Here is a 461,373-nt window from a genome sequence, read left to right on the forward strand (position 1 = left end):
AAAGTATTCAAGGACTGCAAGGACTGCCCGGAAATGGTGGTGCTGCCCGCCGGCACCTTCACCATGGGCACGCCGGAAGATGAAGTCGGCCGCGAGCCGGATGAAGGCCCGATGCACGACGTGACCTTCGCGAAGCCCTTTGCCATGAGCCGCTTCCATATCACCGCCGGCGAATGGGACAGCTATATCCGCCAGACCGGCGTGAAGATCGCCGATGGCGACACCCGCCCCGGCCGCGAATGTATCGCCAGCAAGCCACGCTACCCGCAGGGCCCGCGCCAGCCGGCGGTGTGCATGGACATGGACGACATCAAGCACTACGTGGCCTGGCTATCGAAAAAGACCGGCCATCAATACCACATGGTCAGCGAAGCCCAGCGTGAATACGCCGCCCGCGCTGGCTCCACCGGGCCATTCCCCTTCCCGTTCGATGAAGGCAAGGGCTACAGCATTGCCGAGCACGCCAACACCTACGGCCCGGCAGATGGCTACAGCTATTCTTCGCCGGTGGGCAGCTACCCGCCGAATGCATTCGGCATGTACGACATGCACGGCAATGTGTACGAACGGGTTGCCGACTGCGAGCACCCCAACTACATCGGCGCGCCAACCGATGGCAGTGCATGGATGGAGCCGAACTGCGAGGGTTACCAGATTCGCGGCAATGACTGGGGCGAGGCGCCCGTGTTCTCGCGCTCGGGCAACCGCAACAACATTTTCCCGCAGACGCGCGGAGACTGGATCGGTTTTCGGGTAGTGCGCGATCTCTGACAACACAGGAGATCCAGTGTGGGAGCGGGCTTGCCCGCGAAAGCGGTGGGTCAGCCACCCTCTTCAGCGACTGACACACCGCTTTCGCGAGCAAGCCCGCTCCCACAGTTTTGGTCGGTGTTCGGGCTGGAGGCCGAGGTGCTGCACGGCATTTGAGCTGAAGGCACAACTCGGCTCCAACCTTGAAATACACCCCAAATGTGTGAGCGGGCTTGCTCGCGAAGACGGTAGATCAGCCACCCTCTTCAGCGACTGATACACCGCTTTCGCGGGCAAGCCCGCTCCCACAGTTTTGATCGGTGTTAGGGCTGACGGCCGAGGTGCTGCACTGGCATTGGCGGGCGGCAACCCCCATTCCAGCCTTGGAATACATGTCAAATGTGGGAGCGGGCTTGCTCGCGAAGGCGATAGATCAGCTACCCTCTTCAGCGACTGACACACCGCCTTTGCGAGCAAGCCCGCTCCCACAGTTTTGATCGGTGTTAGGGCTGACGACCGAGGTGCTGCACTGGCATTGGCGGGCGGCAAACCCCATTCCAGCCTTGGAATACATGTCAAATGTGGGAACGGGCTTGCCCGCGAAGACGGTAGATCAGCCCCCTCTTCAGTGACTGACGCACCGCTTTCGCGGGCAAGCCCGCTCCCACAGTTTTGATCGGTGTTAGGGCTGACGGCCGAGGTGCTGCACTGGCATTGGCGGGCGGCAAACCCCATTCCAGCCTTGGAATACATGTCAAATGTGGGAGCGGGCTTGCTCGCGAAGACGGTAGATCAGCCACCCTCTTAAGCGACTGGCACACCGCTTTCGCGAGCAAGCCCGCTCCCACAGTTGGCGCCGTGTTCGCTTTAGATACCCTTCTGCGCCAACAACTCCAACCCTTCATGCAACGCCGGGAACAGGCTGTTGTTGAAGTTGTTCCAGCGCAGTTCGAGGATGGTGTCGTCCGGCGCAATCTCGGTCTTGAGCACGTCGTGGAACACTTCGCCGGAGTCGATGCCATTGTCCACGTAGTGGAACGACGCACCCGTCAGGTACAGCGGCTCGGACGGGGTGGTGGCCTTGGTGACCCAGTCCGTGACAGTCAACCCACGTGCGCCGTACAGCGCATTCCAGGTGGCGTAGGCGCCACGGCGCTCGTACGGCGACTCGATGCGGGTAATACCCGGATGAATGTTCATGATCCGACGCGCAAACGGCGCACCCGGGCGCACCAGTTCATCGAGGATCACCAGCAGCCCATCAAGCACCACGATATCGGCCTTGAGCTCCACCAGGGTGTCATGCAGGCGGCGTTCGAAATCCTGCTTGCCGGCGATGTGTTCCGCACTGCCGCGTGGCAGGCGGCGGTAGGTGGACGGCACGCTCAGCAGCAAATCATTGACCAGGCGCCCCTGCACCCGCAGGTCGGCCGGGTACAGCCACTGGCGGCCCGGCTGGTAGGCAAAGCCGTAGTCGCTGACCAGCTGCTGGTCACGCGGATTCTGCTCGTCATCGTCGTACACCACGCCTACCAGGTTGTAGGCCTCGCCCAGCGGCGTGTCGTTGAGCGACCCTACCAGAAACTCCAGCACCGACTTCATGTAGCGCTCATGGTCCTTGTAGGCCACAGGCTGCCCGGCCTTGTCGGCGGCGGCATTGCGCAGGGACCACACGTACACCAGATTCTTTTTCGTCATTGTTTCGCTCTCGCTGGATAGATCAGGCACGCGCCCATACGCGTGCGCCTACCCAACAAGAACGAACCAGGCGCCGGGCAATTTATCCGCCGCCGTCACCGCCGGGCACGCCGAGCTAAATAGTCGCGCCAATCCTTCGTTTGTCATGGGTAAGGGTCTGTGTGCCCAGCCCCCTCTATTCACTTTCCGGGAAGTACTTATGACCGACCCCAAGCGCGGCGCCTTCAAGGGTTTGCTCGCATTGCTCAGGCCGTTTCGCACCATCGTGACGGTCTCCGTCGCCCTGGGCATGGCCGGCGGCCTGGCCATCACGTTGCTGCTGGCGACCATCAATAACGCCTTGCACTCCGCCACCGGCATGACGCACGGGGTGATTCTGACGTTTGCCGCATTGTGCCTGCTGGCGCTGACCAGCTCGATTGTCTCGGATATCGGCACCAACTACGTCGGCCAACGCATCATTGCCGCGCTGCGCAAGGACCTCGGCGAGAAGGTGCTGTCGGCGCCCATCGAGCAGATCGAACAGTACCGCTCCCACCGGCTGATTCCGGTATTGACCCATGACGTCGACACCATCAGCGATTTTTCCTTCGCCTTCACCCCGCTGGCCATCGCGACCACCGTGACCCTGGGCTGCCTGGGCTACCTGGCGTACCTGTCGGTGCCGATGTTCCTGATGATGGTCGTGGCAATCATCATCGGCAGCAGCGTGCAATTCATCGCCGGCGCCAAGGGCATCCGTGGCTTCGACGAAGCCCGCGACCAGGAAGACGAACTGCAACGCTACTATTCGGCGATCGCCTCGGGGGCCAAGGAGCTGCGCATCCACCGGCCACGGCGCTACCGCATGAACACCCACCGCATCCAGGAGACCGCCGACCGCATCAGCGATATCCAGGTGCGCTCGGTGAACATTTATATCGTCGCCAAGACCTTTGGCTCGATGCTGTTCTTCGTGGTCATCGGCCTGGCCCTGGCGATGCAGGCCTACAACCCCAACCCGGACCCTGCGGTGATCACCGGCTTCGTACTGGTGCTGCTGTACATGAAAGGCCCGCTGGAACATGTGGTGGGTTACCTGCCGATCATCGGCAAGGCGCGCATTGCGTTTGCGCGGATCACCGAACTGTCCGAGCGCTTCTCGTCCCCCGAGCCCCACTTGTTGATGGACGGCAGCGAAGCCCCGAGTCCGGTGGTCAACAGCCTGGAATTGCGCGGCGTGACCTACAGCCCGCCGCCGGTGGAAGGCAGCCAGCCGTTTCACCTGGGGCCGATCAACCTGAGCATCAAGCAGGGCGATATCGTATTTATCGTCGGCGAAAACGGCTGCGGCAAGACCACCCTGATCAAGCTGCTGCTCGGCCTCTACCAGCCCCAGGCCGGCGAAATCCGCCTGAACGGCGAAACGCTGACCGCTGCAGCACGCGACGACTACCGCCAGTTGTTCACCACGGTATTCGCCGACTACTACCTGTTCGATGACCTGGTCCAGGGCAGCGCCACTCAATCGCTGGACAGCGCCGCCAAGTACCTGGAACGCCTGGAAATCGCGCACAAGGTCAGCGTCAAGGACGGCGTGTTCAGCACCACCGACCTCTCCACCGGCCAGCGCAAGCGCCTGGCACTGGTGAATGCCTGGCTGGAAGAACGCCCGGTACTGGTGTTCGACGAGTGGGCGGCCGACCAGGATCCGGCGTTCCGCCGCGTGTTCTACACCGAGCTGCTGCCGGACCTCAAGCGCCTGGGCAAGACCATCATCGTGATCAGCCATGACGATCGTTATTTCGATATCGCCGATCAGTTGGTGCGGCTGCGTGCGGGCCAGGTGGTGCACGAAATGGCGCCGGCCTGAAAATTCTTTTCCGGTTTCTGCAGTTAGGAACGTCTCACTAGTGGTAATGAGAATTGACCTCAATAAACACCTATAAACTGCCAACCTCAAAACACAGAAGAGAACGCATCCATGTCAGTACGACTCGGTCTCAGCCCCCTGAGCAAAGCGCTATCAATGCGACGGGCACTGAACTTCAACCTCAAGCCTTGCGCGCTTGCCCTCGCGGTGTCCTTGCCCATGGCCAGTTATGTGCAGGCCCAGGAGATCGAGATCGACATTCCCGCACAGCCGTTGGGGACGGCGCTGCAGGAATTTGGTCGCCAGACCAACCTGCAGGTGTTGTACAGCCCGACAGATGTGCAAGGCAAGAACAGCACCGCGGTCAAGGGCAAGCAGGATCCCAACAAGGCCATCGCCACCCTGCTCAAGGGCGCCGGCGTCAGTTATGGCCAGCAAGGCAACACGATCACCATCAGCGCGGTCGCGTCTTCGGGGCTGGAGCTGGGGACCACGCAGGTCACTGCCAACCAGTTGGGCACCGTGACAGAAGGCACTGGTTCGTATACCCCGGGGACCATCGCCACCGCGACGCGCCTGGTGCTGACGCCACGGGAAACGCCGCAGTCGATTTCGGTGGTGACGCGGCAGGTGATGGATGATTTCGGGCTCAACGCTATCGATGACGTGATGCGCCACACCCCGGGTATCACCGTGTCGACCTATGACACCGAGCGTACCAACTACTATTCCCGTGGTTTCTCTATCGTCAACTTCCAATACGACGGTATTCCGACCCTGCGTGACGCCCAATACTCGGCCGGCCAGACCCTGACCGACATGGCGATCTACGACCGCGTCGAGGTGCTCAAGGGCGCCACCGGCCTGCTCACCGGCGCCGGCGGCCCGGGCGGTACCATCAACCTGATCCGCAAAAAGCCGACCTCCGAGTTCAAGAGCAGCATCGAGCTGGGCGCCGGCTCCTGGGATAACTATCGCTCCCAGGTCGACGTCAGCGGCCCACTGACCGAAACCGGTAACGTGCGTGGCCGTGCCGTTGCGGCCTATCAGGACAAACACTCGTTCCTCGACCACTATTCGCGCAAGACAGGTGTGTTTTACGGCATCCTCGAATTCGACCTGGACGAAAATACCCTGCTGACCGTTGGCGCCGACTACCAGGACAGCGACCCGAAAGGCTCCAGCTGGACCGGAACGCGCACCATCTTTGACGCTACCGGCAACAAGCTGGACCTGCCGCGTTCGTTCAACAACGGCCCAAAATGGGGCTCATGGGAGCAGTACAGCCGCACTGCGTTCGCCACCCTGGAACATACGTTCGACAATGGCTGGGTCACCAAGGGCCAGTACAACCACCAGATCAACGGCTATAACGCGCCCCTGGGCTACATTTCCCAGGATTCCGCCACGGCCAGCTCCATTTATGCGCGCAAATACGTCGGCGACACCACCAGCGACAGCCTCGATGTGTACGCCTCGGGGCCATTCGAGCTGTTCGGCCGCGAGCACGAACTGGTGATCGGCCAGTCCCTTTCCATCTCCAAATGGAAAGCCAAGGACTACACCGCGACCACCTACTTCAACAACTCCTATGACTTCTACAACTGGCACGGCCAGGCCATAGAGCCGCTGTGGACTGCCACCAAGATCAATGACGAAACCACCCGCCAGACCGGTACCTATGTGACTGGCCGTTTCAGCCTGACGGATGAGCTGCACCTGTTACTCGGCTCACGTATCGCCAACTACCAGGTCACCGGTACCAGCGACACCCAGGAAAGCGGCAAGGTAGTGCCCTACGCCGGCTTGACGTATGACCTGAACGACAACTTCACCGCGTATGCCAGCTACACAGAAATCTTCCAGCCTCAAACCCAGTACCGTACACGTACCCGTACCATGCTCGACCCGAACGAAGGCAAGAACTATGAACTGGGCCTCAAGGGTGAATTCTTCGAAGGCCGCCTGAACTCCAGCCTCGCTTACTTCGAAGTGCACGAAGAAAACCGTCCCCTTGCCGATACTGCCTGGAACTCCCAGCCAGGCGTCGACTTCTCGTACATCGGCACCAAGACCAAGACCAAGGGCTACGAAGCGGAAATCTCCGGCGAACTCGCCCGAGGCTGGCAACTGCAAGCGGGCTACACACACAAGATCGCCCGCGATGACGATGGAAAGAAGGTTGCCACCTGGGAACCGGAAGATCAGGTGAGCTTCTATACCACCTACAAACTGCAGGGCAACCTGGACAAGCTCACCATTGGTGGCGGCGCACGCTGGCAGAGCGCCGGCTGGCAGACCGTCAACAACTGGGGCTACCCCGGTGGCGGCCGCTCCGAGAAGTTCACCCAGGACCCGTACTGGCTGGTTGACTTGATGACCCGTTACCAAGTGACCGAAAACCTCTCGGCGACCCTCAACGTCAACAACCTGTTCGACAAGCACTACTACACCAACATCGGTTTCTATGACTCAGCCTACCCTGGCGATCCACGCAACGTAATGGTCACCACACGCTGGGACTTCTAAGACCCCCAAAAAAAGCCCCTGATCACGTGACCAGGGGCTTTTTTGTACCCTTTGTCCATGCCTGGGTGAATGCGGTGCCTGGGTGTTTTTCGCCGGCAAGCCTGCTCCTACGAAAGAGGCGTATACCCGAAGGAGCCGGCTTGCCGGCGAAGGGGACACCAGATAGCAAAACGCCCCTGGTCATCACTGGCCAGGGGCGTCTGTTACCGCAACCGCTTACTCCATTGCCGAGACAAAACTGCTGATGAACTCGGCGTTGTCCACAATCCGATGGTGTGTCGTGTCGATCACCACCGAACGCTGGATGCCTGACTGGCCAATCACTTCGCGCATGCCTGTCTCAATCAGCGCCTGGTGAATACCGCCTTCGCTCAGGGCGGCCCACCAGCAATTGACCGGAGCCTTGATCGCACGGTAGTCGGCGTCTTGCAGGCGCTCGTCCAGCACCTGCTTGAGCGCCCAGGAACGCTCGGTCTCGCCGCCGATTTGCAACTCATCCTTGAGTACGCGGAAGCTGTCGCCCAGGGTCAGTTCGGCCCACTCGGACACACGTTGCCACTGCTCATCCTGCTCGCCGGCAGCCATATGCCAGACGTTGCGGATCTGCTCGGCATACGCCGGGAACATCACTGCCAACAAATCCACGCGGCGTTCGGCGGCGGAAATCACTCGTTCGTCCACCCGCGCGCCCTCTTGCCAGAATGCGGTAAAGCGCGCAGGCGGCGGCGCGTCGATCCAGCCCAGCAATTCCACGGTCCGGCCAGCTTGTTCCAGGCGGTACGCCACCTCCATCGCCAGGTTGCCTCCCAGTGACCAGCCGCCCAGACGGAAGGCGCCGTGGGGCTGGGCCAGCAACAGCTGTTGGGTGTAGTCCTCGACCATCTGCGCCCAGGTCGGCACCTCAACGCCCTCTTCCACCAGGGTCCGACAAATCACACCCAACACCGGACGCTGCTCACGCAATGCCAGGGCGATAGCCTTGTAACAATGCACCGAGCCAAAGCTTGGGTGGAACAGGTACAGCGGCGTGCCCTGGGTCTGGCTGTTGAGCCTGACGATCAACGAGCCACCGACATCCCCCTCGATACAGCGCGCCTGACCTGCGATAGTCGGGTGCAGCATCAGTTGATTGACCGCGAGCGTGACACCGCAGGCCTTGTGGATGCGGTCCTTGAGCAACAACACCAGCAACGAGTGGCCGCCCAGCTCGAAGAAGTTGTCGTGCAACCCCACACGCTCCACCTCCAGCACTTGCGCCCACACGGCGGCAAGCTGCTGTTCCAGTCCGGTCTGTGGTGCAACGTAATCGCGGTCGCTTGCTTGCGGTCTGGGCAGGGCCTTGCGATCTAGCTTGCCGTTGGGGCTCAGGGGCATCTGTTCCAGCACTACCCATTGCGCCGGGACCATATAGTCCGGCACGTGACTGGCCAGATAGGCGCTCAAACGCTCGCGCCAATCGTCGCCGGCTTGTTGCAGCACCAGGTAACCCACCAGATGCTTGCCACCGACCGCCAGCACGGTGGCCTCACGCACAACCGGGTGTTCGAGCAGGCGGGCTTCGATTTCTCCCAGCTCGATACGCAAACCGCGCAGCTTGACCTGATGATCAAGACGGCCCAGGTATTCAATGACGCCATTTGCACGCTGGCGCACGCGATCGCCAGTGCGATACAGGCGCGCACCGTTGTGGAACGGACAAGGAACGAAACGTTCGGCGGTCAGCGCCGGACGGCGGTGATAACTGCGTGCCAGGCCCGCGCCGCCAAGATACAGCTCCCCAGCGACGCCGACCGGCACGGGTGCCAAGTCGGCGTCCAACACATAAGTGCGCAGGTTGGCGATTGGCTCACCAATCGGCACCGTGTCGCGGCCTTCGTCGCGGCAGGTCCAGTGGGTCACGTCGATGGCTGCTTCGGTCGGGCCATACAGGTTATACAGGTCGGCGTGCGGCAATTTGGCGAAGACTTGCTGCTGGGCATCCACGGGCAGCGCCTCGCCGCTGCACACAATGCGCTGCAGGCTGTGACAGCTGGCAACCGCAGAATCCTGGAGGAACGCTTGCAACATCGAGGGCACGAAGTGCAATGTGGTGATCCGCTGCGCATTGATCAGCGCGACCAGCTTTTGCGGATCGCGGTGATCCCCCGGCGCGGCGACGACAAGCCGCGAGCCAGTCATCAGTGGCCAGAAGAACTCCCATACCGACACGTCGAAACTGAACGGCGTTTTTTGCAGCACGCTGTCGCGGGCATTCAAGCCGTAGGCTTCCTGCATCCAGCACAGCCGGTTGGTCAGTGCCGAATGGCGGTTGCCGGCGCCTTTGGGCTGACCGGTGGAACCGGAGGTGTAGATCACGTAGGCGAGGTTTTCGCCGTGCAAAACGATGCCTGGGTTCTCTTCGCTATAGCGTTCGAACGCAGATCCGCCCAGCACCAGGGTTTCCAAACCGGATGGAATCGGTAACTGGTCCAGCAAATGCGCCTGGGTCAGCAACAGTTTCACACCGCTATCTTCCAGCATGTACGCCAGCCGCTCACGCGGGTATTCAGGGTCCAGCGGCACATAGGCACCGCCAGCCTTGAGTATTGCCAACAAGCCGATGACCATTTCGATGGAGCGCTCAACCGCCAGCCCCACCAGCACATCCGGGCCCACACCGGCTTCCATCAAGCGATGGGCGAGTCGGTTGGCGCGGTGGTTCAACTCGGCGTAGTCCAGGCACTGTTGACCAAACACCAGGGCAGGCGCATCCGGTGTGCGGACGACCTGTTCTTCGACCAACTGATGCACGCAACGTTGCAATGGGTATTCTCGCGCGGTGGAATTCCAATCGTGAACGGCTGCTTGCCGCTCCTGAGGTTCCAGCAGCGGCAACTGGCCGATACGCTGCTGGGCATCGCGGGTCATGCCATTGAGCAGGTTCAGCCAATGGGCCGCCATCCGCGCCAATGTGGCAAGCTCGAACAGGTCCGTGGCGTAAGTCAGCGAGGCGGCAAGCCCCTCGGGGGACTCGTGGGTATTGAGGCTCAGGTCAAACTGAGCGGTATGATTGTCCCACTCCAGGCCACTGACGTGCAGGCCGGGTAATTGCTCATCTTCATCGCGGCCACTGGGTTGGGTCTGATGATTGAACAGCACCTGGAACAACGGGTTGAAACTCAGGTTGCGCTCAGGCTGCAAGGCTTCCACCAACTGCTCGAAGGGCAAGTCCTGATGGGCCTGGGCGTCCAGCGCACGCTGTTTGACCTGGGCGAGCAACTGAGCAACCGTCTGTTGGCCATCGATATCGGCCTTGGCCACCTGGGTGTTGACGAAAAAGCCGATCAGCCGTTCGGTTTCCACGCGGTTGCGGTTGGCCACGGGCACGCCCACGCGGATATCCGACTGACCGCTGTAGCGATGCAAGAGGGCCTGGAACGACGCCAGCAGTAACATGAACAGCGTCACGTCCTCGCGCTGGGCCAGCGCGCGCAGCTCCGTCACCAGGGCGGGCGGCACTTGGATGTCCAGGCTCGCGCCGCGATGACTTTGCTGACTCGGGCGGGCGTGATCCAGCGGCAGCTCCAATACCGGTTGTTCACCGCCGAGCAGGCCGCGCCAGTACTCCAACTGGCGGGTCTTCTCGCCCGCCTCCATCCACTGGCGCTGCCAAACTGCATAGTCAGCGTACTGGATCGGCAACGCTGGCAATTGCGGCGCCTGGCCCAGGCTGAAAGCGGCGTACAGCTGCACCAACTCATCGACCATGACCTGCATCGACCAGCCATCGGAAACGATGTGATGCTGCACCAGCACCAGCACATGATCGTCCTCGGCCACACGCAGCAGGCTCGCCCGCATCAACGGCCCCTGAGTCAGGTCGAAAGGCCGCGCGATCTGCGACTCCACTTCGGTACGGATCGCGGATGCGCAGATGTCGACCCGGACGACCTCAACGCTGGCCTGCTCGGCGATCACCTGCACAGCACGCTCACCGTCCTGCTGAAGGTAAGTCCGCAGGTTTTCGTGACGCGCTACCAGGGTGTCAAAACTGCGCTGCAGTGTCGACAGGTCAAGGCGCCCTTTCAGGCGCAGAGCGCTCGGCACATGGTAGGCGGCGCTACGCGGGTCCAGTTGCCAGAGGAACCATTGGCGCTCCTGGGCATAGGACAGCGGCAAGGGCTGATCGCGTCCGACCGCAACCAACGCCGGTGCCAGTGGCATGCCGCTGTCGGTCGAAAGCGCAGCGACAAACCCTTGCAGACGCGGTTGTTCGAACAGGCTTCGCAGCGCCACTTCCCTGCCCAACAGGTTGCGCAGGCGTGAGATGACCTGCATCGCCAACAGCGAGTGGCCGCCCATCTCAAAAAAGTGATCGGTCAACCCGACCCGCTCGGCGCCAAGGATATCGGCCCATACCGCTGCAACCTGTTGCTCCAGCTCAGTCACTGGGGCAACCCAGGCCTGCTGCGATTGGCTGGCGTCGGGTTTTGGCAACGCATGGCGATCCATCTTGCCATTGGGGTTCAGCGGCATGCGGTCGAGGAAAATCAGGTGCGCAGGCACCATGTAATCCGGCAGTTGTTCGCGCATGGCATTTTTGAGTGTTTCACCGTCTTGCTGCTCGGCGACCACATAAGCGACCAGTTGATTACCAGCGGCCAACACCAGCGTTTCACGTACGCCGTCCTGGGCCAGCAGCAATGCTTCGATTTCCCCCAATTCAATGCGGAAACCCCGAATCTTCACTTGATGGTCCACGCGGCCGACGTACTCAATCACACCATCGGCCCGGTACCGCGCCAGGTCGCCGGTGCGGTACAGGCGCTCGCCGGTTTCACCAAACGGGTCCGGCACAAAACGCTCGGCGGTGAGCAATGCGCGGTTCATATAGGCACGCGCCAAGCCGCAGCTGCTGCCGATATACAGCTCGCCCACGGCGCCCAGCGGTGCCAGGTTCAAGTCGCGGTCCAGCACATACAACGCACGACCTGGCAGCGAACGGCCAATCGGGCTGGCGGTGGCGCCAATCAGCTCGGAGCCTGCCGTGCAATCCAACATGCTCGACACAACAGTGGCTTCCGTAGGGCCGTAGGTATTGAGCAAGCGGACATGGCCAAGCCCGGCTTTGAGCCACTGCGCCGGACCGTCCAGCGGCATGGCTTCGCCGCCGATATGGACTTGGCGCAGCGCGCCATAGGTGCGCGGGCCCGCGGCCAGGCAGTCGAGCAGGAACAGGTTCCAATAGGCGGTTGGCAAGTCGGCCAGGGTGATGCCCTGGGCAATGATTTCGTCGTACAGCCGGGCGCTGTCCCACAAATCCGGGCCACGCAGGACAACCTTGGCGCCATGGGTCAGCGCCGGGTACAGCTGCTCGACGAAACCATCGAAATTCAGGGTGGCGAATTGCAGCACGCAATCATCCTGAGTTAGTCGCGAGTAACCTGCCGCAATACTCGAGAATTCGGTGAGTGCTGCGTGGTTGATCGCCACGCCTTTGGGCTTGCCGGTAGAACCGGAGGTGTAGATGACATAGGCGAGGTTTTGCGGGTCGACCGTTACCTGCGGATTGGTCCCAGGGTATAGAGTCATCTGCGCATCACTCAGGTCCAGCGTCGCCATACCTTCGGGCAACGACATTTCGATATGTGATTGGATCAGCACCAGCCGCACGCCGCTGTCTTCGAGCATATGCAACAGGCGCTCGCGTGGGTATTGCGGGTCCAGAGGCACATAGGCGCCGCCTGCCTTGAGCACGGCCAGCAGGCTGACCACCATCTCGAATGAGCGCTCCACCGCGACGCCCACCAGCACTTCCGGGCCGACACCCTGGGCGATAAGCGCATGGGCCAAACGGTTGGCCTGAAGATTCAACTCGCCATAACGCATGGACCGCGCCCCCAGGCACAGCGCTACCGCATCCGGGCGCCGTTGCGCCTGATGCTCGAACAAGTGCTGCACGCCCTGTTGAATCGCACATGCGGGGGCGGCGCTGTTCCATTCCTGCAGTAAGTGCAACTGCTCCTGGTGATCGAGCAGCGCCAGTTCGCCGATGGGCTGCATGGCATCCCGCGCCACACCTTCCAGCAGGTTCTGCCAATGCTGCGCCAGACGCGCAATGGTGGCGGCCTCAAACAGATCGGTGGCATAGGTCAGCGACGCCCAAAGACCGTCACTCGACTCCTGGGTATCCAGGCTCAAGTCGAAATGCGCGGTATGGCTGTCCCACGTCAGCCCTTCCACCCGCAAGCCGGGCAGTTGTTCCCCACGTGGTACACGTGCCTCGGACTGGTGGTTGAACATCACCTGGAACAGCGGATTGTGGCTGAGGCTGCGTTCCGGCTGCAGAGCTTCCACCAGTTGCTCGAACGGCAAATCCTGATTGGCCTGGGCATCGAGGGCGCGACGTTTGACCTGCTGCAAGAGCTGGGCAAAGGTCATCTGCCCGTCGATATCAACTTTGAGTACCTGGGTGTTGACGAAGAAACCGATCAGCCGCTCGATTTCCGCACGATTGCGGTTGGCAATCGGCACGCCGACGCGGATATCCGACTGGCCGCTGTAGCGATGCAGCAAGGTCTGGAACGACGCCAGCAACAGCATGAACAACGTCACGCCCTCGCGCTGCGCCAACGCCTTGAGGCCCGTAACAAGACCGCTATTCAAACCGACTTCCAGCAAAGCACCCCGGTAGCTCTGCGCCGCCGGGCGCGGATGATCCAGCGGCAACTCCAGCACCGGCTGTTCGCCGCCTAACAGTTCACGCCAGTAGTCCAATTGGCGCTGCTGCTCGCCGGCGTCCATCCAACCACGCTGCCACGCCGCATAATCGGCGTATTGCAGCGCGATCGCCGGTAGTTGCGCCGGCCTGCCCTGGCTGAACCCCGCGTAGAGTTGCACCAGCTCATCTACCATGACTTGCATCGACCAGCCATCGGACACGATATGGTGCTGGACCAGTACCAGCACATGTTCCTGCTCACTCAGTTGCAGCAACTTCACCCGCAGCAACGGGCCCTGGCGCAAGTCGAAAGGCCGGGCGATTTCCGCTTCGACCCGTGCCTGCACCTGTTGTGCAGACGCACCTTCCAAACGGGCGAAATCCAGCTGCAATGTGGCGATTGGCAGGATGTGCTGCAGCGTGTGCTCGCCGTCCGTGACAAACACAGTGCGCAAGGCTTCATGGCGCGCGAGCAAGACGTCAAAACTGCGCTGCAGAGCCGAGCGATCCAGTTGCCCGCTCAGGCGCAACGCATTGGGCACATGGTAGGCCGCGCTCTCGGGCTCCAATTGCCAGAGAAACCACTGACGCTCCTGGGCGTAGGACAACGCCAGCGGTCGGGCACGGGAGACTGCCACCATCGACGGTACCAGCAAGGTGTTATCCAGCGCCTGCAACGCCAGTACAAAGCCTTCCAACTGTGGCTGTTCGAACAGGGTGCGCAGGGCTACTTCACGCGCTAGTAACTGACGCAGGCGGGAAATGACCTGCATGGCCAGCAGTGAATGGCCGCCCAGTTCAAAGAAGTGATCGGTGAGGCCGATCCGCTCGACACCGAGGACGTCGGCCCAGATGGCCGCTACCTGGTGCTGCAAAGGGGTAACCGGCTCGACAAATACACCTTGGGACTGGGTAACGTCCGGCTGCGGCAAGCCTTTTCGATCGAGCTTGCCGTTGGGGGTCAGCGGCATCTGCGCCAGGAACATGAAGTGCGTCGGCACCATGTAGTCCGGCAGGTGGGTTTTCAGGGCGCGGCGCAAGGTCTCGCGAAACTCGGTTTCGTTGGTCAGCGGGCCATCGGCCGGAACCACATACGCGACCAGTTGCTTGCCGGTCGGGCCTTCGTGGGCCACCACGACGGTTTCACCGACGTTGTCCTGCTCACGCAAGCGCGCTTCGATTTCGCCCAGTTCGATCCGGAAACCGCGGATTTTCACTTGATGGTCGACGCGACCGAGGTAGTCCACCACGCCATCCGGACGCCCGCGGGTCAGGTCGCCGCTGCGATACACGCGGCTGCCCGGCTTGCCGAATGGGTCCGGCACGAAGCGCTCGGCGGTCAGTGCTGGACGCTCCAGGTAACCGCGCGCCACGCCCTCGCCGCCCAGGTACAACTCACCGGCGACGCCGACCGGTTGCAAGTTGAGCTGCGCGTCGAGGACGTAGCCGCTGCGGTTGCCCAGCAAGGTGCCAATCGGTGCATAGACCGCGCCGCACGGATCGCCTTTACGCGCTTTCCACAGCAACGGCGTGACCACGGTTTCGGTCGGGCCATAGCCGTTGAACAGGTAGGTCGGCTTGAGCGCACGCCAGGCCAGGTCGTAGCTGGCCTGCGCCACCGCGTCACCGCCGAAGCAGTACACACGGACCTTCGGTGGATTACCGTCGCGCTCGGCATGTTCGGCCAGTTGCTGCAGGTACACCGGCGGGAACACGGCCATGGTCACGTTGTGACGGTGCATCTGTTCGTAGGTGTACTCGGGCAGCCACAGGCTGTCATCGCGGATCAGCACGCTCGCGCCGTTGATCAACGGGTGCATCCAGCCTTCGTGGGAGCCGTCGAAGGCGAACGACATGAAGTGCAGTTCGCAATCGGCCGGACTGGTTTCATAGCGCTCGCCGGTGGCGATGATATGCGCTACCAGCGGACCGTGGGACACCGCCACGCCCTTGGGCATGCCGGTGGAGCCGGAGGTGTAGATCACGTAGGCGAGGTTGTCGCCGTCCAGCTTCACATCGGGCGCCGTGTCGCTGAACCCCGCCCACTCCTCAGTGCGATCAATCGCCAGGCTGGTCAATCCTGCCGGGATCGGCAGTTGCTGCAACGCGCGGCTGTCGGTGAGCAGCAATTGCGCGCGGCTGTCCTGCATCATGTACAGCAGGCGGTCGCGGGGGTATTCGATATCCAGCGGCACATACACGCCGCCGGCTTTCATCACCGCAAGGAACGCCACCATGATCTCGGCACTGCGTGGCATGGCGATGGCCACGCGCACTTCCGGGCCGACACCACGGGCGATCAGCGCATGAGCGAGGCGGTTGGCCTGGCGATCCAGCTCGCCGTAGGTCAGGGTCTGAGCGTCGAATTTCACCGCCACCGCCGCCGGGTTTTCCCGAGCGCGGTCGGCGACTCGTTCGTGGACCAGGCGCTTGGCCGGGAAACCCGCGTCGGTCTGGTTCCACAGCTGCAGGATATGTTGTTGCTCAGCCTGGCCCAGCAGACTCAATTGGCTGATGGGTTGCTGTTGGTCGGCAACCATCGCCTGCAACACGTTCTGCCAGTGATCGGCCATGCGCTCGATGGTAGAAGCTTCAAACAGGTCGGTGGCATACCCCAGTGACGCCCAGAGCCCGTCTGCCCCTTCTTGGACATCCAGGTCAAGATCGAAATGCGCAGTACGCCTGTCCCACGCCAATCCTTCGATGCGCAAGTGGGCCAGGGCCTGTGGCTCTTCACCTCGACGCCCTTCGGCCTGGTAATTGAACATCACCTGGAACAGTGGGTTGAGGCTCAGGCTACGCTCGGGCTGCAGGTGTTCTACCAGTTGTTCGAAGGGCAGGTCCTGATGCGCCTGGGCGTCCAACGCACGCTGCTTGACCTGGGCCAGCAACTGCGCAACGGTGGTCTGCCCATCGATATCGGCCTTGAGCACCTGGGTGTTGACGAAGAAGCCGATCAGGCGCTCGGTTTCCACGCGGTTGCGATTGGCGATCGGCACGCCCACGCGAATATCCTGCTGGCCACTGTAGCGGTGCAGCAAGGCCTGGAACGAAGCCAGCAACAGCATGAACAGCGTCACACCTTCGCGCTGGGCCAGGGCTTTTAGATCAGCGGCCAGCGCCGCTGACAACGACACGTCCAGGCGCGCCCCCCGATGACTCTGTTGAGCCGCACGCTGATGGTCGAACGGCAGTTCCAGCACCGGCTGCTCACCGCCAAGCAAGTCACGCCAGTAATCCAGCTGACGGACCTTCTCGCCGGCGTCCATCCAGGCACGCTGCCACACGGCATAGTCGGCATACTGGATCGGCATATCCGGCAGTTGCGGCGCCTGGCCCTGGCTGAACGCGGCATACAACTTCACCAGTTCTTCGACCATGATCTGCATCGACCAACCATCGGACACGATGTGATGCTGCACCAGCACCAGCACATGATCGTCCTCGGCCAGGCGCAACAAGGTCACACGCAGCAACGGCCCTTGCTGCAAATCAAATGGACGAGCAATCTCGGCTTCGACCTGCGCCTGCAAGTCAGCCTCGTCGACCAGCTCCAGCCTGATCGGCAAAGCGGCGTCAGGCAGAATCACCTGTCGTGCCCCGTCCGGTTGCTCCTGCACACAGGTGCGCAGGCTCTCATGACGGGCCATCAGGGCATCGAAACTGCGTTGCAGTGCCGAGGTATCCAAAGTGCCCTTGAGGCGCAGGGCACTGGGGATATGGTATGCGGCACTGTGGGGGTCCAGTTGCCACAGGAACCACTGGCGTTCCTGGGCGTAAGACAGCGGCAGCGGTTGTTCGCGACCGACCGCCAGCAAGGGGGGCGCCTGCTCACCTTCGCACGCCTCCAATACTTGCAGAGCGGTGGCGAAACCTTCGAGACGCGGTTGCTCGAAGACCAGTTTGAGTGGAACTTCACGGCCCAATACCTGGCGCAGGCGCGAAACCACCTGCATGGCCAAAAGCGAGTGCCCGCCCATTTCGAAAAAGTGATCGGTCAGCCCCACCCGCTCGGCCCCGAGAATGTCTGCCCAGACGGCGGCGACCTGTTGCTCCAGTTCGGTGACCGGCGCGACCCACACCTGCTGAGATTGACGGGCATCGGGTTTGGGCAGCGCCTGCCGGTCCAGCTTGCCGTTCGGGTTCAAGGGCATGCGCTCAAGGAAGATCAGGTGCGCAGGCACCATGTAGTCCGGCAGCTGTTCACGCAGGATCGACTTGAGCGCCTCGGCATCGTTCTGTTCGGCCACCAGATAGGCCACAAGCTGGTTATCGGCGGCCAGTACCAAGGTTTCACGCACGTTCGGCTGGGCCAGTAACAGCGCTTCGATTTCCCCCAGCTCAATACGAAAGCCGCGAATTTTTACTTGATGGTCAACCCGGCCCACATACTCGATCACACCATCGGCCCGGTATCGCGCCAGGTCGCCGGTGCGGTACAGGCGCTCGCCGGTTTCACCAAACGGATCCGGCACAAAACGCTCGGCGGTGAGCAATGCGCGGCTCATATAGGCACGCGCCAAGCCGCAGCTGCTGCCGATATACAGCTCGCCCACGGCGCCCAGCGGTGCCAGGTTCAAGTCGCGGTCCAGCACATACAGCGCACGACCTGGCAGCGAACGGCCAATCGGGCTGGCGGTGGCGCCAATCAGCTCGGAGCCTGCCGTGCAATCCAACACGCTCGACACAACGGTGGCTTCCGTAGGGCCGTAGGTATTGAGCAAGCGGACATGGCCAAGCCCGGCCTTGAGCCACTGCGCCGGACCGTCCAGCGGCATGGCTTCACCGCCGATATGGACTTGGCGCAGCGCGCCATAGGTGCGCGGGCCCGCGGCCAGGCAGTCGAGCAGGAACAGGTTCCAATAGGCGGTTGGCAAGTCGGCCAGGGTGATGCCCTGGGCAATGATTTCGTCGTACAGCCGAGCGCTGTCCCACAAATCCGGGCCACGCAGGACAACCGTGGCGCCATGGGTCAGCGCCGGGTACAACTGCTCGACAAACCCATCGAAATTCAGGGTAGCGAATTGAAGCACCCGGTCTTCAGCGGTCAACTGCGAGTAACCGGCGGCAATACTGGAGAATTCGGTCAGCGCCGCATGATTGATCGCCACGCCCTTGGGCTTGCCGGTGGACCCCGAGGTGTAGATCACGTAGGCCAGGTTTTGCGCGGCAACCACCACCTTCGGATCGCTCTCAGGGCACAACGCCAGGTGCGCATCCGCAAGATCGACCGTCGCCATGCCCTCAGGCAATGGCATCGCCACCTGGGCCTGGGTCAACACCAGGCGCACGCCACTGTCTTGGAGCATATGCAACAGACGTTCACGCGGGTATTGCGGGTCGAGCGGCACATAAGCACCGCCGGCCTTGAGCACTGCCAACAGACTGACCACCATGTCGAACGAGCGCTCGACCGCCACCCCCACCAACACTTCCGGGCCAATACCAAGGCCGATCAGGTGATGGGCCAGACGGTTTGCCTGGCGGTTCAGCTCGGCATAGCTGATGGACTGGTCGTCCAGGCGCAGGGCAATCGCATCGGGCCGCTGTCGGACCTGGGCCTGGAACAAGCCGTGGACGCCCACGACGTCTTCAAACGCCGCCGCGCTGCGGTTCCATTCTTGCAACAGATTGCGTTGCTCGTCATCGACCAGCATCCCGAGCTGTGCAATACGATTACCGGCGCGCCCGACTACCGCCCGTAACAACTGTTGCCAGTGCTCGGCCATGCGTTGCACGGTCGCCGCCTCGAACAGGTCGGTCGCATAGGTCAGCGAGGCCCAGATGCCTTCGGGCGACTCCTGGGTATCCAGGCTCAGGTCAAACTGCGCACTCTGGCTGTCCCACTCCAGAGCTTCCACGCTCAGGCCTGGCAACTGCTGCTCGCCACGTGGCCCGCGGCCTTCGGTCTGGTGGTTGAACATCACCTGGAACAGCGGGTTATGGCTCAGGCTGCGCTCGGGCTGCAAAGCCTCGACCAATTGTTCGAACGGCAGGTCCTGATGACTCTGGGCCTCCAAGGCACGTTGCTTAACCTGGGCCAGCAGCTGGCTGAAGGTCATGTGCCCGTCGATATCGGCCTTGAGCACCTGGGTATTGACGAAAAAGCCGATCAAACGCTCGGTTTCCGCGCGATTACGGTTGGCAATCGGCACGCCGACGCGGATATCCGACTGCCCGCTGTAGCGATACAACAAGGTCTGGAAGGACGCCAGCAGCAACATGAACAGCGTCACGCCTTCACGCTGGGCCAACGCCTTGAGCCCGTTGACCAGTGCCGCATCCAGGCGCATGTCGAGCCGTGCACCGCGATAGCTCTGTACGGCCGGACGCGGGTGATCCAGCGGGAGTTCGAGCATCGGTTGCTCACCGCCCAACTGCTCGCACCAATAGCCCAACTGACGCTCTTTTTCGCCGGCTTCCATCCAGCTGCGTTGCCACAGGGCGTAGTCCGGGTATTGGATCGACAAGTCCGGCAGACGCACATCATGGCCCTGGCTGTGCGCGAGGTACGACTGCACCAACTCGTCGACCATCACCTGCATCGACCAACCATCGGAGACGATGTGGTGCAGCACCAACACCAACACGTGCTCATCGGGTGCCAATTGCAGCAACTTGACCCGCAGCAGCGGGCCTTGTAGCAGATCGAAGGGCTTGGCGATTTCTGCTTGCACCCGCCTTTCAAGGTGCGCGGCATCAGCGCTTTCAAAGGCGATTTCAAGCGACAACTCGGGCCTGACCACCTGTAGCACCTGATCGACATCCTGATGCAAGTGAGTACGCAGGCTCTCATGGCGGGCAATCAGGCTATCGAAGCTGCGCTGCAAGGCCGCCCGGTCAAGGCGACCTTTCAAGCGCAAGGCGCGCGGCAGGTGGTAAGCCGGGCTCTGCGGCTCCAGCTGCCACAGAAACCACTGCCGCTCCTGCGCATAAGAGAGTCGAAGCGGCTCGCCTTCCTGGCGCTTGAAAACCGGGGCAATCTCAAACAGGTTGATGCCTTGCTGCTTGAGCATTACCGCCAACGCTTTCTTCTGTTGCGCAGAAAGTGAACCTACCGACTCGATTAATGCTTGCACGCCACGCCCCTCAGGAAATCAATTTATCCAAATCTTCTGCTGATAGACGTTTGAGGGCCTCCAAGGATTTAGCCAATGCGTCCTGCACCGGCGAATTATTTGTCTGCTGCGCCGCCACGTAGGCGCTGAAATCGGCCAGGGTCGGGGTGGTGAAGATCGATTTCACATCGAACTCGGCGTGCAATTGCTCGCGCAGGCGCACCACCACCTGCGTCGCCAGCAGCGAATGCCCGCCCAGTTCGAAGAAGTTGTCGTTCAGGCCCACCCGCTCCACGTCGAGCACCTCGGCCCAGATGGCGGCGATCTGCTGCTCCAACTCGCTGGACGGCGCCACGTAGGCGCGTGCCTGCAGGTTGGCATCGGCCTTGGGCAGCGCCTTGCGGTCGAGCTTGCCGTTGGGGCTCAGCGGCATCTGCTCCAGCAGCATCCACTGCGCAGGCACCATGTAGTCCGGCAGGTGCTGGGCCAGGTGTGCGCTGAGCACATCGCGCCAATCGTCGGCGGCATCGTGCAGCACCAGGTAGCCGACCAGGTATTTGCCGTCGACGGCCAGTACGGCGGTCTCGCGGACCCAGTCGTGTTCCAGCAGGCGCGCTTCGATTTCGCCCAGCTCGATGCGCAGGCCGCGCAGCTTGACTTGATGGTCGATCCGCCCGGCGTACTCGATCACGCCGTCTGCGCGGTAGCGTGCCAGGTCGCCAGTGCGATACAGGCGCTCGCCGTCGACAAACGGATGCGCGATAAAGCGCTCGGCAGTCAGCGCGGGACGGCGATGGTAACCCCGCGCCAGGCCCACGCCGCCCAGATACAGCTCGCCGAGCACACCCACCGGCGCCGGCTCGAAGTTGTCGTCGAGGATGTAGCAACCGAGGTTGGCAATTGGACGCCCAATCGGCACCGCATCGCGGCCTTCATCGATGCAGGTCCAGTGGGTCACGTCGATGGCCGCCTCGGTCGGGCCGTACAGATTGTAGAGCCCGGCCTGCGGCAGTTTGGCGAACACCTGCTGCTGCGCATCCACCGGCAACGCCTCGCCGCTGCACACGATACGGTGCAAGGTGTGGCAGGTCGCAACCGCCGGATCCTGCAGGAATGCCTGCAGCATCGACGGCACAAAGTGCAGCGTGGTGACCTGCTCGGCATTGATCAGGTTGACCAGTTTGGCCGGATCGCGGTGATCCCCCGGCGCCGCGACCACCAGGCGCGCGCCGGTCATCAGCGGCCAGAAGAACTCCCACACCGACACGTCGAAGCTGAACGGGGTCTTTTGCAGGACCGTGTCGCTGACATCCAGGCCATAGGCTTCCTGCATCCAGTGCAGACGGTTGGCCAGGGCCGAGTGACGGTTGCCGGCGCCTTTGGGCTGGCCGGTGGAGCCGGAGGTGTAGATCACATACGCGAGGTTTTCGCCGTCCAGCACGATGCCTGGGTTGCTGTCGTTGTACTCTTCAAAGGCAGACTCGCCCAGCACCAAGGTTTCCAGGCTGGTGGGAATCGGCAGTTGCTCGCGCAAGTGCGCCTGGGTCAGCAGCAGCTTCACGCCACTGTCGTCGAGCATGTAGGCCAGGCGCTCGCGTGGGTACTCCGGGTCGAGCGGCACATAGGCGCCACCGGCCTTGAGCACCGCGAGCAGGCCGACCACCATCTCGACGCAACGCTCCACGGCCAGGCCGACCAGCACATCCGGGCCCACACCCGCCTCGATCAAGCGATGGGCCAGGCGATTGGCGCGACGGTTCAATTCGGCGTAGCTCAAGCGCTGCTCGGCGAATACCAGGGCCGGCGCGTCCGGCGTTCGCGTTACCTGCTGTTCAATCCGTTGATGCACACAGTCCTGCAGGGGATAGTCACGCGCCGTGGCATTCCAGTCCCGCACGACTTGCTGGCGCTCGGCCGGGTCGAGCATGGCCAGCTCGCCAAGGTGTTGTTGCCCGCCCTGGAGCATGGCCTGCAGCAGGTTGACCAGGTGGCGCGCATAGCTGTGCACCGTGGCCGCACTGAAATGCGCGCGGGCAAAGCCGAACTGCACTGACAGCGTGTCGCCGACGTCCACCAGCACGGTCAGCGGGAAGCTGGTCTGCTCGTGGGAATGCGGCGTGCCGAAGCGAATGCCGCTGCCGCCGCTCTGTTCCAGGGCCTTGGATACCGGGTAGTTTTCGAACACCAGAATGTTGTCGAACAAGGCCTCGCCGCCCTGCCCGGCCCAGCGCTGGATGTCGTACAAGCCGGTGTGTTCATGCTCGCGCAGGGCCAGGTTCTGCGCCTGCACCGCTTGCAGCCAGTCGGCCACCGATTGCTGGCCCTCCACCGCGCTGATCACCGGCAAGGTGTTGATGAACAGGCCGACCTGTTGCTCGACCCCGGCCAATTCGGCCGGGCGCCCGGCCACGGTGGCGCCGAAGCACACCACCGCCTGCCCGCTGTGGCGTTGCAACAGGATCAGCCACGCCGCCTGAATCAAGGTATTGAGCGTGACCTTGTGGCTGCGCGCGAAAGATTCCAGGCGCGCGGTCAAGGCACGGTCCAGCTGCAGTTGATGCTCGCCATGCCCCTGCGCGGCCAGCGGCTGACTGCTGCCCAGGCGGGTCGGGGTGTGCAGCACGGCCAGTTGTTCACGCCAGAAGGTTTCGGTTGCCTGTGCGTCACGCTGTTGCAGCCAGTCGATGTAGTCGCGGTAACGCCCGGCGGCCTGCGGCACGGCGACGCCGGCATAACGTTGCAGCACTTCACCGAACAGCCGCGAATTGCTCCAGCCGTCCATCAGGATGTGGTGATTGGTGTAGATCAGCTCATGGCGTTGCTCATCGGTGCGCGCCAGCACCAGGCGCACCAGCGGCGCCTTGGTCAGGTCAAACCCCTGGCGGCGCTGGGCCTCCTGCAGGTTTTGCAGCTCCGCCTCACGCTCGGGCATCGCTCGCCAATCAAGCACGTCAATCGGCAACCGCGCCTCGCGGTACACCACTTGGCATGGCCACTCCAGCTGCCCTTCCCAGAAGAAACCACTGCGCAATACGTCATGAGCCTGCACGGTGGCATCCCAGGCATGCTGGAAGCGCGCCACGTCCAGGTTGTCGACGGTCACGCGGATCTGGTTGATGTAGTCGCCCGCGGCCTGTTCATACAAGGTGTGGAACAACATGCCCTGCTGCATCGGCGACAAGCTGTAGATGTCTTCGATGGCGTCGGCGGCCAGCGGCAAGGACTCCAACTGCGCCTGGTTTAGGCGCGACAACGGGAAGTCGCACGCCGTAAAGCCTCGGTTGCCAGGCGTGCAGCAATGCTCCACCAGGGCATTCAGTTCCTCGGTATAGGCCACGCTGAGCGCCTGGATCGCGGCGGGGTCGAACATCAGCGGGCTGAAGGTCCAACCCAGTTGCAGTTCACCGCCATACACCTGGCCGTTGAGCGTCAACCAGTTGCCCAATGGCGCCTCGGGGCTTTGTTCGGCGCCGGCGCTTTCTGCCGACGGGATGAACAGGCCGTCCGGCTGGTCGAAACTGGCGTCGATCTGGCCCAGGTAGTTGAAGGTGATGCGCGGCACCGGCAAGCCACTGAAGGCCTCGCGCGTGGCGTCATCGCCCAGGTAGCGCAGCGCGCCGAAGCCCAGGCCTTTGTCCGGGACAGCGCGCAGCTGTTGCTTGATCTGCTTGATCGACGTGGCAAGCGACTCGGCCGGGGTCAGGCGCACCGGGAACAGGCTGGTGAACCAGCCCAGGGTGCGGGTCAGGTCGATCTCGTCAAACAGGTCTTCACGGCCGTGCCCTTCCAGCTGGATCAGGCTCGAAGCGTGCCCGGTCCAGCGGCAGATCACGCGCGCCAGCGCGGTCAGCAGCAGGTCGTTGATCTGCGTACGGTAGGCCGTCGGCGCCTGCTGCAGCAGCTGCCGGGTGCGTTCGGCATCCAGTTGACTGATCACGGTCTGGGCCAGGCGGACGGGGCGCGCACCCTGTGGATCACGGCAAGGCAAGTCGGTCGGCAGGCCTTGCAGCTGTTGCAGCCAGAAGTCTTTCTCGGCACGGATCGATTCGCTGCGGGCATGGTCCTGCAGACGCTCGGCCCAGGCCTTGAACGACGAGGTCTTGGCCGGCAGCGATTGGTGGCGGTACAGGCTCTGCAAGTCTTCGAGGAACACCCGCCAGGACACGCCGTCCACCACCAGGTGGTGCATGACCAAGAGCAGGCGCTGGGAACCGTCGGCCAGTTCGGCGAGAACCGCGCGCAACAACGGCCCCTGCTGCAGGTCGAGGCTGCGCTGGGCGCTTTCGCACAGGGCGGCCAGTTCATCGGCATCCTGCACACGGGCTTGCCACAGCACCGGCGTAACGGCTGCGGCATGCTCGGCCTGCCACCCCGCGGCGTGCGGGCTGAAGCGCAGGCGCAAGCCATCATGGTGCGCGATCAGCCCTTGCAAGGCCGTTTCCAGGCGGTCGCCCTCCATCACCTCGCGAGGGGTCAGCAGCAGTGACTGGTTCCAGTGGTGTTGCTCGGGCAATTGCATCCCGAAGAACAGTTGCTGGAACGGCAGCAACGGCGTCGTGCCCTGCACCGGCCCCTGGTCGATGACCTGGGCCACCTGCAACTGCGCCACCCGCGCCAGGCTGCGCACGGTCTGGTGCTGGAACAGCGCTTTGGCGGTGAAATGAATGCCGGCTGCCCGGGCGCGGCTGACCACCTGGATCGAGATGATCGAGTCGCCGCCGCGCTCGAAGAAGTTGTCGTTCAAGCCCACGTGCTCGATGCCCAGCACCTCGGCCCAGATCGCGGCAATCTGCTGCTCCAGGGCAGTGTGCGGCGCTTCGTATTGCTGCGTGGCCTCGGGCTTGGGCAGGGCCTTGCGGTCGAGCTTGCCGTTCGGGCTCAAGGGCATCTGGTCGAGTACCACCCACTGCGCCGGCACCATGTAGTCGGGCAGGTGCTGAGCCAGATGAGCACCGAGTACTTCGCGCCAATCATCGCCGGCGCTGTGCAACACCAGGTAGCCGACCAGGTATTTGCCGTCGACGGCCAGTACGGCGGTCTCGCGAACCCAATCATGGTCGAGCAGGCGCGCTTCGATTTCACCCAGTTCGATACGCAGGCCGCGCAACTTGACCTGATGGTCGATACGCCCGGCGTACTCGATCACGCCGTCTGCGCGGTAGCGCGCGAGGTCGCCGGTGCGGTACAGGCGTTCGCCCTTGATGAACGGGTGGGCGATAAAGCGCTCGGCGGTAAGTGCCGGACGACGGTGATAACCACGGGCCAGGCCGATGCCGCCCAGGTACAGCTCGCCCAGCACGCCAACCGGTACAGGTTCGAAGTTGCTGTCGAGGATGTAGCAGCTGAGGTTGGCAATCGGACGGCCTATCGGCACCGCATCGCGCTCTTCATCGATGCAGGTCCAGTGGGTCACGTCGATAGCCGCTTCGGTCGGGCCATACAGGTTGTAGAGCCCGGCCTGGGGCAGTTTGGCGAAGACTTGCTGCTGCGCATCCACCGGTAACGCTTCGCCGCTGCACACAATGCGCTGCAGGCTTTGGCAACTCGACACCGCCGGGTCCTGCAGGAATGCCTGCAGCATCGACGGCACAAAGTGCAGCGTGGTAATGCGCTCGGCATTAATCAGGCTGACCAGCCGGGCCGGATCGCGATGATCCCCCGGCGCGGCAACCACCAGGCGCGAGCCGGTCATCAGCGGCCAGAAGAACTCCCACACCGACACATCGAAGCTGAACGGGGTCTTTTGCAGCACGCTGTCGCTGACCTCCAGGCCATACGCCTCCTGCATCCATTGCAGGCGGTTGAGCAATGCCGAATGACGGTTGCCGGCACCTTTGGGCTGGCCGGTGGAACCCGAGGTGTAGATCACGTAGGCGAGGTTTTCGCCGTCCAGCGCGATGCCTGGGTTGGTGTCGCTGTAGTGCTCAAAGACGGACTCGCCCAGCACCAGCGTTTCCAGGCCTTGGGGAATCGGCAACTGCTCACGCAGATGCGCCTGGGTCAGCAGCAGTTTCACCCCGCTGTCGTCGAGCATGTAGGCCAGGCGCTCACGTGGGTACTCCGGGTCCAGCGGCACATAGGCACCACCGGCCTTGAGCACCGCGAGCAGGCCAACCACCATTTCAATGGAGCGCTCGACTGCCAGGCCGACCAGCACGTCGGGGCCGACACCGGCTTCGATCAGGCGATGGGCCAGGCGGTTGGCACGACGGTTCAGTTCGGCATAGCTCAGGGACAGGTGGTTGAAGCGCACTGCCGGTGCGTCCGGCTGCGCCAGCACCTGCGCCTCGATCAACTGATGTACCCACTGCCCTTGCGGATAATCGCGCGCGGTGGCGTTCCACTGGTCAAGCATCTGCTCGCGCTCGTTGGCGCTGAGGGTCGCCAGGTCCTGCACCGGCAACGCGCTGTTCGCCACGGCGGCACGCAGCAGGCTCAGCCAGTGCTCGGCCATGCGCGCCACGGTGGCGGCGCCGAACAGGTCGGTGGCGTAAGTCAGGGAGGCCCAGATCGCGTCGCCGCTCTCCTGAGTGTCCAGGCTCAGGTCGAACTGGGCGCTGTGGCTGTCCCATTCCAGGTGGGCCACGCGCAGGCCAGGCAATTGCTGCTCTGCTGTGTGTGAGTGGGCCTGGTGGTTGAACATCACCTGGAACAGCGGGTTGTGGCTCAGGCTACGTTCCGGTTGCAGCGCCTCCACCAATTGCTCGAAGGGCAAATCCTGATGAGCCTGGGCCTCCAGCGCGCGGCGCTTGGTGTGCTGCAGCAGTGCGGTAAAGGGCATGGCGCCGTCGACGTCGGCCTTGAGCACTTGGGTGTTGACGAAAAAGCCGATCAGCGACTCGGTCTCGACACGGTTGCGGTTGGCAATCGGCACGCCGACACGGATGTCCGATTGCCCGCTGTAGCGGTACAGGAAGGCCTGGAACGACGCCAGCAGCAACATGAACATCGTCACGCCTTCACGTTGGGCCAGGGCTTTCAAGCCTGCAACCAGGGCCGGTTCGAGCACGATGTCCTGGCGCGCGCCCCGAAAGCTCTGTTGCGCCGGACGCGGCTGGTCGAAGGGCAATTCCAGTACCGGCTGCGCGCCGCTGAGCAGTTCGCGCCAGTAGTTCAATTGACGGGCCTTCTCCCCGGCCTCCATCCAGCGGCGCTGCCACAGCGCGTAGTCGGCATACTGGATCGGCAGCGGCGCCAGCACACAGTCCTGGCCCTGGCTGTAGGCGGCGTAGAGCTGCATCAACTCCTGCACCATCACGCCCATCGACCAGCCATCGGAGACGATATGGTGCTGCACCAGCACCAGCACGTGCTCGTCTTCGCTCACGGCGAGCAAGCTGACCCGCAACAATGGACCTTGCTGTAAATCGAAAGGCCGGGCGATTTCCGCTTCGACGCGGGATGTGAGCTGGGTCTCGTCGACTGCGCTTTCAGCGATTTCGATCACGGCGTGGGCCAGCACCTCCTGGGCACGCTCCTCGGCGTCCAGGTGCAGGCGCGTGCGCAGGCTTTCATGGCGCGCCACCAGCGTGTCGAAGCTGCGTTGCAGAGCGGCCTTGTCCAACTGGCCACTCAGGCGCAGGGCGCCGGGCACGTGATAGGCAGCGCTGTCCGGATCCAGTTGCCAGAGAAACCACTGGCGCTCCTGGGCGTAGGACAATGGCAGTTTCTGGCCGTCCTCGCGGATCGAGGCAATCGGCAGTTGGGCGAAACTCATGCCACGGCTTTGCAGGCGCTGGTAAAACTGCTGGCGCTGTTCCAGAGGCAGGCGAAGAAAGCGCGAAACCAGATCGATATTAGGGTTGGAAAGCATGGGTCAAATCGCCTCTAGTTCGCTCAAAAAGTCACGAAGGTCATCAAAATCTTCCGCACTGCCGGCGCGGAAGGTGGCGGCGGCCTGTACGTAGGCACGCAGCGTTTCGGTCTGGAACACTTCCACCAGCGGCACTTCCAGGCCCAGTTCGGCCTGCACCCGCGAGGTGATCTGGATCGCCAGCAAGGAATGACCGCCGACTTCAAAGAAGTTGTCGTTCAACCCCACTTGCGGCAGGCGCAGCACCTCGGCCCAGATCGCGGCGATCTGCTGTTCCAGCTCGCTTTCGGGGGCCACATAGGCCTGTTGCAGCAGGCTTGCATCCGGCTCGGGCAACCCCTTGCGGTCGAGCTTGCCGTTGGGGGTCAGCGGCATCTGCGCGAGGAACATGAAGTGCGTCGGCACCATGTAGTCCGGCAGGCGGGTTTTCAGGGCGCGGCGCAGGCTGTCGCGGAACTCGGCCTGATCGGCCAGGTTGGCGTCGGCCGGCACCACATAGGCCACCAGCTGTTTGCCGGTCGGGCCTTCCTGGGCCACCACCACGGTTTCGCCGACGTTGTCCTGCTCACGCAGGCGCGCTTCGATCTCGCCCAGTTCGATGCGGAAGCCACGGATTTTCACCTGATGGTCGACGCGACCGAGGTAGTCCACCACGCCATCCGGGCGCCCACGGGTCAGGTCACCGCTGCGGTACACGCGGCTACCCGGTTTGCCGAAGGGGTCCGGCACGAAGCGCTCGGCGGTAAGTGCCGGACGCTCCAGGTAACCGCGCGCCACGCCCTCGCCGCCCAGGTACAGCTCACCGGCGACGCCGATCGGTTGCAGGTTGAGCTGCGCGTCGAGCACGTAGCCGCTGCGGTTGCCCAGCAAGGTGCCAATCGGTGCATAGACCGCGCCGCACGGGTCGCCCTTGCGTGTTTTCCACAGCAGCGGCGTGACCACGGTTTCGGTTGGACCATAGCCGTTGAACAGGTAGGTCGGCTTGAGTGCGCGCCAGGCCAGGTCGTAGCTGGCCTGCGCCACCGCGTCACCGCCGAAGCAGTACACACGGACTTTCGGAGGATTACCGTCGCGCTCGGCATGTTCGGCCAGCTGTTGCAGGTACACCGGCGGGAACACGGCCATGGTCACGTTGTGACGGTGCATCTGTTCGTAGGTGTACTCGGGCAGCCACAGGCTGTCATCGCGGATCAGCACGCTGGCGCCGTTGATCAACGGGTGCATCCAGCCTTCATGGGAGCCGTCGAAGGCGAACGACATGAAGTGCAGTTCGCAATCGGCCGGCGAGGTTTCATAACGCTCGCCGGTGGCGATGATGTGCGCCACCAACGGGCCGTGGGACACCGCCACGCCCTTGGGCATGCCGGTGGAGCCGGAGGTGTAGATCACGTAGGCGAGGTTGTCGCCGTCCAGCTTCACATCGGGCGCCGCGTCGCTGAACCCCGCCCACTCCTCAGTGCGATCAATCGCCAGGCTGGTCAATCCTGCCGGGATCGGCAGTTGCTGCAACGCGCGGCTGTCGGTGAGCAGCAGTTGCGCGCGGCTGTCCTGCATCATGTACAGCAGGCGGTCGCGGGGGTATTCGATATCCAGCGGCACATACACGCCGCCGGCTTTCATCACCGCAAGGAACGCCACCATGATCTCGGCACTGCGCGGCATGGCGATGGCCACGCGCACTTCCGGGCCGACACCACGGGCGATCAGCGCATGGGCGAGGCGGTTGGCCTGGCGATCCAGCTCGCCGTAGCTCAGGGTTTGCGCGTCGAACTTCACCGCCACCGCCGCCGGGGTTTCCCGGGCGCGATTGGCCACCAACTCGTGAACCAGGCGCTGGGCCGAGAAGCCGACGTCGGTCTGGTTCCACAGCTGGATGATATGTTGCTGCTCTTCGCCGTCCAACAACTGCAACTGCCCAATGTTCTGCTGCTGATCGGCAACCATTGCCTGCAACAGGTTCTGCCAATGCCGTGCCATGCGCTCGATGGTAGAAGCCTCGAACAGGTCGGTGGCATAACTCAGCGAGGCACTTAACTGCTCCCGGGATTCTTCGATGTCCAGGGTCAGGTCGAATTGCGCGACCGCCTCGTCCCAGCTCATAGGACTGATTTCAAGCTGGCCCAGGCGTTGCAAATGCTGGCCGGCTAGGCTGATATGGTGATTGAACGCCACTTGGAACAGCGGGTTCAGGCTGAGACTGCGCTCCGGCTGCAGCGCCTCAACCAGTTGTTCGAAGGGCAAGTCCTGATGGGCCTGGGCTTCGAGCGCACGCCGCTTGACCTGGGCCAGCAACTGGCTGACGGTGGTGTGCCCATCGATTTCGGCCTTGAGCACCTGGGTGTTGACGAAAAAGCCGATCAGGCGCTCGGTCTCGACCCGGTTGCGGTTGGCAATCGGCACGCCGACGCGAATATCCGGCTGGCCGCTGTAGCGATGCAGCAACACTTGATAGGACGCCAGCAACAGCATGAACAGCGTCACACCCTCGCGCTGGGCCAGGGCCTTGAGACTGTCGAGCAACGGTATTGGCAACGGGATGCTCAAGCGCGCACCGCGATGGGTCGGCACTGCCGGGCGCTGATGATCGAATGGCAGTTCCAGCACCGGTTGCTCGCCACCCAACACTTCACGCCAGTAATCGAGTTGGCGAGTTTTCTCGCTTGCTTCCATCCAGCTGCGCTGCCACAGCGCGTAATCGACGTACTGGATCGGCAGCGCCGGCAGTTGCAGCCCTTCGCCCCGGCTGTAGGCGGCATAAAGCTGGACCAGTTCATCGACCATCACCTGCATCGACCAACCATCGGAAATAATGTGGTGCTGCACCAGCACCAGCACATGTTCGTCTTGCGCCAGGCGCAACAGTCTGACACGCATAAGCGGGCCCTGGCGGAGGTCGAATGGCTGGGTGATGCTCGCTTCTACCTGGGCTTTCAGACTCGCTTCATCGGCGTCCGCCAAGGCGATCTCAATCCTTGCTGGCGGGCTGATCACTTGCACGGTGCGGCCGGCATCTTGCTGCAAGTGGGTACGCAAGCTTTCATGGCGCGCGACCAGTGTATCGAAGGCACGCTGCAGGGCGTCGCAGTCGAGTTGCCCTTTCAGGCGCAACGCGCGGGGTACATGGTAGGCCGCGCTGCGGGGGTCCAGTTGCCACAGGAACCATTGGCGCTCCTGCGCATAGGACAGCCCGAGCGGCTGCTCACGTTCGACGCGCTCCATACGGGTGCTTTCAACGTGTGCCTGGGTCAGGCTACGGACAAAAAGGCCCAGCACCGGCTGATCGAACAGGGCTTTCAAGTCCACATCGAGGCCTAGGCCATGACGGATGCGCGAGACGGCCTGGGTAGCTATCAGCGAATGCCCGCCGCGTTCGAAGAAGTGATCATTGAGGCCGACGCGTTCGACACCGAGTACTTCGGCCCAGATCGCAGCGATCTGTTGCTCCCGTTCAGTCAGTGGCGTGATGTACTCACCACCCGCTGCCTCGGGTTTGGGCAGAGCCTTGCGGTCCAGTTTGCCGTTGGGACCCAGGGGCATCTGTTCCAGCAGCATCCACTGCGCAGGCACCATGTAGTCCGGCAGGTGCTGGGCCAGATGGGCAATCAGCACATCGCGCCAGTCGTCGCCGGCGTTGTGCAGCACCAGGTAGCCCACCAGGTATTTGCTATCGACGGCCAGCACGGCGGCCTCACGGACCCAGTCGTGCTCCAGCAGGCGCGCTTCGATTTCACCCAGCTCGATACGCAGGCCACGCAGCTTGACCTGATGGTCGATACGCCCGGCGTACTCGATCACGCCGTTTTCGCGATAACGCGCGAGGTCGCCGGTGCGGTACAGGCGCTCGCCCTTGATAAACGGATGCGCGATAAAACGCTCGGCCGTCAGGGAAGGACGGCGGTGATAACCACGGGCCAGGCCAACGCCGCCCAGGTACAGCTCGCCCAATACACCCACCGGCACCGGTTCGAAGTTGCTGTCGAGGATGTAGCAGCCGAGATTGGCAATCGGACGGCCGATCGGTACCGCGTCGCGGCCTTCGTCCACACAGGTCCAGTGGCTCACGTCGATGGCGGCTTCAGTCGGGCCATACAGGTTGTAGAGTTCGGCTTGCGGCAGTTTGGCGAAGACTTGCTGCTGGGCGTCCACCGGCAAGGCTTCGCCGCTGCACACGATGCGCAGCAGGGTGTTACAGGTAGCAACCGCCGGGTCCTGCAGGAACGCCTGCAACATCGACGGCACGAAGTGCAGCGTTGTGACGTGTTCGGCATTGATCAGGCGAACCAGCTTGGCGGGGTCACGGTGATCTCCGGGCGCGGCAACCACCAGGCGCGAGCCGGTCATCAGCGGCCAGAAGAATTCCCACACCGACACATCGAAGCTGAACGGGGTCTTTTGCAGGACCGTGTCGCTGACGTCCAGGCCATAGACTTCCTGCATCCACTGCAGGCGGTTCAGCAATGCCGAATGACGGTTGCCCGCGCCTTTGGGCTGGCCGGTAGAGCCGGAGGTGTAGATCACGTAGGCAAGATTTTCGCCGTCCAGCGCGATCCCTGGGTTGACGTCGCTGTAGGCCTCAAAGGCCGAGTCACCCAGCACCAGAGTCTCTAGACCTTGGGGAATCGGCAGTTGCTCGCGCAAATGCGCCTGGGTCAACAGCAGTTTCACGCCACTGTCTTCCAGCATGTAGGCCAGGCGCTCACGCGGGTATTCCGGGTCCAGCGGCACATAGGCACCACCGGCCTTGAGCACAGCGAGCAGGCCCACGACCATTTCGATGGAGCGCTCCACGGCCAGGCCCACCAACACGTCCGGCCCTACCCCTGCTTCGATCAGGCGATGAGCAAGACGGTTGGCGCGGCTATTGAGCTCGGTATAGCTCAGGGTTGCCTCGTTGAAGCGCAACGCCGGCGCTTCCGGCAGTGCCAGCGCCCGGGCCTCGAACAGCTGGTGTACCCACCGCCCGTGCGGATAGTCGCGCTTGGTGGCGTTCCACCCCTCCACCACTTGCCGGCGCACCGCGTCCGTCAGCGACGGCAACTCGCCCAAACGCCGCGGCGTGACACTGGTCAAATTGTGAAGCAGGTGCTGGAAAGACTCGGCCAACTGCCGAATCTCGTCGTCGCCGAACGACTGCATGTCAAAGCTGAAGTCGAACTCCAGAGCCGCCCCGGCGCCAAGCAGCACCGTCAACGGATAGTGGGTCTGCTCAAAGTTCTGCACATTACTGAAGGTCAGCCCAGCCGGGGCGCCTTCGGCCAGCGCTGTGGACACCGGGTAGTTTTCAAACACCAGCAGCGTGTCGAACAACGCTGCGCCGCTCGTACCCGCCCAGCGCTGGATATCGAACAACGGCGTATGTTCGTGTTCACGCAGGCTGAGGTTCAGTGCCTGCACCTGCTGCAACCATTCCCCCACCCACAACATCGGACTGGGGGTGGCGATAACCGGCAAGGTGTTGATAAACAGACCGACCTGCTGCTCCACACCCGGCAACCCTGCGGGTCGACCGGAAACCGTGGCGCCAAACACCACGGTGTCCTGGCCGGTCTGGCGTTGCAGCAACAACAGCCAGGCGGCTTGTACAAGGGTGTTCAGGGTGATTTTGTGGGTCTGGGCAAACCCCTTGAGTTGGTCAGTCTGTGCGATGCTCAGGGCCAGCGCATAGCTGCCTTTGGCGGCCGAAGGATTGGAACCGGCGCCGCGTGCCAGGCGCGTTGGCTCCTGCATCGTGCCCAATTGGTCCTTCCAGAAGGCTTCGCTGGCAGCCGATTCCTGAGCTTGCAACCAACCGATATAGTCACGGTAATGCCCTTGCAGCGCCGGTAACGGCCGGCCGGCGTAACATTCCAGGACCTCGCCGAACAACTGCGCACGGCTCCAGCCATCCAGGAGAATGTGATGATTGGTGAAGATCAGATGGAAGCGGTCGACACCGGTGCGTACCAGTTTCAGGCTCAGCAGCGGCGCCTGCTCCAGCACAAAACCTTGTGCCCGCGTCGACTCGCTCAACGCGTCCAGCGCGGCGTGCTGATCCGGCAAGGCCTGCCAGTCGTATTCGGCGAACGGCAGGCCCGCTACGCGATACACCGCTTGCAACGGCAGGGTCTGGTCCTGTTGCCAGACAAACCCGGTGCGCAGCATGTCGTGTCGTGCCAGCACCTGTGCCCAGGCGCGCTGGAATTGCGCCACATCGAGCCCCTGCACGTCGGCGCGCAACTGGCTGACGTAGACATCGTCTTCGCCCTGTTGATAGAGGCTGTGAAACAGCATGCCCTGTTGCATCGGCGACAACGGGTACAGGTCCTGTACCGCACGCGCAGGCAGTGCCAACGCGTCGAGTTGCGCCTGGATCAGCTGCGCCAGGCCCACATCGGCCGGTGTCAGGCCGCCCTGTTTCGGATCGACGCAATGCGCGATCAGCGCCAGCAGTTCCTGCTGGAAATCCTCCGCCAGGCGCTGGACAGTCGCCACTTCGAACATCTCGCGGCTGAAACCCCATTGCAGGGCCAGCTCCCCGCCATACACCTGCCCTTCCACGGTCAGCCAGTTGGCCAACGGTGCTTCCGGGTCCTGGGCCTGGCCGCTGCCCTCGGGCGCCGGCACCAACAGCGCCGACTCATTGAACTGGCGGTCGAACTGGCCGAGGTAGTTGAAGGTGACGCGCGGCACGGCGAGTGCCGACAAGGCGTCGCGCGCAGCAGGCGTGCCCAGGTAGCGCAACAGGCCGTAGCCAATGCCTTTATCCGGCACCGCACGCAGTTGCTCCTTGACCGATTTGATTGCACTCGACAACTCACCACCCGCCTGCAGGCGCACCGGGAACAGGCTGGTGAACCAGCCGACGGTGCGGGTCAGGTCGACGCTGTCGAAGAGGTCTTCACGGCCATGTCCTTCGAGCTGGATCAGCGCAGCGGGCTGCTTGCTCCAACGGCTGATCACCCGCGCCAATGCTGTCAGCAGCAGGTCGTTGACCTGGGTGCGATAGGCCGCCGGGGCGTCCTGCAGGAGTTGGCGCGTCTGTTCGGCACTGAGGCGGATTTCGAGTTTGCTGCCCACGCGGTTTTGCAGGCCGCCCTGCGGGTTGTCGCAGGGCAAGTCGGCGTCCGCGGTCTGTGCCTGCCAGTAAGACAGCTGGTGATCGAGGGTCTGTGCATGGGCCTGCAACTGCTGCGCCCACACTTGGTAGGCGCTGGTCTTGGCCGGCAGCGGCGCGGCGCCATAGGCGTGCTGCAGGTCTTCCAGCAGGATGCGCCAGGACACGCCGTCCACCACCAGGTGATGGATCACCAGCAGCAGGCGTTGGGTGCCGTCGCCCATGCTGACCAGCACGGCGCGCAGCAGCGGGCCGTGTTCAAGGTCGAGGCTGCGTTGGGCCTCGTCGCAGAGGGCGGCCAGTTCGGTTTCATCGCCAGCGCGGGATTGCCACAGCGCCGGGTCGGTGATCGGCGCGGCATGGGCTTGCTGCCAGCCCTCGGCCTGCTGCACAAAGCGCAGGCGCAGCGCATCGTGATGGTTGATCACCTGGGTCAACGCCGCCTCAACGCGCGCCGGCTCCAGGGTTTCGCGCGGGGTCAGCAGCAGCGACTGGTTCCAATGCTGGCGCGCCGGGATCGCCTGCTCGAAAAAGCTGTGCTGCACGGGCGTGAGGATTACCTCGCCACTGACGGGCCCCTGATCGATGACCGTCGCGTGCTCGACGCTCGCCACCAGCGCCAGGCTGCGCACGCTCTGGTACTGGAACAGGTCGCGCGGGCTGAGACGAATCCCGGCCTGGCGCGCTCGGCTGACCACCTGGATGGAGATGATCGAATCGCCACCCAGCTCGAAAAAGTTGTCATCCAGACCGACATGCTCGACCCCGAGCACATCGCTCCAGACGGCAGCCAGGGCTTGCTGCACAGGGTTTTCCGGGGCGGCATAAGCCTGCTGCGCGGCAGCATCCGGCACCGGCAGCGCCTTGCGGTCCAGCTTGCCGTTGGCGGTCACCGGCAACTGGGCCAGGTAGACCATATGCGTCGGCACCATGTACTCCGGCAGACTGCCGAGCAGCCAGGCCTTGAGGTCGCTGGGCGCCTCGCCTTCCAGCACCAGGTAAGCCACCAGTTGCTTGCCGCCCTGCACCAGCACGACGGCCTCACGCACGCCAGGGTGTTGCAGCAGGCGTGTCTCGATTTCACCCAGCTCGATGCGCAGGCCGCGCAGCTTGACCTGATGGTCGAGGCGACCGAGGTATTCAATCACGCCGTCGGCCCGTTGACGCACACGGTCGCCGGTGCGATACAGGCGTGCGCCATCGCCAAACGGACTCGGCACAAAACGCTCGGCGGTCAATGCCGGTCGCCGGTGATAACTGCGCGCCAGCCCGGTGCCGCCCAGGTACAACTCGCCGCACACACCGGCAGGGACCGGGTTGAGCTGGGCGTCGAGTACGTAGGTGCCGAGGTTGGCAATCGGGCGGCCGATGGGCACGCTGTCGGCGCCTTCGTCGACGCAGGTCCAGTGGGTCACGTCGATGGCCGCTTCGGTGGGGCCATACAGGTTGAACAGCCCGGCATGCGGCAGCTTGGCGAACACCTGGACCTGTGCGTCCAGCGGCAAGGCTTCACCGCTGCAGACGATGCGCTTGAGACCGGTGCAGGCCTGCACGCCCGGTTCATGGATGAATGCCTGGAGCATCGACGGCACGAAGTGCAAGGTGGTGATCGCGTGCCGGCCGATGGTCTCGATCAAACGTGCGGGCTCGCGGTGCTCACCCGGGGCCGCCACCACCAGGCGCGCACCGGTCATCAGCGGCCAGAAAAATTCCCAGACCGACACGTCAAAGCTGAACGGGGTTTTCTGCAACACCGCATCATTGGCCCCCAGCCCGTAGGCCTGCTGCATCCAGCACAGGCGGTTGACCAACGCTCGATGGCTGTTGCCGGCACCCTTGGGCTTGCCGGTGGAACCGGAGGTGTAGATCACGTAGGCCAGGTTCAAGGCGTGGATGGCCACGCCGGGCGATTCGCTGCTGTAGCCGTCGAGCCACAGCGCAGGTTGGTCCAGGGCAATCACGCGGATACCGGCGGCGGGCAGCGATGCCAGCAGGCGCTGCTGGCTGAGCAGCAACTCAATGCCGCTGTCTTCGATCATGTAGGCCAGGCGTTCCTGCGGGTATTCGGGGTCGAGCGGCACGTAGGCGCCGCCGGCCTTGAGAATCGCCAGCAGGCCGACCACCATCTCGATCGAACGCTCGACGCAGATCCCCACCAACACATCGGGGCCGACGCCCTGCTCGCGCAAAGCATGCGCGAGCCGGTTGGCGCGGGCGTCGAGTTCGGCGTAGGTCAGCGTGGTCGTACCGAACACCAGCGCCGCCGCATCGGGGGTGGCCTGCACCTGGTCTTCGATCAGCTGATGGATGCCGCGCTCGGTCGGGTAGGTTGCGGCGGTGTTATTCCAGGCGTGCACCAGGACCTGTTGCTCATCGGCTGCCAGCATCGGCAATTCGCCGATGCGCTGCTCGCCATCGGTGACCATCGCCTGCAACAGGCGGGTCCAGTGGCGGGCCATGCGCTCGATGGACGGCGCGTCGAACAGGTCGTTGGCGTAGGTCAAGGCGGCATGCAGGGTGCCGGACTTTTCGTAGGTGTCGAGGGTCAGGTCGAACTGGGTGGTGCGGCCCTGCCACTCCACCAAGGCCAGTTCCAGGCCGGAGGCGGTGCTGACCGAGGCGATGTCGGCCACCACCGGCTGGTGGTTGTACATCACCTGGAACAAGGGAGTATGGCTCAGGCTGCGCTCGATCTTGAGGGCTTCCACCAGGCGTTCGAAAGGCAATTCCTGATGCGCCTGGGCGCCTAGGGCATGCTCCTTGATGCCTTGCAGCAGCTCGGTGACGCGGGTTTGCCCGGTGAGTTCGGTGCGCAGGACCTGGGTGTTGACGAAGAAGCCGATCAGCCCTTCGACTTCGGTGCGGTTACGGTTGGCAATCGGCACGCCGACGCGGATGTCGCCCTGACCGGTGTAGCGATGCAGGAGCACGTTGAACGCGCCGAGCAACAGCATGAACAAGGTGACGTTGTGTTTTTGCGCACAACTGCGCAGTTGCGCGGCGAGCGCCGGGTCAATCGCGAAGTTATGCCGCGTGCCCTGGTAGCTGGGCATGGCCGGGCGGGCGTGGTCGGTCGGCAGTTCCAGCACCGGGTGCTCATCGCCCAGGCGCGCCTGCCAGTACTCCAGCTGGCGGGCCTGCTCCCCGGCTTCCAGCCAGCGGCGTTGCCACAGGGCATAGTCGCTGTACTGGATCGGCAGTGCCGGCAGTTGCGGCACCTCGTTGCGCTCATGGGCGTCGTAGCAGCGGATGAACTCGTCGATCAGCACGTTCATCGACCAGCCGTCGGAGACGATGTGGTGCAGGGTCAGCAGCAGCACGTGTTCCTGCGCATCAAGCTTGAGCAACTGCACACGCAGCAGCGGGCCGTGCTCCAGGTCGAACGGCAGCAGCGACTGGTGGGTCGCCGCTTCATTGACGGCCTGCTCGCGTTCGGCGACGGCCAGCGTGCTCAGGTCCAGCTGTTCGATGGCCAGTGACGGCTGCACCGCCACCTGCAACAGGCGCTCATCGGCCTGGCGCTGGAACACGGTGCGCAGGGTTTCATGGCGCGCGACCAGGCTGGCAAACGCCTGCTGCATCGCGTCCAGGTTCAACGCACCCTTGAGCCGCACCGCGCCCGGCAGGTTGTAGGCGCCGCTGGCCGGGTCCAACTGCCACAGGAACCACATGCGTTGCTGCGCGTAGGACAGCGCATCGCGATCCTCTACCTCGACCCCGGCCGGAATCGGAAACCGCGAAAAATCCACTCCTTCTTTCTGCAGTGCCTGCAGGAATAGCTGGCGCTTTTCCAGGGGCAACCCGATAAACCGGCGAGCAAGTTTCAAGGAGTCTTCAGCATTCATTTCTTGGAGTCCGGAGCAATAGGCAGGAAGCACAAAGGCACGTCGTCCCTATAAAACGAACCGCAGAGGGAAAAATTAGCGAGGGGATGGGAGGCGACCCGATGGGCTGACCGGGCCTCTAGGTATTGAGACGGCGCAGGTGCACCGCCTCACGTGCCAACCGGCGTGCCTGTTGATCCAACGCAAGAATATCGTCCAGGCTACAGCCTCCCGGCAGCTCTATACGCTGCAAGGTCTGCTCGATGACGGACGGAATATGCGTGTAGCGTATCCGTTTTCCTAAAAATGCCTCGACCGCCACTTCATTCGCCGCGTTCAGCGCGGCACTGGCCTGAGTGCCTGCAGCCAAGGCTTGCAAGGCCAGGCCAAGACAGGGAAAGCGTTGCACGTCTGGGTGTTCGAATGTCAGCCCGCCGACCTTGGTCAAGTCCAGAGGCAGGACGCCAGACTCGATCCGCAACGGGTAGGCCAGGGCATGCGCGACCGGCATTCGCATGTCGGGGTTGCCGAGTTGCGCCATCACTGATTGATCGCGAAAGACCACCATGGAATGCACCACGCTTTGTGGATGAATCAAGGCTTCAATGCGATCGGCAGGCAGGTTGAACAACCAATGGGCCTCAATGATCTCCAGGCCCTTGTTCATCATGGTCGCGCAATCCACGGAAATCTTGCGCCCCATGGACCAGTTAGGATGGGCGCAGGCCTGGTCGGGGGTCACTTCGTGCAAGCTATCGACCGGCCGATCCCTGAATGGCCCGCCGGAAGCCGTGAGTATCAAGCGGTCAACGCCGTCAAGTGCTCCCTGGCAACCCTGCAGGCATTGAAAGATCGCATTGTGCTCACTGTCCAACGGAATCACGGTGGCCCCGGCGCTGGCAGCCGTTTCGATAAACAAGGCGCCCGACATGACCAATGCTTCCTTGTTGGCCAGAAGGATTTTCTTGCCCGCCCGCGCGGCGCTCAAGGTCGGCAATAAACCCGCGCCTCCGACAATGGCCGCGACGACCGTCTCACAGGTAGATTCCCGAGCTGCGGCACACAGCGCGTCCTCACCACACAGCACTTCTGTGGGCACATTGGCCGCCAACAAATGAGCCTGCAGTTCGATGGCGTGCTGCGGTTCGCTGACCACCGCTATCGCGGGCCGAAATTGCAGGCACTGTCGGTACAATTTTTCGATGCGCCTATGCGCCGTAAGACCTTGTACCTTGAATGCCTCGGGGTGACGCGCGACTACATCCAGAACACTGTCGCCGACCGACCCGGTAGAACCGAGAACGAGCAGGCGCTGCCTCATGATGACGGTATCCTCTTCGCAAAAACCTGATGGAAACAAGCGTAGCAACTGAACCTGTACTTATTCGTCATGCGTCCATATTGACTGGCGATAAAACGCCAAGCATTTACTTATAAATAGCGCGAATATGATTTTTCTCTAGCTCCGCCATTCCAAATAAAACTATTCATATAGGTTGCACGCCAGCGTAAAACTCCTACATTAATCTCTCGCACTCTTTACTGCTGCCAAGCTGTTTGGTCCGTCGTACTTGTCCAATGGCATAGACCTGATGGAATCTTGCCATGAACGCGCCGAGACGACTGCAGATCCCTATTTTCCACTGGCCGTGGCCAGCCCGCTGCTCACCCCCTGCGCGGTTACTGGACCAGCCTGTGACCGGCTGGGTTGACGACGTAGTATTTGATCAGCCACATCCGCCTGCCCCGCAAACGCTCGCTGCCGTGACTGCGATCTTTAATGTCCAGGAACAGGCGGCGGCGAGCACCACCACGTTTCTTGCCGAGCCTGCCTGGCGCGACCTCTGCCGCCAATTCAAACAGCTCCTTGGAGTCAAGCGCCTGCATTTTTCCCATGGCATCCGCATGATGTATGGCAGTACCGCCTTGTTGTTAGTTGGGTATTTACATGCGTTGCCGCGGAGTGTTTCGCACTATGAAACGCTGCGCCGCTACCGTATCGGCCTTATTCCAAGCTTTGAGTTATCAGGCATTCGTGCCGATCTACAGCTTCGCGATCGCGATCGCTATTCGCCCGCCGTGCAGCAATTGACCGCCCATGCCAACAACATCATTAGTTGGAGTAATGATAGGTACAGCCTGGGTGACGAACTGGAACAACGAGGACGTTATGAAAATATCGTTATCGCCGATGCCAGCCAAGGTTGCACATTGCAAGAGGCGATCTCGCGTGTGTCCGATCGAATGCGCAATGAGTTTGCCCACTTCAGCGCCCTGTGCACGTTACTCTCCCAACGCAATAGCGCACCGTTGAACGCCTATATGAGGGACCTGCAAACCTGGATCGTGGGCCATCAACTCTGGATGCAAGATGATACCGCGCGTTACTTGACGACATTGACCAACAATGCGTGGGACCACTATGCGGTGGATTTTGAATACCCTCCTCCGCCCCTCGTAAACGTCAGCAACTTATAGCGGGGCTCCATTATGTTCGAACTCCTCGGCTCCCTCGACAGCCCGGCCCGCCTGCGCACTTTACATTCCGCTGCCTTGGGGCCATTAGCGGACGAACTGCGGGCGTTCATCCTGCACAGCGTAAGCACGACGGGCGGCCATCTTTCAGCCAACCTTGGCACCGTCGAACTGACCATCGCCCTGCACTATGTGTTCAACACGCCACATGACCGCATCATCTGGGACGTCGGCCACCAGGCCTATGCACACAAGATTCTCACCGGGCGCCGCGAGGAGATGGGCGGAATTCGCCAGTTAGGCGGCATTTCGGGATTTCCGCGCCGCTGTGAGTCGACCTATGACTGTTTCGGCACCGCGCACTCGAGTACTTCGATCTCGGCCGCCCTGGGCATGGCATTGGCCGCTCGCAACCTGGCACAGCGACGCCACTGCATCGCAGTGATCGGCGACGGTGCGCTCAGCGGCGGCATGGCCTTCGAGGCGCTGAACAATGCGGGCCTGTACGGCGACTTGCCGTTCCTGGTGATTCTCAACGACAACGACATGTCGATCTCTCCCTCGGTGGGTATGTTACGTGAGCATCTGGGTGCCTTGACGTCACACCAGGTCAGTCGCGATGCTAGCCTGTTCAAGGCGATGGGCCTGGCCTACAGCGGGCCAATCGACGGGCATGACCTGGGTGAGTTGGTGCGGGCACTGAATATCGTCAAGGACCGACGCGGGCCGCAGCTGCTGCATATCGTCACCGAAAAAGGCCACGGCTACTCACCCGCCGCCGCCAACCCGGTGCTGTACCACGGGCCGGGCAAATTTGATCCTATCGAAGGTATTCGCGCTGCCCCTGCCGGTGCGCTCACTTATACCCAGGTGTTCGGGCAATGGCTGGCGGACGAAGCCGAGCGCGACCCACGGGTGATTGCGATCACGCCAGCCATGCGCGAAGGCTCAGGACTCGTCGCGTTCGAGCAGCGGTTTGCCGAGCGTTATTTCGATGTCGGGATCGCCGAGCAGCACGCCCTGACCTTTGCTGCCGGCCTCGCAGCCGGAGGCATGAAGCCGGTGGTGGCCATCTACTCGACCTTCCTGCAACGCGGTTATGACCAACTGATCCATGACATTGCCCTGCAGCAACTGCCAGTGGTATTCGCCATCGACCGCGCCGGAATTGTCGGGGCCGATGGGGCGACCCACATGGGCGCCTTCGATATCGCCTATTTGCGCTGCATCCCTCATCTCATCGTAATGGCGCCGGCTGACGAGCAGGAATGTCGGCAGATGCTGCACACCGCCATACAGCAGCCAGGTCCGTGCGCGGTGCGGTATCCACGAGGCTCGGGCAGCGGTATCGTTCCTTCATCCGAGCTGACCGAACTCGCGGTGGGTAAAGGCGAGATCCGCCGCGTCTGCAGGCAACCCTGCGGGACACGCGTCGCCATCCTGGCTTTCGGCTCAATGACGCAAAGGGCGATGGAAGCCGCAGAGCTGCTCGACGTCACAGTGGCGAACATGCGCTTTATCAAACCCCTGGATCGCCACCTGATCCAGACGCTTGCACTTGAACATGACTGGTTGGTGACGGTTGAAGAAGGCTGCATCATGGCCGGTGCAGGCTCGGCCTGCCTGGAATACCTGGCCAGCCAAAATCTGCACCCTGCGCTGCTGCAACTGGGCTTGCCCGACCAATTTGTCGAACACGGCACACCCGAGCAGCTACTGAGCCAATGCGGCCTCGACGCTGCTGGTATCGTCCGTTCGATCCACCAATTCGCCGACGAGCGACAACTGGGCTGCCCAGCCCCCAGCGCGGCCACGGCCTACCAGGCGAGTGCGTGAACATGAACATCATCCTGGCTCAATCAAGGGGTTTCTGTGCCGGCGTCGTGCGGGCCATCGACACGGTCGAGCAAGCCTTGGCGCAATTCGGCGTACCGGTCTACGTGCGTCATGAAATCGTGCATAACCGCCATGTGGTACAGACACTGCGCGATCAGGGTGCAATCTTTGTCGACGAACTGGACCAGGTGCCGCTCGGCGCCGTGACCATTTTCAGCGCACACGGGGTGACGCGTGAAGTGGAAGACCAGGCTTCAGACCGTCACCTTCGTGTGCTCGACGCGACTTGCCCGTTGGTGAGCAAAGTCCATCACCATGGGCGCCATTACGCCGCGAAAGGCCATCAACTGATCCTCATCGGCGAGCCCGGGCACCCGGAAGTCATCGGCATCCTGGGCCAGGTTGATACACCGATCACGCTGATCCAGACCGTTGAACAGGTCCAGGCCCTGACGTTTGCGACCGACACTCCCCTGGCCTATCTCACCCAAACCACCTTGAGTGTCGATGACACCCGTCACGTGATCGCAGCCCTGACGCAGCGCTATCCCCACATTATCGGTCCCTCCAGCCGCGACATCTGCTATGCCGTACAGAACCGACAGCAGGCGGTGCGTGAGCTGTGTACCCAGGTAGATAGGTTACTGGTGGTGGGCAGCGCCAACAGCGCAAACGCCGTGACCTTGCGCACACTGGCCAGCGACAGTGGTACGCCCAGCTACCTGGTGGCCGACGGCAGTGAAGTGGATATTCGCTGGTTTACGCCACACATGACCGTCGGAATCAGCGCCGGCGCTTCAACGCCAGAGGCTTCGGTACAGGACGTTATTGCAGCCCTGGCACGGATCGCCCCGCTGCACATTCAGACGCTGGCGGGCCGCGAGGAACGTGTGCAGTTTCAACCGCCCCTCGGGTTGATTGCCCGGCAATAAGCCAAAGGAGCCTGCGCCATGAACACCCCCATTGCGCGGCGCATCACGCGCCAGGTACAAGTCGGGACTGTGCGCCTGGGCGGCGACGCGCCGATTGTGATCCAAGCCATGACCAATACGGATACTACCGACGCCGAGGCGACGGCGACCCAGGTGGAAAGCCTGGCGCGGGCCGGCGCGGAACTGGTACGTATCACCGTCAACAGCCACGAAGCCGCCGCACAGGTGGCGAACATCCGCGAACGACTGGACCGACGCATGATCGACGTGCCCTTGGTGGGCGACTTTCATTTCAATGGCCATCGCCTGCTCGCCACTTACCCCGAATGTGCCCAGGCGCTGGCCAAATACCGGATCAACCCCGGCAATGTCGGCAAGGGCGCACGACGCGATGAACAGTTCTGCCAGATGATCGAGGTCGCCTGTCGCTACAACAAACCGGTGCGCATCGGGGTCAACTGGGGCAGCCTCGACCCTGACCTGCTGGCGCGCATGATGGATGCCAATGCTGTCCTCCCCGCGCCACTGGCGGCCGATGCGGTGATGCGCGAGGCGCTGGTGGTCTCGGCGCTGGACAATGCCCAACGGGCCATCGAGGTCGGGTTACCGACGGACCATATCGTGTTATCGGCCAAGGTCAGCCATGTGCAGGACCTGATAGCGGTTTACCGCAACCTGGCAGCGCGCTGCGATTTCCCCCTGCACCTGGGGCTGACCGAAGCCGGGATGGGTTCCAAAGGCATCGTCGCGTCAACGGCTGCCCTGGCCGTGCTGCTGCAGGAAGGCATCGGCGACACCCTGCGAATTTCCCTCACCCCGGAACCCGGCGGCGAGCGCGCCAAAGAAGTCCAGGTGGCCCAGCAGATCCTGCAAACCATGGGCTTGCGCGCCTTTACTCCGCAGGTGGTGGCGTGCCCGGGCTGCGGGCGTACCACCAGCGTGTTCTTCCAGGCGCTGGCGCAGCGAATCGAAGGCTTCCTGAGGGAGCAAACGCCGCACTGGCGCGCAAGCTACCCCGGCGTCGAGCAAATGCAGGTCGCGGTCATGGGCTGTGTGGTGAACGGTCCCGGGGAAAGCCAGTTGGCGGACATCGGCATCTCATTACCCGGCGCCGGAGAACACCCTTCGGCGCCCGTGTATATGGACGGCAAACGGGTGATGACACTCAAAGGGCAGACCATCGCCGAAGACTTTATCCGCCTGCTGGACGCCTACGTCGCGGCACGCTACGGCCACCAACCAGAGGCGCAGCTCACGCTCAGCGCGCTGATAGACGGCGATCCGGCACAGGTACAGTGCCTGACCCTGCCGTAAACCCTGAACCTGAGGACACCGCAATGCCGGACTCGCCCCTGATCGTCCCGAAGCTGCATTGCCCTGAGCCCACACGCGTCGATGAACAGCTCGCGCGACAGGTCGACGACTTGCTGCTGCCCTGGATAGACCGGATGGGTATTTTTACAGGCCAGACGGCAAAGGTCCACGCAACCGGTTTCGGACGCTTCGCCATGCTTTGCCATCCCGATACGGACGCCCCCGAACGATTACTGCTGGTCGCCCAAGCCTTCGCTGCGCTGATCTCGCTGGACGATCAGTACTGTTACGACGAATTGAGCGGCACCGTCCCGCAGCCGCTGGGGCCGCGCCTGTTATTGGCCCTGGCGGCGGTAGAGCCTGTCCGCTTGACTGCCCCCTACAGTGCGACGCTGGCACACGCCCTGGCGTCGGACGCCGTCACGCGAGCGCTGCAAGATTGCATGGTTCATCTGGTATCACTGGCGAGCCCCTCCCAGGCAGCCCGTGTCCGGTATGAACTGGCAGTCCTGTTCGTGGCGATGAATGCTGAAGCCACGTGGCGCACCGCACAGGTGCCCACGCTTACCTGGGAGTATCTCGTGCAGCGCCAGGGCAACAGCTTTATGCCGTTCACGGCACTGATAGATGTGGTGGCGGGCTATGAATTGAACGCCAATATCTATGCCAGCGCACCGGTGCGCCAAATCATCACCTTGGTGTCCTGCGCGGCGACTCTGGTCAACGACCTGTATTCAACGGCCAGGGAACAAGTGACCGGCGAAGCGTTCAATCTGCCGACCTTGTTGGCGGACGAGCACCACTGCTCTCTTCAGGACGCCATGTGCATGGCCGCGATGATCCATGATGACCTCGTGCGAACCTACGAGGCTCAAGAGTACAAGCTGCTCAAAGACGCCTCGCCCGCGCTGAAGCGTTTTTTGCGCGGGCTCAAGGCGTGGATGGCAGGGAGTCGGGAATGGCATCAACGCAGCGGCCGCTATCAGGTATGAGAGTCGATGGCCATCGCCCTACGCAACCAGGGTCAGATAATAGTTGTCCTTGAGGTCTTGCTTGAATTCAAGGCGCTGCAACAATGCCTTGAACCGGCGGGCCTGCCCCAAGGTTTCGCCCTGCGCGGCTTGATAACGCGCGATTTGATTGTCCACCTCGTCCATATCGCTCAGCATTTTCTGGAACGTGTCGTCCATCTCCTGCAACGCCTGGTCAAATACCCCCTGCTGACCATAGGCACGGATGATTTCGCGCTTTTCTTCGTCAGAACGAATGCGTTTGGCCAGGGTCTTGCCCGCCAGCAGCATCAGATAGGATTTGGGGCCGCTGTCGAGATCCGGCGCAAAGCCTTTTTTCTCGAACCAGGGTATATGGTTCATGTCGCAGTAGTCGTTTTGGAATCGGTAATACAGCGACAGCGTCAACAACAGCGAACGCAGTGGCTGATACACGGCCATCGGCAAGGGCTGCAGAACCTGGAATGCATCCAGGATCAATAAAAACAAACAGCCGGTATTGGCTTCGGAAATAAGCCGGTATTCCTCCCGCGTCGGCAAGCGTTTGCCTGAATTGATTTTCACGTCCAGGCATTGGCCGATATGCATCCGTTCCAGACTTTCAAGGCCAACGCGGACCAGATCGACATTACGGGTTCCCGCCAAAGCCTGCAGGCCTGCCAGGTATCCGTACATGCCCGAGATCAGCGCAACCGGGATGCCATACTTTACCCACGCCGCAGGAGCCCCTCTTCTGACCTCATCCTCATCGATAATATCGTCATGCATCAGGCAGGAGTCATTAAAGTTTTCCGCCACCGTCCATACGATAGCGACAATATCGCCACTGACCCCATATAACTCTGCCAATGCCTCGGTCATTTCAATGCGAACTTTCTTGCCCGGCTGGTTTTCCTGGTAATCAAAGGGACGTTTCCACGCCGTTCGGGTTTCGGAATAAAGTTGACTCGCGAAAGACTCAGTACTCTCAGGAAGCTGTTTCATCACTCATCCTCACTTAAAAACGTTTAACCGCGCTTCCTGTCGGTTACTACTTCCTATCCACTGAGAATAGTCGACAAACAATGGATGGGTAACGTTGAGCACTCACCGTTTTATTGATTGATGCGGGCCGTTATCCACGTCTTATCGAATTGCGTGAACGTCTAGCCGCCGAAACCCCAACACCGCTGAGCCCAGCACCACCGCCCCCGCCGCCAGTGCCACCCAGAACCCACTGGCCGCGCCGGAGTGGTCGATCATCCAGCCGGAGCTGGCGGCGCCGATGGCCACGCCGATGCTCAGGCCGGTGATCAGCCAGGTCATGCCTTCGGTGAGGCGGCTGGGGGGGACGATTTGTTCTACCAACGCCATGGACACAATCAGCGTCGGGGCGAAGAACAGACCGGAGATGAAGATTGCCACGGCAAGGCCGGGGATGTTGGTCACCAGCAGCAACGGCAAGGTGGTCAGCGCCGTGGCTACGCCGCAGTACAGGAACTGGCGGGGCAACGGCGCCTTGAGCTTGAGGGTACCGAACGCCAGCCCGGCCAGGCATGAGCCGATGGCATACACCGACAGCACGATACTCGCCGCCGCCGGCTGGCCCTGCTGTTGGGCGAAGGCCACGCTGACCACATCGACCACGCCGACAATCACGCCCATGGCCAGCAGCAGGATCATCAGGATCAATACCGAAGGCGACGCGATCAGCCAGCGGCCGTGATGATCGTGGTGTTCGTGTACCGGCGGTTCGGTCTCGCGCTGCAGCACGAATGTGGTGACGCCTACGGCCAGCAAGAGCGCCGCGACCAGCGGCCCGGCTTCCGGGAACAGCACCACACTGAGGCCCACCGAAATCGGCGGGCCGATGATAAAGCACACCTCGTCAAGCACCGACTCCAGGGCAAACGCGGTTTGCAACTGGGGCTGGCCGCGGTACAACTCGGTCCAGCGTGCCCGGACCATCGCCGACATATTCGGCATGGAGCCGGCCAGGGCCGCGAACACGAACAGCGTCCAGTTCGGCGCCTGCAAGCGGGTGCACAGCAACAACAGCAGCAATGCCCCGCCACCGATCAACGCGGCGACCGGCAGCACCCGACCCTGGCTGTAGCGGTCGACCAGGCGCGACACCTGCGGCGCGCAAAACGCTGTGGCCAGGGCAAATATCGCCGCCACCGAACCGGCCAGGCCGTAGCCGCCGTGCACCTGCGAGAGCATGGTGATCAGGCCGATGCCCGCCATTGACACCGGCATGCGCGCCAACATGCCCGCGAGTACAAAAGCCCGGGCGCCGGGGACCTGGAACAACTCGGCGTAGGGGTTTGCCATCCTGCTCTACCTCTTCCTGAATGCCCTGCAACTTGCTATCTGCAATGATCAAGGCAAAATACATACGGTGCGTATGTGACAAAGCATGCGTAACATACGCAGCGTATGTCAATCCTTCACTTGCCGATTGCGAGCCCTATCCATGAGCCGAGCCCGTGCTGAAATAATCGAAGACACCCGCGCCCGGCTGATCGCCAGCGCGCGCCTGGCCTTCGCCACCCAAGGCTACGCGAATACCTCGATGGACGACTTTACCGCCCGCGCGGGCCTGACGCGCGGGGCGTTGTATCACCACTTTGGCGATAAAAAAGGCCTGTTGGCGGCGGTCGTTGCCCAGCTCGACAGCGAGATGGACGCCCACTTGCAGCGCCTCAGTGACGAAGCTTCGGACCCTTGGTCGGGCTTTTGCGAACGTTGCCGCGCGTATTTGCGCATGGCCCAGGACGCGGAGATCCAGCGCATCGTACTGCAGGATGCGCCGGCCGTATTGGGTGACACCGGCTCCCAGCAGCACTGTGTGGAATCCCTGCGTCAACGGCTCGATGCCTTGATGCACAACGGTGTGATCCCGCAGGCACCGAGCGCCGCGCTGGCGCAGTTGATCAATGGCAGCCTGGTCAACACCGCGCTGTGGATCGCCCGGGATGCGCACCCGGGCGAACGCCTTGAAGAAGGCCTGCAGAGCCTGGAACTGCTGCTGCACGGCTTGAAGCAATAAACCGCGCTAGACCAGCCGCTTGATCTGCTTGTGCCGCCACACCAACCGGTAATACGCGGTCTGCAAGCCCAACATCGCCAGGTAGGTCACCGGAAACGCCATCCACACGCCTTCCAGCCCGAAGTGCGCGTTGAGCAGGTAGGCCATCGGCAACTCGACGCACAGCACGCAGAAAATCGAGATGACCACCGGCATCAGCACCACGCCGCTGGCGCGCATGATCCCGCCGATCACCGCCTGGAAACCGAATACCAGGATGCTCCACAACATGATGTGCAACAGGTGCTCGGCATTTGCCCGCGCCGCGTCGTCGGTGATGAACAAACCGAGCAACCAGTGCGACAGGACATACCCCAGCACAATCAGGCCACCGGTGAGGCAGGTGTTGATCAGCAGCCCGGTGCGCAAGATCGGCCCGATACGCTCCAGGCGACCGGCGCCAATCGCCTGGGCACCGAGGATCGAGGCAGTGATGGCAATCGACAGCGCCGGGAACTGCACGTAGTTGACGATTTGCGTCACCGCGCCATAGGCCGCCGTGGCCTGCGAGCCATGGCTGTTGACCAAGGCAAGAATGACCAACTCCGACAGCGATAACACCACCATCTGCAGGCCGGTAGGCAGGCCGATGCGCAGGACCTTGGCCAAAATCGCGCGGTCCAGGCGCAAGGCCGCCAGCAGTTCACGGTCCGGCGCCATCACGTGGTTTTTATGCCGCAGGCGCAGGATCAGGAACAGCATCGCCGCGGCGTTGCCCACCAGGCCGGCGTACACCGCACTCTGGATGCCGAGGGGCGGCAGGCCGATCCAGCCGCGAATCAGCGCCGGGGTCAGCAGCAGGCCGACCAGGGTCGAGACCATCAGCGCCAACAACGGCGAGATCGTGTCGCTGACCCCGCGCAACAACTGGGTGTAAAGGATGAACACCAGCAACAGCGGCATGATCAACATCATCATCTGGGCGTAGCCCACCGCGTCGTCGAGCACATCCACCGGGGTGCCCAAGGCTTGCAGCGCCGGGCGGGCGAACAGGCTGCCCAGCACCGCCGCGACCAGCCCCACCAACGCGCCCAGCGTCAGGGTGGCACCGGTGATCGCCTTGACCATGCCGGTTTCCTGGGCGCCCCAGGCCTGGCCGATCAATACGGAGGCGCCCGCCCCCAGGCCAATCACCAGGGCAATGAAGAAGAACACAATGGGGAACATCCCCGACACCGCCGCCAGCGCCTGGGTGCCGAGCATTTGCCCGACATAGATACCATTGAGCGTGCCGGAAAAACTCTGCAGGAAGTTGGACAGCACCATCGGTGCCAGAAAGATCAGGTAGACCTGCCACAGCGGGCGTTGCATGGGGCTTTGCATGAAAAACGGGGCCTCGAAGAGCGAAAGCGTCCGAGGGTTATACCGTAATTGGATCCCAGCTTCCCGTGGTTTATCCGCCGCTGCACGCAACCACCAGGCAACCCTGGTGAAGCGTCGCATGCAGGTGCCGGGCTTCGCCGCGCAATACACACTCGGCAATCGCCGGCTCCAATTCGACACGCAGCCTGCGCGCCAATGCCCGCGCGCCAAAACGCACATCATGCTCGCGACACAACCACGCCCGCGCCTGTGCATCCACGCTCAATGAGCGCTGCTGCGCCGCGAGGCGTTGATTGAGTTTGTTCAACTCCACGTCCAGCAAAGCCTCCAACCACTGGGCGTCGATGGGCTCGAACACCAGGATGCGGTCGATGCGATTGAGAAACTCCGGCTCGAAATGCCCGTGCAGTGCCTCTTCCAGCACCGCCGCCTCACCACGCGCAAACACCCGCAGCACCCGCCGCCAGCCCTGGGCAAAGCGCTGGCGATGCCGGCGCGCCTGTTGCGCGCCGATGTTGCTGGTCATGAAGATCAGGCTGTTGCGAAAGTCCAGGGTGCGCGTGCCGCCGGCCAGGGTCAGCTGGCCGTTTTCGAGAATGCCGAGCAGGCTGCGCACGACTTCCTGGCTGGCTTTTTCCAATTCGTCGAACAGCACGATGCCGGGTCGACTGTAGGTGCCCTGGATCAATTCACTGTTGAACAGGCTGATGCCTTCCTTGCTGCCCACATAGCCCGGCGGTGCGCCAGTCAGTGCGGCGGCGTAATGCTCCTGGGCCAGGGTGTGCATGTCGATGCGGCAAAAACCGTCGGCGCGCCCGTGCAGCGCCTGGGCCAGCAAGCGCACGATTTCGGTCTTGCCGACACCGGTCGGCCCCATGAACAGGTTGACGCTGAGCGGCCGGTCACGCTCGCCGATGTCGGCCTTGACCACCTTGAGCAAGCTTTCCACCTGGGCCAGCGCCGCCTGCTGGCCGACGATCCGGCTGCGCAGCAACGTCATGACCTGGGCCGGTTCGAAGGTAAAACGCATGCCCTACCCCTGCGTCTGTTCTTTACCGCCATGGGGCAATTGCCCCACCGGGCATTCGGCGACGCCCACCGTGCTGCGGGTGATTTTCTCTACGTTCTCCTGGGCCTTTTGCGCATCCAGCACCCAGGTGCGATAGAACTCGAACGGGCAGTCGGCCACGCCCTTGTCGCCATCGCCCGAGGCGTGCATGCCGGTGTAGCCACGGTGCAACAGCTTGAACAGGTGGTTCTGCGACTGGTCATTGGCCCGCGCATCGCGGATCTGCGAAACCGACAGTTGGGCGTACTGGATGCCCATCTCCTCCTCGCCGCACTCGCCCAGGGTGCGCCCGTCGAAACCGATGATCGCCGAGTGGCCGAAGTACGAATACACCCCGTCGAACCCTGCCGCATTCGCTACCGCCACATAGCAGTTGTTGGCCCAGGCCATGCTCTTGGACATCTGTACCTGTTGCTCCTTGGCCGGGTACATATAGCCCTGGCAACGCACGATCAACTCCGCGCCCTTCATTGCACAATCGCGCCAGATCTCCGGGTAGTTGCCGTCGTCGCAGATGATCAGGCTGATCTTCATGCCCTTGGGGCCTTCGCACACATAAGTGCGATCGCCCGGATACCAGCCCTCGATGGGGCACCAGGGAATGCACTTGCGATAGCGCTGCACGATCTCGCCGAGATTATTGATCAGCACCAGGCTGTTGTAGGGCGCCTTGTGCGGATGCTCCTCGTGGCGCTCGCCGGTCAGGGAGAACACGCCCCAGGTGTTGGCCTGGCGGCACGCCGCCGAGAAAATCGCAGTCTCCTCACCGGGGATGCTTGCGGCGGTGGCCATCATCTCGTCGTGGTCGTACATGATGCCCATGGTGCTGTATTCCGGGAACACCACCAGGTCCATGCCTGGGAGGCCCTGTTTCATGCCGATAATGATGTCGGCGATCTTCCTGGCGTTGTCGATGACGTCGGCCTTGCTGTGCAGGCGCGGCATCTTGTAGTTCACCACCGCTACACCGACGGTGTCCGGGCTGCTGGAAATGTCGCCATGGCGCATTGCAACTCTCCTAGTGACTGATCATCCACGGCCGGGGGCCGGTCTTGGTCTTGAGGCCCAGCGGGTTGGCCTTGCTCGGCAGCACCGCCTTACTGGTGCCGCAGCAACTGCAACCCGCCGGGTGCCGGCGACTTTCCTGGTATTCGCCGACAGTCTGCGGCGCGTGGGCGCTGCGTTCGTTGCCGGCGATGGCCTTGCGTTGGTTGGCCGACAGCGTTTGCAGGGCCGGCGCCGACACCAACAACTGCCCGCCGGGCCCGGCACAGTACGGGCACTGGCTGGGCGCGTGGCGCTGGGCAATCGGCCGCAGCTGGGTGAAGGTGCCGCAGGTGTCGCAGGCGTATTCGTAGGTCGGCATGGCTACAGGTCCGGGGCGATGGGCAGGTCGATGCTGCCGTCGAGGAAGCGGGTCGGGCCGTTGGCGTTGGGGTTGATATCGAACTCGAAGATCTCCGTGGGCAACCACAAGGTCGCGCAGGCATTCGGAATGTCGACCACGCCGCTGATGTGTCCCTGCACCGGCGCCGAACCGAGCAGCGCATAGCCCTGGGCCGGCGAGTAGCCGAACTTGGTCAGGTAGTTGATCGCATTCAGGCACGCCTGGCGGTAGGCGACGTTGACGTCCAGATAGTGCTGCTGGCCCTGCTCGTCGACCGAGATGCCTTCGAAGATCAGGTAGTTCTTGTAGTTCGGCGTGATCGGGCTCGGTTTGAAGACCGGGTTCTTGATGCCGTACTTGGCCATGCCGCCCTTGATCAGCTCGACTTTCATGTGCACCCAGCCGGCCATTTCGATGGCCCCGCAAAAGGTGATTTCGCCGTCGCCCTGGCTGAAGTGCAAGTCCCCCACCGACAGCCCGGCGCCGTTGACGTAGACCGGGAAGAAGATCTTCGAGCCGCGTGACAGATCCTTGATATCGCAGTTACCGCCATGCTCGCGCGGCGGCACCGTGCGAGCACCGGTGGCGGCGGCATCGTCACGGGCCTGGCCCTTGAGCTTGCCCATATGGGCGGTGGCGGCCAGCGGTGCGTTGGCCAGCGGTGGCACGCGCGTCGGGTTGGTGTCGATCAGTTCCTGCTCGCGGCGGTTCCAGTCGGCGAGCATCACCGGGTCAGGCAGGCAGCCGATCAGGCCGGGGTGGATCAGGCCGGCGAAATTCACCCCCGGAATGTGCCGCGAGCTGGTGAACATGCCCTTGAAATCCCAGATAGCTTTTTGTGCGCTGGGGAAGTGATCGGTGAGGAAACCGCCGCCGTTCTGGCGCGAGAAAAAGCCGTTGAAGCCCCACTGGGAATCGGCCTTGGCGCCGATATCGAGCAGGTCCACCACCAGCAGGTCACCCGGCTCGGCACCGTGCACGCCCACCGGGCCGGAGAGGTAATGCACGGTGGACAGGTCGACGTCGCGCACGTCGCTGGCATCGTCGTTGTTCTTGATGGCGCCGGCGGTCCAGTCGTAGGTTTCCAGGATGAAGTCGTCGCCCGGCTTCACCCAGCACGCCATCGGGATATCCGGGTGCCAGCGGTTGTGGATCTGCTCGTTCTCGGTGACGGGTTGGTTGAGGTCGACTTTGATCAGCGTTTCGGTCATGGGCTGGCTCCTGGACGGATGACATTGCGTTCAATCCAGTCTCATCGGGCCAGCCCAATCGGGAAATACGTTGGATGACGTATGGGCTCAGAGCTTGTCGCGTTTCATCTGCATGGTCAGGGTGAAACGGTCGGCGGGATAGACCGTTTCCGACACCGCAATCAGCGCCCCGGCTTCATCGCGGTATTGGCGGATGATGTTCAACCCCAGCGCGCCGCCCTGCGCCTTGAGACTGGCAGCCAGCTCGGCGGGCAACTGCACCGGGCGCACCTGTTGGTCAACCACCTCGATAGGCCGCGAGAAGGCCTTGCCGATCAGCGCGGCAATGAGTTCGTCGGGGTGCTTGCGCGCGTCGGGGATCACCTCGGCAAACGCCTGTTCGGCGTACACATCGGTCCAGCACAACGGCGCATTGCCGGCGCTGGCATCGACCTTGATGCTCGACACGCAGAAGTAATGCCCGCCCGGCTCCAGCCCCAGGCGTCGGGCCAGGGCGATGTCGGCGACAAACTCCCGCACGTCCTGGATATCGCGGATATGCGTCTCGGCCACCTGCACCAGGTCGGCCACCGAGGCCATTGCCTGGGAATAGCCGCCCTGCGGCGAGGCGGCTTCGACCCGCGTGCCCACACGCTTGCGGCGCGAGACCATGCCCTGCCCCTGCAACTGGTCGATGGCCGCGCGCACCGTGTGGCGGCTGACCGCGTACAGCGAGCACAGCTCGAATTCAGTCGGCAACAACGACCCTACCGGGTAATGGCCGCTGCCGATCTGCTCGATCAAGTCCTTGGCAACTGCCGCATAACGCCTCTGGCTCACGCTTTCCATTCTTACCCTCGCTGTCGAGTTGACAGTGTATCAGTCCAGGCGCAATCATAATGTACGGACATATTAAATATGTATGGTTTAAAAATAACAAATAGGGTTTTACCATGTCGAGTACCGTTTTTGATTCCGCCCTGTTCCGTGACATGTTCGGCACCGCCGAAATGCGCGGTGTGTTTTCCGATAAAGCGCTGATCGAGCGTTACATCGAAGTGGAAGTGGCCCTGGCCCGCGCCGAGGCGCGTTGCGGGGTGATCCCTGCCGAGGCGGCCGAGCAGATCGCTGCGCTGTCGCAGTACCAGGCGCTGGACCTGGCGCTGATGCAGCACGAGACCGAGATCGTCGGGTACCCGATCCTGCCGCTGGTGGAGCAACTCTCGAAGATTTGCGGCGAAGCCGGCCGCTATGTGCATTGGGGCGCCACCACCCAGGACATCATGGACACCGCCGTGGTCCTGCAGGTGCGCGCTGCGCTGGCCATCGTCGAGCGTGACATCCAGGCGGTACGCGGCCTGCTCGCCGGCCTCGCGCAGCGCTACCGCGACACGCCGATGGCCGGCCGTACCCACTTGCAGCACGCGCTGCCGATCACCTTCGGCTACAAATGCGCGGTCTGGCTGAGCATGTTCGACCGCCACGCCGAGCGCCTGGTGGAACTGCGCCCACGCGTCGAAATCGGCCAGTTCGCCGGGGCCGCCGGCACCCTCGCCTCTCTCGGCGACAAAGGCCTGGATGTGCAAGCAGCGCTGATGGCCGAACTCGGCCTGGGCGTGCCGCAAGCCACCTGGCACGTGGCCCGCGATGGGCTGGCAGAAACCCTGAACTTCCTTGGCCTGGTCACCGGCTCCCTGGGCAAGATCGCCCTCGACATCATGATGATGATGACCAGCGAACTGGGCGAAGTGTACGAGCCCTTCGTCAAAGGCCGTGGCGCCAGCAGCACCATGCCGCAGAAGCGCAACCCGATTTCCTGCGAACTGATGTACGCCGCCGCCAAGGGTGTGCGCCAACACGCCGGGCTGATGCTCGATGCGATGATCCAGGATTTCGAACGCTCCACCGGCCCGTGGCAGGCCGAATGGATCGCTATTCCCGAAGCCTTTGCCCTCAGCGCCGCGTCCCTGGGGCAGGCAACCTTCATGCTCGCCGGCCTGGAAGTGCGCCCCGAGCGCATGCGCAAGAACCTCGACATGACCCAGGGCCTGATCGTCGCCGAAGCCGTGATGATGGGACTCGCCCCGGCGCTCGGCCGCCAGGTGGCCCACGACGTGGTGTACGCCGCCTGCCGCATGGCCAACGACCAGGGCACCAGCCTGCTCGACGCCCTGCTCGCCCAGGGTGAAGCCACCGCGCAACTGGACCTCGCCGAACTGCAACGCCTGACCGACCCGGCCAATTACCTGGGGCTGGCGCCGCAGATGGTCGATATCGCGCTCGCGCGCCAGGGTGCGGTAAAACGCTGACCTTGCAGGGGCCGGCTTGCCGGCTCCCGCAGGGGGTTGCCTGCGCTTTACGTCGCCGAACCATAACAACAATGAGATCACAGACATGTCATCCACCCCCGCAAAAAAACCGCTCTACAAGGACCTGACCTTCCAGGTCGTCGCCGCGATGTTCCTGGGGATCGCCTTCGGCTTTCTCGCCCCGGAACTGGCCGCCAGTTTCAAGATCCTTGGCGATATCTTCCTCAAGCTGATCAAGACCGCCGTCGCGCCGCTGGTGTTTTTCACCGTGGTCCACGGCATTGCCTCGGCCGGCGATATCAAGCGCGTCGGCAAAGTAGGCCTGCGTGCATTGATCTACTTCGAAGTGGTGTCGACCATCGCCCTGGCCATCGGCCTGTTGTGGGGCAACCTGCTGCAGATCGGCTCCGGCATGCATGACGCCCACCCGAGCGCCGCTGCCGCTGCCGCCACCACCGCCGCGGTGGCCAAGGGGCACGCACCGGCCTCGACCATGGACTTTATCTACGGCATTTTCCCCGACAATTTCGTCGGCGCCTTCGCCGGCGGCCAGCTGTTGCAGGTGCTGGTGATCTCGGTGTTGTTCGGCTTCGCCCTGCTGGCCCTCAAGCCCGAGCGCCGCGAAGTCATCGAAGATGGCCTGAACCGTATCTCGGAGTGCTTCTTCGAGTTCATCAACCTGATCATGAAGTTCGCGCCGCTCGGCGCCTTCGGCTCGGTGGCCTATGCGGTCGGCAGCAACGGCACGGCGGTGCTGATGTCCCTGGCCAACCTGGTGTTGATGTTCTACGTCGGCATCGCGTTCTTCATCTTTGTGGTACTCGGCGCGGTATGCCGCCTGAGCGGCTTCAGCCTGTGGCGCTTCCTCACGTATATCAAGGATGAAATCTTCATCGTGCTCGGTACCGCGTCGTCGGAAAGCGCGCTGCCGCGCCTGCTGCAGAAGCTCGAGAAGTTTGGCTGCTCCAAACAGAGCGTCGGCCTGGTGCTGCCCACCGGCTATGCGTTCAACCTCGACGGCACCTCGATCTACATGTCGCTGTGCGTGCTGTTTATCGCCAACGCCTACGGCGTGCCGCTGAGCTGGGAACAACAGCTGGGCATCATCGCGATCATGCTGGTGACCTCCAAGGGCGCGGCGGCAGTGTCGGGTGGCAGCTTCGTGGTGTTCGCCGCCACCGTCACGGCCATCGGCGTGCTGCCGGCCGAAGGCCTGGCGCTGTTGTTCGGGGTGTACCGCTTCATGTCCATGGCCATCGCCACCTGCAACACCATCGGCAACAGCGTGGCCACGGTGGTGGTGTCGAAATGGTCCGGCGAGTTTTCCCAACAGACCGCCCAGGATGAATATCAACGCGTCCTCGGCCGCCCCGCCGGCGCGGCGCTTTAACGGAGCAAAGGGATGTCCAGTACACGAATCGAACACGATGCGTTCGGCCCCGTCGAAATCCCGGCCGACCGCCTGTGGGGCGCACAAACCCAGCGGGCCCTGCAGGTCTTCGGCAGCAAGCAGCCGTTTCCCGCCAGCCTGATCCGCGCCTTCGGCCAGCAAAAGCGCGCCTGTGCCCGCGCCAATGCGCGGCTCGGCACACTGGCCCCGGCCCTGGCGGACGCCATCGAACAGGCGGCCGAGGCCTTGGCCGACGGCGCTTTCGACCAGCACTTCCCGCTGTCGATCTGGCAGACCGGCTCCGGCACCCAGACCAACATGAACGCCAACGAGGTGATCGCCAACCGCGCCAACCTGATGCTGGGAGGTGAACTGGGCAGCAAGTCACCGGTGCACCCCAACGACCACGTGAACCGCTCGCAGTCGTCCAACGACAGCTTTCCGACGGTGATGCACCTGACCACCGTGCTGGAACTGCGCGGGCGCCTGCTGCCCGCGCTGGGCCAGCTGCACAACGAACTGAAAGCCAAGGCCGACGCCTGGCAGGACGTGCTGAAAATTGGCCGCACGCACCTCATGGATGCCGTGCCGATGAGCCAAGGCCAGGCATTTGGGGCGTTTGCCCAGCAGATCCAGCACGGCATTGCACGCCTCGAAGGTTGCATGCCGCGCCTGTGCCTGTTGCCCCAGGGCGGCACGGCGGTGGGCACCGGCTTGAATACGCCAGTGGGATTCGATGTGGCGTTCTGCGAAGAAATCAGTCAGCTCACCGGCGTCGCCTTTGCAACCAACCCGTGCAAATTCGAAGGCATGGGCACTCACGATGCGTTGGTGGAAGCCTCCGGCGCGCTGAACGTGCTGGCCGTGTCACTGACCAAGATCGCCAACGATATTCGCCTGCTCGGCTCGGGTCCGCGTTGCGGCCTGGGGGAATTGATCGTGCCGGACGATGGCCTGACCTCCTCGATCATGCCCGGCAAACGCAACCCGACCATTGCTGAAGTGCTGGTGCAGGCGGCCATGCAGGTCATGGGCAATCACACCACCATCACCCTGGCGGGCGCGTCGAGCACGTTCGAGTTGAATGTGGCCAAGCCGGTGCTGATCCACAATCTGCTGCAATCGATCGAGGTGCTGACGGACGCCGTCAGCCTGTTCAGCCACAGGTTGCTCAGTGGCCTGGAGGTCAATCGCGCGCAACTCGCGCACAACGTCGAGCATTCGCTGTTGTTGGCCACGGCACTCAACCCGGTGCTGGGCTATGACCGTGTGGCGCAGATCACCCGCAAGGCTGCGGACGAGGGGCTGACACCGAAGGAAGCGGCGGTCCGGTTGGGGTTGATCAGTGCCGAGGCATACGCCCAGCACGTACGGCCGGAGGCCATGATCCGCCCGACACCTTAGCGGGCGGCGACGCCTGAAGGACGCGAGGTGCCACCGACGTGATCGGCGGCACCCTGCGCAGGTCAACGGGGGCGCTCGTCGTCCCGCTCTTTCTTGATCATGTGCTTCAGGTTGTCCAAATCGAATCGCTGGTCCTTGTACCCAGGATTACCTTTGTCATCCACGCCGATATCGGTGTCTTCCAGAAGCTCTTTGCGCTGCAGAAACTCAGTCGCTGCCTGGCGCGCTGCTGGGGTGTAGGTTTTATTCGAAGGCACTAACCCAGCGGCTTGTTTCAGTTCCTTGAAGTTGACATAGTTATCACCATCACCGTACTCGACAAAGTGCTTTTTAATCGTTTCAAGCAGCTCTGAGTTACTCATGTTTTCGAATCGATTGGAGGCATTTGCCAGGTCCTGCCGAGTAAAACTGCCATCCAGTTCGCCGGTTTTACCTTCATCATATTCTCTAAACCAACTGCCATTATCCAGCAATGCCTTTGCAATATTCATCTCATCCTCAGTCGCCGGGGTACCGTCCAGGCGGTGACCTGCAGCCACTGCATTCAGCGACCTGTCGGTGATATAGCCCGGTTTGCCCGGGTCTTCCAGGGAACTGAAGCGGGTGAGTACTCGGTTGCTGAAGTCTTCCTTATTAAGGTCGCTATACGAGTTGCTTTTATCATCCGGCATCCCGTAACCCGGCGCGCGCTGGTAGCTAGGCCGCTGCGACGAGAAGCCTGGATCTTCATAACGCGGCGCGGGTCCGGAATATTGCGAGGGAAATTGCTGGTTGACCCTGTGTTGTTGCATGGCGCCGTTATATTGGCCCCCGCGCACCGGCGGCATGGACAGTGCCTCCTGCGCCTCAAGAACATCAATAGCAGCAGATACGTCGCCGTGACTGATATACCCATCTTCCTGGCCGCCGTTATTAACTGAATCGAACAACTGTCCTATTTCCGGAATGCCGAGAATCACTTTAGCCAACTGGGTCATATCATTGTCCCAAGGATTTCTCATCGGGGCACGATTGGCCTTTTCACTGAGTGAATCTATCGTGACAAAACCCGATCTACCTGCGGTGAAATAATTAAAATTATCTGAAAATTTCTGCGCGATACCGGACCACGGAGCATTCGCATAAGGGTTATAAGAACCCCTCATTCCAACATCAGGGGGGACTGACATTAAGCCCATGCCGGAAACCGCCCGACAGTGGGGTTGTTGGGGATAACACAGGTCCATAGTTACACCTCAGGTCATGGAGTCGATAGATGCCAATCCAATAAAGCTGCTCGACGGATTAACGTTCCACTCTGTGGCCACTGACAACACGCCAGTTCCAAAGACCCGAGGCAAACAGACAACTCAGCACCGGAAAAGGACTTGGACAGGCTCAGCATACGGCCCGAGCAGCACGCCGATAAAACCTGGCATGGCTGTAGGAAAACGCCTGGAACAAACACGCTTCCTCGCAACCCAACGATCACTTTTGCAGCCGCAGTTCACACCGACAAATACCGGCTGATGGTCGCCTCATCCACCCTATCCCGCGTCTCCTCAATCACAAACCGGCCCTTCTCGATCACCAGGAAACGGTCGGCGATCTCCAGGGTAAACGACAGCACTTGCTCCGACACCACTATGGTCAGGTCGCGCAGGTTGCGAATCTCCTTCAGCGTGCGCGCGATGTCCTTGATGATCGACGGCTGGATGCCCTCGGTCGGTTCATCCAGCAGCAGCACCTTGGGATTGGTCGCCAGCGCGCGGGCAATCGCCAGCTGCTGTTGCTGGCCACCGGACAGGTTGCCACCCTTGCGCGACTGCATGTCGTAGAGCACCGGGAACAGCGCATACAGATCCTCCGGCACCTTGCCGCGTGCCGACGCCGGCAGGCCGGTCTGGATGTTCTCCAGCACCGTCATGCTCGGGAAAATCATGCGCCCCTGCGGCACATAAGCGATGCCGCGCTCCACCCGCTCATGGGTTTCCAGCGCCGACACATCGTGCCCGTCCACGCTGACCTGGCCTTTCCACTGCGGCAGGATGCCCATCAGGCTCTTGAACAAGGTGGTCTTGCCCATGCCGTTGCGGCCCATCACCGCGACGATCTCACGCTTGGCCACGTTCAGGTCCAGGTCGTGGAGGATCTGGCTCTGCCCGTAGCCGCAGGACAACTGGTCGATCTTGAACATGCCCGCTTCCTCAGTGGCCCAAATACACTTCGATGACTTTAGGGTTGCTTTGCACCGACTCCATGCTGCCCTCGGCCAGCACCTTGCCCTGGTGCAGCACGGTAACCTTGTGGGCGATGCTCTTGACGAACTCCATGTCGTGCTCGATCACCAGCACCGATCGGCCCTGGCTGATGCGATTGAGCAGCTCGGCGGTCTGCGCGCGTTCGTTGACACTCATCCCGGCCACCGGCTCATCGAGCATCAGCAACTCGGGGTCCTGCATCAGCAGCATGCCGATTTCCAGCCACTGCTTCTGTCCGTGGGACAGCAGGTCGGCCTGTTGCTGCAGCAGGTCACCGAGGAAGATTTCCCGCGCGACTTCTTCCACCCGCGCGATCACCTGGGCGTTGCGCTTGAAGAACAACGCGCCCCACACCTTGCGCCCGGCCGGGTAGGACATCTCGAGGTTCTCGAACACCGTGAGGTTCTCGTAGATCGACGGGTTCTGGAACTTGCGCCCGACGCCGGCGCGCACGATGTTGTACTCGCGCATCTTGGTCAGTTCCTGGCCGTCGAACTGGATGCTGCCGCTGGTGGCGCGGGTCTTGCCGCAGATCAGGTCGAGCACCGTGGTCTTGCCCGCGCCGTTGGGGCCGATCACCACGCGCACTTCGTTGCGGTCGATGTACAGGTTGAGGTTGTCGACCGCCTTGAAGCCGTCGAACGACACGGTGAGGCCTTCGATGGCCAGCACCGGTTTTTTCATTTCAAAGCCGACGGCGGTCATGGCTGGGTCTCCAGGATCTTGCTTTTAGCCTTGGATTTAACCGACGGGCTCGCCGGAGTCGCCGCTACGGGTTTGCGCCGCAGCACTTTGGCCAGTGCCTGCCGCCCATGGCTGTCCCACAGGCCGGCCAGGCCGTTGGGGAAGTACATGACCACGGCGATAAACAGCCCGCCCATCAGGTACAGCCACAACTCGGGGAAAGACTCGGAAAAGTAGGTCTTGCCGTAGTTCACCAGCAGCGCGCCATACACCGCGCCGAGCAGTGACATGCGCCCGCCCACCGCGGCGAAAATCACCATCTCGATCGACGGCACGATGCCCACGAACGACGGCGACATGAAGCCCACCTGCAAGGCAAACATCGCCCCGCCGATCGCCGAGAACGCGGCGGCTACGCAGAATACGAAGATCTTGAAGCTGGCCACGTCGTACCCGGAAAACCGCACGCGTTCTTCCTTGTCGCGCATCGCCATCAGCAGCCGGCCGAGCTTGGACGCGAGGATGAAACGGCCAATGAAGATGCAGCCGAACAGCAAGCCGGCGTTGATGAAGTACAGGATCAGCTTCGCGCTGTCGGTGCGCAGGTCCCAGCCGAGCAGGGTCTTGAGGTCGGTGATGCCGTTGACGCCGCCGGTCAGGCCTTGCTGGCCGACGATCAACACGGTGAGGATCAGCGCAATCGCCTGGGTCACGATGGAGAAGTACACATCGCCCACGCGCCGCTTGAACAGCGCCATCCCGATGATGAACGCGAGCAGCACCGGCACCGCGATCACCGCCACCAGGGTAAAGCTGAAACTGTGGAACGGCTGCCACAGCCAGGGCAGTTCGGTGATCTGGTTCCAGTCCATGAAGTCCGGGATGCCTGGGGTTGACTGGATCTTGGTGCTCTCGGGGTCCGAGGCTTCCAGCTTGAGGAACATCGCCATGCAGTAGCCGCCGACGCCGAAGAACACGCCCTGCCCCAGGCTGAGAATGCCGCCATAGCCCCAGCACAGCACCAGGCCCACGGCGACGAACGCGTAGGTCAGGTATTTGCCGACCATGTTCAGCCGGAACGCGTCGAGGGTCAGCGGGAATACCACAAGGATCAACAGCGCCAGCAGCACGATGCCGATCAGGTTTTGCTGGCCGCCCAGCAGCTTGTCTAAAGCCTTCATCTGCTCGCCTCTACTTGCGCACTTTGATGGAGAACAACCCTTGCGGGCGCAGCATCAGGATCAGAATCACCGAGGACAGGGTGAGTACCTTGGCCATCGAGCCACTGAGGAAAAACTCCGACAGCGATTGGGTCTGGGCGATCACGAACGCCGAGGCGATGGTGCCGAACAGGCTTTGCGCGCCACCGAACACCACCACCAGGAAGGTGTCGACGATGTACTGCGATCCCGCCGTGGGCCCGGTGGAGCCGATGGTGGTGAACGCCGCGCCCGCCACACCGGCGACGCCACAACCGAGGGCGAAGGTCATGCGGTCGACCTTGCGCGTGTTGATGCCCACCGCGCGGCTCATCAGGCGGTTCTGCACCGTGGCGCGCACCTGCAGGCCCCAGCGCGAGCGGTAGAGCATGATGAAGATCGCACCGGTCAGCAGCAGGGTCAGACCCATCATGAACAGGCCGTTGCGCGGGATCTCGATGGCATCGGTGAAGTTTACCGAGCCCATCAGCCAGGCCGGTGGTTCGGCGCTGACCTCACGGGCGCCGAACACCGAGCGGAAGGTTTGCTGCATCACCAGCGACAGGCCCCAGGTGGCGAGCAAGGTGTCCAGCGGGCGCTTGTACAAGCGGCTGATCATCGCCCATTCCACCAGCCAGCCGATGGCCCCGGCCACCAGGAATGACAGGCCGATGGCGAAGAAGAAGTAATAGGGTTGGAAGCTTGGCGCAAAGTGCGCGGTGAGGCTGGAGCACACGTAGGTGGTGTAGGCGCCGATGGTCAGGAACTCGCCGTGGGCCATGTTGATCACGCCCATCTGCCCGAAGATGATCGCCAGCCCCAATGCCATCAGCAACAGCACGCAGAACACGGACAAGCCGTTGAACCCCTGCATCGCCGCGATGGCTCCAAATTCCGATAGCCATTCCATGATGATGGTCTCCTGAGCGGGAGGTAATGATGAAAACCAAGGTCTGCTTTTGATCTATGTGGGAGCGGGCTTGCTCGCGAATGCGGTGCATCAGTCAAACCATCTGTGAATGACACTGCGCTTTCGCGAGCAAGCCCGCTCCCACCTTTAGATCAGCGCCAGATCCAGGCTTATTGATAGCCCTTCGGAAACGGGTTCGGCTCGATCAGATCCGACTCGTAGATCACCTTGAACTGGCCGTTGGGCTGCACTTCACCGATGCGCGACTTGCTCCACAAGTGATGGTTCTCGTGGATCTTCACGTAGCCTTCCGGCGCGGTTTTCAGCTCGATGCCCGGCGAGGCGGCGACGACTTTATCCACGTCGAAACTGCCGGCCTTCTCCACCGCTGCTTTCCACAGCCATGGGCCGAGGTAGGCCGCCTGGGTCACGTCGCCGATCACCGCGTCCTTGCCGTACTTGGCCTTGAAGGCTTCGACGAAGGCTTTGTTGTTGGGGTTGTCCAGGCTCTGGAAGTACTTCATCGAGGCATAGAAACCGGCCATGTTTTCGCCGCCGATGCCGAGCAGTTCGTCTTCGGTCACCGACAGGGTCAGCAAGGTTTGCTTGGACGAATTCACACCTGCCGCGTTGAGCTGTTTGTAGAACGCCACGTTGGAGCCACCGACCACTGCCGCGAAGACCACATCCGGTTTCTTCAGCTTGACCTTGTTGATCAGCGAACCGAACTGGGTGTTGCCGAGTGGGTAGTAGTCTTCGCCGACCACAGTGCCGTGCAGCACGTTTTCAATGTGCTTGCGCGCGATCTTCATCGAGGTGCGCGGCCAGATGTAGTCGGAGCCGACCAGGTAGAACGTCTTGGCGCCCTTGGTCTTGGCGATCCAGTCGAGGCTGGCGAGGATCTGCTGGGTGGCTTCCTGCCCGGTGTAGATCACGTTTTTCGACTGTTCCAGGCCCTCATAGAAGGTCGGGTAGTAGAGCAGGCCGTTTTCTTTCTCGAAGATCGGCAGCACAGCCTTGCGCGAGGCCGAAGTCCAGCAGCCGAACACGGCGGCGACCTTGTCGTTGACCAGCAGCTTCTTGGCCTTTTCGGCGAAGGTCGGCCAGTCGGAGGCGCCGTCTTCCTGGATCACCTTGATCTGCCGTCCCAGGATCCCGCCCGAAGCGTTGATCTGCTCGATGGCCAGGCGTTCGGCCTGGATCGAACCGGTTTCGGAAATCGCCATGGTGCCGGTGGCCGAGTGCAACTGGCCGACGGTGACTTCAGTCGGGGTCACGGCCAGGCCTTCGTTATCGGCCAGCACGCCCTGGCTGAACAGTGCGGCCGCCAGCAAGGACAAGGCCAACAGGGGTTTGGAGCGGATCAATCGTGGTGCCATGGGGCGACTCCTCTGCAATGAGGGGTCCAGCATGGCGGCGGCCGGCCAGCACGGGTATACGCAGCCTGACGTAACGGCATACGTCATTTGACGTATGCCACTGCGCACCATTTTCGAGCAGGATCCCGCCCGCCCTGACAGCACCGATCAATGTGGGAGCTGGCTGACCTGCGATGGCGGTGTATCCATCGACTTCCCATGCCTGACCCACCGCCATCGCAGTCAAGCCAGCTCGCACATTTTGAATCGGGGCACGGAACTTGCTCATCCACCTTGCCCACTCCCCGGAGCCATCCCACCGTGCACCCCCTCCCCGGCACCCAGCGCATCGTCAAGATCCGCCGCGACTACAATTCCTGGGTCGCCGACGAGACCATGGAAGACTACGCCCTGCGCTACACGCCCAAGTCCTTTCGCAAATGGTCGGAGCTGCGCATCGCCAACACGGCCCTGGGCGCGGTGTCCTTCCTGGCTCTGGAAGCCATCGGCGGCGTGCTGGCCCTGAGTTACGGCTTCACCAATACGTTCTGGGCGATTCTCGCCATCAGCCTGGTGATCTTCCTCACCGGCCTGCCCATCAGTTACTACGCGGCGCGCTATGGCGTGGACATGGACCTGCTGACCCGTGGCGCCGGCTTCGGCTATATCGGCTCGACCATCACCTCGCTGATCTACGCCAGCTTCACCTTCCTGTTCTTCGCCCTGGAGGCGGCGATCATGGCCCTGGCGCTGGAGCTGTATTTTCATATACCGCTGGCGATCGCCTACGTGATCTGCTCGCTGCTGGTGATCCCGCTGGTGGCCTACGGCGTGACGTTGATCAGCCGCCTGCAGCTGTGGACGCAACCGGTGTGGCTGCTGTTGCTGGTGCTGCCCTATGGCTTTGTGTGGTGGAAAAACCCCGACGCCTTCAGCGACTGGACCAGCTTCGTCGGACGCAGCGGCGATGGCGGCGGCTTCAACCTGCTGGCGTTCTGCGCCGCCTGCACGGTGGCGCTGTCACTGGTGACGCAGATCGGCGAGCAAGTGGACTACCTGCGCTTCCTGCCGGAAAAAACCGCCGCCAACCGTAAGCGCTGGTGGGCCGCCCTGCTCTGCGCCGGCCCTGGCTGGATCATCCCCGGCGCGTTGAAAATGTTCGCCGGCGCGTTCCTCGCGTTTCTCGCCTTGCAACATGAAATCCCCATGGAACGCGCTGCCGAGCCGACGCAGATGTACCTGGTCGCGTTCCGATACGTGTTCAGCTCGCCGGAATGGGCGCTGGGCGCGATGGTGCTCTTCGTGTTCATCTCGCAGATGAAGATCAACCTGACCAATGCCTACGCCGGCTCACTGGCCTGGTCGAACTTCTTTGCCCGCGTGACCCACAGTCACCCGGGCCGCGTGGTGTGGCTGGTGTTCAACGTGGCCATCGCGCTGATGCTGATGGAGCTGGGCGTGTTCGATGTGATCGACCAGGTGCTGGGGCTCTACGCCAATATTGCGATTGCCTGGATCGGCACGCTGGTCGCTGACCTGGTGATCAACAAACCGCTGGGGCTGTCGCCCAGGCACATCGAGTTCAAGCGCGCGCACCTCTACGACATCAACCCGGTGGGTGTCGGCTCGATGCTGGTCGCCTCGTTGCTGTCGATCCTCGCGCACTTCGGGCTGTTCGGCAGCCTGGCCCAGGCCGCGCCGCCGTTCGTGGCGCTGGGCACGGCCTTGATCATGGCGCCGCTGTTGGCCTGGCTGACGAAAGGCAAGTACTACATCGCACGCACTAGCGACCTGCAACTGATCCACCCGGTGGCGCCCGCCACCCACGCGGTGTGCGGGCTGTGCAGCAACCCGTTCGAAACCGCCGACATGGCGTTCTGCCCGGCCTACAGCACGCCCATCTGCTCGCTGTGTTGTTCACTGGACGCACGTTGCGGCGATCGCTGCAAACCCCACGCGCGCCTGGTCACCCAGTTCGAAGGCGTGTTGCGCTGGCTGCTGCCGACTACCCTGATGCCGCGCCTGCACACACGGCTGGCCCATTACCTGGGGTTGCTGCTGGTACTGGAGCTGTTGCTCGCCAGCGCCCTGGCGTTGATTTACGTGCAGGCGGCCCAGGGTTTGCCGCACTCCGAGACCCTGTACCAAGCGTTCTTCAAGGCCTTCCTGACCCTCTCGGTACTGGCTGCCGTGCTCGCCTGGTGGGTGGTGCTGACCCGCGAAAGCCGGCGCGTGGCCCAGGAAGAGTCCGACCGCCAGACCTTGCTGCTGATGCACGAAATCGACGCCCACAGCCTCACCGACCAGGCCCTGCAACACGCCAAGGAAGCCTCCGAAGCTGCCAACGCCGCCAAGAGCCGCTATGTCACCGGGCTGTCCCATGAGCTGCGCACGCCGCTGAACAGCATTCTCGGCTTTACCCAAATCCTGCAGCGTGACGGCGCCATGCCCGAGCAGCACCAGGACGCACTCGCGACCATCCTGCGCAGCGGCTCGCACCTGTTGTCGCTGATCGACGGCCTGCTGGATGTGGCCAAGATCGAGGCCGGCAAGCTGCGCCTGGAACTCACCGAAATCCCCTTCCCCGAACTGATCCATGACCTGGAGCAGATGTTCACGCCGCAAGCCCAGGACAAGGGCCTGCGCTTTCGCCTGGACTGCGTGGGCAAGATCCCGGCGGTGGTGCGCGGTGACGAAAAGCGCGTGCGCCAGATCCTTATCAACCTGCTCGGCAATGCGGTGAATTTCACCGACAGCGGCGAGGTGTGCCTGCGGGTCAGCTACAGGCGCGAGACTGCCAATTTCGAAATCATCGACACCGGCATCGGCATTGATCCGGGGCAGATCGAGCGGATTTTCCAGCCATTCGAACGCGGTGACCTGATGCGACAGGACAAGGGCGTCGGCCTCGGGCTGACCATCACGCGCATGCTCACCTCCTTGATGGGCGGCGAGCTGCGCGTGACCAGCGAACTGGACAAAGGCACCTGCTTCCAGGTGCGGCTGTTTCTGTCCCAGGTGCGCGCGCCGCAGGCGGTGGTGCATGTGGAACACGACATCATCGGCTACCAGGGCGCGCGTCGGCGCATCCTGGTGGTGGACGACCATGTGGACCATCGCAAGGTGCTCAGTGGCATGCTCACGCCGTTGGGCTTTGAGGTGGTGCAGGCCAGCAACGGCCAGGATGCGATTCGCCAGGTGGCGCTGCTGGCCCCGGACCTGATCCTGATGGACCTGTCGATGCCGACCCTGGACGGCTACGAAACCAGCCGCCTGATCCGGCGCAATGCGCTGTGCACCGCGCCGATCATCGTGATCTCCGCCAACGCCTTTACCGACGACCGCGAGCGCAGCATCGCCGCGGCCTGCAACGACTACCTGGCCAAGCCGGTGCGCACCCCGGAACTGCTCGGGCGCCTGCAACAGCACCTCGACCTGCAGTGGCTGCGGCGCACCAAGACCTTCACCGCGCCGCCGCCGCCCAGCGTATTGCCCAGCCCTGAAGACCTTGCCGCCCTGGCGGAACTCAGCGCCATCGGCTACGTGCGCGGCCTGCACGCCAAACTCGACACGATCCTTGCACACCGACCCGATGCCGAACCGTTCATCACCAAGCTGCGCGGGCTGCTCAAGGGCTTTCGCCTGGATGAACTCAACCGAACCCTCAAGGAGGCCGCAGATGAATGCACTCACCCACAGCACTGAACCCGGCGTGGTGCTGATCGTCGACGACACCCCGGACAACCTGGCATTGCTCTGTGACGCGCTCGACGACGCCGGCTACATGGTGCTGGTGGCCCTGGACGGCCTCAGCGCGTTGAACCGCGTGCAACGCCGGCGTCCGGACCTGATCCTGCTGGACGCGATGATGCCCGGCCTGGACGGTTTCGAAACCTGTCGCCGGCTCAAGGCAATGCCGGCCAGCGCGGATGTGCCGGTGGTGTTCATGACCGGGCTGACCGACAGCAAGCACGTGGTGCAAGGCTTCGAGGTGGGTGGCAGTGACTACGTGACCAAACCGATCCAGACCGATGAGGTCCTGGCACGGGTGGCGGCGCACCTGCGCACGTCACGCATCTTGCTGTCGGCGCGGGAGGCGACGCAGCCGAATGTGCTGACGCTCGAGGATGAGCCGGCACAGCGGCTGCTGTCGGCCAGGTTCCAGTTGACCGAGCGTGAGGTGGAGGTCTTGCGCTGGGTCGCGTGCGGCAAGACCAATCGGGATATCGGCGACATCCTGGGGTTGAGCCCCAGGACGGTGAACAAGCATCTGGAGCATGTGTATGTGAAGTTGGGGGTGGAGACCCGGACGGCGGCGACATCCGTGGCCCTGGCCGCGATCTGAACAATGTGCGGGCTTGCTCGCGAACGCGGTGTGTCAGTGGACATATCCATGACTGACCTGTCGCATTCGCGAGCAAGCCCGCTCCCACACTGGTTCTTCATCGTGGCGGAGTGGGTTACCCACCGAAAGTCTGCGACGGCCTGCGCAGGGTCGGATCAAACGGGTTGATGCGTGGACCGATCGCCGCGGCTTCGCGCTTGAGCAACTCAACCACCATTGGCAAGCGGCTCGGCCCCAACCGATCACTGATGGTTGCCACACTCAGCGCCGCTACCGCGTGGCCGTCGCGATTGAGGATAGGCACCGCCAGGCCCGCCATGCCTTCCAGCACCCCGGTATTGCGCGCCGCATAACCCAGGTTGCGCACGTTCTCGACCTCCGAGCGCAGCAGCACCTCGTCGTACAGGTGAAAGTCCTTGAGCCGTGGCAGGTTGTAGCGGATCACCGTCTCGCGCTCTTCTTCCGGCAGGAACGCCAGGATCGCCAGGCTGCCCTGGCCCACGCCCAGCGCCACGCGCCCGCCGATATCGCCGGTGAAGGTACGGATCGGGTACGGCCCTTCGCTGCGGTCGAGGCAGATCGCATCGAAGCCACTGCGCGCCAGCAGGAACAGCGAATCACCCAATGACGCACTCAGGCGCAGCATGCTCGGCCGCACCAGGTCGCGCAGGTTGCCGGTCTTGCCCGCGTTCGCCGCCAGCGCAAAGAACTCCAGGCTCAAGCGATAGCGCTTGCTGCGCGCATCCTGCTCGACCATGCCCTCATCCATCAGGCTGCGTAACAGGCGGTGAGTGGTGGGCTGGGACAGGCCCACCTGTTGCGCAAGTTGGGTCACGCGTTCGCCACCTTCCGGCACCTCGCCCAGGGTGCGCAGCAGCGCAAACAGTCGGGAGACTCCGCCGGCGCCGACTTCCCGGGCATTTTCATTCCGCTCAGTGGAATCCATATCACGTGATCTCTGAGAAAATTCTGGTGAGTGAATAAAAACGAAAAAAGTAGTTCATTGAGTGAAATTCCATCTTCCGCCCATCCTAGTCTTCGTCCTAATCTGCGTCCACAGGGGCGAAATGAACAACTAACGGCAGCCGACTCAAGATCGAGCGCCAACGCACCGGCAACACCTCATTCGCATCTGCCCAAAACAAAAAAGCGCGTTTCGACGCGACTCAAAAAAAGGTGGAACGCAGACATGGCATTTCTCCAACTCAACGCCTTGAGCAAACGCTACGGCGCCGTCGACGCGGTGGTCGCCACTGACCTGGCGGTGGAAAAAGGCGAGTTCGTTTCGCTGCTCGGCCCTTCCGGCTGCGGCAAGACCACCACCCTGCAAATGATCGCCGGTTTCGTCGATGTCAGCGCCGGGCAGATCCTGCTCGACGGGCGCGACATCACCCACGCCAAGCCCGCCAGCCGTGGCCTGGGCGTGGTATTCCAGAGCTATGCGCTGTTCCCGCACATGACCGTGCGCGACAACGTCGCCTTCGGCCTGAAGATGCGCAAAGTGCCGGCCGCCGAGATCGCCAGCAAGGTCAAGACCGTGCTCGAACTGGTGCGCCTGGCACCCCACGCCGAGCGTTACCCACGGGAGCTGTCCGGCGGCCAGCGCCAACGCGTGGCCCTGGCCCGCGCCCTGGTGATCGAACCACCGGTATTGCTGCTCGATGAACCGCTGTCCAACCTCGACGCCAACCTGCGCGAAGAGATGCAGTTCGAGATCCGTCGCATCCAGTGCGCCGTCGGTATCACCACGTTGATGGTGACCCACGACCAGGCCGAAGCCCTGTCGATCAGCGACCGCGTGGTGGTGATGCAGGCCGGCCGCGTGACCCAGATCGACGCGCCGTACAAGCTCTACGAACACCCACGCACGCGCTTTATCTCGGACTTCGTCGGCAAGGCCAACTTGCTCGCCGGTGATTACGATCAACTGGGTATCCCGCAAGTGCGCCACGAAAGCGGCGACGGCGAACTCGTCCTGAGCCTGCGCCCGGAAAAGATCAGCCTGGTGCAAGCCGGTGCCGGACGCCTGCAGGGCAAGGTGCTCGACCGCTACTTCTTCGGCAGCCAATGGCTGTACCGCATCCACACCCCTCTCGGCGAAATCACCGTGGTGCGCAGCAATGACGGCAGCGCGCCGCTGGGCTGCGGCGCGGCGGTCGGCCTGGAGTGGCAGGCCGAACTGCTGCGGGTACTGGCGGCGGATGAGGTGCACGCATGAGTCGCGGCTACTTGCTTTCACTGCCGGCCCTGCTGCTGTTTACCGGGCTGCTGATCCTGCCGCTCGGGCTGACACTGGTGCTGTCGTTCAACGTGTTCGACTACCAGGTCGGCGTCAAGGGCGATGAATGGACCCTGGCCCACTACCTGGCGCTGTTCAGTGACTCGTACTTCTACGAGATCTTCTGGCGCACCTTCTGGATCAGCGCGCTGGTGACCCTGCTGTGCGTGGTGATCGGCGTCCCCGAGGCTTACATCCTCAGTCGCATGGGCACGCCATGGCGCTCGATCTTCCTGATCCTGATCCTCACGCCGCTGCTGATTTCGGTGGTAGTGCGCGCCTTCGGCTGGAGCCTGCTGCTGGGTGCCGACGGGCTGGTCAACCAGGTGATCCAGGCCCTCGGCGGGCGCCCGGTGAAGCTGCTGTACACGCCATTCGCAGTGATCATCGCGCTGGTGCACGTGATGCTGCCGTTCATGATCATTCCGGTGTGGACCTCGCTGCAAAAGCTCGACCCGTCGGCTGAACAGGCCGCGCTGTCGCTGGGTGCAAGCCAGGCCACGGTGATGCGCAGGATCGTGTTGCCCCAGGTGATGCCCGGCGTGCTGTCCGGCACCCTGATCGTGTTCGGCCTGGCCGCCAGTTCGTTTGCGATTCCCGGCCTGCTTGGCGGACGACGCCTGAAAATGGTCGCCACCGTGGTGTACGACCAGTACCTCTCGGAACTCAACTGGCCCATGGGCGCCACCATCGCGGTGGTGCTGCTGTTGGTCAATCTGCTGATCATGCTGAGCTGGAACCGCATGGTCGAAGGCCGCTATAAAAAGTCCCTGGGGGTTTAAGCGCATGTCCAGAAACGGTCCTTTGGCCCTCGGCTTTCACGGCCTGGTGGTGCTGTTCATGATGGCGCCGCTGGTGGTGGTCTGCCTGGTGGCCTTCACCCCGGAAAACACCTTGAGCCTGCCCACCTCGGGCTTCTCCCTGCGCTGGTTTCGCGCAGTGTTCGAGCGTGCCGACTTTATCCAGGCGTTCTACAACAGCCTGATCCTGGCGTTTACCGCCGCGACCCTGGCCACCTTGATTGCCGTGCCGGCGGCCTTGGCGATCAGCCGATACTCGTTCCCGGGGCGCAACTTTTTCAGCGCGTTGTTCCTGTCGCCGATCATCATTCCGCACCTGGTCCTGGGCGTGGCGATGCTGCGCCTGTTCGCGCTGATGGGCGTGAACGGCAGCTTCACCTGGCTGATGCTCGCGCACGTGGTGATCATCACCCCGTATGTGCTGCGCCTGGTGCTGGCAGCGGCGATCGGTATTGACCGCAGTGCCGAACAGGCTGCGGAGTCCCTGGGCGCCGGGCGCTTCACGCTGTTTCGGCAGATCACCCTGCCGATGATTTTGCCCGGCGTCGCCGGGGGTTGGCTGCTGGCCTTCATCAACAGTTTCGATGAGGTGACGTTGTCGATCTTCGTCAGTTCGCCGGCCACGCAGACCCTGCCAGTGCGCATGTACGTGTACGCCACCGAGTCCATCGACCCGATGATGGCGGCGGTGTCGGCGCTGGTGATCGCGCTGACGGCGGCGACCATGATTCTGCTCGACCGGGTCTACGGCCTGGACCGCGTGCTGGTGGGGAAACATTGATGGCCTTGTTCAAACGATTGGCCGAAACCACGCGCCCTGCCCTGGCCTTTACCCTGGATGGACAACCCGCCACCGGCTTGCTCGGCGACACGTTGCTGACCGCCGTACTGACCTGCGCCGAGCACCTGCGCGGCAGTGATTTCAGCGCCGAACGCCGCGCCGGGTTTTGCCTGATGGGCGCCTGCCAGGATTGCTGGGTGCGACTTGAGGATGGGCGCCGCGTGCGGGCCTGCTCGACGCTGCTGGAAGAAGGCCAGGCGATCAGCCGCGAGCCGGGGCGCCAGCTATGAAGCCGGTGGTGATTGTCGGTGCCGGCCCGGCAGGGATCAGCGCTGCGCGCACCCTGCTCGACCATGGCATCAACGCCTGCCTGGTGGATGAAAGCCTGCGCGGCGGCGGGCAGATCTATCGGCGCCAGCCGGCAAACTTCCAGCGTACGGCCAAGCAGATCTACGGGTTCGAGGCGCGCAAGGCCGAGGCCGTGCACCGTACGCTGGATGAACTCGCGCCGCTGATCGACTACCGCCCGCAAACACTGGTGTGGAACGCCGAGGATGGGCGCCTGGACATGCTCAATAACGGGCGTGCCGAGAGCGTCGAGTATGCGCGGATCATCGTCGCCACCGGCGCCACCGACCGCATCCTGCCAGTCCCGGGCTGGACCTTGCCGGGGGTGTACAGCCTGGGCGCGGCGCAAATCGCCTTGAAGTATCAGGGCTGCGCGATTGGTGAACGGGTGGCGTTTTGTGGCAGCGGACCGTTGCTGTATTTGGTCGCGTACCAGTACGCCAAGGCCGGCGCCCAGGTGGTGGCAGTGCTCGACAGCGCGCCGTTCAGCGCGCAATGCCGTGCAGTGCCGGCCCTGCTCCGGCAACCGTTGACCTTGGCCAAGGGCTTGTATTACCGCGCCTGGCTGACCGCTCACGGCGTGCCCGTGCATCAGGGCGCGACGCTTCAACAGATCGACGGCGAGCAACGCGTGCGTGGTATCCGCTGGGACCAGCAGGTGCTGGAATGTGACGCCGTGGGCTTCGCCCATGCCTTGCGCAGCGAGACACAGCTGGCGGACTTGCTCGGCTGTGAGTTTGCCTGGAGCGCGTTGAATCGCGCCTGGTTGCCGCAACGCGACGGCGCCGGACGCAGCAGTGTGCGCGACGTGTACCTGGCCGGCGATGGCGCCGGAATCATGGGGGCAGACGCGGCAGCAATGGCCGGCGAACGCGCAGCCTTGGCGGTGCTGGAAGATTCAGGCATTGCCATTGATCATCGCCGCCCGGCTGAGCTGGAACAGCAACTGGCGGCTATCCAGCGCTTTCGCCATGGCCTGGAAACCGCATTCCCGTTTCCTGAAGACTGGGCCGCGCAGGCGCCGGATGCGTTGATCCTGTGCCGCTGCGAGGAAGTCAGCGTCGGTGATGTGCGCGCCGTGGTCGATGAAGGCCATTGGGAAATCAATCGGGTCAAGGCGCATTGCCGCGTCGGCATGGGTCGCTGCCAGGGCCGCATGTGCGGGCTGGCGGCGGCGGAAATCGTCGCCGAGCGCAGCGGTCGCGCAGTTGAAAACGTCGGCCGCCTGCGTGGCCAGGCTCCGATCAAGCCGTTGCCGTTCGGCGTGGAGGTGCAGCCATGATCGACGTCATCGTACTCGGCGGCGGCATTGTCGGCGCTTCGGCAGCCTTGATGCTGGCGCAGAAGGGCCAGCGCGTGGCCCTGGTGGAACGGGATTTTTGCGGCTCGCATTCCAGTGGAGTGAATTACGGCGGCGTGCGCCGACAGGGCCGGCCGCTGCATCAGTTACCGCTGTCGCAACGCGCGCATGCGCTGTGGTCCGACCTGCCGGGGTTGATCGGCATCGATGGTGAGTACGTGCGTTCCGGACATCTGAAACTCGCGCGCAGCGCGGCGGATTTTGCTGCGCTGCAAGCCTATGCCGAGCACACCCGAGGCTTTGGCCTGGGCTTGCAGTTGCTGGATTACACCGAGCTACGTGCACGCTTTCCCTGGGTCGGCGATATCGCCGTGGGCGCTTCGTTGTGTCCGGAAGACGGGCATGCCAACCCGCGATTGGTGTCTCCGGCTTTCGCCCGTGCCGCGCAACGCCTTGGCGCGGCGGTCCATGAGCAGGCCGAAGTGCTTCAGGTCGAACATGACGGCCAGCGCTTTCAGGTGCGCTGCGCCAACGGCCTGCACTTGCAGGCGCCGTGGTTACTCAATTGCGCCGGCGCCTGGGCCGGCACCGTCGCCGCGCACTTTGGCGAGTCGGTGCCGATTACCTCGGCGCATCCGGCGATGCTGGTCACCGAGCCATTGCCGATGGTGATGAACGTGAGCACCGGCGTCGAAGGCGGCGGGATTTATGCGCGGCAGGTCGCCCGGGGCAATTGCATCCTCGGTGGCGGGCGCGGTTTTGCCCTCGGCCCGCTGACGGCGCGCCCTGGCCAGGCCGCAGTGCTGGAGATTCTGCGCAATGCCGGCGAGTTGTACCCGTTTCTCAAGGGTGCCCAGGCGATTCGCACCTGGAGCGGCACCGAAGGTTACCTACCCGATCACGAACCGGTGATCGGTCCCAGCAGTACCCAACCGGGCTTGCTCCACGGTTTCGGCTTTGCCGGCGCCGGGTTCCAGCTCGGCCCCGCGGTCGGTGAAGCCCTGGCAGAGATTGTCTGCGACGGGGCCAGCCGCCAACCCATCGAAGCGTTTTCCATCCGTCGTTTCCAAGCCTGAGAGGAAAAACCTCCATGAACCTCCGTATTGCGCTGTCCTGCTTGTCCCTCGCCTTGCTCACCACCACCGCAAACGCCGCGCCGACGCTGTACCTGGGCATGAACGGCGGCACCATGGAACGGGTGTACGCCGACAAGGTGCTGCCCGCGTTCGAGAAGGCCAACAACGTCAAGGTGGTGATCGTGCCTGGCACCTCGTCGGACATCCTCGCCAAGGTCCAGGCCAACAAAGACAACCCGCAGATGCACGTGATGTTCCTCGACGACGGCATCATGTACCGCGCCATCTCCATGGGCCTGTGCGACACGTTGGCGCCGAGCCCGACCCTGGAGCAGATCCCGGCCAAGGCGAAAATCAAGCAGCAGGCCGTGGCCGTGACCCTGGGCGTCACCGGCCTGGGCTACAACGCCAAGATGTTCAAGGAAAAAGGCTGGGCCGCGCCCACCTCGTGGATGGACCTGGCCGACCCGCGCTTCAAGGACAAAGTGGTGTTCCAGTCCCTGGCCTCGTCGACCTTCGGCCTGCACGGCTTCTTGATGTTCAACCGCATCCAGGGCGGCGATGAAACCAACGTCGACCCGGGCTTCAAGGCCTGGCCGAAAACCGTTGGCCCCAACGTACTGGAATACATCGCCAGCTCGGCGAAAATCTCCGAGATGGTGCAGACCGACGAAGCGGCGATCTTCCCCCTCACCCCAACCCAGGTCACCACCCAGAAGTTGCTCGGCGTGCCGATGGAATATGCGCAACCGAAGGAAGGCGCGGTGGTGCTGAACGTGGCTGAATGCGTGATTGCACGCAATGACCAGCCGGAACTGGCGCAGAAACTCGCAGCATTTTTGCTGACCGCCGAGGCCCAGGCACCGGCGCTGGAAGAAGGCGACCAGATCCCGTCGAACCCCACCACGCCGACCACCGACAAGACCCGCGCGCGGGTGGAGGCGATGCAGGGTTACTTGCAGACGGCGATTTCGATTGACTGGGACCAGGTGAACCAGGCGCGGCCGGAGTGGAATGCGCGGTGGAGTCGGTCGATCGAGCGGTAACGCCTTATAACCGCTCCTGGCGCCGATTCTTCTGGCGTTGGGTGCGGATTATTCTACCGATACGTTGGCGTTCTTCGCGCAGTTTTACCCACTCGTTACGGGCTTCCCGGTGGCGTTTACTGTTGAGCAATAGCAGGGCGAGCAGTGGGAACAGGATGCCTGACACATAGAAAACTGTGTGAGGGCGATAGACGATAGTCGGGAGAACGCCGACCAAGCACAAGAGCATCAAGATGACCGGAATGCAGATCCATCCTAGATAGCCACGGACAACCATGAAGTTGCAGTGGGCGATAAGAAAAGACGCAACGAGTACTGAAAAATAGGAATACCTGAGGCGTTCACTAACAGGTAGCACTTCAAAGTAACTGTCGATCATCATCGGTATGCCGATGACGAGAGTGAGCCCCTGAGCAAAAAGTGCCCCCATAGAAACAGGAAAATAGCGCTTCAAATAACGCAAGAGTTCCTTATAGGTCATCAGAAATATCATTCTTCAAACGCCTCATATAATCCCACGGCAATCGTTCGGAAATTGCCATTTACAATGCTACCCCCCGAAGTCAATGAGGCACCTATGACATCCTTGATCTGGGTAACAGTGGCATGACGAAGACTCGCAGGGGTAAATCGCTTGGGTAAATCACCTGCCAGCTGTTTCAACTTCATCATTTTCGAAGTCAACTGCGGATGTTGAATACTCAATAACTCCTTCGTCAACTTTGCTCTTTCCTGTCGAGTAAGCCCCCTGAGTACTTGATACCAACCTTTGCCTGTGGCTGCCTTCGTCAAATTGACGAGTTTGACAGTTGTTAAGAAGGAGGTACCAGCACCAACAAGCGCAACCGCGTCTAACGCAGCGGTCGCGTGTTGATACCAAGGATCACTGTCCAGCAAATGATTGTTCGAGGGATCGGTCAACTCGTTGTATACACGGTACCCACCCACAACGCATTGAACGAAACTGGCCGTCGCAGATGTGTAGCCAACAGCCGCAACCACCGAACTGATACCGCCAGTAAATGGAATTGCAGCGGTACCACTGACAGCCACAAGCCAACCTAAAATAGCACTGCCGCATGCGAACCCCATCCCTAATGCCTCAAACACGAGTTGCGATTCCCTAGGTTCTTGCTCCAACCGCCGGACAAAATCCAACCGCGCCATCGACCTCGGCATCTCGCGCAAAATCACGCGTTTGGGCAGCACACTGCAGATCGGTTGAAACTCGCGCAACGTCACCGGCCACAACTGTGAATCGAGGTACACCACCCCTGCTCCGGCAATCGCCGGATCAGCGTCGATCACAGCAAACAATCGACGCAGGTCAATGCTGCTTTCAACCCGCTCACGGGTGGTGAGGTGGGCCTTGGGGAATCCGTCCTTCAATACGCTGGTAGCCATTCCTTTACTCCAGAATTCTCAAGAGCGCAGAGCGTAAAGAATCAATATCCACCAGGAATGTAGGAAGGTTTCCTTTTTCAAGACAGGCACTTCTCGATCTCGCCTCAGAGCCTTGTAGTCAATCCTGGGAATGGGAAAAGTACGCCCCGCGCCACTACCGGCGAACGATCAGACAAGGACCGAAGATGGCGATCGATATGTTTTTGAAGCTGGGAGATATCAAGGGCGAGTCCAGGGATCAGGCGCATCGGGATGAAATCGATATCACCCGCTGGGGCTGGAGCCTGTCTCAGTCTGGCTCCATGCACAGCGGCACGGGCGGCGGCGCCGGTAAGGTCAATATGGCGAATATCGCGATTGAAAAGAGCCTGGATAAATCCACGCCAAACCTGATGATGGCCTGTGCTACCGGCAAGCATTATCCGGAAGCCCGCATTGTGGTGCGCAAGGCTGGAGGCGACAGCAGTGTGGAGTATCTGCTGATCACCTTGAAGGAGGTTATGGTTGCCTCTTACGAGACACGCGCTGCGGCGTCCAACGATGTGCTTACGGAAGAAATCAGCCTTAACTTCGCCAAGGTGGAAGTCAGTTACCAGCCGCAGAAAGCCGATGGCGGCAAGGATGGCGGGCCGATCCGGTTCGGCTGGAACATTCGCGAGAACAGCAAACTGTAGGCGCGGCCAGCGAAAAACCACAACGATAACGCGGGCATGCTGGAAGTACGCGGTGCCGATGGGTTTTTCGCTGGCGAGCCCGCGCCTACGAGGGGGTGATGGGCAGTGCGCGCTTGTGGGCGGTCTTGAGGTAGGCCTGCTCGACAAGGGTCCTCACTCGTTCGCTCACCGGCTCGCCCATCAGGTAGGCGTCGATCTCTGCATAAGTACAGCCGTAGGCGTGTTCGTCCGGTTTGCCCGGCACCAGCTCTTCCAAGTCGGCGGTCGGCAGTTTGTGCACCAGCGTCGCCGGGGCGCCGAGGGCGCTGGCCAGCAGGCGGACCTGGGTCTTGGTCAGCCCCGAGAGCGGCGCCAGGTCGCAGGCGCCGTCGCCGAATTTGGTGAAGAAACCCATCAGCGCTTCGGCGCCATGGTCGGTGCCGACCACCAGGCCGTTGTGCAGGTTGGCCACCGCGTACTGGGCGATCATGCGGGTGCGGGCCTTGACGTTGCCCTTGATGAAATCCACGTGGCTGGCGCTGGCTTCGTTGGCGTCGAGGCTGGCCATCAGGCCGTCGACGCTGGCGGCGATGTTCAGGGTGTCGATGTGGTCCGGAGCGATGAAATCCAGCGAGGCCTGGGCATCGCTTTCATCGGCCTGGGTTCTATAGGGCAGGCGCATGGCGATAAAGCGCGCGGCGTAATCCTCATTTCGCAGTTGCTCTACCGCCAACTGGCACAGGCGGCCGGCGGTCAGCGAGTCGACACCGCCACTGATGCCCAGTACCAAGGCCTTGCAGTCGGACTGACGCAAGGTGTTCTTGATGAAGTCGATCCGCCGCTGGATCTCTTTGGCTTCACCGCCCTCGCCCAGTTGCCGATCGATATTCAGTTCCTGCGCGATACGTTCTTGGGTTTGCATATCACACCTCTGTATTGCCGGGATTGACCTGTGGGAGCGGGCTTGCTCGCGAAGACGACGTGTCAGTCGACCCCGTCAGCGCTGATCCACCGCATTCGGGAGCACGCCCTCTCCTACAGAAAATACCTGGGCCGCGTACTGCAAGAACGACGGGTCTTCGCAGACGTTCTTGATCGGATCATCGGAGAATTTCACCACCGGCTCGCCGTGCACCCGCACCAGCTTCATCACGATGCTCAGCGGCTCGACGCCCTCCACATCGCAGGCCAGGCTGGTGCCCATGCCGAAACCGAACTTGGCCTTGCCACGGATGTGCCGCAGGATCGGCAGGCATTTTTCGAAGTTCAGGCCGTCGGAAAACATCAGGTCCTTGGTCATCGGGTCGATGCCCAACTGTTTGTAGCGGGCCAGCACCTTGTCGGCCCAGGCGATAGGGTCGCCGGAGTCCTGGCGCAGGCCGTCGTAGAGCTTGGCGAAGTACAGGTCGAAATCCTTGAGGAAAAAGTCGGTGCTGATGCAGTCGGTCAAGGCGATGCCGAGGCGGCCCCGGTACTCGCGCACCCAGTTTTCCAGCGCCGCGTTCTGGCTTTCACGCAGGCGGCCCAGTTGCTGGTGCACCATCAGCCATTGGTGGGCCATGGTGCCGATCAGCGGCAGGTCGAACTCATAGGCCAGGTGCGCATTGCTGGTGCCGACGAACTGGCCGGGGAAGTCGCGGCGCATGATGTCCACCACTTCGCGTTGGGCCTTGAACGACAGGCGCCGGCGGGTCGAGAAGTCCGACACACGCAAGTCGGCCAGCTCCTCGCGGCTGAGGTTTTTCTCGAGCCAGTCGAACTTCTGGTAGAGCTTGCGGGTGACGTCTTCCAGGCTCACGTCGGGGTATTTGTCGCGGTTGCGCAACTCGCTGACCAGCGCCAGGACCGGCTGCTCGAACATGATGCAGTGCAGCATCGGGCCGACCACGCGGATGTTCAACTGGCCGTCGATCTCACTGACGTGGATATAACGCAGATTGAAGCGAAACAGGCCGAGGAAGCGCTCGTAGTCCGGGGTCAGGTATTCGCGAAAACGCGGGTTGAACAAAAAGCGCAGCTCGCCTTCTCGCATCTGCAGGCCGGCCATGTTCTCCAGCTCGGCGCGCAACGCGGGGATCAGGTGGCCGAGCTTTTCCCTGGAGCGGACGATGAAGTTGTATTCCACATCGACATTCGGGTGCTGGTGCAACACCGCCTGCATCATGGTGAAGGTGTAGTAGTCGGTGTCGAGCAAGCCCTGGATCACCGGGGATTCGTAGTCGTAGGCACTTTCCATGGTGGATCTCCTTAACGCGTGGCCATCGCGGCCAATTCTTCGCGGGTGCTGCTGATGCAGGCACCGGCCTTGAGCAACTCGTTGACGGCCTGCACACCGCCCTCCTCGCTGATACTGCGGCACGCCGGCACGTGCAGGACCACCTCCAGCCCGGCCTTGAGCAGTTGCAGGGCGGTGGTCTTGACGCAGTAGTCGAGGGCCAGGCCGCCGACGATCACGCGGCTGACACCTTGGGCCTTGAGGTACTCGATCACGCCGGTGGAGAGCTTGTCGTGCAGGTCGTGGTAGCAGGCGCCGTAGGGGTGCAGGTCGGGTTCGACGCCTTTCCAGATGAAGTAGTCGTAGTCATAGGGCGTGGGCAGTTCGTCGAGCAAGGTAAAGCCCTCGGTACCCGGCACGCAGTGGCTGACCCAGGTGACATCGGCGTGGACCAGGCCGGTGGGCTGCAGCATCTCGCTGTGCTGCGTGACCACCCAGGGTGCATGCGGGGTGTGCGCGTCCTTGCTGCCGACGCGGTGGCCGGCGAGGCTGGCCATGAAGTTGAGTTCGGCACCGATCTGATCACCACCGACCACCGGCAATTCGTTGGGGCACAGCGGCGTGAAGCTCTTCTGGGCATCGACGTCGAATGAAGCAATGGCGGTTTTCGCGAGGGTCATGGTGGATCTCCTGTGGCCTGGAATTAAAAGTACACGTCATGTACTTTCATTGCAAGAAACATTTAGATATCTATCCCGGGCCCAGTACATGACATATCTGTTCGATCCGCTAGACTGTGCCTCATCGTTGTTCAGAAGGACGTCACATGCCCCTTAGCCCCTACCTCCATACCGTCGACCTGTGCGTTCTGTGCTATTGCCGCACGGGCGGCGAACTGAAACTGCTGCTGAACAAGCGCGAGGCCGAGCCGTTTGCCGGGCACTGGGCACTGCCCGGCGTGGTGGTGAATGGCGACGTGCAAGATCTGAGCCTCCAGGCTGCCGTGGAGCGTTTGCGCACCAGCGACAAGGTCGGCCTGGCGTTGGCCTGGAGTGAACAAGTGGGCACGGTGGGTGACGCGTTTCGCGATCCGCGTTGCTGGTCGTCGTCGACCTTTTACCTGGCGATCGTCGCGGATGAAGTCAGCCTGGGTGAGCATCAGGGCTGGTTTGCGCTGAAAGCAGTGGCCGATGGCAGCATCAAGCTGCCGTTCGATCACAACAGTATCGTCGCGGCGGTGCAGGAACGGTTGCTCTCCAAGTCGCTGTACAGCAGCTTGCCGCTGATGTTCCTGGGCAATGAATTCAGCGCACCGGAAGCGACCACGATCTTTTCCCTGGTGCTGGAGCGGCCGGTATTGAAGACCAGTATTCGCCAGCGGCTATTGAAGCTGACAGAGGCGGGGTATCTGCGTGAGACGGGGCGCAAGAAGCACGGTGAAGGCGGCCGACCCCAGGCGACGGTGGAGAACCTGAAGCCCGGGATGGTGTATTTTTTTGATCGCAGTTTCGCCGAGTAAAACACCCCTGCAGGCGCCCGGCTTGCCGGGCGCCTACCAGGATCAGTTCATCCAGTTGCCACCGTCGACGTTGTAGGTCTGGGCCACCACATAGTCGGCCTCTTTGGACGCCAGGAAGATTGCCATCCCGGTCAGATCCTCTGCCGTACCCATCCGCCCGAACGGCACCTCACCCCCTACCCGCCTCTTCTTCTCGCCAGGCGGCAAACCTTCATGCCTGGCGAACAGCGCATCCACCCCATCCCAGTGCTCGCCATCCACCACACCGGGGGCGATGGCGTTGACGTTGATGCCTTGCTTGATCAGGTTCAACCCCGCCGATTGCGTAAGGCTGATCACCGCCGCCTTGGTTGCGCAGTAGACCGCCACCAGCGGCTCACCGCGCCGCCCGGCCTGGCTGGCCATGTTGATGATCTTGCCGCCGTGGCCCTGGCTGATCATCTGTCGCGCGGCAGCCTGCAGGGTGAACAGCGTGCCGGCGACATTGATCGAGAACAATCGCGCGTAGCTGTCGCGGGTGATGTCGACGATGGGCGCCAAGTCGAACAACGCAGCGTTGTTGATCAGGATATCGAGCCTGCCGGCCTGGGCGACCACGGCGGCAATCGCGCTGTCGATGGAGGCCTGGTCGGTGACGTCCATCGCCACCGCGTAGGCCTGGGGGCCCAGTTCGGCTGCAGTAGCCTGGGCGCGTTGCAGGTTGATATCGGCGATGGCAACAGTGGCGCCTTCGGCAATGTAGGCCTGGGCAAACGCGCGGCCGATTCCGCGCGCCGATCCGGTGATCAGCGCGCTCTTACCTTCGAGTCGTTTCATTGAGGTGTCCTGTCAAAACTATTTCGGGTAGCCGGCGCGTTTCATCTCGCGCTCGGTGGTGGACTGCGCCTGCTGCAACGCCTGGTCAACCGACATGCCGCCGGTGAGCGCCGCCGAGAACAGCTTGCCGACGGAGGTGCCGATGGCCTGGAACTCGGGGATGGTCACGTACTGGATGCCCACGTACGGCACGGGTTTGGCCGAGGGGTGCGCGGGGTCGGCGTGTTTCATCATCTCCAGGGTCACCTGAGCGAACGGTGCAGCCTTGAGGTACGCCGCGTTGTAGGTGGATTGACGGGTGCCCGGCGGTACGTTGGTGATGCCTTCTTTATCCGCGACCAACTGGATGTACGCCTTCGACGTCGCCCAGGCGATAAACGCCTTGGCGGCGTCCTTGTGCTGGGAGGTGGCCGGGATCGCCAGCGACCAGGCGTAGAGCCACGAGGAGCCTTTGTCGGTGACTTCGGTGGGGGCAGCCGCGAAGCCGACGCTGTCGGCGACCTTGCTCTGGCTCTTGTCGGTGGTGAAGGAGCCGGCGACGCTGGCATCGACCCAGATCGCGCATTTGCCGCTATTGAACAGCGCCAGGGTTTCGTTGAAGCCGTTGCTGGACACGCCAGGCGGGCCGTATTGCTTGAGGGTGTTGACGTAGAAGTTGGCGGCGGCGGTCCACTCAGGGCTGGTCAGCTCGGGCTTCCACTGCTCATCGAACCAGCGCGCGCCAAAGGCATTGGCCATGGTGCTCAGCAGTGCGATGTTCTCACCCCAGCCGGCCTTGCCGCGCAGGCATATGCCGTATTGGCCTTGGTCCTTGGCAGTGAGCTTGGCGGCGAACTCGCCGAGCTGCGTCCAGGTCGGGTGCGCGGGCATGCTCAGGCCAGCCTGCTTGAACAGGTCGGTGCGGTAGTAGGTCACGGTGCTTTCGCCGTAGAACGGCAACGCATACAGGGTGTCGTTGACCGACAGGCCCTGGCGCACCGACGGGAAGATGTCGTCGGCATCGTAATCGGCCGGCAACTGGGTCAGCGGCTCCAGCCAGTGCTTGGCGCCCCACAGCGGCGTCTCATAGGTGCCAATGGTGAGCACGTCAAACTGCCCGCCCTGGGTGGCGATATCGGTGGTGAGGCGCTGGCGCAGCACGTTTTCTTCCAGTACTACCCAGTTCAGCTGGATGTCCGGGTGTTGCTGCTCGAACACCTTGGACAGGCGCTGCATGCGGATCATGTCGCTGTTGTTGACGGTGGCGATGGTGACGGTGTCGGCGGCCTGGCCGGGCATTGCCACTGCCAGGCCGGAAAGCAGGAACAACGCGTGCGGGAGCTTGAACATGGCGGTTTCCACCTGTTGTTTTTGTTGTTGAGCGCCGATTACAGCAGCTTGGCCAGTCCCCCACAAACGCAGGGCGAATGCTCGACTGATACTTTTTTAACCGCCGCTCCAGGATCAAAAAAGTATCAGTGCCGGACGAAACCAGGGGTAGCGCACGGCTTGCCAATCCGCGTATTTTGAGCCGATCCAACAAGTAAAAGAGGCATCACCATGCCCATCAGCCGCGCCCAACTGTTCGAACACCGCCCTGCCGAGCTTGAAGTGATCCTGCCTGAGCCGGACCACTGCTTTCGCTGGTTCGAACATGACTACCCCTATGACCTGGCGCGTTGGAATCACCACCCCGAATTTGAAATCCACCTGATCCGCCAGGGCAGCGGCAAGCTGGTGGCGGGCGACTATATCGGCGCGTTCGGTGCCGGGCATGTCGCGCTGATCGGCCCGGACCTGCCGCACGACTGGATCGGCGAGCTGGCTCCCGGCGAATACCTGAGCGGCCGCGACGTGGTGCTGCAATTTGACGGCGCCGCCCTCCTCGCCTTGCGCAAGACCCTGCCCGAACTCGGCGACTTGCAGCCGCTGTTCGAGCAAGCCCGGCGCGGCCTGGAGTTCACCGGCGCCACGGCGCTGCAGGCTGCCCGCCTGATGGAAGCCATCGGCAGCGCCCACGGCCTGCAGCGGTTGATCCTGTTCCTGCAACTGCTCGACACCCTGAAAAACGCCCCGCCTCCCCAGGTAAAGGCGCTGGCCAGCCCCTGCTACGCGCCGACCCTGGACGCACGCAGCGCCGAACGCATCAACAAGGCCTTCGACTACTTGATGACGGAGCTGACCGGCGACGTGCGCCTGTCGGTCATCGCGCAGCAACTGGAGATGAGCGAACCGGGCTTCTCGCGCTTCTTCAAACGCAACACCGGCCATGGATTTATCGACCTGATGCGTAAATTCCGCGTGCAACGCGCCTGTCGGTTGCTGCTGCAGAGTGAGATGTCGGTGGCAGATATCTGCTTTGAAGTGGGCTACGCCAACCTGTCCAACTTCAATCGGCATTTTCGCATCGAGATGAACCAGACACCGAGTGAGTATCGGCGCGAAACCGCGATGCACCTGTTCAATCGCATCGAGAAAATGACACCCAGCCAATTTTGACCAAAAGGTCGATTAATCGCGCTTTTTTCCATTTAGCTCAATCCCTTGAACAAAGTTGGTACGCCACGTGCAAACGTTTGCGGAACGAACTTGCCAGCCAAGTTCACCACTACCCGCAGAATCGGGTTCCAACCGCGTACGAATAGGGATTTTCAATGCACCCCACCTCAAGGCCTCGTGCTTGCTTTGGTGTTTCCTTGCTACTGGCTGCCGTTACGGGAGTACTCAGTGCACCCATTTTGGCGCAGCAAAAACCCGTGGATGACTCGGCACAGGGCGAAACCCTCAGCCCCGAAGCCAGCCCGGCTAAAAAAGGCGTGTATTGGTCGGATTGGTTCAACCAGGACCTGACCTTGATCGGCAGCAAAGACATCAGCTTTGGCCCCAAGCCGCAGGACGACGTGTACCTGGAATACGAGTACTTCGGCCGCAAGGGACCTTTCGAGCTGTACGGCTACATCGACGTGCCGAAGATCCTCACCATCGGTAACAGTAATGACAAAGGCGTGTGGGACCATGGCTCGCCGGTGTTCATGGAGCATGAGCCGCGTATTTCCATCGACTACCTGGCGGGGCGCAGCCTGGCCATCGGCCCGTTCAAGGAATGGTACGTGGCGTTCGACTGGATCTACGACCACGGCAGCAACAAGGACAACCGTGCCAACACCCTGTACAGCGGCCTCGGCACCGATATCGACACCCACTCGCGGGTCAACCTGTCGGCGAACTTCTACGGGCGTTACCAGTGGGAAAACTACGGCGCCAGCAATGAATATTCCTGGGATGGCTACCGCGCGCAGATGAAGTACATCGTGCCCATCAGCCGTTTCGACAACGGTGCCTCGCTGACCTACATCGGCTTCACCAACTACGATTTCGGCTCGGACCTGCACAAGGACAACCCGGCACGCACCGCCAATTCCCTGGTGGCAACCAACGTGCTGCTGTACTCGTTCACGCACCTGCGCTTCACCCTGGTCGGTCGTTACTTTCATAACGGCGGCAACTGGGAGGATGGCAGCGAGCTGAACTTTGGCGAGGGCAACTTCCGCGCCCGCTCCGACGGCTGGGGTTACTACGCCGGCGTGGGCTATCAATTCTGATCAAGGAGCATTCGATGAAAGCGTTTACCCGTCTGTCACTGGCCATCGGCCTGGCGCTGCTGCCCCACGTGGTGCTGGCTGATACACCCGCCCCGATCAAGCCCAAGGTGATGCTGATCACCATGTTCGCCCCCGAAGCGCAAACCTGGATCGACCGCCTGGCACTCAAGCAGGAAGTGCGCGTGCCAGGCCTGTCGGCCGAATACCCGGTGATCCGCTGCAACACCGAGGACGTCTGCCTGCTGGTCACCGGCATGGGCCAGACCAACGCCGCCGCGTCCACCCTGGCACTGGCCCTGTCGCCCAAGTTCGACCTGCGCCAGAGCTATTTCCTGATCGCCGGGATCGCCGGGATCAGCCCCAAGCACGGCACCCTCGGCACGGCGGCGTGGGCGCATTACCTGGTGGAATTCGGCACCCAGTGGGAGCTGGACTCGCGAGATGCGCCCAAGGACTGGCCAACCGGCTATATCGGCATCAACACCAAGGGGCCCAACGAGAAACCACCGTTGGACTACAAGACCGAAGTGTTTGAGCTGAACCCGAAGCTGCAAGCCAAGGCGTTTGCGCTGTCACAAAAAGTCGAGCTCACGGAAAGCAAGGAATCCAGCGCCTGGCGCAAACACTACCCCGCCGCGCCAGCCAACCAGCCGCCGCAGGTCACCGGCTGCGACACCCTGGCGGGTAACACCTGGTTCTCCGGCACACGCCTGAGCGAGCGCGCCGAAGTCTGGACCCAGCTGCTCACGGACAATAAAGGCGAGTACTGCACCACCCAGCAGGAGGACAACTCCACCTACGAGGCCCTGCTGCGCGCCAGTCGCGAAGGGTTGGTGGATATCCAGCGCCTGGCGGTGGTGCGTGCCGGCTCCGATTTCGACCGCCCTTATCCTGGCTACAGCGAAGTGGACAACCTGCTGAAGTACGCCGATCAAGGCGGTTTTGTACCGGCGCTGGAGAACCTGTACCGCACGGGCAACCCGCTGGTGCAAGCGATCCTGAAGAACTGGTCGGCGTGGGAAAAAGGCGTCCCCGAAGCCTGACGAGCGTTGACTTGTGGGGGGGCTGGCTTGACTGCGATGGCGGTGGGTCAGCCAGCTTCGCCGCTACTCACACTCCGCCTTCGCGAGCAAGCCCGCTCCCACAGTGGAGCTGCGCCAGACACGGGACTCAAGCCTGCACTCGATCAGTGTGGGAGCTGGCTTGCCTGCGATGGCGGTGGGTCAGCCAGCTTAGCCGCTACTGATACTCCGCCTTCGCGGGCAAGCCCGCTCCCACAACGGAGCTGCGCCAGACACGGGACTCAAGCCTGCACTCGATCACTGTGGGAGCTGGCTTGCCTGCGATGGCGGTGGGTCAGCCAACTTAGCCGCTACTGATACTCCGCCTTCGCAGGCAAGCCCGCTCCCACAGTGGAGCTGCACCAGGCACGGGACTCAAGCCTGCACTCGATCAGTGTGGGAGCTGGCTTGCCTGCGATGGGGGTGTGTCAGCCAACTTCATCGCTACTGATCCACCGCTTTCGCGGGCAAGCCCGCTCCCACAGTGGAGCTGCGCCAGGCACGGGACTCAAGCCTGCACTCGATCAGTGTGGGAGCTGGCTTGCCTGCGAAGGCGGTGGGCCAGCCAACTTCACCGCTACTGATCCACCGCTTTCGCGGGCAAGCCCGCTCCCACAGTGGAGCTGCGCCAGGCAGGGGACTCAGGCCTGCACTCGCCCCCCCCTTTTTTGAGCGTGTCAGGGCAGGAGGATGATCTTGTCAGCGCTGCCCTGGTTTACGTCTTGATAGCACTGCACACCGTCGGCCAGTGCCACTTCGCGCAGGCCGGTGGGCAGCGGCAGCAGGCCTTCGTCGAAGAAGCGTCCGAACTGCTCGAGCATCACCGCGCATTGCTCGCAGTTGTAGAGCAACGAATTGATCCCCACCACCGAGCCACCCTTGCGGTACAGGGCCAGGGCCGGCAATTGCACGTGGCCGTCCACCGGCGCGGCGATGATCGCGATGCGACCGAATGGCGCCAGGCCCGCCACGGCCGCCGGCAACCAGAAACCGGTGGTGTCGAAGATCACATCGGCACCGCCCTTGAACACCGCGCTCACCTGCGCGCCCAGCTCGTCCGGCGTGCCCAGGGCAATCGCGTCGACACCCTGCGCCTGCAACACCCCGACCTGCTCGACCTTGCGCACCGCCGCCAGCACCTGGGCCCCGCGAATTTTCGCCAAGGCCAGCGCCGCGCTGCCGACCGCACCATTGGCACCGATCACCAGCAGCCGCGTGCCTTTGCCGACACCGCTGCGTTCCAGGGCATCCCAGGCGGTGGTGTACGGCACGCCAAGGCTTGCGGCCTGGGCAAAACTCAAGTGGCTGGGTTTATGCGCCACGCCCTTGGCGGACACGGTGAGGTACTCGGCGTGGGAACCATCGGCGAAAAAGCCCAGGTCGCGTCCGGTGCCCCACACGGCCTGACCGACCAGCGCCTGCGGCCCCTGCACCACCACACCGGCAAAATCGCGGCCCGGAATGCGCGGCAAGGTGGTGTAGGGGAAGCGGCCGAGCACGTTTTTTACATCGCTGGGGTTCAGGCCCGCGGCCTTGATCTGGACCAGAACTTCACCGGCCGCCGGCACCGGGGTAGCGACGTCGACGAAACCCAGGGCGTTAAGGTCGCCGGTAGCGGAAAACTGCAGTGCTTTCATGACGCAATCCTTAGGAGGGAAAGAAAATCAGGACAACCAACCGCTGACCAGTTGCCGCCCCATGGGCCACAGTTGCTCGCCGAGCAGCATGCCCATCAGGCCCACCAGGGCGATGGCCGGCGGCGCGGGCGAGCGAAAATCCAGCGCGCCGTAAATCACGCCGACAAACAGGCCGATGGCGAGGGAGATCAGGTAGTTCATGGGGGCTGCGCCTCAGGGGGTTGATGGGCTCAGTGTAGAGAGCCCATTTCTGAAGCATCGGCCAAGTGCTTCAGGATTTCGGCCAACCCCTCAGCCGACGTATTGCGAAGGCGCCACACCGAGTTCGCGGCGAAACATGTCGCTGAAACTGCTCGGCGAGTACCCAAGCGACCGTGCGATCGCACTCACAGACTGGCCCTGGATCAACTCCGCCACCGCCGTGGCCAGTTGCACCTGGCGGCGCCACTCGGCAAAGCCCATGCCCAGGTTGTGCTGGAACAGCCGCGCCAAGGTGCGCACGCTGGCACCGGCCGTGTCCGCGTGCTGCTCGAAGGGGATTTCCAGGGACGGCTCGGCCATCACCGATTGGCATGCGTTGATCAGGCGTCGGTCGGCCTCGACCGGCATGGCGATGCGGATCTGCGAGCGACGCGCCCGTTGCAGCTCCAGCAGGGCCAGGCCGACCACCGCGTCGTAATACGCCGCGTCAGCGCTGTCGCCCTGCTCCACCAGCGCGACGATCAGCTCACGCAGCAGCCCGCCGACCTCAATCACCTGCACCTGGCTGTCCAGCGTCGCCGCCAATGATGGGCGCAGGTAGATATTGCGCATCTGCAGGTCCGACACCACCCGGATCCCGTGCTCCACCCCAGGCGGCAACCACACGGCACGCTGGGGCGGCACCACCAGGGCTTCGCGAGGGGTCTCGACCCACATCACGCCGCTCATGGCGTAGAGCAATTGTCCCCAGTCGTGACTGTGCGGCTCCACGTACAGTCCACGCGGGTAAGTACGCGCCAACGGCTGCACGGGGACGGCATGATCACTGAGGTCGGGGGGCGCAGCCAGGGCCATGGGGGGGCACATCAATCAAGGGTGAGTCGCCATGGTAATGACCACCGCTCGACAATCCGAGTGAATTTTTAGCGCCCGCGAGGATCACTTGCTTTACACCACCAGGGTTGATGGGCCAATGAATAACGCAAAACTGTTCGTGATCGACTACATCCTCCATGGCGAGCCGAAGTCATTCATCATCCGCCTGGAAAAGCTCGACACCCTGGAAGCCTGGCATTGGGCAAGCTGTGATGCCGGCGTGGGCCGTATCGGCCGTTTCGCCCGTGAGCAGGTCAAGAAGACCAGCCGGGAGCAGGCCGAGAAGTTCGGCATTACCAACGTGCAATGGCGCCGCTCGGATGCGCGCGCTCAGGCTTGATCAGGGAGAAAACCATGGATTCAATCAATGGCAGGGCGCGCATTGATTACACCCGCGACACTTTGTTCGGGCCGCTGGCCAAACAGGCCGAGTGTCAGGTGAGCCTGCAACACGCGCCAGGCTGGCTGGTGCTGAAGGTCTTCCAGCCACTGCCGGATGATCTGCATGACGCGCAAACCGTGGTATTTGCGCTGGAGGGCCGCCGTACCAGCGGCGTGGTGAAAGACCGTCAACGCCTGCCCGATCATAGCCTGCGGCTCGAACTCGAACGCCAGTGACCGCAGAAACTGCGTAGGAGCCGGCTTGCCGGCGATGGCGACCTCAAGATTCGTGCAGTCCTTGGGGGCGCATCGCCGGCAAGCCGGCTCCTACGGGGGTTAGCCTTTAGCCGACTTGGCGCATTCGCAGCCAGTGGCCGCCGCACACGGCTCGCCATGGGCATGATGCTCGGCACAGCCCTGGCAGCAATAGCCCTTGCCGTCCTTCATTACCGCATCAGCTCCCAGCACACACTTGCAGTGTGGGCAGGCACAGGTTTTATCGGGCATGGTCAGACTCCTTCTTCATGGTCGTCCCGGTGCGGCGAGCGCCGGCACCTTAAGCAGTGACTGCCGCCTGCCGTCGATGGTTCAAACCATCAGTCGGTGCGCGTATTGCTTCGGTACATGAACACCAAAGCCAGGGCCAGACACGCCATTGCAACGATCCGGGCGCCCGACAATTCGATCGCCGGGTTGCCCAGCCAGCCGAAGTTGTCGATCAGCATGCCCATGCCCAGTTGGCCGAGGATCACCGCCACGGTGGCGACCGCCGTACCGACCACCGGCACCGCGCCGACCATCACCATCATGTACACCACACCGAACAGCGCGCCGGTCAGTTGCCATTTAGGCACGTCCAACAGGGTCACGGGATAGACCGGTTCGAAGAACAGAATCATCAGCGCGGTAACAATCGCCCCGACCACGAAGGTCACCAGGCTGCCGCGCAATACACCCACCGCCTGGCCCAGGCGACCATTGATCGCCGCCTGCACACTCAACACCGCCCCTGCGGCAATCACCAGTACCAATAACAGAATCAGATTCATCGCCTTAACCTCGTGCAATCAAAACAAGTGCCACCACGATCAACGCCAGGGCAATCCAGCGCTCGCCATTCACGCGCTTGCGCGCCGTGCCAAACCAGCCGAAATGGTCGATCAGCACGCTCTTGCCGACCTGGCCCGACAGAATCGCGATCATGGTCATGGCAATCCCGATATGCGGCGTGGCCAGGGTCAGCACCACCACGTACATCGGCCCCAGGAAGCCGCCGATCAATTGCCAGCGCGGCAGCTCGGACAGGGCCGGGCCCTTTTGCGGACCGCTGAACAACAGCAGCAAATACAGGATCGCCGAGCCGACGCCGAAGATGCTCAAGGTCGCCCACAAATGCCCGACTTGCACGCCCAGTGGCCCGAGCAGGCCGGCTTCGACCGACAGCCCCATACCGGCCAGGATCACCAACGGCAACAGCAGCAGCCGCAGGAGGTTTTTTTTCGGCTTGGCTTGCGCCACGCCCTCGATAGAACTTGCTTGCATACATCACCTGCACATCAACAAAGGATTGGATGACGCGCATTATCCGGTGGTCGTCCTGTGCGATAAATGGGAGCATACGGACAACACCTTTGCGCATTACGCACAGCCTGGAGGCATGATGCAGGGCTTGAATGAATTGAGTTTCAAGGCGCTACGCCTGTTCGTGGCGGTGCTGGACCATGGCAGCTTTTCGGAAGTGGCACGCCGCGAAAGCCTGGCACCCTCCTCGATTTCCCGGCAGATCCAACTGATGGAACAGGCCCTCGGCCAGCAATTGCTCTATCGCCACACCCGCGCGGTCAGCCCTACCGAGGCCGGGCGTTTGCTGGGACGCCACGCGCGCTTGATGCTGGAACAACTCGAAGCCGCCGGCCAAGCGCTGCAGGAGCAGGAAAGCGAACCCAGCGGCCTGGTGCGCATCAACGCGCCGATGGTCTTTGGCCAGCGTCACCTGGCACCATGGCTGGGCGAGTTGTGCCGGCGCTACCCGAAGCTGCAACTGGATATCCAGCAGACCGACACCTACGTCGACCCGCTGCAAGACGGCACCGACCTGATGTTTCGCATCGGCGTGCTCAACGACTCCAGCATGCAGGCACGCATCTTTGCCCCGCAGCGTTTTCGCCTTGCCGCCAGCCCCGCCTACCTGGCCCAGCATGGCACGCCGACCCACCCTGACGAACTGATCGACCACCAGTGCCTGGCCTACAAGGGCATCACCGGCCAGCAACGCTGGTTCTTCCGCAAGGGCCAGGGCGACTGGAAGCCCTACAGCGTCAAGGGCCCGATTACCGGTAACCACGCCGACACCCTCACCCACGCCGCCGAGCAAGGCCTGGGGCTGGTGGTGTTTCCCTCCTGGTTGATCGGCGAAGGCCTGCGCGCCGGCACGTTGCAGGCGGTGCTGACGGACTATGAGGTGGCGACCACCCTGGAGCCCCAGCAGATCGCCGCGTTGTGGCCGGGGAGCCGACGGTTGTCGCTGAAGGTGCGCACGGTGATCGATTACTTCGTGGAGTGTTTTGGCAGCGTGCCGTATTGGGATCGGTGAGGCGGGTTGAGTGTGCAGGACATCGCTGCTGCGGATTTTTCCCACCCAATGAGGTAGGCCCGTTCTGTTTTTCCGGGCCAGCATTTTCCAGCACGGCAGGCTCGGGCAGACTCCCAGCAGATCTTTTTTTTGGGGAAACGCCATGGAAGTCGTGCATTACAAGAAAGTTTAAATCATCCCAATGGCCCCGCAGGCTTGATCAAAACACCCACTGGCCAATCAACCACGCATTCGCCCCACTGATCACCGCAAACAGGAACCACGCCAGCATTCTGGTCGGCAGCCGATTGACGAACGGTCCCATCAGTTGCTTGTCGCCGGTCATGCGAATCAGCGGGTACAGCGCGAACGGCAGCTGCAGGCTGAGCACCACCTGGCTGAGAATCAGCAGTTTGCCGATGGCGTCGTCGCCCATCAGCCATACGCCCAGGAACGCCGGGATCAGCGCCAGCCCGCGGGTGATCAAGCGACGTTGCCAGCAAGGGATGCGCAGGTTGAGATAGCCCTCCATGATCACTTGCCCGGCGATAGTGCCGGTGAAGGTCGAGCTTTGCCCGGACGCCAGCAAGGCGACGCCGAACAGGATGCTGGCGAAGGCGCCGCCCACCAGGGGGTCCAGCAGGTGATAGGCGTCCTGGATCTCGACCACATCGGTGTGCCCGGTTTTGTGGAAGGCCGCGGCGGCGAGGATCAGGATCGCCGCATTGACCAGCAACGCCAGGGCCAGCGAGCCGATGGTGTCGATCCGGGCCAGCTTCACCGCGTCCTGTTTGCTGGCGAGGTCTTTGCCGATCAGCCGGGTTTGTACGATCGAGCTGTGCAGGTACAGGTTGTGCGGCATCACCGTGGCCCCGAGGATGCCGATGGCCAGGTACAACGGCGCGGCGTCGCTGATGGCCGACAATGAGGGCGTGAAGCCGCTGAACACGTCGGGCCAGTAAGGCTTGATCAGCACCAGCTCGATGAAGAAACACACACCGATGGTCGCCACCAACGCCAGCATGATCGCTTCCAGGCGGCGAAAGCCCCGGTTTTGCAGGGCGAGGATCAGCAAGGTGTCAAAGGCAGTGATGACGATGCCGGTTGTCAGTGAAACCCCCAGCAGCAAGTGAAACGCCAGGGCACAGCCAAGCACTTCGGCGAGGTCGGTGGCGATGATCGAGACTTCCGCCAGCAGCCACTGGGTGCGTGCCGAACGCGGGCTGTAGCGCTCGCGGCACAGTTGCGCCAGGTCCTTGCCGGTGGCGATGCCCAGCCGCGAGCACAGGCACTGCACCGCCATCCCGGCGAGGCTGGCCAGCAGCACCACGAACAACAAGTTGTAGCCGTAGCGCGACCCGGCCTCAATGGCCGTGGCCCAGTTGCCCGGGTCCATGTAGCCGATGGAGATCAGCAGCCCGGGGCCGGCAAACATGAGGATGCGTTTGAAGAACGAAGCGTTGGGATCAACGGCGACGGAGCCGGCCACTTCCGGTGGGCAGAATGGAGCGGTAGCGATTTTCGGCAGGCTGAATTTCACGCGGTATCCCAGGCAAACACACAAGACAAGGGCGCAGCTTATCAGTCGGATGCGACCGTGCGCATCACCGTGTCCCGAGGCAGGTCAAACGTCTCGACCACCTGCACCACCAGGTCGATCTCCTGGTTCAGCGCTTCACGCTCCATACGTTGGCGAATCAGCCCGACCACCAGCACCGCCAGGGTGGTGATCGAATACGCCGGGCCGGAAAACGCACGCACCCCGCTCACCAACAGCATGGCGGCGGCCAAGGCCTGGCCCACCACCGGGATCGCCGTGGCCGCCCCCCGGCGCAGGATAAACCCGGTCAATCCGGCCAGTGCCGTCCCGCTCAACGCCGCCGTGGCCGAGCGGCCGACATCGAAACGGCTGAACACGCCCTGCTCCTTCTGCGCTGCCGCCTTGAGTTCAGCGTCGAACACTTGGCGGTCGGCCGTGCTCAGCTTGGCCTTGTACTGCTCGATCAGTTTTTCCGCGACCCGTGCTTCGACATCAGCCAAAGCCACCGTCTCCAGTGGCTCATCGAACTTGATCCCCAGGCGCTGCGCGACATCTTCGGCGATCTGGCGGTAATTAACGCCATGGCCACGGGCCAGATTCATGAAGCTGTCGCCGCCCATGCGCTGCAACTCGATGGCCAGCTTCAGCGGCTCGCGTACCGTGGCATCGATCGAGGCGCTGCGTTTTTGTGCCATCAACTCGGCGAGGAACTTCACTTCTTCCGGCCGCGCCTGCACCAGGGCCGGGAACAGGTCTGCGTCCTCCTCGGCAAAGCGCACCTCGCTGCTGCGCTGGTCGGCGCGGATCATGCCGCGCCGCTCCTGCAACAGGTCGGTGTACTGCACCACGGTCTGCAACTGCGGCCAGTAGGCGGCGTGATCGAAGCTGGCCAGGTGCACATTGGTGACCTTGGCCTTGAGCGCCGGAGTCACCGGGATCGCGTAACGACCAATGCAGCGCTCGGTGTCGGGCTTCATCGCCAGGGCCCAGTCCTTGCTCGAGTGACAGTTGATCACCCGCCCCTTGAGCGGCGCCGAGACCTCGTCCCACGGGCTCGACGTACAGATCGCGCCGCCCATCAGCAGCAGGTTGTCCAACGGCAGCTCGCGAGCGGTTTCGGGGTTGGCCAACAAGCTCTTGACCAGAATGCGCGCGCCCAGGGAGTGGCCGATCAGGTTGATACGCCGCACTTGCAGCGCTTCCCCGTGCAGGTAACCGGCGAGTTCCGGCAGCAGGCTCCTGGCCACTTCGTCGACCCGGGCCTCGACACTTTTGTAGTGGTCGAGGAAATAGGCAATCGCCTTGCCCACCCCCACCGTCGCCGCGCCGAGGCTGCCACCGCCAAGCATCGCGGTGATCACGTCCTTGAACGGCGCAAACAGGTTTTCCAGGAAATGCCCCGCCGGCCAGAACAGCATCAGGTTGGTCGAGCCTTCGATCGCCGCCAACTGTTGCTTGAAATTGCCCAGTTGTTGCTGATTGAAGAACGCCGAATAGCCGTGGACATAGAGATTGAGCACCTCCCCCTGCGGCTCGCCACACAACACGAACGTGGGCTTGCGAGTGCGGTGCATTTCATCCCACTGGTGCTGCATGGGGCGGTGACTCCTGGTGACAAGGGACGGCGATAGTAACAAAGGGTGAGACTCAACGCCGTACCGCTGGGGGGAAAGGCACCAGGTTGGCGCCCTCCTCCTTTCAGAACATCGACGCCGCCTTGGATTTGGCCAGGTAGCGCGCCGGTGAATCCCCCAGGTTGCGGCGAAACACCGAGGTGAATGCGCTGGAACTGCTGAAACCCAGCTCGAAGGCCACATCGGTGATCGACGAGCCGTGACTGAGCCGCGCCGTGGCCTCCAGCAGGCAGACCTGCTGGCGCCACGATACAAAGGTCATGCCGGTGCACTCCCGGAAGTTACGCGTAAAGGTGCGCCGGCTCATGCTCGACCAATCGGCCATTTCGCCGATGGAGATTTTCTGCGTCGGCGCTTCGAGAAACCGCTGACAAGAACGGGCCAGGCGCGACTCGGAGGGCAATGGCGCGCTGAGCGGCAGCTCGGGCATGGCGCCGATCTCGTCGATCAACAGGGTCAGCACGCAGCGGTCCCTGACACTCGGCGACGCCGACGGCCCGACGGCCAACGCCGCTTCCAGCAAATGCCGCAGCAGCGGCGACACCCCGAACACCTGGCAGTAATCCTGCAAACCGGCACGCGCGGCCGCATCGTCGTCCAGGTAGGTGTTGAGCATCACCACATCGCCGCGCATGTGCATCTCATGCGCCACCCCGCCCGGCACCCAGATCGCCCGTTGCGGCGGGACCACCCAGTTACCCAGGTCGGTGAACATCTTCAGCGCCCCCGTCGAGGCATAGGCGAACTGTCCCCGACGATGGGTGTGGCGTGGAAACACCGTGCCGGACGGGTACTCCCGCAGCGTCACCACCGCTTCGGGGCTGTCGAGTTCGTAAGGAGAAAAAGTGAAGGTCGGCGGCATGGCCCGATTTTGTCAAAGTATGACCTGACATAGCAAGCGGGCCATTACTCTGCCACCTAGAATCGTTGCTCCCCAAGTTGGGTTCATATCGAAGGGATACTCGGAAAATGACGATCAAAAACTACTTGGACGTACGAGTAGATGGCGCGGTGTTGATGGTGGGCCTCAACCGCCCGCAGAAGCGCAACGCCATGTCTCTCGAGGTCATGCATGAACTGCGCGAGACCTTCAGCAACCTGCCTGAAGGCATTGGTGCCGCCGTGCTCTACAGCACCAGCCAGCATTTCTGCACGGGGCTGGACCTGTCGGAAATCCGCGACCAATCGGTGATCGACAACGTCCAGGCCTTCCGTGAGTGGCATAAAACCTTTGAACTGATCCAGTTCGGCAAGGTGCCGGTTGTGGCCGCCATTACCGGTGCCGCTATCGGCGGCGGCCTGGAAATCGCCACGGCCTGCAGTATTCGCGTGGTCGATGACAGCGCATTCTTCTCGCTGCCCGAAGCCATGCGCGGCCTGTATGTGGGCGTCGGCGCCTCGGTGCGCTTCCCGCGCATCGCCGGCATCGCCCTGATGACCGACATGATGCTCACCGGCCGCACGCTCTATGCGAAGGAAAGCTACGAGCGCGGCGTGGCGCAGTACCTGGTCCCGGTCGGCCAAGCGGTGCTCAAGGCGACTGAACTGGCGCACAAGATCGCCGGCAACCTGCCCATGACCAACTACGCGGTCACCCACGTGCTGCCACGCATCGTGGATCAAAGCCAGCAGGACGGCCTGATGACAGAAGCCTTGATTGCTGCAGTGGTGTCCTCCGACACCCGCACACAGGATCGCCTGGCGGATTTCCTGGATCGCAAGAAGGACAAGATCCAGACCGCCCCGGCGGTGTAACTCGCGGTCGTGAATGTTGCCGAGCTTCCTCGGCAAACCATGGATGGCCTTCACAACTCACTATCAACCCGGTGAAACCATGTTTCAGCACAGCACTCAAGACGATCTTTATCGCAGCAATGACGCAGCCGATGAACGATTGATCAAAATCGAACGCAGCTGGCACAAACGCGCACAGATCAAGCTCGATTCCCAACGCCCGGATATCCAGCTCGACCTGCAGGCCCCGGACTTTCTCGAGGCCCTGTTACCTTTCGCCCATGACCCGCACTACCAGCACTACCCCCACGCGCTGAAACTGCTGATCCTGTCGGCGGGCTGGGTGATCTACAACCAGAAAACCATCGCCATCGAAACCGAGATCATCTGCCCGTCCTGCATCGACCTGCTGCAACTGGGCTCGCGCCTGAGCTCAGCCAGCGCCGCGACCATTTCCGAAACCCTGGCGGATGAGGCCTACCACACGCTGTTCTCGATCAACATGTGTGAATTGGCGATTACCCAGCGCGGCATGCGCATCAAATGGCCGGAGCTGGAATTGACCCGCCACTTGAGCCAGGCCCAGGCGACGATGTCCGAGGCGGACTTCAAGATCTACCGCCTGGCCTTCTCGCTGGTGTCGGAGACCTTCATCAGCGACTACCTGGCCGACCTCAGCGACGCACCCGAGATCCAGCCGGTGTTCCGTCACGTCGTGGCCCTGCACAAAAAAGACGAGCTGGTGCACAAGCACATCTTCCCGCTGTTCGTGCAGCAGGTGGTCGGCGACTTCACCGCGCAACAAACCACCTTGTTTACCCGCGGCATCGCCAACTCGATCCGGATTTTCCCGATGCGCGAGATTTCCGCGTGGCGGATCATCCTGCCGCAACTGCTTGAAGTCTTCGGCGATCGCTCGCTGCTGCTGCCCACCCAATTCATCGAGACCGGTGAAGCGGACTACTCGGCCATGCCCGAGATCCTCAACTCGATTGGCATACACCCAGCCTCGGTGCTGCCTGAGTTGCAGTTGATGCCGGAACCGGCAACCACCGTTTGAACACCAGCGTGCCGCTGACCAATACAAATTCAATAGAGTAAATCTTATGTGTGGATACATTGGCGTCTTTGCCAAACACCCTCGTGCGTTCAACCCGAACATGTTCGATGCAGCCCTGCGCGCCATCCATCATCGTGGTCCGGACAGCTCCAGCCAATGGTTCGACCCCAAGGGCCAGGCCGCTTTCGGGTATGTGCGCCTGGGCCTGGTCGGGCTGGGCAATGGCACCCAGCCGATCGTCGCCGATGAAGGCGACCTGGTGATGATGGTCAACGGCGAGTTCTATGACTATCAGCGCATTCGCGCAGAGCTGGAGGGTTACGGTTGCCGCTTCAAGACCTCCTCCGACAGCGAAATCGCCATGCACCTGTACCGCCGCCACGGCGTGCGCGGGCTCAAGCAACTGCGCGGCGAGTTCACCATCCTGATCTTCGATCGCCTGCGCAGAAAGCTGTTTGCCGTGCGTGACCGGGTCGGCGTCAAGCCGCTGTACTACACTGAGCATGAAGGCGCCTGGTACTTCGCCTCCGAAATCAAGGCGCTGCTGGCAGCCGGTGTGCCGGCGCAGTGGGACCACGAAGCCTACGCCAGCCGTGGCTTTATCCTGCGCGACCGTACGCTGTTCAACAATATTCGCAGCGTCAAGCCGGGTTGCTGGATCATCGCCGACGAAAGCGGCCTGCAGACCGAGCAGTACTGGGACTGGGACTTCCCCGACGCGCAGGCCACCGAGCAGCGCAGTGAAGCCGAGATCATCGACACGCTGCGCAGCACCATCGAGGAGTCCGTACGCCTGCGCCTGCATGCCGACGTACCGGTCGGCGTCTGCCTGAGCGGCGGGCTGGACTCCTCGGCAATGCTGGGCATCGCCACCGAGCTGACCGGCCAGCCGCTGCAGGCCTTCCACTTGTCCTTCGAGGGCGAGCAGGCCTACGACGAACGCCAATACGCCGAAGTGGCTGCCCGGCATAACCGCGCCCACCTCAACGTGTTGTCCGTGAACTCCTCTGACATGGCGGACAACTTCGAAAACGCGCTGTGGCACGCCGAGATGCCGTTCGCCAACGCCCACAGCGTGGCCAAGTACCTGCTGTGCAAGTTCGTGCAGGGCCAGGGCATGCGCGCGGTGCTGACCGGCGAAGGCGCCGACGAAGTCTTCGGCGGCTATCCGCACTACCGCCGCGACATGCTGCTGTACAACCACGAACACCAGGACCCGGCGGTGATCGCCGAACTCACCCGACGCCTGCACAGCAGCGAAGATCGCTACCTGCCCGGCGGCAAGAATGACGTGAAGTGGGTGCAGGACGAACTCGGCCACGGCGTGTCGTGGCTGCAAACCCAATCCGCATTGTTCGGCCCGCTGGCACAGCTGTATACCGATGAGTTCCGCGAGCGTTTCTGCGACGTGGATGCCTATCGCCAGTTCTACGACCGCCTGAGCCCCCGCGCGCTCGAAGGCTGGGAGCCGGTCAACCGCTCGCTGTACATGGTCGCCAAATCCAGCCTGCCAAACGTGGTTCTTACCTCGCTGGGCGACCGCATGGAAATGGCCGGCAGCCTCGAAGGCCGCCCGCCGCTGCTGGACCACCAGGTGATCGAAGCCGCCTGCCGCCTGCCGGTAAACATGAAAGTGCGCGGCGCCACCGAGAAATACGCGCTGCGCGAAGCCATGCGCCCGTATGTGCCGCAGGCGGTGCTGGATCGCAAGAAACAGTACTTCCGCGCGCCGCCGGCATCCGAAAGCCCGCAGTCGAAGCTGTTCGAAATGATCCACGACGTACTGAGCGGCCCGGCCTTGAGCAACGTACCGTTCTTCGATCCGCGTAAAGTGCGCGCCTTGCTGGCTACACTGCCCAGCCTGTCGCCGGCCCAACGTGCTTCGGCCGACAACCTGCTGATGGAAATGGCCGGGCTGTGCCTGATGCAACAACGCTTCGCCCTGAACTGATTTGCACGCGGCGCACCGCGATTGCGGTGCGTCGCCTGACCCAAGGAGGGTCCATGCTGAAAAAACATTTGTCACTCGCCGTTCTCGTCACCCTGGTCTGGGGGGTGAACTTCCCTATCACTAAACTGGGCCTGCGCTCGATCGATCCGTTTGTGCTCACGGGTATCCGCTTCGCCCTCGCCGCCTTGCCGCTGGTGTTCTTCATCAAGCGCCCGGCCGTGAAGTTCAGCTATGTCGCCGCCTACGGCTTTATCTTCGGGCTGGGCATGTGGGGCGTGATCAACTACGGGATCCAAGTGGGCGTGAGCCCCGGCATTGCCTCATTGATCATTCAGCTCAGCGTGTTTTTCACCATGGGTTGGGGCTTTGTGTTGTTCAAGGAAAAAATCCGTGGCGCGCAGATGCTCGGTGCACTCCTGGCCCTGATCGGCCTGGCGGGGATCATCTCCACCCAGGAAGGCAACCACGCGGTACTCGGGGTCATGCTGATCGTGCTCAGCGCGGTGGCCTGGAGCGTGGGCAACGTGATCATCAAGAAATCCGGGGTCAAGGAGATCTTCTCGTTCATGGTGTGGGCCAGCCTGATCCCACCGACCCCGCTGTTTCTCACGGCCTGGCTGATGCACGGCAGTGCGCCGTTCGAAAGCCTGCAGGCGAGCCTCGACCTGACGGCGATCCTGTCCATCCTGTTCCAGGTGTACCTGGCCACGCACTTCGCCTATTGGGGCTGGAACTCGCTGCTCAAGCTGTACCCGGTGTCCACCGTGGCGCCGCTGTCGTTGCTGATTCCGGTGTTCGGGATCACCAGTTCAATGCTGATTATCGGCGAGCGTATTTCCACGCCGAACCTGATTTCGATCGGCATCATCATCGCCGGGCTGGCCGTGGGGCTGTATCGCAAGCCAGCGAACCTGGCTCCTGTAGAGCCGCAGCCGATTGTGCATATGGATAGATAGTCATGGCATGAATTCGGGATTTTGTTCGCCCATCCAGTGCTCTAGCCTGGGTCCGGTCTTGTACTGAACCCAAGGAAACACCATGAGCACGCCCGAATTCTTTGTCACCCCAGGCTATGGCGACTACCTGCGCGAGCACCTGCACTACTCGCAAGCGGTAAAGGTCGGCAATCGCGTGGAAACCTCAGGCCAGGGCGGCTGGGACGATGAATTGCAGATCCCCGCCGACCTGGACGAGGAAATCGCCCAGGCGTTTCACAATCTGGAGCGCACCCTGGCCACCGCCGGCGCCAGTTGGAAGCACGTGATCCACGTCAACTCCTACCACGTCGGCGGTTTCCCGCCCGAGGTCAACGAGGCGATGGTCAAGCACTACCGCCAGTACATGCCCAACCATGCGCCGATCTGGACGCAACTGGGCGTCGAAGCGCTGGGCTTGCCGACCATGCGCGTGGAAATCCGCGTGATCGCGATCATTCCCTGACCCCGAACGTACCGATCACCCAATCGGCGAATACCTTGAGCCGCGCGCTCTGGTGCCGGTTGGGCGGGTAAAGAATATGCAGCGGTGTGGCCGGGCGTGACCAGTGCGGCAACACGCTGACCAGTTGGCCGGTGTCCACGTAGTGCTGCACGATTGCCTTGAAATGCTGCCCGACGCCCAGGCCGGCGAGCAGCATTTCCTTGAGGCCGTTGCCCTCGTTGGTGGAAAACGCGCAGTTTTCCACCTCGATGCGCGTGTCGCCCTGCTCGAAAATCAACGGTTCCGGCTTGCCCGAGCCGGCGAAGAAATAGCCGACGCTATGGTGATGTTGCGCCAGGTCCTGCGGGGACACCGGTACACCTCGGCGCTCCAGATAAGCCGGCGCAGCGCAGGTGAGGTACTCAAGGTCCGTGACCTTGCGACCGATCATCGCCATGTCCTCCAGCTTGCCGGCGCGGATCACGCAATCAACCCCCTCCCCCACGATATTCACTGAGCGATCACTGATGCCCAGGGCGACCGTGATATCGGGATACTCGCGGTGAAAATCCACCAGCGCCGGAATCAACAGGCAATTGGCGAACGACGCCGGTGCGTCTACCCGTAAATGGCCGCTGGGCTTGAGGGTTTGCCCGCGCACGGCGCTGTCCACTTCATCCAGCTCTGCCACCAGGCGCCGGGCATGGCGGTAATACTCCAGCCCTTCGGACGTCGGCGCCAGCGCGCGCGTGGTGCGGTGCATCAACTTGATGCCGAGGTGCATTTCCAGGTCGTTGATCAATTTGCTGGCGGTGGAGCGCGGCAATCCCAACTGGTCGGACGCACGGCTGAATGAGCCGGTTTCGACCACACGGACGAAGGCGCGCATGGCGAGAAGCTGATTCACGAGACCGACCCTTTAACGACTACCCGGCGCATGGCCTGGCGATTGCCAAACACCCTGCTGGACTTCAGCACGCGAAGTTTTCGATCTTGACCTGGCCGTCGGGAAACGTCGCGATAATTTCCAACTCGCCGCCCATCGCGCGGATGTAGTCACGCAACGTACTGATGTACATATCGGTGCGCCTTTCCATTTTGGAGACGGCGGCCTGGTTGATATTCAATATTTTCGCCAGGCTTTCCTGGCTCAACTGCTGAGCCTTGCGCAGTTCGTGCAGCGGCATTTCCTTGAGGTGTTGCTCAAGCAACTGCTCGGCTTCGGCACGCGCCTGCGGCGTCATGCGAGCTTGGAGTTCGGCGAATTTCTTAGCCACGGTTACGGCCCTCTTTACGCAATATCTCTAAATGCACGTCGTACAGCTTTTCTGCCACGGCGACGTGCGTTTCATACCATCGATGTTGCCCGGTCTTATCACCGCCCATCAGTAACAACGCACATCGTCGCGGATCAAACGCGTACAACACCCTATAAGGCCGCCCCGCGTGCTGGATGCGCAGTTCTCGCAAGTTGCCGTGCCGAGAGCCCCTGATGTCGCTGCTGTGGGGAAAACTCAAACCCGGCCCGAAGAGGCCCAGCAGATCAACGCTGGCCGACACCGAAATCTGCTCTTTTTCACCCAGATGTTCCCACCAGGCTCCGAATTCATCCGTGTATTCAATTTCCCAGCTCATGCAAATATGCCATCCAAGGAATATAAACTCAAGAGCCTGAAAACTAGTAGATAAACCGGATGAGCTGCCACCCGCCAACCTCGGGAAATTGTTTGTACATCCTTCCTGCGTGGCGGCGGAATAGTGCTTACGCAATAGAAATGGCGCCCCATGCACGGTAGCTCGCTGCAAAAACACAATTATCGAAATGTAAAAAGCGCTCTAATACCCGCCTGTTGACTGGTTTTGAAGATCCTGGAGTTCGCAATGCCCCATGAAGGCAACCTGTTACAAGCAGCCGTGGTGTTCCTGCTCGCCGCCGTGCTGACCGTGCCCCTGGCCAAACGCCTGCAACTGGGTGCGGTCCTGGGCTATCTGTTTGCCGGTGTGATCATCGGCCCCTCCGTGCTGGGTTTGGTCGGCAATCCGCAAAGCGTGGCGCAGTTCTCGGAGCTGGGCGTGGTACTGCTGCTGTTTATCATTGGCCTGGAATTGTCGCCCAAGCGTTTGTGGGTGATGCGCAAGGCGGTGTTCGGGGTTGGCCTGGCCCAGGTGCTGTTGACCGGCCTGGTGATGGGGGCCGTGGCGTTGTGGCTGTTTGGCCAGCCCTGGAACAGCGCGATCGTGCTGGGCCTGGGCCTCGCGCTGTCGTCCACCGCGTTTGGCCTGCAGAGCCTGGCCGAGCGCAAGGAGCTGAACCAGCCCCACGGGCGCCTGGCGTTTGCCATCCTGTTGTTCCAGGACATTGCCGCAATCCCGCTGATCGCCATGGTGCCGCTGCTGGCCGGCAGCGATCATCCGACCACCGAGGCCCAGGGCCTGCAACACGTGCTGCAGATCCTCGGCAGCATCGCCGTGGTGATCATCGGCGGCCGCTACCTGTTGCGGCCGGTGTTTCGCATCGTCGCCAAGACCGGCCTGCGTGAAGTCTCCACCGCCACCGCGTTGCTGGTGGTGATCGGCACCGCCTGGTTGATGGAACTGGTGGGCGTGTCCATGGCCCTCGGCGCCTTCCTCGCCGGCCTGCTGCTGGCGGACTCGGAGTACCGTCACGAACTCGAATCCCAGATCGAGCCGTTCAAGGGCCTGCTGCTCGGGCTGTTTTTCATCAGCGTGGGCATGGGCGCCAATCTCAGCCTGTTGCTCAGCTCGCCGCTGGTGGTGATCGGCTTGACGCTGCTGCTGATCGGCCTGAAGCTGCCGCTGCTCTACGCCGTTGGCCGCATGGTCGGTGATCTCAACCGCGAAAGCGCGCTGCGCCTGGGCGTGGTGCTGGCGGCAGGCGGGGAATTCGCCTTCGTGGTGTTCAAGATCGGTCGCGACCAGGGCCTGTTCGAACCGCACCTGTACGACATCCTGGTGCTGACCATTACCCTGTCCATGGCCGTGACGCCACTTCTGCTGTTGGTGTGCCCGAAGCTGTTCAAGCCCAAGGTCAAGCCGGTGGAAGTGCCCGAGGAATACCGCACCATCGAAAGCGATGCACCGCGCGTGGTGATCGCCGGCATGGGCCGCATGGGGCAGATCGTGGCGCGGATCCTGCGTGCGCAGAACATCTCGTTCATCGCCCTCGACACTTCGGTGGAAACCATCGAGCTGACCCGCAGTTTCGGCGGCATGCCGGTGTTCTATGGCGACCCGCAACGCCCGGAAATCCTGCATGCCGCCAAGGTCGACCAGGCGGAATTCTTCGTGATCGCCATGGACGACCCGGAGATCAACATCAAGACCGCCGAGCTGGTGCGCAGCCTCTACCCGCACATGAAGATCATCGCCCGCGCGCGTAACCGCCAGCACGTGCACCGCCTGGTGGACCTGGATGCCTCGCCGGTGCGCGAGACCTTCTACTCCAGCCTGGAAATGAGCCGCCGTACCCTGGTGGGCCTGGGCTTGAGCCAGGCCCAGGCCGATGCGCGCATCACCCGTTTCAAAAACCACGACTTGCAAGTCCTCGCCGCCCAACACGCGGTGTACGACGATGCGGCCAAGGTCATGCAGACCGCCCAGGAAGCCCGTGCAGAACTGGCACGACTGTTTGAGATGGATCGGCTCGAGGAGGAGTCCGACAAGGTGTAAGGCTTCGGATGAACGATATTGCGAAATTTCTGACAGAATATGCCGCAATTTCGTTCATCCCTGGAGCGCTTCATGGCCACTTTCACCAAGACCGCCGTCCTGCTGGCCCTTGCGCTTACCGCCGGCAGCGCCTTCGCTGCTGCCAAGCCTGCCACGCAAACCCTCTCCACACTGGGCGGTAAGTTCACTTTCAGCCTGCCCAAGGCCTACGTCGCCGACACCCTGCCGGCCGGCAAGGCCGAAGATGGCACCGCCGACACCCAAGGCACGATGTACGCCAACCAGACCACGAAAAGCGTGGTGATCGTCGCCGAAACCGTGCGTAACGACGGGGTTACCATCCAGGACAACGACACGCAGTTCCTCGACGGCGCCGTGGCCGGCTTCGTCAAGGACCAGACCGCTGCACTCCCCGACTTCAAGAAACTCAGCGAGAAGAAACTCTCGTTCAAGGGCCTGGGGTTGCGCCAGGTGGACAGCACCGCCACCCAGGGCGGCGGCAAGACCTTGAACTCCACTTTCCTCGGCGGTTCGGGCAACCATTTGCTGGTGATCCAGGCCATCTCGCGGGCCGATGATGTGAAGGGGCATGCGGAGTTGGTGAAGCAGATCACCGGCGGCAAGTGAGCCGATCTTCCTGACGCCACCAACAAATGTGCGAGCTGGCCAGCCAGCTCCCACACTTAGCCAACGTCAGTTCAGGCTTTTTTCCAGCCAAGCCTTCAGGTCCTGCACCTCCGCCTCGCTGATGGTATGCGGCATGCCCGGATAGCCATGAAACTCCGGCGTCAGCCCCAACCCCGTCAGCACCTCATTCGCGCGCGTCGCCGACGTATACGGCAGCGCCTGGTCCAGGGTGCCGTGGCCGATAAAGATCGCCAGCTGTTTCAGGCGCTCATCCGGCTTCAGCTCGGCCTTGAGCACCGGCAACACGCTGCCACTCAACGCCGCAATCCCACGCACCAACGCAGGCTTACGCAAGCCCACCTCGTAGGACATGATCGCACCCTGGCTGAAACCGACCAGGAACACCCGGTCACTCTGGGTGTGGTATTTGGCGGTGGCCTGGGTCACGAAGTCTTCGAGCAGTGTGGCGCTGCGCTGCAAATCAGCAGTTTCGCCGTTGTACTCGCCGTCGCCCGGGGTCTTGGTAAACCAGCGAAAACCATGCGGGTCGACCGGCATCGGCGCACGGGCCGACAGGTAGGTCCAAGTGGAGGGCAGCGCGTCCTTGATGCCGAACAGGTCCTCCTCGTTGCTGCCGAACCCGTGCAGGAAAATCACCAGTGGCTGGTTGCGCGCATCGCCCTGGGTCTGTTCCAGGTACGACAGCGGCAAATCGGTATGCAGGCTGGTATCGGCCTGGGCGGCACCGGCCACCAGGGCCAGCGCCAGGGCAAACAGTTTGAGCATGGGACGTTACCTCAGGGTTTGCGCAACAAATAAGTGTCCATGATCCAACCATTCTCCAGGCGCGCCGCCTTGCGCACCCGTTCAATTTCTTCAGCCACTTCGCTGACCTTGCCGCTGATCAGGATTTCATCCGGCGTGCCCAGGTAGGCGCCCCAATAAATATCCAGGCCTTGATCCGCCACGCTGCGGTAGGAATCTTCGGCATCGAGCATTACCACCAGGGTATCGGCATCACTCGCCTGCCCTGCGGCCAAACGGCGCCCGGTGGTGATTTCGACGGACTTGCCGATGCGGTTCAGCGCCACCTTGTGCTGGGCCGCCAGGGCTTGCACGCTGGTGATGCCGGGGATGACTTCAAACTCAAAGTGGCAGCGGCCACTGGCGAGGATCGCCTGCAGGATACGAATGGTGCTGTCGTACAGCGCCGGGTCTCCCCAGGCCAGGAAAGCGCCGACTTCACCGTCAGTCATTTCCTCATTGATCATGCGTTCGAACGTCGCCTGCTTGTCGCGGTTGAGGTCCTGCACGGCCGTGGTGTAGTCGATATCCCCGCGCACACGCTCGGGGCAGTCGGCCTCGACGAAGCGGTAGTCGGGCTCGGTGATGTAGGTCTCGCAGATCTCGCGGCGCAGGTCGATCAGCTTGTCCTTGCTCTGGCCCTTGTCCATCAGGAAAAACACGTCGGTGCGGTTCAGCGCTTTCACGGCCTGCATCGTGATGTAGTCAGGGTTGCCGGCGCCAATGCCGATGATCAGGATGCGTTTCATGGGTTGCTCTCAGTGCGGGGCGTGGATTTTGCCATGTTCATGCGGCTAGGCGTGAGTTTCCAGGCGCAGGCGCCAGACAGTGTTGAAGCGCAGTTCGGTGGCGCAGAGTGGCTCGACGTCGATCCGGTAGAACATCGCGACGGGCAACTGCAACACGTACAGCATCGCGGCGCGGATGACAAAGGGATGGGTGATAGCCACTACGTGCCCGGGCTGTGTTTCGAGGGTTTTCATCCACTGTGCCACGCGTGCGCAAATCTGCTCGACCGACTCGCCGCCGTGGGGCGCACTGGCACTGTTGGTCATCCAGTCCTGCAACTGGCCATGATCCAACTGGCTGATGGCCTGGCCCTTCCAATCGCCGAAGTTGCCATCGCGCAGGGCTTCTTCAATCACCGGCGCGCTGCCGAACAAACCCGCCGTCTGCCGGGCGCGAGCCTCGGGGGCGCAGAGCAGGCGCAGGTTTTTCGGGTAGCGCCCGGCCAGCGATGACGCGGCAGCTTGCCAGTCCATCGCCACCGATTCGTCATCGGGAAAGCGCCCCTGCTTTTGCAGCGGCGTGATGGCATGGCAGATAAGGGTCAGACGGGTGGCCTGCATCACAATTTCACTCTGTTTCAGCGCGCAGTCAGCGTAGACTGGCAAAGTTGTTTCAACATGTTACAACGAACATGAAAGAGGAAGCCGGTTCGATTCCGGCGCGGTCGCGCCACTGTATTCGGCCCAGTAGCCGTAAGCCAGACCCTGTTTCAGCCCCTTCGCTATCCATTTCGGGACGCGTCATCCCTGGAGGTTCTCATGGCTAATATTGCTGCAACCCATCCTGATGTTTATGTGCCGACGATCCCGCTGGGCGAAATCCTGCCCTGGGCGATCTTCGGCGGCCTGCTGCTGATGCTGGCGATTTACTTCGTCGGTGCCGAGCAAGGCGCCACTGCGGTGTTCAAGGGCATGTACGTGCACGAGTTTGTGCACGACGGTCGCCACCTGCTGGGTTTCCCCTGCCATTAATTCATAAGGGAGACACACCATGACAGGGCAATTACTCGTACGCGGGATGCTGGTGGGCCTGCTCGCCGGCGTGTTGGCCTTCGGTTTCGCCAAGGCCTTCGGCGAGCCGCAGATCGACAAGGCCATCGCCTTTGAAGACCAGATGGCACAGATGCACGGCGATGCGCCGGAAGAAGAACTGGTGAGCCGCGAGGTGCAAAGTACCTTCGGCCTGTTCACCGGCGTGGTGGTCTACAGCGTGTCCCTGGGTGGCCTCTTCGCCCTGGTGTTCGCCTACACCCTGGGCCGCATCGGCAAGGTCGGCCCGCGCGGCCTGGCGGCGCTGCTGGCATTGGCGGCCTTTGTGACGCTTATCCTGGTGCCCGGGCTCAAATACCCGGCCAACCCGCCTTCGGTGGGGGACCCGCAGACCATTGCCCAGCGCACCAAGCTGTTCTTCCTGATGCTGCTGGTGTCGGTGGTGGCGGCCGTGATCGCGATCAACGCCGCGCGCAAGCTGATTGCCCGCCGTGGCGTGTGGAGCGGCGCGATCCTCGGCGTGGCGCTGTACATCGTGATCGTCGCAGTGGCCGGCAGCCTGTTCCCGGTGATCAACGAAGTGCCGGAGCAATTCTCGGCCGTGCTGCTGTGGAAATTCCGCGTGGCCTCGTTGGGCATCCAGTTGGTGCTGTGGACCACCCTGGGCCTGGTGTTCGGAGCGGTGGCCGAGCGCAAGCTCAGCCAGCCAAAAGCCCGATTCAACTCCTGAGTCAAATCCCGGGATGGGCCAGGTAAAACACCTGGTAGCCCGTCCCGGGATGGTCCGCCTGCAGCGCCTTGGCCGACAAGGTGATCCGCACCAGCCGCCAGGCCTGCACATCCAGCGCGAGGAACACCGCAAAGGTGTCGCCGCTATCCGCCAACTGCTGGTTACGACTTTTCTCCTCGGCCAGGATCGCCGCCCTGTCCGCCCCCGGTTCCAACGCCCATTCCTCGCGGTACAGACTCAGCGCGGTCTGCGCCGGCCCACGTTGCACATCCAGCGGCAACCAGCTCTCGATATACGGCCGGCCGAAGCTGTCGAGCACCTTCTGAAAGCGCTCTCCGAGCAGAAAATCGGCGGCCTGCAGCGGGTCGGACCATAAATACACCGAGGCATACACATTGCCTGCGTGCTCCTGGGCGATAAACGCCTTGAACAGCAACCCCTCGGCGTGATCCCACAACGGCCCCAATTGCGCGGCGCGGCGGCGGATCACGGCCATGTCGTAGTCGGCAGGCAAGCGGTGTGAATACTGTTTGGCAAACATGAAGAAGCTCCCGTGCAAGTTGAGGGTTCAGCTTGCGCAGCGCCGATGATTTCAACAAGATATCAGCCGATATATGTGCGATAAGGATTGGATATGACTGACGCGCCAAAACCGCTGGATATCGACACCGTGCAGGCCTTTGTGCTGGTCGCCGACTTCGCCAGTTTCACCCGCGCCGCCGCAGCCCTCGACACCTCCCAGGCCGCTATCAGCCTCAAGCTCAAGCGCCTGGAAGAACGCCTGGGCTATCGCTTGCTGGAGCGCACGCCGCGCCATGTGCGGCTGTCACCGCAGGGCGAGCACTTTATCGTCGCCGCGCGCGCCCTGCTCAATGCCCACGAACGCGCACTGGGCGATATGGGCAGCCAAGCGCCCCGGCGCCTGGTGATCGGCATCAGCGACCATGTGGCCGGCCCCGACCTGCCGACTTGGCTCAGCCGCCTGGCCGCCTACGACCCTTTGGTGATCCTTGAAGTACGTATCGCGTCCTCCCGCGACCTGGTGGCCGCCTTCGACCGCAATGAGCTGGACGCGGTGATCGTGCGCAATGAGGGCGAGCGCCAGGACGGCGAAGTATTGGCGGTGGAACGCTTTGGCTGGTTCGCCGCGCCCACCTGGCAACACCGCCCCGGCACGCCGCTGCGCATGGCAACCATGGCCGCGCCCTGCGGCGTGCGGCACCTGGCGACGCGCGCGCTGGATGCGGCGTGTATCGACTGGACCGAGGTATTTGTTGGCGGCGGGGTGATGGCCGTGGGCGCGGCAGTCACCGCCGGATTGGGCGTCGCTGCCCTCGCCCACCGCGTGGCCCCGGCCGGAGCGGTGGAGGTGAGCGAGCAATACGGCTTGCCGGCCCTGGCCGTGAGTGAGGTGGTGCTCCATAGCCGCATCAGCGACACGCGTTCGCGGGAAACCTTGCGGGCCCTGAGTGCGACCTTTCGTGGTGTGTTGCAACGCTGATCAGCCTTTCTGTGGGCGCTGGCTTGCCTGCGATGCAGGCACCTCGATCCATCAGGCACACCCACTCTGAGAGCGCGACCGCCAGCAGCCGCTACCCGGACAACGGATAGGCACTCAGCCAAACCACTCCCGCCGCCCTTCAAACGTGCTGACGATCAACTCGACAATCATCTGCACCGCCTGCGCATGCTGCACCTGCGCATTCACCGCCAGCCACACCTGGCGTTGCATGCTGTCGGCCAGCAACCCCGGCAGTGCCACCAGCCCACGGTCGAAACTGCTCATGTAGTGCGGCAGCAAACCGATGCAGGCGCCGCAGCGGATCATCTCCAGCATCAGCGAATAAGCCTGCACCTGCACCACCGCCGCCAGGCGTTGCTCCACCACTTGGTTCCACGGCTGCAGGGCGTCGACCTGTGCATCGGGTTGCCATTGCACCAGCATGTAGTCATTCAGGTCGTCGACGCTGTCCGGGCGCGTGGTCAGGCGCGAATAGCGCTTGGCGATATGCGGCAAATATTCCAGGCGGGCCAGGGCCCGTGGCGGTTCGGTGGCGAAGCTCGGGCCGGGCACCGGGCCGTCGGTGTCGGAGAGCCACACCACCACATCGACGTCCACCGCTTGCAGGGACAATTGGCTGTCGAGGGAGATGATCTCCAGGCGCACGCTGGCGTTGCGGCGCAGCAAGGCAATCAGGTCACGGCCGAGGATGTCGTGCAGGATCGGCTCGGCCACCGCCAGGCGAATCAGCGGCTGTTCCAGCACCGGCAGGCGCCGCTCATGGGCCAGGGCTACCAACTGGGCCTGCAACTGCAAGCCGTCGCGGCTGAGCACCAGGCCGTTGCCCTGATAACTGAACAACGCATGGCGCAGGTGCTCCTCCAGTTGCGCCAGGCGCTTGCGCAGCAGCGTCGCCTTGATATTCAAGCTGCGCGCGGCCTGCATGAAACAGCCGCAGCGCGCACTGACCAGGAAGTAGCGCGCCACCTCCGGATCGATCTCGGCGGCCAGGGCCAGCCAGGCGCCACGTGACTCGGATGGCGCGCGATAGGTTGAAGGCCCTTGTTGGCCGGACGGTTCCAGTAATGCCATGTGAGACTCCCTGTCTGTCGGTCGGTGCATCCAATGCGGGTGGTCGCGGGTTACTCCAGCACTTTGTTCAACTCGGCACCGTCGATACTCAAGGTCGCGGTGTTGAGCATGCCTTCCAGGTAGGCCTTGGCGATCTGTTCCTGACGTTGGGCACGCAGGGCGTGGGTCAGGCGTTCGCGCAGTTCGTCGAGGCTGGCGGTGCGCGCCGGCTGTTGGCTGGTGAGCTTGAGCACATGAAAGCCCGCCGCACTCTGCACCGCGTCCGATACCGCGCCGACCTTGAGCCGCGACACCGCGCCGCGCACCTCGGGCACCAGTTGCTGCAATGGCTGCTGGCCCGAATCACCGCCACGCGCAGCAGTCTCGGGGTCCTGGGAAAACTGGTTGGCCAGGGCGGCGAAATCCCCCGGCGCGGCCTGTGCCCGGCGGCTCAGTTCCTGGGCTTGGCGGCGCACCGTGTCGAGGTTTTGCGGGTCATTCACCGCGAGGAAAATCTGGCTCACCCGATACAGCGGCGGCGTCACCCATTGCGCCTTGCCGCTGTCGTAGGCCTGCTGCAATTCAGCCGCGCTGGGGTAGTCCGCCGGCACCTGGCTGACCGAGAGCATGTAGTCGCGGAACACGATCTGCTCGGTGGCGGCGCGGGTCTGCTGCTCCACCTGCGGGCGCTGGCGCCAGCCCTGGGCGTCGGCCTGTTCGAGCACGGCCTTTTGCGCCAGCCGTGAGCGAATCCAGGTTTCCAACGCGCCACGGTTGCCACGCAGTTGCTCGCGAGACTCGGCTGGCAGGCTCGCCAGCACGCTCTTGAGTTCGACCAGGTCGATCTGCTGATTGCCCAGGCGCGCCACCGCGGGCCCGGCCGGCGCCGGATCGAGCAGCGGTGCCGGTTGCTGGGCGGCCACCGGGTCGCTGCCCGGACGCAGGCACAGCGCCACGGCCACCACCAGCACCGCCAACGCGCCGGCGCCGACCATCAGGGTTGGCTTCTTCACAGGACGGGCGCCTCTTCGCCGACCGCCGCAGCCTGGGCCTGCAACTGCGCGGCCTGCTGGCTGTATTCACGCAGGTAGACGATGAATTCCTGCAGCAAGCGGTCCCACAACTCCAGCTGGCTGCGCAGGTGCGAGGCGCCGACGCCGGCCACCACCACGTCCATTTCCATCAGCAAGAATTCGCCCTGCAGCGACAACCGCGCAAAGCGCCGCGAGGCATTCCACACCTGGGCCAGGCCTTCGGGCAACTCGCCCTGCACGCGCAGTGCGCAGCTGTAGGTGAAGTCCACGTAGCCGCCCTGCTCCGCCGCCGGGTTGCCGAAGCGCACGGCAAAGCCGATGCCCTGGCTGGCGCTGAGCAGTTGCACGATGCCGTTCTGTTCGCTCTGGTTGACCCGGTAGCCGGCTTCCTGCAACAACTCGGTGAAGCTCTGGGTGGTGACGCTGGTGATCAATTCGTTCATGTGCGGTTCTTCCTTGTGATCAATGGTTGACGCCCGCCTGGGGCGCATCGAAACGGCTCTTGTAGAGATCGTCGCCAAAGCCCTGGGCCAGTTCCTCGAACTTGACCCGCGCGCTGCTGGCGAAGGGCTGGCGAATACTCATCACCTCAGCCACGTCAATCTTTTCGTAGGCCGTGAGCAGTTGCTGCGCCACGCCATACATCTGTTGATTCTTGACTGAACATTGCTGCACTTGTGTGTCACGTTCGCTCAACTGTGCCTGCAAGCGGGCGCGCTCGGCTTCCTTGCCTTTGGCCAGGACCAGCAGTTCCTCATAGGCCTTCTTGAACTTGCCGATCTGCTCATGGCTGGCCGCGACCTGGGCTTGCGCCTGGCTGTGCAGATTCTGTTGCTGGCCGGCCAGTTGCTCGGCCGTGCCACGGGCCTTTTCCAGCTCGGCCGTCAGTTGCTTGATTTGCGCCTGGGCCTGCTTGGCCTGGGCCTCAGCGGCGACACGCGCCGCACTGGCCTGGGCCTGCTCGCTTTGCAGCGCCTGCAATTGCTGGGTGGTGCTGCGCAGTTGCGTACGCAGGCGTTCCTCCATGCCTTCGGCGCAGGCGCCGCTGGCCACCAGCAGCAACAACAGCCCGCAGATTCGCGTGTTCATGTGGCATCTCCCTGCGCATCAAAAGCGCGTGTTGAGTTCCAGTTGCATCACATCGACTTCGAACGGCGCGCCATACACTTCGGACGCGCTCAACCAACGCGCACTGGCGTAGATGTTCTTGTCGATGCCGTAGTTGCCGCCGATGAAATAGCCCTTGGCATTGGTGCCGCCCAAGTGGAACGAGGAATCGTTGAAACCGTCAGGCAAGGCGTCGGGCTGGATGTACTTGTAGCCAGCCAGCACGTTCCAGTCGCCGCGCTTGCGCATCTCCAGCGCGCTGCCGAGGGTCATCTGCACCATCAGCGCGTTGCCACCGCTTTCGAACTGGCCCTTGCTGTTGATGTTGTTGACGATCTCGCCTTCGCTGCGCTTGAGCATCTCGCCCTTGTCGTAGGCCAGGTTGTGGATGAAGTTGCCCTGGGTGCGCAGCTTGAAGTCGCTGGGCAACTCGGCATCCCACGCCAGGTTGAGGTCGAGCACGTCGAACTTGGACGCCAGGCCGACAAACTGCGGTTGCGGGGTCAGGCCGGGCGTGGCCGGGTTGGGGGTGATATCGCGCAGCAGGAACACGCTGTTGCCCTTTTGCATGAAGGCCAGGCGCGAGCCGTCGCTGTCACAGGCCGGCTGCCCGGCCCAGGGTTCGCAGGCGCCGGAGCGTTTACCTTCGATGTCGTCGAAGTGGTAGTACGCCACCGCACCCTTGAGGCTGTTGCCGCGGTTGAGCTTCCAGTTGGCGCCGATCTGCCCGCCAAACAGCCATTTGGTTTCGCTGTCTTCCTTGTCGAAGCCGTTGCTGCTGGCCGAGTCGGAGGTGTACTCCACCGGGAACGCGCCGAGGGTGCCGAACAGCCCCCATTCGCTGTTCAGGGCATGGTTGAAATTGGCGGCGATACCGTCGAAGTTGAGGTCGCCCGAATACATCATGTCGGTGGAATAGAACGGGTTGGCGAAGCGCCCGGCCGTGAGGGTCACGTCTTGGCTGGCCTTCCAGCTTAGGTAGCCCTGGTCCAGCCAGATGTCCTTCTTGCCGAAGCCACCGCCGAGGGTCTGCGTGGTGGACACCGGGTTGTTGTCGGAGCCGGTGCCGATGCGGATACCGGCAGTCCATTCCGGCGAAATCACCGCCTTCATGCCCAGGCGGGCGCGCAGGCGGAACAGGTTTTCGCGGTCCTTGGTGGTGTTGAGCAGCGGCGGCAACTTGGTGTTGGTGTCTTTGTTGGTGTCGTACGGGCCGCTGTCATTGAGCTTGGCGTAGTCGACGATTTCATTGCTGTTGTTGCCCGAGAAATACCGCGATTCATCGCGCAGGCGTATGTCGCCGTCAAAGGTGATACGCGAGACCCAGTCCGGGAACGTATTGGGCTGGGCCCAGTTTTCCTGCTTGGCGGTGGCCATGACCTCGGCCTTGACCTGGTCACGAATCTGATCTTTTACCGCCTGCGGCACGTACTGCACCCGCACATCACCCGGTGCTGCCGCGGGGCCGGCGGCCACCACCGGCGCGGCATTTGCCTGACGGGCCTGCTGCGCTTCCTTTTCGGCCTGGGCGATCAGCCCATTGGCGGTGTCCTGGGTCAGCACGCCTTGTTGCACCAGCAGGCGGATCAGGTTGATAGTGACGTTTTCCGAGGGGGCGACCGGGGCTGCCGCCGCCTGGCCGACCAGGGTCGCGATGACCATGCCGACCGCCAGGGTCAGTCGATTCACGGGGGAAATCATGTGTACGCAACTCCTGTAAAAATCCGTAGATAAAAGGTGTCGATCAATCCGGACGCCGGCCCTTGAGGGACAGGCGCAGGGGCAGCGTCAACGACGCCGGCGGTTTCTGGGTGGCACGCGGTGCCTGGATCAAGGCGAGCATCTGCGCGTCGGTCTCGGCATCGCCGCTGGACTTGGCCACCAGCGCCTTGGTGACCTGTCCATCGGCGCCCAGCCACAGGTCTATCTGTATCGAGAAGGCCTTCTTGCGCAGCGCCGGGTCTTCGCGCATCAAGCGCTGGTAGGTGCCGGCCAGGTACTGTTTGTACGTGCCGGTGCCCAGCCCGCCGCCACCGCTGCCGGCCATGCCGCCGCCCTTGCCGGCACCGATGTTGAAACCATCAGTGCCGGACTGCGCGTCGCCATCGATCTGCATCGGGTTGGCCAGGTCTTCGTTGGGTGACGGTGGCGCTTCCTCGGCCGGCTTGACCTCTTCGGGTTCCGGGCTGGGCACCGGCTCCGGGACTTTTTCCTCGACCTTGGGCTCGGGCTCCTTGGGCTTTTCCGGCGGTGGCGGCGGTGGTGGCGGCAGCGGGATAATCGTCGGCACCTTCGGTGCTTCGCGGCGTACGCCACTCATGTCATTGGCCCACTGCCACAGAAACCAGGCAGCCACGGCGCCCAGCAACAACCCGGCGCCCCACTTCAACGGGCGCAGGGGCGGCTTCTTCTTTACCGGCAACGGCGCAATCGGGATCTGTGCAGTCATGGCTCAGCCCTGGCTCGGTTTGCCGGTGACCAGCCCGACCTGGGACAACTCCAGCCGGCGCAACAGGTCGAGCACTTCGATAACCTTCTGGTACTGCACCAGCGCATCGCCGCGCACGATCACCGGGAAGTCCGGATTCAGTGCTTTTTCGATGCGCAGGCGCTCTTCCAGCTCACCGAGGGTCACCGGGTAGGCGTCGAGGAACACCTGGCCGCCGTCATTCACGGAAATCGCCTTGGTCTTGGCCTCCGACAGCGACACCGAGGCGCTGGCCTTGGGCAGGTGGATCTGGATGCCCGAGACCTGGGCGGTGGCGGTGAGGATAAACATCACCAGCACCACCATCAGCACGTCCACCAGGGGCGTGATGTTGATGCTGTCGACGGCGGCATCATCGTCATCGTCGTGGGAGGCATTTACGGAAGCCATGGCGATTCTCCTCAGGCCGGAACCGATGCGTGGTGTTCGCGGCGGTGCGCCGCTTCACTGTGCTGGCTTTCGCCGTGCATCTCGGCCAGGCGCGTGATGAACTCGTCGACAAACACGCGCATGTCGGCGCTGACTTCCTTGTTGCGCGTGATCAGGCGGTTGTAGCCAAACAGCGCAGGGATCGCGACGAACAGCCCCATGGCCGTGGCCAGCAAGGCCGCCGCCATGCCTGGGGCGATAGCGTTGATGTTCACGTCACCGGCCATGGCCGTGCCGAGGAACACCACCATGATCCCCAGCACCGTGCCGAGCAGGCCGATATACGGCCCGCCGGCGATGGCGTTGGAGAGGGTCGAGAGCTTGGCACTCAGTTGCTGGTTTTCGCGGGTGCGCACGCCGTCCATGGAGCAGCGAATCGCCTCGATCGTCGCCGCCGAGACCGACGAGGTGTCGGCCCCCTGCGCGCGGCGAGTGCGGATCTCCTTGACCGCCACCAGGTACAGGCGCCACAGCGAGGAATGGCTGAGGCGCTCACCCAATTGTGCGTCGTCGGCGTACATCTCCAGGCGCGTGCCGATCTGTGCGAAGTGCTCGCGGAAAATTTCGTTGGCACTGCTGACCCGGCTGACCTGGCGGTTCTTGCGCAGCATGATCACCCACGACTGCACCATCATCGCCACCAGCACCAGGATGATCACCCAGGCGTCCACCGGCACGGCGTTGAGCAGGAAACCCAGGCTGCCGAAACCGAAGCCTGACTGTTCTTCATCCACCCCGTAGGCCACCAGTTTCGACTCGGCACCCTGGGCACTCGCATCGGCCAGCAACAGCGCAGCCGGACGCGCCACCTTGGACAGGCGCAGCTCATCGATGGCGCCGGCGAACGGCAGGTGCGTGCTGGCCGCCTCCGGCAAATCGGCACCGATCGCCAGTTGCGAGTTGAAGGCCGGCATCGCCACGGCCAGGGTCGCGGTTTCGCGGCCGTTCACATATAAGCTGAGCTTGTCGCCCTCGGCGGTGAATGCCAGGTGTTGCCATTGGCCAGGGTTCAGCGGCTGGGTCGACACGGCGCGCTGGCCGTCGATGTCCACGAACGGCATGCCCTGGTTCAGCCCCAGCAGCAAGCTGTGCGGGCCGTCACGGCGGGCCAGCACCACTTGCTCGCCACTGGCCTGGTCCAGGCGCAGCCAGGCGCTGAAGGTGAACGCGGCGCCGGCGGCGTGTTGCAGCGACGGGCTGGCCGGCAGCAGCAATGGCTGGCCACTGAACTGCAGGGCGCGGCCGATCACACCGTCGATGCTCGCGCCGGTGGCGTTTACCGACGTGTTGGCATAAGCGGTGGTGTCGCGGGCCGGTGTGCCGTTGGCACCGTCAAAGTGGTAGAGCGCGGTGTAATTGGGGTCGAACGTCAGCTGCCCATTGGCGGTGGCCGGGGCTTTCTGGTTGCCGTAGTACATCCACAGGTCCTGGCGTTGACCCCCTTCGACCTTGGGCACGTCGACCCAGATCAGCGCCATGCCCATCAGCGGGTCGAAGCTTTCGATCTGGTGATTGAACACGGTCTTGTCGTCGGCACTCACAAAGCGCAGGTCGGCGCCGTCGTCCTTGATCCCGTCAAAGGTGAAGTTGCCGGTGTGCAGGCGCACCAGCAGCGCGGTGCGGCCCAGGGCCTGGCTGATGGCGGCGCCCTGGGCGGTGGTGTCCACCGAGATCTGCTTGCGGTAGTGCCAGTCGTCCTGCCACCAGGCATGGGCGGTGGCCGGGAGCGCGAAGCCCAGGCAGATCAACAGGCTCAGAAATAGGCGTTGCATGGGTGAAGTCTCCGGAAGAAAAAGTCAGAAAGTCGCCTGCACACTGAAGTGCAGTCGCGCGTCCTGTTTCTGGGTGTTCGGTCCATCGAGCAGCGGGTAGCCCCAATCCAGGCTGCCGGACAACCACTTGCTCAAACTGGCGCGGGTGCCGAGGCCGACACTGGCCAGGCTGTATTCGTCTTCCTGCTCGGGCAGCGGGTCGTGCAGGCGCATGCGCGCGCCTTCGGCGAACGCGTAGAAGCGCCACTCCTGCACGTAACTGCCAAGGAACTTGGCCAGGGACGGGGTGCGCAATTCCTGGGAGAGCAGATAGCCCTCATCCCCGGTGCGCTCGGCCGCCAGGTAGCCGCGCACCGAGGTGGCGCCGCCGGCGGAATATTGCTCGTTGGACACCAGCGGCCCCGAGGCCAGCTGGAAGCCGCCCTTGGTCGCCGACTGCCAGTCGTTGGCGAAGGTGTAGGTGTAATTCAGGTCGCCCTTGAGCACCGCGAAACTCGCGCTGGCCTTGTAGCGCTTGTACTCGAACTCCTCGGCGTCGCTGCCGTAGCCGAAGAACGCGCGCGTGCCCACCACCAGACTCAGGCCGAGGCCCAATTGGGATTGCTCGGTGTAGCGATAGCCGTTGTAGCCAAAGGTCATCGGTGCGTATTTGAGGGGTACCTGGTCGCTGCTGGCGCCGAATTTCATCTGCTCGTCGAAGTCCTTGAAGTCGACCCCGAACGAGAACGAGTTGGCCCAGTTGCCCATGGCCGGCAGGCTGTAGATCGCCGACACGCCGTAGGAATGCCCCTTGCCCAGCACGTTGCTGCCGCCGATGGTGGCGATGTTGCTGTCGGACTGGTAACCGGAGAACTGCACGGCCCAGCGCTCATCCAGCGGCGCGGTGTAGGAGCCCGACCAGACCTTGGCGTTGTCGGTGTCCTGGGGCGCAGTGAAGTAGGTCAGGGAAATGCTGTGGCCCAGTTGCCACAGGTTGTCGTAGCCGACGGTCGCCACCGAGCGCAGCTTTTCGGTGTCGGCGCTGTAGTCGTTGTTCAGGCCAATACTGGCGTGCCAGGGGTTCTGGTCTTCGACCTGCAAATCCACGTCCATGGTGCCCGGGCGCTGGCCTTCGCGCACCAGCGGCGTGACCTGGCGACCAGCCCCGCGATTGAGCCCGGCCAACTGGGTTTGCACGGTGGCGAAGTCCGGCACCGTGCCCTCTTCCAGGGCCGGCACCTGCTCGCGGATTTCCACCGGCGAGTAATGCTTGGCGCCGACCACACGGACCCGGCCGATCTTGGTTTCGCTGACCTGCAGGTAGACGATGCCGTCATCGACCTTCTGCTCCGGCAACTCGACGAATACCGATTGATAGCCGCGCGCCTGGTAGATTTTCTGCAACGCGTCACGGGCGCCTTCGATATCGTCCAGGGTCTTTTGCGGACCGAGAAACGGGTACACCGCCTCCTCGATCGTCGCCGCGTCGAGCACGGTATTGCCGCGCACGAAGTACTCGTTGACGTCGACCTTGCGCGCCGGGGCTTGCTCCCCCTCCTCGGCCCACGCCGGTTGCGCCAAGGCGCCCAGCGCCATGCAGCACAGCGCCAGCGTTGATTTGAACAGATGCTCCACACCGCCCCCTGACATTCTGATTATGTGCGCCGCCGCCGATGGCGCGACGTATGGCCAGCTCAATTACTGGCGATCGAGGTACTGCCGTGGCGTGCCAGCCAGGTGTGCAACAGCGCGAAGTTCAAGGAGAACTCCGGCGTGTGCAGCAAGGCGCCACAAAACACGTCACCGATGATTTTCTGGATGAGTTGCACCGCCCGCGGGTTGTTCAGCAGCGTGGCGATGTCGCGGGTCAGCGCGTGGATGCTCCAGACCTTCTGGTTCAGGTCCAGGCCGACGAACCAGCGGAACAGCAGGTTGTAGTTGAGCTGTTCATGCAATTGCTGCTCGCTGGGTACCGAATACAACAGTTGCAGCAGGAGGATCTGCAGCACCGTGTGCGGGGCTATCGACATCGGGGCTTCGGCCACCAGCCAGTCGCGATGCTGGTCGAGGATTTCATCGATCTGCGGGCGCAGCAACACCAGGGAATGGCCCGCCGGGATGAAGCTCGCGACTTCCTTCAAGGCGCCCTGCCAATCGTCCTGAGAGACGATCCACACCCACGGCGCGCCGTAGCGATACACCGAAACCGGCTTCTTGCGCGCCGCTTCGACGATCTTCGACAGGCGCTGGTCGAGCTCCTGCATGCCCACTTTCGAGTAACGTTCCATAGTTCCCATCGCCCCACTCCTGGCATCCTGCTTGCGGCTGAAAAGAACGCCTGTCTGGCGTCCTCAAGCGCGTTACACAGGAGAGACGGGAGTGGCCAAGGGCTACCGAACTTTTGTCATGAAAGCTTCATTTTTGCTTGAGTGGGTTACTGGGAGGACTCGATCACGCATGCGCTTTTCTGTAGGAGCCGGCTTACCGGCGATGCCATCGCTGGCAAGCCAGCTGCTGCACACGGTAGATCGGTTGTCTTCAAGGCCGCTAACCCGCAGGGAAGCCCACCCCTTGTAGGGGCAGTTCGTAGGATTTTTTAACCGTGCGTACCACCAACGTCGACGAATAAGTCCGAATCGGAATATCCCGATAAGTCTCCAGAAACCGATAGATATACTCGGTGTATTCCGTCGCATCGCGAAACTTGGCAACCATCACAAAATCAAACTCGCCGGTCAGCAGGTAACAATCCTGAATCTCCGGGTGGCGGGTGAGGATGTGCTGCATCTTGCGGTCGATATCGTGGCTGTCCTTGTCCAGTTTGATCAGGAAAAACGCGGTCACCTGGATGCCCAGCTTGCGCTCGTCGAGCACCGCGACTTTTGCCTTGATAATCCCCACGCTTTCCATGCGGCGAATCCGCCGGTAACAACTGGTGGACGACAGCCCCACGCTGTCGCTCAACAACTCCAGGCTCTGGTCGCAATCCTTTTGCAACTTGCCCAGGATCTTCAAATCCATGGCGTCTGTCATCGGTTGTAAATCGTCCTTGAAAATTGCAATGAATCCGTCGCGAAGACGGGCCAATTTGCACAAATCCTGCGCAGCGGCTCGTTAACATCAATCCAGCTTAGCAGCCCAGCCAACACCTGGCCCGGGGCGGCATGAGAGGGATCTTATGATAGTCGCGAAACCGACATGGACCGCTGATATCCACGGCCTTTTCAGCGCCCCCTACTGGATACCGTCCGCCTCGCGCGCCGCCGTCGCCGCCACCTGGGCGGGCTGCATGAACGCCTACGACGTGTTCCTGGAAGACCCGGACTCGGTCAAGGCCTGGTCGCAGACCATTTACCAGCACCTCGCCTCGCGCAACATGCCGCTGACCACCGACCCCCAGCAATTCTGGCCGATCGATGCGCTGGAAACCTTCCGCCTGTGGGTCAACCAGGGCTGGCGACTGGACGCCAGCTCGGCCTTTGACCCCGCCGAGCGCATCCCCCCACCGGCCCTGCCGCAGCCGGTCAAGCGCGTACGCCAGGACATCCGCGCCCTGAGTCCGGAGCAGTTGAACCTGTACCGCGCCCGCCTGGATGACGTGATGCACATCGGCGACCCGGACAGCGGCTCGCCCTGGCAGCGCTACGCCTACATCCACACCAACTGGTGCCTGCATTACCAGGAAGCGTTTGCCCTGTGGCATCGCGCCTACCTGCTGCACCTGGAAGCGCTGATCGACTGCGCGATTCCCTATTGGGACTGGATGGCCGCCGACGCCAGTGTCGATGGCAGCCCGCAGGCCGGGCTGCCCCAGGCCTTCCTCGACGAGACCTACGTGCACCCGCACACCGGCGAAGTGCGGCGCAACCCTTTGCGCTATGCGGCGGCCAAGGACGGCTGTTCAAAAGTCTGCGCCAGCGCCAGCGTCGAGGGCGTGGACTGCCGCTATGTGCAGCGCAACCCGCTGTTCTACACCCAGGGCGAGGCGTTTCGTGTCGAGCGCACGCGCCTGTATGGCATGAGTCGGATCTTCCAGCAGCAAGTGCTGGATGCGCTCACCTTCACCACCTTCAGCCAGCCCCAGGGCGTGCCGGGCTATCCCTGGGCCAACATCACCACGTTTGACCCGCCGCAGCCGGACAACCTGTACCCCAATCGCGCGCTGAATTTCGACGGGCTCTACGAACAGCCCCACGACAACTATCACGGCTGGATCGGCGGCGACATGGCCGACAACGCCTACACCGCCTTCGACCCGGTGTTCTGCTCCTACCACGCCAATATCGACCGCATGCTCGAAGTGTGGATTCGCGCCAATCCGGCCGCGCAGTACACCACCCAGTGCCTGTTGCAGCCATTCGCCGGGCACCAGGCCGACGAGGTCAGCTTCACCAGCGCGGATGCCTGGCGCTACACCACCCTGGGCGACATGGCCCAGGACAGCCGCCACATCGGCTACGACTATGGCACCCCGGTGGCGCCGCAGTTCGGTGCATCCAAAGCCTGCTGCGAGGCTCAGGCGGCAGGGACCGGCCCGTGGGTGGTGTTCGACCATGTGCGCTGCACCCACGACACCTTCCTGATCGACGTCTTTCTCAATCAGCCAGACGCCACCGCACAGCACGTGAACGCAGACAACCCGCATTACGTCGGGCGTTTCAGCCGGATCGGCATGGGCCTGGTGGACGACAAGGGCCGCTGCATCACCCAGGGCGTGTCCCGTGCGCTGAATGCTGCGCGCAGCGTCAAGGCGCTGCACCTGACGCCGACGGATGCCGCGCAGTTATCGCTGATCGTGACCCATCTCGAGAGTGGCCAGGTACTGACGCCGGATGCGTACGCGCCGCTGCCTGGCTTTATCGCGCGACTGGTGTGGGACGACCCACGCCAAACCACCGCCGGCCCCGCTACGGGCGCCGGTTGCTGCTCCACGTCCCACCACACACCTGCTGGAGAACCGACATGAGCACACCCTTCACCCAATTCACCTCCCCCGCCGAGCAGGCGCCCAAGGACTACAACAAGCTGGGCCTGGAAGACCAGTTGTCGACCTTCGAGACCAACTGGAACAACAACGTCACCGGCTGGACCCAGATGTCGGTCATCGGCAACCCCTGGTCCAACCTCAACGACGCGCCGCGCTCGGGCTACTACAACCCGATCGAAAGCGGCTACGGCACGCAGACGCCGATCACCATTACCTGGCAGCCGTTCCCCAACCGCCTGTGGACGTTTTTCTACAACAACGGCGCCGCCGTGGTGCCGCAGTTGAACGGCAAGGCCATGACCCTGGACCAGGTGATGGAACTCACCGACCACGGCCAGATCAACCTCGACGGCACACTGTTTTCGTTGTATCCGGACCCGACCGCCACCCAGCTGCAGATCCCCAGCGTGCTGTGCAAATCAATCAACTGGAACGGTCCCTACGCCGACTTTTCGCCTTCGGGCCCACGGGGCTGGCTGGATGAATACTGCGAGTGGTCGATCACCCGCGACCCCGACGGCAATATGCGCAGCATCATGTTCACCAGCGAAAACCCGGCCTACTTCCTGACCATGTGGAACATCGATCCGAATGCCGTGCTGGGGCTGTACCAGGCGTATGTCGACCCGCAGGTGAAACTCGAAGACCTGTACCTGCGCTACACCGCCAACGGTCCGACCGGCAACGCCGGCGACCCGGTGATCGATGAAACCACCGGCCGCCCCGCCTACGACACCGTGAACAAATGGAACAGCGGCACCGTGCGCATCCCCGGCGTGTCGGGCGGTGCGATGCACCTGACCTCCGGGCCCAATACCCTGAGTGCCGAGATCTACCTGGCGGCCGCGGCCACCATCCTGCGGCCGATCCGCAGCAGCGCCAACCAGCAGAGCCTGATCTGCTGCGCCCAGTACGGGCAGAACTACCGCAACTCCGACCCGCACATCGGTTTCTCGGCCAACCAGGCGGCGGTGAACAACCTCATCTCGTTGACCAATCCGATCGGCCTGTACCTGCAACAGCCCAAGTCCTTCAGCGGCTGGAAAGGCCCTCAAGGCCAGGATGTGAGCAGTTACTGGCGCGTGACCCGTGGCACCGCCGGCACCGGCCCGAACAACTCCGACCAGATCCTGCAAGCGGTGTTCGAGGTGCCGCAAAGCGCCGGGTTCTCGATCAACGACATCACCATCAATGGCACGCCGATCAATTACGTGTGGGTCATCGCCGATCAACTGGATGTGGCCCTCAGCGTGACGCCGGCGCCCCTCACCGCCACGCCCGAAGCCTGCGAATGTGTCGCGGCGAACAACACCGATACGCAACCCTGGCCCGTGCAGTTGCTGCCGCTGGACCTGTTCTACGGCCAGTCCCCCAGCGACTTGCCGGCCAGTTTTGCCCCCGGCACCTCGGCGCAGTTCGTGCTGGTGGTGCAAGGCGCCGACCCGCAGACCACGGTCGCCGACGCGCGGGTGCAGTTCTCCAACCCGGGGATCACCGCCCAGGTCACGCAGTTCCTGCCGGACGCCTCGGCTATCCCGGGGCAAACCGACAGCGGCGGCACCCAGGGCTACATCATGACCGTCACGGTCAGCAGCAGCGCCGCGCCGGGACTGGTCAGCGTGCGTGCGCTGAACCCGAGCGAAGCCGCCAACCCCAGTGCGACCCAGCACCCGTGGGAAAGCGGCCTGGCCCTGGTGCCCGGCGCCTGAATGCCTGCGGCCGCCGCTGCCTGGCAGGGGCGGCCGCCCCCTGAGACTTGAGCAAGGAATGCGATCATGAACGGATGGCCTCGCCCGCTGCGCCGGGCACGCTTGAGTGTGTTCTGCTGGATAACCTGCGCCCTGCTGCTGGCCCCACCCGCGGCCAGTGCCGCAACAGACGCCCAGAGCTGCGTCAGCCAACTGGTGTTCGATCCCACCAGTGGCGGCTTCCTGCCGGTGAACAATTTCGGCACCGAGCAGGACTTTCTCAATTGTTTCGGCTGGCAGCTGTTTATCGCCATGAACTGGTCGGTCAACCCCGGCTGGCCCGCCAATCCGAGCCTGGCCGGCGAGCCGGACACGCAAAGCAGCGCGGCCCAGTTCGGCGTGCCGCCCACGCCCGGCCAGCCAATGAGCAACGCCCCGGTGTGGGCCAGCTACAAGGATGCCAGCGATATCTTCCTGCCCGGCGCGGCCAAGCCGTCCGGCTGGGGTGTCGAAACCCTGGTGCCGTCCAATTGCAGCGCCTCCGGCAACCTCAAGGCGTTTGCCAGCGGCGCGCGCAAATTCATCACCGCCACCTCGGAAAGCGCCATTAACCGCAAGCATCGCTTTCACCTGTCCAGCGGTACCCAGGTGACCCTGCCGGATTCGATCATGGAGGCCTCCGGCGGCTGGCTGACGGACCAGGCGGGCAACCTGGTGTTTTTCGAGCGCAAGGTCGGCAAGGCCGAGTTCGACTACATCGTCAATAACGGCCTGTACGATGCAGCCAACCAGCTGATCGTGGCGCAGAACAGCGACAATCGGCACCCCGCCGGCCTGTCATTGCCGGCAGGCAAGCTGGTGCGCGAACTGCCGGCCAAGGCCCTGCCCCAGGAAGAACTCGGCGCCCTGGAACTCAAGGCCGCCTGGCGCGTGCTCACCAACAAGCCCGAGCTGTACGGGCGCTACCTCACCACCGTGGCCTGGCTGCAACGCCCCGACACCCTGCAGTGCACCCAGGAAGTGGTGGGGCTGGTGGGTCTGCATATCATCAACAAGACCCAGACCCAGCCGAACTTCATCTGGAGCACTTTCGAGCAGGTCGACAACGTGCCCGATGGCGGCGCCGCACCGCCGGATGGCTACAGCTTCAACAACCCGGCCTGCACCGGCGCGGCCTGCACACCCAATGTGGCGCGCGTGCAATGCGACGCCAGCCATACCCCGCCCAACTGCACGCCACTGGAGCAGCCGGTGCAGGCCACGCGGGTGAACGCCAGGCCCCAGGACCTGCAGGCGCTGAACACGGCGGTGCAGCAGACCTTTGCCGAGAAAACCCAGGGCCAATCGGTGTTCCAGTACTACAAACTGGTGAATGTGCTGTGGTCGAAGACGCCCAATGCCCCCAACGACCCGGGGCCGGGGCCGAACGTGAAGACGCCGCTGTCCTACGGGCCGTATGTCAGCGATCAGAATGGGGTGGTGGCCAACACGACCCTGGAGACCTACGTGCAGAACGACAACTGCAATGCCTGTCACCAGTACGCGGCGATTGCCGGCACCTCGGGGCTGGCCTCGGATTTTTCCTTTCTGTTCGGCAATGCCGACTCGGCGAAGAACGCCCGGCTGATCAAGCGCGTGGAGGCATTCAAGACCCTCAAGGACAATCCATAGGCGACGCAGGTGCCTCTGCAGGCGCCGGCTTGCCGGCGATGCAGGCACCTCGGTACATCAGGCACACCCAGGTGATGCCATCTCAGGCAAGCCAGCGCCTACACAGGTCCGGGCAGCAGCCAAAAAAACGGGGCGATCATTGATCGCCCCAAAGGTACATCGAGAGGTCCTTCTGTAAATCTACAAACTGATCTGCTTGCGCTCCTCGTCGGTCAAGCGGGCCCGCGCCTGTTCACTCAGCGGCCCCGCGCCCAGGACCTGCACCGGGCTGTTGGGGTTGTAGCCCGAGGTCTTCTGCGCGGGCGCCGGTTCTTGCGGCAAGGGCTCGCTGCCCAGGCTCAACACTTCCACGGTCATGATCGACGGCCGGCCCTGCTTGGCCGCTGTCTGCTGGCTGCGCGCCGCGTCTTCCGCCGCCTGGGACGCCGCCGCCCCTGCCGCGCTGGCCGAACTCATGGCCCCGGTGTTGACGGTGGCCGACACCGGCACCCCGGACGACTTGCCCTGGGTCTGGATGTTGGCCGCGTTCACCACGTGCAAGGCAGCGATGTTGACGTTGCCCGACACACGAATGCCCGCCTCGCCCGCATCGATGGTGCCCATCGGCGCAATCAGGTCGATATCCCCCGCCGGCACTTCCGGGATCGGGTTGAGCGTGGCGATCCCCGCACCGGTACTCGGCACCGATGGCGACAGGCCGACGTTGCCCCAGTTGTCATAGACACGCTTGGGCGGCGTGTACACCACGGTGGTCTTGGAGCCCCGACCGGCGTTGATGTCGCCTTCGCTGGTCCAGCCCATGATCGAGCCGCCGAAGGTGGTCATGATGCGGCTCTGGCCCAGCAGGATGCTGCCCAGGGAATACAGCTGGATATCGCCGGCCCCCTGGGTGATCACACCGGCGGTGGACGGCGGTGCGGCGCCTTCGATGCCGAAGGTCTGGCTGCCGCCCGGCGTGAGCATCTGGATCGAACCACCGAAGTTGGTGTGCACGCCCGCGCCGCCGAACAGGGTGATATCGCCCTTGTAGGTGAGCGGGTTGCCGGCCACGTCCTTGTCCGGGAACAGTGCCGCAATCGCCGCGCGGCCACGCAGGTAGCTGCCCTGGCGCACGCTGCCGTCCTGGTTGTACTCGCGGCCGGCGGCCTTGAGTTCGGCGAAGTACACGTCGCGGGCAAACACCCGTTGTTGCTCGGCCGGCAGGCTGGCGTAGTAGGCGCGGGCCTGCTCGCTGTTGCCGACAAACCCGAAGCGCTCGGCCAGCCAGCCGACCAGTTCGTTTTCGTAGGTCTTGGCCACCTTGGCGCCCTGCAACGACTCGCCCGGTTGCGCCAGGTTGGCGGGGTTCAGGTACGTTTCGACGAAGCGGCGGTAATCCGGGCCGTTGGCGCCGACGCCGGCTTGCATCACGATGCTCGCGCCGGGGCGTGTGTCGCCCGCCGCCACAGCGCCCAGGCTGGTGATACCGACCTTGTCGTCCATCAGGATATTGCGCCCGGCGCTCACTTCCAGATTGCCGGGCCCGGCGACGTTGAAGCTGCTGTAGAGGATGTCGCGACCGGCGCTGACGATGGAGATATCGGTTGGGCTGTTGTGCACGAACAGGTTGCCGGCGAAGGTGTAGCTACCGGTACTGTCGTCGCCACCGCTGGCCCCTGCCAGGCCGGTACCGCTGCTGACGATATCGCGCCCGGCCCGCATCCATACCGGACCTGCGCCTTCAAAATAGGTTTGCCCAAGGCGCGGATCGTCGGCGGTGGTCATCGTCAGCGTACGCCCACTGTTGACCCCCAGCAGATCCCCCGTCATTGCATAGAAGCGCGCGGGCTCCAGGGCATCCCCCCATTGGGTGCTGGCGGTATTTGGACCAAAGGCAAACAGTGGGAACGAAATGCCCAGCCTGGCAACGTTGGCGTCGGTGGAAACGTTGCCGCTGCCCACGTCCGCTCGCCCGCCGATAAAGCCCTGGAAGGCCGGGTGCAGGATGCTCGCCAAGGTGTCCGGCGCCGCACTGGAACGGCTGATGGTCAAGTCGCCGCCATAGATCGAATCCCCCGCCAGCAGTTGCAACTGGCCGTTGGTCGACGGCGCCAATACCAGCGCCTTGAGCGGCGGCAATACGTTCGTGTTCAACGTCGAAGCGCGGCCGTAGTACAGGCTGCCGTTGGCCGCGACTGCACGCAGCGTCGCCGGATACACCGCCGCCAGATCCGACTCGGCGGTATCGGTCAGCGGCGTGAGATTGCCCCCGGCGGAGAACAGGTCGATGGCCGTGCGGTCGGTCCACAGGCTGAACCAGCTCTGCCCAACGCCACTGACCCCATTGTTCTCATACGCCAGGACATTCATCTGCGGCGCGCGCCCCGGATCGGCCACGTCCTGCAGCACCAGGTCCCCACGCGTAGACAAATTGAAGGTCGCATCGCCCGGCAGCAGGCTCCAGCCCCCGGTCGCGGCCGCAGACGTCGAGCGGCTCGGATCGTAGGCGCGGATTTCGCTGGGGCTTTGATCCTTGGGTTGGCTGCCGTAGCGCAGCGTCAGGCTGCCCAGGGCGCCGCCCGTCATCTGTACATGCCCGCGCAGGTCGACCACCGCACCATTGAGATGCTCCAGCGCAATCTGGCTGCCAGGGTTGACCGCTCCGCCCACCCGCACGTTCAAGTCACCGCCCCCGGTGAGTTGCAGGCTGCCATCGGCCGCGACCCGCCCGGTGCTGCCTACCGCCAGCACCAGGCCCGTGCTGCGCGGGCTGACGTTGGCGGCCACGTAGCCCGTCAGCGGTTTGAGCATCCCCGCATCGCCACCGACCTCGACATTCAGGTTGCCGCCGCCCAGGGTGCCGAACCCGGTGAAGCCCACCATCCGGTCCGCGAGGCCCGCGACGGGCACCATCGCGCCGAAGTTGATCCACCACGCGGTGGATTGCGCCTGGCTGCCGCTCAAGCCGTTGCCTTGGCGCCACAGCCAATTGCCGACGTTGGCCGAATCCACCTCGCCATCGGTCGTCACCGGACGCCCGCCCGTGGAGCGCGCCTTGCTGGTAATGTTGCCGGTCAGGTTGCCGCCGACCTTCAACAACAGGTTGCCGCCCCCCTCCGGGAACCAGGCGCCCGCCGGGCTGCCGGCTGTGGCGGTCGTGGCACTGCCGGCGGTGTAGACGCCGAACAGCGATTCCATGCTCAAATCCCCGCCGGCCAGCAACTCCAGGTCCGCCGCACCGGTGCGGATCACGCTGAAACGCGTGCTGCCGCCGACGATCTTGCTCGGGCCAAACACGCCGTAATGGCTGTCGGCCAGGCGCAGGTTACCGGCCTGCGGCTGCGGTTGCAGCGCTCGGCTATCGGCTGCCTGGGTGTCGGCACCGGCCACCAGGCGCATCGACCAGGCCTCGGAGCCCGCGGGCAGCATCGGCGCCGCCGCCCACAACTTGCCTTGCCCATCCGCCCCCGGCACACGTAGTTGCACCGAGGTGGCATTGCCCGGCAACTTGACGTTGGTGCCCACCGGCAACAACGCGCCACGGGGCAGCGGCTTGGTGCCATTGAGGATCACCGTCGCGGTGCTGCCCAATACCCCCGGCAACGGCACTCCCGCAGGCCAGGTCATGATGCGCACACTGGTGAGGCTGACCAGCACGGTGCCGGCGTCCAGGATGCTGCCCGCCGGCAAGCTCACGCGCTGGGTCAATATCGTTCCCGCCGGGTACAGCACGGTCCCCGAGGCATTACGCACCGCGCCCGCCAACACGGTACCGGCCGGCAGTGCCAGGGTCGCATTGAGGGTTGCCGCCGCCGGCAAGCGGGTGCCGGCCGGCAGGCTGCGGGCCTTGATCGAGATGTCGAAGTTGAGGGCCACGCCGCCGGGGAACGTAGTGCCGTCCGCCAGCGTCACGCCGTTGCCCGGCACCACCACCGTGCCACCGGTGAAGTCGACACCGGCGCGCAGTACCCAGCCGTTGTCATCCGCAGTCGCGGCCGGCGCTGCAAAGCCATCGTTGATACTGCCGTAGATATTCAGGTCGCCACCGGCGCGCAGGGTCAGGCTGCCGGCCTCGGTAGGCTGGGTCGACTTGAGGCTGGCGTAGCGATAGCCGGACAGGTTCAGGTCGCCCTGCACGACCAGGTCGCCGTCGGCGCTGTTGCTGCGGATTTCCACACCGGGGCGCAAGTGGAAGGTATCGCCGTAGGTCGCGTTGTTCAGGCCGGCCAGCTTGGTCTGCGTCAGGTTGGTATTGCTCAGCGCCGCATTGATGTAGGTGGTGCTTAACGCATGCAGGTCATCCAGGTATTGCTGGGTGACGACTTGATACGGCCGGCCGGTGGCCGTGGTGTCGGTGCCGACCGGCGCATCGGTGTAGGTGGCCATGCCGTTGAGGGCAATCGAACGTGCCCCCTGGATCGTCAGGCGCCCACTGGCGTCGATGGCAATGTCATTGGCGCCCACGCGAGGCGCATTCAGTTCCAGGGTGCCCCGGTTGCGTCCGTCATTGCCGGTGGCGGTTTCGGTGCCATGGCGCAGGTCGATGCGCATCCCGTCGGCCAGGGTCAACTGGCCAGTGCCCGACCCCAGGACCACGCTGGCGCGGTTCGGCGAATCGATGATCTTGCCGTAACTGTCGACGCGCAATTGCGTGCCATGGGCGTCGAGCACCGCCGTGCCGGCCAGCGTCAGGCCGTTCTTGCCGGCCAGGTTGATGTTGCCGACGCGTTCGCCGCTGGCGTCCACTCGGCCGGTGACCAGCAGGCTGCCATTGTCCACCGAGACATTGACGGTATTAGCCTTGACGCCGTCGCCAATCGTCAAGTCGCCCTGCTTGAGCTGGAAGCTGCGCGCACCAAACACCTCGCCCTGGTTGAGGCGCTGGTTGAGGGCCGCGAACCGCTCGCTCAGGCTGCCGCTGCCGCCCAGGTGCTGGGCCTGGATCTCCACCGCGCCGGCCAGGTACGGCACCAGCGTGCCGCCGGCATCGTAGTAGCCGCTGCTGCCGGCGAGGATCTTGCCCGCCAGGTCGACGGTGCCCGCCGCGTCGCTCACCGCCACGGCGCGCAGCTTGCCCGCCTGGTTGAAGGTGGCCGAGAGGTCGATGGTCGAGCCCGTGGCCTGCCGCACACTGCCCGCGCTGCTTTGCAGCACCACGTCGCCGCCCGCGCTGTATTTGGTCAGGTCGTCGAACACGATGGCGCGACCGGACACATCAATCGAGGCGTTGTCGGTCAGCACCACATCACCACGGGCGCCCAGGGTCACCTTGCCGCTGGGCAGTACCACCGCGCTGGCCAGGCGCAGGCTGTCGCCCTGCAGCGACAACTCGCCGCCAAGCCCCTCCACCTTGCCCATCGGCCCCGACGAGGCGCTGACATCAATGGCGCCACCGGCGGTGATCTTGTTCACCGAGCCGGCTTCGCCGGTCATCAGTGGCGTAAGGATATTGAGGTTACCGCCACTGTAGGCAAAGCCCTTGATCGCGTCGTAGGCGCCCTGGCTCTGGTACACCGAGAGGCTGCCCTTGTGGTTGGCGGTGATGCGCTCGCTGGCATTCAGGTTGACGTTGGCAAAGCCCAGCGCCAGGCGGTTCAAGGTGGCGGTGGTACTGGCCTGGGCGAACTCGCCATAGCCGAACGTAATGCGCTCGGCGTTGATGTCCAGGCGCCCGCTGCCGGTACCGGCACCGCCAGCCACCACAGTGCCGGGGGCTGCCTCGGCGCCCTGCCAGATCAGGTTGGCGGTGTGGATGGTCGCCACATCATTCGCGCCTCCCGCGCCGTAGATCGCCGGGGTGGAGAGCATCAGGTTGTTCAACAGGGACTTGCCCGTGACCGCGTCGTAGGTGTCGAGGGTGGTCGATCCGTAGAAGTTGAAGCTGTCGCGTGCCGACAGTTGCAGGGTCTCCAGGGCCGGGGCGCCGAATTGGGTGTCGCCGCGCAGCAAGCGGTCGAGCACTTGCTGGGTGAGGGTCAGGCCCGCCGGCAGGCGATTGGCCGCGGCAGCGTCAGCCAGGGCCTGCGGGCTGCCGACGTTGATGCTGGCGACGCCGAGGTTGAGGTGCCGGGTGCCGTAACGCACCTCGTCGCCCATCAGCAGGGTCTTGTCAGTCAAGGCGACGATGCTGCCCTCGGAGTAGAGAGCGGTTTGCCCGCTGCAAGGGTCGCTGGCACACGTGCCCAGCTTGATCCCGCCGCTGCTGCTGCCCGCGGGCGCACTGACCACATTGAGCAATCCATTGGAGACCGCGAGCATATTGCCCACGCTGTAGACAAAACCATCACGTGCGTCATAGCTGGCCTTGCCGCGCCCGATCGTATTGATCGACGCGCCCTGCTCCACCACGATTTCCCCGTCAGCACTCAAGAGGAATACTTCCGGCGCGGCCAACGTCGCCCCCGTACGCAGGGTGACCGAACCGCTGGGCATATTCGCCAGGTTGATGTAGCCACCGTTCTGGCCATACGAGACCTGGGTCATGCCGCCGATCATCAGGCGTGCGGCACCCAGGGCATTGAGGCTCGCCGCATCCACGGTGACGCCAGCGAAATCCGCTGTGGCCGCATTGCCTGCCGCCACCACTTCGATTTCGCTGTTGTCCATGTTGAGCACCGCCACGGTACCGGCGTAACCGCCGGCAGCCGCATCGAAACGGCCGATCCCCTGGAACGAGAAGGCATCTGCACCGGCCCCCGGCCGCAAGGCCAGCTCCAGGGTCTTGGCGTCCCGCTCGAGCATCGCCCGAGGCACGCCGAGCCTGGCGGCGTCGGCCACCGCGAACTGCGCATAACTGGTTTCGTTGTACTGGGAGTAACGGCGCAAGGTATCGGCCGACGTGAGGATCAATTGGCTGGCAATGCTGTTGCTGATCCCGGTATTGGCGATGGACAGCCGCCCCGCAGTCGACCATGAGCCGTTGCGCATCTGCTGGGTCGGCCCCACGCCTGCGGCTCCGGCCAAGCCGTTGATTTCGACTCGGAACGCGCCGGGCATCAAGGCATACGTCGACGGCATCAGGGTATAGGTGCCCGCCGCGAGCCCCGGCACCCCTGCGCCGATCGTGATTTGCTGGCCGATCAACGGGTCGACCGCGCCGCCCTCCGGCGCCACGGGTGCGTAGCCGGGCTGCACGCCGGGCACAATCGCGTAGACCGGGTTGGTGCCCAGGCCCGGCAGCACAAAACCGCCGTTGGCCCCGATCTGCATCAACGGGTTGTAGCGGGCGTCGGTAGAACCGCCGCGCCCGGAAATAAACCCGGCGCCGAGTAACTCGCCGCCGCCGGACAGGTCCACAGTGGCCTCAGGCAGCACCGCCACCGACTCACCGCCAAGGACCACGCCGACCTGCAGGCCACCGTTCAACGTCGGTATCCCGCCCTGCCCGAGGAACGTCACGGTCTTGCCGTTGTATTGATAGATCTGGCCATCCACCGTACCGCCGTAGGGCAGCACCAGGCCCCTGCCGCTCACCGAGGTCAGGCTGCCCGGCAGCAGTTCAACTTTGCTGGAGCCCAGGCTGCCGATCTCAATCAGCCCCAGCGGCGCACGCACCACCCCGCCCTGCTTGATGGTCGGGCCACCCAGTTGCAGGCGACCGAACGCCGAGTACGGCACGCCAGCGGTGCTGTTGCCGGTACGGGCGATGGTGAGGGTGCGTGTCGGGTCGTAGTTGTATCCCGTGGTGTCATTGTTAGCGTCCAGATAGCCCGCCATCACCCTCGCGCCGACCTCAGTCGCCGGGTACAGCTGCGCCGCGCGCAAGGTCATATCACCGCGCGTCATCAGTTGCGTGCTGATGCCGGTAGCGATCACATCCGCACCCGCCCCCACCAGAAACCGCAGGTCGCCCTGGCTGGTCAGTTGCACATCATCGAAGCCGCGACGGTCGATACTCACCTGACTGCTATCGCTCAGGGTCAGGTCACTCTTGTTGCTGAACAGCACATTGCCACGCACATCGACCAGGTTGCCGGAGGCATTGAACAGCGCCTGGCTGTCACGTTGAGACATGCCGCTGGTCAACACCGGATGCAGGTATTGTTGTTTGTTCGGGTCCAGCGGCGCGAGGATGCCCGCCAGCAGCAGGTAAGGCGCCGACAGGTTGATACGGGAATTGGCCGCCGCCGTTTCAGTCAGCCCCATGGCACCGCTGTACAGGCGCAGGCTCTGGCCCATGTTCAGCGACACATCACCGTCAAAACTCAGCAGGCCATTGCTGAGCAAGGCCAGGTTGTCAAACCCGCCGGCACGCACCTGGTCCACGCCCAGCGCGCCATGGCCGTACGCCAGGCTGGCGGCGGCCGCGTCGGCGCTGCCCGGCAATGCGCTGCCCTGGTGGGCTTGGCTGAGCACCAGTTCACGGACGTTAAGCACACGGTCGGTCACGGCGCTCATGGCGTAGTACGGGCTTTCCAGCGCCAGCGACAAGCTGCCGCCCGCCGCCCCTGCACCACCGGCACGCGCTACAAAGCTGCCATCCAGGTACAGGCCGTTGTTGGACGCAAAGCTGATGCGGCCGCCATTGCTTGCCACCTGCACCCGGCCCTGGCCCGGGATATCCAGGGCCGCCTGCGTACCGGAGGCATCCAGGCGGGCGCCGTCGCGCACCACCACAAACAGGTCGCTGGCCTTGGCAATCCCGGTGGCCAGGTCGATGTCGCCGCCAATACTGATGGTGCCGCCATTGCGGACCTGGCCGTAGACACTGCCGCGATTGCTCACTGCCGTGACGGCCCGCGAGGCGACGTCGATCAGCGCGTTTTCGCCGACCCAGATCGAACGACCGTGGCCGCCAGCGTTGACCAGTTCGGAAGCCGGAACCGTCAAGCCGCCCAGGCTGACACTGCCGCCCCAGGCGTTCAGGGTGCCGTCCAGGGTCAACTGGCCGACGCTGCGCAGGTTGATGCCCTGGCCAGGGTCGACGTTGATCACCGCCCCCTTGCCCACATTCAGCGTGGTCGTCGCCAGTTCGGCCGCCGTGGATTCCTGATGCCCTGCCGTCAAGGTCAGGTTGGCGCCGCGCCGTTGCGTCAGCACGCCCTTGGTGGCGTCTTCCTGATACAGCGCCGGTGTCCAGCGCTCCAGGACCGTGGCCGGGTCGCTGCCCGTGGGGCTGGTGGAGGTCTGCTCGCCCAGGCGATAGACCGGCGTGGTCACATCCACGCGCGTGCCGTCGGTGACCAGCAAACCTTCGTTGCCGGTGATGTCATAGGCCGAGAAGCCCTTGTTGAAGAAATCGCCCGCCAGTTTCAGTGTGTCGGCGGTCGGTGCGGTGGCGCTGTCGCCGATCTGCACCTTGCGTGCCTGCAACGCCAGGGTGCCGCCGCCGTTGACGCCATAGCCACGGATTTCACCGTCCAGGGCCAGGTTGCCGAGGGCGCCCATGGTCACGTCACCGCCCTTGCCGCCGGCGAGCTTGCCGTCGAGGCCAAGGCTGCCACCGGAGGATGCATCCACCACGCTGCCGGCTGCCAGGTGCACATTGCCGGTGCTGCGCAGCGACACCTTGCCGCCGTTCACCGAGGCCACGCCGCCCACGTCGGCAGGGTCCAGCAGCAGGTTATTCCAGCGTCCACTTGTGTCGAGCCTGACGCCGGCGGCAACGTCGAGGCGGCCGTTGCCCGCCAGGATCGTATCGCCGACCGCCCCCGCCTTGAGCGGGTCGACCTGGCTGAGGATATTGCCCGCATTGAGACTGCCACCATGGGCCGTGAGGTTGGCATTGATGGCTACGCCCGGCCCGAACAGGGTGATGTCGCCCCCGTCCGCCACCTTCAGCACACCATTGACGGTGATCTGCTGCGTGGCGCCAACCTTGACCGCGCCCAACTGGTAGCCATTGAGCTGGTCACTGTCGAGTACCAGCGTGCCTTGGCGATCCGCCGGCAAGGCGGTGCTGAGGTCGAGACCATCGGCAATCTTCTGCGTATTGCTGTCGATCAGGACCTGGTCGGTGCTGCCGCTCAGGGCATAGCGCAAGGTGCCGGTGGTCTTGTTGTAGATCGGGATGTATTGGCCAATGATCAGTTGCGCGCGCTGGGCCCGGGCCTTCTGCGATTGCTGGTAGCCATCGAGGTTGATGTTCGGCGCCTGGGTCTGGCGGTCGCCCTGGAACACGTCGCTGATCAACTGGCCTTCGAGCACCGCGCTGGTGGTGCCGACCACCAGCTTGCCGGCGTCGCGTCCCACGGTATAACCGGCCTCGTAGCGGCGCTGTGGCGCGATCAGCGGGTTGTAGTAGTACTCGGTCTGGCCCCAGCGTGCGCTGGTGTCTTCATAGCCTTTGTAGAAACCCGAATAGAGAATGTCGCCCGGCGCCCTGGAGACTTCATACAGGCGGCCATTAGGGCCCTTGAGCCAGGTCTGCTGGATATAACCGGCCTGCACATCCACGGTGCCACCGGACAGGTTGATCTGCGCGCCCTGCTGGGTCACCACCTCCTTGCCGGTGAAGGTCACGGTGCCGCCCTGGGCCATCCATTCACCCACCGAGTGGCCCTGGGTGCCGAGGTAGCCGCCGACTTCCAGCAAGCCGCCGGCGGTGTACCAGCGGTCTGTGGCATAGCCGTTGGTGCCCGCCGGCACAAACACCAGCTCACGCAGGTCGACCCACACATCGTTGTTGATCAACTGGCCGCCATCGCGGTTGACGGGCGCATCGCGCTGCTCGTTACCCTGCACGTTGATCTTGATGTTGTTGGATTCCATCGACACCTTGACGCCGACGGCACCCGACACATCGATCATCGCGCCGTCGCGCACCAGGCTGCGCCCAGCGGCGCTGACCGCGACCTGGCCGCCGGTGGCGAGGGTGATCGAGCCTTTCTGGAAGTCCACGGTACCGCCGCTGACGATCTCGATCCGTGACTGGTCGGTGCGGTCGGCCACCGCGCTGAGATTGTTGAACGCGCCGGTGGCCAGGTTGGCGGGCGTGCCATCAAGGTTGACCAGGCCATTGCCTTTCTGGCTGTTGAGCGCGGTGCTGCCGCTGCTGTCCAGCAGGATCGCGGTGGTACTGCCCTCGCCCAGGGTCACGCTGCCGGTGGTGTCGGTGGCGGCGTTGAGCAAATGGACCGTGCCGCGGGTGTCCACCGAGGTGCTGGCCAGGACCACGCCATTTTGCTGCACCTGGTGCCCGGTCAGCGTGATGTCGCCGGTGGAGGCCATGATCAAGCCGCTGTTGGTGACCTTGCCGGCGCTGCTGCCGGCGTTGAGGCTGGTCGCCACTTCATTGCCACGGGTGGTCGAGCGGTCATTGCCGGTAGTGCCAACGCCCTTGCGGATGTAAAAACTGTCGCCGGCCGCCAGGGTCGCCTGGCCCTTGGCGGTGTTGATAGTGCCGGCGTTTTCCACCTCTGTGCCGAGCAGCAAGGCATAGCCGCCGGCATCGGTGGAGGTGGCCGGGCTGTGGGTCTGGATCAGCGCGCCGCGCTGGACCTCGACCTTGCCCGCCGCATCGGTGAAGGTTGGTTGGGTGCCGGTGGCGTCCACGTAGATGCCACGTTGAGTGAACTGCTCATCGGTGATGTTCGCGGCGGCGGCCACCAGGTTGCGCACGTTGACCTGGCTGGTACCGCTGAAGACCACGCCGTTGCGGTTCATGATCATCACCGTGCCGGCGCCGGTGATCTGGCCCTGGATCTCGCTGGGGCGCGCGTTGGGGTCGTTGACGCGGTTGAGCACGGCCCAACTGGCCTGCTGCTGGAAATCCACCGTGGTGTTGCGCCCGACGTTGAAGGTCTCCCAGTTGAGGATCGCCTTGTCGGCGGTCTGCTCGATGGTCACCGTGGTCTTGCCGCCGGCCTGGGTCTGCACCGGGCCCCTGGCGTTGGTCCAGCCCTGGGTGAGGCTGTTATCGACCTGCAGGCCGCCCTTGCCCAGGCCATCGGGAACGGTCGAGACCTGGCCGAAGGCAGCCTGGCGCCCTGCCGCCTGCGCCGCTTGTTGCGCCGCAATCGCCGCGACGCTGGTGTTGAGCGTGCTGATCGAGCGCGACAACTGCTGCTTGACCCGCGCCTGCTGGTTCAGCGATGGAATCCCCGGCACCTGGCCCGCCCCGGTGCGCGCCGCCGTCGCCGCCTGGGACGCGCCCTTGTCGGCAAACCAGCCGGAACTGAAGGCCGTGGCCGCCTGGGCGTTGCCCGCCACCATCAACAGGGCAATGGCCTGGGCCAGCGGTTTGAGGCGCAGGATCGTCTGGGCGCTCTGGCCTTGGGCAGTGCGGTTTACCGGTGATTTGCAGCGGACCATCGGAGATCTTCCTTGTTTGTAATTCGCCAGGGGCAAGACACGCCCGCGTATGAGGGTTAGGCGGTTGGCGAGGGGCCGGACTGAACTTCTGTCATGGAAAGTTCACATGGGGCTGGTAGCGCAAAAAAATCAGCAACGGCACAGGCCGTTGCTGATCGGGTGTTGCAGGTCGGTGAAAGCGTGGGTTACAGCGGACGACCGATGCCGTTGCAGACGTTGGTTTTGCCGATGCTCAGACCGCTGGTTGCCGTCAGGAAAGTGTCGGTGATGGCAGCTTTCCAGTTAGCCGGCAGCGGCACGAAACGGTTGGCCGAAATCGCGGCGTCGTTGTTGGCAGTGGCGCCGAAGTGCTTGGTGAAGAAACCACGTACCTGGGAGGTCTGATCAGCATTGGCATAGCACTGGCTGAAGATCAGGTTGGTGAAGCCAAGGATCGGGTAGCCCGAATCAGGGTACGGTTGAACGCCGGCAGCGCCCACTGGACCGAACACTGGCACCCAGTTGTCAGGGTTGTTGATGTCCAGCGGAGCGCTTGGGTCGTTAGGTGGCAGTACCTGGGCGATGGCGTCGGAAACGTTGCCCGGCGCTGGCGACACACCTTCGACGCCGTTGGCTTCGTCTTTACCCACGCGAGCAACCTTGGTGGCGTCGTCCAGGCCTTCCAGGGTGGAGGCCGCGTAGTCAGGGCTCATGTAGGTGATGCGGCCTTGGGCGGCGCCCAAGGCAGTCATTACACCCTGGCTGCCGGTGGCAGCAACGGCGCCGGCAGGCAAGCCACCGGAGAAGCTGTTGGCGAACGTGGTGGTAACCGCGAAGGAGCCGGTTTCAGCGTTGCACTTGGCATTGAGGAAACGGGTGAACAGCTCGGTGGTGCCGCTGCTCTCGCTGCGATACACGATAACGATCGGACCGGTACGCCCAGCACCGGAAATCCCGCTCCAGTTCTTGATGCGACCGGAGAACACACCGCACAGCTCTTGCACGCTCAGGTCAACATTCGCGCTGCCGGTTTTGTTGAACGGAATGGCCACCGACGTTGCAACCGACGGCACCTGGATCAGCTTGCCCCAGGCCGGTTGTTTGGTAGATGCGTAGGTCGACAATTCAGTCGCAGTCAGTTTGGAATCGCTACCAGCCCAGTGCACGTTCTTATTGGTAACGCCGGCCACGAACTTGGTGTAGTCGTTGGTCAGGAAGGCAGCCTTGCCGTTGCCGCTGCCGACGCCGATGTACGGGGCGAAGCCAGTGGTGAGTACGCCGGCAGTCTGGTACAGCGGCTGTGGCAAGGTCGCGCCGCCGCCGTTTACGTCAGCGAATGCAGCCTGTGCCGCGCACAGTGCAGCGAGGGTCATGGATACCGCGAGAACGTTGCGCTTAAACATGAAGAAGCTCCTTTCGTCGTGTTTGTACGTTTGGGGTAGATGGCTCTTGCATGACGCCATGGCTTCGGTCCCAAGCCGTGATGCGGGGGTGGCGAGGGGTGAGGCCATGGGTAGGAAATTTCGCAGTTTCCGATGACAGCAAAAGGAAAAAACCTCGGGAGGAACACCTTGATTTTTAAAAGATTCTCGGGTGTTTTGGTCATCGTTCTGAACGCTTTGGGCGCAGGTGACAGCGAGGTTTCAGCCCGCAATGGGTGGAGGCGGTACGGGCTGTGGCAAGGGCGGTTGGATGTGACGGAATGAGGAACCCGAGGTTGGCCCGCGCCGAAATCGACTGAGCAGCCCCTTCCCACCTTTCTTGACCGTATTCAGGTCACGAGTTGGTTGATCTCGATGATCGGCAACAGCACCGCCATCACGATCACCAGCACCACCGCGCCCATCACCACGATCATCAGGGGCTCGAGCAACGCGGTCATGCCCATCGCGCGCCGTTCGATATCCCGCGACAGCGTCTGCGCGGCACGCTCGAGCATCGGCGGCAGCGAGCCGGTTTTTTCGCCGCTGGCAATCAGGTGGATCAGCACCGGCGGGAAGACTTTTTCCACCGCCAGCGCCGGGGCCAGGTTGACGCCCTCGCGAACCTTGGCGGTGGCGTCGTTGACGCATTGGCTCAGGCGGTCGTTGGAGAGGGTCTGGCGCGCCGCCTCCAGCGCGCGTAGCAGCGGCACGCCGGCCCCGCCGAGGATCGCCAGGGTCGAGGCAAACCGCGCGGTGTTCAGGCCCAGCACAAAGCGCCCGATCAGCGGCAGGCGCAGCACGCGACTGTGCCAGTTCAGGCGCGCCACGGGATTGCGCAGGTACAGGCGCCAGCTCCAGAAACCGCCGACAAGCGCACCGAAACACAACCAGCCCCAGGCGCGAATGAAGTCGCTGGCGTTGAGCATTGCCAGGGTCAGGCCCGGCAGGTCCTGGCGCGCCTGGGAAAACGCGCTGACCACCTGCGGCACCACGTAGCTCAACAGGAAAATCACGATGCCGATGGACACCAGCCCAACCACGCCGGGGTAGATAAAGGCCGTGAGGATCTTGCCGCGCAGGTTGTTGCGCTCCTCGATGTAGTCGGCCAGGCGCTCCATCACTTGGGCGAGGTCGCCGGACTCCTCCCCCGCCGCGATCAACGCGCGATAGATCGACGGAAAATCCCGTGGCCGTGCCGCCAATGCATCAGCCAAGCGCATGCCGCCGCGCACATCGGCACGTACGGCGGCGAGGGTCTGGGCGATGTGCTTTTTCTCGGCCTGCTCCACTGTCGCACTCAGTGCTGCCTCCAGCGGCAGGCTGGCGCCGAGCAGGCTCGCCAGTTGTCGCGTGGCCCAGGCCAGGTCGTTGTCCGACAGCTTGGCAGTGAACAGGCTGCTGCCGGCGGCATTCGACTGATTGCCTTCAACCTGTACCAACAGCGCGGTCAGGCCACGGCTGCGCAACGCGGCAAACGCGCCGCTCTGGCTGTCCGCCTCCAGGTGCCCGGCCTCGACTTTGCCGCTGGCGTCGGCGGCTTCATAGCGATAGCGATTCATCAGGCGTCCCGCGTCACGCGCAGGATTTCTTCGGGCGCAGTGGCGCCGCTGCGCACCCAGCGCTCGCCGTCTTCGCGCATGCTCAACATCCCGGCGCGGCGCGCGGCCACGCGCAGGTCCTGCTCGCCGGCGCCCTGGTGGATCAGGCTGCGCACGTCGTCGTCGACGCAGAACAATTCATGGATCCCGGTACGCCCGCTGTAGCCGATCTGGTTGCATTGCGCGCAGCCCACCGGGCGCCAGGTGCCGGGCGCGGCCGGGTCTTGCTGCTTGCAATGCGGGCACAGGCGCCGCACCAGGCGCTGGGCCAATACGCCCAACAGCGACGACGCCAGCAGGAACGGCTCAACCCCCATGTCGATCAGGCGGTTGACCGCCGACACCGCGTCGTTGGTGTGCAGGGTCGCCAGTACCAGGTGGCCGGTGAGCGAGGCTTGCACGGCGATTTGCGCAGTCTCCAGGTCACGGATTTCACCGATCATGATGATGTCCGGGTCCTGGCGCAGAATCGCGCGCAAGGCCAGGCCGAAGGTCATGTCGATCTTGGCGTTGACCTGGATCTGGCTGATGCCCGGCAAGTCATATTCCACCGGGTCTTCCACGGTAAGGATATTGCTGGTACTGGCATCCAGCCGCGCCAGGGCCGCGTACAGGCTGGTGGTCTTGCCGCTGCCGGTGGGCCCGGTGACCAGCACGATGCCGTGGGGCTGGCGGATCAGCGTATCGAGGCGCGCCAGCAGTTGCGGCTCCATGCCCAGGGTTTCCAATTGCAGGCGCCCGGCCTGTTTGTCGAGCAAACGCATCACCACGCGCTCGCCATGCCCGGTCGGCACGGTCGATACGCGAATATCAATCGGCCGGCCGGCCACGCGCAGGGCGATACGGCCGTCCTGGGGCAGGCGCTTTTCGGCGATATCGAGCTGGGCCATGATCTTGATCCGCGACACCAGCGCGCCATGCAGCGCCTTGCGCGGCGACACCACGTCACGCAGGGTGCCGTCGACGCGATAGCGCACCACCGAATGGGTTTCATAGGGTTCGATGTGAATGTCACTGGCCTCATCCCGCGCCGCCTGGGTGAGCAAGGCGTTGATCATGCGAATCACCGGCGCGCCGTCCTGGGTGTCCAGCAGGTCGGTGATTTCGGGCATGTCTTGCATCAGGCGGTCGAGGTCGACTTCGTTTTCGGCGGCGCCGACCACGGCGGCGGCGCTGCCGGTGTCGGCGTAGGCACTGGCGAGCAGGCCGTCGAGTTCGTCGTCGCGCACCTGTTCAAGGCGGCTGTGACCGAACTGACGGTGTACCTCGCTGATGGACCAGCCGGGGGTCGAGGGGCATACGGTGAGTAGCCTGCCTTCCTCGCAGGGACGCAGGAGGATGCGTTGGGATTTGGCCCAGGCGTAGGGGAGCAGGCTCATGGTTTTGGCTCGCTTGCACTGGATTTAGAGGGACCGAGTACATATCCGTTGTTGGGGTAACGGCTACTTGGGGTTCCGCTCTTACAGCGGCTCACTTTTGAAGAGCGCAAAAGTAAGCAAAACGCTCTTGCCCCAACACTCGGCACCTCGCCCAGGCTCGGTGTGCCCGTAATCCGACATTGATTTGGGCGGCCGCCGCCACGCGCCATCCATGGCGCGGGGCGGCTAAACCGGCATCCCTGCCGGTTTACCCCCCAAATCAATATCGAATTCCGGCCAGCGTGTTTGATGGGGCGCCTAGGATCAAGATCAAGATCAAGGTCAAGGTCAAGATCAAGATCAAGATCAAGATCAAGATCAAGATCAAGATCAAGATCAAGATCAAGATCAAGGTCAAAAACAACGCGAAAGCAAATGGGTTTTTCTGTGGGAGCTGGCTTGCCTGCGATGGCCTCCACTCGGTGTGCATGCCGTACCGCGGTATCTGCAGCGCAGGCAAGCCAGCGCCCAACAAGAATGCAACCATAAGTCACGGCCGCGCCCCCCCCGAAACCGGTACCGCCCGAATCACTGCCCGCGGCCCCTGTTGTTGACCACCCGGGATCGCCTTCTCCACCGAAGGCAACTGCGGCGCCTGCACATCCGGCATCGCCCAGCTGTGCTCCGGTTGCAGCCCGCCCTGGGCGCGGCGCATGAACTCGTAGCGGTTCAGGGTGATGCTGCGCCCTGCCCCGCTGTCGCGGATGATGTAGGGGCGCAGGAACACCATCAGGTTGGTCTTGTTCACGCTGCGCTTCTCATTGCGAAACAATGCGCCCAGGCCGGGAATATCCGACAGCCACGGCACCGCATCATTGCTCTGGCTGTAGCCGTCCTGCAGCAGCCCGCCGAGCACCATGATCTGCCCGTCATCCAGCAGGATGCTGGTGTCGATCGCGCGCTTGTTGGTCACCGTGCCGGCCTCCACCGACGCCCGCGCATCCACGGTGCTGACCTCCTGGTAGATATCCAGCTTCACCGTGCCGCCCTCGGAAATCTGCGGGCGCACGTTGAGCTTGAGCCCCACCTCCTCACGCTGCACGGTCTGGAACGGGTTGTTGCTGGTGCCCCCGCCACCGGTCACGTAGCTGCCGGTGACAAACGGGATGGTCTGCCCGACGAAAATACTCGCGGCTTCGTTGTCCAGGGTCAGCAGGTTCGGCGTCGACAGCACGTTGGTGCCGCCCTTGCTCTTCAGGGCGCGGGCCAGCACCTTGAGGTCGAGCACCTTGCCGATCCCGGGGATGTCTACGGTGCCGTTGACCAGGCCGACGTTGAGGCCCTTGGGCAGCACATCAATGCTGGTGGGGCTCGCGGGCTTGCCATTCACACCGCTGCCGCCCAGGTTGACGCCGCCGAAGCCGCCCTTGCCACCGAGGTTGCCGGCCTGCCATTGCACGCCAAACTCGGTGGCGTCGTCCTCGCCGACTTCCACGATCAAACTTTCGATCACCACCTGGGCGCGGCGCTGGTCGAGCATGTCGATCACTTCGCGCAGGTTGCGGTATAACGGGTCCGGGGCGGAAATCAGCAAGGTGTTGGTGGTGGCGTCGGCCTGGATGGTCACGCCGCCGGCGCTGAATGCGGTGTCCTGGTCGCTGGGAGTGCTGCCGGTGCCAGGGGTGGAGCCGCTGGCTTGCCCGTAACCCGACTGCACGCCGCTGCCGGTGGGCGTGCCGCTGCTGTTTTGCGCGGTGCCGGTGGCGGGGCTGTTCTTGCCATTGCCGCCCATGCTGCTGAGCTTGCCACGGGCATCGTCGCTCACCCCGGTATCGCTTTCGCCGGTAAGCAGCCCGCGCAGCGACTGCGCGAGCTTGCCGGCCTGGGCATTGCGCAGGTACACCACGTGCATATTGCTCGGGTTGCTCTGGGCATTGTCGAGCTTGTAGATCAGGTTGCGCGCCAGCTCCGTACGCTCCGGGCTGCCGGAGCGGATGATGATCGAATTGGAGCGCGGGTCGCCGATCACGCTGATCTTCTGGGTCTGGTCGGCGCCCTGGGTTTCCAGCAACTCGCTGACCATCGCGGCGATGTCCACGGCGATGCCGTTCTGCACCATCACCACGTCGGTGTCGATGGCGCTCGGGGTGTCGATACCATTGATGATCTGCGCGACGCGCGCGAGGTTTTCCGCATAGTCGGTGATGACGATGCTGTTGTTGCCGGGGTAGGCATTGATCGGGTTGTTCGGCGACACGATGGGGCGCAGCACCGGGATCAGGTTCACCGCATTTTCATACTGCAGGCGGAAAGTGCGCGTCTGCATGCCGCTGCTGCCGGCGCTGTAGATCGGCCCGCCAAGCAACTTCGCATCGGCCTCCGGCACCACCTGGGCCACGCCGCCCACATCGACCACGCTGAAGCCCTGCATGCGCAGCGCCGCCAGCAGCATGTCGTAGGCCTGGTGCGCGGGCACCTGGCCCTCGCTGACCAGGGTGAGGTTGCCTTTCACACGCGGGTCTACCAAAAATTGCTGGCCGGTGGCGCGGGACAAGGCGCGCACCACCGCCTGGATATCCGCGTCGACGAAATTGAGCTGCACCGGCTGGTCGCCCAGCGGGTTGCGCGCCTTGACCGGCGCCGGGGCCTGGCCGCGCGCACTGTGGGTGACCGGGTGTTGCACGCGGGGTTTGGGCGGGACTTCGCGCTGGCGATCGAGCGGGGTTTCGCCGCTGCGACGGGTGTCGGCCAGAGGCTGGCCGAGTTCGCTGTCCACCAGCAAGGGCGTGTTTGGCTGCGGGCTGCTGCACGCGCTCAACGCCAGCAACAGCAGCGGCGCGACCTTGCGAAAAGGCGCGTGATGGGGGACTGACCACTTCATGAAGCTTCCTTAGCGCCAAGCGCCTGATCCATGCGAACGGTCCCGGACACAGTGCCGGCCGAGTTATCGACAGCATCCGGCGCGCGCTGCAAGCGCGCCTCGGACACCTCCAGGGAAAACGAATGGGGATTGCCCAGCAACCAGCTCACCACCGCGTCTGCCGGGGCATTCTCCAGCGTGAGGCGCCAGCCGCCGGCGTCCAGTGCCTGCAACTGGTAATGCCCCTGCAGGCCGGCGCCATCGAGGGCCTGGCGCAACGCGGGTTCATCGCCGTGGCGCGGCGCCGCGACGTCCTGCAACAGCACCTGCAAGGCCGCCGCCTGGGCGCGCAGCTTGGGGGTCTCGGCCTGCCAGTACTCGATCTTCTTCAGCGCGGGTTGCACCAGCACCAGCCAGGTCAACAGACTCGCCAGGACCAGCGCAGCGCCGATCAGCAGGCGTTTCTCGCGCAACGCCAGGCCGCTCCAGAACACCTGCGCCTGGCTGCGCACCTGCCGCCACTTATTCATCACTGCCCTCCGGTTTCTCGGCGGCCTGGGCCGGGCCGATGCTCCAGCCATGCTCATCGCGCTCGGCGACAAGGCCGGCCTGGGCCAGCGCGGCTTGCCAATCGCCCACGGCCGTGGGGCTGCGACTGTCGGCGAGCAGCGCCAGGTGCAAGCGGCCATGTTCGAAGTCCAGGCTCTCGACGCTGCCGACCATGAAGGGCAGATTGCTGCCCGCCAGCTGCAACAGGCGGGTAAAGCGCTGGCCCGGATCGGCGGCCGCACCGCTCTGGCGCGCAGCCAACTGCTGGCGGGCCTGCTGCAATGGGTTGAGCACCACTGGCAATTCAGGAAATGCCTGGCGGACCTGCTGGCTCATCAGCGCCTTGAGCCGCTGGCCCTCATCCACCTGGCGGGCGGCATACAGGTTGAGGCCGACGGTCCAGATCGACGTCGCCAGCGCTACACCGGCGAGCGCCCTGCCCCATCCGCCACGGGGTGCCTGGCTGAGGCGCGCGTGCAAGCCCCAGGCCGGCACGGCACCACTCCAACGCTGCTGCGCCTCCACCAGCGGCACATCGAGGGTCTGCAAGCCCAACGGGTGCACGGCGCCTTGCTGCAGGCTGTCACGGGTCAACAGATAGCCGTCGTCCAACGCTGCCGCGCCGACCGGCAAGGCATACGGCGCCGGGTAGAGCCCGCGCAGCTTGAGCGGGGTCTGTGCGACGACCGCGGCGAGCCGCTCCAGGCCGGCCTTCGACACCCAGCCGACCTGCACGCGCCCATCGCTTTCACGCGGGCCGTGGGCCACCTGCATCTGCTCCACCGGGCCGAGGATCAGCGCCTGGGCGGCACAAGCCACCGCCGCAGCGGTTTTCGCCGCGGGCAACGGCGGCAGCTCAAGGCTGGTCAGCAGGCTGTCGCGCGGATGCAGGAAGCAATCCAGCGCCTGGCGGGTCTTGCCCAATTGCGCCAGGCTGGCGTGCCCTTCATCCACCACCACGCCGCGCTCCAGCCAGGCAAACGTCACCTGGCTGTCCACGCTCAACTCATCGAGCGGCGGCAGGCCAATACGCAAGCGTTTCATACCCCCACCCGCGACCAGATCACCCGTGGCGGGCGGTCTTCGGGCCGATGCAGCAGCGCGTCGAGGGTCACCCGACGCTGCTCGCGCCGTGCCTGGCCCTGCAGGCGAAACCACTCGCTGGTAATGCCCACCTGCACCGAATCCACCGCCACCTGGGGCAAGTGCAAGCGGTTGACGAAATCCCCGCGGTTGATAAACCAGCGGCCGCTGTCACGTTCGGCCAGCAACCCTCGGGCCTGGGCCAGGCTGAGCTGCGGCACCACCGCGCTGAGCACTTCGGCGCTGGCGGTGTTGCCGTTGACCCAGGTATTGCTGGGAAGCACGCTGATATAGGTGCGCAGGCGCCGCAACAGCGCCGGGTCCAGGCCGTCAATGCCGCTCAAGTCGTCGAGGTTGCGCAGCATCGGGTATTTGGCCGGCACACCGTTCTGCTCGTAGGAAGCGATGACCCGCTGGCTGATGCGCCGACTCACGGCCGGGTCGACCCCGATCAGGCGGCACAGGCGCTCGAAGGACTGCAATTGTTCGGCATCCGGCTGCTGGCGGTTGACCAGGTTGCGCAGGTTGAACTTGCCCTGCTCGTCCTCGATCTGCCCCTCGAACGCGCCGCCCTGGGCCTGCGCCCACGGCTGGTCGAGGCGCGTCAGCACCTCCTTCTGGCGCGCCTCCCAGAGCATCTGCCGGCTGCGCTCCAGGCCGCCTTGCAACAGCCACTGGCCCTGTACGCGCAATTGCTCGGCTTCCAGGCTGCGCGTGAACACACTCTGACGCGTGAGCATTGCGCCGGCGAGCACGGCCACCACCGCCGCGATCAGCAAGGCGCTGATAATCGCCATGCCGCGCTGCTTCGCCGCTGTGGGCGAATACCGTTTCATGGCGCGCCTTACAACTGCCAGGAGCCGATATCGGCATTCACGCCGTCGCCATCCGGTTGGCCGTCGGCCCCCAGCGAGAACACATCGACCTCACCATTGGCGCCCGGGTTGAGGTAGTGATAAGGGTTGCCCCACGGGTCGTTGGGCAGGCGCTCGAGGTAGGCGCGCCAGTTGCTGTTCTTCGCATCCGCCGGGCGCTCCACCAGCACCTTCAGGCCCTGGTTCATGCTCGGGTAGGTGCCGTGGTCCAGGCGATACAGCTTGAGGGCTTGCATCAAGCCGCCGATGTCCTGTTTCGCCGCCGTGGCCCGCGCCTGGTCCGGGCGATCCAGGACCTTGGGCACCACCATCGCCGCCAGGATCCCGAGGATGACCACCACCACCATGATCTCGATCAGGGTGAAGCCACGCTGGCCGCGAGGCCCTGGCAATGGGGATGTTAGGCGCGCGATATCCATCTCGACATTCCTTGGCTTGAGTGCATTTCGTGGCGCAGTGTTGCAAGAACACATGTCAGTCGTATTGAAAATCCTCGGGAGTTTCGGTCGCCAATCGGTCAACTCCCGACGTTAGTCTGCGGGCCTGTTTCCAGGCTTTCGAGACCCCCATGGACAGCCGTCGCAAGGCGCAAGGCTTTACCCTGATCGAGGTGCTGGTGGCGCTGGCGATCATTGCCGTGGCCATGGCCGCAGCCGTGCGCGTGGCCGGGTTGATGACCCAGAGCAATGGCCTGCTGCGCGACAAGTCCATCGCCTTGCTGGCAGCGCAGAGCCGCCTGGCCGAGTTGCGCCTGGAAGGCCACTTGCGCAGCGGCAAAAAGACCTTCGACTGCGACCAGGGCCGCTTGCAGCTGCGCTGCGAACAAACCATCAGCGCCGATGGTGCGCTGTTTCACGTGCATGTGCAGGTGCTCGACGCCCGCCGCGAAGCGCCGCCGCTGGCGCGCCTGGACACACAGGTCAGGGTCGAGTGAGCAGAGGCAGCGCAGGCCCTTCCGGCAATTTGTCGAGCTTCACGCGCAGCTTCTCGCCGCCGCGCTCGATCTCCACGCCGTCGCCTTCAATGGCCGTCAGGCGCACGCCGGGGCTGAGGCGTTCACCCAACAAAAAGCTGCGGGGCGGGCCGTCGTTGAGGCTGAGGATCGCGACGGCACCGCGTGCCCCGGCCAGCACACCCGAGACCTTGACCTGCACTGCCGACGGCGCAGTCGAGAACCATTGCAGCGCCGGGTTATCACTGCGCGCCGCGAGGGCCTGGGGCGTGGCCGCCGGTGTGTGGGATTCGGCCGACGTGAGCAGCAGCGGCGTCCAGACCGCCACACCGGCCAATGCCGCCAGCACCGCCAGTGCCTGCACCCCGTGGGCCGGTGAAAAACGAAGGGCAAATGCCATGAGTGGGACCTCCTGTTTGTCCGTGGCACCAGCCTACAGCTCAATTCGCACGTTTTTATTTCAGCTCCTCTCCAGTTCTCCAGGTGCCCTGCGATGAAACAACACGGCTTCACCCTGATCGAGTTGATGGTGGTATTGGTGATCATCGGCATTGCCAGCGCCGCCATCAGCCTGACCATCAAGCCCGACCCACTGCACCTGCTGCGCAAGGACGCCGAGCGCCTCAGCCAACTGCTGCAAATCGCCCAGGCCGAAGCCCGCACGGACGGCCGCCCGATCACCTGGCGCGGGGATGCCGAGGGCTTTCGCTTCAACCGCCGCAGCGACGACGGCAGCGGCATCGAAACCTTCCAGGGCGATGACCCACTGCGCCCGCGCCTATGGGAAAGCACACCGATGCAAATCACTGTCGAACCGCGCCAGCGCCTGGTACTCGATGCCGAATGGATCAGCCCAGCGCTGCGCGTGGTGCTGTCCGACGGCCAACACCGCCTCAGCCTGCAACGCGACGCCCAAGGCTTGATGCGCGTGGTGAGCCAGCCATGAACACCTCCCAACAGGGCTTCACCCTGATCGAAGTAATGGTCGCGATCATGCTCATGGCGCTGGTCAGCGTCATCGCCTGGCGCGGGCTGGACAGCGTCACCCGCGCCGACCAGCACCTGCAGGCCAGCAGCGAACAGACCGAAGTGCTGCTGCGCGCACTGAACCAGATGCAACGCGACATCAGCCTGCGCGCCAGCGTCGAACTGAACGCCCCGGATCCCTCCAGGAACAACGAAGAAAAGGTTGATGGACTGGCGGCCGTGACAGTGCGCAGTTCCGACAGCAAAGGCTTTCGGCTGGACATCATTCGCAGCGCCCCCGTCGCCGGGGATGGCCTGCAACGGGTACGTTGGTGGCTCAAGGGCGACCGTTTGTATCGCGCTGCGGCGCCTGCACGGGACCGCTATCCGTTGCCGGCGGCGAAGGACGCGGTGGTGGTGCTGACAGGAGTCAGTGATCTGCAGGTGCGGGTGTGGGAGGCGGATAAGGGCTGGCGGCAGCTGAGCGGGAATCGGCGTGAGGACCCGTTGGGGCTGGAGATCAGTCTGGTCCGGGAGACGCCCCAAGGTGCGGAGCGCTATCGGCAGGTGGTGGGGCCGTTGAGGTGATTAACTCAACAACACCACCCCCCCCGGCAACTCCGTGCACTTGGCCCCATACGCATCCCGAATCAACAACGCCACCCCCGCCAACTGCTGCAGGCTGAACCGTGCCTGCACGCGGCGTTGGCCGAGTTGCTTGTTGAGCAGCACCAGCATGCCGGGGCGGTAGCGGTTGATCTCGTCCACCACCGTCGCCAGTGTGGCGTTGTTGAACACCAGCACCTGTTCGCGCCAGGCCACCACCGCCTGGGTATCCACCACCACGGGGTCGCCCATGCCGGCGGCGCTGTAGGTGAGTTGCCGTCCACCTTCCAGGCGCACGCTGCGGCCGGCGACGTCCACCGAGAGCCAACCTTCGATACAGGTCACGCAGACGGTCTGATCGGTGTTGCGCAGGTTGAAGCGTGCCTGTGCCGCACTCACCGCGCCTGCGCCGGCCAGGACCTGGAGCGGCTGCGCGGTATGGGCGAGCACTTCGACTTCGCCTTCGAGCAGTTCGATGCCCTGCCCCACTCGGCTGATGCGGGTCTGGGTGTTGAGTTCCAGGCTGATGCCGTCGCTCAACAGCACTTGTCGCTGCTCGCCGACCTCGGTGCGGTAGTCCGCCGTCAGGCCAGCGAAGCCGCCGGGCGAGCCGACGTGCACCATGACCACGGCTGCCGATGCGGCTATCGCGCCGCCGAGGAAAGCGCGCCGGCCAAAATGACGCGGCTGCGCCACTTGCGCGGCGGCCGGGGCCAGTTGCTGCCACACCACCTTGGCCTGCTCGAACGCCTGGGCGTGCTCGGGGCTTTGCCCGCACCACGCATTGAGCGCCTTGGCGTCGGCCACGGTGGCACGGCCCGAGGTCAGCAGGACCAGCCAGTCGCGGGCTTCATCGTGCAGGGGGCTGGCGGCGGTTTCCCGGGCGGTGGAGAGGCTAAAAATATTCAAGCGCGCACATACTCACGGATTTATCAGGGACTCGACACTAAGACGGTTTTCCGGCCCCGGGACCGAACCGCTGGATCACTTTTCTTTCCAGGCGCTTGGCGCAGTGGCCGAGAGCGGCCTTGATTTCCTTCTCGACCATGCGCGTGGAAATGCCGAAACGCTGGGAGATTTCCAGGTGCGGTGCCTCTTCCAGGCGCGCGGCGATGAGGATCTTGCGGCGGCGCGCCGGCAGCTCGTAGAGCGCCTTGACCAGGGACTGGATTTCTTTCTGGCCGCCGACCACGCGCGAGGGGTCCTGGGCTTCGTCGGCGCTTTGCAGCAGCTCTTCCACTTCACTGCCGGTGAGCAGGCGCGCATCGGCCTGGCGGCGGTCGGCGGCGATGTTCAAGGCCATGCGGTAGAGGTAGGCGTTGGGTTGTTGCAGGTTCGGCGGCACGTCCATGCGGTCGACCCGCAGATAGGTTTCGTGCAGGACGTCATTGGCCAGGTCCTCCGACCCCAGGCGCTTGCGCAAACGCACCTTGAAGTCTTCGTAGGAGGCCAGGAACAAGCTGACCATCGTGCTGTGCCCGGTATTTTTCATCCGCCCGAGGCTCCTTTGACTGCTGTGCATTCCATGCGCATTCCTGTTGTGTCGGGCATCAAAAGTAAAGTCACCGGCTGGCGCAGCGAGCTTGGCGCCGGGCGTTCCACCCGCGCCGTGCCCAGGCTGCGGACCAGTGCTTCATCGCGTTGTTCATCGCCGGTGGAGCTGACCAGCCGGCTGTGTTCGATGACCCCGTCAGGATTGACCCAGACCTGCACCAGCGCGCGAAAACTGCCGGGACGGGTCACCGGCGACCGGCACAGGCTGGCTTCGATGGCCTGCTGCACGGCGGTGGCATAACTGCTGTTGATCCGCGCCGCCTGACGGGCCGCCGCGCCACGCGCTGCCGGCGGCTGGCTGACCTGCGGCACCTGCAAGGTAAACGCATCGCTGCGTGCGTAACGCGCCATCAGCCCGCTCCCTGTCAGCAACATCGCCAGCGCCTCAGGCGCCGTGAAGCGCCCGCGCACGCCGATGGAACGCCGGCCCCGGGTCAACTCGCGGTCGACCAGCACCGCCATGCCCGTGGCGCGGCTGTAGGCTTGCAGGGCGTGCTCGAGGTCTTGTGCCGGCAGGTTCAGCGCCAGCGGCGGTGTCTCGGCCCGCGCCGCGCCGCCGCCCGCCAGCAGCAACAGCAAGACCAGGACGCATCCGGCGCGCCTCCAGGCTCCCTGTTCACCCCCTGCTCTGCATCGCTGCACGGCCGACGCGCCCTAGAAAACCGTCATCCTGAGGCCAGTTTATGAACCTGATGTTACGGTGATAGCAAAAAAAACATCACGGTGACGAGAGGCCCGCTGCACTAGACTTGCCAGGCACAACGGCCCACACCCCGGGCCCGCCAGGAGGCACTGATGAAGCATTTACCGACCCTCGCCAGCCTGTTGCTGTGCGCCGCCCTGCCCTTGCTCGCCCAGGCCGACAATGCCCCGGGTGGCTGCGCCGAAGTCGCGGTGGATGGCTACAAGGCGCCGGACTACGGGTGCCTGAGCCAGCAGATGGGCAGCGAGACGAATGCAACCAAGGCCGCGCAGAAGAATCGCGAGGCGCAGAACATCCCGGTAGAGCGGCGCCAGCCGAACAAGGTCGGCCTGGCCACTCCGGCGGCGACCAGCGTGCGCATGGGCAACACCTTCGGTACGTCGGTGAAGCCGCAGCGACCGTGAGGGATCACCTTCGATAGAACACGCCGCAGGAAACTTCCTTGTACAGGTGGTCGGTCCACCCTGAGTTGTGCACGTAGATCTGCTGGTGCGAGCGAAACTTCTCGATGCCGCGAATATTCACCATGTCCTCGTGCCAATTCGCATAGATCAGCATGCCTTCGATATCTTCGATGGTTTGCGGGTCATCCTGGCCCACTAGAAACGTCGGCACACCCAGGCACAGGCTGAACGTGACGCCTGGATGGTTGGTGCGCAGCCTGGCCAGGCGCTGCACGTGGTCGGCCTGCCGATGACGCACGGCGGCGGTTTGCTTGTAGGTCATCCCGATGTAGTAAGGCCACCACTCTCGGTCGACCCTCGCGACGATGGCATAGAAATAGGCGTAGTCATTTTCCGGGATGCCGTTGGAAAACAGCAGGTCGTGGGGCGCGGGGGGTGTCCAGGCAATGTCGACATTGACGTCGAAATAATCCGGCCAGGAAGCTGTAAACGTTTCGCCAATCATCTGATCTCCTATCGAGCCGTCCTCTCCGGGCACCGGCCAATACCGTCCATCTCTTTCCTGGCGCACCCCGCGCAGTGCCCGTGGCCGCCAGACGAAGGCCGGACAATAACCGAGATCATGGCCCTGAGCCACCACTGCTGGCACACTCCACGTTCCACTTGCAGCAGCACGGCCCGCCATGAACGACACACTGGTTTCTCGCAATGCACAACTTGATCAACTGGCCCTGATGCTGGTGGTGTTCAAGCACTACGTCGAGATGAAAAAAAATGCCCAGCTCCTGGACACCGCCCGGCTGGCCGAATCGGTGATCGCTGAGCTGATGTCGCACTTGTGCGGCATGGGCGGCTTCATCGACCTGAACAAGGACTACCCCAACCACCCTGGCATAGACCTGTTGTCCGACGATGGCACTGTGGGGGTGCAAGTCACCGTGACGCGCACTCCGCGCAAAGTCAAAGACACCCTCGACCACGTCCCGGCCCTGCCCGCCACGCTTCAAAAGCTCTACCTCGTGATGGTCTGTGGCCGGCAGAAAAACTACCGGGCGGCTTCGATCGCTCAACACGCTCATGCTGCCGGCATCTGCTTCGATCCCAAGACCGACATTCTCGATCTGGAGGGGTTGTTTGAAATGGCCCGGCACAACAGTCAGGCGCACATAGACAAAGCCATACAGCGACTCGAAAAAGAAATGGGCCACCGCGCGCTGAGCCTGCTGGGCAGTTTCAACAAAAATGCCGACCGTGTCCTGCAGGTGATCCTGGCTCACGGAGTGCGAGGACCGGCGTTCAATGAGCTGCTCGACATTGACCCCTGGGTCGCGCCGCCCCGCCTGACCACTCCCGATGCCCTGCAACCCTGGCTGACACCGGCCAATTGCGCGACCATCGCCGAGCAATTCAATGTGCCGCCGAGCTGGCTGGACGGCGCCGACGACCGCACGGGCGATTATTACGACAACTCACCCTGGCGCACCTCGGGCGATGTCATGGGGCTGCTGGCAACGATCGCCGAACGCTACCGCAGCGCGCACTTCCATATCGTGATTGCCGACGACATCGACACCCCCTTCGACTGCTTCCACGAAACGTCGCCGGGGGAATGGGAGGTGCCCTTGCTGGTGTTCTACCAAGCGCACGGACCCTACGGCGATGTCTATGCGCATTTAGGGGTACAGCCTTGGAATGTGCTGCATCACCGTCAGGCCGCGTTCTTTCTGGCCACCGCCATTCGCGACTTTGCGCGCCAGGGCTTGGGCCATTTCAGCGTCGAGTGGGAGCAGTGGCCGCGCAACGACATCCTCGCCAGTTGCACCGGTACGCTATTGGCCGAGCTGGTGCCAAACCGACGCGGGCGACCGCTGGACGAGCGCGACTGGATCCGTTTCGATGGCCGCTGGCAGTTCCCCGGCCGACCGGACCTGACCACAGCGTTCAACGATGAGTATCTGCCCACCGTGCTGCATGGATTCCAGCGCCTGCAACAGCGCCAGCACCGATTTCGCGTGCTGCAGGAATATGTCGATACCCAAGCCGCCTGGAGTGCCCTCGCGGCCCCGGCACCCGGCGCGAAGCGTGTCGACGGCTATGCGGCGTGTGACATCGCACAGATCTGCCACGTGCCCTTGCGGTGCGCCGACGCCCTGGGCAACGAGCATGAACTGTCGGTAGACAAGGCGCGCGAAGTGATCGATGAGCAACTGGAGATGGCCGCTGCGGACCCGAAAAAGCGCTTCGTCTTCCTCGATATCCGCGTCGATCCGGCGCGCGCAGACAGTTAGCACCGGGCTCGGATTGTCTGGGGCGGATATCGGCAGGCACGCCGGGCGGCGTGCCTGCCGATCAGTGGCTTAGAGCAACGACAGCGGGTAGCTGATGATCAACCGGTTCTCATCGAACTCATTGGTGCTGAAGTCCCGGCGCAGGGTCGAATTGCGCCAGCGCACGTTGAGGTTGCGAGCCGGCCCGCTCTGCACCACATAGGCCAGTTCGGACTCGCGCCCCCACTCCTTGCCATCGGTGATCGCGCCGACATGCACGTTGTCGCCACGGATATAGCGGGTCATCAAGGTCAGGCCCGGCAGGCCCTGGGCGGCGAAATCATAGTCGTAGCGTACCTGCCACGAGCGCTCCTTGGCCGCGTCGTAGCTGGAGTTGTAGCTGTCGTTGGCCAGGCTGGTGCCGGCCGTGCCGTTGACGCGCATCCAGCCGTTGTCGCCGGACATGCGCTGGGCGCCCAGGTAAAAGGTGTGCGCGCCAGTGCGCGCCGAGAGCATCGCCGACATCGCGCGGTTGTCCAGGTTGCCCGCCAGGGCCTTGGCGTTTTCTTCACCGGAGAAATAGCCGAGGTTGGCGCCCAGTACCCAGCTGCCCACCGGTTGGCTGTGGGTCAGGTTGAAGTAGCGCTGCTGGTAGATGTCCGCCAGTTCCGAGTACCACACGCCGAGCTGGGTCTTCTTGTCGTTGAACTGGTATTCGGCACCGCCGAAGTTGAAGCGGTCGGAGGTGGCATCGGGGCGCCCGGCCATGAACATGTCGTCCATGCTCGCGTCGTTGCGCGGGCTGTTGGCGCGAAACTGGCCGCCGTACAGGCTCAGGCCGCTGATCTCCCTGGACGTCAACTGCGCGCCACGGAAGGTCTGGGTCAGCGAGCGGCCATCGTCGGACCGCAGCACCGGCAAGGCCGGCGCCCACTCACCGGCCTTGAGTTCGGTGTTCGACAGCTTGGCCTTGAGCGCCACGCCGAGCCGTCCGAAATCATCCGCCGGCCGCCCGTCATCGTGCACCGGCAACAGCTGGGTATTGGCCGTGCCCTTGCCGCCGTCGAGCTTCACCGAGTACAGGCCCAGCACGTCGACACCCAAGCCGACCACGCCGGCGGTGTAGCCCGAGCGCGCGTCGAGGATAAAGCTCTGGGTCCACTCCTCGGCCTTGGCCTGCGGGTAGGCGCCATTGACGAAGTTGCGGTTGAGGTAAAAATTGCGCAGGTTCAACGAGGCCTTGCTGTCGTCGATAAAGCCGTCGGCATAGCTGCTGCCGGCCGTGAAGACCAGGCAGGTGAGCACCACAGGGTTGGCACGTAAAAGGATCTTCATTGTTATTATTCCTTTTCGGGAGGCGAACGCCTCCCGTCGCAGATCACGGGTATCTGCTGGCTTGAGAGATAAGGTGAGGTGGAGCGGTTTAGTTGCCGGTCAACGCAATGATCGCCGGCACCGTCAGCACGGCGGTGTAATAGCCCATGAACTGCACACCGATGTTGAAACCCAGGAAGCGTGCGAGGAAGCCGCCGAGCAGACCCACGGTGACAATCACCATCAACCCCAGCAGCCCGCCTTCCCAGATACCGATCACCAGCACCAGACCGATAAAGGTCGCGATCACCGCTTCATGGCTGATCTTGCGCACCACAAAGGCGGCGGCGCCGTGGGCAAAGTTCATCGTGAACGGGTACGCGACCAGGATCGCCACGATCACCGCAAGCATGCCGTAGCCGAGGAATTCCCAGGTGTTGAGCAGGTTGTGCAGGTTGTTGATCTCGCCGGTGGCGTTGTCGACGAAGAAGCGCGGCGGTGCGTTGAACAGCGGCGCGGCCGGGCCGGCGGCCACCGGGCTCAGTGGCAGCCCGAAGGCCATCAGCGGGATCAGGGTTTCGGCGATGTAGGTCGACTCGGTCACGCCGTTGCGCGCGGTGATCACCGTGGTCAGGCGGTCATAGGCCTGCTTGATCCGCGAGCCGATCACTTCGCCCATGATCACCGTCATCGCCACCGGGCTGAACACGAAGGTGGCGCTGGAAACGCTGGCAGCCATGGCCGTGACGCGCACCTGGCGCGGGTTGATGACCTTGAACGGGTTGGGAAAGTAGCCGCTCCAGCCCTTCACGTCCGGGGCCAGGGAAAACACCCGGTAGTGGTCCCGACGCATGCGCTGGCGCTCACCGGGTGCCAACAGCGAGAACAGCGAGGCAATCAACGGCGCCACGGCGATGCCGAGGAAGTAACTCACCGACAGCTTGACCCCGTATTGTCCGGTCAGTGCCTGCAACGCGACGATCACCACCACAAACGGCACCAGCGCCAGCACGGCGGCCCAACGCCCGGCAGAGAAATAGGCAATGGTGAACGCCGCGCACAGGAACACCCATGGCGCGAACTGCTTGATCACCGCACCGAACGGCGCCAGCAGCACCGCGAACAGCACCGACAACGGCACCGCGATCAACGCCGCCACCGCGCCACCGGAGATCATCTTGCGCAGGGCAATATGCGGCACGCCGAGTTTGCGCAGGTAATTGGCATCCGCCAGCAGGGCCGTGGCCGAGGTGTCGCCGGGAATCCCCAGCAGCGCGGTCGGCACGGCATGCGTCATGTGCTTGGCCACGGCGCCGGCCAGGAAGAACGTCAACACCCCGGCCGGCGGCGCGCCCAGCAGCACCACCAGCATGGTCAGCGGTGCGAGGGTGGTGGTCTCATCCGTGCCGGAGACCAGGCCGATGGCCGCGAACACCACCGCGCCGAGCAGCCCGAGGGCGAAGGCCATCATGATTTCATGCAACAAGACTTCCATCACCCGCGCCCTCCGCTGAGGCTGGGGGTCAGTGCCGGTGCCTGGGCGACCGACACGTTTTCTTCGCGGGCCTGGGCTTCCCGGAACAGCTCATACAACTCCAGCTCGCGCAGTTCGGCGATCACCTCGGCGGACAAGTCCTCAAGGCGCCCGAGGCTGCCGTATTCCTTGAGCAGGTCAGCCACCACTTGTTCGCGAAAGCTCTGGTCGGCGACGTTTTCCTGCACGTCGCGCTTGGGTGCAAACAGCCTGGCACTGATGGCGCCACCGGCCAGGCAGCCGAGAATGCCGATCAGCATGGCGTAGGCTCGCGCCATCTGCGCCGACTCCACCAGGTGGTGCAGCACTTGCTGCGCGGCGAAGTAGGCGCCCAGGCTGACCACCGCGCCAATGCCGATGGACATCGCCAGGTCACGGCCATCAATGGTGTCGCCCCAGACCTCGTAGAGGTTTTGCCTTTTCGGCGGTAAACGTTGCTGCATGGTGCCCTCCGGCCCTTTCGGGCTTGTTGTTTTTATAGGGGGGTGAAGCGTTCAGGGTCGGCGCAGCGTGGCGCGCCCCACGGTGGTGGCCTGGCCCTGTTGATTGACGATCTGCAACACCAGCGTGATGCGTTCGCCCTCCACGGCCTGGATTTCACCGTGGGCGGTCAACACGTCACCGACGTAGGCGGCGCGCCGATTGCTGTACTCGAAGGCCAGCAGTTCGTCGCTGTCCTCCATCCAGTCGTAGAGCAACTGCGTCAGCCAATCGCCCTGCAACGGGCCATCGACCAGCAGCGCCGGATGGCCTTCCTGGTGCTGCGCGTACAGCAGGTCATAGTGAATACGGTGGGCATTCCAGATCGCCGCGTTGTACAGGAACAGTTGCACGGTGCCCGGCGTGTATTGCCGTGACGGCAAGGCCTGGCCGATGTCGAGGGTGGGCATGATTATCTCGCTATCCGGGTCAGGTATTCGGTCACGAGCGGCTCGCCCGCCTCGTTCTCGAAACGGTTTTCGAACACCAGGAAAATCAGCGGCCCTTCGGCGCCCTGTTTTTCGTGGATGTCCACCAGGGTCTGGCGGCACACCAGCACATCGCCGGGGTAAATGCGCCGATGCACCTCATAGCGGCTGCCGCCGGCGAGGATGCGCTTGAGCGGCAGCTCGGGCAGCAACGGGCTGTCCGGGCAATGGCCGTCTTCACGCAGGTGGTCGAGGGGCAGCACCGGCATCAGCACGCTGAACAAAAACATCAGCGGCGCTTCATCACCGGCGAGGAACCGCGCCTGGCGCTGCCCGGTGGCGACCGCGTATTTACGGATATCCTGGCGGTTGACTTGAAAACGCACCGGTGCCAATGCCTGGCCGATGCAGCCTGTGATTTCGGCGGTAAGCAGGCTCAAATCACACCTCGCCGGACCAGGTCCTCGTACTGCGCTGCGTCCAGGCCCAGCCAATCGCGGTAGACCTGCTGGTTATGCTGGCCGACACCCGGCGCGCTGGCGCCCTTCTCCAAGGTGCCACCGGAGAGCTTCACCGGGTTGCCGAACACCTCGAAGTGCGCGCCCTGGCATTCGACGCTGACCACCATGTCACGCTCGCGCACATGCGGGTCGGCGACCACTTCATCCATGCTCTTGATCGGCGACAACGGGAAGCGGTCGCCGGTCAGGGCTTCCAGCTCGGCCTTGGTGTGCGCCGCGCACCAGCCTTCGACGATGGGCTTGACCCGCCGCAGGTAAGTGGCCTGCTCGAAACGCTTGGCCATGGTGTCGATTTCCGGATCGCTGGCCAACGCCGCATCACCGAAGGCATGGCAGGCCTCGCGCCAGAACTTGTCCGTGTAGGCGCCGAAAAACACAAAGCCGTCCTTGCACGCATAGCGCCCGTAGGGTTTGACGAACGGATGGCCGTTGCCGGTCGGGCCGACCACTGCGCCGGTCTCGGTGTAGGTGACCAGGGCGTTTTCGGTCAGCGAGATAATCGAGTCCTGCTGGGACACGTCCACCAGTTGCCCCTGGCCGCTGCGCTCGGCTTCACGCAAGGCACCGAGGGTGCCAATCGCGGCATACAGGGCAGCGGACAGATCCCCCAGCACGGTGCCGACGCGCATCGGCTCTTCCACGGTGCCATTCATCGACCACAGCCCGCCGGCGGCCTGGGCGCTGCTGTCGAACGCCGGGCGCGACGAGTTCGGCCCATGCTGGCCGAAGCCGCTGATGGCGGTGAACACCAGCGCCGGGTTGACCACCTTGAGCACCTTGTAGCCCAGGCCCAGCTTGTCCATGGTGCCGGGGCGGAAGTTCTCGATGACGATATCGGCCTTGCGCACCATGTCGAGGAACGTCGCCTTGCCGTCCGCGTGCTTGAGGTCCAGGCACACCGCCTGTTTGTTGCGGTTGAACTGGGCGAAGAAACCGCTGACCGGCGCGTGGGTGCTGCGGCTCATGGGCGGGAATTCACGGGTCAGGTCGGGGTCGGTGGGGTGCTCGATCTTGATCACCGTGGCGCCCATGTCCGCCAGCAGCATGGCGCAGTACGGCCCCGCCACTACACGGGTGAGATCGAGAATAGTCACGCCCTTGAGCGGGCCGAAGCCGGCCAGGGTGTCGGTAAGAGGGTTCATGGGTTCTCCACTTATTGTTATTGGGGACGTGCACGCAGCGCCTTGGCCACCCGCGATTCGCCGGTGCGTTGCAGCCGGTTATCAATAAAGACGGCTACCTCCAGCAGTTTTGCAAGGTCGACGCCGGTGGCGATGCCCTGCCCCTCAAATAGATACACCAGTTCCTCGGTCGCGACGTTGCCGGTGGCCCCCGGAGAATAAGGGCAGCCGCCCAGTCCCGAGACCGAGCTGTCGAACACCCGCACCCCGGCCTGCCACGCCGCCTGCACATTGGCCACGGCCATGCCGTAGGTGTCATGGAAATGCCCGGCCAGGGCACTCAGCGGCACTTCGTCGGCACAGGCCTGGATCAACCGCGTAGTCGCGCCCGGCGTGCCGGTGCCGATAGTGTCGCCGAGGCTGACTTCGTAGCAGCCCATGGCGTACAGCGCCTGGGTCACCGCGACCACCTGCGGCACCGGCACTGCGCCGCTGAACGGGCAGCCGAGCACGCAGGAGACGTAGCCACGCACCGCCACGCCGGCTTCCAGGGCCTTGGCCAGCACCGGTTCGAAGCGCTCCAGGCTCTGGGCAATCGAACAGTTGATGTTCTTCTGCGAAAACGCTTCGGACGCCGCCGCAAACACTGCCACCTCGCGGCAACCGGCGGCCAGGGCCATGTCCAGGCCTTGCAGGTTGGGTACCAGCGCGGTGTAGGTCACGCCATGGCGCTCGCCCAGGCCACGCAGCACGGCAGCGGAATCGGCCATCTGCGGCACCCAGCGCGGCGACACGAAGGCCCCCGCCTCAATGGTGCGCAAGCCAGCATCGGCGAGGCGTTCCACCAGCGCGATGCGGGTCTCTACCGACAGGCTGCGCGCTTCATTCTGCAAGCCGTCGCGCGCGCCCACTTCCACCAGCCGAACGCTGTTCATGCTCACTGCCCGCGCTTGTCGAGCAACAGCGCCCGGGCACTGTCGGCGCGCACGTCATGGGTGGCGACCATGCGCTCGACCAGCCACTGCACTTCGTCCCCACGGGCACCAGCGGACAGCGCCACATTGCGCGCATGCAATGCCATGTGCCCGCGCTGGATGCCTTCGGTGGCCAGCGCGCGCAACGCGCCAAGGTTCTGCGCCAGGCCGACCGCCACGGCGATTTCACCGAGTTCCTGGGCGCTTTTCACCCCAAGGATGCGCAGCGACAACTGCGCCAGTGGGTGGGTCTTGGTGGCGCCGCCGACCAGGCCAAGCGGCATGGGCATCTCCAGGGTGCCGACCAGGTGGCCCTCGCGGTCTTTCTCCCACGTGGTCAGCGAACCATAGTGCCCGCTGCGGCAGGCATACGCGTGCGCCCCCGCCTCTACCGCGCGCCAGTCATTGCCGGTGGCGACTACCAGCGGGTCGATGCCATTCATGATGCCCTTGTTATGGGTGGCGGCGCGGTACGGGTCGATGGCGGCGAAGGTGTAGGCGTCAATCACCCCTTCGATCACCTCTTCACCGCTGTACTCGGCGGTGGCCAGGTGCTGCGGGGCAATGCGCAACTGGGCACGGCACAAACGCAAATCGGCCAGGTTCGACAGGATGCGCAGGCGCACCTTGCCGCCGGTAAGACGCTCCATCAGCGGCGCCACGGCCTCGGCCATGGTGTTGACCGTGTTGGCGCCCATGGCGTCGCGCACGTCGACGATCAGGTGCGCCACCAGCATCGGCCCACGCGGGCTGTCGGCGAAGGTGTGCACCTCGATATCGCGGCAGCCGCCGCCCAGGGTGTTGAGCAACTGGTCCTTGCTGTTGGCCAGGGCGACGATTTCATCTTTATTGCGCAGCAGGCTCAGCCGCGCATTGAACGGGTCGCTGATGCCGATGATCTGCACCTGCGCGCGCATCAGTGGCGCGCTGCTGGAAGTCTGGAAACCGCCGGCCGGGCGCGTCAGCTTGGCCATGAACGAAGCGGCAGCCACCACCGACGGCTCTTCCACCACCAGCGGGATCACCACGTCGCGACCGTTGATGCGGAAATTGCTGGCCACGGCGTACGGCAATTCGAATTTGCCGATGACGTTTTCGATCATGCCGTCGGCGATTTCCAGGGGCAGCGCACCGGCGTCACGCAGCAGCGCCACATCGTCGTTGCTCAAGCCGAGCAAGGGTTGCAGGTGTTCAAGACGCTGGCGTGGGGACAGGCTGCGGAAGTTGGGCAAGCGGGAATCGATGGGCATTCAGGGGCTCCTCAAGGAGTCATTTGTTATTGGATGCCGCCAAATTGCCCCATCTGTAGCCTTGAAAGAAGGTACAGTTTTGCCGGACAGTTCAGCCACTGTACCCATAACAAGAACCCACGAGGAATTGCAGCATGTCGCGCCCGACCCTCGCGCAACAGGTGGCCAGCGCCATCGCCCAGCAAATCACCGACGGCGCCCTCAAGGCCGGCGAGAAGCTGCCATCGCTGCGCGAATACATGCGCCTGCATGGGCATTCCAAGAACACCGTGATCACCGCCTACGAGCACCTGGCCGCCGACGGACTGGTGGAGGCGCGCCATGGCCAGGGCTTTTTCGTGATCAAGCGCGTGGCCCACACCAGCGAAGACGAAGAGAGCCAACCCTACAACCGCGCCCTCGACACCATCTGGATGATGCGCCAGCAATTTGTGCGCGACCCGGGCCACTCGCACCTGGGCGAAGGCTTCCCGCCGGTGGAATGGCTGATGGACATGCGCCTGGACAAGTTCCACCGCCAGGTGGTGCGCGCCGGGGTGACCACGCTGTTTCGCTACGGCACACGCCTGGGCAACGCCGGGCTGCGCGCACGCCTGGTGCAAAAGCTGGCGGACTACGCGCTGCCGGTGTCGCCGCGCCAACTGGTGACCACCTTGGGTGCCAACCATGCGATGGACTTGATCATCCGGCGCTACCTCAACCCCGGCGACCCGGTGCTGGTCGAAGATCCCGGCTACTACCCGCTGTTCGGCAAACTGCAGTTGCAGGGCGCGCGCATGTTCGGCGTGCCGCGCGAACCCGACGGGCCGAACCTGCAGGCGCTGGAGCAGTTGATCAAGGCCCATCGCCCGCGCCTGTTTTTCCTGCAGTCGATCGGCCACAACCCCACCGGCTCGGACCTGTCCCCGGCCAAGGCGCACCAGTTGCTGCGCATCGCCGAGACCTACGACCTGCTGCTGGTGGAAAACGATGCGATGGCGGACTTCAAGCCCAGTTCGGCGATCAAGCTGTCGGCCCTCGACCAGCTCAACCGCACCTTGTACGTCGGCAGCTTTTCCAAATCGGTGTCGGCAGCCCTGCGCGTGGGTTTTATCGCTGGCAGCAAGCAGCGCGTCGAGGAGCTGGCGGACATCAAGATGATCCTGCACAACAGCGGCGCCGAGTACAGCGAGCGCACCATCGACGTAATCCTCGGCGAAGGGCACTTCCTGCGCCACCTTTCGCGCCTGCAGGATCGCCTGCGCCACGCCACCGCCCGAGGCCTGGCGCTGCTCGACGAACTCGGCGCCGAGGTGTTCTGCCGGCCCGAGCAGAGCCTGTACCTGTGGGCCCGCTTCCCGACTGTCGAGGATGCCAACGCCCTCACCCGCCTGTGCCTGGCCCAGGGCGTGATGCTCGCGCCGGGGGCGATCTTTTCCACGCAACCGAAGAACACAGTACCGTGGACACGCCTGAACGTGGCTTACCTGGATGACCCGGTGTTCTGCCGGATCATCCGCGAACTGCAATAAGGCCTTTTGACAAATTTTTCATCTACGCTCGCCTAAGATCGCCCACCTCGTTGGGGAGTAACCTGCTTCTGATCCTGTCGGAAGCGTTCGTATCAACATATTCGGCAACCTGCCGTGGTGCGAACACCGTCTTTTCGGTTGGTGAGACCAGCGACACATCCATGCCTAAAGTCGGGCGTGTGGGTGTGTCGTTGTCTCATATAGCCCGACTGGAAGCCTGACCGTGAACCCCATTTCCCTGATCCTTCTCGCCCTTGCCATGTCCACGGACGCCTTCGCGGCGGCCATCGGCAAAGGCTCCAGCCTGCACAAGCCACGCCTGACCCAAGCCCTGCGCGCCGGCCTGATCTTCGGCGTGATCGAAGCCATCACCCCGATGATCGGCTGGGCCATCGGCCATGCTGCGACGCGTTGGGTGGAGAACTGGGACCACTGGATCGCCTTCACCCTGCTCGCGGTGCTGGGCCTGCACATGATCTACAACGGGCTCAAGGCCGACGATGAGGAGGCCGAAAAACCAACCCAGCATTCGTTCATGATCCTGGCGGTCACGGCATTTGCGACCAGTATCGACGCGCTGGCGGTGGGCGTGGGCCTGGCGTTTGTCGACGTGAATATCCTGGTGGCGTCCGCCGCGATCGGCCTCGCGACCATGACCATGGTGACCATCGGCATGATGCTGGGCCGGGTGCTGGGCACCGTGGTGGGCAAACGTGCCGAGATCGTCGGCGGCGTGGTGCTGATGCTGGTGGGTGCGACAATCCTGTACGAACACCTCTCAGCCTGAACAAAACTGCAGGAGCCGGCAAGCCGGCTCCTGCAGGGACGAGCCTCAGGCCGCGTGGCTTGCTTTCTTCAGGCTGTCCATATCGATCACGAATCGATACTTCACATCGCCCTTGAGCATCCGCTCATACGCCTCGTTGATCCCCTGGATATCGATCATCTCGATGTCCGAGACAATCCCGTGCTTGGCGCAGAAGTCGAGCATGTCCTGGGTCTCCTGGATCCCGCCGATCAACGAACCAGCCAGGCTGCGGCGCTTGAAGATCAGGCCGAATACCGCCGGCGACGGGTGCGGACTGTCGGGCGCGCCGACCAGGGTCATGGTGCCGTCACGCTTGAGCAGGTTGAGAAACACATCCAGGTTATGCGGTGCAGCGACGGTGTTGAGGATGAAGTCCAGGCTGTTGGCGACCTTGGCCATTTCATCCGCGTTCTTCGACACCACCACCTGGTCGGCCCCCAGGCGCAGGCCGTCTTCGCGCTTGTTGGGTGACGTGGTGAACAGTGTGACGTGTGCGCCCATCGCATGGGCGATCTTCACCGCCATATGCCCCAGGCCACCCAGGCCGACCACGCCGACTTTCTTGCCGGGGCCGACTTTCCAGTGGTGCAGCGGCGAGTAGGTGGTGATGCCCGCGCACAGCAGCGGCGCCACCGCTGCCAGGTTCGAATCATCGTGGGAGATGCGCAGCACGAACTTCTCCTTGACCACGATGCTGTCCGAATAACCGCCAAAGGTGTTTTCACCGCCGAACACCGGGCCGTTGTAGGTGCCGGTGAACCCGTTCTCGCAGTATTGCTCCTCGCCCTCGGCGCAGGACGCACAGTGCTGGCAGCTGTCGACCATGCAGCCGACGCCGGCGAGGTCGCCGACCTTGAATTTTTTCACGTTGGCGCCCACCGCAGTCACACGGCCGACGATTTCGTGGCCGGGCACCGAGGGATACAAGGTGTTGTTCCACTCGTTGCGTGCGGTGTGCAGGTCGGAGTGGCAGACGCCGCAATACAGAATGTCGATCTGGACGTCCTCGGCCCCCGGCGCGCGGCGCTCGAAGGTGAAGGGCTTGAGGGCATCCTTGGCGTTCTGGGCGGCGTAGCTGTAAGTCTTGGCCATTTCGTTCACCTGTGTGATCTGACGGTAGAAGTCAGTGGACCAGCATAGACGCTGAACCGTTCAACCGAGCACACCGGTACAAGCCCTTCGTCCGGTTTCACGCAATAGTGCGCTAGAGTCTTTCAGCCCCCTCAACCAGGAGTTTTTGCATGAGCACATTTGTTGCAAAAGACGGTACCCAGATCTATTTCAAGGACTGGGGCAGCGGTAAACCGGTGTTGTTCAGCCACGGTTGGCCACTGGACGCCGACATGTGGGAATACCAGATGGAATACCTCAGCAGCCGCGGCTATCGCACCATCGCCTTTGACCGTCGTGGCTTTGGTCGCTCGGACCAACCCTGGACCGGCAACGACTACGACACCTTCGCCGACGACATCGCCCAGTTGATCGAACACCTGGACCTCGAGGACGTGACCCTGGTGGGCTTCTCCATGGGCGGCGGCGATGTGGCCCGCTACATCGCCCGCCACGGCAGTGCACGGGTGGCCGGCCTGGTGCTGCTGGGCGCCGTCACCCCGCTGTTCGGCCAGAAGCCCGACTATCCGCAGGGTGTCCCGCTCGATGTGTTCGCAGGGTTCAAGACCGAGCTGCTGAAGGATCGCGCGCAGTTCATCAGCGATTTCAACGCACCGTTCTATGGCCTCAACAAGGGCCAGGTCGTCTCCCAAGGCGTGCAGACCCAGACCCTGCAAATCGCCCTGCTGGCCTCGCTCAAGGCCACGGTGGATTGCGTCACCGCGTTCGCCGAAACCGACTTCCGCCCGGACATGGCGAAGATCGACGTACCCACCCTGGTGATCCATGGCGATGGCGACCAGATCGTGCCGTTCGAGACCACCGGCAAAGTGGCGGCGGAGTTGATCAAGGGCGCCCAACTGAAGGTGTACAAGGACGCGCCCCACGGGTTCGCGGTGACCCACGCCCAGCAGTTGAACGAAGACCTGTTGGCGTTCCTGAAACGCTGAGTTAATGTCTGCCTTTATCGGCCGGGCTTGCCCGGCCTTTTTTTTACGCGCTCGAATCTCGCGCGGTCGCCGGGCACGATCGTGCTGAACCGCCGCCCCCTCGCCACGGTCCCAACCCATACGTTCATCGCTGCAGGTAGGCTCAAATGACACTTCCCAAAGAAATGACCCTGATCGAAATCACCGCCCCCGGCGGCCCTGAAGTGCTGCAACCGCGCCGGGCCGATGTGCCGGTGGCAGGCCCCGGCGAGATCCTGGTCCGCGTGCATGCCGCCGGCGTCAATCGCCCGGATGCGTTGCAACGCGCCGGCAAGTACCCGATGAAACCCGGCATGAGCCCGATCCCCGGCCTGGAAATCGCCGGTGAAGTGGTGGCGCTGGGTGACGGTGTCAGCGAATACGCCGTGGGCGACAAGGTCTGCGCCCTGACCAATGGCGGCGGCTACGCACAGTTTTGCAGCGTGCCGGCCACCCAGGCGCTGCCGATTCCGCAAGGCATGGACTGGATTCAAGCCGCCGCCGTGCCGGAAACGTTCTTCACCGTGTGGGCCAACCTGTTCGGCCTGGGCGGCGCCCACGAAGGCCAGCGTGCGCTGATCCACGGCGGCACCAGCGGCATCGGCACCACCGCGCTGATGCTCTGCCGCGAGTTTGGCCTCCAGGCGTTTGCCACGGCCGGCAGTGCCGACAAGTGCGCCGCGATTGCCAAACTGGGCGGCGAGCCGATCAATTACCGCGAGCAGGACTTTGCCCAGGTCATCGCCGAAAAAACCGCCGACAAGGGCGTCAACGTGGTGCTGGATATCATGGGCGGCTCGTACCTGAGCAATAACCTCAAGGCCCTGGCCATGGAGGGTCGCCTGGTGATGCTGGGCTTCCTCGGTGGCGGCAAGGGCAATGACGTCGACCTGCTGACCATCATGGCCAAGCGCGCGATCATCACCGGCTCGCTGCTGCGCTCGCGAACCAAGGACGAAAAGGCCGCGATTGCCGCGCAGCTGCGCGAGCACGTGTGGCCGGTACTGGCCGCCGGGCGCTGCCTGCCGATCATCGACAAAGTCTACGAATACACCGACGCGGCCCAGGCCCATGCGCGCATGGAAGGTGGGGACCACATCGGCAAGATCGTGTTGCGGGTGGCGTAATCAGCGGGCAACCCTCCCGGATTGGCGACGTGATTACCCGAGGTAGGTGGGGTAGTCGATATAACCTGCTTCTCCCCCACCGTACATCCCCTCTTCGCGCAGCGGATTCAACGGCCAGCCCTTGAAGATCCGCTGCGGCAGGTCCGGGTTGGCAATGAACGGCCGCCCGAATGCGATCAGGTCCGCCAGCCCGGTCTCGACCAGGCGCGCGCCGCGTTCGGCGGTGTAGCGCCCGGCGTAGATGATCCGCCCGCTGAACGTCTCGCGCACGGCCTGGCGGAAGCTGTCGGGCAGGTCGGGCGCGTTGTCCCAGTCGGCTTCGGCGATGGACACGTAAGCAATACCCGACGCCTCCAGCACCTTGATCGCCTCGATATAGGTGTGATGCGGGTCTTCCTCGACCAGGCCGATGTACACGCGGTCCTGGTCGGTGCCGCTGAACAACGGCGAAAACCGCACGCCCAGGCGTTCCGGGCCGACCACCTGGCACACCGCTTCTACAATCTCGCGCAGGAACCGCAGGCGGTTATCCAGCGAGCCACCGTATTCATCATCACGCTGGTTGGCATGCGCCGAGATGAACTGGTTGACCAGGTAACCGTTCGCCGAGTGGATTTCCACCCCGTCAAAGCCGGCGTCCAGCGCATTGCGGGCAGCCTGGGCGTACTGCGCGACCAATGCCTTGACCTCAAGCGTGGTCAAGGCGCGCGGCACCGGCGGTTGCTTCAGCTCGCCGACGCCCGGCCCGGTTTCGATAAAGGCCTTGGCCTGCAGCGCGGCAATCGCCGAGGGTGCGACCGGCGCCGCGCCCTCAGGCTGCAACGCGTTGTGCGACACACGGCCGACGTGCCACAGCTGGGCAAAGATCACCCCGCCGTCGGCGTGCACGGCATCGGTGACCGTGCGCCAGCCATCAATCTGCGCCGCCGAATAAATCCCCGGCGTCCACGCGTAGCCCTGGCCACGGGGCTCGATCTGCGTGCCCTCGCTGACCATGAAACCGGCACCGGCACGCTGGCGGTAGTACTCGGCCATCAGCGCGGTGGCGATATCGCCAGGTTGGGCACTGCGCTGGCGGGTCAGGGGCGGCAGTACGACCCGGTTGTTCAATGTGTGGTGGCCGAGGGTGACCGGCGTACTTAAAACAGGCTGGGTCATGCGAAATTTTCCAAATTCAGGACGAACAAAAGCGTTGGCGACGCTTGCGCGTCGCCAAGGAGTGACTGCAGTTAGTTAGCTCAGGCGGTGAGTTTCAGCAGGGCCTTGGCCACATCGCTGGAACTGGCAGGGTTCTGCCCGGTGATCAACAAACCATCTTCGAGGACAAAAGAAGCCCAATCAGCGCCCTTCTCATAGTGGCCGCCGAGTTTCTTGAAATCATCTTCGATCAGGAACGGCACCACGTCGGTGAGGCCCACTGCCGCTTCTTCCGAGTTGGAGAAGCCGGTGACGCGACGGCCCTTGACCAGCGGCTCGCCATTCACCGCCTTGACGTGACGCAAGGCCCCCGGTGCATGGCAGACAAAGCCGATGGGCTTGCCGGCACGTTCGAACGCCTCGATCAGCGCGATGGAGGTCGGCGATTCCGCCAGGTCCCACAGCGGGCCGTGCCCACCTGGGTAGAACACCGTGTCGAAGTCGTCCGCGTTGACCGTGTCCAGCTTGACGGTAGTAGCCAGCGCCTGCTGTGCAGCCGGGTCGGCGGCGAAGCGGCGGGTCTGCTCGGTTTGCGCATCCGGCTGATCACTCACCGGGTCGAGCGGCGGCTGGCCGCCGGCCGGGGAAGCCAGCACCAGTTCGGCACCGGCGTCCTTGAACACGTAATACGGTGCAGCAAATTCTTCGAGCCAGAAGCCGGTCTTGCGGCCGGTGTCGCCAAGCTGGTCGTGAGAGGTCAGTACCATTAATACTTTCATTTTCCAGTGCCTCGATCGATGTGAATGTCAGGGTTTTCAGGGCGACCCAACAGCTGTCGGGTCAGCAACAACGCCTCGTCAAAAGGCGCGGGTGTGCGGGTGATCTTGCTCATGACGCTGGCGCCCAGCCATAACGCGTACAGCTGCCGGGCCAGGACCTGCGGGCTGTGTTCGAGCAACAGCGAGCCGTCCTGCACGCCGCGCTGCATGGCCACGGCGAGTAAATCGATGGTGCGTGAGGTGCCCCGCTGCAATGCCAGGCGCATGGGCTCTGATAGGTCTGACACCTCCGCACCGAGTTTGACGGCAAGGCATTTGCCGGCATCGGTGCAGCCCGTCTGGTTGTCGATCCAGCACTGCCAGTAGCGCATCAATTTGGCGTGCTGGGACAAACCCGGCTGGTTGAACAGCTGTTCCATGCCCTGCACGTACTGGTCGAAGTAGGTGTCGAGCAGGACCACGCCAAACGCGTCCTTGGACGTGAAGTAGTGATAGAACGAGCCTTTAGGCACTTCGGCGGCTTGCAGTATTTCGTTCAGGCCGACCGCAGAAAATCCCTTGGCGCCGACAATCGGCCGTGCACTGTCAAGAATGATCTGCCGTGCACTTCTGGTTTCGTTGCTCATGTCTTCATCCCGTCCGATTAGACCAGTCGTCTCGTCGTTGGGTGAATGTTAGGGATGGGGCCAGGCGCTCACAATGTCATATCCGCAAGGATTCCGGACACGCCGCAAAGGCGGTTGCCGTTTTCCCGGCAGCCGCCGACAATCGCCTCTCCCACGCTCCTGGAGAGATGCAATGCACAGCGTTGCGCTGATGGTTTACCCGAACTTCGAATGCCTGAGTCTCAGCGTCGGGTCGGTGTTCGAGTGCGCGAACCTGCTGCGCGGCGAACCGGCTTATGAGTTTCACCTGGTGTCGGAGAATGGCGGTGCGGTGATGGCGTCCCAGGGTTTCTCGGTGAACACCACCCAAGTGCGCGCCGAAGGCTATGACACGCTGATTGTCAGCGGCTACATGGAGTTTCGCCTGCCGGAGCTGAGCCTGCTGGAACTGGTCAAGGCCGCCTCTGCGCAATCGCGGCGGATCGCCTCGTTGTGCATGGGCATCTTTGTACTGGCCGAAGCCGGCCTGCTGGAGGGCAAGCGCACCACCACCCACTGGATTCACGCACCGGCCTTTCGCAAGCGTTACCCGGCTATCCACCTGGAAGAAGACAAGCTGTTCGTGGTCGACGGCCAGATCTGGACCGGCGCCGGCATGAGTGCCGGGGTCGACCTCGCGCTGGCGATGGTCGAGAACGACCTGGGCAGCGATCTTGCGCGGCGCATCGCACGCAAGCTGGTGATTGCCCAGCGCCGGGGCAGCGAGCAGTCGCAGCTGTCGGCCTTGCTGGAACTGGACCCCAAGTCCGACCGTGTGCAACTGGCCCTGGCCTACGCCCGCGAAAACCTCACCCACGACCTGTCGGTGGAAGCCCTGGCCGAGGTCGCCCGGCTCAGCCCGCGCCAGTTCAGCCGCGTGTTTCGCGAGGAAACCGGGCAGACGCCGGCCAAGGCCATCGAGTCGCTGCGCGTGGAAGCCGCGCGGGCAATGATGGAGACCAGCCGCCACCCGGTGGAAGTCGTCGCCCGCGAAACCGGCTTCGGCGACCGCGAGCGCATGCGCCAGGCCTTCCTGCGCGCCTTCGGCCAGCCGCCGCAGGCGATGCAACAGGCGTTGTTCAATCCGGGCTAGGCTGGTAGCCGAACAGCGACTTCACTTCCAGATAGTCCTCCAGCCCGAACACGCCCCATTCGCGGCCATTGCCCGACTGCTTGTAGCCGCCGAACGGTGCGCCGTTGTCGGCCTTGCTGCCGTTGAGATGGACCATGCCGGTGCGCAGGCGCCGGGCCACGGCACGTGCACGCTCCAGGCTGCCGGCGGTGACATAGCCCGAGAGCCCGTAAGGGCTGTCATTGGCGATGGCAATCGCCTGGTCTTCGCTGTCGTAGGGGATGATCACCAGCACCGGGCCGAACACTTCCTCGCGGGCAATCGGTGTGTCTGGATCGACATCGGCGAAGATCGTGGGCCTGGCGTAGAAACCCGTCGTCACCCCATCAGGGCGGCCCACGCCGCCGCAGACGGGCGGGCTGTCGACGGCCGCGAGCAACGCCTGCACCCGCTCGAACTGCGCCTGATTGGCCAAGGGTCCCATGGCCGTGGCCGGGTGGCTGTCGTCGAAGCAGACCTGCGCGGCGACTGCCTGTGCAATCGCCACCGCCCTCGCCTGCAACGCCCGTGGCACCAACATTCGCGTCGGCGCATTGCACGACTGCCCGCTGTTGCGAAAACAGCTGCTGACGCCATGGCGCACCGCCGCCTCCAGGTCGGCATCGGCCAGGATCAGGTTGGCCGACTTGCCGCCCAGTTCCTGCGACACGCGCTTGACCGTGTCCGCCGCCGCCTTGGCCACCGCGATGCCCGCGCCGGTGGAGCCGGTGAAGGACAGCATGTCGATACCGGCATGCCGCGCCATGCCGTCGCCGACCGTCGGCCCGTCACCGTTGACCAGGTTGAACACGCCCTTGGGCACCCCGGCGCGGTGCAGGATATCGGCCAGCAGCATGGCCGACAGCGGCGCCTTTTCACTGGGTTTGAGCACCATCGTGCAGCCCGCCGCCAAGGCCGGGGCGAGCTTGCAGGTGAGCTGGTTGAGCGGCCAGTTCCAGGGCGTGATCAGGCCGCACACGCCGATCGGCTCGCGACTGATCAGCGTGCTGCCGTGGGCGCGGTCGAACGCGTAGTCTTCGAGCACCGCATAGGCCCGCTGCAAGTGGCCCAGCCCGGCCGGCACGTGGGCACTGCGCGCCAGTGACAAGGGCGCGCCCATCTCCTGGTGCACGCACTGCGCCAGGGCCTCGCTGTGTTCGCGATAGCCCTCGATGATCGCCGCCAGCAACGCCAGGCGCTGCTCCCGCGTCCACTGGCTGTAGTGATCGAAGGCGCGCCGGGCGGCAGCCACTGCCCGGTCGAGGTCGCCAAGCGTGCCCAGGCTGATGGTCGCGACCGCGCACTCGGTGGACGGGTCGATCACTGCCAGGGTCTCGGTGCCCAAGGGCTTGACCCACTGCCCGTCGATATAGAAATCCCGGTGGTTCATCGCGTCGCCTCAAGGGCCTGCGCCAGGGTGTGGAAGATCAGCGCAAGTTGTTCCTGGTTGAGGATCAGCGGCGGCGACAAGACGATATTTTCTCCGGACGCGCGCACCAGCACGCCTGCACCGAAACAGCGCTGGGCCACCTCGGCCGCACGTGCCCCCGGCGCCCCGTCGCGGGGCTTGAGTTCGACGGCGCACAGCAGGCCAATCGCACGCACATCAAGCACCAGCGGCTGTTCGCGCAGGGCCAGCGCAGTGGTTTGCCACAGCGGGGCGATCTGCTGCACATGGGCGTTGATGCCCAACTCTTGATGCACTTCAAGGGTCGCGAGACCTGCGGCGCACGCCAGCGGATGGGCGGAATAGGTGTAGCCGTGCATCAATTCAATCGCCTGTTCCGGGCCTTGCATGAAGGCCTCATACACGGCGCCACTGACCAGCACGCCGCCCATCGGCACCGCACCGTTGGTGAGGCCCTTGGCCAGGGTCATCAGGTCCGGGGTCACGCCAAACGCCTGGGCAGCGAAGCTGTGGCCGACACGGCCGAAACCGGTGATCACCTCGTCGAAAATCAGCAGCACGCCATGCCGATCACACAGCTCGCGCAGGCGTTGCAGGTAGCCGAGTGGCGGCGCATACACGCCGCCGGAACCGGTCACCGGCTCGACAATCACCGCCGCCACCGTGGCCGGGTCGTGAATCTCCAGCAGGTGCAGCAAGGCGTCCGCATACTGCACGCCTTGCGCCGGTTGGCCGTGGCTGAAACGCGAGCCGGCATCATAAGGCAGCGGCAGGTGCGCGACGTCGCCGAGCAGCGGCCCGAAGTCGCGTTTCTGCCGACCAATGCCCGACACCGACAGCCCGCCAAAGCCCATGCCGTGATAACCCTTGGCGCGGCCGATCAGTTTGGTGCGGCGGCAATCGCCACGGGCCTGATGGTAGGCACGGGCAATCTTCAGCGCGGTGTCCACCGCTTCCGAGCCGGAGTTGGTAAAGAACACTTTATCCAGGCCGTCCGGGGCGATGGCCACCAGCCGATCGGCCAGGGTCAGTGCGGCGGGATGGCTCATCTTGAACGAGGACACAAAGTCCAGGCGCCCCGCCGCTTCGCGAATCGCCTCGACAATCCGCGCCTGGCCGTGACCGGCGTTGACGCACCAGAGCCCGGCCATGGCGTCGAGCACCTGGCGCCCATCAGTGGTGGTGTAGTGCATGCCGGCGGCGCGATCAAACAGCATCGGCGCGCGGTTGAACGGGCGCATGGCGGTAAATGGCGCCCACAAGGAAGAGGTCATGGGTGTACTCCTTAAGACGCGATGCGCGTGCCGATCAGGGTCGGGCGCTGCAAGGCGCCGGCATTGGTATTGACGCCGCGCGCGAAGTGCAGGCGGCCGTGATGCAAGCGGCAACTGACGTGGTCGCCGAAGGCGGTTTCGACAAAGCGCCAGTCCATGCGCAACTCGCCCTCGGCAGTCCAGCAGGCCTGGGCAACCACCGGGGTCTGCTCCGGCTGGTATTGGTGGTGCAGGTAATTGCCGGTGAGGCTGGTGATCGACTCCAGCGGCTGCTGGAAACCCGCGCGCAGGTGATGGGTGCCACGGTGGTCGACGAGGGTGAAGTCGCAGTGATCGGGATGGAAATCAAAAGCCAGTTCGCGCACGCCGTCTTCATTGGGCTCGATGCTGAAAAGGCCTTGCAGGGAGGTACTGGCGGGCGAGCTTTTCAGGCCTTGCAACGTCGGCAGATGCAGCTCGTCAATCAGCGCGTCCAATTGCGCCTGGCTGCCCTGGGCATCCGCACTCGCGCGGCCCAGCGCCGGGAACAGGTGTTGCCACAGCGCCTGGTGCAAGCGCTTTTCACCCAGGCGCAGGCCGCAGGTGAACACGATGACCGTGTCCTGTGCCGGCAGCACGATGCACTGCTGGCCGAACACGCCTGAGGCGTAGTAGCCACCGTGCTCGGTCATCCACCACTGGTAGCCATAGCCTTCGCGCTGGGCTTCGTTGGCCTTGTTCTTGTCGCGCGGCAGGTACTGCTTGCCGTCGAATTCGCCCATCCACACATCCTGCACCTGGTTGCGCGTGGCGTCGTCGACCCACTGTGGCGAGAGCAACTGGCGGCCCTGCCATTGGCCACGGTTGAGGTGCAGCACGCCGAACTTCAGCGAGTCTTCGCTGGTGCAGCTCAAGCCGTTGCCACCGGCGTTGAAACCGCCTGGCGCCAAGTCCCACTCCAGGCGGTCGAGGCCCAGGTGATCGAGGACGCGCGCCTGCAACAACGCGTGCAGGGTCTGCCCGGTGACCTGGGTGACGATGGCCGAGAGCATGAAACTCGAGGCACTGCTGTAGATGAACGACTGGCCCGGCGGCTCGTCCACCGGCTCCTTCAGAAACGCCTCGACCCAACTGCTTTGCAGGTTGCGCCAGTCACCGCCGGAAATACCGCGGGTGTGGCCGGTGCGCATGGTCAGCAGATCCTCGACCGTCATCGCCGCAAGGTTCGCACTGACAGGTTGCGGGCACAGCTCGGGGAAGAAGCTCACGACCTTGGCGTCGAGGCTCAGGCGCCCGTCATCGATCAACAGGCCGACGGCGGTGGCGGTCCAGCTCTTGGTTGCCGAATGCTGCACGTGGGGGCGATGCGCCGAATAAGGCCGCCAGAAGGCCTCGGACACCACTGCGCCCTGGCGATACAGCATGAAACTGTGCAGCTCCAGGCCGGCCTCGGCCACGGTCCGGAGAAAATCGAGAATGCCGGCCGGGTCGACGCCGCGTTCGGTGGGCAAGGCCCGGGGCAGCGGGATGTAAGTCATGATGGGTCCTCTGGATGTTTTTATATTTCAAATAATGCAGATAAAGATTTGATCGACGCGGCGCTGATGTATTTGAGCCGCCTATAATTCAGCTTTTCCGGGTATCCTTGCCTCCCCTGTCACAGGAAAGACTTCGCACCATGGCCCCACTCACTTCGCTGCAGACCAAAGTCGCCGGGCAGATCCTTGCCGCCATCGCCAGCGGCGACCTGCAACCCGGTATGCACCTCAAGGAAGTGGAACTGGCGCAGCGCCTGGGCGTATCGCGCTCGCCGATCCGCAGTGCGCTTTCCTACCTGGCCGAACAGCAGGCCATCGAGCCGTTGCCGCAGCAGGGCTATCGCGTCCCGCTGCAGGCAACCGATGGCCTGGCGCAGCAATTCAGTGAGTTGCACAACGAAGAGGACCAGCTGTACACGCGGCTGATCGACGACCGGCTGAACCAGGTGCTGCCCGACCAGATTTCCGAAAGTGATTTGCTGCGCCGCTACGGCGTTGGCAAAAGTGTGTTGCGCCGCTGCCTGCTGCGGCTCTCGGATGAAGGCGTGATGCAGCGCAAGCACGGGCATGGCTGGCAATTCCTGCCGACGCTGAACAGCCCGCAGACGCGCTTCGAGAGCTACCGCTTCCGCATGCTGCTGGAGCCGGCCGGGCTGCTGGAACCGACCTTCAAGATCCACCCGGAACACTTCCGCCGCTGCCGCGAGCGCCAGATGGAACTGCTCGAAGGCAAGGTCGACGGGCAGCGCTTTATCGAATGCAACGCCGAATTCCACGAACTGCTCGCAGCCGCCTCCGGCAACGGCTACATCCTGCAGGCGATCCAGCAACAGAACCGCTTGCGGCGGCTGACCGAGTTCCACACGGTGAACAACGTGGAACGCGTGAAGGTCTCGTGCCAGGAACACCTGGCGATCCTCGATGCGCTGGAGCAAGGCGATAACGAGTGGGCGTCGACGTTGCTGCATCGACACCTGGATGTGGCCAGCAAGTTGCGGGTGGCGCGGAACAAGGGATGACGGGTTGCCCCGGTGGGCATCCCTGTTTCGCCTAGGCGCACGGTCCCAGACCGCAAACCCAGACGCCGGAATGGAGCGGTACGCCGACATACCGCCATCGCAGGCAAGCCGGCTCCCACATTCAGACCGAATCGCCCCCACTCGCATCACCAGAGCGCCACGGTATAGCCAACAATCACCCGATTCTCGTTCATATCCCGGAGATAGTTAGCCTTGCTCAACCCATTGCGCCAGCGCAACGACACCCCTTTGAGCGCCCCGGACTGAAACACATAGCCCAGGTCAATATCGCGTTCCCACTCACGGCCCTCCCCCACAAACCCCTTCACCTCGGCCTGGTCGCCCTTGGCCCAACGCGTCGAAAACGTCAGCCCCGGCACGCCCAACGCGGCAAAGTCGAAGTCATACCGCGCATGCCAGACGCGCTCGTTGGTCTGCGAGAAGTTGCTCAACTGGTACTCGGAAAACAGGTAGGTATTGGTCCCGTCCACATAGGTAAACGGCGTCTCGCCATACTGCTCCTGATACCCCCCGCCAACGCTGTGGCCCTTGTAGCTGAACATCGCCCGCGTACTCAGCGCGCGGTTGTCGACCTTGCCTGCAAGGCCCGCACCCGACTTGTCCGCATCGAAGTAGCGGATGTCGGTCTTGAGAGTGCCGCCGCCCAGGGCGAAACTGTTTTTCACCCCGACGAAATGCTGCTGGTAGATGTCCTCCAGTTGCGCAAAGTGATAGCTGAGGGTCATGCCCGGCGTGAGCTTGTAGTCGCCGCCGGCAAAGCGGAAGCGGTCACTCTTGCCGGAGCTTTTGTAGGCGCCGCTCTGGCTGGTCAGCGCCATGTCTTCGTAGTCGGTGGACTCGCGCTGTTTGGTCTGGTCGATCTGCCCACCGATCAACGCCAGCCCGGCGATGTCCGTCGAGGTCACCTGGGTGCCACGAAACGTCTGCGGGAACAGCCGGCTGGTGTTCGGTTGCAAGGTCGGCAGGTCCGGCAGCAAGTAGCCGCTGCGCAGTTCGCTCTGGGCAAAGCGCACCTTGCCGGTCACGCCATACTTGGAATATTCATCGTGGGCACGCTTGGCATAACTCGGCTTGCCCGGCGTCGCGTCGTTGTCCCGCGACAACAGGCCGGAGCCCGAGCGGTCCGGGCTGGAATCGAGTTTCAGGCCGAGCATGCCGACCACGTCCACCCCAAAGCCCACGGTGCCTTCGGTGAAGCCCGACTTCAGGTTGAGGATAAAACCCTGGGCCCATTCCTCGCGCTTGGATTGCCCGGCGTCCTCGCGATAATCACGGTTGAAGTAGTAGTTCTTCAGTTCCAGATCAGCCTTGCTGTCCTTGATGAAGTCCGCCTGGGCCGGGACGCACAGCAGGCCCCCGCTCATGAGGCCGACGCCCTTCAGGATCAGGTTGAGGTTGTTGTTATGCATGTTCTTGGCTCCTGGCAGTCGTTATCGGTGAGTAGGTCTTATTGTTTTTCTGGGCACGACATTCCCCATCGCGCAGGGTTTGAAGGCCTGCACGTCGGGTGAAATCAGGGGGTTAAATCGCCGGTCGTATTCGGTAGCCGCCGTCCGGCAGTTTCTCCAGCGGGCTGGCGGCGGCCAGCAATTGCCGGGTGTACGGGTGCTGCGGATGGTCGAAGATCTGTTCGCGCGCCCCCACTTCCACCACAGTGCCCTGGTGCATCACTGCCACCCGATGGGCGATACGCTCCACCGCCGCGAGGTCATGGGAAATGAACAGGCAGGCAAAGCCGTACTGCGCCTGCAGGCGTTCGAACAGCTCGAGAATCTGCTTCTGGATAGTCATGTCCAGCGCCGAAATCGGCTCGTCGGCGATCACCAGTTGCGGGTGGCGCACCAGCGCGCGGCCGATGGCGACGCGCTGGCGCTGGCCGCCGGAGAGCTGATGGGGGAAACGCTCGACAAACTGCGCGCCCAGGCCGATGTCCTGGAGGGTCTGCGTCACCCGCTCACGTCGCTGGGCGGCGTTCAGGCCGGGTTCGTGACGCAGCGGTTCGGCGAGGATGTCGCCGATTTTCATCCGTGGGTTCAGGGACGAATACGGGTCCTGGAAGATCATCTGGCATTGCAGGCGGTGCGTGCGGTTGGCGGCCTTGAGGATGTCCACGCCCTTGAAGCGGATCGCACCGGCGCAAGGTTTGATCAGGCCGACCAGCGAGCGCCCGAGGGTGGTCTTGCCCGAGCCGCTGCCGCCCACCAGCGCCAGGGTTTCGCCGGGGGCAATCACCAGGCTCGCGGAGTGCACCACACGGGTGTGCTGGCGTTTGCCCCAGAACGAGGTCGGCCCCGGGTGCTCGATGCACACCTGGTCCACTTCCACCAATGGCCCGTTGCTGGCCGGCAATGGCGCCAGCACGCCGCGCCGTGGCAACGCCTCCAGCAACTGGCGGGTGTACTCGGCCTTGGGTGCCAGCAGGATATCTTCAATCGTGCCCTGCTCCACCGCCTGGCCGTGACGCATTACCACCACCTTGTGCGCATAACGGGCGACCAGGGACAGGTCATGGCTGATAAACAGAATGGCCGTGCCCTGCTCGCGGGTCAGTTCCAGCATCAGCTCGATCACGTCCAGCTGCGCCAGGCAGTCCAGCGCGGTGGTGGGCTCGTCGGCAATCAACAGCGCCGGACGCAGCAGCATCACCGAGGCCAGCATGATGCGTTGGCGCATGCCGCCGGAAAACTGGTGCGGATAGGATTCCAGGCAGCGCTCGGCGGCCTTGATGCCGATGCGCCGCAGCATGGTCAGGCAACGCTCGCGGATCTGCGGCGGGTCGAGGTCGGTGTGCAGCCTCAGCGCTTCGCTCATCTGCTGGCCGATCTTCAGCGCCGGATTGAGCGACACCATCGGCTCCTGGAACACCATGCCGATACTCGCGCCACGAATCGCGCGCAGCTCCTCGGGGCTGACGCTGGCCAGGTCACGGCCCTGGAAATCCAGGCGCCCGCCGCAGACTTGCATGGGCAACGGCAGCAGGCCGATGGCGGCGCGCGCGGCCATGGTCTTGCCGCTGCCGGACTCGCCCACCAGCGCAACGATTTCACCGGGCGCGATGCTGAAACTCAGGTCGTCGACTGCCAGCGGGCCGTGTTCGCCCACGCGGATCTGCAAGTGTTCGACGTTCAGCAAAACAGGATTGGCGGACATCTTCACTTCCTCATCCGGGGGTCGAGACGATCGCGCAGGGCATCGCCAAACAGGTTGATCGCCAGCAGGGTCAGGCAGATAAACAGCCCGGGGAACACGCCCAGCCACGGCGCCGAGGCGATATACGGCCGGCTGCTCGCGAGCATGTTGCCCCAGGTCGCTGCCGGTGGCGGCACGCCCAGGCCGAGGAAGCTCAAGGCGCTTTCCGACAGCAGCGCCCAGCCGAACATGCTGGTGGCCAGTACACACAACGGCGCCAGGCAGTTCGGCGCGATGTGCCGCAGCATGGTGTACAGCTCGGAGTTGCCGATCACCCGCGAAGCTTCGATGTACTCCAGCTCGCGCAGGGACAGCACGGTGCCGCGCACCACGCGCACCACCGACGGCGTGTAGGCGATGCCCAAGGCGAGCACGATCCCGTATTTGCTCGCACCGATGATCGCCATGATGCCCAGGGCCATGAGAATGCCCGGAAACGCCAGCAAGGCATCGTTGAACATCATCAGCACGCGGTCGGTCCAGCCGCGCAGGTAACCGGCGAGCATGCCGATCAGGGTGCCGGCCAGCACGGCCACGCTGACCGTCAGCAGGCTCACCCACAAGCTGGTGCGCGCGCCGATCAACAGGCGGCTGAACACGTCGCGACCGAACTCGTCGGTGCCCAGCCAGTGCGTGGTCGAGGGCGCCTGGAAGCGCGACATCAGGTCGATTTTCAGCGGGTCGAACGGTGACCACACCAGGCCCATCAACGCCAGCGCAATCAAGGCCACCAGCAGCCCGCCGCCGATCAGGGCATTAGCCGGCGCCCACACGCGTCGACGCCTGGCCTGCACGGGCACGGCAATACTCGAACTCATAACTTCACCCTTGGATCGAACAGCGGATAGAGCAGATCCACACACAGGTTGACCAGCACGTAGATAAAGGTGATCAGCAACAGGCAGCCCTGCAGCACCGGGTAGTCGCGGGCGAAAATCGCATCCACCATCAAGCGGCCTATGCCTGGCAGGGTGAACACGGTTTCCAGCACCGCGATGCCGCCCAGCAGGTTGCCGAGGATCAGCCCCACCAGGGTCCAGGTCGGGGCGAAGGCGTTGGGCAATGCGTGTTTCCACAGCACCGCGCGCTCCGACAAGCCCTTGGCGCGGGCATGGGCGATGTACTCCAGGCGCAGCACTTCAATGGTGCTGGCCCGCGCCATGCGGGTGATCGCGCCGACTTCCACCAATGTCAGGGTCACCACCGGCAGCACCATGTAGCTGATCGCCTGCCACGGCGCCTGGGCGAAACTGACGTAGCCCACCACCGGCAGCCAGCCGAGCTGGATGCCAAAGGCATGCAGCAGCAGCAGGCCGAGCCAGAAGCTGGGGATCGACAGCAGCAAGGTCGCCACCGACACCAGGCCGAGGTCGAGCGCAGTGTTCTGTTTCCAGGCGGCTATCAGGCCGATGGGCACCGCGATCAGCGTGGCGAACAGCACCGCTACCAGCACGATGGTCGCGCTGACGCTGAAGCGGTCCAGGATCAGCGGCAACACCGCCTGCTTGGTGCTGATGGAAAAGCCCAGGTCAAAGCTCAATACCGCCTTGAACCAGATCAGGAACTGCGTCACCAACGAGTGATCCAGGCCCAGGGTGTGGCGCATCTCGGCCAGGCTCTGGGGGTCGGCCATATCGCCGAGCATCAGCAGCGCCGGGTCGCCCGGGATCAGGCGAATCAAGGCGAAGACCATCACCGAAATCAGCAACAGCGTCGGGATCGCCATCCCGAGTTTTTGCAGGATAAAACGCAACATGCTCAGGCCTCGTTAATGGGCAGCGAGGCTGACGCCCCACAACCGTGGCGACGACACCGGCCACGAATGGAAGCCCTTGACGCTGTCCCGCAGCGCTGCGGCGACCGTGCCGTTGTAGATGATCACCATCGGCGTGTCGTGGATCATCATCGTGTGCAACTGGTCGAACAGCGCCTGGCGCCTGGCCGTGTCACTCTCGCGCACCGCTTCGCGCAGCACCGCCTGCGCCTGGGGGTTGTCCCAGACCTTGCGCGGCTCCTTGCTCTTGTCGCCCATCAGTGAATCGAAGCTGGTGGCCGGGTCGAGGCGCGACGAATAAGAAAACGCCATCATCTGGTAGTTGCCGCTCTGGTAGCGCTCCAGCTGCGTGCCCCACTCCAGGGTTTCCATCTGGATATTCAGGCCGCTGGCCACCGCCATCGCCTGGCTGAGCAGGCCCATGTCGAACATCTGCGAATAGCGTTTGTTGACGATCATCTTGATCGGCTGGCCGTGGTAGCCGGCCTCGCTGAGCAGGCGCTGGGCTTCCTGCGGGTCATAGCGATAACCCTGCCTGGCGGTGGCGCTGTAGAACGGGCTGGTCTGGGGGATGGCCGAGTTGTTCGGCTCCGAGGTGCCGTTGGACAGGGCGTTGACCATTTGCCCGTAGTCCAGGGAATGGGCGATGGCCTGGCGGATGCGCACATCCTTGAGCAGTGGGTCGTTGGTCTGGAACAGCAAGCCGCAGATCGCCATGATCGGGCTGAACGAGATCTGCACGCCCGGCGTGGTTTTCAACTCCTGGGCATCGCTGGCGCTGACATTGGGCAGCAGGTCGATGTTGTTGGACATCAACGCGGCCTTGGCCGATGACGGGTCGGGGATCACCATGAAGCGTACGGCGTCGACCAATGCGGTCTTCTTGCCGGTAAAGCCATCCGGCCCGGCCTCGTCGCGCGGGCTGTAGTCCTTGAAGCGCGAGAGCACCACGTATTGGCCGGGTTTCCATTCATCGAGGCTGAACGGGCCGGTGCCGATCGGCGCCTTCCAGCTGCCGTCCGCCGCCAGCGAATCGCGGTGCAGGATGCCGCTGCCGCCGCAATCGGGGCGCGCCATGGAAGCCAGGAACAGGCCGCTGGGCTGGTCGAGGTGGAACACCACGGTCAGCGGGTCCGGCGCGTCGATGGCGGTGATTTTCGCCCCGCCACGGCCATCGAATTCGGCCAGGCAGCGCCACTGGGTTTTCGGGTCGAGGTAGCGCTCCCAGGTCCACTTCACGTCGGCGGCGGTCAAGGTCGCGCCATTCTGGAAGTGCACGCCGTCGCGCAGCTTGAAGGTGTAGGTCATGCCGTCAGCGGAGCGTTGCACCTCACGAGCCAACAACGGGCCGACGGAGGCGTCTTCACGGTGGGCCACCAGGCCTTCGACGATGTGCAGCATCACCGTGTCGGTGTTTTCGTCACGGTTGACGCCCGGCTCGGTGCTGCGGATGTCGGCATTCAAGCCGACGCGCAAGGTGGTCTGGGCCTGCGCAAGGCCGGCGCCGAGTGCGAGGGTGACGCACAGCGTGCCATTGAGTAAGCGATTCACGGGAGATGTTCTCCTTCGCTGAAGAGACCGGCCTGGGGCAGGAGCCGGCTTCAAGCCTGTGTTAGGTCGTTGTTGTTATGGCCTGGCCTGAGGTCAGTGCCGCGGATGTTTTTTGTTTTTTTAAATTCGCCGGGACATATTCACAGTACAAGCCCGGCTTGTAAATGTTTTTTTGTGCATATAAAAACATTGTCGACTTAACGGTGTTTTTCTCCAGGCAACAAAAAAGAGGCCGAAGCCTCTTTTGGGGCAAACCCGCGCCTGCCCTAGCGGCAGTGGTAAGGACTTTCGTTCTTGAGCTCTTCGCCGGTGTTGAGGTCACGGATGGTCACCGTGGCTTTCGGGAAGTTCTGGCAGAACATGTTGCGCGACGAGTAGATGGCACTGCCGTGGCTGGTGATGACCATCGGGATCGGCGCACCGGAGACGTCGACGGCCGTGACGTTGTAGTCACCCGAGAGGGTCACGCAACCGCCGAGCATCAGCAGTGCGGCAGCCGCCGCCAGGTACTTGATCGAAGCAGACATAGGCATTTCGCATCCTTGTGAAATTCAGGGCCAGGGTGGCCGACGAGGCTAGGAGCGGCTTGGCCGCCTTGAGTTCAACCCTGTGTTCAGTGCAGCGCCGCGCGGGTAATCAGGTAGCTCACCAGCTGCGGGTCATCGTCCAGCTCGAGGGTCTGCACCGGGCGTGGCAGGTTATCCAGCACCGTGCGCCAGAACGCCTGGGACACTTCGTCCTGGTCATAGAAGCGCACCAGCCAATTGGCGTGACCACTGCACAACACCTGCGTGGCGATGGCGCGGCCAATGCCTTTGCGGCGATAGCGCTTGAGGATAAACAGGTCGGCCAGTTCCAGGGCGTCGAGGCCCGGCAACTCACTGCCTTCGATCAGCAGGAAGCCGGCGATATAGCCATCGACCAGCAGCAGGTTGGCGCTCCACTGCGGATCCTGCCAGTAACGGGTCAGGTGTTCGTCGTGGATGTAGAAGCGGCCGTCGGCCTCGACGTCTTCCTGCTCCCAGTCCGACGACTCGTAGGCGTAGTACTGGTAGAGATTGCGGATCAGCTCGGCGTCTTCGGGCCCGGTCTGGATCAGTTCAACAGTGGTTTCAGGCATGGGGGTCTCGGTGAAAAAACGCAGGGCGCCATTGTTCACAAATCCTCTCGCCAGGCCAATACATTGTCTAACCTTTCTGCTTGCTGAACCGAATGCGGATTTGTCTGGCGCGGCCTAAAACTTTGAAACATTTGGAATAAACTCCGCCAGCCCTCCCCTTTTTCTCCAAGGACATGCATTTTGACAAACGTCTGTTCCGCCGGCCTGGATGTAGGCTTTGCCTCCCTGGATTACCTGCAGATCTTTATCCTGGGCGTGATCCAGGGCATTACCGAGCTGCTGCCGGTGTCGTCCACCGCCCACATGCGGGTGGTACCCGCCCTGCTCGGCTGGCAGGATCCCGGCTCGGCGTTTTCGGCGGCGATGCAGCTGGCGGCGCTGGCGGCGGTGGTCAGTTATTTCTGGCGTGATGTGCGCCAGGTGGTCACCGGCAGCATCGGTGCGGTGCGCCAGGGCGACTATAACAATCAGTGGTTCAAGCTGGCGGTGGCGATTGTGCTGGCGACCATTCCGATTGGCATTGCCGGCCTGGCCCTGTCCTCGACGTTGAACGCCTGCAACTCGCCGTTGCGCGGGCTGATGGTGATCGGCATTTCCTGCGTGGTGATGGCCGTGCTGCTGGCGGTGGCCGAAGTGCGTGCCCGGCATACCCGCGACATGAGCCAGATGCGCCTGCGCGATGCACTGATCGTCGGCATTGCGCAGATCGGCGCGCTGATCCCCGGCGTGTCGCGCTCCGGTTCGACGCTGACGGCCGCGTTGTTCCTCAACTTCAAACGCGAGGAAGCCGCGCGATTTTCGTTCCTGCTCGGCCTGCCCGCCATCGCCCTTGCCGGCTTGAAAGAGCTGTGGGTGCTGCTGCACGCCGACATGCCCGTACACGCCTGGCCGCACCTGCTCTTTGGCCTGGTGGTGGCCAGCGTCTCGGCGTTCTTTGCGATCTGGGGCCTGATGAAGTTTTTGGAACGGTTCTCCACCTGGCCGTTTGTGATTTACCGCGCGTTGCTCGGGGTGTTCCTGATCGTCGCAGTCAGTACCGGCTTGCTGAGCTAAAACCGCTTCTGTAGTAGCCGGCTTGCCGGCGCCTACAGTTGGGATGCGTACTTCCTGGGTCGTGCTATTGCCCGATCGTTCGGTCGGCCAGCTCTTCCAGCAGGTCGGCCGAGGGCACGAAGAACAGGCCGCCGGTGACCGCCGTGCTGAAGTCCAGCAAACGGTCATAGTTGCCCACCGGGCGGCCGACGAACATGTTCTCCAGCATCAACTCCAGAGGCTCCGGCGAGCGCGCGTAGCCAATGAAGTAGGTGCCGAACTCGCCGGCACCCGGGCGGCCGAAGGGCATGTTGTCACGCAGGATTTTCACTTCCTCGCCGTTCTTGTCGGTGATGACCGTCAATGCGCTGTGGGAGTTGCTCGGCTTGGTCTCCTCATCCAACTCGATATCCGAGAGTTTGGTGCGCCCGATCACCTTCTCCTGGGCTTCGACTGTCAGGCCGTTCCAGGCTGTCATGTTGTGCAGGTACTTCTGCACCAGCACATAGCTGCCGCCCTCGAATTCCGGGTCTTCGGCGCCGACGATGGTGAACCCCACGGCCTTGCGGCCTACCGGGTTTTCCGTGCCGTCGACAAACCCGATGATGCTGCGCATGTCGAAGTAGCGAAACCCCTGGACTTCATCCACCACCTTGACACTGTCGCCCAGCGCAGCCATCACGTGGGTGGCGAGTTCAAAGCACAGGTCCATCTGCTCGGCGCGGATATGCAGCAGGATATCGCCGGGCGTCGACACCGCCATGCGCCCTTCCACACCGAACTCCCGGAACGGGTGCAGCGCCGCCGGGCGTGGTGCGCCGAACAATCGATCCCAGGCATCCGCGCCAAACCCGCAGACACAGGTCAAGTTGCCCGCCGGCACCCGCTTGCCCACCGAACGCACCAGCCCGGCGATGTCCGCGCACCAGGCGCGCACGTGGTCTTCACGGCCGGGGGTGACGGTGGCGACCATGAAGATTGCGCTGCTGGTGATCGGGTGGCAGACGGACTGCGGCTCAAGAGGCGGCTGAACGGAGGAAGTCGGCATGGGGCAAATCCAGGCTAAGGGCGAGAGTGAACCCGCGCAGATTAGCAGATCATTTCTGACACTCCTGCCACACATCGCGAATCAACGCCTTGAGCTTCAGCGCCTCGGCCCAGCGATCACTGATCTCGCGACCGTCGGCGCCGGTGATCGCATAGGGCGGCGGGCCGAGTTCGCAGGTGAAAGACAGGCTCTGCGGGGTGTCGGGACGCGCCAGCCAGTCCTTGATCCCGTAGCGCCACCAGCCGGTAAACCGCTCGACCCACGCTTGATGCTGGGGAAATTCGAGCGACACCTGCACCTGCTCGCTGCTCGCCACGCGGCCATGAAAGCCCCAGCTGTGACGCAGGATCGTGCGTATCTGTTGATCATCCTCGACGGCCCCGGGCTCGGGCAACTCGCGGCCGACCACGTAGTGCGACAGGTCCGCCAGCAGCTTCAGGTCGGGCATCTGCGCCAGCAGGTCGAGCGTGAACAACAGGTCATTGGTGAGGCGATAACGGTGGGTTTCCAGCAGCACCGGAAAGTCCACCTGCTCGGCGAGGCGCTGCCAGCCTTCGACCAGCCTGGCGGCCTCGGCCTGGCTGCGCGGCCGCACATCGGCTTGCAGGGTCAGGTGATGGCAGCCATGACGGCTGATGACATCCAGCGCCGCCGCCAGATCATCCACGGTCTGCGGGAACAACTGGCCTTCGATCTGCAAGCCGCGTGCGCTGGCGGCGGCGTGCAGGCGCGCGACATCCGCGGCTTTCCAGTAGTGGTCGGTGACGCCATCGAAGCCGGCGGCGGCGATGCGCTCCAGCTGTGCTTCCAGGGGACCGGGCTCGGTTTGCATGGCCCACAGCGATTGAAATACCAGAAATTGGCGCATATCAGCCTCGCAGCAATTGTTTAAGCGACAGGTCGGGGTCGGCCAGGCTGGTGGGGTTGAGCGGGACGCGTGCACTGATCAGCCGTTCGCAGAGCTTGATGTCCTTGGCCACGCTGTTGCCCGGCGCCCACCCGCAGGCGCCTTGCAGGTGGTGCTCGGCATCCAGGTAGAACAGCAGCAGGCCGCCCGTGGGCAAGGGTCGGCTGACGGTCAGCGCGGTGCTCACGCCGACCGTTTGCAAGCCCCAGTCGTACTGGTCGGACCAGAAACCGGGAAGCGACTCGAACGCCAGCTCGCGCCCCAGCAGGTTCAGCGCGGCATGCCGGCCCTGGGCCTCGGCATTGCGCCAGGTTTCCTGGCGCTGATATTGGCCGTCCAGGCGAAACTCGCAGACATCGCCGGCCGCGTAGACATTCGGCGCGCTGGTGCGCAAGTGCGCGTCGACACGAATGCCCTGCCCGACGTCCAAGCCCGCCGCTGCAGCCAATTCGATATTCGGCTGCATGCCGATACCGACCACCACCAGGTCGCAGGGCAACCGTTGCCCATCGACCAACACCACCGCGTCAACGTCGATGGACTCCAGGGCCACATTCAAGCGCACCTCCACGCCGTGAAGGCGGTGCACGTCCAGCAGGGCTTCAGAGATGACCGGCGGCAGCACGCGCCCGGCCAGGCGTGGACCGGCCTCCAGCAAGGTGACGTCGCACCCGAGGCTGCGCGCCGTTGCCGCCACCTCCAGGCCGATAAAGCCACCACCGACCACCACCAGCCGAGCGCCAGGGCGCAACGCGGCTTTCAGGGCCAGCGCTTCATCGTGGGTGCGCAGGTACAACACATTCGCCTGGGCCTGGGGCAGGCGGCGTGCCCTGCCCCCGGTGGCCAGCAGCAACCCGGCATAGGCCAGCCACTGGCCGTCGGCCAATTGCAGGCGCTGCTGCGCGGGGTCCAATTGGCGCACCGGGTTGCCGGCGATGTGTTCAATGTCCAACTCGGCCAGCCGCGCCTCGTCGCACAGGCTGCACCCCGCCAGATCGATGCTGCCCTGCAACAAGCCCTTGGACAGCGGCGGGCGCTCGTAGGGCAAATGCGCTTCATCGCCGATCAGGATCAGGCGCCCGGTGTAGCCTTCTTCGCGCAGGGTCAGCGCCGCACGGCCACCGGCATGGCCGGCGCCGACGATGATCAGGGCGTCGTTCATCCTGCGGCCGTGACGGCGAGCAACACCCGCCCCGCTTCGACCCGCACCGGATAAGTCTTGAGATTGACGCAGACCGGCGCGCCGAGGGCCTTGCCGGAGCGGTAGTCGAAACGCCCGTTGTGCTTGGGGCACTCGATCACGTGGTCCATCACCAGGCCGTCGGCGAGGTGGATTTTTTCGTGGGTGCACAGGCCGGCGGTGGCGAAAAATTCATTCTCGGCCGAGCGATACACCGCATAGGTATGTGGTCCGTGGTCGAAGCGCATCACGTCTTCTTCGTCTATTTCGCCCACGGCGCAGACGTCGATCCATTGATCGTTCATGGCGATTATCTCTTGTTTTTTAAAGGGGCTCAGCCTGCAGTGGCTTCTGCATGCACGGCGGTCGTGGCGGCGGGCTCGGTACGCTGGCCAATCGGGCGTTGCACGAAGTACGTGGGATCGCTGCGCTGCTTCCAGATCGTCGGCAGGATCTCTTTGTACGCCTCGAGGATATTCGCGTACGGCGGCGGGCAGTCGCCACGAATCTCTTCATGCAGCTGCGCCAGGGCGTGGTACGGCACCATTGGGTACATGTGGTGCTCGAGGTGGTAGTTCATGTCCATGTAGATAAAGCGCAGCACCCGGTTCATGTAGATGGTGCGGCAGTTGCTGCGGTGGTCCAGCACATCTTCGGCCAGGCCCACGTGCTGGGTGAGGCCGAACAGGTAGCCAAGCCAGGCCCCATAGAGGCTCGGCAGGCCCACCAGCATCAGCGGCAGCCAGCTGTGCAGGTACAGCGCAGTGCCAATGACCAGCGCATAAATGCCGACCCAGATACGCGCGGCGCGAAACACTTTGGGCCACTCGGATTCGGGGATGAAGTCCTGCTCCTGCGCACTCATCTGGCCGATGGCATGGCGGGCCACGCCACTGAAGGTTTTCCAGGCCAGCGGCAGGTTGAACAGGCTGAGAAACATCATCCACAGGCTGGGCGGGCGCGGCTCGACGATCTCCGGGTCGCGGCCGACAACGATGGTGTCGGTGTGATGCCGGGCATGGCTCCAGCGCCACACATGGGGTTCGAAGATGCACATGAAGCTCGCCACCTGGTACAGCGCGTCGTTCATCCAGCGGGTCTTGAACGCGGTGCCGTGGCCGGTTTCATGCCAGCGCGGGTTGGACGCCGTGCCGTAGAGCACGCCGTAGGCCATGAAGAACGGTACGCAGGCCCATGAGCCCCAGAACCAGTAGCCGCCAAAGCCGGTGACCAGCAACGCCGAGATCCAGAGAGCGGTGTCGAGCAAGGCCGGGCCGTCGCGGCGCTGCATCAATTCTTTCATGCGTTTACGCGAAATCGGCGATTGGTACCAACTGGCCGAGACCAGGCCTTTTTCCGCCGCGCGGGCAGCCTCAGGGCCGGTCAGGCTGTAGTCACGACGGGTGGGATGAGCGGTGTGTCCAGGCATTGTTATTGTTCTCCGCAAGCGTGGGTGTTCAGGTGCCTTGCGAAAGAAACCATAGAGCCTGGGTAAATCACCCTCAAGGCCTTGAATCCATTCCCTATCAAGCTATCATCCAGGCCCAGCGGGGCTTGATAGTTTTCTATCAAGACGCTCAAGGGGCCTGTCATGAACAACAATAAACGCCCAACCATCGCCACCGTGGCCGCCCAGGCGGGCCTCAGTGTGGCCACCGTCGACCGGGTCCTGAATGCCCGCGCGCCGGTCAACCCGGACACTGCCGAACAGGTGTTCCAGGCCGCCGAAGCCGTGGGCTATTTCGCCGCGCGACTGATCGGCCAACGCATTCGCGAACGCCGTCCCACCTACCGCTTCGGCATCCTGCTGCTGGGCACCGCGCAGGCGTTCTACGCCAACCTCGCACACTCGATCAGCGACGCCGCGCAGCACCACGCCACGGCCAACCTGACCTGTCAGTTCGACTACATCAACGACCGCACACCCAGCGCCATCGTCGCGCAGATCGAGCAACTCGCCGTGCAATGCGATGCGCTCGCGGTGGTCAGCTTTGCCCATCCGCTGATCAACGCCTGCCTGGCGCAAATCCGTGCGGCCGGCGTGCCGGTGGTTGCGTTGCTTTCGGATATCCATGAACACGGCGTCGAGCCCTATGTCGGCCAGGACAATCACGTGGTCGGACGCACCATGGGCTGGCTGCTCGCCCGCACCTGCGGCGCGCGCAAAGGCAGCGTCGGGATCCTGTTGGGTGGCCACCGTTTCCTCGGTCACCAGGCGCGGGTCGAAGGCCTGCACAGCTACCTCGCCGAACACGCGCCGGGCCTCAAGCCACTTGAGCCGCTGATCAACCTCGACAACTGCGATATCACCGAAGAAGCCACCCTCGACCTGCTCACCCGCCACACCGACCTGCGCGGCCTGTGCGTGGTCGGCGGTGGCGGCGACGGCGTGATCAACGCCCTGGCGCAACTGCCCAAGCGCCCGACGCTGTGCAGCATCCTGCAGGAGTCCACCGCGCTGTCCCGCCAGGCACTGAGCCAGGGCCTGATCGATGTGGTGATGGACTCACAGCCCCGGCAGACGGCGCACGCACTGGTGCAGTTGCTGGTGCAATTGCAAAGTGGCGAAGGGTTTGATCCGCTGCGGCATCGAGTGCATATAGCGCCGCAGATCGTGACGTCGGAGAACATGGGGGCTTGAGGGCTGGTGCTTGGGGGACGCGGAGCGTCCGTGGAGGCATTCCCACGCAGAGCGCGGGAACGATCGGTGGGTAGCGTTTTTTCATGGTTTGTAAGGGGCCAGCAAGGCCATCTGGGACAATCCTCACCGCTGCTGGAATCGGTGGCCCGTCTGCGTTTAGGGTGGCTCTGTGTTCGGAGCATCTTGGGGTGCGCTGCCCCGCAGTTCAGCCAAAGACCGCGCCATCGATCCTTACCTGCCCACGCCTACAGGGGGCTGCGAAAATCTGCGGCACTCAGGCCAAACCGGCCCATCTTGTTGTACAGCCCACCCCGCGACACGTTCAGTTGCCGCGCGGCCAGGCGGATGTTGCCGCGGGTGGTGGTGAGTGCGGCGACGATGGCGTGCATTTCGTGGCTGCTCAGGTCCTGGGCGGGCTGGGGTTCGTAGTGGCGCAGCGTGGCGCGCGGTCTGGTTTCCAGGGGTAGATCGGCCGCCTGGATCAGTTCGCCCGTCGCCAGGTTGGTGGCGCGCTCGACGCTGTTTTCCAGCTCACGCACATTGCCCGGCCAGGCGTAGGCCGAGAGCATTTCCAGCGCCTCTGGGGAAAAGCCCTGCACCGTTTTACGCAGCGAACGCGCACAGCGCGCAAGAAAGTGCCGCGCCAGCAACGGGATATCTTCACGGCGCATGCGCAGGGGCGGCACGGTCAGGTTCAGCACATTGAGACGGTAGTAGAGGTCTTCACGGAATGCACCCTCGGCCACTGCCTGGCTGAGGTTGCGGTGGGTGGCGGCGATGATGCGCACGTCCACCTGCCGCGAGTTCTTTGCACCGACGCGGGTGATTTCGCCCTCCTGCAACACTCGCAACAGGCTGACCTGGGCGTCGAAGGACATGTCGCCGATTTCGTCGAGAAAAATCGTGCCGCCATCCGCCAGTTCGAACTTGCCCGCCGAGCCGCCACGGGCCGAGCCGGTGAAGGCCCCTTCGACGTGGCCAAACAGTTCGCTTTGCACCAGGTCCCGTGGGATCGCGCCGCAATTGACCGCCACAAACGGGCCATTGGCGCGGTCGCTGGCATTGTGGATGGCCTGGGCGAACAGCTCCTTGCCGGTCCCGCTTTCGCCGAGGATCAGCGTGGTGGACTCGCTGCGACTGGCGATGCGCCCCAGGTGCAGCGCGTCCTGGATGGCCCGCGAGGTGCCCTGGATGGTGTCGAAGGTGTAGCTCGCCTGGGTGCCGACGATGCGCCGGGTGATCTCGCGGATGCGCCGGTTTTCGCGCAGGGACACGATCACCCCGCCCTGCTCCAGCGGGCACACCGAGACCAGGCACGCAAGTTGGCTGCGGTTGTGCAGGTGAAAGGTGCAGTCAAGATCGCGAACCGCCTCACCCAGCGCGTCGCTCAATTCACTGCGGCCCAGGCGCTGGAAGGGCTGGCCAAGCAGTTCCAGCCCCACGCCGAACAACTGTCGGGCATAACGGTTGAGGGCCTTGATACAGCCGCGCTCATCCAGTACCACCAAGCCTTCGTTGAGCACTTCGAGCACTGTTTGCTGTTCTTCCAACAACCCTTGCAGGGCCATTTGCCGCGACACCGCCTCGGCCGCCGCCTGCACCGTGCCCAGGGTATGAAAGTGAAACCAGCCGGGTTCGGCGGTCAGGGTCAGCATGGCCAGCGTCTGGCCCTGGGCGTTTTTGATCGGCGCCGCGGCGCAGTGCATGCGGCGCTGGCGCAGGCCGCTGGCGAAGTTTTCCTCGGCCAGCACGTACACCAGGTGGTCCTCGGCCAGCGCCAGGCCGGTGCAGTTGGTGCCCTGGACCGACTCGAGCAGGCGACTGCCAACGGGGGTGATATCCAGCCCACAGAAATACAGGGTGGTGCCATCGGCATCGGTGAGATTGATGTGGCCGCGCGGGTTGTAGGCCAGCAGCCCATGCATGACTTGCGCTGCTGCGGCGATCAGCACGCGATGGCTGGCCAGGGTGGCGGCAAGCGTATCGGCGCTGGCAAAGCGGTAGGCGTTGTCTGCCGGGTCGATCCCGGCCTCGACGCTGCGCCGCCATGAATCCCAAATCACCTGGCGGACCGCCGCCGGGCGTTCGACCTGGCCACTCCGGCAAGCCTGCCACGCGTGCTCCAGCGCGGCCACCGGGCCGTCGTTGAGCGCCGCCGGGCCCAGGGCCGTGAGGTAGTCGAGGTCTTGCACACTGAACGCCATGCTCATCGGATTATCCATGTGTAGATTTTTGACATGTCAGTATAGACATGTCATCAGAATGAACACATTTTGTTTCTTTCGATTAATTAATCCTTACACATCAATAACTTGTTAATTGGCACAGGCTTTGCTCCTGACCCCATGCCTGCCAGGACCGTCCTGGGGCCAACAATAAAAAAGGGGTCACTTCATGAGTACACAGAACATCCGCCTGGGTTTGATCGGTGCCGGTCGCATGGGCAGCTTTCACGGCCTTACCGCCGCCCGGCATATCCCCGGCGCCTGCCTGGCCGCCATTGCCGACCCGACCCCAGGCCAAGCCGCACGCCTGGCAGCGGAACTGGGGGTGGAGAAGGTCTACACCGACCCGCAGCAGTTGCTCGACGACCCGGACATTGACGGCGTGCTCATCGCCGCCCCGGCCCGCAGCCATGCCGAACTGGTGATCCGCGCCGCGCGCGCCGGCAAGGGCATCTTCTGTGAAAAACCCATGGCCATCACCCTCGATGAAGCCGACCGCGCCATCGCTGCCGCTGCCGATGCGCAGGTTCCGCTACAGGTCGGGTTCAACCGACGATTCGCCAAGAGCTTTCGCACCGCGCACCTCGACGTGGCGGCCGGCCGTATCGGCACACCGCAGCTGTTGCGCTCGTTGACCCGCGACCCGGCGCTGAACAACCCGGCCAACTCGCCGCAGTGGGTGATCTTCCTGGAAACCCTGATCCACGACTTCGACACCCTGCGCTACCTCAACCCCGGCGCCGAAGCGCTGCAGGTGTATGTGATGGCCGATGCGCTGATCGCCCCGGAATACAAAAGCAAAGGGTTCCTCGACACCGCCGTGGTTGCGATCCGCTTTGACAACGGTGCGATTGCCACCGCCGAAGCCAACTTCCAGGCGGTGTATGGCTACGACGTGCGCGGCGAAGTGTTCGGCAGCGCGGGCATGCTGAGCATGGGCAGCCTCAACGAGTCGGACCTGGTGCGCTACCTCGCCGAGGGCATCCAGGCCGACACGCAGCGCATGGACACTGACCTGTTGCGCGACGCCTACATCGCCGAGCTCAACCATTTTGTCGACTGCCTGCGCACCGGCGCCCAGCCCCTGGCCAGCGGCGAAGACGCGCGCGCAGCCCTGGCAATTGCCCGCGCCTGCATCGAGTCGTTCGAAACCGGCAAGGCCGTGGCCGTGCAGGGAGCCCGCCGATGATCCCGTTCAAACTGGCGATCAGCGCGGAGATGGTGTTTCTCGACCTGCCGTTTGTCGAACGCGTACAGCGCATTCATGCACTGGGTTTCAGCGCCGAAATCTGGAGCTGGACCGACAAGGATATCGCCGCACTGGCCGCCACCGGCGCTGACTTCACCTCCATGACCGGCTATATCAGCGGCACCCTCACCGACCCCGACGGCATCCGGTCATTGCTCGACAGCGCACGCGAGTCCCTGGGTGTGGCCGCGCAGCTGAACTGCCCGAGCCTCAACCTGCACGGTACCGGACTGGGTGAAGGCGGCCTGCCGGTGCGGCCCGTCAACCAGACCACCGGGCGCATGTGGCTGAGCGCGTGCAAGACCCTGGAAAAAATCGCACGCCTGGGCGAAGACGCCGGTCGTGTGTTCCTGCTGGAAAACCTCAACACCGAGGTCGACCACCCTGGTGTGCCGTTCGCCCGCGCCGACGAGACCCTGGCGCTGATCGAAGCCGTTGGCAGCCCGCACTTGAAGATGAACCTGGACCTGTACCACGCGCAGATCGGCGAAGGCAACCTGATCGAACTGATCCAGCGTGCCGGCAGCGCCATCGGTGAAATCCAGGTAGCCGACGTGCCCGGGCGCCAGGAGCCGGGCACCGGCGAGATCCACTACCCGGCCATCGCCAGGGCCTTGCACGCCATGGGTTACACCGGCGTGGTCGGCCTCGAAGGCTGGGCCAGCGGCGACAGCGAGCTGGCCCTGGAACGGTTCCGTCAAGCGTTCACCCTATAACAATAAAAGGAACATTCTCATGCATCGCTATTCATTGATCGTTGCCGCGTTTCTACTGCTGTTCAGCCAATGGAGCTTCGCCGCGTACCGCATCGGCGTGAGCATCGCGCGGGTCGACGACAACTTCATGACCTACGTGCGCACCGGCCTGGAAGCCGCCGCCAAACAACAGGACGTGCAGATCCAGTTCGAGGACGCCCAGGGTGATGTGGTGCGCCAACTCAACCAGGTCGAAGGCTTCCTCAACCAGAAAGTCGATGCGGTCATCGTGCTGCCGGTCGACACCTCGGCCACCGCCAACATGACCCGCGCCGCCGTCGCCAGCAAAATCCCGCTGGTGTACGTCAACCGTCACCCGGACGAACGCTCGCTGCCCAAGGGCGTGGTCACCGTGGCCTCCAACGATATCGAGGCCGGGCAACTGCAGATGCGCTACCTGGCGGAAAAACTCGGTGGCAAGGGCAATGTGGCGATCATCATGGGCGACCTCGCGCAGAACGCCACCCATGACCGCACCGAAGGCGTCAAGCAGGTACTCAAGGACTTTCCCGGTATCAACATCGTCGAGCAGCAGAGCGCCGAATGGCAACGCAGCAAAGGCATGGACCTGACCAGCAACTGGCTGCTGGCGGGCACGCCGTTCGACGCAATCGTGGCGAATAACGATGAAATGGCGATCGGCGCCGCCATGGCATTGCAGCAGGCGGGCAAGGCCAAGGGCGAGATTGCGATCGTCGGCATCGACGGCCTGCCCGATGGCTTGGCCGCGATCAAGCGCGGGTTGCTCACTGCCTCGGTGTTCCAGGACCCCAAGGCCCAGGCCACCCAAGCGGTGCAATCGGCGATCCGGATGATCAAGGGTGAACCGATTGAATCGGAAGTGTGGGTGCCGTTCGAATTGATCAAGCCCGAGCAGGTGGCGGTGTTCGAACAGCGCTACAAATAGGCGGGTACATGCAGATCCACATGCGGGAGCGACCGGGCACAGGAATTAGGCCAGCCCCGCCACAAACTGTGGGAACTGAGCCAGGCACAGAATTCAGTCCAGCCACAAATCAGTGTGGGAGCTGGCTTGCCTGCGAAGGCGGTGGGTCAGCTGCATCATGGTTGACTGACACAGCGCCTTCGCGAGCAAGCCCGCTCCCACAGTGGAACTGTGTCAGGCACAGGAATCAGGTCAGCCCCTCCACACACTGGGGGAACTGAGCCAGGCACAGAATTCAGTCCAGCCACAAATCAGTGTGGGAGCTGGCTTGCCTGCGAAGGCGGTGGGTCAACTGCATCATGGTTGACTGACTCACCGCCTTCGCGGGCAAGCCCGCTCCCACAATGGAACTGTGTCAGGCACAGGAATCAGGTCAGCCCCTCCACACACTGTGGGAACTGAGCCAGGCACAGAATTCAGTCCAGCCACAAATCAGTGTGGGAGCTGGCTTGCCTGCGAAGGCGGTGGGTCAGCTGCATCATGGTTGACTGACACACCGCCTTCGCGAGCAAGCCCGCTCCCACAGTGGAACTGTGTGAGGCAAAGGAATCAGGCCAGCCCTCCACAAACTGTGGGAGGTGAGCCAGGCACAGGAATCAGGCCTGCCCCTTCACAAACTGTGGGAACTGAGCCAGGCACAGAATTCAGTCCAACCACAAATAAGTGTGGGAGCTGGCTTGCCTGCGAAGGCGGTGGGTCAGCTGCATCATGGTTGACTGACCCACCGCCTTCGCGGGCAAGCCCGCTCCCACAGTGGAACTGTGCCAGACACAGGAAATAGGCCAGCCCTCCACAAACTGTGGGAACTGAGCCAGCCACAGAATTCAGCCCAACCACAAATAAGTGTGGGAGCTGGCTTGCCTGCGAAAGCGGTCGATCAGCCACATCATGTTTGACTGACCCACCGCCTTCGCGGGCAAGCCCGCTCCCACAGTGGAATTGTGTCAGGCAAAGGAATTAGGCCTGCCACACGTTCACCTACTATCAGTCCAGATCACTCGCAGCGTGCCGCTCTGCCAGCTGCTCTTCCGGCGCCCCTGAAACTCGGTTCACCCGCCGCCCGCGCTGCACGGCAGGTCGCGCTTCGATCGCCTCGGCCCAGCGCAGTACGTGCTTGTATTCATGCACCGACAAGAACTCCGCCGATTCCCCATACAAGCGGCCTTTGACCAACCCGCCATACCAGGGCCAGATCGCAATATCGGCGATGGTGTATTCATCCCCGGCAATGTACTCGCTCACCGCCAGGCGCTGGTCCAGCACATCCAGCTGCCGCTTGGTTTCCATGGCAAAGCGGTTGATCGCGTACTCCATCTTGCTCGGCGCATAGGCATAGAAATGCCCGAAACCACCGCCCAGGTACGGCGCGCTGCCCATCTGCCAGAACAGCCACGACAGGCACTCGGCACGCGCGGCGGGCTCTGTCGGGAAGAATGCCCCGAACTTCTCCGCCAGGTACTGCAGGATCGCGCCGGACTCGAACACGCGGATCGGCTGCGCACCGCTGTGATCCATCAAGGCCGGAATCTTCGAATTCGGGTTGACCGCGACAAAGCCGCTGCCGAACTGGTCGCCGTCGCCGATCTTGATCAGCCAGGCGTCGTATTCCGCGCCGGTGTGCCCCAGGGCCAGCAGCTCTTCCAGCAGGATGGTGACCTTCTGCCCGTTGGGCGTGGCCAGGGAGTACAGCTGCAGCGGGTGCTTGCCCACCGGCAAGACCTTTTCGTGCGTCGCGCCGGCGATGGGCCGGTTGATACTGGCGAAGGTGCCGCCACTTTCGGTGTCCCAGGTCCAGACCTTCGGGGGTACGTAGTCGGTCATGCTTACTTCTCCTTGGTTTCAGTACTGTTCGATGTCGCCAGTTGGGCCACGTTCCATCCGCCGCCCAGGGCCTTGATCAGGCCCACATTAGCGCTCAATTGCTGGGTTTGCAGTTGCAATACACTGCGCTTGGCGTCCAGCGCCGCCACCTGGGCGGTCACCACGTCCAGATAGGCCACCGCGCCCTGGCGGTAACGCGAGGTGGACAGGTCCTCGGCGTATTGCGCCGCAGCGGCAGCATCACGTTGATCCTCCAGGGCCGCGCCCAGGCCGGCGAGCTGCGACAGGTTGTCTTCGACCTGCTCGAACGCCGCCAACACCACGCCACGGTATTTGGCCGCCGCTTCATCGGTGGCAGCCTCGGCAATGTCCACCTGCGCCTGGCGCGCGCCGCCGTCGAACAGCGTGCCCACCAGCGACGGGCCAATCGCCCAGAACAGGTTCGGCGCACTCAGCAGGTGGGCAAACTCATCACTTTGATAACCGCCCTGCGCACTCAGGGTGATCTGCGGAAACCACGCGGCCTTGGCCACGCCGATACGCGCATTGGCGGCCGCGATCCGGCGCTCGGCAGCGGCGATATCCGGGCGCCGTTGCAACAGGCTGGACGGCACGCCGGTCGGCACCGTCGGCAAGGCTATCGGCGCGACATTCACCGCCACGCTATAGGTCGACGCCGACTCGCCGAGCATCGCCGCGATCGAATGCTCGAGCAGCGCGCGCTGCACCTGGCTCTGGCTCAACTGTGACTTGACCGTCGACAGCTGCGTGCGCGCCCGCGCCACATCCAGCCCGGAGACGATGCCGCCGCCGTGCAGGCCTTCGGTCAGGCTCAAGGCCTTGGCGTAGGCGTCGCGGCTCTGCGCCAGCAGTTGGTTCTGCCAGTCGATGCCGCGCAGGCGCAGGTAACTGTCGGCCAGTTGCGCCTGCAGGCTCAGGCGCACCGAGGCGAGGTCGGCCTTGGCCGCTTCGGAATCGCTGGTGCCGGCGGCGACGGTGTCGCGCACGCGGCCCCACAAGTCGACTTCATAGTCGACCTCCACGCCCAGGGTCGCGGAGTTGTAGATATCCGGCGAGGTCGCCGAGCGCAGCGGCTTGGTGTCCGACTGGCGAATGCGCTGGCCGTTGCCAATCGCCGACACCGTCGGGAACAGCCCCGAGCGCGCCTGGGCCACATAGCCCTGCGCTTGCTGATAGTGCGCCAGCGCCGCGCTGAGGTCCGGGTTATTGCGCAGCAACTGTTGCTCCATCGTCTCCAGCTGCGGGTCGTTGTAGAGGCGCCACCAGCCGTCACGGTTGGCCTGGTCGTCGGGGCTGGCGACGGTCCATGGGCCTTGGGTGCGGAACTGCGCCGCCACCGGCGTGGGCGGCACCTTGAGCGGTGGTGCGAGGGAACAGGCGCCCAGGCCCAGGCAGGCGGCCAGGGCCAGCAACGTAGGCTTAGCCATGGGGTTTGACCTCGACAGGCGCGGCGGCCAATTGCACCGCATCATCATCGGCAAGGCCATCCGGCGGCGTGTCGATCACGCGGTCGGCGGCCTGCAGGCCACTGGCGATTTCCACGCTGTCGCCAAAGTCGCGGGCGATGCTCACGGTCTTGAAACGCACGTGGTCCTGCGCATCCAGGGTCGCGACGCGCATGCCCTTGTCATCGAACACCAACGCGCTGGACGGCACGCGCACCACGTCGGCCTGCACCGGCAGGTCGAACTGCACGCTGGTGTAGCCGCCGGGCAAGAGCCGTCCACCCGGGTTGTCGACCAGCAGCTGCACGAGAGTGCTGCCGGACGCCGCGTTCACCGCATCGGCGGTGGCGATCACCTTGCCGGTGAAGGTTTCGCCACGGTATTCCGGCACGCTCAAGCGCGCAGTGGTGCCTTCGCGGATCTGCGGTGAGAAGGTCTGCGGCACTTGTACGTAGACGCGCAGGCGGCTGACATCGGCCACCGCGAACAGCTCTTTGCCGGCCGTGCCGCCGGCGCTGATCAACGCGCCGACATCCGTGCTGCGCGCGGTGACCACCCCGGCAAAGGGTGCCACCAGGCGCTGGAAGCCCTTGGTCGCGACCAATTGGTCGACGTTCGCCTTGGCCGCCGCCACCTTGGCCTGCTTGGCGGTCAGGTCACCGGTGCGCTCATCGACGTCCTGGCGCGACACCGAATCGGTCGACAGCATGGCCTGCCAGCGCTTGGCGGTGGTCTGGGCCAGGTTCGCATCGGCCTGGGCCGACGCCAGCGTGGCGCGGGCCTGCAGCAACTGCTGATCGAGTTCGGGGGTGTCAATTTCAGCGAGCACCTGCCCGGCCTTGACGCGAGTGCCGATGTCGACGTTCCAGGATTTCAGGTAGCCATTGACCCGCGCAAAGATCGACGCGCGCGAATATGCCTCCATGCGCCCCGGCAGATTGAGCACCGGGCCCTGGGCGATGACCACCGGTTTGATCAGGGTCACGCTGGGCAAGGCCTGGGCGTCGGTCCAGGTCTTGAGGTCCCGCGACTCACTGGCGCGCACGCCGATGCCGACGCCAACGATAAGCACCACGACCACCCCGCCCACAATCAGCCACAGCAGGCCACGGGAAGACTTTGGTTTGGAAAGAGCAACGGACATGTCAAACCCCTTGGGTAACGGTGGTCGCAACCCGGGCGTGCTGGCGACGCCCGTGGACCAGACTGAAAATCAGCGGAACCAGAATCAACGTGGCGACGGTGGCAAACGCCAGGCCACCGATCACCGCACGGCCCAGCGGCGCGTTCTGCTCGCCGCCCTCGCCCAGGCCCAGGGCCATCGGCGCCATGCCGATGATCATCGAGATGGCGGTCATCAGCACCGGGCGCAGACGGGTAAAGCCGGCCTCCAAGGCGGCCTGTCCCGCATCGCCGTGCACCGCCAGGCGTTCACGGCAGAAGCTCACCACCAGGATGGCGTTGGCAGTGGCCACGCCCATGCACATGATCGCCCCCGTCAGCGCCGGCACCGACAGCGGCGTGTGCGTCACGAACAGCATCCACACGATGCCCGCCAGCGCCGCCGGCAACGCGGTGATGATCACAAACGGATCGGCCCAGGACTGGAAGTTGACCACGATCAGCAGGTAGATCAGCACCACCGCGCCGAGCAGCCCGAACAGCAAGCCGCTGAACGCCGCGTTCATGGTCTGCACCTGGCCCTGCAGGATCACTTTGGAGCCGGTCGGCACTTCACCGGCGTGGGCCGCAATGATCTTCTGGATATCCGCCGCGACGCCCCCCAGGTCACGGTCCTGGATCGCCGTGAGCACCTCGACCACCGGCTGGATATCCGACTGGGTGAACACCGAGTTGCCGTGGCTGCGCTGGATGTTCGCCAGGCCGCCAAGGGTCTGGTCGGTGGCCGCGCCGGCGCTGCCGCTCAACGGCAGGTTGTGCAGTGCTGCCAGGGTGTCGAGGCTGTATTGCGGGGTCTGCATGACGATCGGATAGGAAATCCCGTTGGCCGGGTTCAACCAGAATGTCGGCGCCACCTGGCTGGAACCGGCGAGGTTGACCACCAGGCTGTTGGTCACGTCGCGCTCGGTCAGGCCGACCAACTGCGCGCGGGTGCGGTCGACGTCGATATTGAAAGTCGGCAACTGCCGCGACTGCTGGATGCGCGCATCCACCACGCCGGGCACCCGGCGAATATCGCGCAGCAAGGCACTCGCATAGGTGAAGTTGCCCGCGAGGTTATTGCCGGTGATCTGCAGGTCGATAGGCGCCGACGAGCCGAAGTTGAGGATCTGCCCGACGATGTCCGAGGCCGGGAACGAGAACACCGCGCTGGGGAATTCCCGTGGCAGGGTTTCGCGCAGTTCGCGCATGTATTCGGCGGTCGGGCGGTGGTCTTCGTTGAGGCTGATCTGGATATCGCTGTCCTGGGAACCCACGGTGCCGGTGTTGTTGTACACCACGTTGATGCCGCTGATGGACAGGCCGATATTGTCGACCAGGGCCTTGAGTTCGGTGGCGGGAATCTTGCGCCGGATCGCGTTTTCGATATCGGCGATCAGGCGCGCATTGCTTTCCACCCGCGTGCCGACCGGCGCCCGCACATGCAGCAGGATCAGCCCGGAATCGACCTCGGGGAAGAAGTTGCGCCCAAGGAACGGCACCAGCGCGAACGACACCGCGACAAACGCCAGCAGGCCGATCACCACCGTGCGGCGATGGTGCAAGGCGGTGTCGAGGACACCGTGGTAACGCTCGCGAAACGCTTCGAAACGCCGTTCGAAACCGCGCTGGAAATTCACCAGCGGATTGCGTGACGGCGCAGGCCCGGCTTCGCCATGCACATGCGGTTTGAGCAGGTAGTTGGCGAGGGTCGGCACCAGGGTTCGCGACAGGATGAACGAGGCAATCATGGCGAAGATCACCGCTTCGGCCATCGGCACAAACAGGAAGCGCGCCACGCCGTCGAGAAAGAACATCGGCACGAACACGATGCAGATACACAACAGCGACACGAACGCCGGGGTGACGATCTGCGCGGCGCCGTCGAGAATCGCGGTCTCCACCGGCTTGCCCTGCTCCAGGTGCCAGTTGATGTTCTCGATGGTCACCGTGGCGTCGTCCACCAGGATCCCCACCGCCAGCGCCAGGCCACCCAGGGTCATGATATTCAGGGTTTCGCCGAGGGCCGAGAGCGTGGCGATCGAGGCCAGGATCGCCAGCGGAATCGAGGTGGCGATGATCACCGTCGAGCGCCAGCTGCCGAGAAACAGCAGGATCATCAGGCTGGTCAACGCCGCCGCGATCAGGCCTTCACGCGCCACGCCGCTGATGGCCGAGCGCACGAACAGCGACTGGTCGCCGATCAGGTCGATATTCAGGTTGGGCGGCAAGGCGGCCTTGTTGTCGGCGAGTTTTTCCTTGATCCCGGCGACCACGCCCAGGGTCGACGCCGAACCGGTCTTGAGCACCGGCAGCAGCACCGAGCGGTTGCCGTTGACGTGCACGATGTTGGTTTGCGGCGGGTTGCCGTCGCGCACGGTGGCCACGTCGCGGATCAACACCGTGGTGCCGTCGGCGGTCTTGATCGGCAGGTTTTCCAGGTCATGGAAATCCGACGGGGCGTTATTCAGTTGCAGGTTGAACTCGTAGCTGCCGATCTTCTGCGTGCCCACCGGGGTGATCAGGTTCTGCGTGGCCAGGGCCGTGGCGACATCCTGCGCCGACAGGCCACGGGCTTGCATGCGCGCCGAATCGAGGTCGATCTGCACCTGGCGACTCTTGCCGCCGAACGGGTAAGGCAAGGCTGCACCGGGCACGCTGGTGAGCATCAGGCGCACCTGGTTGAGGCCGATATCCCCGAGGCGCTGCTCGCTCAGGCCGGGGCCCGACAGCGCCAGTTGCACGATGGGCACGGTAGAGGCGCTGTAGTTGAGCACCAGCGGCGGTACGGTACTCGGCGGCAGTTGGCGCAGGATCGCCTGGGACACCGACGTCACCTGGGCGTTGGCGGTGCTGATGTTGACGCCCGGCTGGAAGAAGATCTTGACGATCCCGTAGCCGTTCATCGACTGCGCCTCGATATGGCGGATGTCGTTCACGGTGGTGGTCAGCACCCGCTCGAACGGCGAGGTGATGCGCCCCGCCATCTGGTCGGGCGGCAGGCCGGTGTACTGCCAGATCACCGCGATCACCGGGATGCGGATCTCCGGGAAGATATCCGTGGGCGTGCGCCAGGCCGCGAGCGGGCCGATGATCAGGATGAAAATAGCCAATACCAGGAAGGTATAGGGGCGCCGCAATGCGATGCGCACGAGGCTCAGCATAGAAGGTGATCCGGACAGGGGGTTGGATGAGCCAGCAGGCGTTGCCATGCCGTTTTCCCGCCTCGCCCCATGTGGATCCTGGGGAGTTTGCAGCGACATCCAGGTCACAAAGAGGCATACGCCACAATATCGAATTTAGTGGCGTACGCAACTAATTTGTTTCAAGCTGTCTCAGTATTCATCTAAAGGGCATCTCCGGTCTGAAAGGCCTTGTCCTGAGAGGTCTGGCAGGCATAATCGCCAGCGTCGAGTTTTGTATCAGAGAGTATCCGCCCTTGAAATCCGCCAAGCCTTGCACAGACAACCCCAGCGCCTGCGTAAACGGTGCCGTGCGCCGCACCTCGCGGCGCCTGGGCCAGATCTATGACGAGGCCTACGCGCCCTGCGGGTTGAAAGCCACCCAGTACGCGGTGCTCAACCATATCGCCAAGGCCGGCACGCCGAAGATGAGCGAGCTGGCGCAAACCCTGGTGATGGACCTCTCGGCACTCGGCCACACACTCAAGCCGCTGGTGCGCGATGGGCTGGTGGAGTTGCGCGTGGACGAACTCGACCGCCGCACGCGGCGCGTGCTGCTGACTGAGCAAGGCGTGCAGACCCATGCGGCCGCCAAGCGCATTTCGAACAAAATGGCCGAGCGCTTTGACCTCGCCTTCGGCCGTGAAGCCGCGGCACAGCTGCGCCAGACCCTGGACCTGATTGCCTCTGATGCGTTTGCCCAAGCCTTGCTGGCCCAGGCAGACGACTGACGCCCACCCGGCCTAGACATGCAGCGGCACACCTGCGGCGCCGGCGTGCCCAGGCACCTGTACCCGCAGCGCGATCAACCCGGCCGCCACCACCATCAGCACGCCGCCGGCGATAAACACTCCGTTGATCCCGCTGAGACTGAACATCACCCCTCCCCCTGCCGCCCCGGCGGCAATCGCCGATTGCACCGATGCCACCACCATGCCGCCGGCGCTTTCGGCCTGATCCGGCACGGCGCGGGCCACCCAGTTCGACCACGCGACCGGCACGCCACCAAACGCCATGCCCCACAGCGCCAGCAGCAGCGCCTGCCCCGGCAGTGACGCCGGCAGCAGCACCAGCGCCAGCGCGGCCACGCCCACCAGCAAGGGCATCAGCACCAGGGTGGTACGGGGATGGCGCACCAGCAGCCAACCGGCCAGTAACGTGCCGGCAAAGTTCGCCACGCCGAACCCGAGCAGCATCAGCGCCAGCCCTTCGCTGCCAACCCCGGTGGTGCTTTCCAGAAACGGCCGGATATAGGTGAAGAGCGCAAAATGTGCGGTGTGTACCAGCACGCAGCCGAACATGCCGATGGCGATCCCCGGACGCAGCAGCACCTCCAGCACGGTGCGCAGGCGCGCCGTACCAGTCGGCGCCAGGCGCGGCAACGTCAACAGTTGGAAGGCCAGCGTCACTCCCCCCACCGCCGCTGCGGCGAGAAACGCACTGCGCCACCCGTAGAGACCGCCGAGGTAGCTGCCCAGCGGCACGGCAACCACGGTGCCCAGCGCAATGCCACTGAATATGATCGACAGCGCACGCGCCAACAGCGCCGCTGGCACCAGCCGCATCGCGACGGCCGCCGCCATGCTCCAGAAACCTCCAAGGGCAATACCGAGCAGCACGCGCATCACCAGCAGCACCCACAGGCTGGACGAGCACGCCACCAGCAGATTGGACGCGATCATCAGCGTGGAAAACCCCAGCAGCACCAGACGTCGGTCGATGCCACGGGTCAGGCCCGGCACCAGCAGGCCGGCGAACAACGCCACCACCGCCGTCACCGTCACTGCCTGCCCGGCCAGGGCTTCGGATACGCCAAGGTCCAGCGCCATCGGCGTCAGCAGGCTGGCGGGCAGGTATTCGGCGGTCAACAGGCCGAACACCCCCATCGCCAGGGAAAACACTGCCATCCACGCCGGGGTGGCCGGCTCGGCCCTGCTGTCGACAGGGGCATGGGACACACATTCGTTCATCACAGACATCCTCAGGCTATTAGCGTGGCGGCCAGTCTAGGTGTGGCCCTCAGGATGATCTATGATGCAAACCCTTGAGTTTTTGATCGAAACCCCGAACATGACCGCCCAGAACGCTTTTGACGTGTCCTCCGAGCTGATCAATGAACTGCTGCGCAGCATGCGCCTGAGTGGCGTGCAGTACCGGCGCATCCAGGCCGGGCCGGTGTTCGGGGTAAGCTTTGCGGCCAAGCCCGGGCATGCGTATTTCCACTTTCTCGCCGCCGGGTGCGCCACCTTGCGCCTGGAAGACGGCAGCCTCTACGAGCTGTCTGCGGGCAATGCCTTGTTTATCGCCCACGGTGGCGCACACGCGCTGGTCTCCAGCCCGCAGGCTTGCGTGCAGGACATCACCGACTTCGACGCCGCGCCGCTGGGCGATAGCGTCTGCGCGGTGAATGCCTCGCCCGAGACGCCCTCCTGCACCCTGCTGTTCAGCGCCTGCATGGCGTTCGAACTCGACAGCCTGCAAGGCCTCGGCAGCCTGATGCCGGCCTTGATGCTGATCGACGCCGGCGGCCAGCGTTACCCTGGCCTGATGCCGATCCTGGCGGTGATGGAGCGCGAAGTCTCCAGCGCGCGTATCGGTTACGCGGGGATTCTCGCGCGCCTGGCCGATGTGGTGGCGGCGATGATCGTGCGCGGCTGGGTCGAATGTGCCTGCGGCAATGCCTCGGGGCTGGTGGCTGCGTTGCGTGACCCGCGCCTGGCTGGCGCCCTGCTCGCCCTGCACCAGCAACCGGGGCGTGACTGGAGCGTGGCCGAGTTGGCGGCGCAGTGTCATACCTCGCGCTCGGTGTTTGCCGATCGGTTCCAGGCCACCCTCGGCATCCCGCCGCTGCGCTACGTGACCGAGTTGCGCATGCGCCTGGCGGCCCAATGGTTGACCCTCGAGCGCTTACCCATCGAAGCCGTCGCGTTGCGGCTCGGCTACACCTCCCAGGCGGCGTTCAGCCGCGCCTATAAACGCATCACCGGGCAACCGCCCGGCGCCAGCCGCCAAGGCTTGCGGAGCCCGGCATGAACGAGCGGCTCGAAGACATTCTCGCCGACCACCTGGACGTGGTGTTCTGCGGCATCAACCCCGGCAAAGGCTCCGCCGCCCTCGGCCTGCACTTTGCCAACCGCAGCAACCGCTTCTGGCGCACCTTGCACCTGGCCGGTTTCACCCCGCATGAAATCCGCCCCGAAGACGGCCCCACGCTGCTGCACTACCGCTGCGGCCTGACCACCGTGGTCGAGCGCCCCACCGCCAGCGCAGGCGAGCTGGCCCGGCATGAATTCACCGATGCGGCGGCGGCCTTCGAAGAAAAAATCCGCCGATATGCGCCACGTGTCGTCGCCTTCCTCGGCAAGGCCGGCTACAGGGCCTTGTCCGCTCAGCGCGAGATTGCCTGGGGGTTGCAGCCGCAGCTGCTGGGCGGTGCGTCGGTGTGGGTGTTGCCCAACCCGAGTGGGCGCAACCTGGCGTTCAGCCTGGAGCAGTTGGTGCAGGCGTATCAGCAATTGCGCAGGGCAAGCGATTGCCCTTAATCTCTTCGGCCCATCACCCTGGTAGCAATGGAGGCTCAATGAAACTGATCGGCATGCTGGACTCGCCCTACGTTCGCCGCGTGGCCATTTCCCTGGAGTTGTACGGAATCGACTTCGTGCATGAATCCTTGTCGGTGTTCCGCACCTTCGACGAGTTTGCGCAGGTCAACCCAGTGGTCAAGGCCCCTACGCTGGTGCTGGACGACGGCACGGTGTTGATGGACTCCAACCTGATCCTCGATTACCTGGAAGCGCTGGCCCCGGCCGGGAAAAAGCTGCTGCCCGAGCAGCCCACGGCACTCGCCCGGGACTTGCATGCGCTGGGCCTGGCGCTGGCGGCCTGCGAGAAAAGCGTGCAGATCGTCTATGAACACAACCTGCGGCCAGCCGAGAAGCTGCATGCCCCCTGGCTTGAGCGCATCAGCGGCCAATTACTTGCGGCCTATTCGCTGCTCGACAAGCACTTGGCCGACAACGACAGTGAGGCACTGACCCAGGCCTCGCTGACGGCGGCAGTGGCCTGGTCTTTCAGCCAGCTCACCGTGGCGTCGGTGGTGAAGGCGGAGGCCTTTCCCCATGTGCGACGTCACGCCGAGCGGCTGGAACAGCATCCCGCCTTCAAGCAATACCCGATCGAGTAAGCCCTCCGGGGCCTGGCATCAGACCCAGCCGCCGTCGACGATGAAGTTCTGCGCCGAGCACATCGCCGACGCGTCCGAGGCCAGGAACAACGCCATGTTGGCGATATGCTCCGGCAGCACGCTGCCCGGCAGGCACTGGCTGCGACTGATCAGGTCCCTGGCCGCATCGTCCACCCACATCGCCAGCTGCTTTTCGGTCATCACCCAGCCGGGCACCAACGTGTTGACGCGAATCCGGCTCGGCCCCAGCTCGCGCGCCAGGGCGCGGGTCATGCCATGCGCGGCGGCCTTGCTGGCGGCGTACACCGGGTAGCCGGCCGAGGCCATCATCCAGCCGACCGAACCGAGGTTGATGATCGACCCGAAGCCTGCGGCTTTCATCATCGGCACCACGGCCTTGGCAGCGAAAAAGGCGTGTTTGAGGTTGACGGAAATCAGTTTGTCGAAGGTAGCCGAATCGACCTCCTCCAGGGTGTGACGCACGTCATTTGCCGCGTTGTTCACCAGCACGGTGATCGGCCCCAGCGAGTGCTCGAAACGCGCGATGGCCGCCTTGTAGGCGATCTCGTCGGTGATATCGCAATGGCCGAATTCGACGCTGTGCCCCTGTGAAACGAGCAGCGCCGCCAGGCGCTCGCCCTGGCTTTGGGCGCGGTCGACAAACCCGACCCGGGCGCCCTGTGCAGCGAAGGCGCGCACCATGGACTCGCCAATCCCCGAAGCCCCTCCGGAGATCAGTACGACCTTGTCCCTGAGGTCGGGATAAACAGCCTGCTGGATACTCATATCGCGCTTGCCTTGCCTAATTAGTCTTATTTTATTTTGCAAATACGTGGTTAAAGGCTATAAATCTGCTGTCTCAACCACGAAATATCGCACATTAGTAGAACTATTCCGACAAAACAACAAAAGGAAGTTCGACCATGAAGCACCCTCGATACCTGCTCTCGGGCCTGGCCATGTCCCTGTTGGTTGCCAGCGGTGGCGCCCAGGCCGCAGGGCTCAGCAGCGAACATAAACCCTTCGGCAAAACCAACGACGGCACCGCCGTCGAACAGTACATACTGCGCAACAGCCACGGCATGCAGGCCACGGTGATCACCTACGGCGGCGTGCTGCAGTCGCTGAAAGTGCCGGACAAACACGGCAAGGTCGAAGACGTGGTGCTCGGCTTCGACAGCGTCCAGGGCTATCAGGCCGGCACGGCGTTTTTCGGCGCGACCATCGGGCGCTTCGGCAACCGCCTGGCCGGGGGCACCTTTGAACTCGACGGCACGCGTTACCAGGTGCCGCTCAACGATGGCCCCAACTCGCTGCACGGTGGCGCCCAGGGTTTCGACAAGCACGTGTGGAAGGCCGAGCCAGTCAACGACAAGGGCTCTGTCGGGGTGAAGCTGAGCTACCTGTCCAAGGACGGTGAAATGGGCTTTCCCGGCAACCTGAAAACCGAGGTCACCTACCGCCTCAACGACAACAACGAGCTGCACATCGACTACCAGGCCACCACCGACAAACCCACGGTGCTCAACCTGACCAACCACAGCTACTTCAACCTGGCCGGCGCCGGCAACGGTGACATCCTCAAGCACGTCGCCACCTTGCATGCCAGCCACTACACCCCCGTCAACGCCACCTTGATCCCCACCGGCGAACTGGCACCGGTCAAAGGCACGCCGATGGACTTCCTGAAACCCACGCCGATCGGCCAGCACCTCAAGGACGATCACCCGCAGCTCAAGTTCGCCGAGCCAAAACAAGGCGGGTTTGACTTCAACTGGGCGCTGGATACCCGGGGCGACATCAAACAGCTGGCGGCCGACGTGCATGACCCGGCGTCGGGTCGGCGTCTGCAGCTGTACACCACCGAGCCCGGCGTGCAGTTCTATACCAGCAACTTCCTGGATGGGACGGTGAAGGGCAAAGCGGGCAAGACCTACGCGCACTGGAGCGGCTTCACCCTGGAAACCCAGCACTTTCCCGATGCGCCGAACCAGCCGGGCTTTGCCTCGACGCGCCTGGACCCGGGGCAAACCTATACCCAGCACACCGTGTTCAAATTCTCCGCCGATTAACCGCAGCGAGCGGGCCGGCTCGCGAAAGCGTGGTGTCAGTCACCCACGCCTGCGCAAGCCAGCCCGCTGCCACTGTTGATCGTCACACGGTGCCGCCCAGCCTCAGTTCCACAAGCCGATTTTTTCCAGCTCCTGCTTGAAGTTCTCGCGGGTGATCAGGGTCACCTCGTCCATCGCGGTGTACTTCGGCGGCTCGGTGCCTTTGGTCACCCACTCGTACATCATCAGCGCAGTGTTGTAGCCCTCAATGTGCGGGCTGGGCAGCATCGAACCGAAGAAACCGCTCTCGGCTTTCTTCAGTTCGCCGATGGCGTCGGTGCCATTGATGCCGATGCCGATCACGTTGGCGGCCTTGAAGCCAGCGCTTTCGGTGGCGCGCACGCCGCCGAGCACGGTGTTGTCGTTCATGCCGCCGATGATCAGGTTTTTCGCGCCGCCGGGCAGCTTGACCAGGGCCGAGTTGGTGGCGTCCATGCTGCCTGGGACGTCGAGGGTCTTGGCGGCGGTGAACAGGATGTGATCCTTGGGCATGCCGGCATCTTCAAGAGACTTGACCGAGCCGTCGGTGCGCTTCTTGCCGGTGTCGAGTTCATTGAAGGTGTTGATCACCGCATAGGTGTCCTTCCAGTCCCAGCCGCGTTTTTTCGCCTCGGCGGCCATGGCCGCGCCCTGCTTCTGGCCGACTTCGAAGGCCGCCATGCCGAGGTACGGCACGTCCTCCATGAAGTTGCCCTTGGCATCGACAAAGCGGTCATCCACGGCAATCACTTTCAGGCCATTGGCCTTGGCCTTGGCGACGATGGCCGGGCCCAGTGATACGTCCGGCGGGCAGATCACAAAGCCCTTGGCGCCGTTGGCCGCCAGGCTGTCGATGGCCGAGAGGGTCTTCTCGCCATCGGGCACGGCGATCTTGATCACGGTGAAGCCATGTTCCTTGCCGGCTTTTTCGGCGAAGGCCCATTCGGTCTGGAACCACGGCTCTTCAGCCTGCTTGACCAGAAAACCGATCTTCACCTCTTCAGCGGCCAGCAACAGCCCGCTCAAGCTCAGGGCCGAGACCGCCACAGCGGCGCAGCACAGGGAACGCAAACCACGACGACGATTCATACGGTGACTCCTTGTTGTTGTTTTTGAATGTCTGGGGTTAACCGGCAAAGCGGTGACAGGGCTTGCCTGGCACGTCGACCTCGATGGCGAGTACCGCGCCATCGAGGGGGTGATCCAAGGGGCTGGCGGCGCTGGTGATGTACAGCGTGGTCAGGTCCGGGCCACCGAACACGCAACTGGTCGGGCGGCTGACCGGCAGCTCGATGACGCGGTCCACCTGCCCGTCCGGCGTCAGGCGCAGCAGACAGCTGCCGTCCCAGCGGGCGTTCCAGAGATAGCCTTCGACGTCCATCGCCGAGCCGTCCGGCCCACCACGCGCGTGCGGGCCGAACCACACCTGGCCCAGGTCGAGTTGGCCATCGGCCTGGATCGCGTGCCGGTACAGGGTGCCGTCCATGCTGTCGCCAAAATGCACCTGGCGACCGTCGTCGCTCCACAGCAAGGTGTTGGGAATACCCAGGCCGTGCAGCAGCGGCGTGACCTGCCCATCGGCGTCGATGCGAAACAGGCCACCGGAGCGACGGGTGATCGGCAGGTCTTCACCCTGCTCGCCGATATTGTTCTGCATGGTGCCCAGCCAGAGCCGGCCCTGGGCATCACAGCGCGCTTCATTGCCACGGTTGCCCGCTTGCGGGTCGGCCACGCACAGCAGGGTCAGGGCCTCGGTGGCCAGGTCGAGGCGATAGACCCCACTGCTCAAGGTCACCAGCGCATCGCCGCGTTCACACGGGATAAAGGCCGAGACATGCTCGGGCAACTGCCACACCTGCAACTGCCCGCCCATCAGGCGCAGGGCCTGTTTGCCGGCGATGTTGACCCAATACAGCGCCTGGGTCGGTGCATCCCAGAACGGTGCTTCGCCCAATTGCGCACGGTGCGCGGTCACTGCGCTCAACGACATGAAACCTCCTGATCAGGGTTTTACAGCGACTCGCGTGATGGCGTGCCATCCACCAAGCGCTGGATACGCAACGGGTTGGCGTTTTTCAACGCGTCGGGCAGCAGGCTATCAGGGTAATTCTGGAAGCACACCGGGCGCAGGAAACGCTCGATGGCCAAGGTGCCGACCGAGGTGCCCCGCGCGTCCGAAGTCGCCGGGTACGGGCCGCCGTGCACCATCGAATCGCAGACTTCGACGCCGGTCGGGTAGCCGTTGAGCAGGATGCGGCCGACCTTCTGTTCCAGCAACGGCGTGAGTTCGGCGAACTGTTGCAGGTCGTGCGGCTCGCCAATAATCGTCGCGGTGAGCTGGCCGTGCAGGCCTTGCAGGGCGGCGCTGAGTTGGGCCTGGTCCGCGACTTCGACAAACACCGTGGTGGGGCCGAAGACCTCTTCCTGCAGCACTTCGTCACCGTCAATCAGCAGGCGCACATCAGCCTTGAACAACTGCGGCTGGGCCTGATTGCCCGCCTGGGCACTGCCGGCCAGGTGCTGAATGCCGGGGTGCGCCAGGAGCTTGGCCAGGCCGTTGCCGTAGCTGCTCAAGGTGCCGGCGTTGAGCATGGTTTGCGCCGGCTGAGCGTCGATCAACTGCGCGACCTGCTGGGTGAACGCGGTGAACGCGGGCGAAGCAATGCCAATCACCAGGCCCGGGTTGGTGCAGAACTGGCCGCAGCCTTGGACCACCGAGGCGGTCAGGTCGCGGGCGATGCTGTCCGCCCTGGCGTGCAACGCCTGCGGGAGCACGATTACCGGGTTGATGCTCGACATCTCGGCAAACACCGGGATCGGCTGCGGGCGCGCGGCCGCCATATCACACAAGGCGCGCCCGCCCTTGAGCGAGCCGGTAAAGCCCACCGCCTGGATTGCCGGGTGCTTGACCAGCGCTTCACCGACGCCGCCGCCGAAGATCATATTGAACACCCCCGCCGGCATCCCGGTGGCCTCGGCCGCGCGGAGGATGGCATCGGCGACGCGCTCGGCCGTCGCCATATGCCCGCTGTGGGCCTTGAACACCACCGGACATCCCGCCGCCAAAGCCGCGGCGGTGTCACCGCCTGCGGTGGAAAACGCCAGGGGGAAATTGCTCGCGCCGAACACTGCCACCGGACCCAGGCCGATGCGGTACTGGCGCAAATCCGGGCGCGGCAAAGGTTGGCGCTGCGGCAAGGCCTTGTCGATACGCGCGCCGTAGAAATCGCCGCGACGCAGCACCGTGGCGAACAGGCGCATCTGCCCGCTGGTCCGCCCGCGTTCGCCGTTGATCCGCGCAGCGGGCAATGCCGTTTCACGGCACACCAGCGCCACAAAGTCATCGCCCAACGCGTCCAACTCGTCGGCCACCGCCTCCAGGAACTGCGCGCGGCGCGCGGCACTCAACCCACGGTACGCCGGGTAAGCGGCCGCAGCGGCCTTGGCGGCGGCGTCGACTTCCTGCGGCGTGGCCTGGTAGAAATCCTGCGGCAAGGCTTCGCCGGTGGTTGCATCCAGGCTTTGCAGCGTGATGCTGCCGAGGGCGCTGCGCTGGCCGCCGATGTAGTTGTGGCCGAGGAACAGGGTCATGAAACTCTCCTTAAAGACTGATGACGTGGCCGGGTTCGAATGCCGCGTCGGCGCTGCCGACACTGTTGACCAGCGGCGCGCCGAACTCGGCCTGGCTGATCTCGAACACATCGCCCGGTTGGGTACGTATACCGTCGGCGAATGACAGCGTGGCGGTGCCGAAGAAATGAATGTGCACATCGCCCGGCGTGAGGAATTGACGGTATTTGAAGTGGTGATATTCAAGATTGTCGAGGCTGTGGCACATATTCGCTTCGCCACTGAGGAATTCGTTCTGCCAGATCACCTCGCCGTCGCGCAGCAGGCGACTGGTGCCCGCCAGGTGCTGGGGCAACTCGCCCACGCGCAGCTCGGGACCGAAGCTGCAACTGCGCAGCTTGGAATGGGCGAGGTACAGGTAGTTCTTGCGCTCCATCACGTGGTCGGAGAACTCGTTGCCCACCGCAAACCCCAGGCGATAAGGCTTGCGGTCCGGGCCGATCACGTAGAGGCCGCCGATTTCCGGCTCTTCGCCGGCGTCGTCGGCAAACGGCGGCACCGGGAACGCCTGGCCGGGGCGCACGACAATGCTGCCGTCGCCCTTGTAGAACCACTCGGGCTGCACGCCCACCTCGCCGACCGCTGGCTTGCCGCCCTCCACGCCCCATTTGAAGATGCGCATGGTGTCGGTCAAGGTGCTCTCGTCGCCGGCCTGGTGCATCTTGTCGCGTGCGGCGGCACTGCCCAGGTGAGTCAGGCCGGTGCCGCTGATCAGCATGTGCGCGGGATCGGGATGATCCAGCGGCGGCAAAATCTTCAGGTCGGCCAGCAGTGTGGCGTAGTCGTAACGCTCACCCAGGCCCAGGCTATCCACCTGTTGCGCCAGGCCCACGCCAGCGTCGATGGCGGCCAGCGCCAGCTCACGCACGCTGCGCGCGGTATTCACTTCGCGCACGTTGGCGCCTTCCACCACGCCGACCCGGCGCTCACCGTTGTGCAACTCGAACTGGACTAAACGCATGAAGCTTCTCCTCGATTAAGTACGTGTGGCGCCACGCGCACTGGCGGCGAACTGGTCGGCGGGCAGCGCATGCTTGCGCTCCAGCACGCGGTAGACCACGCCGGTCAAGACCAGCCCGAACACCATCACCGCGGACAAAAAGTACAGGCCCGACGCCAGGTTGCCGGTGTACTCCTTGAGCGCGCCGATCACGAATGGGCCGATGTAGCCGCCGAGGTTGCCCACGGAGTTGATCAAGGCGATCCCCGCCGCTGCACTCGCGCCGGCGAAGAAGCGCCCCGGCAAGGTCCAGAACACCGCCGTGCAGGAAAACAGCGCGAATGCCGCCAGGCTCAGTGCCGCCATTTGCAGCACCGGCGCACTCAGCCAGGCGCTGCAGAACAAACCGATGGCACCGAGCACGTAGAGCACCGCCAAGTGGCCGTAGCGGTCGTTCAGGCGGTCGGAACTGCGCGGGATGATCAGCAGGCCGATGATCCCGAAAATGTACGGCACCGCCGAGATGAAACCGGTGACCAGGTCGCTGCCGCCGAACTGCTTGATCAGGGTCGGCAGCCACAAGCCCAGGCCATAGATGCTCAGGGTCACGGGCAGGTAGAACAGCGCCAGCAGCAACACGCGTTTGTCCTTGAGCGCGTGCAGCGGGTTGCCATGGCGGGTCTGGCCGTAGGCCTGCAGGTCCTTGGCCAGTTCACCGGTGAGCCAGGTTTTTTCGTCCTCGCTCATCCACTTGACCTGCTGGGGGCCGTCCGGCAAGTAGCGCAACACCGGCCAGGTGAGCAGGATTGCCGGGGTGCCGATCACTATGAACAGCCACTGCCAGCCGTGCAGGCCGAGGATGCCGTCCATGCCCAGCAGGCCGCCGGACACCGGGCCGGTGATCATCATCGCAATCGGCTGGGACAGGATGAACAGCCCGAGGATCTTGCCGCGATGGCGCACCGGGAACCACTGGGTGATGTAGTACAGCACGCCCGGAAAGAACCCCGCCTCCGCCGCGCCGAGCAGGAAACGCATCACATAGAAACTGTGCGGGCCTTGCACGAACGCCATGCCGATGGTGATTGTGCCCCAGGTGATCATGATCCGCGCGAACCAGCGCCGCGCACCGAAGCGGTCGAGCATCAGGTTGCTGGGAATCTCGAACAGGAAGTAGCCAATGAAGAACAACCCCGCGCCCAGGCCATAGGCGGCGTCACCGATGCCGACGTCGGCGCCCATGTGCAACTTGGCGAAGCCCACGGCGGAACGGTCCACGTAGGCGATCAGGTACAGCAGGATCAGGAAGGGAATCAGTTTCAGCGTGATGCGCCGAATAAGCCGCAGCTCCTGGCTCATGGGGGTCGATCTCCGATTGTTGTTTTTATAGAAGCTCGGGGGACGCCTCTCGCGAAAATCCGCCAGGGCCATACCTCAGTTGGACCGACTATATAGTATGACTATTTGCAAAACAACACTTCCAAAGCTGGGTCTTTGCGCTTATGTTTAAGCCAGCCTAGAACATATAGTCATACAATAAGAGAATCGATCATGCCTGACAAAAAGCCCGGCCTACGCTCTGCCCAGTGGTTTGGTACCGCCGACAAAAACGGCTTCATGTACCGCAGCTGGATGAAGAACCAAGGCATCGCCGACCATCAGTTCCATGGCAAGCCGATCATCGGTATCTGCAACACCTGGTCGGAGCTGACGCCGTGCAACGCGCACTTTCGCCAGATCGCCGAGCACGTCAAACGCGGCGTGATCGAGGCCGGTGGCTTCCCGGTGGAATTCCCGGTGTTCTCCAACGGCGAATCGAACCTGCGCCCCACGGCCATGCTCACCCGCAACCTGGCGAGCATGGACGTGGAGGAAGCGATTCGCGGCAACCCCATCGACGGCGTGGTGCTGCTGACCGGCTGCGACAAGACCACCCCCGCCCTGCTGATGGGCGCCGCCAGTTGCGACGTGCCGGCCATCGTGGTCACCGGCGGGCCGATGCTCAACGGCAAGCACAAGGGCCAGGACATCGGCTCGGGCACGGTGGTGTGGCAGCTCAGCGAACAGGTCAAGGCCGGCACCATTACCCTGGATGATTTCCTCGCGGCCGAAGGCGGCATGTCGCGGTCGGCGGGCACCTGCAACACCATGGGCACCGCGTCGACCATGGCCTGCATGGCCGAGGCGCTGGGCACTTCGCTGCCGCACAACGCGGCGATTCCGGCGGTGGATGCGCGCCGCTATGTGCTGGCGCATATGTCCGGCATGCGCGCGGTGGAGATGGTGCGCGAAGACTTGAAGCTGTCGAAGATCCTCACCAAGGCAGCGTTTGAAAACGCCATTCGCGTCAACGCGGCCATCGGCGGCTCGACCAACGCGGTGATCCACCTCAAGGCCATCGCCGGGCGCATCGGCGTCGAGCTTGACCTGGATGACTGGACCCGCATGGGCCGGGGCGTGCCGACCATCGTCGACCTGCAGCCTTCCGGGCGGTTCCTGATGGAGGAGTTCTACTACGCCGGCGGCCTGCCCGCGGTGCTGCGCCGCCTGGGCGAAGCCAACCTGATCCCGCACCCGAACGCGCTGACCGTCAACGGCAAGTCCCTCGGTGAGAACACCAAGGACTCGCCGATCTACGGCCAGGACGAAGTGATCCGCACCCTCGACAACCCGATCCGCGCGGACGGCGGCATCTGCGTGTTGCGCGGCAACCTGGCGCCCCTCGGTGCGGTGCTCAAGCCGTCGGCGGCGAGCCCCGAGCTGATGCAGCACCGGGGTCGCGCGGTGGTGTTCGAGAACTTCGACATGTACAAGGCGCGCATCAACGATCCAGAGCTGGAGGTGGATGCCAACTCGATCCTGGTCATGAAAAACTGCGGGCCCAAGGGTTATCCGGGCATGGCCGAGGTCGGCAACATGGGCCTGCCGGCCAAGCTGCTGGCCCAGGGCGTGACCGACATGGTGCGGATTTCCGATGCGCGCATGAGCGGCACCGCCTACGGCACGGTGGTGTTGCACGTTGCGCCGGAAGCCGCTGCCGGCGGGCCACTGGCCACGGTGCAGGAAGGCGACTGGATCGAACTCGATTGCGCCAACGGCCGCCTGCACCTGGACATCCCCGATGCCGAGCTGGCGGCGCGCATGGCGGACCTGGCGCCACCGCAGAAGCTGATCGTCGGCGGCTATCGCCAGCTGTACATCGACCATGTGCTGCAGGCTGACCAGGGTTGCGACTTTGACTTCCTGGTGGGCTGCCGAGGTGCGGAAGTCCCCCGGCATTCCCACTAATTGGGATGCTATGATGCCGCCTATTTAGCCAGAGCATCTTCCCAGTTATGGATCACCAGCCGTCCAAGCCGCGCAAGAGCATGCATGCCCAGATCGTCCAGGACTTGGGCATGCACATCGTTTCCGGTCGCTTCAAGCCCGAAGAACGGCTGCCCATGGAAGCCACGCTTTGCGAGGAATACAAGGTCAGCCGGTCGGTCTTGCGTGAGGCGACCCGCGTGCTCAGCGCCAAGGGCCTGGTGTACTCCAAACCACGGGTCGGCGCAGTGGTGCGGCCGCGGTTGAAATGGCACCTCCTCGACCCGGACGTGCTGTCCTGGCTGATGCAGACCACGCCACACAGTGAGTTCTTCAACACCCTGGCGGGCGTGCGGCGCATTCTCGAACCGGAAATCGCCGCCATGGCCGCGACCACCGCCACCGCTGAAGACATCGCCACCATCGAAAAAGCCTACCGGGGCATGGAAACCGCGCAGACCCACGAACAGCTGCTGCAGGCTGACCTGGACTTCCACCGCGCCATCGCCGACGCCACCCGCAACGATCTGCTCGCCTATATGTGCAATATGCTCTCTTTGCCGCTGCGCGAGTCGATCAACATCACCAACCGCCGCCCGGATATCCAGGGCCTCAGCCTGCCTCGGCACAAGGCGATTCTCACCGCAATCCAGAACCGCGACGCACTTGGCGCGCGGCATGCCTCGCTGGTGCAGCTGGATGACACGCGGGTGGCGTTGGACACGGTCATGAATGTGCTGACCCCGCTTTAACCCCCCCTCTCCGGATACCGCGCGCGCCCCAACGAGGGCGCGAGCGATCTGCACCCTTTTTACCTGGCCAAAAGCCCCCCGCTCGACCGCGCCGTCAACGCCGCGCAGGCCAGAGTTTCAAGAATCCCGGCGCCCAGTATCAGCTATCGTGATACTCATCAAGCGTCTGCTGATTTCGTGAAGTGACCGCCCTAGACTCCTGCTCAACCGATGCCCAGGCACCGGATCCCACACCTATAAAAATGCAAGGGGAGAGACGAATGAGTGGTCAAGTAGCGTTCGAAGACCTTCCGCTGAGCCGCTTCCATATCCGAACGGTGTTCAGCGGCACAGGCGGTCAGTTCAGTGACGGGTTCGTGCTGGGTATCATCGGCATCGCCGTGAGCATGGCGGCGGGGCCGCTGCAGTTGACGGCGCTCTGGATGGGCTTGCTCGGCGCCGCCTCGCTGGCGGGGCTGTTCCTGGGCAGCCTGTGCGCCGGGCCGATTGCTGACAGGTTCGGCCGACGCACGATTTTCGCCTGGGACATGCTGCTGTTCGCGGTGATTTCCGCTTCGCAGTTCTTCGTCACGTCCCCCGAGCAATTGCTCGCGCTGCGCCTGTTGCTCGGCCTGGTGCTGGGGTTCGACTATGTCGTGAGCAAGTCCCTGGTGACCGAGTTCGCCCCCCGCCGCTACCGTGGGCGCTTGCTCAGCGTCCTGGCGGCGGCCTGGGCGGCGGGTTATGTGGCGGCCTACCTGGTCGGGTTTGCGATCCGCGATATCGGCCCGGATGCCTGGCGCCTGATGCTCGCCCTCAGTGGCGTCCCCGCCTTGCTGATCCTCCCGCTGCGCCTGGGCGTGCCGGAATCGCCCATCTGGCTGATGGCGCGTGGGCGCAGCGAGGAAGCCCTGGCGATTGTGCGCAGCAAGTTCGGGCCGCACGTCTACCTGCCCGCCCCGGCTGCCCAGGCCAACACGCGCGGACAACAAAGCCGCTGGGGCGAGTTGTTCAGCCGACGCTGGCGCAAGAACACCCTGGTCGGTTGCGTGTTCTACACCTGCCAGGTGATTCCGTTCTTCGCCCTGGGCACCTTCGCCCCCAAGGTGCTGGAAGCACTGAATGTGCAGGACAAATTTGCCGGCGGCCTGGTCTACAACGTGCTGTTGCTGGTCGGCGCCCTGCTCGGCCTGCTGGTGATCGACCGCCTGTCGCGCCGGGTCTTCCTGGTCGGCACCTTCTACCTCAGCGCAGCCGGCCTGGCGGTGCTTGCCTACGCCGGCTTCGGCCCACTGGGCACCATCCTCGCCTTCGGCTTTTTTGCCTGCGTGATGGCGGCCGCGGTGAACCTGGAATTTGTCTACCCGCCGGAATTGTTCCCCACCCACCTGCGCGCCTCGGGGATCGGCCTGGCCGTGGCCGCCAGCCGCTTCGGCTCGGCGGTGGCGACCTTCCTGCTGCCCGTCGCGGTGCAGCAAGTCGGGGTGCACGCGGCGCTGGGCGTGTGCGTCGGCGTGCTGGTCGTCGGCGGCGTGTTCTGCCACCTGTTTGCACCGGAAACCAGCAAGGAAGACTTGTCGGGCGTCACGCCCGATACCGACCCAGGGTTATCGCCGGCGCTGTCCACACCCGTGGGGCGTACGCCGAAGTAACCGTTGAAGCGCGTCAGCGAGCGAGGATGAAGATGTCAGCGAACAGGCTTATCGACATGTATGCGGTCCAGGTGTTCATCGCGGTGGCCGAGGAAGGCAGCATGTCGGGCGCTGCAACGCGCATGGGTATTTCCCAGTCCGGGGTGTCGCAGATGGTGCGCCAGTTGGAAGACGAACTGGGCGTGGTGCTGGTCGACCGCACCACCCGCCCGCTGGCCCTGACCGCGTTCGGCGTGGCCTTGCGCAATCGCGGTTCGGTGTTGAGCGAGGAGTTGTCCCACCTCAAGGCCCAGGTGATCGACGCCGGGCGCGGCGTCAATCCGGACCTGCGCATCGGCCTGGTGGACTCCTTCGCCGCCACCTGCGGTTCGGTGTTCACCCGGCAATTGCTGGGCAAGGTGGCGCAGCTGTCGATTCGCACCGGGCTCAGCCCGCAGCAAGGCGAGTCCCTGCTGCGTCGCGACCTTGACCTGATCGTCACCAGCGACCCGCTGATGGACGCCAACGACGTGATTCGCTACCGGCTGTTTTCAGAGAAATACTTTGTGATCACGCCCAACCAGCTGCGCAGCGAGATCAACTCGATCGAGGATGTGCGCGCGCTGGCCAACGTGCTGCCGGTGGTGCGCTTCAACCGCATGTCCCAGGTGGGCCTGCAGATCGAGCGGCACCTGCGCAGCCTGAATGTGCGGGTGCCCAACCGCCTGGAACTGGATAACGCCGATGCGTTGACCTCGATGGTCGCCGAGGGCATCGGCTGGGCGGTCACCAGCCCGATGTGTTTTCTGCAGGCTGCTTCGTGGGTGGACAAAGTGACCGCGCACCTCACCCCGGACCTGCACCTGGAGCGCTCGCTGTACCTGGTGGCGCGACGTGATGAATACAGCGCCTTTTTCGCCGATGCCTGCGAAACGGCGCGCAATGTGATCCTCCATTCCTTCCTGCCCAGGCTCAAGGCCCTGGGCACAGGGGTGGAGGCGTTAATTCAAATAGAAGAGGGTGATGCTCGTGAGTACTTTTGATGCTGCCGCTGCACGACTGGAAACCGATTACGTCGGTGAAGTGCACATTCCCGCCGGCAAGTTGTATGGGGTCAACTCGGTACGCGGGTTCGACAACCTCAGCGTGTCACCGTTGACCATCGCCCACTACACGGCGTTTCGCGACGCCTTTGCCCAGTGCAAGTGGGCAGCCGCCCTGGCCAATCGCGGCTGCGGCGTTATTGCCCAGCCGCAGTGCGAGGCGATTGTGCAGGCCTGTGGCGAAGTGATCGCCGGCCGCTGCGATGACTCGCTGATCGTCGATCTGCTGGAAGGCTCCGGCGGCACCTCCACCAACATGAACTTCAACGAAGTCATCGCCAATCGCGCGCAGCAGTTGCTGGGGCACGCGGCGGGCTCATACGAGGTGGTGCACCCCAACGACCACGTCAATGCCTCGCAATCGACCAATGATGTCTACCCGGCGGCCCTGAAGATCGCCACCCACGCGATGCTCGGGCCGCTGATCGATGAAGTGGCCCAGCTGGCCGCCCGCTTCGACCAAAAAGCCGAGCAATTTGCCGATGTCCTGCACCTGGGCCGCACCTGCCTGCAGGACGCCCAGCCGATGCGCCTCGGCCAGCTGTTTTCCGGGTATGCCGCCCTCACCCATCGCCTCGGTGCGGAGCTGGCGGCCGTGCGTGAAAAACTGCGGACCCTGCCTCTGGGCGGCACTGCAATTGGCACCGGGTTCGGCGCGCCGGCGGCGTATCGCGCGTCGGTCTATCAGCATCTGGTGCAGGTCACGGGCATCGAGTACCAGGCCCCGGAGAATGCCTTCGATGCCATGCAGAACATGGATGTATTTTCACGGGTCTCCGCCGAGCTGCGCACGTGTTCGGCATCCTTGGCCAAGATCGCTTCGGACCTGACCCTGCTATCGTCCGGGCCGGTGGGCGGGATCGGCGAATTGAAACTACCCGAAGCCCAGGCCGGCTCCTCGATCATGCCCGGCAAGGTCAACCCGGTACTGCCGATGGCGATGATCCAACTGAGCTTTGCAGTGATCGGCAACGATGCGGCAGTGGCGCAGGCGGTGCAGGCGGGCCAGCTGGAGATCAACCACTATGAGCCGCTGGTGGCGTCCCGCGTGTTCGACAGCATTGCGCTGCTGACCCAGGGCATCCAGCGGTTTCGCGAAAAGTGCATCAACGGGATCACCGCCGATACGTCGCGCAACGAGCAGCACCTGACCGCGTCGATGGCCGTCGCCACCGCCTTGGTGCCGCAGCTGGGCTACGCCCGCGTCAGCCAGCTGGCACGCCAATCGGTGGCACAGGGGCGTTCACTGCTGTCGATCCTGGAAGCGTCCGGGCTGATGAGCCAGGCCGAGGCCATGGCCGCAATCGAGCGCTCCTCGCGGCCGGTGTTCGAGGCCTGACACCCGTTGGGCCGTTACACCGTCAGCGTCTACGCTCAAGGCTTAGCCGGAGGGTTCAGCCATGTGCGGACGATTGACGCAGTACCGGGGCATTCATGACTTTGTCGCGGCCTTGAGCATGCCCAATGCCTGGGTCGATAACGCAGGCGACCAGGCGCGCTACAACGTCGCGCCGTCGACGCCGGTTGCGCTGTTGCACCTGGAGCAGGATGTGCTGCACGCCGATCGGGTGCGCTGGGGCTGGCGCCCGCATTGGGCCAGGGACCGTGCGGCGCCCATCAATGCCCGCGTGGAAAAAGTCGCCCAGGGGGCTTTCTTCCGCGCGATCTGGCCGCACCGCGCCATTGTGCCGGTAGACAACTGGTTTGAATGGGTGGACGAAGGCGGCCCGAAAAAGCAGCCCTACCTGATCCGTCGCCGGGACGGCGCGCCGGTGTTGTGCGCCGCCATCGGCCAACTGCCCGACGCCGATGAAGGCGCGGGCGAGCACGACGGGTTTGTGATCATCACCGCCGACAGCGCCGGCGGCATGGTCGACATTCACGACCGGCGGCCGGTGGTGCTCAATCCGGCGCTGGCGCGTGAATGGCTCGACCCGGCAACGCCGCGAGCGCGTGCCGAGCAGTTGCTGTTGTTCCAGGGCGAACCCAGCGAAGTGTTTGAATGGTTCAAGGTCGGCACTGCGGTGGGCAATACACGCAACGACGGGCCCGGCTTGATTGAGCCCGTCGCCGGCTAGGCGGTTCGCCTCAGCGATAGCGTTCCAGCCAATGCGCGTAAGGCGCAGGCAAGGTCCAGGACGACTTCTCTACGCCCAGTTCCTTGGCGGCAAAGTAGGCCCAATGGGGATCAGCCAGGTGTGCTCGGCCGACCGACACCAGGTCCAGCTGGCCGGCCTGCAATGCGCCGTCTGCCAGTTGCGGGGTGCCAAAGCCCCAGGCCGAGGTCACCGGGATACCGGCTTCGCGGCGGACGCGCTCGGCGATCGGGCCCATGAACGCAGGCTCCCACGGGATGTTGGCGTCAGGGGTCGAGAAGCCCACGCTGACGCTCAGCAGGTCCAGGCCACCGGCCTTGAAACGACGGGCCAGTTCGATGGACTCGGTGAGGGTCTGTTCGTCACGGCCGTCGTATTCGATCACGCCGAAACGCGCGGTCAGCGGCAGGTTTTCCGGCCAGACTTCACGCACCGCCGCGAGGGTTTCCAGGAGGAAACGGCTGCGGTTGTCGAAGCTGCCACCGTAGGCGTCGGTACGCTGGTTGGAGTGCTCGGAGAAGAAGCTCTGGCCCAGGTAGCCGTGGGCGAAGTGCAGTTCGATCCATTCAAAGCCGGCGTCACGGGCACGGCGCGCGGCGTCGACGAAGTCCTGGCGCACCCGGGCGATGTCGTCCAGGGTCATGGCGCGTGGGACTTGGGGCAGGTTGGCACCGAACGCGATGGCCGACGGCGCGATGGTTTCCCAGCTGCGGGCATCGGATGCCGGGATGTGGTCATCGCCTTCCCATGGGCGGTTGGCGCTGGCCTTGCGGCCGGCGTGGCCGATCTGGATGCCCGGCACGGAACCGGCGGCCTTGATGGCCTTGACCATCGGCACGAAAGCCTCGGCGTGGGCGTCACTCCACAGGCCGGCGCAGCCGGGGGTGATGCGGCCTTCCGGCGCGACTGCCGTAGCTTCGACCACCAGCAGGCCGGCACCGCCACGGGCCATGCTGGCCAGGTGCACGTGGTGCCAGTCATTGACGATGCCGTCTTCGGCCATGTACTGGCACATCGGTGGAATGGCGATGCGATTGCGCAGGGTGACGTCTTTGAGGGTGTAGGGTTCGAACAAGGCGGACATGGGAACTCCAGGAGCGAGTGAGTGATTCGATAGTTCGATGGTAATCGAACTATGGTATTCGATGATACCCCCCTGTTATGCTTCGTTTCATGCGAGCCTTTAAACACCCCACCCTTGAAGACCTGACACTCGAGCGCCTGCTCTACGCGCTGAGTGATCCGGTGCGCCTGGAAATCGTGCGGTGCCTGGCCAGTGTGCCGGAGGCTACCTGCGGTGAATTGGACGGCGGGCGGCCGAAGTCGAGCATGTCCCATCACTTTCGCGTATTGCGCGACGCCGGCCTGGTGCAGACCCGCAGCGTCGGCACCACCCACATGAACTCACTGCGCGGGGATGTGCTGGAAAGCCGCTTCCCCGGCCTGCTTGAGTGCATCCTCGCGCAGCATTAAGCGCCGGTCACTCCAGCAAGGCGATCAACCGCGGCTCGATGGCCGCCGCCCCGACCTCCAGCACCGCCACCGTCACCGGCAACTTGAACCGCCGTCGCCCGGCACTGCCCGGATTCACATACAGCGTTGTGCCACGCCATTCGATCAACGGTTTGTGCGAGTGGCCGGTGATCACCAGCCGCGTGCGGGCCTCGAGCAACGCGGGGACGTCGGCGATGTCATGCACCACCAGCGTCTGCCAGCCCAGCAAATCGATAACCAGATGGTCGGGCACCTGCGCCGCCCACGCTGCGTCCTGGTCATTGTTGCCGCGCACCCCATGAACCGGCGCGATGCACGCCAGTTGCGCGAGAATCTCGGGGCTGCCGATATCACCGGCATGGAGGATCTGCCCGCATCCCTGCAGCGCCGCCACGGCTTCAGGGCGCAACAGGCCGTGGGTATCGGAAATCACGCCAACTTTCATGGAACCTCCTGGGGGTTGGACAGCCATGATGCGCGGCAAACAGGCATGCCATCCAGGTGCACGCAGTCTTTGCCATTGCGCTTGGAGGCATACAGATTGTGGTCGGCGCACTTGAGCACCGCCGACAGATCGGCGCCGGCGGTAAAGCGCGTCATGCCCGCACTGCACGTGTAGTCATGGGGCGGCGCGACACTTTCGCGAATGGCCTGCAGCAGGCGCAGGGCATATTCAGTGGCGATATAAGGATCATCGCCGACCAGCAAGACGCCAAACTCCTCGCCGCCAATCCTGCCAAAACTGTGGCTGCCACGGGTGGATTTCAGGCAGGTGGCCATCGCGCAGAGGATCCGGTCGCCCACGTCATGGCCGAACTGGTCATTCTTCAACTTGAAACTGTCGATATCCAACATCATGAAGTAACCGGTCTCACCGGCTGCCAGCACTTTTGCGAAGCTCTCCATAAAGGCGCGTCGGTTCAACAGAGACGTCAGGTAATCGGTGTGTGCGAGTTCGCGAAACTCACTCTCGACCAGCAGCACCGAACGCAGATTATTCAAGTATGAGTAGCTCAGGATGAAGCCAACAGACACGGATGACAGGCAAAAAATCAACAGGTAAATCTCGATGCCCGCGTACAACCCCACGGGCACAGTGGGCCAGATCACGATCCAGACCAAGGCTGCGCACGTCAGAAAGTCCTGGGCCGTGATAAACAGTATGGCGCTGCTGAGCACCAGGGTCAGTGCCAGCGGCAAAGCAAACACTTGCAGCTCAAGGTTGGCGCGCATCACATAGGCAAAGCCAACGCTCAGCAACACCATGTAGGCAACGCCGAGCAGTCGCCACAAGTAAAAATTGGACACCACGCTGTGAAGCCTGCAGACCACCAGCAGGCACAGCGTGATCAGCAGTTTATCCAGGCCGAACGTCACCAGTGGGTCAGCCATCAACACGCCCAACCAGGCGATAACGCCGATGACTTCGGCCTGTGAGATCGCCGGTGACAGTAGCCTTTGCATCCGTGGCCGCAGCTTCAAATTAGCCGGCATCCTTTCATTCCCTGTGCATGAATTGCCTATAGGCCAGCAGCCTGGTCCGATTGCAGGCTGTGCAGGCTGATCGCGAATGAATAAGCCATAAAACGTCGGACCAACACGACAAACGGCGGCAGCACTTCAAGCTGGGTCTTGGAATGAATCTTAAAGAAGCCCCTGTCCGCCCCTTCACGAACCAAACGAATGACATGCGTCTTGGACACCGACAATTGCTCGGCCAATGAAAGATAGGAAGAAGAGCGAAAACCGGCCCCGGTCTTGTCCAGCGCACACGCGTCGTTATAGATAGCCAACATCAACAGGTGCCCGGCATCCCGATTAACCAGCCAATAACATTCAGGCAGGAGTTGATCGAGGGTCACGTTAGCCTCGAACATTCTCGCAAATCCCTTGAAATAAACCGCCAGGAACGCGCGGTCATCCAACTCGCCCAGTTGCCGAATCAGGCTGTTTTGCGGGTACAGCATGCCCAATGGCTCGACGACGCACGCGAGCATCGACCTGACCTCCCGGCATGCCTGGGACGACGGGCTGAAGACCCGCAGACGGCTGTCGTCCGGATGACCCGCTACCTTCATGAACCCCAGCGCCCTGAACAGCAGGAATATTGATTCCAAGCCATTGCGCGAACAAAACCCGCGCGCCACGCACAGCGCCTTGACTTTGGACAGTAACGGCACCGCCTGGGAAAAATAGGCGCTCAGTAGCGCAAAAGACACCATCAAGCGGTTGAACTTCAACGCCGTCTTGTAAAAAAACGGTCGCTTTGAATAGGGTTCGAGCAACAAGGCGTAATGCGTGCGAATGCACACCTCAAACTCGACATGACTTTCAACCACGCGCGCCGAATCATCCAGCGCCAACTTCAACGAACGACTGCACATGAGAAAGAGCCCTGATCAAACAACCTGAATTCACTGATTTCAATTGCAGACTTTCTGCAACCAGGTCTCACAACAACTCACGACAGAATAGATACCAGTAATGGCGTTTTGCCTCGGTCGCAATTTATCCTGAATGAAGTACCGGACCGCGTTCCTACCAAAATTGTTCCAACCGCTGGATGGGGTGGACAACTCTTGTGACATTTACCCAAAAGGCGATAGCACGCTCGAAAACCGCGGCCAGGCAGGCCGAATCAGCCCGAGCCGACTTAAACGTTTCAGTCCCCGCGCGAACCTTACCCCCCAGCCGGCGTCCGAGCTAAGGCACTGTTGCCGACCGCCGCCGCGAGGTTCCCGTTTGAAAGCCGCCATCATCAAAAAGTACCGCCTGATCATCAAGACCATGGGCTACGTGGGCTGGGCCCTGTTCTGGCTGTTGCTGTGGGACGTTGCCGTCACCGTGGACTTCATGCTGTTCCTGACCACCAAGATCAACCTGCCGCTGATGCCCCTGACGTTGCTGGGTTCGGCGCTGGTGGTGCTGATCAGTTTTCGTAACAGCAGCGCCTACAACCGCTGGTGGGAAGCCCGCACGTTGTGGGGGGCGATGGTCAACAATTCGCGCAGTTTCGCCCGCCAGGTGCTGACCCTGCTGGACGACCCCGACGGCGAAGTGAACCCGGTCAAGGCCACGCTGTTGCGCCGCCATGTGGCTTACGTGAACTGCCTGGCCGCGCACCTCAAGGGCGAGCCGTGCCCTGAAGAAGTGCGCGCGTTTATCCCGTCCGAAGAGTTCGCGCGCAACGGCGCCACCAACAATTTTGCCAATGACATCCTGACCGGCTCGGCGGCGCTGCTGGCCAGGGAATACAAGGCCGGGCACCTGGACAGCATCCGCCTGGCGCGGCTGGAATCGACCCTGGTGGACTTGTCCAACGCCCAGGGCGGCATGGAACGGATCGCCAACACGCCCCTGCCCTACCCCTACGTGTATTTTCCGCGCCTGTTTATCTCGCTGTTCTGCCTGATCGTGCCGGTGGGCCTGGTCGAATCCCTGGGCTGGTTCACACCGCTGGCCTCCACGGTGGTGGGCTTCATGCTGCTGGCCATCGAGCGCATCGGTACCGACCTGCAAAGCCCGTTCAACTCCAGCGAGCACCAGATCCAGATGGAAACCATCTGCGAAACCATCGAGAAAAACCTGCAGTCCATGCAGCGTGATGCGCTGGGTGGCGACCGGATCGGTTGACCGCCCACTTCGGCCTCAAGTGCGTGCCCGCGCAGTCGATATACAGGGGGTACGCATGGGCAGCACCTCCCCGATAACAACACATGCGACGCTCGACGCTACTGTTTTCCCCTTGCCAAAACTATAAATACCCGCGGGTGAAGTCATGAATATCAAGCAGAAGCTGACCTGGGCCTTTGCGGCCATCGCGTGCCTGCCGGTCATCCTGGTGGCCGTCCTGGTGGTGCTGAATGTGCGCGAGGGGGCCCTGGCCAATTTCCTCGACAGCAGCGGCCGCGAGATCCGCCAGATCGACAATGGCATGCAGCAGTTCTTCGATGGCATCAGCCAGAACGTCGATTATGTGGCCAAGGACCCGCGCGTTGTCGCGGCCAAGGACCTCAAGAACTACGCCGGCGCCGACGCCGCGCAAATCCCCCTCACCCCCACGAACAAAGACCTGCTGGATATTTTCGACCAGTTCGCCAAAAGCCATCCCAGCACCGCATACCTGTCCCTGGGCCTGAGCAACGGCGGCTACGCCAGCTGGCCGGACGACACCAAACTGAACAACTACGACCCGCGCGTGCGCCCCTGGTACAAGGCGGCCATCGCCGCGCCGGGCAAAACCGTGCGCACCGGTGCGTATTACTGGGCGCCGGACGACGTGGTATTGATCGGCACCGTGCACACCGTGGCCGACGCCACCGGCAACATCCTCGGCGTGGTCGGCCTGGACGTGTCGCTCAAGCAGCTCACCGAACTGGTGCGCAACATCAAGCTGGGCGACAGCGGCTATCTGATGCTGGTGGAAGCCAACGGCAACGTGCTGGTGGACCCCAGCGACGCCAAGCATAACTTCAAGCCCCTCGCCGATCTCGGCGCCAACTACGCCGAACTGGCCAAGCGCGGCGACGGCGTGACCCAGGTCGACATCGACGGCGTGGCCTACATGGCCAACGTGGTCAGCTCCAAGGACCTGGGCTGGCGCTTCATTGGCCTGATCAAGCGCGACGAAGTGATGGCCGGTGCGACGAGCCTCACGTGGTTGATCGCTGCGATTGCGGCAGCACTCGCCGTGGTCTTCGCGATTGTCGGCGCCAGCTTTGCCAGCGTGATCGTGCGCCCGATTCGCGGGGTCGCCAACGGCCTGCAGGAGATCGCCGAAGGTGAAGGCGACCTGACACGCCAGCTCACGGTGCAGGGCAAGGACGAAACCGCCACCCTGGCGGGCTGGTTCAACCAGTTCCTGGGCATGATCGCGCAGTTGGTGCAGCGTATCGGCAATGCCTCCTCCGACCTGCAGACCGCCGCCGCCGACACCAGCGAAGTCGCGCACAACATGAACCAGGCCGCCGGCCGTCAACGCGAAGCGGTGGAACTGGTCAGCACCGCCTTCAACGAGATGGTGGCCACCGCCAACGAAGTCGCCCGTTCCTGCAGCGCCGCCGCCACCAGCGCCGATGAAGGCTATCGCGACGTGCACGACGGCCAGCAGCATATCGGCGAAGCGACCGGCAGCGTGCTTAAGCTCAGCGAAGACCTGCAGCGCTCGACCCAGACCATGCAGCAGCTGGAGCAGGACAGCAAAAACATCAACACCATCCTCGACACCATTCGCTCGATTGCCGAACAGACCAACCTGCTGGCGCTGAACGCCGCGATTGAAGCCGCGCGCGCCGGTGACCAGGGCCGTGGTTTCGCGGTGGTTGCCGACGAAGTGCGGGCCCTGGCACGGCGCACCGCCGACTCCACCGGCGAGATCGACAGCCTGTTGGGCAACCTTGCCCGCCGCACCCAGGAAGTCACCCAGCAGATGCAAGGCAGCCTGCTGGTGTCGCACACCAGCGTGGAGCGCATCCAGCAGGCCCGCGACAGCTTCGACAAGATCCGTGGCTCTGTGGATTCGATCCGCGACCAGAACACCCAGATCGCCACCGCCGCCGAGGAACAGCACCAGGTCGCGGAGGAGATCAACCGGCACATCGCGCAGATCCACGCCGACGCGCAGTTGGTCGAAGGCTTTGCGCATTCGGCGCAGACCGGTTCGGGTCGCTTGACCGATATTTCCGGCCAGCTCAAGGGCCTGGTGGGACGCTTCAAGTTCTGACCGGCCATGCGCGGCAATCGCCTGCAGGGAGCAGGCGAACGCCGCGCGTATTCGCTACTATGTGCAGCAGTTGCCCGCCCATAGTCAGATCGATCCGGAGCCTCAATGCCCAACCCCAAGGACACTGCCCCCGACAGCAGCGCCCCAATGATTCCCGAGCAGCGGCGTGAGTTGATCCTGCGCCAGTTGCGCAAGCATCAAGTGCTCAGCGTGCATCAGTTGATGGAGATGTTCGACTGTTCGCACATGACCGTGCGCCGCGACATCGCCCTGTTGGAACAGGACGGCCGCGCGTATTCGGTGACCGGTGGGGTGCGTATTGCCAGCCAGCTGCACAGCGAGCCCAGCCATCAATCCAAGGCCGTCGTCGAATTGCCGCAGAAGCAGGCGATGGCGCGACTGGCCGCGCGGCTGCTGCACGCGGACATGACGGTGTACCTGGATGCCGGCACCAGCACGCTGGAGATCGTGCCCTACATCAAGGCGCTGTCGGGGATGACCGTGGTGACCAACGATTTCGGGATCGTGCAGGCCTTGATGGACGCGCCGCAGGTGACGGTGATCCACACCGGCGGGCAACTCGACCATGACAACCATTCTTCGGTCGGCGGCCTGGCGGTGGCCACCCTGCGCCAGGTGGTCACGGACATCGCGTTTGTGTCGACCAGCTCGTGGGACCTGCACCGCGGCATCACCACGCCCTCGGCGTTGAAGGTCGAGGTCAAGCAAGTGGCGATGCAGTCTGCGTCCCAGGTCGTGCTGGTGGCGAGCAGTTCCAAATACGGCACCTTCAGCATGTACCGCATCACCGGGCTGGAGCCGTTCGACATCATCATCAGCGACGACGCCCTCGCCCCGGCTGCCGCCGATGGCATCCGCAAGCGTGGCATCGAACTGATGCTACCCAGCGACCCGCCGCCCGCCTGACCCACCCCCTCGCCGGCAACCCAGCGCCTACCTGGTAATCTCTATCGCCAAACAAAAATCCCCAAAGCCCCGCCCCTCCCCCTGTGGGAGCCGTCGAGCCCCAGCGAGGCCGCGAAGACGCCGGCATGGGCGCTAGAGACCTACCTGCCCCCCCTCGCCAGCAACCCAGCGCCCACCTGGTGATCTCCATTGCCAAACAAAAATCCCCAAAGCCCCCGCCCCCCCGTGTGGGAGCCGTCGAGCCCCAGCGAGGCCGCGAAGACGGCAGCATGGGCGCTAGAGATCTACCTCCCCCCCCACCCTCGCCAGCCCCCCCAGCTCAACGCACCTTCCAGTCCCGCAACCACTGCAGCCCCGCCGACGTATCGCCCCGCGGCCGGTACTCGCAGCCGACCCAACCGTCATACCCCAGTTGATCCATCAGCTCGAACAGATACGCGTAGTTCACCTCACCCAGGTCCGGCTCATGGCGGTCCGGCACGCCGGCAATCTGGATGTGGCCGATGCCGTCGAAGTCGCGGCGCAACTTGGTGGCCAGGTCACCCTCGACAATCTGGCAGTGATAGCAGTCGAACTGCACCTTGAGGTTGCTCGCGCCAACTTCACGGCAGATGGCGTGCGCCTGGTCCTGGCGATTGAGGAAAAAACCCGGCATGTCGCGGGTGTTGATCGGCTCCAGCAGCACCGTGACGCCGACCTTGGCCGCCGCCGCGCTGGCGTAGGCCAGGTTCTCCAGGTACACGGCATGATGACGCTCGCGCAAGGACTCCGACGGCAACAGCCCGGCCATCACGTGCACACGGGAATTGCCCAGCACCGCGGCATAGTCCAGCGCCCGGTCGAAGCCGCTGCGAAACTCGGCCTCACGCCCCGGCAGCGTGGCGATACCGCGCTCTCCGGCGGCCCAGTCGCCTGGCGGTGCGTTGAACAGCGCCTGCTCCAGGCCGTTGTCGCTCAGGCGCTGCTTGAGTGCCTCGGCGCTGTAGTCGTAGGGAAACAGATATTCCACCGCGTCAAAACCATCGGCCTTCGCCGCAGCGAAGCGCTCGAGGAAATCATGTTGCGGGTACAGCATGCTCAGGTTGGCAGCAAAACGAGGCATAAAAGCTCCCAGGATTCAGACAAAAGGCCAGATCAGCAGGGTTATCAGGAAACCCAAGGTACCGAGCAACGTGGTGATCACCGTCCACGTGCGCAAACCGTCCGCGACGTTGAGCCCGGCAAGCTTGGTGAAGATCCAGTAGCCGGCGTCGTTGATATGCGACATCGCCAGCCCGCCACCGCCCATGGCCAGGCACAGCAGCGCCATGTGGTTGGGGGTGAGGTTGAGCGTCACGATCAGCGGGCTGATGATCCCCGCCGTGGTCACCAGGGCCACGGTGGTCGAACCCTGCACCGCGCGCAGCAACATGGTCAACAAGAAGCCCAGCGCCAGCACCGGCAGGCCAGTGGTGCGCAGCATGTCGGAGACTACCGCGCCGATGCCGGTGTCCACCAGCACCTTGCCGAATACGCCGCCGGCACCGGCAATCAGGATCACCATGGCCACACCCGGCAAGGCCGAGCCGATCACGTCGGACACCTGGCTGCGGCTCCAGCCCCGGCGCGAACCGAGCAGCCAGGCGCACAGCAACGTATCGATCAGCAGCGCCACCAGCGGCGCGCCGAGTACGGTCATGACCCCACGCAGGGTCGACTCGATCGGCAGCAACGAGGTCGCCAGTGTGCCCAGCAGAATCAGCACGATCGGCAGCAAAATCAGGCCGACGATCAAGCCGAAACCCGGTGCAGGCGCCGCCGGCAGCTTGGCGGCGATGGCGCTGGTGGATTCCTCCAGGCCCATGTGCGACTCGGCCACGGCACTCTGTTGCACCGCTTGTGAGTTGCCGTTGGTCCAGGCGCGCAAGTCTTCATTGGTCACGTGCGGGCCGTACACTTCGGCGCGGATATCGTCGGTCATCGGGTAGAAACGACGGGTCATGCGCCCTGCCACGCGGTAGCCGATGTAGCACAGCAATGCGGTGATCGGCAGGCCGAACATCAGCACGCGGCCCAGGTCGGCACCCAGTTGGCTGGCGGCAGCCACGGCACCGGGATGGGGCGGCAGGAAGGCATGCACGGTCAGCAGCGCCGCACACATCGGCAAGGCGAACACCAGCAGCGGCTTGCGCGCGCGGCGGGCCACGCCATAGGCCAGCGGCATCAGGATAATCACCCCCACCTCGAAGAACACCGGCACCCCAATAATGAACCCGGCGATGGTCAAGGCCAGCGGCGTGCGGCTATTGCCGAAACGCTCGATCAGCGACTTGGCCAGGGCCTCGGCACCGCCGGACAGCTCGATAATCCGCCCGATCATCGCGCCCAGGGCAATGATGATCGCGATATGCCCCAGGGTCTTACCCATGCCGCCTTCGATGGTCGCGACCAGGTCGGCCGGTTTCACCCCGGCCACCAGCGCGACCACGATACTGACCAGCATCAGCGCCACAAACGGCTGGAATTTGTATTTGAGTACCAAAAACAGCAGCAGCGCGATGCCCGCGCCGGCGGTTAACATCAGAATCAATGGGCTCATGCGGGTAAGTCCTGTTGTTATTGTTTTTTTAAGCAAGCCGGGTCCGTCGAGCGTCAAACCAGGCGCTCGGGCAGCACTTGCGGTGTGTCTTGCGGGTTACCAGTGCGCGCCGAACGTCTCGCGCAATTCATCCAGTGCCGCCTGATCCAGCGGCGCCGGCCGAGGGTTGCTCATCAACCACAGCCGTGCGGTTTCTTCCAACTCTTCCAGCGCGTAGCTGGCCTTGGCCACCGAGCTTTCCCAGACCACCGGACCGAGGCGTTCAAGCATCACCCCGCGTACGCGGTTGGCCAGTTGCGCGACTTGCTCGGCGACCTTAAGCGAACCCGGGCGCTGATAGCCGATCAGTGGAATGTGCCCGACTTTCATCACCTGATAAGGCGTGAGCGGCGGCAAGATATCGTCCGCGCGCCACACCCCGGCCAGGGTCAACGCCACCAGGTGAGTGGAGTGGGTATGCACCACGCCGCCGACACTCGGGTTGCGGTCGTAGACCTGGCGATGCAGGGCCAGGGTCTTGGACGGCTTGTCCCCGGACACCCACTCGCCCTTCAGGTTGACCTTGGCAATGGCGCCAGGCGCCAGGCGACCGAGGCACACATCCGTCGGCGTGATCAGCCAGCCATCGTCGAGGCGCGCGCTGATATTGCCGGCACTGCCCACGGTGTAGCCGCGCTGGTACAGGCTATGGCCGACGTCGCAGATTTCTTCGCGCAGGGCCTGCTCGTCGGTGCCGCTCATTGCGCACCTCCGGCCAATTGCGCGAGGGCTTTGGTGAAGAAGTCGCGGCCACCGAAGTTGCCGGATTTAAGCGCGAGTGCCAGCGGCTCGGCAGAACTGCTGACGGTGGCCGGCACGCCCGGATCAATCTGCGCGCCGATCTGCAGCAGGTTGACCCCGAGCGCCTTGACCACCGCGCCGGAGGTTTCGCCGCCGGCAATCACAAAGCGTCGCACGCCTTGCTCGCGCAAGCCCGCCGCAATCGCCCCCAAGGCATTCTCCACCAGCGCGCCGGCGCGTTCGACGCCGAGCTGCTGTTGCACCGCCTTGACCTCGTCCGGGGTGCTGGTGGCGTAGATCAATACGGTGTGTGCACTGCCCTGGGCAAACGCCAGCGCCTGGGCCACCACCGGCTCACCGGCGGCCAGGGCCAGCGGGTCGATGCGCAGCGCCGGGCGCCCCGCTTCGCACCAGGCGGCGACCTGCCCGAGGGTCGCCACCGATGCACTGCCGGCCAGCACAACCTCGCCGCCGCTGATGCTTGGCAACGCCGCCGCGTCGAAATCACGCAGTTTGCCGGCGCGACGGAAATTGCCCGGCAAGCCCAACGCCAGGCCCGAGCCGCCGGTGAGCAATGGCAAGTCGGCGCAGGCACTGCCGAGGGTGTAGAGGTCCTGGTCCGACAGCGCGTCGGCGATGGCAATGCCCACGCCTTGCGCGCGCAGTTCGGCAATCTTGTTGCGCGTGGCCTCGACGCCGGCAGCGATGCTGTCATAGCGCAGCAGCCCGACCGGCAGTTGGGTCTGGCTTTGCAGCACGCGCACCAGATTCGCGTCGCCCATCGGCGTCAGCGGGTGATGCTGCATGCCCGACTCGTTGAGCAGTTGGTCCTGCACAAACAGATGCCCGCGAAAAATCGTGCGGCCGTTTTCCGGGAACGCCGGGCAAGCCAAGGTGAAATCACTGCCCAGCGCCTTTAGCAAAGCTTCGCTGACCTGGCCGATATTGCCGGCGGCGGTAGAGTCGAAGGTCGAGCAGTACTTGAAGAAAATCTGCTCGCAGCCCTGCTCGCGCAGCCAGGCCAGTGCGGCCAGGGACTCCTCGACCGCCTCGGCGACCGGTGTCGTGCGCGACTTGAGCGCGATCACAATCGCGTCCGCATCCAGCCCGGCCGCGACTTCGCAGCTGGGGATGCCGATGCTTTGCACTGTGCGCATGCCGCCACGCACGAGCATGTTGGCGAGGTCAGTGGCGCCGGTGAAGTCGTCGGCGATGCAGCCCAGCAAGGGGCGTGCCGTTGGGTTAGTCATGCGGCGTTCCTCACACTGGCTCAGGCTTGGCAGTCGGCAGGTCGATGCCGGGGAAAATCTTGATCACCGCCGAGTCGTCCTCACGGCCAAAACCGGCACTGGAGGCCTGCATGAACATCTGGTGCGCGGTCGCCGAGAGCGGCAGCGGGAATTTGCTGGCGCGGGCAGTATCCAGCACCAGGCCGAGGTCCTTGACGAAAATATCCACCGCCGACAGCGGCGTGTAATCGGCCTTGAGAATGTGCGGCACGCGGTTTTCGAACATCCAGGAATTGCCGGCGCTGTGGGTGATCACCTCGTACAAGGCGTCCGCATCCACCCCTTCGCGCAGGCCCAGGGCCATGGCTTCGGCAGAGGCGGCAATGTGCACCCCAGCGAGCAACTGGTTGATGATTTTCACCTTGGAGCCCAGGCCATGCACATCGCCCAAGCGGTAGACCTTGCCCGCCATGCCAGCCAGCACGGCTTCGGCCTTGGCGTAGGCCGCTTGCGGGCCGGAGGTCATCATGGTCATTTCGCCGGCCGCCGCCTTGGCCGCGCCACCGGAGATCGGCGCGTCCAGGTACAGCAGGCCCTGGTCCGCCAGGCGCTGGCCAAGCTCGACGGCGTAGGTCGGGGCCACGGTGGCGCAGCCGATCACCAGGCTCGCCGGGCGCAACGCCGCCACCGCGCCGCCTTCACCGAACAGGACGGTTTCGGTCTGCTCGGCGTTGACCACCACGGTGATGATCACATCACAGGCATCCGCCATCAGCGCCGGCGACGCGCACGCCACCCCGCCTTCGCTGGCGAACTGCTGGGTCACCGCGTCGCGCACATCACAGGCATGCACATTAAAGCCTGCGCGCAACAGCGAACGGGCAATGCCCAGCCCCATCGCGCCCAGACCGATCACACCGACATTCTTATTATTCATGGGGTACTCCAGGGGAAAACGGCAGCTCGCGCTACACCGGCGAGCCGCATTGGAATTGCAGTCGATCATCCACCAATGAACGGATTATGTGAAGTTATTTTTCGATTTAACATTTGTTAACATTGGTCGCCGCCGATTTACCACGCCAGCCGGTAACCAATGTTCAAAGCCCACGGGCGCTTTTGGGTAGAACTGTCACTGGTCTCGACATCGGCATATAGATGCTGGCTCCTGCCCATGGCCGCAGTAATACCTGCCCCGGCATACCAGCCACCGCCATTGCCGTCGGGGTGGCTGCTGACGTCGTTGGTCTTGACCTGGTTGCGCGCTGACAGGTCCTGGATCCAGCCAGCCTTGAGGTACGGCTGGATCGCAAAATCACCCTCCAACCGCATCTGGCGCCCAACCAGCGCGCCGCCGCGCAACTGGGTTGAAATGCCATCGTCGGCGTCGACGCGCATGTCGTTGCTCAACCGGTAACGATCACCGCCACCGTACAACGCCGACAACTGCGCTTGGGGCTCAACAAACCAGCCATGGGAGAAATCCAGGCGCTTGCCGGTTTCCACCGAGAGGCCAGCGCCGTTGCTGTGGGTTTTACCGCTGACGCGTTTGCCGTCGGTAGCGTCCACGTCGAACCGAGTGGACCAGCGATTGAGTGTCAGCAGGCTGTCGGTGTACCAACCCGAATCGTCCAGGTAAGTGGCGTAGGCACCGATGTAGTAACTTTCGAGCTTACCGCTGCCCTCGCCATTGAAGCTGCGATTGGCGTGACTGTAACCGGCAAGGCCGCCGAGGATCAGCGAACCGTTGCTGCGCGCCATCCGGCCATCCACACCCACCTGGACGCCGTTGAGGTTCTGCGTGAAGTGCCGCCCTGCGCCGTTATCCAGTTGCTGCTCCTGACCATAGCTGCGCATCCACACCCCTTCGTCGTGGCCATCGCCGCGCACATCGCCCAGGCGCTGGATCAGGCTGCCGCGCTCAGCATCCCAGGTGTCACGCAGGGTCGCCAACGCGCTGCTGTTGATCGCCGCGCTGGCGGCAGTGGACAGTTGCTCGGTGATGTTGACCAGGCTCCACTGCGATTGGCCGCTCGCACTGTCGTCACGTTGCAAGGTGTAGCGGTAGGTGCCTACATCCACCTCCTGGCCACGGTTGGCCAGCGTGAAGTCGCCGACGCCCCCCTGGCTGTCGATCAACAGCAATTTCTGCCCGCCGCCCGACGGCTCGGTGCCGCTGTTGCGCACCAGCAACTGGTTATTACCGGTCACCTGGCCGCCCACCTCAAGCCGGTCGCCGCGCAGCGCGCCCAGATCAGTATTCATGATGTACTGCCCGTCGCCCTGAAGGTCGCCGACGACTTTCAGGCGCATGAAATCGCTCGCTGCCGGCGTGGCGAATTCCACGCTGCCCTTATTTGTCAGTTGGCCGACACTGGAGTCGCCCCGCATCAGCCAGGTGCTGCTGTCGTCCAGACTGAGGCTGGAATGGCCAGGGGTATCGTTCACCGCACCTTCGAGGCGTGACTGATTGTTCAGGCTCAACTGCAGCGCGCCACCCTCGACCAGGACATCGCCATCGATGAACGAGTGATCGCTGTCCAGCCGGACGAGGTCGGCGGCCAGCCCATTGGCACAGTCGGTAATCCATACTGCCGTCGCGGGCTGATCGGCGCTGCGCCCCACCAGGCTGCTGTGGGTCAGATGACTGAGCAAGCTGCCGCCGGAGACGCGCAAGGCACTGCTGTCGTGGGCCAGTACCGTACTGTCAGTGAGATCGAGTTGGTTGGTGATACCCGCGATGGTTGCCTGGCTCACCAGCCCGTAGGCTTTCTCTCCAGCGGTCTCGATGTGGGTGTCGGTCAGGTCTGCCGTGGCATTGTTGCTGACCGACAGGCCATACGCCGAGTTACCTTCGGTGACCACATTCGTGCGAGTCGTCTGCAAGCTGGCATCATCGCCTGAAACCAGTAGGCCATGACTGAGATCACCGTGGGTCAACAGCTGGCTGTCGGACAACACCATCCGTGTCCCGCCCAGCCGGGCTAAGGCGCCGACCGACCCGACGCCAAAGGTCTCGATCACCACGTTCATCACATCGAACGTCGCCCCGGGCGCCCCCGACTGGCCACCGATCACGTCGGTTGATGCATAGAGCCCGTGGGACGAGTCACCGTGGGTGACCACGCGGCCGCCGTCCATCTGGAAAATACCGGCGCGATTGTCCACCGCGGCCGCCTGTGTGCCCCATGTTTCCAGCTGACTGTCGTGCACGTCGGCGTGACTGTCGCTGCCGGGCATCCAGATCGCCGAACCATTATCCCCTTTGGCGCTGATCTGGGACTCGTACAGTTCCAGGGACGCACCTTTGGCATCAAGGTTGATGCCGTTGCCGGTTTGAGAGAGGACCTGGGAATTGCGTACTACCGCCGTCCCCCCACCGTTGGGAGAACTCGGCCGGATCAGGATGCCGTCAGTCTTGGCCTGGATGCTGCCATTGCTGAACTCCAGACGTCCTTCTTGCATCTCCACGCCCTGGGCGCCGTCGGATTGTGCGGTCACGCCGTCGGCGGTGACCACGCTGTCCGTACCGGTGATGGCGATCGCGGCAGTCTGGCCATGGGCGGTGGCGCTGACGTTGTTCAACTTGATGCGCGCCCCCTGTTGCGCCCGCACTGCGTAGGCCGCATTGCCGGCGGTCGATACGCTCGTGCCACTGGCGCTGATGGTCGAACCGGCGCCCATGGCAGAGAGCCCGTCGGCCATAAGCCCTGTAGTGGTGACTGTGCCGCCGATGATCTGCGCGCTGGAGCCCTGATTGACCATGACCCCACGGCCACGGGCGCCGTCGGTGGTGATGTCGGTCTGCCCCAGTTGCACATGCGAGCCTGCACCGCTGGCGCTGGCACCGTCGCCGAAATAGCCGCTGGCCTTGATGGTTGAACCCTGCAGTGTGCCCCGCCCACCGCCCTGCGCTTGCAGCCCCGTCACGGCATCGTTAGGCCCGCCGGCGGTCGCGTGGATATCCATGGTCGTGCCGATGAATTCATTTTGCCCCCCCACAACGCGAACGGCCGCACCTTTGCCGGTGAACGAAACCTGGTCATTATCCAGTACCAGCAGGTCACCCGCCTCGGACGATACGTCAACAGGCCCGATAGTGGCCGCCTGCACCGGCGCCAGTGCAACGAAGAGGGCATAACTGATTGCAAAACTGAGGGGTTTCTTCGCAGAGTTCATTAATCCAATCCTTGACGTTAGTTGTCATCCAACAAAAGCGCTCGGCAACAGAATGCCCGCCATGCCCCCAGTCAGAGAGGGCGTAGCAAACCCTTTAAAGCGCCTTTTATTGATACTTCACAGTGACCGTTGCGGTACCTTTTACAAGCCCGGGTGTGACGCAATTAGTGCCGCCAGAACTTTGGTAATAACGCACTAAATAGGGCAAGTTGAAACTTGTCGAATTGTTAAACACCGTGCCCACGACTTGAGTCGCCCCGAGTATCGCGGGCAGCCCGCTGGAGGCATCGAGTACTTGCAGCGCCACGCAAGAGGCATTGTTCACGCCGGCCTGCGGTTTGATCAGGCCCAGGCTGCCGTCGGGCATGAACTTGTCTGCGTCCAGGGTCAGGGTGACTGCGCCGTTGGCTCCGGAACAGGTAAACGGAACGTTGAAAGGTGTGTCGCCCGTGGTGGAGCCCTGCCCGGTGAAGCGGCCGAATGGCGCCGGAGCCAGATCCACACTCAGGTCGCCGATCGAGCAGGTACCCGTTTCCGGCACGATTTCACTGCCGCCCCCGGTGATGCGCGTGGTCAGGAACACACCACTGTTGAACGGGTAAACACTCTGCGCCGTGTTGTTGGTGTAGGTACCACCCGCCAATGCACCGGAACCGACGGTGTCGCTCAGCTTGATCAATTCAACGACAACTGTTCCGCCGACATTGAAGACCAAGGTGTTTTGCGCCGCCGAGCCACTGACACCGGGCATCCCAAGTTTCCAGGTGGTCTGTTCTCCAGCATAAAACGGTGAAGCCGATTGTGCGGGTATCCAACTGGTACGCATGCCGACACCGGCAATGTTAGTTGTGTAGACGTTAGTGATAGTAGTGGCAGTGCCTTGTACGACTCGCCATTGCGTTGTATCACCCGGCTTGCAAGAAACAATGGCGAAAAAACTGCCAACAATAGGAAACTCCTTACTGTAAAACACGTCACCCACGGCAACCCCCGAAGGTACCGATATGCGGCCCATGGTTATATCGACTACCGCGCCTTCCTGATAGTTGGGCATCATCCCGCACACCGCATAAGCCGACGTTGAAACCATTAGCCAGGCACACACCTGAAACACTGCATAAATAAGTCTGGTCATTTTCATCGACTGCTCAGACGGGTGCCTTCGCGCAGCAGGCACGGCGCTTGCGTTTGTAGCAGCCCCTTGGTGCCGCTCGCCGTTTTCTCGCCGAATCGATATGCAACCTGACAGGTTGATTCGTCCGGCAGGTTCACGCTCAGTGCGCCGTTGTTTTCAACGCCCTGGACAAACAGGTTGTTGCCCTGGCCGACCACACCGACCACATTGCCACGCTCGTCGCGTACATCCGCGCCGAACGGCAACTTGAGGTTGCTGCCATTGGTGATATGGATCACCGCCGACCGCCCGACCCGGGTCTGGAAATCGACGCGGACAATTGCGCCGGCAAAGGGTGCGACCTGTTGCGTGGTGTTCTGGAACGTGACATCCATCGAGCTGCCCTTGGGGTCCAGGTTGATATTGTTCATGCGATAGGGCGATAAATACGGCATCACGCCATAGCCGTTTTTATCGATGACCAGGCCGGACAATCCACCAATGCTCGCGCCCTCGCCGCCCGGTGCGGAGACCAGTGCAATGGTGTCGCCGGTATTCGGCGATAGCGTCACCCCGCCGCTGTGCACCACCAGGCTGCCATCGCTGCCCAGCGAGGTGGATTTGTAGTCCCCACCCTGTTCGTACGACGCGCGAACGGTGCTGCGGTCGCCGCGGTATTGAGCATTGACGCTGCCCGAGCTTGAGGTGTTGGTGTCCGCCGCGTGGGCGACCCCGTAGCTCAGGCGCCCCTCGTCATCGGCCACCCCGCTCAAGTAGTTGCGCAGCGTGCTGCCTTGCCCGCGCCCGCCGGTGTACTGCGTGCTCAGCGTCGGTGACTTGGCGCCGCTGCCCAATGGAATATTCAGGCTCAGGAAGTACTGGGTCTGGGCGCCGACGAACTCATCGTTATTGCGACTGGCGGAAAGGCTGTAGCTGACATCTCCGACGCTGCCGTTGAAGCCCACTTCAAACTGCCGGCTCGAGGATCCCGAGCCCCCCCAGGTCTTGCTGGTGCTACCGGTCAGGAACAGCGAGCCATAAGTGCTTACCGGCTGATCGATGCTGATATCGAAGCGGTCACGCTCATTGCCATACCACAGCCATTCATCCTGATAGCCCGGGGTCTTGACCCGCTCACGCGCATCGACCGCCTGGGAAAGCGTCATGTATTTGGACGACGAGTAGCGGTAGGCAGCGAGGGTAAAGTTAGTGCGGGTTTCGCTCAGCAACTTGCTGTACGCCACCTTGACGCTGTGCCCCGAAGCCGAACCGCTACGAGCGCCCAGTTGGGTGGTCTCCTGGGTCAGGTCGACCGAAAACGCCCCCAGCGAGGTGTTCAGTCCGACACCCGCGAGCCCCGCGTGAAAGCCTTCGCTGACCTGGAACCCGCCGTAGCCGGTCAGGCTGTTGTTCAGACCATAGAACAACGTGCCCTGGAACAGATGGGCATCGCTGGCCAGGTTCTGGTTATACAGCCGGCCAGCCACCAGGTCGTATTTGGCGCGCCCCGGACGCATCAGGTTGGTGATCGACGAATAAGGCACATCGAAGCGCCGCTCACTTCCGTCGGCCTCGGTAACCACGACATTCAGGTTGCCGCCATAGCCTGTGGGGTACAGATCGTCGATCACGAAGTTGCCGGGCGTGACCGTGGTCTGATAGAGCTTTATATCGTTCTGCCACACCTCCACTCGCGCATTGCTGCGCGCGAAACTGCGGATCACCGGCGCGAAACCGATCTGTGAATCGGGAAACATGCGCTCGTCCGAGGCCAGGCTGACACCGCGCACAGCGATGCTGTCGAACCCCACGCCTTTGGTATTGATCTCGCCCAGGGTCACCTGGCTCTTGAGCTGCGCCACTGGCCGCTGAAGGTAGGTGGACATGCGGGTCCATTCGGCTTTGCCCCCCTGGGTCCAGTTCACATTTGCGTTATGTCGGAACTGCCAAAGGCCAAAATTGAACCCGCCACGCAAGCCCAGGTAGGCAGAGTCGGTGCTGCCGTAGTGGTCGTTCTGTGTGCTGAAATAGTTCAGATTGTAATCAAGTTTCGCCGCGGTAATGCCCGCGTCCCAGTACTCGGGCTCTACATAACCACGCGGGGTACGCCGCAAGTTGGCCTGGGGGATTTGCAGGTAGAGCTTCTGCTCACCGATGTCGGCATAGGAGACCGTGTTGGGCAGCACCGCCTTGAGCTTGCGACAACCGTTGAACGGCACCAATGGCTGTGTATCGATGCCCAGCCGTTTCAGCGCTGCGAGCGTGAAACAGGCTTGCGCGATATTGCTGTTGGCCTCATCTGCAAACTCGACCTTGGCGCGCGTCACCTGCTTGCCATTGATGTAAACGTCCAAATCGTAATTTCCTGGCAATACCGGGTTGCCCTTCTGGTAACGCGACATATCCGTACGCTTGGCATTGCCCACCAGAAACGAACTGGTGAACTCGGCATCCTGGAAGTCCACCTGTGCAGCGGCCGCCGGCAGCACCGGCTCATCCGCCATCACGTTGTCATCTGCCGTGCTGAACACGAGGCACGCGACCGCCCAGAAACGAACGATTGAGCATGACGGTGCCGCCAGAAACACTTTTCTGCGTAATATCGATCGATCAAAACGGTTCATAGACTTTTAACGAAAGGGTAATTGAACTTAGTCGAACTGCGCGTTCACGGTTTTCAAGGCGCCATAGTCGTTAATATAATTAAACTGTATGCCCTGGGCTTTTAGTTCAGGCAGGCGCGCGGTCTGCGGGTGCAGTTCAAACACGGCTTCGCCGCCCGGGGCAACCATATGATTACCGTCAGTATTACTGAGTGTCTTGCCCGCCCACTTCACCTGTATATCGGCAAACGAGACATGCAATGGCGAAGTATTCGTGCAGCGCAACTTCAACTGTGCGCCGTCGCCGAACACCTGCCACGTCAAATGCTTCGCGGCGTCATGCAAGGAGCTGCGGAGTGTCGCGGGTCGATAGAACACTTTAATTCGACTTTGAACAGCCAATAACAAGTTATTCTTGTTTCTCGACTTTTCCGGCACCGGTGGTACTTCAAGTACATTCAGCCAGAACAGCGATTCACGGTCTGGCGGCAATGCTGTTCCATTGAACAGGATCCGCAGGGTCTGCGAGGCCTGGCCTTCGATACGGGTCAGCGGCGGCATGATCAGGAACGGCGCGGAGCTGTTCTCCGGCGTAGAGTCGGTGGCGCCGTCATCCATCCACGATTGCACCAGTGCCGGGGTCGCGCCCTTGTTCGACAGGGGCAGCGTGACTTCACGTTCGCCGCCTGGATAGATCAACCGAGTGCCGCCCAAAACGATATTGGCGCGAGCATCGAAGCTCATTAAATAAATGAGCAGGCAACCTGTTAATAGACGATATATCCGCATAGTCAGGGTAGTCCCCTCTGCGCGATGTCCGCGCAGAGGGACGTTCTCAGTTATAGCTCAATTGGTATTTGACCTGGCTCTTCACCAGGCCCGCCGTGGACTTGCCGGTCGCGTAGTACTGCACGCCGTAGATCATTTCAGCCGCACCGTCTTGCACGGTGAAGCTCTTGGCAGCGCCAGCGTCGCCTGGCTTGATCACGGAGTTGTCTGCGTAGTTGTAAAGCTGCAGGCCCACATTGGTGGCGGAGGTATCGCCGCTCAACTGGTTTTTCAGCACGCCCGAACTGACGTCGACCAGGTTGGCATCGTAGAGAAACTGCGCGCGTACATTGGTCACGGTCGGCGAGCATTGATTGACCGCAATACGGAAGTTGGACGGCATCGCGGTAGCACCGGCCTGGGCCAGGTCAGCCACTTTGGCGGTCGCCAGGTCCACGGTAAAATCGCCCGACGAGCCGGTGGTCACCTGGCAAGTTTCATCCGTAACTTTACCGTTAAAAGTAATAGTACCGGCTTCCGCGGCGCTGACAGTAGTGGACAACATCAGGCCACCACACACACTCAGGAGCGCCGCCTGCACAGGCAGTAAACGTTGCTTCTTCATACTTCATCATCTCTCAAGTTTATATTCATTGGCGTTACTTTAATAACTCATCACAGGGCCGCACTTCACTTCACGAGTTGCTGGGTATCCACCTCCTGACTTCGTAATTAATCCTTTTTCGGGCGCACAGTGACCCGCTGCCTTGAAGTGCACTGTTGCGCACAACTGCAATAAGAAACGGTTCTTTTCTAGTGCAACTCAACCAGCACGGCTACAGGTAGGTGACGTGACTTAGTCTATTGAGGTGCGGGCTGACGCTGTGGGCGCCATTATGCGAGCCGACTCGGTGGCTGTCTTTAAGATCAAACTGAAAATAGGCCCAGGGCGAGAACTGTCTTTCGGTTCAGCCCACGTAAACCGCTGGCACGACTTACAGGAAAAGCTGCGCGTCCGCACAGAAGGCCAACAACGCTTGATCATTTTCGACGCCCAACTTGCGCATCGCCGAGACCTTTTGTGCGCTCACTGTCTTGGTGCTTCTATGCAAAAGTGCCGCGATTTCACGACCACTCAAGCCCGATACAAAATGCCGCAGCACTTCGTATTCGCGCATCGTCAGCCGAGCTGCCCTGGCTTGCATCTGGCTGTCGCTGTTCGACAGCGCTTGCACTGGTGGCTGGTATTTGCGTCCCTGCGACAACGCCTGCAGTGCTACCGCAATCTCATTGAAATCACCACTTTTCAATATTACGCCCCACACACCCAGGTGATAGAGACCGCTGAGAATCAGGGGATTGGACAGCATGGTGAATACCAGGATGCGGGTGTCACCAAAGCGCCGGCACAGCAACTCGATCATCTGCAATCCATCGCCATGAATTCCGTCGCCGGGCATGCTGTAGTCGGCAATCACGACATCGGGCGAAAACTGCTGGTGCATCTGCACCAATTCAGTAGGCCCCTTGGCGATACCCACCACTTCAAAGCGGTCATCGCGCTCGACTATTTCCTGCACCGCCATCGCCACAATCGGATGGTCGTCGGCTATCAACACAGTGGTCTTTTTCATGGTTTGTATTCCAGTCTCAGTCGTTGGATGTAGGGGGCTCGCCGTCCGTATTCGGCGCGAGGCCCGCCAGTAGTCGCTCTATACCGTCCATGAGTTCAATAACGCCCTTGGGAATTTTGTGCGTGGCGATCAGTTGCTGCTCCAGCGCTTTGCACGCGTCTGCCAGCTGCTTCGCCTGCACCGCCGCCAGCGAGCCGCGCAGCCGATGCAACTGCGGCACCATGGCAGCTACGTTGTGTTGCTGGCTGGCGTCGCGCAGGATTTTCAGGTCTGCGCGCGTGGTATTCACAAACAGTTCATGCAGTCGCGGTGAGAGCGCCACAAACGCCGGCAGTTCTTCCTCCTGCGGCTCAAGTATTTGCGCGGGCGGGCAGCAGCGTCGCAACACTGCGTACAAATCACTCAGGCTCACGGGCTTTACCAGCCAGGCATCCATGCCGGCTGCGACGAAGCGTCGGGTTTCTTCCTGCAGGGCGCTGGCGGTGATGGCGATGATCGGAAGCGTTACGCCCTGCTGACGCAGCGCACTCAATAACTCGAACCCATCCATCTGCGGCATGTTGATGTCGGTCAGTAGCGCATCGAAATCCGGCGACCAGCGCGCCAATGCGTCAAGACCGTGACTTGCCAGGGTGACGCGACAGCCGAGCTGCTCGAGTTGCTCCTTGATCAATGCCTGGTTCATCGGGTTGTCGTCGGCGACCAGCAGGTTCAGGCCCAACTTACCGGGATGCCGAGACAAGCGGGCCCGCACGGCGGTCGGCGGTGCCTGCTGCCCCAAGGCAAAGCTGGCACTGAAACTGAAGCAGCTACCCACCCCGGGTTCGCTGGCCACGCTCAATCGACCGCCCATCAGTTGGGCCAGTTGCGCGCAGATGGACAGGCCAAGCCCGGTGCCAGCAACGGTATGCGCATGTCGGTGCGCCTGGTAGAACGGCTCGAACAGATGAACCTGCTGCTCGGCCGCAATACCCACGCCGGTGTCGGTGACTTGCCACGTCAGCGTAGCCCTGTCGTCGCTAATCGCGGCGCTCAACTGCAGCGTTACACCGCCGTGCTCGGTGAACTTGAGGGCATTGCTGAGCAGATTGGTGAGCACCTGCCGGATACGCCGCGCATCCCCATGCACCCCAACCGGTACACCGGCATCGACATTCAAGCGCAACTGCACGCCCTTGCCCTGTGCGGTGCCGCTGTATTCGGCGACGACCTCCTCGGCCAATGCGAGGGGGCTGAAATCCGCCGACTCCAGCGCCATCTCCCCCGCTTCGATCTTGGACATGTCCAGCACATCGCTGACCAGTTGCAGAAGCATTGAAGAGGAGCGCTCGATAATGTGCAGATAGTTGCTTTGTTGCTCGGTCAACTGTGTGAGCCCCAGCAACTCCAGGGTACCCAACGCGCCATAGAGTGGCGTGCGGATCTCATGGCTGATGGTCGCCAGGAACCGCGACTTGGCGGCGCTGGCCTCGGCGAGCTTCTGCTCCACCGCCTTGTGTGCGCTGATGTCGCTGAACGCGCAGAGCACCACCGCCTCGCCGCGATAGCGGGCTGAGGCGAAACTGCCGTGCAATGTGTGGCCGTGGCGGCTGTGGAAAATCACATCGCCGTCGGGTTGCGCCGGGGCAGGATTGAGCCCCCAATGCTCACTCAACTGCGTCACCGCCTGGGCATCCCCCAGCATTCGTTCGGCCAGTGGGTTTTGCATGATCAGGTGCCGATCCGCGCGCCTGAGCACACACAGTGCCACAGGGGCAGTCTGGATTACCGTACGGCTGAAAGTGTCGCTTTCGACGATCTCAAAATGGGCCTGGCGCGCGGGCGAAACCACCTTGCGCGCGTACCAGCGAATCGCCACCCAACTGCTCAACACACTGGCCAGCAGCAGCCCAATGCCGCCAAGCAACTGCCACTTGGCGTAGCCGAAAAAGCTTTGATAATTCAGTTCGTACAACGCGACCCAACCACCGGCACTGGGGCCGCCCATCTTGAACAGCAGGCCTTGCGCAGTGAAATTCAGGCCCTGCCGATAGCTCTGCGCTACACCGACTGCATCTATCAACGAGTCGCCCTGGGGAGACAACAGTTGCAAGCGGTCGTAGATCGGCCGCTCGAACAATTGCTCGGGATCATTGATGCGCTCCAGATCCAACAGGGTCACGATGAAGATCCGACGCTTGACCTCAGGTGTCCACCAGAGCGCATCGGGCAGCCTGAAATCCAGATAACCCAACAGCTCACGGGACTCGCCGGCAATGAAATGCTGCGCTGGCGCCCAGCGCACGTGGACTCCCCCTGTCGAGTCTTTACCGACTGGCAGCGCGGTGTAAATCCGCTCGACTGCCGCCAGGTAGTTCTCCGTTGTCAGCAGCGCACGCCCCGGAAACCGGTCGATGGCAGGCACAGCCATGCTGGTGTTGCCCAGCGCGCCGATGACGAACACCTGCGGTGCCGGGTACACCGAGGTACTCCAGAAACGGCTGTAAAAATTCGCCAGCATCACCCCCAAGGCGAAATTGCCCGGATGCGGGCCGGACGTTACGTGCTGCTGCGCCAGGGTAAACGGCATCGAAAACGTATATTGCGCCGCCTCAAAGATCCGCACGCCTGGCGTGTCGACACGCATTTGGCTCTGTACCGTCAGACCCGACGTCGGTTGGTTCTGCGAGGCCTGGTTGCCGTGTTGCGCAATCCTGTCGATGAATTTTTCGTGCTGATGGATATCACCCACCAATCGGTTGAAATGCAGCATCACCTTGTTGCGCTCTTCGGCAACCACCTTGCTCAACGCCCAATAGCAGGCGGCCAGCATTAACAGGTTAAGAAAAAGCGCGCAGATCAGCACGGTATTCAGGCGCAGGGACGTGCTGGCGAGCTTGCGAATCAAGCTGTAGTTGCGTTCGGGCATAGGTTCAAAGTCCGGTCTCGTAAGACGGCACGGTGGTAGCGGCATAGAGCCAGGCGCTGTATGCCACAGCTGGAGGTGAGTATGGCGTAACACGGCAAGTTCGCCTTGCCAGGCTAGAAGCGGCGCCAAGTTTAAAAAAGGGGGCGTTTTTACCAGATGAGCATCTCGCAACGATTGATCGAGATCAAAAAAACGCATCACCCAGCTGTACCGTTTGCCGACCCGATCTTGTGGCGCTTGCACTTGTCATATTATGGTATACCATCATACACAGATCCACTTACCTCAGACGGAGCAGCCCATGAGTTTCGAAATTCGCAAGATCGTCAGTTACGTAGAAGAAACCTTCATTGAAGGCGGCAAGGCCTCGGACACGCCGGTGACCATGGTCGGCCTGGCCGTCGTGTTGAAAAACCCGTGGCTGGGTCGCGGTTTCGTCGAAGACCTCAAGCCTGAGATCCGCGCCAATTGCTCCGACCTTGGCGCACTGATGGTCGAGCGCCTGGTGGGCATCATCGGCGGCGCCGAGAAGATCGAAGCGTACGGCAAGGCCGCCGTCGTGGGCGCCGATGGCGAGATCGAACACGCGAGCGCAATCATCCATACCCTGCGTTTCGGCAATCACTACCGTGAAGCGGTCAAGGCCAAGAGCTACCTGAGCTTCACCAACAAGCGCGGCGGCCCTGGCACCTCGATCCAGATCCCGATGATGCACAAGGACGACGAAGGCCTGCGCTCGCACTACATCACCTTGGAAATGCAGATCGAAGACGCCCCGCGTGCCGACGAAATCGTCGTGGTGCTGGGCTGCGCCGATGGCGGCCGCCTGCACCCACGGATCGGCAACCGTTATATCGACCTGGAAGAACTGGCCGCCGAAAAGGCCCAGTAATCCCGGCGGCTAACACCCTAATAAAAAGGTATGCAGGAGCGCTCCATGATTCGGCTCACCGCTGAACGCACCCCGGCTGGCACCAGTTATCTGGCGACCGGCCAAGGCCAGCCTGTGGTTTTGATCCACGGCGTGGGCCTGAACAAAGAAATGTGGGGCGGGCAAGTCGTTGGCCTGGCCACGAATTACCGCGTGATCACCTATGACATGCTCGGCCATGGCGCCAGCCCGCGCCCGGCCGCCGGCACGCCGCTGCTGGGTTATGCCGACCAGTTGCTGGAACTGCTCGACCACCTGCAATTGCCTCAGGCCACGGTGATCGGTTTTTCCATGGGCGGCCTGGTCGCCCGGGCGTTTGCCCTGCATTACCCGCAGCGCCTGCAAGGCCTGGTGGTGCTCAACAGTGTGTTCAACCGCAGCCCGGAACAGCGCGCCGGTGTGATCGCACGCACTGCCCAGGCCGCCGAGCATGGCCCGGACGCCAATGCCGAGGCCGCGCTGTCGCGCTGGTTCAGCCGCGAATACCAGGCGGCCAACCCGGCGCAGATCGCCGCGCTGCGTGAAACCCTGGCGGGCAACGACCCCCAGGGCTACCTGACCACCTACGAACTGTTCGCGACCCAGGACATGTACCGCGCCGACGACCTCAAGGGGTTGCGCGTGCCGACCCTGGTCGCCACCGGCGAACTCGACCCGGGCTCGACCCCGGAAATGGCCCGGCAACTGGCCGATCGTATTCCCGGCGCCACCGTTGCGGTGCTGGCCGAACAACGGCATATGATGCCGGTAGAATCGCCACGCCTGGTCAACCAGCTGCTGCTGGGCTTCCTCGACACGGTGTACGCCCAAAACAATCCAATCAAGGGGATCGTTGCATGACACTCGCACGCTTCCAGATGTGCATCGGCGGTGAATGGGTCGATGCCCTGTCCGGCAAGACTTTCGACAGCCTCAACCCGGCCCTGGCCGAGCCCTGGGCGCAACTGCCCGACGCCGACGAAGCGGATGTGGAGCGCGCCGTGCAAGCGGCGCAGACTGCCTTCGACAGCCCGGCCTGGCGTGGCCTCACCGCCACCGCGCGCGGCAAGTTGCTGCGTCGCCTGGGCGATTTGATTGCCGAGAACAAAGAGCAACTGGCCCAGCTGGAAAGCCGCGACAACGGCAAGCTGATCCGTGAGACGCGCGGCCAGGTCAGCTACCTGCCGGAGTTCTTCCACTACACCGCCGGTCTCGCCGACAAACTCGAAGGCGGCACGCTGCCCCTGGACAAGCCCGACCTGTTCGCCTACACCGTGCACGAAGCCATGGGCGTGGTCGCAGCAATCATCCCCTGGAACAGCCCGCTGTACCTGACCGCGATCAAGCTCGCACCGGCCCTGGCGGCGGGCAATACCATCGTGATCAAGCCGTCGGAGCACGCCTCGGCGACCATCCTCGAACTCGCGCGCCTGGCCCTCGAAGCCGGGATTCCGCCGGGCGTGGTCAACGTGGTCACCGGCTACGGCCCCAGCACCGGCGCCGCCCTCACCCGCCACCCGCTGGTGCGCAAGATTGCCTTTACCGGCGGCGCGGCCACAGCCCGACATGTGGTGCGCAGCAGCGCGGAGAACTTCGCCAAGCTGTCTTTGGAACTGGGCGGCAAGTCACCGAATATCATCTTTGCCGACGCCGACCTCGACAGCGCCATCAATGGCGCGATTGCCGGCATCTACGCGGCGTCCGGGCAGAGTTGCGTCTCGGGTTCGCGCCTGCTGGTGCAGGATGAAATCTACGATGAGTTCGTCGAGCGCCTGGTGGCGCGCGCCCAACGCATCCGCATCGGTAACCCGCAGGACGACGCCAGCGAAATGGGGCCCATGGCCACCGCGCAGCAACTGGCCGTGGTCGAAGGCCTGGTGGCCGATGCCATCGCCGAAGGCGCACGCCTGCGCACCGGTGGCAAGCGCCCGCAGAATCTCGGTGAAGGCTGGTTCTATGAGCCGACGCTGTTCGAATGCGACCGCAACTCGATGAAGATCATGCAGGAAGAAGTCTTCGGCCCGGTGGCCTCGGTCATCCGGTTCAAGGACGAAGCCGAGGCATTGGCGATCGCCAACGACTCGCAGTTCGGCCTCGCCGCTGGCATCTGGACCCGCGACCTCGGCCGCGCCCATCGCCTGGCGCGGGATGTGCGCTCGGGGATCATCTGGGTCAACACCTACCGCGCGGTCTCGGCCATGGCGCCCATCGGCGGTTTCAAGAACAGCGGCTACGGACGCGAAAGCGGCATCGATTCGGTGCTGGCCTACACCGAGCTGAAAACGGTGTGGATCAACCTCTCCCAGGCGCCGATGCCTGATCCTTTTGTGATGCGTTAAGAGACCCCGACCATGATCGAACCCGGCATTTACAAAGACGTCATGAGCTCCTTCCCTTCCGGCGTCACGGTGGTCACCACCCTCGACCCGGACGGCGGCATCGTCGGCATCACCGCCAGCGCGTTCAGCGCGCTGTCGATCGACCCGGCCCTGGTGCTGTTCTGCCCCAACTATGCGTCGGACACCTACCCGATCCTGCGCGACAGCAAGCGTTTCGCGATTCATCTGCTGTCCGCCGACCAGACCGCCGAGGCCTACGCCTTCGCCGGCAAAGGCAAGGAGAAGGCCAAGGGCATCGAGTGGCACCTCAGCGAGCTGGGCAACCCGCTGTTGGCCAAGGCCACGGCGATCATCGAATGCGAGTTGTGGCGCGAATACGACGGCGGTGACCACGCAATCATTGTCGGCGCGGTGAAGAACCTGATCCTGCCCGCGCAGCCGGTCACGCCGATGATCTATCACAAAGGCAAGCTGGGCCCGCTGCCCACCCTGGCCTGAGGAGCTGATTGATGAGCACTGAAAAATACCAGCAGGGCCTGAAGATCCGCACCCAGGTGTTGGGCGAGGCCTACGTGCAGCGTTCGATCGACAACGCCGACGATTTCACCCGGCCGCTGCAGGAGATGGTCACCGAGTACTGCTGGGGCCACGTGTGGGGCCGTGAGGGTTTGTCGCTTAAAGAACGCAGCATGATAAACTTGGCAATGATTTCGGCCCTCAATCGGCCCCACGAACTCAAGCTGCATGTGCGCGGCGCCTTGCGTAACGGGCTGAGTCGTGAACAAATACGCGAAATTCTGCTTCAGGTCGGCATTTATTGCGGGGTTCCCGCCGCCGTGGACAGTTTCCGACTGGCCCGGGAAGCGTTCGCCGACGCCGATGCCGAGGCCTCCAGTTAACCGCTACATTCAGAGCAGACCCCATGAAACGCCTGCCACTCGACGACAGCTTCAAGGTCAATCACAACCCGGTCACCCTGCGCGAAATCGTGTTGGAGAAACTGCGCAGCGCCATCATGAACTTCCAGCTTTTGCCGGGTGACCGCCTGGTGGAGCGCGACCTGTGCGACCGCCTCGGCGTCAGCCGCACCTCGGTGCGCGAAGCCTTGCGTCACCTGGAGTCCGAAGGCCTGGTGGAGTTCGCCGATGCCAAGGGCCCGCAGGTCGCAATCATTACCCTGGCGGATGCCGTCGATATCTATGAACTGCGCTGCGTGCTCGAAGGCTTGATCGTGCAGCTGTTCACCCTGCGCGCCAAGGCCAAGGACATCAAGGCCCTGGAAAAAGCCCTCGAGGAAAACCGCAAGGCCCTCAAGGACGGCGAGCTGCAACAGGTGATCGATTCGGTGCAGGGCTTCTACGACGTGTTGCTCGAAGGCTCTGGTAACCACGTGGCCGCCACGCAGTTGCGCCAGTTGCAGGCGCGCATCAGCTATTTGCGCGCGACCTCGGTGTCCCAGGAAAACCGTCGCGGCACCAGCAACCAGGAAATGGAACGCATGGTCCAGGCGATCAAGAGCGGCGACCCGCTCGCTGCGCACCAGGCCTGCGTCGACCACGTACGCGCCGCGGCTGCGGTGGCCCTCGATTACCTCAAGCGCAAACAGGAAGAGACCGGCAAAGTCCCCGAGATCACCCTGCCCATCGCCCTCAAAGAACCCCGCATAGGTCACTGAGCGTGTTCAGCCCAAGCTTTTGCCCGAAATGTGGCGGCAGTGACCTCGGTCACCAGCGGCCACCGGGCGATACGCATGAGCGCCTGATGTGCCGTGGCTGCGGCTACATCCACTACATCAATCCGAAGATCATTGCCGGCTGCATCATCGAGCAGGACGGCAAATACCTGCTGTGCCAACGCGCAATCCCGCCGCGCCCCGGTACCTGGACGCTGCCCGCCGGTTTCATGGAAGGTGGCGAGACCACCGAACAGGCCGCGCTGCGTGAAGTCTGGGAAGAAAGCGGCGTACGTGCGGAGATCCTCTCGCCCTATTCGATCTTCAGCGTGCCGAAGATCAGCGAGGTGTACATCATCTTCCGCGCCATCGCGCTGGAGATCACCGGCCAGTTCGGGCCGGAGACCCTCGACTACAAGTTCTTCGCGCCCGAGGACATCCCCTGGGACAGCATCTACTACCCGGCCATCCGGCAGATCCTCGAGCGTTACATCGAAGAGCGCCAGGCCGGGGTGTATGGCATCTACATCGGCAATGACGACAGCGGCAAGATCCACTTCATCCGCTGATCTCCAAGCCCAGACACAGATCAAAAATGTGGGAGCGGGCTTGCTCGCGAAAGCAGTGTGTCAGGCACCGAATGCATCAACTGACACTCAGCCTTCGCGAGCAAGCCCGCTCCCACAGTTGAATCGGTCTATGCCCGATAGACCGAGGTCGCCAGGCCGAGATGCAGGGCCTCTACCACGGCAAGGCCCATTTCATCCGTCGACCTCCAAGCCCAGACACGGATCAAAAAATGTGGGAGCGGGCTTGCTCGCGAAAGCAGTGTGTCAGGCACCGAATGCATCAACTGACACTCCGCCTTCGCGAGCAAGCCCGCTCCCACAGTTGAATCGGTCTATGCCCGATAGACCGAGGTCGCCAGGCCGAGATGCAGGGCCTCTACCACGGCAAGGCCCATTTCATCCGTCGACCTCCAAGCCCAGACACGGATCAAAAATGTGGGAGCGGGCTTGCTCGCGAAAGCAGTGTGTCAGGCACCGAATGCATCAGCTGACACTCAGCCTTCGCGAGCAAGCCCGCTTGTATGCTAGGACTTGAAGGGAGGAGGAGGGACAAAGCCCGATTCTGACTGTTAGAGCAGTACAGACCGTGGGAGATTTCGCCCCTCCTCCTTTCACCCAAGCGCCGATAAAGAATGCATCTGGCTATGACCGACGATAGGAACAAGCCTGCGCCCCTGGGTGAGCCCTTCAAGTGCTTAAAACCTTAGCCCGGAGGACGTCACTATGGCAATGCCAGTTCCCGTCTCAAAGCCAATCGTTGGTATTGATGTCGCAAAAAATGAGTTGGTGATTTATCACGCCGAGCTCGATCTGCTGGAAACGATCCCGAACAACAAAGCCGCCATCAAAACGTGGTTGAAGGCTTTACCGGGCGCCATAGCGATCGCAATTGAGGCGACTAATACCTACCACTTGGAGTTCGCTGACCTGGCCTATGAGGCCGGCTGCGTTATTTACATGGTCGGTGGTTATGAACTCAGCCATTACCGCAAAGGTGTGAAGGTTCGGGCTAAAACCGACGCTTTGGATGCCCAATTACTGGCGCGGTATTTGAGAAAAGAAGCCGACGAACTTCACCCCTGGACTCCACCGTCTCCTCTTTATCGCCAACTTTTGAGCCTTTTCCGTCGTCGTGCCGCTTTGGTTCAAGCTCGCGTCAGCCTAACGCAAAGCTGGGCGAACGAGCCGCAGTTGAAGGCCTCTTTCGCTGAGCAAATGAAGTCGATGCAAAGACTTGAAGGGCTGATAGAAAAAATGATCGGTGATCGCCTGAAAGAGGCCGGGTTGCTGGCCCAACTCAAACGCTGCATGAAAGTTGAAGGTATCGGTTTTTTGACTGGCGCCCGTTTGATTACAACCTTTCAGCGAGGTGATTTTAGAAACGCGGACGCTTTTATTGCCTTCCTGGGCATGGATTTGCGCGTTTCTAAGTCAGGGCAGAAAGATAATCGCCGCAGCTTGAGCAAGCGCGGCGACTCAGAAGCACGGCGCCTTCTGCATAACGCAGCAATGGCTGCCAGCCGGACAGCAGCATGGAAAGAGTTTTACCAAGCGCAGCGCGCACGGGGATATAGCACAACTCAGGTGTTGGTAATGCTGGCTCGCAAGCTCGCCCGGGTGGTCTTTGCCTTGCTGAAAGGACAAAACGAATACCAACCGAAGGTTGGTTGAGGGTTGCTCCTCAACCATAGAATCTCCCACAGTTGAATCGGTCTATGCCCGATAGACCTAGGTCGCCAGGCCGAGAGGTAGGGCCTCTACCACGGCAAGGCCCATTTCATCCGCTGACCTCCAAGCCCAGACACGGATCAAAAAATGTGGGAGCGGGCTTGCTCGCGAAAGCAGTGTGTCAGGCACCGAATGCATCAACTGACACTCAGCCTTCGCGAGCAAGCCCGCTCCCACAGTTGAATCGGTCTATGCCCGATAGACCTAGGTCGCCAGGCCGAGAGGTAGGGCCTCTACCACGGCAAGGCCCATTTCATCCGCTGACCTCCAAGCCCAGACACGGATCAAAAAATGTGGGAGCGGGCTTGCTCGCGAAAGCACTGTGTCAGGCACTGAATGCATCAGCTGACACTCCGCCTTCGCGAGCAAGCCCGCTCCCACAGTTGAATCGGTTTATGCCCGATAGATCGAGGTCGCCAGGCCGAGAGGTAGGGCCTCTACCACGGCAAGGCCCATTTCATCCGCTGATCTCCAAGCCCAGGCACGGATCAAAAATGTGGGAGCGGGCTTGCTCGCGAAAGCAGTGTGTCAGGCACCGAATGCATCAACTGACACTCCGCCTTCGCGAGCAAGCCCGCTCCCACAGTTGAATCGGTCTATGCCCGATAGATCGAGGTCGCCAGGCCGAGAGGTAGGGCCTCTACCACGGCAAGGCCCATTTCATCCGCTGACCTCCAGACCGAAGCGAGTCCCAGTGTGGGAGCTGGCTTGCCTGCGATGGCATCCACCGGGTTTACCGGATATACCGAGGTGCCTGTATCGCAGGCAAGCCAGCCCTCACATTCGGACCCGGTTGGTTGATACAGCTAGGGCGCCAGGCCTTCCACAATAATAATCTGCGCAACCCCAGCCCCCTCCCGGTGCCCTTTAGCCTCCTGGTACTCCACAGACTCATAACACGCCACCGCCTGCTCATAACTATCAAACTCGATCACCACGTTACGCTGGCGCGCCGGCCCGCCTTCGAGCGCGGTGCTGCGCCCGCCCCTGGCCAGGAACCGCCCGCCAAACTTCGCAAACGCTGACGGCGCGCGTTGGGTGTATTGCGTGTACTGCTCTGCATCGGACACATCCACATGGGCAATCCAGTAGGCCTTCATCGCGACATCCTCTTGTTTGATTTTTGTGGTATACCATAATACATACAACCAACAAATCGAGCACTCTACATGGCCTTCAACAGCATCGCAGACATCATCGAAGACTACCGCCAGGGCAAAATGGTGCTACTGGTGGACGACGAAGACCGGGAAAACGAAGGCGACCTGTTGCTGCCTGCGGCCTGCTGCACCGCCGAGACTATCAGTTTCATGGCCCGCGAAGCCCGTGGCCTGATCTGCCTGACGCTGACCGACGAACACTGCCAGCGCCTCGGCCTGGAACAGATGGTGCCGAGCAACGGCAGCGTGTTCAGCACCGCATTTACCGTGTCCATCGAAGCCGCCACCGGCGTGACCACCGGGATCTCCGCCGCCGACCGCGCGCGCACCGTGGCGGCAGCCGTGGACAGCAACGCCGGGCCCGCCGATATCGTGCAACCGGGGCACATCTTCCCATTGCGCGCCAAGGACGGCGGTGTGCTGACCCGCGCCGGCCACACCGAGGCCGGTTGCGACCTGGCGCGCCTGGCCGGGCACACCCCGGCCTCGGTGATCGTCGAAGTGATGAACGACGACGGCAGCATGGCCCGCCGCCCGGACCTGGAGATTTTCGCGCGCAAGCACGGGATCAAGATCGGCACCATCGCCGACCTGATCCACTACCGCCTGAGCACCGAACGCACGGTGGTGCGCATTGGCGAACGCGACCTGCCCACGGTGCACGGCACATTCCGCCTGATCACCTTTGAAGACCGCATCGACGGCGGCGTGCACATGGCCATGGTGATGGGCCAACTGCGCCGCGATGAACCCGCGCTGGTGCGCGTGCATGTGATCGACCCGCTGCGCGACCTGGTCGGCGCCGAGTACAGCGGCCCGTCCAACTGGACACTGTGGGCCGCCCTGCAACGCGTCGCGGCAGAAGGCAGCGGCGTGGTGGTGGTGCTGGCCAACCATGAGTCGTCCCAGGCGCTGCTGGAGCGCGTGCCGCAATTGACCCAGACGCCGCGCCAGTTCAGCCGCTCGCAGTCGCGGATTTATTCGGAAGTCGGCACCGGGGCGCAGATATTGCAGGATCTGGGCGTCGGCAAGCTGCGTCACCTCGGACCGCCCCTCAAATACGCCGGGCTGACCGGCTACGACCTGGAGGTGGTCGAGAGCATTCCCTTCACCGAATGATGGATAACCGGTAAGGCAAAATGCTTGCACAAAGTTTGGAATACCATAATATGATATTCCATAGACCGAACGCTTTCGCCAAGTGCGCCCGCCAGGGATAGCACCAATAACAGCCCTTGGCACGGTCGCCTTTTGGGGCCTCGAATAGGGGCCTCGATAAACCTACTGCTCCCGATAGGCGGGCATTACCAAGCCCGCTCAATAACAAAACAAATGAGGGCGTGAAAATGGTGTTGAACAAACGTGCAACCGCAGTGCTGTTCGCGGGCTTGCTGGCCACGGCCACTCACGCGGCCCTGGCGGCCGAAAGCGTCAATTTCGTGAGCTGGGGCGGTAGTACCCAGGATGCGCAGAAGCAGGCGTGGGCCGATCCTTTCAGCAAGGCCAGCGGCATCACCGTGGTCCAGGACGGCCCTACCGACTACGGCAAACTCAAGGCCATGGTCGAAAGCGGCAACGTGCAGTGGGACGTTGTGGATGTCGAGGCCGACTTCGCCTTGCGCGCCGCCGCCGAAGGGCTGCTCGAACCCCTCGACTTCTCGGTCATCCAGCGCGACAAGATTGACCCGCGCTTTGTCTCCGACCATGGCGTCGGCTCGTTCTTCTTCTCCTTCGTGCTCGGCTACAACGAAGGCAAGCTCGGCGCCGGCAAGCCGCAGGACTGGACCGCGCTGTTCGACACCAAGACCTACCCCGGCAAACGCGCCCTCTACAAATGGCCAAGCCCCGGCGTGCTCGAACTGGCGCTGCTGGCCGACGGCGTACCCGCCGACAAGCTCTACCCGCTGGACCTGGACCGCGCCTTCAAGAAACTCGACACCATCAAGAAAGACATCGTCTGGTGGGGCGGCGGCGCGCAGTCGCAACAACTGCTGGCCTCCGGCGAAGTCAGCATGGGCCAGTTCTGGAACGGGCGCATTCACGCACTGCAGGAAGACGGCGCGCCGGTGGGCGTAAGCTGGAAGCAGAACCTGGTGATGGCCGACATCCTCGTCGTACCCAAAGGCACGAAAAACAAAGCCGCTGCGATGAAGTTCCTGGCCAGTGCCAGCAGCGCCAAGGGCCAGGCGGATTTTTCCAACCTGACCGCCTATGCTCCGGTGAACATCGACAGCGTGCAGCGCCTGGATTCAGTCCTCGCGCCCAACCTGCCGACGGCGTACGCCAAGGACCAGATCACCCTCGATTTCGCCTACTGGGCCAAGAACGGCCCGGCCATTGCGACACGGTGGAATGAATGGCTAGTCAAATGAAAATGACGGCAACCACGCCGACCGGGAGCGCCCTCGGCGCTGCCGGCCCGGTGTCCGGCAAGGCTTCGGCGCCGTCCCTGGCGCAGCGCTGGCGGGGGGCGAGCAACCTGCTCCCGGCCCTGCTGTTTCTCGGCCTGTTCTTTCTCGCACCGTTGATCGGCCTGCTGCTGCGCGGCGTGCTGGAGCCGGTGCCGGGCCTGGGCAACTATGAACAGCTGTTCGCCAACTCGGCGTATGCGCGGGTGCTGCTCAATACCTTCTCGGTGGCCGGCCTGGTGACGCTGTTCAGCCTGCTGCTGGGCTTCCCGCTGGCCTGGGTGATCACCCTGGTGCCCCGTGGCTGGGGGCGCTGGATCCTGAATATCGTGCTGCTGTCGATGTGGACCAGCCTCCTCGCCCGCACCTATTCCTGGCTGGTCCTGCTGCAGGCTTCGGGGGTGATCAACAAGGCGCTGATGGCCATGGGCATCATCGATGCGCCGCTGGAGATGGTGCACAACCTCACCGGCGTGGTGATCGGCATGAGCTACATCATGATTCCGTTCATCGTGCTGCCGTTGCAGGCGACCATGCAGGCCATCGACCCGATGATCCTGCAGGCCGGCTCGATCTGCGGTGCCAGCCCGTGGACCAACTTCTTCCGGGTGTTCCTGCCGCTGTGCCGGCCGGGGTTGTTCTCCGGTGGCCTGATGGTGTTCGTGATGTCCCTCGGTTACTACGTCACCCCGGCGCTGCTCGGCGGTGCGCAGAACATGATGCTGCCCGAATTCATCATCCAGCAGGTGCAATCGTTCCTCAATTGGGGCCTGGCCAGTGCCGGCGCAGCGTTGCTGATCTTCATCACGCTGGTGCTGTTCTACTTCTACCTGAAGCTTCAGCCGGAATCCCCGGTTGGCGCCAGCAATGCGAGGTAAGCCGTCATGCTGCTGACTCCCAATGCCATGAGCCGCAGGATGCGCCTGGGCCTCTACACCACCACCGGCGTGATCGGCGTGTTTTTGCTGCTGCCGATTGTATTCATCGTGCTGCTGTCGTTCGGTTCGTCCCAATGGCTGGTATTCCCGCCGCCGGGCTGGACGCTGAAATGGTACGCGCAGTTCTTCTCCAACGCCGACTGGATGAACGCGGCGATGGCCAGCCTCAAGGTGGCGGTGCTGACCACGGTGTTTGCCGTGGCGCTGGGCTTGCCCACCGCATTCGCGCTGGTGCGCGGGCGCTTTCCCGGCCGTGAGTTGCTCTACGGCCTGTTCACCCTGCCGATGATCGTGCCGCTGGTGATCATTGCCGTGGCGGTGTATGCGCTGTTTCTCAAGCTCGGCTACACCGGCACGATGTTCGCCTTTGTGGTCAGCCATGTGATTGTCGCGCTGCCGTTCACCATCATCTCGATCATCAATTCGCTGAAACTGTTCGACCAGTCGATCGAAGACGCGGCAGTAATCTGCGGCGCCTCGCGCCTGCAGGCGGTGTTCAAGGTGACCTTCCCGGCGATCCGCCCGGGCATGGTGGCCGGCGCGCTGTTCGCGTTTCTCGTCTCGTGGGATGAAGTGGTGCTCAGCGTGATGATGGCCAGCCCGACCCTGCAAACCCTTCCCGTGAAAATGTGGACCACCCTGCGCCAGGACCTGACGCCTGTGATCGCCGTCGCCTCGACGTTGCTGATCGGCTTGTCGGTGCTGGTCATGGTGATTGCCGCCGTCGCTCGTCGACGCACTGAAACCCGCGCTTGAGCGCCGAGGATTAAGACATGAGTGCAGTGATCAAAGACCCCGCCCAGAACCCTGGCCAACCCCTGGTCAGCCTGCGCAACCTGAACAAGTACTACGGCGAATTCGCCGCCGTGGACAACATCTCGCTGGACATCCAGGACGGCGAATTCCTCACCTTTCTCGGCTCCAGCGGCTCGGGCAAAAGTACCACCCTGTCGATGCTCGCCGGCTTCGAAACGCCGAGCAGCGGTGAGATCCTGGTCAGCGGCCAGTCGCTGGTCAACGTGCCGCCGCACAAGCGCGACATCGGCATGGTGTTCCAGCGCTACTCGCTGTTCCCGCATTTGTCGGTGCGCGACAACATCGCCTTCCCCCTGGCGATTCGCAAACTGGCCAGTGCCGAACGCGAGAAACGCGTCGACGCCATGCTCAAGCTGGTGCAGCTCGAACAGTTCGCGCATCGCCGCCCTTCGCAACTGTCCGGCGGCCAGCAGCAACGCGTCGCCATCGCCCGCGCGCTGGTGTACGAGCCACGCATCCTGCTGATGGACGAACCCCTCGGCGCCCTCGACAAGAAACTGCGTGAAGACCTGCAGGATGAACTGCGTCAGTTGCACCGGCGCCTGGGCATTACCATCGTCTACGTGACCCACGACCAGGAAGAAGCCATGCGCCTGTCACAGCGCATCGCGATTTTCAGCCACGGCAAGATCGTCGGCCTCGGCAGCGGCTTTGACCTGTACCAGAACCCACCGAACGCGTTTGTCGCCTCGTTCCTCGGCAACTCCAACTTCCTCAAGCTCAAGGCCCAGGGCAATGCGGCAGCGGTGTTCGAAGGCCAATCGCTGTCGATCCGCCTGACCAGCGGCCTGCACACCGAGCAGGAGGTGCTGTTGATGGTGCGCCCGGAAAAAGCCCTCGCCCTCAGTGTCGAGCAAGCCGCCGAGCAGCCTCTGGCAGCGGGTTGGAATGAAGTCTCGGCAATGGTCGGCGAAGTGTTGTTCCTCGGCGAAAGCCAGACCTGCACGGTAAAAACCCTCGGCGGTACCTCGATGACGGTCAAGGCGTTGTCCGCCGCCGGCATGCCGCTGAAAGCCGGCGACCCGGTGCGCGTGCGCTGGGCCACGGCGGATGCGTGCGTGTACACCGAGTGGGCTGAGAGTGACTTGAACAAGGCGGCCGGCTCATTGAGTCACTAGGGAGACGCCGAAACAATGTGGGAGCGGGCTTGCTCGCGAATGGGATGGAACAGTCAACATCTGCAGCGACTGATCCGGCGCATTCGCGAGCAAGCCCGCTCCCACATTTTGAATGGCGTACAGACTCAACGCTTGCGCTCGAAAATCGCCCCCTCGATCCCCAGTACCTCACGCGTATCGGCATAAATCCCCACGCCCTTTTCCCACACGTGCTTGATCGACTGATCGGCGCAGCGAATCTGGTAACTGAGCTCGAACGGTTCATGCCGCGACAACGCGTATTGCACCTCGCGCCACACGTAGTCGGCATCCTGCGCGAGGATCAGGCTGTTGTAGGTGAACTCATGGTTGTCCACCAGACGCTCGGCGGGATAGCCAGTGAGTTGCAGGCAACCGGCACTCACGAACTCCATGGTCCAGTCGCGGTTGTTGCGTCCGCGATAGATCAGCCCCGGCATGCTGTCGAGCAGGCTCACGCTGCTGCGCTGACTCGCCTGCAGGGCGATTTCGCGGCGCTTGTGCGCGGTGATATCGCCGGCCACCAGGTAGAAGCCTTGCGGCCCGCGCTTGAGGCTGATCTCGAACCAGCGCAGTTCGCCACTGGGGTGTACAAAGCGCAGGCGCTGGTTGAAGCAGGTGTCGGGGCGCCGGCGCAGTTCGTTCAAGGCCTGGCGCCATAGCGGGCGGTCTTCCTGGTGCACGTAGTCGATCAGGTTGCGCTCCCCGCCCGGCGCGCCCATCAGCTCGGCCCAGGCCAGGTTGAAGTGGGCGATGTGGCCGTTGTCGCGCAGGTGCAGCAAGGCCGCGGGGAAACAGTCCATCAGGTCCATCGGCGGGAGCGCAAAGGTGTCGGGGCTGTCCCTCATCTAATGGCGCTCCTCGTGCTTGAGCAAACTGCCGCTGTGCACCCAGGCCGCCAGCTCCAGCCGTGAATGCAGGCCGAGCTTCTGCAACAGGCTGCGCACATAGATCTTGACCGTGCCGTCGCTGATTCCCAGCTCGCGGCCGATTTGCTTGTTGCTCATGCCGGCGGCAATCAGCGCCAGGGTCTGGCCTTCGCGCTCGGTGAGGTGGTCGTTGCCCGGGGCCTCGCTGTGCGGCGCCGGCTCGGCCTGGTCGGCAAGCAAGGCGATCAGGGTCGAGTCGAGCACAATCGCGCCCTTGTGGCAGTTGCGCATATACGCCAGCAACGCGTCGGGCTCGGTTTCCTTGAGCACATACCCGCTGGCGCCGAGGCGCAAGGCGCTCAACAGTTCGGCGCGGTCCATCGAGGCGGTCAGCACCACCACCTGGCAATCCAGGCGCAACTGGCGCAGCTCATCAAGCACCTGCAAGCCACTGAGGCCGGGCATGTGCAGGTCGAGCAAGACCTGTTGCGGGGTCAGGCTCACGGCGAGGTTGATGCCTTCTCGGCCGCTGGCCGCCTGCCCCACCACTTCGAAGTCGCCACTGGCGTCGAACAACTGCGCCAGGCCTTTGCGAAACAATGGGTGATCATCGATCAGTAGTAAGGTCGTGCAGTCCATCGAGACTCCCCTGTGGCTGGTCGTGGTGGCGGCGCAGGCCAAGATGCACGCGCACGCCGTGCGGGCGGATCGCTTCAATGCTCAGGCGCGCGCCGATGCTGGCGGCGCGCTCGCGGATAATCGCCAGGCCGAAATGGTTGTGCTCGGCGCACGCCTGGCTCAGGCCGATGCCATCGTCTTCCACCGACACCGAGGCTTCGCCGTCCTGGGTCTGGCGCAGCTCGATGCGCACGTGACGCGCATGGGAATGGCGCACCGCGTTGGCCAACGCCTCGCGGATGATCTGCAAGATCTGCAATTCGGTTTCTGCGCCGAGGGCATCGTCGGCCAGGCGATTGTCCAGTTCGAAGACGATGATGCAGCGCCGCGAAAACTCCGCCACCGAGTCGGCCAGCGCCTGGCGCAGCGAGCGCCCGTCCATGGTCAGGCGTGCGCTGGTGATCAGTTCGCGCACCTGGCGTTGCAGTTGGCTGAGGCCGGTGCACAAGTCCTGCAGTGTCGGCTCGCCAAATTGCGCTTGCAGCCCATGGGCCTGGAACGACAGGTAGCCGAGTTGCTGCGCCACCGAATCGTGCAGCTCACGGGCCAGTGCGCCGTGGCGCGAGGTCGCCTGTTTGCGCTGTTGCTCGCGTTGTTGGCTGCGCAGGCGCACGGTCACGCCGACCGCCTGCGCCGCCTCTTCAAGCAATTGGCGCCAACTGGCCCCGGCGCGCCTCGGGGTGTCGAGCAGCAACGTGCCCTTCTGGCCCTCGGGTAAGCCACACACCAGGCGGTGCACGCCGCGTTGCCGACACGGCCCGCACGCCTGGGCCGCTTCCGTCACGCAGGCGTTGCGCCAGGGGCAGGTGGCTACGTCCTGGCAGCCGTCGATCAAGCCGCGCCGCGTCGGGCTCAATTCTTCGCCACCCAGTATCAGGTTGAGCTTCGCCGGGGGCAGCAGTGCGTCGAAACGGTCCAGCAAACCCGACAAGGCACCGTCAGCGTGCAGGGGCAAGCCGGCCAGCAGCCTGCGCACGCTGCGCGCCTGTTCGGGGTGCACAGGCCCCAACCAGAGCGGCCATGCCTTCGGTCGTATTTGCACGCGTCGATCACTCCCCATCCGGTTGCCCTGCGTGAGGCAAAGCCCAGCAACTTCCATGCCCCGAACGGCGGTGCCGCAAGGCTTATCTCCAAAGGCATAGCCCTTTTTCCAGATTGAGAAGATTTTCCCCTTAGGAAAGTATCTCTCCCAACAGGAAACAAAACGCACCCTGGAGGAGCCCGCATGACGCACACCCTCAGCCGCCCCATCGTGGTGATGCAATCGGCAACCGCCTGCCCGCCGGTCATCGCAGAACTGGACCAGCCGCTGCTGCTCAATGGCGACCAGCCGGATTTCGCCCGGCGCCTGCAACAGGCACTCGCCAGCGCGACGGTGGGTTGCCGCCTCTACCTGCTGGGCGATGAAGCGTTTGCCTGGCGCATTCACGCCGAGGCACGCGCCGCCGGGCTGGAAGACGACGAGATCAGCATGACCTGCACGACGCCCGGCCTGCGCCAGGTGTATTGCGCGCATTGCGGCCTGACCCAGGCGGCTGGGCCGCAAGCCGTATTGGACTGCATCGGCTGCCACGTCGGGCTGGAGGTGCGCACGCATTTTTCCCGGCGCCTGGGCGCATACCTTGGCGTGTGCATCAATCCCGACCAGCCCTATGCGGGGTTCCAGCCATGAGCGCGGCCCTCATGGTTCAGGTCAGCGCGGCCAGGATGCTCACGCCGGTGGTGCGCGAGCTGACCCTCAGCGCCTGCGACGGCGCCCTGCCCGGCTTCTCGCCCGGCAGCCACGTGCAGGTGCACCTGCCGCTCGCCGAGGGCAAGGTGCGCAACGCCTATTCACTTACCAGCGACCCGGCGCACACCCAGCACTACCGCATCGCCGTACGCCTGCAAGATGCCTCGCGCGGCGGTTCGCGCTACCTGCATCGGCAGGTGCAGGTCGGCGACACCTTGCAGATTTCACCACCGGCCAATCTGTTCGCGCCGCATGGCACTGCGCGCCTGCATATCCTGATTGCCGCCGGCATCGGCATCACGCCGTTCATGGCCTACATCGCCGCGCTGGAACAGCAGCAGGCCGCTTTCGAACTGCATTACCTGTTCCGGCCGGGCCTCAGCGACGCGTATCTGGATGAACTGCAACAGCGCCTCGGTCCGCGCCTGCATGCCTATGCCAGCCGCCCCGACCTGGGCCGGATCCTTGCCGACCGGCCGCTGGGCAGCCATGTCTACACCTGCGGGCCGCAGGCGCTGCTCGATGCGGTTGAGCACCACGCCACGCGCCTCGGATGGCCGCCCCGGCGCGTGCACTCGGAAGCCTTCAAAGGCGCACAACCGGGCCAACCGTTCGACCTGCACCTGCTGCGCAGCGGCCAACGCCTGCGTGTCGAGGCCGAGCAAAGCCTGCTCGAAGCCCTGGAACACGCCGGCCTGCAGGTGCCCAACCTGTGCCGTGGCGGGGTCTGCGGCCAGTGCATCACGCGCCACCAAGGCGGCGCCATCGAACACCGCGACAGTTTCCTCAGCCCGGCCGAGCAGGCCGAATTTCTGATGCCGTGCGTCTCGCGCGGCAACGGTCCCTGCGTTTCGCTGGACCTATAGGAGTGAGTGCCATGCCCCTGCAATCGAGCCCTGTGCTGAGCTACCGCGATGACTTCAGTTTTCGCAACAGCCCGGCGGCGATCCGGCGTTTTCCCTTTCCGTTTGTCGAGGACAGCTACCTGTACTCGGTGAACATCGAACCGGCGACTTCACGTGACCCAGGCTCCATCTACGAGCACGCCTTCGACATCGACGAACACTACCACTCGGAAATGGCCGAACGCGCGCTGGTACTGGACAAGGACCCGCGCCGCTACCTGGTGATGCCGCACATGCAAGTGGCCGCCTGGGATGCCCTGCAAATGATCATGCAACACCTGGCCGCCGACTACCCGCAGTCGTTCAGCCTGACGCAAAACGGCGAGCGCTGGCAGTGGCGCAATCACCTGCTGGACATCGACCAGCACTTTATCTTCGGCGACGCCACCAGCCTGCCCTGCGCACCGCTGGAGTACATCGGCCGCCAGGTGCAGGGCGACTTCGCCCTGCTCGACCAGCGTGACGGCGACCTGTACATGGACGCCGGCCTGATCACCAGCCCGGCCGACTGGTCGCTGGCCTTCGACGCCGGCATGAGTTTCAAGCAATGGCATGCGCCGGTGCCGATGGCCCACCAGATGGGCGTGTTCGAACGCGCGTTGAAATACCTGCTCAACCTGCAGGTCGGCCAGCCGGTGCGGCGCTTGAACTGGACCCTGACGATCAACCCGCGCCTGGATTCCTCCCCGGAGACATTCCACGAATGGGGCGCCGATCGCGGGCGGATCACCGCGCAAAACGTCGGCCAGCAGGTGCACCTGCGGGTCGAGCTGCAAGTCATGGCGCGCCTGCCACGCAGCCACGCGGTGATGTTCAGCATTCGCACCTACCTGATCAGCCTCGACGAACTGGTCACGCAACCGGGCTGGGGCTGCCGCCTGCACCGCGTGCTGCGCGACCTGCCCGACCCCATCGCCGACTACAAGGGCATGACCCGCTACCGAAGCACGCTGGTCGAGTGGCTGAGCCAGTTCGACCCACACGCCTGACCCTCATTTTCCCGACAAGGACCTTCACATGACCCACTCCTGGCGCATTTCTGCATTGGCCGAGCGGCACCGCGCCCTCGGCTCTCAACTCGAAGACTGGAATGGCATGGGCACCGCCTGGACCTACAGCACCGAGCTGGCCGACCACCACCAGGCGATCCGCACCCGTGCCGGCCTGATGGACGTGTCGGGCCTGAAAAAAGTCCACTACGTGGGGCCGCACGCCGAGAGCCTGTTGCAGTGGGCGACCACCCGTGACATCGCCAAGCTCTACCCCGGCAAATCGGTGTATGCCTCGATGCTCGACGAGGACGGCAAATTCGTCGATGACTGCATCGTCTACCGCACCGGCCCCAACGCGTTCATGGTCGTGCACGGCGCCGGCACCGGGCATGAAATGCTCGTGCGTTCAGCCCAGGGCCGGCAGGTCGCGGTGCTGTTCGATGACGACCTGCACGACCTGTCGCTGCAAGGCCCGCTGGCGGTGGATTTCCTCGCCGAGCACGTGCCGGGGATCCGCCAACTGGCGTACTTCCACCACCTGCAGACGCGCCTGTTCGACCGCCCGGTGATGATCTCCCGCACCGGCTACACCGGCGAGCGCGGCTACGAGATTTTCTGCAAGGCCGCCGACGCCCCGTTCCTGTGGGACAGCATCCTCGAACAGGGCGCAAGCCTGGGAATTATCCCGTGCGCCTTCACCGCGCTGGACTGGCTGCGGGTGGAGAGCTCGCTGATGTTTTTCCCCTACGACAACTCGCAGATGTACCCCTTCGCCGACCAGAAGGCCGGCGACACCCTGTGGGAAATGGGCCTGGACTTCACGGTTTCGCCCGGCAAGCACGCGTTCCGTGGCGCCGAGGAACACCTGCGCCTGCGCGGCCAGGAGCGCTTCAAGATCACGGGAGTGCTGCTCGAAGGGGTGCGCGCAGCCGAAGCCGGCGACACCGTGTGGCAGGGCAACCAGCAGGTCGGCGTGATCACCTGCGGCATGTATTCGCGCCTGAGCAAACGCTCGATGGCCATCGCGCGCATGAGCGTCGCGTGCTCCGTCCCCGGCATTGCCTTGCAGGTACGCGGCAGCCTGGAGGCCAGCGCCACCACCCACGCCCTGCCCTTCGACGACCCGGAAAAAACCAAGCGCACGGCCAAGGGCTGAACCTTCCTTCATTGTATTCAGGAGCTTTCGATGGACGCCTCCCGCGAACATTACATCCTCAAGATCACCTGCCCGGCGGCGTCCGGGATTGTCGCCGCGATCAGCGCCTGCCTGTCTCGCCAGCAGTGCTACATCAGCGAGCTGGCCCAGTTTGACGACGAGTTCACCGGGCAGTTTTTCATGCGTGCGGTGTTCCGCTTCAACACCGGGGTCGACGGTGACATCGGCGCCCTGCGCGAAGGCCTCGGCGACCTCGCCGGCGGCTTCGACATGCAGTGGCAATTGTTCAGCTCGCAACGGCCGACCCGCGTGCTGCTGATGGTCAGCAAGTTCGACCATTGCCTCACCGACCTGCTGTACCGCCACCGCAAGGGCGAGATGGACATGCACATCACCGCCGTGGTCTCCAACCACCTCGACCTGCGCGCGATGGCCGAGCGCGAGGGCATCCGCTTCATCTACCTGCCCATCACCAAGGACACCAAGGCCAGCCAGGAGGCCGAGTTGATGCGCATCGTCGACGACACCCAGACCGACCTGGTGGTGCTCGCGCGCTACATGCAGATCCTCTCCGACGGCCTGTGCCAGCAGTTGTCGGGCCGCGCGATCAACATTCATCACTCGTTCCTGCCCGGCTTCAAGGGCGCCAAGCCGTATCACCAGGCCTATGACCGCGGGGTGAAGCTGATCGGCGCCACCGCCCACTACGTCACCAGCGACCTGGATGAGGGCCCGATCATCGAACAGGAAATCCAGCGCGTCGACCACACCCACCTGCCCGACTCGCTGGTCGCCATCGGCCGCGACACCGAGACCGTGGCCCTTTCCAAAGCCCTGAAATACCACCTGGAACACCGGGTGTTCATCAACCAGGACAAGACAGTGATCTTTCGCTGAACCCCTCAGGAGGCACGCTCATGACTCTACGTGTTGCAATCATCGGCGCCGGCCCGTGTGGCCTGGCGCAACTTCGCGCCTTCCAGTCGGCCCGCGACAAAGGGGCAGACATCCCCGAACTGGTGTGCTTCGAAAAACAGCAGGACTGGGGCGGCATGTGGAACTACACCTGGCGCACCGGCCTGGATGAAAACGGCGAGCCGGTGCACGGCAGCATGTACCGCTACCTGTGGTCCAACGGCCCCAAGGAATGCCTGGAGTTTGCCGACTACACCTTCGAGGAGCATTTCGGCCGGCCGATCGGTTCCTACCCACCCCGCGAAGTGCTGTGGGACTACATCAAGGGCCGCGTGGAAAAGGCCGGCGTGCGCGACTACATCCGTTTCAACAACGTGGTGCGCCAAGTCACCTTCGACGAACAGACCCAGCGCTTCACCCTGCAGGCCCACGACTACACCAGCGACACCTTGACCAGCGAAGCATTCGACTACGTGATCAACGCCTGCGGCCACTTTTCCACGCCCAAGGTGCCGTACTTCGACGGCTTCGAGCAGTTCGCCGGGCGCATCCTGCATGCGCATGATTTTCGCGAGGCGCTGGAGTTCAAGGACAAGGACCTGCTGATTGTCGGCAGCAGTTATTCTGCCGAGGACATCGGCTCGCAATGCTACAAATACGGCGCGCGCAGCATCACCAGTTGCTACCGCACCGCGCCCATGGGCTACGCCTGGCCCGACAACTGGGAAGAAAAACCGCTGCTCAAGCGCCTGGAAAACAACCGTGCGTATTTCGTCGACGGCAGCAGCAAGCACATCGACGCCGTCATCCTTTGCACTGGCTACAAGCATCACTTCCCGTTCCTGCCCGATGAGCTGAGCCTGAAAACCGATAACCGCCTGTGGCCGATGAACCTCTACAAAGGCGTGTTCTGGGAAGCCAATCCGCGGCTGATCTACCTCGGCATGCAGGACCAGTGGTACTCCTTCAACATGTTCGATGCCCAGGCCTGGTACGCGCGCGATGTGATCCTGGGGCGCATCCCGCTGCCCAGCCACGCCGAAATGCTCGCCGACAGCCGGCAATGGCAGGCGCGCGAACAGGTGCTGGAAACCAACCAGCAGATGTTCGAGTACCAGGGCGCCTACATCCAGCACCTGGTGGACGCCACCGACTACCCGAATTTCGACATTGCCGCCGTCAACGAAACCTTCCTGCACTGGAAGCACGACAAGGCGGAAAACATCATGGGCTATCGCGACAAGTCCTATCGCTCATTGATGACCGGCACCCAGTCACCGCCGCACCACACTCCCTGGCTGCAGGCATTGGACGACTCGATGGCGGCGTACCTCGGCGAGCCCGCGACCGCCATCAAGTCGGTCGGTTGAAGGTGCAGCCGATGATGAATGCACCGCGTATTTCGCGCCCGCGAGAACCCGGCTTGTTTGCCCGCGCGCCGAACCTGGAACGCTACCGCGTGGCCGCCGGCGGTATGACGCTGGTCGACTTGCAGCCCGGCGACGGCCTGCAAGTCATCGACGTCGAAGGCCGCCAGGCCTGCATACTGCTGGCCCTCGACGCCGGCGGCCGCAGCGCCCTGGCCAGCTGGGGATTGCACGCGTCTATCGCCTGCAGCGTGCCCGCGCGTATCGGCCAGGTGCTCGATCGGCGCGGCATAGAGGCGCAGCAGTTGCCGCGCGCCGCGTCGTTGTGGGACGACGACAGCCCGCCCGGCCACAGCCGCCATTTTGTCGCGCAGGACGCGCTGCTGGTGATCGTCGCCGCCCCTGCCGGCCCGACCGCTGTCGACCGGCAATACCGGCCCAGTGAACTGCGCCTGCTGGTCACCCGCGCCAACCCGTCGCCGCTCTGGGTGCCTGCCCTGCCTGAGCCGTTGGGCGAGGTGCTGGACGAGTTCACCCTGCGCGCCGGCACGGCCCATGCCTACACCGTCGCCAAGGGGCAGTACGTCCAGGTACTGGACGTCGCGGGACGCCAGTGTTCGGACTTCGTCGCGCTCGACCGCCGCGCCCTGGATCGCGGTATTGAGCTGGACCTCGACCAGACCGTAACCCGCACGCTGAACGGCAGCGCCTACCCGGCACCGGGGCTGTTCTCGAAGTTTTTCGACCGCCAGATGCAGCCCATGCTCGAGGTGGTGCGCGACACCGTCGGGCGCCACGACTCGTTCGCCCTGGCCTGCGCGGCGCGTTATTACGAGAGCCACGGGTACTTCGGGCACGACAACTGCAGCGACAACCTCAGTCAGGTCCTCGCCCCCCATGGCGTGCAGGCGCGCAAGGGTTGGCCGGCGATCAATTTCTTCTTCAACACCGGTATTGATGCACACCAGCAGATGACCCTGGATGAGCCCTGGTCGCGCCCCGGCGACTACGTGCTGCTGAAGGCCATGACCGACCTGGTGTGTGGCAGCACCTCGTGCCCGGATGACATTGACCCGGCCAATGGCTGGAACCCGACCGATATCCATGTCCGCATCTACCGCGAGAAGGAGCGTTTTTCCATCGCCATGAGCACTCGAACCACGGCGGATGCCGACCCGATTCTCACCCGTGAGTCTGCGTTCCACTCACGCACCAGCGCCCTCACCGGCAGCTTCACCGACTACCGCAACTGGTGGCTGCCGCTGCGCTACGACGGCTATGGCGCCACCGAGGAATACCTGGGGTGTCGCGAGCGCGTGGCGGTGATGGACCTGACCGCCCTGCGCAAATTCGAGATCCTCGGCCCCGACGCCGAAGCCTTGCTGCAGTACTGCCTGACCCGCGACGTGCGGCGCCTGGCGGTGGGCCAGGTGGTGTACTCGGCGATGTGCCACGCGCACGGCGGCATGCTCGACGACGGCACCCTGCTGCGCCTGGGCCCGGACAATTTCCGCTGGATCTGCGGCGAAGACTACGCCGGCCCCTGGCTGCGCGAGCAGGCACAGAAACTCGGCATGAAAGTCTGGATCAAGTCCGCCAGCGAGCAGATCCACAACCTCGCCGTGCAAGGCCCGCTGAGCCGCGAGCTGCTCAAGCAGATGGTCTGGACCCCGCCCACCCAGTCCAGCCTGGAAACCCTCGGCTGGTTCCGCTTCCTGGTCGGTCGGCTGGACGGCTTCGATGGCTGCCCGTTGATGATTTCCCGCACCGGCTACACCGGTGAGCTGGGCTATGAAGTGTGGTGCCAACCCGAAGACGCCGAGCGGGTCTGGGACCGCATCTGGCACCTCGGGCAACCCCTGGGCCTGGTGCCGCTGGGGCTGGAAGCCCTGGACCTGCTGCGCATCGAAGCCGGGCTGATTTTCGCCGGCTACGAGTTCAGCGACCAGACCGATCCGTTCGAGGCCGGCATCGGTTTCAGCGTGCCATTGAAGAGCAAGACCGATGATTTTATCGGCCGTGAAGCCCTGTTACGGCGCAGTGCCCACCCCACCCACAAGCTGGTCGGCCTGCACCTGGGCGGCAACGAGGCGGCCCACCATGGCGACCCGGTGTACCACGACCGGGCCCAGGTCGGGGTGATTACCAGTGCCTGCCGCTCACCGTTGCTGGCCAGCAATATCGCGCTGTGCCGGGTGGATGTGAGCTGCGCCGAGCCCGGCACGGCACTTGAGATTGGCAAAGTCGATGGCCTGCAGAAGCGCATCAGCGCCACGGTCAGCGCAGCGATTTTCTACGACCCGGACAAAAGCCGGGTGCGTAGCTGATCGTTCCGATACGCGTGTGCCACCCCATTTTGACTGCCCCACTTAAACGCTATTCAGACATGGGAATACAGAGATGGAAGCGACGACGTTCGAGGCAGTACCGCAGGCCGCCAGTTCGGTGGGCAGCCTGCACCGCAAGATCGATTGGCGCGGGGCGTTCTGGGTCGCCAGTGGCGTACCCGCCCTGGTGCTGTTCTCTATTGGCGCCATTGCGGCGACGGTCGGCAAGCCGGCGTGGATCGTATGGATCGTGTCGATCCTGTTCGGGTTTATCCAGGCCTTTACCTATGCCGAGATCGCCGGGCTGTTCCCGCACAAATCCGGCGGTGCCTCGGTGTACGGCGCGGTGGCCTGGGTGCGCTACAGCAAGCTGATCGCGCCGGTGTCGGTGTGGTGCAACTGGCTGGCCTGGTCGCCGGTGCTGTCCATCGGTTCGGGGTTGGCGGCGGGGTATATCCTCACCGCGCTGTTTCCCGCCGATGCGCTGATCAACACCTGGCAACTGACCTTGCTGGACCTGGGCTGGGTGAAAAGCGGCCTGTCGCTGCGCATCAATGCGACCTTCGGCATCGGCCTGTTGATCCTGCTCACGGTATTTGCCGTGCAACACGGCGGCATCCTGCGTTCGGCACGCCTGACCCTGGTACTCGGTGTCACCTCGCTGATTCCACTGCTGCTGGTGGGCGTGGTGCCGTTGTTCACCGGGGATGCGGCCCAGGCCAACTTCCTGCCGCTGTACCCGCTGGCCCATGATGCGGCCGGGCAAGTCATCGATGGGCCCTGGGATATCTCTGGCTGGTCGCTGATGGCCGGCGGTTTGTTCATGGCCGCCTGGTCCACCTACGGCTTCGAAACAGCGGTGTGCTACACCCGCGAGTTCAAGGACCCCAAGCGCGACACCTTCAAGGCCATCTTCTACGCCGGCCTGCTGTGCATCCTGGTGTTCACCCTGGTGCCGCTGGCGTTTCAAGGCAGCCTCGGGCTGGGGCAACTGGTGACCCCGGCGGTGCTTGACGCCAGCGGCGCCATTGTTACACCGGCGGTGTACAGCGGCCTGTTGTCGCCAGCGATCTACAGCGGCATGGGCGTTGGCCAGGTGCTGGCCGACAGCATCGGCGGCGGCAAGGTGGTCGCCAATATCGTGCTGATCATGTTGGTGCTGGCGACGCTGCTGGCGATCATGACCTCGATGTCCGGCTCGTCACGCACGCTGTATCAGGCGTCGGTGGATGGCTGGCTGCCCAAGTACCTGGGGCGCACCAATGAACACGGCGCGCCGACGGCGGCAATGTGGACCGACCTGTCGTTCAACCTGCTGCTGTTGTTGATGTCGGACTATGTATTTGTGCTCGCGGCGTCCAACGTCAGCTACATCATCTTCAACTTTCTCAACCTGAATGCCGGCTGGATTCACCGCCTGGACCGCCCCGACTGGGTGCGCCCGTACAAAGCGCCCACCGTGCTGCTCGTGGCCGGTGGCGTGTTGAGTTTCGTCAACCTGGCCTGCATGGGCCTGGGTGCGGACATCTGGGGTGCGGGCACGCTGGTCACCGGCTTGCTCCTGGCGCTGCTGATCTTGCCGGTGTTCTGCTTCCGTCACTACGTACAGGACAAAGGTCGCTTCCCCGCCGCCATGCTCAGCGACCTGTATCTGCAGGTCGGCGACGGCCAACGCCGCGCCGGCTGGCTGCCCTATGCCACGCTGATTGCCGGTGCACTGGTGGTGTATGCCTGCCATCAACTGGTAGCCTGAGCCCACTGGACTGCTTATCGCTGAGGGATCTGTTCCCTCAGCGCCTCCCTATTTCTCCAGACAACGGTGACGCTTTTGACCAGCTCTCTCCCCACGCTTGCCCGCGATATCGACGGCAAGGCCATCTCTGCCCGGGTGCTCGACGAGGTTCGCGAAGAGGTCCAGGTGCTCGCCACGCAACAGATCTACCCTGCCCTGGCGGTACTGCTGGTGGGCGATGACCCGGCCAGCCATGTCTACGTGCGCAATAAACTGCTGCGCGCCAAGGAAGTCGGGATTCGCTCGCTTGAATACCGGCTGCCGGATGACGCCACCCAGGCGCAGGTGCTGGCCCTGCTGGCACAGTTGAATGCCGATACGTCGGTCAATGGCATCCTCGTGCAGCTGCCGCTGCCGGGGCATATCGACGAGGCGGCGGTGATTCACGCGATTGACCCGATCAAGGACGTGGACGGCTTCCACCGCGAAAACGTCGGCGGCCTGGTGCAAGGCATCGAGGTGCTGACGCCCTGCACGCCCAGCGGCTGCATGCGCCTGCTGTATGAAACCTGCGGTGATTTGAGCGGAATGCACGCGGTGGTCATCGGCCGTTCGAACATCGTCGGCAAACCGATGGCGACCCTGCTGCTGCAGGCCAACTGCTCGGTCAGCGTGGTGCATTCGCGCAGTGTCGATGCACCGGCGTTGTGCCGCCTGGCCGACATCGTCGTCGCCGCCGTCGGCCGCCCGCAGTTGATCGACGCCAGCTGGCTGAAGCCAGGCGCGGTGGTGATTGACGTGGGTATCAACCGCATCAACACCGAGACCGGCACGCGGTTGGTGGGCGACGTCGATTACGCCAGCGCTCGCACGGTGGCCAGCGCAATCACCCCGGTGCCCGGCGGTGTCGGGCCGATGACCATTGCCTACCTGCTGAAAAACACCCTGGTGGCCAGCCAACTGCAGCGCACTGCCCGGCCCCTGACCCTGGCCGTGTCCTGAACGCCCCCCCTGCAGGAGCTGGTTTGCCAGCGATGGCGGTGTGTCAGTCACCTTATGCGTTGGCTGATCCAGCGCTTTCGCAGGCAAGCCAGCTCCCACATTTTTTCGAGGTGTCCGGTCGATTGTGGAGGGTGCCCGCTTGTTAGGCAGGCCAGGCCGGCAGTGATCTGAACCACAACACAAAACCCCTGTGGGAGCTGGCGGAGTCGCCCTTATTTCAATCCCCAGGGTGATCGCAATATCCGACGCGACGCAGCCCAAGTGTGGGAGTTGTCGAGCCCCGGCGAGGCTGCGAAGGCGGCGGCATTGCTGGCATTTTCTGCGCCTGGCACACCGCTTTCGCAGGCAAGCCAGCTCCCACATTTTTTCGAGGTGTCCGGTCGATTGTGAAAGGCGCCCGCTTATTAGGCAGGCCAGGCTGGCAGTGATCTGAATCACAACACAAAACCCCTGTGGGAGCTGGCTTGCCTGCGATGGCGGTGTGTCAGTCACCTTATGCTTTGGCTGATCCGCCGCTTTCGCAGGCAAGCCAGCTCCCACAGGAAATTGGCGGAGTCGCCCTTATTTCAATCCCCAGGGTGATCGCAATATCCGGCGCGACGCAGCCCAAGTGTGGGAGTTGTCGAGCCCCGGCGAGGCTGCGAAGGCGGCGGCATTGCCGGCATTTTCTGCGCCTGGCACACCGCTTTCGCAGGCAAGCCAGCTCCCACATTTGTTCGAGGTGTCCGGTCGCTTGTGGAGGGCGCCCGCTTGTTAGGCAGGCCAGGCTGGCAGTGATCTGAATCACAACACAAAACCCCTGTGGGAGCTGGCTTGCCTGCGATGGCGGTGTGTCAGTCACCTTATGCTTTGGCTGATCCAGCGCTATCGCCGGCAAGCCAGCTCCCACAGGAAATTGGCCGAGTCGCCCTTATTTCAATCCCCAGGGTGATCGCAATATCCGGCGCGACGCAGCCCAAGTGTGGGAGTTGTCGAGCCCCGGCGAGGCTGCGAAGGCGGCGGCATTGCTGGCATTTCTGCGCCTGGCACACCGCTTTCGCAGGCAAGCCAGCTCCCACATTTTTTCGAGGTGTCCGGTCGATTGTGGAAGGCGCCCGCTTGTTAGGCAGGCCAGGCTGGCAGTGATCTGAATCACAACACAAAACCCCTGTGGGAGCTGGCTTGCCTGCGATGGCGGCGTGTCAGTCACCCTATGCATTGACTGATCCACCGCTATCGCTGGCCAGCGCCTACAGGTTTGGGTTGTGATCAGTGGTTGTAGGCCCGCTCGTTATGCTCGGCCAGGTCCAACCCCATGTCTTCCACCGATTCATGGGCACGCAGGCCGATCAGGGCGTTGATGACTTTGAGGATGATCCAGCTGATCGCGAAGCAGTACACGGTGGTCAGCACGACCCCTTTGATCTGCGCCACGACCTGGCCGCCCATGGTCACGCCTTCGACCAGTCCGCCCATGGACGGTACGCAGAACACGCCGGTCAAAACCGCACCGATCATGCCGCCGATGCCGTGCAGGCCGAACACGTCGAGGCTGTCGTCGTAGCCGAAGCGGCGTTTCAATACGGTCACGCTGAGGTAGCAGAACACCCCGCACAGCAAGCCGATGGCCAACGCGCCGCCGACGCCCACATAGGCGCACGCCGGGGTGATCCCGACCAGACCGGCCAACGCGCCGCTGGCCAGGCCGAGGGCACTCGGTTTGCCGACCTTGAACCACTCGGTGAACATCCAGCCGAGGATCCCGGCACACGCGCCCAGTTGGGTATTGAGCATGACAATCCCGGAAAGGCCGTTGAGCCCGCCGCCGGAGCCGATGTTGAAGCCGAACCAGCCGACCCAGAGCATCGCCGCGCCGACCATGGTCAGGCTCAGGTTGTGCGCAGGCATCGGCGTGTTCTGGTAGCCCTTGCGCTTGCCGAGGATCAGGCACGCGGCGAGCGCAGCCACACCGGCGTTGATGTGCACGGCGGTGCCGCCGGCAAAATCGAGCACGCCCCAGTTATGCATCAAGGCCCCCGAACCGCCCCAGACCATATGCGCCACCGGGGCATATACCAGGGTGAACCAGATGGCCATGAACCACAGCGCCGCCGAGAACTTCATGCGTTCGGCAAACGCCCCGGCGATCAGCGCGGGGGTGATGATGGCAAAGGTCATCTGGAAGGTCACGAATACACCTTCCGGGATATCCCCCACCAGGCTTTCGGGGGTCATGCCGGCCAGGAACGCACGGCTCAAACCGCCGACAAAACTGTTGAACGTCACCTGCCCTTCGACCATGCCGGTGGTGTCGACCACCATGCTGTAGCCGTAGATCACCCACAGCACGCCCACCAGGCCGGCGATGCCGAAACACTGGGTGAACAGCGAGAGCATGTTTTTCGCACGGACCAGGCCGCCATAGAACAACGCAAGCCCCGGCAGGCACATGAACAGCACCAGCACGGCGGCGGTGACCATCCAGGCGGTGCTGCCGGTGTTCAAGGTGGGTGCATCGGCGGCCTGTGCCAAAGGTGCGAAGGCACTGGCGGCCAATAACCCGAAGAGGGACTTGCCGAGAAGACGATTGACCATATTCAAAGCTCCTGCGAAAGAAATGGGATATGCCTGGCAGCGAGCAGTTGTTGTTTGGAGAGCCTCTTGACGGGCTCCTTGATTTGCCGATCTGTCGTGGCAAGGGCGCTTACGCAGCCCTAAAACGCCGGCTGCAGCTGCGCTGAACGGCAGCAAGCGCCCTCGCCACAGGTATGACGCCAGGCTCAGTAGCCGGAACCGGGCACCCAGCTGGTCCCTGCCAACGGCACCCGGGCCATCGCCGCCGACTCCACTGTCAGCGCCACCAGGTCCTCGGGGTCGAGGTTGTGCAGGTGCGACTTGCCGCACGCCCGCGCCATGGTCTGCGCTTCCAGCACCATCACCCGCAGGTAGTTGGCCAACCGCCGCCCGCCTTCCACCGGGTCGAGGCGCTTGGACAGTTCCGGGTCCTGGGTGGTAATGCCGGCCGGGTCGCGGCCGTTCTGCCAGTCGTCGTAGTAGCCGGCGGCCGAGCCAATCTTTTTCAGTTCCGCGTCCAGCCGTGGGTGGTTATCGCCCAGGGCAATCAGCGCCGCCGTACCGATGGCGACCGCATCCGCGCCCATCGCCATGGCCTTGGCCACGTCGGCCCCGTTGCGGATCCCGCCCGATACGATCAACTGGACCTTGCGGTGCATGCCCATCTCTTGCAAAGCCTGTACCGCTTGCGGGATCGCCGACAGAATTGGAATGCCGACGTGCTCGATAAACACTTCCTGGGTCGCCGCCGTGCCGCCTTGCATGCCGTCGAGCACGATCACATCCGCGCCCGCCTTGACGGCCAGCTTCACATCGTAATAAGGCCGGCTCGCGCCGATCTTCACGTAGATCGGTTTCTCCCAGTCGGTGATTTCGCGCAGCTCGGCAATCTTGATCGCCAGGTCGTCCGGGCCGGTCCAGTCCGGGTGACGGCAGGCACTGCGCTGGTCCACACCGATCGGCAAGGTGCGCATGCCGGCCACGCGTTCGGTGACCTTCATGCCGAGCAGCATCCCGCCACCGCCGGGCTTGGCGCCCTGGCCGAGGACGATCTCGATGGCGTCGGCCTTGCGCAAATCGTCGGGGTTCATGCCGTAGCGCGACGGCAGGTACTGGTACACCAGGTGCTGGGACTGGCCGCGCTCTTCCGGGGTCATGCCGCCGTCACCGGTGGTGGTGCTGGTGCCGGCGATGGTCGCGCCACGGCCCAGGGCTTCCTTGGCATTCGCCGACAACGCCCCGAAGCTCATGCCGGCGATGGTCACCGGGATCTTCAAGTGGATCGGCTTCTTCGCAAAGCGGTTACCGAGGATCACGTCGGTGCCGCACTTCTCGCGATAGCCTTCGAGCGGGTAACGCGACACGCTGGCGCCGAGCAGCAGCAAGTCATCGAAGTGCGGCAACTTGCCCTTGGTGCCGCCGCCGCGAATATCGTAGATACCGGTTTCGGCCGCACGCTGGATTTCCTGGATGGTCAGGCGGTCGAAGGTGGCCGACTCGCGCAGTACCGGAGGGGTTTGTTCACTCATGGTTGTAGCTCCTGATCAGTACGCGGAGGCGTTATCGACTTTGAAGTTGTACAGCTGGCGGGCCGAGCCGTAGCGCTTGAAATCCGCCGCCTGGTGGGCGAAGCCGGCACGGTCGAGCAGTTCCTGCAGCTCTTGCAGGTGCTCGCTGCGCATCTCTTTTTCGACGCAGTCCGAGCCCAGGGACTCCACCGTGCCTTTCACGTAGATGTGGGTCTCGTACAACGAGTCGCCCAGCGCATCGCCGGCATCGCCGCACACCACCAGGCGCCCGGCCTGGCCCATGAAGCAGCTCATATGGCCGATGCTGCCGCCGACGACAATGTCGATGCCCTTCATGGAGATTCCGCAACGCGCGCCGGCATCGCCTTCAATCACCAGCAGGCCGCCGTGGGCCGTGGCCCCGGCCGCCTGGGACGCGCTGCCTTTGACGCGCACCGAACCCGACATCATGTTCTCGGCACAGCCCACGCCGACATTGCCGTGCACGGTGATCGAGGCCTGTTGGTTCATGCCCGCGCAGTAGTAGCCGGCGTGGCCCTCGATATCGATGGACACCGGCTGGTTCACGCCCACGGCCAGGTTGTGCTTGCCGTTGGAATGGGTCACGCGCCATTCGTGGTCGAGCACTTGCGCGTGCAGCGCCTGGTTGAGGTCACGCACAGTGGCGGTGGAAAGATCGATGGTTTTCATGTGTGCGCTCCTTAAGCTGACTGGCGTTCCCAGATATACAAAGTGGCCGGTGCCGGCTCCCAGATCCGCGCGTTCTCGATGCCCGGCAGGCTCGACAGCGCCTGGTATTCGGAGGCCATGGCCACGTAGTCGTCGGTCTCGGCGAGGATCGCCGGCTTGCACGCAATCGGATCGCGGATCACCGCAAAGCCGTTGCGCGTGCCGATGGCGAAGGTGAAGAAGCCGTCGAGGTCCTGCAGGGAATGGTCCAGCGCCTCTTTGAGCGAATCGCCCTGTTGCAGGCGCCAGGTCAGGTAGCCGGCGGCGACTTCGGTGTCGTTGTCGGTCTCGAAATGAATGCCTTCGCGCTTGAGTTCCTGGCGCAGGCGGAAGTGGTTCGACAGCGAGCCGTTGTGCACCAGGCACAGGTCGGCGCCGGTGGAAAACGGGTGGCTGCCTTCCATGGTCACCGCGCTTTCGGTGGCCATGCGCGTGTGCCCGATGATGTGGCTGCCTTGCATACCCGCCAGGCCGAAGCGCTGGGAAATCTCCTGGGGCAAGCCCATGCCCTTGAGGATCTCGATGCTTTGCCCGGCGCTCATGATGCGCACGCTCGGCGCCAGTTCGGCCAGGGCCAGGCGCACCGGCGCCTCGTCGGCGTGGATTTTCAATACCGCCGCGCTGGCGTTCTGGAACCAATCCAGCGAGCAACCCAGGCGCCCTTCGAGCTCGCCCATCAAGGCCTTCCAGTCGAAGGCTTCAGTGGTCGCCTGCAAGGTCAACTTGACCCAGCCGTCGGCGACCTCATCGCCGTAGATGGCGAAGCCCGCGCTGTCCGGACCGCGGTCGGTCATGGCCTGCAGCATCGGTTCAAACAGCTTGCCGAGCTGGGGTTCCAGTCGGGGATTTTTCAGGTACAGACCTACGATTCCACACATAAGAGCAGTCCTCACTTTGTTCTGGGTGGCAAGCTGCAAAGCTGCAAGCAAGCCGGGTAGACAGATGACTTGGAGCGGCCCCTACCACCGCCTTGACTTGCAGCTTGCAACTCACAGCTGCCGCCCCTTGCCTCAGAAAAATTCGGTGTAGCGCGCGACTTCCCAGTCGCTCACATGGCGGCTGTACTCCACCCACTCCATGCGCTTGAGCTTGATGAACTCGCCCACGATCTGCGGGCCGAGCACCTCGGCAAACAGCGGGTCGGCTTCCAGCGCGTCGCAGGCTTCCTTGAGGGATTGCGGCAGGGTCTTGATGCCGCGCTCGGCGATCTGCTCCAGGCTCAGGCTGTAGAGGTTCTCGTTGCAGACGTGGTCGATTTCCAGCTGGCGGTCGATGCCATCCAGGCCTGCCGCGATGATCGCGGCGCTGACCAGGTACGGGTTGCAGCCGGCATCCGGCAGGCGAAATTCCAGGCGGCCATACGGCACGCGCACCATCGCCGAACGGTTGTTGGCGCCAAAGGCGATAAAGGCCGGGGCCCAGGTGGCGCCGGACAACGAGTTGCCCACGACCAGGCGCTTGTAGGAGTTGACCGTAGGTGCGGCGAACGCACACAACGCCGGGCCATGGGCGAGCAAACCGGCGGCGAAGTGATAGGCCAGTTTCGACAGGCCCATGCCGCTCGGATCGCTGGCGTCATGGAACAGGTTTTTGTTCTCGGCGCTGCTGATCGACAGGTGAAAGTGCATGCCGTTGCCAGCGCGTTTCGGGTCGGGCTTGGGCATGAAGGAGCAGATCATGCCCAGGTCATTGGCGATCTCGCCGGCGGCCATGCGAAAGAAGGTAAAGCGGTCGGCCGAGGTCAGCGCGTCGCTGTAGGTGTAGTTGATCTCGAACTGGCCGTTGGCGTCTTCGTGGTCGATTTGATAGACCTCGAAATCCACCGCCTGCAAGGCTTCGGTCAGGCGCTCGAGGAACTCGCGCGAACGCGACAGGCCCTTGTAGTCGTAGCAGGGTTTGTCGAGGTTATCGCTGGGGTCGACCAGTTGCAGCTTGCCCTGCTCGTCGCGGCGCATCAGGTTGAATTCGGGTTCCAGGCCGGTGTTGAGGGTCCAGCCCTTGTCCTGCAGGCGCTGCACCTGCTGCTGCAGCACGTAGCGGCTGTCGTAGGGATGGGGCTTGCCATCGACATGCCCGACGCACACCACGCGCCCATAACCCGGTTGCCACGGCACCGGCGTCAGCGTGGACAGGTCACCGCGCGCCATGAAGTCCGGACCGTGGGGCTCCATGCCCATGCCGCTGATGGCAAACCCGGCAAAGCCCGCGCCCTCTTCGGCCACGGTCTTGAGCCCGCAAATCGGCACCGACTTGGTCTTGGCCGCACCGTGTATATCCACAAACTGCGCAAGCACGTACTTGATCCCGTGCTTGTCGATGATGCGCTGGGTTTCTGCTGGCAACATTGCGTGTCACTCCTCGCGAAAGGCAAAACCGTGTGGGTGGGCCTAGGCTGTCTTTTTATTCCTAAAAAGAAAGTTAGTTTCCTTACAGGAATGCAATACCCTTGCCAGATTCGCGAGCGGTGGATTGAACTGCCGGTGAAAGCGCTTTTGTGCTGTATATATGGGAAAATTGTTTTCCCCGCAGGAATACGCACAGCGGGGTGGCCTTGAAGAGCCAGATCTTGCACTTTCCCAGTGCGAAAATAATATTACTGAACGGAAACCGTGCAGGAGCCGATGATCATGTCCACCGAAACCGCCCCGCGCCTCAAGCTCGAGCAATACCTGGGGCTGCAGATCAAACGCCAGCGCCAGGCCCAGGACCTGAAGCTGTCCGACGTGGCGAAAATCGCCGATATCAGCCAGGGCATGTTGAGCAAGATCGAAAACGCCCAGGTCTCCACCAGCCTCGACACCCTGAGCCGCCTGTGTGATGTGCTCGGGCTGCCGCTGTCGAAATTGTTCAGCGAATACGACCAGCAGGACGGCAGCGCTTTGCTGGTCAAGGCCGACCAGGGCATGGAAGTGGTGCGCCGTGGGACCGAGAAGGGGCATACCTATCACCTGCTCAACCACACGCGCGGGCCGAAGAAGAGCTTCGAGGCGTACATGGTCAGCATGGATGACGCCAGTGAGGAGTTTCCGACCTTTGCCCATCCGGGGACGGAGTTTTTGCACTTGCTCGAAGGTGAGCTGATTTACCGGCATGGGAACCAGCTGTACCGGATGGAAGCGGGTGACAGCCTGACCTTCGAAGGGGAGATTCCGCACGGGCCGGAGCAGTTGGTGCAGGTGCCGATCCGGTTGTTGTCGATCATGAACTACGGCAACGACAAGGAATAACGCAGGCACCGAGGTTGTTTTCTGTGGGAGCTGGCTTGCCTGCGATGCGGGCAACTCGGTCTGCCAGTGGCAGTGGGTGGATGCCTTCGCAGGCAAGCCAGCGCCTACATTTGATCGCATTCCAGCGTAGGCACGCGTCGTAAAAATTCCTATCAGTTAAAAAACTTTCCCAAAACCCCTAGACGCCCCGCCCCCATTCCCCTATAAAGCCACTTCAGGAATATTTTATTCCTCACAAGAAAATGCGCTCACGGAACGAGCCCGCTGTCCTCAGACATTTTTTCGCTATGCGATGAGCTGCCGCCATCATCCCGAGGACGTGTCATGCAACACGAAAAAAACCATTTCATCATCAAGGTCACTTGTCCCGCGGTGTCCGGCATTGTCGCTGCCGTCACCACTTACCTGGCGGACAACGCGTGCTACATCGGGGAGATGGCGCAGTTCGATGATGACTTCAGCGGCCGCTTCTTCATGCGCGCCGTGTTTCGCTTCAACGACGGCCACGCCGGCGATCTCGAACAGATTCGCGCAGGCTTTGCCGATGTCGCCCAGGCCTTCGACATGCAGTGGGAGTTGTACGACACCCGCGAGCCGATGCGCGTGATGTTGATGGTGAGCAAGTTCGACCACTGCCTCACCGACCTGCTCTACCGCTACCACAAGGGCGAGATGGACATGACCATCACCGCCATCGTCTCCAACCACCTCGACCTGCGGCCGATGGCCGAGCGCGAGGGCATTCGCTTTATCTACCTGCCCGTGTCGAAGGACAACAAGGCCGCGCAGGAAGCCGAGCTGATGAAGGTGGTCGACGACACCCGCACCGAACTGGTGGTGTTGGCGCGCTACATGCAGATCCTCTCCGACGACCTGTGCCGGCAACTGTCGGGGCGCGCGATCAATATTCACCACTCGTTCCTGCCCGGTTTCAAAGGCGCCAAGCCCTATCACCAGGCCTACCAACGCGGTGTGAAGCTGATCGGTGCGACCGCGCACTACGTCACCAGCGACCTGGATGAGGGCCCGATCATCGAGCAGGAAGTGCAACGCGTGGACCACGTGTACAAGCCCGACGACCTGGTCGCCATCGGTCGCGACACCGAGACCGTGGCCCTGTCCAAGGCGGTCAAGTACCACCTTGAGCACCGGGTGTTTCTCAACCAGGACAGAACGGTGGTGTTCCGGTGAACGCGCACAAACTGATCGATGGCAAAGCCGCCGCAGCGCAGGTGCTACTGCAGGTCCGCGAGGACGTCGCACGCCTGCATGAGCAAGACATCCTGCCAGCCCTGGCGGTGATCCTGGTCGGCAACGACGCCGCCAGCCAGGTGTATGTGCGCAACAAAATCCTGCGCGCCGAAGAGGTAGGCATCCGCTCCGTGGAGCACCGCCTGCCCGGCGATACCAGCACCGAACAACTGTTGATCCTGATCGGCCAATTGAACGCCGACCCGGCCATCCACGGCGTCCTCCTGCAATTGCCGTTGCCGGCGCAGATGGACGAGCTGCGCGCCTTGGAGGCTATCGCGCCGGACAAGGACGTCGACGGTTTTCACAGCCAGAACGTCGGCGGCCTCAGCCAGGGCCGCGCGGTGCTCACGCCGTGCACGCCGAGCGGCTGCCTGTATTTGCTGGAACAAACCTGCGGCGACCTGCGCGGCAAACATGCGGTGGTGATCGGCCGTTCGAACATCGTCGGCAAGCCCATGGCCGCGCTGCTGCTCAAGGCGGACTGCTCGGTGACCGTGCTGCATTCGCGCAGCCACAACGCCCAGGCGCTGTGCCGGCAGGCGGATATCGTGATCGCCGCCGTGGGCCGCGCACGCTTGATCGACGCCAGCTGGCTGAAGCCCGGCGCGGTGGTGATCGACGTCGGTATCAACCGTATCGACGACGCCGGCCGCAGCCGCCTGGTGGGCGATGTCGACTTCGACGGCGCCCTGCCCCATGTCGCCGCCATCACCCCGGTACCCGGCGGTGTCGGCCCGATGACCATTGCCTTCCTGATGAAAAACACCGTGGCCGCCGCCCTCGCGCAACACCACGCCCTACGCAGCCAATCGGAGGCCGTATGCCATTCAATCTATTGAAGTACGGGCTGAGTTCGGAGTACCCGGTGGAGGTGGATCTGCCCCCGCCCAAGGAACTCAAGGCCAGCTATGACGTGGTGATCATCGGCGCCGGCGGCCATGGCCTCGCAACCGCCTACTACCTGGCCAAGTACCACGGCATCAGCAACATCGCGGTGCTGGAAAAGGCCTACCTGGGCGGCGGCAATACCGCGCGCAATACCGCAGTGATCCGCTCCAACTACCTGACCAGCGAGGGTGTGCGCTTCTACGCCGAGTCGGTGAAGATGTTCCAGTCGCTGTCCAACGAATTCGACTTCAACATCATGTACTCCGAACGCGGCCAACTGACCCTGGCGCATACCGATGCCACCGTGCGTTCGTTCCGCCAGCGTGCCGAGGTCAACAAGCACTTCGGCGGGCGCACCGAGATGATCGACCGCCAGCAGATCCGCGAACTGGTGCCCAGCCTCAACCTCGACCCCGGGCACTTGCCGGTGATCGCCGGGCTCTGGCATATCGACGGCGCCACCGCGCGCCACGATGCCGTGGCCTGGGGCTACGCCAAGCAGGCGGCCAAGCGCGGGGTGGAAATTCATCAACTCACCGAGGTGCAGGACCTGGTCATCGACCACGGCACGATTACCGCCGTGAAGACCAATCGCGGCACCATCCAGTGCGGCTGCGTGGTACAGGCGATTGCCGGGCACAGCTCGTTGCTGATGGCCAAGGCCGGCATCCGCTCGCCGATCCAGACCTTCCCGCTGCAAGCCATGGTCACCCAACCGTTCAAGCCGTTCCTCGACCCGTTGGTGAGTTCCTCCGCACTGCACTGCTATGTGCAGCAGACCAGCCGCGGTGAAGTGGTGTTCGGCGGCGGCTCCGATCCTTATCCGCTGTTCAACACGCGCTCGACCCTGGACCTCAAGGAAAGCCTGCTGGCCCACGCGATCGAAATGTTCCCGTTCCTGGCCAACGCCAAGCTGATGCGCCAGTGGGCCGGGATCACCGACATGACCCCGGACTACAGCCCGATCATGGGCCTGTCACCGGTGAAGAACTACTACCTCGACGCCGGCTGGGGCACCTGGGGTTTCAAGGCCACGCCCATCTGCGGCAAGACCATGGCCGAGCTGGTCGCCAGCGGCGGCCAGGTGCCGGCGCTGATCAAGCCGTTCGGCCTCGAACGTTTCTCGACCTTCCAGCAAGTCAACGAGATGGGCGCTACGGCGGCCAGTCACTGATGGAGAGCGGACTATGAAAATCATGACGTGCCCGCTCAACGGGCCGCGCAATATCAGCGAGTTCACCTACGGCGGCGAGTTCAAGCCGATGCCCGACCCCGTCCACTGCAGCGATGCCGAATGGGCCGACTACGTGTTCAACACCGACAACCTCGCCGGCGTGGTGCGCGAATGGTGGATGCACACGCCGTCCAGCTACTGGTTCCTCGCCGAGCGCCACACAGTCACCGATGAGGTCCTGCGCACCTTCGACCCCAAGGAACTGTTCACCACCCGCGTCGATTTCGCCGCCGCCAAGGAGATCGCCGGATGAACCGCCTTCCCGCCCCCATGGGCTTGCTGATCCAGCGTGATCAAGCCCTTGATTTCAGTTTCGATGGCCAGGCGTACCAAGGCTTGCAGGGCGACAGCATCGCCAGCGCCCTGCTCGCCAACGGGCGCTTCCTGCTCTCGCGTTCGTTCAAATACCACCGCCCTCGCGGCCCGTTGACCATGGCGGGCCAGGATGCCAACAGCCTGGTGCAACTGCCCCGCGAGCCCAATGTGCTGGCCGATGCTCACGCGTTGTCTGCCGGGTTGGCGGTGAGCGCGCAGAACGTCAACGGCTCGCTGGACAACGACAAGGACGCCTACCTCGGCAAGTTCTCCAAGTTCATGCCGGTGGGGTTTTACTACCGCTCGTTCTACAAGCCCAAGGGCATGTGGAAAGTCTGGGAGCCGATCATTCGCAAGAAGGCCGGCCTGGGTGTACTCGACCTGACGTTCCAGCCCGAGTACTACGACAAGGCCTATCTGTTTACCGACCTGGCCGTCATCGGTGCCGGCCCCGCCGGCTTGCAGGCGGCGCTGACGGCCGCGAATGCCGGGGCCAAGGTGCTGCTGATCGAGCAGCAGCCAATCCTCGGCGGGTCACTGACCTATGCACGCTTCGATATCGCCGGTACCCGCGCCGACAGCCTGCGCCGCGAACTGGTGAGCGCGGTGCAGCAGCACGCGAATATCCAGGTGCTCACCGAGGCCACGTGCAATGCCTGGTTTACCGACAACTACCTGCCGGTGATCCAGGGCAAGCGCATGTACAAGGTGCGCGCGCAGCAGTGCCTGGTGTGCAGCGGCGCCTTCGACCAGCCGGTGATTTTCCGCAACAACGACCTGCCCGGCGTGATGCTGACCAGCGCCGCGCAACGCCTGATGAAACTCTACGCGGTCAAGCCGGGCAAGCGCGCGGTGGTCTTGACCGGCAACGACGACGGCTACCTCGCCGCCCTCGACCTGCATGACCAGGGCGTGGAAGTCGCCGCCGTGATCGACCTGCGCCACGCCCCGGCCGACAAAGCCCTGTCCGGCGCCCTGGCCCAGCGCAAGATCCCTTTGCTGAATAACAGCACTGTGTTCGAGGCCCTGCATGAGAAAGGCCTGCGCCACGTGAAAGGCGTCGATGTGCGCCAGATCACCGGCCAGGGCCAGGTCAGCGCCAGCGCCAGCGGGCAAGTGTTCGACTGCGATTTGCTGTGCATGTCGGCCGGCTACATGCCGGTGTATCAACTGCTGTGCCAGGCCGGCGGCAAGCTGGCCTATGACGACCAGCGAGCCGAATTCAGCCTCAGCGGCCTGCCCCGCAACCTCAAGCTGGCGGGCTCGGTGCACGGTCGGCATCAGCTCGAGAATGTGCTGGCAGACGCCGCCAACGCGGCGGCCGACATCGCTGTCGCGCTGGGCCTGGGCACTACGATTGCGCCGCTGCCATTGCACAGCGAAGCCAAGGTCAACTTCGGCTGGCCGATCTTCCCGCATCCCAAGGGCAAGGATTTCGTCGACTTCGACGAAGACCTGCAAGTGGCGGACATCGTCAACGCCACGCGTATCGGCTACCGCGATGTGCAACTGGTGAAGCGCTATTCCACGGTCGGCATGGGCCCGTCCCAAGGACGGCATTCGGCGCTGCCGACCGCGCGCCTGGTGGCCTGGGCGACCCAGCGCAATATCAGCGAGACCGGGGTGACCACCGCACGGCCCCCTTTCGTCGCGGAGAAACTCGCGCATGTCGCCGGGCGCGCCTTCGACCCTTACCGGCAGACACCGATGCACGCGCGGCATGTGCAGGCCGGGGCGAAGATGATGCCCGCCGGTATCTGGCAACGCCCGGCCTACTACGGCCGCGCCCAGGATCGCGACGCCTGCATGCAGGCCGAAGCCCTGCACGTGCGTAACCACGTCGGGCTGATCGATGTGTCGACCCTCGGCGGCCTGGACGTGCGCGGCCCGGATGCCGCCGAACTGCTCAACCGCCTGTACACCTTCGCGTTCCTCAAGCAACCGGTGGGCCGTTCGCGGTATGCGCTGATGACCAATGAACACGGGGTAGTCATCGACGACGGCGTGTGCGCGCGCCTGGCCGACCAGCACTTCTACGTCACCGCCACCACCAGCGGCGTCGACCGCATCTACCAGCAGATGCTCAAGTGGAACGCGCAATGGCGCCTCGACGTCGACGTGGCGAACGTCACTGCCGCGATCTGTGCGGTGAACGTGGCCGGGCCGGATTCGCGCAAGGTGCTGGAACAGGTCTGCACTGACCTCGACCTCAGTGCCGAGGCCTTCCCCTACCTCGGCGTGCGCCAAGGCACGGTGGCCGGGATCAAGGCGCGGTTGCTGCGGGTCGGGTTTGTCGGCGAGCTGGGTTATGAAATCCACGTGCCTGCACGCCACGGCCTGGCGCTGTGGGATGCGTTGATGGAGGCCGGCAAGGCGTTCGATATTCGCCCGTTCGGCGTCGAAACCCAACGCCTGCTGCGCCTGGAAAAAGGCCACGTGATCATCAGCCAGGACACCGACGGCATGACCCACCCGGCAGAAATCGACATGGGCTGGGCGGTAAGCCGCAACAAGCCGTTTTTCGTCGGCCGCCGTTCGGTGGACATCCTCGAAGCCCAGCCGCTGAAACGCAAACTGGTGGGTTTCACCTTGCCCAAGGGCAGCGTGCAACCGCTGGAAGGCCACCTGGTGCTCGACGGCCCGGACATCAGCGGCAACGTCACCTCGTGCGAATACTCTGCAACGCTGGGCCGCATCATCGGCCTGGCCTACGCCGGGATCGAACAGAGCACACCGGGGCAGCGCATCCCGATCCGCGTCGAAGGCGGCATCGTCGTCCAGGCCGAGGTGGTGCCACTGCCGTTTTTCGACCCCACCAACCAACGCCAGGAGGGTTAAGCCATGACCAGTCTGAAAGCCCACGAACTCTTCACGCCGCCCTGCCACCTGGTTGACCAGACCGATCTGCCCCGGGTCGGCTTTCGCGGCGCGCAAAGCGCCGAGTACCTCAGCGCACGCGGTTTCACCCTGCCCGCCGCCCCCAACCAGGCCACCCCGCAAGCGGACGGCAGCTGGGTGGCGCGCCTGTCGCAGACCGAATACCTGTTGTTGGGTAGCCCGCAGGATCAGGGCCAGCGCATCGCCGATGAAGAGGCCCGCTGGGAGCTGGACCACCGCGCCAACTACCTGCTGCCGCGCCAGGACAGCCACGCCTGTGTGTTGCTCAGCGGCGCGGTGATTGCCCACGTGATGGCCAAACTCTGCGGGGTCGATCTCGGTTTCCCGGCCTTCCAGCCGGGAGCGGTGGCGCAGACGTCAGTGGCGCGGGTGAATGCGATTGTGATCCACACCGGGAGTGTGGAGGCACCGGCGTTGCATATCCTCTGGGATCGCGCGTCGAAGGAATACTTCATCAGTGCATTGCTGGATGCATTGGTCGAGTTTGGCGGGGCCACTCTGCTCAGCGCATGAAGCTGGCTTGAAATCGATCTCGGCCCAACCTGTGGGAGCGGGCTTGCCCGCTGCCACATTCTGGAGGCTGTTGTGTGAGCAAAGGTCAGTCGGTGTAGCCCAACCGCGCCGCCCTGACCTTCTGGGTATGTTGACGTGTCGCCAGGCAGTAATACAGCGGGCACGTCACCACCAACCCCACCAGCCACGACAGGTCCGCGCCGTCCACCAGATTGGCCCACGGCCCCACGTACAGCGATGTATTGGCAAACGGCAGCTGGACAATGATGCCGATGAAATAAGCCACGATCGCATGCAGGTTGAAGCGCCCGTAGACCCCGCCGTCCGCGCGGAAGATCGAGGCAATGTCATACACCCCGCGCTTGATCACATAGAAGTCGATCAGGTTGATCGACGCCCACGGCACCAGCACCAGCAACAGCGCCAGGATCAGCCCGATAAACTGCGAGATGAAGTCCGCCGATGCGCCCAGCGCCACGAGGCAGCAACCGGCCAGGACCACGCCGGACAGCACCACGCGCACCTTGATGCTCGGAGTCCAATGGCTGGCGAAGGTCTGGATCGAGGTGATGATCGACAGCACCGCGCCGTACAGATTCAGCGCGTTGTGGCTGATGATATTGAGCAGGAACAGCACCATCAGGATCGGTCCGAGCCAGCCAGTGGCTTGCTTGACCGCGACCATCGCCTCGGTACCTTCGGGCGTGGCCAGTGCCGCGACCAAACCAAATGCGAACGACAGGATGGTGCCGAGGGTGGCACCCAGGTAGGTCGCGATAAACGGCCGGGTGATGCCGATATCCGCCGGCAGGTAGCGCGAATAGTCACTGGTGTAGGGCGAAAAGCTGATCTGCCAGATCACCCCCAGCGACACCGTGGCCAGCCAGCCGGCGGCGTTGAAACCGCCACGGGTGAGGAAGTCCGCTGGCAGGTCATGGGCGAAGATGTAGATGAAACCGGCGAGCAGCGCACTGCCCATCACCCAGGTGCCGATGCGGTTGAGGCTGTGGATGAAGCGGTAGCCGATCACGCCGATGGCGGTAGCGCTGAGCGCGCCGATCAGAATGCTCGCCGGCACCGGCACCGCGGGCACGATGCCGACGATGGATTTGCCGGCCAGCACGATGTTGGAAATGAAAAAGCCGATGTAGATCAGCGCCGCGAAGAACACGATCAGCAGTGCGCCGTAACGGCCGAACTGGCCCCGGCTCTGCACCATCTGCGGGATGCCCATGCGCGGGCCCTGGGCCGATGCGAGGGCAATCACGATGCCGCCGAGCAGATGCCCGAGGGCAATCGCCAGCAGCCCCCACACCAGGTTGAGGTGGAACACCTGGGCCACCATGGCACCGGTGACGATGGGCAGCGGCGCAATGTTGGTGCTGAACCATAGGGTGAACAGGTCGCGGGCCTTTCCATGGCGCTCTGCGAGAGGAACGTAATCGACCGTGTGATTCTCGATCAGGGGATCTTGCCGGGACATCTGGGGCATGGAAATGGACTCGCGTTTGTCTGATCTTATAGTTGTTTGACGCCATACCGGGGGCGCATCGTGGCGGCCCCTCAGATGAACACCATATTATGGTATTCCAACATTTTCACAAGACTGATCCGTAGTCTCAGCGCGCATCTGATCCGCAAGTGTGCCACATGGCCCTCGGCGTTTTCGCGCCTTTACCCCCGTATTTATTGGTTATAAGACCAAAGGTTGACGTTCATCGGCCGCCTGAAAAAGCTGTTGCATCGATTGTATTACGGTATACCATCAGACCTACAAATTCATAAAAACCCGCTCTACCGCCAGAGGACCGTCCCATGATCGATGCCGCTATCTACAAACAAGTGATGGGTTCGTTTCCGTCCGGGGTCACCGTGATCACCACGCTCGATGACGACGGGCAAATCGTCGGGCTGACCGCCAGTGCCTTCAGTTCGTTGTCGATGGACCCGGCGCTAGTGCTGTTCTGCCCCAACTACAGTTCCGATTCGTACCCGGTGCTGATCAAGAACAAGCGCTTTGCGATCCACGTCCTGTCCGGTGGGCAACAAACCGAAGCCTATGCCTTTGCGCGCAAAGGCAAGGACAAGGCACAGGGCATCGAATGGATGCTCAGCGAACTGGGCAACCCGATCCTGGCGAACGCCACGGCGGTGATCGAGTGCGAGTTGTGGCGCGAGTATGAAGGTGGCGACCATGCAATCATGGTCGGCTCGGTGAAAAACCTGATCGTGCCCCAGCAGAACGCCGGGCCACTGGTGTATTGCCACGGCAAGATGGGCGCCCTGCCCCAGGTTGCCTGATTAATTCCGATACACCGCAGTCAAGCCAGCGCCCACAGCTGAATGCATTTCAACGATGGGCGCTGGCTTGCCTGCGATAGCAGGGGTCAGGTACGGAAGCGGCTGACCAACTGGTTCAAGGTCTGCGACAACGCGGTCAATTGCTGCGCATCGCCGCGCGTGGAGTCGGCCAGGCTCGCCACCAACTGTGCATCCGCGTGAATCTGGCTGATATGCCGGTTGATGTCTTCGGCCACCTGATGCTGTTCTTCGGCGGCGGTAGCGATTTGCGTGTTCATGTCGCGGATGACATCCACCGACTCACGAATCAAGCCAAAGCTGGCGCGCGCGTCGTTGATCGACACCACGGTTTCCTGGGACACCTCAAGGCTGGCATGCATCTGCTTGCCCATCTGATGGGTGCGCCGCGCCAGATTGCCAAGCAGTCCGTCGATTTCGCCGGTGGAGTCTGCCGTGCGTTTGGCCAGGGCGCGCACCTCATCCGCCACTACCGCAAACCCACGGCCCTGCTCGCCGGCCCGGGCGGCTTCGATGGCGGCGTTCAACGCCAGCAGGTTGGTCTGCTCGGCGATGGAACGGATGGTGCCGAGGATCGACTGGATGTCGTTGCTGTCTTTTTCCAACTGCTCCATGGCCTGGGCGGAGTGGCCGATCTCTTCGCTCAAGCGCCCGACACTGCTCACCGCCGCGTCGATCTGCTGTTGCCCGGTGTGGGCCTGGCGCTGGCCATTGTCGGCAGAATCGGCAGCCTGGCTGCAGGAGCGCGCGACTTCGTTGGAGGTGGCGACCATTTCATGAAACGCCGTGGAGACCATGTCCACCGCTTCGCGCTGGCGTGAGGCGACGTCGGCCATCTCTATCGAGACTTCGGTGGCACTGCCGGAGCTGCTGTGGATTTGCGCGGCGGCCTGGCCGATGCGCTGGATCAGGGTGCGGATGGCTTCCAGGAACTGGTTGAACCAGCCGGCGAGCTGCGCCGTCTCGTCGCGGCCATTGACCGCCAGGCGCGCCGTCAGGTCACCCTCGCCCTGCGCAATGCCTTCCAAACCACTGGCCACGCCACGGATCGGCTTGACGATCAGCCCGGCAAACCAGGCGCCCGCCGCGGCAAACAGCAGGCCACACACCAACGCGATAGCCGCGATCAACCAGGTCAGGCGTGCCGCGCCGGCCATCACTTCGCTTTCGCGCACCAGCCCGACAAAGCGCCAGCCCAATGCCTTCGACGGCCACACCAGCGCCATGTAGCGCTCGCCCGCCAGTTCCACCTGCACCAGGCCTTGGCCGGCTTCGCTCAACTGCCGGTAGCCGTCACCCAACTCGCCGAGTTTCTTGAAGTTGTGGGACGGGTCATTCGGGTCTACCAGCACCGTGTTGTTGGCTTCCATCAGCATCAGGTAGCCGCTTTCGCCCAGCTTGATCTGCTTGACCAGGTCGGTCAGTTGCTTGAGCGACACGTCGATGTTGACCACCCCGCTCGCCTTGCCCTGGCGGTCGTTGAAGCTTTGCACGGTGCTCACCAGCACCACGTCGTCGGCCGCCCAGTAATAGGCTTCGGTGCGCAGGGTCTTGCCCGGTTGCGCCATGGCCGTCTTGTACCAGGGCCGCGTGCGCGGGTCGTAGTTGGCAAGGTTGGGGTCGCCGGGCCAGAACACATAGCCGCCATCCTCGGTGCCGAGCGACAGGTACGTGTAGGCCGAATGACTCTTGGCCAGGCCCTCGAACAGAGCGAACAATTGCTGGTCGCGCTCGCCGACAGCGATGTGCGCGGCGTCGCTGGCCAGGTAGCGTTTCACATCGCCCTGCAGGCTGCGCAACTGCGGGTGCGCAGCCAGGTAAGCGACGTTCTGGCTGATGCCTTCGAAGAACAGTTGCATCGCGTTGTCGACCTGGCGGATCTCGCGGCCACTGCTGTCGACAAAGCTGTCGCGGGCCTCATGGCGTACGTTGAGGATGATCAGCACAGCCACCAGAATCACCGGTAGGCTGGCGATCACCGCAAACGCCAGGATTAATTTTTGTTTTATGTTCATCGAGCTCGCCTTCCTTGTGAGGTGAGGGTGCAACCGTTGGAGAGAAAAGTTTTGCGGATATTCCGTATTATGGTATACCAACAATCAATCCGCCGAACAGCCGTTATCACTGGCAAGCGTCAAGGTGGCGAGAGTACTTAAGGGCCCGCAGTCGACAGGCCGATCACAATAGATCCGAGGTAAGCGTCATGAAGTTTTCCCTGTTCGTACACATGGAACGTTGGGATGAAAGCGTCAGCCACCGTCAGTTGTTCGAAGACTTGACCGAACTGACCCTGATGGCCGAGGCAGGTGGTTTCAGCACCGTATGGATTGGCGAACACCACGCCATGGAATACACCATCTCGCCGAGCCCGATGCCGCTGTTGGCTTACCTCGCGGCCAAGACCACCACCATTCACCTGGGCGCCGGCACCATCATTGCGCCGTTCTGGCACCCGTTGCGGGTGGCGGGCGAATGCGCGTTGCTCGACGTGATCAGCAACGGCCGCATGGAAGTCGGCCTGGCCCGTGGCGCCTACCAGGTGGAATTCGACCGCATGGCCGGCGGCATGCCCGCCTCCTCCGGCGGCCAGGCCTTGCGCGAGATGGTGCCGGTGGTGCGCGCCTTGTGGAAAGGCGACTACGCCCACGATGGCGAGATCTGGAAATTCCCCACCTCCACCAGCGTGCCCAAGCCGATCCAGCAGCCCAACCCGCCGATGTGGATCGCCGCCCGCGACCCGGACTCGCACAACTTCGCGGTGGCCAACGGCTGCAACGTGATGGTCACGCCGCTGATGAAGGGCGACGAAGAAGTCCTCGACCTGAAAAACAAATTCCAGGCCGCCCTCGACAACAATCCCGACGTACCGCGCCCGCAACTGATGGTGCTGCGTCACACCCACGTGCATGCCGCCGATGATCCGGACGGCTGGAAAGTCGGGGCCAAGGCGATCTCCAAGTTCTATCGCACCTTCGATGCCTGGTTCGGCAACAAAGAGGTGCCGGTGAATGGCTTCCTGGCCCCGAGCCCGGAAGAGAAATTCGCCGCGCGCCCCGAGTTCGAGCTGGAAAGCCTGCACAAGACCGCGATGATCGGCACCGCCGAAGAAATCATCCCACGCATCCGCTACTACCAGGAACTGGGGGTGGATGAGTTCAGCTTCTGGTGCGACAACAGCCTGCCGCATGCCGAGAAGAAGAAGTCCCTGGCGCTGTTTATCGAGCAGGTGGTGCCGGCGTTTCGCTGAGTGATCTGCAGCTAAGCGTGCAAGCGGGCTTGCCGTGGGGGCAGGCTCGCTTGCGCTGGGGGGCAAAACGCCCCCAAAAGCCGGGGACTGCCACGCAGTCAGCGCAAGCAAGCTCCCTTCCCACAGAAAGCCCGTGCCTGCAGTTGGACCGAAGGCCGCCTGCCGATCACCTACACTCATCACAGCCACGCGACATTTAGCCTCAGCCCATCATCGCAGCACCTGTAATAGTCTATTGCAGGACTCCAATGTACTAACTAGTTACTTATCTTGCTAAAATCGCGTCTTTGCCCTCTCACCTTCGAGTCCTGTCGATATGAAACGAGCATCGCGCGCCCATGGCGCCTCTAGATTCCTCCTGCTGGGTTTGGGCGTCATCATCGCCCTGCTCGGCCTTGCGCTGGCTGTTGGCGGCGCCAAACTGGTGAGCCTCGGCGGTTCCTGGTACTTCCTGATCGGCGGCGTGGCCATGGCGGTTTCCGGGCTGTTGATCGCCCGAGGCAAGACCGCTGGCGCGTGGTTGTTCGCAGCGTTCCTGGTGGGGACGGCGATCTGGGCAGTGGCCGATGTCGGGCTGGTGTTCTGGCCGCTGTTCTCGCGGCTGTTCATGTTCGCGGCCATCGGCCTGGTGGTGGCGCTGGTGTATCCGCTGCTGGCTGGCCGGCCTGCACGCGGAGCCTATGGCGTCGCCGCCGTGCTGGCGGTGGGTGTGGCGGTGGCGGCGGGCAATATGTTTGTCGCCCATCCGAGTGTCGCGCCCAACGGTACTGGCCCGGGCATCACGCCGGTGGCTGCAGCCGACGCGCAGAAAGACTGGGCGCACTACGGCAACACCGAAGGCGGCAGCCGCTTCGCCGCGCTGGACCAGATCAATCGCGACAATATCGACAAACTCAAGGTGGCGTGGACCTACCACACCGGTGACGTGGCGATCAGCGACGGCAACGGTGCCGAAGACCAGCTCACGCCCTTGCAGATCGGCAACAAGGTGTTTATCTGCACGCCGCACAACAACCTGATCGCCCTCGACGCCGATACCGGCAAAGAGCTGTGGAAGAACGAGGTCAACGCCAAATCGGCGGTCTGGCAGCGTTGTCGGGGCATGGCCTACTTCGACGCCACCGCGCCGATCGCCCAGCCGACCCAGCCCAACAGCTCGCCGATCATTGCCGCCAGCGTGCCTGCCGGTGCGCAGTGCCAGCGCCGCTTGCTGACCAACACCATTGATGCGCGCCTGATCGCCGTGGATGCCGATACCGGCAAATTCTGCGAAGACTTCGGCACCCATGGCCAGGTGGACCTCAAGGCCGGCCTCGGCGATGTACCGGACAGCTACTACCAACTGTCGTCCGCGCCGTTGATTGCCGGCACCACCGTGGTGGTCGGCGGCCGCGTCGCCGACAACGTGCAGACCGACATGCCTGGCGGCGTCATCCGTGGCTTCGACGTGATCAGCGGCCAAATGCGCTGGGCCTTCGACCCGGGCAACCCGCAAGACAAGCAAGCACCGGCCGACGGCAGCACCTATGTGCGCAGCACCCCGAACAGCTGGGCGCCGATGTCTTATGACCCACTGATGAACACGGTCTTCCTGCCGATGGGCAGCTCGTCCACCGACATCTACGGCGTCGAACGTACTCAACTTAACCACAAATACGGCGCCTCGGTGCTGGCACTGGATGCCTCCACCGGTGCTGAAAAGTGGGTGTACCAGACGGTCCACAATGACCTGTGGGACTTCGACCTGCCGATGCAGCCGAGCCTGATCGACTTCACCCCACCGGGCAGCGACAAGGCAGTTCCAGCGGTGGTGATCGGCACCAAGGCCGGGCAGATCTATGTGCTCGACCGCGCCACCGGCAAGCCGCTGACCGAGGTCAAGGAAGTCCCGGTCAAGGCCGCCAACATTCCTAACGAACCCTACTCGCCGACCCAGCCGAAATCCGTGGGCATGCCGCAGATCGGCGCGCAGACCCTGACCGAGTCGGACATGTGGGGCGCCACGCCGTACGACCAACTGCTGTGCCGCATCGACTTCAAGGGCATGCGCTATGAAGGCCTCTACACCGCGCCAGGCACCGACAAGTCGCTGAGTTTCCCAGGCTCCCTGGGTGGCATGAACTGGGGCAGCATCTCCACCGACCCGGTGCACGGTTTTATCTTCGTCAACGACATGCGCCTGGGCCTGTGGATCCAGATGGTGCCGTCGCAGAACAAGGCGCAAGCCTCGTCCGGTGGCGAAGCGTTGAACACCGGCATGGGCGCAGTACCGCTCAAGGGCACGCCATATGCGGTGAACAAAAACCGCTTCCTGTCGGTGGCCGGCATTCCGTGCCAGGCGCCGCCGTTCGGCACCCTCACCGCCATCGACATGAAGACCCAGAAGGTCGCGTGGCAAGTGCCGGTGGGCACCGTTGAAGACACCGGTCCGCTGGGCATCCGCATGCACCTGCCGATCAAGATCGGCCTGCCGACTCTCGGCGGTACCCTGTCGACCCAGGGCGGCCTGATCTTCATTGCCGGCACCCAGGACTTCTACCTGCGCGCGTTCAACAGCAACAACGGTGATGAAATCTGGAAAGCCCGCCTGCCCGTCGGCAGCCAGGGTGGCCCGATGACCTACGTGTCGCCAAAAACCGGCAAGCAGTACATCGTCATCACCGCCGGCGGCGCACGCCAGTCCACCGATCGTGGCGACTACGTGATCGCCTACGCCCTGCCATAACCCCTGTGTTCGCGCGGTGCCCCCCCCGCACCGCGCTTTCGGCTTTTGGAAGACCGCGCATGACCCCCACTTCTCACTTTTTTCCCGACCGCCTGCTTGGGCGCCTGTTGCTGGGCCTGGCCTTCAGTGCCGCCCTGCCCGCCCAAGCCGACGACACCACCCTGACCGGCGACTGGGGCGGCCCGCGCCGCGAGCTGGACGAGCAAGGCATCCGTTTTACCGGCGACTACAGCGGCGAAACCGCCTATAACGCCCACGGCGGCCAGCACCGTTCGGCGCGTTATTCGCAGAACCTCAAGCTCGGCGTGCAGTTCGACCTGGGCAAGCTGTACGGTTTCAACAATGGCGACCGCATCCAGCTGACCATCAATGACCGGCGCGGCAACAGCGCCTCCGAGGACCTGGTGGGCAACCGCCTGCCGATCCAGGAAAACTACGGCGGCCTCTACACCCGTCTCACCGAGCTGAGCTACGAGCGCACGCTGTTCACTCCGGCGCTGAATCTCAAGCTCGGCTACATGGCCATGGGCAATGATCTTGGCGGCCTGGACAGCGGCATTCTGTGCAACTTCATGAACGCCGGTTTCTGCGGGCACCCGCTGAACATGTCCGGCGGCAGCGGCTGGACCAACTACCCGAATGCGCGCCTGGGCGCACGGGTGAAGTATGACTTCTCGCCGTCCTGGCAACTGCGCGGGGCCGCTTTCAACGTGGACCCGGACAGCAACGGCAACTCCAGCCGCGCCTGGCACCTGGGCCCCAAGCACACCACCGGCACCGTGGTGCCGATCGAGTTGGTGTACAAGCACGCCGGCACGCTGCCGGGTGAATACAAGCTGGGCTATTACTACGACAGCTCGGATGTAAAACGCATCGGCAGCGACAAAGACGTCAGCGGGCGTGGCGGTCACTATCTGTTGATCGACCAGGCCGTATGGGCCTCCAGCAGCTCCGCCGGCCGTGTGCTGCACGCCTTCGGCCAATACTCCGCCGCCAGCGAAGCGGCCTCGCCGTTCAGCAAGTGGTATGGCGCGGGCGTGGTGCTGTACAAACCGTTAGAAGGGCGCCCGCGCGATACCCTCGCCCTGGGTTATGGCCGTGCCGTGCCGAACCCGCGCAGCCGTGACGTGCAGGAACTGGCGGCGTTCAACGCAGGCAACAGCTACCCCAACCTGGACAATGCCGAACAGCTGATCGAACTCAGCTACGGCTTCCAGGCTACGCCTTGGCTGAACCTGCGCCCGGATGTGCAATACATCATCGAACCGGGAGCGTTTTCCGGCTCGGACATCGACAACGCGTTGGTGTTGGGCTTGCAGGTCAAGGCCGTGTTCTAAGCGTCTCAACAGTCAAAAAATGCAGGCGCTGGTTTGCCTGCGATAGCGGTAGTTCCAAGCAGGATCAATAAGCTGACACACCGCTATCGCGGGCAAGCCCGCTCCCACAATCACCTAGGACGTGCCCTGCTGGTACTCGCGCGGCGTGCAGCCAAACTCGCGCCGAAACACCGTATGCAGGTACTGCGCGGACTTGAAGCCGCACTGCTGGGCAATATCGGCAATCGCCAGTGCCTGGTTTTCCAGGCCCTTGGCGGCGGCGGCGAGTTTGAAGCGCAGGATCTCGTCATGCACGCTGCAGCCGCGTTCCTTGCGAAAGTGCGACTCCAGTGACGAGCGCGACACCCCCACATAAGCCGCCACCTGCGCGGTCTTGATGCCCTGGCACGCGTACTGGCGGATAAACAGCAGGGCCTGCATCACATACGGATTCCCCAACGGCTGGTGCAAGCTGGAGGCCTGCACATTGATCGCCTCCGGCGGCACCAGGATCTGCGTGCCGGTGCAGGGCTTGCCGTGCAGCATCTGGTGCAGCAATGCCGCCGCCGTGCGCCCCATGGTTTCGGTGCCCTGGATCACTGAGCTGAGCGGCACCCGCGTGAGGGTGCGGGTCAGCGGGTCGTTGTCGATGCCGATCAATGCCACTTCCTCCGGCACCGCGATGCCGGCAGTCAAACAGGCTTGCAGCAATTGCCGCGCGCGGGCGTCGGTGACGGCGATGATGCCGATCGGCTTGGGCAGGCTCTGCAGCCAGGCGATCTGCTGCTCCACCGCGCTGTCCCACAGCGGCGCGCTGGTCCCCAAACCGCGATAGACCTCGACGTGCAAGCCGTCCCGCTGCAGCAGCAGGCGAAAGGCTTTCTCGCGCTCCTGCGCCCAGCGATTAGCCTGCGCCTCGGGCAGGCTGAAACAGGCAAACCGGGTCAGGCCGGCCTCGATCAGGTGTTCGTAGGCCAGTTTCATCAGCGCATGGTTGTCAGTGGCCACGTAAGGAATGCCGGTGGGATAAGCACGCGCATCCTGGTAGGAGCCGCCCACCGCCACCACCGGCAGCTTGATATCGGCCAGTGCTTCGCCAATCAACGGGTCGTCGAAGTCAGCGATGATGCCGTCCCCCTGCCAGCGCTCGATGCCCTTGAGGCGGCACAGGAAGTCTTCCTCAAGGAACAGATCCCAGGACGCGCGGGTGCTGCTCAGGTAATTGCCGATGCCAGTGATGATGCCCCGGTCGTAGATCTTGCTGCCGTTGAACAGCAAGGCAATGCGGTGCACGGGCGGTAGGGTTTTCATTGTTTTTGTCCGAAGGCCAGTCGCTACAGACTAGCCCCCGCCACTCAAAATCGCACCACACCTTGATGATTTTCATACTCGGCAGGCCAGGTGCCGTTGCTAGTATCCAGACACCGCCAAGAACAATAAGGAAAACGCCATGACGTACTTCCCCGGTGTCGAGAAGGTTCGCTTCGAAGGCCCCGACAGCGATGCTCCCCTCGCCTTTCGCCATTACGATGCCAACAAGCTGATCCTGGGCAAGCCCATGCGCGAGCACCTGCGCATGGCGGCCTGTTATTGGCACACCTTCGTGTGGCCGGGGGCCGACATGTTTGGCGTGGGCACCTTCAAGCGCCCGTGGCAGCGCAGCGGTGACCCGATGGAACTGGCCATCGGCAAGGCGCAGGCGGCGTTCGAGTTTTTCTCCAAGCTGGGCATCGACTACTACAGCTTTCACGACACCGACGTGGCGCCGGAAGGCAGCTCGCTGAAGGAGTACCGCAACCACTTCGCGCAGATGGTCGATCAGCTTGAGCGCCATCAGGAAGAGACTGGCATCCGCCTGCTGTGGGGCACCGCCAACTGCTTCAGCAACCCACGGTTTGCCGCCGGCGCCGCCAGCAACCCCGACCCGCAAGTGTTTGCCTACGCCGCCGCGCAGGTGTTCAGTGCGATGAACGCCACGCTGCGGCTCAAGGGGTCCAACTATGTGCTGTGGGGTGGCCGCGAGGGCTATGAAACCCTGCTCAACACCGACCTCAAACGCGAGCGCGAGCAACTCGGGCGCTTTATGCGCATGGTGGTGGAGCACAAGCACAAGATCGGCTTCAAGGGCGACCTGCTGATCGAGCCCAAGCCTCAGGAGCCGACCAAGCACCAGTACGATTACGACAGCGCCACGGTGTTTGGCTTCCTGCATGAATACGGCCTGGAACACGAGATCAAGGTCAACATCGAGGCCAACCACGCGACCCTGGCCGGGCACAGTTTTCATCATGAGATTGCCACCGCAGTGTCGCTGGGCATCTTCGGCAGCATCGACGCCAATCGCGGCGATCCGCAGAACGGCTGGGACACCGACCAGTTCCCCAACAGCGTCGAGGAGATGACGCTCGCCACTTATGAAATCCTCAAGGCCGGGGGCTTCAAGAATGGCGGCTACAACTTCGACTCCAAGGTGCGCCGGCAGAGCCTGGACGACGTCGACCTGTTCCACGGCCACGTCGCGGCGATGGATGTGCTCGCCCTGGCACTGGAGCGTGCGGCGGCGATGGTGCAGAACGACCGCTTGCAGCAGTTCAAGGACCAGCGCTATGCCGGTTGGCAGCAGCCGCTGGGCAAAGCCGTACTGGCGGGCGAGTTCAGCCTCGCGTCGCTGGCCGAGCATGCCTTTGAGCACGAGCTGAACCCGCAGGCGGTGAGCGGCCGGCAGGAGATGCTGGAGGGGGTGGTCAACCGGTTTATCTATCCCTGATGGCGAGCGGACTTCCTTTGGCTGGCGGACTTGTTATGGCAAGTGGGCTCTTTGGATTGAGCAGCCTCTTTGTGGCAAGTGGGGTCTTTGTGGTGAGCGGGCTTGCCCCGCGTTGGGCTGCGAAGCGGCCCCAAGACCAGGCACCTCGGTGTGCCAGGTTGAACCCGGTCGCTTGCAATAGGGGCTGCTTCGCAGCCCAACGCGGGGCAAGCCCGCTCGCCACAACAAGCTTGCTAGCCTCAATAAGCCTGCTAGCCACAATGAGGCTGCTCAACCCAAAGAACCCACTTGCCACAAAGAGGCTGCTCGCCACAAATACAGTGTTCGCCTAGAGTCTTCGCACAGTGTCTTTCCAACAACAATAAAAGGACGCACCACCATGAAAGCATTCAAACGCACGCTGCTCGCCACTGCCCTGGCCTTGCTCGCCCTGCCGGTGATGGCAGATCCTGCGCACCCGAAGATCGGTTTCTCCATCGACGACCTGCGCCTGGAGCGCTGGTCGCGTGACCGCGATTACTTCGTCGCGGCGGCAGAAAAACTCGATGCCAAGGTCTTCGTGCAGTCCGCCGATGCCAACGAGCAGAAGCAGATTTCCCAGATCGAAAACCTGATCTCACGCGGCGTCGACGTGATCGTGATCGTGCCGTTCAACGCCACCGTGCTCACCAACGCCGTCGCCGAAGCCAAGAAGGCCGGGATCAAGGTGGTGTCCTATGACCGCCTGATCCTCAATGCCGATATCGACGCCTACATCTCCTTCGATAACGAAAAAGTCGGCGAGATGCAGGCCAACGGTGTGCTGCAAGCGGCGCCCAAGGGCAACTACTTCCTGCTCGGCGGCGCGCCCACCGACAACAACGCCAAAGTGCTGCGCGAAGGCCAGATGAAAGTGCTGCAGCCGGCCATCGACAAGGGCGATATCAAGATTGTCGGCCAGCAGTGGGTCAAGGAGTGGAACCCTACCGAAGCCTTGGGCATCGTCGAAAACGCCCTGACCCGGAACAACAACAAGATCGACGCCATCGTCGCCTCCAACGACGCCACCGCCGGCGGTGCGATCCAGGCGCTGGCCGCGCAGAAGCTCGCAGGCAAGGTGCCGATCTCCGGCCAGGACGCCGACCTCGCCGCCGTCAAGCGTGTGATCGACGGCACCCAGACCATGACCGTGTACAAACCACTCAAGTTGATCGCCACCGAAGCCGCCAAGCTGTCGGTACAACTGGCGCGCAATGAGAAGCCGTCCTATAGCTCGCAGTACGACAACGGCAGCAAGCAGGTCGACACCATCCTGCTGACCCCGACACCGCTGACCAAGGCCAATATCGACCTGCTGGAGAAGGACGGTTTCTATACCAAAGAGCAGATTGGCGGGCTGTGACCGCCATGGCTGACTACCTGCTGCAAATGAACGGCATCGTCAAAAGCTTTGGCGGGGTCAACGCGCTCAACGGCATCGATATCAAGGTGCGGCCGGGGGAATGTGTCGGCCTGTGCGGCGAGAACGGCGCCGGCAAATCCACCTTGATGAAGGTGCTGTCGGCGGTCTATCCGTATGGCACCTGGGAGGGAGAAATTCTCTGGGACGGACAGCCGCTCAAGGCCCAGTCCATCAGTGAAACCGAGGCCGCCGGCATCGTCATCATTCACCAGGAACTGACGCTGGTGCCCGACCTGTCGGTGGCCGAGAACATTTTCATGGGCCACGAACTGACCCTGCCCGGCGGGCGCATGAACTACCCGGCGATGATCCATCGCGCCGAACAGTTGATGCGCGAACTCAAGGTCCCGGACATGAACGTGGCGCTGCCGGTGTCGCAGTACGGCGGCGGTTACCAGCAGCTGGTGGAAATCGCAAAGGCCCTGAACAAGCAGGCACGCCTGCTGATTCTCGACGAGCCCTCCTCGGCCCTGACCCGCTCGGAAATCGAGGTGCTGCTCGACATCATCCGTGACCTCAAGGCCAAGGGCGTGGCCTGCGTGTACATCTCGCACAAGCTCGATGAAGTGGCGGCGGTGTGCGACACCGTCTCGGTGATCCGCGACGGCAAGCACATCGCGACCACGGCCATGGCCGACATGGATATCCCGCGGATCATCACGCAGATGGTCGGGCGGGAAATGAGCAACCTCTACCCCACCCAACCCCATGACATCGGCGAGGTGGTTTTCGAGGCGCGCAATGTCACCTGTTACGACGTCGACAACCCCAGGCGCAAACGCGTCGACGATATTTCATTCAGCCTCAGGCGCGGGGAAATCCTCGGCATTGCCGGGCTGGTCGGTGCCGGGCGCACGGAACTGGTGTCGGCACTGTTCGGTGCCTACCCCGGCCGCTACAGCGGCGAGGTGTGGCTGGACGGCCAGGTGATCGACACCCGCACGCCGCTCAAATCCATCCGCGCCGGGCTGTGCATGGTGCCCGAGGACCGCAAGCGCCAAGGCATCATCCCGGACCTGGGCGTCGGCCAGAACATCACCCTGGCCGTACTCGACACCTACGCGCACATGACCCGCATCGACGCCGAGGCCGAACTGGGCAGCATCGATCAGCAAATCACACGCATGCACCTGAAGACGTCCAGCCCGTTTTTGCCGATCACCAGCCTGTCCGGCGGCAATCAGCAAAAAGCCGTGCTGGCGAAAATGCTGATGACCCAGCCCAAGGTACTGATCCTCGACGAGCCCACGCGCGGCGTGGATGTGGGCGCCAAGTACGAGATCTACAAGCTGATGGGCGCGCTGGCGGCCGAAGGGGTGTCGATCATCATGGTCTCCTCGGAGCTGGCCGAAGTGCTCGGCGTGTCCAACCGCGTGCTGGTGATCGGCGACGGCCAGTTGCGCGGCGATTTCATCAACCAGGGGCTCACCCAGGAACAGGTGCTCGCCGCGGCGCTCAGCCAACACAATAATAACGATCGGAAAACCGCGTAGATGAATCAGGTCAAACAGCTGTTTACCCGCTACAAAATGCTCGCACTGGTGATCGCCCTGGCGTTCATCTGGCTGTTTTTCACCTGGCAGACCGAGGGCGGTTTCCTCACCCCGCGCAACCTCTCCAACCTGCTGCGCCAGATGGCGATCACCGGGATCCTGGCCTGCGGCATGGTGCTGGTGATCATCAGCGGCGAGATCGACTTGTCGGTAGGTTCGCTGCTGGGATTACTGGGCGGGCTCGCGGCAATCCTGGACGTGGTCTATCACGTGCCGCTGCTGGCCAACCTCAGCCTGGTGGCGCTGTGCGGGTTGATGATCGGATTGGCCAACGGCTACATGACCGCTTACCTGCGCATCCCCTCGTTTATCGTCGGCCTGGGGGGCATGCTGGCGTTTCGCGGGATTCTGCTGGGGATCACCGGCGGCACCACCATCGCGCCGGTATCGCCGTCGCTGGTGTATGTCGGCCAGGGTTACCTGCCGCACGCGGTGGGCGTGGGGCTCGGCGTGTTGCTGTTTGCGCTGACGCTGTTCCTCACCTGGAAACAACGGCGCAACCGCGCACTGCATGGCCTGGCGGCGCACTCGCGGGTGCGCGACGTGCTGCGGGTAGTGCTGATCGGCGCGGTGCTCGCCGGGTTCGTTACCACCCTCAACAGCTACGACGGCATCCCGGTGCCGGTGCTGTTGCTCCTGGTGCTGCTCGGCGTGTTCAGCTATGTCACCAGCCAGACCGTGTTCGGCCGCCGCGTGTATGCGGTGGGCAGCAATATGGAAGCCACGCGCCTGTCGGGCATTAACGTGCAGGCGGTCAAACTGTGGATTTTCGGCATCATGGGCGTGATGTGCGCCTTCGCCGGCCTGGTCAACACGGCCCGCCTCGCCGCCGGCTCACCCTCGGCGGGCAGCATGGGCGAACTGGATGCCATTGCTGCGTGCTTTATCGGCGGCACCTCCATGCGCGGCGGCTCGGGCACGGTGTATGGCGCGTTGCTCGGGGCGCTGGTGATTACCAGCCTGGATAACGGCATGTCGATGCTGGACGTGGACAGTTACTGGCAGATGATTGTGAAAGGCAGCATTCTGGTGCTGGCGGTGTGGGTGGATGTGAGTACACGGGCGGGGCGGCGCTGAACGCAAGCAAACATGTGCGAGCGGGCTTGCCTGCGATAGCGGTCTATCAGTGACAAATGTCCTGACTGACCCTGCGCTATCGCGGGCAAGCCCGCTCGCACGAGGGGTCCTGCGGTGTTCTAACCGTTGTTACTTGGAGACCGGCATCGCAAACTCCGCGCCCTGCTCGATGCTCTCCGACCAGCGCTGCATGATCGACTTCTGCTTGGTGTAGAAGCGCACACCTTCAGTGCCATAGGCATGCATGTCGCCAAACAAGCTCTTCTTCCAGCCACCAAAGCCGTGCCAGGCCATCGGCACCGGGATCGGTACGTTGATGCCAACCATGCCCACTTCGATGCGCCGCGCGAACTCGCGGGCAATGTTGCCGTCGCGGGTGAAGCAGCTCACGCCGTTGCCGAACTCGTGGTCGTTGACCAGCTTGATCGCCTCGCCGAAGTCACTCACGCGCACGCAGGCCAGCACCGGGCCGAAGATTTCTTCGCGGTAGATGCTCATCTCTTTGGTCACGTGATCGAACAGGGTCGCGCCGAGCCAGAAGCCATTTTCCAACCCCGCTTCGGTCGGCACATAGTCACGGCCGTCGAGCAGCAGTTGCGCGCCAGCCTTCACACCTTGTTCGATGTAGCCGCTGATGCGCTCAAGGGCGGCACGCGACACGATCGGGCCCATTTCGGCCTTGAGGTCGCGGCCATCGGTGATGCGCAGTTGCTTGGCGCGTTCGGTCAGGGCAGCGATGACTTTGTCACCGACATCGCCGACCAGCACCGCCACCGAAATCGCCATGCAGCGCTCGCCAGCACTGCCGTAGGCGGCGCCCATCAGCGCGTCGACGGTTTTCTCGATGTCCGCGTCGGGCATCACCACCATGTGGTTTTTCGCGCCGCCCAGGCCTTGCACGCGCTTGCCGTTGCGCGCGCCGGTTTCATAGATGTACTGCGCAATCGGTGTCGATCCGACAAAGCTCACAGCCTTGACGTCCGGGTGTTCGATCAGCGCGTCCACCGATTCCTTGTCGCCCTGCACCACGTTGAATACGCCTTTCGGCAAGCCGGCTTCATGCAGCAGCTCGGCCATGAACAGCGAAGCGCTCGGGTCGGTCGGGCTCGGCTTGAGGATGAACGTGTTGCCCGCCGCGATGGCGATCGGGTACATCCACATCGGTACCATCACCGGGAAGTTGAACGGCGTGACGCCGGCCACCACGCCCAGCGGCTGGCGCAGGGTCCAGTTGTCCATGCCCCGCGAGACCTGGTCGGAATGCTCGCCCTTGAGCAGGTTCGGGATGCCGCAGGCGAATTCAAGAATATCGATGCCCCGGTCGACTTCACCCTGGGCGTCGGTGAAGACCTTGCCGTGTTCGGCGACGATGATGCGCGCCAGGTCGTCCTTGCGCTCACGCAGCAGGTGCAGGTATTCGAACAGCACGCGAGCGCGGCGGATTGGCGGGGTGTCGGCCCAACCGGCGAAGGCGGCCTGGGCAGCGGCGACGGCTTCGGACACAGTCTGGCGGCTGGCCAGGGCGACGCGGGCGGTGACTTCGCCGGTGGCCGGGTTGTAGACGTCCTGATACCGGTCATCGCGGCTCACGCGCTGGTCGTTGATGTAGTGCTCGATTGTTGTAGTCATGGCAATGGATCCCAGGTGGGTGGCGTTGGGACACACGATAGGCTTTCGGTTTGTTCCAAACCAGAGCAGAATCCAGAACTGATTGTCCTTATAAGCGAACAATAAGCGCATGGAAAAATCCGAGATCGAAGGCCTGTGGACCCACATCCACTGGCTGTCAGTGCTGGAAGAACACGGCACCTACACCGCTGCAGCGGCACGGTTGGGGGTGAGCAAATCGGCGGTCAGCCAGCGCATCAGCGACCTGGAAAAAGCCACCGGTACCCGGCTGGTGACGCGCACCACGCGCAGTGTGCGCCTCACCGATGCCGGGTTGTCGCTGACCCGCGAGGTGCGCGGTGCCTACGAACAGATCGCGCGCAGTTTTTCCTCGGTGCGCGACTCGGCCGGGGAGATTCGCGGGCTGGTGCGCCTCACCGCCCCGGTGGCGTTCGCGCGCCAGCAACTGGTGCCGCACTTGTCCGAATTCCTCCAGCGGTATCCGCAGGTGCGCCTCCAACTGGATGTGTCGGACGCCTTGAGTTCGCTGGCCGCCGAAGGCTACGACCTGGCGGTGCGCCACGGTTTCCAGGTGCCCGAAACCCACGTGGCCTGGAAGCTCTGCGACACCGGCTCGGTGCTGGTCGCCAGTCGCGATTACCTGCAACGCCATGGCGAGCCGCGCGAACCCGGCGACCTCAGCGCCCACAACTGCCTGTTCTATCCACGCGGCAGCGACCAGCCCGCCTGGACCTTCGAACGCGGCAGCAAACACCTCGAGCGCGTCACCGTACCGATCGCCGGCAGCTTCGCCACCAACAACAGCGAAGCGTTAAGGGATGCGGCCCTCAACCACCTGGGCATCGCCCTGCTCCCGGATTTCAGCGCCCATGCCGCGCTGGCCAGCGGCAAGCTGGTGCAAGTGCTCAAGGACTGGACGCTCAAGGGCGCATTTGCCGATGAGATTTACCTGATACGGCCCTATTCGCCCCACGTGCCGAAGTCGGTGAGTGCCTTGGTCGGCTTTTTGAAAGAACGGTTGTCGGGCGGGTTCCGATTCAAGGGCTGAGGTTTGCCTCTTGCCCAACAGAACAAAAAGTCCATAATGGACAAATAAGTTCAATAATCGGAGCACCCATGTCCAGCACACCTCACGTCATCAACCACGCCCAGGCCCGCGAGTTACTTGCTCAGGTGGATGTACTGCAGATCCTGCGTGCGCTGTTTCGCGACCTCGCCGCCGGGCACGCGGTGCAACCGGCGCAACAGCTGGTGGAATTTCCCCACGGCGGCGGTGACTTTATCAACTACCTGGGTGTGCTGGCGCAGGACGGCGTGTATGGGGTCAAGACCTCCCCCTACATCGTGCGTGAACAAGGGCCGCTGGTGACCGCCTGGACGCTGCTGATGTCGATGCAAACCGGCCAACCGTTGCTGCTGTGCGATGCCGCCGAGCTGACCACCGCGCGCACGGCCGCGACCACGGCGTTGGCGGTGGATGCACTGGCGCCGCCGCAGGCAAAGCGCCTGGCGATCATCGGCAGCGGCAAGGTCGCGCAGGCGCATCTGCACTATGTGAAAGACCTGCGGGACTGGCAGAGCATCAACCTGTTTTCGCCGAGCCTGGCCGGGAAAAACTCCCAGCTCGAAAGCCTGGACCCGCGGTTGAAGATCGCCTCGACCTGCGATGCCGCATTGGAGGATGCCGACGTGATCCTGCTGTGCACCTCCTCGGCCGGGCCGGTGATCGACCCGGCGCGCCTGGGCAAGCCGGCGTTGATCACCTCCATCAGCACCAACGCCCCGCGCGCCCATGAAGTGCCGCCGCAAAGCCTCAACGACATGCAGGTGTTCTGCGACTATCGCCGTACCACCCCAGGCTCGGCCGGCGAAATGCTGATTGCCGCCGAGCAGCACGGCTGGGACATCGCCTCGGTGGTCGGCGACCTGCCAGAGTTGCTCAGCGAGCAGGTGCCGCGCCCCTCCTACGACCGTCACGTATTCTTCCGCTCTATCGGCCTGGGCCTGGAAGACATCGCACTGGCTAACGCCCTTTGGAGACAGCTATGAGCCACGCAGACTTCATCATCATCGGCGGCGGCATTGCCGGCGCCTCCACCGGTTTCTGGCTGTCGCCGCACGGCAAGGTGATTGTGCTGGAGCGTGAATCCCACCCGGCCTACCACTCCACCGGACGCTCGGCGGCGCTGTACACCGCCGCCTATGGCACCCCGCAGGTGCGCGCGCTGACCCTCGCCAGCCGTGAGTTTTTCGACCACCCACCCAGCGGTTTCTGCGAGCACCCACTGCTGACGCCACGCGGTGAAATGACCGTGGACTTCATCGGCGACCCGGATGAATTGAACGCGCAGTACTTGAGCGCCAAGGCCACCGTGCCGCAGGTCGAGCAGCTGAGCGCCGACCTGGCCTGTGCGATGCTGCCGATCCTGCGCCGCGAAAAAGTCCACGGTGCGATTTATGACCCCACCGCCAGCGACATCGACACCGACGCGCTGCACCAGGGCTACTTGCGCGGGATTCGCCGCAATCAGGGCGAAGTGCGCACTGACAGCCACGTCCTCGGTTTGAGCCGCGACAGCGCCGGCCTCTGGCATGTGAATACCCAGGACGCCACCTTCACCGCGCCGATTATCATCAATGCCGCCGGCGCCTGGGCCGATCATATCGGCGGGCTGGCCGGCGCCGCCGCCATTGGCCTGCAACCCAAGCGGCGCTCGGCGTTTATCTTCGCCGGCCCCGAAGGCCAGGACACCCACGCCTGGCCGATGCTGGTGGCCCTTGACGAAGCCTTTTATATGAAGCCCGACGCGGGCATGTTCCTCGGCTCCCCCGCCAACGCCGACCCGGTCGAGGCGCAGGATATCCAGCCCGAAGAGTTGGACATCGCCATGGGCATCTACCAGATCGAAGAAGCCACCACCTTGACCATCCGCCGCCCGACCCGTACCTGGGCCGGGCTGCGCAGCTTTGTCCACGATGGGGATCTGCTGGCGGGCTTCGACTCGCAGGTGCCGGGGCTGTTCTGGGTCGCGGCGCAAGGCGGCTATGGCATCCAGACCTCCCCCGCCATGGGCCAGGCCAGTGCCGCACTGGTGCGCGGTGCGCCGCTGCCGGAGCAACTGACGCGGTTCGGCCTGGACGCTGGTATGCTCTCCCCCGCCCGCCTGGAGCCGCATTGATGAACACCGCCGAACACGACAAGGTCATGCAGAACTTCCGCGCGATTGCCGACGCAATCGCCACGCTGTTCTTTCCCCACGCGGAAGTGGTGCTGCATGATTTGCGCACGCAAAAAGTCGATTACATCGCCAACAACCTGTCCAAACGTGGCATCGGTGATGAGTCGGCGCTGGAGGACATGCTCAGCGATGACGTCAGCGAGGTGAATATCGGCCCCTACGAAAAACTCAATTGGGATGGCCAGAAGATTCGCAGCCTGAGCACCGTGCTGCATGACCATAACGGCCGTCGCCTGGCCGTGCTGTGCATCAACCTGAATATCTCGCTGTTCGAGAATGCCAAGGCGGCGCTGGATCTGTTCCTGTCGCCGAGCAAGTTGATCCCGCAACCGGATTCACTCTTTCGTGATGACTGGCAGGAGCGCATCAACACCTTTTTGCACGCCTGGATGCGTGAACGCCAATTGAGCCTGAACCTGCTGACCCGTGACCACAAGCGTGAGCTGGTGCTGGCGCTGCATGCCGAAGGCGCGTTCAAGGGCAAGAGCGCCTCCAACTATGTGGCTAATGTGCTGGGCATGGGGCGGGCGACGGTCTACAAGCACTTGAAGGAATTGAAGGGCTGAAAGCAGCTTTTGTGCAGGCGCCCGGCTTGCCGGCGATAGGGTCCTTGCGGTCGCCATCGCCGGCAAGCCGGGCTGCTGCAAGGGTCAATCGCCGTAGATATCAGACTTGAAGTACTGCTGCGAAATCTTCTGGTACTCGCCACTCGCGCGGATGCCATCGATGGCGCTGTTGAGTTGGCTGACCAACTCGGTATTGCCCTTGCGCACCGCGATCCCCGCGCCCTCGCCCACGTATTTCGGGTCCTTGAGTTCCGGGCCGACAAACGCATACCCCTTGCCGCGTGGCATCGACAGGAAATCGCTCAAGGGAATGGTGTCGGCGAAGATCGCGTCCAGTCGCCCGGCCGCCAGGTCCATGTAAATCTCTTCGTTATTGCTGTAGCGCTTGACGGTGATGCCCTTGGGCTCGAACACCTCGGTGGCGTAGCGGTCGGTGGTCGTGGCGCGTTGCACGCCGACCGTCTTGCCCTTGAGGCTGGCGTACTGGTCATCCACCACCGCGCCATCCTTCATCACCAGGCGCGACGAAGTGAAGTAATACTTGTGGGTGAAATCCACCGACTTCTTGCGGTCTTCATTGATGGTCATGGACGACAGGGCCATGTCGATTTTCTTCACCTTGAGGGAAGGAATCAGGCCGTCGAACTCACCTTCGATCCACACGCACTTGACCTTCATCTGCGCGCACAAAGCGTTGCCGATGTCGTAGTCGAAGCCAACGATCTTGCCTTCCTCGGTCTTGGACGCAAACGGCGGGTAAGCGGCCTCGATGCCGATGCGCAGGGTTTTCTCGGCGGCCAGCAAGTGGCTGGAGGCGATCAGGCCAAGGGCCAGGACGGGAATGACGAAGCGTTTCTTCATGGTTGTGTCTCGCAAGTTGTTGTTGGTTTAGGCAAGCGCGAAGAAAAAATCAGACAAAAAAGAGCTTTATTTGTACTTATAATTCCATATTGGACTTTTATGTATATACCGTCAAATCGCCTCGCCACCCTATGACTTTTTTGCACAACGCACCGGTGTTTTTGAGCGTTCATCTCTAGATTTATGCGTGCCTATACTCGGTTCAGCCTCCCGGTGGAATCGAGGGGCCGCAGCATCACAGCCATGTCCCTACAACAATAATCAAGGACACCGACCATGACCCAGCCCTTCCTGGCCGCTCGGGATTTTTTGCTCGCTCACCGTACCGACTACGCCACCGCCGTGCGCGACTTCCGTTGGCCACACCTGGACGCGTTCAACTGGGCCCTGGACTACTTCGATGCGATGGCAGAAGGCAACGCGGCGGATGCGCTGTGGATCGTCGAAGAGGACGGCAGCGAGCAACGCTACAGCTTCCAGCAACTCGCGGCGCGCTCCAACCAGGTGGCCAACCACCTGCGCGCCCTGGGTGTGCGCCGGGGCGAACGCGTGCTGCTGATGCTCGGCAACGATGTCGCGCTGTGGGAAACCATGCTGGCTGCGTTCAAGCTGGGCGCCGTGATCATCCCCGCCACTGCCCTGCTCAACCCCGATGACCTGAGTGACCGTATCGAGCGCGGCCAGGTGCGCCACCTGGTGGTCGGTGAAGCGCATGTCGGCAAGTTTGACGGCCTCGGCGCTGGCTGCAGCCGCATCTGCGTGGGCGCCGCCCCCACTGGCTGGGTCGCGCACAGCGCCGCCTTCGAATACCCCGAGCAGTTCGAGGCCGAAGGCCGCACCCTGGCCACCGACCCGATGCTGCTGTATTTCACCTCCGGCACCACGTCCAAGCCGAAAATGGTGCTGCACAGCCACCAGAGCTATCCGGTCGGCCACTTGTCGACCATGTACTGGATCGGCCTGCAGCCGGGTGACCTGCACCTCAATATCTCGTCTCCGGGCTGGGCCAAGCATGCCTGGAGCTGCCTGTTCGCGCCATGGAACGCCGGCGCCTGCATCTTTATCCATAACGTCGCGCGTTTCAGCGCGCCGGCCCTGCTCAACACGCTGGAACGTTACCGCGTGACCAGCCTGTGCGCGCCGCCCACCGTGTGGCGCATGCTGATCCAGGAGGACCTGGCCAGCTACAAAAACCGCCTGAACCTGCGTGAACTGGTGGGCGCCGGTGAGCCCCTGAACCCAGAAATCATCGAGCAGATCCAGCACGCCTGGGGCCTGCCGTTGCGCGACGGCTTCGGCCAGTCGGAAACCACCGCGCTGGTCGGCAACACCCCAGGGCAATTGCTCAAGCCGGGCTCCATGGGCCGGCCGCTGCCGGGCTACCAGGTGGCGCTGCTCGATGCCGACGGCGTGCCGGGCACCGAGGGCGAAGTCGCCCTGCCCCTGGCGATACGTCCGCTGGGCCTGATGCTGTGCTACGAGGACAGCCCGGAAAAAACCGCTGAGGTGATGCGCGACGGCTACTACCGCACCGGCGATACCGCGCAGATCGACGCCGACGGCTACATCACGTTTGTCGGGCGCGCCGACGACGTGTTCAAGGCGTCCGACTACCGCATCAGCCCCTTCGAACTGGAAAGCGCGCTGATCGAGCACCCGGCGGTGATGGAAGTCGCCGTGGTACCCAGCCCGGACCCGCTGCGCCTGGCGGTGCCAAAGGCCTTCCTGATCCTCGCCCACGACGCCCCCGGCAGCGCCGAGTTGGCGCAGCACATCCTCGCCTTCGCCCGCGAACACCTGGCGCCGTACAAGCGCGTGCGGCGGATTGAGTTTGTCAGCGAATTGCCCAAGACCATCTCCGGCAAGATTCGCCGGGTAGAGTTGCGCCAGATGGAAGTGCTGCGACGCCAGAGTGAAACGCGGGGTGAGCAGGAGCACTTCGAGGAGGACTTTGTGCGGCCGACGGTGGAGTCGTAGTCTATTCCTGTTGATTACTTGCCTGATCCTCCGATTTATCGACCATCGGATACCTGGCCCCTTGCGCGGTGGTCTAGAGTTCGACAATGAGCGGCCATCCCAAAAAGGCCGCCACTACCGTCGATCAGCAGGTGAATCATGGAATTGCGAATCAACCAGAAGACCTATCAGGTCGATGCCGACGCGGACACCCCCTTGCTGTGGGTGATTCGCGATGACCTGGGGCTGACCGGCACCAAGTACGGCTGCGGCCTGGCGCAATGCGGCGCCTGTTCGGTGCTGGTGGACGGCAATGTCGTGCGCAGTTGCGTCACGCCGGTGGCTGGGGTGGTAGGCCGTGAGGTCACCACCATCGAGGCAATCGAGGACGATGAAGTGGGCAAGCGCGTGGTCGCCACCTGGGTCGAGTATCAGGTCGCGCAATGCGGTTATTGCCAGTCCGGGCAGGTGGTGGCAGCCACCGCGCTGCTCAAGCACACCCCCGCCCCCAGCGATGCGCAGATCGAAGCGGCGATGATCAACCTGTGCCGCTGCGGCACCTACAACGCTATCCACAGCGCCATGCAGGCGCTGGCCAAGCCGGAGAGCGCCTGATGAATACGCGCAATAAAATGCTCGAGCTGCCGCTGGGCGAGCCGGTCAACCTGTCGCGTCGGCACTTTCTGGTGGGCACGGCGGTGGGTGCGCTGGTGATCGGCTTTGGCCTGCCGCTGGGCTCGGCCAGGGTGCAAGCGGCCACGCCGGCCGAGCGCGGTACCCAGGTGCCGGCCTTTTTGGAGATTCGCCCGGACGGCAGCGTGCGCCTGCTCAGCCCCTTCATGGAAGGCGGCCAAGGCACTCACACCGCCATGGCGCAGATTGTTGGCGAAGAACTCGACGCCGACCCCGCCACCTTTATCGTCGAAGCCGCCCCGCCTGGCGAAGCCTATGTGGTGATGGAAAACGGCATGCGCATCACCGGCGGCAGTATGTCGGTGCGCATGAGCTACCCGACCATGCGCCGCCTGGGCGCCCTCGCCCGCGCCATGCTGCTGCAGGCCGGCGCCCAGCAGTTGGGTGTGCCGGTGGCCGAACTGACCACCCAACCCGGCCGCGTGGTGCACAGCGCGTCCGGGCGTTCGCTGGGCTACGGCGAGCTGGCCGGCCGCGCGCTGGACATGCCGGTGCCCGACCCCGCCAGCATCACCCTGCGCGATCCGAGCCAGTTCCGCTGGATCGGCAAGCCGGTGAAACGCCTGGATGCCTACGACAAATCCACCGGCAAGGCGCAGTACAGCATCGACTTGAAGGTCGACGGCATGCTTCACGCCGCCGTGCAGCACGCGCCGCGCCTGGGCATGACCGTCGGCAGCCTGCGCAATCAGGCGCAGGTCGAAGGCATGAAAGGCGTGCACTCCGTCCACACGCTGCCCGGCGCGGTGGCAGTGGTAGCCGAACGTTGGTGGCACGCCAAGCGCGCAGTCGAGGCGATCCAGGTCGATTGGCAGGAAGCTGCCGCCGATTCGAGCCTGCGCGTGATGCCGGCGGATTTTTCCAGCGACAAGCACCGTGACTTTCTCGCCACGCAGCAGGGCCCGTCGCGCGATGACGAGAACGAAGGCGACGTGGCCGCCGCACTCACCAATGGCAAAACCCGCATCGAGGCCACCTACCACAACCAGTACGTCAACCATGCCCAGTTGGAGCCGCCGTCCGCACTGGCGCGCTTCAACGCCGATGGTTCACTGGAGGTCTGGCTGCCCAACCAGGCGCCGGATATGTTTCGTGCCGACATCGCCAAGCGCACCGGCCTCGACCTTGCGCAGATCACCCTGCACTCGCCGCTGCTGGGCGGGTTTTTTGGCCGGCACTTCCTGTATGAATCGGCCAACCCTTACCCGCAGGCCATCACCTTGGCCAAGGCGGTCGGTCGTCCGGTCAAGCTGATCTGGAGCCGCGAGGAAGAATTCCTGCGCGATGTGTTGCGCCCGGTCGCGGTGGTCAAGTTCCGCGCTGCGCTGGATGACCAAGGCCTGCCGCTGGCGCTCGAGGCGGTAAGCGCCACCGAGGGCCCGACCGAAGGCCTGGCCGGCAAACAGGGCGACAAGATCGACCCTACCGCGTTGGAAGGACTGTCGGGCAAGGCCTATGCGATTCCCAACAAGCGCATCGCGCAGATCTACGTGAAAGGCCCGGTGATGCTGGGCTATTGGCGTTCGGTGGGCAATTCGCTGAATGACTTTTTCTATGAAGCATTCCTCGATGAACTGGCGGACAAGGGCGGTCATGACCCGTACGAATTACGCCTGCACCTGCTGCGTGACAACCCGCGGCTGACCACGTTGCTGCAGGCGGTGGGCGAGCTGTCCGGTGGCTGGAAGCGCGGGCCCTACACCGCCGAAGATGGCACCCGGCGCGCACGTGGCGTGGCCATGGCCTCGCCGTTCGGCTCGCATGCGGCGGTGGTCGCCGAAGTGTCGATCGACCAAGGCCAGGTCAAGGTGCACCACATCTGGGAAGCCATCGACCCCGGCAGCATCGTCAACCCGGCGATCATCGAGGCGCAAGTCAATGGCGCGGTGGCCCTGGGCTTGTCGCAGACCCTGCTGGAGGAAGCGGTGTACGTGGACGGCAAGCCACGGGCGCGCAACTACGACCTGTACCCGATCCTGCCGCCGTCGCGGATGGCGCAGGTGCATGTACGGATTGTCGAGAGCGGCGAAAAGATGGGCGGTATCGGCGAACCCCCGTTGCCGGCCGTAGCGCCCGCCGTGGCCAATGCGGTCGCACATTTGACTGGCCAGCGCATCCGCAGCCTGCCCTTGAGCCGCTATACCTTCAGTTGATCGACAAGGACCGCGCATGAACAACCCTCGCTTCGCAAGAACCGCAGGCTGGCTGTTGCTGGCCTGCCTGGTCGCAGCCGGCGTGCTGGCCTGGTACGTCACCCGCCAGCCAGCGACGCCCTTCGCACAGGAGTCGACCGCCAGTGCCGACCCCGCGCTGGTCAGCCGCGGCGAGTACGTCGCGCGCCTCAGCGACTGCGTGGCCTGCCACAGCCTGGCGGGCAAGGCGCCTTTCTCCGGCGGCCTGGAGATGGCCACGCCGCTGGGCAACATCCACGCCACCAACATCACGCCTGACCGCGACGCCGGCATCGGCACCTACAGCCTGGCCGACTTCGACCGCGCGGTGCGCCACGGCGTGGCGCCGGGTGGCAAGCGCCTGTACCCGGCCATGCCCTACCCTTCGTATGCCAAGCTCAGTGACGATGACATCCGCGCGCTGTATGCGTTTTTCATGCACGGCGTGCAACCGGACAAACAGGCGAATATCCCCAGCGACATCCCCTGGCCGCTCAACCTGCGCTGGCCCATCGCGTTGTGGAATGGCGTGTTCGCTCCCACCGCGCCTTATGCGGCCAAGCCCAATCAAGATGCGGTGTGGAACCGTGGCGCCTACATCGTCCAGGGCCCGGGCCATTGCGGCAGTTGCCACACGCCACGCGGCCTGGCTTTCAACGAGAAGGCCCTGGACGAGTCCGGTGCGCCGTACCTCGCCGGTGGCCTGCTCGATGGCTGGTACGCCCCGAGCCTGCGCCAGGATCACAACACCGGCCTGGGCCGCTGGAGCGAGGCGCACATCGTGCAATTCCTCAAGACCGGGCGCAATCAGCATGCGGTGGTCTATGGCTCGATGACCGAAGCCTTCAACAACTCCACGCAGTTCATGACAGACGACGACCTGGCCGCCATCGCCCGGTATCTCAAGTCACTGCCCGGCGACCCGCAGCGCGACGGCCCCCCGTGGCAATACGTGGCCGCTGATACCCGCCAGGACATTCCCGGCGCCCACACCTACGCGACCCGCTGCGCCGCCTGTCATGGCTCGGACGGCAAAGGCCAGCCCGAGTGGATGCCGCCGCTGGCCGGCGCCACCTCCGCCCTCGCCAAGGAAAACGCCTCGGCGATCAACATCACCCTCAACGGCTCGCAACGCATCGTCGCCGCCGGCGTACCGGATGCCTACCGCATGCCGGCCTTTCGCGAGCAATTGTCCGATACGCAAATCGCTGAGGTGCTGACGTATGTGCGCAGCACGTGGGGCAACCACGCTGACGCAGTCGACGCCAAGGCCGTCGGCAAACTGCGCGGGCATACCGATCCGGCCAGTGCCAGTCCGATAATTTTGCAAATGCGCTAACCCAACTCGCGCTTGAGCTGCTCGCGATCCAGCGCACCGTCCCAACGAGCAATGAACAACGTGGCGACACCGTTGCCGATCACATTGATCAGCGCGCCGCCTTCGGAAATAAACCGGTAGACGCCCAGTACCAATACCAGGCCCGCTGCCGGTATCACGTCGATGGAGCCAAGGGTCGCGGCCAAAGTGATAAATGCCCCGCCGGTCACGCTGGCGGCCCCTTTGGAGGTCAGCAGCAGGATCAGCAGCAACGTCACCTGGTGATACAGCGACACGTCGATATCCAGCGCCTGGGCAATGAAGATCGCCAGTACCGTCATGTTGATGCAGCTACCGTCCAGGTTGAAGCAGTAACCTGACGGCACCACCAGGCCGACGGTGGACTTCTCGCAGCCGAGTTTTTCCAGCTTGCCCATCAAGCGCGGCAACGCCGATTCGGACGATGACGTGCCCAGCACCAGCACCAGTTCTTCGCGGATGTACTTGAGGAATTTCCACAAGCTGAAACCGGCCAGCCGCGCCACCAGGTTCAACACCACGAACACGAAGACCAACCCGGTAAGGTAGTAGCACACCAGCAGGTTCACGTAGGCACCTAACGATTGCACGCCGTACTTGCCCACCGTGAACGCCATGCCGCCAAAGGCACCCAACGGCGCCAGGTACATGACGATCTTGAGCATGCGAAAAAACGCCTTGGCCACCAGGTCGATGGTGCCGAGCAGCGGCTTGCCGGCCTCTCCCAACAGCTGCAGGCCGAAGGCGAACAGCACGGAGATAAACAGCACCTGGAGGATATCGCCGTCGGTGAATGCACCGAACACCGTGCTCGGCACGATATGTGCGAGGAAGCCGACGACGCTCTGGTCATGGGCGGCCTTGGTGTAGCCGGCGATGGCGGAAGCATCCAGCGTGGCCGGATCAATGTGCATGCCGGCACCCGGCTTGAGCAGGTTGACCCCGACCAAGCCGATCACCAGGGCGAGAGTGGTCAGCACTTCAAAGTAGATGAGTGACTTGAAACCAATCCGTCCGATGCGCTTGAGATCCTGCATGCCGGCGATACCGCTGACTACCGTGCAGAAGATGATCGGCGCAATGAGCATCTTGATCAGCTTGATGAACGTGTCGCCCAGGGGTTTCATCTGCTCGCCGAGGCCTGGGCTGAAGTGTCCGAGGATCACCCCCAGCACGATGGCGGCGATCACCTGCACATACAGATGCTGGTAGAGCGGTTTGCGCTGTGGATGCGGTTCGTCCACAGGTGTGACTGAAGAGCTGATTATTTTTGTCATGGCTCTGCCTTTGGGGGTAGGAAAACGGTGTTGAGGGTTCAGGTCACCACGTTGATCGGCTTGCCGGCGGCGAAAGCCTCGATGTTGGCCGCCAGCACCGCCTTGAGCCGCGCAACGCTGCTTTGGCTGGCCCAGGCGACATGGGGCGTGACCAGCAAGTTGGGGTGTTCGCAGTGCAGCAACGGGTGGTCGGCCTGCGGCGGCTCCACGTGCAGCACGTCCAGCGCGGCGCCGCCCAGTTGGCCGCTGGCTAACCCGTCGAGCACCGCGTTTTCATCCACCAGTGGGCCGCGCGCGGTGTTGATGAGCAGTGCGCCGGGCTTCATCCGTGCGATCTCGGCGGCGCCGATCAGGTATCGCGTGTGCGGCGTCAACGGGCAATGCAAGGTCAGCGCATCCGCCTGGGCCAACACCGTGTCGAACGCGGTGTAGCCGTCCCTCACTCGCTGCGCGCCACGGTGTTCGGCAAACAGCACGTGGATGTCCAGGGCCTTGGCCAGTCGCGCCACACGGCTGCCGATATCGCCACGCCCGACGATGCCCAGGGTCGAACCCTGCAGGTCCTGGATCGGCGCGCCATGCACGCAAAAGTGCGATGACAGCGACCATTGGCTCAACGAGGCCGAGCGATACGCCATTAGGTGACGACGCAACGCGAAGAGCGAACCAATCACCGCTTCGGCGACACTCACCGCGCTGTAAGCCGGCACATTGCACACGGTCACACCGTGGTCGCGGCAGGCAGCAATGTCGATGCAGTCGTAGCCGGTCGCGGCTACACAGATCAACTTCAAGCGCGGCAGTTGCCCAAGGCTCGTACGATCAATGCGCACCTTGTTGGTAATCGCCACGTCAGCCTCGGCCAATGCCTGCTGCACCTGCTCGTGGGTGGTTTTTTCACGCTCCGTCCAGGCGCTGGCCTGGGCCGGACGCACCAAGGGGGACGGCAGGCTGGCGGCGTCGAGAAAGACGATATTCATGCCGCCACCTGCTCGGAAATTTCAATCAGGTTCAGGTCCGGGTCACGTACATACACCGAGCGGATCGGGCCCGTTGCGCCGGTGCGAAGCACCGGACCTTCGAGAACAGGCCAGGCCTGGGCGTGAAGATGGGCGATCACCTCATCCAACGGGAGGCTGGCGATAAAGCACAGGTCCAACGCGCCCGGCACCGGCAGATGCGCCTTGGGCTCGAACTCATGCCCGCGCTCGTGCACGTTGATTTTCTGGTTTGCGAAGCGAAACGCGATGCGTCCGCTGCCAAAGGTCTCCAGGCGCATGCCCATGACGCGCAGGTAAAAGTCTTTGCAGGCGCTCAGGTCGAGGGTGGTGAGTACCAGGTGGTCGAGATGATCAATCATTGCGGGCGCTCCAGTTCGGCATTGGCCACCTGCTTGCTCAGGCTGTGCACATGCGCGGGGATGGGATGCAGGTCCAGGCGTTTGCCGGCCTTGAGGATCTGGCTGGGAAGGTCATGGCCAACCAGGTCAGGCAGTTGCGCGGCGGCGGCGAGCACGCGGTCCAGCTGAACACCGGTGTCGTAGCCCATCAGATCGAGCATGTGCACCAGGTCTTCCATGCACACGTTGCCGCTGGCGCCGGGTGCATACGGGCAACCACCGAGGCCGCCCAGAGAGGCGTCGAAACGCTCGATCCCCGCCTGCAGCGCCGCCAGGGTATTGGCCAGGGCCATGCCTCGGGTGTTGTGAAAATGCAGGGTCAGCTGCAGCTCGGGAAAGCGCTCGCGCACCTGCCGCGACAAGGCCTCCACCTGTGTGGGATAGGCCATGCCGGTGGTGTCGCACAGGGTGATGCCGCGCACGCCCAGTTCGGCAAAGCGCGCGACCCAACCCAACACATCGTCGGTGGGCACCTCGCCCTGCATCGGGCAGCCGAATACCGTGGACAGCGACACATTCACCGCCACCGGTCCCTGGCCGATCACGCCGACCACCTTCTGGAGCTGGGCGAATGACTGTTCGCGGGTCATGCGCAGGTTGGAACGGTTGTGCGGCTCGCTGACGGACATCACCAGGTTGGCTTCGTCGATGCCGCAGCCCAGCGCACGCTCGGCCCCGCGCACGTTCGGCACCAGCACCGTGTATTCGACGCCGGGCTGGCGCCGAATCCCGGCCATTACTGTCTCGGCATCGCGCAACGCCGCAATGGCCTTTGGCGAAGTGAACGAGGTGACTTCTATCTTCGCGTAGCCGCACGCGCTGAGCGCGTCGATCAAGGCGATTTTGCGCTCGGTGTCGATAAAGGTCTTTTCATTCTGGAAGCCGTCACGGGTCGCGACTTCCTGCAGGTACAAGCGTTTCATGAGGTTGCTCCTGGTGTCAGATCAGGCCGCGAGCCCGCCAGGCTTCGCGGGTCGGTGCGTCGATGCCGATGCGTTCAAGCACCGCGTCGGTGTGTTGCCCCAGGGCCGGCGCGCGCGAGTGCACGCGACCGGGGGTGGCCATCAACTTGGGCACGATGCCGGGCAAGGTGACAGGCGTACCGTCGTCCAATTGGCTGGCGAGCAGCATGTCGCGCGCCTGGTAATGGGGATCGGCGGCGATGTCGGCGGCGTCGTAGATTTTTCCGCTGGGAATGTTCGCGTCTTTCAGCGCTGCCAGGACGTCGTCGAGGCTGCGCTCGGCGGTCCAGGTGGAGATTGCCGCGTCGATCCGCGCCACATGCCGCACCCGTCCGTCGTTCTGCGCCAGCTCAGGGTCGTCGGCCAGATCGAGGCGCTGGATCTTCTCCATCAGCCGCCGGTAGATGCTGTCGCCATTGCCGGCGATCAACGCATACTTTCCGTCCTTGCAACGGTAGGCGTTGGTCGGTGCGATGCCGGGCAAGCTGCTGCCGGCCGGCTCACGCACGCTGCCGAACACCGAATACTCGGGAATCAGGCTTTCCATCATGTTGAACACCGACTCGTACAACGCCACGTCGACCTGCTGGCCAGCGCCGCCGTGCTGCTCGCGGTGACGCAGCGCCAGCAGCACACCGATCACGCCGTGCAGCGCGGACAGCGAATCGCCAATGGACACGCCAACCCGTACCGGCGTGCGTCCTGGCTCACCGGACAAATGGCGCAGACCACCCATGGCCTCGCCGATCACGCCGAAACCGGGCAGGTCGCGGTACGGCCCGGTCTGGCCGTAACCGGAAACCCGCAGCATCACCAGCCCGGGGTTGATCGCTGACAGTTCATCCCAGCCCAGCCCCCATTTTTCCAGGGTGCCAGGGCGGAAATTTTCAATCAGGATGTCGGCGTCCTGGACCAGGCGCTTGACCACCTCACGCGCTTCGGCCTGGCGCAGATCAAGGGTGACCGACTGTTTGTTGCGCGACTGGGCGGCCCACCACACCGAGGTCCCGTCGTGCAGCAAGCGCCATTTGCGCAGGGGGTCGCCGGTGACCGGCGGTTCGATCTTGATCACTTCGGCGCCGAACTCGGCGAGGATCTTGGCGGCGAAAGGTCCGGCAATCAGTTGGCCCATTTCGACCACCTTGATGCCTTCCAGGGGCAGACTCATGACGGTATCCGTTGTTGTTGGAGGTGATGGCCGGATAATCCGCGCAAAAACACGCCGTGAGAATGTCAAAGATTTCCACTACTCTTTCCAGATTGGAAACACAGAGGTGGATATGTTCAATTTGCTGCAGCTTGATCTGGTGTCCCTGCGCCTGCTGGTATTGGCCGCCAAGACACAAAACCTTACCCAGGCCGCCACCAGTGCTCACATGAGCGTTTCCGCGGCGAGCAAAAGACTGGCCGAACTCGAACGGGTGACCCATTGCAGCCTGTTCACCCGCGTTGCCCGAGGCCTGCAACTGACCCCGGCGGGACGCGGCCTGGCTGAACACGCGCGAACCATCCTCGACGCCGCCGAGCAGATGGCCCATGACGCCACCGACTACGCCAATGGCGTGCGTGGTCATGTTCGGCTGTTTGCCAACACGTCGGCGGTGATCCAGTTTTTACCGCAGGATCTCGCGGCTTTTCTCGCGGCCAACCCGCAGGTGCGCATCGAACTGGAGGAGGTCCTCAGCGACCGCGCGATTCATGCAGTGGAAAAGGGTCAGGCCGAGATCGGCATCTTTGCCGACAACGTCGCCGCTACCGGCCTGCACATACACCCCTATCGGCATGATCGGCTGGTGGTACTGGTGCCGCAGGGCCACGTGCTGGCGCAGCGTGCAAGCGTTGCCCTGGCCGAGACGCTGGACTTCGATTACGTCGCGTTGAATCAAGGCAGTTCGCTGTTGCGGCGTATCAATGATGCCGCCGCCAGCACCGGCAAACGCCTGAAGGTGCGCATTCAAGTCAGCAGTTTCGATGGCATCTGCCGCATGATCGAGGCGGGATTGGGGATCGGCATCCTGCCGCTGGGCTCGGTGCACCCGGGGTTACTTGAGACGAAGCTGCGCGCGATCCCGCTGGAGGGCCAATGGGCGTCGCGCACCTTGTACGTAGGGGTGGCGGATACGTCGCGCCTTTCGCCCGAGGCCGCCAACCTGTTCAGCTACCTGAGCAACCTTGAGGGATAGCCGGCTATCCCTGGCCTGCCGGGCTTACTGACTGTCCTTGGCCTTGCCCTCCTGCATCTGCACCGAAGATTTGCTACCGCCAGTGTTGTCCTTGGTGGTGTTGTCGGCGCTGTCGAAGCACCCATGCAGCATGAACACACTGCAAAGGCTCAGGCACATAGTGAGTTTTTTCATGATCATTTTCCGTGGATAAGGTGGGCTGTCACTTATCTGTGTGGAACGAGCGCTGGCGCGTTCAAAAAATCCAAACAGTGCCTGACGAATGGTCACGCCGCGCCCTTGCACTAATTTGAACGTTTTTGCCCCACCATCGATCCATAAAGCAGGACACCCAGACACAGGAACGGCCTGTGTCAGTCCTTGCGCGAGCTACGATCCGCCTGCCCCGACCAGGGCGCCTGAATTTCGCTCGCCGATGACGACCTTGAGGTAAAGGCCATGGCCGCGAACACGTGCAAAACATCGAACCCTCTTGCCTCCCAGGATGCGCTTGCCCGCAATACCGAACTGTTCTACGAGGCAGATCGGCTGGAGCAAGCGGCCTACGCAATCATTGGCACCAGTCTGGCGAATGCCGACGCGTGGCTGCGCTTCAGCGAGGCAAAGCGGGTAGCCGATGCGAAACGCAGTGAGGCGCGCCAGGACCTGATGCGCCTGCGTCGAAGCGGGTTGTAGCCGCACAGCCTACCGACTCCGCGCTTGTCACTCAGACAAGCTTGCAGCGGGCCTTCAGGAAAACACCTGCGGACGCCGCCGTGTCGGCGGCGCAAAACTGAGCGGTTGCTGGCGGGCCAGTTGCGCCTGAACGTGCGCGACCGCGTCGAGCACGCGCTGTGCCCACTGCTCGTCCTGCGGGTCGACCACTACCACGCGAAAGCCGTGGTCATGGCCTTCACTGCGCACACCTTCGGAATCGTCGACATGCAGGTCGATGTCGAAGGCCGGTGGAAATTTGGAGGGTGCGTTCGACAATCCGCGCACGCTGAGCGCACGGTTGTGCAGCACGCTGTTGACCACGCCGTCGACACGAATGCCGTACAGCAACAGCCAACGCCGGATGTAGGACGGGGTACGCCCGGACGAGGTATAGACCCAGATGCTGCAGCCTTGGCGGCGCAGTTCACGGGTCAGCGAGCGAGTCCCCACGCGCAGCGGTTCGCCCAGCCACCGGTGGACACAGGCCGGCAGCCGGCTGTGTTCGACCGCACTGTGGTGAAGCTGGCAGGCCAGCGTGTCGTCGATGTCGAACGAAATGCGGATACGCGGGCGATTGAACAGACGCCGAACGCTGTCGAGCACTGGATAACCCCCCATCACAGGCCTCCCCGAGCGGCAGGCACGGGTGTGTCGCCCAGGAAGAACTCCCTGGGATCCGGGGCCTGATCTTCCAGGAATGCCGCGTATTTTTTCTTGATCTTGGGCAATTCGTACAGGGCCTTGACGCCATGCTTGGCGGAGTTACGGATGACCGAGGACGGGTTGAAATAGCCCTCGGCGTTTTCCAGCGTGAGCACGAACGGCGGTAGCCCCGCGCGCATCAGCAGGTAGCTGACAATCAGCGAACCACTGCGGTTATTGCCCTCGATGAACAATTGCGGCTTGCTGAGGATGCGCACGTAGACACCGGCTGCACGCTTCCAGACCGACTCGCTGCGGTACGCGCAATACCAGTTGTACAAGTCCTTGATGCCACCCTCGACATTGTTGAAAAAGTGCTGCTCGGTCGCCGCCAGGTGCTGGGCGTATTCCAGCCGGCGCACCGGGTCCTTGCCGCAGAGCACGGTGGCATTGATCTCCAGCATCAGGTTGAGTTGCTGCAGGTCAAACAGGTCGACGCCGCGAGCGACATAGTCATCAATCAGGGCATAGCCTTCCAGCACATTTTCCAGCACCTCGTCCGTGAACGGATCGCGCGGCTCGGTAAAGTGGCGGCTGAGCTCGGCAAAGCGGCTCTGTACTTTACGCAGAGCGAGTTCGATCGCGGGCAAATCAAGACGACGTGTTGCAGACATTGGCAATCCTGGCAAACGGTGGAAAGGTCGATCAGCTGAACTTGCCGCTGATGTAGTCCTCGGTCATTTTCTCGCGGGGGCTGCCGAAAATCTGGGTGGTCGGGCCCATCTCTACCAGGTAGCCAGTACGCGTGCCCTGGGAAATATCCACCGAGAAGAACGCAGTGGTGTCAGCCACACGGATGGCCTGCTGCATGTTGTGGGTCACCAGCGCGATGGTGTAGTCCTTTTTCAACTCGACCATCAGCTCTTCAACCCGGCGCGTGGCGATCGGGTCGAGCGCCGAACACGGCTCGTCGAGCAACAGCACTTCCGGCTCGGTGGCGATGGCGCGGGCGATACACAGCCGTTGCTGCTGGCCGCCGGAAAGCGACAGGCCACTGACCTTGAGCTTGTCCTTGACCTCATCCCACAGCGCGGCGCCCTGCAGCGCATGCTTGACGCGATCGCCGAGGTCGCCCTTGTAGCGGTTGAGGCGCAGGCCAAACGCGACGTTGTCGAAGATGCTCATCGAAAACGGGTTCGGTTGCTGAAACACCATGCCGATATAGCGGCGCACTACCACCGGGTCCACGCCTTTGCCATACACGTCCTGCCCGAGGAAATGCACGTGACCCTCGAAGCGGAAACCTTTGACCAGGTCATTCATCCGATTGAGGCTGCGCAGCACGGTACTCTTGCCGCAACCGGAAGGCCCGATGAAGCCGGTGATCTTGTTTTTCTCGATGGGTACGTGGCTGTCGCGCACGGCCATGAAGTTGCCGTAGAAAATCTTGTCGAGCTTGCAGTCCATGACCACAGGCGCCTGGGTGGTAAACGGAGCGGCTATTTGCGCAGTTGATACGTTCAAAATTCAGATGCTCCCTTGTTCAGTACTTGGGCTTGCCGAAAATGCGGCTGACAATGTTCACGACCAGCACGATCATCACCAACACCAGCGAAGCCGCCCATGCGAGTTCGAGCTGATTGTCGAAGGGCATGCCGGAGAAGTTGTAAATCAGTACGGCCAGCGATGCCGTCGGGTTCATCACCGCGAGGCTGCCGTCGTGGTAGATCCAGTAGTTGCTGAACAACGCGGTAAACAGCAATGGCGCGGTTTCGCCCGCAGCACGCGCAACGGCCAGCATCACGCCGGTGAGAATCGCCGGCATGCCGGTTGGCAAGATGATTTTCCAGATGACCTGCGAGCGCGTGCAGCCCATGCCGTAGGCGGCGTCCTTCATGATCTTGGGCACCATGCGCATCGACTCTTCAGCCGTCAGCACGACGATCGGCAGCATCAACACCGCCAGGGCAACGCCGCCGGCCGGTGCCGAGTAGGTGCCGGTGGTCATCACCACCAGGGCGTAGGCGAACACGCCGGCCAGAATGGACGGCAGCCCGGTGAGCATCTTGGCGGCAAAGCGCGCGGCGTTTGCCAGCTTGCTGTCGGGCCCCAGTTCAGCGAGGAAGACGGCGGCCATGATGCCGACCGGCACGGCAATGGCGGCGGCAATGCCGACCATCACAAAGGTGCCGGCCATGGCGTTGCCGAAGCCGCCGCCAGTCTCGAAACCGGTAGGCGGCAATTCGGTGAACACTTCCAGGCTCAGCCGTGCCCCGCCGCGCGTGATCAGCATGTACAGCACGGAAATCAGCGGCACGCTGGCGATCAGCGCACCCGTCCACACCAACGTGGTCAGCACCAGGCTGCGCAGGGCGCGCCCTTCGAACTTGCGCTGCAGGCTGGGCATGGCGCCGGCTGGCGAGGTCAAGCTGCTGGCAGGCGAAGTGAGGTCAGTCATTATTTGTTCCCCCGCTGGGCGTAGAGCATGATCATGGAGCCGAGGATGTTCACCAGCAGCGTGATAAACATCAGCACCAGCGCGGCGTACATCAACACCTCGATTTCGTTGGGGCCGGCTTCGGGGAAGTTCAGCGCCAACAGCGCGGCCAGGGTGTTGGCCGGCGCAAACAGCGAGAGCGAAATGTTGTTCGCATTGCCCACCAGCATCGCCAGCGCCATGGTTTCACCCAGCGCGCGACCCAGGCCGAGGACCAGCGAGCCGAAAATGCCAGTCGCCGCCGAAGGCACCATCACCTTGAGAATCGCTTCCCAGTGAGTGGTGCCCATGCCGTAGGCGGCCTGCTTGGTTTTCATCGGCACGCCAGTGAGCGCGTCCTGCGACACTGCCGCAATCGTCGGCAGAATCATGATGGCCAGTACCAGCGCGGCGGGAAGCAACCCGGGCCCGCTCAGGGACGTGCCGAAAAAGGGAATCCAGCCCAGTTCGCTGTTCAGCCAGGCGGTGAGTGGCCGAATCGCCGGGATCACCACGTAGATCCCCCATAGGCCATAGACCACGCTGGGGATGGCCGCGAGCAGCTCGACAATGGTGCGAAACACCGCTGCCAGCTTCGCCGGCAGGAAATCCTGGGTGAGGAAAATGGCCATGCTGACACCGAAGAAACCGGCGATCAGCAAGGCAATCAGGGCGCTGTACAGCGTGCCCCAAATGGCCGGCAGAATGCCGTACTTGCCTTGGTTAACGTCCCAGACACTGCCGAAAAGCACATCGAAACCGTGCTTTTCCATGCCCGGAAGGGCCTTGCGTCCCACCTCGAATACCAAGGCGAAGACCAACGCCAGAATCAGCACCACCCCAATTCGCGCAAGGGCACGGAAGGTGCGGTCAACCAGGAAATCCTTCGTGGAAGGCGGCTGGCAGGCAGAATCCGGGTTAACCGGTACGACAAAAGGTGTGTTCATTGGCTAATTCCGGAACAGGGGGGAAACTCCCTCGGCGCGGCTGGACGCACACACCGAGAGAGACCACACGGGTGTTACTGGATGTTGGCGGAAGCCTTGCGAACCTGATCGACAACCGATTGCGGCAGCGGGATGTAGCCCATCGAATCAGCGATCTTCTGCCCTTCGGTCAGGCTGTACTCGACCATTTCACGCATGGCCTTGGCCTTGGCCGGGTTGCCGTTGTCCTTGCGGAAGATCATCCAGGTGTAGGAGGTGATCGGGTAGGACTTGGCGCCATCCGGGTCCGGCAGCCAGGCCACCAGGCTTTCCGGCATTTTCACCGCGGCCAGGGCCTCGGCACCGCTTTCGGCGTTTGGCACGACGTAATGGCCGGCCTTGTTCTGCAGTTGGGCGAAGTCAACCTTGGCCAGTTTGGCAAAGCCGTACTCGATGTAGCCGATGGCGCCCGGGGTCTGGCGTACAGTGGCGGTCACACCATCGTTCTTCGGCGACTTGATGAATTTGTCGCTGGCTGGCCAGTTGACGGTGTTGCCTTCACCCAGGTCCTTCTGGAACTGCGGGTTGATCGCCGCCAAGTGCTTGGTGAAGACGGCGGTGGTACCGCTGGAATCAGCACGCACGACCACGGTGATTGGCGTGTCGGTGAGTTTCAGGTCCGGGTTGGCGGCGACGATCTGAGGGTCGTTCCACTTGGTGATCTTGCCCAGGAAGATGTTGGAATAAACCTCGCGTGGCAGCTTCAGGCCCTTGGGGTTGCCCGGCAGGTTATAGGCCAGCACGATTTCGCCCGCCGTCATCGGCAGCAACTGCACGCCTTCGGCGACCTTGGCGATATCTTCGTCTTTCATCGCCGAGTCACTGGCGGCGAAATCGACGGTTTTATTCAGGAAGTCCTGCACACCTGCGCCGCTGCCCTTGGATTGGTAATCCACGGTGACACCCGCGCTTTTCTTGCTGAAATCCTTGAACCAGGTGAGGTAGATCGGTGCAGGGAAGCTGGCGCCTGAACCGGTCAGACGGACGTTCTCGGCAGCAAATACCGAGGTGGCCCCCAGCGAAACCGCAACGGCGAGTGCAGCAGACTTCATCAGACGTTTCATTCAGGAGAATCCTTGTAATTACGGGCTCCCGAACTGTGCAGCAGAGTTGTTACGTTTTTATGAAAGTTGAATGGCAAACCACGCGCTTGTCCCCATTTACCGTCTCAATGTGGCCTTTAGCGGTCATTGGTTCGTAACAAAATGCGACTAGGACGCTTCGCGCGCCGCGCTGAAAAAGTAGCCAGCCCCCGAAAAGCCGGCTTTACTTCTCGCAAAGCCCCTCTCCCCCCTGATTGAACCCTCTGGCGGGCGCGCGGGTCTTAGCGGCTTGGTTGCTCCCTCTCACACATCGATGGAAACAGCAGTGAAAGACCTGACTCGTGAAGAGCTGGAGGCGCAAGTCCTGCGCCTGCGTGCCCTGCTGACAGAGGCGGGCGTCGACCCCATGTCAGGCGCGCGTAGCGAAGATGTACCGCCGAATTCCTTCGAAGACACCCAGGCACGCTATCGCCAGGCGCTGCTCGACATGTCGAACATGCGCTCCGCGCACGTCGCATTGCGCCAGAGCGAAGAGCGATTTCGCACCATCCTGGAGACGGTCGAGTCGGCGTTTGCCATCGTCAAGGTCAAGTTCGATGCCGATGATCGGCCGATCGACTACCGGTTTGTCGAGGCCAACCCGGCGTTCGAGCGCCAGGCCGGGGTCGACCTGCGCGGCAAGTGGGTCACCGAGTTCGCCCCCGACCTGGAAAGTTTCTGGTTCGAGACCTACGGGCACGTGGCCAAGACCGGCGAGCCAGCCACCTTCGAAAGCTACGCTGAAGCGTTCAAGCGCTGGTTCGACGTGCGCGCGGTGCGTGTCGGCGACCCGGCCGACCGGCAGATCGCAATTATCTTCAGTGATGTCACCGAGCGGCGCAACGCGCAGGAGCGCCTGCGCATCAGCGAAGCAGTGGCGCGGCAAAACGTCGAGCGCGTGCAACTGGCGCTGGCCGCCGGTGCGATCATCGGCACCTGGCATTGGGACCTGCCCAGCGACCGCTTCACCATCGACGACGCGTTCGCCCGCGCCTTTGGCGTGGACCCGGCCCTGGGCCATGAAGGCCTGAGCCTGGCGCAGGTGATCACCTCGGTGCACCCGGAAGACCGCGACGGGCTGACCACCGCCATCAATGCCGCGATTGCCCGTGGCGGCGCCTACGCGCACCAGTACCGCGTGCTTCGCGCCGACGGCAAATACTATTGGATCGAGGCCAACGGCCGGGTCGAACTTGCCGAAGATGGCACGCCCTTGACCTTGCCGGGCGTGGTCATCGACGTCGAGGGCCGGCGCTCCGTGGAAGCCGAGCGCGACCGCGCGACCGCCGCACTGCGCGCCCTCAACGAAACCCTCGAGCAACGCGTGGCCGAGCGCACCGTCGAGCTGATCCAGGCCGAGGAAAAACTGCGCCAGTCGCAGAAAATGGAAGCCGTGGGCCAACTGACCGGCGGCCTCGCCCATGACTTCAACAACTTGCTGGCGGGGATCTCCGGCGCGCTTGAACTGACGGTGCTGCGCATCGCGCAGGGTCGCTGGGCGGAAGTCGACAAGTACATCACCACCGCCCAGGGTGCGGCCAAGCGCGCGGCGGCGCTGACCCACCGTCTGCTCGCCTTCTCGCGCCGGCAGACCCTGGACCCGCGGCCCACCGATGTGAACCTGCTGATGGACGACATGGGCGAGCTGATCCAGCGCACCGTGGGTCCCAGCATCAGCGTGGAAACCCTCGGCGCCAGTGGCGTATGGCCGACGCTGGTGGATGCCAGCCAGCTGGAAAACGCCCTGCTCAACCTGTGCATCAACGCCCGCGACGCCATGCCCGATGGCGGGCGCATCAGCATCGAGACCGCCAATGTGCGGGTGGACGCTGCCACTGCCAGCGCCCAAGACCTGAGCGCAGGGGAATACCTGACGCTGACAGTCACCGACACTGGTACCGGCATGACGCCCGATGTCATGGCCAAGGCGTTCGACCCGTTCTTCACCACCAAACCCATCGGCCAGGGCACGGGTCTCGGGCTGTCGATGATCTATGGGTTCGCCAAACAGTCCGGCGGGCAGGCACGCATTGCCTCCGAGGTCGGCCGCGGCACGGCCATCAGCCTTTACCTGCCACGTTATTATGGACAGACCATTGAGCCCACGCCCGAGCAGGACAGTACCAGTGCCGCACCGGCGGAGTACGGCGAGACCATCCTGATCGTCGACGATGAACCCAGTGTGCGCACGCTGTTGATGGATGTACTCGGCGGCCTCGACTACAGCCTGATCGAAGCGAGTGACAGCATTACCGGGCTCAAGATCCTGCGCTCCGACGTGCACATCGACCTGCTCATCACCGACGTCGGCCTGCCCGGCGGCATGAACGGACGCCAGATGGCCGACGCCGGCCGCGAAGTACGGCCCGCGCTGAAAACCCTGTTCATCACCGGCTACGCCGAAGGCGCCATCATTGGCGACACGCGCTTGGGGCCTGGCATGCAGATACTGACCAAGCCGTTTGCGCTGGACACGTTGACGGCGCGGGTGCGGGAGTTGATCGAGTCGTGAGCGCGGTCATGGGGCCTCAAGGCGGCTCACTTCGGGCCCGCAGCATGTCAGCGATGACCCTGGCCAATGCGGACTGATCAAACGGCTTGGGCAAACGCGTCAACGCGCTTTTGAGGTCCACAGCCACCTCTGCGAAGCCGGACGAAAGGATGATCGGCAGCGCCGGAAACAGCTGCTCGAGGGTGTTGGCGAGCTCGACCCCGTTCATCTCCGGCATCGCCATGTCGGTGATGACCAGGTCGAAGCGCTCTCCCTGGGTCAGGCACGCCAACGCAGCCTGCCCTCCCGCCGCCGGCGTGACGCGATGCCCGAGGTCTTCAAGCATCGCGCCGGTGCTGATCAGCACCAGCGGGTCGTCATCCACCAGCAGGATATCGAGGGGTTGCACGTGGAATGTGTCAAGCGGGCTTTGGGTTGATACCGGTTCAGTGGCATCCGGCGAACTGTGCACCTCGGCAACCGGCAACCAGAGTTCGGCACGCGTGCCCTCGCCCACCACACTCTTGAGCACAAAGTGGCCCTTGGATTGCGCCGCCAGGCCATGCACCATCGACAGCCCCAGCCCTGTGCCTTTGCCCGCGCCTTTGGTGGTAAAGAATGGCTCCATCGCACGCTGCAGGGTCGCCTCACTCATCCCCGGCCCGGTGTCGATGACAGCGATGCAAATCAGCCGGTCGGAACCGGGCGGGCTGCCGGGAAACGAATCCTCCCTCGCCGAGATCAGAATCCGCCCCTCGCCGCCCATGGCATCCCGGGCGTTGATGACCAGGTTCATCACGGCCATTTCCAGTTGGCTCATGTCGACCAGCACAGGGCGCAGGACCAGCGGGAACTGAGTGTCGACGCGAATGCCGGCGCCGAGCATGCGGCACAGGAGATCGGACATGTTTCTGATCAGGCCGCCCACATCCACAGGCTGCGGATCAAGCTCCTGACGACGGGCAAAGGCGAGCATACGCTGGGTGAGCGTCGCGCCGCGTTGAGCGCCCGCGATGGCGTTATTGAGCAATGACTGGACTTTTGAATCCTGTGGCACGCGCTTCCTGGCCAGCTCCAGGCTGCCGAGGATGACCATCAGGAGATTGTTGAAGTCATGCGCGATCCCGCCGGTCAGTTGACCCAGGGACTCCATTTTCTGCGCCTGGAACAACGCTTCCCTGGTCTCCTTGATCTCCTGTTGCGCCTGCACGCTTTCGGTCACGTCGCGGGTGATTTTCGCGTAGCCGATCAACTCCCCCTGCTCGTTTCTGATCGGGTCGATCACCACATGGACCAGGAACCGCGTACCGTCCTTGCGCACGCGCCAGCCCTGCCCTTCGTATCGCCCCTCACTGACGACCGTGGCCAGGGCACGCTGAGGCACATGATTGGCGACATCATCCGCCTGGAAAAACATTGAATAATGCCTGCCGATCACTTCGGCAGGCTCATACCCTTTGATGCGCTGGGCGCCAGCGTTCCAGGTGGTGATGATGCCGTTGGGGTCCAGCATATAGAGGGCGTAGTCGGTGACGCCTTGCACGAGCAGGCTGAACTGCTGCTCGCTCTGGCGCAGTGCCTGCTCTGCCGCCCGGCGTTCAGTCAAGTCGCGCGTGACTTTCGCGAAGCCGATCAGCGAGCCATCCTCTGCGCGTATCGGGTCGATGATCACCAGGGCCCACAGGCGCGTGCCGTCTTTCCTGACTCGCCACCCTTCGCCTTCAAAGCGGCCTGACTCATCCGCGCTCTTCAGCGCCCGGCCGGGCAGGTCGGATGCCAGGTCCTCCGGCGTGTAGAACAACGAGAAGTGCTTACCCAGCACTTCGCTTTGGTCGTACTGCTTGATCCGCTTGGCGCCCGAGTTCCAGCTACGAATCAGCCCATTCGTATCAAGCATGTAGATGGCGTAGTCCACCACGGCTTCCACGAGCAGCCGATAACGGTCTTCCGGGTGGTTGGGCTGATTGGCAGGCGCGGATGGCATCAGGGTAGCCTCGAAGAAAAATGAGGGTTTCGACCTGATCAGTATGTCGAATAATCGGCTGCGCGAACCAGCTTAATCTGGGCCCTGCAGAAAAACCTCGAGGGCTGTGCCCAACGCATTGGCGCAACGGGCTGAGCACGCCGATGGTCAACTCGAGTCGAAACCCACCGTCCGAATTTGATATCGTCCCTGAAGATGATGGTTAAACGGAGCTTTATCATGGACGACGGCGCCCCCCTTCCCCAGACAGAATCAACGCGCTTGGAACGTGTGGCGCAGCTGTGCGCCCGGGACACTCAAGAAGATCCCGTTTTCAATAAAATCGTGGCAATGACCAGTGAGTACTTCAACGCGCCGATCGCGCTGATCTCCATCGTCGATAAGCACGAACAATGGTTCAAGGCACGCATCGGTATCGAGGAGTGTTCCACACCGAGAAGTGCCTCGTTCTGTGCTTACTCGCTGCTGGACAATCAGCCCCTGGAAATCCTGGATGCACGCAGCGACCCGCGCTTCAAAGCCAATATCCTGGTGACGGGCGCACCGTTTATCCGCTATTACGCCAGCGCCCCGCTGCTGACCGACGATGGCTTATCGCTGGGCAGCCTGTGCTTTATCGATACCGTTGCGCGTGCGCCGATGAGTGCGCAAGACGCGGCGATGCTCAACCACCTGGCCGAACTCGTGATGATGCGGATCATGGGCGTACGCTCCAGGAACTACATTGACCAGCCGACCGGCTTGTTCAACCGCTTGCGGTTCGAAGAGGATATCCGTGAGACGCTCACCCGCGAGGGCGCGATCAGGATTTACGCGGTGGATGTCACCTCCCCCAAGTTTCTCAACGATGTGGTCAAGGCCTTGGGCTACAGCTTTGCGCAGGACCTTATCCTTGCGATAAAACAGCGCTTGCACGCCCTCCTGCCGCCGGAGTGCCTGCTGTATAAAATCAGCCCGACGCGTTTTGGCTTCCTGATCGCGGGCAGGGTTGATCGAGAGGTCATCAGCCCGCGGATTATCGAGAGCTTCAAAACGGCCGTCGATTGCCACGGTATTCCTATCCTGATGCACGTCGGCATTGGCATCCTGCCGATTAACGGCAACGACGAGCAGGACTGGCTGCGCTTGGTCATCAGCGCTGCAGACGCCGCGAGAGACCGTGGCCTGGGTTATTTACTCTATGACCCCACGTTCGATGCCACGCAACAACGGGCCTTCACCCTCTTGAGTTCGCTGTCGCAGGCCATCCGCGCCGAGGATCAGCTCAGGCTGGTATTTCAACCGAAAATCAACTTGCCCAGCGGCAGATGCGAGGCGGTAGAAGCCCTTATCCGCTGGGATCACCCACTGCTGGGGACCATCAGCCCCGCAGAATTCATACCGCTGGCTGAAAAGACCGCATTGATGCCGTCCTTGACCTCATGGGTCCTGAACGCGGTGATCAATCAAGCCACTCTCTGGCGCAATCGGGGACTGGTGCTGAAAATCGCGATGAACGTCACGGTGGGCGACCTGGAAAGCCCCGCCTTCGTTGACACACTCATCGGGCGTCTTGAGGCTGAGCAACTCCCCGCAGACCGGCTGGAGTTGGAATTCACCGAAAGCACCCTCATGACCAACCCGACGGAAGTGGTTCAGCAACTCACACGCCTGCGCGATATGGGAGTCGAGGTTGCCATCGACGACTTCGGTACCGGCTACAGCAACTGGATCTACCTGAGTACCTTGCCGACCAGCACGGTCAAGCTGGATCAGTCCCTGATCAGCAACCTGACAACCAATGAAAAAGATAAACGCCTGGTGAAAAACCTGATTGAACTGGCCAGCGGCCTGGGCTATTGCGTGGTGGCCGAGGGCGTCGAAAACCAGGACATTTTCGACCTCGTGAAAGCGTGGGGCTGCCACGAGGCGCAGGGGTATTTGATAGGCAAGCCAATGGCTGCAAAGGATTTGGAGGCGTGGGTGAACAGTCACGCGTTTACCGCGTAAACACCGGTGTCAGGGCTGGAACCCCAGGGAACCGGGAGGAAATGAAAAGAGAGACCGAGGTCTCCCTTCATAAATCGCAGGCAAAAAAAAGCCACTCTATTGAGTGGCTTTTTCTTTGTGTTTGGAGCGGGAAACGAGACTCGAACTCGCGACCCCGACCTTGGCAAGGTCGTGCTCTACCAACTGAGCTATTCCCGCGTCTTGGTGGTGTGCATTCTATAGAATCCAGAACCCCCGTCAACCCCTTGATTCAAAAAAGTTTTATTTCTTTTCAACGGTGGTGCGCAGGTGAGGCCAGGCGGCGCGCAAATACTGGAGCATCGACCACAGCGTCAGGCCGGCGGCGATCAGCAGCAAGGCGTAGCCGAGCAGGACCCAGAACGAGAAGTCCGACGGGTTGGCCAGCAGGATCACCAGCGCAAGCATCTGCGCGGCGGTTTTCCATTTGCCCATGTTGGACACGGCCACGTGGGCGCGGGCGCCGATTTCGGCCATCCATTCGCGCAGGGCCGAGACGACGATCTCACGGCCGATGATCACGGCAGCCGGCAGGGTCAGCCACAGATTGCCGTGTTCTTGTACCAACAGCACCAGAGCGACAGCCACCATCAGTTTGTCGGCCACCGGGTCGAGGAACGCGCCAAACGGCGTGCTCTGTTCCAGGCGGCGCGCCAGGTAGCCGTCAAGCCAGTCGGTGGCAGCCGCAAAGGCGAATACCGAACTTGAGGCCGCGTAGCTCCATTCGTAGGGCAAATAGAACAACAGAATAAAAATCGGAATGAGCAGGACGCGTAGAACGGTGATCAGATTAGGGATATTCATCGGCACAACTGGCTACAAGGTGGAAAGGCATTCTATTCGCTGTGCAGGTTTGCATAAATCAACTCAGCGAGCTTTTTACTGATACCGGGTGCTTTGGCTATTTCGTCAATGCTGGCACGGGATAGCTCCTGCAAGCCACCAAAATGTTTGAGCAAGTCGCGGCGTCGTGTCGGGCCTACCCCTGCAACCCCTTCCAGGGTTGAGGTTCGCCGGGTTTTGCCACGGCGGGCGCGGTGCCCGGTAATGGCGAAACGGTGCGCTTCGTCGCGAATCTGCTGGATCAGGTGCAGCGCAGGTGAGTCCCCCTTCAAAGTGAACTCATGGGCGGCATCATTCAAGTACAACGTCTCGAAACCGGCCTTGCGCGTAGCGCCCTTGGCCACGCCGAGCAGAATCAGGTCGGGCACCGCCAGCTCGTTGAGCACGTCACGGGCCATGGACAGCTGGCCCTTGCCGCCGTCCACCAGCAGGATATCGGGCAGCTTGCCCTCGCCGTCCTTGAGCTTGCTGAAACGCCGCGTAAGGGCCTGGTGCATGGCGGCATAGTCATCGCCGGCGGTCACGCCTTCGATGTTGTAGCGCCGGTAGTCGGACTTGATCGGCCCTTCCGGCCCGAATACCACGCAGGAGGCTACCGTCGCCTCGCCGCTGGAGTGGCTGATGTCGTAGCACTCCAGGCGCTGGGGCGGCTCGTCCAGGTTGAGGACTTCGGCCAATGCGTCGAAACGCGCGGCGACGTGCTGTCGATTGGCCAGGCGTGCGCCCAGCGCCTGTTCGGCGTTGGTCACGGCCAATTGCTGCCAGCGTGCGCGGGTGCCGCGTACACGATGGCTGATGTCCAGTTCGCGGCCGCGCAGCTCGTGGATCGCCTCGATCAAGGTCGGGAAGTCTTCATGCACCACGTTGACGATCAGCTCGGACGGCAAATCGCGCTCGGGGCTGCTGACGTAGTACTGGCCCAGGAAGGCGGCCATGACTTCGGCGACCTCCTCGTCGATACCGGTCTGCGGGAAAAAGTTCTTGCTGCCCAGCACCCGCCCGCCCCGCACGCTGATCAGGTGCACACAGGCGCCGCCCGGGTTGACGAAGGCTGCGATCACATCGACATCGCCGGTGCCACCTTCCATGCTTTGCTGATCCTGGACGCGGCGCAGCAGGGAAATCTGGTCACGCAGCTCGGCAGCGCGCTCGAAATCCAGGGTACTGGCGGCCTGCTCCATGGCGCCGGAGAGTTCATCGGTCAGTGCATTGCTGCGCCCTTCGAGGAACATCACCGAATGGCGCACATCCTCGGCGTACTCCGCAGGCTCGACCAGCCCCACACACGGGGCCTTGCAGCGCTTGATCTGGTACTGCAGGCAAGGCCGGGTGCGGTTCTTGTAGAAGCTGTCTTCGCACTGGCGCACAAAGAAGGTCTTTTGCAGCAGGCTCAAACTCTCGCGGATCGCGCCCGCGCTGGGGTACGGACCGAAATACTTGCCCTTCTGCTTCTTCGCGCCCCGGTGAATGCTCAGGCGCGGAAAGTTGCCGTCGGATAAAAATACGTACGGGTAGGATTTATCGTCGCGCAGCAGGATGTTGTAGGGCGGCCGCCATTCCTTGATCAGCGTCTGTTCAAGCAGCAGCGCCTCGGTCTCGTTGGCGGTGATGGTGGTTTCGACCTGGGCGATACGCGCCACCAGCGCGGCGGTCTTGGGCGCCAGGCCGGTCTTGCGAAAGTAGCTCGCCAGGCGGTTTTTCAGGTTCTTGGCTTTGCCGACATACAGCAGCCGTGCCTCGCTGTCGAACATGCGGTACACGCCAGGGCGGCCACTGCAGGTTGAGAGAAAGGCACTTGGATCAAACGGTGTGCTCATGTCAGGCGCTGGCGTCCACCATGCCGTGGCGCACCGCGAGCAGGGTCAATTCAACATCACTGCTGATGGCGAGCTTCTCGAAAATGCGATAGCGGTAGGTGTTGACGGTCTTGGGTGACAGGCACAGCTTGTCGGAGATGGTCTGCACCTTCTGGCACCCGACAATCATCAAGGCAATCTGGATTTCCCGCTCCGACAGTGCGTCGAAGGGCGAGTCGCTGGTGGGCTGGAAGGATTTGATGGCCAATTGCTGGGCAATCTGCGGGCTGATGTACCGCTGGCCGGCAAATACCAGGCGAATGGCCTGGACCATCTCGGCCAGGCCCGCGCCCTTGGTCAGGTAGCCCGCCGCCCCTGCCTGCAACAGGCGGGTGGGAAACGGGTCTTCCTCGCACACGGTGACCACCACGACCTTGATGTCGGGGTGGCTGCGCAACAACTTGGTCGTGGCGCCAAGACCGCCGATCCCGGGCATCTTGACGTCCATCAACACCACATCGGGTTTCAACTCCCGGGCCTTGATCAGGGACTCCTCACCCGATTCAGCCTGGCCGACTACTTGCAGGCCATCGATGTCAGCCAGCATTCGTGTAATGCCTGTACGAACGAGATCATGGTCATCGACTACTAGCACCCTAATCAAGCAGACACCTCGCGATATGGTCTTATAGGTTGCTGAACACCTTAGCAAAAAACCAAGGCGCAGACCTAGTTGCAAGTGTCATATATATAGAGTTTCAACGCGCTGCGCCTGCCCGTCGAACCGCGAACCGCGCTGTTTATCGGGTTAAAGGTCAGGAATCCTGGGGTTGCGGCTTGGGTTTTCCGTTGCGTATGGATGAATGCTCGGCCAGCGTGGTGGTCAAGCGGCGGATTGCATCCTGGTCTTCCTTGAACATCGCTCGATAATTGCCCAGCACTTTTTCTTCGATCTGGCTCAGGTTATCCAGTTGGATCGGCGTGGGGCTGCCCGTCAACACGTACAGGATATCCACACCTCTTTGCGCCACGCGGGAAAGGTAGTCAGCCTTGGGCGCCCGACCGCCGTTTTCATATTTGCCTTGCGCGTTGGCTTCAACGCCTCCTATTTCACCAAACACTTTTTGCGACAGCCCTAGCCGCTCTCTTTCTTGCCTTAAACGCGAACCGATTCCACTCATTTGGATGTATGATCCTAAATTGGCACACCCCAAGAGGTGACACACTCATCTCTTCGTTAAACAAACTTGAACGGTTTTGAACTATGCCCGCAATCCGCACTGCTGCACAAGCCAAGGCTTGGCTTGAACACCAAGGAAAGTCAGTTCAAGCGTTCGCCCGGGAACACGGCGTGGACCCGGCAACCACTTATCAAGTGCTCGCTGGGCGCAAAAAGGGACGGCGTGGAGAGGCCCATAAGGTAGCGGTCCTTCTGGGCATGAAAGAGGGCATCATCCTGGCCGAGAATGAGCCCCTGAGACAGGAGCTGGACGTACTGTCCTGACCCAGTATGCGCTTATTGAAGCGTTGTGCCTGTTTTGCCCGAATGAGTGTGCTATTCGCCCGCCAGCGTTGACCGACAGTCGAGTTCCATACGCCAGAAGCAGTCCTCTTCCCCCACGATGCTCAGGCCTCGGCGCTGATACAACCTTCTCGCCGGATTGGTCTTGAACACCGTCAAGCGTAGTAGCCCCAGGCCGTGCGTGCGCGCTTTCAGCGCCATCTGCTCCAGCACCCAACTGCCCGCGCCCTGCTTGCGACAACACTCGAGCATGTGCAACTCGCGGATATACAGGGCCTTGCTGTCCCGACTGAGGCTGACAAACCCCATCACCGCGTCATCGCGGCAGATCAGCCAGTTCTCACGCCCGGCCCAGGCGACGTCGAAGCCATCGTTGGACCACAGCAAGCCGTACTGCAGGTAGTAGCGGCTCATGGCTTCGTGGGTCAGGGTGCGGGCAAAGGGCAAGTCGTTGGCCGTCGCGGCCCGTAGATGAAAGCTCATTTACACTGCTACCACTCGGCCAGCCCAACGCCCACCTTCGCCCTCGGCGATCACCAATGCGTCGCCCACCCCTGGGGCGGCGGCAATCAAGCGGCCATCCGGCGCCCAGATCGCGCTGCGACCCGCGCAGGCCCAGCCACCCGATGGGCCACCATGGTTGGCCATCAGTACCAGCAGACCATGCTCGGCGGCATAGCCTTGGAGCAAAGCGCTGTCCGCCGCATAGCCGCCTTCGCTGACCAGCACACCCGCCGCATACACGGTGGCACCCGCTTCAGCCGCGCGACGAGGATGGCTGGCGTGGGAAAAGTCCGCACACACCGCCAACGCTATGCGCTCATCTCCCCGCTCGAGGGCCGCGCCCCCCTGCCCGGCGACAAACGCCAACGCTTCGCCGGGGTGCAAATGCTGCTTGGTGTAGACGCCGAGGGAACCGTCCGCGCCCAGCACCAGCGCACCGATCAATACGCCCTCTTGCGACGCCAGCCGGACCGGCATGCCGACCACCGCGGTCAAGCGCAGCTCGCGTGCCATCTCGCGCAGCGGCGCCAACACGGCAGCCTCGGGCTCTATCGCCAACTCAGCCGCCAGAAACGGCTCGTACCCGGTCAGCGACAGCTCCGGAAAGACCAGCACTTGCACGCCGTTGTCCGCTGCCGCGCGCATGAACGCCAGGTGCCGGTGGATGTTGGCCGGCACGTCGCCCGCGATGGAGACAGTTTGAGCAGCACCAAGGGTCAAGGCGGTCATGGTCGCGTCCAAGCAATCATTAACAAGGTGTGTCCAGCATATCGGCAGTCCCTCATAGCCGTAAGTACCCCGCGGCAATAGAAATTACTGATTGAATCCACCGGTGTGCCTCTAGTAAGCTCGCTCCATCATTTGGAGACATACCATGTTGCAACTCACCCACCCTCAGGTTTGCCCTGCTGCCAGCGCCCAGCGCTCGGTATCGGCTACCCGTGTGAACGGTTCGAGCGCACTGGTCAGCTTTTATTTTGGGTATTGGTTTAGCCACTGGCGCGCCTGATACCTGAAATCGGCGCCCACTACTCAAGGGGTCGCCTACCAGAGAAATCTAACCCCCGGTCGGCTCCCCGACCGGGGGTTTTGTTTTTTCAGGCCCTGAAAATTTTGTTGCACACCGGACATTTAAAAGGAATCAAGACATGAACTACGCCACCTATTACCGCTACGACACCTCCACCGCCTGGCGATTTAGCAAGCTCCGCTCGGGACAGCCTGCCGCCTCCGATCGGTCACCTATCGGTGGCAAGCCAACACACGTAGCCGATACGGCCAATTGTCGAACACCCCAGTAGGGCCAAGCGCGCGGGAACAGCCCGCCGCTTGCCCAGGAAGCCTTGAATATGAACTCTGCCACCGCCGCTCTGCCCGTTTCGAACCTGACCAGCGCCAACGAAGCCCTGACCCAGCGCCTGCCCAGCTCGCTTGAGCTCAAGCACCAGTTGCCCCTCAGCCCGTTCCTCAATGAACAGATCCACGCCCATCGCCAAGCCGTGCGCGCCATCCTCGGTGGCCAGGACTCTCGCTTGCTGGTGATTGTCGGCCCGTGCTCGATCCACGACCCGGAATCGGCCATGGAGTACGCACGCAATCTGAAGAAGCTGGCCCTTGAAGTCAGCGACCAGATGCTGCTGGTGATCCGCGCCTACGTCGAAAAGCCGCGCACCACCATCGGCTGGAAAGGCCTGGCCTACGACCCGCACCTGGATGGCAGCGATGACATGGCCGCCGGCCTCACGCTGTCTCGCGAGCTGATGCGCGAAATGCTGCGCCTGGGCCTGCCGGTCGCCACCGAGCTGCTGCAACCGATGGCCGCCGGCTACTTCGATGACCTGCTCAGCTGGGTTGCGATTGGTGCGCGTACCACCGAATCGCAGATCCACCGCGAAATGGCCAGCGGCCTGGGCATGCCCGTGGGCTTCAAGAACGGCACCGACGGCGGCGTTGCGATTGCCTGCGACGCGATGCGCTCGGCCGCCCACCCGCACCGCCACTTCGGCGTCGACAGCCAGGGCCATCCGGCGATCATCCAGACCCCAGGCAACCCCGACACCCACCTGGTGCTGCGCGGCGGCCACCGCGGGCCGAACTACGATGCGCAGAGCGTGGCGCAGGTCAAGCTCGACCTGGCCAAGTCCAAGGTGGCGGCGCGGATCATGGTCGATTGCAGCCATGCCAACAGCGGCAAGGACCCGTTGCGCCAACCGGCGGTGTTCAACGACGTGCTGGAGCAGCGCTTGCAGGGCGACACGTCGCTGGTCGGCATGATGATCGAAAGCCACCTGTTCGAAGGCTGCCAGCCGCTGAGTGCATCGATGAAATACGGTGTGTCGGTGACCGATGGCTGCCTGGGCTGGGACGGTACCGAGCAACTGCTGCGCAGCGCGGCGCAGCGTCTGCGCGAACAACGCAATAGCACTGACTGATGCAGCTCAAAACGTAGGAGCGGGCTTGCCTGCGATAGCGGTGTGTCAGGCTACAGATCTGTAGCTGGTGTACCGCAATCGCAGGCAAGCCCGCTGCCACATTTGGCCGGTGACAAGTTCAAGAAAGGGGATACAGCGCCTCATCGAACTGCGCCATTTTCGGGAACACCAACGGCTGCTCATCCGCCAGCCCTTGCAGCCGCTGCTCGTACGCGGTCAGAAATGCCTGCCGCGCCTCATCGCTGATATACGGCACATGCCACGCCACGAACGGCGCCAGCACTTCATACCCGACATACGCCAAGGTCCCGCGCAGGATCGGCCGCAACATGTCCTCCAACGGCCCGTGAATCGCGCCCTCGCCGAACATGTGTTCACGCCCGCCCAAGGTCACCGTGACCAACGCCCGCTTGCCCGCCAGCCCGCCCTGATCGTAAAACCGCTTGCCGCCGTAACACACACCCGACACCAGTACGCGGTCGATCCAGCCCTTGAGCATCGCCGGCACCGAGAACCAGAAGATCGGAAAATTGAGGATCAGCAGGTCAGCCCAGAGCAGCTTGTCCAACTCGCCCTGGATATCCGCCGCGATCGACTGCTTCTTCACCCCCAGGCGCTGCTCCAGGGCATACACCAGGTAGTCAGGGTTTTCCCGCGCGCAAAAGTCCGCGGCCGACGCCACCGGGTTCCACTGCATTGCGTACAAATCACTGACCTGCACCTCATGCCCCTGCGCGCTCAACGTGGCGATGGCCTGATCACGCAAGGCGGCGGTAAACGACTGCGGTTCAGGGTGCGCGTGAACAATCAAAACCTTCATGTGAATTCCTCAAACAGTGGGCGCCGCCCGTTGGGCCAGCAAGTGATCGAGCCAGTCCGGGTCCATCGCAGGTTCGGATGAAAACAACAGGCCGGTGTAGTCCTGGTACGGCGGGGTGAAAATCGCGCTGCGGCTGCCCTGGTCCACCACCCTGCCCCGCTGCATCACCACCACTTCATCGGCAATCGCGCGGACGGTGGCAACGTCGTGGGTGATGAACAGGTAGGCCACGCCGAGTTGCTGCTGGAGGCGGTTGAGCAGTTTCAACACGCCCTCGGCCACCAGTTGATCGAGGGCCGAGGTGACCTCATCGCAGATGATCAATTGCGGGTCGGCCGCCAGGGCGCGGGCGATGCAGATGCGCTGCTTCTGCCCGCCGGACAGTTCTCGCGGCTGGCGCTCCATGTAGGTGGCCGGGTCCAGCTCGATCATTTCCAGCAGCTCGGCGACCCGCGCACGCAGGGCCTTGCCCTTCAGGCCCAGGTAAAACGTCAGCGGCCGGCCGATGATGTCGACGATGCGCTGGCGCGGGTTCAGCGCGGTATCGGGAATCTGGTAGATCATCTGGATGCGCCGCAACTGCTCCTTGCTGCGCTGGCGAAAGTCCACCGGCAACGCCTCGCCGTCATACAGCACCTGCCCGCTCGTGGCCGGGAGCAAGCCGGTGATCAGGCGCGCGGTGGAGCTCTTGCCGCTGCCGGACTCGCCGATCACCGCCAGGGTCTGGCCGCGATACAGCTTCATCGACACCTCCTGCAGCACCGGTTGATGGCCATAGCTGGCGCACACCTGGCGCACATCCAGCAGCGGCTGCTCCTGTACCGGGCACGGCTTGGGCTCGGTGCGAAAGCTGCGCACTGCCCACAGCGACTTGGTGTAGTCCTGCTGCGGCTGGCTGAGCATGCTGCGGGTGTCGGCCTCTTCCACCAGCTTGCCGTGGCGCAGCACCATGATGCGGTCGGCCATCTGCGCGACCACCGCCAGGTCGTGGCTGATATACAGCGCGGCGCTGCCGAAGGTTTTCACCGCATCGCGGATCGCCGCGAGGACTTCGATCTGCGTGGTGACGTCGAGGGCGGTGGTGGGTTCGTCAAAGATGATCAGGTCGGGGTGGCACGCCATAGCCATCGCGGTCATCACCCGTTGCAGCTGGCCGCCGGAAACCTGATGGGGATAACGTTGGCCGATGGTCTGCGGGTTGGGCAAGCGCAGAACGCGGTACAACTCCACTGCTTCGCGCTCGGCCTGGGCACGGTTGATGCCGCCGTTGATCACCGCCGTTTCGACGTGCTGGTCGATCAGCCGATGCGCCGGATTGAACGACGCGGCCGCACTTTGCGCGACATAGGCAATGCGCAAGCCGCGTAACTTGCGCAGCGCTTCGGGCTTGGCCTGCAGCAGTTGAATGCCGTCAAAACACACCGAGCCGCCCGTGATGCGGCAACCGTCGCGCGCATAGCCCATGGCGGCCAGCCCGAGGGTCGATTTGCCCGCCCCCGACTCGCCAATCAGCCCCAGCACTTCGCCGCGCTGCAAGGTCAGGTCGATGCCCTTGATCAGCGGGTGCCAGGCGTCCTCGTAATGTCCCTCGATCTGCAGGTTGCGGATTTCCAACAAGGGCTTGTCCATCCTCAACACTCCTTCAGGCCGCTGGATTTATGCAGCATCCAGTCGACGACAAAATTCACGCTGACGGTGATCAACGCCACTGCCAGGGCCGGCAGCAACGGGCTGATATCGCCGAAGGTGATCAACACCGCGTTGTCGCGGACCATGCTGCCCCAGTCGGCGGTGGGCGGTTGGATGCCCAGGCCGAGGAACGACAGCGCGCTGATAAACAGGAATACAAAGCAGAAGCGCAGGCCGAATTCGGCAATCAACGGTGCGGCGGCGTTGGGCAGCACTTCGCGGGTGACCAGCCACCACAGGCCTTCGCCGCGCAGGCGGGCAGCCTCGACGAAGTCCTGCACCACCACGGTCATCGCCACGGCGCGGGACAGGCGAAACACCCGTGTCGAATCCAGCAGCGCAATCACCAGCACCAGCGAGGTGGCGTTGGTGCCCACCACGCTGAGAATCAGCAAGGCAAAGATCAGCTGCGGGATCGCCATGAGAATGTCCACCACCCGCGACAAGCCCTGGTCGATCCAGCCGCCCTTGATCGCGGCGACCAAACCACACAGGCCGCCGAGCAGAAACGCCAGGGTCGTGGTCAGGAACGCGATGCCCAGGGTATTGCGCGCGCCGTACACCAGGCGGCTGAACATGTCGCGCCCGAGGTTATCGGTGCCCAGCAGGAACTGGCCGCTCCAGGGCGCAAAGCCCTCGCCCACCACCTGGGTTTCGCCGTAGGGCGCCAGCAGCGGCGCAAACACCGCCACCACGATGTACAACACAATGATCAGCAGGCCGAACTTGGCGCTCAACGGCGCCCGGGCCACTTGGCTCAACAGGCTCATGGTCTACCCCTTCGGATGCATCAGGCGTGGGTTGCTGGCGATGGACAACACGTCCGCCCCGGTATTGAGCAGGATGTAAGTGGCGGCGAAGATCAGGCTGCAGGCCTGCACCACCGGAATGTCGCGCTTGGACACCGAGTCCACCAGCAACTGGCCGAGGCCCGGGTACACGAACACCACCTCGACCACCACCACGCCCACCACCAGGTACGCCAGGTTCAGCGCGACCACATTGACGATGGGCGCCAGCGCATTGGGCAGCGCGTGCCGCCAGATAATCCGCGACTGACGGATGCCCTTCAGGCGCGCCATCTCGATATACGGGCTGGCCAGCAGGTTGATCAGCGAGGCGCGGGTCATGCGCATCATCTGCGCAATCACCACCAGGCTGAGGGTGGCCACCGGTAACACCGAGCGTTCGAGAATGGTGCCGAAACTGGCATCCGGGGCCAGGTTGGACAGGCTGGGAAACCACCCCAGTTTCACCGAGAACACCAGGATCAACAGGTACGCGACGAAGAACTCCGGGAACGACACCGCGCTCAACGCCGAGGTGTTGAGCAGGCGATCGAACCAGCTGTTGCGGTACAACGCCGCCAGCATCCCCAGCACCAGCGCCGTGGGCACCGAGACCAACGCCGCCAACGCGGCCAGGCTCAAGGTGTTGCCCAGGCGCGCGCCGATCAACTCGGCAATGGGTCGCTGGTTGGCCAGCGAAGCGCCGAGGTCACCGTGCAGCAGACGCAGCAGCCAGTGCGCGAAGCGCGTCAGCGGCGGCAGATCCAGGCCCAATTGCGCGCGAAACGCCGCCACAGTCTCCGGCGTGGCGGACTGGCCGAGCATGGCCTGGGCGATATCCCCCGGGAGCATGCCCACGGCGAGAAAGATGATCACCGACACGGCGAACAAAGACAGCAGGCCGAGGGCCAGGCGTTGGAGCACCAGTTTGAATAAGCTATTCATGTTCGGTTCTCATGAGTTGGGCATGTTCTCGAAGGCGACAAATGTCCAATGTGGGAGCGGGCTTGCTCGCGAAAGCGGTGTGTCAGCCAATACAGATAGAGACTGACCCAGCGCATTCGCGAGCAAGCCCGCTCCCACATTTGGTTTGTGGCGTTTCTGAAGTATTCACGCCTGCCACCACCGCTCGATCAGCCTCAGCCCATCCAACTCGCCATACGGCGCGGTCTGCGCACCGTGCGCCACGCGGTTCGAACGCGCCGCCACCGAACTGGCAAACAGCGGCACGATGGCCCCGCCATCATCCCGGCACAGGGCCTGCATTTCGTTGTACATCTCCTGGCGCAACGGGGCGTTCATCTCGCCACGGGCGGCGGTCAGCAGTTGGTTGAAGCGCGGGTTGTCCCAGTGGGTCTCGTTCCACGCCGCACCCTTGGCGTAGCCGATGCTGAACATGCGGTCGGCGGTCAGGCTGCTGTACCAGAACGAGGTGGTGAACGGCTGCTTCATCCACACGTTGGAAAAGAACCCGTCGGCCGGTTCGCGCACCACGTCGATGTCGATACCGGCCTGGCGCGCCTGCTCCTTGAACAACACCGAGGCGTCCACTGCGCCGGTGTAGGCGGCGTCCGACGCCTGCAGGCGGACCTTGAGCGACTCCACCCCGGCCTTGCGCAGGTAGAAGCGCGACTTGTCCGGATCGTAGGTGCGTTGCTCCAGGGCAGCGTTGATAAAGCGGCTGCCGGGCTGGATCGGGTGGTCGTTGCCCACCAGGCCGTAGCCGTACAGCACCGAGGCGAGCAAGGTTTCGCGATTGATCGCGTGCTTCATCGCCATGCGAATGTCGTTGTTCTTGAATTCGTTGCTGTCGCACAGCATCGGGAAGGTGTAGTGCTGCGCGCCCTTGGTTTCTTCGATCACCAGGTTGGCGTTGCGCTTGAGCAGGGCCACGGTTTTCAGGTCGACCTTGTTGATCACATCGACCTGCCCGGTGACCAGCGCATTGACCCGCGCGGCACCGTCGGCGATGGCCAGCAACTCGGCGCTGGCGAAATGCGCGCGACCGGGTTTCCAGTAGTCGGGGTTGCGCTCCAGGTCCATGCGCACACCCGGCTCGAAGCTTTTCAGGCGGTAGCCGCTGGTGCCGACGCCGGCCTTCCAGTCGGCGGCGCCATCCTTGGCGGGCATGATCACCAGGTGATAATCGGCAACCACGTAGGCAAAGTCGGCGTTGCCCGAATGCAGCTCGAACACCACCGCATCATTGCCCTGGGCGCTGACGCTGGCGACGTCGCCGAGTACAGTCTTGGCGGCCGACGTGGAGTCCTTGCTCAGGTGATGATTGATCGACACCACCACGTCTTCGGCGCTCAGGCTTTTGCCGTTATGGAAGGTCACGCCGGGGCGCAGGTGAAAGGTCCACACGCGCGCATCCGGGGTCGATTCAAAGCGCTCGGCGAGTTCGGGAATCGCGCTGCCGTCGACGGCGATTTCGGTCAGCGTGTTGTACACCGCCGAGAAGCCGACAAAGGTGAAGGTGTCGACCCAGGAACCGGGATCGCGCGAGTCAGTGGTGCTGCCTCCGGCCAGGCCCAGGCGCAGCACGCCGCCGGGCTTGGGCGTCGCGTCCTGGGCCAATGCGTGCAGCGGCAGGCCCAGGGAAAACGCCGCCGCCACCGCACCGGCCACGGCGCTGTGTTTGAGGAAGTCCCGTCGGTGCATCGCTTGAGTCATTTTGTTGTTGTTTTCGCTCATGGTCTTGCTCCTCTAAAGATCAACAGGCACAGGCATGTTTCAGCTCGATCAAGGTCACGCCGTTGCGTTTGAAGGCGTTGCGCAAGTCCGTCTGCAATGCATCCAGGTCCTGGGGCTGGTTCACCGTGCAGCCGAACGCCTGGGCGAACAAGGCAAAATCCGGGTTGCGCGGCAGCACGCCGATCGGTTCGATCTCCAGGTCGAGCATGTCGTCACGGATCTGGCCGAGGGCGTCGTTGTTCCACAGCAGCACCACCAGCGGGCTGTCCAGTTCTTCCACCGCCGTCGCCAGTTCCTGCGCGGTGTAGAGAAAGCCGCCATCACCCACCAGCACCAGGCCGGGCCGCTGCGGCGCGCCGAACTTGGCGCCGATGCCGGCCGGCAAGCCGTAGCCCAAGGTGCCGTAGCCCGTGGGGTGCAGCCAACTGCGCGGGGCCCGGCTGCGGTAGGCGTAGTTGCCGGTGTAGGCCAGTTGGGTCATGTCACTGCTGATCACCGCATTCGCCGGCAATTCGGCCTCGATGCGCTCGAGAATCGCCTGGTGGATCGATTGCAACGGACCGTGTCCGGACTCGATGGCCTGCAGCACTGCCGCCACTGATCTGGCCGCTGCCGCAGCGTCGCGCGGTGCCGGCGGTAGCCGTTGCAGCAGGGCTTGCACCGTCTGTTGGGCATCGCCTTTCAGCGCGACGGCGCACGGGTAGAAATCATTGAATTTGCGCGGGTCGATGTCCACGCGCACTAGCTCGCCGTTCAGCGGCAAACGCTCGCGCCAATAGTCGGTGTCGGCCATTTCCGTGCCGACCGCAAGCACCACGTCGGCCTCGCTGATCAATTGCCAACCGGGTTCGACGCACAAGGTCGAGCCGGCATTCAGCGGATGCTCGATCGGCAACAGGCCCTTACCCGCGACACTGCTGAAAAACGGCGCCGCCAGTTGTGTGCTCAAGCGCTGCAACGCCTCGCCGGCTGCCAGCGCGCCGCCGCCGGCGATGATCATCGGGCGCTTGGCCGCCGACAGTTTTGCCGCCGCTTGGTCCAGGTCTTCCGCCGAGGGCAAACCGCGCCCTGGGCGGCGTACGACCTCATTGCTCCAATCTCTCTGGATCGGCGCAGCCAACACGTCGAGCGGCACCGAAATGTGCACCGGCCGTGGCCGCTCACTGTCGAACACCGCATAAGCACGCGCCACCAGTTCGGGCAAATCCTCGGTGCTCAAGGCCACGGCGGAAAACGCCGTGATCGGCGCCGTGATCGCGCGCTGGTCCTGGGTCTCATGCAAGATGCCCCAGCCCTTGCCGAGGCTGGCGGTGTGGTTGACGCTGGAAATCACCAGCAGCGGTATGGAGTCGGCGTAGGCCTGGCCGATGGCGGTTGCGGCGTTGGTCACGCCGGGCCCGGTGATCACAAAGCACACGCCGGGCTTGCCGCTGACACGCGCATAACCATCGGCCATAAAGCCCGCGCCCTGTTCATGGCGGGTGAGTACATGGCGAATGCCGCTGCCGGGCAAGCCGCGGTACAACTCCAGGGTGTGCACTCCGGGAATCCCGAAGACGGTATCGACGCCATAGTTGGCCAGCAACCGCACCAGGGCCTGGCCGCCGGTCAAGGTTTTATCGTGCATGTTGATCTCCTAGACGAATCAACGCGTCGACCGCCGTGGCGCCGTGGGCGTTGACCAGCAATGGGTTCACATCCAACTCCAGCAATTGCGCGGCGTTGGCGCAGGCGTAGTCGGCCACCGCACGGATGGCCGCGACCAGCGCGTCGAGATCCGCCATTTCGCGCCCGCGAAAGCCCTGCAGCAACGCGGCGCTGCGCAAGCTGAGCACGGCGTGGCGGATCGCATCGTCAGTGGTCGGCAGCAGCAGGCTGCGACTGTCCTTGAGCAGTTCCACGAGGATGCCACCAGCGCCGATCACCAGCGCCAGGCCGAAGTCATTCTCGCGCTTGATACCCACGATCAGCTCGGCCAACGGCGGGGTCGCCATGGACTCCAGCAGCAGTTGGTCAAACGCTACACCGGGCGCGTACGCGGCGATCTGCCCGCGCATCAGCGCCAGCGCAGACGTCAGCGCCACACCATCCTGCAGGTTCAAGGCGACGGCACCGGCCTCGGTTTTATGCGGCAACTGCGTGCTGACCGCCTTGAGCACCAACGGGTAGCCCAGCACATCGGCATCGGCAATCGCGCGTCCCGGCGTACTCAATACCGCCGCCGGCGTGTTCAGGCCGAACACGCGCAAGGCTTGCTTGGACGCCCACTCATCCAGGGCCAGGCCCTGGCCTTGCAGGGGTTGCGGGCACAGCGGCACGAGGCTCGATTCGCCGCGCGCCAGCAAGGTCCGTCGATTATGCTGATACTCGGCGATCCGCCCCCAGGCCGCGAGTGCATCCTCCACGCCTTGCAGCGCGGCAATGCCGCGGGCATGCAAGCGCTCGCGGGCATGGGCCGGCAGCAATTCGGGAAACGCCGAGGTGACAAACCCGGTCTTGCCATGCCGGTCGAGCGCGTCGCAAAACAGCCCGAGCAGCAGGTCGCATTCCTTGCGTTCGCCAGTGAATTCGGCCGGGTAGTCCAGCACCAGCATGGCGGCATCGGCCTCCGTGCGCAGGGCGGTATCGAGCATCGTGTCGAGGGCTTCGCGGTTACCCCAGATGGCGGTGGTAAAGTCCAGCGGGTTGACCAGGTTGGCGTAGCTGGGCAGCACCTGCGCCAGCTCTGCGCGCTGGTCTTCGTCGAGTGTCGGCAAGGCCAGTTGGTTGCGCTCGGCGTAGTCGGCGATCAGTCCCGCGTCGCCACCGGAACAGGCCAGCGCGATCAGGCGGTTGCCGGCCGGCAGATTGCCGCACGCTGCGGCTTTCAAGGTCTCGACAAAACTCACCGGCCCACTCACGCGGATCACCCCGAGCCGGGCGAACAGGCTGTCGTACAGTGTGTCGGAGCCGGACAGCGAACTGGTATGACTCAGCGCCAGCTCGGCCCCGATCTGCGACACGCCGGTTTTCAACGCGATGATCGGGATGCCCTTCTCCAGCGCCTTGTGCGCGGCGCGGGCGAACCCCGGGACATTCTTCAAACCCTCCAGGTGCAGACCGATGGCGGTCACGCGCGGCTCATCGAGCAGTACGTCCATCAATTCGGCCACGCCCAATTGCGCCTGGTTGCCGACCGAGGCCATGTAGGCCACCGGCAACGAGCGGTCGCTCATCGACAGGTTGTAGGCGAAGTTGCCGCTCTGGGTCAGCACCGCCACGCCCTTCTCCACCGCTTTGCCGCCGTGGGCCACCGGCCACAGGGCGGCGCTGTGCAGGTAGTCGAGCAGGCCGTAGCAGTTGGGACCGAGCAAGGCCATCTCGCCAGCGGCGTGCAACAACTGCTGCTGCAGCGCGGCACCACTGGCGCCGGTTTCGGCAAAGCCGGAGGCGTAGCAGATCGCGCCGCCGGTGCCGATGGCGGCCAGTTCAGCAACGCAGGTCAATGTCAGTTCACGGTTGGTGGCAATGAATACCGCATCCGGGCCGCACGGCAGGTCGGCGACGCGGCGCACACAGGGGATGCCGTCGAGGCTGTCATGCTGCGGGTTGACCAGCCACATCGGCCCGGTAAACCCGCCGTCGGCACAGCGCTTGAGGGCGCGGGCCATGCTGCGCCCGCCGACAAAAGCCAGGTGCCGGGGCGCCAGCAGGCGCTTGAGATTGTCGCGAATAGCCTGGGACATAAGCGTTCTCCGCGCCGATCAGCGCAACAGCGGCCGCAACAGTTCACGGGCGATGATGTGGCGCTGGATTTCCGAAGTGCCTTCCCAGATCCGTTCGATCCGCGCGTTGCGCCAGATGCGCTCCACCGGCCCTTCATCCATCAAGCCCATGCCACCGAAAATCTGCACGGCCTCGTCGGCGACCTTGCCCAGGGTTTCGCTGGCAAACAGCTTGGCCATGCCGGCCTCACCGTCGGTCATGCTGCCCTGATCCATTTTCCAGGCGGTGTGCAGGGTCAGCAGTTCAGCCGCGCGTATCTGCGTGGCCATGTCGGCGAGTTTGAAGCTCACGCCCTGATAGGTGCCGATGGGCTGGCCAAACTGCTTGCGATCCGCTGCCCATTGCAGCGACACCTCCAGCGCACGCTGGGCCTGGCCGACGCAGTTGGCGGCGACCATCACGCGCCCGGCGGTGAGCCAGGCGTTGGCCACGTCCCAGCCTTTGCCCACTTCACCGAGTACCTTGGAGGCTGGCACGCGGCAGTCGTCGAAGAACATTTCGTAGGTGTGGTAACCGCGGTTGCTCACACACTTGGGGCCCCGGCGAATGGTCATGCCCGGCGTGCCACGGTCGACCAGGAATGAAGTCACCGCATTGCGCTGGCGGCCGTTGTGCTCGTAGGTGTCGGTGACGGCAAACACGATGGCGAAATCGGCGTGCCCGGCATGGCTGATGAAGTGCTTGCTGCCGTTGATCACGAAGTCGTCGCCGTGGCGCACGGCGCGGGTCTTGATCGCGTTGGCGTCCGAACCGGCACCGGGTTCGGTCAGCGCGAAGCAGTCGATTTTCTTGCCCTGCACGCACGGCAGCAGATAGTCGCCGATCTGCGCGCCGGTGCAGGCCATGAGGATTTTCGACGGGCGCGCGACAAACACATGCAGGGCCCACGACACCTTGGACAATTCCCGTTCGATCAACGCCTGCGACAAGTAGTCGAGGCCACCACCACCGACCTCTTCCGGCATGTTGAAGGCATAGAAGCCGGCAGCGATGGCCTTGTCGCGGATCTGCGCGGCCAGCTCTGGTGAAACCTCGTCGGCGCGGTCCACCGCCTCCTCGTGGGGCAACAATTCCTTGGCAACAAAACTGCGTACCGCGTCCACCAACATGTCTTGTTCTTGGCTGAGTTGGAAATTCATGGCGCTACCTGCTCGAGGGTGTCGTTGTTGTTATTTGCCGCAGAATGTCGGGAGGCGTTTTTCCATGGCCGCGCGCAGGGCTTCGGCGCCATCTGCACTGCGTCCGCATAACAGGCCGGCGGCCAGTTCGGCTTGCAGTTGCTCGGGCAGGCTGCGGTCGGCGCCATCGCGGATCAGGGTTTTGGTCTGGGCGAAGGCGAAGGTCGGGCCGTTGGCCAGGCGGGTCGCCAGTTCGAGGGTGTGGGCATGCAGTTGCTCATCGGCGACCACTTCACCGACCAGGCCGGCTGCCAGGGCGCGGTCGGCGCTCCACAGCTCATCAAGGAACAGCAGGCGCTTGGCCTGCTCGCTGCCGATGAGGCGCGGCAAATGCCAGCTGGCACCGGCGTCCGGGGCATACGCCATGCTGGTGTAGCCGGCCTTGAAGCGCGCCGACTGGGCCGCTACGCGCAGGTCGCAGCACAGGGTCAGGTCCATGCCGGCGCCGACGGCGGTGCCGTTGATCGCGGCAATCGTGGGTTTGTCGAGGCTGTGAAGGCGGGTCATGAGGGCGTGGGCGGTTTCGGTCCAGCCGTAGGTTTCCAGGGCGCCGCGTGCTTCGGCGTCGGCCCACTCCGCGAGGTCCGCGCCGGCGCAGAAGCTGCGGCCGCTGCCGGTCAACACCACCACACGCACGGCCGGGTCGCAGTTGAACGCGTCGAGCAGGCTGTGCAGGTGCTTGAGGGTCGGGATGTCCAGCGCATTGCGCTGCGGCCCTCGGTTGAGGGTGATCCAGGCAACGCCTGCCTGCACGTGGGTGAGCACGGACGAATCGGTAGTCATGGCTTCCTCGAATTATTTTATTTGGCGTGAGGGGTGCGACATGGGGCGATACTAAACGAGTGTTCAGTAAGGAGGCAATCGGCAAATCTTAAATTTTTTCAGTGCCGGAAAAACCGCCCCGGACCTTGCGTCCAGGGCGGCGAGGAAGGCTCAGGGTTTGAGCTGGTAACGCTTGCGACCGCCAGACTGCAGGCCGTCGACCCAGGCTTCGCAGATCTGGATCCCCTGCTCCGGGGTGAACGTGCCGGGGTTGAGGCCCGACTCCAGCCACAACCCGTCGAGCAAGGCGCTCAGGCCGATGGCCGCGAGGTCGGCGTCGAACTGCTCCCACCCTTCTTCGCGGGCCATGTCGGTCAGGGCCGAACGCATGATGGTGCGGTATTCGCCGTAGGAGTGTTCGTGGGCCAGGTTGATCGCCGGCGCCGTCTTCACTGCGCCCCAGAACACCAGCCACGCGTCCAGCAACTGCGGGTCGAGCAACTCGGCGGAAAACGAGCCCCGAAACAGCGCCGACAAACGCTCCCGAGGGTTGGGCGGCGCCTTGGCCATGGTCTCGCGCAGCAGGCTCATGACCTGGCCGGTGATGGTGCGATAGGCCTCGGCCACCAACTCATCCTTGCCCGAGTAGTGGTGGCTGATCAGCCCGACGGAGACCCCGGCCTCGGCGCTGATCTTGCGGATCGAGGCGCCCTGGAACCCGTCACGCTTGAGGCAAGTCAGGGTCGCCTGGACCAGATTGGCCTTGCGCAATTCCGGCTCCATCCGGGAGAAACGGGTTTCCTGGGTCATGGCGCGGTGTCCTTCGGTTGAGTCGGCTGCACGACTCTACATCAGTCGCGGTACCCCGGCGACACCCGATCCAGCATGCGCAGCAACGCCGCCCACGCCAGTTGCATCGCATCCAGGTCAACCAACTCGCCCTCCTCCAGCGGCCGGCCGGGGTTGTTGAATTGCTGCTCGGTGTACTGGCAGACCTCGGCGGATGGCAGCACCAGTGGGCCACAGGCCTGGGCGGCGATCTGGATGTCGCAGGCTTTTTCCAGGTAGTACATGCGCAGGAATGCCTGGCTGACGGTTGCGCCTACCGTCAGCAAACCATGGTTGCGCAGCATCAGCACCGGCTTGTCGCCGAGGTCGCGCACCAGGCGTTGCTGCTCGTCCATGTCCAGGGCCACGCCTTCGTAGTCGTGGTAGGCAACCTTGCCGTAGAACTCCATGGAAATCTGGTTCACCGGCAACAACCCGCACGCCAGCGCCGCCACCGCGCAGCCCGCGCGGGTGTGGGTGTGCAGCACGCAGTGGGCATCTTCGCGGGCGCCATGGATTGCGCTGTGAATCACAAAGCCGGCGGGGTTGACCGCATGCGGCGACGGCTCGACCGCGCGCCCGTCGAGGCCGATCTTCACCAGGCTGGAGGCGGTGATTTCATCGAACATCAGCCCGTAGGGATTGATCAGGAAGTGATGCTCGGGCCCGGGAATGCGCACCGAGATATGCGTGAAAATCAGGTCGCTCATGCGGTAGTGCGCGATCAATCGATAACACGCCGCAAGCTCTTCGCGCAGGTGCTGTTCGGTGGAGTGAGGCATTTTTATTCTCCGGGCACGGGGTGGGTGAAGGCGACGCTAATCCAGACGCCAGTAAAAAAACAAGTTGATTTTTTACTGGCGGCAGCCTCCTATAGAAAAATAACAATAACAGCGCCTGGAGTACCCGCACCATGTCGCCCTCTGCTTTCCCGCACCTGTTCGAGCCCCTGGCACTGCGGGGCAAACGCCTGAAAAACCGCATCATGTCCAGCGGTCATGACACCTCGATGCCCACCGATAACCGGGTCAATCCGCCATTGATCGCCTACCACCGTGAGCGTGCCGAAGGCGGTGTCGGCCTGATTGTGCTGCAGGTGGCCGGGGTGCATGACAGCGCGCGGTACACCTCCCATGTGTTGATGGCCACCGACGATGCGTGCATCGAGGGCTACCGCGAGCTGGCCGAAACCTGCCATGCCCATGGCACCGTGGTGCTGTCGCAGATCTTTCATCCCGGGCGGGAAATCATGGAGTCGGCGGATGGCCTGCTGGCGGTGGCCTACTCGGCCTCGGGGGTGCCCAATGAACGCTTCCGGGTGATGCCGCGTGCGCTGGACCAAGCGATGATCGATGAGATTGTCGCGGGTTACGCCGCCGCTGCCAGGCGTCTGCACCAGGCCGGGATCGACGGGGTCGAAGTGGTCGCCAGCCATGGGTACCTGCCGGCGCAGTTTCTCAACCCGCGGGTCAATCGGCGCAGCGATGGCTACAACGGGGCGCTTGAGCAACGGCTGCGGTTCCTGACGGAAATCCTCGCCGCCGTGCGCGCGGCTACCGACGCGGACTTCATCATCGGCCTGCGCATTTCTGCCGATGAACGCGATGCCGAAGGGCTCACCGAAAGCGAATCCCTCGAAGCCGTGCAGAGCCTGCAGTCCCATCTGGACTACGTGCATATCGTTGCGGGCACGTCGGCCTCGCTGGGCGGTGCAATCCATATCGTGCCGCCCATGGCGATTGCCGCCGCGTACCTCGCCGATGAGGCCGCGACGTTCAAGGCCAGCCTGTCGATTCCGCTGTTCGTCACCGGGCGCATCAACCAGCCCCAGGAAGCCGAATTGATCCTCGCGCGCGGCCAGGCCGATGTGTGCGGCATGACCCGCGCATTGATCTGCGACCCGCTGATGCCCGCCAAGACTCTCGACGGGCGCGTCGAAGATGTGCGCGCGTGCATCGCCTGCAACCAGGCCTGCATCGGTCACTTTCACAAGGGCTTGCCGATCTCGTGCATCCAGCATCCCGAGACCGGCCGCGAGCTGCAATTCGGCGAGGTGCAAGCGACACTCAAGCGCAAGCGCATCATGGTCGTGGGCGGTGGTCCGGCGGGTATGAAAGCCGCAGCGGTCGCGGCGCAACGCGGGCATGCCGTGACGCTCTACGAGGCCAGCGCCCAGTTGGGCGGGCAAGTGCTGCTGGCGCAATTGCTGCCACGGCGCAGTGAGTTCGGCGGCGCCAGCACCAACCTGCAACGCGAGATGCAACTGGCCGGTGTGCAGGTGCTGCGCAACACCCGCGTCGACCGCGCGCTCGTGGAACGCGAGCAACCCGACCACGTGATCATTGCCACCGGCGCCGAACCCTATTGGCCGGCCTTCGAGCAAGGCGGCGAACTGCAGGTGGTGGATGCCTGGCAGGTGCTGCGCGACGCAGTGCCCCTGGGGCGTTCGGTGGTGGTGGTCGACTGGCGTTGCGACTGGATCGGCCCCGGCATTGCCGAGCGCCTGGTGCGCGCCGGGCATCAGGTACAACTGGCGGTGAATGGCACGCACTGTGGCGAGAATCTGCCGCTGTATGTGCGTGATCAACTGGCCGGCGAGCTGCACCGGCTGGGCATTCCGATCATCCCGTATGCGCGCTTGTACGGCTGCGACGACACCACGGTGTACCTGCAACACACCGCCAGCGGCGAACCCATGCTGCTGGAGAATATCGACACGCTGGTGTTGTGCCAGGGCCATCAGCCCGTGGACACTCTCGGCGCGCAGTTGCAGGGCCTGGTGCCGTTTGACCGGATCGGCGACTGCCTGGCGCCGCGCACCGCCGAAGAGGCGATCTACGAAGGACTCAAGGTGGCATGGAACCTGTGAACGACCAACCCCAGCAACTGTTTCTCGGCACCCGCATACGTGGTTTGCGCAAGGCCAGCGGCATGACCTTGACCGCCCTGGCAGAGGCCAGCGAACTGACCGCCGGCTACCTCAGCCAGCTGGAACGCAACCTGGCGTACCCGTCGATTCCGGCACTGTTCAACATCGCTCGCAGCCTGGGGGTGACGATCCAATGGTTCTTCGCCAGCGAGACCACGCCCGCACCGGCAGACGCAGGCTACGTGGTGCGCAAGGACAATCGCCAGAGCATCCACTATGAAGACGGCATCGTCGACCAGTTGCTGACGCCCCTGCCCAACCATCAACTGGAAATGCTGCAATCGAGTTTCCCACCGGGCACCTACAGCCAGCAGAGCTATAGCCATGAAGGCGAAGAAGCCGGCTATGTGTTGCGCGGACAGTTCGAGCTGTGGGTGGGAGAGCGGCACTTCCTGCTGGCGGCCGGTGACAGCTTCAGCTTTGCCAGCAGCGAACCGCATCGGTATGGCAACCCCGGCAAGGTGGAGACGGTGGTGATCTGGGTGATTACGCCGCCGACATTTTAGGCCAGGCGCATTCGTGACCTGCGGTAAAGAGTCCTTTTCGGATTCGACGGTTTTTCCGAAGGAACGACGGGCGGATACTCGACTCCATTGTTCACACCTCTTCAGGAGTTACTGATGTCTATCCCCACGTCCAACGTACCCGCCTTCGGCCTCGGCACTTTCCGCCTGCAGGGCCAGGTGGTGATTGACTCCGTCAGCACCGGCCTGGAACTGGGCTACCGCGTCATCGACACGGCGCAGATCTACGAGAACGAAGCTGACGTCGGCCAAGCCATCGCCGACAGCGGTGTGCCCCGTGATGAGCTGTTCATCACCAGCAAGATCTGGATCGCCAACTTCGCCGAAGGCCAGTTGATCCCGAGCCTCAAAGAGAGCCTGCGCAAGCTCCAGACCGACTACCTGGACCTGACCCTGATCCACTGGCCGTCGCCGGAAGACCAGGTTCCCGTCGCCGAATTCATGAGCCAGTTGCTGGAAGCCAAGCGCCAGGGCCTGACGCGCCAGATCGGTATTTCCAACTTCACCATTGACCTGATGAAACAGGCCATCGCAGCGGTCGGCGCCGAGCACATCGCGACCAACCAGATCGAACTGCACCCCTACCTGCAAAACCGCAAGGTGGCGGAGTTCGCCAGCGCCCACGGTATCCAGATCACCTCATACATGACCCTGGCCTACGGCGAAGTGCTCAAGGACCCGGTGATCCAGCAGATCGCCGAGCGCCATCAAGCCACCCCGGCCCAAGTGACGCTGGCCTGGGCCATGCAACTCGGGTACGCCGTGATCCCCTCCTCGACCAAACGCGCCAACCTGGAAAGCAACCTCAAGGCCCTGCAACTGACCTTGAGTGCTGCCGACATGGAACAGATTGCCGGTCTGGAGCGCGGCCATCGCTTGACCAGCCCCAAGGGCATCGCGCCGAAGTGGGACTAGGCGCCGGCCACCCGTGCGCGGGATAACTCGCGCAACCAGGGCAATACCCGCAGGCCCGCCGTGGCTGCGGGTGGGTCGATGATGTCCATGAAATGTTCGAGGTTGACGTTGTCCGGTACCCCGGGCAGCCGTACCAGCACCGCCGGTGTTGCGCCGGCAGGTGCGCCCAGGTCGAGGTGGTCGTAGACCAGCACGTGGCGTACCTGGGGCTGGGGCCCGCAGCTGTGCAGCGTCAGCCCCGCATTGATGATCAGCACGTCAAAGGGTTCGGCCGGAATGGCGGTGAGTATCTGGACTTCTTCGAAGGTCTGTACCGGCACGATCCGGTGGTACCCCAACTGATTGAGCATTTTTTCGATGTACAACCGTTGCAGGTGCTGTTCATCGGCAATCAGGATGGTCAGTGCTTTGTTCGGCATGGCAAACCCCTGGGCTGGCAGCGCTCGTCAGTGAGCGTCGCCCATTTTCCAGACATATCCCGAAGACAAAATCAGGCATGTTCCCCCTTCATGTAGGAGTTGTCCCAAATGCACCGAATGGCTGTCTACCTCGGTCACGGCTGATTGCAGTACTGCCCGAGGCTGTGTTGCAAGCCTGCGATAGCCCGTTCCACCGCCTGCACTGCTGCGTCCAATGCCTCGCCTTCGCGACGCTCGCACAGCTCTTCCAAGGTCTCGCAGCTGGCGATCAACGCCTGAGACTTGACCAAGCGTGCGCCACCTTTGACGCGATGGGCCAGGTCATGCAGCCTGGCGAAGTCCGTGCGATTTTGCTCAACACCCAGCCAGGCGCGATCTTCCTCCAGGCTGTCGAGTAACGGCGTCAGCAGCTCGTTCAGCGCGACCTTATCGCTACCGGTCAGCGCGATCAGCGTGCTCAAATCAAACGTCGGCTCAACCGCCTGTGTCACCTCGCCGACCGCGCGCGATGCCAACGCGGCGCGCAAGTCTTCAAGCCCGGTAGGCTTGAACAGGCAGCCATCCATGCCGGCTTGTCGGCAGCGTTCGGTTTCTTGTGGCTGCGCATTGGCGGTGAACCCCAGCAGCAGGCACGGCGTGAGCCCGCGCTGACGCTCCTGGGCACGAATATCCCGCGCCAACGTATACCCATCCTTGAAGGGCATATTGCAATCGGTGATCACCCCGTCGAACTGCCCGGCCTGCCACACGGCAAAGCCTTGGGCACCGTCCTCGGCGGTGGTGATGCGGTGCCCCAGGAAGCTCAACTGGCGAGCCAGCAGCAGGCGGTTGGCCGGGTAGTCATCCACCACCAGGATGCTCAACGCCCGGGCCGTCGGAACGGGCAAGACGGGCAATGCATCCGGCACGCGGGTGGTCATTTCCAGCGACAGCGTCACATCCACCCGCGTGCCCTTGCCCAGCACGCTGCTCAAGTGCAATTGCCCGCCCATCATCTCGCACAGGTTGCGGCTGATGACCAGTCCAAGGCCAGAACCACTGCGTGCCGATTGTTCGTTATTGCTGCCCTGGATAAAGGGGTTGAACAAGCGCTGCTGATCGACAGCGCTGATGCCAATGCCGGTGTCCTCCACCCATAGCCGCAGGTCCAGTTGATCGCCGACCAATGCCCCCTGGGCCCCCACCCGTACCTGACCGTTGGTGGTGAACTTGATCGCATTCCCCAACAGATTGGACACCACCTGCTTGAAGCGCAGCGGGTCGATCAACACCGCATGGTCGATCAGCGGGTCGAGTTCCACTTGCAACACCAGGCCCTTGTCGCGCGCCAACCCTTCAAATACCCGCGCCACCGAGGCCAGCAGCTCGTGCGGATTGGCGGGCTCCAGGGCCAGTGACAGGTGGCCGGATTCAATCCGCGCAATGTCGAGAATATCGCCGATCAACTCCAGCATGCTGTGCGACGCCACCGAGGCCACCTCCAGCGCGGCGCGGTCGGCACGCCCCTGTTGGGCGTTTTCCAGGGCCAGCTCGATCATGCCGATCACAGCGTTCATGGGCGTGCGTATTTCATGGCTCATGGTGGCCAGGAAGGTGGTCTTCGCGCGGTTGGCTGCGTCGGCCTCCTCCTTGGCTTCCTGCAATTGACCCAGCAAGCGCTGGCGCTCGCTGACATCGACCCAGCCGGCAATCATGCCCACGACGCCGCCGTTGCTATCCCGGTAGGGCAGCATCCACTGGTAGATGGTCAACACCCCGCCACCGGGAATCTTCAACACGCGGTCATGGATCTGCGGTTCGCCCTGCTCCATCAAGCGCAGGTAATCGGCATGGAACGACTGGGCCTGGGGAGGGTTGCCGGTATCGGTCTCCACCACGGTCTTGCCAATGACGTCTTCGAGCTTGAAACCGAAGACATCGAGGTAGGCGTTGTTGCACGCCATCAAGCGGCCTTGGCGATCGCGCACGTAAATCGGGTGCGGAGTGCCGTCGATCAGCACGCTCATAAAGCGCATCTGGTCGCTCAAGGCCCGCTCCGCCTGGGCGCGCTTGCGAATCAGGTTACGCAGGTAGAACACCCAGCCCAGGGCGACCAACAGCAGCAGCGCGGCAAGGGCGAAGCCTTGGATAATCACGTTGCGGTGCCGCAGCCAGTAGCTGTCTTCGAGGATGATTTCACTGCGCCAATGGTTGGTCAGCTCGTCCATCTCTTCGGGGGTAATGCTCAGCAATGCCTTGTCGAGGATCGAATACAACTCCAGTTCGCTGCGGTTGACCCCCAGGGTAAAACGCGCCGGCTCCCGGCCGACGGTGCTGGTGATGCGCAGGCGTTCACGGTAATTGCGCGCGATCATGTAGCGCGCGCTGATCAACGACACCGCGGTCGCCTCCACGCTGCCCTTGGCCACCAATGCCATGGCCTGCTCGGTGTTCTCGACTTCGACAAACACCACGCCTGGGTAGTCCTCGGCAATCTGCATCGCGAGGCTGTTGCCGCTGACCACCGCCAGGCGTTTGCCGGGCATGTCCTCCAGGGTAATCACGCGCTCATTGTCCGCGGACACCACCAGGGCATAGGGGTTTGACAGGTAGGGCCGGGTAAAGCGGATCTTCTCCGACCGCTCGATGCTGGGCGTCACGGCCGCCAGCATATCGACGCGCCCGGTGCTGACCGCGTCAACCAGGCGCGGCAGTGAAGTGCCCTGCTCGATGTCGAACTTCAGGCCCGTACGCAGGCTGATCCGCGACAACACCTCGGCACTCAGGCCTTCGAACTCGCCCTTCTCGTTGAAAAACGACAGCGGCACGAACTTGTCGACCACCGCCACTTTTACCCGCGGATGCTTCTCCAGCCAGCGCTGCTCATTGACGCTCAAGCGCAGCCGGTCGGCCTCGGGAAAACCAATGCCACCGGCACTCCAACGGCGCAGGATTTCCATCTGCTGGTTGGCGGGAACAGCGGCCAGCGCGGCGTTGATAATCCTCAGCAGGCGTGTGTTTTCCTTGCGCAGGGCGAACCCGAACGGGTTGGCTTCCATGGCCGAAAAATCCGCCATGCGCACATTATTGAGATGGTTCTTGTTGATCAGGTAGCGGGTGCTGATGGCATCCCCGAGGTACACATCCGCCTGGCCGAACGCGACGGCGCCGATGGCCTCGAAGGTCGAGCCAAACAACTGCAACTGCGCTTGGGGGTAGAACGCCTGGACGGCGTCGGGCGGCATGTAGTGGTAGAGCATCGCCACGCGCCTGCCCGCCAGATCGGCATTCAATGCAAGGTTGTCACCCGCGCGCGTCACCAGCACGGGTTGATCATTGGCGTAGGAGCGCGATAGCACCAACTGCGGATCGGCGAACTCATAACCGTTGGCCGAGCCGAGAAAATCCACCGCACCGCTCTTGAGGGCGTCGATAACTTCATCGCGCGTGTCGTAGCGCCGAACCGTGACCGCGATATTCAGCGCCTGGCCGATCAGCGCCGCATAATCGGCGGTGATGCCTTCCAGTTCTTGCTTGTTGTTACTCAGGTCAAAGGGCGCGTAATCCGGCGCCGAGACCCCGATGACCAATGTGCGCTGCTCGCGCAGCCAGCGCCAGTCGGCTTCATCGAGCATCACGCTGGTGGGTTCAAGGGTTGAGTGGCCGAGTAGCCGCAGGCTTTGCGGTGCATCCACGGCCATCACCGCCGCAGGCAACATCCCCACGAGCAGGATGACCATGAGCTTGATCAACCGTGAGGGGTTCATTTCAGATCAGGTGATTGCGCTGCGCGAACTTGGACAGATGCACCACCGAGGACATACGTAGTTTCTCCTTGAGCCGCGTCTTGTAGGTACTGATGGTTTTGTGACTCAACAGCATGTCCTCGGCAATCTCCTTGTTACCCAGGCCCAGGGCCAGTTTTTGCAATACCGTCAGCTCGCGATCGGACAGCGCCTCCACCAACTCCTGCTCGGTGGATTGCAGGTCGTCGCGACGCACCGAACTGGTAGGCAGGCTCGGAAAGCAACTGTAGCCGGACCTGATTGCCCTGATGGCCTTCTGCAGCTCGTCGAGTTCGCCGGTCTTGGCGACAAACCCCATGGCACCGGCGCGCATGCAACGGGTAGAAAAGAACACGGCCAGGTACGAAGTCAGTACCAGTATCTTGCAAGGCAGGTCCAAGGCTTTAATCCGACTGATCACCTCCAACCCACCGAGCTTGGGCATTGCCAGGTCGAGAATGACAAGGTCCGGACGCTCCTCACGGGCAACTTGCATGGCATCCGCGCCGTTACCTGCTTCGAAGATGGTGTCGAAGCCCTCCTGCTTCAGCAGGTGCTTGACGGTGGCGCGTATAAACGGGTGATCATCCACAATTAAAGCTTTGTTGCTCATAAGACTCCCCTGGGAGGATCAGTACGCTTACATATCACGTGAGTCCTATCTACCTGTGAAAAGTAACAGTTCCGACAAACGGTGCTGAGTACTCTGCGTGACACTTCAGGCAGTACGGGCCTCTCCTTTTGAAAAACACGATGAAAACGTAAAGCTGCGCCTGGGTTCCTAAATAGGCGCAAGCGCGCAACCTTAACAATGGCGTGTGGTTTCAAATGAAGGGATAGTCTCGAATGCTTGTAGGACTTTTCCTCTCAGTAGCATAGTCCGTGTTGAACAAGGCAAAGCCTGACGTCCGCGTACTACTCCGTGGTGCTTGGGCTCCAGAAGGCCTGTACCACCAGGGTCGACAGAGAAATCCGCGCCACCAGGGCATCCAGCTCGTCACCGTCCACCGAGGTCACCGCTAGGGTGGCTTCGATTTCGACTTCGTCAGTGCCGAAAGGCCGCACATCGACATCACTGGCCGGGTAGTTGCAACGCGCCAACTCGGCTTCCAGCAGTGCGAGCACGGCTTTCTGCTGGGTACGCCGGGCAATGACATAGAGGATATTGGTGACCTCCGCCGACACCACATCCAGCGGCTGGCGGTTGATGTTGTTGACGATCGGCCGCAGCAAGGTATTGGCCGCCAGCACAAACAGCGTGCCGAGCAACGCTTCGAGGATCAGGTCGGCGCCGGCACAGGCCCCCACCGCCGCCGACGCCCAGAGCGTGGCGGCGGTGTTGAGCCCGCGCACATTGCCTTCTTCGCGCATGATCACGCCCGCGCCGAGAAAACCGATGCCCGAGACCACGTACGCCACCACCCGCACCGCGCCTTCTGCGCCGCCCAGGCGGTTGGCCATGTCGACGAAAATCGCCGCGCCCACCGCCACCAGCACGTTGGTGCGCAGGCCCGCCGTGCGCTGGCGGTACTGGCGCTCAAAACCGATCAGCCCGCCGAGGATGAACGCGGCGGTGAGGCTGACCAAAGTGTCGATCAGCGAATTGAGGTTGATGTTGTTGATTGCTTGCATAAAAAATCTCCTTGAACGCCAGCACCTGCAGGAGCTGGCTTGCCAGCGATAGCACCGTTACTGCCAGCCAAATTTACGGGTGTAGAAGCCTTTCACCGCCTGGGTCAGCGCCATATACGCCAGCAGGATCAGCGGCAGGCGACGGAAATGCCGGGCGATGTGCCGATTCCGCAGGAAACCGGCAAACAACGCTTTGAGCAGAATGAGGCTCATGGTGTAACTCCTGCGCGAGGAAACCTGCAGGCAGGTACGACCGGCTGCACCCTGCCCGTTCTACAGGCACAGTCAGCTCGGCCCGCCTGCCGCAAAAAAAGGCAGGCGCGTCCGTAGCATCCCGAGGTCAGTCAGGTGCTGGTCAGCGTCGATGAGAGGGATCGAACAGGCGCCAGGACTGGCTGCTGTCGGGATGCCGCTTCTCGCTTTGTTGGCGAGACAACGGCATCAGGAAAATGCGCGTTACCTTGCCAAGTATGTGCCGGTTACCGAAACCGGCCGACTACTGTCACTCGAACAAGTACCCACTGAGGGTCTCCGCTATTGATGAAAACGCGCGAAGCTTACGCCCCGTTTACGCGGGAGTAAACCGTAGGAAAGCTTCCGTAAGGTGGATAAGAGGATTCTTCAGGGAGGGTTCAGGAGCCGCCGAGGGGCCATTCAGCTACACCCTGGACGTCCATGAAACGCTGCCTTTTTTCAATGACTAGTCGACAAGCCTGAGCTTCACCTGGGCACCGTCGGGCAAATCCTTTATCTCCCGTGCCAGATCACCGCAGAACCGAAGCTGCTCAACATGATCCAGGCATCGCACATTGTCGATGACGTACTCGCCGCCCAATACCGGCGAAATAACCCAATGATAAACCTGGCCAGGCGCCAACGGCCCCAGGGCCTCCTCGGCCTGCTCCACCATGGGTTGCAGATACCAGTCGCGCAAAAATGCCTGATCCCTGGAAACCTCGTCCAGCACGGCACGCGTCTGCGCAATGACCTCGCAATAAAGCGCTTCAGGGCACAGCCGCCAATAGCGTCCCTGCGTGTCCTTGATCATCACATTGCCAAAGGCGGTTGTCCCGACGACCTCGACGGGATCAATGCCGACCCACCCCCAGCTGTCGCGAATAGCTTGAATCAACGGCATGCAGCCTCCCGGTTCACAAACACTTCAATCATCGCGCGTCAGCACTTCCAACAACTCAATCTCGAAGCACAGATTGCTGTTGGGTTTGATATGCGCGCCCATCGACCGCTCGCCATAGGCCAGGTGCGCCGGGACAAACAGCCTGCGCACGCCGCCGACCTGCATGCCCATCAGGCCCTGGTCCCAGCCCTTGATCACGCGGCCGGTGCCGATCACACACTGGAACGGCTTACCCCGCTCCCAGGACGAATCGAACACCGTGCCGTCTTCCAGGGTGCCGGTGTATTGAGTGGTGATCAGCGCCCCCTTGACCACGGCTTTGCCGGTGCCTGGGCGGATGTCGGTGACCTGGAGTTCGTCGTTGCTCATGGTGGGGCTCGTTGAAGGCGTGAGGGGTGGGGTTTTCCCAGAATTGGCGGGGATTTGCAACCGCAAGAGCGGTCCAGGCTCTGCCAACCGATTTGCAGGAGCTAACTGACAAGTGTCGCAGAAGCGCCTGGCTTATCACCTTTCGCTCAATCACCTCTTATGCAAGGCCAACCACTTCGGTTGTATTTTCCAAGAGGTCACCTGTCATGCCCCAAGCCATCAGCCCCGTTCGCGTTTCTGTTGTGCAATTCGATCCCCAGGTGGGTACGGACCATCGGTCTGCCAACCTGCGGCGTAGCCTGGAATTGGCCACTGAGGCCGTGAACGGCGGCGCCAATCTGATCGTGCTGCCGGAGCTATCAAGCTGCGGCTATTTCTTTGCTAACCGCCAGGACGCCTTTGATCACGCCGAAGTCATTCCAAACGGCCCAAGCGTGCGAGCCTGGAGCGACTTTGCTTGCCGGCACCGGGTGTACCTGGCAGCGGGCTTGAACGAAATCGACGGCAGGCAACTGTTCAATACCGCCTTGCTGCTGGGCCCGGACGGTTTGATCGGCAAGTACCGCAAAGCCCATCTATGGAACCTCGAGAAGTTATGGTTCACCCCGGGAAACACTGGCTTCCCAGTCTTCGATACACCCATCGGGAGGATTGGCCTGCTGATCTGCTGGGACATCTGGTTTCCCGAAGTGCCGCGCATTCTCAGCCAACAAGGTGCCGATATCATTTGCAGCCTGAACAACTGGGCCTGGACACCTGCGCCGTTATTTGACGAAGCGGGCAAATGCATGGCGTCTTACCTGACGATGACGGCGGCGCACGTGAACAATGTGTTTATCGCCGCCGCCAGCAGAATCGGCGAAGAACGCGACGCGCGCTACCTGGGGTGTTCGTTGATCGCCGGGACCAATGGATGGCCAATTGGCAAAGTGGCCTCGGCTAATCGTGAGGAAATACTGTACGCCGACATTGATCTCAGCAGCGCGCGCAGTGCACCGATCTGGAATAGCCTCAACGACCTGCAGAGGGATCGGCGCGTCGACCTTTACGATCAGACGCTGGGGTATGTCCAGCACCGCGCGCTGCCGCGCTAACCAAAATGGCCTGGCGTACTCGCTCCTGTGGCGAGCGGGCTTGCCCCGCGTTGGGCTGCGCAGCAGCCCCCGCAACGCACCACTTGTTTGGACCGCTACGCGCCCCAACGGGAGCAAGCTCCCTCGCCACACCCAGCTTTTACGCCAACGGCACCCGACGCGTCGTCAGCGCCACACGCCCCACAAAGAAACTCAACGCCGCACCCAGCAGCAACATCGCCAAGGTGCTCCAGGCTGCGCGGGACAGTTGCTTGGCCGCGACTTCGCCTGCTTCACGGGCTTTCTGCTCGGCCTGTTGCTTGAGCTCATCGACCTTCTGCATGGCCTGCTGATAGGCCTGGGCGTAGTTGTCGACGATCTGCGTGGCTTCCTCTTTGCTCTTGCCGGTACGGGCGGCAACGATGTTGACCAGCGCGTCTTTATCGGCCGCGTTCAGCGCAGGCTCACCGGAGGCTTTGACGCGGTCGAACCACTGCTTGAGCGCATCACCGGCCAAGGCTGGATTGGTCGCGGCAGCCGTCGCCGATTGCTTGCCATCCGCTGCGGCCTGATCGGTTTTCTGCTCGACATTGGCCGGGTCCAATTCAGGCTTGCCGCTTTGCTTGAGCAGGGTATCGAGCTGAGCTTGCAGGCTATTCCAGTCCAGATGGATGCCCTGCTCGTCCAGTTGCTGCTTGACGCTGTCACTGATGCCCGGCGCTGCGGCGGCGATGCCACTACCGGCAGCCGACAGGCCTTTGCCCACCACATTGCCAGCGGTACCGACCACGCTCGCGGCCAGGCCTGCCAGCAGCCAGGTGGTGAATAACGTGGTCAGGGTCCAGGTCAGCACGCCATGCAGGCCGCCGCGATCCGGTGCCGTACGCCCGGCCACAAAGGCACCCACGGCGATGGCGATCAGCGTCGAGACAAATAGCCAGATGCCGGCGCCCGTGCCGAAACCGCTCAACGGATTGCCCGCCTGCATCGGGTTGACGGCGCTGGCGCCAATGGCGGTGCCGAGGACACTAAGCACCAGGTAGGTCACCAGGGCAATTGCACTACCCGCGAGTACAGAACTCCAGGACACGCGAAACGGCGAACGGTTGGTTTCATAGACAGTGGTCATGATTGATCCTTTTGCAGTAATTGACCGTCTCAGTCTGGCCAGCCACGTGCCCGCTCGTCCCCGCGCAAATGCACCAGGCCATCTGGTGCATTCGCACCCCGGTGCAGGCAATTGCTCTGCACTATCCTGAAGCCTGGGTGTCGTACTTTCATGCGTCCAAAACCCGGAGAAACCATGACCCAGGATGTCCTTGCCAAAGAAACCAACCGTCGCCAACTGCAGCAGATCATCTCCGGGCTGTCCGACGGGATAATCCTCGCCGAGGTCGACCAGACCATCCTCTGGGCCAACGATGCCGCCCTGGCCATGCATGGGGTGGATGAGGTCGCGGCATTGGGCGCCGATACCCGCGAATACGCCGAACGCTTCAGCCTGCGCTATCGCAATAACCATCCCCTGCCGCTGGAAAACTACCCCCTCGCCCGTGCGGCGGCGGGCGATGAATTCAGCGATGTGGTGGTGGAAGTCACCCCCACCGCCGACGAACACAAGACCTGGGTCCACCGCCTGCGCAGCCTGGTGATCAGCGATTCCCACGGCGAGCCCGAGTTGCTGGTACTGATCCTCAGCGACGCCACCGAGTGGGCCAGCGCCGAGCAGCGCTTCGAGAAAACCTTCAACGCCAACCCGGCGCCTGCGGTGATCTGCCGCCTGAGCGACCTGCGCTATATCAAGGTGAACCAGGGTTTCCTGGAGATGACCGGCTACAACCGCGACCAGGTCATCGGCCGTTCGGTGTATGAGCTGGACGTTCTGGAGCAGGCCGATCGCAAGGACCTGGCCATCCAGCGCCTGGGCGAAGGCGCGACCATCCCGCAGATGCAAGCCGAGCTGAAGCTGCCCGAAGGTGGCAGCAAACTGGTGATCGTCGCCGGCCAGCCGCTGGACATGAACGAGGAGGAATGCATGCTGTTTTCCTTCACCGACCTGGAGCCACGCCGCAAGGCCGAGATTGCGCTGCGCCAGAGTGAAGAGCGCTTCGCCAAGTCGTTCCGCCTGACGCCTGTGCCGACCCTGGTGTGCAGCGCCGCCAACCGGCAGGTGGTGGACATCAACGAAGCCTTCATGACGATTACCGGGTACACCAGTGAGGAGCTGATCGGCAAGGCTATCGAAGAGATCCACTTCATCGACAGCGCCCCGGCGGCCGCCCAGGTGTTCGCCACCCTGGAGAAAGCCGGCAACCTCGATGGCCAGGACCTCAAGGTGCGCAAGAAAGGCAACGAAGTGATCGACTGCGTGCTTTCCGCCGACACCGTGGTCATCCAGGACGTGCCGTGCTACCTGCTGGTGATGATGAACATCACCGAGCGCAAGCGCTCGGAGCTGGAGCTGGTGGCTGCCATCGAGGAAGTGATGCAGGACGCCTCGTGGTTCAGCCAGACCCTCATCGAAAAACTGGCCAACGCCAAGAGCGTCAACAGCCCCAACCTGCCCAATGTGGCCTTCACCGACCTGACCGCGCGTGAGCGCGATGTGCTGGGCCTGATCTGCGAAGGCCTGGCCGACAAGGAAATCGCCTCGCGGCTGAAACTGGCACCCAATACGGTGCGTAACCATGTGGCCACGGTGTACTCAAAACTGGGGGTGCACAGCCGCAGTGCGGCGATTGTCTGGGCCCGTGAACGCGGGCTGTTTGCCGGTGAATTAAGGGTTAAAAGCAAGCGCTGAACATACAAATGCACTAGTCCAGCTAGTATGAATTCGCCTTATCGGATGGCGTACCGATCCCTAACCTTCAAGGGGTGAGCACAGGGCTTTGAACCTGTGCCGTCGTGAAACGACACCTTGAAGGAACCCTCATGTTTACGCTCTCTCAACTGCGAAATTGCATCGAAGAAGGCCTGGCGCCGCTGACATGCGAGTTCACCCTGTGCCGGGACGCCTCATTGACCCTCAAGGTCTATGACGCCGAGACCGGCCGGGTGGACCTGGTGGTGACGGGGATCAGCACCAACCGGCTGCAGACCCCGCAAGAAGTGGAAAAAATGGTGGAAGAACTGCGCTACGAACTGCAAAGCAACAACATGGGCAAGCTCACGCTGGATGACTTGCCTTCAACGACGAACCAATGAAGTAGAACACCCCACCCGCGACGATGAACGCCCCGAGCATGTAGAACATGTAGTGGGCCGGCAGGCTGGCCAGCACCAGCCCGCACAACACCGGCCCCAATGCTGCCCCCAGGTTGGACAGGTTCTGCGCCCCGTAGTACATGCCCCGCAGGTGGTCCGGGGCAATCCGGTCGATAAACATGTACTCGGCCGGGAACACGATAATTTCCCCCACGGTGAACACCGCCATCGCCAGCACCCACCACAGCACGCTGGTGGACAGCGCGAACCCGATCAACCCCAGCATGAACATGCCCAGGCCGAAGATCAGCCATTGGCTGAGGTAACGGTGCGAGATGCGCCGGCCAATCACGTACTGCAAGGCAATCACCAGCACCGCGTTGGTGGTCAGCACCGCACTGATCACGGTGTAGGTGTATTCCGCGCTGGTGGTGGTCACCAGGTATTGCGACAGGTAGGCCGTGAACTGGCCGAACACCACGGCGCTGAGCAGGCCGCCGAGGGTGAAGCACACCAATCGATGGTCACGCAGCAACACACGGCCGACGGCCAGGAACGACACCGGCTTTTGCGCGACCTCGGCGGTGGCCAGGGTGCGATCGCCCCAGCGCCAGTACAGCAGGAAAAAACCCAACCCCAGCAACGCCGAAAGGATGAACGGCAGGCTGATATCCAGCTTGGCCACCATCGCGCCAAAGAACGGCCCCACGGCGTAACCGATGTTGGTCAGCGTGTACTTGATCGAAAACACTTCGCTGCGCGCCTCTTCGGGCAAGAGGCTGGCAAAGCCTGCCTTGACCGCAATGTCGATCACCGCATAAGCCAGGTTGATCAGGATCAGGCAGCTGTAGAACGCCCAGATATTCTGCGCGAGTACCGTGCCGATAAAACCCAGCACAAACACCACGCTCAAGCCGAGCAGCAGCCGATAGCTGTTGATGCGGTCGACCAGGAAGCCGCCGTACACGCTGAGCAGCGAACCGACGATCAGCGAGCTGCCGATCACCAGGCCGACCTGACTGATGTCGAGGGCAAAGTGGCTGGTGAGGTAAATGACCAGGTAGGGGAAGGTGATGGCCTTGGCCAACGTCAGCATCAACGTGGCGGACAGCAACAGGTTCACGGTGCGAGGGTAGTTTCTTATTGTGGCAAGCATCCTGCTCTCTTTCGGTCAAAGGTAACGCGACGTTTTATGGCCGGTTACCTTAACGCGGAGGAAGCAAAAAAGCCGGGCTATTTTTTGACTGGGGTAATCTCGAGGATGGTGCCGTTGGTGGTTTTCAGCAGCACGAACTTGTCGCCGACCCGCGCCCATTGGCTGTCGGCTTCAGGTTGCTTGAGGCCACGCTTTTTCCAGTCGCTGACCGCCGACTCCTTGCGCATCAGGATGTCCGGGGCACGGTCGCCCTCTTTGAGATCGCGGGCGTTGATGTTGGAAGGCTGCACGGTTTCCTGGGGGGTATCACCCGCCTGTGCGACAAAACTGGCGGTGGACAGGCTGGCAGCGACCAGCAGGCAGGCGGCGAGGGTTTTGGACTTCATAGGTGCTCCTTCAATGAATGACGCGTACCCAGGTTCGGACCACGGGCGCACGGAATCATTCAGCCTGCTAACCTTGCGCCAGCCTATTCTCGAGTCTGACAACAATGAAAACAGCCCTGACCCGAACCAAGCTACTCGCCAGCGCCCTGGTGGTCTTCGCCGTGATCGGCGGCGCAGCCTATTACCTGCTCGACCGTCATGCGGTCACTGGCCTGGTGAGCGGCACCGACTACAGCGAAGACCAATTGAATGAAGGCGAAGTCGCCGACATCAACACCCTGTCGTTGTCCGAAGCGAAGAAGCGCCTGAATTACCTGATACTGGATGCCCGCGACAGCATCAACCAGATCGCGATGATCGAAAGCATGCGCCTGGAAATCTCCCCGGCGTCAAAAACCGACCCGGTACCGGCGGAGAAAAAAGAGCTGCGTTATGACGAACCTTTCGTGCCCTTCCCGGCTACGCAACTGAGCGCCGCGCTGGGGGCGCTCCAGCAGCAAGCGTTCGCGCAGGTGTTCTTCGACAACCAGTCGGGGTTGAAACTGGATGTGGAGCCGATCCGCGAGGTGCTCAAGCGTGGCGCCCTGCCCGACCAGCGTCATGAAGAACGTTATGCAGTGCAAGCCGTGTCCTTTCGCGACGGCACGCAACAGCCGTTTACCGAGGTGGGAGTGGTCAGCGTTGAGGATGAAGACACTAGCAAGGCCGAGCTCAAGGTCAATAAGCCGGTGGAGCGCATCGACGTCGCCCTCACCTACCAGGCCTATGCAGGCTTCAAGAAAATCATGCTGGACCCGGCTCACCCCAAAGTCGCCGGCGAGCAGGGCGAAATCTACCAATTGACCGCCCTCGCGGACGGCAGCGCGTCCTTACTGCTGGCGACACCGAAGGACAAAAGCTTGGTGATCCAGGGCCTGAGCGCCGACGGCAAGACGTTGTACAGCGGCGGTAGCAGCTCGAACTCCTCGCCCACCGCCGAGCAAAAGGCCAACCTGCGCGCCTACTATGACGAACTGCTGCGCATGCAGGACCATTTCTCCAGCTACACCACCAGCGCCGAACTGCAGGCGCATCTGGAGCAGTTCGTGAAAGACCTGCCAGACACCGCCAGCGCCCTGACCAACGTACACGCCACCTACCACTTCGAAGATACCCCGGCGAGCATCGTCATCTACCTGCTTGAGCCGGCCCAGTTGCAAACAGTCAGCCTGCAGATGCACAACAGCGTGCCACCCCAGAGTCGCTACATCGCCTACGACAACGCCACGCAAAAAAACGGCTTCATCGACAACCAGGGCCATTGGGTGGTCAAGCCGCGCTTCGAACGCATCCAATACAGCGAGATGCCCGGCGTGTACCACATGCAGGTGGGCAGCACGCCGGAGAAAGACGGTTGGCGTCAGTTGCTGTTCAAATACTTCACTTTCGTGCCGGGCGGGCACACGCTGAAGGAGCTGCCGTTCGAGATCATCGAAAAGCCGATCAACGCTGACTTGATGATCGTCGAGCGCGAAACGAACGGGCCTTACGGCGTCTACGACCTGAAGAAACAGCAGGTCGTGGTGCCGATGAAATACGTCAACGTCAACGTGGTCGGCGAGCTGTTCATTGGCCGGCCGGGGCTGAAAACCTACGGCAGCGACTCGGATTACGGCGTCTGGAACCTGGCCGGCAAGGAACTGCTGGCGCCGCGGTTTTCCAACATCGAAGTGATCGGTGACTACCTCTACACCACCGCAGGCAACGATCAACAGAGGGACGTCTACAGCCTGAAACTGCAGAAAATCAATCCGCTGGGCACCACCGCCATCGGCGCGTTCATCCAGGGCCAGCCGCAACTGGTGCAAGAGCGCAAAAGTCGCCGATTCAGCTTCATCAACCCACAAGGTAAAACCCTGCCAATCAACCTGCCTTACGATGAGGTCGAGCCCTTTTCCAACGGCATGGCGGTGGTGAAGACCGGCCAGCGCTACGGTGCGGTCGACACCGAAGGCAAACAGCGCGTGCCGCTCAAATACACCACCCTCAACGCCTTCCAGAAAAACCTCGCCTCAGCGGAGATGGAGGGCTTCAAGGGCCTGGTGCTGATCGACCGCAACAATACCGTGGTGAAAAAACTCGGCCAGTACACCACCTACAGTATCCCGGCCAACAGCAACGATGCGAAGTACAGCATCTGGGATACAAAAGAAGAAAACCGGGTGAATGTATTCGATGCCGATGGAGCGCAGATCGACAGCTACCAACGCGAATAACCAGGCGCCGCCCTTGTGGCGAAGGAGCTTAGGTCGCCGGCGCGGGTGTGCCTTGATGAAACACCATCTGCCACTGCCCCTGCTCCTCTCGCCACACCGAGCTGCGCAGCGAGTCCCCGGTGCCTTCGCGGTGGCCGCGATAAGTCACCAGCGCCACCCCCTGACCGAGCACCTTCACAGCAAACCCCGAGATGCGGCGCGGCGCAAACACTTCATCCTGCAGCCCGGCAATCACCTCGGCTTTATTGCCCCATACCGTGCCACTGACTCCAAACTCGACGAAATCATCCGCCAGCAACTGCGCCAACCGCTTCGCATCCGAGCGGGTGGCACTCGCCTGCAGTGCCTGTTCCAACGCGTATAAGTGCTGCTCCAACTGCATGCCCATTGCCTCCATGAAATTAATCCTGTAATTTTTCATGAAATTATTTGATATAAATTTCATGAACCAACAAGAAGAACTCGACGCCCTGGCGATCCTGATTCACGACCTGCGCAAACACAAGAAGCTCACCCTCGCCCAATTGGCGCAGAAGATCGAGCGTTCCGTAGGTTTCCTGTCCCAAGTGGAACGCGGCTTGTCGCGGCCTACCGTGGCCGACCTGACCGCGATCAGCCACGCCCTCGACGTGCCCACCACGTATTTCTACAGCCTGTCCAAACCCAAGGCCGTGAGCTGGGTGACCCGCCCCAATGAGCGGCGGACGGTGTATTACGCCAACGGCATCACCGACATCCTCGTCTCGCCGAGCATGAATGGCGCGTTCTCGATGCTCGACAGCCTGTTGGCCCCCGGCGCCAACAGCGGCGAGCAAACCATGAGCGACCGTGCCGAACAGGCCGGTTTTGTACTTGAAGGCGAGTTGACCTTGTGGGTCGAGGGTGAGGCCGACTCGGTCACCCTCGGCCCTGGTGACAGCTTCCACCTGGCCAGCTTTGCCCATTGCCGCTACGCCAACCTGACCGATCTGCCCGCCCGCGTGCTGTGGGTCTACAACTAGGAGCAACACCCGTGAAAAGCCAATCTTCCACGTTGCTGGCCGAAGTACGGACCTTTCGCCAGAACCATCCCGACGTGCGGTATGTGGACCTGATCGCCCTGGATATCCCAGGGCATTTCTACGGCAAGCGCTACCCGATAGAGATGCTCGAAAAGGTCGCCGCCGGCAGCCCCCTGAAGCTGCCACAGAACGCCGTGCTGCTGGGGACTCAAGGCGGGCTGTTCAAGATTGGTGACTATTGCTTCCATGACGGCGACCCGGACGCCAACCGCCGCCTGGTGCCGGGCACGCTCAAGCCGGTGAGTTGGGAATCGCAGCCGTTGGGCCAGATGCTGATCACCTCCGACGGCACCGACACCCCGATCGAATTCGAGCCCCGCGAAGTCCTGGCCAAGGTGCTGGAACGCCTGCAGCACAAAGGCATTCACCCAGTGGTGGCGTTCGAACTGGAGTTCTACCTGTTCGACAAAAAACTCGACAACGGCCTGCCGCAATTCGCCCGCGACCCGCTGAGCGAGGATGCCGACGACCAGCCCAACCTGCATATCGACCGGCTCTCGCGCTTCAGTGAAGTGCTCGACGATATGGCGCAGACCGCCAAGGACCAGGGTATCGACATCACGGTGATCACTGCCGAGATCGGCCCCGGCCAGTTCGAGATCAATTTCGGCCACCTCGACGATGGCCTGCGCGCTGCCGACTGGGCCGCCCTGTTCTGCCGCAGCACCCGAGGCGTGGCGTTTAAGCATGGCCATCGCGCCAGCTTCATGGCCAAGCCTTACCTGCAATACCCCGGCAGCGGCATGCATGTGCATGTGAGCCTGTATGACGGCGCCGGCAATAACCTGCTGGCCGCCCATCAGCAGCAACCGCTGCGCCATGCGGTCGCCGGCTGCCTGGAACTGCTGCCGCACTGCATGCCGATCTTCTCGCCCAACCACAACGCCTTCCGCCGCTTGGGTGGCACGGTCAACGCGGCGACCCGCGCCAGCTGGGGCTTTGAGGACCGCGATGCGTGCGTGCGCATTCCCGAATCCGACCCGCGCAACCTGCGCATCGAGCACCGCCTGGCCAGCGCCGACGCCAATCCGTACCTGGTGCTGGCGGCCATCCTGGCCGGGCTGGAACATGGCCTTGAGGCCAAGCGCGAACCCATCGCGCCGTTGAACGAGGACCGCAACAGCGGCACCGACTTCCCCCTGGAAATGCTCGACGCCGTGCGCGCCATGCAGCATCAACCGGTCGTGCGCGATAAGCTGGGCGCCGAATTTGTCGACGTATACTGCGAAAACAAACGCCAGGATCACCTGGCCTTCCAGCAAGAGATCAATGCGCGCGAATACCGCTGGTTTCTCTGACCCCATGGATAACCGATGACCGACCAAAGCTCCCCGGCCCTGAAGGAAATTTTCAACGTCGAACGCCTGCAGCACATCGCCCGCGAGATGAGCGCGGTGTACCCGGCGTTCGACGCCAAGGGTTTTCTCAAGCACGCCAAGGCCGGGCTGGCGCAGTTGTCGGTGATGCAGCGCATGGCGCGGGTCAGCGAGAGCCTGCACGCGGTGATACCGCTGGAGTATGCGCAGACCCTCAAGCTGCTCTACGCGCTGGCCCCGCGGCTGAACAGCGCATTTGTCAGCCTGTTCCTGCCGCATTACGTGGCGAGTTACGGCCAGGCTGACTTCAAGCGTTCCATGGCCGCGCTCAAATACTTCACCACGTTTGGTTCGGCGGAATTCGCGATCCGCCACTTTCTGCTGAATGATTTCGCGCGCACGCTGGCGGTGATGCAAGCCTGGTCGCTGGACGACAACGAACACGTGCGCCGCCTCGCCAGCGAAGGCTCGCGCCCGCGCCTGCCCTGGTCGTTTCGCCTGGCCGAGGTGCAGGCCAACCCCGAGCTGTGCGCGTCGATCCTCAATAATCTCAAGGCCGACAGCAGCCTGTATGTGCGCAAATCCGTCGCCAACCATCTCAACGACATCACCAAGGACCACCCGGACTGGGTACTCGACCTGATCGAGGGCTGGAACCTCGACAATCCCCACACCGCCTGGATCGCCCGCCACGCGCTGCGCAGCCTGATCAAGCAAGGCAACACCCGCGCGCTGACCATCATGGGCGCCGGCGCCAAGGCCGACGTGAAGATTCAGCACCTGAGCGTCACGCCGGCAGTGATCACGCTGGGCGAACGCATCACCCTGTCATTCAGCCTGGAATCCACCGCCGCCACCGCGCAGAAACTGGTGGTGGACTACGCCATCGACTACGTCAAAAGCGCCGGGCACAGCGCGGCCAAAGTCTTCAAGCTCAAGGCATTCACGCTGGGCGCGGGTGAACAGCAACGTATCAGCCGCGAGCAACACATCCGCGAATTGACCACTCGCAAGCACTATCCGGGCAAGCATACCGTGCACGTGATGGTGAATGGTGAACGCCTGGGCAGTGCCGACTTCGTATTGCGCGACTGATGCAGGTGGGGCAACAGCCCAGGTCCACTGGGGGATTGGAGTAGGCCTAGGCACCCGGGTGTACACAGATCAAATGTGGGAGCTGGCTTGCCTGCGAAAGCGGTAAATCAGGCACCGAATGCATCAACTGAAAGCCCGCTCCCACAGGGGATCCGGGTATGACTCGGGGCTCCCAGGTGTACGCAGATCAACGGTGGGAGCTGGCTGCCTGCGAAAGCGGTGGGTCAGGCACCGATGCATCAACTGACAGCCCGCCTTCGCGAGCAAGCCCGCTCCCACAGGGGGATCCGGGTATGACTCGGATTCCCGGGTGTATGGAGATCAAATGTGGGAGCTGGCTTGCCTGCGAAAGCGGTAGATCAGGCACCGAATGCATCAACTGCCAGCCCGCCTTCGCGAGCAAGCCCGCTCCCACAGGGGGATCCGGGTATGGCTTGGGCTCCCGGGTGTACGCAGATCAAATGTGGGAGCTGGCTTGCCTGCGAAAGCGGTAGATCAGGCACCGAATGCATCAACTGACAGCCCGCCATCGCGAGCAAGCCCGCCGTTTTCGAGCCGGTTTCTTCAGGCAGATTCGCCAAGCAACAACCCGTGCTCCCGCGCACACAACTCCACCACGTAATCCCACAACACCCGCAGTCGCACCGACTTGTGCAGTTCACGCCGCGAACTGATCCAGTAGCTGCGCTGGATGCTCTCTGCCGGCAGCAACGGCACCAGGTCAGGGTCGCCAGAAGCCATGAAGCACGGCAGCACGGCAATCCCCAAGCCTGACCGTGCAGCCTGGTGTTGGGCGATGACGCTGGTGCTGTGGAACACCACCTTGGGGTTACGACAGAAGCTGCTGAGGAATTTCAGTTCCTGGCTGAACAACAGATCGTCGACGTAATCGATCCATGAATGGGCGGCGAGGTCTTCGCGCTTTTCGATCGGCGGATTGCGCGCAAGGTAGGCGCGGCTGGCGTAGAGCGCGAGGCGATAGTCGGTGAGTTTGCGCGTGACCAGTTGATCGACGCTGGGGCGTTCGAGGTGGATGCTGATTTCCGCTTCGCGGTTGAGAATGCTGACGAAACGCGGCACCGCGAGCAGTTCCACCTCCAACCCGGGATAGCGTTCGAACAGCCCGCCCATGCGACCGGCAAGGAACATCACGCCCAAGCCCTCGGCCACGCCGAGACGGATCTTGCCCAAGGGCGCGGCGGAATGGGTGAGTTCGTCTTCGGCCAGCAGCGCCACGTTTTCCATGGCCTCGGCATGCTTGAGCAAGGCTTCGCCGGCCGGAGTCAATTCATAGCCCTGGGCGTGCTGCACGAACAGCGCGGTGCCGAGGCTCTTTTCGATCGCCTCGATATGCCGGGCCACCGTGGCATGCGTCGTCTTCAAGCGTTGCGCGGCGGTGAGCAGGCGGCCGCTGCGCTGCAACTCGAGAAAATACCGCAGGTCATTCCAGTCGAACATTCAGCCTCCCTCCCTTGGGCATAACTCACTACACGACCGCGAAGACTGGCCCCGTGCCTGTGGCGAGCAAGCTTGCCCGCTCGCCACAGCGGTCGCACTGTTTAAAAACGCACAGCAGCTGGGTAAAAACTAACATTTTTAAGACGAAAACTAACAACTAGGATGGAACCAATAAGAAAAACAAGCGAGACCTCAGATGTCCATTGCAACTGCTGAATACGATTACGTGGTAGTAGGCGCCGGCCCCGCAGGCTGCCTGCTGGCCAATCGACTCTCCGCCAATCCGGCCCACCGCGTGCTGCTGCTTGAAGCCGGTGGCCGCGACAACTATCCCTGGATCCATATTCCCGTCGGCTACCTCTTCTGCATCGGCAACCCGCGCACCGACTGGTGCTTCAAGACCGAGGCCCAGGAAGGCCTGCAAGGCCGTGCCCTGAGTTATCCACGCGGCAAGGTGCTCGGCGGTTGCTCGTCGATCAACGGCATGATCTACATGCGTGGCCAGGCCCAGGACTACGACGGTTGGGCAGCCGCGGGCAATGCAGGCTGGGGTTGGAAAGACGTGCTGCCGCTGTTCAAGCAGAGCGAAAACCATTTTGCCGGCAGCTCGGAGTTCCACAGCGATGGCGGCGAATGGCGAGTCGAGCAACAGCGCCTGCACTGGCCGATTCTGGATGCCTTTCGAGATGCGGCGGCGCAAAGCGGCATCGCCTCCATCAGCGACTTTAACCAGGGCGATAACGAAGGCTGCGGCTACTTCCAGGTCAACCAGAAGGCCGGCGTCCGCTGGAATGCGGCCAAGGCGTTTCTCAAGCCCATCCGTCAACGCCCCAATCTCACCGTGCTGACCGACGTGGAAGTCGACCGCGTACTCCTGGAAAACGGCCGCGCCTCCCAAGTCGTCGGGCGTCAACACGGCCAGCAGTCGAGCTGGAGGGCGCGCAAGGAAATCGTGCTGTGCGCCGGCTCCGTGGGCTCGCCGGGCATCCTGCAACGCTCGGGCATCGGCCCCTCCAACGTCCTCAAGCCGCTGGGCATCGAGGTGCTGCACGAGCTGCCGGGCGTCGGTGGCAACCTGCAGGATCACCTGCAACTGCGGCTGATCTACAAGCTGGAAAAAGCCCGCACCCTCAACCAGATCGCCGGCAGCGTGTGGGGCAAGATGGGCATGGGCCTGCGCTACCTGTACGACCGCAGCGGCCCGCTGTCGATGGCGCCGAGCCAGTTGGGTGCGTTTGCCCGCTCGGGTCCGGAACAGACTTCGGCCAACCTTGAATACCATGTGCAGCCGCTGTCGCTGGAGCGTTTTGGCGAACCGCTGCACGCGTTCCCTGCCTTTACTGCGTCAGTCTGCGACCTGCGCCCGCAGAGCCGTGGCCGCATTGATATCCGCTCGGCCAATCCGGGGGATGCGCCGCTGATCCGGCCCAACTACCTCAGCCATCCGGAAGATCTGCGCGTGGCCGCAGATGCCATTCGCCTGACCCGGCGCATCGTCGCCGCGCCGGCCTTGAGCCAATTCAAGCCAGTTGAATACCTGCCCGGTGATTCGCTGCAGACCGAAGAGGAGCTGCACGAAGCCGCCGCGCGAATCGGGACTACAATCTTCCATCCAGTGGGCACCTGCCGCATGGGCACTGACCAGGACGCCGTGGTCGACGCACAACTGCGCGTGCATGGCGTGCCGGGCCTGCGCATTGCCGACGCCTCGATCATGCCGCGCATTACCTCCGGCAATACCTGTTCACCGACGCTGATGATCGCGGAGAAAGCCGCGCAGCTAATCCTTTCGCCGAACACAAGGAACCTTGCCCCCGAGAGAGAAATGACCGCACCCGCATGACCAGCAGGCGTCCGGCCTGGCGATAGCGCATCCAGGGTTTGCATCTGGCTTTACGCCATCGCCCGGCCGGACACCGGCAGGAAGGACAACCGGCGCCAAGGTTGGCGCCGACAGTGGAACAACAATAAATAATCACTGTGAGGGCTACCCGATGTCAGAACATGCTCAACCCCTGGGCTCGGCGATTACCGCGAGTGCCGGCAACGATTCAAGAAAAGTCATCTTCGCTTCGTCCCTCGGGACGGTGTTCGAGTGGTATGACTTTTTCCTCTATGGCGCCCTGGCGGCCGTGATCAGCAAGCAGTTCTTTGCCGGGGTCAACGACACCACCGCGTTTATCTTTGCCTTGATGGCCTTTGCCGCCGGCTTCGTGGTGCGCCCGTTCGGCGCGCTGGTGTTCGGCCGCCTGGGCGACATGATCGGACGCAAATACACCTTTCTCGTCACCATCATCCTGATGGGCGTGGCGACCTTCTGCGTCGGCCTGTTGCCGACGTATGCGAGCATCGGCATCGCGGCGCCGGTCATCCTGATCGTGTTGCGCATGCTGCAAGGCCTGGCCCTGGGCGGCGAGTACGGCGGCGCAGCCACCTATGTGGCCGAGCACGCACCCGCCGGCAAACGCGGCCTGCACACCAGCTGGATCCAGTCCACCGCCACCCTCGGCCTGCTGCTGTCGCTGCTGGTGGTGCTGGCGTGCCGCTACTTCACCGGCGATCAGTTTGAAGTCTGGGGCTGGCGGATTCCGTTCCTGTTCTCCATCGTGCTGCTGGGCATTTCGACCTGGATCCGCATGAGCCTGCACGAGTCGCCGGCATTCCTGAAGATGAAAGAGGAAGGCAAGGCCAGCAAGTCGCCGATCCGCGAATCCTTCGGCAAGTGGGAAAACCTCAAGGTGGTGCTGATTGCGCTGTTCAGCATCAACGGCGGCCAAGCCGTGACCTTCTACGCCGCGCAGTTCTACGTGCTGTTCTTCCTAACGCAGTTCCTGAAAATGGACCCGGCCCTGGCCAACATGCTGCTGATCATCAGCGTGGTGATTGGCGCGCCGTTCTTTATCCTGTTTGGCTGGCTGTCGGACAAGGTCGGGCGCAAGCCGGTGCTGATGCTCGGCCTGCTGCTGGCCACCGCGCTGTATTTCCCGATCTTCAAAGGCCTGGCGCACTACACCAACCCGGCGATGGACCAGGCCAGCCATCAGGCACCGATCACCGTCTTGGCCGACCCGGCCACCTGCACCTTCCAGTTCGACCCGGTGGGCAAGGCGCGTTTTGACAGCCCGTGCGACAAGGTCAAGACCTTCCTGGTCAAGCAGGGCCTGCCCTACAGCAGCGCCGCCGCCCCGGCGGGCAGCCCGGTGCAGGTGAGCGTGGGTGAAGTGCGCATCGATGGTTATGACGAAGCGGCCCTGCGTGGCGCCGTGACCTTGGCCGGTTACCCGACTTCGGCGGATGTTGCCCAGGTCAACAAAGTGATGGTGGTGGTGCTGATCGTGGCGCTGATCCTGATTGCCGCCATGTGCTACGGCCCGCTGGCGGCGCTGATGGTGGAGCTGTTCCCGACGCGTATCCGCTACACCTCGATGTCGCTGCCCTACCACATCGGTAACGGCTGGTTTGGCGGGTTCCTGCCAACCGTGTCGTTTGCGCTGGTGGTGTACACCGGCGATATTTTCTACGGGCTGTGGTACCCGGTGGTAGTGACCGGCGTGAGCTTGATTGTCGGGTTGTTCTGCCTCAAGGAAACCCGGCACGTGGACATCAATAACAACTGACTGACCCGTGCCCCCCGTCCTTGACGGGCGGGGGCGCACATAAATTGCTGTATATCCATCCAGATAACAGTTGATCAAATCCCTTCTTTTGCCCATCCTGCTCCCCATTCAACTGTGTAACGAATGGGCTGAGCATGCGGCTTTACCTCTGTGAAAAACCCTCCCAGGCCAAGGACATCGCGGCCGTGCTCGGCGCCAGCCGGCGCGGCGACGGTTGCTGGCTGGGCAACGGGGTCACAGTCACCTGGTGCATCGGCCACCTGCTGGAAACCGCCCCGCCCGACGCCTATGACGCCAAATACAAGCGCTGGGTGCTGGCTGACCTGCCGATCGTCCCGGAAAAATGGAAGATGCAGGTCAAGCCCAAGACCGCCAGCCAGTTCAAGGCGGTCAAGCGCCTGCTGGGGGAAGCCCAGGAACTGGTGATCGCTACCGACGCCGACCGCGAGGGCGAAATGATTGCCCGCGAACTGGTGGAGCATTGCCGCTATCGCGGGCCGATCCAGCGGTTGTGGCTGTCGGCGCTCGACGATGCCTCGATTCGCAAGGCGTTGGCGGCGCTCAAGCCCGGGGCCGAAACCTTCAGCCTGTACCACTCGGCCCTGGGCCGTTCGCGCGCCGACTGGTTGATCGGCATGAACATGAGTCGCCTGTTTACCCTGCTGGGGCGCCAGTCCGGCTATCAAGGTGTGTTGCCGGTAGGCCGTGTGCAAACGCCGACCTTGCGCCTGGTGGTCGACCGCGACCGCAGCATCGCCGACTTCGTACCGGTGGCGTACTGGGCCATCGATGTCGACCTGCGCCATGAGCGCATGACCTTCACTGCCCAATGGCGCGCGGCCGAAGATGCCTGTGACGACCAGGGCCGCTGCCTCAACCCGCAATTGGCTCGCGACGCCGCCGACGCCATGACCGACGCCGCCAGTGCGCGGCTGGTGAAGCTGCGCACCGAGCGCATGCGCGAGGTCGCGCCCCTGCCCTTCGACCTCGGTACCCTGCAGGAGATCTGCTCGAAGAAGCTCGGTCTCGGCGCCCAGGAAACCCTGGACATCGCGCAGTCGCTCTACGAAACCCACAAGGCCATCACCTACCCGCGCAGCGACTGCGGCTACCTGCCACTCAGCCAGCACAGCGAGGCACCGAAGATTCTCGCCGCGCTGGGCCGTGCCGATGCGACGGTGAATGCGTTGATGCCGCATATCGACCCGCAGCGCCGATCGCGGGCGTGGAACGACGCCAAGGTCAGTGCGCACCACGGCATCATTCCCACTGGTGCGGGCAAGGATGCCGGCCAATTGACCGGCAAGCACCGTGCGGTCTACACCCTGATACGCGCACGTTACCTGGCGCAGTTCCTGCCCAACCATGAGTACGATCGCACCCAGGCCGATTTTGACTGTGCCGGCCAGGCTCTACGCGCGGTGGGCAAAGTGGTGATCGAGCCAGGCTGGAAACGCGCCCTGCCCGAAGCCCTGGCCCCGGCAAAGGGCCGCGAGGCACCGGCACCGGCACCGCAGGCGTTGCCGACGCTGGTGCAGGGGCAGGATTACGCGGTGGCCAAGGTCAACCTCAAGGATCTGTGGACCCAGCCGCCTAAGCCCTTTACCGAAGGCGACCTGATCAAGGCGATGAAAAACGTCGCCAAGCTGGTGGAAGACCCGCTGCTCAAGCAAAAGCTCAAGGACACCACCGGTATCGGCACCGAGGCCACCCGCGCCGGGATCATTCAGGGATTGCTGGACCGGGGTTATCTGCTGAAAAACGGCAAGGCGCTATCTGCCACCCCGGCTGCGTTCAGCCTGATCGATGCGGTGCCACGGGCGATTGCCGACCCTGGTACCACCGCGATCTGGGAACAGGCGCTGGACATGGTGCAAAGCGGTGAAATGAGCCTGGAGGAATTCGTTGCCAAGCAAGCGGCCTGGATGAGCAAGCAAGTGGCACGCTGCAACGGCATGCGCATGACCATAACCGGGCCAGCCAGCCCGGCAGGCCGGGGCGCTACACCGTGGAAAAAGAAGCGAAAAAGCGCGCCTCGCAAGACTACGGCCGCCCCCAAGCGCAGCAAAAAGTCGACTAATACCGGGTAAACACCGAAAAAATCCGGCGAATGACGTTTTTCGACGGGTTTAACGCCGCTTTGGACCTTGCTCCGGCGTAGGCGGTCTAGGATTCTGTAGGGGACCCGCTGACTTCCTAACAACAACACCGGAGTGGCCGCCATGAAAACCGTCGCACAAGTGCTCAAAGCCAAGGATCAGAAAAACCAGGACGTGCACACTATCCAATGGGACCACACCGTGTTTGAAGCGCTGGTGCGGATGTCGGAGAAAAACGTCGGCGCCTTGCCGGTCGTCAAGGAAGGCGCGGTGGTCGGGATCATCAGCGAACGCGATTACGCACGCAAACTCATCCTCAAGGGCCTGTCGTCGGTCACCACACGGGTCGATGAAGTCATGAGTTCCCCGGTGATAACGGTCGACACCCACAAAAGTGTCGAGGAATGCATGAACATCATGACCGACAGTCACCTGCGCCACCTGCCCGTGGTCGAAGGCGGCAAACTGCTGGGCCTGCTGTCCATCGGCGACCTGGTCAAGGAAGCCATCGCCGAACAGGCCGACCTGATCAAGCAGCTGGAGCAGTACATTCGCGGCGAATAGGGGAACCCATGCTCGACACGCTGGAACATCAAGAAGACCACCTCGACACCTTGTACCGGGCCATGGCCGACCGGCGTTTCCTGGTACTGACCGGGGCGGGGATCAGCACCTCATCGGGGATCCCCGACTACCGCGACAGTGAAGGTGTGCGTCGGGGCAAGGCCCCAATGATGTATCAGGAATTCCTCGCCACCCCACAGGCACGACGCCGTTATTGGGCGCGGGCGATGCTGGGCTGGCCGAGGGTGCGCATTGCGCAGCCGAACAAGGCTCACCTGGCACTGGCGACCCTGCAGCAACGCCAGCGCATCAGCGGGCTGATCACGCAAAACGTCGACACCCTGCATGACCAGGCCGGCAGCCATGACGTGATCGAGCTGCACGGCAGCCTGCACCGGGTGCTGTGCCTGGATTGCCAACTGCGCAGCATGCGCGATGTGATCCAGCGGCAGATGGAAATTGATAACCCCTACCTTGCGCAGGTGCATGCGGTACAAGCGCCAGACGGCGACACCCTCCTCGACCCGACGTTTGAAGAACACTTCCAGGTACCCCACTGCCCTCACTGCAACGGTGAACGGCTGAAGCCGGACGTGGTGTTCTTTGGCGAAAACGTCGCCCCGGCAACTGCAGCCAGGGCGATGGCGGCGGTCGAGCAAGCAGAAGGCTTGCTGGTAGTGGGCTCGTCACTGATGGCCTATTCGGCATTTCGCCTCTGCAAGGCGATGGTTGAACACGGCAAGCCCGTGATTGCCATCAACCTGGGCAAGACCCGTGGGGATGAGCTGTTGCAGGTGAAGATCGAGGCGTCGTGCGAGCAGTTGTTGCCTCTGCTGGCTGATCGTTTGAGATAACCCCTATGCCCGCATCAAACATGTAGGAGCTGGCTTGCCGGCGAAAGCGGTGCGTCAGGTACGAAGCCTTGGCTGACACACCGCCATCGCTGGCAAGCCCGTACCTACACGGCTGCGGACCCATTTCATTCCCTCGGATCGACGACCCACCCCTCCAAAAAATGACGCGCAAGTCACGTTTTCCGGGATTCTCCCGTCCTCACAGGGATTTATGTAGTGCTTTAAAAAAATCACTACATAACCGTTGACGTAACGTTTTTGTCCTTGCATGATCTAGACGTCTCCCGGATCGGGAGCGTTGGTAACACGTGTTTTGAACAAGCTCGTCTGACCGCCGAGCTGTTTTTTCCGGATGTGCACTGCCCACAAGGCAGATTGATGAAGCTGACCGGCCCGGAAGGATCGGTACAAGGAGCTCAAACGCTGCTTGTCTTCGTTATGAAACCATTGCGTAGCAGTTCATCAGCAAGACTACATGCATCAGGTTCAAGACCCTGCCCGTATTCGGCAGACCGTCACTGACGCCCGGTTTTTGAAGCCGGAGACAACTAAGCAGTTTTAACGGAATCAACTGATAGATCGCCAACTGGTCAAGGGGCTTACACATGAATCTGAACAACCAACCAACTATCGATGAATTGGCTGAGATGTTCGCAGCGCAGAAAGACACACTCGACGACCATATCCTGTGGATTGGCAAATCGGGCGAAGTGCAAATTGACTGCCTGGCGCCCCACACCGAAGAAGCCGAGTTCGACCGTAATAACCGTGAACTGGCGGCGCGCCTGAAGATGTACCGCCGCGGCCAGGGTTATGTCGGCAAGAAGGCCGCGGCCGATCGCAACTTTATCGAGCAAGTGTTCCATACACTTAATACCGAATGGCAGCACCTCAAAGGCCAATCGCATGTTAAAGTGATTGATAAATACTGCTGATAAAACTAATTAACACATTAAGTCCGCCCGGTTCGCCGAGCGGACTTTTTTATTGCCATCGTTATCTTGTTAACTGTGGGAACCTGCGTGCCGGCGATGTTTTGTTGATCACACCGCCGCCGGCAAGCCGGTTGCTACAGGGGCTATAGCGGAAATCGCCCTTTCGCCGCTTCATCGCAGAAAATATCAAACAGCACCTGCGCCGCCGCCGACAGTTCATGCCCCGGTTTGGTCAGCACCCCAATCGGCCGCTCGATCACCGGGCCGTGCAAGGTGATGCAATGGGCGCCCGCCTCTTCCATCTGCCGCGCGCATAACGCAGGCACGGCGCTGACCCCCAGGCCATTGGCAACCATCTTGCCTACGGTCGCCAGTTGATGGCTTTCCAACGCCACGGGCAGTTTCATCTGCAGGGCGCCCAAGTGTTCTTCCAGCATCACGCGCACTGTGGACGGGCGCTGCAAGGTAATGAACGGGTGTTGCAAAAGGGTTTTCCAGTCGACATCAGCCACATGCGCCAAGGGCGAATCGGCGGGCACCACGGCGATGAAGCGATCCAGGTACAACGGCGTGAACGCCAGCGATGTTTCTTCGGCAGGCTCGAACGCCACCCCCAACTCCACCTGCCGATCTCGCACCATCTCCAGGACCTGCTCGTTGATCAGGTCATGCACCGTCACATTCACCTGCGGGTAACGCGCGCGGAATATCTTCAGGATCGGCGGCAACAGGTTGCCGGCGAACGACGGCATCGCCGCCACAGTCACGCGCCCGCGCTGCAAGGTGAAGCGTTGGCGCAATTCATCTTCGGTATTGTCCCAATCGGCAATCAATCGGCGGGCCAAGGGCAGCAGGGATTCACCTTCCGGGGTCAGCGCGACGTTACGGGTATTGCGGCTGAACAATCGCCCGCCCAGCCCTTCTTCCAACCCCTTGATGGTCAGGCTCAGCGCCGACTGGGAGAGGTGCAACCGCTCGCAGGCGGCGGCAAAACTCAGGGTCTGGGCCACGGCGAGAAACGCACGCATTTGTTTGACGGTCATAGGAGCGTTCCAAGTGACGAGATGAAAGCTGCAAGTGAAAGCGGTCGCAGACTATGCTTGAAGCTTACGGACTGAAGCTTATTGTGCTGTTTTCTAAATCAATCAACCTAAAAAAACAACTTAACAAATCAATCCGTCGGCGCAACACTCGGTTCATTGGCTGGCCCACAAACAATAATAGAGGTGCATATGGCAGGTTTCGATAAACGCGTGGCGTCCTACGAGGAAGCACTGGCAGGCCTGGAAGACGGCATGACCGTGCTCTCCGGTGGTTTTGGCCTGTGCGGCATTCCGGAAAACCTCATCGCCGAGATCAAGCGCAAAGGCACCCGCGACCTCACCGTGGTTTCCAACAACTGCGGCGTCGATGGTTTTGGCCTGGGCGTACTGCTGGAAGAAAAGCAGATCAGCAAGGTCATCGCCTCCTACGTCGGTGAAAACGCGCTGTTCGAGAAGCAATTGCTCAGCGGCGAAATCGAAGTGGTGCTGACCCCCCAAGGCACCCTCGCCGAAAAAATGCGCGCAGGCGGCGCCGGCATCCCGGCCTTCTTCACCGCCACCGGTGTCGGCACGCCGGTTGCCGAAGGCAAGGAAACCCGCGAATTCAACGGCCGTCCGTATCTGATGGAAGAATCCATCACCGGCGACTTCGCCATCGTCAAAGGCTGGAAAGCCGACCACTTCGGCAACGTCATCTATCGCCACACCGCCCAGAACTTCAACCCGCTGGCCGCCACCGCCGGCAAGATCACCGTGGTCGAAGTGGAAGAAATCGTCGAACCGGGCGAGCTGGACCCGGCGCAGATCCACACTCCTGGCATCTACGTCGACCGGATCATCTGCGGCACCTTCGAGAAGCGCATCGAACAGCGCACCGTCCGCAAATAATCTGCCCCCAGCCCGAACAATAAGGACTCATGAAAATGGCACTTACCCGCGAACAAATGGCTCAACGTGTCGCCCGCGAAATGCAGGACGGTTTCTACGTCAACCTGGGCATCGGCATTCCGACCCTGGTGGCCAACTACATTCCCGAAGGCATGGAAGTGATGCTGCAATCGGAAAACGGCCTGCTGGGCATGGGACCGTTTCCTACCGAAGAAACAATCGATGCCGACATGATCAACGCCGGTAAACAAACCGTGACCGCGCGTATCGGCGCGTCGATCTTCTCCTCCGCCGAATCGTTCGCCATGATCCGCGGCGGCCACGTCGACCTCACCGTGCTTGGCGCGTTTGAAGTCGACGTACAAGGCAACATCGCCTCGTGGATGATCCCCGGCAAGCTGGTCAAGGGCATGGGCGGCGCCATGGACCTGGTGGCCGGTGCGGAAAACATCATCGTGATCATGACCCACGCGTCCAAGGACGGTGAGTCCAAGTTGCTCAGCCAGTGCAGCCTGCCGCTGACCGGCGCCAACTGCATCAAGCGTGTGCTCACCGATCTTGCTTACCTGGAAATCGAAAATGGCGCTTTTGTCCTCAAGGAACGCGCACCTGGCGTCAGCGTTGAAGAGATTGTGAGCAAGACCGCCGGTAAACTGATCGTCCCGGACCACGTTCCAGAAATGCACTTCCAGTGAGGACAGATTCCATGCAAGACGTCGTGATTGTTGCTGCCACCCGCACCGCCGTGGGCAGCTTTCAAGGTTCGCTTGCGAACATCCCGGCTCCGGAACTGGGCGCCGCCGTGATCCGTCGCCTGCTGGAGCAGACCGGCCTGGATCCTGCAGAAGTGGATGAAGTGATTCTCGGCCAGGTGCTCACCGCAGGCAGCGGCCAGAACCCGGCGCGCCAGGCCTCGATCCTCGCCGGCCTGCCACACGCCGTCCCCAGCCTGACCCTGAACAAAGTCTGCGGTTCGGGCCTCAAGGCCCTGCACTTGGGCGCCCAGGCTATCCGCTGTGGCGATGCCGAGGTGATCATCGCCGGCGGCATGGAAAACATGAGCCTGGCCCCGTACGTATTGCCTGCCGCGCGCACCGGTTTGCGCATGGGCCACGCCAAGATGATCGACAGCATGATCACCGACGGCCTGTGGGATGCGTTCAACGACTACCACATGGGCATCACCGCCGAGAACCTGGTGGACAAGTACGGCATCAGCCGTGAAGCCCAGGATGCCTTTGCCGCCGCGTCCCAGCAAAAAGCTGCGGCAGCCATCGAGGCCGGGCGTTTTGTCGATGAGATCACGCCGATCCTGATTCCCCAGCGCAAAGGCGACCCGATTGCCTTCGCCGTGGACGAGCAGCCGCGCGCCGGCACCACCGCCGAGTCCCTGGCCAAACTCAAGCCGGCGTTCAAGAAAGACGGCAGCGTCACTGCCGGCAACGCCTCCAGCCTCAACGACGGCGCCGCTGCGGTGCTGCTGATGAGTGCCGACAAAGCCAAGGCCCTCGACCTGCCCGTGCTGGCGCGCATTGCCAGCTACGCGAATGCCGGCGTCGATCCGGCGATCATGGGCATCGGCCCGGTATCGGCCACGCGCCGCTGCCTGGACAAAGCCGGCTGGAGCCTGGGCGACCTGGACCTGATCGAAGCCAACGAAGCCTTCGCCGCGCAATCGCTGGCAGTGGGCAAAGAGCTGGAGTGGGACGCGGACAAGGTCAACGTCAACGGCGGCGCCATTGCCATCGGCCACCCGATCGGCGCCTCAGGCTGCCGCGTGCTGGTGACCCTGCTGCATGAAATGATCAAGCGCGATGCCAAGAAAGGCCTGGCGACGCTGTGCATCGGTGGTGGCCAAGGCGTAGCCCTCGCCCTCGAACGCAGCTGATTCAAACAGCAACGGGGGAAACCGCCCGCGGTGGCGAGGGAGCTTGCTCCCATTGAGCTGCACGGCAGCCCCCGCTGATAAGAGCAACACGGAAACGGCCGGGCTCCACGAAAAGCCCGGCCTTTTCTTTAATGCAAAAACGGTAGGCGCTGACGTGCCCGCCCCCCCAACATCCCCGATTGTCAGTCCGTACGGGGCACCGCAAACACCGCGCTCGCCCGTGCCACCACCTTCTCCCCAACCTGCAGACTCACCGTGGCAAACGCCATCTGCCGTCCACGCTTGTGATGTTCCAAGCGCACCACAATCCACTCCCCTACCTGCACCGCGCCCAGGTAGTCCAGGGTCATGCTCGCGGTAATCAGCGGCAGCGGCGGCTCACTGGAGAATGCCATCGCGTAGCCCATGCCGATATCCGCCAGGGTCGCCAACACCCCGCCGTGCACGGTGCCACGTCCATTGGCGTGACGATTGTCGGCCCGCAGGCCGATTTCCAACTGCAGGCCTTCACCTCGGCAGTATGCCGGGCCGAGCAAATCCAGCAGCGGGCTGCTGCGGGGCAACGAGACGAAACCTTCGGGAACGGCGTGGCTGATCATGGCGGATTCTTCCTTGGAATAAGACCTGAGGTGTACGCCAGCGCCCGCGCAGCAGCCATCACCATCAGCTACGCAAATCCTTTGCGATGCTTTGCGTTAATCCGCCAGACCGGCTTTAATCGCGGTCAATTTCCCCGCACACCCCAAGGAATTGCAATGCGCCATCTGGACGGCAAACCTCACGCGCTTTTATGGCTCTTGCTGGCCGGCCTGGCCCTGGTCGGCTGCTCGCCCAAGGATCACTCCCGCGCCAACGTGATCAATGGCGAGCAAGGCCGGGCCGGCGCACAATTGGCCTATGAACATGAGTTGACCCTGGCACTGCCCGGCGCCCTGCTCGCACCGCGCATGCAGGCCACCCGCGAAGCCTGTGAGTCGGCTCGCTTTGGCGCCTGCAATATTCTCGGAATCACCGAAGACGGCAACGGCGGCGAAATCATCCTGCGCATCGCGCCGACCGGCGTGGAACCGATGGTGGCCCTGGCCGCGGAAGGCGGAAAGCTCGGCCAACGCATCACCACTGCCGAAGACCTGGCCGACGCTGTCGCCGATGTGCAACGCCGCCAGGACCGCCTCCAAGCCCAGCAGCAACGCCTCGACGAATTGGCCAAGCGCAAGGACATCACCGTCAGTGACTTGATTGCCTTGAGCAAGGAGCAGGCCGGCATCGAAAACGAACTGCAGGCACTGGCCCAAGTCGCCGCGGGCCAGCAACGCCGCCTCGATACCAACCGCGTCACCTTGAACTTCCGCTCATCCGACGGCGCGAACCAGGCGTCACGCTTCAGCCGGATGTTCAGCAACCTGGGCGACAACCTGGTCGACGGCACTGCCGATGCACTGGAACGCGCCAGTTATGTGCTGCCCTTCGTAGTCCTGGCGTTCCCCGTGCTGTGGTTGTGGGTATGGCTGTGGCGACGGTTGGTCGTGGCGAAAAGATCCAAGGTGGCAGATGGGCCTTCTGTGAACAGCTGACCGCTTGTGGCAGAAGGACGTCGTGGCAGGCCTGGTTCTTTTTGCTAGTCAGGCTCTTGTTGCAGGTCAGGCTCTTGTGGCTGGTCAGCCTCTTGTTTCAAGTCAGCCTCTTGTTGCAGGTCAGGCTCTTGTTGCAAGTCAGCCTCTTGTGGTTGGTCAGTCTCTTGTGTCTGGTCAGGCTCTTGTGGCGAGCGGGCTTGCCCCGCGTTGGGCTGCGCAGCAGCCCCATCAAGCAAAATGCGGTTTTTCAGTTATGACGCGGTGCCTGTTTTGGGGCTGCTGCGCAGCCCAACGCGGGGCAAGCCCGCTCACCACACGGCCGCTCGCCACAGGGCCGATTACTACAGGGCTGATCACAGGTCCACTTGCCACAGGGTCGCTATCAGCGCTTCATGCAGCGCTGATAGCGCTCATCGACCCGGTTGGCAAACCACGCCGTCGTCAGGTTGCGGGTGATCTTCGGGCTCTTGAGCACAATGCCCGGCAGGATCGCCCGCGGCAGCGGTTTGCCGGCAGCCTGATCAGCCAGGGCAAACACGCGCTTGTAAAGGGTGGTGTCTTCAAAATCCAACTGCTCGCCTTGCTCAAGTTGGCTGCGGATGCTGGGGTTGCGCATATCCAGCTTCGCGCCGAGAGAGCGCACCGCCAGCTCGGTGCTGCCGGGTAGCAACGAGCCGTAACGAATCAAATCCCCATCCAAGGTCAATTCGGTGCCGGTGACACGGCTGACCGCCGCTTGAAACGCGGCGTTGCGACTGGCGTACCAGCCGGCATTGAAGTCGGCAAAACGGTACAGCGGCTGATCGTAATTCACCGGATAACCGAGCAAATGGGCGATGCCGAAGTACATGCCGCCGCGCCGGGTGAACACTTCGCGACGAATCGTGCCATCCACCGTGTAGGGATAACCTCGCGCCTGTTTCTGCGCAAAATCGATGCTCACCTGCATGGGGCCTGCGGTGTGCACTGGATTGAAACCACCAAACAGCGTGTTGCCCAGGGGCACCACGCTGATGAAATCATCGAAGATGCCGCTGAGGTCTTTCTCGGTGCGCGCGCCACTCAGGCGTTCTGCGTAGGTCTTGCCGGTGGGCGAAGTCAGTTGCAAGGCGCTGCGCACCACAAAGGCCGGCACGTGCACCTTGCCGGCACGGCGCAGGATTTCATCCTGGGCGATCTTGCCCATGTTCGGCACCGGCGGATCGACCTGATAAGTGGACTCCTGCTCGGTCACCGCCAGCACGGCGCAAATATTTTCCGTGCTGGGGTAGATCTTCTGGGTATCAAAGGCCGTGTAGATATCTTGGGCCCAGCCGTTACGGTCCTTCACGGTTGCCGGCAGCAGGCGCACGATCTGCGCCTTCACCTCGGCCTCGCTGCGCTGCGGCTGTTGCGGGGCGCGCGTTGTAGAGCAACCGGCCAGCACCAGGAGCGTGGTGAGGCACAGGATCAGTCGGGATGCGGACATGGGACTTCCTTGAACGACAATGGGCCAGCTAGCGCTGATATCGACAGGTAAGTCTATCCGGCGTTCGCCGCCCTGCTGCACTCGCCAGCAAAAGACAAACGTGACAGGATCTGTCATCGACCATTCGTACAAGGAGTTTGAATGCCATGCTGAGCTTGAATTTCCTCGTCACCTGCCTGATCGTCGTGCTGATTCCCGGCACCGGCGTGATCTTTACCGTCTCCACCGGCCTCACCGCCGGCAAACGCGCCAGCATCTTCGCTGCGCTGGGCTGCACGGCGGGAATCCTCCCGCACTTGCTGGCTTCCATACTCGGGCTTTCCGCGCTGCTGCACACCAGCGCACTGGCGTTCGAAGTACTCAAATACGCCGGCGTGGCCTACCTGCTGTATCTGGCCTACGCCACCTGGCGTGACCGCTCGGCCTTCGCCATGAATGACACGCCCATCGTTGCCACCCTGCGCAGCCTGATCATTCGCGGTTTCCTGCTGAACATTCTCAACCCCAAACTGACGATTTTCTTCCTTGCCTTCCTGCCACAGTTCGTCACCCCCGGCAGCACCGCGCCGGCCTTGCAAATGCTGGTGCTGAGCGGCGTATTCATGGCGATGACGTTTGCGGTGTTTGTGCTCTACGGCCTGCTGGCCAATGGATTTCGCCGCGCAGTCATCGAATCGCCACGCGTGCAGAATTGGCTGCGCCGCAGTTTTGCAGCAGCCTTTGCAGGGTTGGGGTTGAATTTGGCGTTCGCGCAACGCTGAACACTGGGCACTTGGGCGCAAGCAGACAATGTTTGCTGAAACGCCCCACCTCAATGCCGGATAAGCACTACAGATATCCCTTAAAAACCGCTGCAAAGTCCCTCGACTGATCACACAGTGCGAGGGATTGCAGATGTTTTTTTTCGATAGCCCCGCCGTTTTGGTGGGTGCGCCTTGATCAATGCCACCAGCCAAACCATCGGCCTCCTGCTGCTGACGGCCATGGATGCCAAGACGCGTGACGTCGAAGCCGTGCTCAGCGATTTCAGGCGCTGCCTCAATTCCTACGAAACCTTGGCGCAAAGCTTTCTCAGCTCTTCGGCGCTGGATGTTGAGCAGGTATTCAAGGTCGGCCGTGAGGTGGCGCTTGTCGCCCCGATCAACCGCTCGATCCTTCCCAGCAGTACCGTCGCCGCGTGCCAGGCCAACGGCACCTTGACGCTGGTGCACATGTTCCAGAGTTCGAGGTTCGTGCCCATCGGCAATACGCCCGTGATGTTGCAGCGTATCGACCCAAACGGCGGCCCGCTGGGGGCGCCCATCCATAAAACCATCGGGCCCAGCGGCATTCTGGAAGTTACCGAGTGCGATCGTAACCAGCAGTACCGCATCAGTTTCTACCCCAACGTCTCCCAAGAGCATTTCAAGGCGCTGTATGCCTCCTATCAGTCGGTCATCGGGCCACTGGAGGGCTGGCTGCGCAGCGAGTGGGACGCCACGTTTGCACCGCTGTGGGCGGACTACTCCGAGGCCAATTTCCTCAAGCGCTACCTGATGCTGCACCGAGCCTACGCCCGGGGATTTGGCAATGCGCTGTATGAACTCTGGGATTCCCTCAAGCAGCTGCTTCAGTGGCTTATGGACCCGCTTGCCAATGCCGAGAAGCTGCTGCATTACCTGTCCCGCGCCGAACTCGAAAAGCTCCTGAACCTCAGCGCCGAAATCCTCGCAAAAGGCATTTTGGTACTCAGCGATGAGCCGCTGCTGTTCATTTACTTGTCGGTATTGGTCAGTTGGATGCGGATGATGCCGCCGCCGTACATGAACGAATTGCTCGGGGAAATCAGCGCCGAAGTGCTGATCAACCTGCTGCTGGCCCTCGCCACCGGTGCGATGGGCGTGGCGATAGGCATGAGCGCCAAGGTCCTGGACGGCATCAAGTCTCGTCGTGCGCGCCAGTGGTTCAAACACCTGGCCAGGCAATTTGGGAAATCTCGTGTGCAGGGCCATGTCGAGGCGGCCAAACCGTTGTTGCTGAGGAGCGCGGCGACGCCGATCACGGTGATTCCGGATGTACCGTTGAAGGCTGGGGATCAGCTGGTTTCCAACCCGGTGCCGGCGGTTCGCGGCAAGACGCAGCGGACGACGTTGGTTCGGCAGGAGCATGTCGACGATGTGCCTGCTGCTGGCAAGAATCCAAACGGGGACTCGGCGGCGCCTGCGGATAAGACCGCCACTAACGGCTGTCCGGTGTCGATGGTGACCGGAGAGGAATTGCTCACTCTCACCGATGGCACGTTGGATGGAATCTTGCCGTTTGAGTGGCGCCGCTTGTACCGCACCAGTGCGGTGGAAATGGATGGCGGGTTGGGGTTTGGCTGGAGTCACTCGTTGGCGCATCGGCTGAGTGTTTCCGGTGATTCGGTGGTGTGGACCGATCATGAAAACCGCTCGACCACCCTGCCCTTGCCATCTGTTTCTCGACCCGCAATTACCAATAGCCTGGCCGAAGCGGCGATCTATTTGGGCGCTTCGCCGGATGAACTGGTGTTGGCGCAGGCGTCGCGCTTCTACCACTTTCGCGACGGCATACTGACCGCGATCAGCGATGCATATGACAACCGGCTGCGCATTGCCCGGGATCTTTTGGGGCGCATTGAGCGGCTGGATAACGGTGTCGGGCGTTCGCTGTTCCTGCGCTACGAGTTTGGTCGCATCGTGGCGGTGGACTACCAGATCCAGCGCGCCAAGGGCCGCGGTCCTTTCGAGTGGATGACCGAGCACAACGTTGTTTCCTACGCCTATGACGACCTGGGACGACTGGTCTCGGCGACCAATGCCGTCGGCGAACGCGAGGTTTATCGGTACGACGATCAGCACGTCATTCTTGAGCGGCAGTTGGCCGGTGGCGCGAGTTTCTTTTGGGCGTGGGAACGCGCTGGCAAGGCCGCGCGCTGTGTCCGCCACTGGGCGAGCTTTTCGCAGATGGACACGCGTTATGCCTGGGATGACCACGGGCAGGTCACGGTGTTTAACGCTGATGGCAGCCAGGAAGTCTACGTGCACGACCAGCGTGCGCGCCTGGTGCAGCGCATTGATCCGGATGGTGCCGAGCATTTCAGATCCTACGACGACAAAGGCCGGCTGACGGTCGAGCAGGATCCGCTCGGAGCGGTGACGGCGTATCAGTACGACGAAGCCGGACGCTTGGTGGCGGTGTTTCCGGGGGACGATGAGCCGACGTCCTACGAGCATGACAATGGGTTCGTACGGGTTGTAAGGCGTGGTGAGGCTGCCTGGAAATATGAGCGTAATGATCAGGGCGATATCGTTCGTAAGACTGATCCGGACGGCAACGTAACGGACTACAGCTACGACAAGCAGGGACAACTGACCGGGGTCTGGTTTCCCGACAACAGCTGCCATCGGCTGGTGTGGAACGAGCGTGGTCAGTTGCTGGAAGAACAACTGCCAAATGGCGGGGTCAAGCGCTACCGCTATGACGACATCGGGCGGCAGGTGGCGCGTGAGGATGAGCATGGGGCGCTGACCGAGTATCAGTGGGACAGCGTCGGGCGGCTAACTCGTGTCGTGTTGCCAGCTGGTGCGGCACGGGAATACAGCTACAACCCCTACGGAAAGATCACCTCCGAGCGTGATGAGCTGGGGCATGTCACCCGCTACGAATACGCCGATGGCTTGCACCTGATCAGCCGGCGCATCAATGCCGATGGCAGCCAGGTCAAATACCGTTACGACAACGTGCGGCTGTTGCTCACCGAAATCGAAAACGAGGTTGGCGAAACCTACACACTCGACTATCACCTCAATGGCCTGATCCAGCAGGAAGTCGGCTTTGACGGCCAACGGACGGCTTATGCCTACGACCTCAACGGCAACCTGCAGGAAAAAACCGAGCACGGCGACGATGGCAGTCAGCTGGTTACCCGTTATGAGCGAGACCACGCAGGGAGGCTCGTAAGAAAAACCCTGCCCGACGGCAACGCAGTCGATTATGCCTACGACCGCCAAGGCAACCTCCTTAGCGTCGACGATGGCCACTGGGCGCTCGCCTACGAATACGACCCACAAAACCGCCTCATCGCCGAACACCAGGGCTGGGGCACCTTGCGCTACGGCTATGACGCCTGTGGGCAGCTGCAACACCTGCGTCTACCCGACAACAATCGCGTGGTGTTCAAACACGATAAGGGTGGGCAACTGGCGAAGGTCGAGTTAAATGACCAGACGCTCACCACTCATCTTTTCGATGCAGGCCGTGAACACCAACGAGGCCAAGGCAGGCTACTCAGCAGTTACCAATACAACGCTCAAGGACGTCTGTTCGCTCACGGTATAAGCGACGTCGAAGGCGCGATTTACCAACGCCAGTACGACTACGACAAATCCGGCAACCTCACCCGCCTGCTCGACACCCGCAAAGGCGAACACCACTACCACTACGACCCCCTCGCCCGCCTGACCCGCGCCGACCACTCGCAGGACGTGCAAGAACGCTTCGGCCACGACCCGGCCGGCAACCTGCTGATGCAAGACCGTCCCGGTCCGGACATCGTCGCGGGCAACCGGCTGATGATCCAGGGCGACCGCCATTACGACTATGACGCCTTCGGCAACCTGATCCGCGAACGACGTGGCCGTGGGCACGCGCTGATCACCGAATATCGCTACGACTGCCAGCATCGGTTGATCGGTATCACTCAGCCCAACGGGCAGACGGCCCGCTACCGCTACGACCCGTTTGGGCGGCGGATCAGCAAAACCGTTGATGGGACAACTACGGAGTTTTTCTGGCAAGGCGACAAGCTGATTGCCGAGCATCACGCGGATCGGCATCGCAGCTATCTCTACGAACCCGACAGCTTTCGGCCGCTGGCCCTGCTGGAAGGCTTCGGCCCGAAGGACACCAAGCCCTACCACTACCAACTCGACCACCTTGGCACCCCGCAGGAACTGACCGCCCCGGATGGCGAAATCGTCTGGTCCGCGCATTACCGTGCCTACGGAGAAATCAGCCGCCTAGACGTCGTAAAAGTCGACAACCCGCTGCGCTTCCAAGGCCAGTACTTTGATCAGGAAAGCGGGCTGCACTACAACCGCCATCGCTACTACAATCCGGATACTGGTCGCTACCTGACGCCGGACCCGGTGAGGCTGGCCGGTGGACTTAACAGCTATCAGTACGTACCCAACCCTACAGGGTGGGTGGATCCACTAGGTTTGAATACGTGCCCAGGTGGCGACGGGTGCAAACCCGAATCCATAGCGGACGAGCCTTCGGCAAAAGCAATAGTTCACAAAGATGAACCTGAACCACCAAACTCAACTGATGAAGAGGACTATTTGTTTCGTGGAGACAGAAATCCACCAGAGAAAGTTTTCAAACAAGGCTTCAAGAGCAAAGGGGATAGCAACGACCTTTATCTCCACGCCGTGAACAGCAACGATCCGCTAAGTAATTTTATAAGTACTTCGCCCTCCAGGATGACTGCTATAGACTTTGCAACGGGTTACGGAACGCGAGAAGGTTACTTGTATGTCATAAAAAGTATCGCAGGGCATGACGTCAATTTAGAACTTGGTAAAAGGACACCTTTCGCAAATGAAAAGGAGTTTGCCATCCATGAGAAAATAGACCCAGAGGATGTTTTAGGAATGACACCAGTAGACCCTGACGGCAGCTATACGGGCTATTCAATTCCAAACCCGAACAGGAAAACAAAGTGAAAACAAAAAAAATCAAAGCAATAATTAACAACATAGAAAAAGACGTCACCTTCAAGTATGACGCCACTGAAATAAAATTGATGTATTCCGAAGCAGACAACTTCAAAAAAATTTATAGCGCCGAAGACATGTATAGGTGCCTGGCAAAAGTCAGGGCTGACTTCCCTTCAATACAATTTCTTTGCAAAGGTGCCAAGATAAACGTCACCCCCTCAAGCATGGCCTCGCAGATGAGCGGAGGGCTGGTTGCCTATGAGTTGACGCTAGGAAAACGCGCAACCCGAGAAAATTTGGTCCATATATTTGACTATGAAGACCAGAATCTCACCAACGACCCAGAGGAACAGCGCCGATTTTACGAAGCATGGATAGTGTCTATAGACGCCGATTGAACTGAATTATCGGCGCCTATGAGTTCGACCAGATGACCACTCACCAGTCATCCACCCTGTGGAAAGAAAGCTCCCTCACCACAGGGCTATGCGATTTCTTCAGATCCCAGCCAACGCCAAATCCATCGCGAAGTAGGTGAAGATAAGGTCCGCCCCCGCACGCTTGATCGACCCCAACGTCTCACGTACGACCCGATCCTCATCGATCGCGCCCGCCTGGGCGCCGAACTTGATCATCGCGTACTCGCCGCTCACTTGATAGGCCGCCACCGGCAGGCGCGACGCCTCGCGGATGTCGCGGATGATGTCGAGGTAGGCTCCGGCCGGCTTGACCATCAGGGCGTCTGCACCTTCCTGTTCATCCAGCAGTGACTCGCGCACGGCTTCGCGGCGGTTCATCGGGTTCATCTGGTAGCTTTTGCGGTCGCCTTTGAGCGCGCTGCCGCCGGCTTCGCGGAAGGGGCCGTAGAGGGCCGAGGCGAATTTGGTCGAGTAGGCCATGATCGGGATATGCGTGAAGCCGGCGTCGTCCAAGGCGCGGCGGATGGCCTGGACCTGGCCGTCCATCGCTGCCGACGGGGCGATCACATCAGCGCCCGCGCGGGCGGCCGCCACGGCTTGTTTGCCGAGGTTGACCAGGGTCGCGTCGTTGTCGACATGCGCGCCGTGCATCACGCCGCAGTGGCCGTGGTCGGTGTATTCGCAGAAGCAGGTGTCGGACATCACCACCATTTCCGGCACTGCGTCCTTGATGATCGAAGACATGCGCGAGACCAGGCCGCGTTCCTTCCAGGTGTCGCTGCCGCTGGCGTCGAGGTGGTGGGACACGCCAAAGGTCATCACCGACTTGATGCCGGCACGGGCGTAACGCTCGATCTCGCCGGCCAGTTTCTTCTCAGGGATACGCTGTACGCCCGGCATGCTGGTGATCGGCACGAAGTCGTCGATTTCTTCTTCGACGAAAATCGGCAACACCAGGTCGTTGAGGGTGAACTCGGTTTCCTGGAACAAGCCACGCAGCTCCGGGGAGCGGCGCAGGCGGCGTGGGCGGGCTTGGGGGAACTGGCTGGTCATGGCGGTCCTGACTGGGTGTAAAACAGTGGAGGCAGAAAACAATGGGGCGAAAGCTTATGCCCGCAGGCCCCGGCAACACAAATGCCAAGGGCCCAACAGTGTATTGCGTGGGGCGTAATAATTTATTGATCTAGAGCTGTAGACGCCCCGCGATGCACACCGCGACGGCGCCACCGATCCAGATTTCAACGCCCTGGCGCTCGACGTGAATGCGCCCCGCACGCCCAATGGCCGTGCCCTGGCTGACCACATACCGCTCAGGCGCCAACCCCTCGCCGAGCAGCCATTGGGCAACGCCGGCATTCAGGCTGCCGGTGGCCGGATCTTCCTGGGCGCCGTCGCCTGCGACAAAGGCGCGCACCTCAAACTGCGCGTCGACGTCATCATGCGCGGGGTTGCAGGGAGCGATCACACCCACGGCCAGCCCCAGCAGTTGCGAAAAGTCCGGCTGCACTGCCAGGACTTGCTGGCGGTCAGCCAACATCACCGCGAGCCACCCCGCGCCGTTATCGACCCACTGGCTGCGCACGATGGCCCCCGGTGCCAGGCCCAACCCCAGGCGCACACGCTCCAGCAACGGCGCGTCGACTGGACCTGAACGCAACAGCGGCGGCGCGATAAACGCCAGCTCATCGCCCTGGCGCCGGATGCGTACCAGGCCGATCTCGCATTCCTGGATAATCTCCTCGCCGTGGGGTACGCCCCCGGCCTGCAGCCATGCATGGCAACTGCCCAGGGTCGGATGGCCGGCGAAAGGCAGTTCCTGCAAGGTGGTGAAAATGCGCACCCGGTAGTCCGCCCGTGGATCGCGGGGCGTCAGCAAAAACGTGGTTTCACTGAGATTGGTCCAGCGGGCGAAATCCGCCATTTGCGCATCGCTGAGGCTGTCGGCGCCGAGCACCACGGCCAGCGGGTTGCCCTTGAGCGCGACGTTGCTGAACACATCCAGCTGCTTGAAATCGAAAGTCGGCATGGGTCAGCTCGGTATGTTCAGGCCACGGATGACCGCCGGCCGGGCAACAAAGCCGTCCAGCGCGCGCAGTACGTTAGGGAAGTCGGCAATGCCCACCAGGTCGCCGGATTCGTAGAAGCCGATCAGGTTGCGGATCCACGGAAAGGTTGCGATGTCGGCAATGCTGTACTCATCGCCCATGATCCACGTGCGGCCCAACAGGCGCTTTTCCAAGACATCGAGCAAACGCCGGGATTCGGCGGCATAGCGATCACGGGGACGCTTGTCTTCGTAGGCCTTGCCGGCGAACTTGTTGAAAAAGCCCACCTGGCCGAACATCGGGCCGATACCGGCCATCTGAAACATCAGCCACTGAATGGTTTCGTAACGTGTCGCCGGGTCTTCAGACAGCAACTGGCTGGTTTTTTCCGCCAGGTAAATCAGGATCGCGCCGGACTCGAACAGGGCCAGCGGCTGCCCGCTGGGACCGTTCGGGTCAATGATCGCGGGGATCTTGTTGTTGGGGTTCAGCGAGAGAAATTCCGCCGACAGTTGGTCCTGGGTCTCGAAGCTGACTTTGTGTGCCTCATAAGGCAGCCCCAGCTCTTCGAGCATGATCGAGACTTTTACCCCGTTGGGCGTGGGCAGCGAGTACAGTTGCAGGCGGTCCGGATGCTGTGCAGGCCATTTACTGTTGATCGGGAAGGCGGCGATTGAGTTCATCGGGAAGTCCCTGTGCGCAAAGCCTCCATGATAGCCAGCTGTCACCTGTCCTGCATGGGTCATCAATGCGCAACATCCGCTGGCTAATATCCCGCATGGGCGAACCAATAGGCCCAGGCACACTCTTAAGTGCGCTCTTACGGTGAATGGAGGCACCTCGCTTTATCGACAAGGAACACCGCAGGACGCCGGATGCGTCACTGGGGCCGGGCTTGTCCGCCTTAATCCGAAGCACCGAAGACTCGACACTCATGACCATCAAGCCTCTGTGCCTTGCGCTGCGCCTCAAACGCTACTCCTACATCATGTTGCCGCTGCTGCTGGTCAGCGGCGCCATCGGCCTGACCCTGGAATCGCGCATCAGCAGCGCCGAACAGGTCGACGGCGTGCAAACCCTGGTATTCCTGCGCCACGGAGAGAAACCCGTCGGTGGCCTCGGGCAACTCAATTGCCAGGGCCTCAACCGGGCGATGAACCTGGCCACGGTATTGCCGGAAAAATTCGGCAAGGCCAATTTCGTGTTCGCGGCCAACCCGACGCGCAATGTCGAGGAAGGCGAGCTGGACAACTCCTACAGCTACATTCGGCCGCTGATGACCATCAGCCCCAGCGCCATCAAGCTGGGCCTGCCGGTCAACATCAAGTTTTCGGCGAATGACACCAGCGCCCTTGCCGATGAGCTGGTCGAGGACAAGTACCACAACTCGATCATCTATACCGCCTGGTCCCACGGCTACTTGCCGGAGTTGATCAACAAAGTGGCCAGCGAGGCCTCGGGCGAGAAACACACCATCACCGACGACTGGTCGGGCAGCGACTACGACTCGCTGTACGTGCTGACATTGACCTGGCACAACGGCAAGGCCTCGCTGCTGAGCCGCAACTATAAACAGGGCCTGGACAACGGCGAAGAGACCTGCCCGCTCCCCACGCAGGTGAGCGCCGATAGCTGAGGGCGTATGATGCGCCGCTATTGACTCATCTGCGGATCATCCCCATGCCCAACCTCACCTCTTCCCAGCCCTCCCGGGGTTGGTCTTTCTGGTGGAAACCAGCGCTGTTCCTGCTGGTCACCTGTGTCGGCCTCTACTACGTGAAGTGGTCGCCCTACTACCTCAAGGCGTTTGTGGCCGCGGATAACCACAACATCGGCGCCTCGATCCTCAATGACCAGCAAAGCTCGCCGCTGGCGGCAGCGCTGGCGTATGCCCAAGTGTATTTCCTGGCAATCTGGAAAGCCGCCGTATTGGCGGTGATCCTCGGCTCGCTGCTGCAGGTGCTGATCCCCCGCGACTGGTTGCTGCGCCTGTTTGGCCGCGCCGGGCTGGGATCGACCCTGCGCGGCGGGCTGTTCGCCTTGCCGGGGATGATGTGCAGTTGCTGCGCGGCACCGGTCGCGGCGGGCATGCGCCGCCAGCAGGTGTCGGTGGGCGCGGCGCTGGCGTTCTGGATCGCCAACCCGGTACTCAACCCGGCGACGCTGGTGTTCATGGGCTTTGTACTCGGCTGGGGCTTTACCGCCTTGCGGCTGGTGGCGGGCATTGTGCTGGTGGTCGGTGTGTCGCTGGTAGCACAACGCATCGCACGGCCGGACCAGATGCCGGAAGCGGCACTGGAGGCAGTCGCCGACGTCAGCCAGGCGGATGCGCAGCCTTTCCTCGGGCGCTGGCTGCGCACCCTGTGGCAGCTGTTCTGGAGCACCATCCCGGTGTATATCCTCGCGGTGCTGGTGCTGGGTGCGGCGCGAGTGTGGCTGTTCCCGCATGTGGACGGCGCCATGGCCAACAGCCTGGTGTGGCTGGTGCCGCTGGCGATTGTCGGCACGCTGTTCGTGATTCCCACCGCTGCCGAGATTCCCATCGTCCAAACCATGATGACCCTGGGCATGGGCACCGGCCCAGCCGTGGCCCTGCTGATGACCTTGCCGAGCGTGAGCCTGCCGTCGCTGTTGATGCTGCGCAAGGATTTCGACGCGCGAGTGCTGGTGACGGTGGCCGGGCTGACCATGCTCGTGGGGGTGGTATGCGGCTTGATTGGAGCGGTGATTCTTTAGCGTCTGAATGAAGCGCGAGCAGGCCCGCGCCTACATTTGACGGTGGTTACCCTGGAGGAACCCGGTCAAATGTGGGTGCAAGCTTGCTCGCGAACAGGCTTCTACCCGCCCTTTATGCGCGCCTGGCAACCCGATCGCGCAGATACTCCAGCACCGCGCCCTGCTCCCCCGCAAACTCGATCCGCGCGCCTTTGCTTTCGCGCTGGAAGGCGTACATCGGGTCGTAATACTCGCGCAGCAAACACTCGATCCACACCCTGTGCAACTCCACGGCGCCACTGCGTGCCTGTTCCGCCAGCGCCTCTTGCATGATCACCTGCAAACGCTGGGAACGCTCACCGCCCAGGCGCTTGTGGATATTGGCCAGGCTCTGCGTCAGGCGCTCGGCAAACAATGCCTGGCCCTGCTCGCCAAACACCGCGATAAATTCCGCGCACAGGTCGACGACATAATCGCGCAGGATCCGCTCGACGCGGCCTTCGACGCTGTCCTCCAGCCACACCATTGCAAAGGTCTGCATGCCCTTGTGCAACGGTAATGGCAGCGCGCAACTGCCGATCATGCGGCTTTCGTCCTCGACGACAAATTGCTCGATGCCCGCCGCGCGTTTTTTCAGCAGGTCCACTGCCAGGCGGTTTTCGAAGTCGATGTTGGACGGTTGCGCCGTGGCCCGCTTGCCGAAGCTGGAACCCCGGTGGTTGGCGTGGCCTTCCAGGTCCAGTGCATTGCGCAATTGGCCGAGGACTTCGGTCTTGCCGGTGCCGGTCATGCCGCCGAGCAACACGAAATCACACTGGGCCGCCGCCTGGTCAAGGGTCTCCAGCAGAAAGGTGCGCATGGCTTTGTAGCCACCGCCGACGCGCGGGTAATCGATGCCAGCGTCGGTTTTCAGCCATTGCTGCACGATCTGCGAGCGCAGCCCGCCACGAAAGCAATACAGGTAGCCGTCAGGATTGGCCTGGGCAAACCGCGCCCAGTGCTCGATACGCTCGGCCTTGATCGCGCCCGATACCAGCTCATGCCCCAGCACGATGGCGGCTTGCTGGCCCTGCTGCTTGTAGCAGGTGCCGACGCGCTGGCGCTCGTCATCGGTCATCAGCGGCAGGTTGATCACGCCGGGAAAGGCACCCTTGACGAATTCAACCGGCGCGCGGGTGTCCATCATCGGCCGGTCGTTGAGGAAGATGTCGCGGTAGTCGGTGATGTCAGTTGCCATCAAAACACCTCTACCGCGTGGGTCTGTCGCTCAACCAGTGTACCGATCGGCTCAAGGCTCAGGCCGAGTTCGGCGGCCACGGTGTGGAATTGCGCGTCACCTTCCGGGGTTACCGCGATCAGCAGGCCGCCGCTGGTCTGCGGGTCGCACAGCACGCGCTTGTGCAACTCCTGCAAGCGTCCGATCTTGCTTGAGTAGCTGTCGAAGTTACGCAAGGTGCCGCCGGGCATGCAGCCCTGGTCCAGGTAGTCCTCGATCCCCGGCAGGCGTGGGACTTTGGCGTATTCGATGCGCGCTGTTACGCCGCTGCCGTCAGCCATTTCCACCAAGTGGCCCAACAGGCCGAAACCGGTGACATCGGTCATGGCGGTCACTCCCGCCAACTTGCCGAAGCGGCTGCCCGGCTTGTTCAGCGTGCACATCCAGTCACGAGCCAGGCCGATATCCGCCTCGCGCAACTTGCCCTTCTTTTCGGCAGTGGTGAGGATGCCGATGCCCAGCGGCTTGGTCAGGTACAGGCGGCAGCCGACGGTGGCGGTGTCGTTGCGCTTCATGTGGCGTTTTTGCACGAGGCCGGTCACGGCCAGGCCGAAGATCGGCTCAGGTGCGTCGATGGAGTGTCCACCCGCCAGCGGAATCCCGGCTTCGTCGCACACCGAGCGACCGCCACGGATCACTTCGCGGGCGATCTCCGGCGCCAGCACATTCACTGGCCAGCCAAGAATCGCGATAGCCATCAACGGATCGCCGCCCATGGCGTAGATGTCGCTGATCGCGTTGGTCGCGGCGATCCGGCCGAAGTCGAAGGGGTCATCGACAATCGGCATGAAAAAGTCGGTGGTGGACACTACGCCACGCTCGTCGTCGATGGCATACACCGCCGCGTCGTCGCGGGAGGCGTTGCCCACCCACAGGTTGGGGTCGAGGTTCTGCGCGCCGCTGCCGGCGAGGATCACTTCCAGCACCTGCGGCGAAATCTTGCAGCCACACCCGGCGCCGTGGCTGTACTGGGTAAGGCGAATCGGCTCGTTCATGGTGGACCTCAATCTATCAAGTGGGCGGATTCTAGCAGACAGCAAAAGGCCGGCTGGGCTCTGGTGAGCACAGCCGGCCGGTTTGTTTCAGCGATTACTGGCGGGCAGCGAGCAAACGCTTGTGGCGGTTGCGTCGGGCGATGTTCAGGCACTCGATCACGGCCGAGAACGCCATGGCTGCATACACATAGCCTTTAGGCACATGGGCACCGAAGCCTTCGGCGATCAGGGTCATGCCGATCATGATCAGGAAGCCCAGGGCCAGCATCACCACGGTCGGGTTGTCGTTGATGAACTTGGCCAGCGGCTCGGCCGCCACCAGCATCACGATCACCGAGGTCACCACGGCAATGATCATGATCGGCAGGTGCTCGGTCATGCCCACGGCCGTAATGATGCTGTCGATGGAGAACACCAGGTCGAGCATCAGGATCTGGCCGATCGCCGCGGCAAAACCGATGGACACGACATTACCGGTGGTTTCCTTTTCTTCCGGCTCAGGGTCCATGCTGTGGTGGATCTCGGTGGTGGCCTTCCACACCAGGAACAGACCACCGGCGATCAGGATCATGTCCTTCCACGAAAATGCCTGGCCGAGGACTTCGAACACCGGCGTGGTCAGCTGCACGATAAACGCGATGGTACTCAACAGGCCCAGGCGCAACACCAACGCCATGCTGATGCCGATGCGACGCGCCTTGGCACGATGCTTTTCCGGCAATTTGTTGGTGAGGATCGAGATGAAGATCAGGTTATCGATGCCCAGCACGATTTCCATCACGATCAAGGTCGCCAGGGCGACCCAGGCGGTGGGGCTGGCGGCCAGTTGTAAAAGGTAGTCCATAGGTCAGTCCTGACGTTGTGCTGGGAAATTAGGCTTCTTTGTTACTGTTCGATTCTTCTTGCTCGTCTTCCTGCTTTTCAGGACTGATCAAGCCTTGGGTTGCTTCACTCAATGCCTGCTCGGCGGCCTTGTGCGTGTCATCAATGGCCTGCTTGGCCGACTCGGTGGCTTTGCCGATCACTTGCTGCGCGCTTTTTTCGACTTGATCGCAACCACTGATCATCACCAATGAAAGCGCAAGCACCGACGCCGCGCCCAGGGAATTGAGTTTCATGATGTATTCCTCGTTAGAACCATTGGGACCAAATACTGGCCCCTCGATAGCGAGGCATTCTATGCAGGCAAACAGTTCAGGAAAATTCGTATTTTTCTCGCGTATACTTCGATTTTTACGAAGTGACGCACAGCATGCTCAATTATCGTCAATTGCATTATTTCTGGGTCGTGGCCAAGACCGGCAGCATCGTGCGCGCTTGCGAGCAACTGAACCTCACCCCCCAGACCATCAGCGGGCAGATCAGCCTGCTCGAACAGACCTTCGGCATCGCGCTGTTTCAGCGGGTCGGCCGCCAGCTGGAGCTGACCGAAGCCGGGCGCCGCGCCCTGCCCTATGCCGAACAGATGTTCCAGACCGGCAATGAATTGGAGGCGATGCTGCGCGCGCAACCGAATGAGCAGCAGATCCTGTTCCGGGTCGGGGTGGCGGATGTGGTGCCCAAGTCCATCGTCTATCGCTTGATTGCGCCGACCATGGAATTGAGCGAGCCAATCCGCATCACCTGCCGTGAAGACAAACTCGAACGGTTACTGGCCGATCTGGCGATCCAGCGCTTGGACCTGGTGATCTCCGACAGCCCTATGCCTACGCACCTGGACATTAAAGGCTACAGCCAGAGACTGGGGGAATGTGGCATCAGCTTTTTCGCCACCCGGGCGTTGGCTGACCGGTATGCGGGAGATTTCCCACAGTGCCTGCACGGTGCACCGCTGTTGATTCCGGGTGCGGAAACCGTGGTGCGCAGCCGTTTGCAACGCTGGTTTGCCGAACAGCAGATTCAGCCGAAGATCATCGGCGAGTTCGATGACAGCGCCTTGATGCAGGCCTTTGGCCAATCCGGCAGCGGGATCTTCATCGCGCCCAGCGTGATCGCCGATGAGGTGGTGCGCCAGTACGGCGTGGTGTTGATGGGCCAGACCGACGCGGTCACCGAGTCCTTCTATGCGATCTCGGTGGAGCGCAAGGTCAAGCACCCCGGCATCGTGGCTATCACTGAAGGGGCGCGGCGCGAGCTGTTTACCGCCCTGCCCGCGCCCACCTGAGTCAGCTGCAGGTCGCTGCCGGCTTGGCGGTCATCAGCCACAACGCCAGCAGGATCGACACCAGGATAAAGCCGGAAGCCGCGAAGCCCAGGCTGCCCAGGCCAAGAGTGTCGATCACGTGCCCGCCGACCATCGCCCCCAGGCCGATCCCGAGATTGGCCCCGGCGATATTCAGCGACGCCGCAAACGCCGGCGCATGGGGCGCGGCCTTCATCAGCCGCACGTGGCTGACCAGGAACATCGCAGCCTGGGTCACACCCCACACGGCCATCGCCGCGGCCAGGCCAACGGTGGAGTGAATTGCCGGCACCAGCGCAACCATGCCCGCGATCATGAAGCCGCAGAACACCATGGAGGCAATCAGTGGGTGCCGATCCACCGCACGCCCGCCCAGTGAGTTGCCGAGCAACCCGACCGCGCCAAAGCCCATCAGGCACCAACCCACCAGGGTGCCGTCGAAGCCGGCCAGGCGCTCAAGGATGTCGGCCAGGTAGGTGTAGGCGGTGAACATGCCACTGAACACCAGGATCGACAGCAGGATATGGCCCTGCATCAGCGGGTTGCGCAGGATCTTGAACTGCGAGCGCAACGTCACCTGGTCGTTCTTTGGCTGCGTCACCGGCAGGTAGATAAACAGCAGCACGGCCTTGGCCAGCGCGACCACGGCAAGGATGGCAAAGGCGGTGCGCCAGCCGAACATATCCGAAATCAGCGTACCCACCGGAATGCCGAACACCGTGGCGCAGACGATGCCAAAGCCGATTTTCTCGATGGCGCGCCCGGCGTATTCGGGGCCGACGATGTCCACCGCCGTTTCACTGGCCAGCGCCCAGAACACCGGCAGGCCCAAGGCCGGGATCAAGCGCGCCAATGCCATCACCCAGATGTTCGGCGCCAGCGCGGCCACGGTGTTGGCGATGCCGAACAGGATCAGGATGCTGATAAACAGGCGCTTGCGTGGGAAACGCGCGAAGTAGGCGGTCAGGAACGGGCCGAATGCCGCCACGGTAAACGCGAACAGGGTCACCAGCAGCCCGGCCTGGGACACGCTGACATTCAGGTCCCGGGCGATGGATGGCAGCAGGCCGACGATGACGAATTCTGTGGTCAGCACGGTAAAGCCGGCGGCCGACAGCAGCAGGATGGGAAACAGCATCAAAAACTCCAGAAACAGCAACACCAACGACAACCCGAAGGTTCGCTGGCAGATAGGATGAAAAAAGGATGCTGAATCTTAACAGAGTGTGTCGGTGTAGCCCATGAAAAAGCCCGGCGACGCCTGCAGGCATCGACCGGGCTTTGCGGCGTTACGACTTAGAACGCGCCCATGTAGTCGCGCTTGCCCACTTCCACACCGTTGTGACGCAGCAAGGCGTAGGCGGTGGTGACGTGGAAGAAGAACTGCGGCAGGCCGTAGGTCAGCAGGTAGGACTGGCCGCTGAAGCGCTTCTCTTTCGGCGTGCCTGGACGGGTGATGATTTCGATGCCTTCCTTGCCGTCGATTTGCTCGGGCTTGATGCTGTCGACAAAAGCCAGGACCTTGGCGATCAGCGCCTGCAGGTCGGCGAAGGTCACTTCGGAATCTTCGTATTTAGGCACTTCGATCTCGGCCAGGCGCGCGGAAACGCCCTTGGCGAAGTCGACGGCGATCTGCACCTGGCGCACCAGCTGGAACATGTCCGGGAACAGACGTGCCTGCAGCAAGGCGTTGGGCTCGATGTTCTTGGCGGTGGCGTGGGCTTCGGCTTTGTTCAGCACATCGCTCAGGGCGGTGAGCATTTGCTTGAAGACCGGGGCGGAAGCGGCGTACAGGGAAATAGTCATGGCAGTCTCATGGGTAATGGCACGGTTTGAACCAGCGGCGATTATAGACACGCCAGCCGCGCGCGCGGCTTGTCTTTTATTTTTTCAGGATTAGGCTAGAGCGCTCACTGCATAGGGAAAGCGCGATGACCGCCGAGCACGACACCGACACCCCTGAGCCGCGCCTGAACAGCACGGAAATCCGCGTCCTGGGCTGCCTGATCGAAAAACAGGCGACCAACCCGGAAACCTACCCCCTGACCCTCAATGCCCTGGTGCTGGCCTGCAACCAGAAGACCAGCCGCGAGCCGGTGATGAACCTCAGCCAGGGCCAGGTCGGCCAGAGCCTGCGGGTGCTCGAAGGTCAGGGCTTCACCCGCCTGGTGATGGGCAGCCGCGCCGATCGCTGGGAGCATCGCGTGGACAAGGCGCTGGAACTGGTGCCGGCCCAGGTGATCCTCACCGGGCTGTTGTTTTTGCGCGGGCCGCAGACGGTCAACGAACTGCTGACGCGCAGCGGGCGCATGCATGACTTTGAAGATGCCGAGCAGGTCGTGCATCAGCTCGAACGCCTGATTGCGCGCGGGCTGGCGGTATTGGTGCCACGTCAGGCAGGGCAGCGGGAAGACCGCTATACCCATGCGCTGGGAGATCCTGCGGATATTGAAGCGATCATCGCGGCCCGCGGGAATCCGGTGGAGCGCAGTACGGGGGTTTCTGTAGAGCGAATAGAAGAGCTGGAAGCACGAATTGCAGCACTGGAAGAGCGTCTGGCCCAGCTCGAACAGGGCTGAACCCATCTAGAATGTGAATACGCGGGATTGCTCGCGAAGGTGGCGGTGTGTCAGTTGATGCATTCGGTGGCTGATGCACCGCTTTCGCAGGCAAGCCAGCTCCCACATTTGATCTCCATACACCCGGGAATCCGAGTCATACCCGGATCCCCCTGTGGGAGCGGGCTTGCTCGCGAAGGCGGTGTGTCAGTTGATGCATTCGGCAACTGACCCACCGCTTTCGCAGGCAAGCCAGCTCCCACATTTGATCTCCATACACCCGCCATACCCGAGTCATACCAGGATCCCCCTGTGGGAGCGGGCTTGCTCGCGAAGGCGGTGTGTCAGTTGATGCATTTGGTGGCTGATGCACCGCTTTCGCAGGCAAGCCACACATTTGATCTGTGTACGCCCGCCATACCCGAGCCATACCAGGATCCCCCTGTGGGAGCGGGCTTGCCCGCGAAGGCGGTGTGTCGGTCAATGGATGCTTAACGGATACTCCGCATTCGCGAGCAATCCCGACCCCACACTTGGCTCGGCGCCAGCTTTCAGCTTCGGGCGAAGGCTACGGCCGCCTCAAACTGCTCCTGAGTAGGCCGCACGCCGGTGTACAGCACAAACTGCTCCAACGCCTGAATGGCGATGACTTCCAAGCCCGTGATCACTTGCTTGCCTTGCGCCCGACCTCGCACGATCAGCGGCGTTTCGGCGGGGATCGCCACTACATCGAACAGCGTTTGCGCGGCATCCACCGCTTGCGCCGCGAACGCCAGCGCATCCGCCTCGGCCCCGCCGGTCATGCCGATCGGCGTCACGTTGATCAGCATCTGGGGGCGCAGGTCACCCAGGTCGGCTTGCCATTCGTACCCAAGGTTGCGGGCCAATGCCTGGCCTGCTGAAGCGTTGCGCGCCACGATCACGCCATTGGCATAACCGCCGTCGCGCAAGGCACTGGCAACGGCCTTGGCCATACCGCCGCTGCCGCGCAGGGCGAAGGTCGATGCTTTCGGTACCGCATGCTTTTTCAGCAGCTGTTCAATGGCGATGTAGTCAGTGTTGTAGGCCTTGAGATGGCCGTCGGTGTTGACGATGGTGTTCAGAGAGTCGATGGCTTGAACCGAATCGTCGAGTTCGTCCACCAAGGCAATGGCGGCTTCCTTGAACGGCATGGAAACCCCGCAACCACGTATGCCCAACGCGCGAATACCACCTATCGCGCCGGGCAAATCCTGGCTGCTGAAAGCTTTATAGTAGAAGTTCAGACCCAGCTGTTCGTACAGATGGTTATGGAATCGCAGGCCAAAGTTCCCGGGACGCGCCGACAGTGACATGCACAGTTGGGTGTCCTTGTTGGGGTGCATCTGCATGGAAAACTCCTTTGAGTAAGCAAATCGGTACAGACCTTACACAACCTTTACCTAGCGGCCGTGCTGTTTTTCAGAAATACGTTGTCTTAAAAGTATCCCCGCGACATTACTTGAGTCTATTGATTGCAGACCACAAGCGCAGGGGCTAACCGAGGAATGACCATGATTCGTAAAATCCCCAAGATCGCCTTGCTTATCGGTGCACTCGCTATGGCCGGCCAAGCCTCCGCCCACGGTGGTGGATGGGGTGGCCCGGCTGTCTTGGGTGCGTTAGTCGGCGCAGCCGTCGTAGGCTCCGTGGTTGCCAGCCAACCCCGCGAAGTCTATGTGCAGCAACCGGTATATGTGCAACCTCAGCCGGTGTACGCCGCCCCACCGCCCGTCTACTACGCACCGCCACCACCGGTGTATGTGCAACAGCAGGTCTACTACCGCCCCGCACCGGTCTACTACGGTCCACCGCGTGGTTACTACGGCCCTCCCCACGGCTATTACGGCCGCGGCTGGTAACGCCCAATCGTCCTGTCTGAAACAGGCCTCGCTTATACGCGGGGCCTTTTTTTTGCGTGCAACGTCCGAATTTATGCGGCCAAGGTCGCTCTGAGGACAATGACACGGGTGAAATCGCACATGATTGAGGCCAATGTCTACTTGCTTGATGGGGCCTCGCGCTGTCATGTTTGTGTCACGACACACTCTCACTATCGATCCTGTCCACTCAATAACAACAAGGACGGCTGACCATGCCCACGCAAAACCCACATCGCACCGCTGGCCTGTGCACGTCCAGCAAGGTCTATAGCGCCCTCACCGAGCTCAAGCACCTGGAGGGCCATCGCAGCGCCAAGTTCCTCGCGCTGCTGGCTGAAAACCTGGTGCACAAGGGTCTGCTCAGTGAGCAGGAAGTGGTGAACATGCTCGATCAGGTAGTGGACTGACGCCTCACGTCGATGTCGACTATCGAGCCAGGTGATTTTTCCTACGGCTCCCGGCACCGTAAGGTGACCTCCATAGCGATTGGAGGTTCTTATGCCCACTGTTCAAATCATGTCCGTTATCGGCAGCGCCGTCCCCGCCCCTCTGCGGGAACTGGGGTTGCTCGCCTGCTGGTACCTGGTACGCGATGGCGAGGCCATCAGCGGCCCGCTCACCTCGTTGTCCGCCGCCGAACAGCAACTGCGACAGGCGTCGAGCTTCAGGCTCCACGCCTGAAACTCAAGGCAAGGGCAGCTTGACCCGCGGCTTGCTTTCGACAAACAGCGCCCAGGTCGACATGAACAGCGCCGCCACCAGCGGGCCGATCACAAAGCCGTTCAGGCCAAATACCGACAGGCCGCCAAGGGTCGAGATCAAGATCAGGTAGTCCGGCATCCGCGTGTCCTTGCCCACCAGGATCGGGCGCAGCACGTTGTCCACCAGGCCGATGACAAATACGCCAAACAAGCCCAGCACCACGCCCTGCCAGATCGAACCACTCAGCAGGAAGTACACGGCCACCGGCCCCCAGACAATCCCGGCACCAACTGCCGGCAGCAGTGACAGAAACGCCATCAGCACCGCCCAGAGCAACGCGCTGGGAATGTCCAGGAACCAGAAGATCAGGCCACCCAGCGCGCCCTGGGTCACGGCCACCAACACGTTGCCCTTGACCGTCGCGCGCACCACCCGATTGAACTTGAGCTGCAGGCGGCGCTTCTGCGGTTCGGCCAACGGCACTGCCGTGCGCACCTTGCGCACCAGATCAGGGCCGTCGCGCAGCAGGAAAAACAGCAAGTACAGCATGATGAAAAAGCTCACCAGGAAATCAAACGTGCCCTGGCCAAAGCTGAATGCCTGGGACGCAAAGAACTGGCTGCCCTGCATCGCACTCTTGACGATCTTCTCCCGCAGCCCTTCAAGGTTGCCCATGCCGAAGCGATCGAGCAGGTGCTGGAAGTACGGCGGCAAAAAGTTCTTGAACTGCTCGATATAGCCGGCCACGTCGAGCTTGCCGCTCTCGACGTTTTTGTACAGCGTGGCGCCCTCTTGCACCAGCAAGGCACTGGTGATGATCACCGGCAAAATCGCGATCACCAGGCACACCGCCAAGGTGGTCAGGGACGTCAGGTTGCGGTTCCAGCCGAAGCGCTGCTGCAGGCGGCGCTGCATCGGGGCGAAGATGATGCCGAGGATGATCGCCCAGAACACTGCGCCGTAGAACGGCAGCAATATCCAGATAAAGGCGATGGTCACCAGGACCAGCAGTAACAGCAGGGTTTTGAATTGCAGGTTGGATTGATTCATGTCCGGTCCATGTCAGAAAAGCAGAGGGCCTGTGTAGGCCCTGTTGCTTAGTCCACTGCGAAACCTGGGAGTGCCATCCTTTATCCCACCAGCATAGACCGCAATCTTCAATGGCCCGCCGCCTCACGCAACAGCGCCTGGATCATGGCCTCCTGCGCGTCATACCGGCCCTCGCCGAAGTGGCTGTAGCGCACCTGGCCCTGGGCATCGATCAGGTAATGCGCGGGCCAGTACTGATTATCGAAATTGCGCCAGATCGCATAGTTATTGTCGATCGCGACCGGGTAGGTGATGCCCAGCTTGCGCACCTGCTCCCTGACATTCGTGATGATGTGCTCGTGGGCATATTCCGGGGTGTGCACGCCAATGACCACCAGGCCGTCCCGTGCATACCGCTGGGCCCAGGCCTTGACGTGCGGCAGCGCCCGGCGGCAGTTGACACAGTCGTAGGTCCAGAAATCCACCAGCACCACTTTGCCCTTGAGCGTCTCGGGTGTCAGCGGCGGTGAGTTGAGCCATTCGACCGCCCCGGCCAGCGACGGCATAGCGCCCTGGGGCTCGTTGCTCTCATTGCCTGCCACCTGGCTGGAAATCAGCGCAAAAGCCAGCAGCAGGCCGGCAAACACGGCCGTGATAAATCGCATGGGGATGACCTTGTGGAGACGGGGAGCGCCATTGAACGCCCCGGAGGTATCACGTCTGTGTCCACACCCAGCTGGCGATACACAGCGATACAAAATCGCCAAAGGACGACCTGGATCAATAAACCGCCGGCCCACCTGCACTACCCTCGCGCCCTTTTGCGACCCACGCCCATGCTCCCTGCGATTGCCTTCCCACTGCCAGCCCCTGAACTGCTCGCCCCCGCGGGCAGCCTGAAAAACATGCGCTACGCCTTCGCCTACGGCGCCGATGCGGTCTATGCCGGCCAGCCGCGCTACAGCCTGCGGGTGCGCAACAACGAGTTCGATCACCCCAACCTGGCCCTGGGTATCGAGGAAGCCCACGCGCTGGGCAAGCGCTTCTACGTGGTGGTGAATATCGCGCCGCACAACGCCAAGCTGAAGACCTTCCTCAAGGACCTCGCGCCCGTGATCGCCATGCGCCCGGATGCGCTGATCATGTCCGACCCGGGGCTGATCATGCTGGTGCGCCGCAACTACCCGTGGATGCCGATCCACCTGTCGGTGCAGGCGAACACGGTGAATTGGGCCAGCGTGGAGTTCTGGCAGCAGCAAGGCATCAGCCGGATCATTTTGTCGCGTGAGCTTTCCCTGGAGGAAATTGACGAAATCCGCCAGCAGGTGCCAGCCATGGAGCTGGAAGTGTTCGTCCACGGTGCCCTGTGCATGGCCTATTCCGGGCGCTGCCTGCTCTCGGGCTACATGAACAAACGCGACGCCAACCAGGGCACCTGCACCAATGCCTGCCGCTGGAAGTACCAGGCCACGCCGGCCGTGGAAAATACCACCGGCGATATCGTCCAGGCATTCGAACCGACGCTGGGGATCGGCACCCCGACCGACCAGGTCTTCCTGCTGCAGGAAGCCAACCGTCCGGATGAGCAGATGCCCGCTTTCGAAGACGAACACGGCACCTACATCATGAACGCCAAGGATTTGCGCGCGGTGCAGCATGTGGCGCGCCTGACCCGGATGGGCGTGCATTCGCTGAAGATCGAAGGCCGGACCAAATCCCACTTCTACTGCGCGCGCACCACCCAGGTGTATCGCCGTGCCATTGATGATGCGGTGGCCGGCCGTGAATTCGACCGCAGCCTGATGACCGACCTGGAGTCGCTGGCCCAGCGCGGCTACACCGAAGGTTTCCTGCGCCGCCATGTCCACGACGAATACCAGAACTACCAGAACGGCAGCTCAGTCTCGGAGCGCCAGCAGTTTGTCGGCGAGTTGACCGGCGAGCGGCGCGGCGAACTGGCCGAGGTCAAGGTCAAGAATCGCTTTGCCGTGGGCAACCACCTGGAATTGATGACGCCCACCGGCAACTTTCACTTTGACCTGGCCACCCTGCACAACGCCAAGGGCGAAGCCATCGAAGTAGCGCCGGGGGATGGGCACACGGTGTATGTGCCCCTGCCCGCTGACATGGACCTGCAGTTTGGCCTGCTGATGCGCGACCTCTAGCGGGTCGCCAGGCAAAACCGGCGGATCGCTTCGCACGCCTGGCGCAAGGAATCCTCATCCAGCGCATAGGCAATGCGCAGGTACGGTGCCAGGCCGAACGCACTGCCGTGTACCACCGCCACATTGGCTTCGTCGAGCAGCGCGTGCGCCACGTCTTCATCGGTGCGCAGCAGCGTGCCGGCAGGTGTGGTACGACCGAGCAGGCCGGCGCAGGACGCGAAGGCGTAGAACGCACCCGAAGGTTTCAGGCACTCCAAACCCGGTGTGGCATTCAGAAAAGCCACCACCCAGTCCCGACGCGCCTCGAACACCGCCCGCGACTGTTGGATAAAAGCCTGCGGGCCGCTCAATGCCGCGATGGCGGCCTGCTGGGAAATTGCACTGGCTCCCGAGGTCTGCTGGCCCTGGAGTTTTTCCATGGCCTCCAGCAACCAGCGCGGCCCGGTGGCGAAACCGATGCGCCAGCCGGTCATGGCGTAGGCCTTGGACACCCCGTTCATGGTCAGCACGCGCGGTGCCAACCGAGGTTCCACTTGCGCCAGGGTGTGGAAGGTTTGCCCGTCGAACAGCAAGTGCTCGTAGATATCGTCCGCCAGCACCAGCACATGGGGATGCTGCAACACCACCTGCGCCAGGGCCTGCAGCTCCTCGCGGCTGTACACCGCGCCGGTCGGATTGGACGGCGAATTGAGGATCAGCCAGCGCGTGCTGGGGGTGATCGCCTGGTCCAGCGCGGCGGGCGTCAACTTGAAAGCGTCTTCGGCATTGCACGCCACGATCTTCGCCGTGCCGCCGCACAACTCGACCATTTCCGGGTAACTGACCCAATACGGCGCGGGCACGATCACCTCGTCGCCTTCGTTCAGCGTGGCCGCCAGGGCGTTGTAGATCACATGCTTGCCGCCGTTGCTCACCAGGGTGTCCTGCCAGCTCACGTCCAGGCCATTTTCACGGCGGAATTTATCCGCCACGGCTTCACGCAAGGCGCGTACACCGGCGACCTGGGTGTAGCGCGTCTGGCCGTTGCGGATCGCGTCGATACCGGCCTGGCGAATGTGCTCCGGCGTGTCGAAATCCGGCTCACCGGCGCACAGCGAGATGATCTTCGCACCTTCGGCACGGCGGGCGGCCACGCGGTCGATGATGCGGTACGTGGCGGAAGGCTTGGCCTGGGCCAGGCGCTTGTTCAGTGTATTCACGCGTCCTTCCTCTGCAAGGTGTGATAGCCCAGGGATTCACGGGCCTGCCTGAGGGTCTTGCCGGCTTCGATCTGCGCCCGGATCTGCGATTCGACGGCCTCGATCTGGCGGGCGGTACGCGCGACTTCCTCGGCACGCGCCCGGGGCACCACCAGCACGCCATTGGCATCGGCCACCACGATGTCTCGCGCACACACACGGGCGCCGCTGATAGCCACCGGCTGGTTCACCGCCAGGACTTGCACACGGTCCTTGCCGGTGCGCATGTAGCGGCCTCGGGTAAACAGCGGGTAACTATCGCCCAAGGCCTTGCTGACGTCGCGGCACACGCCATCGATCACCGTCGCCGCGATGCCACGGCTGCCGGCGTACTGGGTCATGATGTCGCCCCACACAGTGCAGTCAGTCCGACCGGCGTTGGCGATCACCACCACATCCCCCGGCAGCACGTCCTCGATAAAGTCGCCCACCGAACCCGGCGGCATGCTGGCCGGTACGTATTGCACGGTGAACGCCGGGCCCACCACGGTGCCGGGGTAATTATCCAGCGGTGCGATTCCCAGGCATTGGCCGGCGAGGCCCAGTTTGTCCATGGCATCCGAGACGCCCGGGGTGTCGAGCCCTTCGAACAGGGCGACAAGCTGTTGATCGTTCATCGGGCAGGCTCCACGCGGATGGCTTCAAATTGGCGGTCATGCATCACGTCGGCGACCGAACGACCGCTGCGCACGGCATCAATCATCCCCGCTTCACGGGCGGCAATGCGCTCGCTCAACGCCAGCACCTGCTCGATCACCGCAGCCGGGATAAACACGCTGCCGCAGCGGTCGGCGATCACGTAGTCATCCTGCGCAACGTCCACGCCGCCGACGCGGATGGTCACGCCGGAATCGACCTGCACCACGCGATTGCGCGCGCTGATCATGGTCACCCCACGTCCGTAGACCGGGTAGCCGATGGACGCGCTGCCGTCGATATCGCGGCTGAAACCGTCGATCACCGAGCCGCGAATGCCCTTGGTCACGGCGGCATTGGCGATGATGTCACCCCAGCACGAGATGCCATCGAGGCCCCCGGCGATCACCAGCACGCGATCATCCGTGGTGATTGCGTCGATCACCGGCGAGATCAGGTGCACGCCGGGCGCGGCGTCGGTCTTGGGTGCCAGTTTGACCGTGCTCGCGCGGCCGACCAACTTGGGGCAGTCCCACAACGGGCGGATGCCCACCACGGCGCCCGGCAGTTGCAGGAAGTCGAGGGCGTCGGAGACGGTGTTGGTGTCGAGTTCAGCCAGGCGCTGAAGCGGGTCGGGAGGTGACATGAGATGAGCCCCTGTTGTGGTTGGGGCTCAAGTCTCACTGAGGCGCTGTGATGGGTATATTCGTATTAACGTTAGGCAGACATACGCCCAAGCTATGGTTGCTCAGATGCGGAACTGCCCCACCAGTTGCCCCAGGCGCTGGCCCAAATCCGCCAGGCTGCGCGAGGTCTGGGCGCCCCGCTGGGTTTCATCGGCCACGCTGTCGACTGCCACGGCAATCTGATGCACGCTGCGGTTGATCTCCTCGGCCACGGCGGTCTGTTCTTCGGCGGCGCTGGCGATCTGCGCGTTCATCGAATTGATGGTGCCGATCAACTGGGCCATGGTGTCCAGCGACGCCCCGGCTTCATTGGCCTGGGCCGAGGTGCCGTCACCCGCATCGCTGGAGCGGCGCATGGCGTCGACGGCAGCCACGGTGCCTTTTTGCAGACGGTCGATCATGCCCTGGATTTCCTGGGTGCTGGTCTGGGTGCGACTGGCGAGTGCACGCACTTCGTCGGCGACCACCGCAAACCCGCGCCCGGCCTCGCCTGCTCGCGCGGCTTCAATCGCTGCGTTGAGCGCCAACAGGTTGGTCTGTTCGGCGATCGAGCGGATCACGCCGAGCACGCTGACAATCGACGACACGTCCTGCTGCAGGCTGTCGAGGGACACGCCGCTGCTGCGGATGTCGCTCACCAGCGCATGGATCTGCGCAATGCTGCCATCCACCACGCGCTTGGCGGCCTGGCCTTCGACATCGGTCTGCTGCGCGGCCACCGAGGCGCCCTGGGCACTGCGCGCGACTTCCTGGGCGGCGGATGACATCTGATTGATCGCGGTGGCGACCTGATCGGTCTCGTGACGCTGGCGCTCCATGGCCTGTTCCGAGCGTTGGGCCTGGTCGGAGACCTGGCTGACCAGGCCGGTGAGTTGGCTGGTCATCTCGGTGATCTGGCGCACCAGGCCGTGGATCTTGTCGACAAAGCGGTTGAACGCGCCGGCCAGGTCGCCCAGTTCATCCTGGCTGGTGATGGCCAGGCGGCGGGTCAGGTCGCCCTCACCGGCGGCGATGTCGTCGAGGTTGGCTTTCATCAAGTGCAGCGGGCGCAGGATAGCGTTGGCCAGCAACATGCCGACGGCAGCGATCACCAGCAGCACCACCACGGCCACGCCGAGGATGCTCAGCAATACGCCTTCCATGCGCGTTTTCACCTTGGCCTCGACCACCGCCACCTGGGCCTCGATGCCGTCCAGGTTCACCGAAGTACCGATGACCATGTCCCACTTCGGCAGGTATTCGGTGTAGCCGAGCTTGGGCACCAGTTCGGTCTGGCCGGGCTGGGTCGAGCTGTATTGCAGGTAGTGCGTGCCGTCCTTGCCGACCTTGACCAGGTCGCGGTTGACGTAGACACCGTTGGGGTCGCGGTTGTCCTTGAAGCTCTTGCCCACGCCGTCGGGGCTGTTGCCCTTGAACAGGCGGATGGTCTCGGAGTCGTAGCCGAAGAAGTAGCCGTCCTTGCCGTAGCTGGTGTTGGACAGCAGCTTGACCACCTGGGCCCGCGCGGCCGTATCGCCGGGAGCCGCCGCGTCGTAGAGCGGCTTGATGGTGGTCATGGCCACTTCGACGTAGCTCTGCAGGGTTGCCTTGGCGTCGTTGAGCAGGCGCTGGCGGGTTTCATCCACTTCGTTGCGTGCCTGGCCTTGCAGGATCCACACGGTGGTCAGGCTGATCACCACGGCAAACAGCAACACCGGCACAACGGCGAGGGACAGGACTTTGGCCTTCAAACTCAGACGCATGGCTTTTCTCTCTTATTAGTGGCGACTTGAGAGGTTATCGGCCATGCGCCTGGGATCTGTAGGAGCCGGCGCCTACGGAACGGCGGTGTGTCAGAGGGTCATCGCGGCCAGCCAGCCGAACGCCAGCAGCGGGATGTTGTAGTGCAGGAACGTCGGCACCACGGTGTCCCAGATATGGTGGTGCTGGCCGTCGATGTTCAGCCCGGAGGTCGGGCCGAGGGTTGAATCCGAGGCAGGCGAACCGGCATCGCCCAGGGCCCCGGCGGTGCCGACGATGCACACGATGGCCAGCGGGCTGAAGCCCAGTTGCACACACAGAGGTACGAAGATCGCGGCCAGGATCGGCACCGTGGAAAACGACGAGCCGATGCCCATGGTCACCAGCAGCCCCACCAGCAACATCAACAACGCGCCGACGCCACGACTATGGCCGATGAACGCCGCCGAGGCTTCCACCAGCGAACGCACGTCGCCGGTGGCCTTGAGCACTTCGGCAAACCCCGACGAGGCGATCATGATGAAGCCGATCATGGCCATCATCTTCATGCCTTCGGTGAACAGGTCGTCGGTATCGCGCCAGCGCACGATGCCCGACACCGAGAAAATCAGGAACCCGGCCAGGGCGCCGATGATCATCGAGTCCAGCCACAGCTGGATGATGAACGCCGCGGCAATCGCCAGGCCAGCCACCAGCAGGGTCAGCGGGTTGTACTGCACCGCGACCTGCTCGACCCGCTCGATCTTCTCCAGGTCATACACCCGCTTCTTGCGGTAGCTGACAAACACCGCCACCAGCAGGCCAACGACCATGCCCAGCGCGGGCAAGCCCATGGCGTGGGTGACGTTGACCTGGCTGATGTCCACGCCGCTCTTGGCCACATTGGCCAGCAGGATCTGGTTGAGGAAAATATTGCCGAAGCCCACCGGCAGGAACATATACGGGGTGATCAGGCCGAAAGTCATCACGCAGGCGATCAGGCGGCGGTCCAGTTGCAGCTTGGTCAACACGTAGAGCAGCGGCGGCACCAGCAGCGGGATAAAGGCGATGTGGATCGGCAGAATATTCTGCGAGGCAATCGCCACCACCCACAGCAGGCCGATCAACAGCCATTTGACGTGACTGCCGCCGGTGGCTTCCTGGCGGTCGACCAGCAGCAGGGCCTTGTCTGCCAAGGCGTGGGCCAGGCCGGATTTGGCAATCGCCACCGCGAAAGCGCCGAGCAAGGCGTAGGACAACGCCACCGTCGCGCCGCCGCCCAAGCCGCCATTGAAAGCCTTGAGCGTGGCCTCGATACCCAGGCCACCGGTAAGCCCGCCAACCAGGGCGCCGACGATGATGGCGATGACCACATGCACGCGGGACAAGCTGAGCACCAGCATGGTGCCGACCGCGGCGATGACTGCGTTAATCATGGTTACCTCAAGCAGAAACATAAAAAACAGGCATGCCCGCGCCCGGGCGGCCGAGGGGTGGCTGCCAGCGTGCAGGCTTGAAGGAGGTCTTATTAGAGGGCGCGCACTTTGCAGCAGGCAGGGCTGCATGTCAAAAAACGACGCCGCTTTAAGCTTTAAATTGAACGTTTGAATAAAGAAAGTTCCACGGCGGCCGATACAAAGGCTCTCTGTGTTTTCAGGTTAAGGATGCTCCTCGATGTCCCTCAGACAGCTGTCCATTCAATGGAAAATCACCCTGCTCGCCGGCCTTTGCCTGTTGGGGATCGTGACCCTGCTGGTGGGTCTGTCGCTGTATCGCATGGCGCAGAGCTCCGAGCAGGTCAAAGCCTCCAGCATGCAAATGCTCGATGAGGCCGCCCAGGCGCGCATCGAGGCTCAGGGTGAAGTGCAGGCGCTGGGCATCCGCCAGCAATTCATGGACGCCTATCAATACGGCCATGGTTTTTCCCGTCAGGTACTGTTTTTGCGCGAACAGGCCGAAAAGCGCTTCCTCGACGCCTTCGACACCCGCGAAGACCTGACCCGCCAGGTCAAGGCCGCGCTGCAGGCCAACCCGGACCTGCTCGGCCTGTCGCTGGTGTTTGAAGCCAATGCGCTGGACGGCAAGGACGAGCTGTTCGCCAACCAGGCTGAACTGGGCAGCAACGACAAGGGCCGCTTTGCCCTGTATTGGTCGCAACCGACGCCCGGCAAGCTGACCTCGATGCCGCTGCCGGAAAGCGACATGTCCGACACCTCCGTCGGCCCCAGCGGTGAAAAGGCCAACGCCTGGTTCACCTGCCCGCGCACCACCCTCAAGCCGTGCGTGATCGAGCCCTACTTCTATGTGATCGACGGGCAGAACGTGCTGATGACCAGCATCGTGTTCCCCTTGATGGTCAACGGCAAAGTCATCGCCTCGTTGTCGGTGGACATCAACCTCAATAGCCTGCAGGCCATCAGCCAACGCGCCAGCCAGAAGCTCTACGACGGCCAGACCCAAGTCAGCATCCTCAGCCCGACCGGCCTGCTCGCCGGCTACAGCGCGGACGCCAGCAAACTCAGCCAGCGCCTGGACCAGGTCGACAGCACCAGCGGTGCGCAACTGATCAGCGCCCTGGCCAGCAGCACGCAGATCCGCAGCCTGCGTACCGACCACCAACTAAAGGTGCTGGCACCGTTTGCACCGATTCCCGACGGCAAGCCGTGGGGTGTGTTGCTGGATGTACCGGAAAAAGTCCTGGTCGGCCCTGCCGAAGCGCTGAAAGCCCAGATGGACGCCGACAACACCCGGGGCACCTTGCTGGAACTGAGCCTGGGACTGCTCGCCGCCGTGCTCGGCCTGATCCTGGTGTGGCTGATGGCCCGCAGCGTGACCCGCCCGATCCTCGGCGTGGCGCACATGCTCGAAGACATCGCCAGTGGCGAAGGCGACCTGACCCGGCGCCTGGCCTACGACAAGAAAGATGAACTGGGCCAACTGGCGGGCTGGTTCAACCGCTTTCTCGACAAGCTGCAGCCGATCATCGCCGAGGTCAAACGCTCGGTGCAGGATGCACGTGGCACGGCCGACCAGTCCGCCGCAATCGCCACCGAAACCAGCGCCGGCATGGAGCAGCAATACCGCCAGGTCGACCAAGTGGCCACTGCCTCCCATGAGATGAGCGCCACCGCCCAGGACGTCGCCCGCAGCGCTGCCCAGGCGGCGCAGGCCGCACGCGATGCCGACCAGGCCACCCGCGAAGGCCTGACGGTGATCGACCGCACCACCACCAATATCGGGCACCTGGCGGCAGACATGAGCACCGCCATGACCCAGGTCGAAGGCCTGGCCGCCAACAGCGAGAAAATCGGCTCGGTGCTGGAAGTGATTCGCGGTATTGCCGAGCAGACCAACCTGCTGGCGCTCAACGCCGCCATCGAAGCCGCCCGCGCCGGTGAGGCCGGCCGCGGATTTGCCGTGGTCGCCGATGAAGTGCGCAACCTCGCACGCCGCACCCAGGAATCGGTGGAAGAAACCCGCCTGGTCATCGAGCAATTGCAGAGCGGCACCACCGATGTGGTCGGCGCCATGGGCAACAGCTATCGCCAGGCCCAGGGCAGCGTCGAACAAGTCGGCGAGGCTGTTACCGCCCTGCGCCAGATTGGCGAGGCGGTCACGGTGATCAGCGACATGAACCTGCAGATCGCCAGCGCCGCCGAAGAGCAAAGCGCGGTGGCCGAGGAGATCAACAGCAACGTGGCGACGATTCGCGATGTGACCGAATCGCTGTCCGAGCAGGCCAATGAATCCGCGCGCGTCAGCCAGGCACTGAACAGCCTGGCGAACCAACAGCAGGGGTTGATGGATCAATTCCGGGTCTGAAGGTTGAAGTAGATCCGCTGTGGGGTATGACTCGGGGTCCCGGGTGAATGAAGATCAAAGGTGGGAGCTGGCTTGCCTGCGAAAGCGGTGGGTCAGCCACCGAATGCATCAACTGACACACCGCCTTCGCGAGCAAGCCCGCTCCCACAGGGGATCGTGGTATGGCTCGGGTATACGGGTGTATGCAGATCAAATGTGGGAGCTGGCTTGCCTGCGAAAGCGGTGGATCAGCCAGCGAATGCATCCACTGACACACCGCCTTCGCGGGCAAGCCCGCTCCCACAGGGGATCCTGGTATGGCTCGGGTACGGCGGGCGTACGCAGATCAAATGTGGGAGCTGGCTTGCCTGCGAAAGCGGTGGGTCAACCACCGAATGCATCAACTGACACACCGCCTTCGCGAGCAAGCCCGCTCCCACAGGGGGATCCGGGTATGGCTTGGGCTCCCGGGTGTACGCAGATCAAATGTGGGAGCTGGCTTGCCTGCGAAAGCGGTGGGTCAGCCACCGAATACATCCACTGACACACCGCCTTCGCGGGCAAGCCCGCTCCCACAGGGGGATCCGGGTATGGCTTGGGGTCCCGTGTGTACGCAGATCAAATGTGGGAGCTGGCTTGCCTGCGAAAGCGGTGGATCAGCCACCGAATACATCCACTGACACACCGCCTTCGCGGGCAAGCCCGCTCCCACAGGGGGATCCGGGTATGGCTTGGGGTCCCGTGTGTACGCAGATAAAATGTGGGAGCTGGCTTGCCTGCGAAAGCGGTGGATCAGCCACCGAATGCATCACCTGACACACTGCCTTCGCGGGCAAGCCCGCTTCCACAGGAGGATCCTGGGTATGCCTCAGCCCTGGCGTCTGGGCAATTCGATCAGCGCCTTGAGCCCGCCAAGCTCGGACTCCTGCAGTTGCAACACCCCACCCCACACCTCGACGATATCGCGCACGATCCCCAGCCCCAGGCCATGGCCGTCAATCTGCTCATCCAGGCGCGCGCCACGACTGAACACCTGGTCACGCTGGGTTTCCGGAATGCCGGGGCCGTCATCTTCGACCGCCAGCAGGTAACTCTGCGGAGTCTCACTGATGCTCAGCCGCACTTCGGCATCCGCCCATTTGCAGGCGTTGTCCAGCAAATTGCCGAGCAGTTCGAGCAGGTCCTCACGGTCCCAGGGCAAATGCAGGCCTGGGGCCACCTGGTAGCTGAGGTCCAGGTGCTCGCCGTGGATCATGTTGAGGGTGGCGAGCAGGCCGGGCAGTTCTTTTTCACAGTCGAACAACGCACCGGGCAGGGTTTCACCGGCCAGGCGCGCGCGATTGAGTTCACGATTCAGACGTTGCTGCACCTGCTCCAACTGGTCACGCAGCAGCTTGCCCAGTTCGGGATGATCCTTGAGCGCCTCGCTTGAAGCGGCACTCAACAGCACCGCCAACGGGGTTTTCAGGGCGTGCCCAAGGTTGCCAAGGGCGTTGCGCGAACGCTTGAGGCTGTCTTCGGTATGCGCCAGCAGGTGGTTGATCTGTGCCACCAGGGGCTCCAGCTCCAGCGGCACCTGGGTGTCGAGCTGCGAACGCTGGCCCTGCTGCAATTGCGCGATCTGGTTGCGCGCGGTTTCCAGCGGGCGCAAGGCGCGGCGTACGGTGACACGTTGCAGGATCAACACCAGCAGCAACGCCGCCAGCCCGAGTACCAGGCCGATCTGACGCATCAGGCGAAAGCTTTCGCGCACCGGCGTGTAGTCCTGGGCCACGCTGATGGAAATCGGCTGGCCAAAGCGTTTGTAGTCCGAACGCAGCACCAGCAGTTGCTGGCCTTCCGGCCCCAGTTGCAGATTGCCCTTGAGTCCGGCCTCGGGCAGTTGGGGCAGTTCCTGGTCCCACAACGAACGCGAGCGCCAGTGGACATCGGCAAAGTCGATCCGAAAGTAATGCCCGGAAAACGGCCGTTGGTAAGCCGGCGACAGGCGCTGTTCATCCAGCTGCACGCCGTTGGGCCCACGCACCAGCGCCACCAGCAGGTTCTCGGCGTCGTTGCGCAGGCCCGCTTCCAGATAGCGCTGCAAGCCGGCTTCGAACAACCACAGGCTGGTCTGCGCCAGCACTACGCCGACGATCACCATCACGCTGATCAAGCCCAGGCTCAGGCGTCGCTGGATCGACTTCATGCAGGGCTGGCGCCAAATCGATAACCCTGGCCACGCCGGGTTTCAATCACGCTGCGCCCCAACTTGCGGCGCAGGTGGTTGACGTGCACTTCCAGCACGTTGGAGTCGCGCTCGGTTTCGCCGTCATACAAGTGCTCGGCCAGGTGGCTTTTCGAGAGGATCTGTTCGGGGTGCAGCATGAAGTAGCGCAACAAGCGGAATTCGGCGGCGGTCAGCTGGATCTCGTCGCCATCGCGCAGCACGCATTGACGGCCTTCATCCAGATGCAGGCCGGCGGCTTGCAAGGTCGGTTGGTTGGCCTGCCCATGGGAACGGCGCAACAGTGCCTGGATGCGCAGGTGCAACTCTTCGGGGTGAAAAGGTTTGCTCAGGTAATCGTCGGCGCCGGCCTTGAGCCCTTCGATACGCTCGGCCCAGGAATCACGGGCGGTGAGAATCAACACCGGGGTAGCCAGCGCAGCGGCACGCCATTGCGCCAGAACTTCAAGCCCGGGCAGCCCCGGCAGGCCGAGGTCGAGGATGATCAAGTCATAGGGTTCGCTACGGCCCTGATAGGCGGCGTCGCGGCCATCGGCCAGCCAATCGACGGCATAGCCCTGGCGCTGCAGGCCGGCGAGCAGTTCATCGGCCAGGGGTACGTTGTCTTCCACCAGGAGCAGGCGCATCAGTCTTCCTCGTCTTTGATCAGCACACCGGTACTTGCGTCCAGCTTGATCTCGCGTACCACCCCTTCGGTGGTCACCAGTTCGACTTCATAGGCATATTTGCCATGCTTTTTCTCCAGCTCAGCCTCCAGCAGCCGCGAGCCGGGGTAGCGCGCCATGGCCTGCTGCAACAGTTGCTCCAGCGGCAGGATCACGCCCTGCTGGCGCAGCGCCAGGGCTTCATCCTGATTGAGGTCGCGGGCCGCCAGGCTCGAGCAGAAAACCATGAGCACCAGTGCCACTCGACTGCCGGCGGGTAAATTTACCTTCATTACGTATCCTGATGATTCTTGAGAACCTGCCCGGTGAGCGCGTCCAATTCAATATCCCACTCAATGCCGTCGGCATCTTTGAGTTCGACCTCGTAGACATACTTGCCGTAGGCCTCGTCCAGATCGGTGTCCAGCAGCGTCGAGCCGGGGTGCAGGGCCAGCGCCGTGGCGTCGAGTTGATCGAAAGCGACAATTGTAACAGTGGCGGGCACGGTCAGTGGTTTGTCCGGGTCCACGGCTCCGGCCCGGCTCGCCGTGATGGCGATGATAACGGCGGCGGCCAGAGCTGTGAGGCGCTTCATGAGGAGTCTCCGTTACACGATGTTTTTCCTACGCCGGTAACGGTACCTGCTGCAACTTAACTGAAACTGAATTGCCACCATGGCAATTTCGCCGGACTGCGTTTTTCCCACATCGGCTGAGATTTCCTATAATGCCCTGCTTGCTTCAACAGAGACCGGTATGACAGCCATCCACATCAAATTCCCCGCCCTGACGCTCAAGGCCGGCACCCGCGCCTTTGCGCGCATTCGTGAACGGGGCCTGGCGCCTGCGGATGTGGGCATTCTCCCCGGTGCGGCCGGCGGGCCCAAGGCACTCGGAATCCAGGGCCTGGACCTGGCGCTGTTCGGCGACTGGCTGCCACGCGCGCCTCGCGAGCGCGCGCTGATCGGTGCGTCGATTGGCTCCTGGCGGTTTGCCAGTGCCTGCCTGCCCGACCCGGTGCAAGGCCTGCTGGACCTTGGCCGCCTCTACAACGAACAGCGCTTTGCCAAGGGCGTGACCATGGCCGAGGTCAGCCGCAGTTGCCAGCGCATGCTCGACGACCTGCTGGCCGGCCGCGACGCGCGGGTGCTGGACAACCCCGACTATCGCCTGAACATCATGGTGGTCAAGAGCCATGGCCTGCTCGCCGATGACCATCGCGGACGGCTGGGCCTGGGCCTGTCGTCGGTGATTGCCGACAACATGCGCGGGCGGGCGCGGCTGGCGCGGCACTTCGAGCGGCTGATCATCCACGACCCACGCCAGGCGCCGCCGGTGCATGCGTTGAAGGATTTCCCGTCGCGCTTCGTCAACCTGGAACTCGGCAACCTGCGCCAGGCGCTGCTGGCGTCGGGCTCCATCCCTATGGTCATGCAAGGCGTGCGCGACCTGCCCGGCGCGGGTGCCGGCACTTTCCGCGACGGCGGCCTGCTGGACTACCACCTCGACCTGCCCTACCACGGCGACGACATTGTGCTGTACCCGCACTTCACCGACCGGGTCATCCCCGGCTGGTTCGACAAGGGCCTGCCGTGGCGGCGCAGCAATCAACAAGGCTTGCAGGATGTGTTGCTGCTGGCGCCGTCCCGGGATTACCTGGCACGCCTGCCCCACGGCAAACTGCCGGACCGCAGCGACTTCAAGCGTTTCATGGGCGACGACCCGAGCCGCAACAAATACTGGCAAACCGCAATGAGCGAGAGCCGGCGGCTCGGCGATGAGTTTCTGCGCTTGGCCGATAACGGCGAGCTGGGCGAACACCTGCAGCCACTTTGACCCAGCGGTATGCGCGGCGGCGAATCAAACTGTTAAACTCGCCGCCTGCCAGATACTGACCGAGCTGAAAATACTGTGGAAATCTTCAAAGATTCCACGGTAGCCTCCCGCCAAAAACCCCTCCGTTTCAAATATCACCCCACAACCCCAGCTATACAAGATATCCGAGTATCGCCCCGTACCACGCGATACCTTCCCAGTGGCACTGAGTTAGTACATCATCCAGTACATCGAGAACTAAAAGCATAGGATGTACTAGTGGCAATCTCTGACACAGCGGCCAGGCAGGCCAAGCCGAAAGAAAAGGCATACACCATTCCAGACTCGCTTGGACTTTCCCTCTATATAGCTACCAGCGGCATAAAAAGCTGGCATTTCCGTTTTACTTGGCTTGGAAAGCAGGCGCGGATTTCGTTCGGGACTTACCCGGACACAGGCCTTAAGGAAGCGCGCACGCGTCGAGACGCGGCACGGGAAGACATTGCAAGCGGAATAGACCCGCGTAATTCGAGAAGGGAGAAGAAGGCCGAGATGATCGAGGCCGGGGGCCGAACCTTTCGCCGCGTGTACGACGAATGGCTGGCATTCAGGAAGGGAAGTATTTCGCCCGGCACCTTCCGGATCATCAGCAACTTGATGGAGCTGGATGTATTGCCGGTGTTTGGCACAAGGCAGATCGACTCTATCAAGCGAGCCGACGTCATTAGCCTGATCCGCAAGATTGAGAAGCGCGGCTCTGTGGTCACTGCAGTGAAAGTCCGGCAGCGCATTGGCCAGGTATTCAGCTATGCCATCGCCATTGGTCTGATTGAGGTCAACCCTACCGCCGAGATGCACGCCGTTACGGAAAAGATGGGTCAGCATAAGCCTCACCCCTTCCTGCCATTTAGCAAAATGCCGAAGACCATGGCCTCGATTCAGACGTCATCATCCGGACACCAGCTTCGCGCAGCGCTCATGCTGATGATCTATACCGCCTCCCGACCGGGAGAGGTTCGGCGCGCCGAGTGGTCAGAGATCGATCTCGACGCCGCCACCTGGACCACGCCCGCCGCCAAAATGAAAATGCGCAGAGATCACTCGGTGCCGCTTTCGACCCAGGCAGTCGATGTGCTGAAGAGCATGCTGCCCATCACTGGACACCTGCGCTACGTATTCACCAACCGCAGCGACTCGACAATGCCGATCGGCACCAACTATGCCAATAACGTTTTGGACGCCTGCGGGCTGACTGGCAAGCAATCACCACACGGCTTTCGCCATCTATTCTCGACGGAAATGAATGGACGAGGCCATAACCGGGATTGGATCGAGCGGCAGCTTGCGCACGCCGACAGCAGCTTCATCCGTGACGTGTACAACCACGCCGCCTATCTTGAGCAGCGCCGGGCGATGATGCAGGAGTGGGCAGATCTGGTATCGGGCCGTGCATCCTGTGAATAGGTTGCAGCTCGTCGCCTAAAATCGCGTCACGTCCAAACCTCGATTACTGTACACCCATACAGTATCGGATAAGCATCATGAACGACATCGACGAAGACACTTCTGCGTGGCTTGGCTGCTCCACGCCACTGGAAATGTACCAGCATCAGTGCGCCCTGCTCGAGGATGAGCTGACGACCACTCAGCAGCTTTTGAGCAAGGCGCGAGCAAACATCGCCGGCCTGGTGCAGATGAATGATCTGCTCGCAACCGGCAAGGCGTCGGCAGAGGCGGCGCTCAGGGAAGCCCTTGGGCGCTTATCAGAGGTGAACGATCAGGAACCTAGTAACGTGAGCTTTAGGCCCATCGATCTGGTTACTGGTCAGCGCGACCACCTGTTCAGGGAGAATCAGCGGCTGCTGATCGAGCTGACCGCTCTCAAAGAGTCATCAGCCTAACTCTTCGGCGTAGGCCGCTGTCGCCTCCTCGACCAGCTCCCGCCACTCTCCGCTGTCTACCAGCTTTCGCTCCAGCAAATCATCAGCCAGTTTGAGCCGAGTCTCGTAGCGCTCCTCCGGCGTGGCGGATATAAATGATGCGTCGTTGCGCAGCGCGAACCACGCTTCCATAGCGTTTATCTGTTCGATATCAATCGTCATGAAGGTCTGCTCAGTCCAGGGGCTGCACTTTAGAGCCTGGCGGCGCGCGAACTGCTCACCAGCACCGACGGGCGGCGCGATCAGCCCGCCAGCGACTTCAGCTTTTCTTCCGTAGCCGAGTCAAATATCACGTACAGACGGTCGATCGTCTCCTCGGTCAAAGCGCGCGCCGACTCCAGACCGAGCACGAAGCCCTCGGCCCGGGCGCCCGCCTTCGCCGCAACAATCATCGAGTCCGCCCGGGCGATCTGGGCCAGCAGCTTTTCAGCCTCGCGCTCGATCTTTGGGCTGAGCGTCATGCCATCCATGCTGATTCCCCTTTTCTAAAAGGGTCAGGATAGCCCATCCAGCCCCCCGGGTTGCACCGCTCGAGTTGAGCGTACTCAGGGGGACAGAGCCCTGACATACGCTTGGCAGCCCCAGTGCGATGAAGGCCGCGGAGCGAGTCGCATATACTCGGGCTTGCGCGTATCATTTTCGATATAATCGCCATACACTAAAAATATCCGTGCTAGGCAGCATTCAAGAAAAGCGAAAACGAATTCATGGTGCAGGTCAGCGGCAAGGAACGGTCGAGCAATTACATCTCCCAGGTTAAAAAATCCGTTACATATAAAGCTGCAGCCGTAGCCGCCTCATTTATTTCCGTGCCCATCATGCTCCGCTATCTCGGCAATGAGAGCTATGGCATATGGTCAACGCTGCTAACTCTGATGTCCTGGGTCGTATTCTTCGACCTTGGGATCGGAAACGGCCTACGCAACAAGCTTGCCCAGTCGATCGCAACCAATCGCCCAGATGAGGCCCGAGCTTACATATCGGCCTCATACTCCTGGATAGGCGCCATATCTGGGGTGCTGTGCGCCGCCCTCGTGATAGCCTCCTACTTCGTGCCATGGCAGAGGGTTTTCAACACCACAAGCCTCGATAACTCATATCTGAGCACCGTTGTGGCCACTGCAATATTTTTCGTGCTGGCCAACTTTTGGATAAGCCTTATTAACCAAATATTGGGGTCGATCCAAAAAAGCTCACTGGTAGTGCTAGGTCAGCTCATATCGAATGCCGGCGGCCTGCTGGCCGTGTACATCCTGTACCTGACGACGTCGCCGTCCCTGCTCTATATGACCATCAGCTATGGGTTATCGCTGTGCGCCGGGAACATTGCACTCAGCATCTACCATTTCAGTAGGCACAAAGGCTCACGACCAAGACCTCTTTTCAGTCTTGGTGTGATCCGTCCGCTGCTGACTGTAGGCCTGCAGTTCTTCGGGATTCAGTTGGCCGCTCTGGCATTCTTCGCCACGGACAAAATCATCATTACGCAGGTGTTTGGGCCAGAAAGCGTTGCAGTATACGACGTGGTGTTCAAGCTGTTCGCGGTAGTCACACTCGCGCAGGGGCTTATACTGGCTCCGCTCTGGTCTGCATACACAGACGCATATCACCGTGGCGACTTCACCTGGATCAGGGCTGCATTCAAGAGGCAGATCGCGATCTATGGTGCAACCTCAATACTCACAATAGTCATGGCGGCCGCCGCACCTACGATTATCGATTTGTGGACGGGATTTGCTGTGAAAGTGCCTAGATACCTTATAGGCAGCATGGCCATATACATCATCGTTGCAACGTGGGTTAACATCTTCGCCATTTTCCTGAATGGAGTTCAGAAAATACGGGTTTCCTTTCTGGTATCAGTTACGGCGGTCACAATAAATGTTCCTCTGAGCATTTACCTGGCAACACATACTAACCTGAACGTGGCAGCCGTATCGATAGGTACGACTATCGCACTTTTGCCTGGGGTTTTTCTTGGCCCATATCAGGCGATAAAAATAATTAAACAAAAGGATCTTGGAATATGGAGCCACTAGTAAGCATACTCATACCAACAAACAATAGGCCTGACCTTGTAGTCAAGGCGATAGTCTCAGCGTTAAACCAATCATACAAAAATATTGAAGTCATCGTCACTGACAACTCAGAGACAGACGAAACTCAATCAGTCATACGCGCACTAAAAGATGATCGCCTGAAATATATAAAGAACGAAAAAAATATTGGCCCAGTGCTTAACTGGAGAAAGGCCCTTACCGAATCCAGCGGCGAGTTTTGCATTCTGCTGCCCGATGACGACTACTTGATAAACCCTTTTTACGTGGCTGAAGCAGTGGAGATCGCGCAGGTCAACAATGTTGACCTGGTTATAACAAACTGCTTGCTTGGGTACCCGGATCGCATTCTCGTCGGAGCCTCACGACACGTCGGGCTGATAGATTCAAATGACTTCATTGCAGGGTTCTGGAAGAAATACCATATACCCACTATCTCAAACCTATTCAGGAAGTCCGCGGCACTTAAACTGGACGCCTTCAGCTCTAACGACATCCTGTATTCAGACATAGAGCTCTGGATCAAGATAATGAGCAATCGCGACAGAATTTATTGCTACGAAAAACCATCTGTCTACTACCTTTTCCACTCGACCAACATAGTCACAAACATGTCTACGGAAAGCCTTATAAAAAACTCTAAATTCTTGCATAAAGCGGCAAGCCCTAGCGTGCCTCACGAAACTCTGAACGCTCTGATATGCCGGTACATATCATTTGTTGACAATATCTACAACATATCTTCCTATTCAGTGACAAAACGTATCTTCGCCGAAAACAATATCTATTCCTCTATCCCACTACATCACGCTAAAACGTTGTTTGCGAGATATAGAAGAATGGCTATAGCTAGCGCTCGAAAATTATTACCCATATAACGCTGGCTATTAACTCGATGGCTTTAGAGCCTTATCCTGACCTTCTTGCGCGGAGAGCTTATTACACATGCACCAGTCCTGAGCCTGCCTGGCGGCGCCAAACCCCACTGCCAGCGCCAGAAGGGTGGACCCCAGCCGAACCCGGCGTCATCACGGTACATTCTTGAAGAAAATGTGGTGACCGAGGCGCAGAGTCTCCCTGGCGCCCGACGCCCAAGCAGGCGCCTTAGGCATTGTCGTGGCGTAGTAGTGTGTGGCACCGCCAGTTGGATCAGGCACAGCACCTGACATGACCTGATCGGCTGCCCGCTGAGCCTGGGCGAACTGCGCGGCCGGAATCGGCTTGGCACCACTCAGGTACGCGTAGTTCGGGTCTTTCTGGTTCCAGCAGCTGAACTGCCATGGCTTCAGGCACACACCGGCGTAGCCCTCCCCCCACCAAGACCTTGGCTTCCCATCGAAAACCCGGTTGCGAATCGTCCAGGCCACGGCGATCTGCCCGGCCAAGCCTTCGCCGCGGGCCTCACCCCAGAGCGTACGGGCCAGGACGTCACGATCTTTCTCGGTTGAATTCATATTTTCTCCAGGCAAAAAAAATACCGGCTCAAGTGCCGGCGTTTGTGAGTATCTGCAGCACCTTCCGCTCGGTGAGCGTCTGGCTTTCGCCAGGCAACACTTGCTAAAAAGTTGGCTCGCCGCTGCTTGGGTTATTCTATTGGACCTGGTCAGAGATCCATGTCGGGACGGCCGGACGCTTCACCTGCTTGGGAAAATCTTTAGACTCAGGCCAATCGCGCAACTTTTGGATATAGGTCAATAGTTCGTTGAACTCCGCCGACTTAATAGTGGTAGCCAGCCCCATATCAACTTCATCCCTATGGCGCTCACGCAGCCACTGCACTCGAGCGATCTCCGCATCTCGCCAGATACGTTCTGCAGATGACACTTCTTCGTTTGTTGGGGGCGCTGGGTCGGCCAGATATGGCAAACCATCTTTATGCAAGCGGACCTTCCCGGGCTGAGCGCTCGCGATAACCGACTCAAATAGCTCATCGGGTATTTCAATAGCATCATCGGGCATTTCTTTGTGTAAGCCTTTTATGTATGTACTGCCAGTAGTTTCGCTGTAGTACCGCATTAGACTCTCCCTACTGCCCACCAAGTCATGGGCTGATTACCTGAGTTCTCGAGTAGAACAGAGGTAGTCGTTAGATTTTTGGTGCTGGCGAAATTGCCATTCACATTTGCAGAAGCCATAGCGATAAACGACTGAGTGAACGCAGTAGGAAAGTTTACGGTCCCCGCGGAGCCTACTGACCCCCACTGAACGGTAACTCCAGCAAGCCAGCTAGGTAGAATCAAGTATCCCTGAAGCGTAAGGCTGTAGGACACACCAAAACGTAGTGTCGCGGGCGTTACGAAAGTAACCGCATCCGATCCCGCATTGACGAGTGCCTGTGTCGCGATTTTCGCTAAACCCGCGACGCTTGTAGTTGCTGAAACCAGTACGGCAGCAAGCCGTTGCGAAAGTTTAAGTGGAGTCAGAATTGTTGCATCACTAACTCCAGCTGTTACCTGGGTCTGTGTTGCAACCTTGCCGCCCCCTAACACCACCTCAGTGGCCTGCGGTGTTGAAGCGTTCTCTGAAATCACATCAATCAGCGCATCGTAATATTGAGAGCTGCCTACTGCGTCAACGCTGCCGTCAGCTTCTACTCCTGCTCCTTCTAGAATTGATGAAAGAAATGAAAGTTGATCATTCGCCCAATCTTGTTCAAGGTAGGATCCATCCCTTGAATCAGGAGTTGTTCTATTTTTATAGGACCCCTGCGGGTATCCTGGAGTTGGATTATTGAATCGACCCGGATAACGCTCATTTAGTTTAAGTGCCATGCTATGCCCCTATATACCCTGCAAATTCTGCATTTTCATCGCCGAACTCGGCGTCCATGTCGCCGAACTCCACCATCGCGTATCCCTCAAGAAACCCGTTAAATCTCACTGTTTGCGGCGTCGGGACAAGACCTGCGTTTAGCAACGCAAACCTTTCAAGGTTCGTAATCTGCCCATAGAACTCGATACTGAAGGACATATCCTCACCATCAGTGACTCGAAGAACATCCGCTTTAGGGAGCAGAAAATTCATTCCGTCGAGGATATTCTCGATAGTCGCTTCGCCATTGTTCTTTACGATCTTGGCCTTGATGACCAGCCGGTATAAATCGTCGGAGAGTTTTCCATCCTGGTCGATCGTCAGCGCGCTGAACATGGCGCCGTCGTCGCCAAACTCATCGCCATCCGTGAGATCGAACAGGCCTGGATTCATGGGGAATGAGCCCACGAAGCTACGCGGTGCCACGACGATTCGGCCGATAACGTTCAGTTGCTCGCCAACTGCGGTATCGATGTCGTAGCTCTTGCGCACAGCCTGGGCTGCCGCCTCGATGCTTCCGCCAAGCGCTCTGGCGATTGCGTACCAGTCCACGGCTTTCGGCTTGTCGCGGTATTGCGCGTAAATGCGGTCTGGGATGTTCATCACGTGATCACTACGGTGATGTTGCTCTCCGTCCACCTGGACATCTGGTTATAAGCGATGGCGACGTTGGCCTGGCCGCCGTTGAGGCTGGATGAAGGCAAGTCAACGTAGCTGTCACCGTACGAGCCGATGACCTTATTCACCGGGGTGAAGATCGTGCTGAATGGCACCGTCTCGCCGATGTCGAAGCCGTCGATTTTGAAGCCCACATCCGCTGGGATCAGGTCGCCGGCGGCGTACTCCATCATCGCCTCCTTTATGAGTTGGTCGGCGTTCGGCGGAAGTGATCCGTCGTTGACCACATGGATAACGGGCAGCATGTCTACGTAGATTGGGCGGCTGGCGCGAATGAGCTTCTGGTTCGTCGGGTACTTCGGCGAAGTGACCAACACCTGAAATGGCGTACCGGCCTGGTACAGGGTTGCGCCAGGGTTCTTCTTGAGGTAAATCGCCATAGCCACATGATCGTCAGTGCCGCCATCGATGATTGGCGCAATGGAGTGTCGAGGCAGCCCATACGGGTTGTCTGCCGATACCGCGCTGATGTTGGTGTCGTTCTCATACACCTTGACCCGGCGCACGCCGTCTACGCCGAACAGCTGGCCGATCATGGAGTCAATTTGGTTGTTGCCGGGCTTGCCCACTGCTGTAGCGCGGGTGACGCGCAGCTGCTCGTCGCGCTGTCCGTCAGTACCTGGAGTTGCTGGCGCTGCGTTTGTCACGCTGGCCAGGCCTGCCACCACGTCCACGATGCGCGTGATAGTGCCGGCGTCAGCCTGGGTAGGCCCGACGACTGTGCACGTCGCGTTGACTGTTGCGGAGCCGAGCGAGTCAGCTGTCACAGCCTGGTCGGTTGTCCAGCGGCTGCCGGTGGTGACCGACTCAAAACGATTGCCACCAGGTATAGGCGTTCCTGGTGTGGCTGTGATCGTCAGCTGCACGCTCGAGCGCGAACCGCCAGAGCGGATGGTGCCAGTGAGGGAGCAAACGATGTCCAGATCGTTGCCCTTGGCCTTGTTCGGATCTTTCGAGTTGTAGGCCTGCTGCAGCGTCTCGTCGAGCGCATAGAAGATCTCGGAGTCGTGCGCCATCTTCAGGCCGTCAGGCGTCGAAGGATCCAGGTTCCACAGCGGATCAATATCCAGGTAGAACTGGCGCTCCTGGGCGAACCAGTCGTTTTGCGTCTGTAGCACGTAGCCGGTCGAAGTCAGGCTAGCCATTCAGTGTTACCTCTTCCAGGCCAAACTCGGTGAGAATCCCAGCGGTTACGCTGTATTTGCGGTTTTCGATATTGAAGTCAGCGGAGAAGCTGGTGAGCCGGATCACGCCGGGCGTGTTGGCGATGCGCGCCCTGAGCGCAGCCTCGGCGGTGGAGAGGCTGGTGAACTTGCCCAGGATTTGCTCGTACCACGGCGTGCCGTCGGTGATGTCCCGGAAGTACTCGCCCAGGAACAGACGCAACCGGGTAAGCACGGTCTGCGCTACTTCGGACTGTCCGGTGATGAACTGCTGCCCGCGCGTCACGATGTCGCCTGTCTCTTCGTCCAGCCTGCGTACGGTCATGGAACTGGAACTCCGCTTGTCCCGGAGCCCGGGGTTACACCGCCATGGCGATGCGTGTTGAGGTTCGTGCCGGCGGCGGTGATGACGTTGCCGTCTGGCGTGATCTTCAGCCCGTTAATCAGGAACGTTCCGTCTGCCTGCAGCTGGAAGCTGCCGGCGCCGTTCTGCATCAGGGTTGTACCGTCGGCCAGCACGCTGAATCTGGCGGCCCCGTTATCCATGGAGATGCTGTTGTCGTTCTTCAGCCAAACGAACTGGGTGCCGGCACGGTTGCGCATGCGCACGCCGTTGTTCTGGAATTCGGGCAAAACGTTGGGCTGAGACCTGAACCCCGGCAAGAACATGGCGTCCTGCATGTTGTGGAAGCGCCCGATCGGGTTGGCCGCCACCCCACCGCTCTGTATCCAGCCATCAATGCAGCGTTGGGAGAACAGGATGTCGCCCTCACAACCAGAATCAATCTGGTACTCGACGCAGTAGTCACCGCCGGGGAAGTAGACCGGCACCTCGATGATCGGGGGAATGGTGAACTCGGCGCCGTTGATGTCGACGCGTGCTATGCCGGGCTGCACCTGGGCGAGTTGCTTGACCGGGTCGAACGTCAAGACGTGGCCCGGCAGCGATGTGCAGACCCCCTTCAGGATCTCCCGGACAGAGTCGCGGATCAGCTTCGCCTGCTTTGCGCGGCCTTCTGACTCAAGCATGCCTACCTCGGATTCGGTGAACCCGTGGGGCGGGCCTGGTTAAGTGGTCATCGCACGAACTGCTGCCCGCGCATGTAGGAGGTGTTAACGGATGCGACGGCCTCGCCGCGGGTAATAACCCCGTTGCGGTTAACGTCCAGGCCAGAGTTGGCCGCGTACTCGCGCTGGTATGGGCCGCTATCCCGCTCCCACATCACGTACGAATCCGGGCGCCCCACTGCCGCCGGCCAAAGGACTGCCAGGTAAGCGTCACCGAGGTTCCGGATACGCCCTGAGTAAGGCTTGTAGTACGCCTCCACGTAGTCGAGCTGGCGGACTGCGGTCATGCGTGCAAGCTGGGCGGTGGATGTGCCGACCGCGCGCGCGGACGCCTCCAGGAACTGGATGAGCCCCGTCGCGGTGCTGCCTGGGTTTCTCGCTGCAGGGCTGAACGTGTAGCCCGTCTCGAACCCCATAACGGCCATGAGCCAGTTCGGGTCGAAGGACAGCCGGTCGCATATCTCGCGAACCTTGACGCGGAACGCCTGGTCAACCCTTGCGCCCCAGATCAACTTGCCATTTTGCGGGGTTGCGGTCTCAGTCGCCGCAGGGGTGGTACCGGCGCGCAACCCGTCGATCTCGGTTCTCCAAAGATCACTGTGTGAATCACCGGAGTGCTTCATGGCGAAAATGTTGTACTCGCCGTTGGCGCTGGCGTCACCGCTCAGTTCGGATACGAAGAGGTTTCCGGTGTTGAAGGTGGCGAACTCGCTCTCTACGTTGATCTTGCCGTTGATGCGCAGCGCGGGGTTGAGCTGAACCGCCACGAACACGCCGAGGCCGTCAGGCCCGCGGGAGACCTCTGGGATACCGATCATTCCGCTGAACTGGTCCACCTTCACCATGGTTGTGGTGCGCGGCATATTCGGCTTCGTGACGACAATCCGCCCGCGGTCCTGCATCCATTCAAATTTGTAGGCGTATGCCAGGTCGGTCATGGCTTGCGGGATATCGCCGTCCACCACCAAGCCAGAAGATAGCGGCTTAGCGTCGGCGAACTGAGCGTTGTCGATATCGATCGGAAGCGGCCATGCGGCTGCCAGGGCGCGGATCACCTCCTCTACCCTGGTGCCGATGCCGAATGACAGCTGGGCAGACGCTCGATCAACCGCCGGCTGGCCTGATCGGCAGATCAGCCTGGTGATGATCTCCGGCGCACCTGGCTCGCGCTCCCGCAGAGTGTTGGTCACGAATCCGGTGAAGATCGCGTCGACGTTGTCGTTGTAGCCAGCACGCAGCACGATGCTTGACCGTTGCGCGATCGCAGATCCCTTGTTCATGTTGTAGAGGCGGATGTCGGCGAACGACAGCGCGTCACCGGGGGAGATATCGATGTTGAATTGGACGCGGAACTGCCGGCGTCCAATCTGCTGGCTGATATAAGGCTGGCCGTTCACGTCAATCGACCAAACGCGCTCTCTCATGTTTCCACCAATGGGGGTATCCAGACGAGGAAGTTATCGATGCCCAGATTGTCCAGGGTCACGTCTTTGCCGGTGAACACCATCTGACCGATACCGGTCCGGTAGCTCTGGATGATGTCGCTACCGGGCTCGAGCATTGCGCCGGCCACGATGCGCGTGCCATCACGCAGGAGGTTCATGGACCAGGCAGGAGCATCCAGGTAGGAGATGAAATCAAGCTCAAAGTCGATCAGGTTGTCGCCAAGCTGTACGCTAAAACGCGGGTGTGCATTGGCGGCACCGCCGCGCAGCGGGATTGTGTACATCAGACGACTCCGTCAAGGATTCCATTTACCGACTTTGAAACGCTGTCGGATGCTTCTTTGGCGATTGCCTGGCCACGATTGATGGCGCGGGTCAGCGCCGACTTTGACGGGTCTCCGTCTCGCAGCTGGTCCGGCGTGCACTGGTAGTCCCGCTGTATGCGGTCCAGATCGATGATCTCCTGCATCTCCACGATGAACTCCAGGCCGCCTTCATTCCTGGGCTCCTTGGTCCTGGAAAGGCGCGTAATGGCCATGTTCTTCAGCAGGATGTCGCCGGCGTCGATGTCGAACGGGTCGTACGACTTCATCAGCCAGATTAGGAAGTCTAGGGTGGTGCTGGCGCGCGTCTCGTCGCTCCCTGCCAGCCAGCCCGCTGACAGACCGGCCACCGTGGATACGATGGGGTTGTCGGTCAGGTTGGAAAGCGCGCCGCCGAGGAAGTCCGTCAGCTGAACCTTGACCGGGTTGTTGCTGATTGCGCCGGTCATGGTCCATTTGAAGGGGTTCAGAATGCGATGGTCTGAAATCCTCACGCCCGACTCAATCGGGATAGAGGTGATCGTCACCGTCGCTTCGAATGTGTCCTCCAGCACCGCGTCGAACGAGTACCCGGCAATTGTCGGGGCTTTGCGCGTGAAGATGTTGATGATGCTCACGGCTATCGCTCCGTTGTGGTCTTCAGGTCGCCCAACGTTTCATAGGCGGTGCGCTCATTCACGTCGATGATCTTGGATTCCAGCGCCTGGCCGTCGATCTGGATCGTGGCATTCAGGTTGCTTTCAACCTTGATAGGGGTTCGATTAAGTGCGCCAGCAAAAGCTTCCGCTGTAGCCTGGCGATCCTCGTCCGGAGTGGTTCCGCTGGTGGGCGGCATGCTGTCGGATGCCGACCTGTCGCGGTGATCCAGATAGTCGATGTCCTCCTGAGTGCGCTGTATCTGCCCCGAATACACCTCTGGAGCTGCGCGATCAACACCAAAGAGCTTGTCGAACATCGGGTCAATGTAGGGCGTCATGAGGTCGGCAAGGCTGATTGCCATGCCGATCTGTCCGGCACCTTTCAGAGCGCCGCCGATACCGCTCAACCCGATCTTGGACAGCCCAGCCCCAGCAACGGTAGTTGCAGCGCCGATTCCGATACCGGCCGTCGCCTGCGGATTTTCCGCCAGCGCATCGATGCCTTTGCTGATCTCCGGGCGATATTCCTTGAGGAAGTTGTTCACCCCCTCAGTCGCGCCGATCAGGCTTGGCAAAAACTTCTCAGCCAGTTCGTTCTTGACGCCTTCGATGATCAGCCCGAGTTGCGCCGAGTTGTCGGCAAGCTTTCGGCTGTTCTCGGTGAGCTGGTCGACACTGCCAGTTAGCGCATTGGCGCGCTTCATGGTCTCGTCGAGCTTTTCAACACCCCCGGCCAGCGAACGAAACACTCCATCAGACAGCCCAAGCGAGCTTTGAACCTGGGCACGCTGCCCCTCATCCAGCTTGGGGATCATGTCCGCCAGCGCGCGCATGAATTCCTCACCGGTATTCGTCTTGTACAGCGAGCTGACATCAATGCCCGCGGTGGCCAGGTCACTGATCGGACCGGCATCGCCCTTGAGGCGCAGGTTGTTCTGGATCTCTTCGAAGTGCGCCAGGGTTTCTACCGCGTCCGCCGCATCACCCCCCATAAGCTTCAGGGCATTGCCGTAGTTGTACACGGCCGCCTGTGAGGTGCGCAGGTTCTGCGTGGACATTGCCAGCTTGTCTACGCGATCAGCGACGCCGACGATGGCGCTGGCGCCCGCGCCGAATGCACCGACGAGGGCCGCCGAGATGCCAAGGGCATTTGACTTGATCCCGTTGAGACTGGCACCAATCTTCTTGTCGCCCGCCTCCAGCGCCTTAGTGTCATAGCCGATGCCGATCAGGAATGACTTCAGTACTTTGCTAGCCATTCTTCGCAGCCTCGTATTGATCCCACAGTTCGTCCATGGCCTGGTTAAAGCGCTCGACGCTGGCTAGGGAGTGGGTTCCATCTTCAAGTTGCGCCCAGGTACACAGCGGCGGGCACACACCAACAATCCCGACACAGGGGCGCATCAGGAACCAATTTACTGCGCTGCGCTTTCCGCGCCCGGCTGCCGAGCGCCTTTTTCGCCGCTTGGCAGCCAGTCGAAAAAATCGGAGAGGTTCCAGCGCAGCAGCTCGGCCAGCAACTGGTTGTAATGCACCATCTTGCCGCCGAAGTCGGCCACGGTGACCGCGCGCTCGGTGCCGTTGATGAACACTCTGGTCATGAGGATCTGCACGACCTGGGCCTTCACGTCCTGGCGCATCGACATGAACATCGAGCAAAGCACCTGGTCATCAACCTCAATGCCTGCCTGCGCGGCCGTGGCGAATCGCTCCAACACGGCGCCGGACAGAAGGGACATCAGGCGGTCCTGATCGACAGCGCTGGCCATGGCGGCGTTGTACTGCACGCCGCCAATGGTGAATGGTTTCACGCTCATCTATCAGCCCCTTGTTGCTTCCCAGATGTTGAATTGCATCGTGAACTGGTCGTCCGTGATGGTTGAGCCGGCCCGCCCGCGCTGGCCGTCGTTCACGATCACGCCTTCCGAACCCAGTGCCGTTTCCAGCGTGCCGATCTGGGTGAAGGTCAGCGTGATGTTCGCGTTCGAGTTCAGCAGGCCCTGCACGTATGCCGAGTCGGACGAGCCCGGGTTGAGGTAGACGTTCACCTCGCGGCCAGGGTTCTGGCGGTCGAGGCGGACGGCGTTCCCGCCCTGCCCGCGGCGCAACTGGCTACGCGGATCGATCGGCGCATCCGTGTACGGGGTGGCAGTTTCGCCCCAGTCCTGGATCTGCCGGCCATTGATGGTGACGACGGTCAGGTCGTTCGAGAAATTACTCAGGCTCATGGGTCACCTATCAATAAACGTCGAGGTCGACATCAACGATGTGGATTGCGCCGGCGCGGAACAGGCGAATGCGGAGTGGAGCGGCCTTGCGGGCGTTGCGGTCGGCATCCGACAAGTCGAGGATGTCCTCTGGCTTGGTCAGGATCTCGAAGCCGATGGTGTACTTTTCGAGGCCATCGTCCGGGTCGAGATAATTCCGAGGGCCCAGGTAGCCGTTTCCGATGTAGCCCTGGGAGAACGATCTGGCGATGCCGATCAGGACCGCCTGGCCGACCGGGGTCTGCGCAAGCTTGGTGACCTGATTTGCCGTGCCGTTATAGAGAGCGGTAGTGAGCCCGTTGATGTACGCGTCAAGGTTCACCACATCGTCGATGAACTCGCCGTAGGTGCTGTGGGTCATGGTGTTCAGCCAGCGACCGGAGTCGGTAGAGCCCTGGTTGTCCACCACGGTATAGAAAACGGCCTTTTTCTTGTCGCTCTGCATGGCGGCGTACGCAGTACCGGTCAGGTTTTCAGCGGCCACGCCTGGCGACTTCTTGAATTCGCCCGTAATAGTGGATCGATCGGCGCTGTAGTTTACTGCGGCGAAATGCTTGGCCAGAGCCGATCCAGAGTATGGGTCGGTGGCATGCGCAGCGGTGTAGACATGGCGGAACCCTGCGGTTGTCAGTTGGGTCGCGATATCGTCGGTATCGGCTGGATCGCGGATCTCGGTAGCCGATGCACCAGTCTGGTTGTCGATGAACATACTGGTGTTGTCTTCACACCATTGGGCGATAGCCAGTACATCAGCCTTCACCGCCAGGATCGGCGCAGTCCACATGGTCCAGTACCACCAGAGCATGTTCCGGGCCTTGTTCAGCGTCGCCGCCCGGGTCGCATCGGCGGTGGCCGCGCCGTACACCTTCAGCTCTCGAGTAGCGGGCGTACCGCCAAGCCAGCGCTGGGCAGCTTTGTAGGTCTCGGTGGTGTCGGCAAAGTCTTCAGACAGCGCAGGCAACGTGAAATACGTCCGGTACGTGTCCGGCGCAAAGCCCACCGGCAGCTCAAGCTGCGGAGCGAACAGCATGGCGCTGGCAAAGTTCGCATTGCCCAGGCCTGCCGGGCTGATCCGGGCATTAATCCGGATGATGTTGGTAGCTGGATAGCTCACTGTGCTAGCTCCAATGGGTTATGTGGGGTCGAATTCCACGGTGAAGGTGTTAAGCACCCTGGCCTTCTCGTTCTGAAGCGCCACTTCGACGCTCAGGATGTTGTTCACCACCGGCAAGCTGCTGGTTTCGTACATCAGGCGGATGGTGATCTGTGCCCGCTGCTCGAAGTTGGCCGACTGCAGGCTGGTGAGGTTGTTGATGGCGTCAGTGCTGTTCCAGCCGATCTTGGCCTTGAACAGCATCATGCTCACGTCGGGCCTCTTGTTGGCCTGCTTCAGGCGCTCGGCGTACATCAGGGCTTCGCCGCGGTAGAAGTTGACGCTGGCCGAGCACATGATCTGCGCTCGAACATCTACCTCTACGAGCTCCCCCGGCTTGTTGCGCGAAACGATGTTGGCCTGGCCGCGCTCGTTGACGGACTGCCGTGGCGTGATCGTCGCGTACGCCCCTTGCGGCGCAGGCATGCTGCCTGGGCCGATCTGGTCGGCCAGCAGACACTCGGGCACGCCGGTCGCCAGCATCACAATCGGGCGCAGCTTTGCGAATAGCTCTTGGTTGGTCATGCTGGGCCACCTGACTGATCATCAATGCGCATGACAATGACCTTGCAGTAGTTCCGCCAGAAGCGGTTGTCGACCTTGACGGCCTTCCACTGCTGGCCCAGGAACGCCCAGGTACCGGTCTGATCGATCAGCTGCATGTCGCCCTGGTTGATGTAAATCCGGCGCGCGTCGGTGATCCGCTCGCCGCCCTGGCGCAGGAAATCGACTTCCCTATCACTGGCCGGCTGGATGTTCACGATGTATGGCACAGTGCTCGGCGTGCCCGGCGTCCATATGCCGTCTACCCATGCGCCGCCAGTATCAACCGTGCGGGATGCCTCGACGCTTTCAAATACGCCATCGATCTGGCCCTCCATATTCAGGCTCATTCGAGACCCTCCGATGCGGGACCAATGGAAACTTGGTGGGTGACCGACTGGCGCATAGCGCCGGTATCGATCAGCGGATTGCTGCTGCCCTTCTTGCGGATGGTCGACGCTGCGTTGGGTGGCGTCTTCAGATCGGTCATGTACACCTTCACCTTGCCCGCGGCCACCACACCGACTGCCTCGAGGATCTGGTCCATCGACTTGCCTGCCTCCATACCATCCTGGATGGTCAGCAGCACTTCTGGCGTCGCGCTCGCAACCCCCGGCTCAAGCCATGGCCTGGCCGGGATGTTGATGGTGTGCGCCTGGGTCACGCCCAGCTCCGTGTAACCCTTGCCAGTCTTGAGGAAGCGAACCTCATCGCGGTCGGCAGCAGCTTTGCTGGCGTAGCCGTACGATGTTCCGCCCGGGTGCTTGATATCGGCGCCGAACTCGTTGATAGCGCCAAGGCTGGCCATGGTCAGGTCGCCCGACTCAACGTCGCCGGCTTCCTCATGGATGCCTACGGTGACGACCTTGTTCGACTTGAGCGCATTCAGCTCCTTCGCCAGCTCGTCCTGCAACTCCTGGAAGCCCTGGATATCGAGTTCTATCATTCAAACCGCCTTGGCACCCATCCCGGCGCGCTTCTTGAGCCTGTAGAACTGCTGGCCGTAGTTGGTGTAGGTCAGCCAGTCGGTGCCCGCGTCCATCATCTGGGGCACGCGGTAGGCGATCGATTCGTCACCGACCGACTTCTGGGCCACGTTGAGGCGGGCCTCAGAGTTGGGCGTGCCGCCGGCGCCGAGCGTGGCAAAGTTGGTTGCCAGCCAGTGGGCGGCGAAGTACTGCATGCCACGCCATTTGAAGTTGTCGCAGGTCAGTTCGATGGCGCCCCACCGGCTTGAGCCGGTCTCGGTACCGGCCTCGCAAAGGGCCTCAACGATGTATTCGTCGGGCCACTTCACCGGGTCAGCAAACGCTTTGAACACAGGATTGCTGCGGAAAGCCGCAATCATCTCGGGGGTGATTAGCATGGGCTCTCCGGTATGAATGAGTGGGCGCCAGGCGCCCGGGTGTTACTGTGCTGCCTGAGCCTTAGCGATTTCTTCGCGCAGGCGCGTTTCGCCCCAAGTCTTGTTGACCTTGATGCCGAGCGCTTCGGCCTGGGCGCTCAGGTCGTCTTCTTTACCATCGTCGGCTTCCAACTCATCAGCACCAACGCGGCGCAGGTCGCCGTTCTTCAGCAGAGCCTTGACGAAATCGATCTTTGCCACCGCGTCCGGAACTTCGACCGCCGGGTTTTCGCCAGGCAGGATCGGGTAGCTGGTTTCAACGCCATCCACCAGGTGGTTGATGGTGATCAGTCGTGCTGCTTCGTTCTTCAGGAACATGTCGAATCCTCGCCCGGAGTCATTGGCCGCCGCCCCGGGCATAGCGGTGGCGGCCATGGCTCGGTTGGTTAGAACTGGTCGCGGTAAGCGCCAGAGAACGGGTAGCGGAATTCAACACCGCTGATCTTGTACTCGCACGGCACGTTGACCTTGAGGTTCCACATCTGCGGGGCCAGGGAGCGCCACGGGATCGGCACCTGCATGCCCAGGTTCTCGTCGTTCAGCTCGTAAGCGACGATGCGGTCCTTGTTGCCGTTGGACACGCCGGCGGCGGCCAGCTGCGCAGCGGACAGTTGCAGGCGGCTGAAGATGTTGATCGGGCGACCGGTCAGCGCGGTGTACTGGTTGTTGGTGCGGAAGTACTCCAGCATCGTCTTGTCGGTGATGGTGCCCATGCGCTTGTTCGAGATGAACGCGAAGCGGGAAGCATCCAAGATGATCGTGTCGGGGACGTGAACCGTGGCCGAGTTGATGTACACATCAACCAGGATCTTGTTCAGGTCAGCGACGATCTGGTCACCGGTGGTGGCAGCGTTGTACCAATCCAGGGTGGAGTTCGACAGCGCCAAGTTAGCGTTGTTGAACAGGCCGGTCATACCGCGCGCCGCGTCGCCGAAGTAGGCCACGCGCTGGGTGTGCTCCTGGGCGCCACGGAAGGCCAGTTTCGCCTTGGTGGTATCCAGCGGGATGCGCAACTGCTGAGACTTGCGAAGCTCGTCCAGGCTGTAGCTGTACTTGTTGCCGGCGTAGCCGATTGGCACGGTCGACTTGTTGGCGTTCAGCGTCACGTCTGGCAGGTCGTCAGCGCTGGCGCCGATGAATTTGCCGAGGGTCACGCCGTCGTAGCTGATGTAGTCCCACTGATCTACCCATTCAGGCAGAGAAGTGTCGACAGGGATCAGCTCCATGTAGTTGATCGCGGCGTACTTGGCCTCGTAGATACGAGATTCCAGGCTTGCCAGCTGGCTGATGTAGAACGCCAGGCCGTCATCGAGGGTCGGCAGACCGTCGTTGAAGGTCACTTGGTGAGCGTCACGGCCGATCTGTTGCGCGATAGCAGCATCGATGGCTACGACGATTTTCTTAAGCTGAGTCATGTCGATTAGCCCCCGACCTTCAGAGAAATTTTAGCCAGTGCGCCGGCGCCGGCGGTGCTGACCCATTTGGCGTTCGGGATCAGGACTGCCAGAGTGGCGGCGGCGCCGACCACGTTGGAGAACTGCCCCTGGTTGGTACCGGTGCCGTCGCCGACTACCAGGTAGACCGGGTCATCCTTGGCGACCGCCACGCGGGCGGTTACCCAGATAGGCGCCATGGTCTCGACGGTCATGTCGCGCTTGGCGACAGCGCCGAATACTTCGGTCGAGGTGTAGGCGCGGTTCAGTTCGCGACGAACCACACCGATGAACTGGGCGGCGGTCGAAGCGGCGACCGGCAGCTTGGCGCCGTCGTCACCGTCGGTCACCACGCCCAGGCCGTAGGCGATGTTGACGGTGCCCTTGTTGACCTTGGAGACGCCGTTGGACACTTCGCCATCAGCGACCATGCCCGCGTACGCGACGCCGTGGTTGATTGCGTTACCACCTTGAACTGGCATGGTTAGGCTCCTTTCTGTTTGTGGGCGCCGGACAAGCTTTGCTTGTGGGCCTGGTAAGGGGTCGGTGCGGCGTCGGCAGTCGTGGTGTTTTTTGCACCGTCCTGCGCCAGCTGCACGAACTGAGCGAAGAGCGCGGCGGTGTCACCGGTCGGCGGCTTGACCTTCTTCTTGCCGTTCTCGTCCTTGTCGTCGTCTTCGTCCTCATCCTTGTCGGACTCGGCGTCGAAGGCGCACTCAACGTAGCCGGCGGACTTGTCCGACCAGTCACGCTTCGGCAGGGCCACGGCCAGGGCGGCGCGCTTGATCTCGATCACGTCGAGGCTGTCGCAGGTGAACCCGTCGCCGGCGACCTTGCGCGCCAGGGCCTGGGTATTGCCGATCAGTACGACGCGAGCATTGATCGCCTCGTCGCTCGAAGCCTTGCGGGCCTCGGCCAGGTCTTCGACAGCCTTGTCGGCGGTGGCCTGGGCCTTATCAGCCTTGGTTTCCGCATCGGTGGCACGCTTCAGCAATCGGTCGAACGAGTCGGCGACCACTTGGGCGTTCGCAGGATCAGCAACATCAACGCTGCGCCCGCTATCGGTGGTGATAAGTACAGGCATTGTGTTGCCTCCTGGGTTGTGGTCAAAAACGCGGGCATTGGCGCCCGCCCTTGCTCGGTCAACGATTGCAACGTGGTTGATTCTGATTTCACGCTGGATGTATTCGTACGCCTGGACTTCTTCGGTGACGCCCGGCGCGTGGTCGTAAATTGCGGTGTAGCCTGCGGAGACCTCGCACTTACCGGCATTGATGTCGGTAATGGTCTTCTGGTCCTTGACGATCAGGTCGGCGGCGACAAAGTCGCCATCTGGGCGCCCAGGGCCTCGCACCACACCCACCGCCACGCTCTTGTAGGTCAGCGCAGTGACAAGCTCTTTCGGGTGATCGTTGGTGATGTCGCTGGAGTCGTAGGTGCCCAGCGAATCAGGCGAGAAAACCTCTTCCGGCGGCCGATACACGCGAACAATGCGATTCGGGTCGCCGTCGAGCCCAAGCTCTCGGGCCAGGTACTCCTGAATCCCAGTGCGGGCCACCCTGGCCGGCACCTTCAGGAAACCCTCGTCGGTGTACTCTCGCTGGGTGATGCGATACCCAGCCCGGTCGAAAACCGTGCACTTCATGTTGCGGCCTCGCGGATTGGATGAATTAGCGGTAGACGCCCGGCGCTGTGCGGCCTGCGTCTTGGTTGGCCTTGACCTCGCGGGCGCTCACTGGGCGCGCGATGCATCGGCACTGATAGTCGGAGCCGGGCTTGATCGGAACGCCGTCAGAGCTAAGCGGCAGATCGTCCCAGCGGTAGATCCCTTTGCCGTAGGCGGTGACCTTGTTGGCGATCTCAGAGTGGCGATGCCGAACACGGCTGTCGTCGGAGTCGATCCACTGGAAGTACTCGAAGCCGGCGCCCTTCTGCTGCTTCTCAGCCAGTTCACCGTTGATCTTCGATGTCTGGTCGCGGGCGATCATCTTGGCGCGGCGCTGCGTGACGCCGAACTGCTCCTGCAACGCCTTCTCGATGTAGCCAGGCCGCATGCCGGAGCGCATGTTCGCCATCACCAGCGTCTGCACCTCTTCCAGGTACTTGGCAGGGATTGACTTGATCAGCTGAGCGTTCTGCTGAGCCGAGGCCTTCAGGTAGTCCTGCAGCGCGGTGTTGTCGCTGTATACGTCGATACCGGCCGACTTCTTCAGGTCGCGCTCGGACTTCTTGAGCGACGACTGGACGAACTCTCCGGCGATGCGCGCGCCGGCGGCCTGAACCGTCGGTGACGACCAGCGACTGACCAGCGTGGACATGGCGTTGAGGATCAGGTCGGACCAGGCATCAGTCGTGACCACCGCGTCCTGCGTGTACTCCGGCGCCAGCTGGCGAATTAGCGGCATGATCTCCTTGCTGATCGACGCCTTGACCTGCTTCACCAGCCGCTGCAGCTTGGCGTTGTACTGGATGCCGATCATGTCCATGGTCATTCAACCTTGTCGTCGTCATCCACCGGATCGTTGAACATCGTCAGATCCTCATCAGCCTCCAGCGCTTCGATCTTCTCGTCGTCGAACTGGTAGAGCTCTTCGGCCTGCAGGCGGCGCTGGATCTGGCTGGTGGTCACAACCCCGCCGTCCTTGTAGAGCATGTCGGTCTCGGCCTTGGCCTTGTTGGCGGCAGCGATCTGCACCGCATCAGGCTGTTTGAACGGGTTCCAGACGTAGTTGAAGTCGTCGAGCCAGCGGCCGGTTGCCGAGCGCACCATCACC

The 461,373-nt window shown here is 62.8% G+C and carries 386 protein-coding genes, 1 tRNA gene, 7 pseudogenes and 1 riboswitch (2 of these 395 running past the window's edge); of the genes and pseudogenes, 163 read left to right on the forward strand and 231 right to left on the reverse strand.

Annotation, left to right across the window (positions count from 1 at the left end):
• Positions 1-771 carry the 3' portion of a formylglycine-generating enzyme family protein gene (locus tag C9990_RS19055; protein WP_106804290.1) on the forward strand. Its footprint begins 102 nt before the window's first position, so only the last 771 of its 873 coding nucleotides appear in the window; its start codon lies off the left edge, out of view; the stop codon is at positions 769-771.
• 846 nt (positions 772-1,617) lie between these two features.
• On the opposite strand, the gene C9990_RS19060 is transcribed toward C9990_RS19055, so the two are convergent.
• On the reverse strand, positions 1,618-2,448 hold the full coding sequence (locus C9990_RS19060; protein WP_106804291.1) for a N(5)-hydroxyornithine transformylase PvdF: 831 nt from the start codon (positions 2,446-2,448) through the stop codon (positions 1,618-1,620).
• A 199-nt stretch (positions 2,449-2,647) separates the two neighbouring features.
• Between C9990_RS19060 and C9990_RS19065 the strand changes: the two genes are divergently transcribed.
• On the forward strand, positions 2,648-4,300 hold the full coding sequence (locus tag C9990_RS19065) for a cyclic peptide export ABC transporter (RefSeq protein WP_106804292.1): 1,653 nt from the start codon (positions 2,648-2,650) through the stop codon (positions 4,298-4,300).
• Between the two features lie 156 nt (positions 4,301-4,456).
• Complete coding sequence (locus C9990_RS19070) at positions 4,457-6,829, forward strand: TonB-dependent siderophore receptor (RefSeq protein ID WP_106804293.1); 2,373 nt, start codon at positions 4,457-4,459, stop codon at positions 6,827-6,829.
• 216 nt (positions 6,830-7,045) lie between these two features.
• Here C9990_RS19070 and C9990_RS33115 read toward each other — a convergent pair.
• The 3 genes and pseudogenes from C9990_RS33115 to ispC form a co-directional block, all read right to left on the reverse strand.
• Positions 7,046-28,400, reverse strand: a pseudogene (locus C9990_RS33115) (non-ribosomal peptide synthase/polyketide synthase).
• Between the two features lie 3 nt (positions 28,401-28,403).
• Positions 28,404-39,338, reverse strand: a complete 10,935-nt coding sequence (locus tag C9990_RS19085) for a non-ribosomal peptide synthase/polyketide synthase (protein ID WP_106804296.1) — start codon at positions 39,336-39,338, stop codon at positions 28,404-28,406.
• Between the two features lie 118 nt (positions 39,339-39,456).
• Complete coding sequence (gene ispC, locus C9990_RS19090) at positions 39,457-40,638, reverse strand: 1-deoxy-D-xylulose-5-phosphate reductoisomerase (protein ID WP_106804297.1); 1,182 nt, start codon at positions 40,636-40,638, stop codon at positions 39,457-39,459.
• Positions 40,639-40,922: 284 nt separating this feature from the next.
• Here ispC and C9990_RS19095 point away from each other — a divergent pair, with 284 nt between their 5' ends.
• The 5 genes from C9990_RS19095 to C9990_RS19115 are packed head-to-tail and all read left to right on the forward strand — an operon-like array spanning position 40,923 to position 46,866.
• Complete coding sequence (locus C9990_RS19095) at positions 40,923-41,795, forward strand: hypothetical protein (RefSeq protein WP_157955087.1); 873 nt, start codon at positions 40,923-40,925, stop codon at positions 41,793-41,795.
• Positions 41,796-41,807: 12 nt separating this feature from the next.
• The gene (gene dxs / locus C9990_RS19100) at positions 41,808-43,628 is read left to right on the forward strand and encodes a 1-deoxy-D-xylulose-5-phosphate synthase (protein ID WP_177410339.1); all 1,821 of its coding nucleotides are present in this window, start codon (positions 41,808-41,810) and stop codon (positions 43,626-43,628) included.
• Positions 43,629-43,630: 2 nt separating this feature from the next.
• Positions 43,631-44,560: a 4-hydroxy-3-methylbut-2-enyl diphosphate reductase gene (ispH, locus tag C9990_RS19105; RefSeq protein WP_106804300.1), complete on the forward strand. Its 930-nt coding sequence runs from the start codon at positions 43,631-43,633 to the stop codon at positions 44,558-44,560.
• Positions 44,561-44,578: 18 nt separating this feature from the next.
• The gene (ispG, locus tag C9990_RS19110) at positions 44,579-45,874 is read left to right on the forward strand and encodes a flavodoxin-dependent (E)-4-hydroxy-3-methylbut-2-enyl-diphosphate synthase (RefSeq protein ID WP_106804301.1); all 1,296 of its coding nucleotides are present in this window, start codon (positions 44,579-44,581) and stop codon (positions 45,872-45,874) included.
• A 23-nt stretch (positions 45,875-45,897) separates the two neighbouring features.
• Positions 45,898-46,866, forward strand: coding sequence for a Camphene synthase (locus C9990_RS19115; protein WP_106804302.1), 969 nt, complete (start codon positions 45,898-45,900; stop codon positions 46,864-46,866).
• 18 nt (positions 46,867-46,884) lie between these two features.
• Here the strand turns inward: C9990_RS19115 and C9990_RS19120 are convergent, their stop codons facing one another.
• Positions 46,885-47,868 (reverse strand): polyprenyl synthetase family protein, encoded by a 984-nt coding sequence (locus C9990_RS19120; protein WP_106804303.1) that lies wholly within the window; start codon positions 47,866-47,868, stop codon positions 46,885-46,887.
• A 141-nt stretch (positions 47,869-48,009) separates the two neighbouring features.
• On the reverse strand, positions 48,010-49,197 hold the full coding sequence (locus tag C9990_RS19125; RefSeq protein WP_106804304.1) for an MFS transporter: 1,188 nt from the start codon (positions 49,195-49,197) through the stop codon (positions 48,010-48,012).
• A 142-nt stretch (positions 49,198-49,339) separates the two neighbouring features.
• Between C9990_RS19125 and C9990_RS19130 the strand changes: the two genes are divergently transcribed.
• Positions 49,340-49,915: a TetR/AcrR family transcriptional regulator gene (locus tag C9990_RS19130; RefSeq protein WP_106804305.1), complete on the forward strand. Its 576-nt coding sequence runs from the start codon at positions 49,340-49,342 to the stop codon at positions 49,913-49,915.
• Between the two features lie 6 nt (positions 49,916-49,921).
• Here the strand turns inward: C9990_RS19130 and C9990_RS19135 are convergent, their stop codons facing one another.
• The 6 genes from C9990_RS19135 to C9990_RS19160 form a co-directional block, all read right to left on the reverse strand.
• Positions 49,922-51,277, reverse strand: a complete 1,356-nt coding sequence (locus C9990_RS19135; protein ID WP_106804306.1) for an MATE family efflux transporter — start codon at positions 51,275-51,277, stop codon at positions 49,922-49,924.
• A gap of 70 nt (positions 51,278-51,347) precedes the next feature.
• Complete coding sequence (locus C9990_RS19140; protein WP_106804307.1) at positions 51,348-52,307, reverse strand: AAA family ATPase; 960 nt, start codon at positions 52,305-52,307, stop codon at positions 51,348-51,350.
• 3 nt (positions 52,308-52,310) lie between these two features.
• Positions 52,311-53,354: an aliphatic amidase gene (locus C9990_RS19145; RefSeq protein ID WP_106804308.1), complete on the reverse strand. Its 1,044-nt coding sequence runs from the start codon at positions 53,352-53,354 to the stop codon at positions 52,311-52,313.
• A gap of 10 nt (positions 53,355-53,364) precedes the next feature.
• Positions 53,365-53,712 (reverse strand): zinc ribbon domain-containing protein, encoded by a 348-nt coding sequence (locus tag C9990_RS19150; RefSeq protein WP_065906060.1) that lies wholly within the window; start codon positions 53,710-53,712, stop codon positions 53,365-53,367.
• Positions 53,713-53,714: 2 nt separating this feature from the next.
• Positions 53,715-54,944: a formamidase gene (fmdA, locus tag C9990_RS19155; RefSeq protein WP_106804309.1), complete on the reverse strand. Its 1,230-nt coding sequence runs from the start codon at positions 54,942-54,944 to the stop codon at positions 53,715-53,717.
• A gap of 87 nt (positions 54,945-55,031) precedes the next feature.
• Complete coding sequence (locus C9990_RS19160) at positions 55,032-55,763, reverse strand: GntR family transcriptional regulator (RefSeq protein WP_177410340.1); 732 nt, start codon at positions 55,761-55,763, stop codon at positions 55,032-55,034.
• Positions 55,764-55,876: 113 nt separating this feature from the next.
• On the opposite strand from C9990_RS19160, the gene C9990_RS19165 reads away from it, so the two are divergent.
• The 3 genes from C9990_RS19165 to C9990_RS19175 all read left to right on the forward strand — a co-directional run bounded on the left by C9990_RS19165 (position 55,877) and on the right by C9990_RS19175 (position 60,026).
• Positions 55,877-57,232: an adenylosuccinate lyase family protein gene (locus tag C9990_RS19165; RefSeq protein WP_065906055.1), complete on the forward strand. Its 1,356-nt coding sequence runs from the start codon at positions 55,877-55,879 to the stop codon at positions 57,230-57,232.
• Positions 57,233-57,317: 85 nt separating this feature from the next.
• A complete protein-coding gene (locus tag C9990_RS19170; protein WP_065906053.1) occupies positions 57,318-58,622 on the forward strand; it encodes a cation:dicarboxylate symporter family transporter in 1,305 nt (434 codons plus the stop codon).
• 12 nt (positions 58,623-58,634) lie between these two features.
• Positions 58,635-60,026: a lyase family protein gene (locus tag C9990_RS19175; RefSeq protein ID WP_065906051.1), complete on the forward strand. Its 1,392-nt coding sequence runs from the start codon at positions 58,635-58,637 to the stop codon at positions 60,024-60,026.
• Positions 60,027-60,088: 62 nt separating this feature from the next.
• Here C9990_RS19175 and C9990_RS19180 read toward each other — a convergent pair whose 3' ends face one another.
• The 6 genes from C9990_RS19180 to urtA form a co-directional block, all read right to left on the reverse strand.
• On the reverse strand, positions 60,089-61,171 hold the full coding sequence (locus C9990_RS19180; RefSeq protein WP_157955088.1) for a hypothetical protein: 1,083 nt from the start codon (positions 61,169-61,171) through the stop codon (positions 60,089-60,091).
• Between the two features lie 341 nt (positions 61,172-61,512).
• A complete protein-coding gene (gene urtE / locus C9990_RS19185) occupies positions 61,513-62,202 on the reverse strand; it encodes an urea ABC transporter ATP-binding subunit UrtE (protein ID WP_046383753.1) in 690 nt (229 codons plus the stop codon).
• 10 nt (positions 62,203-62,212) lie between these two features.
• Positions 62,213-62,971, reverse strand: coding sequence for an urea ABC transporter ATP-binding protein UrtD (urtD, locus tag C9990_RS19190; RefSeq protein WP_025855702.1), 759 nt, complete (start codon positions 62,969-62,971; stop codon positions 62,213-62,215).
• Positions 62,968-64,131 carry an urea ABC transporter permease subunit UrtC gene (urtC, locus tag C9990_RS19195; protein WP_065906047.1) on the reverse strand — a complete coding sequence of 388 codons (1,164 nt, stop codon included), beginning with the start codon at positions 64,129-64,131 and terminating at the stop codon, positions 62,968-62,970. The genes urtD and urtC overlap by 4 nt, the downstream gene beginning before the upstream one ends.
• A gap of 10 nt (positions 64,132-64,141) precedes the next feature.
• Positions 64,142-65,059, reverse strand: coding sequence for an urea ABC transporter permease subunit UrtB (gene urtB, locus C9990_RS19200; RefSeq protein WP_065906044.1), 918 nt, complete (start codon positions 65,057-65,059; stop codon positions 64,142-64,144).
• Between the two features lie 170 nt (positions 65,060-65,229).
• Positions 65,230-66,438, reverse strand: a complete 1,209-nt coding sequence (gene urtA / locus C9990_RS19205; protein WP_065906042.1) for an urea ABC transporter substrate-binding protein — start codon at positions 66,436-66,438, stop codon at positions 65,230-65,232.
• Between the two features lie 300 nt (positions 66,439-66,738).
• On the opposite strand from urtA, the gene C9990_RS19210 reads away from it, so the two are divergent.
• Positions 66,739-70,122: an ATP-binding protein gene (locus C9990_RS19210; RefSeq protein WP_106804312.1), complete on the forward strand. Its 3,384-nt coding sequence runs from the start codon at positions 66,739-66,741 to the stop codon at positions 70,120-70,122.
• The gene (locus tag C9990_RS19215; RefSeq protein WP_065906038.1) at positions 70,097-70,762 is read left to right on the forward strand and encodes a response regulator; all 666 of its coding nucleotides are present in this window, start codon (positions 70,097-70,099) and stop codon (positions 70,760-70,762) included. Before C9990_RS19210 ends, C9990_RS19215 begins: the two co-directional genes overlap by 26 nt.
• A 115-nt stretch (positions 70,763-70,877) precedes the next feature.
• Here C9990_RS19215 and C9990_RS19220 read toward each other — a convergent pair whose 3' ends face one another.
• Positions 70,878-71,708 carry an IclR family transcriptional regulator gene (locus C9990_RS19220; RefSeq protein ID WP_106804313.1) on the reverse strand — a complete coding sequence of 277 codons (831 nt, stop codon included), beginning with the start codon at positions 71,706-71,708 and terminating at the stop codon, positions 70,878-70,880.
• A 243-nt stretch (positions 71,709-71,951) separates the two neighbouring features.
• On the opposite strand from C9990_RS19220, the gene C9990_RS19225 reads away from it, so the two are divergent.
• From C9990_RS19225 to C9990_RS19255, 7 genes are read left to right on the forward strand one after another with little or no spacing between them, the layout of a single operon-like run.
• Positions 71,952-72,980, forward strand: a complete 1,029-nt coding sequence (locus tag C9990_RS19225) for an ABC transporter ATP-binding protein (RefSeq protein WP_106804314.1) — start codon at positions 71,952-71,954, stop codon at positions 72,978-72,980.
• A complete protein-coding gene (locus C9990_RS19230) occupies positions 72,977-73,822 on the forward strand; it encodes an ABC transporter permease (protein WP_065906033.1) in 846 nt (281 codons plus the stop codon). Before C9990_RS19225 ends, C9990_RS19230 begins: the two co-directional genes overlap by 4 nt.
• Before the next feature lie 4 nt (positions 73,823-73,826).
• Complete coding sequence (locus C9990_RS19235) at positions 73,827-74,621, forward strand: ABC transporter permease (RefSeq protein WP_065906030.1); 795 nt, start codon at positions 73,827-73,829, stop codon at positions 74,619-74,621.
• Positions 74,621-74,911, forward strand: coding sequence for a (2Fe-2S)-binding protein (locus C9990_RS19240; protein WP_065906028.1), 291 nt, complete (start codon positions 74,621-74,623; stop codon positions 74,909-74,911). The genes C9990_RS19235 and C9990_RS19240 overlap by 1 nt, the downstream gene beginning before the upstream one ends.
• Positions 74,908-76,251, forward strand: a complete 1,344-nt coding sequence (locus C9990_RS19245) for an NAD(P)/FAD-dependent oxidoreductase (RefSeq protein ID WP_106804315.1) — start codon at positions 74,908-74,910, stop codon at positions 76,249-76,251. Before C9990_RS19240 ends, C9990_RS19245 begins: the two co-directional genes overlap by 4 nt.
• The gene (locus tag C9990_RS19250) at positions 76,248-77,345 is read left to right on the forward strand and encodes an FAD-binding oxidoreductase (RefSeq protein ID WP_106804316.1); all 1,098 of its coding nucleotides are present in this window, start codon (positions 76,248-76,250) and stop codon (positions 77,343-77,345) included. Before C9990_RS19245 ends, C9990_RS19250 begins: the two co-directional genes overlap by 4 nt.
• Before the next feature lie 14 nt (positions 77,346-77,359).
• Entirely contained in the window at positions 77,360-78,391 is a 1,032-nt protein-coding gene (locus tag C9990_RS19255) for an ABC transporter substrate-binding protein (protein ID WP_106804317.1), read from the forward strand.
• Between the two features lie 4 nt (positions 78,392-78,395).
• On the opposite strand, the gene C9990_RS19260 is transcribed toward C9990_RS19255, so the two are convergent.
• Together C9990_RS19260 and C9990_RS19265 are read right to left on the reverse strand one after the other, a co-directional pair.
• Positions 78,396-78,872 (reverse strand): hypothetical protein, encoded by a 477-nt coding sequence (locus C9990_RS19260; protein WP_256595115.1) that lies wholly within the window; start codon positions 78,870-78,872, stop codon positions 78,396-78,398.
• An 8-nt stretch (positions 78,873-78,880) separates the two neighbouring features.
• The gene (locus tag C9990_RS19265; protein ID WP_106804319.1) at positions 78,881-79,795 is read right to left on the reverse strand and encodes an NAD synthetase; all 915 of its coding nucleotides are present in this window, start codon (positions 79,793-79,795) and stop codon (positions 78,881-78,883) included.
• 185 nt (positions 79,796-79,980) lie between these two features.
• On the opposite strand from C9990_RS19265, the gene C9990_RS19270 reads away from it, so the two are divergent.
• Positions 79,981-80,469: a type VI secretion system tube protein Hcp gene (locus C9990_RS19270; protein WP_106804320.1), complete on the forward strand. Its 489-nt coding sequence runs from the start codon at positions 79,981-79,983 to the stop codon at positions 80,467-80,469.
• Between the two features lie 85 nt (positions 80,470-80,554).
• Here the strand turns inward: C9990_RS19270 and nadE are convergent, their stop codons facing one another.
• The 3 genes from nadE to C9990_RS19285 form a co-directional block, all read right to left on the reverse strand.
• Positions 80,555-81,370 carry an ammonia-dependent NAD(+) synthetase gene (gene nadE, locus C9990_RS19275; protein ID WP_106804321.1) on the reverse strand — a complete coding sequence of 272 codons (816 nt, stop codon included), beginning with the start codon at positions 81,368-81,370 and terminating at the stop codon, positions 80,555-80,557.
• A 75-nt stretch (positions 81,371-81,445) separates the two neighbouring features.
• Positions 81,446-82,684 carry a nicotinate phosphoribosyltransferase gene (pncB, locus tag C9990_RS19280; RefSeq protein WP_106804322.1) on the reverse strand — a complete coding sequence of 413 codons (1,239 nt, stop codon included), beginning with the start codon at positions 82,682-82,684 and terminating at the stop codon, positions 81,446-81,448.
• An 11-nt stretch (positions 82,685-82,695) separates the two neighbouring features.
• The gene (locus tag C9990_RS19285) at positions 82,696-83,343 is read right to left on the reverse strand and encodes a nicotinamidase (protein ID WP_106804323.1); all 648 of its coding nucleotides are present in this window, start codon (positions 83,341-83,343) and stop codon (positions 82,696-82,698) included.
• A 146-nt stretch (positions 83,344-83,489) separates the two neighbouring features.
• Between C9990_RS19285 and C9990_RS19290 the strand changes: the two genes are divergently transcribed.
• Positions 83,490-84,182, forward strand: coding sequence for an NUDIX hydrolase (locus C9990_RS19290; RefSeq protein ID WP_106804324.1), 693 nt, complete (start codon positions 83,490-83,492; stop codon positions 84,180-84,182).
• Positions 84,183-84,224: 42 nt separating this feature from the next.
• Here C9990_RS19290 and C9990_RS19295 read toward each other — a convergent pair whose 3' ends face one another.
• Both C9990_RS19295 and C9990_RS19300 read right to left on the reverse strand, forming a co-directional pair.
• The gene (locus C9990_RS19295; protein WP_106804325.1) at positions 84,225-84,998 is read right to left on the reverse strand and encodes an L-iditol 2-dehydrogenase; all 774 of its coding nucleotides are present in this window, start codon (positions 84,996-84,998) and stop codon (positions 84,225-84,227) included.
• An 18-nt stretch (positions 84,999-85,016) separates the two neighbouring features.
• Positions 85,017-86,327, reverse strand: coding sequence for a sugar ABC transporter substrate-binding protein (locus C9990_RS19300; RefSeq protein WP_106804326.1), 1,311 nt, complete (start codon positions 86,325-86,327; stop codon positions 85,017-85,019).
• 210 nt (positions 86,328-86,537) lie between these two features.
• Between C9990_RS19300 and C9990_RS19305 the strand changes: the two genes are divergently transcribed.
• The 3 genes from C9990_RS19305 to C9990_RS19315 all read left to right on the forward strand — a co-directional run bounded on the left by C9990_RS19305 (position 86,538) and on the right by C9990_RS19315 (position 89,622).
• Positions 86,538-87,476: an AraC family transcriptional regulator gene (locus C9990_RS19305; protein ID WP_106804327.1), complete on the forward strand. Its 939-nt coding sequence runs from the start codon at positions 86,538-86,540 to the stop codon at positions 87,474-87,476.
• 155 nt (positions 87,477-87,631) lie between these two features.
• Positions 87,632-88,579: a nucleoside-specific channel-forming protein Tsx gene (locus tag C9990_RS19310; RefSeq protein ID WP_106804328.1), complete on the forward strand. Its 948-nt coding sequence runs from the start codon at positions 87,632-87,634 to the stop codon at positions 88,577-88,579.
• A 14-nt stretch (positions 88,580-88,593) separates the two neighbouring features.
• Positions 88,594-89,622, forward strand: a complete 1,029-nt coding sequence (locus C9990_RS19315; protein ID WP_106804329.1) for a purine nucleoside permease — start codon at positions 88,594-88,596, stop codon at positions 89,620-89,622.
• Between the two features lie 695 nt (positions 89,623-90,317).
• Here C9990_RS19315 and C9990_RS19320 read toward each other — a convergent pair.
• From C9990_RS19320 to C9990_RS19330, 3 genes are all read right to left on the reverse strand, one after another.
• A complete protein-coding gene (locus C9990_RS19320) occupies positions 90,318-91,277 on the reverse strand; it encodes a zinc-binding alcohol dehydrogenase family protein (RefSeq protein ID WP_106804330.1) in 960 nt (319 codons plus the stop codon).
• Between the two features lie 27 nt (positions 91,278-91,304).
• Entirely contained in the window at positions 91,305-91,478 is a 174-nt protein-coding gene (locus C9990_RS19325) for a DUF1427 family protein (protein WP_074851542.1), read from the reverse strand.
• A gap of 90 nt (positions 91,479-91,568) precedes the next feature.
• Entirely contained in the window at positions 91,569-92,333 is a 765-nt protein-coding gene (locus tag C9990_RS19330; RefSeq protein ID WP_065906001.1) for a helix-turn-helix transcriptional regulator, read from the reverse strand.
• A 118-nt stretch (positions 92,334-92,451) separates the two neighbouring features.
• On the opposite strand from C9990_RS19330, the gene C9990_RS19335 reads away from it, so the two are divergent.
• On the forward strand, positions 92,452-92,694 hold the full coding sequence (locus C9990_RS19335; RefSeq protein ID WP_106804331.1) for a DUF6555 family protein: 243 nt from the start codon (positions 92,452-92,454) through the stop codon (positions 92,692-92,694).
• Between the two features lie 14 nt (positions 92,695-92,708).
• Positions 92,709-92,972 carry a hypothetical protein gene (locus C9990_RS19340; RefSeq protein WP_065905997.1) on the forward strand — a complete coding sequence of 88 codons (264 nt, stop codon included), beginning with the start codon at positions 92,709-92,711 and terminating at the stop codon, positions 92,970-92,972.
• Positions 92,973-93,071: 99 nt separating this feature from the next.
• Here the strand turns inward: C9990_RS19340 and C9990_RS19345 are convergent, their stop codons facing one another.
• The 3 genes from C9990_RS19345 to C9990_RS19355 all read right to left on the reverse strand — a co-directional run bounded on the left by C9990_RS19345 (position 93,072) and on the right by C9990_RS19355 (position 94,277).
• Positions 93,072-93,242 (reverse strand): metallothionein, encoded by a 171-nt coding sequence (locus C9990_RS19345; RefSeq protein WP_016977247.1) that lies wholly within the window; start codon positions 93,240-93,242, stop codon positions 93,072-93,074.
• Between the two features lie 89 nt (positions 93,243-93,331).
• Positions 93,332-93,784, reverse strand: coding sequence for a DMT family transporter (locus C9990_RS19350; protein ID WP_106804332.1), 453 nt, complete (start codon positions 93,782-93,784; stop codon positions 93,332-93,334).
• A gap of 4 nt (positions 93,785-93,788) precedes the next feature.
• Positions 93,789-94,277 carry a DMT family transporter gene (locus C9990_RS19355; protein WP_065905993.1) on the reverse strand — a complete coding sequence of 163 codons (489 nt, stop codon included), beginning with the start codon at positions 94,275-94,277 and terminating at the stop codon, positions 93,789-93,791.
• 118 nt (positions 94,278-94,395) lie between these two features.
• Between C9990_RS19355 and C9990_RS19360 the strand changes: the two genes are divergently transcribed.
• Entirely contained in the window at positions 94,396-95,328 is a 933-nt protein-coding gene (locus C9990_RS19360) for a LysR family transcriptional regulator (protein WP_106804333.1), read from the forward strand.
• 199 nt (positions 95,329-95,527) lie between these two features.
• Here the strand turns inward: C9990_RS19360 and C9990_RS19365 are convergent, their stop codons facing one another.
• The 3 genes from C9990_RS19365 to C9990_RS19375 all read right to left on the reverse strand — a co-directional run bounded on the left by C9990_RS19365 (position 95,528) and on the right by C9990_RS19375 (position 99,343).
• The gene (locus C9990_RS19365; protein WP_065905989.1) at positions 95,528-96,847 is read right to left on the reverse strand and encodes an Nramp family divalent metal transporter; all 1,320 of its coding nucleotides are present in this window, start codon (positions 96,845-96,847) and stop codon (positions 95,528-95,530) included.
• A 41-nt stretch (positions 96,848-96,888) separates the two neighbouring features.
• Positions 96,889-98,442 (reverse strand): DUF726 domain-containing protein, encoded by a 1,554-nt coding sequence (locus C9990_RS19370; protein ID WP_106804334.1) that lies wholly within the window; start codon positions 98,440-98,442, stop codon positions 96,889-96,891.
• A 103-nt stretch (positions 98,443-98,545) separates the two neighbouring features.
• On the reverse strand, positions 98,546-99,343 hold the full coding sequence (locus tag C9990_RS19375) for a helix-turn-helix domain-containing protein (protein ID WP_106804335.1): 798 nt from the start codon (positions 99,341-99,343) through the stop codon (positions 98,546-98,548).
• Positions 99,344-99,450: 107 nt separating this feature from the next.
• Here C9990_RS19375 and C9990_RS19380 point away from each other — a divergent pair, with 107 nt between their 5' ends.
• The 5 genes from C9990_RS19380 (at position 99,451) to C9990_RS19400 (ending at position 104,666) form a co-directional block, all read left to right on the forward strand.
• Positions 99,451-100,236: a crotonase/enoyl-CoA hydratase family protein gene (locus C9990_RS19380; protein WP_065905983.1), complete on the forward strand. Its 786-nt coding sequence runs from the start codon at positions 99,451-99,453 to the stop codon at positions 100,234-100,236.
• A 79-nt stretch (positions 100,237-100,315) separates the two neighbouring features.
• A complete protein-coding gene (locus tag C9990_RS19385) occupies positions 100,316-101,275 on the forward strand; it encodes a diiron oxygenase (RefSeq protein WP_065905981.1) in 960 nt (319 codons plus the stop codon).
• Positions 101,276-101,321: 46 nt separating this feature from the next.
• A complete protein-coding gene (gene asnB / locus C9990_RS19390) occupies positions 101,322-103,226 on the forward strand; it encodes an asparagine synthase (glutamine-hydrolyzing) (protein WP_106804336.1) in 1,905 nt (634 codons plus the stop codon).
• A 53-nt stretch (positions 103,227-103,279) separates the two neighbouring features.
• Positions 103,280-104,182 (forward strand): EamA family transporter, encoded by a 903-nt coding sequence (locus C9990_RS19395; protein ID WP_106804337.1) that lies wholly within the window; start codon positions 103,280-103,282, stop codon positions 104,180-104,182.
• 82 nt (positions 104,183-104,264) lie between these two features.
• On the forward strand, positions 104,265-104,666 hold the full coding sequence (locus tag C9990_RS19400; protein WP_106804338.1) for a RidA family protein: 402 nt from the start codon (positions 104,265-104,267) through the stop codon (positions 104,664-104,666).
• Here C9990_RS19400 and C9990_RS19405 read toward each other — a convergent pair.
• The 3 genes from C9990_RS19405 to C9990_RS19415 all read right to left on the reverse strand — a co-directional run bounded on the left by C9990_RS19405 (position 104,656) and on the right by C9990_RS19415 (position 106,280).
• Positions 104,656-105,552 (reverse strand): LysR family transcriptional regulator, encoded by an 897-nt coding sequence (locus C9990_RS19405; protein WP_256595117.1) that lies wholly within the window; start codon positions 105,550-105,552, stop codon positions 104,656-104,658. The genes C9990_RS19400 and C9990_RS19405 overlap by 11 nt on opposite strands.
• Positions 105,553-105,616: 64 nt before the next feature.
• Positions 105,617-105,922 carry an XRE family transcriptional regulator gene (locus C9990_RS19410; RefSeq protein ID WP_065905971.1) on the reverse strand — a complete coding sequence of 102 codons (306 nt, stop codon included), beginning with the start codon at positions 105,920-105,922 and terminating at the stop codon, positions 105,617-105,619.
• On the reverse strand, positions 105,915-106,280 hold the full coding sequence (locus C9990_RS19415; RefSeq protein WP_106804340.1) for a type II toxin-antitoxin system RelE/ParE family toxin: 366 nt from the start codon (positions 106,278-106,280) through the stop codon (positions 105,915-105,917). Before C9990_RS19415 ends, C9990_RS19410 begins: the two co-directional genes overlap by 8 nt.
• Before the next feature lie 246 nt (positions 106,281-106,526).
• Here C9990_RS19415 and C9990_RS19420 point away from each other — a divergent pair, with 246 nt between their 5' ends.
• Positions 106,527-108,335: a monovalent cation:proton antiporter-2 (CPA2) family protein gene (locus C9990_RS19420; RefSeq protein ID WP_065905969.1), complete on the forward strand. Its 1,809-nt coding sequence runs from the start codon at positions 106,527-106,529 to the stop codon at positions 108,333-108,335.
• A gap of 72 nt (positions 108,336-108,407) precedes the next feature.
• Positions 108,408-108,962 carry a hypothetical protein gene (locus C9990_RS19425; protein ID WP_106804341.1) on the forward strand — a complete coding sequence of 185 codons (555 nt, stop codon included), beginning with the start codon at positions 108,408-108,410 and terminating at the stop codon, positions 108,960-108,962.
• A 66-nt stretch (positions 108,963-109,028) separates the two neighbouring features.
• Here C9990_RS19425 and C9990_RS19430 read toward each other — a convergent pair whose 3' ends face one another.
• Genes C9990_RS19430 through C9990_RS19440 form a run of 3 tightly spaced genes read right to left on the reverse strand, consistent with a single transcriptional unit; the run spans position 109,029 to position 111,115 of the window.
• Positions 109,029-109,748 carry an alpha/beta hydrolase gene (locus tag C9990_RS19430; RefSeq protein ID WP_106804342.1) on the reverse strand — a complete coding sequence of 240 codons (720 nt, stop codon included), beginning with the start codon at positions 109,746-109,748 and terminating at the stop codon, positions 109,029-109,031.
• An 11-nt stretch (positions 109,749-109,759) separates the two neighbouring features.
• On the reverse strand, positions 109,760-110,515 hold the full coding sequence (gene cobF, locus C9990_RS19435) for a precorrin-6A synthase (deacetylating) (protein ID WP_106804343.1): 756 nt from the start codon (positions 110,513-110,515) through the stop codon (positions 109,760-109,762).
• Positions 110,516-110,560: 45 nt separating this feature from the next.
• Positions 110,561-111,115, reverse strand: a complete 555-nt coding sequence (locus C9990_RS19440) for a histidine phosphatase family protein (protein ID WP_106805687.1) — start codon at positions 111,113-111,115, stop codon at positions 110,561-110,563.
• A gap of 37 nt (positions 111,116-111,152) precedes the next feature.
• Positions 111,153-111,281, forward strand: a riboswitch (cobalamin riboswitch).
• A 32-nt stretch (positions 111,282-111,313) separates the two neighbouring features.
• Here C9990_RS19440 and C9990_RS19445 point away from each other — a divergent pair.
• Both C9990_RS19445 and C9990_RS19450 read left to right on the forward strand, forming a co-directional pair.
• Positions 111,314-111,526, forward strand: a complete 213-nt coding sequence (locus C9990_RS19445) for a CbtB-domain containing protein (RefSeq protein WP_106804344.1) — start codon at positions 111,314-111,316, stop codon at positions 111,524-111,526.
• 19 nt (positions 111,527-111,545) lie between these two features.
• Positions 111,546-112,274 (forward strand): CbtA family protein, encoded by a 729-nt coding sequence (locus tag C9990_RS19450; RefSeq protein ID WP_106804345.1) that lies wholly within the window; start codon positions 111,546-111,548, stop codon positions 112,272-112,274.
• 1 nt (position 112,275) lies between these two features.
• On the opposite strand, the gene C9990_RS19455 is transcribed toward C9990_RS19450, so the two are convergent.
• On the reverse strand, positions 112,276-112,815 hold the full coding sequence (locus tag C9990_RS19455) for a DUF4865 family protein (protein ID WP_106804346.1): 540 nt from the start codon (positions 112,813-112,815) through the stop codon (positions 112,276-112,278).
• A 93-nt stretch (positions 112,816-112,908) separates the two neighbouring features.
• Between C9990_RS19455 and C9990_RS19460 the strand changes: the two genes are divergently transcribed.
• Positions 112,909-113,775, forward strand: coding sequence for a LysR family transcriptional regulator (locus C9990_RS19460; RefSeq protein ID WP_106804347.1), 867 nt, complete (start codon positions 112,909-112,911; stop codon positions 113,773-113,775).
• 114 nt (positions 113,776-113,889) lie between these two features.
• On the opposite strand, the gene C9990_RS19465 is transcribed toward C9990_RS19460, so the two are convergent.
• The 11 genes from C9990_RS19465 to C9990_RS19515 form a co-directional block, all read right to left on the reverse strand.
• Entirely contained in the window at positions 113,890-114,867 is a 978-nt protein-coding gene (locus C9990_RS19465; protein ID WP_106804348.1) for a LysR family transcriptional regulator, read from the reverse strand.
• A gap of 50 nt (positions 114,868-114,917) precedes the next feature.
• Positions 114,918-115,859, reverse strand: a complete 942-nt coding sequence (locus tag C9990_RS19470) for a peptidylprolyl isomerase (protein ID WP_106804349.1) — start codon at positions 115,857-115,859, stop codon at positions 114,918-114,920.
• Positions 115,856-116,323 carry a YbjN domain-containing protein gene (locus C9990_RS19475; RefSeq protein ID WP_106804350.1) on the reverse strand — a complete coding sequence of 156 codons (468 nt, stop codon included), beginning with the start codon at positions 116,321-116,323 and terminating at the stop codon, positions 115,856-115,858. The genes C9990_RS19470 and C9990_RS19475 overlap by 4 nt, the downstream gene beginning before the upstream one ends.
• Positions 116,324-116,342: 19 nt before the next feature.
• Positions 116,343-116,969 (reverse strand): DNA repair protein, encoded by a 627-nt coding sequence (locus tag C9990_RS19480; protein ID WP_065905950.1) that lies wholly within the window; start codon positions 116,967-116,969, stop codon positions 116,343-116,345.
• 18 nt (positions 116,970-116,987) lie between these two features.
• Entirely contained in the window at positions 116,988-118,688 is a 1,701-nt protein-coding gene (locus C9990_RS19485) for a putative porin (protein ID WP_106804351.1), read from the reverse strand.
• 43 nt (positions 118,689-118,731) lie between these two features.
• Positions 118,732-119,436 (reverse strand): energy transducer TonB, encoded by a 705-nt coding sequence (locus tag C9990_RS19490; protein WP_106804352.1) that lies wholly within the window; start codon positions 119,434-119,436, stop codon positions 118,732-118,734.
• A gap of 3 nt (positions 119,437-119,439) precedes the next feature.
• A complete protein-coding gene (locus C9990_RS19495) occupies positions 119,440-119,865 on the reverse strand; it encodes a biopolymer transporter ExbD (protein ID WP_065905942.1) in 426 nt (141 codons plus the stop codon).
• Positions 119,866-119,876: 11 nt separating this feature from the next.
• Positions 119,877-121,676: a DUF2341 domain-containing protein gene (locus tag C9990_RS19500; RefSeq protein WP_106804353.1), complete on the reverse strand. Its 1,800-nt coding sequence runs from the start codon at positions 121,674-121,676 to the stop codon at positions 119,877-119,879.
• A gap of 24 nt (positions 121,677-121,700) precedes the next feature.
• Positions 121,701-123,290, reverse strand: a complete 1,590-nt coding sequence (locus C9990_RS19505) for a ShlB/FhaC/HecB family hemolysin secretion/activation protein (RefSeq protein WP_177410341.1) — start codon at positions 123,288-123,290, stop codon at positions 121,701-121,703.
• Positions 123,291-123,349: 59 nt separating this feature from the next.
• A complete protein-coding gene (locus C9990_RS33120) occupies positions 123,350-123,943 on the reverse strand; it encodes a transposase (protein ID WP_065905936.1) in 594 nt (197 codons plus the stop codon).
• Positions 123,944-124,202: 259 nt separating this feature from the next.
• The gene (locus tag C9990_RS19515; protein ID WP_065905934.1) at positions 124,203-124,676 is read right to left on the reverse strand and encodes an Lrp/AsnC family transcriptional regulator; all 474 of its coding nucleotides are present in this window, start codon (positions 124,674-124,676) and stop codon (positions 124,203-124,205) included.
• Between the two features lie 157 nt (positions 124,677-124,833).
• Here C9990_RS19515 and C9990_RS19520 point away from each other — a divergent pair, with 157 nt between their 5' ends.
• The 3 genes from C9990_RS19520 (at position 124,834) to C9990_RS19530 (ending at position 130,001) form a co-directional block, all read left to right on the forward strand.
• Positions 124,834-126,621, forward strand: a complete 1,788-nt coding sequence (locus C9990_RS19520; protein WP_106804355.1) for a tyrosinase family protein — start codon at positions 124,834-124,836, stop codon at positions 126,619-126,621.
• Complete coding sequence (locus C9990_RS19525) at positions 126,618-128,351, forward strand: hypothetical protein (protein WP_106804356.1); 1,734 nt, start codon at positions 126,618-126,620, stop codon at positions 128,349-128,351. The genes C9990_RS19520 and C9990_RS19525 overlap by 4 nt, the downstream gene beginning before the upstream one ends.
• 66 nt (positions 128,352-128,417) lie before the next feature.
• A complete protein-coding gene (locus C9990_RS19530) occupies positions 128,418-130,001 on the forward strand; it encodes a hypothetical protein (protein WP_106804357.1) in 1,584 nt (527 codons plus the stop codon).
• Between the two features lie 180 nt (positions 130,002-130,181).
• Here C9990_RS19530 and C9990_RS19535 read toward each other — a convergent pair whose 3' ends face one another.
• The 9 genes from C9990_RS19535 to gspG all read right to left on the reverse strand — a co-directional run bounded on the left by C9990_RS19535 (position 130,182) and on the right by gspG (position 152,377).
• A complete protein-coding gene (locus C9990_RS19535; protein WP_106804358.1) occupies positions 130,182-142,232 on the reverse strand; it encodes a filamentous hemagglutinin family protein in 12,051 nt (4,016 codons plus the stop codon).
• A 185-nt stretch (positions 142,233-142,417) separates the two neighbouring features.
• Positions 142,418-143,614: a substrate-binding domain-containing protein gene (locus C9990_RS19540; RefSeq protein ID WP_106804359.1), complete on the reverse strand. Its 1,197-nt coding sequence runs from the start codon at positions 143,612-143,614 to the stop codon at positions 142,418-142,420.
• A 368-nt stretch (positions 143,615-143,982) separates the two neighbouring features.
• Positions 143,983-145,194, reverse strand: a complete 1,212-nt coding sequence (gspF, locus tag C9990_RS19545) for a type II secretion system inner membrane protein GspF (protein WP_106804360.1) — start codon at positions 145,192-145,194, stop codon at positions 143,983-143,985.
• Positions 145,194-146,612 (reverse strand): type II secretion system ATPase GspE, encoded by a 1,419-nt coding sequence (gspE, locus tag C9990_RS19550; protein ID WP_106804361.1) that lies wholly within the window; start codon positions 146,610-146,612, stop codon positions 145,194-145,196. Before gspE ends, gspF begins: the two co-directional genes overlap by 1 nt.
• A gap of 529 nt (positions 146,613-147,141) precedes the next feature.
• Positions 147,142-149,472, reverse strand: coding sequence for a type II secretion system secretin GspD (gene gspD, locus C9990_RS19560; RefSeq protein WP_106804363.1), 2,331 nt, complete (start codon positions 149,470-149,472; stop codon positions 147,142-147,144).
• Positions 149,469-149,981 carry a type II secretion system protein GspM gene (gspM, locus tag C9990_RS19565; protein ID WP_106804364.1) on the reverse strand — a complete coding sequence of 171 codons (513 nt, stop codon included), beginning with the start codon at positions 149,979-149,981 and terminating at the stop codon, positions 149,469-149,471. Before gspM ends, gspD begins: the two co-directional genes overlap by 4 nt.
• Complete coding sequence (gene gspL / locus C9990_RS19570; RefSeq protein ID WP_106804365.1) at positions 149,974-151,044, reverse strand: type II secretion system protein GspL; 1,071 nt, start codon at positions 151,042-151,044, stop codon at positions 149,974-149,976. Before gspL ends, gspM begins: the two co-directional genes overlap by 8 nt.
• On the reverse strand, positions 151,041-151,919 hold the full coding sequence (gene gspK / locus C9990_RS19575) for a type II secretion system minor pseudopilin GspK (protein ID WP_157955089.1): 879 nt from the start codon (positions 151,917-151,919) through the stop codon (positions 151,041-151,043). Before gspK ends, gspL begins: the two co-directional genes overlap by 4 nt.
• A gap of 8 nt (positions 151,920-151,927) precedes the next feature.
• Positions 151,928-152,377 (reverse strand): type II secretion system major pseudopilin GspG, encoded by a 450-nt coding sequence (gene gspG / locus C9990_RS19580; protein WP_065905919.1) that lies wholly within the window; start codon positions 152,375-152,377, stop codon positions 151,928-151,930.
• Positions 152,378-152,526: 149 nt separating this feature from the next.
• Here gspG and gspI point away from each other — a divergent pair, with 149 nt between their 5' ends.
• The gene (gene gspI / locus C9990_RS19585) at positions 152,527-152,892 is read left to right on the forward strand and encodes a type II secretion system minor pseudopilin GspI (protein ID WP_106804366.1); all 366 of its coding nucleotides are present in this window, start codon (positions 152,527-152,529) and stop codon (positions 152,890-152,892) included.
• On the opposite strand, the gene C9990_RS19590 is transcribed toward gspI, so the two are convergent.
• On the reverse strand, positions 152,879-153,310 hold the full coding sequence (locus tag C9990_RS19590) for a type II secretion system protein N (RefSeq protein ID WP_106804367.1): 432 nt from the start codon (positions 153,308-153,310) through the stop codon (positions 152,879-152,881). The genes gspI and C9990_RS19590 overlap by 14 nt on opposite strands.
• A gap of 93 nt (positions 153,311-153,403) precedes the next feature.
• Here C9990_RS19590 and C9990_RS19595 point away from each other — a divergent pair, with 93 nt between their 5' ends.
• Both C9990_RS19595 and C9990_RS19600 read left to right on the forward strand, forming a co-directional pair.
• Positions 153,404-153,856, forward strand: coding sequence for a GspH/FimT family pseudopilin (locus C9990_RS19595; RefSeq protein ID WP_065905915.1), 453 nt, complete (start codon positions 153,404-153,406; stop codon positions 153,854-153,856).
• Complete coding sequence (locus C9990_RS19600) at positions 153,853-154,464, forward strand: type II secretion system protein GspJ (RefSeq protein ID WP_106804368.1); 612 nt, start codon at positions 153,853-153,855, stop codon at positions 154,462-154,464. The genes C9990_RS19595 and C9990_RS19600 overlap by 4 nt, the downstream gene beginning before the upstream one ends.
• Here the strand turns inward: C9990_RS19600 and C9990_RS19605 are convergent, their stop codons facing one another.
• The 3 genes from C9990_RS19605 to C9990_RS19615 are packed head-to-tail and all read right to left on the reverse strand — an operon-like array spanning position 154,465 to position 156,615.
• Entirely contained in the window at positions 154,465-155,391 is a 927-nt protein-coding gene (locus C9990_RS19605; RefSeq protein ID WP_106804369.1) for a FecR domain-containing protein, read from the reverse strand.
• 37 nt (positions 155,392-155,428) lie between these two features.
• Positions 155,429-155,974 (reverse strand): RNA polymerase sigma factor, encoded by a 546-nt coding sequence (locus tag C9990_RS19610; protein WP_016980117.1) that lies wholly within the window; start codon positions 155,972-155,974, stop codon positions 155,429-155,431.
• Positions 155,971-156,615, reverse strand: a complete 645-nt coding sequence (locus tag C9990_RS19615; RefSeq protein WP_065905909.1) for a secretin and TonB N-terminal domain-containing protein — start codon at positions 156,613-156,615, stop codon at positions 155,971-155,973. Before C9990_RS19615 ends, C9990_RS19610 begins: the two co-directional genes overlap by 4 nt.
• Before the next feature lie 216 nt (positions 156,616-156,831).
• Between C9990_RS19615 and C9990_RS19620 the strand changes: the two genes are divergently transcribed.
• Positions 156,832-157,143, forward strand: coding sequence for a hypothetical protein (locus C9990_RS19620; RefSeq protein ID WP_106804370.1), 312 nt, complete (start codon positions 156,832-156,834; stop codon positions 157,141-157,143).
• 4 nt (positions 157,144-157,147) lie between these two features.
• On the opposite strand, the gene C9990_RS19625 is transcribed toward C9990_RS19620, so the two are convergent.
• Positions 157,148-157,648, reverse strand: coding sequence for a hypothetical protein (locus tag C9990_RS19625; RefSeq protein ID WP_106804371.1), 501 nt, complete (start codon positions 157,646-157,648; stop codon positions 157,148-157,150).
• A gap of 178 nt (positions 157,649-157,826) precedes the next feature.
• On the opposite strand from C9990_RS19625, the gene C9990_RS19630 reads away from it, so the two are divergent.
• The gene (locus tag C9990_RS19630) at positions 157,827-159,431 is read left to right on the forward strand and encodes an SMEK domain-containing protein (RefSeq protein WP_106804372.1); all 1,605 of its coding nucleotides are present in this window, start codon (positions 157,827-157,829) and stop codon (positions 159,429-159,431) included.
• Between the two features lie 69 nt (positions 159,432-159,500).
• Here the strand turns inward: C9990_RS19630 and C9990_RS19635 are convergent, their stop codons facing one another.
• From C9990_RS19635 to C9990_RS19670, 8 genes are all read right to left on the reverse strand, one after another.
• On the reverse strand, positions 159,501-160,745 hold the full coding sequence (locus C9990_RS19635; protein ID WP_106804373.1) for an OprD family porin: 1,245 nt from the start codon (positions 160,743-160,745) through the stop codon (positions 159,501-159,503).
• An 88-nt stretch (positions 160,746-160,833) separates the two neighbouring features.
• Positions 160,834-162,219 (reverse strand): tripartite tricarboxylate transporter permease, encoded by a 1,386-nt coding sequence (locus C9990_RS19640; protein ID WP_177410342.1) that lies wholly within the window; start codon positions 162,217-162,219, stop codon positions 160,834-160,836.
• Positions 162,219-162,701, reverse strand: coding sequence for a hypothetical protein (locus C9990_RS19645; RefSeq protein ID WP_065905900.1), 483 nt, complete (start codon positions 162,699-162,701; stop codon positions 162,219-162,221). The genes C9990_RS19640 and C9990_RS19645 overlap by 1 nt, the downstream gene beginning before the upstream one ends.
• 51 nt (positions 162,702-162,752) lie before the next feature.
• Positions 162,753-163,148 (reverse strand): hypothetical protein, encoded by a 396-nt coding sequence (locus C9990_RS19650; RefSeq protein ID WP_218277279.1) that lies wholly within the window; start codon positions 163,146-163,148, stop codon positions 162,753-162,755.
• 2 nt (positions 163,149-163,150) lie between these two features.
• On the reverse strand, positions 163,151-163,606 hold the full coding sequence (locus C9990_RS19655) for a MaoC family dehydratase N-terminal domain-containing protein (protein ID WP_106804375.1): 456 nt from the start codon (positions 163,604-163,606) through the stop codon (positions 163,151-163,153).
• Positions 163,603-164,829 (reverse strand): CaiB/BaiF CoA-transferase family protein, encoded by a 1,227-nt coding sequence (locus C9990_RS19660; RefSeq protein WP_106804376.1) that lies wholly within the window; start codon positions 164,827-164,829, stop codon positions 163,603-163,605. Before C9990_RS19660 ends, C9990_RS19655 begins: the two co-directional genes overlap by 4 nt.
• A gap of 17 nt (positions 164,830-164,846) precedes the next feature.
• Positions 164,847-165,743 (reverse strand): hydroxymethylglutaryl-CoA lyase, encoded by an 897-nt coding sequence (locus C9990_RS19665; protein WP_106804377.1) that lies wholly within the window; start codon positions 165,741-165,743, stop codon positions 164,847-164,849.
• Positions 165,744-165,745: 2 nt separating this feature from the next.
• The gene (locus C9990_RS19670) at positions 165,746-167,032 is read right to left on the reverse strand and encodes a hydroxymethylglutaryl-CoA reductase, degradative (RefSeq protein WP_106804378.1); all 1,287 of its coding nucleotides are present in this window, start codon (positions 167,030-167,032) and stop codon (positions 165,746-165,748) included.
• A gap of 134 nt (positions 167,033-167,166) precedes the next feature.
• Here C9990_RS19670 and C9990_RS19675 point away from each other — a divergent pair, with 134 nt between their 5' ends.
• Both C9990_RS19675 and mntP read left to right on the forward strand, forming a co-directional pair.
• The gene (locus tag C9990_RS19675; protein ID WP_065905889.1) at positions 167,167-168,543 is read left to right on the forward strand and encodes a PLP-dependent aminotransferase family protein; all 1,377 of its coding nucleotides are present in this window, start codon (positions 167,167-167,169) and stop codon (positions 168,541-168,543) included.
• A 223-nt stretch (positions 168,544-168,766) separates the two neighbouring features.
• Complete coding sequence (gene mntP, locus C9990_RS19680; RefSeq protein ID WP_065905888.1) at positions 168,767-169,330, forward strand: manganese efflux pump MntP; 564 nt, start codon at positions 168,767-168,769, stop codon at positions 169,328-169,330.
• 45 nt (positions 169,331-169,375) lie between these two features.
• Here the strand turns inward: mntP and C9990_RS19685 are convergent, their stop codons facing one another.
• The gene (locus tag C9990_RS19685) at positions 169,376-170,443 is read right to left on the reverse strand and encodes an NAD(P)-dependent alcohol dehydrogenase (protein WP_065905886.1); all 1,068 of its coding nucleotides are present in this window, start codon (positions 170,441-170,443) and stop codon (positions 169,376-169,378) included.
• 149 nt (positions 170,444-170,592) lie between these two features.
• On the opposite strand from C9990_RS19685, the gene C9990_RS19690 reads away from it, so the two are divergent.
• Both C9990_RS19690 and C9990_RS19695 read left to right on the forward strand, forming a co-directional pair.
• Positions 170,593-171,411, forward strand: coding sequence for an alpha/beta fold hydrolase (locus C9990_RS19690; RefSeq protein ID WP_106804379.1), 819 nt, complete (start codon positions 170,593-170,595; stop codon positions 171,409-171,411).
• Positions 171,412-171,557: 146 nt separating this feature from the next.
• The gene (locus C9990_RS19695; protein ID WP_065905882.1) at positions 171,558-172,556 is read left to right on the forward strand and encodes an NAD(P)H-quinone oxidoreductase; all 999 of its coding nucleotides are present in this window, start codon (positions 171,558-171,560) and stop codon (positions 172,554-172,556) included.
• Between the two features lie 33 nt (positions 172,557-172,589).
• Here the strand turns inward: C9990_RS19695 and C9990_RS19700 are convergent, their stop codons facing one another.
• The 3 genes from C9990_RS19700 to C9990_RS19710 all read right to left on the reverse strand — a co-directional run bounded on the left by C9990_RS19700 (position 172,590) and on the right by C9990_RS19710 (position 175,098).
• Positions 172,590-173,714, reverse strand: a complete 1,125-nt coding sequence (locus tag C9990_RS19700) for an alkene reductase (protein ID WP_106804380.1) — start codon at positions 173,712-173,714, stop codon at positions 172,590-172,592.
• An 80-nt stretch (positions 173,715-173,794) separates the two neighbouring features.
• Positions 173,795-174,472, reverse strand: coding sequence for a type 1 glutamine amidotransferase domain-containing protein (locus C9990_RS19705; protein ID WP_065905875.1), 678 nt, complete (start codon positions 174,470-174,472; stop codon positions 173,795-173,797).
• Positions 174,469-175,098 carry a TetR/AcrR family transcriptional regulator gene (locus C9990_RS19710; protein WP_106804381.1) on the reverse strand — a complete coding sequence of 210 codons (630 nt, stop codon included), beginning with the start codon at positions 175,096-175,098 and terminating at the stop codon, positions 174,469-174,471. The genes C9990_RS19705 and C9990_RS19710 overlap by 4 nt, the downstream gene beginning before the upstream one ends.
• 172 nt (positions 175,099-175,270) lie before the next feature.
• On the opposite strand from C9990_RS19710, the gene C9990_RS19715 reads away from it, so the two are divergent.
• Positions 175,271-176,209: a GlxA family transcriptional regulator gene (locus tag C9990_RS19715; protein ID WP_065905870.1), complete on the forward strand. Its 939-nt coding sequence runs from the start codon at positions 175,271-175,273 to the stop codon at positions 176,207-176,209.
• Here C9990_RS19715 and C9990_RS19720 read toward each other — a convergent pair.
• Genes C9990_RS19720 through C9990_RS19730 form a run of 3 tightly spaced genes read right to left on the reverse strand, consistent with a single transcriptional unit; the run spans position 176,196 to position 180,426 of the window.
• Entirely contained in the window at positions 176,196-177,617 is a 1,422-nt protein-coding gene (locus tag C9990_RS19720; protein ID WP_106804382.1) for an aldehyde dehydrogenase family protein, read from the reverse strand. The two genes, C9990_RS19715 and C9990_RS19720, sit on opposite strands and share 14 nt — an antisense overlap.
• Positions 177,614-178,909 (reverse strand): aminotransferase class III-fold pyridoxal phosphate-dependent enzyme, encoded by a 1,296-nt coding sequence (locus C9990_RS19725; RefSeq protein WP_106804383.1) that lies wholly within the window; start codon positions 178,907-178,909, stop codon positions 177,614-177,616. Before C9990_RS19725 ends, C9990_RS19720 begins: the two co-directional genes overlap by 4 nt.
• An 11-nt stretch (positions 178,910-178,920) precedes the next feature.
• Positions 178,921-180,426 carry a serine hydrolase gene (locus tag C9990_RS19730; RefSeq protein ID WP_106804384.1) on the reverse strand — a complete coding sequence of 502 codons (1,506 nt, stop codon included), beginning with the start codon at positions 180,424-180,426 and terminating at the stop codon, positions 178,921-178,923.
• 140 nt (positions 180,427-180,566) lie between these two features.
• On the opposite strand from C9990_RS19730, the gene C9990_RS19735 reads away from it, so the two are divergent.
• Positions 180,567-181,445, forward strand: a complete 879-nt coding sequence (locus C9990_RS19735) for a GntR family transcriptional regulator (protein WP_065905861.1) — start codon at positions 180,567-180,569, stop codon at positions 181,443-181,445.
• A 146-nt stretch (positions 181,446-181,591) separates the two neighbouring features.
• On the opposite strand, the gene C9990_RS19740 is transcribed toward C9990_RS19735, so the two are convergent.
• The 7 genes from C9990_RS19740 to C9990_RS19770 all read right to left on the reverse strand — a co-directional run bounded on the left by C9990_RS19740 (position 181,592) and on the right by C9990_RS19770 (position 189,100).
• On the reverse strand, positions 181,592-182,830 hold the full coding sequence (locus tag C9990_RS19740; protein WP_371920704.1) for an OprD family porin: 1,239 nt from the start codon (positions 182,828-182,830) through the stop codon (positions 181,592-181,594).
• A gap of 157 nt (positions 182,831-182,987) precedes the next feature.
• On the reverse strand, positions 182,988-184,616 hold the full coding sequence (locus C9990_RS19745) for an ABC transporter ATP-binding protein (protein WP_106804386.1): 1,629 nt from the start codon (positions 184,614-184,616) through the stop codon (positions 182,988-182,990).
• A 2-nt stretch (positions 184,617-184,618) separates the two neighbouring features.
• Entirely contained in the window at positions 184,619-185,473 is an 855-nt protein-coding gene (locus C9990_RS19750; RefSeq protein ID WP_106804387.1) for an ABC transporter permease, read from the reverse strand.
• Complete coding sequence (locus C9990_RS19755; protein WP_065905853.1) at positions 185,470-186,411, reverse strand: ABC transporter permease; 942 nt, start codon at positions 186,409-186,411, stop codon at positions 185,470-185,472. The genes C9990_RS19750 and C9990_RS19755 overlap by 4 nt, the downstream gene beginning before the upstream one ends.
• 12 nt (positions 186,412-186,423) lie before the next feature.
• Positions 186,424-187,980: an ABC transporter substrate-binding protein gene (locus C9990_RS19760; RefSeq protein WP_106804388.1), complete on the reverse strand. Its 1,557-nt coding sequence runs from the start codon at positions 187,978-187,980 to the stop codon at positions 186,424-186,426.
• Between the two features lie 266 nt (positions 187,981-188,246).
• Positions 188,247-188,513: a hypothetical protein gene (locus tag C9990_RS19765; RefSeq protein WP_256595118.1), complete on the reverse strand. Its 267-nt coding sequence runs from the start codon at positions 188,511-188,513 to the stop codon at positions 188,247-188,249.
• A gap of 80 nt (positions 188,514-188,593) precedes the next feature.
• Positions 188,594-189,100, reverse strand: a complete 507-nt coding sequence (locus C9990_RS19770) for a GNAT family N-acetyltransferase (RefSeq protein ID WP_065906117.1) — start codon at positions 189,098-189,100, stop codon at positions 188,594-188,596.
• Between the two features lie 180 nt (positions 189,101-189,280).
• On the opposite strand from C9990_RS19770, the gene C9990_RS19775 reads away from it, so the two are divergent.
• A complete protein-coding gene (locus C9990_RS19775) occupies positions 189,281-190,153 on the forward strand; it encodes an undecaprenyl-diphosphate phosphatase (RefSeq protein ID WP_106804390.1) in 873 nt (290 codons plus the stop codon).
• A gap of 64 nt (positions 190,154-190,217) precedes the next feature.
• On the opposite strand, the gene C9990_RS19780 is transcribed toward C9990_RS19775, so the two are convergent.
• From C9990_RS19780 to C9990_RS19800, 5 genes are read right to left on the reverse strand one after another with little or no spacing between them, the layout of a single operon-like run.
• On the reverse strand, positions 190,218-191,180 hold the full coding sequence (locus tag C9990_RS19780; protein WP_065905847.1) for a Dyp-type peroxidase: 963 nt from the start codon (positions 191,178-191,180) through the stop codon (positions 190,218-190,220).
• A gap of 49 nt (positions 191,181-191,229) precedes the next feature.
• Positions 191,230-192,048 carry a sugar phosphate isomerase/epimerase gene (locus C9990_RS19785; RefSeq protein WP_106804391.1) on the reverse strand — a complete coding sequence of 273 codons (819 nt, stop codon included), beginning with the start codon at positions 192,046-192,048 and terminating at the stop codon, positions 191,230-191,232.
• A gap of 1 nt (position 192,049) precedes the next feature.
• A complete protein-coding gene (locus C9990_RS19790; protein ID WP_106804392.1) occupies positions 192,050-193,249 on the reverse strand; it encodes an NAD(P)/FAD-dependent oxidoreductase in 1,200 nt (399 codons plus the stop codon).
• A complete protein-coding gene (locus C9990_RS19795) occupies positions 193,246-193,572 on the reverse strand; it encodes a MocE family 2Fe-2S type ferredoxin (RefSeq protein ID WP_065905839.1) in 327 nt (108 codons plus the stop codon). Before C9990_RS19795 ends, C9990_RS19790 begins: the two co-directional genes overlap by 4 nt.
• A 29-nt stretch (positions 193,573-193,601) precedes the next feature.
• Positions 193,602-194,696: a fatty acid desaturase family protein gene (locus tag C9990_RS19800; RefSeq protein ID WP_106804393.1), complete on the reverse strand. Its 1,095-nt coding sequence runs from the start codon at positions 194,694-194,696 to the stop codon at positions 193,602-193,604.
• Positions 194,697-194,858: 162 nt separating this feature from the next.
• Between C9990_RS19800 and C9990_RS19805 the strand changes: the two genes are divergently transcribed.
• Positions 194,859-195,908: a LacI family DNA-binding transcriptional regulator gene (locus C9990_RS19805; protein ID WP_065905835.1), complete on the forward strand. Its 1,050-nt coding sequence runs from the start codon at positions 194,859-194,861 to the stop codon at positions 195,906-195,908.
• Positions 195,909-196,153: 245 nt separating this feature from the next.
• On the opposite strand, the gene C9990_RS19810 is transcribed toward C9990_RS19805, so the two are convergent.
• Complete coding sequence (locus C9990_RS19810) at positions 196,154-198,118, reverse strand: sigma-54-dependent Fis family transcriptional regulator (protein ID WP_106804394.1); 1,965 nt, start codon at positions 198,116-198,118, stop codon at positions 196,154-196,156.
• A gap of 184 nt (positions 198,119-198,302) precedes the next feature.
• On the opposite strand from C9990_RS19810, the gene C9990_RS19815 reads away from it, so the two are divergent.
• From C9990_RS19815 to C9990_RS19825, 3 genes are read left to right on the forward strand one after another with little or no spacing between them, the layout of a single operon-like run.
• Positions 198,303-199,322, forward strand: coding sequence for a Gfo/Idh/MocA family oxidoreductase (locus C9990_RS19815; protein ID WP_106804395.1), 1,020 nt, complete (start codon positions 198,303-198,305; stop codon positions 199,320-199,322).
• Positions 199,319-200,098, forward strand: coding sequence for a TIM barrel protein (locus tag C9990_RS19820; RefSeq protein WP_106804396.1), 780 nt, complete (start codon positions 199,319-199,321; stop codon positions 200,096-200,098). The genes C9990_RS19815 and C9990_RS19820 overlap by 4 nt, the downstream gene beginning before the upstream one ends.
• A 19-nt stretch (positions 200,099-200,117) precedes the next feature.
• Positions 200,118-201,044: a sugar ABC transporter substrate-binding protein gene (locus C9990_RS19825; protein ID WP_106804397.1), complete on the forward strand. Its 927-nt coding sequence runs from the start codon at positions 200,118-200,120 to the stop codon at positions 201,042-201,044.
• A gap of 1,023 nt (positions 201,045-202,067) precedes the next feature.
• On the opposite strand, the gene yghU is transcribed toward C9990_RS19825, so the two are convergent.
• Genes yghU through C9990_RS19845 form a run of 4 tightly spaced genes read right to left on the reverse strand, consistent with a single transcriptional unit; the run spans position 202,068 to position 208,695 of the window.
• A complete protein-coding gene (gene yghU, locus C9990_RS19830) occupies positions 202,068-202,904 on the reverse strand; it encodes a glutathione-dependent disulfide-bond oxidoreductase (protein WP_106804398.1) in 837 nt (278 codons plus the stop codon).
• Positions 202,905-202,906: 2 nt separating this feature from the next.
• Entirely contained in the window at positions 202,907-204,352 is a 1,446-nt protein-coding gene (locus C9990_RS19835; protein WP_106804399.1) for an efflux transporter outer membrane subunit, read from the reverse strand.
• Positions 204,345-205,514, reverse strand: a complete 1,170-nt coding sequence (locus C9990_RS19840) for an efflux RND transporter periplasmic adaptor subunit (RefSeq protein WP_106804400.1) — start codon at positions 205,512-205,514, stop codon at positions 204,345-204,347. The genes C9990_RS19835 and C9990_RS19840 overlap by 8 nt, the downstream gene beginning before the upstream one ends.
• A 1-nt stretch (position 205,515) precedes the next feature.
• Complete coding sequence (locus C9990_RS19845) at positions 205,516-208,695, reverse strand: efflux RND transporter permease subunit (protein ID WP_106804401.1); 3,180 nt, start codon at positions 208,693-208,695, stop codon at positions 205,516-205,518.
• Between the two features lie 275 nt (positions 208,696-208,970).
• Here C9990_RS19845 and C9990_RS19850 point away from each other — a divergent pair, with 275 nt between their 5' ends.
• A complete protein-coding gene (locus tag C9990_RS19850) occupies positions 208,971-209,444 on the forward strand; it encodes a MarR family winged helix-turn-helix transcriptional regulator (RefSeq protein WP_256595119.1) in 474 nt (157 codons plus the stop codon).
• A gap of 12 nt (positions 209,445-209,456) precedes the next feature.
• On the opposite strand, the gene C9990_RS19855 is transcribed toward C9990_RS19850, so the two are convergent.
• On the reverse strand, positions 209,457-210,683 hold the full coding sequence (locus tag C9990_RS19855) for an MFS transporter (protein ID WP_106804402.1): 1,227 nt from the start codon (positions 210,681-210,683) through the stop codon (positions 209,457-209,459).
• Between the two features lie 64 nt (positions 210,684-210,747).
• Here C9990_RS19855 and C9990_RS19860 point away from each other — a divergent pair, with 64 nt between their 5' ends.
• From C9990_RS19860 to C9990_RS19870, 3 genes are read left to right on the forward strand one after another with little or no spacing between them, the layout of a single operon-like run.
• A complete protein-coding gene (locus C9990_RS19860; RefSeq protein WP_106805690.1) occupies positions 210,748-211,746 on the forward strand; it encodes an AraC family transcriptional regulator in 999 nt (332 codons plus the stop codon).
• Complete coding sequence (gene mug / locus C9990_RS19865; protein WP_106804403.1) at positions 211,743-212,255, forward strand: G/U mismatch-specific DNA glycosylase; 513 nt, start codon at positions 211,743-211,745, stop codon at positions 212,253-212,255. Before C9990_RS19860 ends, mug begins: the two co-directional genes overlap by 4 nt.
• Positions 212,256-212,293: 38 nt before the next feature.
• A complete protein-coding gene (locus tag C9990_RS19870; protein ID WP_065905816.1) occupies positions 212,294-212,896 on the forward strand; it encodes a glutathione S-transferase family protein in 603 nt (200 codons plus the stop codon).
• 18 nt (positions 212,897-212,914) lie between these two features.
• Here C9990_RS19870 and C9990_RS19875 read toward each other — a convergent pair whose 3' ends face one another.
• Positions 212,915-213,682 (reverse strand): SDR family NAD(P)-dependent oxidoreductase, encoded by a 768-nt coding sequence (locus tag C9990_RS19875; RefSeq protein WP_106804404.1) that lies wholly within the window; start codon positions 213,680-213,682, stop codon positions 212,915-212,917.
• A 137-nt stretch (positions 213,683-213,819) separates the two neighbouring features.
• Here C9990_RS19875 and C9990_RS19880 point away from each other — a divergent pair, with 137 nt between their 5' ends.
• Positions 213,820-214,968 carry an aldose epimerase family protein gene (locus tag C9990_RS19880; protein WP_106804405.1) on the forward strand — a complete coding sequence of 383 codons (1,149 nt, stop codon included), beginning with the start codon at positions 213,820-213,822 and terminating at the stop codon, positions 214,966-214,968.
• 102 nt (positions 214,969-215,070) lie between these two features.
• On the opposite strand, the gene C9990_RS19885 is transcribed toward C9990_RS19880, so the two are convergent.
• From C9990_RS19885 to C9990_RS19905, 5 genes are read right to left on the reverse strand one after another with little or no spacing between them, the layout of a single operon-like run.
• Positions 215,071-216,075, reverse strand: coding sequence for a substrate-binding domain-containing protein (locus C9990_RS19885; protein ID WP_065905809.1), 1,005 nt, complete (start codon positions 216,073-216,075; stop codon positions 215,071-215,073).
• Between the two features lie 37 nt (positions 216,076-216,112).
• On the reverse strand, positions 216,113-216,976 hold the full coding sequence (locus C9990_RS19890) for an SMP-30/gluconolactonase/LRE family protein (RefSeq protein ID WP_106804406.1): 864 nt from the start codon (positions 216,974-216,976) through the stop codon (positions 216,113-216,115).
• A 20-nt stretch (positions 216,977-216,996) separates the two neighbouring features.
• On the reverse strand, positions 216,997-218,577 hold the full coding sequence (locus C9990_RS19895) for an aldehyde dehydrogenase (NADP(+)) (RefSeq protein WP_106804407.1): 1,581 nt from the start codon (positions 218,575-218,577) through the stop codon (positions 216,997-216,999).
• Between the two features lie 10 nt (positions 218,578-218,587).
• Positions 218,588-219,577, reverse strand: coding sequence for an AraD1 family protein (gene araD1 / locus C9990_RS19900; RefSeq protein WP_106804408.1), 990 nt, complete (start codon positions 219,575-219,577; stop codon positions 218,588-218,590).
• A gap of 15 nt (positions 219,578-219,592) precedes the next feature.
• The gene (locus C9990_RS19905) at positions 219,593-220,915 is read right to left on the reverse strand and encodes an MFS transporter (protein ID WP_106804409.1); all 1,323 of its coding nucleotides are present in this window, start codon (positions 220,913-220,915) and stop codon (positions 219,593-219,595) included.
• A 192-nt stretch (positions 220,916-221,107) separates the two neighbouring features.
• On the opposite strand from C9990_RS19905, the gene C9990_RS19910 reads away from it, so the two are divergent.
• The 6 genes from C9990_RS19910 to C9990_RS19935 all read left to right on the forward strand — a co-directional run bounded on the left by C9990_RS19910 (position 221,108) and on the right by C9990_RS19935 (position 228,405).
• Complete coding sequence (locus C9990_RS19910; RefSeq protein WP_106804410.1) at positions 221,108-222,844, forward strand: IlvD/Edd family dehydratase; 1,737 nt, start codon at positions 221,108-221,110, stop codon at positions 222,842-222,844.
• 47 nt (positions 222,845-222,891) lie between these two features.
• Positions 222,892-223,614, forward strand: a complete 723-nt coding sequence (locus C9990_RS19915; RefSeq protein WP_065905797.1) for a FadR/GntR family transcriptional regulator — start codon at positions 222,892-222,894, stop codon at positions 223,612-223,614.
• Between the two features lie 260 nt (positions 223,615-223,874).
• Positions 223,875-225,245 carry an MFS transporter gene (locus C9990_RS19920; protein WP_106804411.1) on the forward strand — a complete coding sequence of 457 codons (1,371 nt, stop codon included), beginning with the start codon at positions 223,875-223,877 and terminating at the stop codon, positions 225,243-225,245.
• A 56-nt stretch (positions 225,246-225,301) separates the two neighbouring features.
• The gene (locus C9990_RS19925) at positions 225,302-226,267 is read left to right on the forward strand and encodes a LysR family transcriptional regulator (protein WP_240435295.1); all 966 of its coding nucleotides are present in this window, start codon (positions 225,302-225,304) and stop codon (positions 226,265-226,267) included.
• Positions 226,254-227,666, forward strand: coding sequence for an aspartate ammonia-lyase (locus tag C9990_RS19930; protein WP_106805691.1), 1,413 nt, complete (start codon positions 226,254-226,256; stop codon positions 227,664-227,666). The genes C9990_RS19925 and C9990_RS19930 overlap by 14 nt, the downstream gene beginning before the upstream one ends.
• Before the next feature lie 61 nt (positions 227,667-227,727).
• On the forward strand, positions 227,728-228,405 hold the full coding sequence (locus tag C9990_RS19935; protein WP_106804413.1) for an SOS response-associated peptidase: 678 nt from the start codon (positions 227,728-227,730) through the stop codon (positions 228,403-228,405).
• Between the two features lie 10 nt (positions 228,406-228,415).
• On the opposite strand, the gene C9990_RS19940 is transcribed toward C9990_RS19935, so the two are convergent.
• Entirely contained in the window at positions 228,416-229,507 is a 1,092-nt protein-coding gene (locus C9990_RS19940) for an NADH:flavin oxidoreductase/NADH oxidase (protein ID WP_106804414.1), read from the reverse strand.
• Positions 229,508-229,596: 89 nt separating this feature from the next.
• Here C9990_RS19940 and C9990_RS19945 point away from each other — a divergent pair, with 89 nt between their 5' ends.
• Positions 229,597-229,896 (forward strand): helix-turn-helix transcriptional regulator, encoded by a 300-nt coding sequence (locus tag C9990_RS19945; protein WP_106805692.1) that lies wholly within the window; start codon positions 229,597-229,599, stop codon positions 229,894-229,896.
• A 7-nt stretch (positions 229,897-229,903) separates the two neighbouring features.
• Here C9990_RS19945 and C9990_RS19950 read toward each other — a convergent pair whose 3' ends face one another.
• From C9990_RS19950 to C9990_RS19960, 3 genes are read right to left on the reverse strand one after another with little or no spacing between them, the layout of a single operon-like run.
• Positions 229,904-230,362, reverse strand: coding sequence for a metallophosphoesterase family protein (locus C9990_RS19950; RefSeq protein WP_106804415.1), 459 nt, complete (start codon positions 230,360-230,362; stop codon positions 229,904-229,906).
• A complete protein-coding gene (locus tag C9990_RS19955; RefSeq protein WP_106804416.1) occupies positions 230,359-231,411 on the reverse strand; it encodes a GGDEF domain-containing protein in 1,053 nt (350 codons plus the stop codon). The genes C9990_RS19950 and C9990_RS19955 overlap by 4 nt, the downstream gene beginning before the upstream one ends.
• A gap of 26 nt (positions 231,412-231,437) precedes the next feature.
• The gene (locus tag C9990_RS19960) at positions 231,438-232,286 is read right to left on the reverse strand and encodes a hypothetical protein (RefSeq protein ID WP_256595121.1); all 849 of its coding nucleotides are present in this window, start codon (positions 232,284-232,286) and stop codon (positions 231,438-231,440) included.
• 373 nt (positions 232,287-232,659) lie between these two features.
• Here C9990_RS19960 and C9990_RS19965 point away from each other — a divergent pair, with 373 nt between their 5' ends.
• The 4 genes and pseudogenes from C9990_RS19965 to C9990_RS19975 all read left to right on the forward strand — a co-directional run bounded on the left by C9990_RS19965 (position 232,660) and on the right by C9990_RS19975 (position 236,566).
• Positions 232,660-233,550: a bestrophin family protein gene (locus C9990_RS19965; protein ID WP_106804418.1), complete on the forward strand. Its 891-nt coding sequence runs from the start codon at positions 232,660-232,662 to the stop codon at positions 233,548-233,550.
• A gap of 145 nt (positions 233,551-233,695) precedes the next feature.
• A pseudogene (locus C9990_RS33125) lies at positions 233,696-234,778 on the forward strand (cache domain-containing protein); the annotation flags it as partial.
• 318 nt (positions 234,779-235,096) lie between these two features.
• Positions 235,097-235,639, forward strand: a pseudogene (locus C9990_RS33130) (methyl-accepting chemotaxis protein); the annotation flags it as partial.
• Between the two features lie 105 nt (positions 235,640-235,744).
• Complete coding sequence (locus C9990_RS19975; protein WP_065905775.1) at positions 235,745-236,566, forward strand: DeoR/GlpR family DNA-binding transcription regulator; 822 nt, start codon at positions 235,745-235,747, stop codon at positions 236,564-236,566.
• A gap of 319 nt (positions 236,567-236,885) precedes the next feature.
• Here C9990_RS19975 and otnI read toward each other — a convergent pair whose 3' ends face one another.
• From otnI to C9990_RS20035, 12 genes are all read right to left on the reverse strand, one after another.
• Positions 236,886-237,668 carry a 2-oxo-tetronate isomerase gene (gene otnI / locus C9990_RS19980; protein WP_106804420.1) on the reverse strand — a complete coding sequence of 261 codons (783 nt, stop codon included), beginning with the start codon at positions 237,666-237,668 and terminating at the stop codon, positions 236,886-236,888.
• Positions 237,669-237,683: 15 nt separating this feature from the next.
• On the reverse strand, positions 237,684-239,144 hold the full coding sequence (locus C9990_RS19985) for an SLC13 family permease (protein ID WP_106804421.1): 1,461 nt from the start codon (positions 239,142-239,144) through the stop codon (positions 237,684-237,686).
• A gap of 96 nt (positions 239,145-239,240) precedes the next feature.
• Positions 239,241-239,885: an aldolase gene (locus C9990_RS19990; RefSeq protein WP_106804422.1), complete on the reverse strand. Its 645-nt coding sequence runs from the start codon at positions 239,883-239,885 to the stop codon at positions 239,241-239,243.
• Positions 239,882-241,174 (reverse strand): 3-oxo-tetronate kinase, encoded by a 1,293-nt coding sequence (gene otnK, locus C9990_RS19995; protein WP_106804423.1) that lies wholly within the window; start codon positions 241,172-241,174, stop codon positions 239,882-239,884. The genes C9990_RS19990 and otnK overlap by 4 nt, the downstream gene beginning before the upstream one ends.
• Before the next feature lie 10 nt (positions 241,175-241,184).
• Complete coding sequence (gene ltnD / locus C9990_RS20000; RefSeq protein WP_106804424.1) at positions 241,185-242,090, reverse strand: L-threonate dehydrogenase; 906 nt, start codon at positions 242,088-242,090, stop codon at positions 241,185-241,187.
• A 137-nt stretch (positions 242,091-242,227) separates the two neighbouring features.
• Positions 242,228-245,332: an autotransporter outer membrane beta-barrel domain-containing protein gene (locus C9990_RS20005; RefSeq protein WP_106804425.1), complete on the reverse strand. Its 3,105-nt coding sequence runs from the start codon at positions 245,330-245,332 to the stop codon at positions 242,228-242,230.
• A 106-nt stretch (positions 245,333-245,438) separates the two neighbouring features.
• On the reverse strand, positions 245,439-246,473 hold the full coding sequence (locus C9990_RS20010; protein WP_083221431.1) for a fimbrial protein: 1,035 nt from the start codon (positions 246,471-246,473) through the stop codon (positions 245,439-245,441).
• Entirely contained in the window at positions 246,470-248,977 is a 2,508-nt protein-coding gene (locus C9990_RS20015; RefSeq protein WP_177410343.1) for a fimbria/pilus outer membrane usher protein, read from the reverse strand. Before C9990_RS20015 ends, C9990_RS20010 begins: the two co-directional genes overlap by 4 nt.
• Positions 248,978-249,097: 120 nt before the next feature.
• Positions 249,098-249,793, reverse strand: coding sequence for a molecular chaperone (locus C9990_RS20020; protein ID WP_177410344.1), 696 nt, complete (start codon positions 249,791-249,793; stop codon positions 249,098-249,100).
• 91 nt (positions 249,794-249,884) lie between these two features.
• Positions 249,885-250,442: a fimbrial protein gene (locus C9990_RS20025; RefSeq protein ID WP_065905762.1), complete on the reverse strand. Its 558-nt coding sequence runs from the start codon at positions 250,440-250,442 to the stop codon at positions 249,885-249,887.
• A 370-nt stretch (positions 250,443-250,812) separates the two neighbouring features.
• The gene (locus C9990_RS20030) at positions 250,813-251,451 is read right to left on the reverse strand and encodes a response regulator transcription factor (RefSeq protein WP_065905760.1); all 639 of its coding nucleotides are present in this window, start codon (positions 251,449-251,451) and stop codon (positions 250,813-250,815) included.
• A 16-nt stretch (positions 251,452-251,467) separates the two neighbouring features.
• Positions 251,468-254,359 carry an ATP-binding protein gene (locus C9990_RS20035; protein ID WP_065905758.1) on the reverse strand — a complete coding sequence of 964 codons (2,892 nt, stop codon included), beginning with the start codon at positions 254,357-254,359 and terminating at the stop codon, positions 251,468-251,470.
• Positions 254,360-254,660: 301 nt separating this feature from the next.
• On the opposite strand from C9990_RS20035, the gene C9990_RS20040 reads away from it, so the two are divergent.
• From C9990_RS20040 to C9990_RS20075, 8 genes are all read left to right on the forward strand, one after another.
• On the forward strand, positions 254,661-255,251 hold the full coding sequence (locus C9990_RS20040) for an amino acid synthesis family protein (RefSeq protein WP_065905755.1): 591 nt from the start codon (positions 254,661-254,663) through the stop codon (positions 255,249-255,251).
• A gap of 45 nt (positions 255,252-255,296) precedes the next feature.
• Positions 255,297-256,130: an alpha/beta fold hydrolase gene (locus C9990_RS20045; RefSeq protein ID WP_065905753.1), complete on the forward strand. Its 834-nt coding sequence runs from the start codon at positions 255,297-255,299 to the stop codon at positions 256,128-256,130.
• Positions 256,127-257,608, forward strand: coding sequence for an aldehyde dehydrogenase (locus tag C9990_RS20050; protein ID WP_106804429.1), 1,482 nt, complete (start codon positions 256,127-256,129; stop codon positions 257,606-257,608). The genes C9990_RS20045 and C9990_RS20050 overlap by 4 nt, the downstream gene beginning before the upstream one ends.
• A gap of 12 nt (positions 257,609-257,620) precedes the next feature.
• Positions 257,621-258,106 carry a flavin reductase family protein gene (locus tag C9990_RS20055; protein ID WP_065905749.1) on the forward strand — a complete coding sequence of 162 codons (486 nt, stop codon included), beginning with the start codon at positions 257,621-257,623 and terminating at the stop codon, positions 258,104-258,106.
• A gap of 11 nt (positions 258,107-258,117) precedes the next feature.
• Positions 258,118-258,507 (forward strand): carboxymuconolactone decarboxylase family protein, encoded by a 390-nt coding sequence (locus C9990_RS20060; protein WP_065905747.1) that lies wholly within the window; start codon positions 258,118-258,120, stop codon positions 258,505-258,507.
• Between the two features lie 23 nt (positions 258,508-258,530).
• Positions 258,531-259,283: a GntR family transcriptional regulator gene (locus C9990_RS20065; protein WP_065905745.1), complete on the forward strand. Its 753-nt coding sequence runs from the start codon at positions 258,531-258,533 to the stop codon at positions 259,281-259,283.
• A gap of 2 nt (positions 259,284-259,285) precedes the next feature.
• Positions 259,286-259,849, forward strand: coding sequence for an NUDIX hydrolase (locus C9990_RS20070; RefSeq protein ID WP_065905743.1), 564 nt, complete (start codon positions 259,286-259,288; stop codon positions 259,847-259,849).
• Between the two features lie 723 nt (positions 259,850-260,572).
• Positions 260,573-261,520: an IS110 family transposase gene (locus C9990_RS20075; protein ID WP_106802529.1), complete on the forward strand. Its 948-nt coding sequence runs from the start codon at positions 260,573-260,575 to the stop codon at positions 261,518-261,520.
• 863 nt (positions 261,521-262,383) lie between these two features.
• Here C9990_RS20075 and C9990_RS20080 read toward each other — a convergent pair.
• Positions 262,384-262,677, reverse strand: coding sequence for a DUF1330 domain-containing protein (locus tag C9990_RS20080; protein WP_106804430.1), 294 nt, complete (start codon positions 262,675-262,677; stop codon positions 262,384-262,386).
• A gap of 69 nt (positions 262,678-262,746) precedes the next feature.
• On the opposite strand from C9990_RS20080, the gene ribBA reads away from it, so the two are divergent.
• From ribBA to C9990_RS20105, 5 genes are all read left to right on the forward strand, one after another.
• Positions 262,747-263,856 carry a bifunctional 3,4-dihydroxy-2-butanone-4-phosphate synthase/GTP cyclohydrolase II gene (gene ribBA, locus C9990_RS20085; RefSeq protein WP_065905740.1) on the forward strand — a complete coding sequence of 370 codons (1,110 nt, stop codon included), beginning with the start codon at positions 262,747-262,749 and terminating at the stop codon, positions 263,854-263,856.
• A 227-nt stretch (positions 263,857-264,083) separates the two neighbouring features.
• Positions 264,084-265,109, forward strand: coding sequence for an ABC transporter substrate-binding protein (locus C9990_RS20090; RefSeq protein ID WP_065905739.1), 1,026 nt, complete (start codon positions 264,084-264,086; stop codon positions 265,107-265,109).
• Positions 265,106-266,023, forward strand: a complete 918-nt coding sequence (locus C9990_RS20095) for an ABC transporter permease (protein WP_065905738.1) — start codon at positions 265,106-265,108, stop codon at positions 266,021-266,023. Before C9990_RS20090 ends, C9990_RS20095 begins: the two co-directional genes overlap by 4 nt.
• 6 nt (positions 266,024-266,029) lie before the next feature.
• The gene (locus C9990_RS20100; protein ID WP_065905737.1) at positions 266,030-266,839 is read left to right on the forward strand and encodes an ABC transporter permease; all 810 of its coding nucleotides are present in this window, start codon (positions 266,030-266,032) and stop codon (positions 266,837-266,839) included.
• A gap of 17 nt (positions 266,840-266,856) precedes the next feature.
• Positions 266,857-268,017 (forward strand): ABC transporter ATP-binding protein, encoded by a 1,161-nt coding sequence (locus C9990_RS20105; protein ID WP_065905735.1) that lies wholly within the window; start codon positions 266,857-266,859, stop codon positions 268,015-268,017.
• 125 nt (positions 268,018-268,142) lie between these two features.
• Here C9990_RS20105 and C9990_RS20110 read toward each other — a convergent pair whose 3' ends face one another.
• Genes C9990_RS20110 through C9990_RS20120 form a run of 3 tightly spaced genes read right to left on the reverse strand, consistent with a single transcriptional unit; the run spans position 268,143 to position 270,624 of the window.
• Positions 268,143-268,883 carry a PAS domain-containing protein gene (locus C9990_RS20110; RefSeq protein ID WP_106804431.1) on the reverse strand — a complete coding sequence of 247 codons (741 nt, stop codon included), beginning with the start codon at positions 268,881-268,883 and terminating at the stop codon, positions 268,143-268,145.
• Positions 268,884-269,543 carry a response regulator gene (locus tag C9990_RS20115; protein WP_065905732.1) on the reverse strand — a complete coding sequence of 220 codons (660 nt, stop codon included), beginning with the start codon at positions 269,541-269,543 and terminating at the stop codon, positions 268,884-268,886.
• Positions 269,512-270,624 carry an ATP-binding protein gene (locus C9990_RS20120; RefSeq protein ID WP_256595122.1) on the reverse strand — a complete coding sequence of 371 codons (1,113 nt, stop codon included), beginning with the start codon at positions 270,622-270,624 and terminating at the stop codon, positions 269,512-269,514. The genes C9990_RS20115 and C9990_RS20120 overlap by 32 nt, the downstream gene beginning before the upstream one ends.
• Before the next feature lie 183 nt (positions 270,625-270,807).
• Between C9990_RS20120 and C9990_RS20125 the strand changes: the two genes are divergently transcribed.
• The 9 genes from C9990_RS20125 (at position 270,808) to folD (C9990_RS20165) (ending at position 281,710) form a co-directional block, all read left to right on the forward strand.
• Positions 270,808-271,254, forward strand: coding sequence for a dimethylamine monooxygenase subunit DmmA family protein (locus C9990_RS20125; RefSeq protein WP_106804432.1), 447 nt, complete (start codon positions 270,808-270,810; stop codon positions 271,252-271,254).
• Complete coding sequence (locus C9990_RS20130; protein ID WP_106804433.1) at positions 271,251-272,180, forward strand: PDR/VanB family oxidoreductase; 930 nt, start codon at positions 271,251-271,253, stop codon at positions 272,178-272,180. Before C9990_RS20125 ends, C9990_RS20130 begins: the two co-directional genes overlap by 4 nt.
• An 11-nt stretch (positions 272,181-272,191) precedes the next feature.
• Positions 272,192-273,208 (forward strand): DUF3445 domain-containing protein, encoded by a 1,017-nt coding sequence (locus C9990_RS20135; RefSeq protein ID WP_106804434.1) that lies wholly within the window; start codon positions 272,192-272,194, stop codon positions 273,206-273,208.
• A gap of 28 nt (positions 273,209-273,236) precedes the next feature.
• A complete protein-coding gene (locus tag C9990_RS20140) occupies positions 273,237-274,367 on the forward strand; it encodes an aminomethyltransferase family protein (protein WP_106804435.1) in 1,131 nt (376 codons plus the stop codon).
• Positions 274,368-274,397: 30 nt separating this feature from the next.
• Complete coding sequence (purU, locus tag C9990_RS20145; RefSeq protein ID WP_065905722.1) at positions 274,398-275,264, forward strand: formyltetrahydrofolate deformylase; 867 nt, start codon at positions 274,398-274,400, stop codon at positions 275,262-275,264.
• A gap of 20 nt (positions 275,265-275,284) precedes the next feature.
• Complete coding sequence (locus C9990_RS20150) at positions 275,285-276,652, forward strand: NAD(P)-binding domain-containing protein (protein ID WP_065905720.1); 1,368 nt, start codon at positions 275,285-275,287, stop codon at positions 276,650-276,652.
• A 14-nt stretch (positions 276,653-276,666) separates the two neighbouring features.
• Positions 276,667-278,976, forward strand: a complete 2,310-nt coding sequence (locus C9990_RS20155) for a DUF1989 domain-containing protein (protein WP_106805694.1) — start codon at positions 276,667-276,669, stop codon at positions 278,974-278,976.
• 73 nt (positions 278,977-279,049) lie between these two features.
• Entirely contained in the window at positions 279,050-280,729 is a 1,680-nt protein-coding gene (locus tag C9990_RS20160; RefSeq protein WP_106804436.1) for an APC family permease, read from the forward strand.
• Positions 280,730-280,795: 66 nt separating this feature from the next.
• Positions 280,796-281,710: a bifunctional methylenetetrahydrofolate dehydrogenase/methenyltetrahydrofolate cyclohydrolase FolD gene (gene folD / locus C9990_RS20165; RefSeq protein ID WP_106804437.1), complete on the forward strand. Its 915-nt coding sequence runs from the start codon at positions 280,796-280,798 to the stop codon at positions 281,708-281,710.
• A 1,248-nt stretch (positions 281,711-282,958) separates the two neighbouring features.
• On the opposite strand, the gene C9990_RS20170 is transcribed toward folD (C9990_RS20165), so the two are convergent.
• The 5 genes from C9990_RS20170 to glnT form a co-directional block, all read right to left on the reverse strand.
• Positions 282,959-284,284 (reverse strand): ammonium transporter, encoded by a 1,326-nt coding sequence (locus C9990_RS20170; RefSeq protein ID WP_106804438.1) that lies wholly within the window; start codon positions 284,282-284,284, stop codon positions 282,959-282,961.
• A gap of 185 nt (positions 284,285-284,469) precedes the next feature.
• A complete protein-coding gene (locus C9990_RS20175) occupies positions 284,470-285,792 on the reverse strand; it encodes an FMN-binding glutamate synthase family protein (RefSeq protein ID WP_106804439.1) in 1,323 nt (440 codons plus the stop codon).
• Between the two features lie 15 nt (positions 285,793-285,807).
• Entirely contained in the window at positions 285,808-286,482 is a 675-nt protein-coding gene (locus tag C9990_RS20180) for a protein glxC (RefSeq protein ID WP_065905709.1), read from the reverse strand.
• 11 nt (positions 286,483-286,493) lie between these two features.
• A complete protein-coding gene (locus C9990_RS20185; RefSeq protein WP_106804440.1) occupies positions 286,494-287,399 on the reverse strand; it encodes a glutamine amidotransferase family protein in 906 nt (301 codons plus the stop codon).
• A gap of 132 nt (positions 287,400-287,531) precedes the next feature.
• A complete protein-coding gene (gene glnT / locus C9990_RS20190; RefSeq protein ID WP_065905705.1) occupies positions 287,532-288,866 on the reverse strand; it encodes a type III glutamate--ammonia ligase in 1,335 nt (444 codons plus the stop codon).
• 282 nt (positions 288,867-289,148) lie between these two features.
• On the opposite strand from glnT, the gene C9990_RS20195 reads away from it, so the two are divergent.
• From C9990_RS20195 to C9990_RS20225, 7 genes are all read left to right on the forward strand, one after another.
• Positions 289,149-289,748 (forward strand): helix-turn-helix domain-containing protein, encoded by a 600-nt coding sequence (locus C9990_RS20195; protein ID WP_053139883.1) that lies wholly within the window; start codon positions 289,149-289,151, stop codon positions 289,746-289,748.
• 324 nt (positions 289,749-290,072) lie between these two features.
• A complete protein-coding gene (purU, locus tag C9990_RS20200) occupies positions 290,073-290,939 on the forward strand; it encodes a formyltetrahydrofolate deformylase (RefSeq protein ID WP_106804441.1) in 867 nt (288 codons plus the stop codon).
• A complete protein-coding gene (folD, locus tag C9990_RS20205) occupies positions 290,936-291,841 on the forward strand; it encodes a bifunctional methylenetetrahydrofolate dehydrogenase/methenyltetrahydrofolate cyclohydrolase FolD (RefSeq protein ID WP_065905700.1) in 906 nt (301 codons plus the stop codon). The genes purU (C9990_RS20200) and folD (C9990_RS20205) overlap by 4 nt, the downstream gene beginning before the upstream one ends.
• Complete coding sequence (locus C9990_RS20210) at positions 291,823-293,064, forward strand: FAD-dependent oxidoreductase (RefSeq protein WP_065905698.1); 1,242 nt, start codon at positions 291,823-291,825, stop codon at positions 293,062-293,064. Before folD (C9990_RS20205) ends, C9990_RS20210 begins: the two co-directional genes overlap by 19 nt.
• Positions 293,065-293,077: 13 nt before the next feature.
• Positions 293,078-293,377 (forward strand): sarcosine oxidase subunit delta, encoded by a 300-nt coding sequence (locus C9990_RS20215; protein ID WP_065905694.1) that lies wholly within the window; start codon positions 293,078-293,080, stop codon positions 293,375-293,377.
• Positions 293,374-296,277, forward strand: a complete 2,904-nt coding sequence (locus tag C9990_RS20220) for a 2Fe-2S iron-sulfur cluster-binding protein (protein ID WP_106804442.1) — start codon at positions 293,374-293,376, stop codon at positions 296,275-296,277. Before C9990_RS20215 ends, C9990_RS20220 begins: the two co-directional genes overlap by 4 nt.
• A gap of 3 nt (positions 296,278-296,280) precedes the next feature.
• Entirely contained in the window at positions 296,281-296,850 is a 570-nt protein-coding gene (locus C9990_RS20225; protein WP_106804443.1) for a sarcosine oxidase, read from the forward strand.
• An 85-nt stretch (positions 296,851-296,935) separates the two neighbouring features.
• On the opposite strand, the gene C9990_RS20230 is transcribed toward C9990_RS20225, so the two are convergent.
• A complete protein-coding gene (locus C9990_RS20230; RefSeq protein WP_065905691.1) occupies positions 296,936-298,342 on the reverse strand; it encodes a cytosine permease in 1,407 nt (468 codons plus the stop codon).
• 323 nt (positions 298,343-298,665) lie between these two features.
• Here C9990_RS20230 and C9990_RS20235 point away from each other — a divergent pair, with 323 nt between their 5' ends.
• Positions 298,666-299,151 (forward strand): flavin reductase family protein, encoded by a 486-nt coding sequence (locus tag C9990_RS20235; RefSeq protein WP_106804444.1) that lies wholly within the window; start codon positions 298,666-298,668, stop codon positions 299,149-299,151.
• 86 nt (positions 299,152-299,237) lie between these two features.
• Here C9990_RS20235 and C9990_RS33135 read toward each other — a convergent pair whose 3' ends face one another.
• Both C9990_RS33135 and C9990_RS33140 read right to left on the reverse strand, forming a co-directional pair.
• Positions 299,238-300,005 carry a methyl-accepting chemotaxis protein gene (locus tag C9990_RS33135; protein ID WP_371920705.1) on the reverse strand — a complete coding sequence of 256 codons (768 nt, stop codon included), beginning with the start codon at positions 300,003-300,005 and terminating at the stop codon, positions 299,238-299,240.
• 138 nt (positions 300,006-300,143) lie between these two features.
• Positions 300,144-301,184, reverse strand: a pseudogene (locus tag C9990_RS33140) (cache domain-containing protein); the annotation flags it as partial.
• A gap of 188 nt (positions 301,185-301,372) precedes the next feature.
• Between C9990_RS33140 and C9990_RS20245 the strand changes: the two are divergent.
• The 3 genes from C9990_RS20245 to C9990_RS20255 all read left to right on the forward strand — a co-directional run bounded on the left by C9990_RS20245 (position 301,373) and on the right by C9990_RS20255 (position 306,478).
• Positions 301,373-302,416 (forward strand): LLM class flavin-dependent oxidoreductase, encoded by a 1,044-nt coding sequence (locus C9990_RS20245; RefSeq protein WP_065905683.1) that lies wholly within the window; start codon positions 301,373-301,375, stop codon positions 302,414-302,416.
• A 316-nt stretch (positions 302,417-302,732) separates the two neighbouring features.
• Entirely contained in the window at positions 302,733-305,141 is a 2,409-nt protein-coding gene (locus tag C9990_RS20250) for a glucose/quinate/shikimate family membrane-bound PQQ-dependent dehydrogenase (RefSeq protein WP_106804446.1), read from the forward strand.
• Positions 305,142-305,200: 59 nt separating this feature from the next.
• A complete protein-coding gene (locus tag C9990_RS20255; RefSeq protein ID WP_106804447.1) occupies positions 305,201-306,478 on the forward strand; it encodes a carbohydrate porin in 1,278 nt (425 codons plus the stop codon).
• Positions 306,479-306,592: 114 nt separating this feature from the next.
• Here the strand turns inward: C9990_RS20255 and C9990_RS20260 are convergent, their stop codons facing one another.
• On the reverse strand, positions 306,593-307,768 hold the full coding sequence (locus tag C9990_RS20260) for a XylR family transcriptional regulator (RefSeq protein WP_106804448.1): 1,176 nt from the start codon (positions 307,766-307,768) through the stop codon (positions 306,593-306,595).
• Between the two features lie 139 nt (positions 307,769-307,907).
• Between C9990_RS20260 and xylA the strand changes: the two genes are divergently transcribed.
• From xylA to C9990_RS20280, 4 genes are all read left to right on the forward strand, one after another.
• The gene (xylA, locus tag C9990_RS20265; RefSeq protein ID WP_065905671.1) at positions 307,908-309,224 is read left to right on the forward strand and encodes a xylose isomerase; all 1,317 of its coding nucleotides are present in this window, start codon (positions 307,908-307,910) and stop codon (positions 309,222-309,224) included.
• Between the two features lie 379 nt (positions 309,225-309,603).
• Positions 309,604-310,605, forward strand: a complete 1,002-nt coding sequence (xylF, locus tag C9990_RS20270; RefSeq protein ID WP_065905667.1) for a D-xylose ABC transporter substrate-binding protein — start codon at positions 309,604-309,606, stop codon at positions 310,603-310,605.
• Positions 310,606-310,610: 5 nt separating this feature from the next.
• Positions 310,611-312,158, forward strand: coding sequence for a D-xylose ABC transporter ATP-binding protein (gene xylG, locus C9990_RS20275; RefSeq protein WP_177410346.1), 1,548 nt, complete (start codon positions 310,611-310,613; stop codon positions 312,156-312,158).
• Entirely contained in the window at positions 312,159-313,295 is a 1,137-nt protein-coding gene (locus C9990_RS20280; RefSeq protein WP_106804450.1) for a sugar ABC transporter permease, read from the forward strand.
• Positions 313,296-313,424: 129 nt separating this feature from the next.
• Here the strand turns inward: C9990_RS20280 and C9990_RS20285 are convergent, their stop codons facing one another.
• Positions 313,425-314,924: a CoA-acylating methylmalonate-semialdehyde dehydrogenase gene (locus C9990_RS20285; protein ID WP_065905661.1), complete on the reverse strand. Its 1,500-nt coding sequence runs from the start codon at positions 314,922-314,924 to the stop codon at positions 313,425-313,427.
• 109 nt (positions 314,925-315,033) lie between these two features.
• On the opposite strand from C9990_RS20285, the gene C9990_RS20290 reads away from it, so the two are divergent.
• The 4 genes from C9990_RS20290 to C9990_RS20305 all read left to right on the forward strand — a co-directional run bounded on the left by C9990_RS20290 (position 315,034) and on the right by C9990_RS20305 (position 318,729).
• Entirely contained in the window at positions 315,034-315,972 is a 939-nt protein-coding gene (locus tag C9990_RS20290) for a LysR family transcriptional regulator (protein ID WP_065905660.1), read from the forward strand.
• Positions 315,973-316,040: 68 nt separating this feature from the next.
• Positions 316,041-316,973, forward strand: coding sequence for an ornithine cyclodeaminase family protein (locus C9990_RS20295; RefSeq protein ID WP_106804451.1), 933 nt, complete (start codon positions 316,041-316,043; stop codon positions 316,971-316,973).
• Entirely contained in the window at positions 316,970-318,103 is a 1,134-nt protein-coding gene (locus C9990_RS20300) for an FAD-binding oxidoreductase (RefSeq protein ID WP_065905658.1), read from the forward strand. Before C9990_RS20295 ends, C9990_RS20300 begins: the two co-directional genes overlap by 4 nt.
• Positions 318,103-318,729, forward strand: coding sequence for a transcriptional regulator (locus C9990_RS20305; protein WP_065905656.1), 627 nt, complete (start codon positions 318,103-318,105; stop codon positions 318,727-318,729). Before C9990_RS20300 ends, C9990_RS20305 begins: the two co-directional genes overlap by 1 nt.
• A gap of 84 nt (positions 318,730-318,813) precedes the next feature.
• On the opposite strand, the gene C9990_RS20310 is transcribed toward C9990_RS20305, so the two are convergent.
• Positions 318,814-319,590: an ABC transporter substrate-binding protein gene (locus C9990_RS20310; protein WP_065905654.1), complete on the reverse strand. Its 777-nt coding sequence runs from the start codon at positions 319,588-319,590 to the stop codon at positions 318,814-318,816.
• Positions 319,591-319,866: 276 nt separating this feature from the next.
• On the opposite strand from C9990_RS20310, the gene C9990_RS20315 reads away from it, so the two are divergent.
• From C9990_RS20315 to C9990_RS20330, 4 genes are all read left to right on the forward strand, one after another.
• Positions 319,867-321,567 carry an AMP-binding protein gene (locus tag C9990_RS20315; RefSeq protein ID WP_106804452.1) on the forward strand — a complete coding sequence of 567 codons (1,701 nt, stop codon included), beginning with the start codon at positions 319,867-319,869 and terminating at the stop codon, positions 321,565-321,567.
• Between the two features lie 138 nt (positions 321,568-321,705).
• Positions 321,706-322,161: a (2Fe-2S)-binding protein gene (locus C9990_RS20320; protein WP_065905649.1), complete on the forward strand. Its 456-nt coding sequence runs from the start codon at positions 321,706-321,708 to the stop codon at positions 322,159-322,161.
• Complete coding sequence (locus C9990_RS20325; protein ID WP_106804453.1) at positions 322,161-324,392, forward strand: xanthine dehydrogenase family protein molybdopterin-binding subunit; 2,232 nt, start codon at positions 322,161-322,163, stop codon at positions 324,390-324,392. The genes C9990_RS20320 and C9990_RS20325 overlap by 1 nt, the downstream gene beginning before the upstream one ends.
• Before the next feature lie 16 nt (positions 324,393-324,408).
• Positions 324,409-325,749 (forward strand): cytochrome c, encoded by a 1,341-nt coding sequence (locus C9990_RS20330; protein WP_065905645.1) that lies wholly within the window; start codon positions 324,409-324,411, stop codon positions 325,747-325,749.
• On the opposite strand, the gene dctA is transcribed toward C9990_RS20330, so the two are convergent.
• Genes dctA through C9990_RS20355 form a run of 5 tightly spaced genes read right to left on the reverse strand, consistent with a single transcriptional unit; the run spans position 325,746 to position 330,573 of the window.
• Complete coding sequence (dctA, locus tag C9990_RS20335) at positions 325,746-327,044, reverse strand: C4-dicarboxylate transporter DctA (protein WP_106804454.1); 1,299 nt, start codon at positions 327,042-327,044, stop codon at positions 325,746-325,748. The genes C9990_RS20330 and dctA overlap by 4 nt on opposite strands.
• A gap of 38 nt (positions 327,045-327,082) precedes the next feature.
• Complete coding sequence (locus C9990_RS20340; protein WP_106804455.1) at positions 327,083-328,024, reverse strand: D-2-hydroxyacid dehydrogenase; 942 nt, start codon at positions 328,022-328,024, stop codon at positions 327,083-327,085.
• Entirely contained in the window at positions 328,021-328,404 is a 384-nt protein-coding gene (locus tag C9990_RS20345; protein WP_106804456.1) for a VOC family protein, read from the reverse strand. Before C9990_RS20345 ends, C9990_RS20340 begins: the two co-directional genes overlap by 4 nt.
• Complete coding sequence (locus C9990_RS20350; protein WP_106804457.1) at positions 328,401-329,366, reverse strand: hydroxymethylglutaryl-CoA lyase; 966 nt, start codon at positions 329,364-329,366, stop codon at positions 328,401-328,403. The genes C9990_RS20345 and C9990_RS20350 overlap by 4 nt, the downstream gene beginning before the upstream one ends.
• Before the next feature lie 16 nt (positions 329,367-329,382).
• Entirely contained in the window at positions 329,383-330,573 is a 1,191-nt protein-coding gene (locus C9990_RS20355; protein ID WP_106804458.1) for a CaiB/BaiF CoA-transferase family protein, read from the reverse strand.
• Between the two features lie 112 nt (positions 330,574-330,685).
• On the opposite strand from C9990_RS20355, the gene C9990_RS20360 reads away from it, so the two are divergent.
• Positions 330,686-331,588, forward strand: a complete 903-nt coding sequence (locus C9990_RS20360) for a LysR family transcriptional regulator (RefSeq protein ID WP_106804459.1) — start codon at positions 330,686-330,688, stop codon at positions 331,586-331,588.
• Positions 331,589-331,612: 24 nt separating this feature from the next.
• On the opposite strand, the gene C9990_RS32505 is transcribed toward C9990_RS20360, so the two are convergent.
• The gene (locus C9990_RS32505) at positions 331,613-331,762 is read right to left on the reverse strand and encodes a hypothetical protein (RefSeq protein ID WP_162946072.1); all 150 of its coding nucleotides are present in this window, start codon (positions 331,760-331,762) and stop codon (positions 331,613-331,615) included.
• A gap of 264 nt (positions 331,763-332,026) precedes the next feature.
• Here C9990_RS32505 and C9990_RS20365 point away from each other — a divergent pair, with 264 nt between their 5' ends.
• Entirely contained in the window at positions 332,027-332,263 is a 237-nt protein-coding gene (locus C9990_RS20365) for a hypothetical protein (protein WP_106804460.1), read from the forward strand.
• A gap of 54 nt (positions 332,264-332,317) precedes the next feature.
• Here C9990_RS20365 and C9990_RS20370 read toward each other — a convergent pair whose 3' ends face one another.
• The 6 genes from C9990_RS20370 to pstS all read right to left on the reverse strand — a co-directional run bounded on the left by C9990_RS20370 (position 332,318) and on the right by pstS (position 337,452).
• Entirely contained in the window at positions 332,318-332,902 is a 585-nt protein-coding gene (locus C9990_RS20370) for a hypothetical protein (protein ID WP_106804461.1), read from the reverse strand.
• Positions 332,902-333,600, reverse strand: coding sequence for a hypothetical protein (locus C9990_RS20375; protein WP_106804462.1), 699 nt, complete (start codon positions 333,598-333,600; stop codon positions 332,902-332,904). Before C9990_RS20375 ends, C9990_RS20370 begins: the two co-directional genes overlap by 1 nt.
• A gap of 31 nt (positions 333,601-333,631) precedes the next feature.
• Positions 333,632-334,393 (reverse strand): phosphate ABC transporter ATP-binding protein PstB, encoded by a 762-nt coding sequence (gene pstB, locus C9990_RS20380; RefSeq protein WP_065905635.1) that lies wholly within the window; start codon positions 334,391-334,393, stop codon positions 333,632-333,634.
• 76 nt (positions 334,394-334,469) lie between these two features.
• Positions 334,470-335,384 carry a phosphate ABC transporter permease PstA gene (pstA, locus tag C9990_RS20385; RefSeq protein WP_106804463.1) on the reverse strand — a complete coding sequence of 305 codons (915 nt, stop codon included), beginning with the start codon at positions 335,382-335,384 and terminating at the stop codon, positions 334,470-334,472.
• Positions 335,384-336,349 carry a phosphate ABC transporter permease subunit PstC gene (pstC, locus tag C9990_RS20390; protein ID WP_065905630.1) on the reverse strand — a complete coding sequence of 322 codons (966 nt, stop codon included), beginning with the start codon at positions 336,347-336,349 and terminating at the stop codon, positions 335,384-335,386. Before pstC ends, pstA begins: the two co-directional genes overlap by 1 nt.
• Before the next feature lie 74 nt (positions 336,350-336,423).
• Positions 336,424-337,452 (reverse strand): phosphate ABC transporter substrate-binding protein PstS, encoded by a 1,029-nt coding sequence (gene pstS, locus C9990_RS20395; protein ID WP_065905629.1) that lies wholly within the window; start codon positions 337,450-337,452, stop codon positions 336,424-336,426.
• A 304-nt stretch (positions 337,453-337,756) separates the two neighbouring features.
• Between pstS and C9990_RS20400 the strand changes: the two genes are divergently transcribed.
• Complete coding sequence (locus C9990_RS20400) at positions 337,757-339,982, forward strand: ATP-binding protein (protein ID WP_065905628.1); 2,226 nt, start codon at positions 337,757-337,759, stop codon at positions 339,980-339,982.
• 16 nt (positions 339,983-339,998) lie between these two features.
• On the opposite strand, the gene C9990_RS20405 is transcribed toward C9990_RS20400, so the two are convergent.
• A complete protein-coding gene (locus tag C9990_RS20405; RefSeq protein ID WP_106804464.1) occupies positions 339,999-341,945 on the reverse strand; it encodes a PAS domain-containing sensor histidine kinase in 1,947 nt (648 codons plus the stop codon).
• Between the two features lie 219 nt (positions 341,946-342,164).
• On the opposite strand from C9990_RS20405, the gene C9990_RS20410 reads away from it, so the two are divergent.
• Positions 342,165-343,934, forward strand: coding sequence for a sensor domain-containing phosphodiesterase (locus C9990_RS20410; protein WP_106804465.1), 1,770 nt, complete (start codon positions 342,165-342,167; stop codon positions 343,932-343,934).
• Between the two features lie 122 nt (positions 343,935-344,056).
• On the opposite strand, the gene C9990_RS20415 is transcribed toward C9990_RS20410, so the two are convergent.
• The 5 genes from C9990_RS20415 to C9990_RS20435 all read right to left on the reverse strand — a co-directional run bounded on the left by C9990_RS20415 (position 344,057) and on the right by C9990_RS20435 (position 347,772).
• Positions 344,057-344,132: transfer RNA gene (locus tag C9990_RS20415), tRNA-Gly, on the reverse strand.
• A 63-nt stretch (positions 344,133-344,195) separates the two neighbouring features.
• Positions 344,196-344,756, reverse strand: coding sequence for a CDP-diacylglycerol--glycerol-3-phosphate 3-phosphatidyltransferase (gene pgsA, locus C9990_RS20420; protein WP_016968866.1), 561 nt, complete (start codon positions 344,754-344,756; stop codon positions 344,196-344,198).
• A 32-nt stretch (positions 344,757-344,788) separates the two neighbouring features.
• Positions 344,789-346,612: an excinuclease ABC subunit UvrC gene (uvrC, locus tag C9990_RS20425; RefSeq protein WP_106804466.1), complete on the reverse strand. Its 1,824-nt coding sequence runs from the start codon at positions 346,610-346,612 to the stop codon at positions 344,789-344,791.
• A 1-nt stretch (position 346,613) separates the two neighbouring features.
• The gene (uvrY, locus tag C9990_RS20430) at positions 346,614-347,255 is read right to left on the reverse strand and encodes a UvrY/SirA/GacA family response regulator transcription factor (RefSeq protein WP_003190387.1); all 642 of its coding nucleotides are present in this window, start codon (positions 347,253-347,255) and stop codon (positions 346,614-346,616) included.
• A 151-nt stretch (positions 347,256-347,406) separates the two neighbouring features.
• Positions 347,407-347,772: a helix-turn-helix domain-containing protein gene (locus tag C9990_RS20435; protein WP_065905592.1), complete on the reverse strand. Its 366-nt coding sequence runs from the start codon at positions 347,770-347,772 to the stop codon at positions 347,407-347,409.
• 83 nt (positions 347,773-347,855) lie between these two features.
• Between C9990_RS20435 and C9990_RS20440 the strand changes: the two genes are divergently transcribed.
• Positions 347,856-348,095 (forward strand): DNA-binding protein, encoded by a 240-nt coding sequence (locus C9990_RS20440; protein ID WP_065905591.1) that lies wholly within the window; start codon positions 347,856-347,858, stop codon positions 348,093-348,095.
• 51 nt (positions 348,096-348,146) lie between these two features.
• Here the strand turns inward: C9990_RS20440 and C9990_RS20445 are convergent, their stop codons facing one another.
• Both C9990_RS20445 and C9990_RS20450 read right to left on the reverse strand, forming a co-directional pair.
• Complete coding sequence (locus tag C9990_RS20445; RefSeq protein WP_106804467.1) at positions 348,147-348,596, reverse strand: N-acetyltransferase; 450 nt, start codon at positions 348,594-348,596, stop codon at positions 348,147-348,149.
• The gene (locus tag C9990_RS20450; protein WP_106804468.1) at positions 348,597-349,346 is read right to left on the reverse strand and encodes a carbon-nitrogen hydrolase family protein; all 750 of its coding nucleotides are present in this window, start codon (positions 349,344-349,346) and stop codon (positions 348,597-348,599) included.
• Positions 349,347-349,966: 620 nt separating this feature from the next.
• Between C9990_RS20450 and C9990_RS20455 the strand changes: the two genes are divergently transcribed.
• Positions 349,967-351,049 (forward strand): 3-deoxy-7-phosphoheptulonate synthase, encoded by a 1,083-nt coding sequence (locus C9990_RS20455; RefSeq protein ID WP_106804469.1) that lies wholly within the window; start codon positions 349,967-349,969, stop codon positions 351,047-351,049.
• A gap of 118 nt (positions 351,050-351,167) precedes the next feature.
• Here C9990_RS20455 and C9990_RS20460 read toward each other — a convergent pair whose 3' ends face one another.
• The 11 genes from C9990_RS20460 to C9990_RS20510 all read right to left on the reverse strand — a co-directional run bounded on the left by C9990_RS20460 (position 351,168) and on the right by C9990_RS20510 (position 364,358).
• Positions 351,168-351,869 (reverse strand): NAD(P)H-dependent oxidoreductase, encoded by a 702-nt coding sequence (locus C9990_RS20460; protein ID WP_106804470.1) that lies wholly within the window; start codon positions 351,867-351,869, stop codon positions 351,168-351,170.
• A gap of 9 nt (positions 351,870-351,878) precedes the next feature.
• On the reverse strand, positions 351,879-353,498 hold the full coding sequence (locus tag C9990_RS20465; RefSeq protein ID WP_106804471.1) for an ABC transporter ATP-binding protein: 1,620 nt from the start codon (positions 353,496-353,498) through the stop codon (positions 351,879-351,881).
• Positions 353,499-353,500: 2 nt separating this feature from the next.
• Complete coding sequence (locus C9990_RS20470) at positions 353,501-354,328, reverse strand: ABC transporter permease (protein WP_065905585.1); 828 nt, start codon at positions 354,326-354,328, stop codon at positions 353,501-353,503.
• Between the two features lie 3 nt (positions 354,329-354,331).
• Positions 354,332-355,291: an ABC transporter permease gene (locus C9990_RS20475; protein WP_065905584.1), complete on the reverse strand. Its 960-nt coding sequence runs from the start codon at positions 355,289-355,291 to the stop codon at positions 354,332-354,334.
• 165 nt (positions 355,292-355,456) lie between these two features.
• Entirely contained in the window at positions 355,457-357,043 is a 1,587-nt protein-coding gene (locus C9990_RS20480) for an ABC transporter substrate-binding protein (protein ID WP_106804472.1), read from the reverse strand.
• A 19-nt stretch (positions 357,044-357,062) separates the two neighbouring features.
• Positions 357,063-358,670, reverse strand: coding sequence for a 5-guanidino-2-oxopentanoate decarboxylase (locus tag C9990_RS20485; RefSeq protein WP_106804473.1), 1,608 nt, complete (start codon positions 358,668-358,670; stop codon positions 357,063-357,065).
• Positions 358,660-360,768: an acetate--CoA ligase family protein gene (locus C9990_RS20490; protein ID WP_106804474.1), complete on the reverse strand. Its 2,109-nt coding sequence runs from the start codon at positions 360,766-360,768 to the stop codon at positions 358,660-358,662. Before C9990_RS20490 ends, C9990_RS20485 begins: the two co-directional genes overlap by 11 nt.
• A gap of 18 nt (positions 360,769-360,786) precedes the next feature.
• On the reverse strand, positions 360,787-361,947 hold the full coding sequence (locus C9990_RS20495; protein ID WP_065905580.1) for an acyl-CoA dehydrogenase family protein: 1,161 nt from the start codon (positions 361,945-361,947) through the stop codon (positions 360,787-360,789).
• 30 nt (positions 361,948-361,977) lie between these two features.
• Positions 361,978-362,769: an enoyl-CoA hydratase/isomerase family protein gene (locus C9990_RS20500; RefSeq protein ID WP_106804475.1), complete on the reverse strand. Its 792-nt coding sequence runs from the start codon at positions 362,767-362,769 to the stop codon at positions 361,978-361,980.
• A 150-nt stretch (positions 362,770-362,919) separates the two neighbouring features.
• Positions 362,920-363,558 carry a TetR family transcriptional regulator C-terminal domain-containing protein gene (locus C9990_RS20505; protein ID WP_065905578.1) on the reverse strand — a complete coding sequence of 213 codons (639 nt, stop codon included), beginning with the start codon at positions 363,556-363,558 and terminating at the stop codon, positions 362,920-362,922.
• 41 nt (positions 363,559-363,599) lie between these two features.
• Complete coding sequence (locus C9990_RS20510) at positions 363,600-364,358, reverse strand: class II aldolase/adducin family protein (RefSeq protein ID WP_106804476.1); 759 nt, start codon at positions 364,356-364,358, stop codon at positions 363,600-363,602.
• A 131-nt stretch (positions 364,359-364,489) separates the two neighbouring features.
• On the opposite strand from C9990_RS20510, the gene C9990_RS20515 reads away from it, so the two are divergent.
• From C9990_RS20515 to dkgB, 3 genes are all read left to right on the forward strand, one after another.
• On the forward strand, positions 364,490-366,445 hold the full coding sequence (locus C9990_RS20515) for an FAD-dependent oxidoreductase (RefSeq protein ID WP_106804477.1): 1,956 nt from the start codon (positions 364,490-364,492) through the stop codon (positions 366,443-366,445).
• Positions 366,433-367,011 carry a cupin domain-containing protein gene (locus C9990_RS20520; protein WP_065905575.1) on the forward strand — a complete coding sequence of 193 codons (579 nt, stop codon included), beginning with the start codon at positions 366,433-366,435 and terminating at the stop codon, positions 367,009-367,011. The genes C9990_RS20515 and C9990_RS20520 overlap by 13 nt, the downstream gene beginning before the upstream one ends.
• A gap of 114 nt (positions 367,012-367,125) precedes the next feature.
• Positions 367,126-367,944 (forward strand): 2,5-didehydrogluconate reductase DkgB, encoded by an 819-nt coding sequence (gene dkgB, locus C9990_RS20525; protein WP_106804478.1) that lies wholly within the window; start codon positions 367,126-367,128, stop codon positions 367,942-367,944.
• On the opposite strand, the gene C9990_RS20530 is transcribed toward dkgB, so the two are convergent.
• From C9990_RS20530 to C9990_RS20555, 7 genes are all read right to left on the reverse strand, one after another.
• A complete protein-coding gene (locus C9990_RS20530) occupies positions 367,941-368,363 on the reverse strand; it encodes a chemotaxis protein CheY (protein ID WP_065905573.1) in 423 nt (140 codons plus the stop codon). The two genes, dkgB and C9990_RS20530, sit on opposite strands and share 4 nt — an antisense overlap.
• 134 nt (positions 368,364-368,497) lie before the next feature.
• The gene (locus tag C9990_RS20535; RefSeq protein WP_106804479.1) at positions 368,498-372,109 is read right to left on the reverse strand and encodes a transporter substrate-binding domain-containing protein; all 3,612 of its coding nucleotides are present in this window, start codon (positions 372,107-372,109) and stop codon (positions 368,498-368,500) included.
• Position 372,110: 1 nt separating this feature from the next.
• The gene (locus C9990_RS20540; protein WP_065905571.1) at positions 372,111-372,740 is read right to left on the reverse strand and encodes a response regulator transcription factor; all 630 of its coding nucleotides are present in this window, start codon (positions 372,738-372,740) and stop codon (positions 372,111-372,113) included.
• Between the two features lie 302 nt (positions 372,741-373,042).
• Positions 373,043-373,759 carry an MgtC/SapB family protein gene (locus C9990_RS20545; RefSeq protein WP_065905570.1) on the reverse strand — a complete coding sequence of 239 codons (717 nt, stop codon included), beginning with the start codon at positions 373,757-373,759 and terminating at the stop codon, positions 373,043-373,045.
• A 57-nt stretch (positions 373,760-373,816) separates the two neighbouring features.
• Positions 373,817-373,972 carry a hypothetical protein gene (locus C9990_RS32335; protein WP_157955090.1) on the reverse strand — a complete coding sequence of 52 codons (156 nt, stop codon included), beginning with the start codon at positions 373,970-373,972 and terminating at the stop codon, positions 373,817-373,819.
• Positions 373,973-374,459: 487 nt separating this feature from the next.
• Positions 374,460-374,897: a T6SS immunity protein Tdi1 domain-containing protein gene (locus tag C9990_RS20550; RefSeq protein ID WP_106804480.1), complete on the reverse strand. Its 438-nt coding sequence runs from the start codon at positions 374,895-374,897 to the stop codon at positions 374,460-374,462.
• Between the two features lie 24 nt (positions 374,898-374,921).
• On the reverse strand, positions 374,922-375,266 hold the full coding sequence (locus C9990_RS20555; RefSeq protein WP_106804481.1) for an FKBP-type peptidyl-prolyl cis-trans isomerase: 345 nt from the start codon (positions 375,264-375,266) through the stop codon (positions 374,922-374,924).
• Between the two features lie 206 nt (positions 375,267-375,472).
• On the opposite strand from C9990_RS20555, the gene C9990_RS20560 reads away from it, so the two are divergent.
• Positions 375,473-376,360 (forward strand): nitrilase family protein, encoded by an 888-nt coding sequence (locus C9990_RS20560; RefSeq protein WP_106804482.1) that lies wholly within the window; start codon positions 375,473-375,475, stop codon positions 376,358-376,360.
• Positions 376,361-376,499: 139 nt separating this feature from the next.
• On the opposite strand, the gene C9990_RS20565 is transcribed toward C9990_RS20560, so the two are convergent.
• Complete coding sequence (locus tag C9990_RS20565; protein ID WP_065905566.1) at positions 376,500-377,468, reverse strand: hypothetical protein; 969 nt, start codon at positions 377,466-377,468, stop codon at positions 376,500-376,502.
• Positions 377,469-377,642: 174 nt separating this feature from the next.
• Here C9990_RS20565 and C9990_RS20570 point away from each other — a divergent pair, with 174 nt between their 5' ends.
• Entirely contained in the window at positions 377,643-379,139 is a 1,497-nt protein-coding gene (locus C9990_RS20570; RefSeq protein ID WP_106804483.1) for a PAS domain S-box protein, read from the forward strand.
• 131 nt (positions 379,140-379,270) lie between these two features.
• A complete protein-coding gene (locus C9990_RS20575; protein WP_065905564.1) occupies positions 379,271-379,543 on the forward strand; it encodes a DUF1652 domain-containing protein in 273 nt (90 codons plus the stop codon).
• Here the strand turns inward: C9990_RS20575 and C9990_RS20580 are convergent.
• Both C9990_RS20580 and C9990_RS20585 read right to left on the reverse strand, forming a co-directional pair.
• The gene (locus tag C9990_RS20580) at positions 379,506-380,699 is read right to left on the reverse strand and encodes an MFS transporter (protein WP_065905563.1); all 1,194 of its coding nucleotides are present in this window, start codon (positions 380,697-380,699) and stop codon (positions 379,506-379,508) included. The genes C9990_RS20575 and C9990_RS20580 overlap by 38 nt on opposite strands.
• Before the next feature lie 77 nt (positions 380,700-380,776).
• The gene (locus C9990_RS20585; protein ID WP_065905562.1) at positions 380,777-381,085 is read right to left on the reverse strand and encodes an RcnB family protein; all 309 of its coding nucleotides are present in this window, start codon (positions 381,083-381,085) and stop codon (positions 380,777-380,779) included.
• Between the two features lie 104 nt (positions 381,086-381,189).
• On the opposite strand from C9990_RS20585, the gene C9990_RS20590 reads away from it, so the two are divergent.
• Positions 381,190-383,340: a WG repeat-containing protein gene (locus C9990_RS20590; RefSeq protein WP_106804484.1), complete on the forward strand. Its 2,151-nt coding sequence runs from the start codon at positions 381,190-381,192 to the stop codon at positions 383,338-383,340.
• Between the two features lie 28 nt (positions 383,341-383,368).
• Here C9990_RS20590 and C9990_RS20595 read toward each other — a convergent pair whose 3' ends face one another.
• A complete protein-coding gene (locus C9990_RS20595; protein WP_256595126.1) occupies positions 383,369-383,737 on the reverse strand; it encodes a DUF4440 domain-containing protein in 369 nt (122 codons plus the stop codon).
• 46 nt (positions 383,738-383,783) lie between these two features.
• Here C9990_RS20595 and C9990_RS20600 point away from each other — a divergent pair, with 46 nt between their 5' ends.
• From C9990_RS20600 to C9990_RS20610, 3 genes are read left to right on the forward strand one after another with little or no spacing between them, the layout of a single operon-like run.
• Positions 383,784-384,341, forward strand: coding sequence for a helix-turn-helix domain-containing protein (locus C9990_RS20600; protein WP_065905559.1), 558 nt, complete (start codon positions 383,784-383,786; stop codon positions 384,339-384,341).
• A gap of 11 nt (positions 384,342-384,352) precedes the next feature.
• Entirely contained in the window at positions 384,353-385,699 is a 1,347-nt protein-coding gene (locus tag C9990_RS20605) for a glutamine synthetase family protein (RefSeq protein ID WP_106804485.1), read from the forward strand.
• A gap of 15 nt (positions 385,700-385,714) precedes the next feature.
• Entirely contained in the window at positions 385,715-386,812 is a 1,098-nt protein-coding gene (locus C9990_RS20610; protein WP_106804486.1) for a DNA alkylation repair protein, read from the forward strand.
• 564 nt (positions 386,813-387,376) lie between these two features.
• On the opposite strand, the gene C9990_RS20615 is transcribed toward C9990_RS20610, so the two are convergent.
• Complete coding sequence (locus tag C9990_RS20615; RefSeq protein WP_106804487.1) at positions 387,377-388,270, reverse strand: LysR family transcriptional regulator; 894 nt, start codon at positions 388,268-388,270, stop codon at positions 387,377-387,379.
• Positions 388,271-388,466: 196 nt separating this feature from the next.
• Here C9990_RS20615 and C9990_RS20620 point away from each other — a divergent pair, with 196 nt between their 5' ends.
• The 6 genes from C9990_RS20620 (at position 388,467) to C9990_RS20645 (ending at position 396,339) form a co-directional block, all read left to right on the forward strand.
• Positions 388,467-390,113 (forward strand): GMC family oxidoreductase, encoded by a 1,647-nt coding sequence (locus tag C9990_RS20620; RefSeq protein ID WP_106804488.1) that lies wholly within the window; start codon positions 388,467-388,469, stop codon positions 390,111-390,113.
• Positions 390,114-390,264: 151 nt separating this feature from the next.
• Positions 390,265-391,887 (forward strand): MFS transporter, encoded by a 1,623-nt coding sequence (locus C9990_RS20625; RefSeq protein ID WP_106804489.1) that lies wholly within the window; start codon positions 390,265-390,267, stop codon positions 391,885-391,887.
• Between the two features lie 134 nt (positions 391,888-392,021).
• The gene (locus C9990_RS20630) at positions 392,022-393,977 is read left to right on the forward strand and encodes a DNA topoisomerase III (protein ID WP_106804490.1); all 1,956 of its coding nucleotides are present in this window, start codon (positions 392,022-392,024) and stop codon (positions 393,975-393,977) included.
• Positions 393,978-394,109: 132 nt separating this feature from the next.
• Positions 394,110-394,550, forward strand: coding sequence for a CBS domain-containing protein (locus tag C9990_RS20635; protein WP_065905552.1), 441 nt, complete (start codon positions 394,110-394,112; stop codon positions 394,548-394,550).
• An 8-nt stretch (positions 394,551-394,558) separates the two neighbouring features.
• Positions 394,559-395,404, forward strand: coding sequence for an NAD-dependent protein deacetylase (locus tag C9990_RS20640; protein ID WP_106804491.1), 846 nt, complete (start codon positions 394,559-394,561; stop codon positions 395,402-395,404).
• Positions 395,405-396,009: 605 nt separating this feature from the next.
• Entirely contained in the window at positions 396,010-396,339 is a 330-nt protein-coding gene (locus C9990_RS20645) for a hypothetical protein (protein WP_106804492.1), read from the forward strand.
• Between the two features lie 143 nt (positions 396,340-396,482).
• Here the strand turns inward: C9990_RS20645 and C9990_RS20650 are convergent, their stop codons facing one another.
• Positions 396,483-397,382 carry a LysR family transcriptional regulator gene (locus tag C9990_RS20650; RefSeq protein WP_106804493.1) on the reverse strand — a complete coding sequence of 300 codons (900 nt, stop codon included), beginning with the start codon at positions 397,380-397,382 and terminating at the stop codon, positions 396,483-396,485.
• A gap of 189 nt (positions 397,383-397,571) precedes the next feature.
• Between C9990_RS20650 and C9990_RS20655 the strand changes: the two genes are divergently transcribed.
• From C9990_RS20655 to C9990_RS20665, 3 genes are read left to right on the forward strand one after another with little or no spacing between them, the layout of a single operon-like run.
• Positions 397,572-398,270, forward strand: coding sequence for a CoA transferase subunit A (locus C9990_RS20655; RefSeq protein ID WP_010211319.1), 699 nt, complete (start codon positions 397,572-397,574; stop codon positions 398,268-398,270).
• A gap of 35 nt (positions 398,271-398,305) precedes the next feature.
• Positions 398,306-398,965, forward strand: a complete 660-nt coding sequence (locus tag C9990_RS20660; RefSeq protein WP_003211625.1) for a CoA transferase subunit B — start codon at positions 398,306-398,308, stop codon at positions 398,963-398,965.
• Between the two features lie 11 nt (positions 398,966-398,976).
• The gene (locus tag C9990_RS20665) at positions 398,977-400,158 is read left to right on the forward strand and encodes an acetyl-CoA C-acetyltransferase (RefSeq protein WP_106804494.1); all 1,182 of its coding nucleotides are present in this window, start codon (positions 398,977-398,979) and stop codon (positions 400,156-400,158) included.
• Between the two features lie 182 nt (positions 400,159-400,340).
• On the opposite strand, the gene C9990_RS20670 is transcribed toward C9990_RS20665, so the two are convergent.
• The gene (locus C9990_RS20670) at positions 400,341-400,757 is read right to left on the reverse strand and encodes a PaaI family thioesterase (RefSeq protein WP_106804495.1); all 417 of its coding nucleotides are present in this window, start codon (positions 400,755-400,757) and stop codon (positions 400,341-400,343) included.
• 156 nt (positions 400,758-400,913) lie between these two features.
• Here C9990_RS20670 and C9990_RS20675 point away from each other — a divergent pair, with 156 nt between their 5' ends.
• A complete protein-coding gene (locus C9990_RS20675; protein ID WP_106804496.1) occupies positions 400,914-401,732 on the forward strand; it encodes a DUF4349 domain-containing protein in 819 nt (272 codons plus the stop codon).
• Between the two features lie 382 nt (positions 401,733-402,114).
• Here C9990_RS20675 and C9990_RS20685 read toward each other — a convergent pair whose 3' ends face one another.
• On the reverse strand, positions 402,115-403,200 hold the full coding sequence (locus C9990_RS20685; protein ID WP_065905544.1) for a DUF1615 domain-containing protein: 1,086 nt from the start codon (positions 403,198-403,200) through the stop codon (positions 402,115-402,117).
• 146 nt (positions 403,201-403,346) lie between these two features.
• Between C9990_RS20685 and C9990_RS20690 the strand changes: the two genes are divergently transcribed.
• From C9990_RS20690 to C9990_RS20700, 3 genes are all read left to right on the forward strand, one after another.
• A complete protein-coding gene (locus C9990_RS20690) occupies positions 403,347-403,961 on the forward strand; it encodes a LysE family translocator (protein ID WP_106804498.1) in 615 nt (204 codons plus the stop codon).
• 222 nt (positions 403,962-404,183) lie between these two features.
• The gene (locus C9990_RS20695) at positions 404,184-408,929 is read left to right on the forward strand and encodes an RHS repeat-associated core domain-containing protein (protein ID WP_106805696.1); all 4,746 of its coding nucleotides are present in this window, start codon (positions 404,184-404,186) and stop codon (positions 408,927-408,929) included.
• A complete protein-coding gene (locus C9990_RS20700; protein ID WP_106804499.1) occupies positions 408,926-409,321 on the forward strand; it encodes a hypothetical protein in 396 nt (131 codons plus the stop codon). The genes C9990_RS20695 and C9990_RS20700 overlap by 4 nt, the downstream gene beginning before the upstream one ends.
• Before the next feature lie 99 nt (positions 409,322-409,420).
• Here the strand turns inward: C9990_RS20700 and hemB are convergent, their stop codons facing one another.
• From hemB to C9990_RS20715, 3 genes are all read right to left on the reverse strand, one after another.
• Positions 409,421-410,395, reverse strand: a complete 975-nt coding sequence (gene hemB / locus C9990_RS20705) for a porphobilinogen synthase (RefSeq protein ID WP_065907100.1) — start codon at positions 410,393-410,395, stop codon at positions 409,421-409,423.
• A 130-nt stretch (positions 410,396-410,525) separates the two neighbouring features.
• Positions 410,526-411,368, reverse strand: a complete 843-nt coding sequence (locus C9990_RS20710; protein ID WP_106804500.1) for a PhzF family phenazine biosynthesis protein — start codon at positions 411,366-411,368, stop codon at positions 410,526-410,528.
• Positions 411,369-411,371: 3 nt separating this feature from the next.
• A complete protein-coding gene (locus C9990_RS20715; RefSeq protein ID WP_065907103.1) occupies positions 411,372-412,070 on the reverse strand; it encodes a glutathione S-transferase N-terminal domain-containing protein in 699 nt (232 codons plus the stop codon).
• 251 nt (positions 412,071-412,321) lie between these two features.
• Here C9990_RS20715 and C9990_RS20720 point away from each other — a divergent pair, with 251 nt between their 5' ends.
• Together C9990_RS20720 and C9990_RS20725 are read left to right on the forward strand one after the other, a co-directional pair.
• Positions 412,322-413,023, forward strand: a complete 702-nt coding sequence (locus tag C9990_RS20720; protein WP_106804501.1) for a histidine phosphatase family protein — start codon at positions 412,322-412,324, stop codon at positions 413,021-413,023.
• A gap of 44 nt (positions 413,024-413,067) precedes the next feature.
• Positions 413,068-414,123 carry a permease gene (locus C9990_RS20725; RefSeq protein ID WP_106804502.1) on the forward strand — a complete coding sequence of 352 codons (1,056 nt, stop codon included), beginning with the start codon at positions 413,068-413,070 and terminating at the stop codon, positions 414,121-414,123.
• A gap of 112 nt (positions 414,124-414,235) precedes the next feature.
• Here C9990_RS20725 and mnmH read toward each other — a convergent pair whose 3' ends face one another.
• The 4 genes from mnmH to C9990_RS20745 all read right to left on the reverse strand — a co-directional run bounded on the left by mnmH (position 414,236) and on the right by C9990_RS20745 (position 417,491).
• On the reverse strand, positions 414,236-415,339 hold the full coding sequence (gene mnmH / locus C9990_RS20730; RefSeq protein WP_106804503.1) for a tRNA 2-selenouridine(34) synthase MnmH: 1,104 nt from the start codon (positions 415,337-415,339) through the stop codon (positions 414,236-414,238).
• Positions 415,339-416,373: a selenide, water dikinase SelD gene (gene selD / locus C9990_RS20735; RefSeq protein ID WP_106804504.1), complete on the reverse strand. Its 1,035-nt coding sequence runs from the start codon at positions 416,371-416,373 to the stop codon at positions 415,339-415,341. Before selD ends, mnmH begins: the two co-directional genes overlap by 1 nt.
• 94 nt (positions 416,374-416,467) lie before the next feature.
• On the reverse strand, positions 416,468-417,217 hold the full coding sequence (locus C9990_RS20740; RefSeq protein ID WP_065907112.1) for a TerC family protein: 750 nt from the start codon (positions 417,215-417,217) through the stop codon (positions 416,468-416,470).
• Between the two features lie 28 nt (positions 417,218-417,245).
• A complete protein-coding gene (locus C9990_RS20745; RefSeq protein ID WP_065907113.1) occupies positions 417,246-417,491 on the reverse strand; it encodes a hypothetical protein in 246 nt (81 codons plus the stop codon).
• 134 nt (positions 417,492-417,625) lie between these two features.
• On the opposite strand from C9990_RS20745, the gene nhaR reads away from it, so the two are divergent.
• Complete coding sequence (nhaR, locus tag C9990_RS20750) at positions 417,626-418,537, forward strand: transcriptional activator NhaR (protein WP_065907114.1); 912 nt, start codon at positions 417,626-417,628, stop codon at positions 418,535-418,537.
• 1 nt (position 418,538) lies between these two features.
• Here nhaR and C9990_RS20755 read toward each other — a convergent pair whose 3' ends face one another.
• Positions 418,539-419,693 carry an MFS transporter gene (locus C9990_RS20755; RefSeq protein ID WP_106804505.1) on the reverse strand — a complete coding sequence of 385 codons (1,155 nt, stop codon included), beginning with the start codon at positions 419,691-419,693 and terminating at the stop codon, positions 418,539-418,541.
• A gap of 158 nt (positions 419,694-419,851) precedes the next feature.
• Complete coding sequence (locus C9990_RS20760) at positions 419,852-420,361, reverse strand: DUF1993 family protein (RefSeq protein ID WP_106804506.1); 510 nt, start codon at positions 420,359-420,361, stop codon at positions 419,852-419,854.
• Between the two features lie 125 nt (positions 420,362-420,486).
• On the opposite strand from C9990_RS20760, the gene C9990_RS20765 reads away from it, so the two are divergent.
• Positions 420,487-421,134, forward strand: coding sequence for a YceH family protein (locus C9990_RS20765; protein WP_106804507.1), 648 nt, complete (start codon positions 420,487-420,489; stop codon positions 421,132-421,134).
• 530 nt (positions 421,135-421,664) lie between these two features.
• Here the strand turns inward: C9990_RS20765 and C9990_RS20770 are convergent.
• On the reverse strand, positions 421,665-422,483 hold the full coding sequence (locus C9990_RS20770) for a shikimate 5-dehydrogenase (protein ID WP_106804508.1): 819 nt from the start codon (positions 422,481-422,483) through the stop codon (positions 421,665-421,667).
• Positions 422,484-422,639: 156 nt separating this feature from the next.
• Here C9990_RS20770 and C9990_RS20775 point away from each other — a divergent pair, with 156 nt between their 5' ends.
• The 3 genes from C9990_RS20775 (at position 422,640) to C9990_RS20785 (ending at position 423,695) form a co-directional block, all read left to right on the forward strand.
• Positions 422,640-422,993, forward strand: coding sequence for a hypothetical protein (locus tag C9990_RS20775; protein WP_065907126.1), 354 nt, complete (start codon positions 422,640-422,642; stop codon positions 422,991-422,993).
• Positions 422,994-423,226: 233 nt separating this feature from the next.
• Positions 423,227-423,421 (forward strand): hypothetical protein, encoded by a 195-nt coding sequence (locus C9990_RS20780; protein WP_065907127.1) that lies wholly within the window; start codon positions 423,227-423,229, stop codon positions 423,419-423,421.
• A 91-nt stretch (positions 423,422-423,512) separates the two neighbouring features.
• Positions 423,513-423,695, forward strand: a complete 183-nt coding sequence (locus C9990_RS20785) for a hypothetical protein (protein WP_065907128.1) — start codon at positions 423,513-423,515, stop codon at positions 423,693-423,695.
• A 3-nt stretch (positions 423,696-423,698) separates the two neighbouring features.
• Here the strand turns inward: C9990_RS20785 and C9990_RS20790 are convergent, their stop codons facing one another.
• Positions 423,699-424,766: an AI-2E family transporter gene (locus C9990_RS20790; protein WP_065907130.1), complete on the reverse strand. Its 1,068-nt coding sequence runs from the start codon at positions 424,764-424,766 to the stop codon at positions 423,699-423,701.
• A gap of 107 nt (positions 424,767-424,873) precedes the next feature.
• Positions 424,874-425,320: pseudogene (locus tag C9990_RS20795) on the reverse strand (thioredoxin family protein); the annotation flags it as partial.
• A 261-nt stretch (positions 425,321-425,581) separates the two neighbouring features.
• Here C9990_RS20795 and yegQ point away from each other — a divergent pair.
• Entirely contained in the window at positions 425,582-426,910 is a 1,329-nt protein-coding gene (gene yegQ / locus C9990_RS20800) for a tRNA 5-hydroxyuridine modification protein YegQ (protein ID WP_106804510.1), read from the forward strand.
• Here the strand turns inward: yegQ and C9990_RS20805 are convergent.
• From C9990_RS20805 to C9990_RS20825, 6 genes and pseudogenes are all read right to left on the reverse strand, one after another.
• A complete protein-coding gene (locus tag C9990_RS20805; protein ID WP_106804511.1) occupies positions 426,907-428,109 on the reverse strand; it encodes a pyridoxal phosphate-dependent aminotransferase in 1,203 nt (400 codons plus the stop codon). The genes yegQ and C9990_RS20805 overlap by 4 nt on opposite strands.
• Complete coding sequence (locus C9990_RS20810) at positions 428,106-428,765, reverse strand: RraA family protein (protein ID WP_106804512.1); 660 nt, start codon at positions 428,763-428,765, stop codon at positions 428,106-428,108. The genes C9990_RS20805 and C9990_RS20810 overlap by 4 nt, the downstream gene beginning before the upstream one ends.
• Positions 428,762-429,430 carry an RraA family protein gene (locus C9990_RS20815; protein WP_106804513.1) on the reverse strand — a complete coding sequence of 223 codons (669 nt, stop codon included), beginning with the start codon at positions 429,428-429,430 and terminating at the stop codon, positions 428,762-428,764. The genes C9990_RS20810 and C9990_RS20815 overlap by 4 nt, the downstream gene beginning before the upstream one ends.
• 102 nt (positions 429,431-429,532) lie before the next feature.
• Positions 429,533-430,354: a methyl-accepting chemotaxis protein gene (locus C9990_RS33145; RefSeq protein WP_371920706.1), complete on the reverse strand. Its 822-nt coding sequence runs from the start codon at positions 430,352-430,354 to the stop codon at positions 429,533-429,535.
• Between the two features lie 36 nt (positions 430,355-430,390).
• Positions 430,391-431,212: pseudogene (locus C9990_RS33150) on the reverse strand (cache domain-containing protein); the annotation flags it as partial.
• A gap of 90 nt (positions 431,213-431,302) precedes the next feature.
• Complete coding sequence (locus tag C9990_RS20825) at positions 431,303-432,622, reverse strand: Na+/H+ antiporter family protein (protein WP_162946149.1); 1,320 nt, start codon at positions 432,620-432,622, stop codon at positions 431,303-431,305.
• 1,384 nt (positions 432,623-434,006) lie between these two features.
• On the opposite strand from C9990_RS20825, the pseudogene C9990_RS33155 reads away from it, so the two are divergent.
• Positions 434,007-434,153 (forward strand): annotated as a pseudogene (locus C9990_RS33155) (HAMP domain-containing protein); the annotation flags it as partial.
• Positions 434,154-434,255: 102 nt separating this feature from the next.
• A complete protein-coding gene (locus tag C9990_RS33160) occupies positions 434,256-435,011 on the forward strand; it encodes a methyl-accepting chemotaxis protein (protein WP_371920707.1) in 756 nt (251 codons plus the stop codon).
• A gap of 847 nt (positions 435,012-435,858) precedes the next feature.
• Here the strand turns inward: C9990_RS33160 and C9990_RS20845 are convergent.
• The 4 genes from C9990_RS20845 to C9990_RS20860 are packed head-to-tail and all read right to left on the reverse strand — an operon-like array spanning position 435,859 to position 438,456.
• Positions 435,859-437,178, reverse strand: a complete 1,320-nt coding sequence (locus C9990_RS20845; protein WP_106804517.1) for a sensor histidine kinase — start codon at positions 437,176-437,178, stop codon at positions 435,859-435,861.
• Complete coding sequence (locus C9990_RS20850; RefSeq protein WP_027603141.1) at positions 437,175-437,843, reverse strand: response regulator transcription factor; 669 nt, start codon at positions 437,841-437,843, stop codon at positions 437,175-437,177. Before C9990_RS20850 ends, C9990_RS20845 begins: the two co-directional genes overlap by 4 nt.
• On the reverse strand, positions 437,843-438,154 hold the full coding sequence (locus tag C9990_RS20855) for a PepSY domain-containing protein (RefSeq protein ID WP_065907150.1): 312 nt from the start codon (positions 438,152-438,154) through the stop codon (positions 437,843-437,845). Before C9990_RS20855 ends, C9990_RS20850 begins: the two co-directional genes overlap by 1 nt.
• Positions 438,154-438,456: a PepSY domain-containing protein gene (locus tag C9990_RS20860; protein WP_106804518.1), complete on the reverse strand. Its 303-nt coding sequence runs from the start codon at positions 438,454-438,456 to the stop codon at positions 438,154-438,156. The genes C9990_RS20855 and C9990_RS20860 overlap by 1 nt, the downstream gene beginning before the upstream one ends.
• A 160-nt stretch (positions 438,457-438,616) precedes the next feature.
• On the opposite strand from C9990_RS20860, the gene C9990_RS20865 reads away from it, so the two are divergent.
• The 3 genes from C9990_RS20865 to C9990_RS20875 all read left to right on the forward strand — a co-directional run bounded on the left by C9990_RS20865 (position 438,617) and on the right by C9990_RS20875 (position 441,576).
• Positions 438,617-439,696, forward strand: coding sequence for a hypothetical protein (locus C9990_RS20865; RefSeq protein ID WP_106804519.1), 1,080 nt, complete (start codon positions 438,617-438,619; stop codon positions 439,694-439,696).
• A gap of 258 nt (positions 439,697-439,954) precedes the next feature.
• Positions 439,955-441,139, forward strand: coding sequence for a tyrosine-type recombinase/integrase (locus C9990_RS20870; protein WP_106804520.1), 1,185 nt, complete (start codon positions 439,955-439,957; stop codon positions 441,137-441,139).
• A gap of 77 nt (positions 441,140-441,216) precedes the next feature.
• Positions 441,217-441,576, forward strand: a complete 360-nt coding sequence (locus C9990_RS20875; RefSeq protein ID WP_106804521.1) for a hypothetical protein — start codon at positions 441,217-441,219, stop codon at positions 441,574-441,576.
• Here the strand turns inward: C9990_RS20875 and C9990_RS20880 are convergent.
• Positions 441,568-441,777: a hypothetical protein gene (locus C9990_RS20880; RefSeq protein WP_106804522.1), complete on the reverse strand. Its 210-nt coding sequence runs from the start codon at positions 441,775-441,777 to the stop codon at positions 441,568-441,570. The two genes, C9990_RS20875 and C9990_RS20880, sit on opposite strands and share 9 nt — an antisense overlap.
• A gap of 80 nt (positions 441,778-441,857) precedes the next feature.
• Positions 441,858-442,085, reverse strand: coding sequence for a hypothetical protein (locus tag C9990_RS20885; protein WP_106804523.1), 228 nt, complete (start codon positions 442,083-442,085; stop codon positions 441,858-441,860).
• Positions 442,086-442,322: 237 nt separating this feature from the next.
• Between C9990_RS20885 and C9990_RS20890 the strand changes: the two genes are divergently transcribed.
• Together C9990_RS20890 and C9990_RS20895 are read left to right on the forward strand one after the other, a co-directional pair.
• Complete coding sequence (locus tag C9990_RS20890) at positions 442,323-443,654, forward strand: lipopolysaccharide biosynthesis protein (RefSeq protein WP_106804524.1); 1,332 nt, start codon at positions 442,323-442,325, stop codon at positions 443,652-443,654.
• On the forward strand, positions 443,642-444,550 hold the full coding sequence (locus C9990_RS20895) for a glycosyltransferase family 2 protein (RefSeq protein WP_106804525.1): 909 nt from the start codon (positions 443,642-443,644) through the stop codon (positions 444,548-444,550). Before C9990_RS20890 ends, C9990_RS20895 begins: the two co-directional genes overlap by 13 nt.
• Positions 444,551-444,700: 150 nt before the next feature.
• Here C9990_RS20895 and C9990_RS20900 read toward each other — a convergent pair whose 3' ends face one another.
• From C9990_RS20900 to C9990_RS21010, 24 genes are all read right to left on the reverse strand, one after another.
• Positions 444,701-445,126 (reverse strand): cell wall hydrolase, encoded by a 426-nt coding sequence (locus C9990_RS20900; RefSeq protein ID WP_106804526.1) that lies wholly within the window; start codon positions 445,124-445,126, stop codon positions 444,701-444,703.
• Positions 445,127-445,262: 136 nt separating this feature from the next.
• Positions 445,263-445,688: a phage tail assembly chaperone gene (locus C9990_RS20905; protein WP_106804527.1), complete on the reverse strand. Its 426-nt coding sequence runs from the start codon at positions 445,686-445,688 to the stop codon at positions 445,263-445,265.
• On the reverse strand, positions 445,688-446,443 hold the full coding sequence (locus C9990_RS32340) for a hypothetical protein (RefSeq protein WP_157955091.1): 756 nt from the start codon (positions 446,441-446,443) through the stop codon (positions 445,688-445,690). Before C9990_RS32340 ends, C9990_RS20905 begins: the two co-directional genes overlap by 1 nt.
• 1 nt (position 446,444) lies before the next feature.
• On the reverse strand, positions 446,445-447,086 hold the full coding sequence (locus tag C9990_RS20910) for a DUF2612 domain-containing protein (RefSeq protein WP_106804528.1): 642 nt from the start codon (positions 447,084-447,086) through the stop codon (positions 446,445-446,447).
• Entirely contained in the window at positions 447,086-448,306 is a 1,221-nt protein-coding gene (locus C9990_RS20915; RefSeq protein WP_106804529.1) for a baseplate J/gp47 family protein, read from the reverse strand. Before C9990_RS20915 ends, C9990_RS20910 begins: the two co-directional genes overlap by 1 nt.
• Positions 448,299-448,649, reverse strand: a complete 351-nt coding sequence (locus tag C9990_RS20920) for a hypothetical protein (protein WP_106804530.1) — start codon at positions 448,647-448,649, stop codon at positions 448,299-448,301. The genes C9990_RS20915 and C9990_RS20920 overlap by 8 nt, the downstream gene beginning before the upstream one ends.
• Positions 448,646-449,353 carry a Gp138 family membrane-puncturing spike protein gene (locus C9990_RS20925; RefSeq protein ID WP_106804531.1) on the reverse strand — a complete coding sequence of 236 codons (708 nt, stop codon included), beginning with the start codon at positions 449,351-449,353 and terminating at the stop codon, positions 448,646-448,648. Before C9990_RS20925 ends, C9990_RS20920 begins: the two co-directional genes overlap by 4 nt.
• A gap of 47 nt (positions 449,354-449,400) precedes the next feature.
• Complete coding sequence (locus tag C9990_RS20930; protein WP_106804532.1) at positions 449,401-450,816, reverse strand: hypothetical protein; 1,416 nt, start codon at positions 450,814-450,816, stop codon at positions 449,401-449,403.
• Positions 450,813-451,121, reverse strand: coding sequence for a hypothetical protein (locus C9990_RS20935; protein ID WP_106804533.1), 309 nt, complete (start codon positions 451,119-451,121; stop codon positions 450,813-450,815). Before C9990_RS20935 ends, C9990_RS20930 begins: the two co-directional genes overlap by 4 nt.
• Entirely contained in the window at positions 451,121-451,777 is a 657-nt protein-coding gene (locus tag C9990_RS20940) for a phage baseplate protein (protein ID WP_102642878.1), read from the reverse strand. Before C9990_RS20940 ends, C9990_RS20935 begins: the two co-directional genes overlap by 1 nt.
• A gap of 2 nt (positions 451,778-451,779) precedes the next feature.
• Complete coding sequence (locus C9990_RS20945; protein WP_106804534.1) at positions 451,780-453,057, reverse strand: hypothetical protein; 1,278 nt, start codon at positions 453,055-453,057, stop codon at positions 451,780-451,782.
• A gap of 156 nt (positions 453,058-453,213) precedes the next feature.
• The gene (locus tag C9990_RS20950; protein WP_106804535.1) at positions 453,214-453,615 is read right to left on the reverse strand and encodes a hypothetical protein; all 402 of its coding nucleotides are present in this window, start codon (positions 453,613-453,615) and stop codon (positions 453,214-453,216) included.
• A gap of 3 nt (positions 453,616-453,618) precedes the next feature.
• Complete coding sequence (locus C9990_RS20955; protein ID WP_106804536.1) at positions 453,619-454,026, reverse strand: hypothetical protein; 408 nt, start codon at positions 454,024-454,026, stop codon at positions 453,619-453,621.
• A 10-nt stretch (positions 454,027-454,036) separates the two neighbouring features.
• Complete coding sequence (locus C9990_RS20960) at positions 454,037-455,179, reverse strand: DUF3383 family protein (protein ID WP_106804537.1); 1,143 nt, start codon at positions 455,177-455,179, stop codon at positions 454,037-454,039.
• An 18-nt stretch (positions 455,180-455,197) separates the two neighbouring features.
• Positions 455,198-455,743 (reverse strand): hypothetical protein, encoded by a 546-nt coding sequence (locus C9990_RS20965; RefSeq protein ID WP_106804538.1) that lies wholly within the window; start codon positions 455,741-455,743, stop codon positions 455,198-455,200.
• Positions 455,740-456,111 (reverse strand): hypothetical protein, encoded by a 372-nt coding sequence (locus C9990_RS20970; RefSeq protein ID WP_177410347.1) that lies wholly within the window; start codon positions 456,109-456,111, stop codon positions 455,740-455,742. Before C9990_RS20970 ends, C9990_RS20965 begins: the two co-directional genes overlap by 4 nt.
• Positions 456,108-456,707, reverse strand: coding sequence for a hypothetical protein (locus C9990_RS20975; RefSeq protein WP_106804540.1), 600 nt, complete (start codon positions 456,705-456,707; stop codon positions 456,108-456,110). The genes C9990_RS20970 and C9990_RS20975 overlap by 4 nt, the downstream gene beginning before the upstream one ends.
• Positions 456,708-457,127 (reverse strand): DUF4054 domain-containing protein, encoded by a 420-nt coding sequence (locus C9990_RS20980; protein ID WP_106804541.1) that lies wholly within the window; start codon positions 457,125-457,127, stop codon positions 456,708-456,710. It abuts the gene before it with no gap.
• Between the two features lie 42 nt (positions 457,128-457,169).
• Complete coding sequence (locus C9990_RS20985; RefSeq protein ID WP_256595127.1) at positions 457,170-457,541, reverse strand: hypothetical protein; 372 nt, start codon at positions 457,539-457,541, stop codon at positions 457,170-457,172.
• A gap of 11 nt (positions 457,542-457,552) precedes the next feature.
• Positions 457,553-458,581 (reverse strand): DUF2184 domain-containing protein, encoded by a 1,029-nt coding sequence (locus tag C9990_RS20990; protein WP_106804543.1) that lies wholly within the window; start codon positions 458,579-458,581, stop codon positions 457,553-457,555.
• Between the two features lie 5 nt (positions 458,582-458,586).
• Positions 458,587-459,081, reverse strand: coding sequence for a hypothetical protein (locus C9990_RS20995; protein ID WP_106804544.1), 495 nt, complete (start codon positions 459,079-459,081; stop codon positions 458,587-458,589).
• A gap of 2 nt (positions 459,082-459,083) precedes the next feature.
• A complete protein-coding gene (locus tag C9990_RS21000; RefSeq protein ID WP_106804545.1) occupies positions 459,084-460,244 on the reverse strand; it encodes a DUF2213 domain-containing protein in 1,161 nt (386 codons plus the stop codon).
• Positions 460,245-460,269: 25 nt separating this feature from the next.
• A complete protein-coding gene (locus C9990_RS21005; RefSeq protein WP_106804546.1) occupies positions 460,270-461,085 on the reverse strand; it encodes a phage minor head protein in 816 nt (271 codons plus the stop codon).
• A gap of 2 nt (positions 461,086-461,087) precedes the next feature.
• Positions 461,088-461,373, reverse strand: partial view of a DUF1073 domain-containing protein gene (locus tag C9990_RS21010; RefSeq protein ID WP_177410348.1) — the 3' end only. Its footprint extends 1,073 nt past the window's final position; only the last 286 of its 1,359 coding nucleotides appear in the window; its start codon lies beyond the right edge, outside the window — the gene reads right to left on this strand; it ends in the stop codon at positions 461,088-461,090.

Origin of the sequence: Pseudomonas sp. S5D5, from assembly GCF_003013355.1 — a bacterium.
Classification (GTDB): domain Bacteria; phylum Pseudomonadota; class Gammaproteobacteria; order Pseudomonadales; family Pseudomonadaceae; genus Aquipseudomonas; species Aquipseudomonas aylmerensis.

Excerpts from the sequence above, each read along its gene's own strand:
- C9990_RS20450 (WP_106804468.1), bottom strand. The coding sequence starts at position 349,346 with ATGACCGCCTTGACCCTTGGTGCTGCTCAAACTGTCTCCATCGCGGGC.
- C9990_RS19485 (WP_106804351.1), bottom strand. The coding sequence starts at position 118,688 with ATGATTTCCCCCGTGAATCGACTGACCCTGGCGGTCGGCATGGTCATC.
- C9990_RS20600 (WP_065905559.1), top strand. The coding sequence starts at position 383,784 with ATGAACCAACAAGAAGAACTCGACGCCCTGGCGATCCTGATTCACGAC.
- C9990_RS20860 (WP_106804518.1), bottom strand. The coding sequence starts at position 438,456 with ATGAAGCGCCTCACAGCTCTGGCCGCCGCCGTTATCATCGCCATCACG.
- C9990_RS19335 (WP_106804331.1), top strand. The coding sequence starts at position 92,452 with ATGAATAACGCAAAACTGTTCGTGATCGACTACATCCTCCATGGCGAG.
- C9990_RS19490 (WP_106804352.1), bottom strand. The coding sequence starts at position 119,436 with ATGACTGCACAGATCCCGATTGCGCCGTTGCCGGTAAAGAAGAAGCCG.
- C9990_RS20435 (WP_065905592.1), bottom strand. The coding sequence starts at position 347,772 with ATGAGTGGAATCGGTTCGCGTTTAAGGCAAGAAAGAGAGCGGCTAGGG.
- pstA (WP_106804463.1), bottom strand. The coding sequence starts at position 335,384 with ATGACTGACCTCACTTCGCCTGCCAGCAGCTTGACCTCGCCAGCCGGC.
- C9990_RS20480 (WP_106804472.1), bottom strand. The coding sequence starts at position 357,043 with ATGAGCGAAAACAACAACAAAATGACTCAAGCGATGCACCGACGGGAC.
- C9990_RS20950 (WP_106804535.1), bottom strand. The coding sequence starts at position 453,615 with ATGAGCGTGAAACCATTCACCATTGGCGGCGTGCAGTACAACGCCGCC.
- C9990_RS19720 (WP_106804382.1), bottom strand. The coding sequence starts at position 177,617 with ATGAACCACCGGGATTTCTATATCGACGGGCAGTGGGTCAAGCCCTTG.
- C9990_RS20770 (WP_106804508.1), bottom strand. The coding sequence starts at position 422,483 with ATGCAGATGCACCCCAACAAGGACACCCAACTGTGCATGTCACTGTCG.
- C9990_RS20780 (WP_065907127.1), top strand. The coding sequence starts at position 423,227 with ATGCCCACGCAAAACCCACATCGCACCGCTGGCCTGTGCACGTCCAGC.
- pstB (WP_065905635.1), bottom strand. The coding sequence starts at position 334,393 with ATGGACTGCAAGCTCGACAAGATTTTCTACGGCAACTTCATGGCCGTG.
- C9990_RS19415 (WP_106804340.1), bottom strand. The coding sequence starts at position 106,280 with ATGAGCTGGGAAATTGAATACACGGATGAATTCGGAGCCTGGTGGGAA.
- C9990_RS19840 (WP_106804400.1), bottom strand. The coding sequence starts at position 205,514 with ATGTCCGTTGCTCTTTCCAAACCAAAGTCTTCCCGTGGCCTGCTGTGG.
- C9990_RS20745 (WP_065907113.1), bottom strand. The coding sequence starts at position 417,491 with ATGAAACTCAATTCCCTGGGCGCGGCGTCGGTGCTTGCGCTTTCATTG.
- C9990_RS20465 (WP_106804471.1), bottom strand. The coding sequence starts at position 353,498 with ATGGACAAGCCCTTGTTGGAAATCCGCAACCTGCAGATCGAGGGACAT.
- C9990_RS20715 (WP_065907103.1), bottom strand. The coding sequence starts at position 412,070 with ATGAACTCAATCGCCGCCTTCCCGATCAACAGTAAATGGCCTGCACAG.
- C9990_RS19290 (WP_106804324.1), top strand. The coding sequence starts at position 83,490 with ATGCCCCTTAGCCCCTACCTCCATACCGTCGACCTGTGCGTTCTGTGC.
- C9990_RS33135 (WP_371920705.1), bottom strand. The coding sequence starts at position 300,005 with ATGGCCGACGTCGCCTCACGCCAGCGCGAAGCGGTGGACATGGTCTCC.
- C9990_RS20560 (WP_106804482.1), top strand. The coding sequence starts at position 375,473 with ATGCCCCAAGCCATCAGCCCCGTTCGCGTTTCTGTTGTGCAATTCGAT.
- C9990_RS19430 (WP_106804342.1), bottom strand. The coding sequence starts at position 109,748 with ATGCTCAAACTGTTTGCCCTGGCGCTGGCCCTGGTGGCCGGTGCCGCC.
- C9990_RS19340 (WP_065905997.1), top strand. The coding sequence starts at position 92,709 with ATGGATTCAATCAATGGCAGGGCGCGCATTGATTACACCCGCGACACT.
- C9990_RS19750 (WP_106804387.1), bottom strand. The coding sequence starts at position 185,473 with ATGAGTTCGAGTATTGCCGTGCCCGTGCAGGCCAGGCGTCGACGCGTG.
- pstC (WP_065905630.1), bottom strand. The coding sequence starts at position 336,349 with ATGAACACACCTTTTGTCGTACCGGTTAACCCGGATTCTGCCTGCCAG.
- C9990_RS19500 (WP_106804353.1), bottom strand. The coding sequence starts at position 121,676 with ATGCAACGCCTATTTCTGAGCCTGTTGATCTGCCTGGGCTTCGCGCTC.
- C9990_RS20615 (WP_106804487.1), bottom strand. The coding sequence starts at position 388,270 with ATGTTCGACTGGAATGACCTGCGGTATTTTCTCGAGTTGCAGCGCAGC.
- C9990_RS19895 (WP_106804407.1), bottom strand. The coding sequence starts at position 218,577 with ATGACCCTGTTCCTCGGCCACAACTACATCGGCGGCCAGCGCAGCGCC.
- C9990_RS19245 (WP_106804315.1), top strand. The coding sequence starts at position 74,908 with ATGAAGCCGGTGGTGATTGTCGGTGCCGGCCCGGCAGGGATCAGCGCT.
- C9990_RS19135 (WP_106804306.1), bottom strand. The coding sequence starts at position 51,277 with ATGCAAAGCCCCATGCAACGCCCGCTGTGGCAGGTCTACCTGATCTTT.
- C9990_RS19665 (WP_106804377.1), bottom strand. The coding sequence starts at position 165,743 with ATGAACAGCGTTCGGCTGGTGGAAGTGGGCGCGCGCGACGGCTTGCAG.
- C9990_RS20230 (WP_065905691.1), bottom strand. The coding sequence starts at position 298,342 with ATGCCCCAGATGTCCCGGCAAGATCCCCTGATCGAGAATCACACGGTC.
- C9990_RS19315 (WP_106804329.1), top strand. The coding sequence starts at position 88,594 with ATGAAAGCGTTTACCCGTCTGTCACTGGCCATCGGCCTGGCGCTGCTG.
- C9990_RS19115 (WP_106804302.1), top strand. The coding sequence starts at position 45,898 with ATGCCGGACTCGCCCCTGATCGTCCCGAAGCTGCATTGCCCTGAGCCC.
- otnK (WP_106804423.1), bottom strand. The coding sequence starts at position 241,174 with ATGACTAACCCAACGGCACGCCCCTTGCTGGGCTGCATCGCCGACGAC.
- C9990_RS20580 (WP_065905563.1), bottom strand. The coding sequence starts at position 380,699 with ATGCTTGCCACAATAAGAAACTACCCTCGCACCGTGAACCTGTTGCTG.
- C9990_RS20530 (WP_065905573.1), bottom strand. The coding sequence starts at position 368,363 with ATGCCGAACAAAGCACTGACCATCCTGATTGCCGATGAACAGCACCTG.
- C9990_RS19395 (WP_106804337.1), top strand. The coding sequence starts at position 103,280 with ATGCTGAAAAAACATTTGTCACTCGCCGTTCTCGTCACCCTGGTCTGG.
- C9990_RS19920 (WP_106804411.1), top strand. The coding sequence starts at position 223,875 with ATGAGTGGTCAAGTAGCGTTCGAAGACCTTCCGCTGAGCCGCTTCCAT.
- C9990_RS20170 (WP_106804438.1), bottom strand. The coding sequence starts at position 284,284 with ATGGTCAATCGTCTTCTCGGCAAGTCCCTCTTCGGGTTATTGGCCGCC.
- gspD (WP_106804363.1), bottom strand. The coding sequence starts at position 149,472 with ATGAAGTGGTCAGTCCCCCATCACGCGCCTTTTCGCAAGGTCGCGCCG.
- pstS (WP_065905629.1), bottom strand. The coding sequence starts at position 337,452 with ATGAAACGTCTGATGAAGTCTGCTGCACTCGCCGTTGCGGTTTCGCTG.
- C9990_RS19790 (WP_106804392.1), bottom strand. The coding sequence starts at position 193,249 with ATGAACGACGCCCTGATCATCGTCGGCGCCGGCCATGCCGGTGGCCGT.
- yghU (WP_106804398.1), bottom strand. The coding sequence starts at position 202,904 with ATGACCGACTACGTACCCCCGAAGGTCTGGACCTGGGACACCGAAAGT.
- C9990_RS19250 (WP_106804316.1), top strand. The coding sequence starts at position 76,248 with ATGATCGACGTCATCGTACTCGGCGGCGGCATTGTCGGCGCTTCGGCA.
- C9990_RS20040 (WP_065905755.1), top strand. The coding sequence starts at position 254,661 with ATGAGTTTCGAAATTCGCAAGATCGTCAGTTACGTAGAAGAAACCTTC.
- C9990_RS19125 (WP_106804304.1), bottom strand. The coding sequence starts at position 49,197 with ATGGCAAACCCCTACGCCGAGTTGTTCCAGGTCCCCGGCGCCCGGGCT.
- C9990_RS20910 (WP_106804528.1), bottom strand. The coding sequence starts at position 447,086 with ATGAACATCCCAGACCGCATTTACGCGCAATACCGCGACAAGCCGAAA.
- C9990_RS20290 (WP_065905660.1), top strand. The coding sequence starts at position 315,034 with ATGGAAAAATCCGAGATCGAAGGCCTGTGGACCCACATCCACTGGCTG.
- urtC (WP_065906047.1), bottom strand. The coding sequence starts at position 64,131 with ATGAAGGCTTTAGACAAGCTGCTGGGCGGCCAGCAAAACCTGATCGGC.
- pncB (WP_106804322.1), bottom strand. The coding sequence starts at position 82,684 with ATGGAAAGTGCCTACGACTACGAATCCCCGGTGATCCAGGGCTTGCTC.
- C9990_RS19175 (WP_065906051.1), top strand. The coding sequence starts at position 58,635 with ATGTCCAGTACACGAATCGAACACGATGCGTTCGGCCCCGTCGAAATC.
- C9990_RS20020 (WP_177410344.1), bottom strand. The coding sequence starts at position 249,793 with ATGAGCTTCGATGCTCGCGCCAATATCGTTTTGGGCGGCACTCGGTTG.
- C9990_RS33160 (WP_371920707.1), top strand. The coding sequence starts at position 434,256 with ATGGAGCAGCAATACCGCCAGGTCGACCAAGTGGCCACTGCCTCCCAT.
- C9990_RS19345 (WP_016977247.1), bottom strand. The coding sequence starts at position 93,242 with ATGCCCGATAAAACCTGTGCCTGCCCACACTGCAAGTGTGTGCTGGGA.
- C9990_RS19380 (WP_065905983.1), top strand. The coding sequence starts at position 99,451 with ATGACGATCAAAAACTACTTGGACGTACGAGTAGATGGCGCGGTGTTG.
- C9990_RS19480 (WP_065905950.1), bottom strand. The coding sequence starts at position 116,969 with ATGAACACGCGAATCTGCGGGCTGTTGTTGCTGCTGGTGGCCAGCGGC.
- C9990_RS20510 (WP_106804476.1), bottom strand. The coding sequence starts at position 364,358 with ATGCCTCACTCCACCGAACAGCACCTGCGCGAAGAGCTTGCGGCGTGT.
- C9990_RS19880 (WP_106804405.1), top strand. The coding sequence starts at position 213,820 with ATGAAGCACCCTCGATACCTGCTCTCGGGCCTGGCCATGTCCCTGTTG.
- C9990_RS20500 (WP_106804475.1), bottom strand. The coding sequence starts at position 362,769 with ATGACTACCGATTCGTCCGTGCTCACCCACGTGCAGGCAGGCGTTGCC.
- C9990_RS20095 (WP_065905738.1), top strand. The coding sequence starts at position 265,106 with ATGAAAATGACGGCAACCACGCCGACCGGGAGCGCCCTCGGCGCTGCC.
- C9990_RS32340 (WP_157955091.1), bottom strand. The coding sequence starts at position 446,443 with ATGGCACTTAAACTAAATGAGCGTTATCCGGGTCGATTCAATAATCCA.
- C9990_RS20575 (WP_065905564.1), top strand. The coding sequence starts at position 379,271 with ATGTTTACGCTCTCTCAACTGCGAAATTGCATCGAAGAAGGCCTGGCG.
- C9990_RS19065 (WP_106804292.1), top strand. The coding sequence starts at position 2,648 with ATGACCGACCCCAAGCGCGGCGCCTTCAAGGGTTTGCTCGCATTGCTC.
- C9990_RS20875 (WP_106804521.1), top strand. The coding sequence starts at position 441,217 with ATGAACGACATCGACGAAGACACTTCTGCGTGGCTTGGCTGCTCCACG.
- C9990_RS19165 (WP_065906055.1), top strand. The coding sequence starts at position 55,877 with ATGTCGAGTACCGTTTTTGATTCCGCCCTGTTCCGTGACATGTTCGGC.
- C9990_RS19740 (WP_371920704.1), bottom strand. The coding sequence starts at position 182,830 with ATGAGCGGGGGCCTGCTGTGCGTCCCGGCCCAGGCGGACTTCATCAAG.
- C9990_RS20535 (WP_106804479.1), bottom strand. The coding sequence starts at position 372,109 with ATGAACCCCTCACGGTTGATCAAGCTCATGGTCATCCTGCTCGTGGGG.
- C9990_RS19525 (WP_106804356.1), top strand. The coding sequence starts at position 126,618 with ATGAGCACACCCTTCACCCAATTCACCTCCCCCGCCGAGCAGGCGCCC.
- C9990_RS19860 (WP_106805690.1), top strand. The coding sequence starts at position 210,748 with ATGCAAACCCTTGAGTTTTTGATCGAAACCCCGAACATGACCGCCCAG.
- C9990_RS20545 (WP_065905570.1), bottom strand. The coding sequence starts at position 373,759 with ATGCAAGCAATCAACAACATCAACCTCAATTCGCTGATCGACACTTTG.
- C9990_RS20235 (WP_106804444.1), top strand. The coding sequence starts at position 298,666 with ATGATCGATGCCGCTATCTACAAACAAGTGATGGGTTCGTTTCCGTCC.
- C9990_RS19645 (WP_065905900.1), bottom strand. The coding sequence starts at position 162,701 with ATGCAGCAACGTTTACCGCCGAAAAGGCAAAACCTCTACGAGGTCTGG.
- C9990_RS19230 (WP_065906033.1), top strand. The coding sequence starts at position 72,977 with ATGAGTCGCGGCTACTTGCTTTCACTGCCGGCCCTGCTGCTGTTTACC.
- C9990_RS19825 (WP_106804397.1), top strand. The coding sequence starts at position 200,118 with ATGCATCGCTATTCATTGATCGTTGCCGCGTTTCTACTGCTGTTCAGC.
- C9990_RS19465 (WP_106804348.1), bottom strand. The coding sequence starts at position 114,867 with ATGGCATTACTGGAACCGTCCGGCCAACAAGGGCCTTCAACCTATCGC.
- asnB (WP_106804336.1), top strand. The coding sequence starts at position 101,322 with ATGTGTGGATACATTGGCGTCTTTGCCAAACACCCTCGTGCGTTCAAC.
- C9990_RS19985 (WP_106804421.1), bottom strand. The coding sequence starts at position 239,144 with ATGAGCCCATTGATTCTGATGTTAACCGCCGGCGCGGGCATCGCGCTG.
- C9990_RS20375 (WP_106804462.1), bottom strand. The coding sequence starts at position 333,600 with ATGTCTGCAACACGTCGTCTTGATTTGCCCGCGATCGAACTCGCTCTG.
- gspL (WP_106804365.1), bottom strand. The coding sequence starts at position 151,044 with ATGAAACGCTTGCGTATTGGCCTGCCGCCGCTCGATGAGTTGAGCGTG.
- C9990_RS20065 (WP_065905745.1), top strand. The coding sequence starts at position 258,531 with ATGAAACGCCTGCCACTCGACGACAGCTTCAAGGTCAATCACAACCCG.
- C9990_RS20515 (WP_106804477.1), top strand. The coding sequence starts at position 364,490 with ATGTCGCCCTCTGCTTTCCCGCACCTGTTCGAGCCCCTGGCACTGCGG.
- cobF (WP_106804343.1), bottom strand. The coding sequence starts at position 110,515 with ATGAAACGCATCCTGATCATCGGCATTGGCGCCGGCAACCCTGACTAC.
- C9990_RS20585 (WP_065905562.1), bottom strand. The coding sequence starts at position 381,085 with ATGAAGTCCAAAACCCTCGCCGCCTGCCTGCTGGTCGCTGCCAGCCTG.
- mug (WP_106804403.1), top strand. The coding sequence starts at position 211,743 with ATGAACGAGCGGCTCGAAGACATTCTCGCCGACCACCTGGACGTGGTG.
- C9990_RS20060 (WP_065905747.1), top strand. The coding sequence starts at position 258,118 with ATGAGCACTGAAAAATACCAGCAGGGCCTGAAGATCCGCACCCAGGTG.
- C9990_RS20255 (WP_106804447.1), top strand. The coding sequence starts at position 305,201 with ATGACCCCCACTTCTCACTTTTTTCCCGACCGCCTGCTTGGGCGCCTG.
- C9990_RS19940 (WP_106804414.1), bottom strand. The coding sequence starts at position 229,507 with ATGTCCGCCTTGTTCGAACCCTACACCCTCAAAGACGTCACCCTGCGC.
- C9990_RS20245 (WP_065905683.1), top strand. The coding sequence starts at position 301,373 with ATGAAGTTTTCCCTGTTCGTACACATGGAACGTTGGGATGAAAGCGTC.
- C9990_RS20590 (WP_106804484.1), top strand. The coding sequence starts at position 381,190 with ATGAAAACAGCCCTGACCCGAACCAAGCTACTCGCCAGCGCCCTGGTG.
- C9990_RS20210 (WP_065905698.1), top strand. The coding sequence starts at position 291,823 with ATGCCATTCAATCTATTGAAGTACGGGCTGAGTTCGGAGTACCCGGTG.
- C9990_RS20570 (WP_106804483.1), top strand. The coding sequence starts at position 377,643 with ATGACCCAGGATGTCCTTGCCAAAGAAACCAACCGTCGCCAACTGCAG.
- C9990_RS20090 (WP_065905739.1), top strand. The coding sequence starts at position 264,084 with ATGGTGTTGAACAAACGTGCAACCGCAGTGCTGTTCGCGGGCTTGCTG.
- C9990_RS20685 (WP_065905544.1), bottom strand. The coding sequence starts at position 403,200 with ATGTCCGCATCCCGACTGATCCTGTGCCTCACCACGCTCCTGGTGCTG.
- glnT (WP_065905705.1), bottom strand. The coding sequence starts at position 288,866 with ATGTTGCCAGCAGAAACCCAGCGCATCATCGACAAGCACGGGATCAAG.
- C9990_RS19955 (WP_106804416.1), bottom strand. The coding sequence starts at position 231,411 with ATGCCGGCTAATTTGAAGCTGCGGCCACGGATGCAAAGGCTACTGTCA.
- C9990_RS19770 (WP_065906117.1), bottom strand. The coding sequence starts at position 189,100 with ATGCCTGAAACCACTGTTGAACTGATCCAGACCGGGCCCGAAGACGCC.
- dkgB (WP_106804478.1), top strand. The coding sequence starts at position 367,126 with ATGTCTATCCCCACGTCCAACGTACCCGCCTTCGGCCTCGGCACTTTC.
- C9990_RS20865 (WP_106804519.1), top strand. The coding sequence starts at position 438,617 with ATGACAGCCATCCACATCAAATTCCCCGCCCTGACGCTCAAGGCCGGC.
- C9990_RS20645 (WP_106804492.1), top strand. The coding sequence starts at position 396,010 with ATGAATCTGAACAACCAACCAACTATCGATGAATTGGCTGAGATGTTC.
- C9990_RS33120 (WP_065905936.1), bottom strand. The coding sequence starts at position 123,943 with ATGGAACGTTACTCGAAAGTGGGCATGCAGGAGCTCGACCAGCGCCTG.
- C9990_RS19905 (WP_106804409.1), bottom strand. The coding sequence starts at position 220,915 with ATGAGCCAGGAGCTGCGGCTTATTCGGCGCATCACGCTGAAACTGATT.
- C9990_RS20105 (WP_065905735.1), top strand. The coding sequence starts at position 266,857 with ATGAGTGCAGTGATCAAAGACCCCGCCCAGAACCCTGGCCAACCCCTG.
- C9990_RS19285 (WP_106804323.1), bottom strand. The coding sequence starts at position 83,343 with ATGACCCTCGCGAAAACCGCCATTGCTTCATTCGACGTCGATGCCCAG.
- C9990_RS19060 (WP_106804291.1), bottom strand. The coding sequence starts at position 2,448 with ATGACGAAAAAGAATCTGGTGTACGTGTGGTCCCTGCGCAATGCCGCC.
- C9990_RS19675 (WP_065905889.1), top strand. The coding sequence starts at position 167,167 with ATGTCGCGCCCGACCCTCGCGCAACAGGTGGCCAGCGCCATCGCCCAG.
- C9990_RS19875 (WP_106804404.1), bottom strand. The coding sequence starts at position 213,682 with ATGAGTATCCAGCAGGCTGTTTATCCCGACCTCAGGGACAAGGTCGTA.
- C9990_RS19385 (WP_065905981.1), top strand. The coding sequence starts at position 100,316 with ATGTTTCAGCACAGCACTCAAGACGATCTTTATCGCAGCAATGACGCA.
- C9990_RS19270 (WP_106804320.1), top strand. The coding sequence starts at position 79,981 with ATGGCGATCGATATGTTTTTGAAGCTGGGAGATATCAAGGGCGAGTCC.
- C9990_RS20710 (WP_106804500.1), bottom strand. The coding sequence starts at position 411,368 with ATGCCGACTTTCGATTTCAAGCAGCTGGATGTGTTCAGCAACGTCGCG.
- C9990_RS19520 (WP_106804355.1), top strand. The coding sequence starts at position 124,834 with ATGATAGTCGCGAAACCGACATGGACCGCTGATATCCACGGCCTTTTC.
- C9990_RS20360 (WP_106804459.1), top strand. The coding sequence starts at position 330,686 with ATGTTCAATTTGCTGCAGCTTGATCTGGTGTCCCTGCGCCTGCTGGTA.
- C9990_RS20440 (WP_065905591.1), top strand. The coding sequence starts at position 347,856 with ATGCCCGCAATCCGCACTGCTGCACAAGCCAAGGCTTGGCTTGAACAC.
- C9990_RS20565 (WP_065905566.1), bottom strand. The coding sequence starts at position 377,468 with ATGACCACTGTCTATGAAACCAACCGTTCGCCGTTTCGCGTGTCCTGG.
- dctA (WP_106804454.1), bottom strand. The coding sequence starts at position 327,044 with ATGACAAAAATAATCAGCTCTTCAGTCACACCTGTGGACGAACCGCAT.
- C9990_RS20670 (WP_106804495.1), bottom strand. The coding sequence starts at position 400,757 with ATGATCAGCCACGCCGTTCCCGAAGGTTTCGTCTCGTTGCCCCGCAGC.
- C9990_RS20080 (WP_106804430.1), bottom strand. The coding sequence starts at position 262,677 with ATGAAGGCCTACTGGATTGCCCATGTGGATGTGTCCGATGCAGAGCAG.
- C9990_RS20495 (WP_065905580.1), bottom strand. The coding sequence starts at position 361,947 with ATGAATTTCCAACTCAGCCAAGAACAAGACATGTTGGTGGACGCGGTA.
- C9990_RS19945 (WP_106805692.1), top strand. The coding sequence starts at position 229,597 with ATGCGAGCCTTTAAACACCCCACCCTTGAAGACCTGACACTCGAGCGC.
- C9990_RS20350 (WP_106804457.1), bottom strand. The coding sequence starts at position 329,366 with ATGAAACGCTTGTACCTGCAGGAAGTCGCGACCCGTGACGGCTTCCAG.
- C9990_RS20365 (WP_106804460.1), top strand. The coding sequence starts at position 332,027 with ATGGCCGCGAACACGTGCAAAACATCGAACCCTCTTGCCTCCCAGGAT.
- C9990_RS20935 (WP_106804533.1), bottom strand. The coding sequence starts at position 451,121 with ATGTACACAATCCCGCTGCGCGGCGGTGCCGCCAATGCACACCCGCGT.
- C9990_RS19260 (WP_256595115.1), bottom strand. The coding sequence starts at position 78,872 with ATGACCTATAAGGAACTCTTGCGTTATTTGAAGCGCTATTTTCCTGTT.
- C9990_RS20180 (WP_065905709.1), bottom strand. The coding sequence starts at position 286,482 with ATGAAAACCATCGATCTTTCCACCGCCACTGTGCGTGACCTCAACCAG.
- C9990_RS20785 (WP_065907128.1), top strand. The coding sequence starts at position 423,513 with ATGCCCACTGTTCAAATCATGTCCGTTATCGGCAGCGCCGTCCCCGCC.
- C9990_RS20540 (WP_065905571.1), bottom strand. The coding sequence starts at position 372,740 with ATGAGCAACAAAGCTTTAATTGTGGATGATCACCCGTTTATACGCGCC.
- C9990_RS19725 (WP_106804383.1), bottom strand. The coding sequence starts at position 178,909 with ATGACCTCTTCCTTGTGGGCGCCATTTACCGCCATGCGCCCGTTCAAC.
- C9990_RS20880 (WP_106804522.1), bottom strand. The coding sequence starts at position 441,777 with ATGACGATTGATATCGAACAGATAAACGCTATGGAAGCGTGGTTCGCG.
- C9990_RS19535 (WP_106804358.1), bottom strand. The coding sequence starts at position 142,232 with ATGGTCCGCTGCAAATCACCGGTAAACCGCACTGCCCAAGGCCAGAGC.
- C9990_RS20690 (WP_106804498.1), top strand. The coding sequence starts at position 403,347 with ATGCTGAGCTTGAATTTCCTCGTCACCTGCCTGATCGTCGTGCTGATT.
- C9990_RS19240 (WP_065906028.1), top strand. The coding sequence starts at position 74,621 with ATGGCCTTGTTCAAACGATTGGCCGAAACCACGCGCCCTGCCCTGGCC.
- C9990_RS20225 (WP_106804443.1), top strand. The coding sequence starts at position 296,281 with ATGACCAGTCTGAAAGCCCACGAACTCTTCACGCCGCCCTGCCACCTG.
- C9990_RS20035 (WP_065905758.1), bottom strand. The coding sequence starts at position 254,359 with ATGCCCGAACGCAACTACAGCTTGATTCGCAAGCTCGCCAGCACGTCC.
- C9990_RS19085 (WP_106804296.1), bottom strand. The coding sequence starts at position 39,338 with ATGAATGCTGAAGACTCCTTGAAACTTGCTCGCCGGTTTATCGGGTTG.
- C9990_RS20760 (WP_106804506.1), bottom strand. The coding sequence starts at position 420,361 with ATGACTATTTCCCTGTACGCCGCTTCCGCCCCGGTCTTCAAGCAAATG.
- C9990_RS19330 (WP_065906001.1), bottom strand. The coding sequence starts at position 92,333 with ATGGCCCTGGCTGCGCCCCCCGACCTCAGTGATCATGCCGTCCCCGTG.
- C9990_RS19600 (WP_106804368.1), top strand. The coding sequence starts at position 153,853 with ATGAACACCTCCCAACAGGGCTTCACCCTGATCGAAGTAATGGTCGCG.
- C9990_RS20695 (WP_106805696.1), top strand. The coding sequence starts at position 404,184 with ATGGATGCCAAGACGCGTGACGTCGAAGCCGTGCTCAGCGATTTCAGG.
- C9990_RS19595 (WP_065905915.1), top strand. The coding sequence starts at position 153,404 with ATGAAACAACACGGCTTCACCCTGATCGAGTTGATGGTGGTATTGGTG.
- C9990_RS20475 (WP_065905584.1), bottom strand. The coding sequence starts at position 355,291 with ATGAATAGCTTATTCAAACTGGTGCTCCAACGCCTGGCCCTCGGCCTG.
- C9990_RS20955 (WP_106804536.1), bottom strand. The coding sequence starts at position 454,026 with ATGAGCCTGAGTAATTTCTCGAACGACCTGACCGTCGTCACCATCAAT.
- C9990_RS20980 (WP_106804541.1), bottom strand. The coding sequence starts at position 457,127 with ATGCTAATCACCCCCGAGATGATTGCGGCTTTCCGCAGCAATCCTGTG.
- C9990_RS19225 (WP_106804314.1), top strand. The coding sequence starts at position 71,952 with ATGGCATTTCTCCAACTCAACGCCTTGAGCAAACGCTACGGCGCCGTC.
- C9990_RS19145 (WP_106804308.1), bottom strand. The coding sequence starts at position 53,354 with ATGCGCCATGGCGACATTTCCAGCAGCCCGGACACCGTCGGTGTAGCG.
- C9990_RS19220 (WP_106804313.1), bottom strand. The coding sequence starts at position 71,708 with ATGGATTCCACTGAGCGGAATGAAAATGCCCGGGAAGTCGGCGCCGGC.
- gspE (WP_106804361.1), bottom strand. The coding sequence starts at position 146,612 with ATGAGCCTGCTCCCCTACGCCTGGGCCAAATCCCAACGCATCCTCCTG.
- C9990_RS20995 (WP_106804544.1), bottom strand. The coding sequence starts at position 459,081 with ATGCCAGTTCAAGGTGGTAACGCAATCAACCACGGCGTCGCGTACGCG.
- C9990_RS20330 (WP_065905645.1), top strand. The coding sequence starts at position 324,409 with ATGAACAACCCTCGCTTCGCAAGAACCGCAGGCTGGCTGTTGCTGGCC.
- C9990_RS20810 (WP_106804512.1), bottom strand. The coding sequence starts at position 428,765 with ATGAACGATCAACAGCTTGTCGCCCTGTTCGAAGGGCTCGACACCCCG.
- gspM (WP_106804364.1), bottom strand. The coding sequence starts at position 149,981 with ATGAATAAGTGGCGGCAGGTGCGCAGCCAGGCGCAGGTGTTCTGGAGC.
- C9990_RS19455 (WP_106804346.1), bottom strand. The coding sequence starts at position 112,815 with ATGTTTGCCAAACAGTATTCACACCGCTTGCCTGCCGACTACGACATG.
- C9990_RS20485 (WP_106804473.1), bottom strand. The coding sequence starts at position 358,670 with ATGCACGATAAAACCTTGACCGGCGGCCAGGCCCTGGTGCGGTTGCTG.
- C9990_RS20110 (WP_106804431.1), bottom strand. The coding sequence starts at position 268,883 with ATGAGGGACAGCCCCGACACCTTTGCGCTCCCGCCGATGGACCTGATG.
- dxs (WP_177410339.1), top strand. The coding sequence starts at position 41,808 with ATGTTCGAACTCCTCGGCTCCCTCGACAGCCCGGCCCGCCTGCGCACT.
- C9990_RS19495 (WP_065905942.1), bottom strand. The coding sequence starts at position 119,865 with ATGGCTTCCGTAAATGCCTCCCACGACGATGACGATGATGCCGCCGTC.
- C9990_RS19350 (WP_106804332.1), bottom strand. The coding sequence starts at position 93,784 with ATGAATCTGATTCTGTTATTGGTACTGGTGATTGCCGCAGGGGCGGTG.
- C9990_RS19070 (WP_106804293.1), top strand. The coding sequence starts at position 4,457 with ATGCGACGGGCACTGAACTTCAACCTCAAGCCTTGCGCGCTTGCCCTC.
- C9990_RS20445 (WP_106804467.1), bottom strand. The coding sequence starts at position 348,596 with ATGAGCTTTCATCTACGGGCCGCGACGGCCAACGACTTGCCCTTTGCC.
- C9990_RS20195 (WP_053139883.1), top strand. The coding sequence starts at position 289,149 with ATGTCCACCGAAACCGCCCCGCGCCTCAAGCTCGAGCAATACCTGGGG.
- C9990_RS19855 (WP_106804402.1), bottom strand. The coding sequence starts at position 210,683 with ATGAACGAATGTGTGTCCCATGCCCCTGTCGACAGCAGGGCCGAGCCG.
- C9990_RS20075 (WP_106802529.1), top strand. The coding sequence starts at position 260,573 with ATGGCAATGCCAGTTCCCGTCTCAAAGCCAATCGTTGGTATTGATGTC.
- C9990_RS19305 (WP_106804327.1), top strand. The coding sequence starts at position 86,538 with ATGCCCATCAGCCGCGCCCAACTGTTCGAACACCGCCCTGCCGAGCTT.
- C9990_RS19795 (WP_065905839.1), bottom strand. The coding sequence starts at position 193,572 with ATGAACGATCAATGGATCGACGTCTGCGCCGTGGGCGAAATAGACGAA.
- xylF (WP_065905667.1), top strand. The coding sequence starts at position 309,604 with ATGAAAGCATTCAAACGCACGCTGCTCGCCACTGCCCTGGCCTTGCTC.
- ltnD (WP_106804424.1), bottom strand. The coding sequence starts at position 242,090 with ATGAATAATAAGAATGTCGGTGTGATCGGTCTGGGCGCGATGGGGCTG.
- urtB (WP_065906044.1), bottom strand. The coding sequence starts at position 65,059 with ATGGAATGGCTATCGGAATTTGGAGCCATCGCGGCGATGCAGGGGTTC.
- C9990_RS20970 (WP_177410347.1), bottom strand. The coding sequence starts at position 456,111 with ATGAGCCTGAATATGGAGGGCCAGATCGATGGCGTATTTGAAAGCGTC.
- gspG (WP_065905919.1), bottom strand. The coding sequence starts at position 152,377 with ATGGATATCGCGCGCCTAACATCCCCATTGCCAGGGCCTCGCGGCCAG.
- C9990_RS20815 (WP_106804513.1), bottom strand. The coding sequence starts at position 429,430 with ATGTCACCTCCCGACCCGCTTCAGCGCCTGGCTGAACTCGACACCAAC.
- C9990_RS20050 (WP_106804429.1), top strand. The coding sequence starts at position 256,127 with ATGACACTCGCACGCTTCCAGATGTGCATCGGCGGTGAATGGGTCGAT.
- C9990_RS20100 (WP_065905737.1), top strand. The coding sequence starts at position 266,030 with ATGCTGCTGACTCCCAATGCCATGAGCCGCAGGATGCGCCTGGGCCTC.
- C9990_RS19515 (WP_065905934.1), bottom strand. The coding sequence starts at position 124,676 with ATGGATTTGAAGATCCTGGGCAAGTTGCAAAAGGATTGCGACCAGAGC.
- urtE (WP_046383753.1), bottom strand. The coding sequence starts at position 62,202 with ATGTTCAAGATCGACCAGTTGTCCTGCGGCTACGGGCAGAGCCAGATC.
- C9990_RS20945 (WP_106804534.1), bottom strand. The coding sequence starts at position 453,057 with ATGGCTAGCAAAGTACTGAAGTCATTCCTGATCGGCATCGGCTATGAC.
- C9990_RS19695 (WP_065905882.1), top strand. The coding sequence starts at position 171,558 with ATGACACTTCCCAAAGAAATGACCCTGATCGAAATCACCGCCCCCGGC.
- C9990_RS19530 (WP_106804357.1), top strand. The coding sequence starts at position 128,418 with ATGAACGGATGGCCTCGCCCGCTGCGCCGGGCACGCTTGAGTGTGTTC.
- C9990_RS20775 (WP_065907126.1), top strand. The coding sequence starts at position 422,640 with ATGACCATGATTCGTAAAATCCCCAAGATCGCCTTGCTTATCGGTGCA.
- C9990_RS20160 (WP_106804436.1), top strand. The coding sequence starts at position 279,050 with ATGGAAGCGACGACGTTCGAGGCAGTACCGCAGGCCGCCAGTTCGGTG.
- purU (WP_106804441.1), top strand. The coding sequence starts at position 290,073 with ATGCAACACGAAAAAAACCATTTCATCATCAAGGTCACTTGTCCCGCG.
- C9990_RS20280 (WP_106804450.1), top strand. The coding sequence starts at position 312,159 with ATGAATCAGGTCAAACAGCTGTTTACCCGCTACAAAATGCTCGCACTG.
- nadE (WP_106804321.1), bottom strand. The coding sequence starts at position 81,370 with ATGCAAACCCAAGAACGTATCGCGCAGGAACTGAATATCGATCGGCAA.
- C9990_RS20975 (WP_106804540.1), bottom strand. The coding sequence starts at position 456,707 with ATGATAGAACTCGATATCCAGGGCTTCCAGGAGTTGCAGGACGAGCTG.
- C9990_RS20355 (WP_106804458.1), bottom strand. The coding sequence starts at position 330,573 with ATGAGTCTGCCCCTGGAAGGCATCAAGGTGGTCGAAATGGGCCAACTG.
- C9990_RS19730 (WP_106804384.1), bottom strand. The coding sequence starts at position 180,426 with ATGACTTACATCCCGCTGCCCCGGGCCTTGCCCACCGAACGCGGCGTC.
- C9990_RS20260 (WP_106804448.1), bottom strand. The coding sequence starts at position 307,768 with ATGAAAACCCTACCGCCCGTGCACCGCATTGCCTTGCTGTTCAACGGC.
- hemB (WP_065907100.1), bottom strand. The coding sequence starts at position 410,395 with ATGACCAGCCAGTTCCCCCAAGCCCGCCCACGCCGCCTGCGCCGCTCC.
- C9990_RS19690 (WP_106804379.1), top strand. The coding sequence starts at position 170,593 with ATGAGCACATTTGTTGCAAAAGACGGTACCCAGATCTATTTCAAGGAC.
- C9990_RS21005 (WP_106804546.1), bottom strand. The coding sequence starts at position 461,085 with ATGGACATGATCGGCATCCAGTACAACGCCAAGCTGCAGCGGCTGGTG.
- C9990_RS19820 (WP_106804396.1), top strand. The coding sequence starts at position 199,319 with ATGATCCCGTTCAAACTGGCGATCAGCGCGGAGATGGTGTTTCTCGAC.
- C9990_RS19835 (WP_106804399.1), bottom strand. The coding sequence starts at position 204,352 with ATGGCTAAGCCTACGTTGCTGGCCCTGGCCGCCTGCCTGGGCCTGGGC.
- xylG (WP_177410346.1), top strand. The coding sequence starts at position 310,611 with ATGGCTGACTACCTGCTGCAAATGAACGGCATCGTCAAAAGCTTTGGC.
- araD1 (WP_106804408.1), bottom strand. The coding sequence starts at position 219,577 with ATGCGTTTAGTCCAGTTCGAGTTGCACAACGGTGAGCGCCGGGTCGGC.
- C9990_RS19800 (WP_106804393.1), bottom strand. The coding sequence starts at position 194,696 with ATGCCTGGACACACCGCTCATCCCACCCGTCGTGACTACAGCCTGACC.
- urtD (WP_025855702.1), bottom strand. The coding sequence starts at position 62,971 with ATGACCGCCGTCGGCTTTGAAATGAAAAAACCGGTGCTGGCCATCGAA.
- ribBA (WP_065905740.1), top strand. The coding sequence starts at position 262,747 with ATGGCCTTCAACAGCATCGCAGACATCATCGAAGACTACCGCCAGGGC.
- C9990_RS19935 (WP_106804413.1), top strand. The coding sequence starts at position 227,728 with ATGTGCGGACGATTGACGCAGTACCGGGGCATTCATGACTTTGTCGCG.
- pgsA (WP_016968866.1), bottom strand. The coding sequence starts at position 344,756 with ATGAATATCCCTAATCTGATCACCGTTCTACGCGTCCTGCTCATTCCG.
- C9990_RS20740 (WP_065907112.1), bottom strand. The coding sequence starts at position 417,217 with ATGGACTACCTTTTACAACTGGCCGCCAGCCCCACCGCCTGGGTCGCC.
- C9990_RS19360 (WP_106804333.1), top strand. The coding sequence starts at position 94,396 with ATGCAGGGCTTGAATGAATTGAGTTTCAAGGCGCTACGCCTGTTCGTG.
- C9990_RS20755 (WP_106804505.1), bottom strand. The coding sequence starts at position 419,693 with ATGCTGTTTCCCATCCTGCTGCTGTCGGCCGCCGGCTTTACCGTGCTG.
- C9990_RS20595 (WP_256595126.1), bottom strand. The coding sequence starts at position 383,737 with ATGGAGGCAATGGGCATGCAGTTGGAGCAGCACTTATACGCGTTGGAA.
- C9990_RS20660 (WP_003211625.1), top strand. The coding sequence starts at position 398,306 with ATGGCACTTACCCGCGAACAAATGGCTCAACGTGTCGCCCGCGAAATG.
- C9990_RS19925 (WP_240435295.1), top strand. The coding sequence starts at position 225,302 with ATGTATGCGGTCCAGGTGTTCATCGCGGTGGCCGAGGAAGGCAGCATG.
- otnI (WP_106804420.1), bottom strand. The coding sequence starts at position 237,668 with ATGCCTCGTTTTGCTGCCAACCTGAGCATGCTGTACCCGCAACATGAT.
- xylA (WP_065905671.1), top strand. The coding sequence starts at position 307,908 with ATGACGTACTTCCCCGGTGTCGAGAAGGTTCGCTTCGAAGGCCCCGAC.
- C9990_RS21000 (WP_106804545.1), bottom strand. The coding sequence starts at position 460,244 with ATGAAGTGCACGGTTTTCGACCGGGCTGGGTATCGCATCACCCAGCGA.
- C9990_RS20650 (WP_106804493.1), bottom strand. The coding sequence starts at position 397,382 with ATGACCGTCAAACAAATGCGTGCGTTTCTCGCCGTGGCCCAGACCCTG.
- C9990_RS20005 (WP_106804425.1), bottom strand. The coding sequence starts at position 245,332 with ATGAACTCTGCGAAGAAACCCCTCAGTTTTGCAATCAGTTATGCCCTC.
- gspI (WP_106804366.1), top strand. The coding sequence starts at position 152,527 with ATGGACAGCCGTCGCAAGGCGCAAGGCTTTACCCTGATCGAGGTGCTG.
- C9990_RS20215 (WP_065905694.1), top strand. The coding sequence starts at position 293,078 with ATGAAAATCATGACGTGCCCGCTCAACGGGCCGCGCAATATCAGCGAG.
- C9990_RS19765 (WP_256595118.1), bottom strand. The coding sequence starts at position 188,513 with ATGCCTATGTCTGCTTCGATCAAGTACCTGGCGGCGGCTGCCGCACTG.
- C9990_RS19140 (WP_106804307.1), bottom strand. The coding sequence starts at position 52,307 with ATGCGTTTTACCTTCGAACCGGCCCAGGTCATGACGTTGCTGCGCAGC.
- ispG (WP_106804301.1), top strand. The coding sequence starts at position 44,579 with ATGAACACCCCCATTGCGCGGCGCATCACGCGCCAGGTACAAGTCGGG.
- C9990_RS20520 (WP_065905575.1), top strand. The coding sequence starts at position 366,433 with ATGGAACCTGTGAACGACCAACCCCAGCAACTGTTTCTCGGCACCCGC.
- C9990_RS19670 (WP_106804378.1), bottom strand. The coding sequence starts at position 167,032 with ATGCCCATCGATTCCCGCTTGCCCAACTTCCGCAGCCTGTCCCCACGC.
- C9990_RS20115 (WP_065905732.1), bottom strand. The coding sequence starts at position 269,543 with ATGGACTGCACGACCTTACTACTGATCGATGATCACCCATTGTTTCGC.
- C9990_RS20340 (WP_106804455.1), bottom strand. The coding sequence starts at position 328,024 with ATGAATATCGTCTTTCTCGACGCCGCCAGCCTGCCGTCCCCCTTGGTG.
- C9990_RS19355 (WP_065905993.1), bottom strand. The coding sequence starts at position 94,277 with ATGCAAGCAAGTTCTATCGAGGGCGTGGCGCAAGCCAAGCCGAAAAAA.
- C9990_RS20505 (WP_065905578.1), bottom strand. The coding sequence starts at position 363,558 with ATGACCCAGGAAACCCGTTTCTCCCGGATGGAGCCGGAATTGCGCAAG.
- C9990_RS19375 (WP_106804335.1), bottom strand. The coding sequence starts at position 99,343 with ATGCCGCCGACCTTCACTTTTTCTCCTTACGAACTCGACAGCCCCGAA.
- C9990_RS20315 (WP_106804452.1), top strand. The coding sequence starts at position 319,867 with ATGACCCAGCCCTTCCTGGCCGCTCGGGATTTTTTGCTCGCTCACCGT.
- C9990_RS20790 (WP_065907130.1), bottom strand. The coding sequence starts at position 424,766 with ATGAATCAATCCAACCTGCAATTCAAAACCCTGCTGTTACTGCTGGTC.
- C9990_RS19130 (WP_106804305.1), top strand. The coding sequence starts at position 49,340 with ATGAGCCGAGCCCGTGCTGAAATAATCGAAGACACCCGCGCCCGGCTG.
- C9990_RS19810 (WP_106804394.1), bottom strand. The coding sequence starts at position 198,118 with ATGAGCATGGCGTTCAGTGTGCAAGACCTCGACTACCTCACGGCCCTG.
- C9990_RS19975 (WP_065905775.1), top strand. The coding sequence starts at position 235,745 with ATGCCCAACCCCAAGGACACTGCCCCCGACAGCAGCGCCCCAATGATT.
- C9990_RS19815 (WP_106804395.1), top strand. The coding sequence starts at position 198,303 with ATGAGTACACAGAACATCCGCCTGGGTTTGATCGGTGCCGGTCGCATG.
- C9990_RS20855 (WP_065907150.1), bottom strand. The coding sequence starts at position 438,154 with ATGAAGGTAAATTTACCCGCCGGCAGTCGAGTGGCACTGGTGCTCATG.
- C9990_RS20925 (WP_106804531.1), bottom strand. The coding sequence starts at position 449,353 with ATGCTTGAGTCAGAAGGCCGCGCAAAGCAGGCGAAGCTGATCCGCGAC.
- C9990_RS19885 (WP_065905809.1), bottom strand. The coding sequence starts at position 216,075 with ATGAATCGTCGTCGTGGTTTGCGTTCCCTGTGCTGCGCCGCTGTGGCG.
- C9990_RS20990 (WP_106804543.1), bottom strand. The coding sequence starts at position 458,581 with ATGACTCAGCTTAAGAAAATCGTCGTAGCCATCGATGCTGCTATCGCG.
- fmdA (WP_106804309.1), bottom strand. The coding sequence starts at position 54,944 with ATGACCGAAACGCTGATCAAAGTCGACCTCAACCAACCCGTCACCGAG.
- C9990_RS19870 (WP_065905816.1), top strand. The coding sequence starts at position 212,294 with ATGAAACTGATCGGCATGCTGGACTCGCCCTACGTTCGCCGCGTGGCC.
- C9990_RS20345 (WP_106804456.1), bottom strand. The coding sequence starts at position 328,404 with ATGATTGATCATCTCGACCACCTGGTACTCACCACCCTCGACCTGAGC.
- C9990_RS19215 (WP_065906038.1), top strand. The coding sequence starts at position 70,097 with ATGAATGCACTCACCCACAGCACTGAACCCGGCGTGGTGCTGATCGTC.
- C9990_RS19440 (WP_106805687.1), bottom strand. The coding sequence starts at position 111,115 with ATGCAGGCCACCCGTCTGACCCTTATCTGCCATGCCATCACGCCGCTG.
- C9990_RS20720 (WP_106804501.1), top strand. The coding sequence starts at position 412,322 with ATGACCATCAAGCCTCTGTGCCTTGCGCTGCGCCTCAAACGCTACTCC.
- C9990_RS20010 (WP_083221431.1), bottom strand. The coding sequence starts at position 246,473 with ATGAAAATGACCAGACTTATTTATGCAGTGTTTCAGGTGTGTGCCTGG.
- C9990_RS20630 (WP_106804490.1), top strand. The coding sequence starts at position 392,022 with ATGCGGCTTTACCTCTGTGAAAAACCCTCCCAGGCCAAGGACATCGCG.
- C9990_RS19540 (WP_106804359.1), bottom strand. The coding sequence starts at position 143,614 with ATGTTTAAGCGCAACGTTCTCGCGGTATCCATGACCCTCGCTGCACTG.
- yegQ (WP_106804510.1), top strand. The coding sequence starts at position 425,582 with ATGCTCCCTGCGATTGCCTTCCCACTGCCAGCCCCTGAACTGCTCGCC.
- C9990_RS20625 (WP_106804489.1), top strand. The coding sequence starts at position 390,265 with ATGTCAGAACATGCTCAACCCCTGGGCTCGGCGATTACCGCGAGTGCC.
- urtA (WP_065906042.1), bottom strand. The coding sequence starts at position 66,438 with ATGGCACCACGATTGATCCGCTCCAAACCCCTGTTGGCCTTGTCCTTG.
- C9990_RS19890 (WP_106804406.1), bottom strand. The coding sequence starts at position 216,976 with ATGTCGTTGAGCGCAGTGACCGCGCACCGTGCGCAATTGGGCGAAGCA.
- ispC (WP_106804297.1), bottom strand. The coding sequence starts at position 40,638 with ATGAGGCAGCGCCTGCTCGTTCTCGGTTCTACCGGGTCGGTCGGCGAC.
- C9990_RS20175 (WP_106804439.1), bottom strand. The coding sequence starts at position 285,792 with ATGAGTGAACAAACCCCTCCGGTACTGCGCGAGTCGGCCACCTTCGAC.
- C9990_RS20845 (WP_106804517.1), bottom strand. The coding sequence starts at position 437,178 with ATGAAGTCGATCCAGCGACGCCTGAGCCTGGGCTTGATCAGCGTGATG.
- C9990_RS20125 (WP_106804432.1), top strand. The coding sequence starts at position 270,808 with ATGACGCACACCCTCAGCCGCCCCATCGTGGTGATGCAATCGGCAACC.
- C9990_RS20025 (WP_065905762.1), bottom strand. The coding sequence starts at position 250,442 with ATGAAGAAGCAACGTTTACTGCCTGTGCAGGCGGCGCTCCTGAGTGTG.
- C9990_RS20675 (WP_106804496.1), top strand. The coding sequence starts at position 400,914 with ATGCGCCATCTGGACGGCAAACCTCACGCGCTTTTATGGCTCTTGCTG.
- C9990_RS19705 (WP_065905875.1), bottom strand. The coding sequence starts at position 174,472 with ATGAAAGTATTAATGGTACTGACCTCTCACGACCAGCTTGGCGACACC.
- C9990_RS19990 (WP_106804422.1), bottom strand. The coding sequence starts at position 239,885 with ATGAGCGGCACCGACGAGCAGGCCCTGCGCGAAGAAATCTGCGACGTC.
- C9990_RS20850 (WP_027603141.1), bottom strand. The coding sequence starts at position 437,843 with ATGCGCCTGCTCCTGGTGGAAGACAACGTACCCCTGGCCGATGAACTG.
- C9990_RS20930 (WP_106804532.1), bottom strand. The coding sequence starts at position 450,816 with ATGAGAGAGCGCGTTTGGTCGATTGACGTGAACGGCCAGCCTTATATC.
- C9990_RS20155 (WP_106805694.1), top strand. The coding sequence starts at position 276,667 with ATGAATGCACCGCGTATTTCGCGCCCGCGAGAACCCGGCTTGTTTGCC.
- C9990_RS20320 (WP_065905649.1), top strand. The coding sequence starts at position 321,706 with ATGGAATTGCGAATCAACCAGAAGACCTATCAGGTCGATGCCGACGCG.
- C9990_RS19780 (WP_065905847.1), bottom strand. The coding sequence starts at position 191,180 with ATGCCGACTTCCTCCGTTCAGCCGCCTCTTGAGCCGCAGTCCGTCTGC.
- C9990_RS20895 (WP_106804525.1), top strand. The coding sequence starts at position 443,642 with ATGGAGCCACTAGTAAGCATACTCATACCAACAAACAATAGGCCTGAC.
- ispH (WP_106804300.1), top strand. The coding sequence starts at position 43,631 with ATGAACATCATCCTGGCTCAATCAAGGGGTTTCTGTGCCGGCGTCGTG.
- C9990_RS19170 (WP_065906053.1), top strand. The coding sequence starts at position 57,318 with ATGTCATCCACCCCCGCAAAAAAACCGCTCTACAAGGACCTGACCTTC.
- C9990_RS20455 (WP_106804469.1), top strand. The coding sequence starts at position 349,967 with ATGAACTCTGCCACCGCCGCTCTGCCCGTTTCGAACCTGACCAGCGCC.
- C9990_RS20370 (WP_106804461.1), bottom strand. The coding sequence starts at position 332,902 with ATGGGGGGTTATCCAGTGCTCGACAGCGTTCGGCGTCTGTTCAATCGC.
- C9990_RS20460 (WP_106804470.1), bottom strand. The coding sequence starts at position 351,869 with ATGAAGGTTTTGATTGTTCACGCGCACCCTGAACCGCAGTCGTTTACC.
- C9990_RS19785 (WP_106804391.1), bottom strand. The coding sequence starts at position 192,048 with ATGCGCCAATTTCTGGTATTTCAATCGCTGTGGGCCATGCAAACCGAG.
- C9990_RS19630 (WP_106804372.1), top strand. The coding sequence starts at position 157,827 with ATGAACGACACACTGGTTTCTCGCAATGCACAACTTGATCAACTGGCC.
- selD (WP_106804504.1), bottom strand. The coding sequence starts at position 416,373 with ATGAACGAGCCGATTCGCCTTACCCAGTACAGCCACGGCGCCGGGTGT.
- C9990_RS19325 (WP_074851542.1), bottom strand. The coding sequence starts at position 91,478 with ATGAACTACCTGATCTCCCTCGCCATCGGCCTGTTTGTCGGCGTGATT.
- C9990_RS20135 (WP_106804434.1), top strand. The coding sequence starts at position 272,192 with ATGCCCCTGCAATCGAGCCCTGTGCTGAGCTACCGCGATGACTTCAGT.
- C9990_RS20295 (WP_106804451.1), top strand. The coding sequence starts at position 316,041 with ATGTCCAGCACACCTCACGTCATCAACCACGCCCAGGCCCGCGAGTTA.
- C9990_RS20305 (WP_065905656.1), top strand. The coding sequence starts at position 318,103 with ATGAACACCGCCGAACACGACAAGGTCATGCAGAACTTCCGCGCGATT.
- C9990_RS20185 (WP_106804440.1), bottom strand. The coding sequence starts at position 287,399 with ATGTGTGGAATCGTAGGTCTGTACCTGAAAAATCCCCGACTGGAACCC.
- C9990_RS20130 (WP_106804433.1), top strand. The coding sequence starts at position 271,251 with ATGAGCGCGGCCCTCATGGTTCAGGTCAGCGCGGCCAGGATGCTCACG.
- C9990_RS19640 (WP_177410342.1), bottom strand. The coding sequence starts at position 162,219 with ATGGAAGTCTTGTTGCATGAAATCATGATGGCCTTCGCCCTCGGGCTG.
- C9990_RS20985 (WP_256595127.1), bottom strand. The coding sequence starts at position 457,541 with ATGGCCGCCACCGCTATGCCCGGGGCGGCGGCCAATGACTCCGGGCGA.
- C9990_RS19610 (WP_016980117.1), bottom strand. The coding sequence starts at position 155,974 with ATGAAAAATACCGGGCACAGCACGATGGTCAGCTTGTTCCTGGCCTCC.
- C9990_RS20250 (WP_106804446.1), top strand. The coding sequence starts at position 302,733 with ATGAAACGAGCATCGCGCGCCCATGGCGCCTCTAGATTCCTCCTGCTG.
- C9990_RS19650 (WP_218277279.1), bottom strand. The coding sequence starts at position 163,148 with ATGCCCACCCTCGACATCGGCCAGGCCTTGCCGTCACGGCAATACACG.
- C9990_RS19735 (WP_065905861.1), top strand. The coding sequence starts at position 180,567 with ATGGCCCCACTCACTTCGCTGCAGACCAAAGTCGCCGGGCAGATCCTT.
- C9990_RS19715 (WP_065905870.1), top strand. The coding sequence starts at position 175,271 with ATGCACAGCGTTGCGCTGATGGTTTACCCGAACTTCGAATGCCTGAGT.
- C9990_RS20055 (WP_065905749.1), top strand. The coding sequence starts at position 257,621 with ATGATCGAACCCGGCATTTACAAAGACGTCATGAGCTCCTTCCCTTCC.
- C9990_RS19625 (WP_106804371.1), bottom strand. The coding sequence starts at position 157,648 with ATGATTGGCGAAACGTTTACAGCTTCCTGGCCGGATTATTTCGACGTC.
- C9990_RS20920 (WP_106804530.1), bottom strand. The coding sequence starts at position 448,649 with ATGACCGTACGCAGGCTGGACGAAGAGACAGGCGACATCGTGACGCGC.
- gspF (WP_106804360.1), bottom strand. The coding sequence starts at position 145,194 with ATGAATCGCTATCGCTATGAAGCCGCCGACGCCAGCGGCAAAGTCGAG.
- C9990_RS33145 (WP_371920706.1), bottom strand. The coding sequence starts at position 430,354 with ATGACCAGCCAACTCACCGGCCTGGTCAGCCAGGTCTCCGACCAGGCC.
- C9990_RS19710 (WP_106804381.1), bottom strand. The coding sequence starts at position 175,098 with ATGAGCAACGAAACCAGAAGTGCACGGCAGATCATTCTTGACAGTGCA.
- C9990_RS19180 (WP_157955088.1), bottom strand. The coding sequence starts at position 61,171 with ATGAGGGGTTCTTATAACCCTTATGCGAATGCTCCGTGGTCCGGTATC.
- C9990_RS20410 (WP_106804465.1), top strand. The coding sequence starts at position 342,165 with ATGGACGACGGCGCCCCCCTTCCCCAGACAGAATCAACGCGCTTGGAA.
- C9990_RS32335 (WP_157955090.1), bottom strand. The coding sequence starts at position 373,972 with ATGAGCCTCATTCTGCTCAAAGCGTTGTTTGCCGGTTTCCTGCGGAAT.
- C9990_RS20555 (WP_106804481.1), bottom strand. The coding sequence starts at position 375,266 with ATGAGCAACGACGAACTCCAGGTCACCGACATCCGCCCAGGCACCGGC.
- nhaR (WP_065907114.1), top strand. The coding sequence starts at position 417,626 with ATGCTCAATTATCGTCAATTGCATTATTTCTGGGTCGTGGCCAAGACC.
- C9990_RS20310 (WP_065905654.1), bottom strand. The coding sequence starts at position 319,590 with ATGAAGAAACGCTTCGTCATTCCCGTCCTGGCCCTTGGCCTGATCGCC.
- C9990_RS19910 (WP_106804410.1), top strand. The coding sequence starts at position 221,108 with ATGCCTGACAAAAAGCCCGGCCTACGCTCTGCCCAGTGGTTTGGTACC.
- C9990_RS19120 (WP_106804303.1), bottom strand. The coding sequence starts at position 47,868 with ATGAAACAGCTTCCTGAGAGTACTGAGTCTTTCGCGAGTCAACTTTAT.
- C9990_RS20610 (WP_106804486.1), top strand. The coding sequence starts at position 385,715 with ATGACCGACCAAAGCTCCCCGGCCCTGAAGGAAATTTTCAACGTCGAA.
- C9990_RS20900 (WP_106804526.1), bottom strand. The coding sequence starts at position 445,126 with ATGAATTCAACCGAGAAAGATCGTGACGTCCTGGCCCGTACGCTCTGG.
- C9990_RS19095 (WP_157955087.1), top strand. The coding sequence starts at position 40,923 with ATGAACGCGCCGAGACGACTGCAGATCCCTATTTTCCACTGGCCGTGG.
- C9990_RS20030 (WP_065905760.1), bottom strand. The coding sequence starts at position 251,451 with ATGAAAAAGACCACTGTGTTGATAGCCGACGACCATCCGATTGTGGCG.
- C9990_RS20140 (WP_106804435.1), top strand. The coding sequence starts at position 273,237 with ATGACCCACTCCTGGCGCATTTCTGCATTGGCCGAGCGGCACCGCGCC.
- C9990_RS19255 (WP_106804317.1), top strand. The coding sequence starts at position 77,360 with ATGAACCTCCGTATTGCGCTGTCCTGCTTGTCCCTCGCCTTGCTCACC.
- C9990_RS19685 (WP_065905886.1), bottom strand. The coding sequence starts at position 170,443 with ATGGCCAAGACTTACAGCTACGCCGCCCAGAACGCCAAGGATGCCCTC.
- C9990_RS20220 (WP_106804442.1), top strand. The coding sequence starts at position 293,374 with ATGAACCGCCTTCCCGCCCCCATGGGCTTGCTGATCCAGCGTGATCAA.
- C9990_RS19150 (WP_065906060.1), bottom strand. The coding sequence starts at position 53,712 with ATGCCGACCTACGAATACGCCTGCGACACCTGCGGCACCTTCACCCAG.
- C9990_RS20640 (WP_106804491.1), top strand. The coding sequence starts at position 394,559 with ATGCTCGACACGCTGGAACATCAAGAAGACCACCTCGACACCTTGTAC.
- C9990_RS19915 (WP_065905797.1), top strand. The coding sequence starts at position 222,892 with ATGGATCACCAGCCGTCCAAGCCGCGCAAGAGCATGCATGCCCAGATC.
- C9990_RS19370 (WP_106804334.1), bottom strand. The coding sequence starts at position 98,442 with ATGCAGCACCAGTGGGATGAAATGCACCGCACTCGCAAGCCCACGTTC.
- C9990_RS19950 (WP_106804415.1), bottom strand. The coding sequence starts at position 230,362 with ATGAAAGTTGGCGTGATTTCCGATACCCACGGCCTGTTGCGCCCTGAA.
- C9990_RS19400 (WP_106804338.1), top strand. The coding sequence starts at position 104,265 with ATGAGCACGCCCGAATTCTTTGTCACCCCAGGCTATGGCGACTACCTG.
- C9990_RS20890 (WP_106804524.1), top strand. The coding sequence starts at position 442,323 with ATGGTGCAGGTCAGCGGCAAGGAACGGTCGAGCAATTACATCTCCCAG.
- C9990_RS19805 (WP_065905835.1), top strand. The coding sequence starts at position 194,859 with ATGAACAACAATAAACGCCCAACCATCGCCACCGTGGCCGCCCAGGCG.
- C9990_RS20285 (WP_065905661.1), bottom strand. The coding sequence starts at position 314,924 with ATGACTACAACAATCGAGCACTACATCAACGACCAGCGCGTGAGCCGC.
- C9990_RS19590 (WP_106804367.1), bottom strand. The coding sequence starts at position 153,310 with ATGGCATTTGCCCTTCGTTTTTCACCGGCCCACGGGGTGCAGGCACTG.
- C9990_RS19450 (WP_106804345.1), top strand. The coding sequence starts at position 111,546 with ATGACAGGGCAATTACTCGTACGCGGGATGCTGGTGGGCCTGCTCGCC.
- C9990_RS20665 (WP_106804494.1), top strand. The coding sequence starts at position 398,977 with ATGCAAGACGTCGTGATTGTTGCTGCCACCCGCACCGCCGTGGGCAGC.
- gspK (WP_157955089.1), bottom strand. The coding sequence starts at position 151,919 with ATGAAACGGTATTCGCCCACAGCGGCGAAGCAGCGCGGCATGGCGATT.
- C9990_RS20655 (WP_010211319.1), top strand. The coding sequence starts at position 397,572 with ATGGCAGGTTTCGATAAACGCGTGGCGTCCTACGAGGAAGCACTGGCA.
- C9990_RS19235 (WP_065906030.1), top strand. The coding sequence starts at position 73,827 with ATGTCCAGAAACGGTCCTTTGGCCCTCGGCTTTCACGGCCTGGTGGTG.
- C9990_RS19475 (WP_106804350.1), bottom strand. The coding sequence starts at position 116,323 with ATGAACGAATTGATCACCAGCGTCACCACCCAGAGCTTCACCGAGTTG.
- mnmH (WP_106804503.1), bottom strand. The coding sequence starts at position 415,339 with ATGGCAACTGACATCACCGACTACCGCGACATCTTCCTCAACGACCGG.
- C9990_RS19620 (WP_106804370.1), top strand. The coding sequence starts at position 156,832 with ATGAAGCATTTACCGACCCTCGCCAGCCTGTTGCTGTGCGCCGCCCTG.
- C9990_RS20405 (WP_106804464.1), bottom strand. The coding sequence starts at position 341,945 with ATGCCATCCGCGCCTGCCAATCAGCCCAACCACCCGGAAGACCGTTAT.
- C9990_RS19445 (WP_106804344.1), top strand. The coding sequence starts at position 111,314 with ATGGCTAATATTGCTGCAACCCATCCTGATGTTTATGTGCCGACGATC.
- C9990_RS19295 (WP_106804325.1), bottom strand. The coding sequence starts at position 84,998 with ATGAAACGACTCGAAGGTAAGAGCGCGCTGATCACCGGATCGGCGCGC.
- C9990_RS20885 (WP_106804523.1), bottom strand. The coding sequence starts at position 442,085 with ATGGATGGCATGACGCTCAGCCCAAAGATCGAGCGCGAGGCTGAAAAG.
- C9990_RS20490 (WP_106804474.1), bottom strand. The coding sequence starts at position 360,768 with ATGTCCCAGGCTATTCGCGACAATCTCAAGCGCCTGCTGGCGCCCCGG.
- C9990_RS19845 (WP_106804401.1), bottom strand. The coding sequence starts at position 208,695 with ATGCTGAGCCTCGTGCGCATCGCATTGCGGCGCCCCTATACCTTCCTG.
- C9990_RS20635 (WP_065905552.1), top strand. The coding sequence starts at position 394,110 with ATGAAAACCGTCGCACAAGTGCTCAAAGCCAAGGATCAGAAAAACCAG.
- C9990_RS19700 (WP_106804380.1), bottom strand. The coding sequence starts at position 173,714 with ATGACCCAGCCTGTTTTAAGTACGCCGGTCACCCTCGGCCACCACACA.
- C9990_RS32505 (WP_162946072.1), bottom strand. The coding sequence starts at position 331,762 with ATGAAAAAACTCACTATGTGCCTGAGCCTTTGCAGTGTGTTCATGCTG.
- C9990_RS19265 (WP_106804319.1), bottom strand. The coding sequence starts at position 79,795 with ATGGCTACCAGCGTATTGAAGGACGGATTCCCCAAGGCCCACCTCACC.
- C9990_RS19635 (WP_106804373.1), bottom strand. The coding sequence starts at position 160,745 with ATGAAGATCCTTTTACGTGCCAACCCTGTGGTGCTCACCTGCCTGGTC.
- C9990_RS20045 (WP_065905753.1), top strand. The coding sequence starts at position 255,297 with ATGATTCGGCTCACCGCTGAACGCACCCCGGCTGGCACCAGTTATCTG.
- C9990_RS20150 (WP_065905720.1), top strand. The coding sequence starts at position 275,285 with ATGACTCTACGTGTTGCAATCATCGGCGCCGGCCCGTGTGGCCTGGCG.
- C9990_RS20620 (WP_106804488.1), top strand. The coding sequence starts at position 388,467 with ATGTCCATTGCAACTGCTGAATACGATTACGTGGTAGTAGGCGCCGGC.
- C9990_RS19320 (WP_106804330.1), bottom strand. The coding sequence starts at position 91,277 with ATGAAAGCACTGCAGTTTTCCGCTACCGGCGACCTTAACGCCCTGGGT.
- C9990_RS19745 (WP_106804386.1), bottom strand. The coding sequence starts at position 184,616 with ATGTCCGCCAATCCTGTTTTGCTGAACGTCGAACACTTGCAGATCCGC.
- C9990_RS19300 (WP_106804326.1), bottom strand. The coding sequence starts at position 86,327 with ATGTTCAAGCTCCCGCACGCGTTGTTCCTGCTTTCCGGCCTGGCAGTG.
- C9990_RS19425 (WP_106804341.1), top strand. The coding sequence starts at position 108,408 with ATGGCCACTTTCACCAAGACCGCCGTCCTGCTGGCCCTTGCGCTTACC.
- C9990_RS19420 (WP_065905969.1), top strand. The coding sequence starts at position 106,527 with ATGCCCCATGAAGGCAACCTGTTACAAGCAGCCGTGGTGTTCCTGCTC.
- C9990_RS20765 (WP_106804507.1), top strand. The coding sequence starts at position 420,487 with ATGACCGCCGAGCACGACACCGACACCCCTGAGCCGCGCCTGAACAGC.
- C9990_RS20325 (WP_106804453.1), top strand. The coding sequence starts at position 322,161 with ATGAATACGCGCAATAAAATGCTCGAGCTGCCGCTGGGCGAGCCGGTC.
- C9990_RS20550 (WP_106804480.1), bottom strand. The coding sequence starts at position 374,897 with ATGCCGTTGATTCAAGCTATTCGCGACAGCTGGGGGTGGGTCGGCATT.
- C9990_RS20725 (WP_106804502.1), top strand. The coding sequence starts at position 413,068 with ATGCCCAACCTCACCTCTTCCCAGCCCTCCCGGGGTTGGTCTTTCTGG.
- C9990_RS20470 (WP_065905585.1), bottom strand. The coding sequence starts at position 354,328 with ATGAGCCTGTTGAGCCAAGTGGCCCGGGCGCCGTTGAGCGCCAAGTTC.
- C9990_RS20915 (WP_106804529.1), bottom strand. The coding sequence starts at position 448,306 with ATGGCTAGCCTGACTTCGACCGGCTACGTGCTACAGACGCAAAACGAC.
- C9990_RS19660 (WP_106804376.1), bottom strand. The coding sequence starts at position 164,829 with ATGAACCCTCTTACCGACACCCTGGCCGGCTTCGGCCCGCTCAAGGGC.
- C9990_RS19755 (WP_065905853.1), bottom strand. The coding sequence starts at position 186,411 with ATGTTGCGTTTTATCCTGCAAAAACTCGGGATGGCGATCCCGACGCTG.
- C9990_RS20905 (WP_106804527.1), bottom strand. The coding sequence starts at position 445,688 with ATGCGGTACTACAGCGAAACTACTGGCAGTACATACATAAAAGGCTTA.
- purU (WP_065905722.1), top strand. The coding sequence starts at position 274,398 with ATGGACGCCTCCCGCGAACATTACATCCTCAAGATCACCTGCCCGGCG.
- C9990_RS19460 (WP_106804347.1), top strand. The coding sequence starts at position 112,909 with ATGACTGACGCGCCAAAACCGCTGGATATCGACACCGTGCAGGCCTTT.
- uvrC (WP_106804466.1), bottom strand. The coding sequence starts at position 346,612 with ATGAGCACACCGTTTGATCCAAGTGCCTTTCTCTCAACCTGCAGTGGC.
- C9990_RS20965 (WP_106804538.1), bottom strand. The coding sequence starts at position 455,743 with ATGACCAACCAAGAGCTATTCGCAAAGCTGCGCCCGATTGTGATGCTG.
- C9990_RS20300 (WP_065905658.1), top strand. The coding sequence starts at position 316,970 with ATGAGCCACGCAGACTTCATCATCATCGGCGGCGGCATTGCCGGCGCC.
- C9990_RS19310 (WP_106804328.1), top strand. The coding sequence starts at position 87,632 with ATGCACCCCACCTCAAGGCCTCGTGCTTGCTTTGGTGTTTCCTTGCTA.